Consider the following 454,932-nt stretch of genomic DNA (forward strand, 5'->3'; position numbering starts at 1 on the left):
CTGAACACCTGGAAGTAGGTGCCGGTTTTGGTCAGCACGCTGCCCGGTTGAAAGAACAGTTGGTCCAGGTAGCGGTGGAAGGTCACGCCGCAGTCCTGCACGGCCTCGGCCACCGCGGCGTCGCGTCGGCTTTCGTGGATGCCGTATTCCTCGTTGACGTGTACCGACTCCACCGACAGCTCGCGGCACAGCTGGCTGAGCACGCCGGGCGCCTGATCCCAAGTCGGCGCCGTGCGGATCAGCAGCGGTATGTTCAAGGTGGTCAGCGCCTGGCTCAACGTCTGCAGGTTGCGCAGCCAGAAGTCCACTTTGCACGGTGCATCGTCGTGGGCCAGCCACTGCTCGGGCGTGATCAGGTACACGGCGGCCACCGGTCCACGCTGGCTCGCGGCGGCCAGGGCAGTGTTGTCGTGAAGGCGCAGGTCGGTGCGCAGCCAGATCAGGTGCATTTACAGAAGTCCACGCTGGAGCAGTAACTGGTGGGCCGACAATGGGTCCTCGGCGACGAACAATGCGGGGATGTCACGGGTTAATACCGCCAACTCGGCCTGGTGGATGCATACCGTCGGTCCGACGATCAATTTTGCGCAATCGATGCCCCCCAGCAGTTTGTTCAGCGCGGGGAGGTTCAGGGCCTTGCTCGAATACAGCAGCACCGCGCGTGGTTGCAGGTGCTCCACCGCCAGGGCCAGTTCGCCGGTGGGCAGCGGCCAATCGAACACCTCCACCGGGCAGTCGGCGCTGCTGGCCAGCCAGGCGCTGAGCCACAGGTGCGGCTCCAGCGGCAGGTCCGACTGGTTGACCAGCAACAGTGGTGCACCGTGCAACTGACGATTGTTGTGGTAGATGCGTGCGCCGAACTTGCTGCGCAGCCAGGACAGGAAAAACACCCGTTCCATCTGTGCGCCAAACTGGCCCTGCCAACGCAGTTCCAGTTCTTTGATCAGCGGCAGCATCAGTTGCTCGCACAGAGTGCGCGGCGGGTACAGCGCCATGGCCTGGTTAAAGGCATCGTCGACCCGGCGCTCAGCCAGTTCACTGATGGCTTGCACAAGGTTCTGACGCATAACATGCCATTCACTTTCGACGGCGTCGTCGGGGCTCGCCTGGGCGGAGTCGATCAGGTTTTTCACCTGGCTGACCGGTACGCCGCGATTGAGCCAAGTGAGGATGGTGTGGATACGTTGCACGTGGTCGGCGCTGAACAATCGATGTCCCTTGGGCGTGCGCTGGGGCACGATCAAGCCATAACGGCGCTCCCAGGCACGCAGGGTCACGGCATTGACGCCGGTCTGTCGCGCCACCTCGCGGATCGGCAACCAGCCGTCTTCGAGAGCCTGGGTGATGTCTTCGCCGGGTTCGTCCAGCAGGGCAGGTTTCATGGTTTAAATCGCATTGCGCAGGCTGAGGTTTTCCGGGTGCGGTTGCAGGTAGGCCTGCTGCGCGATGTAGCGATCCGGATGTTGACGAAAGTGGTGCTTGAGCAGCGTCAGCGGCACCACCAGCGGCACAATGCCGTGGCGGTACTGGCCGATGACGGTCTGCATTTCCTGTTTGTCGTCGGCGCTGATGACCTGCTTGAGGTAGCCGCTGATGTGCTGTAACACGTTGCTGTGGGTGCCACGGGTGGCGCACTTGGTCAGGCCGGTCATCAGGTCACTGAAATAACCGTTGGACAGCGCTTCAAGGTCGGTGGTTTTTTCCATGCTGCCCAACAGGTGGCCCAGGCGCTTGTAATGCACCGGGCTGTGGGCCATCAACAGGTATTTGTAACGCGAGTGAAAGGCCAGCAGGCGATGGCGGGTCAGGCCCTCGGCCAATAAACGCTGCCAGCTGGCGTAGACGAACACGCGGGTCAGGAAATTTTCGCGCAGCACCGGATCGTTCAGTCGGCCATCTTCTTCGACCGGCAGATTCGGGTGCCGGGCGCAGAAGGCCCGGGCATAGATGCCGCGCCCACCGCCGTCCACTGGCGCTCCGTTTTCGCGGTACACCTTGACCCGCTCCAGGCCGCAGGACGGCGACTTTTGCATGAAGATGTAGCCGCACAGGTCGGTGTGTTCACGCGCCATCTGCCGCCCGTACTCATCCAGCGGCCGGGTCACGTTGAGGTCGCGATGCACGGTGCCGACGGCTTGCGGGTCGGCCGCGTCGCCCACCAGGCGGATGGTCTCGCGGGGGATGCCCAGGCCGATCGCAACTTCAGGGCATAACGGCACATAGTCGAAATAGTCGGCCAGGGTCTGGGTGCACAGGAGTGACTGCTTGTGGCCGCCGTTGAAACGCACGTTTTCGCCCAGCAGGCAGGCGCTGATGCCTATCTTCGGTTTCGCGGGGTTGGACATAAGCAAACCTCTGCAAGATTCCTGTACAAACTAAATACGCTGTACAACTAAATCTCATCATAGGTTTGAAGCTGTACAAGTCAAATTATTTGTACAGCTTTTTGCGGGCGGGCTATTTCCAGCCGATTTTCCAGGCGTCGGCGTCCTGCAGGGTTTGCCACGGCAAGCGCTCGCCACGGCGGGTCATGACCGCTTGCAGTTCGATTTCCAGCACGGTGCCTTCGTCATCGCGAAACAGCTCGGTGACCAGGAAGTGTTTTTCCTTGTGCCGAGGCTGGGCCGCTGTCCACTTCGACAGCAGCAATTTGGCGGGGTTGATGCGGTTCATTGCAGATGCTCGATCAGGCGTCGCGCCGCTTCCTGGCCGCTGAGCCAGGCACCTTCGACTCGGCCGGACAGGCACCAGTCACCGCAGACATACAGGCCCAGGTCGGCATCGGCGAGTACGCCGAATTCATGGGCGCTTGACGGTCGTGCGTAGAGCCAGCGGTGCGCGAGGCTGAAAGACGGCGCCGGCATGGCGCTGTGCAGTAGTTCGGCGAAGGCGCCGTGCAGGTGTTCGATCACCGCCTCTCGGGGCAGGTCCAGATGCGCTTTGCTCCAGGCGCTGGTGGCGTGCAGCACCCAGGTGTCGAGGTTGCTGTCGCGCCCAGGTTTGCTGCGGTTGCGCGCCAGCCAGTCGAGGGGGCTGTCTTGCACGAAGCAACCTTCCATGGGGGTGTCCAGCGGCGTGTCGAACGCCAGCGCGATGGCCCAGGTGGGATCCATCTTCACCCCGGCGGCGGCGCTCGCCAATTTAGGTGCGGCGGCCAACAGGGGTGTCGCCTGAGGCGCCGGCGTGGCAATCACCACATGACTGAAGGGGCCGTGGTTGCTGCCGTAGGCATCAAGCAGGTTCCAGTGCCGGGTGCCTTGGAATACCTCGGTGATGCGGCAACCGAACTCCACCGGCAGGTCGTCGAGCAGCGCACGGGTGATCGCACTCATGCGCGGCGTGCCGACCCAGCGGATCTGTTCATCGGGGGAGGGGGTGAGTTGGCCGGACTTGAAGTTGTACAGCTGTGGCTTCCACTGCTCGGCCCAGCCATGGCTTTGCCAGCGTTGCACTTCGTTGACGAAGCGCCGGTCGCGGGCGGTGAAGTATTGAGCGCCCATGTCCAGCGCGCCGGCATCGCTGCGTTTGCTGGACATGCGGCCACCGCTGCCGCGGCTTTTATCGAACAGTTGCACGGCGTGCCCGGCGTCTCGTAACGCTCGAGCGGCGGACAGACCGGCGATGCCGGTACCGATGATCGCGATGGGGACAGTCATGGGAGGCCTCGTTTTACCGTTGGGTACAGACTACGCCGACACCAATAGCTGTACAATCTTGTTTTTTGGTATAAGTTTTGGCGTGCCTGAACGTGTGGCGTGACCTAAGGTTAAAGCTGAGGGTTAAACCAGCGTCGCGCCCGATTAAAAATTGATCCCTGTTTATAAAATAGACCAGTGATCGGCGGCGAACGTTACATGAGGAAGATCCCATGCACATTTTGCTGACCGGCGGTACCGGCTTGATCGGTCGCCAACTCTGCCAACACTGGCTTGCTCAAGGCCATCGTCTGACTGTCTGGAGTCGCCGCCCCGAACGCGTTGCAGCCCTGTGCGGCGCGCAGGTGCTGGGGGTTGCGCGTCTGGAAGAGGTGATCGGCGCCGTGGATGCGGTGGTCAATCTGGCGGGTGCGCCGATTGCAGACCGGCCCTGGACCCACAAGCGCAAGGCGCTGTTGTGGAGCAGTCGTATCAGCCTGACGGAAACCTTGCTGGCCTGGCTTGAGGGTCTGGAGCAAAAACCGGCGGTGCTGGTTTCCGGCTCTGCGGTGGGCTGGTATGGCGACGGTGGCGAGCGTGAATTGACCGAGGCCAGTGGCCCGGTGCAGGACGATTTCCCCAGCCAGTTGTGTATCGCCTGGGAAGAAACCGCCCAGCGCGCCGAGGCCCTGGGCATCCGCGTGGTACTGGTGCGCACCGGCCTGGTGCTGGCGGCCGAGGGCGGCTTTTTGTCGCGGCTGTTGCTGCCGTTCAAACTGGCGCTGGGCGGGCCGATCGGCAATGGTCGGCAGTGGATGCCATGGGTGCACATCAAGGATCAAATCGCCCTGATTGATTTTCTTCTGCACAAGCCTGACGCCAGTGGTCCTTATAATGCGTGCGCGCCACACCCGGTGCGCAATCGCGAGTTTGCCAAAGCCCTGGGGCAGGCGTTGCACCGCCCCGCATTTATGCCTATGCCGGCCTTTGCGCTGAAGGTGGGCCTGGGTGAGTTGTCGGGGCTGTTGCTGGGCGGGCAGAAGGCGGTGCCCGAACGTTTGTTGGCCGCCGGTTTCACCTTCCAGTTCACTGAGTTGCCTGCGGCTTTGGACGACTTGTCCAGCCGCCTCTAGAGATAGGATGTTGCATGACGGATCACGCGTTGTTACTGGTCAACCTGGGTTCACCGGCGTCCACTTCGGTGGCCGATGTGCGCAGCTACCTCAATCAGTTTCTGATGGACCCTTATGTCATCGACCTGCCATGGCCGGTACGGCGCTTGCTGGTGTCGCTGATCCTGATCAAGCGCCCCGAACAGTCGGCCCATGCCTATGCGTCGATCTGGTGGGATGAAGGCTCGCCGCTGGTGGTGCTCAGCCGTCGCCTGCAACAGCAGATGACCGCGCAGTGGACCCAGGGACCGGTGGAGTTGGCCATGCGTTACGGCGAACCTTCTCTGGAAACGACCCTTACGCGCCTGGCCGCTCAGGGTATTCAGAACGTCACGCTGGCGCCGCTGTACCCGCAATTTGCCGACAGCACCGTGACCACCGTGATCGATGAAGCCCGCCGTGTGGTGCGCGACAAGAAACTCAATGTGAAATTTTCGATCCTGCAACCGTTCTACGATCAGCCGGAATACCTCGATGCCCTGGCGCAGAGTGCACGGGCTTATATCGAGCAGGACTACGACCACCTGTTGCTGAGTTTCCATGGGCTGCCCGAGCGCCATCTCACCAAGCTCGACCCCACCGGCCAGCATTGCTTCAAAGATGCCGACTGCTGCAAGAACGCCTCGCCGCAGGTGCTCACCCAATGCTATCGAGCGCAATGCTTCAGCGTCGCACGCGATGTTGCCGAGCGCTTGGGCTTGCCGGACGGTAAGTGGTCGGTGGCGTTCCAGTCGCGCCTGGGCCGTGCGAAGTGGATCGAACCCTACACCGAAGCGCGCCTTGACGCGCTTGCCCAGCAAGGCGTGAAAAAGCTGCTGGTAATGTGCCCCGCGTTCGTCGCCGATTGCATCGAGACTCTGGAAGAAATCGGCGATCGCGGCCGGGAGCAATTCCGCGAGGCGGGGGGCGAGGAGCTGGTGTTGGTGCCGTGCTTGAATGACGACCCGCAGTGGGCGGCGGCGCTCAATACCTTGTGCGAAAGAGCGCCGTTGTCCCTATAGGCTCAGGCTCAAACTCACGGTGAAGTTGCGCGGTTCACCGGGGTTGACCCAGTAGTTGCTGTAGGACCGCTCGTAGTACTTTTCATCAAACAGGTTGTTGAGGTTCAGGCCCACGGTCACGTTTTCGGTGGCCTTGTAGTGGGCCAGCACATCGATGGTGTGGTAGGCGGGCAGTTCAAAACTGCCGCCGGCTTCACCGGAGCGGTCGCCGACATAGGTGAACGCCGCGCCTACGTCTGACCCGCGCAACGCGCCGTCCTGAAACTCATACACCCCCAACAGACTGCCGCTGCGCTTGGCCACGCCGAGAATGCGGCTGCCCGTGGGGATCGTCTTGTCACCCTTGGTCACTTCGGCGTCGATGTAGGCCAACGCTCCGATCACCCGTACCGCGTCGGTGAGCTGCCCGGTCAGTTGCAGGTCCACACCCCTGCTGCGGGCCTTGCCCATGGCGCGGTTGGTGTTGGTGGCCGGGTCCAGCGCCAGCACGTTTTGCTTGTCGATATGGAACGCCGCGAGGGTGGCGCTCAGGCGGTCGTCGAACAGCTCGCTCTTGATCCCCACTTCATAACCCACGCCTTCTTCAGGTTTGAAAGTATTGCCGGTGGCGTCCAGACCGCTGTTGGGTTTGAACGAGGTGGAGGCGTTGGCGAATACGCCGACTTCGGGCGTGAGCTGGTACAGCAGGCCCGCGCGCTGGGTGAGGGCGTCGTGGGTCTGCCGGCTCGGTGAGGTGTTGCGGGTGAAGTCGTCGACGCTTTGCTCGAAATGCTCGAAACGCGCGCCGACCATGCCGCGCAGGCGGTCGGTGAAGATGATCTGGTCTTGCAGATTCAGTGCGTGGCTCTTGGTCTGTTCGAAAAAGTCAGTGCCGGAACGTGTGCCGGTGGGTTTGGGCTGGCCGTAGACCGGGTTGTAAATGTCGATGGCATAGGCGCTGCCGGCAATGGCGGTGACGCGCTCCTTCTTGCGGTAATCCTCGTATTCGGTGCCCACCAGCAGTTCATGTTGCCAACTGCCGACGTCAAAAAGACCGCGCAGCTCCAATTGGGTGATGCTGTCGTGCCAGCCCATGGAGCGTTCGCGGTAGCGGCGGCTGAGGGTATGGCCGTCGGCGCTGAGCGGCCGGTTCTCCGAGGCGGCGCCCCACAGGCTGCCTTGTTTGTAGTGGCTGGCCAGGCGCAGTTTCCAGGCGTCGTTGAGGTGGTGTTCGAGGGTCGCCTGGATGCGGTTGTTGTGGTTGTCGATGTCGCCGTCGTTGGGCTCGCCCAGGAAGGTTGAACGCGACAAACCTGGCGCGTCGACGATGCCGCGATCAAAGGTGGAGCTGTGGCGCACGAATTCAGTTTCCACCAACAGGCTGGTGTCCGGGTCCAACTGCCAACTGAAGGAAGGCGCTACGAATACGCGCTTGCTCTGGACGTGATCGCGAAAGCTGTTGTTGCCTTCCACCGCCAGGTTGACCCGCGACAGTACGCGGCCGTCGTTGTCCAGCGGGGTGTTGACGTCGAGGGCGGTGCGATAGCGGTCCCAACTGCCGGCGCTCGTCTGCAGGGTGGTGAAGGCGTCGGGTTGGGGCTTTTTAGTGACGATGTTCACCGTGCCGCCAGGGTCGCCACGCCCATACAGACTGGCCGCCGGGCCCTTGAGCACTTCGATGCGTTCGATGTTGGCGGCGTCCGGCGTGCTGGGGTAGCCACGGTTGGCGCTGAAACCGTCCTGGTAGAACTCCGAGGTGGTGAAACCGCGCACGCTGTATTCGTAGAGCGTCAGGCCGCCGAAGTTGTTTTGCTTGGATACGCCACCGGCAAATTCCAGGGCGCGCTCCACGTTGGTGCTGCCCAGGTCCTTGAGAACGGTCGCGGGAATGACGCTGATGGATTGTGGGATGTCGCGCAGGGCCGTGTCGGTTTTTGTCGCGCTGGCGGAGCGCGTGGCACGGTAGCCTTTGACGGGGCCGGTAGCGGATTCATAGGCGTCGGTGGTGACGCTGATGGCATCCAGCTCCAGGGTATTTTCTTCGGCAAAGGCGGGGTCGAGCAGCAACCCCAGGGCCAGGCCAGCCAGGGGGGCGATTCTTCGAGACGGCATGATAGAGCGTTCCAATAGCGATATTGAAACAATATAACATGTCTAATGAGAATGGCTTGCTTTTAAATATTCATCTTCAGGTGCCCGCGAACAGGCACCTGGGTGAGGCGCTTATTCTTCCTCTTTCACCGGCGCAGGCGGCGGACGCAGGCCGATCTCGGCCGACAACTTGATCTCTTTACCGTTGCGCATGACCATGATCGTCACTTTATCCGTCGGCTTGATCCGCGCCACCTGGTTCATCGATTTGCGACCATCGCCAGCCGGTTCGCCGTTGATGCTGAGGATCACGTCACCCAACTGCAGGCCGGCTTTCTGCGCCGGACCATCGCGGAAGATCCCCGCGACCACAATGCCGGGGCGCCCGGTCAGGCCGAATGACTCGGCCAGCTCCTTGGTCAACGGCTGCACTTCGATCCCCAGCCAGCCGCGAATCACCTGGCCGTGCTCGATGATCGACTTCATCACTTCCATCGCCAGCTTCACCGGGATCGCAAAACCGATGCCCTGGGAGCCGCCGGACTTGGAGAAAATCGCCGTGTTGATGCCCGTCAGGTTGCCATTGGCATCCACCAGCGCACCGCCGGAGTTGCCTGGGTTGATGGCGGCGTCGGTCTGGATGAAATCTTCGTAGCTGTTCAGCCCCAATTGGTTACGCCCGGTTGCGCTGATGATGCCCATGGTCACGGTCTGGCCCACCCCGAACGGGTTGCCGATGGCCAACGCGACGTCACCTACGCGCAGCCCGTCGGAACGGCCGAGGGTAATCGAGGGCAGGTTCTTGAGATCGATCTTCAGCACGGCGAGGTCGGTTTCCGGGTCGCTGCCGACCACGCGGGCGAGGGTCTCGCGACCGTCACGCAGGGCCACGACGATCTGGTCGGCGCCGGTGGTCACGTGGTTGTTGGTCAGGATGTAGCCTTCGGGGCTCATGATCACCCCGGAACCCAGGCTGGACTCCATGCGCCGTTGCTTGGGCCCGTTGTCGCCGAAATAACGACGGAACTGCGGGTCTTCAAACAGCGGATGCGCCGGTTTGTTGATGACTTTGGTGGTGTACAGGTTGACCACTGCAGGCGCGGCGATGACCACCGCGTCTGCGTACGTCACCGGGCCTTGCACCACCGCGCTGGTTTGCGGTGCCTGTTGCAGGTTCACATCAAGGCTTGGTAAGCCCACCCACTGGGGGAAACGCTGAATAATCAGCATCGCGATCAGCACGCCAGCCAACAATGGCCATCCAAAAAAACGCAGTGCCTTGAGCATCAAGTAAGTCCTGACAGGTTGCAGGGGGCGGGAGAGCGCCCATAATGTCGCGCATTATACGAGGCTGCGAGCGCCTCGGAACGGGATATTTAGGAGTCTTTTATGGCCGTCTCCCTTACCACCCTTGTCGAGGAAGCGGACCGCTACCTCGCCAGTGCAAAAATTGCCGATTACTGCCCCAATGGCCTGCAAGTCGAGGGGCGTCCCCAGGTGATGCGCATCGTCAGCGGCGTGACCGCCAGCCAGGCCCTGCTTGATGCTGCCGTCGAAGCCCAGGCCGATTTGATCCTGGTGCACCACGGCTACTTCTGGAAAGGCGAAAACCCCTGCATCACCGGCATGAAGCAGCGTCGCTTGAAGACATTGCTCAAGCACGACATCAGCTTGCTGGCCTACCACTTGCCCCTGGACCTGCATCCCGACGTCGGCAATAACGTGCAGTTGGCCCGCCAGTTGGACATCACCGTCGAAGGCCCGCTGGACCCGAGCAACCCTAAAATCGTCGGCCTGGTCGGCTCCCTCGCCGAACCGCTGTCGCCGCGTGACTTCGCGCGCCGCGTGCAGGATGTGATGGGGCGTGAGCCGCTGCTGATCGAAGGCAGCGAGATGATTCGCCGCGTCGGTTGGTGCACCGGTGGTGGCCAGGGCTACATCGATAACGCGATCGCCGCGGGCGTCGATCTGTTCATCAGTGGTGAAGCCTCCGAGCAAACCTTCCATAGCGCTCGTGAAAATGACATCAGCTTTATCGCTGCCGGCCATCACGCCACCGAGCGCTACGGCGTGCAGGCGCTGGGCGATTACCTGGCGCGACGCTTCGCGTTGGAGCATCTGTTCATTGATTGCCCCAACCCGATATAACCGCCACAGCGAAAGCAAAAGCGGGAGCGGGAAAGGCCAAACCTGGAGGCATATTCATATACCGTTTCGATCTAGCCAGCTCCCTGAATAGAAGCAGGTGCTGTGCTAGCATGCCTCGCTCGAACACGGCCCGCTGGCCGTCCATAAGATCGTTTTTCCGTGAGTAACCATGGTCGACAAACTGACGCATCTGAAACAGCTGGAGGCGGAAAGCATCCACATCATCCGCGAGGTCGCCGCCGAGTTCGACAACCCGGTGATGCTCTACTCGATCGGTAAAGACTCCGCCGTGATGCTGCATCTGGCACGCAAGGCCTTCTTCCCGGGCAAGCTGCCATTCCCGGTGATGCACGTCGACACCCGCTGGAAATTCCAGGAAATGTACAAGTTCCGCGACAAGATGGTCGAGGAACTGGGCCTGGACCTGATCACCCACGTCAACCCGGATGGGGTTGCGCAGGGCATCAACCCGTTCACCCACGGCAGCGCCAAGCACACCGACATCATGAAAACCGAAGGCCTCAAACAGGCCTTGGACAAACATGGTTTCGACGCCGCGTTCGGCGGTGCCCGTCGTGATGAAGAGAAGTCCCGCGCCAAAGAGCGCGTGTACTCGTTCCGCGACAGCAAGCACCGCTGGGACCCGAAAAACCAGCGTCCCGAGCTGTGGAACGTCTACAACGGCAACGTCAACAAGGGCGAGTCGATCCGTGTGTTCCCGCTGTCCAACTGGACCGAGCTGGATATCTGGCAGTACATCTATCTGGAAGGCATCCCCATCGTTCCGCTGTACTTCGCCGCCGAGCGCGACGTGATCGAGAAGAACGGCACGTTGATCATGATCGACGACGACCGCATCCTCGAGCACCTGTCCGATGAAGACAAAGCCCGGATCGTCAAAAAGAAAGTACGTTTCCGCACCCTTGGCTGCTACCCGTTGACGGGCGCCGTGGAGTCCGACGCCGAGACGCTGACGGACATCATTCAGGAAATGCTCCTGACGCGAACTTCCGAGCGCCAGGGCCGGGTCATCGACCACGATGGCGCAGGCTCGATGGAAGATAAAAAACGTCAAGGTTATTTCTAAGGGGCTGTCATGTCGCATCAATCTGATTTGATCAGCGAGGACATCCTCGCCTACCTGGGCCAGCACGAGCGCAAAGAGATGCTGCGCTTCCTGACCTGCGGCAACGTCGACGATGGCAAGAGCACCCTGATCGGGCGCCTGCTGCACGACTCCAAGATGATCTACGAAGATCACCTGGAAGCCATCACCCGCGATTCGAAGAAGTCCGGCACCACCGGTGACGACATCGACCTGGCCTTGCTGGTCGACGGCCTGCAGGCCGAGCGTGAGCAGGGCATCACCATCGATGTTGCCTACCGCTACTTCTCTACCGCCAAGCGCAAGTTCATCATCGCCGACACCCCCGGCCATGAGCAGTACACCCGCAACATGGCCACCGGTGCCTCCACCTGTGACCTGGCAATCATCCTGATCGACGCGCGCTACGGCGTGCAGACCCAGACCCGTCGCCACAGCTATATCGCCTCGTTGCTTGGCATCAAACACATCGTGATTGCCATCAACAAGATGGACATCAATGGCTTCGACCAAAGCGTTTTCGAGGCGATCAAGGCCGACTACCTGAAGTTCGCCGACGGTATCGCATTCAAGCCGAGCACCATGGCGTTCGTGCCGATGTCGGCGCTCAAGGGCGACAACGTGGTGAACAAGAGCGAACGTTCGCCTTGGTACACCGGGCTGTCGCTGATGGAGATCCTCGAGACCGTCGAAATCGCCAACGACCGCAACTACACCGACCTGCGTTTCCCGGTGCAGTACGTCAACCGCCCGAACCTGAACTTCCGTGGTTTCGCCGGCACCCTGGCCAGCGGCATCGTGCATAAGGGCGACGAAGTTGTGGTGCTGCCGTCGGGCAAGAGCAGCCGGGTCAAATCCATCGTCACCTTCGACGGTGAACTGGAGCACGCCGGTCCAGGTCAGGCCGTGACCTTGACCATGGAAGACGAGATCGACATCTCCCGCGGTGACCTGTTGGTGCATGCCGACAATGTGCCGCAAGTGACCGATGCGTTCGACGCCATGCTGGTGTGGATGGCCGAAGAACCGATGCTGCCGGGCAAGAAATACGACATCAAGCGCGCCACCAGCTACGTGCCGGGTTCCATCACCAGCATCGTGCACCGGGTCGACGTGAACACCCTGGCCGAAGGCCCGGCGAGTGCGTTGCAACTGAACGAGATCGGCCGCGTCAAGGTCAGCCTCGACGCCGCCATCGCGCTGGACGGTTACGACAGCAACCGCACCACCGGTGCGTTTATCGTCATCGACCGTTTGACCAATGGCACCGTGGCCGCCGGTATGATCATCGCACCGCCGGTGACCCACGGCGGCGCGGCGCAGCATGGCAAATTGGCCCATGTGGCGACCGAGGAGCGCGCGCTGCGCTTCGGCCAGCAACCCGCCACCGTGTTGTTCAGCGGCCTGTCGGGCGCCGGCAAGAGCACCCTGGCCTATGCGGTCGAGCGCAAGCTGTTTGACATGGGCCGTGCCGTGTTCGTACTCGATGGCCAGAACCTGCGTCACGACCTGAACAAGGGACTGCCCCAGGACCGTGCCGGACGTACCGAGAACTGGCGTCGTGCTGCTCACGTGGCGCGCCAGTTCAACGAAGCCGGCCTGCTGACGCTGGCGGCGTTCGTCGCCCCGGATGCCGAAGGCCGTGAACAGGCCAAGGCGCTGATTGGCAGCGACCGTCTGCTGACCGTGTACGTGCAAGCGTCGCCGCTGGTGTGTGCCGAACGTGACCCGCAAGGCTTGTATGCGGCCGGCGGGGATAACATTCCTGGCGAGTCCTTCCCGTACGACGTGCCGTTGACTGCCGATCTGGTGCTCGACACCCAGGCCCTGTCGCTGGACGAATGCGTCAAGCAAGTGCTGGAACTGTTGCGGGTCAGCGGCAAGATTTAAGCTACAAGCTACAAGATGAGAGCCCGCCACTGATTATTCGGTGGCGGGCTTTTTTGCGGGAGTTTGAAAGTAACTCGCTCAAATGTGGGCGGGGTGATCAGCGACTGCCGGGGTATTGCGTGTGCAGGCTGTCCAGCAACGCATCCTTGTCTTCCCACAGCCGGTTAATCCACCCCTGGAACGCCAGCCGATATTCCCCATCCTGCTCATAATTTTTGCCAATGAACTCGGCCGGGATCTGCACTTCTTCAAACTGCACCACCACGTCTTTCACCTTGCCGCACAGCAAATCCCAATAACCTGGGCGCCCGGCAGGGTAGTGGATGGTCACGTTGACCAGTGACTTCAGTTGCTCGCCCATGGCATCCAGCACAAACGCGATTCCACCGGCCTTGGGCTTAAGCAGGTAGCGAAAGGGCGATTTCTGCTGCGCATGCTTGCCAGGGGTGAACCGCGTGCCTTCGGCAAAGTTGAAAATGCCCACCGGGTTGTCGCGAAACTTCGCACAGGTCTTGCGCGTGGTTTCCAGGTCTTTGCCTTTCTTCTCGGGGTGTTTCTCCAGGTAGGCCTTGGTGTAGCGCTTCATGAACGGAAAGCCCAGCGCCCACCACGCCAGGCCAATCACCGGGACCCAGATCAGTTCCTGCTTGAGAAAAAACTTCAGCGGGCGGATGCGCCGATTGAGCACGTATTGCAGCACCATGATGTCGACCCAGCTCTGGTGGTTGCTGGTCACCAGGTACGAGTGCTGATAGTCCAGGCCCTCAAGACCCTTGAGGTGCCAGTGCGTGCGTTGCACCAGGTTCATCCAGCCCTTGTTGTTGGTGACCCAGGCTTCGTGGGTGTGGTTCATCAGCCATTCGCTGAAGCGCTTGGCAAACGGCAACGCTTTAAACAACGCGACAATAAACAGGAACGAGCACAGCAGGATCGTGTTCAGCGCCAACAGCAACGACGCGATCACGCCGCGCACGGCGGCAGGTAGAAAAGCCAGCATTTAGATATCCATAGGTCGGTTGGCGGCTTGGATCGCAGTCAGCGCGATGGTGTACACGATGTCGTCCACCTGGGCGCCACGCGGCAGGTCGTTGACCGGTTTACGCAGGCCCTGGAGCATCGGCCCGAGGCTGACGCAGTCGGCGCTGCGTTGCACGGCTTTGTGAGTGGTGTTGCCGGTGTTCAGGTCGGGGAACACGAACACGGTGGCCTTGCCCGCCACCTGGCTGTTGGGCGCCAACTGCCGCGCGACGTTTTCGTTGGCGGCGGCGTCGTATTGCAGCGGGCCGTCGATCAGCAGCGAGCTTTGCTGTTCATGGGCCAGCAGCGTGGCTTCGCGGACTTTTTCCACTTCCTCGCCGCTGGCCGAGTCGCCGCTGGAATAGCTGATCATCGCCACGCGCGGGATGATGCCGAACGCCGCTGCCGAGTCGGCGCTTTGCAGGGCGATTTCTGCCAGCTCCGCCGCGCTCGGGTGCGGGTTCATCACGCAGTCTCCGTATACCAGCACCTGCTCGGGGAACAGCATGAAGAACACCGACGACACCAGGGTGCAGCCCGGCGCGGTCTTGATCAGTTGCAGGGCAGGGCGGATGGTATTGGCGGTGGAGTGGATAACCCCGGACACCAGTCCATCGACCTCATCCAGCGCGAGCATCATGGTGGCGATCACCACGGTGTCTTCCAGTTGCTGCTCGGCCATCGGCGCGTTGAGGCTCTTGCTCTTGCGCAGCGCGACCATTGGCTCGACATAGCGCTGGCGGATCAGGTCCGGGTCGAGAATCTCCAGTCCTTCGGGCAATTCAATGCCCTGGGCGCGAGCGACCGCTTCCACATCTGCAGGCTTGGCCAGCAACACGCAGCGTGCGATGCCACGAGCCTGGCAAATGGCGGCGGCTTGTACGGTCAACGGCTCGCTGCCTTCGGGCAGCACGATGCGCTTGTTGGCGGCCTGGGCACGCTGGATCAATTGGTAGCGGAACACCGCCGGCGACAGACGCATTTCCCGTGGCGTGCCGCAACGCTGGTGCAGCCAGCGCGCATCGAGGTGGCTGGCGACGAAATCGGTGATGATCTCGGCACGCTCGCGGTCATCGATGGGGATTTCCTTGTTCAGGTTGTTGAGCAGATTGGCGGTCTCGTACGAGCCGGTGCTCACCGACAGCACCGGCAAGCCCGCTTGGAACGCGCCGCGGCACAGGTCCATGATGCGCGGGTCGGGCAGGGTGTCGCTGGTCAGCAGCAGGCCGGCCAGGGGCACGCCGTTGATCGCGGCGAGGCTGACGGCGAGGATGATGTCGTCGCGGTCGCCGGGGGTTACCACCAGCACGCCGGGCTTGAGCAGCTCCACGGTATTGCGCATGGTGCGGGCACAGATGATGATTTTGGTCATGCGCCGGGTTTCGTAGTCACCGGCATTGAGGATCTGCGCGCCCATCAGGTCGGCCACGTCGCGGGTGCGCGGTGCGTTGAGTTCCGGTTGATAAGGAATGCAGCCAAGCAGGCGGAAATCACCACTGCGCAGCAGGGGCGAATGCTCTTTAAGGCGTGCGGAGAACGCTTCCATGCTTTCTTCGGTGCGCACCTTGTTGAGGATCACGCCGAGTACTTTCGGGTCTTTTGGACCGCCGAACAGTTGGGCCTGCAATTCCACACGGCCGGAGAGTTCGGTGAGCACTTCGTTTTCCGGCGCCGAGACCAAAATCACTTCCGCATCCAGGCTCTTTGCCAGGTGCAGGTTGACCCGTGCCGCGTAGCTGGCGTTGCGGGTGGGCACCATGCCTTCGACGATCAGCACGTCCTTGCCGACGGCCGCCTGCTGGTACAGCGTGATGATTTCTTCGAGCAGTTCATCGAGCTGGCCGTCGCCGAGCATCCGCTCAACGTGGGCCAGGCCCAGGGGCTGTGGAGGTTTCAGGCCGTGGGTGCGTGCCACCAGTTCGGTGGAGCGTTCGGGGCCGGTATCGCCCGGGTGTGGCTGGGCAATCGGCTTGAAAAAACCGACTTTCAGTCCGGCCCGCTCAAGGGTACGCACCAGCCCAAGGCTGATGGAGGTCAGACCCACACCAAAATCGGTGGGCGCGATAAAAAAAGTCTGCATGCGAATTCTCTGGAGGTGCATGGCTTCGGTGGCACTCTATGGCTGAGTGCCTACCGGGAATCAGTCGCCAAGGTTATCGCTATTCACGCGCTTGCGTACACCAGCCGCAGTTAAAGGGCTGGCCTATTTTTTCCTGGCGTTGTGCGGGGTCGAGCACCCAGGCGCGAGACTGCCACGGCGGCTGGTGGCGCAAGTGCTGGGTATGGCCACAGGACAGCTCGGCCACCCAGTGCTTATCTGCATCCTGATGAAAACCGACGATCGTGACCGTTGATCGGCCCCGTCTGTCCGGGTTCCGTTCGCTTTCGGGCAAATCCTTGTTTAGACTTGTCCGTTCTTCATTCTTATGCAAAAGGTCTCGCCCCATGACGATCGCCGCTAACAAGGCTGTCTCCATCGACTATACCCTGACCAACGACGCTGGTGAGGTCATCGACAGCTCCGCCGGCGGCGCGCCGCTGGTCTACCTGCAAGGCGCAGGCAATATCATCCCAGGCCTGGAAAAGGCCCTGGAAGGCAAAGTGGTTGGTGATGAACTGACTGTTGCCGTAGAACCTGAAGATGCCTACGGCGAATACTCTGCTGAACTGGTCAGCACTTTGAGCCGCAGCATGTTCGAAGGCGTCGACGAGCTGGAAGTGGGTATGCAGTTCCACGCTTCCGCGCCGGACGGCCAAATGCAGATCGTCACCATCCGTGATCTGGACGGCGACGACGTGACTGTCGACGGCAACCACCCTCTGGCAGGTCAGCGCCTGAACTTCCAGGTTAAGATCGTTGCCATTCGCGACGCTTCCCAGGAAGAAGTGGCTCACGGCCACGTCCACGGTGAAGGTGGTCATCACCATTGATCGATGTTTTGATCAAGCGGTAGCAAAAACGCCCCGACCTGTTCGGGGCGTTTTTTTGCCTGTTTTCTGTGGCGGGCGGCCATCTTAGAAGAGGCTGGTACTTTCAGAGCCCAAACAAAAATGCCCCGGACCTTTCGGTACGGGGCATTTCTTAACTGTTTCGCAACCTGGGTCGCGTTGCAGTTGTTACCACTTAGGCTGCAGCAGCAACGCTCAGAGCCTTGATGTGGCCATTCAGGCGGCTCTTATGACGAGCGGCCTTGTTCTTGTGGATGATGCCTTTATCGGCCATACGGTCGATAACTGGCACAGCCAGAACGTAAGCTGCTTGAGCTTTTTCAGCGTCTTTGGTGTCGATGGCTTTTACTACATTCTTGATGTAGGTACGAACCATGGAACGCAGGCTGGCGTTGTGGCTGCGACGCTTCTCAGCCTGTTTTGCACGTTTTTTGGCGGAAGGTGTGTTGGCCACCGTCGAGCTCCTCGAAAGACTTTTTAGGAAATAGCAAACAAAATAGGCCGCGAATCATGCCGATGACTTGATGTGTTGTCAAGGGCGGCTGATGCGAACTGCTGAGTGGTCGATCTGAAGAGGCGGGTGATTTATTTCCGGCGCTTGACCTGTAAACTCGCGAGCTTTGGCTCTGTGCTGTTGCAGGCGCGCAGTATCGCATAAGTGGGCGCGTTGTTCGCCTGCTCTTTATCTATAGGCGCAAACTCTTTCAATGAATCTGCTCAAATCGTTGGCCGCCGTCAGCTCTATCACAATGATCTCGCGGGTTTTGGGGTTCGTGCGTGACACCCTGCTGGCGCGCATTTTTGGCGCCAGCATGGCCACGGATGCCTTCTTTATCGCGTTTAAATTGCCCAATCTGCTGCGGCGCATCTTTGCCGAGGGGGCATTTTCCCAGGCGTTCGTGCCGATTCTGGCCGAGTACAAGACCCAGCAGGGAGAGGAGGCGACCCGCACCTTCATTGCCTACGTGTCGGGCCTGCTGACCCTGGTATTGATGCTGGTGACCCTCATCGGCATGCTCGCCGCACCGTGGGTGATCTGGGCCACGGCCCCGGGCTTTGCCAATACACCGGAAAAGTTTGCGCTGACCACCGATCTGTTGCGGGTGACCTTTCCTTATATATTGCTGATTTCCCTGTCCTCCCTGGCCGGGGCGATTCTCAATACCTGGAACCGTTTTTCGGTGCCGGCGTTCGTGCCGACCCTGCTGAACGTCAGCATGATTATCTTTGCGCTGTTCCTCACGCCGTACTTCGATCCACCGGTGATGGCCCTGGGCTGGGCCGTGTTGGCCGGTGGCCTGGCGCAACTGCTTTACCAACTGCCACACCTGAAAAAGATCGGCATGCTGGTGCTGCCGCGCCTGAACCTCAAGGACACCGGCGTCTGGCGGGTCATGCGCAACATGCTGCCGGCGATCCTGGGTGTGTCGGTGAGCCAAATCTCCCTGATCATCAACACCGCGTTCGCCTCGCTGCTGGTGTCGGGCTCGGTGTCGTGGATGTACTACGCCGATCGACTGATGGAGTTGCCTTCGGGCGTGCTCGGTGTGGCCCTCGGCACCATTTTGCTGCCGACCCTGGCGCGCACCTACGCGAGCAAGGACCGCCAGGAATATTCGCGCATCCTCGATTGGGGCCTGCGCCTGTGCTTCGTTCTGGTGTTGCCGTGTGCCCTGGCCCTGGGGATCCTGGCCGAACCGCTGACGGTGTCGCTGTTCCAGTACGGGCAGTTCGACGCCCATGATGCATTGATGACGCAGCACGCGCTGGTCGCCTATTCCGTCGGACTGCTCGGGATCATCGTGATCAAAGTGCTGGCGCCAGGTTTTTACGCGCAGCAGAACATCCGCACGCCGGTCAAAATCGCGATTTTCACCCTGATCGTCACGCAACTGCTCAACCTGGTGTTCATCGGTCCGCTGGCCCACGCCGGTCTGGCCTTGGCGATCAGTGCCGGCGCCTGTATCAACGCGGGTCTGCTGTTTTATCAGTTGCGCAAGCAGCAGATGTACCAGCCGCAGCCGGGCTGGGGCCTGTTTGCCCTGAAACTGCTGGTGGCGGTGGGCATGATGTCGGCCGTGTTGCTCGGCCTGATGCACCTGATGCCCGCCTGGGACGAGGGCCACATGCTGGAGCGCTTCATGCGTCTGGGCGTACTGGTCGCCGCCGGCGTGGTGGTGTACTTCGGGATGTTGCTGCTTCAGGGGTTCCGCCTGCGGGACTTCAATCGCAAGTCGCTGGGTTAGAGAGTTTGCCGCGATAAAGCGGCAGTTTTATCGATTCGATCCATTTGCCCTGCGCTGTTGCCTGTCGTCCGGGGCCGGGTGTGGTTATAATCGACCACTTTATGAGCAAGAAGCGCGTTATGCAGCTGGTTCGAGGTCTCCACAACCTGCGCCCCGAGCATCGGGGCTGCGTCGCCACTATTGGCAACTTTGACGGTGTTCACCGTGGTCACCAGGCTATTCTGGCCCGGCTGCGCGAGCGTGCGGTCGAGTTGAGCGTACCTAGCTGCGTGGTGATTTTTGAGCCGCAGCCGCGGGAATATTTCACCCCGGAAACGGCGCCGGCCCGTCTGGCCCGCCTGCGGGACAAGCTGCAACTGCTGGCTGAAGAAGGTGTAGACCGCGTGCTCTGCCTGGCTTTCAACCAGCGCCTGCAAAGCCTCAGCGCCGCCGAGTTCGTCGACCGTATCCTGGTCGATGGCCTGGGCGTACAACATTTGGAGGTCGGTGACGACTTCCGTTTTGGCTGCGACCGGGTTGGGGATTTCGAATTCCTGCAACGCGCCGGCGTCACCCAGGGGTTTACCGTCGAAGCCGCGCAAACCGTTGAACTGGACGGTCTGCGCGTGAGCAGTACCCAGGTGCGTAACGCCCTGGCCGCTGCCGACTTTGCCTGTGCCGAGCGCTTGCTCGGCCGCCCGTTCCGCATTGCCGGGCGGGTATTGCACGGCCAGAAGCTGGCGCGCCAATTGGGCACGCCAACCGCCAACGTGCAACTCAAGCGCCGTCGTGTGCCGCTGACCGGGGTTTACCTGGTGAGCGTCGACATCGACGGCCAGTCGTGGCCGGGAGTCGCCAACATAGGCGTCAGGCCAACGGTTGCAGGTGATGGCAAGGCCCACCTGGAAGTTCACCTTTTGGATTTTGCCGGTGATTTATATGACCGGCGTTTGACGGTGGTTTTCCACCAGAAGCTGCGTGAAGAGCAGCGTTTCGCCTCCCTTGAGGCGTTGAAAACGGCGATCAATGCGGATGTCGCCGCCGCCCGTGCACTAGCCGCACCTAGCGCCCACCGCTAACCGAAGAGCCTTAAATGACCGACTATAAAGCCACGCTAAACCTTCCGGACACCGCCTTCCCAATGAAGGCCGGCCTGCCACAGCGCGAACCGCAGATCCTGCAGCGCTGGGACAGTATTGGCCTGTACGGAAAGTTGCGCGAAATTGGCAAGGATCGTCCGAAATTCGTCCTGCACGACGGCCCTCCTTATGCCAACGGCACGATTCACATCGGTCATGCGCTGAACAAGATCCTCAAGGACATGATCCTGCGTTCGAAAACCCTTTCGGGCTTCGACGCGCCCTATGTTCCGGGTTGGGACTGCCACGGCCTGCCGATCGAACACAAGGTCGAAGTCACCTACGGCAAGAACCTGGGCGCCGATAAAACCCGCGAACTGTGCCGTGCCTACGCCACCGAGCAGATCGAAGGGCAGAAGTCCGAGTTCATCCGCCTGGGTGTGCTGGGCGACTGGGACAACCCGTACAAGACCATGAATTTCAAGAACGAGGCCGGTGAAATCCGCGCTTTGGCCGAAATCGTCAAAGGCGGTTTCGTGTTCAAGGGCCTCAAGCCCGTGAACTGGTGCTTCGACTGCGGTTCGGCCCTGGCTGAAGCGGAAGTCGAGTACGAAGACAAGAAGTCGTCGACCATCGACGTGGCCTTCCCGATCGCCGACGACGCCAAGCTGGCCCAGGCGTTCGGCCTGGCAAGCCTGGCCAAGCCGGCCGCCATCGTGATCTGGACCACCACCCCGTGGACCATCCCCGCCAACCAGGCGCTGAACGTGCACCCTGAGTTCACCTACGCCCTGGTCGACGTGGGCGACCGCCTGCTGGTGCTGGCCGAAGAAATGGTCGAGGCGTGCCTGGCGCGTTACGAGCTGCAAGGCTCGGTGATCGCCACCACCACTGGCGCGGCACTGGAACTGATCAACTTCCGTCACCCGTTCTACGACCGTCTGTCGCCGGTTTACCTGGCCGACTACGTCGAGCTGGGTTCGGGGACCGGCGTGGTTCACTGCTCGCCCGCCTATGGCGTGGACGACTTCGTGATCTGCAAGAAGTACGGCCTGGTCAACGATGACATCATCAACCCGGTTCAAAGCAATGGCGTCTACGTGCCATCGCTGGAGTTCTTCGGCGGTCAGTTCATCTTCAAAGCCGACCAGCCGATCATCGACAAACTGCGTGAAGTCGGTGCGCTGATGCAGACCGACACCATCAAGCACAGCTACATGCACTGCTGGCGCCACAAGACCCCGCTGATCTATCGCGCCACCGCGCAGTGGTTTATCGGCATGGACAAAGAACCGGCCAGCGGCGAGACCCTGCGTGTCCGCTCGCTCAAGGCCATCGAAGACACCAAGTTCGTACCGGCCTGGGGCCAGGCGCGCCTGCACTCGATGATCGCCAACCGTCCCGACTGGTGCATCTCCCGCCAGCGTAACTGGGGCGTGCCGATCCCGTTCTTCCTGAACAAGGAAAGCGGCGAGCTGCACCCACGTACCGTCGAGTTGATGGAAGTCGTGGCCCAACGCGTCGAGCAGGAAGGCATCGAAGCCTGGTTCAAGCTGGACGCCGCCGAATTGCTGGGCGACGAAGCACCGCAGTACGACAAGATCAGCGACACCCTCGACGTCTGGTTTGACTCGGGCACCACCCACTGGCACGTACTGCGCGGCTCGCACCCGATGGGCCACGAGACCGGCCCGCGTGCCGACCTGTACCTGGAAGGTTCGGACCAGCACCGCGGCTGGTTCCACTCCTCGTTGCTGACCGGTTGCGCCATCGACGACCACGCACCGTACCGCGAACTCTTGACTCACGGTTTTACCGTCGACGAGACGGGCCGCAAGATGTCCAAATCGCTGAAAAACGTGATCGAGCCGAAGAAGATCAACGACACGCTGGGCGCTGACATCATGCGTCTGTGGGTCGCGTCTACCGACTACTCGGGCGAAATCGCCGTATCGGACCAGATCCTGGCCCGCAGCGCCGATGCCTATCGTCGTATCCGTAATACCGCACGCTTCCTGCTGTCGAATCTGACCGGCTTTAACCCGGCCACCGACATCCTGCCGGCCGAAGACATGCTCGCCCTGGACCGTTGGGCCGTGGACCGCACCCTGTTGCTGCAGCGCGAGTTGCAGGAGCACTACGGCGAATACCGTTTCTGGAACGTCTACTCGAAGATCCACAACTTCTGTGTGCAGGAGTTGGGTGGTTTCTACCTCGATATCATCAAGGATCGCCAGTACACCACCGCAGCCAACAGCAAGGCGCGCCGTTCCGCGCAGACCGCGCTTTATCACATCTCTGAGGCGCTGGTGCGCTGGATCGCACCGATCCTGGCGTTCACCGCCGACGAACTGTGGGAATACCTGCCGGGCGAGCGTAACGAATCGGTGATGCTCAATACCTGGTACGAAGGCCTGACCGAATTGCCGGCCGACTTCGAACTGGGTCGCGAGTACTGGGAAGGCGTGATGGCCGTCAAGGTCGCGGTGAACAAGGAACTGGAAGTCCAGCGTGCGGCCAAGGCCGTCGGTGGCAACCTGCAGGCCGAAGTCACCCTGTTTGCCGAAGAAGGCCTGACCGCTGACCTGGCCAAGCTGAGCAATGAACTGCGCTTCGTGCTGATCACCTCCACCGCGAGCCTGGCGCCATTCGCCCAGGCACCGGCGGATGCGGTGGTCACCGAAGTACCGGGCCTCAAGCTCAAAGTGGTCAAGTCAGCCTTCCCTAAGTGCGCCCGCTGCTGGCACTGCCGTGAAGACGTTGGCGTGAACCCCGAGCATCCGGAAATCTGCGGGCGTTGCGTCGACAACATCAGCGGTGACGGCGAGGTTCGCCACTATGCCTAATGCCGGTCGTTTCGGACGTCTGGGCTGGCTCGTGCTGAGTGTGCTGGTGCTGGTCATTGACCAGGTCAGCAAGGCTCACTTCGAGGGCTCCCTGCAAATGTTCCAGCAAATCGTGGTGATCCCGGATTACTTCAGCTGGACCCTGGCCTACAACACCGGCGCCGCGTTCAGCTTCCTCGCTGATGGCGGTGGCTGGCAGCGCTGGCTGTTCGCCGTTATCGCGCTGGTGGTCAGCGCGGTATTGGTGGTCTGGCTCAAGCGCCTGGGCCGTGATGACACCTGGCTGGCCATCGCCCTGGCGCTGGTGCTGGGCGGTGCGCTGGGTAACCTGTACGACCGCATTGCCCTGGGCCACGTGATCGACTTCATTCTGGTGCATTGGCAGAACCGCCATTACTTCCCGGCGTTCAATTTTGCTGACAGCGCAATCACCGTCGGTGCAATCATGCTGGCGCTGGATATGTTCAAAAGTAAGAAAACCGGAGAGACCGTCAATGACTGATCAGGTATTGGTTGAGCAACGCATCGGCCAGAACACGGAAGTCACCTTGCATTTCGCACTGCGCCTGGAGAATGGCGACACGGTCGACAGCACGTTCGACAAAGCCCCGGCGACCTTCAAGGTCGGCGATGGCAACCTGCTGCCGGGGTTCGAAGCCGCGCTCTTCGGTTTCAAGGCGGGCGACAAGCGCACCCTGCAGATCCTGCCGGAAAACGCGTTTGGCCAGCCCAACCCGCAAAACGTACAGATCATCCCGCGTTCGCAGTTCCAGGACATGGACCTGTCTGAAGGCCTGTTGGTGATCTTCAACGATGCGGCGAATACCGAGCTGCCGGGTGTCGTCAAAAACTTCGATGACACCCAGGTGACCATCGACTTCAATCACCCGTTGTCCGGTAAAACCTTGACGTTTGACGTTGAAATCATCGACGTTAAAGCGATCTGACGAACAGTACCGGCTTGTGTGGGAGCTGGCTTGCAGCTCCCACAAAGACACGAGGCACAGCATGCAAATCAAACTCGCCAACCCCCGTGGCTTCTGCGCCGGCGTGGACCGGGCGATCGAAATCGTCAACCGTGCCCTGGAAGTCTTCGGCCCGCCGATCTATGTGCGTCATGAAGTGGTGCACAACAAGTTTGTGGTCGAGGACCTGCGCGCGCGCGGTGCCATCTTTGTCGAAGAGCTGGACCAGGTGCCGGACGACGTTATCGTTATCTTCAGTGCCCACGGTGTTTCCCAGGCCGTGCGTACCGAAGCGGCGGGCCGTGGCCTGAAAGTCTTTGATGCGACGTGCCCGCTGGTCACCAAGGTGCATATCGAAGTGGCGCGCTACAGTCGCGACGGCCGAGAGTGCATCCTGATCGGCCATGCCGGTCACCCCGAAGTGGAAGGCACCATGGGCCAGTACGACGCCAGTAATGGCGGTGCGATCTACCTGGTGGAAGACGAAAAAGACGTCGCGAACCTCCAGGTGCACAACCCGGATCGTCTGGCCTTCGTGACCCAGACCACCTTGTCCATGGACGACACCAGCCGCGTAATCGATGCGCTACGCACACGCTTCCCGGCGATCGGTGGACCGCGTAAAGACGACATCTGCTACGCCACGCAAAACCGCCAGGATGCGGTCAAGCAACTGGCTGATGAGTGCGATGTGGTGTTGGTGGTCGGCAGCCCTAACAGCTCCAACTCCAACCGCCTGCGTGAGCTGGCGGAGCGCATGGCGACACCGGCGTACCTGATCGACGGCGCCGAAGACATGCAGCGCAGCTGGTTCGATGGCGTTCAGCGCATAGGCATCACGGCAGGTGCTTCGGCCCCGGAAGTGCTGGTGCGTGGCGTCATCCAGCAGTTGCATGCCTGGGGTGCCACCGGCGCCGATGAATTGGCCGGTCGTGAAGAGAACATCACGTTCTCCATGCCCAAGGAGCTGCGGGTTCGTTCGCTGCTCTGAGTGCCAGAGCGTCGGCGTCTGTGCGGCATAAGGCCTGCTCCGCGTTATCGCTGCGCAGGCTGATGCGCCCACTGGGTGCCAGCACTATCTGGTGGACACTCTGCGCCGTGTCCGTCGCGCACACATGCACCGTCCCCGCCCGGAAGCCGCCACCTGCAAATACCGGCTCGCCCAACCCACTGAAACGTACCTGGCTCTTGACCGGCCCATTGCCGACTATCGGTACGCGACTGCTGCGCTGATGCTCCAGCACCACTGGGTTGTCATCGTCCTGGTCACCGCGCCCGCTGATATCCACGATCACCCGCCAGCCCTGGCTCCAATCATCATTGAGCGCATGAATGATCACCGCTCTGTTGCGCGCGATGGCTTCAGTGCGGGCCAGTCGCAGTCCGCTCGCCAGTGATTGTGCTGCGCTCTGTCGTTGTTGCGACTCCAGCATCTGCTTGAAGCCGGGCACTGCCAGATGCGCCAGAATGCCACTCAACACCAGCCCCAGCAGCAGTTCCAGCAACGTGAAGCCTCGTTGGCGCATGGATTGTCCCTCCGTGGACGCAGGTCAAAATTCGTCGCAGTCAAAGGTATAGCGCCTGGATTGAGGCGCTGAATGATGGCCTTCATGTCCAAAGTATTTCCCTTTGTTCCGCGAACAGCGCGGGCGAAAAACCGACGCTAGTCTTGGGTCGCACAGCAGGCTTTGCCTGTTTTTTTGGCCCTCGACACGGATGACGACGGTAATGCTTGCCAGCCTCAACACTTGTTTTGCCTGCCCATTGCCCCGACACCAGATCGGAGCGACGCTGATAGAGGTGCTGGTGGCGTTGCTGGTTCTAAGCGTGGGGCTTTTAGGTTCAGCGGTGCTTCAGCTCAACGCGCTCAAGTACACCGACAGCTCGAGAATGACCAGCCAGGCCAGTTTCATTGCCTACGACATGCTTGACCGCGTCCGCGCCAATTCCGGCGCCGATTACCAGTGGGGGAGAACTCAGCGAGTTCCGGCCAGTACCGCCACGTCAAGCGTGCGTGACCTCGACCTGCACGATTTCGAGGCCAATCTCCTAGGCTTCGCCGGAGAGAGCGCCAAAGGCGCGGTGGCGATGCATGCCGACGAAATCACCGTCAGCATCAGTTGGGACGACGACAGGGGCACTAATACCCCCGGTGCGCGGCAAACGTTCACCCTGACCAGTCGTATTGCCGCCGAGCCTGGAGTGACGCAATGACGTACCGGGTTCGAGGTTTCAGTCTGCTGGAAGTGTTGCTCGCCCTGGCTTTAGGGCTGGTGCTGTTGCTTGGGGCGAGTCAGGTGTTGATCAGTTCCCGAGCGACTCACGCCAGTCAGCAGGCGGCCATGTTGCTGCAGGACGATGCACGCTTTGTGCTGAGCAAAATGATCCAGGATATTCGGCAGGTCGGAATGCTGGGGTGTTTGGCCCCGACCTTTATCGAGAACGCCCCGCCGGCGTTTTATCGGCCCGTGACCTGGAGTGCTGGCGCTGGATCGACTTCGCTGACGCTGGTCACTGCGGATATCGGCGGGCAGGGTGGCAAGCCTGATTGGACGGTACTGTCCGACTGCGTCCGCAGCGCCCACGCCTATGCGGGGAGTTCGCCGACACCGATGCCTGGGCAGATTCGTTTTGCGATACGCCAACTGACCTACATCTTCGAGACCGGTCAGTTGAAGGTGAGCACCCCCGCTGCGCCCGCCAAGTCGGTGCTGGTGGACAACGTTCTTGCATTCGATATCAGTTTCGGTGTGGCCGCTAAGTTGGAATCGGCCGAGGTGGTGCGCTACGACGCCAGCCCTGCAGACGAAGGCTTGATCCGCAGCGTGCGCATTCGCATGACGCTGCAAGACCCTGCGCGGCGTGTCAAAGACCAAACCTACAGCGTCGTCGCAGCGCTGCGAAATCGTCTGGGATAGGGCGTTCATGATGCTCGTTGAAGGCTTTTCTGCTCGGCAGGCGGGCATGGTTTTGCTGATCAGCCTGGTCTTTGTGCTGCTGTTGTCGTTGATTGGCGTGTCGTCGATGCAGGAGGCGGTGACCCAGCAAAAAGTTACGGGCAGCCTCTGGCATCGCAACAGGTCACACCAGAGTGCCGAGAGTGGCTTGAGGTTGGGAGAGCGGGACGTGCAGCGAACGGGGGCGGCAATGCCGAGGTGCCAGTCGATCACGCGCTGTGCGCCGCCTGATGAAGCCTTTTCAGTGATTGGTGCCGGGACGAATCCAACGTCGGCAGTCACTTGGATTGCCTTCGACTTCGGGGTTTACGGTGTTCAATCCCTGGGGGCTGGTACCGGCATGGCGAATTTTCCACCACAGGCGACGGTCGAGTTATATCGCGTGACAGCCGTCGGGCTCAGTGGGCGGTCGCGCGCAGTGTTGGAGACCGTGTATGCGAGGGTAGAAGAGGAGGGCGGCTCGCGATTTCGGCGAGTGGCATGGCGGCAACTTCAATAAGGAGTAGCGAAATGGGCAAGGACAGCCTGGGTTTCACCCTGATCGAGTTACTGATCGCCGTGGCGATTATCGCGTTTCTGGCCGGGATCGCTTACCCCAGGTACGCCGGCTACGTGAATAAGGTCTATCGTGCGCAAATTGTCGCGCTGCTGACTGAGCAGGCCCAGCACTTGGAGCGCTTTTATACGCGCAACGGTACTTATATTGACGCCAGTGGCGTCAGCGCGGGCAATGATCGCTATAGAATCACCGCTGCATTGAACCCTCAGGATTTCCATCTGATTGCCGCGCCGATTGCCGATGCAGGTATGGCCGGCGATGCCTGCGGTGACTTCAGCCTGACCAGTGCCGGGGCGCGTAGCAATCCGGGCGCGGCGTCTGATATGTCGCGCCAGATGTGCTGGGGGCAATGATGAGAGTGCTGGACGATTGGGCGCCGGGTGTGCCCGTTCCTATTTATCGGCTGGATCAAATGATGGTTAAGCAACAGCAAGTTGTGATCGTCGGTGGCGGAGTCATCGGTTTGTTGACGGCGTACAACCTGGCAACCCAAGGTCAGGCGGTGGTGCTGCTGGAGCGCGCGGGTGTGGGGCAGGAGTCATCCTGGGCCGGAGGTGGCATTGTTTCGCCGCTGTATCCATGGCGCTACAGCCCGGCGGTGACTGCGCTGGCCCATTGGTCCCAGGATTTTTATCCGCAATTGGCTGAACGGCTGTTTGCCGCCACGGGCGTCGATCCGGAGGTTCACACCACCGGCCTTTACTGGCTGGACCTGGACGACGAAGCCGAGGCGTTGGCCTGGGCCGCCCGTGAAAGCCGACCTCTGAGCAAGGTCGAGGTGTCTGTCGCCCATGATGCCGTGCCCGCGCTGGGCGGCGGGTACTCCCAGGCCGTCTATATGGCGGACGTGGCCAACGTGCGCAACCCGCGCCTGGTCAAATCCCTCAAGGCGGCGCTGTTGGCGCTACCTGGCGTGACCGTCCACGAACAGTGCCAAGTGAACGGTTTTATTCTGGATGATGGCAATGTCGTTGGTGTGAAGACGACGGAAGGGCCGGTCCGGGGTGATCATGTCGTATTGGCGGCGGGAGCGTGGAGCGGTGAGTTGCTTGGCACTCTGGGGCTTGTGCTGCCGGTGGAGCCGGTCAAGGGGCAGATGATCCTGTACAAGTGTGCTTCGAACTTCCTGTCGAGCATGGTGCTGGCCAAGGGGCGTTATGCAATCCCTCGGCGCGACGGGCATATCCTGATCGGCAGCACCCTGGAACATCAGGGGTTCGACAAGACGCCGACAGCAAGTGCGTTGGAGAGTCTGAAGGCTTCAGCGGTGGAGCTGATTCCGGCCCTGGCAGACGCTGAGGTGGTCGGGCACTGGGCCGGTTTGCGGCCAGGCTCGCCGGAAGGCATTCCCTATATCGGTCAGGTGCCGGGTTATCAAGGGTTGTGGCTCAACTGCGGGCACTACCGCAACGGCTTGGTGTTGGCACCGGCGTCCTGCCAGTTGTTTTCCGACTTGTTGCTGAACCGTGCACCGATCATCGACCCGGTGCCTTACGCGCCCGAAGGTCGGATCAACGCTGGATAGACTTTGGCCCTTGCTCCAAATGCGCCTGGCTGCAGTACCACTCCTGGCGCACGCTGAGCGCGCGGTCCTGCGGCAGGTGCACGCCGCAGTGAGCGCAGCGTACCATCAGCGCTGCGCCGGGCTCGCGGGTACGCTGCTGTTTGGCGACCGGGCTTTTGAATTTACGCCACAACCATACCGCGGCAGCAATAACGGCAATCCAGAACAGAAGACGAAGCATGGCAGGTAGTTTCTCGACAAGGAATGCGGCAGTTTAGCCAAGGACGCGACAGGCGCACAGCGCAATAACACGTACCCACAAAAAAGGGAGCCCCGAAGGGCTCCCTTTTGCGTTGCGTCAACGGATCAGTCGAACACGCCAAAGGTCATGTAGCTGAACCACGAGCGGTCCTGATTGTCGCCCAGCGCCTGTGGGGCTTCTTCTTCGATCACGTCGCCGTTCTCGTCGTGGGGCTTGAGGTCCGAAGGAATGGCATCCTTGGCGTCCTGGTACTGCTTCTGCACGTCCTGGTTGGCGCGGGTTTCGCCCGGCGGCAACGGTGGGCGGGATTCGATCAGGCCCAGGGTGTACTTGCTCAGCCACGAACGGTTGTCCGCTTCGTCAACCTGAGGCACGAACTGGCCGTCTTTCAGGCTGGGGTGATCCGGGTAGTTGAGCTTGAGGGTTTCCAGGCTGGTGCTGGCCAGTTCGTCCAGGTGCAGACGCTGGTAGGCCTCGGTCATGACGGCCAGGCCGTCACCCACCGAAGGGGTTTCCTGGAAGTTCTCCACCACATAGCGGCCACGGTTGGCGGCGGCTACGTAGGCCTGACGGGTCAGGTAGTAGTGCGCTACGTGGATTTCGTAAGAGGCCAGCAGGTTGCGCAGGTAAATCATGCGCTGCTTGGCGTCCGGGGCGTAGCGGCTGTTGGGGTAACGGCTGGTCAACTGCGCGAACTCGTTATAGGAGTCGCGGGCAGCGCCCGGGTCACGCTTGGTCATGTCCAGCGGCAGGAATCGCGCCAGCAGGCCAACATCCTGGTCGAACGAGGTCAGGCCCTTCATGTAGTAGGCGTAGTCGACGTTCGGATGCTGTGGGTGCAGACGGATGAAACGCTCGGCGGCGGACTTGGCAGCTTCCGGCTCGGCGTTCTTGTAGTTGGCGTAGATCAGCTCGAGTTGGGCCTGGTCGGCGTAGCGGCCGAACGGATAGCGCGACTCCAGTGCCTTCAGCTTCGCTGTGGCGCTGGTGTAGCTATTGTTGTCCAAGTCTTTCTGAGCCAGTTGGTACAACTCGACTTCGCTCAGGTTTTCGTCGACGACTTCCTTTGTTGACGAGCAAGCAGCAGTCATGGCGAGGATGGCGATCAGCAGCAGGTGTTTCACTTGCATGGCGGCTTGCGTCCCTATGACGGCCGCTGTCTTGGGCGGGGCCGTCCTGTTATGATGAGCGCCCCGTTGAAAGCCTCGGGGCAAAAGACGCCGTATTTAACCACAAGCGCGCAGCCGAAACCAAAGGCTGTGCCACGCCTAGTCTGAGCATGTCCGATAAAATTGAACTTCGCGCAGAGGTGCCGTCCGAATTGGGCGGCCAACGCCTCGATCAAGTCGCCGCACAATTATTCGCTGAGCACTCGCGCTCGCGCCTTTCCGCCTGGATCAAAGACGGCCGCCTGACTGTGGATGGAGCGGTTATCCGCCCGCGAGACATAGTTCATGGCGGTGCGATTCTTGAGCTGACTGCCGAGCAGGAAGCCCAGGGAGAATGGGTCGCCCAGGACATCGAGCTGGATATCGTCTATGAAGACGACGACATCCTGGTCATCAATAAACCCGCAGGCCTGGTGGTTCACCCGGCGGCCGGGCACGCTGATGGCACTTTGCTCAATGCTCTGCTGCACCATATTCCCGACATCATCAACGTGCCGCGTTGCGGCATCGTGCACCGTCTGGACAAGGACACCACCGGCTTGATGGTGGTGGCCAAGACCATTCAGGCGCAGACGCAACTGGTTACGCAATTGCAAAGCCGCAGCGTCAGCCGGATCTACGAGTGCATCGTGATCGGCGTCGTGGTGGCCGGTGGCAAGATCAACGCGCCGATCGGTCGCCACGGCCAGCAACGCCAGCGTATGGCGGTGATGGAGGGCGGCAAGCAGGCCGTCAGCCATTACCGAGTGTTGGAGCGTTTCCGCTCCCACACCCATGTACGGGTCAAGCTGGAAACCGGCCGTACCCACCAGATTCGTGTGCACATGGCCCACATCAACTTCCCGTTGGTCGGCGATCCTGCCTACGGTGGTCGCTTCCGCATTCCACCCGCGGCCAGCCAGACCATGGTCGAATCGCTCAAGACGTTCCCGCGCCAGGCGCTGCATGCACGCTTCCTGGAGCTGGATCATCCGACGAGCGGTCAGCGCATGAGCTGGGAATCGCCATTGCCGGATGATTTTGTCTGGTTGCTGTCGTTGCTAAAGCAGGATCGCGAGGCATTTGTCGGATGAGTGACTGGCTGATACCTGACTGGCCCGCGCCGGCTCGGGTAAAGGCCTGCGTCACCACCCGTGCAGGCGGCGTCAGTCTGGCGCCGTTCGACAGCCTTAATCTGGGTGATCATGTTGAGGACAGCCTCGAGGCCGTCCTTGAAAACCGCCGTCGCCTTACCGATGCGTTTGGTATTCGGCCAGCCTGGTTGCGCCAGGTTCATGGCGTTAACGTGGTCGAGGCCAATCCTGATTGCATCGCTGAAGCCGATGCCAGTTGGACGAGCACCCCAGGCATCGCCTGCACCGCGATGACTGCCGATTGCCTGCCTGCGTTGTTCTGCAACCGTGCCGGTACCCGCGTCGCGGCAGCCCATGCCGGTTGGCGTGGGCTGGCGGCAGGCGTGTTGGAGGCGGCGTTTGAAAGCCTGGACACCGCGCCTGCCGATGTACTGGTCTGGCTCGGCCCGGCGATTGGTCCGCAGGCCTTTGAAGTGGGGCCGGAAGTGCGCGGTGCCTTCATGCAGCAATTGCCGGCAGCTGCCGAAGCGTTTGTGCCCAGTCGCAACGACGGCAAGTTCATGGCCGACATCTATAAGCTGGCGCGTCTGCGCCTGGCAGCTCGGGGTGTCACGGCGGTCTACGGTGGCGGTTTGTGTACCGTGACCGATCCTCGCTTCTTTTCTTACCGGCGCAATCCGCGCACCGGTCGATTTGCCTCCCTTATCTGGCTCGAGCGCTAGACTCCCCTGATCCATATCAAGCATTGCCCGCTTGAATCCTCCAGAATCCACCCCATCTATAGGGGTATCTGGCAGGTTTCTTCATTCAGGATGTGTTTATAGCTCCGGCCTGCTCAAAAGGAAGGTGACTAATGCGTATTGATCGTTTAACCAGCAAATTACAGTTGGCCTTATCAGACTCCCAATCCTTGGCGGTGGGCCTCGACCACCCGGCCATTGAGCCTGCGCACTTGATGCAGGCACTTCTGGAACAGCAAGGTGGGTCTATCAAACCCTTGCTGATGCAGGTGGGCTTTGACGTCAACAGCCTGCGCAAGGAGTTGAGCAAAGAGCTCGACCAACTGCCGAAAATCCAAAACCCGACCGGCGACGTGAATATGTCCCAGGACCTGGCGCGCCTGCTGAATCAAGCAGACCGCCTGGCCCAGCAGAAGGGCGACCAGTTCATTTCAAGCGAACTGGTGCTGCTCGCCGCCATGGACGAAAACAGCAAGCTCGGCAAGTTGTTGCTGGGCCAGGGTGTAAGCAAAAAAGCCCTGGAGAACGCCATCAACAACCTGCGTGGCGGCGATGCGGTCAATGATCCCAATCATGAGGAGTCACGCCAGGCGCTGGACAAGTACACCGTCGACCTGACCAAACGCGCCGAAGACGGCAAGCTTGACCCGGTGATCGGTCGTGACGACGAGATTCGTCGCACTATCCAGGTCCTGCAGCGCCGCACCAAGAACAACCCGGTGCTGATCGGCGAGCCTGGCGTGGGTAAAACCGCGATTGCCGAAGGCCTGGCCCAGCGCATCATTAATGGTGAAGTGCCGGATGGCCTCAAAGGCAAGCGCCTGCTGTCCCTGGACATGGGGGCGTTGATCGCCGGCGCCAAGTTCCGTGGCGAGTTCGAAGAGCGTCTGAAATCCCTGCTTAATGAACTGTCGAAGCAGGAAGGGCAGATCATCCTGTTTATCGACGAATTGCACACCATGGTCGGTGCCGGTAAAGGCGAGGGCTCCATGGACGCCGGCAACATGCTCAAGCCGGCCCTGGCGCGGGGCGAGTTGCATTGCGTCGGTGCGACCACGCTTAACGAATACCGCCAGTACATTGAAAAGGACGCAGCCCTTGAGCGGCGTTTCCAGAAGGTGTTGGTGGAAGAGCCGAGCGAAGAGGACACCATTGCGATCCTGCGTGGCCTGAAAGAGCGCTATGAGGTCCACCATAAAGTGGCCATCACGGACGGCGCGATCATTGCGGCGGCCAAATTGAGCCATCGCTATATCACTGACCGTCAATTGCCGGACAAGGCTATCGATTTGATCGATGAAGCGGCCAGCCGCATTCGTATGGAAATCGATTCCAAGCCGGAAGTGCTCGATCGCCTGGACCGTCGCCTGATTCAACTGAAAGTCGAATCCCAGGCCCTCAAGAAAGAAGAGGACGAAGCGGCGAAGAAACGCCTGGAAAAACTCCAGGAAGAAATCCTGCGTCTGGAACGTGAGTATTCCGACCTCGAAGAAATCTGGACCTCGGAAAAAGCTGAAGTGCAAGGCTCCGCTCAGATCCAGCAAAAGATCGAGCAGTCGCGCCAGGAGTTGGAAGCTGCGCGCCGTAAAGGTGATCTGAACCGCATGGCCGAGTTGCAGTACGGGGTTATCCCGGACCTGGAACGCAGCCTGCAGATGGTCGACCAGCACGGCAAGCCTGAAAATCAGCTGTTGCGCAGCAAGGTGACCGAGGAAGAAATCGCCGAAGTCGTCTCCAAGTGGACCGGCATTCCAGTGTCGAAAATGCTCGAAGGTGAGCGCGACAAGCTGCTGAAAATGGAGCACCTGTTGCACCAGCGCGTGATCGGCCAGGAAGAGGCCGTTGTGGCGGTGTCCAACGCGGTACGCCGCTCGCGGGCGGGCTTGTCCGACCCGAACCGTCCCAGTGGCTCGTTTATGTTCCTCGGCCCGACTGGTGTGGGTAAGACCGAACTGTGCAAGGCCTTGGCCGAGTTCCTGTTTGACACCGAAGAGGCCATGGTGCGGATTGATATGTCCGAGTTCATGGAGAAACATTCGGTGGCTCGATTGATCGGCGCGCCACCCGGCTATGTCGGCTACGAGGAAGGCGGTTACCTGACCGAAGCCGTGCGGCGTAAGCCTTACTCGGTGATCCTGTTGGATGAGGTCGAGAAAGCTCATCCGGATGTGTTCAACATCCTGCTGCAGGTGCTGGAAGATGGTCGCCTGACCGACAGCCACGGGCGTACGGTGGACTTCCGCAATACAGTGATCGTGATGACCTCCAACCTGGGCTCGGCGCAGATCCAGGAACTGGTGGGGGATCGTGAGGCCCAGCGCGCTGCGGTCATGGATGCGCTGACCTCGCACTTCCGTCCGGAATTTATCAACCGGGTCGACGAAGTGGTGATCTTCGAGCCATTGGCGCGGGATCAGATCGCGGGTATTACCGAGATCCAGTTGGGCCGTCTGCGTGGTCGTCTGGCCGAGCGCGAGCTGTCGCTGGAGCTGAGCCGCGAGGCGTTGGACAAGCTGATCGCGGTCGGTTACGACCCGGTGTATGGCGCACGGCCTTTGAAGCGTGCGATCCAGCGCTGGATCGAGAACCCGCTGGCGCAACTGATCCTGTCGGGCAGCTTTATGCCGGGCACGAGCGTCGAAGCCACGGTGGAAAACGACGAAATCGTCTTCCACTGAGCTCACACAGCAAGCTAATAAGAGAAGGCCCCGCATCGCGGGGCCTTTTTTTTCGATAGGGCGTTGAACTGTAAGGCAAAGGCTTGTAAAGTGCGCCCCGCAGCAACGTCAGCCCGCGGGTTTCTTCTCCCTAAGAAGAAATCAGAAAGAAGCGCAAATCATTGTCTTAAAAGCAATTTAAAGGGTTGACAGGGGTTTTTAAGATTGTAGAATAGCGCGCCTCAGAGACGCTAACGTAGCGATACGGACAGGGTCGAAGAGAAAGGTTACACCGCAGTAAAAGTTGTACTTTGAAATATGTAGTTCCGTGATAGCTCAGTCGGTAGAGCAAATGACTGTTAATCATTGGGTCCCAGGTTCGAGTCCTGGTCACGGAGCCAATTTCAAACCGGGGTATAGCGCAGTCCGGTAGCGCGCCTGCTTTGGGAGCAGGATGTCGGGAGTTCGAATCCCCCTACCCCGACCATATTTGGGTCGTTAGCTCAGTTGGTAGAGCAGTTGGCTTTTAACCAATTGGTCGTAGGTTCGAATCCCACACGACCCACCATTTTTGAGACCAGTTAACGCTGGAATCGAATCTTAAGATCAGAGGCCAAAAGCGCTGATCGAAGAAGGCGACTGAAAGGTCGCCTTTTTTTTCCGGGGTATAGCGCAGTCCGGTAGCGCGCCTGCTTTGGGAGCAGGATGTCAGGAGTTCGAATCCCCTTACCCCGACCATATTAAAAATCCTCGTATCGAAAGATACGGGGATTTTTTTTATCCGCGATTTTTGTGGTACCGCAGCAAATGCGGGAGCGAGCAAGCCCACTTCCCGCATCAGGTTGTGGTGTTAATGCAATTTGAGGCGTGGCTCAGTGCCTCGTCCAATCCTGCTGCCCAGCATCAGCATGGCCGTGCGGAAGAAGCCGTACAGCGCCATTTGGTGCATGCGGTACAGCGACACATAGAACATCCGCGCCAACCAGCCCTCCAGCATTACGCTGCCCGTCAGGTTGCCCATCAAGTTACCCACCGCCGAGAAGCGCGACAGCGAGATCAGCGAGCCGTAGTCGGTGTACTTGTAGGTCGGCAGCTCCTTGCCTTCGATCCGCAACTTGAGCGACTTGGCCAGCAACGACGCCTGCTGGTGAGCGGCCTGGGCCCGTGGCGGCACGTTGCGGTCGGTTCCGGGTTGTGGGCAGGCGGCGCAATCGCCGAAGGCAAAGATATTCTCGTCGCGGGTGGTTTGCAGGGTCTGCAGCACCTGCAACTGATTGATGCGGTTGGTTTCCAGTCCATCGATATCCTTGAGGAAGCCCGGTGCGCGAATCCCGGCGGCCCATACCTTCAAGCTGGCGGGAATCACTTGGCCGCTGCTGGTGATCAAAGCATCGGCGGTGACTTCACTCACCGCAGCGTTGGTCAGCACGGTGACGCCAAGTTTCTCCAGGGTTTTATGCACAGGCCCGCCGATACGCTCCGGCAAGGCCGGCAGCACCCGTGGGCCGGCTTCGATCAGGGTGATGTGCATGTTTTCCGGCTTGATGCGGTCCAGACCATAAGCGGCCAGTTCATGGGCGGCGTTATGCAGTTCTGCGGCCAGTTCGACACCGGTTGCGCCGGCGCCGACGATGGCGACACTGATCTTTTCCACCACGTCTGTCTGCCCGGCATGGGCGCGCAGGTAGTGATTAAGTAACTGCTGGTGAAAGCGCTCGGCCTGTTTGCGGGTATCTAGAAACAGGCAGTGCTGCGCCGCGCCCTCGGTGCCGAAATCGTTGGTGGTGCTGCCGACCGCGATCACCAGGCTGTCATAGCCCAGCACGCGGGCAGGCACCAGTTCGCGGCCTTCTTCGTCGAGGGTGGCGGCCAGCTGAATTTTTTTCTGTTCACGGTCGAGCCCGCTCATGCGTCCCAGTTGGAACTCGAAGTGGTTCCATTTGGCTTGGGCGACGTAATTGAGTTCGTCTTCCGAAGAGTTCAGCGAGCCGGCGGCCACTTCGTGCAGCAGGGGCTTCCAGATATGGGTCAGGTTGGTGTCCACCAGCGTGATGCTGGCGGTGCCGCGCTTGCCCAGGGTCTTACCCAGGCGGGTAGCCAACTCCAGGCCGCCGGCACCGCCGCCGACGATAATAATACGATGGGTCATGGGGATATCTCGCAAGGCTAAAAGAAATCGGAGCAGTTACCCCCGCGAGCGCCAGGCGGCTCATAGCGTCAGGTAACTCAAAAGGCGACTCAGCAGGCCAAGCCCGATCACCACCGTCAGCACCACACCGAGGAGCAGCCACGGCCTGAAAGGCTTGCGCTCGACTCGGTTTTGGGAGAGTTGCAGGTACTCTTCGACATGCTGTTGGTCGTCGGGGTTCAGGCGGCTGGTCATATAAGGCCTCGTCAGGTAGACGTTGCAAAAGGGCGCCACGTTACAGTCCGCGGTATCAGAGGCTGATACCCACGTCGAACACTATGCTGCGGCCCAGGTTGTTGCGCAAGAAATCGGGTGCGTCCGGGTGGGCAAACAGCACCCGCGCAAACGTCGGCCCCACCAGTGACAGCGAGCGCCAGCCCTGACGCAGGTATTCGGTGGGCGGTGGAAAGTGACTGTTGAGGTCGAGCACTTCGCGCTTGAGGCTGGCGAAGGCGACGATATCCAGTTCGCCCAGGTCCATCCCGCGCTCTTTATAGTTGTGCGCTTTTTTACGCAAGGTGGGCGCCAGGCGCAGCAGGAACTCATGGGCGGGGATGCGCCGCGGCTTGGCTTCGCGCCGCACCAGTTGGCTAAGGGAGAAGGCATTGCGCCGGCGTAGCAACTCGTCGCGCCATTCGTCGTTCAGCCGCCGGCCTTCATCCAGCACGAAAAACACCTCGAAACTGGCATCGCGGAACAGCACATCCGGTGGCTCTTGCCCCGCCGGGTGAAACTCTTCGGCGCGATAAGACACATTCAAGCCCTGTAACAGGCGCTGGCAGACCCAACGCTCACGCTCCCATTTGCGGGCATTGGACAGGAACGCGTTGGCTTGTTCGGCCGCTACGGTGAGCAGGCGCAGGTAGTCTGAGTCATCCATAGCCAGCAGCTTAGCGCTCAAATGTGATGATAAAAACAGAGGCGGGGGCATTTCCTTCAGTTGCGTGGGATTTTCCACCTGGTTCGCGCTGCTTCATCGGCATTCACGCCGTCACTGAACGACGCTGGCTACCGGCCTTAGTCGTACAGGGCTTGAAAGGTCGATCACTGCAGTCATACTCACGCCAAGTGAGCGAGCCTTGATCTGAGGAGTGTGTGGTGAGGTATTTTGCATTAATAGCGCTCAGCGTGTTGCCCCTGTTGGCGCAGGCTGTCGAAGTAGGCGAGCGCGTGGCCCCCTGGACCTTGCTGGATCAGTACGATCAGGCCTACACCTTGAATGACCAGGCGCAGATCCTGTTGGTCGCCCGTAGCATGGATGCCGCCAAGCAAGTCGACGCAGCATTGCAGGGGCAGCCCAAGGGCTATCTTGAAGCACGACATGCGGTGTTCGTTGCGGACATTCAGCGCATGCCCCGATTGGTCGCCACGTTGTTCGCCGTGCCTGCCATGCGGGCTTACAACTACCGGGTGATGCTGGACCGTGACGCACGTATTGCGCCTCGCTACCCAGGGCCTGTGGATAAAGTGCTGTGGTTGCAACTGGCGAACGGCAAGTTGGTTGGCCAGCGCGAATACGGCTCTGCCGCTGACCTGCGCCAGGCGTTGGAGCGGGCGGCGCCGTGATCAGCGCCGCGGTGCTGGCGCCAATGACGCTTGGCATCGGCTGGCTGTTGTATGCGCCAGTGGTGATTTGGGCGATCCTGCGCTCGCCCTGGGTTGAGGTATTTGCCGACCGGCGGCGTCAGCATCTGCTGTTCGGTACGGTGTTCGCGTTGTTTATGTTGTGGTTGGTGCGGCGCGATTTCGATACCGGCGTTTCCTACCATTTTATTGGCATGACCGCCGTGACCCTGCTGCTGGATTGGCCGCTGGCGATCGTCGGCGGTTTTGCTGCCCAGTTGGGGCTGATGTTGCTCGGACGTCAGGACCTGGCCGCCCTTGGCATCAACGGTCTGCTGCTGGTCGTGCTGCCGGTGCTGGTCACCGAGGCCTGCGCACTGCTGGTAGAGCGGGCGCAACCACGCAATCCCTTTGTGTATATCTTCTGTTCCGGTTTTTTTGCCGCCGCGTTGTCGGCTTTGCTCTGCCTGTTGCTGGGGCTGGGCTTGCTGTGGTTCGACGGGCGTTTTGCCATGCCGCAATGGCTGGAAGACTTCGTCGGCTACCTCTGGCTGATCATCTTCCCCGAGGCGTTTATCAACGGCACGGTGATCAGCGCTCTGGTGGTGTTCTGCCCGGAATGGCTGGAGACATTTAACCGTACACGCTACCTCTCGGCGCCCTGGAAGGACGACGATTCGCAGCCTTGATCCAGATCAAATCCAGTGTGTCGTGGCGAGCCCATGCTGCGCAAAACTAATATGAGTAATGCGAGGAGCGCGGATCATGAGTGTGTATGAATGGGCACGGCAGGAGCTACGCAGAAGCCAGGATGCGGCACAGGAAATTGGTTTTGACCCTGGCTTGACCCTGCGCGCGATGCTCAGCGCCGTCGTGCAGCAGAGCAAGGGCGTGCGCAGCTTTGAAGACCTGGCCGACGAGCTGCAATACCTTGCAGAGAACCTCGACGACCAGCAGGAATATGCCTTTATGCGGCCTTAGTGGCGCGGCGGCAGGTCTTCGGAAAACAGCTCGTCTTCAGCATCCGGAGCCACGGGAATTTTATGTTCTTCAGCGGCCCAGGCACCCAGGTCGATGAGTTTGCAACGGTCCGAGCAGAACGGCCGGTTGAGGTTGTCGGGTTTCCATTCCACGGGTGCACCGCAGGTTGGGCAGTCGACGGTCAAGGGTTGGCTCATGATCGGCCTCCACGCAAAGTAAGGTAAAAGTGGTGCAGTCGCTCGACCTCGCTGTGCAGCCAGGCGAGGTCTTTGTCGTTGACCAGCACGTCATCGGCATGGTTCAGGCGGTCTTCACGGCTGCATTGGGCCTTGAGAATCGCTTGCACCTGCTGTTCGCTGATGCCGTCGCGCTGCAGGGTACGCTGTATCTGCAGCGATTGCGGCACATCGATCACCAGAATGCGCTGGGTCATGCTGTACTGGCCGGACTCGATCAGTAACGGCGACACCAGGATCGCGTATGGCGAGCGTGCACGCGCCAGATGGCTGCGAATCTCTTCGCCGATCAGTGGGTGCAACAGACCTTCCAGCCATAGGCGCTCTTCGGGGACTTCAAAGATCAGCTTGCGCAACGCGGCGCGGTCCAACTGGCCGTCAGGCTGCAGCACGCCTGCACCGAAGTGCTCGGCGATGCGCGCAAGTGCCGGTCGGCCCGGTTCGACCACCCAGCGCGCGGCGTGGTCGGCGTCGACGAGGTCGATGCCCAGGTCGATGAAGTGTTGAGCCGCGGCGCTTTTACCGCTGCCGATGCCGCCGGTGAGGCCAAGAACCCAAGGTGTTGCAACAGAAGTGGTCATCTGAAACCGACAGACTGCAAATAGAAGTCGGTTATTTGACCACCCCAGAGCAATGCAATCCAGCCGGCAATTGCCAGATACGGCCCAAAGGGCATGGGCGTCGACGCTTGGGCGTTGCGCAGGCGCATCAGGATCAGGCCGATGATCACCCCGACCAGCGAGGCCATCAACAGTGTCATGGGGACTATCTGCCAGCCACCCCAGGCCCCGAGCAGGGCCAGTAGCTTAAAGTCGCCGTGGCCCATGCCGTCCTTGCCGGTGATCAGCTTGAAGAGCCAGAAAACGCTCCACAGGCTCATGTATCCAAGCACCGCTCCCCACAGCGCATCGGGCAGTGTCGTCAGTAACCCAAAAGCATTGACGATCAGCCCCAGCCATAGCAGCGGTAGCACCAGCACATCCGGCAGCAACTGATGGTCGATATCGATCAAGCTCATTGCCAGCAATCCCCAGCTCACCACCAGCACCGCTGCGGCCTGCCAGCCGAAGCCGAAGTGCCAGGCCACCAGTGCCGAGATCAGGCCGCACCCCAGTTCGGTCAATGGGTAGCGCGCACCAATTGACCCCTGGCAGTGGGCGCAGCGGCCCCTGAGCAGCAGGTAACTGAACACGGGGATATTTTCCCAGGGGCGTATTGCATGCCCACAGTGGGGGCAGCAGGAGTTCGGGTGCATCAGGTTGTAGGTCGGTCCCAGGGGCTCGGCGGGCAAACCGAGCACTTCATGGGCCTGGGCGCGCCATTCGCGTTCGAGTATTTTTGGCAAACGCCAGACCAGCACATTGAGAAAGCTGCCGACGATCAGCCCCAGCACTGACGCGATCGCGACAAAGGCCCACGGGTACTCGCTTAACAGCAGGCTCAAAATGCGCTCCCCAGCTGGAACACCGGCAGGTACATGGCGATCACCAGTGCTCCGACAATGCCCCCCAGTATCACCATGATCAACGGCTCCATCAGGCTGGTGAGGTTGTCGACCAGGTTGTCCACATCGGTTTCATAGTGGTGGGCGACTTTTTCCAGCATGCGTTCCAGCGTGCCCGACTCTTCGCCGATCGCGGTCATCTGGATCGCCATGCCAGGGAACAGGCCGTTGGCGAGCATGGATTGATTCAACTGCATGCCGGTAGATACATCGCGACGCATACGCTCGATTGCCTGTTTGAACGGACCGTTTCCCGCCGCACCCGCCACGCAATCCAACGCCTGCACCAATGGGACACCGGCGGCAAAGGTCGTGGAAAGGGTGCGGGCGAAGCGGGCTACGGCGGATTTTGTCAGCAGTTTGCCTGCCAGCGGCGCTTTCAACAAACCGGCATCCAGCCAATAGCGAAAACCCGGCGAGGTTTGATACGCATGGCGCAGCCCCACCGTGCCTGTCCCCAGGCCCAGCGCCAATATCCACCAAGCCTGCTGCATAAACGCTGACAGAGCGATGACATGCAAGGTAAACCCTGGCAGTTCGCCGTTGACCCCGGCGAACAAAGTCTGGAATTGCGGCACCACATGGATCAGCAGCACGGCAGTCACAACGCTGGCGATCACCAGTACAGCAATGGGGTAGGTCATGGCCTTCTTGATCCGAGCCTTGAGCAGCTCGCTCTTCTCCCGGTGGATCGCCACGCGCTCGAGGAGGGAGTCGAGTGCCCCGGCCTGCTCGCCGGCAGCGACCAGGTTGCAGTACAAGTCATCGAAATAGCGTGGGTGTTTGCGCAGCGCGACGGCCAGGCTGGTACCGGCGGCGATCTGTTGCTTCAGGCTTTGCACCAGTTCGCGCGCAGGGCGATTGTCAAAGCCTTCACTGATGATGTCGAAGGCCTGCAAAAGGGCGATCCCCGCTTTGAGCAGCGTGGCCAGTTGGCGCGTAAACAGGGTGATATCGGCTGATTTGATCGCTGGGCCCAGGCTCGGCAGCACCGGAGATTTTTGGCGCACTCGTCCAGGGCTAATGCCTTGCTGACGCAACTGCGCCTTGACCACGGTCGGGTTGTGCCCGGCGGTTTGCCCGGACACCCGGCGTCCTTTGCGGTTGATGCCTTCCCAGGCGTATGTCGTCGAAGCATTGCTCATGTCACAGTTCCGCACACAGGTCGTCGAAGATTTATAGCGTAGTCAGGTGACGGACTCCGGCCCGATGATGTGAGCCGATAAAATGTCAGAATGTGCGTCTTGCGCGCGATCGACCCCCTGCGGGTGAGTACACTGGCGCCGCTGTACACCACGGGGCGCAGGATGCGCCTTGTCATGAGTTCTATTCTGGAGAGTGAATGTGATGCGTCAGAAAGGCTTTACCTTGATCGAATTGTTGATCGTCGTGGCAATCATCGGCATTTTGGCCACCATCGGCCTGCCCATGTACACCACGCACCAGGCCAAGGCCAAGTTCACCGCCGGCCTGGCTGAAATCAGCGCCTTGAAGGCGGGCTATGAAGACACGATCAACCAGGGCAGCGTGCCGACGCTGGCGTTGATCGGTGGTACCAGCCCCACCGCCAATTGCAAGATCGATGTGACCGGGGATGTGGCCACGGGCGCGGGCGCCATCCGGTGTGAAATCCTCGACGCACCGGCGCCGGTGCTGGGCAAGACCATCAGCCTGACACGCAGCGCCACCACTGGCTGGACGTGCACCACCAGCGCTGAAGCCAAGTACGTCGGCAAAGGTTGCGGCGCCGACGGTGCGTAACGGCTGAGCCATCCACAGGGACGCAGAGGGGCCGATGGGGTTATCCGTAGCGCAGCGAGGCGGTGTTTTCCTGGTAGTCGTGGCGTGCCTGCTCACGGTCGGGATTTGCGCGCCGTTCAGTGGGCACGACCTGCAACGCGTCATGCAGATCGCCATCGCGCTGTGCGCGGTGCTTTACGCGCTGTCGGTGGCCCCTGCCGAACCCCAGGTGGATCGTGTGACGGCCTGGGGGCTGGCACTGATTGTGGGGCTGGGCCTTGTGTCTTCGGTGCTGGCCCATCAACCGTTGTGGGCACTTACCGAAGTGGCGCTGTTTGTCAGTTGTGCGGCCATCTCCCTGGCATTTGCCTTGCTCCGTCGGCGGGGAGGCGAGCCCTTGGATCGAGGCTTGATGCTGATTGTGGCGCTGCTGTGCCTGATCAAATTGATTCAATACCTGTATGCCGGTGCGCTGGCGTTCACCAGTGGCGCACGCACGCTGGACCCTGATCTGCTGCTGTCGGGGTTTTCCAACAAGCGTTTCTACGGTCAGTTCCAGACCTTCACCCTGCCGTTGCTGGCGTTGCCCCTGCTGATGCCGACCGTCTCCCGCACTGTGCGAGCGGCTACCTTCGCGCTGTTGTGCGGGTGGTGGCTGATCGCAATCGGGGGCGGCACGCGCGGTACCTGGCTCGGCATGGGCGTGGCTGGCGTCGTATTGGCGGTGCTTGGTCCTTGGGGGCGGCGCTGGCTCGGTTGGCAGTTGGCGGCCATGCTGGGCGGGTTGTTGCTGTATGGGCTGATATTTACGCTGCTGGCGGATTACCTGGGGATTGAGCTCGCCAACGCTGCCAGTGAACGCCTCACCACCTCGCTGTCGGGGCGCGGCCCGATCTGGTGGCAGGCGTGGCATATGCTCGTGGAACGCCCATGGTTGGGTTTCGGGCCGATGCATTTTGCCGATCTTGCCAACAGGATTGCCGCCCATCCCCATCAGGCGATGCTGCAGTGGGCCAGCGAATGGGGTGTGCCATCGGCCCTGTGCGTGACGTTTTTGGCGTGGCGTGCCGGCTGGGCCACGGTTGCGGTGTTGCGCGAGCGGGCGCAGTCCGGCGCGCGCGCAGACCTGTTGCGCTTATGCCTGTTTGCAGGGTTGGTCGGTGCGCTGGTCCAGGCGATGGTCGATGGTGTGATCGTGATGCCCAACTCCCAAGTGTGGCTGGCGCTGGTGGTGGGATGGCTGATGGCGCTGCATGTGTGGCGCACGCCGGTGACCGCGACGCAACCGTTGGCGTGGCGCGCATGGACAGGGTTGAGTGTGTTGGCCGTTGGTCTGCTGGTGTACATCGCCCTGCGCGACGTGCCCCATATCAGTCAGGCCCAGCAGCAGTACCTGAGTGGCGAGAGCCGGCACCTGCAGCCACGCTTCTGGGCCCAGGGCGTGATTGCTCGCTGAGGCGTGCAAGTTGCCGGACGCCCAATGCGGTGCTAGCTTTAGCCCACCGCCCGTGTAGCTCAGTTGGTAGAGCAGCGCACTCGTAACGCGAAGGTCGCAGGTTCGATTCCTGTCTCGGGCACAAGGGCAACACTGCTACAAATGCAACGTTTTCAGATGATCCCAGAATGGTTCTGAAGGCCAGACGAACCGGCATAGGTGCCTGTTCTTTTGTATCTGCGCAACCTTGATGACCCAGATGCATCCCCATTCCTTGATCTAAGAGAACAGACATGACCACGACTGAAATGACCCAGCAGGCCCGGCACGAAGAAGCGCTCAAGAAGTACCTTGAGGACACGCCGCAGCTTAAAGAAGAGATCAAGGACCTGAGCGCCGATGACCAGCGCGACCAGATCCAGTGGGCATTCGAGGACGAGGCCGAGAGCCAGGGCCTTCAGCCCTGGGAGCTGACCCTCAAGTACACCTCGACACCTGAGGCGTTCGAAGCGGCACGGCTGGCCCTGCACAAAGAGGCTGCCGAAGTGCTGGGTGTCGAATGGGAAGAATACTGCGAGATGAATAACCTGGTCGTTTGATGCGAACGTACCTTTGTGGTGAGCGGGACAAGCCCGTTCACCACATAAGCCCGGAATATTCGGCTCAGATGCTCAGTCGCATCGACAAATCCACCGCCTTCACATCTTTGGTCATCGCGCCGATGGAGATGTAGTCCACCCCGGTTTCAGCGATGGGCAGCAGGGTGGTTTCATTGATCCCGCCGCTGGCTTCCAGCTTCGCCTTGCCGCCGTTCAGGCGCACCGCTTCACGCATGTCTTCCAGGCTCAACTCGTCGAGCATGATGATATCGGCGCCCGCCGCCAGTGCTTCACGCAGTTCACTCAGACTTTCCACTTCGATTTCCACCGGCTTGCCGGGTGCGATCTCGTGGGCGGCGGTGATGGCCTGGGCGATACCGCCACACGCGGCGATATGGTTTTCCTTGATCAGAAACGCGTCATACAGACCGATGCGATGGTTATGGCAGCCACCGCAAGTGACGGCGTACTTCTGCGCCAGGCGCAGGCCGGGCAGGGTTTTGCGGGTGTCCAGCAGCTTGACCTGAGTGCTGGCGACAAAGTCCGCCAGGAATTGGGCGCGCGTGGCCACCCCGGACAGCAGTTGCAGGAAATTCAGCGCAGAGCGTTCGCCACTGAGCAGCGAGCGTGCCGGGCCTTCGAGGAGGAACAGCGTTTGATTGGGGCTGACGCGCTCGCCGTCGGCCACCTGCCAGTGCACGGCGACGCGTGGGTCAAGTTGGCGGAACACCGCGTCCACCCAGGCCGTACCGGCGATAACTGCGTTGTCACGGGTAATGATGGTAGCCGTGGCCAGCCGTTCGGCGGGGATCAACTGTGCGGTGATGTCGCCGCTGCCGATGTCTTCGAGCAGTGCGCGGCGCACGTTGGCTTCGATTTCGGCGGTGAGGTCGGCAAGACGGAGGTTCGGCATAACAGGCTCCACAAACAAAGTGTCCCGATTATAGGGGCAGTGTGCGTGCGAACCCAGACTCACCACTCATTTACCGCGTGATGTCAGAGTTTGCTGGCGCAACCCCCCTCATTTGCAAGATAATCTCGCGCCTTGCAATTGGCGTCATAGCTTTGACGTGCTGGTGGTAACCGGTTGTTCGCAGCGCCCCAGCGGGCCTGTACCCGATTTTTCCCCAAATCAATACCGCCGTTTCAGGAGGCCAGGATGCACAATGACGGAAAGGTGGTGCCAATCAAAAAGGCGCACGTCACGCCATCGCCGCTCGCCCGTCTGCCGATGGTATTGCTGCAGGTTCGCGACAAGGCCGCACAACAGTTGCAGCAGGGCCTGCAAGAGCTGTTCGATAACGCCGATGACACGTTGTTCGAAATGGCCGACAAAGCTCGCAATAACGTAGATCAGCATATTTTCTTCGAGGCCATGCGAGACCTGCGCCTCAAGCGCAAGAATTTCGAGCGCGTGTTCATGGAAGGCCTGTTCGACGCCTTTGCCAGGCTGGACCAGGCCGGGCGCGCCGAGCTGCAACTGGCGCCGGTTTTGTCCTATGACGCGGTGCCAGGCACCTGCAGGGATGAACGGGAAAAAGCCGTGGCGCTCCAGGCCATGCTTGACCGGGTACGCCACCGCGACGGTTTGGCGTTGTCGCAACTCACCGCACGCTTGAGTGCCTTACTGGGCAATCGCCTGGATGACCGTGAGAACCCTCTGGGGCCGGCGCTGCTGTGCGAATGTTTCCTGCGGGCGGGTCGCAGTCTGGGCGTGGAGATCCGCGTCAAACTGATCATGCTCAAGCTGTTTGAAAAATACGTGCTCACTGACGCCGACCACCTGTACGGCGAAGCCAATCAGTTGCTGATAGCGACAGGCGTGCTGCCCGAACTCAAAGCACCACCCTCCCGTCGACCCGGCGGGCGTGCTGCCCGTGATCAGCCACGCGAAGAGGCCGCGTCTCCAGCCGAACAACCCGTCGATGAAAACGGTCAGCAAGCGTTTGGCGCCTTGCAGGCCTTGCTCAAACCGGTACGCGGCAGTGTGGCCCCCACCCTGGAAGCCAGTGCTGACCCCCAGCCCATCGCCACCCGTGACCTCTTGCGGCTGCTGTCCCATTTGCAGCAGTACGTGCCCGAGCCTGACGCCGAGGACGATTTCGACCTGTGCAGCCAGCTTGAACAGTTGCTCACCCGTGTCAGCGTCAAGAGCGGCAAGTCGCGGGTGTTGGAGGAGGCGGACGAAGACGTGATCAACCTGATCGCGCTGCTGTTTGAATTCATTCTTGATGACCGTGCTGTACCCGATGCCTTCAAGCCGTTGATTGCACGCTTGCAGATCCCGCTATTGAAAGTTGCATTGCAGGACAAGAGCTTTTTCAGTCGCGCCAGTCACCCGGCGCGGCGCCTGTTCAATGAAATTGCGGCGACGGCCCTGGGCTGGAGCCCCGTCAATGATTATCAGCACGACGGCCTGTACCAGCACATCGAGCGGGTGGTGCAGCGTTTGCTCGATGAGTTTGTCGAAGATCCACGGATTTTTTCCCAGTTGCTCGCCGAATTCTGTGGGTTTACCGCCGATGAGCGACGGCGCAGTGAGCTGCTGGAACAGCACACCCGCGATGCCGAAGCCGGGCGCGTACTGACCGAAGCAGCCCGCCAGCAAGTGGCCGAGGTGCTCAATCGTCGCCTGCTGGGCAAGGTATTACCGCGTGCGGTGGTGCAGTTCCTGCAGCAGGCCTGGAGCCAGGTGTTGCTCCTCACTTGCCTCAAGCACGGCGAGCAGTCGGTCCAATGGCAAGCGGGGCTGCGCACCATGGACGAGCTGATCTGGAGCGTCGGCCTGCCGCAAGACACCGAAGCCGGCCTGCATTTGCTGGAGCAGTTACCGGGCTTGCTCAAGTCCTTGCGCGACGGCTTGACAGGTGCCGCGTTCGACCCGTTCAGCACCCATGATTTTTTTGTGCGCTTGCAGGCCTTGCATGTCCAAACACCCGAAGGCGTCGATGGGTTGGTCGAAGTGCGCGAGCCCTTTGTGTTCAGCGCGCTACCGCCCGACTCCCTTGACGGCCTGTCGGACGATGATCCTGACCTGCTCAAGGCACGCCAACTGCGCATCGATGGGTGGGTCGTGTTCCAGCAAGACCACGCAGACACCCTGCGCTGCAAGCTGTTGGCTATCATCCCTGCGGCCAATACCTATATTTTCGTTGGCCGCACAGGCCTCAAGGTCGCGGAGAAAAGTGCTGGCCAACTGGCGCAGGCGTTCAAGCGTGGCGCGTTACATGCCCTGGACGATGGGCCGCTGTTCGAGCGTGCGTTGACGGCCGTTATTGGCAGGTTGCGTCAACTCAATCGCGGCAAGTGATCGCAACCACGGGGTCGAACGCGGCATACTGGACACACTTAGTCACGCTCAAGGATTCGGTATGCAGTTGGACCCCGCCAGTGGTTGGTGCCAGGGCATTCGCCATTGCCCATCACCCAACTTCAACGAGCGCCCCGCCGGCGAAATCTCGCTGTTGGTGGTGCACAACATCAGCCTGCCACCGGCGCAGTTCGCCACGGGCAAGGTGCAGGCGTTTTTCCAGAATCGCCTGGATGTCACGGAACACCCTTACTTTGAGGGGATCGCCGACTTACGGGTGTCTGCGCATTTTCTGATTGAGCGCGATGGCGCGGTAACGCAGTTTGTCTCCTGCCGCGACCGCGCCTGGCATGCCGGAGTCTCATGGTTCGAAGGGCGGGAAACGTGCAATGACTTTTCCCTGGGTATTGAGCTGGAAGGCACTGACGACCTGCCGTTCACCGACGCCCAATATGCGTCGCTGATCGAGCTGGCCCGCCAATTGCTCGAAGCCTACCCTGACATCACCGCGCAGCGTATTTGTGGTCACAGCGATATTGCCCCGGGACGCAAGACCGATCCCGGTCCCGCTTTTGATTGGACGCGCTTTCGCAGCGCCCTGCAGGATGGAGGACACGTACGATGAGTTTTCTGGTGTTGGTGCTGGCGGTGTGGATCGAGAAATTCTCTGCCCTGCGCCAGCGATTGCAGCGTGATGGCGGTTGGCTGCGCGAATTGGCCAAACTGGAATCGAGCCCGCGCATGGGCAAGCAGCCGTGGTTGGTTCTGACCGTCCTGGTGCTGTTGCCGGTGACACTGTTGGCGCTGTTGCTGCTGGTGTTGGAGCCGGTGGCTTATGGCCTGTTGGCGCTGCCGGTGCACCTGTTGGTGGTGATCTACAGCCTGGGGCGTGGCGACCTGCTGGCTGGGCTCGGTCCGTTTCGCGACGCTTGGCGTCGCGGTGATTTACAGGCCGCCGAACATGTGGCCGAGCGCGACCTGAAGCTCAGCGCCGACAACGGCGAGCAGCTTTTGGAACGTGTTCAGGGCCATTTGCTGTGGCAGGCCTACCAAAGTTTTTTCGCGGTGATTTTCTGGTACTTCCTGCTGGGGCCGGTCGCCGCCCTGGCTTATCGCCTGTTGGCGCTGGCCAGTGAACACAGCCAGAACTCCCTGGTGGCCGAGCGCGCCGGGCAACTGCGGCATGCGTTTGATTGGTTGCCGGTGCGCTTGCTGGCCGCCAGCTTTGCCTTGGTGGGCAACTTCGTCGCGGTCAGCCGCGTAATGCTCCACGAATTGCTGAGCTGGGACATCAGTGCCGCCCAATTGGTCGAAAAGGTTGGGCTGGTGGCGGCCGAGATCCCGCCGCCCGTTGTGGGCGCAGACGGTATCAACAGCCTGGATCGCCTATGGGAACTGCTGCTGCGTGCTGCAGTGTTGTGGTACGCCGGGTTCGCCATCTGGACGGTGTTGCCTTAACCCCTTCTGTGAGGGCTGCTTTGCAGCCCTTGGCACAGGCTCTCGTTAACCTTAAGTTACAAAACTCCCTTTCAAATTGAGCTATACAGACAGAGCGCCAAATAGTGGCTTTGTGCCGTCGCCCTGCGCCTCAATAAAAATAAAGAAAGGGAGTTGACCTGTGAAGAGCTTGCTCTATCCCGCCGTCGCGCTGATGAACCGCCTGAGTTTCGGCATGAAGTTCAGCTTGATCAGCGTACTGTTCCTGCTGCCGATGCTGGCGACCAACTATTACCTGGTGCGCGATTCCTGGCGCGAATTCCAGGGCACTCGGATTGAGCTGCAAAGCCTCGACCTGCTCGGTAGCAGCCTGGCCCTGCGCCGAGACCTGGAAACCCTCAACAATCAGGTGCAGATCAACGCGACCCTCGGTCAATCCGGCAAGGCCGGTGACCTGGAGGGCCAGATCGGCGCCCTGGAAAAAAGCGTGCTCGGTCGCCTGCAGGGGCTGAGCGCCATGGCCACTGACCCAGAGCAGATCGCCGTTTTCGACGGCAAGCGCGACGAATTGATCGCCGCCTTCAAAGCCCAGCAACAGGAAACCTCACTGCTCAGCAAAAGTGCGCTGATCGGCAAGCTGCTCAACAAGGCACAGATGCTCAGCCAGATCATTGCCAGCCAGTCCGGCTTGAGCCGCGACCCCCAAAGCGACCTGCGTCAGCTCAGCGAACTGATCACAGGCGTCACCCCGCAAGTGACCCAAACCCTGGGCGAAGGGCGGGCCATGGGTGCCTATTCTCTGGGCCAGGGCTTTCTCAACTCATCGTCCAGTACACGCTTTGACGAGTTGCTTCAGCAACTGGAAAAGCTCCAGGCCGAATACGGGCTGAAGTTGCAGGACGCGTTGGGCTCCAGCAAAACCGCCCACGACGCGCTCGACAGTCTGGCAAAGGCCAGCAACGCCAGCCTCAAACAAGGCAGCGAGTTGTTCGAAGAACAGGTGGTCATGGCCGAAACCCTCGATGCACCGTGGCAGGATTTCTACAACGCTGTCAGCCAATTGATGGGCCAGACCTATCAGCTGGATGAGGCCACCCTGACGTTTTTAGGACACCAACTGGAACAGCGCCTGGCGCAGAACCGCTTGCACATGGTGCTGTTGGTCTCGGCGTTGACGGCGGTGTTTTTACTGATTTTTTATCTGTATGCCGGCTTCTATGCCTCCACACGCACCACGCTGCGGCATCTGGCGGTGATGATGGACAAGGTGGCGGCGGGCGACATGACCGTCACGTTCGTCGCGCAAAGCCGTGATGAGTTGGGTGACTTGGGGCAGGTGTTCAACGGTACCGTGGGCAAAATCCATGATCTGATCGAGCGCGTCGGACACACGGTCAGCCAGGTCGAATGGCAGGCCGGCCAAGTGCAAACGGTGTCGGCCATGAGTAACCAGGCCGTTTCCGGTCAGCGTATGCAGATCGAACAGGTGGCGACGGCCATGAATCAGATGTCCTCTACCGCCCAGGAAGTCGCGCGCAATGCCGCTGCGGCGGTGAGCAGTGCCCATAGCGTCAACGATGAAACCGTCAACGGCCGTGGGCTGGTGCAGTCCCAGCAGAGCAGCATCGCGCGGCTGGCCTCGGAGATTGACCTGTCGGTGCAAGTGATCAACCAGTTGGCCACCGACAGCCAGTCCATCAGCAGCGTGTTGGAAGTGATCAAAAGTATTGCCGAACAAACCAACCTGCTGGCGCTCAATGCAGCGATCGAGGCGGCTCGGGCCGGCGAGCAGGGGCGTGGGTTCGCGGTGGTGGCCGACGAGGTGCGCACCCTGGCACGGCGCACACAGCAGTCCACCGAAGAAATCGAACAGATGATCAGCCGCTTGCACACTGGCGTGGGCGCGGCCGTACACGCCATGGGCACCAGCCATGAAATGGCGAGTGGCACCGTGGGGCAGTCGGAAAAAGTCCAACAGGCCCTGGAAAATATCCTCGGCGCCGTGGGCATGATCGTCGATCAGAACCAACAGATCGCCGCCGCCGTGGAGCAACAGACGGCCGTCGCCCACGACATCGACCAAAATATCGTCCAGATCAATCGCGCCGGCGAGCACGCCGCCCAAGGCGCTGATCAGACCGAGGCGGCGAGTCGGCAGCTGTCGATACAAGTGATCGAGTTGAAGCAATTGATCGGGGCGTTCCGTGTGTAAGGCGCAGCAGTAGGATGGATCTTCCGTTGGCGTAGTGCCGATCTGGTTTTTCCCGTGGGTCTTTTTTGCCCGCGCGAATGTGAGAATTTGTTTCTCTCAATCCAAGGGAGGCACGACGATGACCAAGGCCATTGGCATCAAAGGGCATTGCGCCCATTGCGATATCACGTTCGAACTCAAGCCTTGGCAGGTGAATGCCATCGCCATTGAAGAGCCCTTTGATTGTCCTTATTGCCAGCGGGTCCTGGCGCTCACGTGTCCGCGGCAGTTGCGCCATTTCAAGGCCCTGGACCACTGGGCGATGGTGCGCCCGAGCATGGTGGTGCTGACCTGCGTGGTGCTGATCGTGGCGCTGGTGGCGGAGTGGGTGGGGCTGATCAGTATGCTGGGGCAGCTCAATATTTCACTGGTCGTGGTGCTGGTGCATTTTCTGGTGTTGCGCTACGCCCGTCACCAGCAACGGCTGACCTTGAAGCTGCGCGCGGTCACGCCAGCCTTACCAATTGAACAGCTCGCACGCGTTGCGTGTGCTCGCCTCGGCCAGCAATGACGGGCGGGTGCCCATGTGTTCGGCCAGCGCCGTGCAGATCGCCGGCAGATGCAACGGGCTATTGCGTTGGCCTGGATACATGGCGGGTGCCATATCCGGTGAGTCGGTTTCCAGTACCACCGCGTCCAGCGGCAGTTGCGCCAGCACCTTGTGCATACGCAGCGCCTGGGGCCAGGTGGCGGCGCCGCCCAGGCCGAGTTTGAAGCCCAGCTTGATGTATTCGCGGGCTTCTTCGCGGCTGCCGGCGAAGGCGTGGATGATACCGCCCCGGGGCAGGCGGATGCGCTTGAGGGTGGCGATAACCGCCGCATGACTGCGGCGCACGTGCAGCAGTGCCGGCAGTTGGAAATCCAGCGCCAACTGCAACTGGGCCTCGAACAGGGTTTGCTGGCGCTCACGGTCCAGGTGTTCAAGGAAGTAATCCAGGCCGATCTCACCCACTGCGCACAGTTGCCGGTGGCCACGCAGGCGATTGAGCCAGTCGCCCAGTGCCGTCAGGCCGGCAGGACGGTGCTCTTCGAGGTACACCGGGTGCAGGCCAAAGGCGGCGAACAAACCCTCATCGGCCTGCACCAAGTCCCACACACGCTGCCAATTTTGCTGATACACCCCCAATACCACCATACGTCGCACACCCACTTCGCGACTGCGGGCGAGGACTTCGCGGCGGTCGGTATCGAAGTCCGGAAAGTCCAGGTGGGTGTGGGTGTCGATCAGCTCCACGCCTTACGCCTCGACAATGCGCTGCTTGAAGGTCCGGCCGATGGCGTGCACGCCCGGCTGGTAGTGCTCTTCTTCAATGGCCGCCAGGGCCAGGCGCAGGGCGGTATCGGCGATCAACTGATGTTGCTGCGCCATGGCGTTGACCGGCAGCGGCAGGAAGTCCAGCAGCTGGGTGTCACCAAAGGTGCCCAGGCGCAGTGGGCGCGACTTGAGTGGGAAGTCATGCAGCGCGTCGAACACGCCCTGCAACAGCACGTAGGACGTAGTCACCAGCGCGTCGGGCAAATGCCCCAATTGCTGAAGGAGGTGCTCCATCAGTTGCCGACCGCAGTCGCGACTGAAGGCCTCGCCGTGTTCGACGATCACTTCACCAGTGAACCCCTGCAAGGCTTCACGGAAACCAGCGGCACGTTCCCCGCTGATGCTCAGTTCGGGGCGTGCGCCAATCAGCACGATTTGCTTGGGCAGCGGTTGCAGCAGGCTGCTGGTCAATTGCTGGCAAGCCTGGCGGTCATCGCTGACCACCGAACAGAACTGCCCCGGCTCCATCACCCGGTCGATGGCGATCACCGGCAGACCCTTGGCTTGCAACTCGCAATAACTGTCGTCGCCGGCGGGCAGGCAGCTGGCCACGAACAATGCATCGCAGCGCCGCGCGCGAAACAGTTGCAGCAGTTGGCGCTCGCTGTCCGCCTTGTCGTCGGAGCTGGCGATCAGCAATTGATAGCCGCGCGCGCGCGCGCCCTGTTCCAATAGCTTGGCAATACGTGCGTAACTGGGGTTTTCCAGGTCCGGCAGGATAAAACCCAAGGTGCGCGTGTGCCGACTGCGCAGCCCTGCGGCCTGGGGGTTGGGAGTAAAACCATGGGCCTCGACCACGGCACGCACCCGTTCAACGGTGGCGTTGCTGATGCGCTGCTGTTCGGCCTTGCCATTGATCACATAGCTGGCAGTGGTGACGGATACACCGGCCAGGCGTGCTATATCACTGAGTTTCAAACCGGGATTTCCTTGTTTTTTGGAGCTTGCCCCGACATTTTTTGCAATCGTAACCGATTCCAGCTTACGACCCATGTCCCAGCTCAAGCGCCGAGTGGTTCTTCAACGATGCTCAATTAACGCGTAATCTGCCACAAAGTCTAGATTAAACGTTTCAGCCAGCGTATTTTTACGACGTTCGCCACTGAGTAGTGACTGCCATTGACTGCTCAGTCAGTTATTACTGAACGCCATTGCACGGTTTTATTCAAAACAATACCTAGTGCACACCTTGCACTAACTAGGAGAACGGCATGCTTGAGCTCACTGTAGAGCAGATATCCATTGGCCAGGTGGCTGTGGATAAATCTGCTGCCTTGCACCTGCTCGCTGACAAACTGGTGGCCGATGGCCTGGTCGCCGAAGGGTATCTCAGCGGTTTGCAAGCCCGTGAAGCCCAAGGCTCGACCTTTCTCGGCCAAGGTATTGCAATCCCCCACGGCACCCCTGAAACCCGCGACCAAGTGTTCTCGACGGGCGTGCGCCTGTTGCAGTTCCCCGAAGGGGTGGACTGGGGCGACGGTCAGATCGTCTACCTGGCAATCGGCATTGCGGCCCAATCCGACGAACATTTGCGCCTGCTGCAACTGCTCACCCGTGCCCTCGGTGAGACCGACCTGGGTCAGGCCCTGCGCCGTGCCGCGACCGCCGAGGCGCTGTTGAAACTGCTGCAAGGCGCGCCACAGGAGCTGGCACTCGACGCGCAGATGATCAGCCTGGGCGTGTCCGCCGACGACTTCGAGGAATTGGTGTGGCGCGGTGCACGCCTTCTGCGTCAGGCCGACTGTGTGAGCAACGGGTTTGCCGCGGTGTTGCAGCAGGTGGACGCATTGCCCTTGGGCGATGGCCTGTGGTGGTTGCACAGTGAACAGACGGTCAAGCGCCCCGGCCTTGCGTTCGTCACACCGGACAAACCCATGCGTTACCTCGGCCAGCCACTCAATGGCCTGTTCTGCCTGGCCAGCCTGGGCGAAGCGCATCAGGCGTTGTTGGAGCGCCTGTGCGCCCTGTTGATTGAAGGCCGTGGCCAGGAACTGGGCCGCGCCACCAGCAGCCGCGCGGTGCTCGAAGTGCTCGGCGGCGAACTGCCGCCAGACTGGCCGAGCGCGCGTATCACCCTGGCCAACGCCCACGGCCTGCATGCACGGCCGGCGAAGATTCTCGCGCAATTGGCGAAAAGTTTTGACGGCGATATTCGCGTGCGCATCATTGATGGCCCGGCCGGCGCCGTGTCGGTCAAAAGCCTGAGCAAGTTGCTCAGCCTGGGCGCGCGTCGCGGCCAGGTGCTGGAGTTTATCGCCGAGCCAACGATTGCCGGTGATGCACTGCCCGCGCTGCTGGCGTCGGTAGAAGAGGGGTTGGGCGAAGAAGTCGAGCCGCTGCCGACCGCAGCGGCCCAGCCCGAGGTGCTCGATACCGAGCCGGTACTCAGCGCGCCGCCGGCCGGCAGCCAGGTGCAGGCCATCGCCGCCGCGCCGGGCATTGCCATCGGCCCTGCGCATATCCAGGTCCAGCACGTCTTCGACTACCCCCTGCGCGGTGAGTCCTCGGCCACCGAGCGCCAGCGCCTGCAAGCTGCCCTGGCAGACGTGCGCCGGGATATCCAGGGCCTGATCGAGCGCAATCCGGCCAAGGCGATCCGCGAGATTTTCATCACCCACCAGGAAATGCTCGACGACCCGGAACTGACCGACGACGTCGACACCCGCCTCAAGCAAGGCGAAAGCGCCGAAGCGGCGTGGATGAGCGTGATCGAAGCCGCCGCCAAACAGCAGGAGTCGTTGCAGGATGCGTTGCTCGCGGAGCGCGCCGCCGACCTGCGTGATGTCGGTCGCCGTGTGCTGGCGCAACTGTGCGGCGTCGAAAGCGCGCAGGAGCCCAGCGAGCCTTACATCCTGGTGATGGACGAAGTCGGTCCGTCCGACGTTGCCCGCCTCGACCCGGCGCGTGTCGCCGGCATCCTCACCGCCCGTGGCGGCGCCACCGCACACAGCGCCATTGTTGCGCGTGCCCTGGGTATCCCTGCGCTGGTGGGTGCCGGTTCGGCAGTATTGCTGCTGGCCTCGGGCACACCCTTGCTGCTCGATGGCCAGCGCGGCCGCCTGCATGTGGACCCCGATGCCGCGACCCTGCAACGCGCCACCGTCGAGCGCGACACCCGCGAACAACGCCTGCAGGCCGCGTCCGCGCAACGCCACGAACCGGCCCTGACCCGTGACGGTCACGCCGTGGAAGTGTTCGCCAACATCGGCGAAAGCGCCGGTGTGGCCGGTGCGGTGGAGCAGGGCGCCGAAGGCATCGGCTTGCTGCGTACCGAACTGATTTTCATGGCCCACCCCCAGGCCCCGGACGAAGCCACCCAGGAAGCCGAATACCGCCGCGTCCTCGACGGCCTCGGCGGGCGTCCGCTGGTGGTGCGCACCCTCGACGTGGGCGGCGATAAACCCTTGCCGTACTGGCCGATTGCCGAGGAAGAAAACCCCTTCCTCGGCGTACGCGGCATTCGTCTGACCTTGCAGCGTCCGCAGATCATGGAAGCCCAACTGCGCGCGCTGCTGCGTTCGGCGGACAATCGCCCGCTGCGCATCATGTTCCCGATGGTCGGCAGCGTGGAGGAGTGGCGCGCGGCCCGGGACATGACCGAGCGCCTGCGCCTGGAAATTCCGGTGGCTGACCTGCAACTGGGGATCATGATCGAAGTGCCTTCGGCCGCGCTGCTGGCGCCGGTGCTGGCCAGGGAAGTCGACTTCTTCAGCGTCGGTACCAACGACCTGACCCAGTACACCCTGGCCATCGACCGTGGTCACCCGACCCTGTCGGCCCAGGCCGACGGCCTGCACCCGGCGGTATTGCAACTGATCGACATCACCGTGCGCGCGGCCCATGCCCATGGCAAATGGGTCGGTGTGTGCGGCGAGCTGGCGGCGGACCCGTTGGCGGTGCCGGTGCTGGTCGGCCTGGGTGTGGATGAGTTGAGCGTGTCGGCTCGCAGCATTCCTGAAGTGAAGGCGCGGGTGCGTGAATTCAGTCTGAGCCAGGCCCAGGGCCTGGCGCAAAAAGCACTGGCGGTGGGTTCCCCCGCCGAAGTGCGTGCCCTTGTGGAGGCCGTGTAAATGGCAAGGATTCTGACCCTGACGCTGAACCCGGCGTTTGACCTCACGGTACGTCTGGCGCACCTGCAACTGGGTGAAGTCAACCGTAGCGAAACCTTGCTGACCCATGCCGCCGGCAAAGGCGTGAACGTGGCGCAGGTCTTGGCGGACCTGGGCCATCAGGTGAGCGTGGGTGGTTTTCTGGGTGAGGCGAACCCCGAAGCGTTCGACGCGCTCATCGCCAGTCGCGGGTTTGGCGACGCGTTTATTCGTGTTCCCGGTGAAACCCGCAGCAATATCAAGATCGCCGAGCAGGACGGGCGCATCACCGACATCAATGCGCCGGGGCCGCTGGTGAGTGAGGCGGCGCAGGCACAGTTGCTCGAATCGCTCGCTGGCATCGCTGCCGAGTTCGATGCAGTGGTGGTGGCCGGCAGCCTGCCGCGCGGCGTCAGCCCGCAATGGTTCCAGGCGCTGCTGCAGACCCTGAAAAGCCTTGGCCTGAAGGTCGCTCTGGACACCAGCGGCGAAGCGCTGCGCGCCGGGTTGAAGGCGGGCCCATGGATGGTCAAACCCAACACTGAAGAACTGGCCGAAGCGCTGCATAACGCCACCGACGCCATCAGCCAACTGCATCAACAGGGCGTGGAACATGTGGTGGTCTCCGACGGGGCGGCCGGCGTGAGCTGGTACAGCCCAGGTGCAACCCTGCATGCCACGCCGCCAAAGGTGACGGTGGCCAGCACTGTCGGCGCCGGTGACTCGTTGCTGGCCGGCATGCTCCACGGTCTGCTCAGTGGCGAAGCACCCGAGCAGACCCTGCGTCGCGCGACCGCGATTGCGGCGATGGCGGTCACGCAGATCGGTTTTGGTATCAGCGATGACGCGCAGTTGGCGCGTCTCGAAAGCGGCGTCGCTGTGCGCACGCTGACCGAACAATAAGAGGGATTGTGATGAAGTTAGCCATTGTTACTGCCTGCCCCAACGGCATGGTCACCAGTGTGCTGTGCGCCCGCTTGTTGGACGCCGCCGCGCAACGCCAGGGCTGGAGCACCAGCGTCGAAGTGGTGGACGTGCAGCATCCCGAGCGTGCGTTGTCCCAAGCGACCCTCGAGGCCGCCGAGTGGGTATTGCTGGTGAGCAGCACCCCGGTGGACATGCAGCGCTTTGTCGGCAAACGCGTGTTCCAGAGCACCCCGGCCGTGGCGCTGGCGGATGTCGAAGCGATCTTGCGCCGGGGCGCCGAAGAGGCCCAGGTGTATGTGGCCAGCCAAGCCCCGCTGGCGACAAAAAATGCCCCGCGTATCGTCGCGATCACGGCCTGCCCGACCGGCGTCGCCCACACGTTCATGGCGGCCGAAGCCTTGCAACAAACCGCCAAGCGCCTGGGTTACGACTTGCAGGTCGAGACCCAAGGCTCGGTAGGCGCCCGCACACCATTGAGTCCCGAGGCCATTGCCAACGCGGATGTGGTGTTGCTGGCCGCCGATATCGAAGTGGCCACTGAGCGCTTCGCCGGCAAGAAGATTTACCGCTGCGGTACTGGCGTTGCGCTCAAGCAGTCCGAGGCGACCCTCAACAAAGCCCTGGCCGAAGGGGCGGTGGAAAGCGCCGCCAGCGGTGCCGTGGCCAAGCCAGAAAAAACCGGTGTGTACAAACACCTGCTCACCGGGGTGTCGTTCATGTTGCCGATGGTGGTGGCGGGCGGGCTGTTGATCGCCTTGTCGTTTGCGTTCGGTATTCATGCATTTGAACAGCAAGGCACGTTGGCGGCCGCGTTGAAATCTGTCGGCAACAGCGCCTTTACGTTGATGGTGCCGCTGCTGGCGGGTTATATCGCGTACTCGATTGCCGACCGCCCCGGCATCGCGCCGGGCATGATCGGCGGCCTGTTGGCCGGCACCTTGGGCGCGGGGTTTATCGGCGGTATCTTTGCCGGTTTCCTGGCTGGCTACGCCGTCAAGTTGATCACCCGCGCGGTGCGTTTGCCGCAAAGCATGGAGGCGCTTAAGCCGATCCTGATCATCCCGTTGCTGGCGAGCCTGTTCACCGGCCTGGCGATGATCTACCTGGTCGGCCCGCCTGTGGCGCGCATGCTCACCGGGCTGACCGACTTTCTCAGCACCATGGGCACCACCAACGCGGTGCTGCTGGGCATCCTGCTGGGCGGCATGATGTGTGTGGACCTGGGCGGGCCGATCAACAAGGCGGCCTATGCGTTTTCGGTGGGGTTGCTGGCAGCCTCCAGCGGCGCGCCGATGGCTGCGACCATGGCCGCCGGCATGGTGCCGCCGATCGGCATGGGCATCGCCACGTTCCTGGCGCGGCGTAAGTTTGCCCAGACCGAACGCGAAGCCGGCAAGGCCGCGATGATTCTCGGGCTGTGCTTTATTTCCGAAGGCGCGATCCCGTTCGCCGCCAAAGACCCGTTGCGCGTGATCCCGGCCTGCATCGCCGGTGGCGCGTTGACCGGCGCCTTGTCGATGTACTTCGGCTGCGTCCTGGCGGCGCCCCATGGCGGCCTGTTTGTGTTGGTGATTCCGAATGCGATCAACCATGCGCTGTTGTATTTGCTGGCGATTGTGGCCGGTAGTCTGGTGACCGGTTTGGTCTATGCGCTGATCAAGCGGCCGGAGGCTGTGGACCTGGCTGTCGCACCGGTGTCATAAGCGCATGCTTTAGTGCCCTTTTGATGCTTGAGAGGGCACCTGCATGAGCCACTTCGATCCTGGCCGTCGCCGTGTGATGCAAGTCGTCGGCGCCGGTCTGTTACTGCCGGGCCTGGCCCCGGCGGTGATCGCGTCGGTCAAGGACCGGCCGCAACTCACCGATGGCGTGCAATCGGGCGACCTGCTGGGTGACCGCGCCATGGTCTGGAGCCGCAGCGACCGCCCCGCGCGGATGGTGGTGGAGTGGGACACGCGTAGCGTGTTCAGCAACCCACGTCGATTCGTCTCGCCGTTGGCCGACGCCCGCAGCGACTTCACCGCCCGCGTCGAGCTCAGCGGCCTGCCCGCCGACCAGGCGATCTTTTACCGCGTGCATTTCGAAGACGCCCAGACCGGCATCGCCAGCGAACCCTGGTTCGGGCACTTGCGCAGTGTGCCGCAGCAACGCCGCGACATTCGTTTTGTGTGGAGCGGCGACACCGTCGGCCAAGGTTTTGGCATCAACCCGGACATCGGTGGCATGCGCATCTATGAAGCCATGCGCCTGCGCCTGCCGGACTTCTTTATCCATAGCGGCGACACCATCTACGCCGACGGCCCGGTACCGGCGCAGCTTGCCACCGAAGGCGGGCGCATCTGGCGCAATATCACCACCGAGGCCAAGAGCAAGGTCGCGGAAACCCTCGATGAGTATCGCGGCAATTACCGCTACAACCTGCTGGATGAAAACGTGCGTCGCTTCAATGCCCAAGTGCCGCAGATCTGGCAGTGGGACGACCATGAAGTGGTGAATAACTGGTCGCCGAGCAAGCAGCTCGATGAGCGTTACCAGACCCAAGACATCAATGCCTTGGTCGGCCGCGCACGCCAGGCCTGGCTCGAATATGCACCGATGCGCTTGCAGCGAGCCGACGGCGGCGGGCGGATTTATCGCAAGCTCAGTTACGGCCCGTTGCTGGACGTGTTCGTGCTCGACATGCGCAGCTATCGCGGCGGCAATGACGACAATCTGGGCGGCGCCAAACCCTTCCTGGGGCGTGAGCAACTGGACTGGCTCAAGCGCGAACTCGCGGGCTCGAAAGCGCAATGGAAGGTCATCGCTGCCGACATGCCCATCGGCCTGGGCGTGCCCGACGGCGAGGTGAGCCCCGGTGTGGCGCGTTGGGAGGCCATTGCCAACAACGACCCCGGCGCGCCGCAAGGTCGCGAGTTGGAAATGGCCGAGCTGCTGAGCTTTTTAAGGGCGCAACAGGTGCGCAACCACGTGTGGCTGACGGCGGATGTGCACTACTGCGCCGCGCATCACTACCACCCTGACCGTGCAGCCTTCCAGGATTTCGAACCGTTCTGGGAATTCGTCGCCGGGCCGCTGAATGCGGGAAGCTTCGGGCCCAATGCGCTGGACAAAACCTTTGGCCCTGAAGTGGTGTTCGAGAAGGCACCGCCGGCGCAGAACACCTCGCCGTTTGCCGGGTTTCAGTTTTTTGGTGAGGTGAACATTGATGGGCAGACGGCGGAGTTGAGCGTGATCTTGCGCGACCTGGATGGGGTCTCCGTGTTCGAGCAAAAACTACAGCCGGTCTGATTTGGCAGGGGGCTGTGGGAGCAGGTCCGCTCCCACAGCTGGATCGATGCTTGCTTTGACGGTTGCTCGGCGAGTCAGTACACATCCCGGCGATACCGACCTTGCTCAATCAAACGCTCCACCGCCTCAGTGCCCAGCACTTCATGCAGCACCTGATCCACACCGGCCGCCATCCCTTGCAGGCTCCCGCACACATAAATCGCCGCGCCATCGGCCAGCCATTTACGCAGGACGTCGGCCGATTCGCGCAGACGATCCTGTACGTAGATCTTCTCTTCCTGGTCCCGCGAGAACGCCAGGTCCAGCACGGCCAGATCACCGCTGGCCAGCCAGCCTTGCAGTTCGTCCTGGCACAGGTAGTCGTGGGCGATGTTGCGTTCGCCAAACAGCAGCCAGTTACGCTGCTGACCGTCGGCAATGCGTGCCTTGAGCAAGCTGCGCAGCCCGGCGAGGCCGGTGCCGTTACCCAGCAGAATCAACGGCACCGGTGCGTCCGGCAGATGAAAACCACTGTTGCGGCGCAGGCGCAGGCTGATGCCCGAGCCGATGGCCGCGTATTCGGTGAGCCAGCCCGAACCCAGGCCCAGGCTGCCGTCGGGGTGGCGCTCCTGGCGCACGATCAGTTCCAGCACGCCGTCGCTGGCGATTGAGGCGATGGAGTATTCGCGCATGCCCAGGGGTACCAGTGCATCCACCAGTGCCTGGGCATGCAGGCCGACCATGTGGCTGCGGTTGTCGGGTAGCTGGCGGCCGGCCAGGGCCCTGTTGAGCGGCTGGGCCAGGCCGTCGACCACCACGCCTTCACTGCCCATCAGGCCCATGCCGTCGAGGAAGTGCTCGATGGCCTGGGGAGCATTGCGTGGCAGCACTTCGACCAGATCGCCGGCCTGCCAGGTGTGCGGCGCGGGCGCGGTCAGGCCGAGCAGGTAGACGCCAGAGCCGCTGCTGCCGGGGTTGAGCAGGCTGCGCCGGCTGAGCGTCCAGTGCTCGTACTGCGCCGTGGGCCAGGCCGCGGTGGGCGCGTGGCCGGTCAGTTGGCCCAGCTGTTGCTGCCAGTGCTGCAGGGCGACGCTGTCGCCGCTGTCCACTTCCACCGGGGCGAACAACGGTGTGCCGCCTTGGTTGGTCAGCCAGAAATGCAAGCGCCGGGCAAAGCCGCAGAAGTGTGGGTACTGACGGTCACCCAGGGCCAGCACCGCGTAGTTCATGCCTTTGAGGGACAGCTCCTGCGCCAGCACGCTGCGCTCGAAACCTCGGGCGCTGTCGGGGGCCTCGCCGTCGCCGAACGTGCTCACCACAAACAGCGCGTGCTGCGACTGGCGCAGTTCGTCCTGCGTGACGTTGGCCAGCGACTGCACCTTCACCGCCAGCCCGGCCGCCTGCAATTGCCCGGCGGTTTGCCAGGCCAGTTGTTCGGCAAAACCGCTCTGGCTGGCAAAGCCGATCAGCCAGGCCGAGGCATCGTTATGGTTGGCCGCGAGGCCGTTGCGGGCGTCGCGCACCTGGCGTTTTTTGCGGCGACGGTCCAGGTACAACAGCCAGCCGGTGATAAAGAACAGCGGCATCAGCACGGCGCTGATGGTGAGGATAATCCGCCCGATCAGGCCGAAATAGCTGCCGGTGTGCAGTGCGTAGAGGCTGGTCAGCACCTGCGCCTTGAAGCTTTTGCTGGCGTACTGCTCGTGGGATTTGACCTCACCGGTGGCCGGGTCCAGGTTGATCTGGTTCAGCGCGCGGTCATGGGGCGAGTTTTTCAGCAGGTAATAGACGGTGGCGGGCTGCCCGGCAACCGCCGGCATGCGGATGTTGTAGGCGCTCAAGCCAGGGCCAGCGTTGCTGTAGATGCTGCTCCAGATCGCGTCATAGTTGGCCACCGGGGCCGGGCCTGCGGGCGGCGGGCCGCGCTTGCGCATGCGCTCGTTTTGCGGCGCATCGGACAGCAGTTTGGTCAGGCCCCGGCTGTACCAATCGTAGGACCAGGACAGGCCGGTCAGCGCTGCCAGCAGGTACGCCAGCAGGCACCAAGTGCCGAACACCGAGTGTAAATCCCAGTTGAAACTGCGGCCCTTTTTGCGCCAGTCCAGGGTCAGCCACACGCGCCAATTCGCCACTTGGCGCGGCCAGCGCAGATACAAGCCGGACAGGCAGAAGAACACCAGAATCAGCGTGCAGGCGCCGGTGATCTGCCGGCCGGTTTCGCCCATGGCGAGGAAGCGGTGCAGTTGCAGGACAAAGCCGAAGAAATCCTGACCCACGGCGTCGCCCATATAGCGGCCGGTGTACGGGTCGAAGTAGCGCATCTGGCCACGGCGCTCACCCGGCGGCGGGGTGAAGAACACGCGCGCGGCGTTACCGCTTTCGCTCTCCACCCACAGCATGGACACGGTCTTGCCTTCGGTGGCTTCGAGGGTGCGCACCAGTTCGGCGGGGGGCAGCACGCCGGCGTCGCGTTTTTCGACGCTCAGGACGCTGGGGTTGAGCGCGCGCAGTATTTCATCCTGAAACGAGACCGCAGCCCCGGTGATCCCCATCAAGGCCAGCACCAGCCCGGCAGTGATGCCGAAGAACCAGTGCAACTGGAACAGGGTTTTCTTGAACACGTCTGACCGCCTCGTCTATCCGGGTATGTAGGGCACGGCGCGCATTATGCCGTGGCTTGTCGAGAAACCTTCTTTTTTACACGCAAAAGCCCCACGCATCCGATGCGTGGGGCTTTTGGCTGCGGCTGTTGGTCAGTAGTGGAAGCTGGTAGTCAACAGCGCTGTGCGGCCTGCCGCCTGGTTGGCGAAGTGCGAAGCGTAGGCCTTGTCGTAGTAGACCTTGTCGGTCAGGTTCTGCACGTTCAATTGCAGGTCGATGTTTTTGCTCAGCTTGTAGCTGGCCATGGCGTCGTAGCGTGTGTAAGACGGTACATACACGGTGTTACCGGCATCGCCGTAAACGTCGTCGACATAGAACGCGCCGCCACCCACGGTCAGCTTGGGGGTGATCGCGTAGGTGGTCCACAGGCTGAAAGTGTTCTTCGGCGTGTTGGGCATTTGATTGCCCTCGTTGGAGCCGGCGCTGATTACCCCGTTGCGGCCGTTACGGCCAGCCTTGACCAGTTCACTGTCCAGGTAGCTGTAACCGGCGAAGACTTGCCACTGATCGGTGATTTTGCCGCTGGCCGACAACTCCAGGCCGTCGACCTGGGATTCACCGGCGTTCTGGTAGGTGAGGGCGTCGACCAGGATGCGCGTGTTTTTCTTCTCGGTGCGGAACACCGCGGCGGTCAGCGAGAGGCGATCGTGGAACAGGTCCCACTTGGTGCCCAGTTCGTAGTTAACCGTTTCTTCCGGTTGCAGGTCGCTGGACGCCGCGCCGGCTGACAGTGGGTTGCCGTCGGCGCCTTCGCCTACCAGACCACCGGCCGGGGTGGCCGAGGTGGCGTAGGAGGCGTAGAGGCTGCCGTTTTCCAGTGGTTTCCAGACGAGGCCGGCCTGCCAGTTGAAGAATTGGCTGTCTTCCTTGAGCTTGGTGCGCCCGGCGGTGGCGTTGGTGTTGGCGACGGTGTCGAAGGTGTCGTAGCGCAGGCCGACGTTCAGCAGCCATTTCGGGTCGAGTTCGATGGTGTCGAACACGTAGGCCGCGCGGCTGGTGGCCTTGGTGTTGGTGCCGTTGTAGTTGCGCGCGACGCTGCCGGTCCAGGCGTCATCCGGGTTCGGGTTGCTCAGCGAGGTGCACTGGCCGCCCAGGCTGCCCTTGGCCACGGTGCAGATCGGGTTGGTGTTCGGGCTGACGGTGTAGCTGCTCACGCGGGTTTCTTCACCGGTGAATTCCAGGCCCGTGGAGTAACTGTGCTTGAAACCCAGCGCCTGGAAACTGCCGAACAGATCCGTCTGGTTGGTGGTGGTCGTGGTGGTGGAGACGCGAGTGTTGGCGCGACGCCAGACGGTGCCAAAACGGTTGACGTTACGCTGACTGTCATCAGGCTGGGTCAGGACGTAGTCCTGCCCGGTGCTGCCATGACGCAGGGTGTTCTTCAGGGTCATGCTGTCGTTCAGGTCATGCTCGATCGAGAAGGTGCTGATGTCGGCGCGGGTCTTGCGGAAGTCACGGTCCTTGAGGCCGTAGAAGTTATTGCTGTCGCCGCCGTCGGTGGGTTTGTCATGCACATGGGCGGTGGCGGTCGATGAGCCGTAGCCATACGGGATCCCCGAGTCCGGCAGGTCGTTGCTTTCCAGGTGGTAGTAGCTGAGGTTGACGCGGGTCGGGGTGCCCAGGCCAAAGGTCAGCGACGGAGCCACACCCCAACGGTCGTAATTCACCGCATCGCGGCCGGCGACGTTTTGCTCGTGGCTCATCAGGTTGAGGCGGAACGCGGCGCTGTCGTCGAGGAACTGGCGGTTCACATCGAGCACGTAGCGGCGGGTCTGGTCGGAACCGTAGGTGAAGCCGCCGTTGGTGAAATCCCGCGCCTGTGGGGTCTTGCTCACCAGGTTGAGGCTGCCGCCGGCCGAACCGCGACCGCCAAACGAGGAGTTCGGGCCTTTGCTGACTTCGATCGACTCAATGTCGAAAATCTCACGGCTCTGGCCGCCGGTGTCGCGCACGCCGTCCAGGTAAGTGTCGCCTTGGGCGTCAAAGCCACGGATGAACGGGCGATCGCCCTGGGGGTTGCCGCCTTCGCCGGCGCCGAAGGTGATGCCCGGTACTGTGCGCAAGGCATCCTGCAGCGAGGTGGCGGCGGTGTCCTTGAGCACTTGCTGCGGCACGACGGTGACCGAGCGCGGTGTGTCCACCAGTGGCGCGGTGTATTTCTGTGATGAGGCTTTTTCGACCTGGTAGGCCGTGGTGTCCTGCTCTTCCCCAGTGATGCTGGTCGCACCCAGGGAGATGCTGTCACGCTGGCCTTTTTGTTCAGTGTCTTCGGCCGCTTGCGCCATATGGGCCGCAGAGCTGGCACCGAGGGCGACGCCGATGGCCGAGGCCAGTAAACGTGGTGAACCGGCAGTTGTTTTGAGCGTGGTGCGCGACATGACGTGTCCTTTCCCCAAGGATGTGAGGCCGCGGAATATAGGGTGAACAAGTATTCATATCAATTGCGATACATTGCTAATTGCACTGAATTTACATTCTTTACACTTTTTGCTTACGGATTTTACGATCTCGTTCGTCTCCGGCGTTTTACAGGGGGGATAAGAATCAATACCATTGGCGCCCCTTTGCTGACAGGTATTACCCCATGTTGCTGCACATTCCCGGCCTGTTCTCTCGCGAGGAAGTGCAGCGCATCCGCCAGGCGCTGGAAGGTGCCGATTGGGCCGACGGCAAAATCACCGCCGGGCACCAGTCCGCCAAAGCCAAGCACAACCTGCAATTGCCCGAAGGCCACCCGTTGGCCAAGGAAATCGGCGCGGCGATGCTTGAGCGTTTGTGGCAAAACCCGCTGTTCATGTCGGCGGCATTACCGCACAAAGTCTTTCCGCCGCTGCTCAACTGCTACACCGCGGGCGGCAGTTTTGATTTTCATATCGACAATGCCGTGCGCCAGCCCAAAGGCAGTCACGAGCGAGTGCGCACTGATCTGTCTTCCACGCTGTTCTTCAGCGATCCCGACGAATATGACGGCGGCGAACTGGAGATCCAGGACACCTTCGGCCTGCAGCGGGTCAAACTGCCCGCCGGCGACATGGTGTTGTACCCCGGTTCCAGCCTGCACAAAGTCAACGCCGTGACCCGTGGCGCGCGCTACGCCTCGTTCTTCTGGACCCAAAGCCTGGTGCGCGAAGACAGCCAGCGCACCTTGTTGTTCGAGATGGATGGTGCCATCCGCCAACTGACGGCGGACGTACCCGACCACCCGGCCCTGATCCAACTCACCGGCACCTACCACAACCTGCTGCGTCGCTGGGTCGAGGTCTGAATGAGCTTCTTGTTGCGTCGCCAGGAAGTGCTGAACGTCGAGCAACTGCAAGCCATGCTCGACGACTCGCCGGTACGCGCCGCCCAGGCGATCCTGCTGGCGGCCAAGGAAGGTGTGGTGGATGCCCAGGCGCTGCTTGGGCAAATCCTGCTCGATGGACGTGGCATCGCCCGCGACGAAGCCTTGGCGTTGCGCTGGTTTCACATCGCTGCCAACGGCGGTCAACTCATGGCGCGAAATATGGCCGGGCGTTGTCTGGAACATGGCTGGGGTTGCCCGCCGGATGCGGCGGCGGCTGCGCGGCACTATCGGCTGGCCGCGGAGGCGGGGCTGGATTGGGCGCAGTACAACTATGCGAACTTACTGGCGACCGGTCGCGGTGTCGCCGAAGATCAGCCGCAAGCCCTGAGCTTGTATCGCCGGGCGGCGGAGCAGGGCCATGCCAAGTCGATGAATCTGCTGGGGCGTTATCTGGAAGAGGGCCAATGGTGCCCGAGGGATCCGGAGGCGGCCGAGCACTGGTATCGCCGCTCCGCCGAGGGCGGGGATTTTCGTGGGCAGTTCAGTTATGCGGCGGTGTTGGCGGACAGCGGCCAGACCGAGGCGGCGCTGGCGTGGCTGCGTCAGGCGCTCGTTGGCGGCAATGTGAAGTTCTTGCGGGTGGCGCACCAGACGCTCGCCTCGGCCAACGATCCGCAGATTCGGGCGATGGCCGAGGCGTATCAAGCGCGCGCTGCCAGCCTTTGCTGAGGCATAAAAAAACCCATGACACGTCATGGGTTTTTTATGAGCCGCTTACTTACACGTAGAACGACTTCAACGGTGGGAAACCGTTGAATTCAACTGCGCTGTAGCTGGTGGTGTAGGCACCGGTGGACAACCAATACAAACGGTCACCGATCGCCAGGTTCAGCGGCAGGCCGTACTTGTAGTTTTCGTACATGATGTCGGCGCTGTCACAGGTAGGACCGGCGATAACCACTTCTTCCATCTCGCCTTTTTTCTCGGTCCAGATCGGGAACTTGATGGCTTCGTCCATGGTTTCGATCAGACCGGAGAACTTGCCCACGTCCGTGTACACCCAACGCTCGACGGCGGTGCGGGATTTACGCGCGACCAGCACCACTTCGCTGACCAGGATACCGGCGTTGGCGATCAACGAACGGCCCGGCTCCAGGATGATTTCCGGCAGGTCGTCGCCGAAGTCTTCCTTGAGGAAGCGAATGATTTCTTCGGCGTAGGTTTCCAGGCTGTTGGTGCGGGTGATGTAGTTGGCCGGGAAGCCGCCGCCCATGTTGATCAGCTTGAGGTGGATGCCGTCTTCTTCCTTCAGGCGTTCGAAGATCACTTTGACCTTGGCGATCGCCGCGTCCCACACGCTGATATCGCGCTGTTGCGAGCCGACGTGGAAGGAAATGCCGTAAGGCACCAGGCCCAGGTCACGGGCCAGGATCAGCAGGTCCATGGCCATGTCGGTCTGGCAGCCGAATTTGCGCGACAAAGGCCAGTCAGCCGTGGTCGAGCCTTCGGTGAGGATACGCACATACACTTTCGAACCCGGTGCGGCCTTGGCGATGTTGCGCAGGTCGGCTTCGGAGTCGGTGGAGAACAGGCGCACGCCTTTCTCGTAGAAGTAGCGGATGTCCTTGGATTTCTTGATGGTGTTGCCGTAGCTGATACGGTCGGCGCTGACGCCACGGTCCATGACCTTGTCCAGCTCATAGATCGAAGCGATGTCGAAGCTCGAACCTTTGTCTTTGAGCAGGTCGATGATCTCGACGGCCGGGTTGGCCTTGACGGCGTAATACACCTTGGCGAATTCGAAACCGGCGCGCAGGTCATCGTAGGCCTGGCTGATCATCGCGGTGTCGATTACCACGAACGGGGTTTCTTGCTTGTCGGCAAACGCCTTCATTTTGTCAAAAGTGGCGCGTGCGAAATAGTCTTCGACGTTGATCGACATGCTGGGAACTCCTAAGGGCAAACTGAAATTAGCAATGGGTGCAAATGAACGTCCTCCGTATCCCCACTTTGGTTCGCCTACTTCCCAAGGCATGTCGCCGAAAGCAAAAAGGCCATGGGACTTACCGCTTCCCTTGGCCTTGCTGTCTCGTCGTCAGTACTTGAGCCGGATGGATCGTTTCCAGCATGGACGTTCGGCGCGAACTTTAGGGCTTGATGGGCGTGGGATCAACTAAAAATGTCGCGTTTTTGCACGCGTTCGTCGCGCGGCCGCGTGCAGCTACTTATGTAACCGACCGGTGTGACGGATTGATGTTCCCCCGATGGGGCAAATCGACGGTATTTCCCTGACACACGGGAGGCCAAATGGGAGGGGCATGCCCCCTCCCACATTTTGAACGGCGTCGTGTCAGTTCAGATCAGGCGAGGGCGGTTTCGGCGGGCGAGACGATGCTGGTCTTGCCCCCACGGGACTTACCGGAGCTCAGGTACTCGGCGATCGACTCCTGGGTCACTTCGCCCAAGAACACCCGCTCGGCATCCATCACCGGCAGCCACGACCGGTTGAACTCGTACATGCGCGACAGCAGGATGCGCAAGTGCTCGTCATACGCCGCGGTGGCGTTGAACTCGCGCAGGTACTGGCTGCAAGTACCGGTCTGACGGTGCAGGTCACGGCGTCGTACATAGCCCAGCGCCTTGTTCTCGGCGCAGGTGACCACCACGTAGCGGCGGTCGGTTTCGTCCATCAGTTCCAGGGCATCGGCCACCGGGGTTTCCGGGCTTACCGACGGGGCGTTGTCCGCCGCGTCTTCGGCCTTCACCAGCAGCAGGCGCTTGAGGGTGCTGTCCTGGCCCACGAAGTTGCTGACGAACTCGTCCGCCGGGTGCGCCAGCAGCGTGTCGGGGTGATCGATCTGCAGCAGCTTGCCGGCGCGGAAAATCGCAATCTTGTCACCCAGCTTGATCGCTTCGTCGATGTCGTGGCTGACCATGATCACGGTCTTGTTCAGCGCGCGTTGCATCTCGAAGAACTCGTTCTGGATCATCTCGCGGTTGATCGGGTCGACCGCGCCGAACGGCTCGTCCATCAGCAACAACGGCGCATCGGCCGCCAGGGCGCGGATCACGCCGATACGCTGTTGCTGGCCACCGGACAATTCACGCGGGTAGCGGTGCAGGTACTGCTTGGGTTCGAGCTTGATCATGCTCATCAGCTCGCGGGCGCGGTCGTGGCATTTCTGTTTGTCCCAGCCCAGCAGTTTGGGCACCACCACGATGTTTTCCTCGATGGTCATGTTGGGGAACAGACCGATCTGCTGGATCACGTAGCCGATGTTGCGACGCAGGGTCACTTCGTCGAGGTCGGTGGTGTCTTCGCCGTTGATCAGGATCTTGCCCGAGGTGGGCTTGATCAGGCGGTTGATCATTTTCAGCGTGGTGCTTTTGCCGCAGCCCGAGGGACCGAGGAACACGCAAATTTCGCCTTCATTGACGGTCAGGCTTACGTCGTTAACGGCAGTCACGGTTTTGCCGTTGCTTTGAAAAGTCTTGGACAGGTTTTGAAGTTCGATCATTTGAGTAATCCTTTTGGAGTCAGCGAGCGTTGCAACCACTGCAGAAGCAAGTCGGCGAAGATGGCCAGGAGACTGACCAGCACGGCGCCGACGATCAGCATCGACATGTCGCTGCGGCTGATGGAAGCCAGAATAAGTACACCCAGGCCACCGGCGCCGATGGTGGCGGCGATGGTCATCACGCCGATGTTCATCACCACGGCGGTGCGCACACCGGCGAGGATCACCGGCACGGCGATGGGCAGCTCGACCATGCGCAGGCGCTGGCCGAAGGTCATGCCAATGCCCTTGGCCGCCTCGCGAATGCCCGGCTCTACGCCGGTAAGCGCCAGGTAGGTGTTACGCATGATCGGCAACAGGGAGTAGAGGAACACGGCGGTGATCGCCGGCATCGGTCCCAGGCCTTGGCCGAACTTGGAGTAGAACGGCAGCAGCAGGCCGAACAGCGCGATGGACGGCACGGTCAGCAGCACCGTGGCGCTGGCCTGCAACGGGCCGGCCAGGGTCGGGTAGCGCGTCATCAGGATGCCCAGGGGCACGCCGATGAAAATCGCCAGGATTACGGCGATGCCGACCAGGGTGATGTGCTGCCAGGTCAGGTGCAGGACTTGGGCCCAATCAAGATGGGAAAAGGCGTTCAGAAATTCCATGTCTTCTCCTCGTTAGTTGATCGGATGTTGGCGCAGGAAGTCTGCGGCGACAGCGGACGGGCTTTCATGGCCGACGTCGACCCGCGCGTTCAACTGGCGCATGGTTTCGTCGTCGAACAGATTGGCCAGCGGCTTGAGCTCGGCGGCCAGCTGCGGATGCTTGTCGAGGTATTCCTGGCGGATCACGGGGGCGGCGGTGTAGTCCGGGAAGTAGTGTTTGTCGTCTGCCAGCAGCTTCAATTTGAAGGCATTCAAGCGACCGTCGGTGGTGTAGACCAGGCCGGCGAACACTTGCCCGTTACGCAGCGCGGTGTACACCAGTCCGGCGTCCATCTGCCGAGTGTTTTCGCGGGTGAGGTTCATGTCGTATCGCTTGACCATGCCGGCCAGGCCGTCGGAGCGATTGGCGAACTCGGTGTCCAGGGCCACCAGACGGTGTTCCTTGGTGTCTTGCGCCATGGCTGTGGTGAGGTCGCTGATGCTGTTGATCTCAGGATGTTCCTTGGCCACTTTCTCGGGCAGCGCCAGGGCGTAAGTGTTGCTGAAACGCGACGGAGCGAGCCAGACCAGGCCTTTTTTCGCATCGAGTTCTTTCACTCGAGCGTAGGACTGTTCGCTGTCGAGCTTCTCGTCGATATGGTTGTAGGCCACCAGCGACACACCGGTGTATTCCCAGAGCATGTCCAGTTGCCCGCTTTCCTGGGCACTGCGCGCCAGGTTGCTGCCCAGGCCGCCGGTCACCTGGGTGTCGTAGCCCTTGGTGCGCAGGTACTGGGAGGTGATTTCGGCCAGCAGGGTCTGTTCGGTGAACACCCGGGCGCCGATGCGGATTACCGGTTTTTCGGCGGCTTGCGCGATACCTGCAAACAGCAGGACGCAGCTCAATATCAAGGTCAGTTTTTTCATGTGTATTCCTGTTTCAGGCCTTAAACGCGGCCAAGCCTTAGGACGGACGCAACCCGCGTTCCAGCCAGAGGCGGCTGGCCATGGTCACCAGACCGTCGAGCAGCAACGCCAGCAACGCGGTGCACGCGGCGCCGAGCAGCAGTTGCGGCTGATTGTTCAGGGCGATGCCGGGGAAAATCAGGCTGCCCAGGCTGTTGGCACCAATCAGGAACGCCAGCGGTGCGGTACCGACGTTGATCGCCAGGGCCACGCGCACGCCGCCGATGATGATCGGCACGGCGTTGGGCAATTCCACGCGAAACAGCACCTGACGCGGGGTCATGCCGATGCCGGTGGCGGCTTCCTTGAGGGAACCCTGCACGTTTTTCAGGCCTTCGTAGGTGTTACGCACGATGGGCAGGAGGGAGGCGAGGAACAGCGCGAAGATGGCCGGGCCACTGCCGATGCCAAGAACGCCGAGAGCGATGGCCAGTACGGCCAGGGGCGGGACGGTGTTGCCGATGTTGAAGATCTGCATGAAGCGTTCTGCGCGCCCGACCATATTCGGTCGGCTGAGCAGGATACCGGCGGGAATCCCTACAACAAGGGCGGCCAGCATGGAGACTAGAACGAGGATCAGGTGTGCTTGCAGGTAAAACAACAAATCGTCGCGGTACAGTTCGATCGTGTTGATGCCGATCCAGTGGACCAGCAGGGCCAGGAGCGCGACGACAACCACGCCTCCTATCAGCCCTTTGCCATAGCGAATAGCCACAGGCGGACTCCTTTTTTCTTTTGTCGGCGAACACATTCTCCGGCGGCAGTGCCATTCCTGGCTGTCGGCGATTGGGTTCGCGAAAAGCAGCTCGTCGATACCGGCAATGCGGTATGTATCGAGCCATGAGCGCAGCCTCGTCAGGCTAACTTGCTGATTTATCAGCCCCTGTTCCGAGTGCGGTAGCAGGGGAGTGGACGTCTCTACCTTTTAAAAGGTTCCACACTTGGGAGCATTTAGCCACCCCCAATCGGGTGAACGGTGGTCCGGCGCCTGGGGTTTGCGCTATACTCGCCGCCCTTTTTTGACTCACCTGCCAGGCGATTTCCCATGACCCACCAGGCCGCCGAAGTCGCGAAACGCCGCACTTTCGCCATTATTTCCCACCCCGATGCCGGTAAGACCACCATCACCGAGAAGCTGTTGCTGATGGGCAAGGCAATCGCAGTGGCCGGCACGGTGAAGTCGCGCAAATCCGACCGCCATGCGACATCCGACTGGATGGAGATGGAAAAACAACGGGGTATCTCCATTACCACGTCGGTCATGCAATTCCCGTATCGCGACCACATGGTCAACCTGCTCGACACCCCAGGCCACGAAGACTTCTCCGAAGACACCTACCGCACCCTGACTGCGGTGGACTCGGCCTTGATGGTCCTCGACGGCGGTAAGGGCGTTGAGCCACGGACCATCGCGCTGATGGACGTGTGCCGCCTGCGTGACACGCCGATCGTCAGCTTCATCAACAAACTCGACCGCGACATTCGCGACCCTATCGAGCTGTTGGATGAGATCGAAGCCGTCCTGAAGATCAAGGCCGCGCCGATCACCTGGCCGATTGGTTGCTACCGCGACTTCAAGGGCGTGTACCACCTGGCCGACGACTACATCATTGTCTACACCGCCGGCCACGGGCATGAACGCACCGATGTGAAAATCATCGAGAAGCTCGACTCGGATGAAGCCCGCGCCCATCTGGGTGACGAGTACGACCGTTTTGTCGACCAGTTGGAACTGGTGCAGGGTGCCTGCCATGAGTTCAACCAGCAGGAATTCCTCGACGGCCAACTGACCCCGGTGTTCTTCGGTACCGCGTTGGGCAACTTCGGTGTCGACCACGTCCTCGATGCCGTGGTCGACTGGGCTCCGCGCCCGCTGGCGCGTGTGGCCAACGAACGTACGGTGGAGCCGGTCGAAGAGAAGTTCACCGGTTTCGTGTTCAAGATCCAGGCGAACATGGACCCCAAGCACCGCGACCGTATCGCGTTTATGCGTATCTGCTCCGGCCGCTACGAAAAGGGCATGAAGATGCGCCATGTGCGCACCGGCAAGGACGTGCGCATCGGCGATGCCCTGACGTTCTTCTCCTCCGAGCGTGAACAGCTCGAAGAAGCCTACGCCGGCGACATCATCGGCCTGCACAACCACGGCACCATCCAGATCGGCGACACCTTCACCGAAGGCGAGGCCCTGGGCTTTACCGGTATCCCGCACTTCGCCCCGGAGCTGTTCCGCCGCGTACGCCTGCGTGACCCGCTCAAATCCAAACAATTGCGCCAGGGCTTGCAACAGTTGGCGGAAGAGGGCGCCACCCAGGTGTTCTTCCCCGAGCGCAGCAACGACATCATCCTCGGCGCCGTCGGTGTGCTGCAGTTCGATGTGGTCGCCAGCCGCCTGAAAGAGGAATACAAGGTTGAATGCTCCTACGAGCCGATCACCGTGTACTCCGCGCGCTGGATCGATTGCAGCGATAAGAAGAAGTTGGAAGAGTTCTCCAACAAGGCCGTGGAAAACCTGGCGGTCGATGGTGGCGGTCACCTGACCTACCTGGCCCCGACACGGGTCAACCTGGCGCTGATGGAAGAGCGCTGGCCGGATGTGAAATTCCGTGCGACGCGCGAACACCACTGATTTCTGAGCGCGACTGAACAAAAAAGTGGGAGGGGTGATCCCCTCCCACTTTTTTTGATCTGCAGCAGCCATGGGATGGGTGCGAATCCGGTATCCAAGTCGCCAAAAAGAAAACCCCTCCCGCCAGGCTGATGCGCAACCTGACGGGAAGGGCTGTAGAACGCATTGATCGTTCCCACGCTTTGCGTGGGAATGCCTCTTGTGACGCTCTGCGTCACGCTTTGGACGCAGAGCGTCCCGTGCTGCATTCCCACGCAGAGCGTGGGAACGAGATCAGGCGACGAATTGCTCCGCGTAGTGGCAAGCCACCTGGCGGTTGTCCAAGGTGCGCAGTTGCGGCTCCTCGGTGCTGCAGCGTGCCGTCGCATACGGGCAGCGCTTGTGGAAAGCGCAACCGGGCGGCGGGTTCAGGGGGTTAGGCAACTCGCCGACGATTTTGATCTTCGGTTTGTTCGGATCCGGATGAATGGTCGGTGTCGCCGACAGCAGCGCCTGGGTATAGGGATGCAGCGGGCGGGCGTAGATGTCTTCCTTGGGGCCGACCTCAACCGGGCGGCCGAGGTACATCACCATCACGTCATCGGCGACGTGTTGCACCACCGCGAGGTTGTGGGAGATGAACACGTAGGCGGTGTTGAATTCCTGCTGCAAATCCATGAACAGGTTGAGCACCTGGGCCTGGATCGACACGTCGAGTGCCGAGGTGGGTTCGTCCGCCACCAGCACTTTAGGTTGCAGCATCATGGCGCGAGCCAGGGCGATGCGCTGGCGCTGGCCGCCGGAGAACATATGCGGGTAGCGCTGATAATGCTCGGGGCGCAGGCCCACTTGCTTCATCATTGCCTGCACTTTTTCGCGACGTTCGGCGGCGGACAGGTTGGTGTTGATCAGCAGCGGCTCGCCGAGTTGGTCACCGACCTTTTGCCGTGGGTTCAACGAGGCGTACGGGCTCTGGAACACCATCTGCACGTCTTTACGCAGTTGCTTGCGCTGGGCCTTGTCGGCGCCGGCCACTTCCTGGCCGGCGATTTTCAGCGAGCCGGAGGACGGCTCTTCGATCAGCGTCAGCGCACGGGCCAGGGTGGATTTGCCGCACCCGGATTCGCCGACGACCGCCAGGGTCTTGCCGGCTTCCAGTTCGAAGGACACGCCATTAAGCGCGCGCACCAAGGCGTGGCCCTTGAACAGGCCACGGGACACTTCGTAGTGACGGGTGAGGTCGCGGGCGGTAAGAACGACGGCCATTACGCCACCTCCTGGTTCAAGGGGTAGAAGCAGCGCGCGAGGCTGTTGGTTTTGGGATCAAGGCCGGGGCGCTGGGCACGGCAGGATTCCTGCACGTACGGGCAACGCGGCGACAGCAGGCAACCCTGCGGGCGGTCATAACGACCCGGCACGATGCCGGGCAGTGTGGCCAGACGCGTGGCGCCGAGGCTGTGTTCCGGGATCGCCTTGAGCAGCGCTTCGCTGTAAGGGTGTGCCGGAATATCGAACAGTTGCGGCACCTGGCCGACTTCCACGGCCTGGCCGGCGTACATCACGCACACGCGCTGGGCGGTTTCGGCCACCACCGCGAGGTCGTGGGTGATCAGCACCAGGCCCATGTTCTGCTCTTTTTGCAGAGCCAACAGCAGGTCCATGATCTGCGCCTGAATCGTGACGTCCAACGCGGTGGTCGGTTCATCGGCGATCAGCAGTTTCGGCTCGCCGGCAATGGCCATGGCGATTGCAACGCGTTGGCTCATGCCGCCGGACAGTTGGTGCGGGTAGGCGTCCATACGGCTGGCAGCGCCTGGGATTTCCACCTTTTCCAACAGTTCGATGGCACGCTTGCGCGCTTGCTTGCCGGACATTTTCAGGTGCAGGCGCAGCACTTCTTCAATCTGGAACCCCACGGTGTAGCTGGGGTTCAGCGCGGTCATCGGGTCCTGGAACACCATCGCCAGGTCTTTGCCGACGATCTGGCGGCGTTGGCGGTTGCTCAGCTTGAGCATGTCCTTGCCGTCGAAGTTCAGCGCGTCGGCGGTAACGATGCCGGGGTGCTCGATCAGGCCCATCAGCGCCATCATGGTCACGGATTTACCCGAGCCCGACTCGCCAACGATCGCCAGCACTTCGCCTTTGTCGACAGAAATGTCGAGGCCATCGACCACCGGCACGGCGGTCTTGTCGCCGAAGCGAACATTGAGATTCTTGATTTCTAACAGTGACATGGGAATCTCCTCAGGCGGCGTTCTTGAGTTTCGGGTCCAGCGCATCGCGCAAACCGTCGCCCATCAAGTTGATTGCCAGCACGCTGAGCAAAATGGTCAAACCAGGCAGGCTCACCACCCACCAGGCGCGTTCGATGTAGTCCCGGGCCGATGCCAGCATGGTGCCCCACTCCGGGGTTGGCGGTTGTACGCCAAGGCCAAGGAAGCCCAGGGCCGCAGCATCAAGGATCGCCGAAGAGAAGCTCAGGGTGGCCTGGACAATCAGCGGCGCCATGCAGTTGGGCAGCACGGTGATGAACATCAGGCGTGGCAGGCCGGCACCGGCCAGGCGCGCGGCGGTCACGTAGTCGCGGTTCAGTTCGCCCATCACCGCAGCACGGGTCAGACGCACGTAGGACGGCAGCGAGACGATCGCAATGGCGATCACGGTGTTGATCAGGCCAGGGCCGAGGATCGCGACGATGGCAACGGCCAGCAGCAGCGATGGCAGGGCCAGCATGATGTCCATCAGGCGCATGATGGTCGGGCCGAGCAGGCGCGGGAAGAACCCGGCGAACAGACCCAGCAGGATGCCCGGGATCAGCGACATCACCACCGACGACAAACCGATCAGCAACGACAGGCGTGAGCCCTGGATCAGGCGCGACAGCAGGTCACGGCCCAGCTCGTCGGTGCCGAGCAGGAACTGGATCTGCCCGCCTTCGAGCCACGACGGCGGGGTCAGCAGGAAGTCGCGGTACTGCTCGCTGGGGTTATGGGGGGCAACCCACGGCGCGAAGATCGCGCAGAACACGATCAGCAACATGAACGCCAGGCCGGCAACCGCGCCTTTGTTCTTGGAGAAGGCTTGCCAGAATTCTTTGTACGGGGACGGGTACAGCAGGCTTTGATCGACTGCTGACGCTTGTGTAGGTGTGGTCATAGTCATGATCTCAACGCTGGTGACGGATGCGGGGGTTGGCGAAGCCGTAGAGGATATCCACCACGAAGTTCACCAGGATCACCAGGCAGGCGATCAGCAGAATGCCGTTCTGCACCACCGGGTAGTCACGCGCGCCAATGGCTTCGATCAGCCATTTGCCGATGCCGGGCCACGAGAAGATGGTTTCGGTGAGGACCGCACCGGCCAACAGGGTGCCGACTTGCAGGCCGACCACGGTGAGCACCGGGATCAGTGCGTTACGCAGGCCGTGTACGAACACCACGCGTGCCGGCGACAGGCCTTTGGCCTTGGCGGTGCGGATGTAGTCTTCGCGCAGCACTTCGAGCATGGATGAACGGGTCATCCGCGCAATCACCGCCAGCGGGATAGTGCCGAGCACGATGGCCGGCAGGATCAGGTGGTGCAGTGCGTCCCAGAATGCGTCCGGCTCGTCAGCCAGCAGGGTGTCGATCAGCATGAAGCCGGTGCGCGGCTCGATGTCGTAGAGCAGGTCGATGCGCCCGGAAACCGGGGTCCAGCCCAGGCTGACCGAGAAGAACATGATCAGGATCAGGCCCCACCAGAAGATCGGCATCGAGTACCCCGCCAGGGAGATACCCATCACCCCATGGTCGAACAGAGATCCTCGCTTCAGGGCCGCGATCACCCCGGCCAACAGGCCCAGGATGCCGGCGAACAGCAGCGCGGCCATGGACAGTTCCAGGGTCGCGGGGAAGAGGGCGGTGAATTCGGTCCACACGCTGGTGCGCGTGCGCAGCGATTCGCCAAGGTCGCCTTGGGCGAGCTTGCCGACGTAATCCAGGTATTGCGCATACAGCGGCTTGTTAAGGCCGAGGCGTTCCATTGCTTGTGCGTGCATCTCGGGGTCGACGCGCCGCTCGCCCATCATCACTTCGACGGGGTCGCCAGGGATCATGCGTATCAACGCAAACGTGAGCAACGTGATGCCGAAAAACGTGGGGATCAATAACCCCAGTCGGCGGGCAATAAAACTAAACATCTTGGTGTGTACCTCAATCAGCCGGTTAGGCAGGTTCGGCGCCGCCTCTGTGGGCGGCGCCGAGCGTTTCTCTTATTTACTTCACCTGGGTGGTGGCGAAGTTATTAGTGGTCAGAGGGCTTTGGGTATAACCCTCGACGTTTTTACGCATGGCGGTGAACATTTTCGGGTAAGCCATGGGAATCCATGGTTGGTCCTTGGCGAAAACATCCAGTGCTTGTTGATAGAGTGCGGCGCGTTCCTGGGGTTCAGCGTCGGCACGCGCCTTGTCGATCAAGTCCTGAAACTCTTTGTTACACCAGCGTGCGTAGTTTTCGCCGTTTTTGGCAGCATCGCAACTCAGGTTTGGCGTGAGGAAATTATCCGGGTCGCCGTTGTCACCGGCCCAGCCGGCAGACACCATGTCGTGCTCGCCAGCTTTGGCGCGCTTGAGCATTTCGCCCCATTCCATGACCTTGATGTTGACCTTCAGGCCGATCTGCGCCAGGTCCGCTTGCATGCGCTGGGCGCCGAGCATCGGGTTAGGGTTGGTCGGGCCGCCGCCGTTACGGGTGAACAGGGTGAACTCGGTGCCTTCCGGTACGCCGGCTTCCTTGAGCAGGGCACGGGCCTTGTCCAGGTCGCGCTCAGGGTTTTTCAGCTTATCGTTGAAGCCCAGCAGGGTCGGCGGATACGGGCCGGTGGCGTCGACCGCGTTGCCTTTGCCGTACAGGGACTCGTTATAGCCTTTTTTGTCGAACGCGATGTTGATCGCGTGGCGCACCCGCGCGTCGCTCATGTACTTGTGGGTGGTGTTCAGGGCGGTATAGGCGGTGGTCATCGCCGCCAGTTCCGCGACTTTCAGGTTCGGGTCGGCCTTCATGCTCGGCACGTCATCGGGCTTGGGGTACAGCGCGATCTGGCACTCATTGGCCTTGAGCTTCTGCAGGCGCACGTTGTTATCGGTGGTAATCGCCAGGATCAGCGGATCGGCTGGCGGCTTGCCACGGAAGTAGTCCGGGTTGGCCTTGAAGCGCACCTGGGCGTCTTTGGCGTAGCGGGTGAAGATAAACGGCCCGGTGCCGATCGGCTTGGCGTTCAAGTCATCGGTCTTGCCGGACTTGAGCAACTGATCGGCGTATTCGGCGGAGTGGATCGAGGAAAACGCCATGGCCAGGTCGGCCAGGAACGGTGCTTCAGGACGGGTCAGGGTAAAGACGACGGTGTGATCGTCGGTCTTGGTTACGCTCTTGAGCAGTTCCTTGAAGCCCATGCTTTCGAAGTACGGGTAGCCCACGTTGGACTTGTTGTGCCACGGGTGTTTCGGGTCCAACTGGCGCTGGAAGCTCCAAAGCACGTCGTCGGCATTCAGGTTGCGCGTGGGTTTGAAATAGTCGGTGGTGTGGAACTTGATGTCGTCACGCAGGTGAAAGGTGTAAGTCAGGCCATCGGCGCTGATCTCGGGCAGGTCTTTGGCCAGCGCGGGAACGACTTCGGTGGTGCCGGGCTTGAAGTCCACCAGACGGTTGAACATGGTTTCGGCGGCGGCGTCAGCGGTCACGGCCGTGGTGTACAGGACCGGGTCAAAACCTTCCGGGCTGGCTTCGGTGCAGACCACCAGTGGTTTGGCCGAAACGCCGATCGCCACGCTCAACAGCGCGGCAGCCATGGCGGCTTGTAGCGGGAGCATTTTCATTCGGAACCCTCTGCAATCGATGGGACCAGTAAAAACGTAGACGGCGGGCTCGTCCTGAGCCCGCCGTTTACCTGGCGCTAATTAAAGAATGTTGAACGGGATGGTGGTGACCAGACGGAACTCTTTGATGTTGCCGTCAGCTTGTTGCGCGCTGGCGCGGTGAGTCACGTAGGTGCCACGGATGGTAGTGGCCTTGAGTGGGCCGCTCTGAATCGCGTAGGACGTACCAACGCCGTATTCCTGGTGTTTCTCGCCGTCCATCAGGCGCAGGTCGCTGCGGCTTTCACCCGCGGTACCGTAGGCGGTACCGTTGTAGTGAGTACCGTCGATGCCCCAGCCGCGAGCCGAGTAAACGTTGAACTTCAGGCCTGGCACACCGTATTCGGCCATGTTGATGCCGTAGGCGATCTGGAAGGACTTCTCGTTCGGGCTGTTGAAGTCAGAGGTCAGGGAGTTGGCCAGGTAGATGCCGTTGGTTTCGTGCAGGTAGTCGAAGTACTCGTCACCGTTCACTTCCTGGTACGAGAAGGTCAGGCTATGAGCCTGGTGGGTCAGACCCAGGGACAACGAGTACGTATCGTTGTCGATGTTGCCCATCTTCTTGCTGCCGGTGTCGGTGGTCTTGTAGTAGTTCAGGCCAGTGGTCAGTGCCAGGGTCTGTGCATCACCCAATTCGTGGGTGGCACCGAAGTAGTACTGGTTCCAGAAGTCTTCGACGTTAGCCGCGAACACGCTGGTCTTCAGGCTCTTGAACGGCTGGTAGTTGAAGCCCAGGGTTTTGACCTTGTCGGTTTCCTGGCCATTGCCGTACTCGGAACGGAATTTCGACAGGCTTTGTTCGGTACGCGGCGAAACGCGATCGAAGATACCGCCCTGGAACGACAGGTTGCTCAGCTCTTCGCTGTTGAAGCTCACACCCTCGAAGCTCGAAGGCAGGGCACGGTTGCCGATGGTGTCGACGATGCCGCTGCTGAAGTTCTGGCGACCGGCGGTCAAGGTGGTGTTCGAGACACGGAACTTCACGTTGGCCAGGCCCAGCTTGCTCCACTGGTTAACGGCATCGCCGTCGGAGTCGGCCAGGGTACGGTTGGAGCCGTTCTTGATGTCACGCCGGCTGGCATCCAGCACGATGGCGTTGTAGGCGGCAACTTCGGTCGCAACGCCAACGGTGCCTTGGGTAAAGCCTGAGGAATAGTTCAGGATGGTGCCTTGCACCCAGTTCTCGCGGCGCGAGTCCTGAAGGGTTTGATTATGTTTTGTATAGCTGAATTTTTGACCACGGAACCGTTGTTCGCTGGAGTACCAGTTACGCGTGGTACCGCCCAGGCTTTGACCGTCGATAAAGCCCTTGGCCTCGCTTTGCGCGCTGGTGCCGGCCAGTGTGGTCGGAACGAAGTCCTGGCTGGCGGGTTCAGCATAGGCGGTTGCCGTGATGCTGCTGATGGCCAGGGCCAGAAGCGCTTTGCTGCTCAGTTTCATGTGTGAAGCTCCTTTGGTTCTCTTTTTAATGCCGGTCTTTTTTGGTGATCCGGCTATTGGGTGTGTAACTCTTTTCAAGCTATGCAAACGTTTGCCGTAGGAAAAATCCTAATAAATGGCTGCACGTTTGCCGGAGAGCCAGCATCGCTCTCCTGCAATCCGGTTATTTTCTTATGGGTTGATACTGACGCCCGAGAACACGTTGCGGCCGAAGGGGCTGACTTTGAACCCTTCGACTTTGGTGCTTAACGGCTGGTTGACCGTCGAGTGGGCGACAGGCGTGATCGGCACTTGCTGCTTGAGCAATTGCTGCGCCTGTTTATACAGAACAGTCCGTTGTTCGCGGTCGGTGACGACCTTGGCTTGCTTGATCAGCTTGTCGTACGCCGGGTCACACCACATGGAGTAGTTGTTCCCGCCGATGGCGTCGCAGCTGTAGAGGGTGCCCAGCCAGTTGTCCGGGTCACCGTTGTCGCCGGTCCAGCCGATGAGGCTGACGTCATGCTCACCGTTCTTGGTGCGCTTGATGTATTCGCCCCACTCGTAGCTGACGATCTTCACTTTCAGGCCGATCTTGGCCCAATCGTTCTGCAGCATTTCGGCCATCAGCTTGGCGTTGGGGTTGTACGGACGTTGCACCGGCATCGCCCACAGGGTGATCTCGGTGCCTTCCTTGACGCCGGCAGCCTTGAGCAACTCCTTGGCTTTTTCCGGGTTATAGGCTGCGTCCTTGATGGTGTCGTCGTAGGACCACTGGGTCGGCGGCATGGCGTTGACCGCCAGTTGCCCCGCACCCTGATACACGGCGTTGAGGATGCTTTGCTTGTTCACCGCCATGTCCAGCGCCTGACGCACTTCGAGCTGGTCGAACGGTTTGTGGCGCACGTTATAGGCGATGTAGCCGAGGTTGAAGCCTGGCTTGGTCAGCAATTGCAGGTTGGGGTCGGCCTTGAGCGCGTCGACATCCGCCGGACGCGGGTGCAGGGTCACCTGGCATTCGCCGGCCTTGAGCTTTTGCACCCGCACCGACGCGTCGGTGTTGATGGCGAAAATCAGCTGATCGAGCTGCACCCGGCTCGGGTCCCAGTACTGCTTGTTGCCCACGTAACGGATCTGCGAGTCTTTTTGGTAACGCTGGAACACAAACGGACCAGTACCGATCGGCTTCTGGTTGATGTCGCTGGGCTTGCCGCTTTTAAGCAACTGCTCGGCGTATTCGGCCGACAGGATCGCCGCGAAGCTCATGGCGATGTTCTGCACGAACGCGGCGTCCACCGTGTTCAGGGTCATCACCACGGTGTAGGGGCCGGTTTTTTCGACCTTGGCGATGTTCTTGTTCAGGCTCATCCCGTTGAAGTATGGAAACTCGGTGGGATAGGCCTTACGGAACGGATGGTCGGGGTCCAGCATGCGGTTGAAGGTGAACAGCACGTCGTCGGCGTTGAAGTCACGGGTCGGTTTGAATTCCTTGTTGCTGTGGAATTTCACCCCTTCACGCAGGTGGAAGGTGTAGGTCAGGCCGTCTTCGGAAACATCCCACTTGGTTGCCAGGCCCGGCACCACATTGGTCGCGCCTTTTTCAAACTCGACCAGGCGGTTGTACAGCGGCTCAGCCGCGTCGTTGTCGGTGGCGGTGGTGTATTGCGCGGTATCAAAACCTGCCGGGCTGCCTTCGGAGCAGAACACCAGGCTCTTCTTCTCGGCGGCTTGGCCCATCGTGGCCACGGCCAGCAGGCTGGTGCCAAAAATAGCGGATAGAACGGTGGTATGGCGCATGACGATCCCGATCCTTGTTTGTAGTTGTCATCAGTGAGCAATCCCCCCCGGCTTTCGACCATGGAGACATCACTGATCCCACGTACAGCAAGTGCCTTTCCTAAATTGGTACCTCTGCTGTCCTACGACGTTATGGGCCATGGACGTCAGAGTAAATGCGCCAAATTAGATTGATCCTGTAGGCAAAGGAGCCATGCGTCGCAGTTCGTTGCTGTAGGAAGCAGCGACTTCGAGCGTGGTCCGTTTCCCAAGGTCAGGCGGATGTAATAACGGCGACGTTGGGAAACGTCGCCGCCATTGATCCTTACTTGCCGCTTACGCTCACGCCGTAGAAGGAGTTCAGGCCAAACGGGCTGATCTTGAAGTCCTGCACGGTGTTGCGCATGGGTTGATACACCGTCGAGTGCGCGATAGGTGTCATCGGGACTGCATCTTTGAGGATATGTTGCGCCTGCTTGTACAGCTCGGTGCGTTTGGCGACATCCGAAGTGGCCTTGGCTTCTTTCACGATGCCGTCGAATTTCTTGTCACACCACTTGGAGAAGTTGTTGCCGTTCAGCGAATCGCAACCGAACAGCACGTTCAGCCAGTTGTCCGGGTCACCATTGTCGCCGCTCCAGCCAATGATCATGGCCTGGTTCTCGCCGCCTTTGGAGCGCTTGATGTACTCGCCCCACTCGTAGCTGGTGATCTTGACCTTCAGACCGATCTTGGACCAGTCGTTCTGCAGCATCTCAGCCATCAGCTTGGCGTTCGGGTTATACGGACGTTGGACCGGCATGGCCCACAGAACGATCTCGGTGCCTTCCTTCACGCCGGCTTCCTTGAGCAGCGCCTTGGCTTTTTCAGGATCGTACTTGGCGTCCTTGATGGTGGTGTCGTAGGACCATTGGGTCGGCGGCATGGCATTGACGGCCAGTTGGCCCGCGCCCTGGTACACGGAATCGATGATCTGCTGCTTGTTCACCGCCATGTCCAACGCTTGGCGAACGCGCAGGTCAGCCAGTGGGTTGGGCTTGTCGTCGCCTTTGACTTTGTCCATCACGTTGTAAGCCACATAACCCAGGTTGAAACCGGCTTGGTGCGGCAGCTTCAGGTCCTTGTCTTCGCCCAGCGCTTTCAGGTCGGCCGGACGTGGGAACAGGGTGATCTGGCATTCGTTTTTCTTCAGCTTCTGGATACGCACCGACGGGTCGGTGGTGATAGCGAAGATCAGGTTATCGATCTTGACGTCTTCAGGTTTCCAGTAGTCCTTGTTGCCGGTGTAACGAATGTTGGAATCTTTCTGGTAGCTCTTGAACACGAACGGACCAGTGCCGATCGGCTTCTGGTTGATGTCTTGCGGCGTACCGTTTTTCAGAAGCTGGGCGGCATATTCGGCCGATTGGATCGACGCGAAGCTCATGGCCAGGTTCTGGATGAAAGCGGCGTCCACGGTGCCAAGGGTGAACTTGACGGTGTGGGCATCGACCTTCTCGATGTTCTTGATGTTGGTGTCCATCCCCATGTCCGTGAAGTACGGGAACTCGGTGGGGTAGGCCTTACGGAAAGGATCGTCTTTATTGATCATCCGATTGAAGGTGAACAGTACGTCGTCAGCCGAGAATTCACGAGTTGGCTTGAAGTACGGTGTGGTGTGGAACTTGACGCCTTCGCGCAGGTGGAAGGTGTAGGTCAGGCCATCCGGGGACACGTCCCAGCTGGTGGCCAGGCCAGGAACAACGGCGGTGCCGCCACGTTCGAACTGGCTCAGACGGTTGAACATGGTTTCGGCCGAGGCATCGAAGTCTGTTCCGGTGGTGTACTGGCCTGGATCAAAACCGGCCGGGCTCCCTTCGGAGCAGAACACCAGGTTAGTTGCCGCCAGGGCTACGGGGGCTGCGGCCATAAGGCCAGCGCTCACTAATAACGGAAGGACTGCGTGTTTAAGCATGTTGGCCTCATGATTTGTTGTCATTTTTGGTGGTGAGGGCGACCTCGTGAGTCGGCCTGCGGATACTTATGCAGGCGCCATACCCATTGCAAGACGCTGAACCGTTGCAAGGCTCAAAGAGTGGTACGAACGTACACGAATGTCGCAATTATGAAAGTTTCGACATAATTGCGCATATTTTGAGGGTTTTTTCGGTGCAATGAGTGCACCAAAAAAGCCCAACCGAAGCGTCTGGCGCACTCGGTTGGGGCGTTCCTGTTACTTATCCAGACTCACGCCATAGAACGGCGTCAGACCAAACGGGCTGATCTTGAAATCCCGCACTTCCTTGCGCATGGGCTGGAAAACCGTCGAGTTCGCAATAGGCGTTATAGGCACTTGTTCCTTAAGGATTTTTTGCGCCTGTTGATACCACTTGATGCGCTGTTCGCGGTCGCTGCTGACCTTGGCCTGCAGCACCAACTTGTCGTAGGCCGGGTTACACCATTTGGCGTAGTTACTGCCCTTGACCGCAGCACAACTGTAGAGCACGCCGAGCCAGTTATCCGGGTCACCGTTATCGCCGGTCCAGCCGTAAATCATGGCGTCGTGCTCGCCATTTTTGGCGCGCTTGATGTATTCGCCCCACTCATAGCTGACGATATTGGCCTTGATGCCGACCTTTTCCCAGTCCTGCTGGATCATCTGGGCCGACATGCGCGCATTGGGGTTCGACGCGCGTTGCACGGTCATCGCCCACAGGTTGATGGTCGTGCCCGGTGCAACCCCTGCTTCTTTTAGTAGCGCCCGCGCCTTTGTCGGATCGTAAGGGGCATCTTTGATATTCGGGTCATAAGACCACTGCGCCGGCGGCAGGGCGTTCTGCGCCAATTGCCCGGCGCTCTGGTACACGGCCTTGATGATCGCGGGCTTGTCGATGGCCATGTCCAGGGCCTGGCGCACCTTGAGCTGGTCCAGCGGCGGGTGGGTCACGTTGTAGGCCAGGAAGCCCAGGTTGAACCCCGCTTGCTGCAATACGCGCAGGTTGGGATCTTGTTTCATCACTTCGATATCGGCGGGGCGCGGGTAGCCGCTGACCTGGCATTCGCCGGCCTTGAGTTTTTGCAGGCGCGACGCGGCATCCGGGGTGATGGCGAAGATCAGGTTGTCGAGCTTCACGTCCTCGGGGTTCCAATATTGTTTATTGGCCGCGTAACGAATCTGCGAGTCCTTCTGGTAGCGCTTGAACACAAACGGCCCGGTGCCCACCGGCTTTTGGTTGATATCTTCTGCCTTGCCCTCCTTGAGCAACAGCGCGGCGTATTCGGCGGACTGGATCGAGGCGAAGCTCATGGCCAGGTTCTGCACGAACGAGGCATCGACGTTGTTCAGGTTGAAGCGCACGGTGTGATCGTCGAGTTTTTCGACGCTTTTGATCGTGGTGTTCAAGCCCATGTCGGTGAAGTAGGGCGACTCGGACGGGTACGCCTTGCGGAACGGGCTTTCAGCGTCCAACAGGCGGTTGAAGGTGAACAGCACGTCATCGGCATTAAAATCGCGGGTCGGCGTGAAGAAGTCGGTGGTGTGAAAGACAACGCCATCGCGCAAATGGAAGGTATACGTCAGGCCATCCTGCGACACTTCCCAACGGGTCGCCAGGCCGGGCTCGACTTCGGTACTGCCGCGCTTGAACTGTGTGAGGCGGTTGAAGACGGTTTCGGCGGAGGCATCAAAGTCGGTGCCGCTGGTGTACTGGCTGGGGTCGAAGCCGGCGGGGCTGGCCTCGGAGCAATAGACCAGGGTGCTGGCCGCCTGGGCCATCGGCATAACGGCCAGCAGACCGGCGGCGAGGAGGAGTGGTTTTAAGACGATTCTTTCCATGGAGACCCCTGAAGTGGCAGGTATATCGACGCTGCCCAAACGAAAACGGCGGTCACCGAGGTTACCGCCGTTACGTCTTATCAGAAAGGCGCCGGTGTTATTTCACATCCACGACATTCGACGCGGTCATGGTGAAGGGGGCCTTGTTACTGATGATGTAAGGGTTGGCCTCGTCGTTCAGGGCGTTGCCTTCACCAATCTGGAAGGTGCGTTGCGCGTTGACTTCCATGTTGGGTATTTCAGTGGCGTCCTTGTCCAGATTGAGCAGTGTCATTTTGGCGTCAAATTCAACCTGCGCAGTGTGAGTGTCGGGATCATAGGTAATGACGTAATGGGTGTCCTTGCCCTTGAAGCCCACATGTTCCTGCAATTGGTTCATTTTCAACTCGACCGACGTCGGCGCGACACTGCCCTGATGAGCCACTTCGGAGATGCGCGAGCGCAAGAGCGGGTCGGGAATGGCGTCTTCGAACTGCTTGAGGCGCTTGCTCAGCGTCTCTCCCTCTGCGTCTCCTGAGGCATTCAGCTCCAGCGTTGTGTACCCGTCAGGTTGTTTTACGCGGACGGTATAGCGATCACGGTTTAAGTCCTTTAGGAAATTCTGCGAGTAGGGCGTTGTACTGTGCTCATTCGTCTGTGCCTTTTCACTGGGATAAACCTCGAAGTTGTCTTCCTGAACGGTCCAGGACACATTGAGTTTGCGCTTAAGGACGTTCCCCTCTTCGAAGTTGTTGACCGATTGCTGGTAAGCCGTATTGCTGTTGTAGTTAAACACTTCATCAAAACTGGCGGCGCCGCTTGCTGTGGGATCACCCAGCGCATCGAAGCCATCTGAAAACTTTGGCGGTATCTTGGTGGCCTCCGTGGGAGGGGCCGACGGAGCACGATTCCAAGGCCAGCCACCCTGAACCTTGCCGCTGGACCATTGCCCTTCGCCGTTGGCATACACGGTCAGCACGGGCTTTCTGGTGTGGGGATCAATGATCTGGACATGGTTATCGCTAAGTTTGAAATCACTTCTGATTTCATACACTTTTTTCACACCCGTATCGTCGACATATCGGATAAACCAGCGTTTTTCGCCCTTGGCCTGATAAATGCCTTTGCTGTTGGGCGTCGCGTGCTCAATGAGCTTCTCACCGTTGCGCACCGCATGTTTGCTGATATCCCCTGCCTGGCTGGGGCGCAACCGGTTGCCACCAGGTTGTTGCGGCTGGACTTCATTCTGAAGGTCGTCGCTCGACGTTAACTTAGAGTTACCCGCATTCCCTTTGTTTTTCCATCCGCCCGCCTCATCGGGCTTGGCGATGATGCCGCTATTGGCCGGGGTTTCTTCTGGCGTAAGGGAACCGTTCTCCGGGATATATGGAAATTCGGGTGATCGCACCAACTCAAAGTCGTTGGTCTCGACGTTGAGTCGCCAGCTGTAATTCTTGGTAATAGGAGAAGGGTCGGAAAATTCACCGAGACCGCCTTCTGCCCCGAGCGTCGCCAATTCATGCGCCAATTGCAGGCCCGATATAACTGCTGCGGCATTGCCTCCAATACGATCCTGAGCGGTTTTGCCATAGAGTCCGTCATGCACGCCGAAGACAATATTACCGACGTTGCCCACGACAGGAAGGTAACCGAAGGTATCGCCCCAGAGCGCTTTCGCCTTCTTCCAGCTTTGTTGTGAAGAGCCAAATACTTGGGTTTGGTCGTTCCATGCCGAATTGTTGACGTTCAGCCCTTGGTATTGCGCGGCAATACCGTCATTAAGATTGCCGTACTTGAGACGATAACCGCTCGCCCGCGACCGCGTGTAGTTGAATGTCTGGCGAACCGGTATGGCCTGGTCCTTGAGGAAGTTTTGATAGCCCGGATAACTGGCCCGATTGCCGTCAATCAAACTATCGAGCACTTCGCCGGTCTTGGGCCAATGTGCATCCGAGCCGCCTTGTCTGTTACTCGCGTTGAAGCGTTTTTGCAGGGTGTCGCGATTGGCTTTCGCCCACTCGGCGAACTCATCGTCCCCTCTTATTTCATGGACGGTGCCGTTCTTTAAATCGATCATCAGACCCTTATTAGGTCTGTTGTGATAATCACCTTCATAGGGGGTGTAAGGAATAAATGCGTACCCTTCCAGGGGGTAGCCATAAACGTTCGGGATGATGACTTGCCCATTGTGCTCAAGCGTACGCTTGATCGCTGTTTGGGCGTCGGGACTTAATAGTTTGAAGCTGTCGCTGTCCTTGGACAGGTTCTGCAAGATGCCCTTCAGTACATAGGCATCCGCTTTCCCCGAGCGCTTCGCCAGTGCTCCGGAAGCGTGCCGCATCGGTCCGGCTATTTCTTTTTCCCAATGATCTTGGAGCTTTTTGCCGACGGACTCCAGATTATTGATTTTGCCCCGGTCCTTTGACTCAATTTCCATTTCCTGGAAGTTGATCGGCCCCCCACGTTCGACTTTATCGTGTTCGAGAGCGCCCGCCGCAATCTCCCACGCGCAGTAGGTGCGCTTCTGGCTGTCGGTCAATACCTCGGGTTTGCCCTTGCCTGTATATGAACTGAACGTGACCGTGAACTTCTCGTGCGGATCGTATCCCGCGGACAATAAGCCGCCACTGAAGTACCCAGCGGGTTCCATGAACTGGCGCACGCGCTGGAATTTAATGTTTCGTTCGCCTTCGCTTCCATTTTCTATTTGCCCGATCTGCGTCTTTACGCGATTGGCATAGGCGTCGATGCGCTGTGCTCGCTCCGTAAGCGTGTAGTTCGGGTCTGGCAGAGAAGCGGTCGCTGACCCATAAATGGTAGTCGTCAGGGCGTCACGTTCAGGATCTGCGAAAGTGCCTGCAGCCGGCTTTTGTCCAAGCGCTATATTTTTTGACTCTGCGTCGCTCTCCTCTCCTGGCCATTTGTTTTGTGGGGAAGATGAAGCACTGATCGAACGAGCGTGACGAGTGTGAACGGAAGGTGGGGGGGTTAACGAGGGCGAATGAAGGGGAGCATTGATATTCATGATCGACTCGATGTTGACGTGGAGTTCAAAAAAATATTCGTCTTTCCAAACGCATAGGCCGCTTTACAGCAAATCAATTACGCGGGGGCGTAATGAAGCGAGGCGTGCGATTGACGCCTTTATGGGGTGCGAAAGTAGGTGGTTCTATAAGGTTTGGCAGTTCCCGTTCAATGTGCGCGTCTCGGTGCGAGATGCCGGTATTAAACGAGGGCTTACCGCGTTTTGGAAAAAGCCTACGTGAGGATGCTCGCCCCCTTATTGCGGCTCCGGATTTACCTGCTTAGTTATGGCTATGAGCAGGTTGACGGCGTGACGTGTCAGCATGTTGCCTTCCGATTGCTCCTGCCTCGACTCGGCCGGTCTGTGTCGCAAAAAAACGGCGCATGCCTTTGCAGGCCGCGCCGTTTCGTGTGCGTCGAGAGGCTTATTGCAGCACTTCAATCACCCCGTCGGCACTCATGCTGACTTGGCTGGTACCGGCCTCGACTTCCGGCGCCGGCGCTGAATCCATCATGGCGGCTTTCATCATCATCCCGCCACGGGCGTACGGTTGCGGATAACCATTGGTGTTGAAGTTCAAGTTGACGATCTTGTAGCCCTTGCCGCCCAGCGCATCGGTGGCCAGTTGCGCACGGGCTTTGAATGCAGCGACGGCGTCCTTGAGCAGGGCATCTTCGCTGGCCTTGCGCGTGGTGTCGGCGATGGCAAAGTCCATGTTTTCCATTTTCAGGGTGTTGAGCAGTTCGCCGGTGAGTTTGGAAAGCGCCGGGAAGTCCGCGCTTTCGAGGCGCAGTTCGGCACGTTCGCGCCAGCCGGTGATCTTCTGGTTCTTGTCATCGTAGATCGGGTAGCTGTTACGGCTGCCCTGGCGCAGGGTGACATCCTTGACTTCACGGGCCTGGCCCAGGGCCTTGTTCATGGTGGTGGTGATTTCGGCGGCAAGCTTGGCCGGGTCGCTGTTTTGGGACTCGGTGTAAAGGGTGACGATCATCTTGTCGCGGGCCACTTCCTGGCTGACTTCGGCGCGCAGGGAGATCTGGTTGTAATGCAGTTCGTCGGCGGCAAGTGCCGGAAGGCTGGCCATGGCGCTGACGCCGAGGGTGATGATGGCTGCGCTGCGAGTGAAACGAGACATGGAAGCTCCTTGGGGTTGTGCGTATCGGTATGACTGTAGACGGTGGTGTCAGGTTCTTCGGGTTTACACATCACCTACAAAGTGTGCTGGCGCCGACGAACGGTCATTTACCCGGCCTGCGGCAAAGAGCCACACGCGCCGTGCCGGCCGGCCTGCTTCGTTTATACTCCTGCCGATCTGCTAGCAGCGCCCACCGGGAGAGCTCATGCTCGCCGCCGTAAAACTGACTTCCGCCACCCGCCAGAACCTCTGGCGCCTGACGTTCATTCGCACCCTGGTACTGGCCGCACAGGCGGGTTCAGTCGGGCTTGCCTATTGGTTCGACCTGCTGCCGCTGCCCTGGCTGCAACTGGGTGTGACCCTGGGTTTTTCCATCGTGTTGTGCGCATTTACTGCGATCCGCTTGCGCACCACGTGGCCGGTGACCGAACTGGAGTACGCCCTGCAATTGGCGTGCGACCTGTTTATCCACAGTGTGTTGTTGTATTTCTCGGGTGGTTCCACCAACCCGTTCGTTTCTTATTATCTGGTGCCCCTGACCATTGCTGCGGTGACATTGCCGTGGCGCTACTCGGTGGTGCTGTCGGGCATCGCCCTGACCCTCTACACCCTGTTGCTGGCGCAGTTCTATCCATTGCAAACCTTCCCCATCGCCCGGGAAAACCTGCAGATCTATGGAATGTGGCTGAGCTTCGCGCTGTCTGCTGCGGTGATCACCTTCTTCGCCGCGCGCATGGCTGAAGAACTGCGTCGCCAGGAAGAATTGCGCGCCATTCGCCGCGAAGAGGGCCTGCGTGACCAGCAATTGCTGGCCGTCGCGACCCAGGCCGCTGGTGCCGCCCATGAGTTGGGCACACCGCTGGCCACCATGAGTGTTTTGCTCAACGAAATGACGCAGGACCACCACGACCCTGCACTGCAAGAGGATCTCGGCGTACTGCGCGAGCAGGTCAAGCAGTGCAAGCAGACCTTGCAGCAACTGGTGCGCGCCGCCGAAGCCAATCGCCGCCTGGCGGTCGAGATGCAGGACGTCACCCAGTGGCTCGACGAGGCCTTGAACCGTTGGCACCTGATGCGCCCCGAAGCCAGCTACCGTTTTCATCTGCTGGGGCAGGGCAGCGTACCGCGCATGGCGCCGCCACCGGACCTGACCCAGGCGTTGCTCAACCTGCTGAACAATGCCGCCGACGCCTGCCCCGAGGGCTTGGGCGTACAGCTGGATTGGGATCTGGAACACGTGACCATCAGCATTCGTGACCACGGCGCGGGCGTGCCGCTGGCCATTGCCGAGCAGATCGGTAAACCCTTCTTTACCACCAAGGGCAAAGGCTTCGGCCTCGGCCTGTTTTTGAGCAAGGCCAGCGTGACCCGCGCGGGCGGCTCAGTGAAGCTCTATAGTCACGAGGAAGGCGGCACGCTCACCGAGCTGCGCCTGCCCCGTGTCGCACGAGGAGATATCGATGAGTGACGAGATCCAAGTCGAAGGCGAAGAACTGCCGCACCTGTTGCTGGTAGATGACGACGCCACCTTTACCCGCGTGATGGCCCGCGCCATGAGCCGTCGCGGTTTTCGCGTGAGCACCGCAGGTTCGGCCGAGGAAGGCCTGACCATCGCCCAGGCCGACCTGCCGGACTACGCCGCGCTCGACCTGAAAATGGATGGCGACTCCGGCCTGGTGCTGCTGCCCAAGCTGTTGGAGCTGGACCCGGAAATGCGCGTGGTCATCCTCACTGGATACTCCAGCATCGCCACCGCCGTCGAGGCCATCAAGCGTGGCGCCTGCAACTACCTGTGCAAGCCGGCGGACGCCGACGACGTGCTGGCTGCGTTGCTCTCCGAGCATGCCGACCTCGACACCCTGGTGCCGGAAAATCCAATGTCGGTCGATCGCCTGCAGTGGGAGCACATCCAGCGCGTACTGACCGAACACGAAGGCAATATCTCCGCCACCGCCCGCGCCCTGGGCATGCACCGCCGCACCCTGCAACGCAAGCTGCAGAAGCGTCCGGTACGTCGCTGAACCTAAGCTGAACAACCCGCTTCAGGCCGTACGGAGCCGTGAACCGATCCTCTATGATCGGTTCATACGCCTGTCACCTCTTCCTTACCGAGCCTGAACGATGAATCAGAACGCTGAGTACTCCGCGGTCAACGACGCGGTGCGTGGGCAATTCTTCCGTCGAACCTGGGCGATGATCACGCCCTATTGGCGCAGTGAAGAGAAGGGCAAGGCCTGGTTGCTGCTGATCGCCGTGATCGGTCTGTCGCTGTTCAGCGTGGCGATTTCGGTATGGATGAACCATTGGTACAAGGATTTCTACAACGCGCTGGAGAACAAGGACACTGCGGCTTTCTGGCAGTTGATCGGCTATTTCTGCGGCATTGCGGCAGTCGCCATTCTCGGCGCGGTGTACCGCCTGTACCTGACCCAGATGCTGACCATTCGCTGGCGCGCCTGGCTCACCGAAAAGCACTTTGCGCGCTGGCTTGGCCACAAGAACTATTACCATCTGGAACAGGGTGGCTACACCGATAACCCGGACCAGCGGATCTCCGAAGACCTCAACAGTTTTACCTCGAGCACGTTGAGCTTGGGCCTTGGGCTGCTGCGCAATGTCGTCAGCCTGGTGTCCTTCTCCATCATTCTGTGGGGCGTGTCGGGCGGCATTGAGGTGTTCGGCATTACCATCCCCGGTTACATGTTTTGGTGTGCATTGCTCTACGCCGCAGTCGGCAGTTGGCTGACGCACCTGATCGGTCGTCGTTTGATTGGCCTGAGCAACCAGCAACAGCGTTTTGAAGCCGACCTGCGTTTCTCCATGATACGGGTGCGCGAGAATGCCGAAAGCATCGCCCTGTACAACGGCGAGCCGAATGAGCAGCAGCGTTTGACTACGCGCTTCGGCAAGGTCTGGAATAACTACTGGGACATCATGAAGGTGTCCAAGCGCCTGACGTTTTTTACCGCCGGCTACGAACAGATTGCGACCGTCTTCGCGTTCATCATCGCTGCACCTCGTTACTTTTCCGGCAAGATCGAGTTAGGCGAACTGATGCAAATCAACTCGGCATTCGGCAATGTTCAGGGCAACTTCAGTTGGTTTATCAGCGCCTACTCGGACCTTGCCGGCTGGCGCGCGACCAGTGATCGTCTATTGAGCTTTCAGCAGGCCATGACCGAAAACGAGCAACGCCCGGCGTCCATCGATGTGAATGCACAGGGTGAGCGCCTGGTGGTGCAGGGCCTGGGCTTGAACCTGGCCGATGGTCGCCACTTGCTGACGGACGCCAACATGAGCGTGGAGCCGGGTGAACGCCTGATGCTCAGTGGGCGGTCCGGCAGCGGTAAAAGCACGCTGCTTCGGGCAATGGGGCATTTGTGGCCGGCGGGGCACGGACGTATCCGCTTGCCGGCGTCACGCTACTTGTTCCTGCCACAGAAGCCGTATTTGCCGATTGGCACGCTCAAGGCCGTGTTGAGTTATCCACAGGACGACAGCGTCTACTCGGCAGAACGTTATGCTCAGGTCCTGGAAACCTGCCGCTTGCCGCATCTGGTCACACGCCTGGACGAAGCCAATCACTGGCAACGTATGCTCTCACCGGGCGAGCAACAGCGCCTGGCGTTTGCCCGTGCGTTGTTGTTCGCACCGCAATGGCTGTACATGGACGAAGCCACATCGGCCATGGACGAAGAGGATGAGGCGACGCTGTATCAAGCGTTGATCGATGAACTGCCGGGGCTGAGCATTGTCAGTGTCGGGCACCGCAGCAGCCTCAAGCGCTTCCATGGGCGGCATGTGCGCATCGACGGTGGTTGGCTGCAGGAGCAACAATTGGCTTAAGGCTGCGTGCAGATCATTGGATCTTTGTTGCCAGCAGCCCAAAAAAAGCCCGGCTGATCATCGATCACCCGGGCTTTTTGTGTCGCTTGAAAAAACTTACTTCTTCAAGCCGTAATGCTCATCCAGCATGCCAGGGGCGTTCGGCGTTTTTGGCGCGTAGTCCCGTGGTGGTTCCTGGTTTTCCCGGGGTGGGGTCAGGCGTTCGCGGGGTGTTTGCGGCGCATCGGAATGCAGCGCTGCCAGCAGGCGCTGGCGGGTGATGTCGTCGAGGGCCAGGCGGTTAGCGCCATCGGCGAGGTGATCCTGTACTTCCTGGTAGCTCTGGGTGAGCTTCTTGACCAGGTTCGCGGTGCTGTTGAAGTGGGTAACAACCTCGTTCTGATAACTGTCAAAACGTTCCTGAATGTCATCCAACTGACGCTGCGTGCGGTTAGGCGCGGCATTCGGCAGCAGGCGAGCAACCAGGAATCCAATGGCGACACCGGCAACCAGGGCAAGAGTCGGCAACAACCAAACTAAGAGCGAGTGTTCCACGAGTCCTTCCTCTATAAACGGCTTTGCTTTACGTTAACGGCTCAAACCTGCGCTGTATACCGCGATTAAGCTCGCAATGATGCCATGCACAGACTTTTAGCTAGACGAGTCGACCCTTTGAGAGGTCACGGAGTTCATCCTTGCTCATGCGTGAAACCCCCGTTTTGATCGATGGCCCGGTGGGTCAATTGGAAGCCTTGTACCTGGATCAGCCCGAGCCACGTGGCCTGGCGCTGATCTGCCACCCTAATCCGGTGCAGGGCGGGACCATGCTCAATAAAGTCGTTTCGACCCTGCAGCGCACCGCCCGCGATGCGGGTTTGATTACTTTGCGTTTCAACTACCGTGGTGTCGGTGCGAGCGCCGGTAGCCATGACATGGGCACCGGTGAAGTCGACGACGCCGAAGCGGCGGCCACCTGGCTGCGGGAAAAACACCCCGGCCTGCCCATCACCTTGCTGGGTTTTTCCTTCGGTGGCTATGTCGCCGCCAGCCTCGGTGGCCGACTGGAAGCCAAGGGCGAAAAGCTTGCGCACCTGTTCATGGTCGCCGCGGCCGTGATGCGCCTGCGCGAGACGGATGTGCTGCCCCAGGGCTGCCCATTGACGCTGATCCAGCCGGAAACCGACGAAGTGGTCGAGCCGCAACTCGTCTATGACTGGTCCGCCGCCTTGAATCGCCCCCATGAGCTGCTGAAAGTGGCAGAATGCGGGCACTTTTTTCATGGCAAGCTCACCGATCTCAAGGATCTGGTGCTGCCACGCCTCTCGAATTGATAGCAGTCTGATAAGCGATTACCCATGACGACTCGTACCCGTATCCTCACCGGCATCACCACCACCGGCACGCCGCACCTGGGCAACTACGCCGGTGCGATTCGCCCGGCGATCCTCGCCAGCCAGGACGCCAATGCCGATTCCTTCTACTTCCTGGCCGACTACCACGCCCTGATCAAGTGCGACGACCCGCAGCGCATCCAGCGCTCGCGCATGGAAATCGCCGCGACCTGGCTGGCCGGTGGCCTGGATGTGAACCGGGTGACCTTCTATCGCCAGTCCGACATCCCGGAGATCCCCGAGCTGACCTGGCTGCTGACGTGCGTGGCGGCCAAGGGCCTGCTCAACCGCGCCCACGCCTACAAGGCGTCGGTGGACAAGAACGTGGAAAACGGCGAAGACCCGGATGCGGGCATCACCATGGGCTTGTACAGCTACCCGGTGTTGATGGCAGCGGACATCCTGATGTTCAACGCGCATAAGGTGCCGGTGGGCCGCGACCAGATCCAACACGTGGAAATGGCCCGCGACATCGGCCAGCGTTTCAACCACCTGTTCGGCAACGGTAAAGAGTTCTTCACCATGCCTGAGGCGTTGATCGAAGAAAGCGTCGCCACCTTGCCGGGCCTGGACGGCCGCAAGATGTCCAAGAGCTACGACAACACCATCCCGTTGTTCACCAGCGCCAAGGACATGAAAGACGCTATCTCGCGGATCGTCACCGACTCGCGTGCGCCTGGCGAAGCCAAAGACCCGGATAACTCGCACCTGTTCACCTTGTACCAGGCGTTTGCCAGCAAGGCCCAGGAGGCGGAATTCCGTGCCGAACTGTTGCAAGGCCTGGGTTGGGGGGAGGCGAAGAACCGTCTGTTCCAACTGCTCGATGGTCAGTTGGGTGAAGCCCGTGAGCGGTACCACCAACTGATGGCACGCCCCTCGGACATGGAAGACCTGCTGTTGGTCGGTGCCAAAAAAGCCCGCGCCGTGGCCGCGCCATTCCTGGCCGAGTTGCGCGAAGCGGTGGGTCTGCGTTCGTTCGTCAACCAGGCTGCGGCGCCGGTCGCCACTAAGAAGAAAGCCGCGAAAGCCGCGCGCTTTGTGAGCTTTCGCGAAGACGACGGCAGCTTCCGCTTCCGCCTGTTGGCCGCCGATGGAGAACAACTGCTGCTGTCGCGCAACTTTGCCGATGGCAAAGCGGCAGGCGCGGTCACCAAGCAACTGCAAAACGGTGACGCGCTGGACGTTCGCGCTGACGCCCTGAGCTTCAGCGTGTGGCTGGACGGTGCGGCAGTGGCCGACAGCGCCGCGTTCGCCGACGAGGCGTCGCGCGATGCAGCCATTGCCGCTTTGCGCGTTGCGCTGACCCCACTCGAGGATTAACCCGACCAAGGGTTGATTGCCATTAACCAGGGCCGTCGTTACAGTGACGGCCCGTTTTTGTTGCCTTGCTAACGAAATTATGACGCCCCTAGAACGATATCAAGCTGATCTGAAACGCCCTGAGTTCTTCCACGACGCGGCCCAGGAAACGGCGGTGCGTCATTTGCAGCGTCTGTACGACGACCTGGTCGCGGCCTCGCAAAGCAAGCCAGGGATGCTCGGCAAGCTGTTTGGCAAGAAAGACCGCACGCCGGTTAAAGGCCTGTATTTCTGGGGCGGTGTGGGCCGTGGCAAGACCTACCTGGTCGACACTTTCTTCGAAGCGCTGCCGTTCAAGGAAAAGGTCCGCACCCACTTCCACCGCTTTATGAAGCGCGTGCACGAAGAGATGAAAACCCTGCCGGGCGAGAAAAACCCGCTGACCATCATCGCCAAGCGTTTCTCCGACGAAGCACGGGTGATCTGCTTCGATGAGTTTTTCGTCTCCGACATCACCGACGCCATGATCCTTGGCACCCTGATGGAAGAACTGTTCAAGAACGGCGTGACCCTGGTTGCCACCTCGAACATCGTGCCCGACGGCTTGTACAAGGATGGCCTGCAACGTGCGCGCTTCCTGCCGGCCATCGCGCTGATCAAGCAGAACACCGAGATCGTCAACGTCGACAGCGGCGTCGACTACCGCTTGCGTCACCTTGAACAGGCGGAGTTGTTCCACTTCCCGCTGAACGAAGCGGCCCACGAAAGCCTGAAAAAGAGCTTTCGCGCGCTGACGCCGGAATGCACCCAGGCGGTGGAAAACGACAAGCTGATGATCGAGAACCGCGAGATCATCGCGTTGCGCACCTGCGATGACGTGGCCTGGTTCGAGTTCCGCCAACTGTGTGACGGCCCGCGCAGCCAGAACGATTACATCGAACTGGGCAAGATCTTCCACGCGGTGATTTTGAGCGGCGTGGAACAGATGAACGTCACCACCGACGACATCGCGCGGCGCTTTATCAACATGGTCGACGAGTTCTACGATCGTAACGTCAAGCTGATCATCTCGGCTGAGGTCGAGCTCAAGGACCTCTACACTGGCGGTCGCTTGAACTTTGAATTCCAGCGCACTCTCAGCCGTTTGCTGGAGATGCAGTCCCACGAATTCCTGTCGCGTGGGCATAAGCCTTAAGGCCGACACAATAAAAATGTGGGAGGGGGCAATCCTCTCCCACATTTATCGTGAGTAAAGTCTTATTTTAAGCCGCCTGCTGGAACTGCTGCCGATACTGGTTCGGCGACAAGTCCGTGTGCTGCCTGAACAATCGCGCAAAGAAACTCGCATCGTCGTAACCCACCTCATAACTGATGGTTTTGATGCTCTTGCGGCTGCCCGAGAGCAGGCCCTTGGCCGTTTCGATACGCAGGCGTTGCAGGTAATGCAGCGGTTTGTCGCCGGTGGCGGTCTGGAAGCGGCGCATGAAGTTGCGGATGCTCATGCCATGTTCCCGGGCGACGTCCTCGAAGCGGAACTTGTCGGCAAAGTGCTCTTCGAGCCACTGCTGGATCTGCAGGATGATCACGTCCTGATGCAGTTTCTGCCCGCCGAACCCGATACGCCCCGGCGAGTAACTGCGCTGCACTTCATAAAGAATGTCGCGGGCGACGGCCTGGGCGATATTGGCGCCGCAGAAGCGCTCGATCAGGTAAATGTAGAGGTCGCACGCCGAAGTGGTGCCGCCGGCGCAATACAGGTTGTCGGCGTCGGTCAGGTGCTTGTCCTGGTTAAGCTGGACCTTGGGAAAGCGTTCGCTGAAGGCATTGAAGAAACGCCAATAGGTGGTCGCCTCCTTGCCATCGAGCAGTCCGGCTTCGGCCAGCCAGAACACCCCGGTGGCTTCACCGCAGAGCACGGCGCCGCGCGCGTGTTGTTCGCGCAGCCACGGCAGCACTTGAGGATAGCGGGTGCATAGAGCATCGAAGTCATCCCAGAAAGCCGGCAGCACGATGATGTCGGCGTCTTCCAGGCCGCCGTCCACCGGCATGATCACATCGCTGAAGCTGCGCACCGATTGTCCATCGGGGCTCACCAGGCGCGTTGCAAACGCCGGCGTAAGGCCAAGGCCCTGTTGTTTGCCGTAGCGCAGGCTGGCGAGGTGGAAGAAATCCTTGGCTTGCATGAGGGTGGACGCGAATACCCGATCAATGGCCAAAATGCTGACGCGCCGCAGGGGCGTGGAGATTTGGTTAGACATAATTTCATTTATTCTTATAGGGGAAAGTGGTCACCAGACGGCTGGATCGTCTTATTTTTTGTCGCATGTGTCCAGTGTCCCGTAAGGCTTTCGCGGCATAGGCTCTGTGGGTTCGTCTTTGTCCGACAATCCATGCAGGTGACCCATGATTCCCAGAACTTTGTTCAGTCCGGAGCACGAACTCTTTCGCGAGAGCGTGCGCACCTTCCTCGAAAAAGACGCCGCGCCGTTCCATGGGCAATGGGAAAAACAGGGTTACATCGACCGTGATCTGTGGCGCAAAGCGGGGGAGGCGGGGATGCTCTGCTCCCATCTGCCGGAGGAATACGGTGGGCTGGGCGCGGATTTTCTCTACAGCACGGTGGTGATCGAAGAGATCGGCCGGCTGGGTCTCACCGGCATCGGGTTCTCCCTGCATTCGGATATCGTCGCGCCGTATATTCTGCATTACGGCAGTGAGGCGCTGAAGCACAAATACCTGCCCCAATTGATTAGTGGCGAGATGGTCACGGCCATTGCGATGACCGAGCCAGGCGCGGGTTCCGATCTGCAAGGGGTCAAGACCACTGCCGTGCTGGACGGCGATGAATATGTGATCAACGGCTCCAAGACCTTCATTACCAACGGTTATCTTGCCGAGTTGGTAATCGTGGTGGCCAAGACCGATCCCAAGGCCGGCGCCAAGGGCACCAGCCTGTTTCTGGTGGAGGCCGATACGCCGGGCTTCGCCAAGGGCAAGCGTCTGGAGAAGGTCGGTATGAAGGCCCAGGACACCTCGGAGTTGTTCTTCCAGGATGTGCGTGTGCCCAAGGAAAACCTGTTGGGCCAGGCGGGCATGGGCTTTGCCTACCTGATGCAGGAACTGCCCCAGGAGCGTTTGACCGTGGCGATCGGCGCACTGGCCTCAGCCGAAGCGGCGTTGCAGTGGACGCTCGAGTACACCCGTGAACGCAAGGCCTTCGGCAAGGCGATCGCCGATTTCCAGAACACCCGTTTCAAACTGGCGGAAATGGCCACCGAGATTCAGATCGGTCGGGTATTCGTCGACAAGTGCCTGGCATTGCACCTGGAGGGCAAGCTGGACGTGCCTACGGCTGCGATGGCCAAGTACTGGGCCACCGACCTGCAGTGCAAGGTGCTCGACGAGTGCGTGCAGTTGCACGGCGGTTACGGCTTTATGTGGGAATACCCGATTGCGCGGGCCTGGGCGGATGCGCGGGTGCAGCGCATTTATGCGGGCACCAACGAGATCATGAAGGAGATTATTGCGCGGGCGCTCTAGGGGGGGCTGTGCTGCTGAGGCCTCTTCGCGAGCCCGCTCCCGCGTTTTGATTGTGAATACAGTCAAATGTGGGAGCGAGCGTGTTCGCGAAGACTGTCTATGGATTGATCAAGGTGCTGGGTTTGGATGATCCTTCTGAATCGCCTCAATCCCTTCCAGCACCTCTTTCGACAGTTTCAGATCAGCACTGGCGATGTTGCTGTCCAACTGTTCAAGCGATGTGGCCCCGATAATGTTGCTGGTCACGAACGGCTGCTGCGTCACGAACGCCAGGGCCATCTGCGCCGGGTCCAGGCCATGTTCGCGCGCCAGGGCCACGTAACGGCTGCACGCCGCTTCCGATTGTGGGTTGAAATAGCGGCTGAAGCGGCTGTACTCCGTCAGGCGCGCCTTGGCCGGGCGTGCGCCACCTTCGTATTTGCCACTGAGCATGCCGAACGCCAGGGGCGAGTAGGCCAGCAGGCCGCATTGTTCCCGAATCGCGACTTCCGCCAGGCCCACTTCGAAACTGCGGTTGAGCAGGTTGTAAGGGTTCTGGATCGACACCGCGCGGCTCCAGCCACGGGCTTCGGCCAGGGCCAGGAATTTCATGGTGCCCCACGGGGTTTCATTGGACAGGCCGATGTGGCGGATCTTGCCAGCCTTGACCTGTTCATCCAGCGCTTCAAGGGTTTCTTCAAGCGGTGTGAGGTCGTCTTCGTCCTTGTGCTTGTAGCTCAACTGGCCAAAAAAGTTGGTGCTGCGTTCCGGCCAGTGCAGTTGATACAGGTCGATCCAGTCGGTCTGCAGGCGCTTGAGGCTGGCGTCGAGGGCTTCAATGATGTGCTTGCGGTTGTGGCGCAGGTGGCCGTCGCGGATGTAATCGATGGTATTGCCGGGGCCTGCAATCTTGCTGGCGAGGATCCAGTCGGCACGGTCGCCACGGCTTTTGAAGTAATTGCCGATATAACGCTCGGTGGTCGCGTAGGTGTCGGCCTTGGGCGGCACCGGGTACATTTCCGCCGTATCGAGGAAGTTGATCCCCGCGGCCTTGGCCCGTTCGATCTGCGCGAAGGCCTCTGCCTCGCTGTTCTGCTCGCCCCAGGTCATGGTGCCCAAGGCTATCGCGCTCACGTTCAGATCTGTACGGCCCAGCTGTCGATAATCCATCGGGTACTCCTTCAGGGAAAACAATCATAAAAGCAGGTTGAATTTTTTTTCGCAATCTGCATAATTGCCCACCTCTTTCTGCAGTGGAAGTGATGCGCCGCCTGCCGAAGAATCTTGCCGTTGAACGGACGCGCCGACCCGAGCCCCCGATAGCGTCTGTATCCGGCTGCCTTTGACTTGTCAAAGTACGCACTATTCAGTAAGATCCGCCGTCTAATTTACAGGGCGGCCCCTGAGGCTATTAAAGAATGACAACTTTTACTGCAAAACCGGAAACAGTTCAGCGCGACTGGTTTGTCGTCGACGCCGCTGGTCAGACCCTGGGTCGTCTGGCCACTGAAGTCGCCAGCCGTCTGCGTGGCAAGCACAAGCCTGAATACACCCCTCACGTTGACACCGGTGACTACATCGTGATCATCAACGCTGAGCAGGTACGTGTTACCGGCAACAAAGCGCAAGACAAAATGTACTACCGTCACTCCGGTTTCCCAGGCGGTATCAAGTCTTCCAACTTTGAAGGCCTGATCTCCAAGAAGCCTGAAGCCCCGATCGAAATCGCGGTCAAAGGCATGCTGCCTAAGGGCCCACTGGGTCGCGATATGTTTCGCAAGCTGAAAGTCTATGCGGGCGCTGTACACCCTCATGCTGCTCAGCAGCCCCAAGAACTGAAGTTTTAACGGAATAGTTCATTATGTCGGCGACTCAAAATTACGGCACTGGCCGTCGCAAAACCGCAACCGCACGCGTTTTCCTGCGTCCGGGCACTGGTAACATCTCGATCAACAACCGCACCCTGGATAACTTCTTCGGCCGCGAAACTGCCCGCATGGTAGTTCGTCAGCCGCTGGAATTGACCGAGACTGTTGAAAAGTTCGACATCTACGTCACCGTTATCGGTGGCGGTGTAAGTGGTCAAGCTGGCGCAATCCGCCACGGTATCACTCGCGCTCTGATGCAGTACGACGAAACCCTGCGTGGCGCTCTGCGCAAAGCTGGCTTCGTGACTCGCGATGCCCGTGAAGTTGAACGTAAGAAAGTCGGTCTGCGTAAAGCGCGTAAGCGTCCGCAGTACTCGAAGCGTTAATTCGCTTTACGTTCCACAAAAACGCCCAGCCTCCTCACGGAGCTGGGCGTTTTTTATTGCCTGCGATTTATGCACATTTTTCGCCGTGACAACTTGCCACATCCGTAGACCCCCTATACTACAAGGCCTGGAGGCTGAGCCCTGGGCAATTCCCTTGTCATACGTGGGGCTTTTCATTACCATTCGGCAAAATTTTTATAAGTAAAGATTCAACACTTAGTAGACGCCTGATTTAACAGGCCAAAAAAGCTGATGGGAGAGGACTGAATGAGCAATGACGGCGTGAATGCAGGCCGGCGTCGCTTCTTGGTAGCAGCCACATCCGTGGTGGGTGCTGCAGGAGCGGTGGGGGCTGCGGTCCCGTTCGTGGGGTCATGGTTTCCCAGTGCCAAGGCGAAAGCCGCAGGTGCACCGGTGAAGGTGAATGTCAGCAAAATCGAGCCAGGCCAGCAGATGATTGCTGAGTGGCGCGGCCAGCCGGTGTTCATTGTTCGTCGTACAGAGGAAATCCTGGGAAATCTGAAAAAGATCGAAGGCCAGTTGTCTGACCCCAAATCTGAGAAATCCGACCAACCCGCCTACGCCAAAAACGAAGCACGTTCGATCAAGCCAGAGATTCTGTTGCTGGTCGGTCTGTGTACCCACTTGGGTTGCTCGCCTACCTTCCGCCCGGAAGTAGCTCCCGTCGATCTGGGCAAGGACTGGGTCGGTGGTTATTTCTGCCCGTGCCACGGTTCCCACTACGACCTGGCCGGACGCGTCTACAAGTCCCAACCCGCGCCGTTGAACCTGCCCGTACCGCCGCATACCTACGAAACTGACGACCTTATTGTCATTGGCCTCGATAAGGAGAACGCGTGATGAGCAAGTTCATGGATTGGGTCGATGCGCGCTTCCCCGCAACTAAAATGTGGGAAGACCATCTCAGCAAGTACTACGCCCCGAAGAACTTCAACTTCTTCTATTTCTTTGGCTCCCTGGCACTGCTGGTGCTTGTCAACCAGATCGTCACCGGCGTCTGGCTGACGATGAGCTATACACCCTCGGCGGAAGAGGCGTTCGCCTCGGTCGAATACATCATGCGTGACGTCGAGTACGGCTCGATCCTGCGTCTGCTGCACTCCACCGGTGCTTCGGCGTTCTTCATCGTGGTCTATATGCACATGTTCCGCGGCCTGCTGTACGGTTCGTACCAGAAACCGCGAGAGCTGGTATGGGTCTTCGGCATGCTGATCTATCTGGCGCTGATGGCCGAAGCGTTCATGGGTTACCTGCTGCCATGGGGCCAGATGTCGTACTGGGGCGCCCAGGTGATCATCTCGCTGTTTGGTGCGATTCCGGTCATCGGTAATGACCTGACCCAGTGGATCCGTGGTGACTACCTGATCTCCGGCATCACCTTGAACCGCTTCTTCGCCTTGCACGTGGTGGCTCTGCCGATCGTGATTCTGGGCCTGGTGGTGTTGCACATCCTCGCGCTGCACGAGGTGGGTTCCAACAACCCGGATGGCGTTGACATCAAGAAGCACAAGGACGAAAACGGCATCCCGCTGGATGGCATTCCGTTCCACCCGTACTACACCGTCAAAGACATCGTCGGCGTGGTCGTGTTCCTGTTCGTGTTCTGCTCGATCGTGTTCTTTTTCCCGGAGATGGGCGGTTATTTCCTCGAGAAGCCTAACTTCGAGCAAGCCAACGCGTTCAAGACACCTGAGCACATTGCCCCGGTCTGGTACTTCACACCGTTCTACGCCATCTTGCGGGCGATCCCCGACAAGCTTATGGGCGTCATCGCCATGGGCGCGGCCATTGCCGTGCTGTTCGTACTGCCTTGGCTCGACCGCAGCCCGGTCAAGTCGATGCGCTACAAAGGCTGGCTGAGCAAGATCTGGCTGTGGGTGTTCTGCATTTCGTTCGTGATCCTGGGCGTACTCGGCGTACTGGCGCCAACGCCTGAGCGTACGTTGCTGTCGCAGGTCTGCACCTTCCTGTATTTCGCCTACTTCATTCTGATGCCGTTCTACACCCGGCTAGAGAAGACCAAACCGGTTCCGGAAAGGGTGACTGGCTGATGAAAAAATTATTCGTTGCATTGATGCTTGCGGCGCTGCCGCTACTGTCATTCGCTGCCGAGCACGGCGGCCCGGAATTGGAAAAAGTCGATATCGACGTGTCTGATAAAGCAGCCCTGCAGGACGGCGCACGCACGTTCGCCAACTACTGCATGGGTTGCCACAGCGCCAAGTTCCAACGCTATGAGCGTGTGGCCGACGACCTGGGTATCCCCCACGAGTTGATGCTGGAGAAGCTTGTGTTCACGGGCGCCAAGATTGGCGACCACATGAACATCGGCATGAAGCCAGCAGACGCCAAGGCTTGGTTCGGTGCTGCGCCGCCTGACCTGACGCTGGTAGCGCGCGTGCGTGGCACTGACTGGCTCTACGGCTACCTCAAGTCCTTCTACGAAGACCCGGCTCGCCCGTGGGGTGTGAACAACAAAGTGTTCCCGAACGTCGGTATGCCTAACGTTCTGGTCGGCCTGCAGGGTCGCCAAGTGGTAGGATGCAAGCAGGTTCAGGTCGTTGAGAACGGCAAGAAACAATATGATCCGTTGACCGGTACGCCTCTGACTCACGAAGCGTGCGACCAACTGACCATCGTGCCTAAGAGCGGTGCGCTGAACGAAGAGCAGTTCGACGAGAAGGTCAAGAACCTCGTGACCTTCCTGGCCTACTCGGCCAACCCGGTCAAATTGCAGCACCAGCGCATCGGTACGTATGTCTTGCTGTACCTGGCTTTCTTCTTTGTATTCGCCTATCTGCTTAAACGCGAATACTGGAAGGATGTGCATTGATCCAACCGTAAGCAATTGCTGTTAATCTTGCGCGCCCAGCGGCATCTCTGACCCGTAGCGACCCGGTCATCAGGTCCTACAGAGATGCTCTCTGGGCGCGCTCGTTTTTGAGCTTTCGATAATTTCAACAAGCGAGGAGGACCGCCATGGGCGTGACCAATCGGTTGGCCTGTTACTCCGACCCCGCCGACCACTATTCCCACCGAGTACGCATCGTGCTCGCAGAGAAGGGTGTCAGCGCCGAGATCATCACTGTGGAGGCGGGCCGTCATCCGCCAAAACTGATCGAAGTGAACCCTTACGGCAGCTTGCCCACCCTGGTCGATCGTGACCTGGCGTTGTGGGAGTCGACCGTGGTGATGGAATACCTGGATGAGCGTTACCCTCATCCGCCTTTGCTGCCGGTGTATCCGGTGGCGCGTGCCAACAGCCGCCTGCTGATCCATCGGATTCAGCGTGACTGGTGTGGGCTGGTGGATGTGATTCTGGATTCGCGCAGCAAAGAAGCCGCCCGTGTGGTGGCGCGCAAGGAATTGCGCGAGAGCCTCACCGGCGTTTCGCCGCTGTTCGCCGACAAGCCTTTTTTCCTCAGCGAGGAACAAAGTTTGGTGGATTGCTGCCTATTACCCATACTCTGGCGCTTGCCGATTATGGGCATTGAACTGCCGCGGCCAGCCAAGCCGCTGCTTGATTACATGGAGCGCCAGTTTGCGCGTGAGGCTTTCCAGGCGAGTCTGTCTGGTGTCGAACGCGATATGCGCTAAGGCTTAAGGAGCCGCTGATGAACTCCAGTCGACCCTACTTGGTCCGCGCGCTCTATGAGTGGATTGTGGACAACGATTGCACCCCGCACATGCTGGTCAACTCTGAATTTCCCAAGGTTGACGTGCCGCAGGGGTTTGCCAGTGACGGGCAGATCGTGTTGAACGTATCTCCGAGTGCTGTGCGCCACCTGCACATGGACAATGAAGCTGTGAGCTTCGAAGGGCGTTTCGGCGGTGTGCCGCATACGCTGTTCGTGCCCATTGGTGCCATCCTCGGGATTTACGCCCGGGAAAATGGTCAGGGCATGGTGTTCGATCTGGAGTCGCCTTTCGAGGAGGACGAAGCGGTCGAAAGCGAGGACGGTAACGATGTGCCGCCACCGGATGCCGAACCGCCGCGTCCAAGCGGACGGCCAAGCCTGAAAGTGGTGAAGTAAGCGGTTCAGCCCTTGGGCGAACCGGAAAAAATGCCCCGACCTGCGTCGGGGCATTTTTTTGCGCGCAGGATATGGATGAAAGTCGCGACTGAACGGTGATCGTACAACCGCCATGGGCTATGATGCTGCCTTAGTCCGCCGAGATAGATGACCCCTCATGGAAAACGCCAACACCGCCCCTCGTCTTCCCCGCAAGCGCCGCAGCCTTGCCCAGGAATTGGTCACGGTGTTGTCCGAACAGATCCGCGACGGCGAGCTCAAGCGGGGCGACAAGTTGCCCACTGAGTCGGCGATCATGGAGGCCCATGGCGTCAGCCGCACGGTGGTGCGCGAAGCCATCTCGCGTTTGCAGGCGGCCGGGCAGGTGGAAACCCGTCACGGTATCGGCACGTTCGTGCTCGACACGCCAAGCCCCAGCGGCTTTCGCATCGACCCGGCGACGGTCGTTACCTTGCGCGATGTGCTGGCCATTCTGGAGCTGCGTATCAGCCTGGAAGTGGAGTCCGCCGGCCTCGCTGCACTGCGTCGCAGCGATGCACAACTGGCGGCGATGCGCGCCGCGCTCGATGCGTTGAACGAAAGCGCGGCCCACGCCGGCGATGCGGTGGCCTCGGATTTTGCCTTCCACCTGGAAATTGCCCTGTCCACCGGCAACCGCTACTTCACCGACATCATGACGCACCTGGGCACCAGTATCATTCCGCGGACGCGTCTGAATTCGGCGCGTCTGGCCCACGATGATCAACAGCACTACATGAGCCGTCTGAGCCGCGAACACGAAGAAATTTATGAGGCGATTGCTCGCCAGGATTCGGACGCGGCACGGGCGGCGATGCGTTTGCACCTGACCAACAGCCGTGAGCGGCTGCGCCACGCCCATGAAGAGGCGCAAGCGCAGCGCGGTTGAATTGCCCGGGTTCGCCGTTCCCACGCGTCGTCTGGGAACGATCAGTCAGACAGGTTGATTGGGTGTGTAGTCCTTAAGCAGCAAATACGCACTCCACCCCCACCAGTCAGCGGTCCAGTGCTTGTCGTTAAGGTCATTTACGTCTTTGCGTCGGAGTACCTTGTCCCCCTCCAGCCTGAACAGTGGCGAAAAGTTGTTCGCCGGGTTCTGGGCCGCGTTCAAATCCGGCACGTATAAAGGTGCCTTGAAGTGGGCCGGGGAGGGCGCCGCACCGCTGATAAACGTGTCGAAGATTTCGTCCGCCGAAGCCTGAACGGCGCGTTTGACCTGCGTCCGATTCGCCGCGTCACTGGCATCGAAGTAGCGTTTATCTCCATAGGCATGCCACTCATCCCCCATGGCATTGCGCACCTTGAGCCCGAATGCGCTGTCTTCGTCGTGCATGAAGCGACTGATCAGCGAACCCAATTCGTCGGGTGTCACCACGGCAGCCAGTTGCTTGCGCGGTACCCGCAGGTGCCCGGCGGAAAACAGATCGGTCAAAAAGTGATCAGCGAAGCTGTTCATGGCATACGCCAGTTCCAGCGCCTGGTCTGTGCCGGTTTGATGGGCCACGACGGCCTGCTGCAGCGCCGCCGTATGCCCTGCCAGGTAGGCCGACAACGCCCATTCGCCGAAGTGGTCGGCGTTGTCTGCTGCGAGTTTCAGGTAGCGCCCCAGCGGAAACAGTGCCGACACCGCACTGCCACCGCCGGTGATGCGGTTCCACTCTTCGGACAACGTATCGCCAAGCGCGTCATAGGCCTCATGGGGTTGTTTGCCAGCCTTGATGGTCCCGTTGACCGCGTTGATCTCCTTCTGCATTACCGCGAGGATCTTGCCGGCCTCTTCCCGCGACGCCGGCAGTACGGCGAGCGTATTGAAGGCCGCGGTGAAACGTTGCACGCGCTCGGCCGCAGAGGCGCCATCGCTGATGGGCCGGCCGGGAATGCCATAAAAGTCACCGCCCAGAGCAATCACCTGACCGTAGGTCAGCGCAAGCCCGTTGGGCAGGTGCAGTTGGACGTCACGTGCGGGAATCGGCGCGGCATCTTTAACGAAGCGCAGCAGCGTGTCGTCGCCGATCGCGGTGTGTTCGCTGCCTTCGAAGCGCAGGATCGTTGGGGTTTTTTCGGGTGCTGCGAGCTCAAGACCTGACATGTTAGCTCCTTGCTATGTCGTAGGAATCTTCCTTTTTTGCTGTACATATATACAGCTATGGCGAGCATAGAGGATAAATTTCCTACGTCAAGAATCCTTGTTTCAACACCCACGGCAGGTCACGGACGATGAATTGCAGTTGACGAATTCTTTTATAGTTGTACGATGACGTACGACATCATTAAAACCAACAACAACCTTTCGCCAGAAAGTCTTTACCCAGGGTGTTCGAATAATGAATCCACAAGAACTGAAGTCCATCCTCTCCCACGGTCTGTTGTCTTTCCCCGTGACCGATTTCAACGCCCAGGGTGACTTTCACCAGGCGGGCTACATCAAGCGTCTTGAGTGGCTCGCCCCCTACGGCGCCACTGCCTTGTTCGCCGCGGGCGGCACCGGTGAGTTTTTCTCCCTGGCCGCCAGCGAATATTCCCAAGTGATCAAGACCGCTGTTGATACCTGCGCCACCAGCGTGCCGATTCTCGCCGGTGTCGGCGGTTCGACCCGTCAGGCGATCGAATACGCTCAGGAAGCCGAACGCCTGGGTGCCAAAGGCTTGCTGTTGTTGCCGCACTACCTCACCGAAGCCAGCCAGGACGGGGTCGCCGCCCACGTTGAGGCCGTGTGCAAATCGGTAAAGATCGGTGTGGTGGTCTACAACCGCAACGTGTGTCGCCTGACCGCACCGCTGCTGGAACGCCTGGCCGAGCGTTGCCCAAACCTGATCGGCTACAAGGATGGCCTGGGTGACATCGAGTTGATGGTGTCGATCCGCCGCCGTTTGGGCGACCGTTTCAGCTACCTCGGCGGCCTGCCGACTGCAGAGGTTTACGCCGCTGCCTACAAGGCCCTGGGCGTACCGGTGTACTCCTCGGCGGTGTTCAACTTCATCCCGAAAACCGCGATGGACTTCTACCACGCCATTGCCAAGGACGATCACGCCACCGTCGCCAAGATCATCGACGATTTCTTCCTGCCCTATCTGGACATCCGTAACCGCAAGGCCGGCTATGCCGTGAGCATCGTCAAGGCAGGCGCAAAAATCGTCGGCTATGACGCAGGTCCGGTGCGCACGCCGCTGACCGATCTGCTGCCGGAAGAATACGAAGCCCTGGCTGCGCTGATCGACAAGCAAGGCCCGCAATAACCCATCAATAAGGCCGCTGAGTAATCAGCGGCCTTTTGCGTCAGGAGAAGATTCGTGTCCCAAGCCCAGCGTTTTGAAAACTACATCAACGGCCAATGGGTGGCCGGTGCCGACTATTGCGTCAACCTCAACCCGTCGGAGTTGTCTGATGTCATTGGCGAATACGCCAAGGCTGACGTCGCTCAAGTCAACGCCGCCATCGACGCGGCCCGCGCCGCATTCCCGGCCTGGTCTACCTCCGGGATCCAGGCGCGCCATGACGCGTTGGATAAAGTCGGCAGCGAAATCCTCGCGCGCCGCGAAGAACTCGGCACGCTGTTGGCCCGTGAAGAGGGTAAGACCCTGCCTGAAGCCATCGGCGAAGTGACCCGCGCCGGTAACATCTTCAAGTTCTTTGCCGGTGAGTGCCTGCGCCTGTCCGGTGATTACGTGCCGTCGGTGCGTCCGGGCGTGAATGTCGAGGTGACCCGCGAAGCCCTCGGTGTGGTTGGCTTGATCACCCCGTGGAACTTCCCGATCGCGATCCCCGCGTGGAAGATCGCCCCGGCCCTGGCCTATGGCAACTGCGTGGTGATCAAGCCCGCTGAGTTGGTACCGGGCTGCGCCTGGGCCCTGGCTGAGATCATCTCCCGCGCCGGTTTCCCTGCGGGCGTGTTCAACCTGGTGATGGGCAGCGGCCGTGTGGTCGGCGACGTGCTGGTCAACAGCCCGAAAGTCGACGGCATCAGCTTCACCGGTTCGGTCGGTGTGGGTCGGCAGATCGCCGTCAGTTGCGTGTCGCGTCAAGCCAAAGTGCAGCTGGAAATGGGCGGCAAGAACCCGCAGATCATTCTCGACGACGCTGACCTCAAGCAGGCGGTCGAGTTATCGGTGCAGAGCGCGTTCTATTCCACCGGTCAGCGCTGCACGGCGTCCAGCCGTCTGATTGTCACCGCCGGCATCCACGACCAGTTCGTCGCAGCCATGGCTGAGCGCATGAAGTCGATCAAGGTGGGCCACGCGCTGAAAAGTGGTACCGACATTGGCCCGGTGGTTTCCCAAGCCCAACTGGACCAGGACATGAAGTACATCGACATCGGCCAAAGCGAAGGCGCGCGGCTGGTCAGCGGTGGCGGTTTGGTCACGTGTGACACCGAAGGCTACTTCCTGGCGCCGACGCTGTTTGCCGACAGCGAAGCCGCCATGCGCATCAGCCGTGAAGAGATCTTCGGCCCGGTGGCCAACGTGGTGCGCGTGGCGGACTACGAAGCGGCGCTGGCCATGGCCAATGACACCGAATTCGGTCTGTCGGCGGGCATCGCCACCACGTCCCTGAAGTACGCCAACCACTTCAAGCGCCACTCACAGGCCGGGATGGTAATGGTCAACCTGCCGACCGCCGGTGTGGACTATCACGTTCCATTCGGTGGCCGTAAGGGCTCATCCTACGGTTCGCGTGAGCAAGGTCGCTATGCGCAAGAGTTCTACACCGTGGTGAAAACCAGCTACATCGGTTCGTAACACGCAGCACCCCGTGCAACCGCCCCCAACAGGCGGCGGTTGCGCACTCAACACCGCACATCATTACCCGCAAAAAAAATAATTAGTGGGAGTACAGCTACATGCAAGCGACCAAGCCGACCCACGTCCGCTATTTGATCCTGCTCATGCTTTTTTTGGTGACCACGATCAACTACGCCGACCGGGCCACTATCGCCATCGCGGGCTCCAGCCTGCAAAAAGACCTCGGCATTGACGCGGTCACCCTCGGTTACATCTTCTCCGCATTCGGTTGGGCCTACGTGGCCGGGCAAATTCCCGGTGGCTGGCTACTCGATCGCTTCGGCTCGAAAAAAGTCTACGCCCTGAGCATCTTCACCTGGTCACTGTTCACCGTGCTGCAAGGTTATGTCGGTGAGTTCGGTGTTTCCACCGCAGTCGTTGCGCTGTTTATGCTGCGCTTCATGGTAGGCCTGGCCGAAGCGCCATCCTTCCCCGGTAACGCGCGTATTGTCGCCGCCTGGTTCCCCACCGCTGAACGCGGTACGGCCTCGGCGATCTTCAATTCGGCGCAGTACTTCGCCACGGTGCTGTTCGCGCCGCTGATGGGTTGGATCGTCTATCGCTTCGGCTGGCAGCACGTGTTTATCGTGATGGGTGTGATCGGCATCGTGTTCTCGCTGGTTTGGCTGAAAGTTATCCACAGTCCGCGCCAGCATCCGATGATCAACGAGGCCGAGTTCAACCATATCGCGGCCAATGGCGCGATGGTCGATATGGACCAGGACAAGGGCAAGGGTAAGAAAACTGACGGTCCGAAGTGGGATTACATTCGCCAGTTGCTGACCAATCGCATGATGCTCGGCGTGTACCTGGGCCAGTACTGCATCAACGGCATCACCTACTTTTTCCTGACCTGGTTCCCGGTGTACCTGGTGCAGGACCGTGGCATGACCATCCTCAAGGCTGGGTTCATTGCCTCGTTGCCGGCGATCTGCGGCTTTATCGGCGGTGTGCTCGGCGGGGTAATTTCCGACTACCTGCTGCGCAAAGGCCATTCCCTGACGTTCGCCCGCAAGGCGCCGATCATCGCCGGCCTGTTGGTGTCGAGCAGCATCATCGCGTGCAACTACGTCGATGTTGAATGGATGGTGGTGGGCTTCATGGCCTTGGCCTTCTTCGGCAAGGGCGTTGGCGCGCTGGGTTGGGCGGTGGTGTCCGACACTTCGCCGAAACAAATCGCCGGCCTCAGTGGCGGCCTGTTCAACACCTTCGGTAACCTCGCTTCCATCACCACACCGATTGTGATCGGCTACATCATCAGCACCACCGGCTCGTTCAAATGGGCGCTGGTGTTCGTCGGCGCCAACGCGCTGGTGGCGGTGTTCAGCTACCTGGTCATCGTCGGCCCGATCAAACGCGTAGTACTCAAAGAGCCGCCAAGCAAGGGGCCAGAGTTGACCAACCTAACCCAAGCGCATTCCTGAGAGGCACCGTGATGCAGTTGATTGAACATGCCGACTCGCCGCGCTCCATTCGTTTGCACGAGCGCGACAACGTGGTGATCGTGGTCAATGACCAGGGCGTGCCAGCCGGGACTGAGTTCCCCGACGGCCTGGTGACCGTGGATTTCATCCCCCAGAGCCATAAAGTGACCCTGGAAGATATCCCCGAAGGCGGTCAGATTATTCGCTACGGCCAGACCATCGGTTACGCATTGAAGCCGATTCCGCGCGGCAGTTGGGTCCAGGAAGATCAACTGCGCATGCCCACTGCGCCGCCGCTGGACAGCTTGCCGCTGTCTACCGAGGTGCCTCAGGCTCAGGCACCGTTGGAAGGTTTTACGTTCGAGGGCTATCGCAACGCTGATGGCACCGTGGGCACGCGCAATATCCTCGGGATCACCACCACAGTGCAGTGCGTCACCGGGGTGCTGGACCACGCCGTCAAGCGCATCAAGGACGAGTTGCTGCCCAAGTACCCCCACGTCGATGACGTGGTGGCGCTGACCCACAGCTACGGCTGCGGGGTGGCGATCACGGCCACTGACGCTTACATTCCGATCCGCACCGTGCGCAACCTGGCACGTAATCCGAACCTGGGCGGTGAAGCCCTGGTGATCAGCCTGGGCTGCGAAAAATTGCAGGCCGGGCAGGTGATGCATGACAACGACAGCTCCGTTGACTTGAGCGAGCCGTGGTTGTATCGGCTGCAGGATTCCAGCCACGGCTTCACCGAAATGATCGAGCAGATCATGGCGCTGGCCGAAACCCGCCTGAAGAAACTCGACCAGCGCCGCCGGGAAACCGTACCGGCGTCCGAGCTGATCCTGGGCATGCAATGCGGCGGCAGTGATGCGTTTTCCGGCATCACCGCCAACCCTGCGCTGGGCTACGCCTCCGACCTGTTGCTGCGAGCCGGCGCCACGGTGATGTTTTCCGAAGTGACTGAAGTACGCGATGCCATCTACCTGCTGACATCGCGCGCCGAAAGTAAGGAAGTTGCCCAAGAGCTTGTCAGGGAAATGGACTGGTATGACCGTTACCTGGCCAAAGGCGAGGCGGATCGCAGCGCCAACACCACGCCGGGCAACAAAAAGGGCGGGTTGTCGAATATTGTCGAAAAGTCCTTGGGCTCCATCGTCAAATCCGGCAGCAGCGCGATCAACGGCGTACTGGGCCCCGGCGAGCGCTTCAAGGGCAAGGGCCTGATTTTCTGTGCGACGCCGGCCAGCGACTTTGTGTGCGGTACGTTGCAACTGGCGGCAGGGATGAACCTGCATGTGTTCACCACCGGCCGCGGCACGCCTTACGGGCTGGCGATGGCGCCGGTGGTGAAGGTGTCGACCCGTACGGAATTGGCACAACGCTGGCCGGACCTCATCGACATCGACGCCGGGCGTATCGCCACCGGCCGCGCGAGCATCGAAGAGCTGGGCTGGGAGTTGTTTCACTTCTACCTGGACGTGGCCAGCGGCAAAAAACAAACGTGGGCGGAGCATCACAAACTGCATAACGACATCACGTTGTTCAACCCGGCGCCGATTACCTGATTGTGAGCAGGCTTGCCTTGCGCAGCCCAGCGCGAGGCAATGCAGGGATGGGGACCAGACTAAACGGGGCGTAGTGGCTTATCATTAGCCTCCTAACGACGCTCACCAAGGTTCTCCCCGGCATGCTGGCTATCTTCCTCACCACCCTCACCATCACCGCGCCGGTGTTTGCCATGCTGTTTCTGGGTGTGCTGCTCAAGCGCATCAACTGGATCAACGACAACTTTATCCATACGGCTTCGTCCCTGGTGTTCAACGTCACCATGCCGGCGCTGCTTTTCCTGGGCATCCTGCATGCCGACCTGCACTCGGCGCTCAAGCCGGGGTTGCTGATCTACTTTTCCATCGCCACGCTGGTCAGTTTTGCCCTGGCCTGGGGCTGGGCGATCTTTCGTTGCAAGCGTGAAGACCGCGGCATTTATACCCAAGGCGCATTTCGCGGCAATAACGGAGTGATCGGCCTGGCGCTCGCGGCCAGCATGTACGGCGACTACGGCATTTCATTGGGTGCAATCCTCGCCGCACTGGTGATCCTCTTTTACAACACGCTGTCGACCATCGTGCTGGCGGTGTACAGCCCGGTGATCAAGTCCGATCCGTGGAGCATTTTCAAAAGCGTGGCGGCCAACCCATTGATCATCAGCGTTATCGTGGCGGCGCCGTTCGCGTATTTTCAGATTGGCCTGCCCGGCTGGCTGGAAAAATCCATGCAGTACCTGGCCGACACCACCTTGCCGTTGGCGTTGATCTGCATCGGCGGCACCCTGTCCCTGGCGGCGCTGCGCAAAAGCGGCAACATGGCGTTGAGCGCGAGCTTGATGAAGATGGTCTGGTTGCCGGTGGTCGCCACTTTGGGTGCCTGGCTGCTGGGCTTTCGCGGGCCTGAACTGGGGATTCTGTTCCTGTATTTCGGCGCGCCGACGGCCGCCGCTAGCTTCGTGATGGCCAGGGCGGCCGAGGGCAATCACGAGCTGGCGGCGGCGATTATTGTGATCACCACCCTGATGGCGGCGGTGACCACGAATATCGGTATTTTTGTGCTGCAGGCGGGTGGCTGGATCTAGCCTTCTTTCTGGTAGGTATCGATCACTTCCTGAGCGGCACGAAACGCATCGATCGCCGCCGGCACGCCCGCATACACTGCGCAATGCAGCAGCGCTTCGCGAATCTCCTCCACGGTGCAGCCATTGTTCAGCGCGCCGCGCACGTGGCCCTTAAGCTCTTGTGGGCACTTGAGCGCGGTGAGGGCGGCGAGGGTGATCAGGCTGCGGGTCTTGAGCGGCAAACCTTCGCGGTTCCACACGCTGCCCCAGGCATGTTCGTTGACGAAATCCTGCAACGGCTGGGTGAACTCGGTGGCATTGCCCAGGGCGCGGTCGACGAACGCATCGCCCATGACCTGGCGACGCATTTCAACCCCGGGCTTTTTCTGATCGGTCATTGCGATTCCCTCTTATGTTGGCGGCGCCAGGCGCGCAGCGACGTGAACACCAGGAACACCACCAGCGCCGGCAGGACGTAATACAGCATCAATTGTTCAAGCTTGTTGGCCAAGGGCATGCCGGTGGTGAATGACATCACGTGCAGCCCATACGCCAGGTACAGCCCCAGCAGCACCAGACCTTCAGCGCGGGTGACGCGGTAGCCGGTATAAAACACCGGCAGGCACAACACCACCACCCCGAGCATCACCGGCAGGTCGAAGTCCAGGGCGTTGGGCGATACCGATAACGGCGACGGCGCCAACAGGGCGGTCAGCCCCAGTACGCCGAGCAGGTTGAACAGGTTGCTGCCGATCACGTTGCCCACGGCAATGTCCCGCTGGCCACGCAGGGCGGCGATCAGCGAGGTGGCCAGGCAGGGCAGGGACGTGCCGACGCCGATCAGCGTCAGGCCGATGATGCGTTCCGACAAGCCCAGGTCGCTCGCCACCTCCACTGCCGCGCCCAGCAGCAAGTGCCCGGCCAGCACCAGAATCAAAAAACCGCCGAGCATCAGCAGCACACTGCTCAGCCACGGCGCCTGGGCGACGGTGTGCAGGGTGCGCGGGCGGCGCGAGTGACGGGTCTGGTAGTGCAGCACGCCGAGATAGGCCAGCAAGGCGATCAGTAGGAAAAGTCCATCGGCAGGTGTCAGCTCTTCATTGGCCGCCAGGGTGAACACCAACAGACTCGCGAGGATCATCACCGGGATATCCAGGCGCACCAGTTGCCGCGAAACGCGCAGGGGAATGATCAACGCCGACAGGCCCAGGGTCACCAGGATATTGAAGATGCTGCTGCCGATCACGCTGCCCACGGCGATGTCGGTATTGCCGGCCAGGGTCGCCTGCAAACTGACGGTCATCTGCGGCGCGCTGCTGCCGAAGGCCACGATGGTCAGACCGATGATCAATGGCCGCACCTTGAGACTGGCCGCCAGGCGAACGGCGGCGCGTACCAGGATCTCGGCACCGGCGATCAATAACAACAGGCCGCTGGCCAGTTCGAGCAGGCTCCAGGGCGAGAGGGCGGTTAATCCGAAGATAGCCAAGGCTCCTTTGAGAGGGGATGGGGGTCAGTGACTTAAGGCTTGCACGCGAACCCGCGCGGTGCCGCTGCGCAGCATGCCCAGTCGCTCGGCTGCTTCGCGCGAAAGATCAATCAAGCGCCCACGAGTATGCGGGCCGCGATCATTGATGCGGACCACCACGGATTTGTCGTTGTCGAGATTCGTCACCTTGACCTGGGTGCCGAACGGCAGTTGCCGGTGGGCGGCGGTCAGGGCGTTTTGGTTGAAGGGTTCACCGCTGGCGGTTTTTTTGCCGTGGTGACGGGCGCCGTAGTAGGAGGCGGTGCCGGTTTCGTCGTAGCCATTGGGATCGATGAGGCCGCTGGCGCAACCGGTCAGCAGGGAAGACAGGGCCAGGAGGCCGAGTAGACGCTTCATTCAGAGATCCCCGAAATTAATCCAGGACCGGCGTGTGTGGGAGCGCGCTCCCACACAAACCGGTCACTGCAGACAGGCCGTTGTTATCAGCCTTCGAGCTTGCTTTTCAGCAGTTCGTTTACCTGTTGCGGGTTGGCCTTGCCTTTGGAGGCTTTCATGGCCTGGCCGACGAAGAAGCCGAACATCTTGCCGCGCTTGGCCTCGTCCGCCGCACGGTACTGTTCGACCTGCTCGGCGTTGGCCGCCAGCATCTCATCGAGGACGGCCGAGATGGCGCCGCTGTCGGTGACTTGCTTGAGGCCACGCTTTTCGATGATCGCGTCAGCGGAGCCTTCGCCCGCCGCCATCGCCTCGAACACGGTCTTGGCGATTTTGCCGGAGATGGTGTTGTCCTTGATGCGCAGCAGCATGCCGCCCAGTTGCTCGGCGGTCACCGGTGCCTCGTCGATTTCCAGGCCCTGTTTGTTCAACAGGCTGCCCAGCTCAACCATCACCCAGTTGGCCGCCAGCTTGGCGTCGCCGGCAATGCTCACGACTTTTTCGAAGTAGTTGGCTTGTTCACGGCTGGAGGCCAATACGCTGGCATCGTAGATCGACAGGCCGAACTGCGCCTGGAAACGCTCGCGTTTCTGCTGCGGCAATTCCGGCAGGGTGGCGCGGATGTCGTTGAGGAACGAGTCCTCGAGCACCACCGGCAACAGGTCCGGGTCGGGGAAGTAACGGTAGTCGTTGGCTTCCTCCTTGCTGCGCATCGCGCGGGTTTCGTCTTTGTTCGGGTCGTACAGGCGCGTTTGCTGGATCACCTTGCCACCGTCTTCGATCAGTTCGATCTGGCGACGTACCTCGGTGTTGATCGCCTTCTCGATGAAACGGAACGAGTTGACGTTCTTGATCTCGCAGCGGGTGCCGTACTCGGCCTGGCCTTTTGGGCGTACCGACACGTTGCAGTCGCAACGCAGCGAGCCTTCGGCCATGTTGCCGTCGCAGATGCCCAGGTAGCGCACCAGTGCGTGGATGGTCTTGACGTAGGCCACGGCTTCCTTGGCGCTGCGCATGTCCGGCTCGGACACGATCTCCAGCAGCGGCGTGCCGGCGCGGTTCAGGTCGATACCGGTGGCTCCTGGGAACTCTTCGTGCAGGCTCTTGCCGGCGTCTTCTTCCAGGTGAGCACGGGTAACGCCGACGCGCTTGATGGTGCCGTCTTCCAGCGGGATGTCCAGGTGGCCCTTGCCGACGATCGGCAGTTCCATCTGGCTGATCTGGTAGCCCTTGGGCAGGTCCGGATAGAAGTAGTTCTTGCGCGCGAACACGTTGTGCTGGCCGATCTCGGCGTCAATCGCCAGGCCAAACATCACCGCCATGCGCACCGCTTCCTGGTTCAGCACCGGCAGCACACCGGGCATGCCCAGGTCTACCAGGCTGGCCTGGGTGTTGGGCTCTGCGCCGAACGTAGTGGCGCTACCGGAGAAAATCTTCGATTGGGTGGCGAGCTGGGTGTGAATCTCCAGCCCGATCACAACTTCCCATTGCATAGTGTTCTCCTCAGAAGCCGATAGGGGTGCGAGTGTGCCAGTCGGTGTTCAACTGGTACTGGTGCGCCACATTGAGCAGGCGGCCTTCCTGGAAATACGGGGCAAGCAGTTGCACGCCGACCGGCAGGCCATCGACGAAACCGGCGGGCATGGACAAGCCCGGCAGGCCCGCGAGGTTGGCGGTGATGGTGTACAGGTCTTCCAGGTACTCGGCGATCGGGTCGCCGGTCTTGGCGCCGATTTTCCAGGCCGGGTTCGGCGTGGTTGGGCCGAGGATCACGTCGACGTCTTCAAAGGCTGCCATGAAGTCGTTCTTGATCAGGCGACGGATTTTCTGCGCCTTGAGGTAGTACGCATCGTAGTAGCCGGCCGAGAGCGCATAGGCGCCGACCATGATGCGGCGCTGCACTTCGGCGCCGAAGCCTTCGCCACGGGAGCGTTTGTACAGGTCGGTGAGGTCTTCCGGGTTCTCGCAGCGATAACCGAAACGCACGCCGTCAAAACGCGACAGGTTGGAGGAGGCTTCCGCTGGCGCGATCACGTAGTAGGCAGGAATCGCGTGCTGGTTGTTCGGCAGGCTGATTTCCTTGATCACGGCGCCGAGTTTTTCCAGCGTCTTGACGCTGTTGTGCACCAGTTCGGCGATACGCGGGTCGAGGCCTGCGCTGAAGTACTCCTTCGGCACGCCGATGCGCAGGCCCTTGATCGAGGCGTTAAGACTGGCGCTGTAGTCCGGCACCGGTTCATCGATGCTGGTGGAGTCCTGTGTGTCGAAACCTGCCATGCCTTGTAACAAAATCGCGCAGTCTTCAGCGGTGCGGGCCAGAGGGCCGCCCTGATCGAGGCTGGAGGCGTAGGCGATCATGCCCCAGCGGGAAACGCGACCGTAGGTCGGCTTCAGGCCGGTGAGGTTGGTGAAGGCGGCGGGCTGGCGGATGGAGCCACCGGTGTCGGTGGCCGTGGCGGCGGGCAGGAAGCGCGCGGCAACCGCCGCGGCCGAACCGCCGGACGAACCGCCGGGCACGTGTGCCAGGTTCCATGGGTTTTTCACGGCGCCGTAATAGCTCGACTCGTTGGCCGAGCCCATGGCGAATTCGTCCATGTTGGTCTTGCCCAGGGTCACGGCCCCGGCAGCAGCCAGCTTGGACACCACGGTGGCGTCATAGGGCGCCTTGAAGTTGTCGAGCATCTTCGAGCCGCAGCTGGTGCGAACGCCCTGGGTGCAGAACAGGTCTTTGTGGGCGATCGGTGCGCCCAGCAGGGCGCCGTTTTCACCGTTGGCGCGACGTGCGTCGGCGGCCTTGGCCTGGCTCAAGGCCAGCTCTTCGGTGAGGCTGATGAAGCTGTTGACCTTGGGGTCGTGCTCGGCGATACGCGCCAGCAGGGTCTTGGTCAGCTCTTCGGAAGAAAACTTTTTGTCGGCGAGACCGCGGGCGATCTCGGCCAGAGTCATGTGATGCATGAAAGGCTCTTTCCCTTTAGTCGATGACTTTCGGAACCAGGTACAGGCCGTTTTCGACCGCTGGCGCGATGGACTGGTAGGCCTCGCGATTATTACGTTCGGTCACGACGTCTGCGCGCAGGCGCTGGCTGGCTTCCAACGGGTGAGCCAGAGGCTCGATGCCGTCGGTATTGACCGCCTGCATTTGGTCAACCAGCCCGAGAATGCTGTTCAGGGCTGCGGTGGTCTGTGGAAGATCGGCTTCATTCAGGCCAAGCGAGGCCAGATGAGCGATTTTTTCCACGTCGGAGCGTTCAAGCGCCATGGGAATCTCCAGTGGAAAACAGAACGGAGGCTGTCCGTGTGTTAGATTGTCGGAACACTACCGCATTTCTACGGTCTTACGGCCGCGATTGTGGGGTTAGGTGCACAGAAAGTCGGCCAATTTAGCACATTGGCGCCTTGCCCAAAATCCCTGTCGTTGTTAGAGTTTGCCGCACTTTTTTACCCACGCGTTGCCTAGGGTCCCTTTCCCATGTTCAAGAAACTGCGTGGCATGTTTTCCAGCGATCTTTCCATTGACCTGGGCACTGCCAACACCCTTATTTACGTGCGCGAGCGCGGTATCGTTCTGAATGAACCATCGGTTGTGGCCATTCGGACCCATGGTAATCAGAAAAGTGTCGTTGCCGTCGGCACCGAGGCCAAGCGCATGCTCGGCCGTACACCAGGCAATATTGCCGCCATTCGTCCGATGAAAGACGGCGTGATTGCCGACTTCAGCGTCTGCGAGAAGATGCTGCAGTACTTCATCAACAAGGTTCACGAAAACAGTTTCCTGCAGCCCAGCCCTCGTGTGCTGATCTGCGTTCCCTGCAAGTCCACCCAGGTGGAGCGTCGCGCTATCCGTGAATCGGCCCTTGGTGCCGGTGCCCGTGAAGTGTTCCTGATCGAAGAGCCAATGGCTGCTGCGATCGGTGCCGGCCTGCCGGTTGAAGAAGCGCGCGGTTCGATGGTGGTGGATATCGGTGGTGGTACCACTGAAATCGCCCTGATTTCCCTGAACGGTGTGGTGTATGCCGAATCCGTGCGCGTGGGTGGCGACCGCTTCGACGAAGCGATCATCACTTATGTGCGTCGTAACTACGGCAGCCTGATCGGTGAATCCACCGCCGAGCGCATCAAGCAGGAAATTGGTACTGCTTACCCGGGCGGCGAAGTTCGCGAAGTCGATGTTCGCGGTCGCAACCTGGCCGAAGGCGTTCCACGTGCGTTCACCCTGAACTCCAATGAAGTGCTGGAAGCTCTGCAAGAGTCCCTGGCCACCATCGTTCAGGCTGTGAAGAGCGCCCTGGAGCAGTCGCCGCCGGAACTGGCTTCCGATATCGCCGAGCGTGGATTGGTGCTGACCGGTGGTGGCGCCTTGCTGCGCGACCTCGACAAGCTGCTGGCCCAGGAAACCGGCCTGCCGGTGATCGTGGCCGAAGACCCGCTGACCTGCGTTGCCCGTGGCGGTGGTCGTGCACTGGAAATGATGGATAAACACACCATGGACCTGCTCTCCAGCGAATAAGATCGTTGGCGGCGCCATGTTTCGCCAACAGGCAGCACTTTGCAGTGCTGCCTGTTGGCGTTTATCTTCTTCAATCTGCATCCAGGCCGGTTAGATGCCGTATGAATAAAGAGAACATTTGCCTGGGAGGAGCGGCTTATTAAACCGCTTTTCGCCAAAGGCCCCTCATTGGGCGTGCGCTTATTGGTGCTGGTCGTGCTTTCGGTCGCGCTGATGGTGGTCGATGCCCGCTTTGCACTGCTCAAGCCCGTGCGTAGCCAGATGTCGCTGGTATTGATGCAGACTTACTGGATCACCGACCTGCCGCAACGTCTGTTCCAGGGCGTGGCCAGCCAGTTCGGCAGCCGCACTGAGCTTGTCGCCGAAAACGAAAAACTCAAGACCGAAAACCTGCTGCTGCAGGGGCGCATGCAAAAGCTGGCGGCCCTCACCGAGCAGAACGTTCGGCTGCGCGAGTTGCTCAATTCTTCTGCGCTGGTCAATGAAAAGGTCGAAGTGGCCGAATTGATCGGCATGGATCCCAACCCGTTCACCCATCGCATCATCATCAACAAAGGTGAGCGTGACGGTGTGGTCCTTGGCCAGCCCGTGCTGGACGCCAGAGGCCTGATGGGGCAGGTGGTCGAGTTGATGCCCTACACCTCGCGGGTACTGCTGCTGACGGACACGACCCACAGCATTCCAGTACAGGTCAACCGTAACGGCCTGCGCGCGATTGCCAGCGGTACCGGCAACCCCGAGCGCCTGGAACTGCGTCACGTCGCCGACACTGCAGACATCAAGGAGGGCGATCTGCTGGTCAGCTCCGGCCTGGGGCAGCGCTTCCCGGCAGGTTACCCGGTGGCGACGGTCAAGGAAGTGATCCACGATTCCGGCCAGCCCTTCGCCATTGTGCGCGCCGTGCCTACTGCGGCCCTGAACCGCAGCCGCTACCTGCTGCTGGTGTTCAGCGACAGCCGCACCCCGGAAGAACGCGCCAACGACGCCGCTAAGGCTCAGGAAGCAGAAGACAGAAAGAACGGCACAGCGCCTATCATTCCGGCGACCGTGCCCAAGCCAATGCCAACGACCCCGGCGGTCCCGGCGACCACGCCTGCACCGGCGGCGGCTGTCGCCACGCCGGTCAAGCCGGCTGCCCACAACACTCATCCGGTAAAGCCAGCGGCCACTAAGCCGCCGACCACCACGCCTGCTGCCACGGCGCCTGTCGTCAAACCTGCGGCGGCAGCGCCGGCGGCAACACGGCAGAGGGAGGAATAATGGCCGGTACTCATCCGCGCAACGGTTGGATCATCTGGCTGACGTTCGCTATCGGCTTGCTGCTCAGCGTTTCGCCGCTGCCGCAATTCATGGAAATCCTGCGCCCATTGTGGCTGGCCCTGTTGCTGGCGTTCTGGTCGCTGAACCTGCCGCATAAAGTCGGCATGGTCACGGCGATGTTCCTGGGCTTGGCGGAAGATGTGCTGTATGGCACCTTGCTAGGCCAGAACGCGTTGATCCTGACCCTGATCACCTTCCTGGTGCTGTCGTTGCAGCAACGCTTGCGCATGTTCCCGATGTGGCAGCAATGCCTGGTGATTTTGGTCATCTTCGGCCTGGCGCAATTGGTACAGCTGTGGCTCAGTGCCTTGACCGGCAACCGCCAGCCAACCCTGGCGCTGGTGTTGCCGGCGCTGGTCAGTGCGCTGCTGTGGCCGTGGATCAGTTTCGGCCTGCGCGGGCTGCGTCGTCGCTACAAAATCAATTGAATGGATTGCGAGGCTCTGCCTGGTTATCGAACCCAACAGGGAGAGGCTGCAATGACTTCGCTTTATCTGGCCTCGGGCTCTCCGAGGCGGCGTGAACTGCTGACCCAGATCGGTGTGTCTTTCACCGTGGTCAGCGCCACTATCGATGAAACACCCCTTGCGAATGAATCGGCTGTTGCCTACGTCGAGCGTCTTGCATACGGCAAGGCGACGGCGGGTTTCGCCGCGCTTGACCAGGCTTGCGGCGTCTGTGTGCTGGGTGCCGACACTGCCGTGATTATCGACGGCCAGATTCTCGGTAAACCAGTGGACCAGGACGACGCCCTGGCTATGTTGATGGCACTGGCGGGGCGCGAACATGAGGTGCTCACTGCGATTGCCGTCACCGATGGGCTGCGCTGCGAAACGAGATGTGTAAGCAGTCGTGTACTTTTTCGCGGGATTTCTGTCGAGGAGGCTACAGCCTACTGGCACAGTGGCGAACCCCAGGACAAGGCGGGCGGCTATGCTATTCAAGGGCTTGGATCGGTGTTTGTGGCCGGGCTCAATGGCAGCTATTCCGCCGTGGTAGGCCTGCCGGTGTGCGAAACCGCGCAACTGCTCTCCCAATTCGGCATACCCTGTTGGCAAAACCTTACCGCGCGCTGAACGCGTGACGCCAGCGCCCAGCCTTAAGCGATCGGTCACTATTGTGAAAACGCCTGAACGAGACCCAGCCATGAGTGAAGAGATTCTGATCAATATCACGCCGATGGAATCGCGCGTGGCGGTGGTAGAGAACGGTGTTCTGCAAGAAGTGCACGTCGAGCGTACCCAGAAACGCGGGATCGTCGGCAACATCTATAAAGGCAAAGTGGTGCGTGTATTGCCAGGCATGCAGGCGGCGTTCGTCGACATCGGCCTGGATCGCGCCGCGTTTATCCATGCTTCGGAAATTTCCCTGCGTGAAGGCCCGGCGGTAGAGAGCATCAGTGCGTTGGTGCATGAGGGGCAGAGCCTGGTGGTGCAGGTCACCAAGGACCCCATTGGTTCCAAAGGCGCACGCCTGACCACGCAACTGTCGATTCCGTCGCGTTACCTGGTGTACATGCCGCGGACTGCCCACGTCGGCATCTCCCTGAAAATTGAAGACGAGGCCGAGCGCGAGCGCCTGAAGAAGGTGGTCAGCGACTGTGTGGCCGCCGAGGGTATCAAGGAAGCGGGCGGTTTTATCCTGCGCACCGCCGCTGAAGGCGCCGGTGCCGATGAGATTCTGATGGACATCCGCTACCTGCGCCGTCTGTGGGACCAGATCGGCGCGCAGATCCAGACGATCGGCGCGCCGAGTGTCATCTATGAAGACTTGGGTCTGGCCCTGCGTACGCTGCGCGATCTGGTCAGCCCCAAGATTGAGAAAATCCGCATCGATTCGCGGGAAACCTTCCAGCGCACCACGCAATTTGTTGCCGAGCTGATGCCGGAAATTGCCGACCGCCTGGAGCACTACCCCGGCGAGCGCCCGATCTTTGACCTGTATGGCGTCGAAGACGAAATCCAGAAGGCCCTGGACCGCAAGGTACCGCTCAAGTCCGGTGGCTATCTGGTGGTGGACCCGGCCGAGGCGATGACCACCATTGACGTCAACACCGGCGCGTTCGTAGGGCACCGCAACCTTGAAGAAACCATCTTCAAGACCAACCTTGAAGCGGCCACTGCGATTGCCCGCCAGCTGCGCCTGCGCAACCTGGGCGGCATCATCATTATCGACTTCATCGACATGGAAGATGAGGAACACCAGCGCCAGGTCCTGCGCACCCTCGAGAAGCAGCTGGAACGCGATCACGCCAAGACCAATATCATCGGCATCACCGAGTTGGGGCTGGTGCAGATGACCCGAAAACGTACCCGCGAAAGCCTGGAGCAAGTACTGTGCGAGCCCTGCAGCAGTTGCCAGGGCCGCGGTAAGTTGAAGACACCGGAAACGGTTTGCTACGAGATTTTCCGGGAAATCTTACGAGAGGCGCGGGCTTACCAGGCCGAAGGTTATAGAGTGCTTGCCAACCAAAAAGTGGTCGATCGCCTGCTTGATGAAGAGTCCGGTAACGTTGCCGAGTTGGAGGGGTTTATCGGGCGCACCATTCGCTTCCAGGTAGAAACCATGTACTCCCAGGAACAATACGACGTGGTGCTGCTCTGATCCCCAATCGCGTGTCATTTTTGATATCGACAGCCCTTGAGCTGCCGTCCGCTTACTGCCTTGAGGGTCGCCTGACATGGAGCGTCTGATACGCTTTTTTGCCGCTTTGACCCGTTGGGGCCTGGGCCTGTGCGCCTTGCTGCTGGTATTGGCGGCGGTCTACGTAAGCCTGGGACGCGAATTGACGCCGCTGGTGGCCGAATACCGTGCGCAAGTCGAAACCAAGGCCCAGACGGCGCTGGGCATGCCTATGCACATCGGCAGCCTGGAGGGACGCTGGAGCGGCTTCGCACCGGTGCTGCTGGCCCATGACGTGATGGTGGGTGAGGGCAGCAATGCCTTGCGCCTGGACCAGGTGGAAGTGGTGCCGGATATCTGGGCCAGCCTGATGGCGCGTGAAGTGCGCCTGGCTCACCTGCAAGTCAGTGGCCTGCAACTGAGCGCCAAGGAAGACAAAGACGGCCATTGGGCACTGCAAGGGCTGCCGATTCAGGACGATCAGCCATTGGACCCCGAGCAACTGCTCACGCGCATGCAAATGGTCAAGCGCGTGTCGCTGCTCGACAGCCAGGTCACCTTGCAGCCGCTTGATCAGGCTCCGCTGACCCTCACCTATGTGGGCCTGAGCCTGCATACCGGCATGACCCGCCAGCGTCTCGACGTACGCCTGACCCTGCCCGACGGCCAGCCCCTCGCTGTGAGCCTGCGCAGCCGCATTCGTGCCAGCCAGTGGAAAGACGCTGAAGTCCAGGCTTACCTCAGCGTGCCGCAAAGTGACTGGGCCAAGTGGATTCCTGCCAGACTGACCCAGCAATGGAAGCTCACGCAGTTCAAGGCGGGTGGTGAGTTCTGGATGAATTGGGGTCGCGGCGCCGTGCAAAGCGCCGTGGTGCGTTTGAATTCGCCGCAGGTCCAGGGCAGTTACGCCGAGCGTAAGCCGGTGCACATTGAAAACCTGGCCCTCACCGCATATCTGCAACGCAGCGAAAGTGGGCTGAAGGTACTGTTCGATTCGCTGGCGATGACCCTGGGTGACACCCGTTGGGAATCACGCCTGCAATTGCAGCAAAGCCTGGCAACCGACAAAGACCAGGAGGTCTGGAAGCTGCAGGCCGATCGTCTCGACTTGACGCCCATCACGCCACTGCTCAACGCCCTGGCGCCGCTGCCGGAAGGTTTTGCCAAAACCGTCGAACACCTCAAAGCCACTGGTCTGCTGCGAAATGTGCTGGTGGATTTCCGCCCGCAGGACACCACCGATAACAAAGTCAGCTTTGCCGCCAATCTGGAGCGCGTAGGCTTTGATGCCTACTTCGGCGCCCCGGCAGCACGTAATGTCTCCGGCAGTATCAGCGGCGACCTTGGCCATGGCGAACTGCGCATGGACAGCAAGGATTTCTCCTTGCACCTGGACCCGATTTTCGCCAAGCCCTGGCAATACCTTCAGGCCAATGCGCGCCTGACGTGGAAGCTGGACAAGCAGGGCTTCACCTTGATCGCGCCGTATATCAAGGTGCTGGGGGAAGAGGGCAAGATTGCCGCCGACTTCCTCATTCGCCTGAGTTTCGACGACGCCAGGGAAGACTACATGGACCTGCGGGTCGGCATGATCGAAGGTGATGGACGCTTTACCCCCAAATACCTGCCCGCCGTGCTGAGTCCGGCGTTGGATGAGTGGTTGCGCACCGCGATTCTCAAAGGCGCGGTGGATCAAGGTTTCTTCCAGTACCAGGGCTCGCTGAATCACGATGCGGTGCCGGCTTCGCGCAATATCAGTCTGTTCTTCAAGGTGCATGATGCCGAACTGGCCTTTCAGCCGGGCTGGCCCCATGTGAGCAAGGTCAATGGCGAAGTGTTTGTCGAGGAGAGCGGTGTACGCATCCTGGCCAGCAAGGGCCAATTGCTCGACACCAAGGTCCAGGACATCTACGTCAATATTCCCCACGCCCCGGCGGGCAAGGACAGCCATCTGCTGCTCACCGGGGGCTTTGCTGGTGGGCTGGGCGATGGCCTGAAGATCCTTCAGGACGCGCCGATCGGTACGGCCTCGACCTTTGCCGGCTGGAAAGGCGAGGGCGACCTGCAAGGCAAGCTGGACCTGGATGTTCCGTTGGCCAAGGGCATCGAGCCCAAGATCGTGGTGGACTTCCAGACGGACAAGGCACGCCTGCAATTGGCGGAGCCGACGCTGGAACTGACGCAGCTCAAGGGCGACTTCCGCTTCGACAGCACCAAGGGGTTGAGTGGCGAGAAAATCACGGCCCAGGCGTTCGACCGGCCGATCACCGCGCAGATCTTCGCCGACGGCAAGCCAGGCAATATCAGTACCCGGGTCGCCGCCAAAGGGCAGGTCACGGTCAAACGGTTGACCGACTGGTTGAACATCACCCAGCCGTTGCCGGTGTCGGGCGATATTCCGTACCAGTTGCAACTGAACCTGGCCGGTGCGGATAGTCAACTGATGGTCAGCTCCAACCTCAAAGGTGTGGCGCTGGATTTGCCGGCGCCGTTCGGCATGCCGGCCAGCCAGGGCCGTGACAGCGTATTCCGCATGACCTTGCAGGGTGCTGAGCGTCGTTATTGGTTCGGTTACGGTGAGCTGGCGAACTTCACCTTTGCCGCGCCACCGGACAAATTCAGCGAAGGTCGTGGTGAGCTGTTCCTTGGCGAGGGCGACGCCGTGCTGCCGGCTGCCAAGGGCCTGCGTATCCGAGGCGTGTTGTCGGAACTGGATATCGACCCGTGGCGCAAGCTGGTCAACCAGTATGCCGGCAATGATCCGGGCGGCAGCGCCAAGCAGCTGTTGAGCAGCGCCGACTTCAAGATAGGCAGACTCACTGGCTTGGGTACCCAGTTCGATCAGGTGAGTTTGCAGCTGGACCGCAAACCCGCCGCGTGGAGCATGCAGCTCGACAGTCAGCAGGCCAAGGGGCGTGTGAATGTGCCGGATGCCAAGGGCACGCCGATCGGCATCAACCTGCAATACGTAAAATTGCCGGCCGTGGACCCGACCGTACAGGCGGATGAAAACGCGCCGGACCCGCTGGCCAGCATCGATCCCAAGGATATTCCAGCGCTGGATATCGCGATTGATCAGTTGTTCCAGGGACCTGACCTGGTGGGCGCCTGGTCACTGAGAATTCGACCGACCACCAAGGGCTTGGCGTTCAGTGACCTGGACTTGGGCCTCAAAGGCATGCAGCTCAAAGGCGCCGGTGGCTGGGAAGGCTCGCCGGGCGACAGCAGCAGTTGGTACAAGGGGCGGCTGGACGGCAAGAACATCGGCGATGTGCTCAAGGGCTGGGGCTATGCGCCCACCGTGACCAGCGAAGACTTCCACCTGGATGTGGATGGACGTTGGCCGGGTTCACCGGCGTGGGTCGGGCCAAAGCGCTTCTCCGGCAGCCTGGATGCAGCCTTTCGCAAAGGTCAGTTCGTTGAGGTCGAAGGTGGCGCCCAGGCGTTACGGGTATTCGGCCTGCTCAACTTCAACTCCATCGGACGCAGGTTGCGCCTGGATTTTTCGGACCTGCTTGGCAAAGGCTTGAGCTATGACCGGGTCAAAGGTCTGCTTGCTGCCAGCAATGGCGTTTTCGTGACCCGCGAGCCGATCACCCTGACCGGGCCGTCGAGCAATCTGGAACTCAATGGCACCCTGGACCTTGTGGCTGATCGTGTTGATGCCAAGCTGTTGGTGACGTTGCCGGTGACCAATAACCTGCCTATCGCCGCGCTGATCGTGGGGGCTCCGGCCATTGGTGGAGCGCTGTTCCTGATCGACAAGCTGATCGGCGACCGCGTATCGCGTTTTGCCAGCGTGCAATACAAGGTGGAAGGGCCGTGGAAGGACCCGAAGATCACCTTCGACAAGCCATTTGAAAAACCAAACTGACAGCGTGTGGAGTAGCATGGCCGCATGCCCATTTCGGAGTGTCGGCCCATGTCCTTTGCGGTAATCCAGATGGTCAGCCAGAGCGATGTGCTGGCCAACCTTGCCGAGGCTCGGCGCCTGCTGGAGCAAGCGGCGGCGGGCGGCGCGAAGCTCGCGGTGTTGCCGGAAAATTTCGCCGCTATGGGCCGCCGCGACGTGGCGGACATCGGCCGTGCCGAGGCGCTGGGCGAAGGCCCGATCCTGCCATGGTTGAAACAGACCGCCCGCGACCTCACCTTATGGATAGTCGCCGGCACATTGCCGCTGCCGCCGGAGGGTCAACCGCACGCCAAGTCCAATGCCTGCTCGCTGCTGGTCGATGATCGCGGCGAAATCGTTGCCCGTTACGACAAGCTGCATTTGTTCGACGTGGATGTGGCGGATGCGCGGGGTCGCTATCGTGAATCCGATGACTATGCTTTCGGGAGCAATGTGGTCGTGGCGGATACACCGGTCGGCCGCTTGGGTCTGACGGTCTGTTACGACCTGCGCTTCCCCGAGTTATACAGCGAGCTGCGTGCGGCGGGGGCTGAATTGATTACCGCGCCCTCGGCCTTTACCGCAGTCACCGGCGCCGCGCACTGGGATGTGCTGATACGCGCGCGGGCCATCGAAACCCAGTGCTATGTGCTGGCGGCCGCCCAGGGCGGTGTGCATCCGGGTCCACGGGAAACCCATGGTCACGCGGCGATTGTCGATCCATGGGGGCGAGTACTGGCACAACAGGATCAAGGCGCCGCGGTGTTATTGGCCGAACGCGATAGCAGTGAACAGGCGTCGATACGGGCGCGCATGCCGGTGGTCAACCATCGGCGCTTTTTCTCGCAGGGCGCACAGCGACCTGCTTCGGAACGATGAATTTAAGGCCAAACCTATGAGCGAGTTGTTGTCCTCAGTCAGTGAACACCTCCTGGCACCCGGTGGCGTGACCATCGAAAGCTTGCAAACCGTGCTGGGCGATCTCGCCGGGCCGGGTATCGACGCCGCCGACCTGTATTTCCAGGGGCAGATTTCCGAGTCCTGGGCCCTTGAAGATGGCATCGTCAAGGAAGGCAGCTTCAACCTCGACCAGGGTGTCGGCGTGCGTGCGCAATCCGGCGAAAAAACCGGGTTTGCCTACAGCAATGCGATCACTCTGGAGGCGTTGGGTCTGGCCGCTCGGGCGGCGCGCTCGATCTCCCGTGCCGGCCAGAACGGTACGGTGCAGGCGTTCAGCACGCAGGATGTGGCCCAGTTGTACGCGCCGGATAACCCCCTGGAAGTGATCAGCCGTGCGGAAAAGGTCGAGCTGCTCAAGCGTGTCGATGCGGCGACCCGCGCCCTCGACCCGCGTATCCAGCAGGTCACTGTGAGCATGGCCGGCGTGTGGGAGCGCATCCTGGTGGCCTCCACCGACGGTGGTCTGGCGGCGGATGTGCGGCCATTGGTGCGCTTCAACGTCAGCGTGATCGTTGAGCAGAACGGCCGCCGCGAGCGGGGTGGCCATGGCGGCGGCGGGCGTACCGATTACCGTTATTTCCTTACTGAGGACCGCGCCATGGGCTATGCCCGCGAGGCGTTGCGTCAGGCGCTGGTGAACCTGGAGGCCATTCCCGCGCCCGCCGGCACCTTGCCGGTGGTACTGGGGTCGGGCTGGTCCGGGGTGTTGCTGCATGAGGCCGTCGGGCATGGTCTGGAAGGCGACTTCAACCGCAAAGGCAGTTCTGCCTATAGCGGGCGCATGGGCGAAATGGTCGCGTCCAAGCTGTGCACCATCGTCGACGACGGCACCCTGGCCGGTCGCCGTGGCTCGCTGAGCGTCGATGACGAAGGCACACCCACCGAATGCACCACGCTGATTGAAAACGGTGTGCTCAAAGGCTATATGCAGGACAAGCTCAATGCCCGCCTGATGGGTGTGGCGCGCACCGGTAACGGTCGTCGCGAGTCCTATGCGCACCTGCCGATGCCGCGCATGACCAACACCTACATGCTCGGTGGCGAAAGTGACCCGGCAGAAATCATCGCCTCGGTGAAACGCGGCATCTACTGCGCCAACCTCGGTGGCGGGCAGGTGGATATCACCAGCGGTAAGTTCGTGTTCTCCACCAGTGAGGCGTACCTGATCGAAGACGGCAAGATTACCGCGCCGGTCAAAGGGGCAACGTTGATTGGGAACGGGCCGGAAGCCATGAGCAAGGTGTCGATGGTCGGCAACGACCTGTCGCTGGACAGCGGCGTGGGCACATGCGGGAAAGATGGGCAGTCGGTGCCGGTCGGTGTCGGCCAGCCAACGCTGAAAATCGATGCGATCACCGTGGGTGGCACGGGGTCGTAAGGGGTGGAGCTTCGGGTGGCAATGTTTGCCACCCGGGGAAGGGCATCAACGCAGGCCGCGTTGAGTCTCGTCCAGCTCACGGATGTACTTGAAGATTTTACGGCTGGTGGCTGGCGCCTTGTTATGCGCCTGCTCGTGCTGGGCCTGACGGATCAAGGAGCGCAATTGCTGGCGGTCCGCGGCCGGGTAGTCCAGCACGAATTTCTCCAGCACCGCGTCATCGCCAGAGATCAGGCGGTCACGCCAACGCTCCAGGTTATGGAAGCGTTCGTTGTACTGGCGAGTGGAGGCATCGGTTTGATCGAGCAAGGCCAGAATGGCGTCAGTGTCCTGATCGCGCATCAGCTTGCCGATGAACATGATGTGCCGTTTACGCGCGATGTTTGCCGTGTGCTTGGGTGCATCGGCAAGCGCCCGGCGCATTTCGTCGGTCAATGGCAGTTTTGCAATCAAGTCTTTTTTGAGCGTTGTAAGACGCTCGCCCAAGTCGACCAGAGCATGCAGCTCGCGTTTGACCTGGGTTTTGCTTTTCTCCCCATCGAGGGAGTCGTCGTAAGAATCAACCATGGTGGCAGTCCGCAAAGAAACGCCGCCATGATAACCAGTCGGGGGCCGCTTGTCCGGCCCGGTCGCTCGATGGCCTTAACCGAAAGCAGAATTTGAGTGGAGAAAACCATGAGTGCAGCCCAAAGCGTCGGTCCTCAAGCGTTACCGGCACTGCAGGAACAAGTCGAGCAGATCCTTGCCGAGGCCAAGCGCCAGGGGGCCAGTGCCTGTGAAGTCGCGGTGTCGCTGGAACAAGGGCTGTCGACGTCGGTGCGTCAGCGGGAAGTCGAAACCGTTGAGTTCAACCGCGACCAGGGGTTTGGCATCACCTTGTACTCGGGCCAGCGCAAAGGCTCGGCCAGTACCTCCGCCAGTGGCCCGGAAGCGATTCGTGAAACCGTTGCCGCTGCCCTGGCCATTGCCAAGCACACCTCCGAGGATGAAAGCTCAGGTCTGGCTGACAAGGCGCTGATGGCCAAGGACTTGAAGGACTTCGATTTATTCCACGCCTGGGATATTACTCCCGAGCAGGCCATCGAACTGGCGCTGACCTGCGAGGCCGCGGCGTTCGATGCCGATGCCCGCATCAAGAACGCTGATGGCACCACATTGAGCACTCATCAGGGGTGCCGTGTTTACGGTAACAGCCATGGCTTTATTGGCGGATATGCGTCCACCCGCCACAGCTTGAGCTGCGTGATGATCGCCGAGTCCGATGGCCAGATGCAGCGTGATTACTGGTATGACGTAAGCCGCCAGGGCGAATTGCTGGCCGATCCGGTGAGCATCGGCCAGCGTGCTGCGCAGCGTGCCGCGAGCCGTCTGGGCGCGCGCCCGGTTCCGACCTGTGAAGTGCCGGTGCTGTTTTCGGCGGAGCTGGCCGGCGGTTTGTTCGGCAGTTTCCTGGGGGCGATTTCCGGTGGCAACCTGTATCGCAAGTCATCGTTCCTCGAAGGTGCTATCGGCCAGAAGCTGTTTCCTGAGTGGTTGACCATTGATGAGCGCCCACACTTGATGCGTGCGATGGGCAGTTCGGCCTTTGACGGTGATGGCCTGGCCACGTATGCCAAGCCGTTCGTCGAGAACGGCGAGTTGGTGTCTTACGTGCTGGGCACCTACGCCGGCCGCAAACTGGGCCTGCCAAGCACGGCTAACGCAGGCGGCGTGCATAACCTGTTCGTTACCCATGGCGATGAAGACCAGGCGGCACTGTTGCGGCGTATGGGGCGTGGCCTGCTGGTGACCGAATTGATGGGCCATGGCCTGAATATGGTCACTGGTGATTATTCCCGTGGCGCGGCGGGCTTCTGGGTGGAAAACGGCGAAATTCAATTCGCCGTCCAGGAAGTGACCATCGCGGGCAATATGCGCGACATGTTCAAGCAGATCGTGGCGGTGGGTAATGATTTGGAGTTGCGCAGCAACATTCGCACAGGTTCGGTGCTGATCGAGCGAATGACCGTCGCTGGCAGCTGACAGGGCCTGTCGCTTAGAGAAAGGCGCGCTATCCCTTGGATAGTGCGCCTTTTTTATGTCTGCGTGGTAGGCAAGGGAGATACGTTGACGTTGCGTTGATTCTCAATATCATTTAATAATAAGTATCATTACCGAATGAGTGTGGATCATGAGTTCTGTCCTGCATGAGGATCCGTATCTGGAAAGCTGGCGCTGGATGAGTCGTCAGATTCGCTGCGGACTGGATCCCAATGAGCCTCGTCTGATCGAACATTATCTCAACGAGGGACGATACCTGGCGTGTTGCACCGCGACCCATCCGTGGACGATCGCAGAAACGTCATTCCGCTTGTTGATCGACACCGCCAGCGACATCGCGTTGCCCTGGCATTGGCGTTCCATGTGCATGGACCAAGCCTGGCGCCCGCTGCGTGACCTGGAGCGACTCTCCCACTGTGCCTGCCGCCTCAAGCGCTGGCAGACCTTTGCCTGGCAATTGGCGACGTGCGAGTTGCTGCCTTCCCTTTCTGTTTCTGACCTGGTGCAAGGATCCTCCGATGAGTAACACCCGTATCGAACGCGACAGCATGGGCGAACTGCAAGTACCTGCCGAGGCCCTGTATGGCGCCCAAACCCAGCGTGCGGTGAACAACTTTCCGATCAGCCATCAACGCATGCCGGCGCAGTTCATTCGCGCATTGATCCTGGCCAAGACCGCCGCCGCCAAGGTCAACGTCGACCTCAAGCAGATCAGCGAGGCGCAGGGCAAGGCCATCGTCGACGCCGCCCAAGGCCTGCTGGAAGGCGATTTCATGCCGCACTTCCCGGTGGATATCTTCCAGACCGGCTCCGGCACCAGTTCCAACATGAATGCCAACGAAGTGATTGCCACACTGGCCAGCCGTTTGCTGGGCGAGGCGGTCAACCCAAACGACCATGTGAACTGCGGGCAGAGCAGCAACGACATCATCCCGACCACCATCCACGTCAGCGCGGCGTTGGTGTTGCATGAGCAAACACTGCCGGCTCTGTTGCACCTGGTACGGGTGATCGAACAGAAGGCTGAAGACGTTCATCCGTTCATCAAGACCGGCCGCACGCACCTGATGGACGCCATGCCAGTACGCATGAGCCAAGTGCTCAATGGCTGGGCGCAACAGCTCAAGGCCAACATTGGGCATTTGCAAGACTTGCTGCCAAGCCTGCAGGCCTTGGCCCAGGGCGGCACGGCCGTGGGCACCGGGATCAATGCTCACCCCGAATTCGCAGCCCGTTTCAGCCAGCAATTGAGCAGCCTCACCGGCGTGAAATTCACACCGGGCAAAAACCTGTTTGCGCTGATCGGTTCCCAGGACACCGCCGTCGCCGTCTCCGGCCAGTTGAAAGCGACCGCCGTGTCGTTGATGAAAATCGCCAACGACCTGCGTTGGATGAACTCCGGGCCGCTCGCCGGCCTCGGCGAAATCGAGCTGGAAGGGTTGCAGCCCGGCTCGTCGATCATGCCAGGCAAGGTCAATCCAGTGATCCCGGAAGCCACGGCCATGGTCGCCGCCCAAGTCATCGGCAATGACACGGTGATCACGGTCGCCGGGCAGTCGGGTAACTTCGAGCTCAACGTGATGCTGCCGATCATCGCCCAAAACCTGCTCAGTAGCCTTGAATTGCTGGCCAATTCCAGCCGCTTGTTGGCAGACAAGGCCATCGCCAGCTTCAAGGTCAACGAGGACAAGCTTAAGGAAGCGCTGTCGCGCAACCCGATTCTCGTCACCGCACTCAACCCGATCATTGGGTACCAAAAGGCCGCTGAAATCGCCAAGAAGGCCTATCAGCAGGGCCGCCCAGTCATTGATGTGGCCCTTGAATACACCGATCTGCCCCGCAGCCAACTGGAAGCCCTGCTGGATCCGGAAAAGCTCACGGCCGGCGGCGTGTAATCCGACTCTGCTTTGGAGGTGCATCATGGAGCACTGGAAACGCACGATCGAACGGGCCAATCGCTGCTTTATGCAAGGCGAGTTGGTCGATGCCCGCGAGGCCTATTTGCAGGCACTGGCGCTGGCTCAGGTGTTGTTCGAACGCTGGGCGGATGCCGACGAAGCCGTGGCGGCGTGTGTCATTTCCCATCACAACCTGGCGGACCTGCACCTGCGCCTGAACCAGCCCGAGGAAAGCGCCGAATACCTCTGTGCCATTCATCAGCGTCTGCTGCAGACCATGCAGGACGCTCGCCTGAGCCCGCAATTGCGTGAAGCAGCGCTGCGCCAAAGCAGCAAGACCTACGTCGAACTGTTGAATTTCATCAGCGATCACGGCGAGTACCCGCGTACTCATCGCTTGCTGGGCGGTACTGCGGCGCAACCGATCACTCCACACTACGGAGCACATTGATATGACTTACACCTTGCCTGCCTTGCCCTACGCCTACGATGCCCTGGAGCCGCATATCGATGCGCAAACCATGGAGATTCATTACACCAAGCATCACCAGACCTACATCAATAACCTCAACGCCGCTATCGAAGGCACTGAGTTCGCCGGTTGGCCGATAGAGAAACTGGTGTCCAGCGTTCAGCAACTGCCGGAAAAACTCCGTGCGGCGGTGATCAACCAAGGGGGTGGTCATGCCAACCACTCGCTTTTCTGGGCCGTGATGTCGCCTGAAGGAGGAGGCAAGCCCGACGGCGCGATCGGCAAGGCTATTGAAGAGCAGTTGGGTGGTTTTGACAGTTTCAAGGAAGCCTTCACCAAGGCCGCATTGACTCGTTTCGGCAGTGGCTGGGCCTGGCTGAGCGTTACGCCACAGAAGACGCTGGTGGTGGAAAGCAGCGGTAACCAGGACAGCCCGCTGATGAACGGCAACACGCCGATCCTTGGCCTTGACGTCTGGGAACACGCCTACTACCTGCGCTATCAGAACCGACGCCCCGAATACATCAATGCCTTCTACAGTGTCATTAACTGGCCGGAAGTTGCTGCACGCTATCAGGCCGCCTTGGCCTGACATTCACCTTCATAACAAGATCTAAGGTCGACTATGGGCACTGACACATTGGCGATCAGCAGCGTGCGATTGTTTCGTTATGCGTTTGGCTCGCTGCTGTTATTGGCAGGTATTGCATTGCTGGTGGCCCACGGGCTGGCCTGGCTTGATCTCGAACCGCGCATCCTGCGCGCCTTGCAGGGCGGCGCAATTTGCGCGCTCGGCACGGCGTTGGGCGCGGTTCCGGTATTGGTGATTCGGCGAATGCCGGTCGCCCTGAGCGACACGCTGCTGGGGTTTGGTGCCGGAGTGATGCTGGCGGCGACGGCCTTTTCGCTGGTTGTGCCGGGTATTGCTGCGGCTGAGAGCCTGGGGCTCTCGTCCTGGGGCGCTGGCGGGCTGATCAGCTTTGGCATCATGCTGGGCGCTTTCGGGTTGTACCTGGTTGATCGCAAGGTCTCCGGCGCCAGCCCGGAAATGCTTGTGGGCACACCGGATAAACCGGTGATCCCACCGCGCATCTGGTTGTTTGTGTTCGCCATCATTGCCCACAACATTCCGGAGGGCATGGCGGTGGGCGTCTCCGCCGGTGGCGCAATGCCGGATGCCGACAGCCTGGCCATGGGGATTGCCCTGCAGGATGTGCCCGAAGGTCTGGTGATTGCGTTGGTGTTGGCTGGGGCGGGGATGTCGCGGGTCAAGGCGTTCCTGATCGGTGCGGCATCCGGTTTGGTAGAGCCTGTATTCGCTGTGCTTTGTGCCTGGTTGGTGACCCTGGCCGAGGTGCTGTTGCCGTTGGGTCTGGCATTGGCCGCGGGCGCAATGTTGCTGGTGGTGACCCATGAGGTGATCCCGGAATCGCGGCGCAATGGTCACGAAAAGCTCGCCAGTCTGGGCCTGTGCATCGGGTTTTGTTTGATGATGGTGATGGATACCGCATTGGGGTGAAGCCGTTGCGGCTTCACGCCTGTCTCAAAGGGTGAGCTTACTCACCCTCATCAAAGTAGTTATTGATCAGCGCCACTAGGGCGTCCATCGCTTCCTGCTCTTGCTCGCCTTCGGTCTTCAAATGAATCGTGGTGCCTTTGCCGGCCGCCAGCATCATCATCGCCATGATGCTTTTGCCATCGACCATGCTCTCTGGTGTGCGCCCAGCGCGGATTTGGCAAGGGAACTGCCCGGCGACGCCGACGAATTTGGCCGAGGCCCGGGCGTGTAAACCCAGCTTGTTGATGATTTGAATTTCACGAGCGGGCATCGCGGGGGTGTTCCTTTCAGCTGAGGTCGCGGTGGCGAACCTGGACGTTCTTGAGGGTTTGTTGCAGCACCTGGCCCAGGCGCTCGGTCAGGTATACCGATCGGTGGTGACCACCGGTGCAGCCGATGGCAATGGTGACATAGGCGCGGTTACTCGCGGCAAAGCGCGGCAACCATTTGAGCAGGTAGCTGGAGATGTCCTGGAACATCTCCTCCACATCCGGCTGTGCGGCCAGATAATCGGCCACGGGCTGATCCAGCCCGGACTGGTCACGTAGCTCGGGCTTCCAATAAGGATTGGGCAGGCAGCGCACGTCGAACACCAGGTCGGCGTCCACCGGCATGCCGCGCTTGAAGCCAAAAGATTCGACGAGAAACGCCGTGCCCGGCTCCGGCTGGTTCAGCAGCCGCAGCTTGATGGCGTCGCGTAACTGATACAGGTTGAGGCTGGTGGTGTTGATCTTGAGGTCGGCCAGATCAATGATCGGCCCCAGTAGCTTGGTTTCGTCTTCGATGGCTTCGGCGAGGGAACGATGCGGGCTGCTGAGGGGGTGGCGACGACGGGTCTCTGAGAAGCGCTTGAGCAACGTCTCCTCGTCGGCATCCAGGTACAGCACGTCGCAATGAATGTGTTTGGCGCGCACTTCCTCAAGCAGTTCCGGGAAGCGCGAAAGATGGCTGGGCAGGTTACGGGCGTCAATCGAAACAGCAACCAGCGGTTGTGCGAGTTCGGTGTGGATCAAAGCGCGTTCTGCCAGCTCAGGCAGCAGGCCGGCCGGCAGGTTGTCGATGCAATAGAAACCGCTGTCCTCAAGAACATTGAGGGCGGTGCTTTTACCCGAGCCGGAGCGGCCGCTGACGATGATCAAACGCATGATTACTGCCCGCTTTGTTCATCCAGGACAACTTGATACAGCGCCCCATTGCTGTTGGCGCTGCGCAGTTTGTCGCGTACTTCCTTGCGGTCGAGCATGCTGGCGATCTGCCGAAGCAGTTCCAGGTGTGCATCGGTGGCAGCTTCCGGGACCAGCAGAACGAACAGCAGGTCGACCGGGGCGCCATCGATGGCGTCGAAATCGATAGGGGCGTCCAAGTGCAGCAGGGCGCTTACGGGGGACTCGCAGCCTTTGAGGCGGCAGTGAGGAATCGCGATGCCGTTGCCAAAACCGGTGGAACCGAGTTTTTCACGGGCAATCAGGGCCTCGAAGACATCTTGCATCTCCAGATCCGGCACTTCGCGTGCGATCAGGTTGGCAATTTGTTCGAGGGCTTTCTTCTTGCTGCCGCCCGGCGCGTTCACGAGGGAACGGCCGGGGGTCAGGATGGTTTCAAGTCGGATCATGGGGGGGGAGTTAACGACCTGTGCCCTGAAGCAGGCTCAGATTCTTTTCCTTATGCTTTTTGAGTTGGCGGTCAAGCTTGTCTGTGAGCAAGTCGATTGATGCATACATGTCTTCATGCTCGGCATTGGCTACCACTTCGCCGCCGGGTATCTGAAGTGTCGCTTCGATTTTCTGCTGAAGCTTGTCGACCTTCATGATGACCTGCACGTTGGTGATCTTGTCGAAATGGCCCTCAAGCTTCCTAAGCTTCTGCTCTACGTAGTCGCGTAGTGGAGGGGTGACTTCTACATGGTGTCCACTGATGTTGACTTGCATACAGCTTCTCCTTCGTTGCCAGTGCATAAAGCGGTGGGCAGGAATACCCACCACTGGAACGCTGTGGCCCGCCCGTCACATCAAACGCTTACGCTCGCTGGAAGGCGCGATCCCAAGGGATTCGCGGTACTTGGCGACGGTTCGACGGGCGACCTGAATGCCTTGTGCCTCCAGTAAACCAGCGATCTTGCTGTCACTCAACGGCTTTTTCTGATTTTCCGCGGCAACCAGTTTTTTGATGATCGCGCGGATCGCTGTGGACGAGCATTCGCCGCCTTCGGAGGTGCTTACATGGCTGGAGAAAAAGTATTTCAACTCATAGATACCCCGTGGGGTATGCATGAATTTTTGCGTCGTTACCCGTGAAATCGTTGATTCGTGCATGCCCACCGCTTCTGCGATGTCATGCAGCACCAGGGGTTTCATTGCCTCGTCGCCATATTCCAGGAAGCCGCGCTGGTGCTCGACGATCTGGGTGGCGACTTTCATCAGGGTTTCGTTGCGGCTTTGCAGGCTCTTGATAAACCAGCGCGCTTCCTGCAACTGGTTGCGCATGAAGGTGTTGTCGGCACTGGTGTCGGCGCGACGCACGAAACCGGCATATTGCGGGTTGACCCGCAGACGTGGCACCGACTCCTGGTTCAGCTCTACCAGCCAGCGTTCGTTGTCTTTGCGCACAATCACATCGGGTACAACGTATTCGGCTTCGCTGGATTCGATCTGCGAGCCCGGGCGTGGGTTGAGGCTTTGCACCAGCTCGATAACCTGGCGCAGTTCGTCTTCCTTGAGCTTCATACGGCGCATCAACTGGCTGTAGTCGCGGCTGCCCAGCAGGTCGATGTAGTCAGTGACCAGTCGTTGGGCTTCGGCCAGCCAAGGCGTCTTGGCGGGCAACTGGCGCAGTTGCAGCAGCAGGCATTCGCTCAAGGTGCGGGCGCCGATACCGGCAGGCTCGAACTGCTGGATGCGGTGCAGCACGGCTTCGATTTCGTCCAGCTCGATGTCCAGCTCCGGATCGAAGGCCTCTAGTATTTCTTCGAGTGTCTCGTCCAGATAGCCCTGGTTGTTAATGCAATCGATCAGGGTGACAGCGATCAGACGATCGGTGTCGGACATCGGTGCCAGATTCAATTGCCACAACAGATGGCTCTGCAGGCTCTCGCCGACGGAGGTGCGGGTGGTGAAGTCCCACTCGTCATCGTCGTTGCTGGGCAGGCTGCTGGCGCTGGTCTGGTAGACGTCTTCCCAGGCAGTGTCCACCGGGAGTTCGTTGGGAATGCGCTCGTTCCATTCGCCTTCCTCGAGGTTGTCCACCGTCGGGGCCGTTTCCTGGTAAGAGGGTTCCTGAACGTCGGAATTGGGTTTTTGCTCGATGTTGTCGGCCAGCGGGTCTGCATTATCGAAGTCGTCGCCTTCTTCCTGGCGTTCGAGCATCGGATTGGACTCCAGGGCCTCCTGGATTTCCTGTTGCAGGTCCAGCGTCGACAATTGGAGCAGGCGGATGGCCTGTTGCAGCTGCGGTGTCATCGTCAGCTGCTGGCCCATTCTCAGGACTAGCGATGGTTTCATGGCAGGGGCTTAACACCTTATTCGCCGGCGCAATGCGCCATCCACGACAGGGCGCGTGAGCGCCAAACATAAGCAAATTATATGCCTGATATCGAGGGCTTTGCCTAGAGCGCGGTAACAATAAAAATCCGGAGGTTTTCTATTAATGTCCGCGCTTAAGGCAAGCTACCTGCCACCACCTTCAATAGCAGGTGGACTTACAGGCGGAACTCGTGACCCAGGTACACTTCCTTGACCAGTTCGTTGGCCAGGATGGTTGCGGAGTCGCCTTCGGCGATCAGCTGGCCATCGTTGACGATGTAAGCGGTTTCGCAGATATCGAGGGTCTCGCGCACGTTGTGGTCGGTGATCAGCACACCGATACCCTTGGCCTTGAGGTGATGGATGATCTGCTTGATGTCGCCAACCGAAATGGGGTCAACGCCGGCAAACGGCTCGTCCAGCAGGATGAACTTGGGTGCGGTCGCCAGGGCGCGGGCGATCTCCACGCGGCGACGCTCGCCGCCCGACAGGCTCATGCCCAGGTTGTCGCGGATGTGGTTGATGTGGAACTCCTGCAGCAGGCTTTCCAGTTCCTTGCGACGGCCATCGCGGTCGAGTTCCTTGCGGGTCTCGAGGATGGCCATGATGTTGTCGGCAACCGACAGTTTGCGGAAGATCGACGCTTCTTGTGGGAGATAGCCGATACCGGCACGGGCGCGGCCGTGCATCGGTTGATGGCTGACGTCCAAGTCGTCGATCAGCACGCGACCCTGGTCCGCCTGAACCAGGCCGACAATCATATAGAAGCAGGTGGTCTTGCCGGCGCCGTTGGGGCCGAGCAAGCCGACGATCTGGCCGCTGTCGATCGACAGGCTCACGTCGCGCACGACCTGTCGGCTTTTATAGGCCTTGGCCAGATGCTGGGCTTTCAGGGTTGCCATTACTCGGCCTTCTTCTTCGGCTGGATAACCATGTCGATACGGGGGCGTGGTGCAGTCACCTTGCTGCCATTGGCGCGACCGGCGTTGGCGATCTGTTTCACAGTGTCATAGGTGATCTTCTCGCCTTCCGTGGAGTTTCCATCGGGGCTCAGTACCTTGGCCTGGTCGATCAGCACGATGCGATTCTGTTGCGCGTGATACTGGATGGTCTTGCCGTAGCCCTTCATCGGGCCGGTATCGGTCGCCGCCTGCTTCTGTTCGAAGTAAGCCAGGTTGCCGACCGAGGTCACCACATCAATATCGCCCGCCGCAGTGCGCGTCAGCGTCACCGTGTTGCCGGTGATCTTCATCGAACCCTGGGTGATGATCACTCCGCCGGTGTAGGTGGCGACGCCTTGTTTGTCATCGAGCTGCGCGTCGTCAGCCGAGATGTGGATCGGTTGCTGGCTATCGTTCGGCAGAGCCCAGGCGCTCACGCTTCCCAGTGCTGCGCCCAAACCGAGCAAAATAGGGAGAGTTTTAACGAGCCTCATACTGTCCTCTTACGTTCGATAGCAGGTGTATCCTGCTTTCTTTCAAATACGCTTTCATTCCCTTGCCAGTCGATACTCCGCCAGCGCCGTCGATTCTAACGTCTTGCTCGGTCTGCGCATATTGCTTCTGTGGGAATACGGTCATGCGGCTGGAAGTAATCACCGTGTCGCGGTTCTTGGCGTCAGTGCGCGCAACGCGCACCGAGTCGATCAGCTCGACTTCGGTGCCGTCCGGGTTCACCTCGCCACGCTTGCTGGTGACATGCCACGGAAATTCGGTGCCGCGGTACAGGTTGAGGTCCGGGTTGGTCAGCAGCGTGACCTCGCTGGCTTTCACATGCTCGACTTTGTCCGAGGTCATTTCGTACTGCACTTTGCCGTCGGGCAGGAACTGCACGCTATAGGCGTTGGTGGCGTAATAGTCGATAGCGCCTTCGTCGACCTGCGCGGCAGGCTGGTCGAGGAAGCGCTCCGGGCTGATATTCCAGTAGCCCACCGCCAGAAACAGCGCGGCGATGACCCCGAATAACAGAAAGTTGCGAATCTTTTTGCTCAGCATAAAACGCTCTATAGGTAGGCGGCGTGGGCCGCTTCAAGGCTGCCCTGGGCACGCAGGATCAACTCGCAGAACTCGCGTGCAGCACCTTCGCCGCCACGGGCGGTGGTGATGCCATGGGCGTGTTCGCGAACAAACGCCGCCGCATTGGCGACTGCCATGCCCAGGCCCACTCGGCGAATGACCGGCAAGTCCGGCAGATCATCGCCCAGATAGGCGACCTGCTCGTAGCTTAGATTGAGTTGGCCAAGTAGCTCGTCCAGAACCACCAGTTTATCCTCGCGGCCTTGATACAGGTGAGGAATACCGAGGTTTTGTGCGCGGCGTTCCACAACGGGAGTTTTTCGGCCGCTGATAATCGCCGTTTGCACGCCCGCCGCCATCAGCATTTTGATGCCCTGGCCATCGAGAGTGTTGAACGTCTTGAATTCGCTGCCATCTTCGAGAAAGTACAGGCGACCGTCGGTCAGCACGCCGTCTACGTCGAAAATCGCCAGTTTGATGTGTTTGCCGCGTTGCAGCAGGTCGCTGGTCATTTACATCACTCCCGCACGCAACAAGTCGTGCATGTTCAGGGCGCCAACCGGGCGGTCTTGGTTGTCGACCACCACCAGCGCGCCGATTTTGTGGTCTTCCATGATCTTCAATGCTTCGGCTGCGAGCATTTCAGGGCGTGCAGTCTTGCCGTGAGGGGTCATTACCGCATCGATGGTCGCTGTGCGGATGTCGATGGTGCGGTCCAGGGTGCGACGCAAGTCACCGTCGGTGAACACCCCGGCCAAACGGCCGTCGGATTCCAGGATCACCGTCATGCCCAGACCTTTGCGGGTCATTTCCATCAGCGCGTCCTTCAGCGGGGTGCCGCGCTGGACGTGGGGCAATTCATCGCCCGAATGCATGACATTTTCCACTTTCAGCAACAGGCGGCGACCCAGGGCACCACCGGGGTGGGAAAACGCAAAATCTTCGGCAGTGAAGCCGCGGGCCTCCAGTAGCGCCACAGCCAGGGCGTCGCCCATGACCAGGGCCGCGGTGGTGGAGGATGTGGGAGCCAGGTTCAGCGGGCAGGCCTCGTGGGCCACGTGCACGTTCAGATTGACTTCGGCGGCCTTGGCCAGCGTCGACTCCGGGTTGCCGGTGATGCTGATCATCTGGATTCCCAGGCGCTTGATCAGCGGCAGCAGGGTCACGATTTCGTTGGTGGTGCCGGAGTTGGACAGCGCAAGAATGATGTCCTCCTTGGTGATCATGCCCATATCGCCATGGCTGGCCTCGGCCGGATGCACGAAAAACGCGGTGGTCCCGGTACTGGCCAGGGTGGCGGCGATCTTGTTGCCGACGTGACCTGACTTGCCCATGCCGACCACGACAACGCGGCCCTTGCTGGCCAGAATCATCTCGCAGGCGCGTACGAAATCTGCGTCGATATGGGCCAGCAAGCCTTCTACGGCTTCCAGTTCGAGGCGGATGGTGCGTTGTGCGGATTGAATAAGGTCGCTGGATTGGCTCATGTCTGAAATCGTATAGCCTGACGAAAAGGCGGCGATTATAGCGGTAATGATCAATTCCCTCACGCAAGTTCGTCAGGCTTTACTCAGTCGGTGACTGAGATTCATGCCCTGCAACGTTTTTTCCCTGTCCTGGATCTGAACAACCGCTGTTCCGGCCTTGGGCGGCTTGTGCCAGCAGTGATATAGTTCGCCGCCAGTTCGGTCCGCCCAGCCCATGTGGCTATCTGTTGCGTAACCGTTGCAAACGTTTGTCGCATACATGGTGTCTGAGTGAGAGGCTGCATCCCAAGGAGTTTAGATGAGTGCCGATAACGCCTACGCGGTCGAGCTGAAGGGACTGACCTTCAAGCGCGGGACGCGCAGCATCTTCAATAACGTCGATATTCGCATTCCCCGTGGCAAGGTCACGGGCATCATGGGGCCGTCCGGTTGCGGCAAGACCACCCTGTTGCGCCTGATGGGCATGCAATTGCGCCCCAGTGCCGGCGAAGTGTGGGTCAACGGCCAGAACCTGCCGACGCTGTCGCGCAGCGATCTGTTCGATGCGCGCAAGCATATGGGCGTTCTGTTCCAGAGTGGTGCGCTGTTCACCGATCTCGATGTGTTCGAGAACGTGGCGTTTCCGCTGCGGGTGCATACCCAGCTGTCTGATGAAATGATTCGCGACATTGTGTTGCTGAAACTGCAGGCCGTAGGTCTTCGTGGTGCCATTGACCTGATGCCCGATGAACTGTCTGGCGGCATGAAGCGTCGCGTGGCCCTGGCGCGCGCCATCGCTCTCGACCCGCAGATCCTTATGTATGACGAGCCCTTCGTTGGCCAGGACCCGATCGCCATGGGCGTATTGGTGCGCCTGATCCGCCTGCTCAACGATGCGTTGGGCATTACCAGCATCGTGGTGTCCCACGACCTTGCAGAAACCGCGAGCATTGCCGATTACCTGTATGTAGTGGGCGATGGCCAGGTTCTGGGGCAGGGCACGCCTGAAGAACTGATGAACGCCGATAACCCGCGTATCCGCCAATTCATGACCGGCGATCCCGACGGCCCCGTGCCTTTTCACTTTCCGGCAGCGGATTACCGCTCAGATCTTCTGGGGAAGCGCTGATGCGCAAGACATCTCTAATCGAGAAGGTTCGCCTTTTCGGTCGCTCCGGCATCGACATCGTCGAAGTGCTCGGTCGTTCGACCATTTTCCTGTTTCACGCATTGCTCGGCCGCGGAGGCATCGGCGGCGGTTTTGGCCTGCTGCTCAAGCAACTGCATTCGGTGGGCGTGATGTCCCTGGTGATCATCGTGGTCTCCGGGATGTTCATCGGTATGGTGTTGGCGTTGCAGGGCTTCAATATCCTGTCCAGCTATGGTTCGGAGCAGGCGGTAGGGCAGATGGTCGCCCTGACGCTGCTGCGTGAGCTGGGCCCGGTAGTGACCGCGTTGCTGTTCGCCGGGCGTGCGGGGTCCGCACTGACCGCCGAAATCGGCAACATGAAGTCCACCGAACAGTTGTCCAGCCTGGAAATGATCGGCGTGGACCCGCTCAAATACATTGTTGCCCCGCGCCTGTGGGCCGGTTTCATTTCCCTGCCATTGCTGGCGATGATCTTCAGCGTGGTGGGTATCTGGGGCGGTTCATGGGTGGCGGTGGACTGGCTGGGCGTCTACGACGGCTCCTACTGGGCCAACATGCAAAACAGCGTGACCTTCAGCGGTGACGTGCTCAACGGCATCATAAAGAGCATCGTTTTTGCCTTTGTAGTGACCTGGATCGCCGTATTCCAAGGCTACGACTGTGAGCCCACCTCAGAAGGGATCAGTCGCGCCACCACCAAGACCGTTGTGTACGCCTCGCTGGCGGTACTGGGCCTTGACTTCATTTTGACCGCCTTGATGTTTGGAGATTTCTGATGCAAAACCGCACTGTGGAAATCGGTGTCGGCCTTTTCTTGCTGGCTGGCATCCTGGCTTTACTGTTGCTGGCCCTGCGAGTCAGCGGCCTTTCGGCCAGCCCCACCGCCGATACTTATAAACTTTACGCGTACTTCGACAATATCGCCGGTTTGACTGTCAGAGCCAAGGTGACCATGGCCGGTGTGACCATCGGCAAGGTTACGGCAATCGATCTGGATCGCGACAGCTTCACCGGTCGAGTGACGATGCAGTTGGACAAGAAGGTAGATAATCTGCCGACTGACTCGACGGCATCTATCCTCACTGCGGGTCTGCTGGGCGAGAAATACATCGGTATCAGCGTGGGCGGGGAAACAGCCCTGCTCAAGGATGGCTCGACCATCCACGACACGCAGTCGTCGCTGGTGCTCGAGGACCTGATCGGAAAATTTTTGCTCAATACGGTCAATAAAGACGCCAAATGAGGAATCTGTTCATGATCTCTACCTTGCGACGTGGCCTGCTGGTACTGCTTGCTGCACTGCCATTGATGGCCAACGCGGCAGGTTCTGCGCACGAACTGGTGCAGGACACGACCACCAAGATGCTGGCTGACCTGACTGCCAACAAGGAAAAGTACAAGCAAGATCCAAGTCAGTTCTATGACGCGCTCAACACCATTGTTGGCCCGGTCGTGGATGCCGAAGGCATTTCGCGCAGCATCATGACGGTCAAATACTCGCGCAAGGCCACGCCTGCGCAAATGCAGACGTTCCAGGAGAACTTCAAAAAAGGCCTGTTCCAGTTCTATGGCAACGCCTTGCTCGAGTACAACAACCAGGGCATTACCGTTGCTCCCGCCGGTGATGAGTCCGGTGATCGCACCAGCGTCAACATGAGTGTCAAGGGCAACAACGGCGCCATTTACCCTGTGCAGTACACGCTGGAGAAAATCAACGGCGAGTGGAAACTGCGTAATGTGATCATCAATGGCATCAACATCGGCAAGCTCTTCCGTGATCAGTTCGCCGACGCCATGCAGCGTAATGGCAACGATCTGGATAAAACCATCAATGGTTGGGCTGGCGAAGTTGCCAAGGCCAAGGAAGAAACCGATAAAGCTGCCGGGAAGCCTGCGCAATGACCGAATCGGCTGTTCGTCTTGGCGACGCCGGTGAGTTGTTCCTCAGTGGCGTGCTCGACTACCGCACCGGGCCTGACCTGCGCAAGCAGGGCCAGGCCCTGATCAAGGCCAGCAACGGGCCGACGTTAGTGCTGGATTGCTCGGCGGTGACCAAGTCCAGCAGCGTCGGTTTGTCGTTATTGTTGTGCTTCATGCGTGATGCCGAGGCGGCTAAAAAGACGGTCAGCATCCGCGCGCTGCCCGAAGACATGCGCGAAATTGCCGAGGTTTCCGGTTTGACCGAACTGTTGGCGCATCCTTAATACACATTAACAATGAGGCCCCCCGTCAGAGTCCTGCTATGCGGGGTTCGCAGGCGCGGGGCTTTTTTGTATGATGTGCGACCCGTGCGCACTGGGCGCCGATAGAGGTTGAGCATGCAGGCCCTAGAAGTTAAGAGCTTCCTTGAAGGAAAGCTGCCGGAAACGACTGTAGAAGTTGAAGGCGAAGGCTGCAATTTCCAGCTGAACGTGATTAGCGATGAACTGGCGGCGTTGAGCCCGGTCAAGCGTCAACAGCAGATCTATGCCCATTTGAACCCATGGATCACCGATGGCAGCATCCATGCGGTCACTATGAAATTTTTCAGCCGCGCGGCCTGGGCCGAGCGCACCTGAGCCCCCAAGGCGTCGAGATTCTTATGGATAAATTGATTATTACCGGCGGTGCCCGCCTTGATGGCGAGATCCGCATTTCCGGTGCGAAAAACTCTGCCTTGCCGATCCTGGCAGCGACCCTGCTGTGCGATGGCCCGGTGACTGTGGCCAACCTGCCGCACCTGCACGACATCACCACCATGATCGAGCTGTTCGGCCGCATGGGCATTGAGCCGGTCATCGACGAGAAACTGGCCGTCGAAATCGACCCACGCACCATCAAAACCCTGATCGCGCCGTACGAACTGGTGAAAACCATGCGTGCGTCGATCCTGGTGCTGGGCCCGATGGTTGCTCGTTTCGGCGAAGCCGAAGTGGCATTGCCTGGTGGTTGCGCCATCGGCTCGCGTCCGGTGGACCTGCACATCCGTGGCCTCGAAGCCATGGGCGCGGTCATTGACGTCGAAGGCGGCTACATCAAGGCCAAGGCGCCGGAAGGCGGCCTGCGTGGCGCGAACTTCTTCTTTGATACCGTCAGCGTGACCGGTACCGAGAACATCATGATGGCCGCAGCCCTGGCCAAAGGCCGCAGCGTGCTGCAGAACGCCGCGCGCGAGCCGGAAGTGGTCGATCTGGCCAACTTCCTCAACGCCATGGGCGCTAAAGTCTCCGGTGCTGGCACCGACACCATCACCATTGACGGTGTAGAGCGTCTGCACTCTGCAACCTACAAGGTCATGCCAGACCGTATCGAGACCGGGACCTATCTGGTTGCCGCCGCCGTTACCGGTGGCCGCGTCAAGGTCAAGGACACCGATCCGACCATCCTGGAAGCGGTCCTGGAAAAACTGCGCGAAGCCGGTGCTGAAATCACCACTGGCGAAGACTGGATCGAGCTGAACATGCACGGCAAGCGTCCAAAAGCCGTCAACGTGCGTACCGCTCCGTACCCGGCCTTCCCAACCGACATGCAAGCGCAGTTCATCTCCCTGAACGCCATTGCTGAAGGCACCGGCGCCGTGATCGAGACCATCTTCGAAAACCGTTTCATGCACGTGTATGAACTGCACCGCATGGGCGCGAAGATCCAGGTTGAAGGCAACACCGCCATCGTCACCGGCACCGAGAAGCTCAAGGGCGCGCCAGTGATGGCCACCGACCTGCGCGCTTCGGCCAGCCTGGTTATTTCGGCGTTGATCGCCGAAGGCGACACCCTGATCGATCGCATTTACCACATCGACCGTGGTTACGAGTGCATCGAAGAAAAACTGCAGATGCTCGGCGCAAAAATCCGCCGCGTACCGGGCTAATCCCCGGGTTGCCAACACCTTGTGGTGAGCGGGCAAGCTCGCTCGCCACAAGGTGTTTGCTGTTAGCTGAGCGGTATGCTGAATTTGTTTCAAATCGAGGCTGTGATGGCCTCGATCTGTGTCTGGCGCCATCTGCGACCGGACAGCAATCGCCTGATGAAGGACTGACGTTCCCCATGTTGACCATCGCACTGTCCAAGGGCCGCATCCTTGACGACACTTTGCCGCTTCTGGCTGAAGCGGGCATCGTGCCGACCGAGAATCCGGACAAGAGCCGCAAGCTGATCATCCCTACGACCCAGGACGACGTTCGCCTGTTGATCGTGCGGGCTACCGACGTGCCGACCTACGTTGAACATGGCGCCGCCGACCTGGGTGTCGCCGGTAAAGACGTACTGATGGAATACGGCGGCCAGGGCCTCTACGAACCGCTGGATCTGCGTATTGCTCTGTGCAAGCTGATGACGGCCGGCCGTGTCGGTGATGTTGAGCCCAAAGGGCGCCTGCGCGTGGCCACCAAGTTTGTCAACGTCGCCAAGCGCTACTATGCCGAGCAAGGTCGTCAGGTCGATATCATCAAGCTCTACGGCTCGATGGAGCTGGCGCCGCTGATCGGCCTGGCCGACAAGATCATCGACGTGGTCGACACCGGCAACACCTTGCGTGCCAATGGTCTCGAACCTCAAGACTTTATTGCCGACATCAGCTCCCGCCTGATCGTCAACAAGGCATCGATGAAGATGCAGCACGCCCGTATCCAGGCGTTGATCGACACCCTGCGCACCGCAGTGGAGTCTCGACACCGCGGTTGACCCACCTGCGTAGCCGAAAGGCTGCGCCCGTCTATCCGCCTCATAGCCAGAATTCTCGGGTGCCCAAGCGGAAACGACTGCAGGGAAGGTGCGCTGACGTTCAATAACGAATCGCGCCTTCGGGCGCCTGAGTTTTTTGCCAATTCTATTGAGGCCCTCGCTATGACCACGTCCACTGCAATTGCCCGACTCGACGCTGCCGACCCGGATTTCGCCCATCATCTGGATCATCTGCTGAGCTGGGAAAGCGTGTCTGACGACTCGGTCAACGGGCGAGTCCTCGACATCATCAAGTCCGTGCGTGAGCGCGGTGACGCGGCGCTGGTGGACTTCACCCGCCAGTTCGATGGCCTGGACGTGGCATCCATGTCGGACCTGATCCTGCCTCGCGAGCGCCTGGAGTTGGCCCTGACGCGCATCACTGCGCCCCAGCGTGAAGCCCTGGAAGTGGCGGCGACGCGCGTGCGCAGCTATCACGAAAAGCAGAAACAGGATTCCTGGAGCTACACCGAAGCCGACGGCACCGTGCTGGGCCAGAAGGTCACGCCGCTGGACCGCGCCGGTCTGTATGTGCCCGGTGGCAAGGCGTCGTACCCATCGTCGGTGCTGATGAACGCGATTCCGGCAAAAGTGGCCGGTGTGACCGAAGTGGTCATGGTGGTACCGACCCCGCGTGGTGAAATCAACGAATTGGTGCTGGCGGCGGCCTGCATTGCGGGCGTTGATCGGGTGTTCACCATCGGCGGCGCCCAGGCCGTGGCGGCCCTTGCCTATGGCACCGAAAGCGTGCCGAAGGTCGACAAAGTCGTCGGTCCTGGCAATATCTACGTGGCCACCGCCAAGCGCCACGTCTTTGGCCAGGTCGGCATCGACATGATCGCCGGCCCCTCGGAAATCCTCGTGGTGTGTGACGGCCAGACCGACCCCGACTGGATCGCCATGGACCTGTTCTCCCAGGCTGAGCACGACGAAGATGCCCAGGCGATCCTGGTCAGTCCGGATGCCGAGTTCCTCGACAAAGTCGCCGCCAGCATCGACAAATTGCTGCCGACCATGGACCGCGCCGAGATTATCGAGAAGTCGATCAATGGCCGTGGCGCGTTGATTCTGGTCCGCGACATGGAACAGGCCATCGAAGTCGCCAACCGTATCGCGCCGGAGCACCTGGAGTTGTCCGTGGCGGACCCACAAGCCTGGCTGCCGTCGATTCGCCATGCCGGCGCCATCTTCATGGGCCGTCATACCAGCGAAGCCCTGGGAGACTACTGTGCGGGCCCCAACCATGTGCTGCCGACCTCCGGCACGGCGCGTTTCTCGTCGCCGCTGGGGGTGTATGACTTCCAGAAGCGTTCGTCGATCATCTTCTGCTCGCCCCAGGGCGCTTCCGAGCTGGGCAAGACCGCTTCGGTACTGGCCCGTGGTGAATCCCTGAGTGCCCACGCCCGCAGCGCGGAATATCGCATTCTTGACGACAAGCAAGGTAACTGAGATATGAGCAAATTCTGGAGCGCCTTCGTCAAGGACCTCGTGCCTTACGTGCCTGGCGAGCAGCCGAAGCTGACCAAACTGGTCAAGCTCAACACCAATGAAAACCCCTATGGCCCGTCGCCCAAGGCGCTGGCCGCGATGCAGGCCGAGTTGAACGATAACTTGCGCCTGTACCCGGACCCCAACAGCGACCTGCTCAAGCAAGCGGTGGCCAAGTATTACGCGATCGATGCCGGCAAGGTGTTCCTCGGCAACGGTTCCGATGAAGTGTTGGCGCATATCTTCCACGGTCTGTTCCAGCACGATTTGCCGCTTTTGTTCCCGGACATCAGCTACAGCTTCTATCCGGTGTACTGCGGCCTCTACGGCATCCAGTCCGAGCCGGTGCCGCTGGATGAGCAGTTCCAGATCCGTGTCGCGGACTACGCCAGGCCTAACGGCGGGATCATTTTCCCCAACCCCAACGCACCGACCGGCTGCGTGCTGGCACTGGACGCGGTGGAGCAGATCCTCAAGGCCAGCCCGGACTCGGTGGTGGTGGTCGATGAAGCCTATATCGACTTCGGCGGCGAAACCGCCATCAGCCTGGTGGACCGCTACCCGAACCTGCTGGTGACCCAGACCCTGTCCAAGTCGCGCTCACTGGCCGGTTTGCGTGTGGGCCTGGCCGTGGGCCACCCGGACCTGATCGAGGCGCTGGAGCGGGTCAAGAACAGCTTCAACTCCTATCCGCTGGATCGCCTGGCGATTGTCGGCGCGGCGGCGGCGTTCGAGGACCGTGAGTATTTCGAGAAAACCTGCCAGCAGGTGATCGACAGCCGGAACACGCTTGTCGCGCAACTGGAAGCCAAGGGGTTTGAGGTGCTGCCGTCGGCGGCCAACTTCATCTTTGCTCGTCACCCACGGCACGACGCTGCTGGTCTGGCGGCCAAATTGCGTGAGCAGGGTGTGATCGTGCGCCACTTCAAGCAGGAGCGGATTGCCCAGTTCCTGCGGATCAGCATCGGTACGCCGGAGCAGAATCAGGCGTTGATCGAGGGGCTCGGCGAGCTCTAAGCCAGACTGAGGATCAAAAATGTGGGAGGGGGCCAAGCCCTTCCCACATTGGGTTCTACCGTGTGTCAGAGCAGTGGCTCATCCGGCTTCTTGTTCTTCCAGCCATCATTGCCCGGTAGCAGCAGGTTCAAGCCAATCGCTACCACTGCGCACAGGGCGATGCCCTTGAGGCCGAAGTCATCCGGGCCAGTACCGGTACCGACCAGCACGCCGCCAATCCCGAATACCAGGGTCACCGATACAATCACCAGATTGCGCGCCTCACCCAGGTCGATCTTGTGACGGATCAGTGTGTTCATGCCCACGGCCGCAATCGAGCCGAACAACAGGCACAGAATCCCGCCCATTACCGGCACCGGAATGCTCTGCAGCAGCGCGCCGAACTTGCCGATAAATGCCAGGCTGATGGCAAACACTGCCGCCCAGGTCATGATTTTCGGGTTGTAGTTCTTGGTCAGCATCACCGCGCCCGTCACTTCGGCGTAGGTGGTGTTCGGCGGGCCGCCAAACAGGCCGGCAGCCGTGGTCGCAATCCCGTCACCCAATAGCGTGCGATGCAGGCCGGGCTTCTTCAGGTAGTCGCGGCCGGTCACGCTGCCCACCGCAATCACACCGCCGATATGCTCGATCGCCGGGGCCAGGGCCACCGGAACGATAAACAGGATCGCCTGCCAGTTGAACTCTGGCGCGGTGAAGTGGGGCAGGGCGAACCAGGGGGCGGCGGCGATCTTCGCCGTGTCGACCACGCCAAAGTAAAACGCCATGGCAAAACCCACCAGCACGCCGGAGATGATCGGCACCAGGCGGAAAATGCCTTTGCCGAACACCGCCACGATCAACGTGGTAAGCAGTGCCGGCATCGAGATCATCATCGCCGTCTGGTAATGGATCAGCTCGGCGCCATCCCCCGATTTGCCCATCGCCATGTTCGCGGCAATCGGCGCCATGGCCAGGCCGATGGAAATGATCACCGGCCCGATGACCACGGGCGGCAGCAACCGGTCGATAAACCCGGTGCCTTTGACCTTCACCGCCAGGCCCAGAAACGTATAAACGAAACCGGCCGCCATCACCCCGCCCATGGTCGCCGCCAGGCCGAACTGACCCTTGGCGAGGATGATCGGGGTGATAAACGCAAAGCTCGACGCCAGGAACACTGGCACCTGGCGTCCTGTCACCACCTGGAACAACAGCGTGCCCAGGCCTGCGGTAAACAGTGCGACGTTTGGATCAAGGCCGGTGATCAGCGGCATCAACACCAGCGCGCCAAATGCTACGAAGAGCATTTGTGCGCCAGACAGGATCTGGCGCCAAAGCGGGTCGTTGAATTCATCCTGCATGTTCACGCGTCCTTCTGCTTGGTGCCGAAGATTTTGTCACCGGCATCGCCCAGGCCAGGGATGATGTAGCCGTGTTCGTTCAGGCGCTCATCGATGGACGCGGTGTAGATCTGCACGTCCGGGTGCGCTTTCTCGACGGCGGCGATGCCTTCGGGCGCGGCCACCAGCACCATGGCACGGATGTCCTTGCAACCGGCTTTCTTCAGCAGGTCGATGGTGGCGACCATGGAACTGCCGGTGGCGAGCATCGGGTCGATGATCATGGCCAGGCGCTCGTCGATTTCCGGGACGAGTTTTTCCAGGTAGGTGTGGGCCTGCAAGGTCTCTTCGTTACGGGCCACGCCAACGGCGCTGACCTTGGCGCCGGGGATCAGGCTGAGTACGCCCTCAAGCATGCCGATACCGGCGCGCAGGATCGGTACCACCGTGATCTTTTTACCGGCGATTTTCTCGACCTGGACGGGACCGGCCCAACCGGGGATCTCATAGTTCTCCAGGGGCAAATCCTTGGTGGCTTCGTAAGTGAGCAACGCTCCGACTTCCTGAGCAAGCTCACGGAAATTCTTCGTGCTAATGTCGGCGCGGCGCATAAGGCCGAGCTTGTGTCGGATCAGCGGGTGGCGGATCTCGCGAGTGGGCATGGGAAAGGCTCCGGCGGCGGGCAAAAAAACCGGCCTAGATTAATCTATCCGAGGGTGTTGTCCTATAGACATCTAGCACGTTAGTCCATTAAGGCTTGCTCGGAGCGCACGAGAAGCGTACCTTCGCCCGCTTTTCTTGCCACAGCACCCCCTTGGAGAGCGCCATGTCCGCTGATCTCGAGCATATCCGTCAAATCATGCGCGAGGCTGACTGCCTGTACACCGAAGCGCAAGTCGAAGAAGCGATCGCCAAGGTCGGCGCCCACATCAGCCGTGAAATGGCCGACACCAACCCGGTGGTGTTCTGTGTGATGAACGGCGGCCTGATCTTCGCCGGCAAATTGCTGACCCACCTGCAATTCCCGCTGGAAGCGTCCTACCTGCACGCTACGCGCTATCGCAACGAAACCACCGGCGGCGATCTGTTCTGGAAAGCCAAGCCGGAAGTCTCGTTCATTGACCGCGACGTGCTGATCATCGACGACATCCTCGACGAAGGTCACACCTTGGGCGCGATCATCGACTTCTGCAAACACGCCGGTGCACGCAAGGTGCACACCGCCGTATTGATCGACAAAGACCACGACCGCAAGGCCCGCCCGGACCTTAAAGCCGATTACGTCGGCCTGCCGTGCATCGACCGGTATATCTTCGGTTATGGCATGGACTACAAAGGCTACTGGCGCAACGCCAATGGGATCTACGCCGTCAAAGGGATGTAAGCCATGACCCGCTTTCTTGATCAGACACTGTTTGCCGAGTTGGCCGAGAAAGCGGGTGCCAGCCCTCGTGGCCGGCATCACCATAACTTCCACCAGATGGACGAGCCGTGCCATCGCCTGGCAGTCGGCCTGCAACCTGGCACCTATGTGCCGCCTCATCGGCACCTGAGCGCGGATAAGGCAGAAACCTTGTTGGTGCTCCAGGGGCGCCTGGGGTTGTTGGTGTTCAGTGACGCCGGTGAAGTGATCGCCAGGCGCGTGATGCAGGCTGGTGGCGAGTGCTCGGGCGTCGATCTGCCGCCGGGCGTCTTCCATGGCCTGGTAGTGCTTGCGCCCGATACGGTGATGTTCGAATGCAAGGCCGGGCCCTATCGTCCGGTCGGCGAGGGTGAGCTGGCCACTTGGGCGCCCCGCGAAGGCGATGCCGGCGTTGCCGACTATCAACGCTGGATGCTTGCCCAGTTCGATTGAGCTACAGTGCTGGGCCATCTCCTGCGGAGCGGCCCATGAGCCTGTTGATACGCACCTGCGCCGCCCTGGCGCTGATCCTCAGTTTGCCCCTGGCGGCCGCCCCGGCGCCGATGCACGGCCAATTCCTGCCGCCCGACGACCTGACCCTGCGCACCGAAACCCCCGACCAGCAGCAATTGCTGCAAGTCACCGAGTACACGGTGGTGGTGGGGAACCAGCGCCAATCCAACCAGCAACCGATCCCGGTGACCTCGCCGTTGATGATCCGTCTCAAGGGCAAATCCCTGAACAAGGGCGCGACCATCAACCAGGTGGTGCTCAATTTTGATGCCGAAAGCAAAAGCCTGAAAAAACCGGCGTTCGATGACAAGAGCAGGACGCTCACCTTGTCTTATCCCACTGCCCAGTACCGCGTGATCGTCGACCTGCTGCGCAATGACACGGTGTATGTGCAGTTCCTCAGTTACGCCAACGGGCATATATGGGCGGATTTGCATACTGGAGCAGTGCGCGCCAAGTAATCGGGTGACGTCGTCGCGACTTCCGCAGCCCGCGCCCCGCAGGTAGACTTCAAACCCCGTGTAAATGTCTGCAGGCTGGAGTCGGTAATGCGTAAAGATAAGAAACAGGTGATTGGCGACGAGATCGGCGACGATCAGATCAAGTTGTTCCTGGACTTCGAACCGGTCGACGCAATTTCACCGTCCCTGCACAAACTGATCAAGGCCTACCGCGGCCTGCGTATCGACGACTTCGGGCGCTTCCTGGGGTTTTTCAAGGAAGCCGGTCTGGATTTGGATGGCAAAGACGAGCATGGCCAGACCTTCGTGGATCTGATCAAGGACCAGCGTAACGCCGACGAGTACATCGAACTGATCGAAAAAGCTCGCGGCTGATTATCCGGTCCACAAAAAACGCCCCGAGGGGCGTTTTTTATTGGGTGCGCCGGGCCTCAAGCGTAGCTTTCGGCCTCGTTGCTTTGCGCAACCAGTTCCAGGCTGATGTTGTTCTGAGCGTTAATCGTGCGATACAGCTCTGCATCGGTTTCCAGTACTTTTTCGCGGGCCGGGAAGATCTCGTGCAATTTGGCCGCCCACTCGCCGGCCGCTTTGGCCGGAAAGCAGCGCTCGATCAGTTCCAGCATGATCGACACCGTTACCGAAGCGCCTGGGGACGCGCCGAGCAGGGCGGCCAGGGTGCCGTCTTTGGCCGCCACCAGCTCGGTACCAAATTGCAGCACGCCGCCCTTCTTCGGGTCTTTCTTGATGATCTGCACCCGTTGGCCGGCCACTTCCAGACGCCAGTCCTCGGCTTTTGCCTCTGGGTAGAAGCGACGCAGTGATTCCAGGCGCTGTTCCATGGATTGGCGCACTTCGCTGACCAGGTACTTGGTCAGGTCCATGTTGTCGCGGGCCACGGCCAGCATCGGGCCGATGTTGCCGGCGCGAATCGACATCGGCAGGTCGAGGAACGAGCCGTACTTGAGGAACTTGGTGGTGAAACCGGCGTAGGGGCCAAACAGCAGGGATTTCTTGCCATCGACTACGCGGGTGTCCAGGTGGGGCACCGACATCGGTGGCGAGCCCACGGCGGCCTGGCTGTAGACCTTGGCCTGGTGATGCTTGACCACTTCCGGGTTGTCGCACCGCAGCCACTGGCCGCTGACCGGGAAGCCGCCAAAGCCTTTGCTCTCTTCGATGCCCGAGGCTTGCAGCAGCGGCAGGGCCGCACCGCCGGCGCCGAGGAAAACGAACTTGGCATCCACTTCACGGCTATTGCCGCTGTTGACGTCCTTGATGCTCACGGTCCAGCCGGCACCGTTGCGCTTGAGGCCGGTCACGCGTTTGCAGTACTTGACCTGGGCATCCGGCGAACTGGTCAGGTGGCCGAGCAGTTGGTTGGTCAGGGCGCCGAAGTTGACGTCAGTGCCGTTCATTACCCGGGTCGCGGCGATTTTTTCGTCGAGCGGGCGGCCCGGCATCATCAACGGCATCCACTCGGCCATCTCTGCGCGGTCTTCGGTGTAGTGCATGTCCGAAAACGCATGGTGCTGGCTGAGGATTTCAAAGCGCTTCTTAAGGAACGACACACCTTTTTCGCCCTGCACGAAGCTCAGGTGCGGCACCGGGCTGATAAAGGATTTGGACGAGCCGAAGGTGCCCTTTTTGGTCAGGTACGCCCAGAACTGCTTCGACACCTCGAATTGGGTGTTGATGTGCACGGCTTTCTTGATGTCGATGGAGCCATCAGCGGCCTGCGGCGTGTAGTTAAGCTCACACAGCCCGGCGTGGCCGGTACCGGCGTTGTTCCACGGGTTGGAACTTTCCGCGGCACCCGAGTCCATCAGCTCAACGACTTCCAGCTTGAGGCCAGGGTCGAGCTCTTTGAGCAGTACGGCCAGGGTGGCACTCATGATGCCGGCCCCTACCAGAACTACGTCGACTGCTTCGTTATGCGCCATTTAACGCGTCTCCAAAATCTGCAGCACCAAATTGACGGCATGGCTGCCAGGAGTGACGGGGCGGTTCACGTGTTGCCCCAGATAACCCATGGCCAGGATCGCCATGTCCGTTTCGCAATTCTTTGCAACTTCAGCGCACGCTTCCTGCCAGCCTGATCTGCCTATGAACGCATTCATGGGCGGCTGTGGCAATTCGACTTATGGTCAAAGCGTGCGATTCGTGCAATCAATCCGTAGCGGACAGGCTCAAGCTCCGGTTGTTGAGGAGTACTCGGTCCTGTGTGGTTGGGCTGTTCCAGACGCTGATGGTGCTTGTACAAACGCCAAACTATTCATTTGCTCGCCACACTCTTGTGAAGTTGTGAAAACCCGTTTTTTCACGCTCTTTTGAAGACGTGAACCTCAAAAAAGGGCTGCCCCAGCCTGGCACCTGGCCCGTAATACCTTTGCCGACAAGCGGCAAAACGGGCAAACAACACAAGTGGCCGAGCGTAATGGCAGCTCTGGCAGATTCGGTAAAGGCGGGTGGTTTGCAAAGGAAACAGCAAGCGCGCCAGCTTCACTCGATCTGTGTGGGCGGCTCTCTGTGGGCGATTCTTGGGGTTAATACCGAGGCATTAACGATGTTGCGAGGCCCGATCAGGAGACGTCCTTATAATCGGGGGGAGATTGTAGCGAAGAACGTCAGGGAAATGGGCGTGTTTTATGACTTTTATTAGGTATTCGGTCAGGCGGCCAACGGCTGGTGGCGGGTTGACCGCGCTGTGCGTGGGCTTACGCGGGCGCGGGCCGGCAGCGGGTGGTGCATCCAGCTCAGGCGAATCTCGTCGATTTCCACCCAGCCTTCACCCGCCGGTGGCTGGCTGCATTCCTTGAACGCCTGGCAACGACCTTGCGCATCAAGCCGGGCGAACTGACGAAGGGCGGGTTTGCGCGTGAACACTGACCAGAGAAATTGCATGGCGACACACCTCCTGAGATTGGGATCAAGCATGCCTCGGCCGGATGACGGGCCGATGTAACGTCGGTTACATATCAGTGACAGCGAACCGCGATCAACGCGCCGGGTCATAGGCTGTAACTGACGCTAGTTCCCTGCGGGGACGCCCCGTTATACTGCCGGCCTGTCGGTATCTGATTTCTGGAGAGAAGCGCATGTTGCAACGCCTGTTGTTCGGTTTGATCACTGTGACCAGTTTGACCCTGGTTGGCTGCGCCAACAGCCCGCAACAACTCAGCCCGCAACCCAAGCTCACCACACAGCTGGCGCCGGTAGGTCACGGTCAGCCGGTGTCGGTACGTGTCGTAGACGGCCGTCCTTCGCCGACCCTCGGCTCGCGCGGCGGCCTGTACCCGGAAACCGCGCTCATCTCGGTGACCGGCCAGGACGTACTGCCCAAGCTGCAAGCCCAGGCAGAAGCGGCTGTGCGTCTGCTGGGCTTCACGCCGAGCGCCAACGCCCCCGGCGCGCCGCAGTTGACCATCACCCTGGCCGAGCTCAAATATCAGTCACCTAAAGAAGGGCTGTACGTGACGGAAGCGGCCATTGGCGCCACGTTCAAGTCCGACGTCACCGCCGGCACCCGTCGCTACAGTGGCCGTTACGGCGCTTCGCTCAACCAGCGCTTCGGTATGTCGCCAAACCAGGAAACCAACACCAAACTGGTCAGCGACGTCCTGAGTGACGCCTTGACCCGTCTGTTCAAAGACCCAAGCATTGGCTCGTTGCTCAGCTCGCAGTAATTCCTGCGCATAAAAAACCGGACTCCGTTGGGTCCGGTTTTTTTATGCCTGATATTTCATGCCGCGGTGTCGATACAGAAGTCCAGCAGGCTCACCCCCGTCAACAGGTCGGCTTCCGGCAGGTCGGCATGTTGATGCCCGCCAAGGGCGCAATACACCAGCCAGTGGCGGTCCTGCACGTTGAACGCCAGGCTGTCGATCAGCGCCTCCTGCTCTTCGCTTTGGGCAATCAGATACAGCCGATCCTGGTTATGTGCGTGCAACATGACAAGCTCCCGAACGTTCGAAGGGCAACAGAGTGGCCTGTTAAGGTGACGTTCAGGTGACGCCGTAAATTACTGGATACATTAATCGTCCAGGGGGGATGGAGCATTTTTGGCGCCGGAGGCCACTATCGTTCAGGTTTGTATCTGAACCGATACCCAGACACTGTTTCACTGAGGTTTGCGATGGCGCTGCCCGCACTGTTGATTAATGCTGTTGCTTTAGCGGTGGCCTTCCCGGGTGCCGCGCTGCTGTTCGTTACCCGCCTGCGTGAACAGCGCGCCATGGCTGACCTGAGCGCGCAAAGCGAAAATCGCGCGATCGACCAGCCTATGCTGTTTCTGGATGTGCGCACCGAGCGGGCGCATCGTCTGGCGTACCGCATCGGCTTCGCCTGCCTTGGGCTCGGGCTGGCTATTTCCTGGCTCAGCACCCACCTGTAAATAACACCGAAGTAACGATGTGGGAGTCCGTTCTCCCACATTTTTTGAGCGGTGTTTACAGCGGGATTCCGGCCTTCACTCGATATTGGTTGCGTACCGGGGTTGCATATTGCACCACCAGGAACGGACGGTGCTCGGCCGGACAGTCGTTCAGGCGCCGCTCCCATTCCGCTTTTGCCTTGGCCAGCTCATCGGCCGGGAACAGTTCGGCAGCCTTGGGCACCTGCAATTGCGGGTCGGCGTCACTCCACTGGGCGTAGGCCAGGTAGTGCACCGGGAATAGCCGATAACCGCCGAGAATCTGCCGGTCCATTTCTACGGCCAGTACTTTAGTGTCTTCGAAACGCTCGGTAATCGGCGGCGCGAAGTTGATGTGCACGCGGCCTTTATAACCGGTGATGCCCAGGGCGATGCTCACGTCATCTTCACCCTGCGCCTTGACGTAGGTGCCGGTGGTTGCGCGGATGTAAAGCTCGCGCGCCTTGGCCGAGTCGCACGGGTCGTACTCATAGCTGATGGACACCGGCGTCAGGTTCAGTGACTGGATCACCTCGGCAAACGGCTCATCCTTGCGGCTGACGTGGAACATCTTGAGGATCGCCGACTCGGTGCGATCATCACCATCCTTGGCGCGCCCTTCAGCCTGGGCGATCCAGATCGACTGGCAGTCATTGCGGATCGAATGGTTGATGTAGGCCGACAGCAGGTTGAATGCCGCCATCTTCTCCTTTCGCCCGGTGATCGAGCGGTGCACGATAAAGCTCTTGTTCAGGCGCATCAGGTCGCTGACAAACGGCTTTTGCAGCAGGTTGTCGCCAATGGCGATGCGCGGCGTCGGCAGGCCGGCGTGGTATACGGCATAGTTGACGAAGGCCGGGTCCATCACGATATCGCGGTGGTTGGCCAGAAACAGGTACGCGGTGCCGGACTTGAGCTGCTCGACGCCGGTGTAGGTCACGCCGTCGGTCGCCCGGTCGATGGTGTGGTCCACGTAGTACTCGACTTTGTCCTGCAGCGTCGCCACGGTGGTGACACCGGCGAATTCACGGCGCAGCTTGCGGGCGATCATTGGCTTGAGCAGCCAGCCCAGGGCGCCGGCAAAGCGCGGGAAGCGGAAGTGGGTCAGGATGTCCAGAAAGGCCTTGTCACTGAACAGTCGGTCCAGCACTGCCGGGACTTCGCTGTCGTTGTAAGGTCGGATGGTATCGAATTCGCCCATCATGCTCTCTTGTTGGAAACGGCTAGGGTAAGTAAAGGAAATACCAGGGTGCGGTCCGGGTAATTGGCCCGGCCGGAGAATAGCCCTGTAAATAGACCGGCGATTATACGCACAAGTCACCTGGGAGACTGCGATGCTGGAAACTGCGCTGTTCGATTGTCCTTATTGTGGTGAGGCGGTAGAAACCTCGGTGGATTTATCCGGTGGTGATCAGACGTACATAGAAGACTGTCAGGTGTGCTGCCGACCGATTATTTTCAATCTGCAGGTGCATGGTGAAGAGTGGATGCTCGAAACCCGCAGTGAGAACGACTGACAGGTACGCCCGTGCAGCGAATCTACGAACCGGAAAACCTGATGGAAGGCGAGCTGTTGCAACAGATGCTCGCCAGCGAGGGCATCGAGGCGCACCTGGTGGGGCGCCATTTGCTTGGGGGGACGGGGGAGCTGCCGATCTTCGGCCTGTTGGGGCTGGAGGTGGATAACGACCTTGCAGTTGAAGCGCGCGAGCTGATCACCGCCTATATCGGCGCACAACCCTTGCCCGGCGATGAACCCGACAGCTTTCCCGGCGTGCTGGTCTGTTAGGCTGTCGGTCGGTTTATCCAAGAGTCGTGTTGCCCCATGTGTGGACGTTATGCCCTGTTTCGCTGGAATCCCTCCTTTGCTGCCTTGCCGGGCTTTCCGGCCGATCAGCAGGCCCAGTGGAACATCTCCCCGAACGATTCGGTGCTGATCCAGCGCGCCGCCGACGGTCAGCGCACACTGGCCCGCGCCCGCTGGGGCCTCACGCCGCCCTGGCTTACCGACCTGTCCCGCACCCCGGCCCACGCCCGCGCCGAAACCCTGGCCGAACAACCTATGTTCCGCGAGGCGTTCCGCCAGCGTCGCTGCCTGCTGCCCGCCAATGGTTTCTACGAGTGGCGTGGTACCCAGCGCAAGCGCCCGTACTGGCTGACGCCGGGGGAAGGCTCCACGTTGTTTTTCGCGGCGATCTGGGAGGCGTACCCGGTGCAGGAGCAGGTTTGGCTGAGCACGGCGGTGGTGACTCAGGCCGCACAGAGCCAGCGTCGACCGCTGATTCTGGACGTGGCGGGGCAGGCGGCCTGGCTCGACCCCGAGACGCCGTTACATGTACTGCAAGGCCTGCTGGCCAGTGAGCCCATCGCCTTGCGCGAGCGAGTCCTGGCCAATATGGTCAATGATCCCAAGCTCAACGGGCCGGAATGTCTGACCCCGGCTTAAGCCTGGCGACTGTGGGATGTATCTGAAAATTAACCGCTACACGTCTGGTGTATCTGGCGTCGATACAAATGAGCGCCTACGATACGCGCCATGTTTAAGGGCGTCTTTTCAGGGAGAGTGTGTTGATGAAGAAATCATTGGCCATAAGCGTGTTGGCGGCAGCGGTGCTGCTGGCGGGGTGTCAGTCGGTTAATACCACCAGCGGTGGCGCCGTTGGGGTTGAGCGCAAGCAATACATGTTCAGCATGCTGTCGAGTCAGGAAGTCGACCAGATGTATGCTCAGTCCTATCAGCAGACCCTGGGTGAAGCCAGCAGCAAAGGCATGGTGGATAAGACCAGCGCCAACGCCAAGCGCGTGCAGGCCATTGCCAAGCGGCTGATCGCCCAGGCGCCGACCTTCCGTGCCGATGCGGCGCAGTGGCAATGGGAAGTGAACCTCATCAAGAGCGACGAGATGAACGCCAACTGCGGGCCTGGCGGGAAGATCTTTGTGTACAGCGCATTGATCGACAACCTCAAGCTCACCGATGACGAACTGGCCGCCGTGATGGGCCATGAAATTGCCCACGCCCTGCGTGAGCACGGTCGCGAAGCCATGTCCAAGGCCTACGGGATCGAGATGGCCAAGCAGGGCGCCGGTGCGTTGTTCGGTCTGGGTCAGGACAGCCTGGCACTGGCCGACACCGTGGCCAACTACGGCATGACCTTGCCCAACAGCCGCAGCAATGAAAACGAAGCGGACCTGATCGGCCTTGAGCTGTCGGCCCGCGCCGGCTACAACCCGAATGCGGCCATTACGCTGTGGAACAAAATGGCCAAGGCATCGGAAGGCGCGCCGCCGGAGTTCATGAGTACTCACCCGGCGTCCGACAGCCGAATCGCCTCGTTGCAGGCGGCGATTCCCAAGGTGATGCCGTTGTACCAGCAGGCCAAAAAATCCTGACCATTCCGGTCTTGTGAAGATCCAAATGTGGAAGCGGGCAAGCCCGCTCCCACATTTTTGGATCTAGATCCAGCCACTGCTCTGCATGGCCTTGTAAACCGCCACGATCGCCAGCACGAAAAACGCCGTCGCCGCCAATCGACGAATCAACGTCAATGGCAGTTTCTCCGCCGCGAAATTCCCCGCCAGAACCACCGGTACGTTGGCAATCAACATGCCCAGGGTGGTGCCGATAATCACCAGCCACAGCTCCGGATACTGCGCCGCCAACATCACAGTGGCGATCTGCGTCTTGTCACCGATTTCGGCGAGGAAGAACGCAATCAGCGTGGTCAGGAACGGCCCGAACTTGCGCGTGGTGCTGGCTTCGTCGTCATCGAGTTTGTCCGGCACCAGTGTCCACAGGGCCGTGGCGCAGAAGCTGGCCGCGAGGATCCAGTGCAACACCGCATCCGAGAAGAAGCTGCCAAACCAGGCGCCCACGGCACCGGCGGCCGCATGGTTGGCCAGGGTCGCGGCAACGATGCCGGCGATGATCGGCCAGGGCTTGCGAAAGCGAGCAGCGAGAATGAGGGCGAGCAGTTGCGTCTTGTCGCCGATTTCGGCCAAGGCAACGATTGCGGTGGGAACGAGCAATGAATCCAGCATCAGGTAGGTTTCCAGGGGCGGGTCGACACGGCTATGACACGTACAGCCTTCCCGCCCCGGGTAAGGTGTGCGTGTCATAGGTCTTGTCAAACCCCGGTCCGTCTGTGCGGACTCCTGGGTCGCATACGCCATGGTCTGCTGACCAAGTATGTTGACGTATGCCGGACGAGCGTTCGGCTCGTGGGAGACTACTCCCCTAGGACGGAGCGGATTCTGCCTAGGCAAAATCCATTCGGCAAGCCTTCTTTTTCAAACGCCTGTCAGCCGCGCTTGGCGCGGTAGATGCGAAAACCATTACCTTCGGCCTTGATCGCGCACACGCCCAAGTGCTCTTCGATCAGCGGCTGGTACTTCAGGAAGCTGTTAGCGACCAGGCGCAGTTCGCCGCCTTTTGCCAGATGTTTGGCGGCTTTTCGCAGCAAGTTCTCCGTGGCGAAATAATCCGTGTGCACCCCGACATGGAACGGCGGATTGCTCAGAATTGCATTCAGCCCCATCGGTGCCGCGTCGATGCCATCACCGGTCAGCACCTCGGCTTCCAGACCATTGGCCGCCAGGGTCAGTCGGCTGCTGGCAGCGGCAAACGCATCCACATCCAGCAGGGTCACGGTGTTATGCGGGTAGCGACGTTTGACCGCCGCGCCCAGTACGCCGGCACCGCAACCGAAATCCAGCAGATGGCCGCTGGGCAGTTTGTCCAAATGCTCCAGCAACAATTCGGTGCCGCGATCCAGGCGGCCATGGCTGAACACGCCCGGCAGGCTCACCACTTTGAGCGGCCCTTCGGCCAGCGCAACGTCGAAGACCTGTGCCAGGCTCTCCAGCGTCACCGCTTGCGGGGCGTTGCCCACGGTGACTTGCCACAGCTGGCAATGCCGCGCGTTGTCGAGCTTGCGTGGCTTGGCAAACGGCGCCATCTGCTTGGCGGCGCTCTCGATGCCGGCACGTTTTTCACCGACCAGGTACAGGTCCTTGCCGTGCAGACGCGCGGCCACGGCCTTGAGCAGGTAGTCGGTGAGGTCCTTGGATTTGGGCAGGAAGATCACCGCCACATCGAACTCGCGCTCAGGAACACTCACGCCAAATTGGCTGCGCTCAGGAAAGCGTGCGTCGAGCGCAGCCTGGTCGCCGGCGTGCCAGCACCAGCCGTGGGCGTTGGGCAGGCGGCCCAGCAGGTCGTCGGCGGGCAAGCCCACCAGCAACAGGTTGCCTTGAAAAAGGTCGGCCTGACGAAGCAGTACTTCACTGCGCGGATCCATGGTCTGCTCCTTGAAAAGGGGCGCAGTTTATCAACTGACGACGCGCAGCGGTGCACCGCTGAAAAAGCCCAGCGCGTTTTCCGCCAGTTGGCCGACGATGCGCTGCCGGGCTTCACGGCTGCCCCAGGCATTGTGCGGGGTGACGATCAACCGCGGGATATCGCCGGCCAACAGCGGGTTGCCATTCACCGGCGGCTCCACGCTCAGCACATCGGTCGCTGCGCCGCCCAAATGTCCGCTGCGCAAGGCGTCGGCCAGGGCCTGCTCGTTGATAAGTCCACCGCGCGCCGTGTTGACCACAAACGCGCCCGGCTTGAGCAACGCCAGTTCGCGGGCGCCGATAAAGTCGCGGGTATGTTCATTGAGCGGGCAGTGCAGAGTGATCGCATCGACCTGCCCCAGCAGTTCATCCAGTGGCACGCGGTCCGGGCGCGCAGGGCGGCCTGGAATCGCGCCGAGCAGTACGCGCATGCCAAAGGCTTCGGCCAGGCGCGCCACGGCACTGCCCAGCTCGCCGTGGCCCAGCAGGCCAAGGGTTTTTCCTTCCAATTCGACGATAGGATGGTCCAGCAGGCAGAACTGCCTGGCTTCCTGCCACTTGCCGGCGGCCACATCCCGTTGATAGTCCTTCAGGCGCGTCGCCAGGTTAAGCAGCAGCATAATCGTATGCTGCGCCACCGACGGCGTGCCGTAACCCTGGCAATTGCTCACGGTGATGCCGTGGGCGCGGGCCGCTTGCAGGTCGACGTTATTGGTGCCGGTGGCCGACACCAGGATCAGCTTGAGCGCCGGGCAAGCCGCGAGGGTTTCGGTGTTCAAGGCGATTTTGTTGCTGATGACCACCTCGACGCCTTGCAGGCGCTCAATCACATTCGTCGGCGTGGTATCCGAGAACAACTGCAGGTCACTGAAGCAGTTGCGTAAGCGGCTCAGATCCAGGTCCCCAAGGTCCAGGGACGGGTGATCAAGGAAGACGGCGCGGCGATTGTTCGTCATCAACTGTACCTTTTGCGACAGGGTTCGAAGGCGTAATCTCCCGAGCCTATCAGATGAAATAATCCGTTACTTAATGGAGTGAGTATGTACGTCGCCGAGTTTTTGACCGTGGCCTTGATCCACCTGTTGGCGGTCGCCAGCCCCGGCCCGGATTTCGCAGTGGTGGTCCGCGAAAGCGTGACCCACGGCCGCCGTGCCGGCACCTGGACCGCCTTGGGCGTGGGTTCGGCGATTTTCCTGCACGTGGGCTACTCGTTGCTCGGCATCGGCTTGATCGTGTCCCAGTCCATCGTGCTGTTCAACGCGCTCAAATGGGCGGCGGCGGCGTACCTCCTGTACATCGGCTTCAAGGCCCTGCGTGCGCAACCGGCCAAGCCTGCCGCCGAAGGCGAGTTGCACCGAGAAGCGGGCGAGCGCACCCCGCGCGGCGCGTTCACAGCGGGTTTTGTGACCAATGGCCTGAACCCAAAGGCCACGCTGTTCTTCCTGTCGCTGTTTACCGTGGTAATCAACCCGCACACACCGCTGGCGGTGCAGGCCGGTTATGGCGTGTACCTGGCGGTGGCGACGGCATTGTGGTTTTGCCTGGTGGCCATGTTGTTCAGCCAGCAGCGTGTACGCGCCGGGTTTGCGCGGATGGGGCACTGGTTTGATCGGATGATGGGGGCGGTGTTGATTGCGATTGGGGTGAAGCTGGCGTTTACCAGCATGAAGTGAGTCGCGTTCTCTGCGATAGGTTCAAGATTGAATAGGGTGTTGCCCTTGGCGCAATCAACGGCCTCGGCACCCGCACGCGGCAGGGTGGACATCCTCACTTCCATACCGGGAACTCAACTTCTCGTAAGGGGTGAAAACTGCTCGGCAAGGGTTTTGTGAGCCCCTCACTTGTTGTTCTTTCCCGATATGTTCGCCCGTTAGCACCCACCACTTGATAGTCATACACCGGCAGTGGATTACCCCATTCGTCCACAATGAGGTACTGACCGAAACCAGGTTTATCAGGGGAGGTAATCCACTCCGGTAATAGTTGTGGGCGACGGTCCGGGCATCTGTAGTATTGCCAAACCGATAAACATTCGCGGGCGCGTCCTGTGCGCAGGCTTTGTAGCTTCCAGAAGTCTGGCTTAGTTTGGCCATCGGCTACGACACTTCCATCGGGATAACTAAACTTAATGAAATTCCCAGCTTTCTTCACCTTCACCCCTTCTGAACTAACCAGTACTGAGGCGTGAAAAACAGGCTCGAAATATACCTCTCTTGCCTGTAATGCTTGATAGTTAATATAGATACCGCCCTCGCTCGCTAAATTTATAGTCTTACTGTGCTTCCCTATAAATTTTTCATGTATCCAAGGGTAGTAGTCCTTTTTAATCGTCAAATCTCCGTCAACTTTTATATCAATACCGCCCCTTGGCGGGTTGTTGTAGTCAAATATCACGACCACACCTCCCCCGGCGCCATAAGTCACGTTCTCGCCAAAACGCGTCGGATCAGCATACTCCACACCAAAAGTCACATTCGCCAGATGCCAGCGGCATGCGCCCCCGCCATCCTTTGGCAGTTCCACTTGGTAGAGATCGCTTTCTCCTTGCCGCTCCAGTTCCTTGTAAACCGAATGGTGCCCATCCCGTTCGATGCGTTGGCCGCTGGCGCCACGGCTGACGCTCTTACAGATGGCCGAGCGATACATCACCCACATGGTTTCGGTTTTGAGTTCCTTGGGCAGTTTCACGGTGACGGTTATTTTTTCGCTGTTGGCGGGCGGCGCCAGGCTGTAATCCTGACCGCAGCCGCTGAGGCTGAAGAACATCACGCACACAACAGTGAATTGTCTGAGAAGCCTGGTTCCAACCTTGCGCGTCCTAATCGGCTTAACCATAGGTTTTCTCGTAATAGGCATTTGGGTTGGCAATGGCGTTGAAGCGCTGCAGCGCCTCGGCGCCGCCCTCCAATTGCTGGGTGATATGCAGGGCTTGGCCCAGCAGGCCTTGCAAGTGGAGAAACACGCGACTGCGGGTCAGTTCGTCCTCGTGAATGCTCTCGTAGTAATCCTCTATCTGTTGTTCGAACTGGCGCCTTTCTATTTGTCGTTGCAGTAACGGATCGCGCTCGGCGTCAATCGATTCCAGTAATTGGTTGTGGATATAGGGTTGGTACTGCGACATGTAGTGATCACCAAGACGCGGCATTCGCCACGTCTTGGGGAGGCTGTAGCGCGGGAAGAGTCGGGACCTGATTTCAGCTGTCAGTGAGGTATTAAGGCGCTGCGTTGCCTGCTCGGCCTGCTGGTCACTGCCCTCGCACAGGCTCGGGACCAAATACAACTTAGCTTTTACCGGCAGTTCGTAGGCGATCGTGCTGCTATAAAGCGAGCCATCTGGTTTGCGGTAAGCGGGGTAGGGCGTGAAATTGTGGTGCAGGTGTTGTTCGGCCCGGAAAAACAGGGCGATTTCACCGTGATGGCTGTAGGGGGCTGCATGTTTGAACACGGCGCTGGAAACCGCTTGACGTAACGACCAACTAAACCCGGCCAGCAGGCCAACAGGGCCGTAGATGTCATACAGGTAATTGTCCAGCGCGGCCTCGGGGGGCACGCGAGGGATAGCGTCCATGTCATTGACATGGCGAAAGTGCCATAAGTCGCCCAAAAATTGCACGGCGTGGAGGGTGAACGTGCGTGGCATGCCGTAGGTGTAGAGCAGAGGGTTATAGTCTTTCAGCGAGGCTGCGTGGATGAGACCGAGAGCGCCGCCGAGGCTATGACCGCAGATGAACAGCTTTTTACTCTCAATATCTTCAAAAATCGTCTCGCTCATATCTTTGGTATAAACCCGTCTCGCCACCTCAAAAGCATCACGAAAGCCAAGATGCACACTGCCCACGGCAGTAAGGCCGGGGCAAGGAACCTTAGGCTCGCAAACCGCAGTAATCTCCGGCTTTACAGGGCGAAAGGTCGCGTCGGTAATTAAATCCGCGAGCCCTTCCATTTCAGTACCACGCCACGCCACCAACACCTGCGAGGCACTGATGGCGTAAAACAGCTGGGTGTAACCTTCCGGGGGGGCTGCCTTGGCAGTGTCCAGGGGTTCAGCCGTCACATAGCGATCCCTAAAGGGCACATCCGTCACCACACAGGGCCATACCTGGCCCTTGTCCCAAACCCGAGGTGTGCGCGATAGATCCAGGCATTGCTGCTCGAAAAACTGCTTGACGGAACCCAGCTCGCGTTCATCCAGCTTGCTATACGCCAGAATGCTCATCAGCCCCAGGTTGTAGGCATTGACCAGGCTGTAGTCGGGCTGGTGATGCAGCACCAGGGACCAGGCGCGAAAGGGGCAGACTTCAAGCACATGACGACGGTCCAGGTCATCATGTCCGACGGTGAAGCCGCTATAGCCCGGATCCGGAAAATGAAAGGCTGGAGGCCGCTTGGGATCTGGCACAGTTGGGGTAAGGGTCGGCAACTTGTCACTTAATTGCCCGATACGCAGATAGTGGTAGCCATTCCCGGCAGCGAGCGCCTGCTTCTCGATGGGCGAGAAACCCGAGTGTTGCGGACCATACATCGGTGTGTGGTCGCCGAAATATGGCCGGGGCGGCTCGGCACGCTCAGCACGCAAGCGACGTGTTTGCAGTTGCTCGGCCAATGGATCTGCCTCCATCCACAATGTGATAGGCAGTGGATGCAAACCGTCGATACGTATGACGCCTTGCGCATCGCTACGGCCGACGAATTCGGGCATCAACCCCTCGCGAGTTGCCTCGTTCACCGCCCGATAAGGCAGGTTCGTCAGGGGCTCGCCCTGCTCGTCCAGCAACTGGAATTCAATCCAGTACTTTTTCTGTTTGGCGTAGACGATGACAACCTTTCTCGAATTCAGGGTGTCCGTGCGGTGTATGGGATCGCTGTGCATGGCAGTCCTTAGCAGTGGATATGGTGAAAACCCAAAGCGTAAAGAGTTGCTATCCGTGGCGAATGTCAGAAGGTTCGCCTTTCCGTGAAGGTTGGTTCCTGATGTTATTTGCTCAATTGGCGAAACGGTGGATGGCGCAAAGCCAGCATTTACCGCCCTCTGCAAATCATTCCTTTGGCTGATTTGGCTGAAACACAAGCGCTCTACAGTGCAGGACGTTCAGCCAAGACCGTGCAGTCATAAAAGGGATTCATATGTTGCAGACCCGTGTTATTCCTCCCGCCGAAGGTGCGTACCAGTACCCGTTGTTGATCAAGCGCCTGTTGATGTCCGGCGCTCGCTACGAAAAGACCCGGGAAATCGTCTACCGCGACAAATTGCGCTACACCTACCCGACGCTGATCGAACGGGTCGCGCGCCTGGCCAATGTGCTGAGCGAAGCCGGGGTCAAGGCCGGTGACACCGTGGCGGTGATGGACTGGGACAGCCATCGCTACCTGGAATGCATGTTTGCGATTCCGATGATTGGCGCGGTTATCCATACCATCAACGTGCGCCTGTCGCCGGAACAGATCCTCTACACCATGAACCATGCCGAGGACCGCTTTGTGCTGGTCAACAGCGAGTTCGTGGGGCTTTATCAAGCGATTGCGGGGCAGCTCACCACCGTCGACAAGACCCTGTTGCTTACCGACGGCGAAGCCAAGGCCGCCGACCTGCCAAACCTGGTGGGCGAGTACGAAAACCTGCTGGCCGCTGCCAGCCCCCGGTACGACTTCCAGGACTTCGACGAACATTCCGTCGCCACCACCTTCTACACCACCGGCACCACCGGCAACCCCAAAGGGGTGTACTTCACCCATCGTCAATTGGTGCTGCACACCATCGGTGTGGCGACCATTATGGGCAGCGTCGACAGCGTGCGCCTGCTGGGCACCAACGACGTGTACATGCCGATCACGCCGATGTTTCACGTACATGCCTGGGGCCTGCCGTATGTGGCGACCATGCTCGGCCTGAAACAGGTTTACCCAGGTCGCTACGACCCGGAATACCTGGTGGAGCTGTGGCGCAAAGAGAAGGTCACGTTCTCCCACTGCGTGCCGACCATCCTGCAAATGGTGCTCAATGCCAAGGCGGCCCAGGGCGTGGATTTCGGTGGCTGGAAAATCGTCATCGGCGGCAGCGCGCTCAACCGCTCGCTGTATGAAGCGTCCAAGGCCCGTGGCATTCAGTTGACCGCTGCGTACGGCATGTCCGAGACCGGGCCGTTGGTGTCCTGTGCCCACCTCAACGAAGAGCTGCTGGCGGGCAGCGAAGATGAGCGCATCACCTACCGCATCAAGGCCGGCGTGCCGGGGCCGTTGGTGGAAGCGGCGATCATCGACAGCGAGGGCAACTTCCTGCCCGCCGACGGTGAGTCCCAGGGTGAGCTGGTGCTGCGTGCGCCGTGGTTGACCGAGGGTTATTACAACGAGCCGCAAAAGGGCGCCGAGCTGTGGGCCGGCGGCTGGATGCACACTGGTGACGTGGCCACCCTGGATGCCTTCGGCGTGATCGATATTCGCGACCGCATCAAGGACGTGATCAAGACCGGTGGCGAATGGATCTCCTCCCTGGCCCTCGAAGATCTGGTCAGCCGTCACCCGGCGGTACGCGAAGTAGCGGTGGTGGGCATTGCCGACCCGCAGTGGGGTGAGCGCCCGTTTGCGCTGTTGGTGGTGCATGATGGCCATGTGATAGGGGCCCGCGAGCTCAAGGAGCACCTCAAGCCTTTTGTCGAATTGGGCCATTTGAGCAAGTGGGCGATCCCGAGTCAGATCGCCGTTGTTACGGAAATTCCCAAGACCAGCGTCGGCAAGCTCGACAAGAAACGTATCCGTATCGACATCATTGAATGGCAGGCCAACAACAGCACCTTCCTGTCCACCCTTTGACGCCCTTCGCCGTGCCCGCTCGGGCGCGGCAATGCTCTATCTTGCGCCTTCACTTGTGATTTACGGATTTTCAGCCATCCTCTCCGCGTCGGCCTTCGCCGACATGGCGAAAGGACTGTGGCAGACGGGTCGGTGATGCAAATCACACTTTAGAGGGATCAAGCAGTACCCCCTGCTGGCTATAGTCTCACCACGAGTTTTTCAAGGATGCGTCGCTTCGGGCCATGGAGGTTCAGTTGCCGGACGGCATTGGAATCGTTGTATTCCGGCCGTTACAAGCATCACAGAAAGAACTCACTGCCATAACAATAATGCACATGGAGTAGCGTCGATGACCTCAGTAAACCAGTTCTGGCGCCGGGCAAAACTGCCCCTGGCCGTCAGTCTCGCCTCTACGCTCGCCGGGCCCGCATTCGGCGTCAGTTTCAATGTCGGTGAAATCGAAGGGAGTTTTGACTCGTCGCTTTCTGTGGGGGCGAGCTGGAGTACGGCCAAGCCTAATCAGGATCTGATCGGTGCCAATAACGGTGGCAACGGCCTTTCCCAAACTTCCGATGACGGCCATCTGAACTTCAAGCGCGGGGAAACCTTCTCGAAGATCTTCAAGGGTATCCACGACCTGGAACTGAAGTACGGCGACACCGGTGTGTTTGTGCGTGGCAAGTACTGGTATGACTTCGAACTCAAGGATGAAAGCCGCGAGTTCAAGGACATCAGCGACAGCAACCGCAAAGAGGGCGCCAAGTCCTCCGGCGGGCAAATTCTCGATGCGTTTATCTACCACAACTACTCCATTGCCGATCAGCCAGGCAACGTGCGGTTCGGTAAACAAGTGGTGAGCTGGGGTGAAAGTACTTTCATCGGTGGCGGTATCAACTCCATCAACCCGATCGACGTGTCCGCGTTCCGTCGTCCGGGGGCTGAAATCAAGGAAGGTTTGATTCCGGTCAACATGTTCTATGTGTCGCAAACGCTGACCGATAACTTGTCGGCGGAAGCGTTCTATCAGTTGGAATGGGACCAGACGGTTACCGATAACTGCGGCACGTTCTTTTCGCAGCCGGATATCGTCTCCGATGGCTGTAAAGACAACCTGAGGGTGCTGAATAAACGCTCGGCAGTCCCGGCGGCATTCTTGCCTGCACTGACATCCCGGGGCGTTGACATCAACAATGAGGGTGTACTGGTAAAACGCGGTCCTGATCGTGATGCACGTGACAGTGGTCAGTGGGGCGCCGCGATGCATTACAACTTCGAGCCGCTCGACACCGAGTTCGGCGCGTACTTCATGAATTATCACAGCCGAGCGCCGATTTTCAGTGCTCAAGGCGCTTCTCGGGCGGCGTTTGCCAGTGCTGCGCAGGTGGGACAATTAGCGCCGCTGGTAGTCGCGGGTAACTCCAACTACTTCATTGAGTACCCGGAAGATATTCGTCTGTATGGCTTGAGCTTTTCCACCACCTTGCCTACAGGGACCGCATGGAGCGGTGAGTTGAGCTATCGTCCGAACGCGCCTGTGCAGTTGAACTCCACCGACATTCTGTTTGCTGGCGTGAAGCCGCTTGGTGGCCCGGTGCTGGGCAATGCCTCGTTGCTCAATGGGGCGCCAGGCCAGGACTTGCACGGTTATCGTCGTAAAGAAATCAGCCAATTCCAGACCACGTTTACGCATTTCTTCGATCAGGTCATGGGCGCTAGCCGCTTGACGCTGGTGGGTGAGGTGGGCGTTACCCACGTAGGTGGTTTGGAAAGCAAGTCGGACGTGCGCTACGGCCGTGACCCTGTCTTTGGTCCAGGTACGCTTCCGAACAATGCCTGTAACGCGTTGAACACCTCCACCGCACAAGGGGCCGGACTGGCCAACGCCAACGGCCTGAGCACCAACTGCAACAATGATGGCTTCACCACCGCCACTTCCTGGGGCTATCGCGGCCGGGCTATCTGGGAGTACCCGGACGTCTTCGCGGGTGTGAACCTCAAGCCAAACGTGGCCTGGTCTCACGACGTCAAGGGTTATGCTCCTGGCCCTGGTGCCAACTTCGAAGAGGGCCGTAAAGCCGTCAGCCTGGGTCTGGATGCTGAATACCAGAACACCTACACCGCCAGCCTGGCTTACACCAACTTCTTCGGTGGTGACTTCACTACAGTGAATGACCGAGACTTCGTCGCCCTGAGCTTCGGCGCCAACTTCTAAGCACACTTTATTTTCAGGAAGAACAAGAACATGAAAATAACCAAAAGTCTCTTGCACGTGGGTGTGCTTGGGCTGTCGATCCTGGCGAGTAACGTCATGGCGGCAGTGTCGGCGGATGAAGCCGCCAAGCTGGGTACGTCCCTGACCCCAATGGGCGCGGAAATGGCCGGTAACGCGGCCGGCACCATTCCGAAATGGTCGCCGCTGCCGACCAACGCCGGCGCGGTGGATGCCAAAGGTTTCCTCGCCAACCCTTACGCCAGTGAACAGCCGCAATTCACCATCACCGCGCAGAACGTCGAGCAGTACAAAGACAAGCTGGCACCGGGGCAGTACGCGATGTTCAAGCGCTACCCCGAAACCTTCAAGATGCCGGTCTACCCGACCCATCGCGGCGCCACGGTGCCGGCCGATGTATTCGCCTCCATCAAGAAGAACGCCACCACCACCAACCTGGTGTCCGGCGGCAACGGCCTGGAGAACTTTGAAACCGCGGTGCCGTTCCCCATCCCGAAAAGCGGCGTGGAAGTGATCTGGAACCACATCACCCGTTATCGCGGGGGCAGCGTGACCCGTCTGGTGACCCAGGCTACGCCGCAAACCAACGGTTCCTACAGCCTGGTGTACTTCCGTGACCAGTTTGTGTTCCGCGACAAGATGAAGGACTTCGACCCGAAAAACCCAGGCAACGTGCTGTTCTACTTCAAGCAGCAAGTGACCGCGCCAGCACGTCTGGCCGGTGGTGTGCTGTTGGTGCACGAAACTCTGGACCAGGTGAAGGAGCCGCGTTCGGCGTGGGTCTACAACGCCGGCCAGCGCCGTGTGCGCCGGGCGCCGCAAGTGTCCTACGACGGGCCGGGGACCGCCGCCGACGGCCTGCGTACGTCCGACAACCTCGACATGTACAACGGTGCACCGGATCGCTACGACTGGAAGCTGGAAGGCAAGAAAGAAATCTACATCGCCGCCAACAGCTACAAGATCGATGATCCAAAGCTCAAGTACGCCGACATCATCAAGGCCGGTCACATCAACCAGGACCTGACGCGCTACGAGCTGCGCCGCGTCTGGCACGTGGTCGCCACCTTGAAGGAAGGCCAGCGTCACATTTATGCCAAGCGTGACTTCTTCATCGACGAAGACACCTGGCAAGCCGCGGTGATCGATCACTACGACGGTCGTGGCCAACTGTGGCGCGTTGCCGAAGCCCATGCCGAGAACTACTACGACAAGCAAGTGCCGTGGTACGCCCTGGAAACCCTCTACGACCTGCAGTCCGGCCGCTACCTGGCCCTGGGCATGAAGAACGAAGAGAAACAGGCCTATGACTTTGGCTTCACCGCCTCCACCAGCGACTTCACGCCGGCTGCTCTGCGTCAGGATGGTGTCCGCTAAGCTGCACTGATCGAGGCCGCATCCTCGGTAAAGACGCCCCGACTGGTTCGGGGCTTTTTTATGTATGAGATTTTTTGTCTCAGTTCTTTTTCAGGCAAATGTTGCAAAGATCTACAAACCCGCCGTTTTTACCGCTAGTCTGCGGACATCTGCAGTGCCGACAACAGCCTTCTACAAGAGCCCGGCGATGACTGATCTGTCCCGAATCCAAGGGCCTGCCAGTGCGCTAATCCCGCCACTGGAAGCTCGCTTCTACAGGCCTCCATTGCCTGACGGCTACGTGCTGCGACCGCGGCTGTGCGAACGGCTGGGCGCGGGGCTGGAAGGACGACTGTTGCTGGTCAGTGCACCGGCGGGGTTCGGCAAAAGTTCGCTGGCGGTGGAGTTCTGCCAGAGCCTGCCGGCCCACTGGCAAAGCCTGTGGCTGGGCCTGAGCCCGCGAGACAGCGACCCCGGCCGTTTTCTTGAGCGGCTGCTCGAAGGTTTGCAGCAGTACTTCCCGCAACTCGGCGGCCAGTCCCTGGGCCTGCTGAAAATGCGCCAGCGTCATCAACCCTTCGCCTTTGAAGAATGGCTCGACGGTTTGCTCGATGAGTTGACGGTTCATCTGTCCATCCGCGCGCCGCTGTTGCTGGTGCTGGATGACTACCACCTGGCCCAGGGCCCGGTGCTTGACCGTTGCCTGCAATTTTTTCTCAACCATTTGCCCGACGGTCTGTTGGTGCTGGTGACCAGTCGCCAGCGCCCGGATTGGCATCTGGCGCGTTTGCGCCTGTCGCGGCATTTGCTCGAGTTGCACGAACACGACCTGCGCCTGACCCACGCCGAGTCCCTGGCGGTGCTGGACCGCCACAGCAGTTCCCTGAAGGGCGAAGCCCTCGACAACCTGATCCGCCGCAGCGAAGGCTGGGTGGCGGGCCTGCGCTTCTGGTTGCTGGCGGCGTCCGAAGCCGGTAACGAAGGCGCTCTGCCGCAGAACCTGCACGGTGGGGAAGGGCTGATTCGCGACTACCTGCTCGAAGAAGTGATCGACTGCCTGCCCCCCGAAGTGCAGGCCTTCCTGTTCGACACCGCGCCTCAGGAGCGTTTTTGCAGCGAACTGTGCGACGCCGTGCGTGATGCTCACGACAGCGCCGAAATCCTGCGTTACCTGCAAGCCCATCAAGTGTTTCTGGTGCCCCTTGACGAGCAGGGCCATTGGTATCGCTATCACCACCTGTTTTCCGACCTGCTGCGCAGCCGGCGTGCCAGCAGCAACGTGTTACCGGCGGCCAGCCTGCACCTGCGCGCATGCCGTTGGTTCAATGCCCAGGGCCTGATCGATGAGGCGGTGGAGCAGGCGTTGCGTGCCGGTCACCACGATGTGGCGGCCAACCTGGTGCAGAACCTGTCCGAAGAACAACTGTTGGCCGAGCAAAACGTCGGCATGCTGCTGCGCTGGAAAATGGACCTGCCCGACAGCCTGCTGATCAGCACGCCGCGCCTGATCGTGCTGTACAGCTGGGCGTTGGGGTTGGCGTGTCAGTTGGATGCGGCAGAAGAATTGGCCGGCTACCTCAGCCGCTTCCTGCCGGCGCCGTCGGCCACGGCACAAAAATCGATGCTGGCGCAGTGGCTGGCGCTTAGCGGGATTATTGCTCGGGGCCGCGGTGATCGTGAGTTGACCCAGCGCTATTGCGGCGAAGCACTGGAGAGCTTGCCGCAGCGGCGTTATGGTCAGCGGCTGGTATGCCTGTCGACCCTGTCCAATCTGGCCATCGCCGATGGCGATCTGTGGCGCGCCCGTGGCTTGAACCGCGAATCCCTGGAATTGGCGCAGCGCGTCGGCAACCCGCTGTTCGAAGCCTTGGCCCATTACGACCGCGCGCGGGTGCTACAGGCGCGTGGCGAGATCCTGCGTGCCCTCGACGAGGTGCGCCAGGGCCTGCAACGTTTGCAGGGCCTGGCGCCGCAGCGTCTGTATGCGGTGCGTGCGCGGCTGTTGCTTTACGAGGGGTATTTGCTGTTGGTGCGCAACCAGTCCGATGTCGGCATCGTAAATCTGCGCGCCGGGTTGGCCGAAGCGCGGGCCTGCCGAGATATCAGCGTGTTGATCGGCCACTGCGTGATCGCCAGCTTCGAAGGGCGACGCGGTGAATTCTCCAAAGCTTTCGCCGAGCTGGCGGAGGCCGAGCGTTTGATGCATATCTGGGATGTGCCGCCGATCTACTACCTGGCGATGATCACCTTGATCAAATGCGAGTTGTGGCTGGCCCAGGGCCGCACGGACCTGGCCGATGCCTGGCTGACGCGCTTGGGCCAGACCTACAACGGCGACCATGCCGCCGCCGCGCCAGAGTTTCACCCGCACTTGCCGCTTCATATCGGCTTGCAGCAGGCCGCGCTTGATGCCGTGCGCCATCAACCCGATGCGGCACTGCAAAGGCTAAAAGTGCTGGCGCAGCAGGCCCAAACCACTGGGCGTCAGATGATCGCCCTGATGGCGCTGACCCAGCAGGCGCAATTGCTGCTCGACGGCGGCCAGGAGGTCAAGGCACGTCCGATCTTTGCCCAGGCCCTGGAGGCCGGCGCCGGAGGGGCGTTGCAACCCTTCCAGCGTTTGCTGGAAAGCTACCCGGACTGGACGCGCGAGCAATTGGGCAAAGAGCCCCATGGCCTGCCGAATCAGAGCCTGTTGGCGTTACTGCCGGCGGTCGCGGTGGTTGAGACGTCGTCTAACCAGGAGACACTGAGCGTGCGCGAACTGGCGGTCCTGCAACTGATCGCCCAAGGCTGCTCGAACCAGGAAATCAGCAACCGGTTGTTTATCTCCCTGCACACGGTCAAGACTCACGCCAGCCATATCAACAGCAAACTCGGAGTGGAGCGGCGCACCCAGGCGGTGGCGCGGGCGCAGGAGTTGAGGCTGATTGGCTAGCGCTTGAGGTGTGGTTGCGAGCGCGCCCGTTCTGTTTTAATGGCGCCTTTACACCCGCGTCATTCCATCTGCACCCGAGGACCGCCCATGCAACCCGCAGCACCCACCCTCATCCGCGAGACCTTCCCGGTCGGCCCCCTGCAATGCAACTGCACCATCATCGGCGACCCCATCACCAAGAAAGCCATCGTGGTTGACCCGGGCGGCAATCACGAGCTGATCCTGGCGCGCCTCGACGCCCTGGGCTTGAAGGTGGTGAGCATCATCCATACCCACGCTCACCTTGATCACTTCCTTGCGTCAGGCCAGTTGAAAGAAAAAACCGGTGCGACCTTGCACCTGCACAAGGACGATCAGTTTCTTTGGGACAACCTTGAAATGCAGTGCCAGATGTTTCGCGTGCCGTATACCCCGGTACCATCGCCGGACCGCTGGCTTGAAGATGACGAAGCGCTGGCCTGCGGCTGTGGCGTCGCATTGCACACACCCGGCCATACGCCTGGCTCGATGAGCTTCTGGTTTGCCGATGCCAAGCTGCTGATCGCCGGCGACACCCTGTTTCGACGTGGCGTGGGACGCACGGATTTGTGGGGCGGGGACCAGGCCACTATCGTGCGATCTATCAAGCAGCGCCTGTATACCCTGGATGAGGGCGCGACCGTGGTGACAGGACACGGTCCGGATACGTGCCTGGGCGATGAAATGCGCGAGAACCCTTTCGTACGCGCGTGAGGGGGATAGTTGGTAACGCGCTGTCGCAAAACTCAGGCAGCGTTCAGCCTGCGTCTGCTACGGTTTCTGTAGCAACGCAAGCCCCGCATGTTTTGTTACAGCTTGGGGCGCCCCTGCGGAATTTTTGCAGGTTGTCGCGTTCCAAACTCGGCACAGGTCCATTGCCAATGTCCTTTGCACCTCAGAATGCAAAAGTAGGAGCTCCCTTAATGTTCACTCCGCGTCGTCTGCTTGTTGTCGCCACCGCCGTAGCCCTGTTGTCCGGCTGCGCTTCACCTAATCCTTATGACGGCAGCAGCCAGGGGCAGGCGAATAATGAATCCAGCGGTATGAGCAAGACCGCCAAGTACGGCGGCCTCGGCGCCCTGGCCGGTGCATTGGCCGGTGCGGCCATCGACCATAACAACCGTGGCAAGGGGGCGCTGATCGGCGCTGTTGTTGCCGGTGCCGGTGCTGCCGGCTACGGTTACTACGCGGACCAGCAAGAGAAAAAGCTGCGCGAAAGCATGGCCAACACCGGGGTTGAAGTGCAGCGCCAGGGCGATCAGATCAAGCTGATCATGCCGGGTAACATCACCTTCGCCACCAACTCGGACGCGATCTCCAGCAGCTTCTATCAGCCGTTGAACAACCTGGCCAACTCGCTCAAGCAATTCAACCAGAACACCATCCAGATCGTTGGCTACACCGACAGCACCGGCAGCCGGCAGTTGAACATGGACCTGTCTCAGCGTCGTGCGCAGAGCGTGGCCAACTACCTGACCTCCCAGGGCGTCAACGGTGCCAACCTGAGTGCGCGCGGCGCCGGCCCGGATAATCCCATCGCCAGCAACGCCGACGTCAACGGCCGCGCCCAGAACCGTCGCGTCGAGGTCAACCTCGGCCCCATCCCTGGTCAGCAATATGGCCAACCGGCGGGTCAGCAGCAGGCGCCTCAGCAAAACAACCAGTTCCAGGGCAACCCGTACCAGCAGTACCAATAAATCCCGCCCACTAAAAAGGGCGCCGTGCAAGTCATGCACGGCGCCCTTTTTTGTGGCTGTCGCTTACATCAGTCGATGTATTCGAACACCTTCACGATCTTTTGTACGCCGGACACGCCCTGCACCAAGTTGGCGGCGCGGGTGGCTTCTGCCTGGGTCAGCAAGCCCATCAGGTAGACGATACCGTTGTCGGTGACGACTTTGATGCGCGAGCCGGGAATGGCGTTGTCAGTCAGCATCTGCGCCTTGATCTTGGTGGTGAGCAGGGCGTCATTGCTGATGGCCAGCAGGGTGATCGGCTCCATCACCTGCAGTTCGTTGTGCACCTTCTTGACTCGCTGCACCGAGGCGGCGGCTTGTTCAGCCTGGGCCTTGAGGTCGGCGCGCGGCGTTTGACCGGCCAGCAGCACCACACCGTTGAAGCTGGTCACGACGATGCGTGAGGCGCCATTGCCCAAGTCCGTGGCGGCCTTGGCGATGTTGACCTCAACCTTGGTTTCGATCAGCGAGTCGTCGATCTTGCTGCCGAAGGTGCGGGTGCCCTTGTCATCCTGAATAGGGGTGTCACGTGTCGCGGTGATCGCCGTGCTGCAGCCGCTGATGCCGAGGCACAACGTAATGGCCAAGAGGCCGAGGCGGTTAACGGTCATTCTTCACTCCCAAACAGTTGGCTGTCGATCAGATCGCACAGGCAGTGGATCGCCAGCAGGTGGACTTCCTGAATACGTGCAGTGACGTTGGCCGGAACGCGAATCTCCACATCTTCGGGCAACAGCAGCGAAGCCATGCCGCCACCATCGCGTCCGGTCAATGCTACGACAATCATTTCTCGATCATGTGCGGCCTGGATCGCTTGAATAATATTCGCCGAGTTGCCGCTGGTTGAAATCGCCAGCAGCACATCGCCCGGTTGGCCCAGGGCGCGGATCTGCTTGGAGAAGATTTCGTTATAGCTGTAGTCGTTGGCGATCGAGGTGATCGTCGACGAGTCGGTGGTCAAGGCGATCGCCGGCAGGCTCGGACGCTCACGTTCGAAGCGGTTGAGCAGCTCGGACGAAAAATGCTGGGCATCGCCGGCCGAACCGCCGTTGCCGCACGAAAGCATTTTGCCTTCATTGAGCAAGGCATTGACCATCACCTGACTGGCTTGCTCGATGTGCGGTGCAAGTACGTCCATCGCCTGTTGCTTGGTGTCGATGCTGGCCTGGAAAAGCTGGCGAATTCGGGATTGCATGTCCATCTGTGTGACCTTAAGTAGCGCGGCTGTTCGGCACAGGAATGTGCAGCCCGCAAAGCAAAGAGCAAAAGTGTGGGGTGAAGATGCCTGGCGAATCAGCTGTCGAAGGCATTTTGCAGCCAGTTCAGATCGGCTTTGCCTGACGGTGTGCTTTCTATGGCGACCACGTCGAAACGGCAGGGGAAGTCGGCCCAGCGATGCTCTTTTTGCAGGAAAAACTGCGCGGCGAGTATCAACTTTTGACGCTTGCGCTCATCAATACTGGCGAGCGCGCCACCCCATTGTGCGTGTTTTCTGTAGCGGACTTCGACGAATACTACTGTATCGCCGTCAAGCATGACCAGATCAAGCTCGCCGCGTTTACACAACCAGTTCTGCGCCAGAAGGCGCAGACCCTGTTGTTGCAGGTGGTTCAGTGCTTGCAGTTCGGCATCCTTGCCGCTCTGCGCGCTGGACCGCTCGGGCATCAGCGCGGCGTGTCCGGCAGGCGTTGGATCTCGCCACCGACGAATTTCGCCCATGGCATCTGACGATCAACGCGCTGGTTACCACTGACGCCCAAGTTGCCCGAAAGGCCGTCTATCCGCGTATCCGGCAATGCCTTGAGTTGACCCAGGCGCGGTGCCAGGCGGTAGGCGTCGACACCCATCGCATACAGGCGACCGAGGCTGCCATTGGCCTGAGGCCATTGGGCCGCAACCTGGTTACGCAGCGGGTCGGTGGTGTTGAGCAGCCAAGGGGTTTCACAGAACATCACGTTGGTCATGTCCAGGTACTGGTTCTTGTCGCCGCTGGCACTGAACACGTGGGAGGTCGCGTACACCGGTACGTCACCGGCGTATTGGAAGTTCAGGGTCGGCTTGATCTGTTGAGCCAGTTGCGGAGTAACGGCCAGGAAGATGAATTCGATGTCCTGACGACGCGACGGTTGCGCGGCTACGTCAGTGCCCACGGTGTTTTGCAGGCTCTTGGCGCGACCTTCGCTTTTACGCAGTTGGAACAGGTCGGCAATCTGCTGGGCCAGGGCGACCGGCTGATCGACATACTCGACGCCGACCACGGTACCGCCATTGGCTTCCCAATCCTGGCGGAAGGCCTTGTAGACACGCTCGCCCCATTCGCCACGCGGCACCATCGCGGCTGCGCGGTGCAGGCCATCGGCACGGGCACGGCGCGAGACTTCGCGGGCTTCGTCTTCTGCTGCCAGGCCGAACTGGAACAGTTGCGCGGGGCTTTGATCAGTCTCGCTGTAGTTCAGCGCCAGGGTGGTGATAGGCAACTGAGGGCGCGCACTGAGTTGTTTGACCAGCGGCTTCTCCAGCGGGCCGACCACCAACTGCACGCCGGCGGCCTGGGCCTTGGCGTAGAAGTCGTCGATGGAGGTCAAGCGCGAGCTGTCGTAGAACTCGATGACCGGCGGCTTCTGTCCAGCTTGTTCAGCCTGGTAGTGAGCCGCCATGAAACCTTCGCGCAACGCTTTGCCGACAGCGGCCAGCGGGCCTTCTTGTGGCAGCAGCAGGGCGATTTTGGTCAGGGGCTGGCTGGCCAGTTCCTTGAGTTTGATCAGCGGTGTCGGCAGTTGCAGCGCAGCCGGATGGGCCGGGTTCTGCGCGCGCCAGGTGTCGATCGCCGCCTGTTGCTGTTCCAGGGTGCCGGCGCCTTTGACTGCCTGAGCCAGGGTGATCCAGCCGTCCAGGACCGGGCTGCCGGTGGCCTGTAGCTGTTCAGCAGGCAGCGCGGCAATCAAAGCCCAGATGGCGTCGTGGTTGCTTTTGGCCGCATCGCCGGTGAGCAAGGGCGCCATGGCGACACGCTCGCGGGCAGCGGCCAGGGTCTGGCCATCGGCTTCATAAGCGCGGGCATGTACGCTGCCGGTGCGCAGTTGCTGTTCCGGCGGCAACTCCTTGAGGCTTTGCAGGCTCGGGTGGTTCAACGCCGTCAACGCTGCCTTGGGCTGGTTGCGTGCCATGGCGAGTTCGGCGGCCAGGGTGCTGGCAAACACTTGCGCCGCGGGCTTGAGGGCGTCCAGGGGCACCTGCGCAAGAATTTGCGACGAGCGGCCAGGGTTATTCTGTTTGTAGGCCATGTCAGCCGCACTCAGGCGCAGTAATGCGGCCTTTTCCGGCGTTTTGGCGGTAGTGGCCTGTTCGAGCAGTTGCTCGATACTGGCGTCCGGGGTCCGTGGAAGGTCGCCAAGGCTGGACGAGGGCGAGCTGGCGCAAGCGGCCAGTAAGGCAGCGAGGCAGAGGGCGGAGAGCAGCCGCAGGCAAGCGATCATGTAAGTGTTCCTGATACCGATCAAATTAGCGTGGAATTGTACCCAAGCACTGGCCCAGGCGCGATGTTACTGGCGTAAAACCGTCGATTTAGGTCGTGCAATTGTTGCTTTTATTTCTCAGCGGTCGATAAGGCATCGGCCGTGATGGCATATTTTCAAGGCGCCTACGCGCTACAATGTGGCTTTTGCCAACCATCGAGGTGTGCGTTTTGACTGCTCCAGGTCCTTTGAATTCCACTGCAGGCTCGCTTTTTGTCGTGGCGACGCCCATTGGCAACCTGGACGACATCAGTGCCCGCGCGCTGAAGGTGTTGCGTGACGTCAAGTTGATCGCTGCCGAAGATACCCGGCACTCCCAGCGATTGATGCAGCATTTTGGTATCAGTACGCCACTCGCCGCCTGTCACGAGCACAATGAACGCGAAGAAGGCAGTCGTTTTATCCTGCGCCTGCTGGCTGGTGACGATGTGGCGTTGATTTCCGATGCGGGCACGCCGCTGATCTCCGATCCCGGCTATCACTTGGTTCGCCAGGCGCGGGCTGCAGGCATCAATGTAGTGCCTGTTCCGGGGGCGTGCGCGTTGATTGCTGCGCTGTCTGCGGCAGGGCTGCCGTCTGATCGGTTTATTTTCGAAGGTTTTCTGCCGGCGAAGGCGGTTGGGCGTCGCGCGCGTCTTCAAGCCGTGAAGGAAGAACCGCGCACATTGATTTTTTACGAGGCGCCACACCGCATCCTGGAATGTCTGCAGGACATGGAGCTGGTGTTCGGTGGCGAGCGTCTGGCGTTGTTGGCGCGTGAGTTGACCAAAACCTTTGAGACCCTCAAGGGGCTGCCGCTGCAAGAACTGCGCGCGTTTGTCGAGGGCGACAGTAATCAGCAGCGCGGTGAGTGCGTGGTGCTGGTAGCAGGCTGGACGGCGCCGGAAGCTGAAGACGCGGTCGGCAGCGAAGCCATGCGTGTCCTGGACCTGCTGCTCAAAGAGATGCCCCTCAAGCGTGCGGCGGCCCTCGCGGCGGAAATTACCGGCGTGCGCAAGAATGTGTTGTATCAGGTGGCGCTGGATAAACAGAACGCCGAATAGTTCCGGGGTTATAGCGGTATTGCGTCTAAGCGTGATGGCAATGCTGCACTTTTAATACTTGTCCTGAGGCCGCCGTGCCGTTAACCTGCGCGGCGGAGAGTCGATTGGACAGTCGCTGCCCTCTATGAAAATTAGGGGGGGGAGGAAAGTCCGGGCTCCATAGGGCGAAGTGCCAGGTAATGCCTGGGAGGCGTGAGCCTACGGAAAGTGCCACAGAAAATAACCGCCTAAGCACTTCGGTGCCGGTAAGGGTGAAAAGGTGCGGTAAGAGCGCACCGCACGTCTGGCAACAGTTCGTGGCTAGGTAAACCCCACTTGGAGCAAGACCAAATAGGGTCCCAAGGCGTGGCCCGCGCTGGGACCGGGTAGGTTGCTAAAGATGTCCAGTGATGGCCATCGTAGACGAATGACTGTTCAAGACAGAACCCGGCTTACAGATCGACTCTCCACCTTTTTCCTTCTGCTCGAGCCTCGGGCAGAAACCTGGTAGTAACGCAAGAATCCCTCCCTGCCAAATCATTGGCAGATGCATCTTCGTAATACCAAAAAAATCTTACTCTTAATAAATCACTTTAACTTTGAGTCGTAGCGCTTTGAGCTGCTTGCGCTTGCTGGGTCAAAAACATCGCGGAACTCTGGTTTCTCCTCCCTTTACGCTCCTAAATCTCCGTTCTGTAAGGCTTTTCCTTGAATCCGTGCCTTGACGGTGTGGTGGGCGCATTCCTATAGTGTGCGCAAGTGGCGGAAAGTGGCACAAAGTGGGTTTTTTGAACGTAAAACGCTAAAAATTGGAGAAACGCATCTGTGTTTCGCGGAGCTAACGCTATCAGTCTCGATGCAAAAGGCCGTCTCGCCATGCCGAGCCGGTATCGTGACGAGCTCATTTCGCGAAGTTCCGGACAGTTAATCATCACGATTGACGCCGTTGACCCTTGTTTATGTGTTTACCCCCTCGATGAGTGGGAGTTGATTGAAACCAAGTTGCGTGCCCTGCCTTCATTGCGTGAAGAAAACCGCCGTCTGCAGCGTTTGCTGATTGGTAATGCCGTCGACCTCGAGCTCGATGGCAGCGGTCGTTTCCTGGTGCCGCCGCGTTTGCGCGAATACGCCAAGCTCGATAAGCGCGCGATGCTGGTCGGTCAACTGAACAAGTTCCAATTGTGGGACGAAGATGCCTGGGATGCTGTTTCTGCAGCAGACCTGGCTGCTATTCAACAACCGGGCGCTATGCCTGATGAACTGCGTGATTTGATCCTGTGACTATTGATAGCGGCTTTAACCACATCACCGTACTGCTTGACGAAGCCGTTGAGGCTCTCGCCGTACGCGCGGATGGCTGCTATTTGGATGGCACGTTCGGCAGGGGCGGGCATAGCCGCTTGATCCTCAGCCGGCTCGGGCCCGACGGCAAGCTCCTCGGGTTCGACAAGGACCCCCAAGCGATTGCCACCGGGCAAGCGCTAGCGGCCGAAGACGGCCGCTTTGTCGTTGTGCAGCGCAGCTTTGCCGAGCTGGGCGCCGAAGTGGCCGAGCGCGGCATGGCGGGCAAGGTGGCCGGGGTTTTGCTCGACTTGGGCGTGTCCTCGCCACAGCTCGATGACCCTGAGCGTGGCTTCAGTTTCATGAACGACGGCCCGCTCGATATGCGCATGGACCCCACTCGTGGTGTCAGTGCTGCACAGTTCATCGCCACCGCGCCGGTGGAAGAAATCGCTCGCGTTTTCAAGGAATACGGCGAAGAACGCTTCGCCGGCCGTATGGCCCGCGCGGTGGTCGAGCGTCGCGAGATCCAGCCGTTCGAGCGCACCGCCGACCTGGCCGAGGTGCTCAAGGTCGCCAACCCTGCATGGGAAAAGGGTAAGAACCCGGCAACCCGTGCGTTCCAGGGGCTGCGTATCCACGTCAACAACGAATTGGGCGACCTGGAGGCTGGCCTTGAGGCGGCCCTTGAGGCGCTGGAAGTGGGCGGTCGCCTGGTGGTGATCAGCTTCCACTCCCTGGAAGACCGCATCGTCAAACTGTTCATGCGCCGCCTGGTCAAGGGCGAATCCGATAACCTGCCGCGCAACCTGCCGGTACGTTTCGAAGCGTTTGTGCCGAAAATCAAAATCCATGGCAAAGCGCAGTTCGCTTCCGAAACTGAACTGAAGGCCAACCCACGCTCCCGTAGCGCCGTCATGCGCGTCGCGGAGAAGTTGCGGTGAGCAAGCTTTTCGCCAAACCCCTGCCGGGCGGCAGCTTCTTTATGATGCTGCTGTACGTCGGCGTATTGGTCTCCGCAATCGCGGTGTCCTACAGCGCCCACTACAACCGCCAGTTACTCAACACCCTGTACGGGGAGCTGAGCGTGCGCGACAAGGCGCAGGCGGAGTGGGGTCGTTTGATCCTTGAGCAAAGCACCTGGACGGCCCATAGCCGTATCGAAGTGCTGGCCACAGAACAGCTGAAAATGCACATCCCGGGCGCGGCCGAAGTTCGCATGGTGGCGCCATGATGAAACTTGAGGGTGCACTCTACCCATGGCGTTTCCGTCTGATGCTCGGCTTGCTGGCATTGATGGTGGGTGCGATCGCCTGGCGGATCGTCGACCTGCAAGTGGTCAACCGCGACTTCCTGATCGGCCAGGGCGACGCCCGCAGCCTGCGTCATATCCCCATTCCTGCGCACCGCGGCCTGATCACCGACCGTAACGGTGAGCCACTGGCCGTCAGTACGCCGGTCACCACCCTGTGGGCCAACGCCAAGGAACTGCAAGCGGCCAAGGATCGCTGGCCGGCCCTTGCCGCCGCCCTTGGGCAAGACCCGAAGGCCTTGGCCGAGCGCCTGCAAGCCCAGGCCAATAAAGAATTCATCTACCTGGTTCGCGGCCTGACCCCGGAACAGGGCCAGCAAGTGCTCGATCTTAAAGTCCCCGGTGTCTATGGCATTGAGGAATTCCGTCGTTTCTACCCGGCCGGTGAAACCACCGCCCACATGGTCGGCTTTACCGACATTGACGACCACGGTCGCGAAGGTGTGGAACTGGCCTACGACGAATGGCTGGCCGGGGTGCCCGGCAAGCGACAAGTCATCAAGGATCGGCGTGGCAGACTGATCAAGGATGTCCAAGTCACCAAAAACGCCAAGGCCGGTAAGCCCTTGGCGTTGTCGATTGACCTGCGCCTGCAATACCTGGCCAACCGCGAGCTGCGCAACGCGATCATCGAGAATGGCGCCAAGGCCGGAAGCCTGGTGATCATGGACGTGAAGACCGGCGAGATCCTGGCCATGGTCAACCAGCCGACCTACAACCCGAACAACCGCCGTAACCTGCAGCCGGCGATGATGCGTAACCGCGCAATGATCGACGTGTTCGAGCCGGGTTCGACCATGAAAGCCATCTCCATGAGTGCTGCCCTGGAAACCGGGCGCTGGAAACCCAGCGACAAGGTCGAGGTGTATCCGGGCACCTTGCAGTTGGGTAAATACACCATTCGTGACGTATCGCGCACCGAAGGTCCGGTGCTGGATCTGACAGGTATCCTGATCAACTCCAGTAACGTTGGCATGAGTAAGGTTGCCTTCGATATCGGCGGCGAAACCATCTACCACCTGGCGCAAAAAATCGGCCTTGGCCAACCCACCGGCCTCGACTTCCCGGGCGAGCGCGTCGGCAACCTGCCGAACTACCGCGACTGGAAAAAAGCCGAAACCGCCACGCTTTCCTACGGCTACGGCCTGTCCGTGACCGCGATCCAGTTGGCCCATGCGTTCTCGGTGCTGGCCAACAATGGCCGCATGGTTCCCTTGAGCCTCATCCACGTCGACGAAGCGCCGAAAGCCACCCAGGTGATTCCGGAAAACGTCGCCAAGACCATGCAAGGCATGCTGCAACAAGTGATCGAAGCACCACGGGGTGTGTTCCGTGCCCAGGTGCCGGCGTACCACGTTGCAGGCAAGTCCGGTACCGCCCGTAAGACATCGGTGGGTACCAAGGGCTATGCCGAAAACTCCTACCGTTCGCTGTTCGCCGGCTTCGGACCGATGAGCGATCCACGCTATGCCATCGTCGTTGTCATCGATGAGCCGAGCAAAGCCGGTTACTTCGGTGGCCTGGTCTCGGCGCCGGTGTTCAGCAAAGTGATGTCCGGCACCCTGCGCTTGATGAACGTCACGCCGGACAACCTGCCGCCGACCGAACAAGCGAACGCCGGACCACCGGTTGCTGCAGTCAAAGCCAACGGAGGGCGCGGCTGATGTCTCTTAGTTTGAACAAGATTTTTGCTCACGCCGGCCGCGATCTGCTGATTCGCGAGTTGACCCTGGACAGCCGTAATGTGCGCCCCGGCGACCTATTCCTGGCCGTGCCGGGCGGCAAAGTCGATGGCCGTGCGCATATTGCCGATGCGTTGCAGCGCGGTGCGGCCGCGGTAGCCTATGAGGCCGAAGGCGCCACGGTGCTGCCGATTACCGACGTGCCATTGATTCCGGTCAAGGGCCTGACTAAGCAATTGTCGGACATCGCCGGGCGTTTTTATGGCGAACCGAGCCGCCACCTCAACCTGGTGGGCGTGACCGGTACCAACGGCAAAACCAGCGTGACCCAACTGGTCGCCCAGGCTCTTGACCTGTTGGGCCAGCATTGCGGCATCGTCGGCACCCTGGGCACCGGCTTTTATGGCGCGTTGCAAAGCGGCCTGCACACCACGCCGAACCCGATTGCCGTGCAGGCGACTCTGGCCGACCTGAAAAAGGCCGGTGCCAAGGCCGTTGCCATGGAAGTGTCCTCCCACGGCCTGGACCAGGGCCGTGTCACGGCGCTGGCGTTTGACGTGGCCGTGATGACCAACCTGTCGCGCGATCATCTGGATTACCACGGCACCATGGAAGCCTACGCCGCCGCCAAGGCCAAGCTGTTTGCCTGGAATGACCTGAAGTGCCGGGTGGTGAACCTGGATGACGAATTCGGCTGCCAACTGGCTGCCCAAGACAGCGAAGCCCGGCTGATCAGTTATAGCCTGCTGGATTCCAGCGCGTACCTGTATTGCCGCCAAGCCCAATTCAATGACGAAGGCGTACGTGCCACGTTGGTCACGCCCCAGGGCGAACACCACCTGCGCAGTACCCTGCTCGGTCGTTTCAACCTGAGCAACGTTCTCGCCGCCATCGGCGCGCTGCTCGGTCTGGATTACGCCCTCGACGAAATCCTCAAGGTCCTGCCGAAGCTGGAAGGGCCCGCCGGTCGCATGCAGCGCCTGGGGGGCGGCACGCAGCCGTTGGTAGTGGTCGATTACGCCCACACCCCGGACGCCCTGGAAAAAGTCCTCGAAGCCCTGCGTCCTCATGCCAAGGGCAAGCTGCTGTGCCTGTTCGGTTGCGGCGGTGATCGTGACCGCGGCAAGCGCCCGTTGATGGCCGAGATCGTCGAGCGCCTGGCCGATGGCGTGCTCGTCACCGATGACAACCCGCGCAGTGAAGACCCGCGCCAGATTTTCGACGACATCCGCGCCGGCTTTAAAGACGTGTCCAAGGCCACGTTTGTTGCCGGTCGCGGTGCCGCCATCGCCCAATTGATCGCCGGCGCCAGCGCTGACGATGTGGTGGTGCTGGCCGGCAAAGGGCATGAGGACTACCAGGAAATCAACGGCGAGCGCCATGCCTTCTCCGACCTGATCGAGGCCGATCGGGCCCTGACCGCCTGGGAGGTTGCCCATGCTTAAGGCGATGACGTTCAGCGAACTGGCCCCGTCCCTGTCGGCCCGCATCCTGTCGAGCGATTGCAGCTTTGGCGGCGTGAGTATCGACAGCCGTGCGATCAAACCCGGGCAGCTGTTTGTTGCCCTGACGGGGCCGCGTTTCGACGGTCACGATTACCTCAACGAGGTTGCCGCCAAAGGTGCCGTCGGCGCGTTGGTCGAGCGTGAAGTGGCGGACTGTGCGTTGCCGCAACTGCTGGTCACCGATACCCGTCTGGCCCTCGGTCAACTGGGCGCGTTGAACCGTGCCGCGTTCGACAAGCCCGTTGCCGCCGTCACCGGTTCCAGCGGCAAGACCACGGTCAAGGAGCTGCTCGCCGGGGTACTGCGTACACGCGGCCCGGTGCTCGCGACCCGTGGCAACCTGAACAATGATTTCGGCGCTCCGCTGACCCTGCTCGAACTGGCCCCGGAACACACGGCGGCGGTGATCGAGCTTGGGGCTTCGCGCATCGGCGAAATCGCCTACACCGTGGCGTTGACCAAGCCCCACGTTGCGATCATCAACAACGCGGGTACCGCCCATGTCGGCGAGTTCGGTGGCCCGGACAAGATCGTCGAAGCCAAGGGTGAAATCCTTGAAGGCCTCGCAGCGTCGGGCACGGCGGTATTGAATCTGGATGACAAGGCCTTCGAAACCTGGCGTGTACGCGCCGCCGGGCGCAAGGTCCTGACGTTTGCCGTGCTGAACGCTGCGGCCGATTTCCATGCGTCCGACATCAGCGTCGATGCCCGTGGTTGCCCGTCCTTCACCTTGCACACCCCGCAGGGCAGTGAGCAGGTGCAACTGAACCTGTTGGGTCACCATAACGTGGCGAACGCCTTGGCCGCTGCCGCTGCCGCTTACGCCCTTGGCGTGTCGCTGTTCGGCATCGCGACAGGGCTGGGTGCGGTCCAGCCTGTCAAAGGGCGCACCGTGGCGCAATTGGCCACCAACGGCATGCGCGTGATCGACGACACCTATAACGCCAACCCGTCCTCCATCAACGCCGCGGTCGACCTGCTCAAAGGGTTTGACGGGCGCAAGGTGCTGGTCCTGGGCGATATCGGCGAGTTAGGCGACTGGGCTGAACAAGGCCACCGCGAAGTCGGCGCGTATGCCGCCGGTAAAGTCGACGCCCTCTACGCGGTTGGCACGAACATGGCGCATGCCGTCAACGCCTTCGGCCCCGGTGCGCAGCATTTCGCCACCCAGGCCGAGCTGATTCAGGCGCTGACGGTCGCCGAACACGACACACACACAACCATTTTGATCAAGGGATCGCGCAGCGCGGTGATGGAAAACGTCGTCGCAGCCTTGTGTGGCTCAAGTACGGAGAAACATTAATGCTGCTGCTGCTGGCTGAGTATCTGCAACAGTTCCACAAAGGCTTCGCGGTCTTTCAGTACCTGACCCTGCGCGGGATCCTGGGTGTGCTGACCGCGCTGTCTTTGTCGCTGTTTTTAGGGCCGTGGATGATCCGCACCCTGCAGAACCTGCAAATTGGTCAATCGGTGCGCAATGACGGCCCGCAGTCGCACCTGTCCAAGTCCGGTACGCCGACCATGGGCGGCGCGCTGATCCTGTCGTCCATCGGCATCAGCACCTTGCTGTGGGCCGACCTGCATAACCGCTACGTGTGGGTGGTGTTGCTGGTGACCTTGCTGTTCGGCGCCATCGGTTGGGTGGATGACTACCGCAAAGTGATCGAGAAGAACTCCAAGGGCCTGCCGAGCCGCTGGAAGTACTTCTGGCAGTCGGTGTTCGGCCTTGCCGCCGCGATCTTCCTGTACACCACCGCGCCAAGCGCCGTGGAAACCACGTTGATCATCCCGATGCTCAAGGACGCCAGCATCCCCCTGGGGATTGGCTTCGTGGTGTTGACCTACTTCGTGATCGTCGGCTCCAGCAACGCGGTGAACCTGACCGACGGCCTCGACGGCCTGGCGATCATGCCGACGGTGATGGTGGGCGGTGCGCTCGGTATCTTCTGCTACCTGTCGGGTAACGTGAAATTCGCCGAATACCTGCTGATCCCTTACGTGCCGGGCGCGGGCGAGCTGATTGTGTTCTGCGGTGCGCTGATTGGTGCGGGCCTGGGCTTTTTGTGGTTCAACACCTACCCGGCGCAAGTCTTTATGGGTGACGTCGGCGCTCTGGCGCTGGGCGCGGCCCTGGGCACCATCGCGGTGATCGTTCGTCAGGAAATCGTGTTGTTCATCATGGGCGGCGTGTTCGTGATGGAAACCCTGTCGGTGGTCATCCAGGTGGCATCCTTCAAGTTGACCGGGCGCCGCGTGTTCCGCATGGCGCCGATTCACCACCACTTTGAACTCAAGGGCTGGCCTGAGCCACGCGTGATTGTCCGTTTCTGGATTATCACCGTGATTCTGGTACTGGTCGGCCTTGCCACCCTGAAACTGAGGTAGAAACGAGTGTCCCTGATCGCTTCAGACCACTTCCGCATCGTTGTCGGCCTCGGCAAGAGCGGCATGTCCCTGGTTCGCTTCCTGGCGAACCGGGGCACGTCGTTTGCCGTGGCCGATACGCGGGAAAATCCACCGGAGCTGGTCACGCTGCGCCGTGACTACCCGCACGTGGAAGTGCGTTGTGGCGAGCTGGATGTCGAGTTTCTGTGCCGTGCCGACGAGCTCTACGTGAGCCCCGGCCTGGCCCTGGCCACACCGGCCCTGCAAGCGGCGGCGGCGCGCGGCGTGAAGCTGTCCGGCGATATCGACCTGTTCGCCCGTAACGCGAAGGCGCCGATCGTGGCCATCAGCGGTTCCAACGCAAAAAGCACCGTGACCACCTTGGTCGGCGAGATGGCGGTTGCGGCCGGCAAGCGTGTGGCCGTGGGCGGCAATCTCGGCACGCCGGCGCTGGATCTGCTCAGCGATGACGTCGAGCTGTACGTGATGGAGCTGTCGAGCTTCCAGCTCGAGACCACCCACGACCTGGGCGCTGAAGTAGCCACCGTGCTGAACGTCAGCGAAGACCACATGGACCGCTACAGCGGCTTGCCCGCCTACCATTTGGCCAAGCATCGGATCTTCCGCGGCGCCAAGCAGGTGGTGGTCAACCGTCAGGACGCCCTTAGCCGTCCGTTGATGGGTGAAGGCCTGCCCTGCTGGACCTTCGGCCTGGGCAAACCGGACTTCAAGGGCTTCGGCATTCGCGAAGAGAACGGCGAGAAATACCTGGCCTTCGAATTCCAGAATCTGATGCCTGTGCGCGAGTTGAAAATCCGTGGCGCCCATAACCAGTCCAACGCCTTGGCTGCATTGGCGCTGGGGCATGCCGTGGGCCTGCCGTTCGACGCCATGTTGTCGACCCTGCGCACCTTCGGCGGCCTGGAACATCGCTGCCAATGGGTGCGCGACCTGAACGGCGTCAGCTATTACAACGACTCCAAGGCCACTAACGTCGGTGCCGCATTGGCCGCCATCGAAGGCCTTGGCGCCGACATTGATGGCAAGCTGGTGCTGATCGCCGGTGGCGACGGCAAAGGTGCCGATTTCAAGGACCTCAAGGCCCCGGTGGCCGCGCATTGCCGCGCCGTGGTGTTGATGGGCCGTGATGCCGACAAAATCGCCGACGCCTTGGGTGATGCCGTGCTGCAAGTGCGCGCCACGTCGCTGGACGACGCCATTGCCCAGTGCAAAGCCCTGGCCCAGCCGGGGGATGCGGTGCTGCTGTCGCCGGCGTGTGCCAGCTTCGACATGTTCAAGAACTACGAAGAGCGCGGCCAGCTGTTCGCCCGCGCCGTGGAGGGCTTGGCATGAGCGTTGATCTGAGAAACATCATCAAGCCGTACCCGTCGCCGATCATCACCGGTCGCGGTATCGACCTCGATTTCCCGATGCTCGCCGGTTGCCTCGCGTTGCTGGGCCTGGGCCTGGTGATGATCACCTCGGCGTCTTCCGAAGTGGCTGCCGTGCAGTCGGGCAACACCCTGTACATGATGATTCGCCACCTGGTGTACCTGATCATCGGGCTGGGCACGTGCATCGTTACCATGATGATCCCCATCGCCACCTGGCAACGCCTGGGTTGGTTGATGCTGATCGGTGCGTTCGGCCTGCTGATCATGGTGATTCTGCCGGGTATCGGCCGCGAGGTGAACGGCTCGATGCGCTGGATCGGCTTCGGTGCGTTCAACGTGCAGCCGTCTGAAATCGCCAAGGTGTTCGTGGTGATCTACCTGGCCGGTTATCTGGTGCGTCGTCAGAAAGAAGTGCGCGAAAGCTGGATGGGCTTCTTCAAGCCCTTCATCGTGCTGCTGCCCATGGCCGGTCTGTTGCTGATGGAGCCCGATTTTGGTGCCACCGTCGTGATGATGGGTGCCGCTGCCGCGATGTTGTTCCTGGGGGGCGTAGGCCTGTTCCGCTTCAGTTTGATGGTGGTGTTGGCCGTGGCGGCCGTGACCGTTCTGGTGCAGGCGCAACCCTACCGGATGGCGCGCTTGATCACCTTTACCGACCCCTGGTCCGACCAGTTCGGCTCCGGCTACCAGTTGACCCAGGCGCTGATCGCCTTTGGTCGCGGCGAGTGGCTGGGTGTGGGCCTGGGCAACAGTGTGCAGAAGCAGTTCTACCTGCCCGAGGCGCACACCGACTTCGTGTTCTCGGTATTGGCCGAAGAACTGGGCGTGGTGGGTTCGCTGTGCACCGTGGCGTTGTTCGTGTTCGTGTGTGTACGCGGCATGTACATCGGCCTGTGGGCCGAAAAGGCCAAACAGTATTTCGCCGCTTACGTGGCGTATGGCTTGTCGTTCCTGTGGATCGGCCAGTTCCTGATCAACATCGGGGTGAACGTCGGCCTGCTGCCGACCAAGGGGCTGACCTTGCCGTTCCTCAGTTACGGCGGCAGTTCGTTGGTGATTTGCTGTGCTTGTCTTGGCTTGTTGCTGCGCATCGAGTGGGAGAGTCGAACCCACCTGGGCAGCGAAGAGATGGAGTTCAGCGAAAGCGACTTCGCCGAGGAGCCGACCCATGGGCGCTAACGTGCTGATCATGGCGGGCGGCACCGGGGGCCATGTGTTCCCGGCCCTGGCTTGCGCGCGGGAGTTCCAGAACCGTGGGTATACCGTGCACTGGCTGGGTACACCGCGTGGCATCGAAAACGAACTGGTGCCTAACGCCGGCTTGGCGCTGCACCTGATCAACGTCACCGGTCTGCGCGGCAAGGGCAAGTTGTCCCTGCTCAAGGCACCGTTCGTGTTGCTCAAAGCGGTGTGGCAGGCGCGCAAAGTCATCCGTGAGTTGCAGCCGGTGTGCGTGCTGGGCTTTGGCGGTTATGTGACCGGTCCTGGCGGCGTGGCGGCCAGGCTCGCTGGCGTGCCGGTGATCGTGCACGAGCAGAACGCCGTTGCCGGTACCGCCAACCGCCTGCTGGTGCCACTGGCCGCGCGGGTGTGTGAAGCGTTCCCGAATACCTTTGCCGCATCGGCGAAGCGCCGTACCACCGGCAATCCGGTGCGCACTGAGCTGTTTATGGACATCACGCGCCAGGCCCTGACCGGGCGCAAGGCGCATCTGCTGATCCTGGGCGGAAGCCTGGGCGCAGAACCGTTGAATAAATTGCTGCCCGACGCCGTGGCGCAACTCCCTGTGGAGTTGCGTCCGGAGATCTTCCATCAGGCCGGCAAGCACCACGATGAAATCACCGCCACGCGTTATCGCGAAGCCGGTGTGGAGGCCAACGTACAGCCTTTCTTCAAAGACATGGCCCATGCCTATGGCTGGGCCGACCTGGTGGTCTGTCGCGCTGGTGCGCTGACCGTCAGTGAACTGGCCGCCGCCGGTCTGCCGTCCTTGCTGGTGCCTTTGCCCCATGCGATCGACGATCACCAGACCCGCAACGCCGAATATTTGGCCGGGGAGGGCGCTGCCTTCCTGCTGCCGCAAAGAACGACTGGCGCCGCCGATTTGGCCGCACGCCTGACCGAGGTTTTGATGCAACCGGAACGACTCAACAGCATGGCGAGCACCGCAAGCCGCCTGGCCAAACCTGACGCAACCCGCACCGTGGTCGATATCTGCCTGGAGGTGGCCCATGGTTGAGAATCAGAAAGCCATGCCGCACCCCGAGATGCGCCGTATCCGTCGTATCCACTTCGTCGGTATCGGCGGCGTGGGCATGTGCGGTATTGCCGAAGTTCTGCTCAACCTGGGCTACCAGGTGTCCGGCTCCGACTTGAAAGAATCGCCGGTTACCGAGCGCCTGAAGTCCTTCGGTGCACAGATATTTATCGGCCACCGTTCCGAAAACGCCGCCGACGCTGACGTGCTGGTGGTATCCAGTGCCGTGAACACCTCCAACCCGGAAGTTGCCACTGCCCTTGAGCGCCGTATTCCCGTGGTGCCACGCGCTGAAATGCTGGCCGAGCTGATGCGCTATCGCCACGGTATCGCCGTTGCCGGTACCCACGGCAAGACCACCACCACCAGCCTGATCGCCTCGGTGTTCGCCGCCGGTGGCCTGGACCCGACGTTCGTGATCGGTGGCCGCCTGAATGCAGCCGGCACCAACGCCCAGCTCGGCACCAGCCGTTACCTGATCGCCGAAGCCGATGAGAGCGACGCCAGCTTCCTGCACCTGCAACCGCTGGTGGCCGTCGTGACCAACATCGACGAAGACCACATGGCCACCTACGACGGCGACTTCAACAAGTTGAAGAAAACCTTCGTCGAGTTCCTGCACAACCTGCCGTTCTACGGTTTGGCCGTGGTGTGCCTGGACGACCCGGTGGTGCGCGAGATCCTGCCGCAGGTCAAGCGCCCAACCGTGACCTACGGTTTCAGCGAAGACGCCGACGTACGCGCTATCAATGTGCGCCAGGAAGGCATGCAAACCTTCTTCACCGTGCTGCGTCCTGACCGTGAGCCGCTGGATGTGTCGGTGAACATGCCGGGCAACCACAACGTATTGAATTCCCTGGCGACCATCTGCATTGCCTCCGACGAAGGCGTCAGCGATGAGGCCATTGTCGAAGGCCTCTCGCGCTTTGCCGGTGTGGGCCGTCGCTTCCAGGTCTACGGCCATTTGCCGGTAGACGGCGGTGACGTGATGTTGGTGGACGACTACGGTCACCACCCGACCGAAGTGGCTGCAGTGATCAAGGCCGTACGCGGTGGCTGGCCGGAGCGTCGTTTGGTGATGGTCTACCAGCCGCACCGCTACAGCCGCACCCGCGATTTGTACGACGACTTCGTCAATGTACTGGCCGATGCCAACGTGCTGCTGCTGATGGAGGTTTACCCGGCCGGTGAAGAACCGATCCCGGGAGCCGACAGCCGCAAGCTGTGCAACAGCATCCGTCAGCGTGGCCAATTGGACCCGATCTACATCGAACGGGGCGTGGACCTGGCGCCCATCGTCAAGCCACTGCTGCGTGCCGGCGACATTCTGTTGTGCCAGGGCGCCGGCGATATCGGCGGCCTTGCCCCCAAATTGCTGGCGAGCCCGTTGTTCGCAGCCGCACAGGGGAAGTCGAAATGACCACTGACTACGGCTCCCTGTTTTCGACCATCGCGCCAGCCGACTTCGGTCGCGTGGCCGTGCTGTTTGGCGGCAAGAGCGCAGAGCGTGAAGTATCGCTCAAGTCCGGCAACGCGGTGCTTGAGGCGCTGCAAAGCGCCGGTGTGAATGCGTTCGGTATCGAAGTGGGCGATGACTTCCTCGCGCGCTTGCAGGCTGAAAAGATCGACCGTGCGTTCATCATTCTTCACGGCCGCGGCGGTGAAGACGGCAGCATGCAAGGCCTGCTGGAGTGTGCCGGGATCCCTTACACCGGCAGCGGCATCCTCGCCTCGGCACTGGCGATGGACAAGTTGCGCACCAAGCAGGTGTGGCACAGCCTGGGCATTCCAACCCCGCGCCACAGCGTGCTGTGCAGCGAAGACGATTGTATTTCCGCAGCCGAGGAACTGGGCCTGCCTTTGATCGTCAAACCTGCCCATGAAGGCTCCAGTATCGGCATGGCCAAAGTGAACTCGGCCGCCGAATTGATCGACGCATGGAAAGCGGCAAGTACCTACGATTCGCAAGTGTTGGTGGAACAGTGGATCCAGGGTCCCGAGTACACCATCGCCACCCTGCGTGGCCAGGTATTGCCGCCCATCGCATTGGGCACGCCCCACACGTTTTACGACTACGACGCCAAGTATGTGGCCTCCGATACCCAGTACCGGATCCCATGTGGCCTTGACGCAACCAAGGAACAGGAATTGATGGACCTCACGGCGAAAGCCTGTGAGGCGCTGGGTATCGCCGGTTGGGCGCGGGCGGACGTGATGCAGGACGACGCAGGGAATTTCTGGTTCCTGGAAGTCAACACGGCACCGGGCATGACCGACCACAGCCTGGTCCCTATGGCAGCCCGCGCGGCCGGCCTGGATTTCCAGCAATTGGTGCTGGCGATTCTGGCGGCCAGTATCGAGTCCCGAGGCTAAGACATGAAAGGCGCATCGCTTCGTCATCAGCCCCCACAAGCACCGAGCCGCAAGCCGGTGCCACGGGGTGCCAGCCGAATGGTGGCTAAAGAGCCGATGTCGGCGCGCCTGCCGAAAGCCAACTTTGGTTTCCTCAAGGCGCTGTTCTGGCCGGTGTTATTGGTGGTGCTGGGCTTCGGCACGTATGAAGGCGCGCAGCGTCTGCTGCCGTACGCCGATCGGCCGATTACCAAAATCAGCGTGCAGGGCGATTTGAGCTACATCAGCCAGCAAGCGGTACAACAGCGCATCGGCCCGTTCCTGGCGGCGAGCTTTTTTACCATCGACCTGGCGGGGATGCGTCGCGAGCTGGAACAGATGCCGTGGATCGCCCACGCCGAAGTCCGCCGTGTGTGGCCGGATCAGGTGACGATCCGCCTGGAAGAACAACTGCCCGTGGCCCGTTGGGGCGAGGAAGCGCTGTTGAACAACCAGGGCCAGGCGTTCACGCCGCGTGAGTTGGCCAACTACGAGCACCTGCCGCAGTTGTTCGGGCCGCAGCGGGCGCAGCAGCAAGTGATGCAGCAGTACCAGGCCTTGAGCCAGATGCTGCGGCCACTGGGCTTCTCCATTGCACGCCTGGAACTGCGTGAACGGGGCAGCTGGTTTTTGACGACCGGGGCAGGCAGTTCCGGCCCGGGCATCCAGTTGTTGCTGGGACGCGACCGCTTGGTGGAAAAGATGCGCCGTTTTATCGCCATCTATGACAAGACCTTGAAAGAACAGATTACGAACATTGCGAGCGTCGACCTGCGTTACGCCAACGGCCTTGCCGTCGGCTGGCGTGAACCGGCTGCGCCCACGGCAGCGCAACCCGCTGTCGCGAAGAATTAAGAAGAGGCAGGACCCATGGCAAACGTGCAAAGCGGCAAAATGATCGTCGGTCTCGATATCGGCACCTCCAAGGTGGTGGCGCTGGTGGGCGAGGTCGGGGAAGACGGCACGATCGAGATCGTCGGTATTGGCACGCATCCGTCCCGGGGCCTGAAGAAGGGCGTGGTGGTGAATATCGAGTCCACCGTGCAATCGATCCAGCGCGCTATCGAAGAAGCGCAGCTGATGGCCGGTTGCCGGATTCACTCGGCATTTGTCGGCGTTGCGGGCAACCACATCCGCAGCCTGAACTCCCACGGCATCGTGGCGATCCGCGACCGTGAAGTCAGTTCGGCCGACCTTGAGCGCGTGCTCGACGCTGCCCAGGCCGTGGCGATCCCGGCTGACCAGCGCGTGCTGCACACCCTGCCGCAGGACTACGTGATCGATAATCAGGAAGGCGTTCGCGAGCCCCTGGGCATGTCGGGCGTGCGTCTGGAAGCCAAGGTCCACGTGGTGACCTGTGCCGTCAACGCCGCACAGAACATTGAAAAATGCGTGCGCCGCTGCGGCCTGGAAATCGACGACATCATTCTTGAGCAGCTTGCTTCGGCCTACTCGGTGCTGACCGACGACGAAAAAGAACTGGGCGTGTGCCTGGTGGACATCGGCGGCGGCACCACCGACATCGCGATCTTCACCGAGGGTGCGATTCGTCACACTGCCGTGATCCCGATTGCCGGCGACCAGGTGACCAACGACATCGCCATGGCGTTGCGCACACCGACTCAGTACGCCGAAGAAATCAAGATCCGCTACGCCTGTGCCCTGGCCAAACTGGCCGGCGCCGGTGAGACCATCAAAGTGCCGAGTGTGGGTGATCGTCCACCGCGCGAACTGTCGCGCCAGGCCCTGGCTGAAGTGGTCGAGCCACGCTACGACGAGTTGTTCACCCTGATCCAGGCTGAACTGCGCCGCAGCGGCTACGAAGATTTGATCCCGGCCGGCATCGTGCTGACCGGCGGTACCTCGAAGATGGAAGGCGCGGTCGAACTGGCCGAGGAAATCTTCCACATGCCCGTCCGCCTGGGCGTGCCCCATGGCGTCAAAGGCCTGGGTGACGTGGTACGCAACCCGATTTATTCCACCGGTGTGGGCTTGCTGTTGTACGGGCTGCAAAAGCAGACCGACGGCATTTCCCTGTCGGGCCCGAGTAACCGTGACAGCTACCGCAGCGACGACGAAGCCAAAGCGCCGTTGTTCGAGCGGTTGCAGGCATGGGTAAAAGGCAACTTCTAACGAAGTTAGCGGCAAGCGACAAGCCGCAAGCTTCAAGAGTACGGCGCTCCAGGCTTGCGGCTTATCGCTTGAAGCTTGGAGCTGATGTAAGCAGTAGGCGAAAAAACTAGAGAAAACGAAAGGAGAGGGAACATGTTCGAACTCGTAGACAACATCCCCGCCAGCCCGGTCATTAAAGTGATCGGCGTCGGCGGTGGCGGCGGCAACGCTGTCAACCATATGGTCAAGAGCAACATTGAAGGCGTTGAATTCATCTGCGCCAACACTGATGCCCAGGCGCTGAAAAGCATCGGCGCGCGGACCATCCTGCAATTGGGCACAGCCGTGACCAAGGGCCTCGGCGCGGGCGCCAATCCGGAAGTCGGCCGTCAGGCCGCTCTGGAAGACCGCGAGCGTATTGCCGAAGTGCTGCAAGGCACCAACATGGTGTTCATCACCACCGGCATGGGCGGCGGTACCGGTACCGGTGCTGCACCGATCATTGCCGAAGTGGCCAAGGAAATGGGGATCCTGACGGTTGCCGTCGTGACGCGTCCGTTCCCGTTCGAAGGCCGCAAGCGCATGCAGATCGCCGACGAAGGCATCCGTCTGCTGTCTGAAAGCGTCGACTCGTTGATCACCATCCCCAACGAGAAGCTGCTGACCATCCTGGGCAAGGACGCAAGCCTGCTGTCCGCGTTCGCCAAGGCTGACGATGTACTGGCCGGTGCCGTTCGTGGTATCTCCGACATCATCAAGCGCCCAGGCATGATCAACGTCGACTTTGCCGACGTACGTACCGTGATGAGCGAAATGGGCATGGCGATGATGGGCACCGGCTGCGCCAGCGGTCCGAACCGTGCACGCGAAGCCACCGAAGCGGCCATCCGCAACCCGCTGCTCGAAGATGTGAACCTGCAAGGTGCACGCGGCATTCTGGTGAATATCACCGCCGGTCCTGACCTGTCCCTGGGTGAGTACTCCGACGTGGGTAGCATCATCGAAGCCTTCGCTTCCGAGCACGCCATGGTCAAAGTCGGTACCGTTATCGACCCGGACATGCGCGACGAACTGCACGTGACCGTGGTTGCGACCGGTCTGGGCGCGAAAATCGAGAAGCCTGTGAAGGTCATCGACAACACGCTGCATAACAGCCAAGCCAGCCACGCCAGCCAGGCGGCTGCCGCTCCAGCGCCTTCGCGCCAGGAACTGCCGTCGGTGAACTACCGTGATCTGGACCGTCCGACCGTGATGCGCAACCAGGCTCAGGCCGGTGCTGCGGCGTCTCGTAGCCCGAATCCGCAAGACGATCTGGACTACCTGGACATCCCGGCATTCCTGCGTCGTCAGGCCGATTAATGGAATGTATCAGGGCTATGAAGGTGATTGGTGTTCAGCAAAGGTCTGGTCTGCTATTATCGCCAGCCTTTGTTGATACCAGTTCGCAATTTGCGCTGAAGCGGTCCAAGCCATGATTAAACAACGCACCCTGAAGAATATTATTCGTGCCACAGGTGTAGGTCTGCACTCCGGGGAGAAGGTATACCTGACCCTCAAGCCTGCACCTGTCGACACCGGCATCGTGTTTGTGCGTGCCGACCTGGACCCTGCGGTGCAGATTCCTGCTCGCGCGGAAAACGTTGGCGAAACCACTATGTCGACCACATTGGTCAACGGTGACGTCAAGGTGGACACGGTAGAGCACTTGCTCTCGGCCATGGCCGGTTTGGGCATCGATAACGCCTACGTCGAGCTCTCCGCGTCCGAAGTCCCTATCATGGATGGCAGCGCTGGACCCTTCGTATTCTTGATTCAATCTGCCGGCCTGGAAGAACAGGACGCAGCCAAGAAGTTCATTCGCATTCTGCGGGAAGTGACAGTTGAAGACGGCGACAAGCGCGCCACCTTCGTCCCGTTCGAAGGCTTTAAAGTGAGCTTTGAGATCGATTTCGATCACCCGGTATTCCGTGACCGCACCCAAAGTGCAAGCGTGGATTTTTCCAGCACTTCGTTCGTAAAAGAAGTCAGCCGCGCCCGTACCTTTGGTTTCATGAGTGACATCGAGTACCTGCGCAAGCACAACCTCGCACTCGGCGGCAGCGTTGAAAACGCCATTGTGGTCGACGCGGATGGTGTACTGAACGAAGACGGCCTTCGCTACGAAGACGAATTCGTGAAGCACAAGATCCTCGATGCAATCGGTGACCTCTACCTGCTGGGCAATAGCCTGATAGGCGAGTTCAAAGGCTTCAAGTCGGGCCACGCCCTTAACAACCAGCTGCTGCGAAAGTTGATTGAGCAGACAGACGCTTGGGAAGTCGTGACCTTCGAAGATGCCAGCACCGCACCGATCTCTTACATGCGTCCCGTTGCGGCGGTGTAAGTAACAACTCTCTTTCTTTAGTTTTAAAGGCTGCCTTCGGGTGGCCTTTTTTTATGTCTGCGGTTCAGATGACTTGCTGCGGCGAGCTTGCCTCATGACCGGGTTGGCGCACCCACAATCCGATTACGGCCGGTGTGCTTGGCCTCATACAGCGCCCGGTCGGCGCTCAGCAGCAGAGCCTCCAGCGACGTATGTCCGTGCTTGTCCCACGTGCTCATGCCAATACTTACGGTGATTGGCCGTTCATCGCCAGCCACCCGTGGCAGCTGCTCTACACTGTTGCGGATATGCTCGGCAATGACCCAGGCGCCCTTGGCGCCGGTATGCGGCAGTACCACGGCAAATTCTTCCCCGCCATAGCGGGCCGCCAGATCGGCGGGTCGTCGGATGTTGCTGCCGATCACTTGAGCAACCGTACGCAAGGCTTCATCGCCGCCTTGATGACCATGGCGATCGTTGAATGCCTTGAAGTGGTCCACGTCGATCATCAGCACGGTCAACGGCTCCGTCGAGCGTTGCGCACGGTCCCATTCCAGGCGCAGGCGCTCGTCAAGGATACGGCGGTTGGCCAGCCCGGTCAGCGCGTCGGTGGCTGCCAGTTCTGACAGCACCCGTTCGGCGCGGTAGCGGCGCCGCAGTTCGCGGCGCAGCATCCAGGTGAGCCACAGCAAACCGATGCAGAGGATACCGGTGGCGCCGCTGGTCAGCAGCGCGGCGCGTCGCCAGGGCGCCAGAACGTCGTCACTTGAGAGGGCCACCACCACGATCAGCGGCAGCTCGCCGACGTTGGTGAAGGTATACAAACGCTCCTTGCCAGAGAGGGCAGAGACGGCCTGGAAGCTGCCATCGCCTTCACGCAGTATGCGTTTGAAATTGGGTCGATCGCTCAGGTCCTTGTTGATCATGTCCCGCTCGAGCAGTGGCTGCTGTGCCAGCAGGATGCCCTTCGTGTTCATGAGGTTGACGCTGCTGCCATTGCCGATCGTCAACGTGCTGAACAGTTGGTCGAAATACGCCAGACGCATGGTCGCCACCGCCACGCCGGCAAATTCACCGTTGGGCCCGGACACACGCCGACTGAACGCCATGCGCCATACCTGGTCGCAGTCGCAACGGATTTTGAACGGACGACTGATAAATAAACCGGCCAAAGCGTTCGTGGCGTGGACCTGGAAATAATCGCGGTCGGCAAAGTTGCGCGGCGTGGGTTGCAGGGTCGAAGAGTCTGCGATCACCGTGCCTTTGGCGTCGAGCAACAGAACCTCACCCTTGAAAGGCGCGGCACCCGCTAAATCAAACTGCACCAGGTGTTGGATGTCCGCGCTAACCTGAGACAAGTCTTCACGTTTTTGCGCCGTGATCAGCCCTTTCAGGGCCAGGTCGTACAGCTCGACGTTACGCAGCACATCGGCATTGATCAGTTGGGCAATATTGGTGGTTGAGCGCGTAGCCGCTTGCAGCGTGCTTGTGTGTTCGCGGCTCAACAACGCCGCGACGATGGTCACAATCAGTGCGACGGTGAAGCTGCTGCCGAGAATCAACAGCAGTTCAGGGTGCGCTGGTACGGTACGGGCACGGCGTTGACTCATGGGGCAGACTTCAGCGGTGTGAATACTGGCAGTTTAGTTGTACCCGATGAAAATTAAACACTGCGCTGTAAAGAAAGATCGCGGGTCAGAACACGTCCAGCGGATAGTCGACAATCACCCGATACTCATCCATGTCGCGGTCCACCGCCGAATAACCGTCGCGCATCATCGATGCGTCAACTTAACGCAGGCGAGCGGTGCGATGCAGCGTGTAACAAGATAAGGGCTATTGCCGAAAACGCAGCAGTGGGCCCTCAGACCGGCAGAGTGATACCAAACGTATTGCCGCCGTGTTCGCTGCGCACGAATACATCCCCGCCGTGCATCAACGCAATTGCCTTGACGATGGCCAGGCCCAAGCCATGATTGGCCCCGCTGTTGCTGCGCGAAGCGTCCACGCGATAGAAGCGTTCGAACAGCCGTGGCAGGTGCTCAAGGGCAATCGCTTCGCCGGGGTTGGTCACGCCGATGGTCACTTGCTGCTCGTTCACTTCAATGTTTACGTTGATTGCCTGCCCTGGCGCGGTGTGCTGCACCGCATTGCTCAGCAGATTGATCAGGGCGCGGCGCAAATGGGCTTTTTCGATCTGCACCCTGGCATCACCCTGGACCTGCACGTGCACCTGGGCGTCTTCGAGAATGAAATCCAGATAGTCGAGGGTGGTTGCCACTTCATCGGCCAGCGAGCTTTCGATCAGCTTGGTGGCCTTGCTGCCCTGGTCGGCGCTGGCGAGGAACAGCATGTCGTTGATGATCGAGCGCAGCCGCTCCAGCTCTTCCAGATTGGATTCGAGCACCTCGAGATAATGCTCGGCCGAGCGTCCACGGGTGAGCGCCACCTGGGTCTGGCCGATGAGGTTGGTCAGCGGCGAGCGCAGTTCATGGGCCACGTCGGCATTGAACGATTCCAGGCGAGAGTAGGCCTGCTCGACGCGGTCGAGGGTGGCGTTGAACGAGTTGACGAATTGCCTGAGTTCCGGCGGCAACGGTGACAGCTGCAGGCGCCCGGAGAGCTTTGGCGGGGCGAGTTTCTGCGCTTCCTGCGAGAGTTTTTCCAGCGGCTTGAGGCCAATGCGCGAGACCCAGAAGCCCAGCAGCGCCGCCAGCACCACGCCGACAAAGGCCAGGCCGATCAGGGCCATCAGCAGATGGTGTTGCGTGGCGCGGAAATTCTCGGTGTCGATGGCAATCATAAAACGCAGCGGCGGGCGTTGCTCCTTCGCCGCAAACTGGCTCACCAGCACCTTGAACGGATAATCGTGGCCGGGCAGGTGCAAGTCGCGTTTTCCGGTGGCGCCCTGGGCAAACGCTCGGATCTGCGCGTCAGGCTCACCGTATTCGTAGCTTGGGTCACTGCTGACCACCCAGAAGCGGATACGCTTGTCTTCCTCGCCCAACAGTTTGAGCTTGGCTTTGATCTTCACCCAATGCTCCGGCGTACCGAAGCGATTTACCGAGGACTCCAGCACGCTGTAGCGCGCATCCAGTTCCGCCCCCGGCAACAGGCCCAGGCCCCGGTCCACCTGCTGGTACAGGGCGCCGCCGATCAACACAAAGATCAACAGCGCCACCAGGGTGAACATGCCGCTCAGGCGCAGCGCAATGGAGTTAGCCGACACTGCGGTTCTCCAGCACATAGCCCATGCCACGGATGGTGTGCAGCAGTTTGTGTTCGAAGGGCCCGTCGAGCTTGGCGCGCAGGCGTTTGATCGCCACTTCGACGACGTTGGCGTCGCTGTCGAAATTAATGTCCCAGACCATCTCTGCAATCGCCGTCTTGGAAAGGATTTCACCCTGGCGCCGCGCCAACACGCTGAGCAGCGAGAACTCCTTGGCGGTCAGGTCCAGGCGTACGTTGTTGCGGCTGGCCTTGCGGCTGATCAAATCGATCCACAGGTCGGCCACGGTGACCTGGACTGGCTCATGGCCGCCGCTGCGGCGGGTCAGGGCCTGCAGGCGCGCTACCAGCTCCAGGAACGAAAACGGTTTGCCGAGGTAATCGTCGGCGCCTTCGCGAAGGCCGCGAATGCGGTCTTCCACGCGCTCGCGAGCGGTGAGCATGATCACGGGGGTCTGCTTGCGTGCACGTATCGCACGCAGCACGCCGAAGCCGTCTAGGCCGGGGAGCATCACATCGAGCACGATCACCGCGTAGTCGTTCTCCAGCGCCAGGTGCAGGCCCTCGATGCCCTCGCGGGCCACGTCGACGGTGTAGCCTTGTTCTGTCAGGCCGCGGTGCAGGTAGTCCGCGGTTTTTTCTTCATCTTCAACAATCAGTACGCGCATGAGCCTTTTGCTCCAGGGCGGTGCCTTGGCCTCAGTGTGTGGTCGCCAGCGTGGCGGCGGGTTTGGGCCGGTGAAAAAATTTCTCGAGGTACAAGTATATGACCGGTGTGGTGAACAGCGTCAGCGCCTGGCTCACCAGCAGCCCACCGACCACTGCAATGCCCAGCGGCTGGCGCATTTCTGCGCCGGGGCCGGCACCGAGCATCAGCGGCACCGCGCCGAGCAGCGCGGCGAGGGTGGTCATGATGATCGGCCGGAACCGCGTCACGCAGGCTTCATAAATTGCTTCTTCGGGCGGTAAGCCGCGTACGCGCTGAGCTTCCAGGGCGAAGTCGATCATCAGAATGCCGTTTTTCTTGACGATGCCGATCAGCAGCACCAAGCCGATCAGCGCCATGATCGAGAAGTCCTGGCCCATCAGGGTCAGCATGATCAGTGCGCCCAAGCCCGCCGACGGCAAGGTGGAAATAATCGTCAGCGGGTGCACGAAGCTTTCGTACAGCACACCCAGAATGATGTAGACCGCCACCAGCGCCGCGAGGATCAACCACGGCTGGCTGGCCAAGGAGCTTTGGAACGCCTGGGCCGCGCCCTGGAAGTTGCCGATGATGGTAGTAGGCATGCCGATTTCGTTCTTGGCCTGATTGAGCATGATCACCGCATCGCCCAACGCCACGCCAGGCGCCAGGTTGAACGACAGGTTGGCGGCGGGGAACATCCCATCGTGGCTGATGGACAATGGCCCCACGCTCGGCGGATCGACCTTGGCCAAGGCCGACAGCGGCACCATCTCATTGGTCAACGGCGAACGCAGGTAGAAGTAGTTCAGGCTTTCGGCCTTGCCGCGCTGCCGGGTGTCGAGTTCCAGCACCACCTGGTACTGGTTGATCTCGGTCTGAAATTCGTTGATCTGGCGTTGGCCGAAGGCGTCGTACAGCGCCTGGTCGACATCGGTGGCGGTCAGGCCGAAACGTGCCGCCGCCTGGCGGTCGATGCTGATGTGGGTGATGCTGCCGCCCAGTTGCAGGTCGTTGGACAGGTCGCGAAACGCCGGGTTGGTGCGCAGTTTTTCGGTGAGGCGCTGGGTCCAGGTGTTCAGCGTCGGGCCGTCGTTGCTCTTGAGCACGTATTGATACTGTGCACGGCTGGGGCCGGAGCTGAGGTTGATGTCCTGGCCGGCGCGCAGGTACAGCACGATACCGGGCACCTTCGCCAGTTTCGGGCGGATACGGTCGATAAACTGGCTGGCCGACACATCGCGATCGCCACGATCTTTGAGGGCGATCCAAAAACGCCCGTTGGCGATGGTCTGGTTGCTGCCGGTCACGCCCACCGAGTGGGAAAACGCCTGCACCGCCGGGTCGTCCTTAATGATCTCGGCCAGCGCCTTGTGCTTGGCGACCATGTCCGGGAACGACACGTCGGCCGCCGCTTCGCTGGTGCCAAGCACAAAACCGGTGTCCTGCACCGGGAAGAACCCCTTGGGAATAAACACATAGCCGACCACGGCCAGGGCCAGGGTCACGATAAAAATCGCCGCCATGCTGCGTTGATGGGCCAGCGCACGGCGCAGGTTGCGTGCATAACCGGCCAGCAGGCGGTCGCTGAAACCGGGCTTGTCGTGGGCCGGGTGCGTGGGCGCGCGCATAAACAGCGCGGCCAGGGTCGGTGCCAGTGTCAGCGACACCACCACCGAAATCAGGATGGTCGAGGTCGCCGTCAGCGCAAATTCCTTGAACAGACGCCCGACCACGCCGCCCATGAACAGCAGCGGAATAAACGCCGCCACCAGCGAGAAGCTGATGGACACCACGGTAAATCCAATCTCGCTGGCCCCCTTGATCGCGGCTTCGTGTTTGTCGAGCCCCGCTTCCAGGTGTCGATGGATGTTCTCCACCACCACGATGGCATCGTCCACCACGAAGCCGACGGCGATCACGATCGCCACCAGGGTCAGGTTGTTCAGGCTGAAGCCCATCACGTACATCAGCGCAAAACTGGCGATCAGCGACACCCCCAGCACGCTGGACACGATCAGCGTCGCCGACAGCTGGCGCAAGAACAGCGCCATGACCGCCACCACCAGCAAAATCGCGATCAGCAGCGTCACTTCCACCTCATGCAGGGAGGCGCGAATGGTCTTGGTGCGGTCGCTCAGCACACTGACCTGCACCGAGGCCGGCAGCATGCCTTGCAGCCTCGGCAGTTCGGCTTGAATGCGGTCGACGGTCTCGACGATATTTGCGCCGGGCTGGCGCGAAATCACCAGGTTGACCCCCGGTGTGTCGCCGGACCAGGCCTGCACGTAGGCGTTTTCCGAGCCGTTGACGACTTTGGCGATATCACGCAGTTGAACCGGTGCACCGTCCTTGTAGGACACAATCAGTTGGGCATAGTCCTCGGGGTGAAACAGCTGATCGTTGGTCGACAGGGTCGACACGCTGTTTTCACCATAGATCGCACCCTTGGCCAGGTTGAGGCTCGATTGCTGGATGGCCAGGCGCACATCGGCGAGGGTCAGGCCGATGGCCGCGAGCTTGTCGGGTGAGGCCTGCACCCGGATGGCCGGGCGTTGCTGGCCGGTGATGTTGATCTGGCCAACGCCGTCGATCTGGCTGATCTGCCGCGCGAGCAGGGTTTCCACATAGTCGCTCAGCTCGGTGCCGGGCATGCTGTCGGAACTGACGCTGAGGATCAGCACCGGGCTGTCCGCCGGGTTGACCTTCTTCCAGGTCGGCAGGCTGGGCATGTCGCCGGGCAGCTTGCCGGACGCTGTGTTGATCGCCGCCTGCACTTCTTGCGCGGCGGTGTCGATGCTCTTGTCGAGGGTGAATTGCAGCGTCAGGAGGCTGGAGCCCAGGGCACTGCTGGAGGTCATCTGGGTCATGCCGGGGATGGCGCTGAACTGCACCTCAAGCGGCGTGGCCACCGATGAGGCCATGGTGTCGGGGCTCGCGCCGGGCAGGGCGGCGCTGACTTGGATCGTGGGAAATTCCGCTTCCGGCAGTGGCGCGATGGCCAGGCGCGGGAAGGCAATGATTCCGAGCAGTACCAGCGCGAACGTCAGCAACAACGTCGCGACCGGGTGGTCGATGCACCAGGCTGACGGCGAACGGCTCATGGCTGCACCTTGGCATCGACGGTCTGGATCACTTGGGGCGGCTCTTTGAGCACCTCCACCTGCGCGCCGGCCTTGAGTCGTGACTGGCCGTCACTGACCAGCACATCCCCGGCCTGCACGCCTTTGATAATGCTCGCGTCGCTGTCCTGGTAGGTGACTTGTACCGGCACGACCTCAACTTTGTCACCGTTGACCCGGTACACGAAGTGCGAATCCAGCCCACGTTGCACCACCGTTGGCGGTACCACCAGAGCGTTTTTGTCGAGGGCGGTCTGGATCTTGATGGTCACCAGTTGCCCGGGCCACAGGCGTTGCGAGGCGTTAGTGAACTCGGCCTTGGCGCGCAGGGTGCCGGTGGTGGAGCTGATCTGGTTGTCGATCAGGCTCAAGTGGCCTGCGCCGAGCAGGTCGCCGGTCTGGCCGTCGGTGTCGGCGCCCAGGTAGGCATCGACGCTGGCGCGGGCGGGCGCGGCGATCAGGCGTTGCAGCGTAGGTAGCATTTGCTGCGGCAGGGCGAACTCGACGGCGATCGGGTCGATCTGGGTCACGGAGAACAGGCCCTGAGCATCGCTGGCACGCAGGAAGTTGCCCTCATCCACGTTGCGAATACCGACGCGACCGCTGACGGGCGAACGAATCTGAGTGTAGGAAAGCTGTACCTGAGCCGAATCGATTGCGGCCTGGTTGCCCTGGACGGTGGCCTTGAGCTGATTGACCAAGGCTTGCTGTTGATCGTAGGTCTGCTTGGAAACGCCGTCGTCGACGCTCAGTTCCTTGTAGCGCTTGAGGTTGACCAGTGCCACCTGCAGTTGCGCCTGGCTCTCGCCCAGTTGTGCCTTGGCCTGGTCGAGGCTGGCGCGGATCGAGCGATCATCGATGCTGGCCAGCAGGTCGCCGGCCTTAACCAACTGGCCTTCCTTGACCCGCAGTTGGGTGAGAATGCCGTCGACTTGCGGGCGAATCACCACGCTGTGCAGCGACAGTACCGTGCCGATGCCACTGACGAACCGCGGGATGTCCTGCTGCGCCACGCTCACCACTCGCACCGGAATCGCGGTGGGTGCCGCCAGTTTGGCTTTGGCTGGGCGGGTCAGCGCCCACGCCGCAACAGCCACTACTACGAGGACACCCACGATCAGGGCGATTTTTCGTTGAATCTGCATGGGTGAGACGCCGGGACAAGGGAAGGGGAGAGTGAACGATCTTTATAGCGCTGCAACCCGGTCACCACGGTGACCGCAAACTGACAGCGCTGTCAGCAAGCGCCGACGATTCCTACGGGCGGTGGTTAAAGATCCGAAGCTCGCAGGTATACTGCGCGCCAGTGCGGCCCGCAAGTCGGGCCCGCCTCATTTTTTGCACGCTTCGGAGCTTCCATGACTTCCCCGACACAACCCCCTGTTGACGCGGCCGACCTCGTCGATCCGGCCAGCGCCGACAGCGTTGAAAAAGCCGAGATCCCTGCGTTCAAGTTTCCGTTCAAGCCGGGTGAACTGGCCGGCGCCAAAAATGCAGCTCAGCCTTGGTACAAGAACGGCGCGAAAAACGGCCACACCAAGTCGCCGGGCATGGCTCCACCGGGTACCCGCCGCTCCATGGGTAAACGCTGAGGTTAAACAGCCTTGCGCTGCGTCGGCTATTGCCTACAACGCCCGCTGAGATTTCTGATTGTAGGTCTACGTCCGTTTCTTGAAAGCTTGCACAGCCTTTGCAGCACCCCCCCCCCCACGGTTTACCGCGCAGGGTGTGGTGAGGCTGCACTTTCCGGAAAAGGACGTTTCCCGTGGCCCAGATACACATCTGTGCAGTGCTTGCGCTGTTGCTCTCCATGGATGCCGTGGCAGCCGGTGATCCACACCGGCACGAAATCCGTTTTGGCGTTGCTGCGCAATTCCCCCCCTTCCAGAGTCGCAACCCACAAGGGCAGTTGGTAGGCCTGAACATCGAATTGGGTAATGCCCTGTGCGATCAGTTGAATGTGCGCTGTATCTGGGTGGACCAGGTGATCGCCGAAGACTTCCGCGCCCTGGAAGCCAGGCAATTCGACGCGATCATGGGCATGGCACCTACGTCGAAACGGCGTCAATGGGTGAGCTTCTCCGATAACCTTTATCCCTTCACCACGCGGCTGGTGGCCCGCAGGACCTCCGGCCTGTTGCCAGACGTAACGTCGCTCAAAGGTAAACGGGTTGGCGTGTTGCTGGGCAGCAACCGCGAAGCCTTCGCCCGCGTACACTGGGCAGCAAAGGGGGTGATCATCAAAAGTTTCTGGCTCAATGATGACCTGGTTCGCAGCCTGGTGGCGGGCGAGATCGACGCCACGTTGCAAGGCACCGTGGAAATTCGTGAAGCCCTGTTCGACACCCCGTACGGCGAGGATTTCGACTTCCTGGGGCCCGCCATTTCGGCGTCGCTGCTGGGCGATGGTGTGGCGATCGCGGTGCGCAAGACCGATACAGCCTTGCGCAATGTACTCAACCGAGCCCTTGAGCAACTTATCCACAATGGCGAGTACCAGCGGATTATCCTGCCCTACCGCCTGGACCCGTTGCCGATAGCTCCTTGATGACCAATCAACCGCGCGGCGTGGCCGGGTCTACCAGGTGATGTGCGCAGCCCCTTACGCCGCGCGCAGTGGGATAAACGCATAATTGGCCGGCACCTCGGTGGCAATCTGCGCCCCCGCATCCAGCACCTGCTCGGCGATATCCAGCCCCGACACATGGAACACCCACTCATGGGCTGCGCTCGGCTCCTCGATGGCCTGCTCAACCGCCTGGGCGAATGCGGCCATGTCCGGCAGGTAGGCGGTAAATCCATCGCCCTTGAGTGCTGTGGTGCGAATGCCCAGCAAGGCGCACGCCGCTTCTTTGATCTGCACATCGTCGCGGTCGGCCTGGCGCGAGTGGCGGATCAGTTCGGCCAGTTGCGGGTCCACCAACTCACCACCGATGATCAGCGCCGGGCCCTGTTCCCAGGATTCGGGCGGGCAGTCCTTCGCGCCGGGGTTGAGCGGGATGTGCGGGTTGATTTCCATCGGGTAGATGCGGCAGACCAACGGGCGACGCTCATAGATGCGGCAGCGGTTGTCTTCGTCAAGATTCCGGCAGCGCCCGGCGTTATAGGCGGCAAAGGTGATTGCCACAAATGCCTCGGTGCTGCCGCTGGGCACCACCACCGAACGCCGCTCGGCGTGCTCGCGTTGCTGCAAGGGCAAGCCCAGACCGTTGCCGAGAAACCCCTCCACCAGCACGATCACGTTACCGCCGTCCGCCGCCCACATACGGGCTTCGTCGAGGGTCAGGGGCACATGGTGGTCGGTGCAGCATTTGCCGCACCCGACGCAGGAAAAATGAGTATTCATGGCGGATCTGTTACCAGGCTAGGTCAGAGGGCACGCGGGAACGGTGACGGGTTTTTGCCTCTTCACACCGTTGCGGCTGTCATGAAAGCAAGTTATGCGCCAGTGCCTGTCAGCCGTCGCCGAGCACATCGCGCAGCACAAACACCATTCCCGCGCTTTCGTACAGCTGACGGGCGCGCAGGTTGCTCTCCAGTACCTTGAGGTCCACGCAGGGTTCGCCGCGCTGCTTGAACACCTGGAAACTGTGCAGCAATAACGCCCGGCCCAGCCCCTGGCCCTGGGCGCACGGGTGCACCGCGAGGTTCTTGATAAATGCGCTGGTCCAGCAGTGGGCCACGCCCAGAATGCCGTCGCCGTTGCTGGCCACCAGGCACAGCGTGGGGTCGAACTCGGCGTCGGTGACGAACTGGTGCCGCCAGGTTTCCAGGTTGGGCACGCGGCCGCCGCCCTGTTCCTGGGTCATGCGCAACACCGCGTGGATCGCTGGAGCCAGCTCGTCGCGGTAATGATCCAGGCACGTACCGGCCGGCCATTGCGGCGCAGGCAGGCTGCCGCGCAGGTCGCGGCGTAGCAGTTGGAAATACTCAGGCACCGCTTACAGGCCTTTTTCGGCGACCGATTTGGCGGCTACGACCAGGCACCGGGTGAGCTCCGGCGAGGAAAACTTGGTGAGTACCGCGTCGGCACCGGCCAGGCGCGCCTTTTCGCTGTTCATCGCGCTGTCCAGAGAGGTGTGCAGCAGCACGTAGAGGTTATTGAAGTCCGGGGTTTCGCGCAGGGTGCGGGTGAGGGCGTACCCGTCCATTTCGGACATTTCGATATCCGACACCACCACGTTGATCTGCGCGGCCGTTCCTTGCAGCTCCAGCAGCACGTCGATGGCCTCCTTGGCGCTGCGTGCGGTGTGGCAGGTCAGGCCGAGGTTGCGCAGTGTGTGCACCGACTGCTGCAGCGCCACCTGGCTGTCATCCACCACCAGAATCCGTGCGTTACCCAGGACTTCGGCCTCTTCCATGGTCAGGTCGGTCGGCGCTGCCTCAATCGGCGCCGGGGCGATGCCGTGGATAACTTTTTCGATGTCCAACACTTGCACCAGCCCGCCATCGACCTGGGTTACCCCGGTGATAAACGCGCGGTTGCCGCCGGAGCCGTAGGGGGGCGGGCGGATGTCGGTGGTCAGGCAATGCACGATTTTACTCACGGCCTGCACATGCAGGCCCTGCTTGGAACGGCTCACGTCGGTGACGATCAGGCAGCCGCCGTTGGGGTCTTCCAGGGGCATTTCCCCCAGGGCACGGCTCAGGTCGATCACCGACAACGAGGCACCGCGCAGGGTGGCGATGCCTTTGACGTGGGGGTGTGACTCAGGCAGCCGGGTCAGCGGCGGGCAGGGAATGATTTCGCTGACTTTCAGCAGGTTGATGGCCATCAGCTTGCCGCTACGCAAGGTAAAGAGCAGAAGCGAGAGTGAGTCTGCGCGGGCTTTGGTGGTGGACATAAAAACCTTCTGTGGATCCAGGGATGACGATCTTCTATGGAAGGTTATCGACGTGAGCGGCCCATGCTTTAGCCACATGGACCATTCAATTCAACCCTTCCACACCTGCGGGTTCACCAGGTCCTGCGGACGCTGGCCCAGCAGAGCGCTGCGCAGGTTGTCCAGGGCGCGGTTGGCCATGGCTTCACGGGTTTCGTGGGTGGCCGAGCCGATGTGCGGCAGGGTCACGGCATTGCTCAACTGGAACAGCGGCGACTCGGCCAGCGGCTCCTGCTCGTACACGTCCAGCCCGGCACCGCGAATGGTCTGGTTCTGCAGGGCCTGGATCAGCGCCGGCTCGTCCACCACCGGGCCACGGGAGATGTTGATCAGGATTGCGCTGGGTTTCATCAGCGCCAACTCGCGGGTGCTGATCAAATGACGGGTCTTGTCGCTCAATGGCACGACCAGACAGACGAAATCCGCCTCGGCCAGCAACTGGTCCAGGCTGCGAAACTGCGCGCCCAGCTCGTTTTCCAGTGCCACCTTGCGGCTGTTGCCGCTGTACAGGATCGGCATGTTGAAGCCCAGCCGGCCACGACGGGCCACGGCTGCGCCGATGTTGCCCATGCCGACAATGCCCAGGGTCTTGCCATGCACATCGCACCCAAACAACGGCGCGCCGACACTGGCTTTCCACTGGCCGGCCTTGGTCCAAGCGTCCAGCTCGGCAACGCGGCGGGCGCTGCTCATGAGCAGGGCGAAGGCCAGGTCGGCGGTGCTTTCGGTGAGCACATCAGGGGTGTTGGTCAGCATGATCCCGCGCTCGGTGAAGTACGGCACGTCATAGTTGTCGTAGCCCACCGACACGCTGGATACCACCTGCAGGTTGCTCGCGCCTTCGAGCTGCGCCCGGCCCAGCTTGCGACCCACGCCAATCAGGCCGTGGGCGTGGGGCAGGGCTTCGTTGAATTGGGCGTTGATGTCGCCAAGCTTGGGGTTGGGCGCGATCACCTCGAAGTCCTGTTGCAGGCGTTCGATCATGGGCGGGGTGATGCGGCTGAAGGCCAGGACAGTCTTTTTCATTGCAGGCGGGCTCATCGACTACGGAAGAATGCCAAGCACGCTAACATTCCTGATGGAGATTGTCAGGATCGCGCCGAACCACATTGATGTCTGTCGTTTGGTAGACATCAGTTCGACAGACGCACACCGCCCAGGCTGCCGCTCAACTCATACGCCGCCAACTCTGCCTGATGCGCCGCCAGAATCTCCGGCAATGAACCACGCAGGTATTCCACCCAGGTCTTGATCTTCGCATCCAGGTATTGGCGCGACGGGTAGATGGCGTACAGGTTGAGTTCCTGGGAACGATAGTTGGGCATCACGCGTACCAATGTGCCGTTGCGCAGGCCTTCGATGGCCGCGTACACCGGCAGCAGGCCGATACCCATGCCGCTGGTGATCGCGGTTTTCATCGCGTCCGCCGAATTCACCAGAAACGGTGAGGTGTTGATCGCCACGCTTTCCTGGCCTTCGGGGCCGTTGAAGGTCCACTTGTCCAACTGGATCACCGGGCTGACCAGGCGCAGGCAGGCGTGGTTGAGCAAATCATGGGGGCGATGGGCGCAGCCCTTGGCCTTGACGTAATCCGGCGAGGCACAGGCGATGCTGTAGGTAATGCCCAGGCGCTGGGACACAAACCCCGAGTCCGGCAATTCGCTGGCGAGCACGATGGACACGTCGTAGCCCTCGTCGAGCAGGTCCGGCACGCGATTGGCCAGGGTCAGGTCGAAGGTCACGTCCGGGTGGGTGCGGCGGTAGCGGGCGATGGCGTCGATGACAAAATGCTGGCCGATGCCGGTCATGGTGTGCACTTTCAATTGCCCGGCGGGGCGCGCATGCGCGTCGCTGGCTTCGGCCTCGGCTTCTTCGACGTAGGCAAGGATCTGTTCACAGCGCAGCAGGTAGCGTTTACCTGCTTCGGTGAGGGCAATACGCCGGGTGGTGCGGTTGAGCAAGCGGGTTTGCAGATGGGCTTCCAGATTGGAAACCGCGCGCGAGACGTTGGCCGTGGTGGTGTCCAGTTGCGCGGCGGCGGCGGTGAAGCTGCCGGCTTCGGCCACACAACTGAAGGCGCGCATGTTTTGCAAAGTGTCCATGGAGTGTTCTCAGGGGAGATGGCAAATTGTGACAGAAAGTTACGCCGACCAGTGATCCCTACCAATGGATTATCGCCCGAACGGTAACAAAGATTCACAGGAATGCCAGCTTATCGTCCTCCCTGACGCCGCCTAGAATTGCGCCACCTCCCGTGCATCACCCACCTCAGGAATTCGTTCGCCGTGCCGCGTCGCATCAGCAGAGAGCTGAAGACTCTCAGTGTTTGGGCTTTATCGTTAGCCATCAGCGGCTGTATCGGAACCGGAGGAATCGCCCCCCAAGGCCTGGCCCTCAATGCCAATAGCCTGGCCACCGACGAAGCCATCCAAAGCGCCGCCAGCGACGCCCATTGGCCCACCGCGCACTGGTGGCAAGCCTACGGCGACCCGCAACTTGACCGCTGGGTCGCGCTTGCCACCCGCGACAGCCCAGGCCTTGCCGTGGCCGCCGCGCGGGTGCGTGAGGCACGGGCCATCGCCGGGGTTGCCGAGTCGGCCGAGTCGTTGCAGATCAACAGTGATACCACGCTCAAGCGCCACAACTGGCCCAAGGATCAGTTCTACGGCCCTGGCGAGCTGAGCGGCGCCAACACCTGGGACAACAATTCGACCCTGGGCCTGAGCTATGCCCTCGACCTGTGGGGCCGCGAAAGCAACACCACCGAGCGTGCCGTCGACCTGGCCCATATGCGTGTCGCCGAAGCACGCCAGGCCCAGCTTGAATTGCAAAACAATGTGGTGCGCGCCTACATCCAGCTGTCGTTGCAGTACGCCAACCGCGATATCGTCGCGGCGACCCTGGCCCAGCAACAGCAGATTCTCGACCTGGCCAACAAACGCCTGAATGCCGGTATCGGTACCCATTTCGACGTGAGCCAGGCCGAAACGCCGCTGCCGGAAACCCATCGCCAACTGGACGCCCTCGACGAAGAAATCGCCCTGAGCCGCAACCAACTGGCTGCGTTGGCGGGCAAGGGACCGGGAGAGGGCGCGCAGTTGCGACGCCCGAGCCTGTCTCTGGCAACGCCACTGAAACTGCCGTCGACCCTGCCCGCGCAATTGCTCGGCCAGCGCCCGGACGTGGTTGCCAGCCGCTGGCAAGTGGCGGCCCAGGCACGCGGGATTGATGTGGCGCATGCCGGTTTCTACCCCAACGTCGATCTGGTCGGCAGCCTCGGCTACATGGCCACCGGCGGCGGCATGCTGGCGTTTCTGGCGGGGCGGAAATTCAATTACAGCGTCGGCCCGGCGATTACCTTGCCGATTTTCGACGGTGGGCGTCTGCGTGCCGAGTTGGGTGAAGCCAGCGCCGGTTATGACATCGCCGTGGCGCGCTACAACCAGACTCTGGTCAATGCGCTCAAGAGCCTCAGCGACCAGTTGATCCGCCGCGAGTCCATGGACAAGCAGCAAGGCTTCGCCGCGCAATCGGTGGCCTCGGCGCAAAAGACCTACGACATCGCGATGATCGCCTACCAGCGCGGCCTCACCGATTACCTCAATGTGCTCAACGCCCAGACCCTGCTGTTTCGCCAGCAACAGGTCGAGCAACAGGTTCAGGCCGCGCGCCTCAGCGCCCACGCCGAACTGGTCACCGCATTGGGCGGCGGCCTCGGCGCCGGCCAAGACGTTCCCCCGGACACCAAGACACTCCCTGGCAAAACCCCGGCGACTCTCGCCGTGTTCGATCACTGAGCAGGTTACGATGACTCCCTTGCCTGCACCGCTGCGTTGGCTGCATTCCCTTGAATGGCGCCGTGGCTTTTTCGACTGGGCGCGCAGTGACGGCGTGACCTGGGTGTACATCTTCAAGGTGCTGATCGCAGCGTTCCTCACCCTGTGGCTGGCCATGCGCCTGGAACTGCCGCAACCGCGCACCGCCATGATCACCGTGTTTATCGTGATGCAGCCACAGAGCGGACAGGTGTTCGCCAAGAGCTTTTATCGCTTCCTCGGCACCCTGGCGGGCTCGGCGGTGATGGTGTTGCTGATCGCCTTGTTTGCACAGAACACCGAGCTGTTCCTCGGCGCGCTGGCGATCTGGGTGGGCATTTGCACCGCCGGCGCGACGCGTAACCGTAACTTCCGCGCCTATGGCTTTGTGTTGGCGGGGTATACCGCGGCGATGGTGGGCTTGCCCGCGCTGGCGCATCCGGATGGCGCCTTTATGGCGGCGGTGTGGCGGGTGCTGGAAATCTCCCTGGGGATTATCTGCTCCACCCTGGTCAGCGCGGCGATTTTGCCGCAGACCTCCAGCGCCGCGATGCGCAACGCCTTGTACCAGCGCTTTGGTGTGTTCGCGCTGTTCGTCACGGACGGCTTGCGCGGGCGCAGCCAGCGTGAAGATTTTGAGGCCAGCAACGTGCGCTTTATTGCTGAAGCCGTCGGCCTGGAGGGGCTGCGCAGCCTCACGGTGTTTGAAGACCCGCACATGCGGCGGCGTAACGGGCGGCTCAGTCGCCTCAACAGCGAATTCATGAGCATCACCACGCGCTTCAACGCCTTGCACCAGTTGCTTGAACGCCTGCGCACCGATGCCGCCGATCATGTGGTTGCCGCAATCAAACCTGGCCTGCAAGACCTCGCCGAACTGCTCGACGGCTTCTCCGGCCGCGCCCTGACCAGCCCCGATGCGGCGTGCTTGGTCAACCAACTCAGCGCCTATAAGGACCGCTTGCCCGCCACGGTGCGCAGCCTGCGCACGGCGTTCCAGCAGGGCAACCCGAGCGACACCGAGCAGTTGGATTTTCATACGGCCTACGAACTGCTCTACCGCTTCGTCGACGACCTGCACAACTACGCGCAAACCCACGCCTCCCTGGCCGATCACACCCATGCGCGGGAAGACTGGGACGAGGCGTACACACCTAAAACCAACTGGCTGGCCTGCGCTGCGTCGGGCATTCGTGCCTCATTCATCCTGATCGTGCTCGGCAGTTACTGGGTGGCCACGGCCTGGCCCAGCGGCGCCACCATGACCCTGATTGCCGCCGCCACCGTCGGGCTGTCGGCCGCCACGCCCAACCCCAAGCGCATGGCGTTCCAGATGGCCTGCGGCACCTTGATCGGCGCGCTGGTAGGCTTTGTCGAGATGTTTTTCGTGTTCCCCTGGATCGACGGCTTCCCACTGCTGTGCGTGATGCTCGCGCCGGTGATCATCCTCGGGGCGTTCCTGGCTTCACGCCCGCAGTACGCCGGGGTCGGCGTGGGCCTGTTGATCTTCTTCAGCACCGGCTCGGTGCCGGACAACCTCACGGTCTACAACCCGTACACCTTTATCAACGACTACATCGCGATGATCATCGGCATGCTGGTGTGCGCGGCGGCCGGGGCGATCATCCTGCCGCCCAACAGCCGTTGGTTGTGGCGCCGGCTGGAGCAAGACCTGCGCGAGCAAGTGGTGTACGCGATCAGCGGCAAGCTCAAGGGCCTGACGTCGAGTTTCGAAAGCCGCACCCGTGACTTGCTGCACCAGGCCTATGGCCTCGCCGTGGGCCAGCCGCAAGTGCAACGCGACCTGCTGCGCTGGATGTTCGTGGTGCTGGAAGTCGGCCACGCGATCATCGAGTTGCGCAAGGAACAGGCGATCCTGCCGGTGCACCCGGCGTACGCCGACTCCCAGCCATGGCGCCAGGCAATCCGCGTGATGGGCCGCTCGTTGGTGCGGCTGTTCCTGCAACCCAGTGCCAGCAACCTGGAGCGGGGTTTGATCGCGGTCGATCATGCGATCAGTCGCGTGCAGGCCACCGACGAACCCTTCGCCCCGCACTTCGACACCTCGGCCCTGCGCCGGGTGAAAAGCTACCTGCACTTTATCCGCACCTCGCTGCTCGACCCGCAATCGCCGCTGGCGGCTCTCAAAGGATCCCCCCATGCCCCGTGAAATCGCGTTCCACGGCCTCTACATGCCCACGATGACGCTGATGTTTTTGATTGCCGCGGGACTGGCCTGGGCGCTGGACCGCTGCCTGGCCGGGTTCGACCTGTACCGTTTTTTCTGGCACCCGGCGTTGCTGCGCCTGAGCCTGTTCGTTTGCCTGTTCGGCGCCCTGGCGCTGACCGTCTACCGTTGAGACTGCCCCGATGAAAAAGTTTTTCAGCCTGCTCGCGACCTTGCTGGTATTGGCATTGGCGATCTGGATTGGCCGCACATTGTGGGTGCACTACATGGAGACGCCTTGGACCCGCGACGGCCGCGTGCGCGCCGACATCATCAACGTCGCCGCCGATGTCACCGGTGAAGTGGTCGAGGTGCCGGTGCGTGACAACCAGTTGGTAAAAAAAGGCGACCTGCTGATGCAGATCGACCCCGAGCACTACCGCATCGCCGTCAAGCAGGCGCAAGCGTTGGTGGCCTCACGCAAAGCCACATGGGAGATGCGCAAGGTCAATGCCCACCGCCGCGCCGACCTTGATGCGCTGGTGATCTCCAGGGAAAACCGCGACGACGCCAGCAACATCGCCGACGCGGCCCTGGCCGACTACCAGCACGCGCTGGCGCAGCTGGAAGCGGCTGAGCTGAATCTGAAACGCACGCAAGTGGTGGCGGCGGTGGACGGTTATGTCACCAACCTGAATGTGCATCGCGGCGACTATGCGCGTATCGGCGAAGCCAAGATGGCGGTAGTGGATATGAACTCGTTCTGGGTCTATGGCTACTTTGAAGAGACCAAGTTGCCCCATGTGAAGGTCGGCGATAAAGCCGATATGCAATTGATGAGCGGCGAGACCCTCAAAGGCCATGTGGAAAGCATCTCGCGCGGTATCTACGACGGTGATAACCCCGAGAGCCGCGAACTGATTGCCGATGTGAACCCGACCTTCAACTGGGTGAGATTGGCCCAGCGGGTGCCGGTGCGGATTCGTATCGATGAAGTGCCGGACGGGGTGTTGTTGGCGGCGGGGATTACTTGCACGGTGATCGTTGAGCAGACACGAAACTAAATTATGGGAGCTGGCAAGCGCCCACATTTTTTTGTTGATAGGCAGATCGGACTTTGTCTCAGATGAGGACTTAGGCTCTGATTTTTCGTCGACGCCTGACCCGCAACATACCGACGTAGCGGCGGTGGTTTCTTGTGTGGAGAAGGAACAACCAGAACAGCGCTTGAAATAAAGGAAACACTGCAAACATCGTCACTTGTTGGTTACCCAAATAGTCGGCCGCAAGCATAGCGTTCAACGCTGCGACGCCTACCAGGAGGGTAGGGCCGACACGAAACCCCGCCGCCACCAGCGTCATCCCAATGCAGATAACCAGTAGTAATAACAGAGCCGCCAAAACCGCATATTCGCTTGGCAGGTAATATATTCGGGTGTAATACGACAGGCTATGGGACAAGTTGCCGGAAGTACTGACGAGGCTCATTGATACCCCCATGCCCACCGTGAACGCAAAACGTCGGGTGTAATAACGTAAGGTTCGGGGATCCTGGCCGCTGATAATGTCATTGTTCATGGTTGCCGAACTCCTCATAAAGGCCAATAACGACAGAGTTGATGTTTCCGGACAGGCCGCTGCCAGTGACCGTCAGAGCGGAGCCCACTTGATCAGCTAATTGAATGAACAGGTCCTGACGTAATTGGGCATTGCTGAAGCGCTTGGGGAGTGTTCCTGCCAACTGCTTTAACCGGATCATTTCGCGAGGATGACGAGGGTTCTGCAAACGTAGAACTTCGTTTGTCAGCTTTGCACGCTCCTGGCGGCTCATGTGCCTCAATATGTCGGTCAGGTTGCGGCCTGACGTATTTTTGATAGCCATGACAGTTTTTATCGTGACAAACGTCGTACTGCCCGCGCCTACCAGTGAAATGCCATCCAAGGCTACGGTCATTGCCTGATACCAACCAAGGCTGTCGTAATAATCGTTTTCAGCGGGGTCGCTCAGTTCCTTGTAGGTTCGCCATACGCCGTTGCCACATTGCAAAGCACTGGCGGCTGCCGCTGTGTACGCAATGTAAGTAACTGCAAGGCTGGAACCTGCACTGAGCGGCGCTGACGCGATGCCTGCCTTGGCGACGATAATGCCAATCACAGCTCCACCACATGCCAGCGTCATGCCCGCTGCCTCGCGCCATAGCTGCGACTCACGTGGCAAGTTCGCTATCCACTGCGCGTATTCGTCGGCGGTCATCATTGGTCCCGCCACCTCCCGCAGAATCACCCGCTTGGGCCTGATACTGCACAGCGGCACAAACTCACGCAGCACCGTCACCTGGTAATCACTGCCGATATGCACCACACCGGCCCCGACGATGGCCGGGTCGGCGTCAATAGTTCGATATAGTTTGGGCAGGTCCAGCAGACCGGTCAGTCGCTGGCGGGTTGTAGTGTGCGCGTCCGGCACACCGCTACGCAGGAAATCGCTTGGCATCCTTTCACCTGTGAATCGACAGAGGTGAAAGAGCTTGAGGGTAGTCTGCTTATAATGATGTCAGGCTGTTCGCTGTTTTCTGTAGGACCTGGCCGGATGCAAACTAAAGTGTGAGAGTCAGGCCTTGATAAAAGTCTCATGCAAATGTCGCCACAACAGCGCGCCACTGGCCTGCTTTTCAAACACCACCGTGGCCCGCCGATCCGTCTGTGTACCGCTGTCATCTATCTGACGTTCGCGGTAAGTCACCGTGGCTCCACGCGCATGCCGGTCAATCCCGGCCATTTCACTCAAGGTGATCTTCAATCCCGGCCGCATGCCACCCAGGCGCGTGAACAGCGCTTTGACCCCGGCCGCATTCACTCGCGTGCCGGTGGCGGGGGCGACCATGCTGAACTCGGGCGAAAAGCGCGCCAGCAAATGTTGCAGAGTGCCTTCAGGCGCAACGCCGGCAAACCATTGCTCGATCTCGATGTGGGTCTGGATTACTTCTTCGAAAAAGTCGGTGTAGTCGATCATTTACAAACTCCCATTCAAACCAAAACGTTTCTTCAACACCTTCTCCAGCAACCCCTTGGGCAACAACGCCGCCATCCACGGCAACGCCCGACTGCCATTGCCCGATCGCAACAGCCTTGGCGGCTGAGCCTGTTGCACGGCCTTGAGCACATCCGCTGCAAACTCGGTGGCCGGTGTCGGCTTGTCCTGGGAGGCTTGACTACGTGCGCGGATACCTTCGCGCAACGGCCACCACGGCGATTGCTCGTTGATCAACAATTCGGCCTGGGCTCCGGCGTTTTTCGCGAAGCTTGTATTAATGGCGCCGGGCTGGACTTCCATGACTCGAATCCCAAACGGCGCCAATTCCATGCGCAATGCGTCGCTCAACGCATGCACCGCCGCTTTGGAGGCGCAGTAGGCGCCGGCGAAGGGCGTGACCAAAACGCCGGACACGCTGCCTATATTCACCACCAGGCCTTTGCTGCGACGCAGTGCGGGAAAGAACGCCTGGGTCACGCCGACGATGGAAAACACGTTGGTCTCGAATTGGCGCTGCATCGCCTCGGTGCCGCCGTCGAGCAACGGGCCCATGGCGCCGTAGCCGGCGTTGTTGATCAGCACATCCAGCTCGCCCCATTGTTCGGCCAGGCGTTGCAGGGCGGTGTCGTCGTTGACGTCCAGCTGCACGGCGTTGAAGCCCGCGGCACTCAGGTCGGCAACGGCGTCCGGGCGGCGGGCGCTGGCCCATACCTCATAGCCCGCCCCCTTGAAGGCATCGGCCAAAGCGCGGCCGATGCCGCTGGAGCAACCGGTGATGAGTACGTTGGGCATGGATCAATCCTTTGTCAGTCCGCGAAACTGCCTTGCAGGTGCTCGGCACGAAATTCCAGGGTTTGCGGGCGGTAGCCGGGGCGCAGCGGTGGGGTGGGCAGACAGTCGTCCCAGGTGGCGCCGGCCTGCAACTCGCCGGGGCCGCGATAGCGGGGTGCGGCGTAGACGTTGTCGGCCAGGTTGACCGTGTCGCCCGGTGCATACGCGGCAACGCGCCAGCGCAGTTCGGTCAGCGGTACATCATTGCCGTTGTTCAGGGTCAGCTTCAGCGGGCGGTCGGCGGGGCATTCCTGCGGGGCGTAGGTGATTCGCAGCTCGAGGCGCGCCAGTTGCGAGGCTTCGCGGTTGTCCAGCCACACCACCCACACGGCCACTAAGCCCAGGCCCACGGCGGCAGCCAGCGACACCGGCAGTGCCTTGGCGGGGTAGCGCAGGAGGAGGATCAGCCAGGTGATGATCAGGAGAACGCCAAAGAACATGTGGGCTGCCTCAGGAATGGATCAGTCATCCTACTGTGGGGAAGACAGGTTGACTATCCGGCGTGCTTTCGGATGTCTTCGCGAGCAAGCCCGCTCCCCACCGTTTGACCGTATTCCATGGCTATACCCGGGCCAAATGTGGAAGGGGGCTTGCTCGCGAAGACTTACTTATTGAGCACAAGCACCTGCCTGCAAGCCTTCAATGGATGCCTCAACCAACGCCAACCCGGTTTCGGCCAATTGCAGGCTAGCCCAGTTCAGGTAGCTCAGGTGTTCGGTGCACAGGTCTTGAGCCGCCAGGGTGAGCACTCGGGCTGTGCCCAGTACATAACTGGCATGCTCCAGCGCATGTTCGATGGGGATGTCGGGTTGTACGGCAAACAGATTTTCTTCACTGCGGTCGCAGCGGCCGAACGTGGTGGGGCGGGTGGTTTGTTTGGACATGGTGAAACTCCTATGGAAATCGGAGCTGCCACGCATCGCCGTCAAACGAATGGGTGGCAACTGTACGCAGGTTGACGGACCGGTCATAGGAACCCGGCGCGCTCGAAAGCGCCCCACGCACAGTCGCCATAACGCTGTGTTGGTCCTATGAGTGTCCGAGGCCGTCAAACCTCATCACGAATAAGTCGTGACAGGCGCGAGGATAGGCAGGATGGGGGCAGGGGTCAATGATGACGGTTGCACCACGATCGTTCCCACGCTCCGCGTGGGAATGCATCCCGTGACGCTCCGCGTCACCAGTGCACAGGACGTGAATCGGGACGCAAAGCGCCCCGGGCGGCATTCCCACGCAGAGCGTGGGAACGATCAGCCCCTACCCAACCCACTGCGCATAGGGGACGCAGTGGGCTGCCCGATAGTTTTCACCGACACGTCACGTTCAACCGGCGTGGAGCGACCGTAGATATGTCGATCGTTCCCACGCTCCGCGTGGGAATGCATCCCGTGACGCTCCGCGTCACCAGTGCACAGGACGTGAATCGGGACGCGGAGCGTCCCAGGCGGCATTCCCACGCAGAGCGTGGGAACGATCAGCCCCTACCCAACCCACTGCGGATAGGGGACGCAGTGGGCTGGGTGAGGGCTTCTTGTACGACTGTTTTACTGCGCGATAGTTTTCACCGACACGCCACGTTCAACCGGGGTGGAGCGACCGTAGATATGTCGATCGTTCCCACGCTCCGCGTGGGAATGCATCCCGTGACGCTCCGCGTCACCAGTGCACAGGACGTGAATCGGGACGCAAAGCGTCCCGGGCGGCATTCCCACGCAGAGCGCGGGAACGATCAGCCCCCACCCAACCCACTGCGGATAGGGGACGCAGTGGGCTGGGTGAGGGCTTCTTGTACGACTGTTTACTGCGCGATAGTTTTCACCGACACGCCACGTTCAACCGGCGTGGAGCGACCGTAGATATCTTCAAAACGCTCGATATCGTCTTCGCCCAGGTAGCTGCCCGATTGCACTTCGATGATCTCCAGCGGGATCTTGCCTGGGTTGCGCAGGCGGTGCACCGAGGCGATCGGGATGTAGGTGGACTGGTTCTCGGTGAGCAGGAACACGTTCTCGTCACAGGTGACTTCGGCGGTGCCGCTGACCACGATCCAGTGTTCGGCGCGGTGGTGGTGCATTTGCAGGGACAGGCACGCGCCCGGCTTGACCGAGATGTGCTTGACCTGGAAGCGCCCGCCCATGTCCACCGAATCGTAGGAACCCCACGGACGATAGACTTCACAGTGGTTCTGGGTCTCGCTGCGGCCCTGTTCGTTGAGGGTGTTGACCATCTGCTTGACGCCCTGAACCTTGTCCTTGTGGGCAATCATCATCGCGTCTTTGGTTTCCACCACCACGATGTTGTCCAGGCCGATCACCGAGACCAGTTTGCCGTTGCCATGCACCATGCAGTTGCGGCTGTCCTGGATCACCACGTCGCCTTTGCTCACGTTGCCGTTGGCGTCTTTATCGTTGACGGCCCACAGCGACGCCCAGCAACCCACGTCGCTCCAACCGGCGCTCAGCGGTACGACGCAGGCACGTTGGGTTTTTTCCATCACGGCGTAGTCGATGGAGTTGTCCGGGCAGCAGGCGAACGTGGCGTCGTCGAAGGACACGGTGTCAGCCGTCTGCTCGCTGCGTTCCAGGGTCAGCACGCAGGTGTCGTAGATGTCCGGATCGTGCTTTTTCAGCTCTTCGAGGAAGCGGCTGGCACGGAACAGGAACATGCCGCTGTTCCAGAAATAGCCGCCGCTTTTGACGAACTCGACGGCGCGTTTTTCATCGGGTTTTTCCACGAACTGCTGCACGCGGCTCACGCCTTCAGGCAGCAGCGAATCGTTGGTGGACTTGATGTAGCCATAACCGGTTTCCGGACGGGTTGCCGGTACACCGAACAACACCATCTCGCCACGTTCGGCAGCCACGGTGGCCAGGGCCAACGCGCGTTGCAGGGCTTTTTGGTCGTCGATCACGTGGTCGGCAGGCAGCACCAGCATCAGCTCGTCGCGGCCTTCGTTGACCAGCATCATCGCGGTCAGGGCCACGGCCGGTGCGGTGTTGCGGCCGAACGGCTCCATCAGGATGCGTTGGCATTCGAGCTTACGCGCGCTCAACTGCTCGTTGACGATGAAGCGGTGATCCTTGTTGCAGACCACGATCGGGCTGTCCATGCCTTCAAATACCAAACGCTCCAGAGTTTGCTGGAACAGCGTGTGCTCACCGGTCAGGGCCAGGAATTGCTTGGGGAACTGTTTGCGCGAAAGCGGCCAAAGACGTGAGCCGCTACCACCGGAAAGGATGACTGGAATCATGAGTGTTTCTCCTTAAAAGATAGTTGGAAGCTGCAAGCCACACGCTGCAAGTAACAGCGCTTGGGGTGCAGCTTGAAGCTTGTCGCTCATTACTCGCGCGATCAGCGGGTCGACACTGGGCGTTTTACCCAGACTGGCGACAGGCTCGAACCGGAGCCTGTGACATACAGCACCGCCGCTTCGCCACGTTCCAACGCAACCGGCTTCACATCGCCGACTTTCTTGTCACCGTCATACAACGCCAGGCTCACTTTCACCGGGTTGATCTCACGTTCGCCACGGCCCTTGGCGGCCACCGACTTGACCACGTCGGTCTTGCCGTCGGCGGTCTTGAGGGTCAGGGCTTTGTCGCTGAGGTTCTGCACGCGTACCAGGGATTTCTGTTTGTTCTTGAACGGCGGTTCTTCGATCAGTTGCGGCTGACCGCTGCCGCTGTTGACCAGGGTGTAGTAGTGGTCGGCCGCGAGTTTGACCGGTACGGTCTGGCTGCCGACCTTGGCGCTATAGTCGCCGCCCGGCATAAAGCTGAAGTCGCTGCTGGCCAGGGGCGCAACCTCGCTGAGGTTGGTGTTGCCGACGGTGGCGCTGACTTCCTGGTTGCTGGCGTTATAGAGGCGCACGAAGCTCGAACCTTTTGGCGCGACAGGGCCGTACAGGGCGGCATCACCACCGGCGAAGGCTGACATCGATACGACGCTCAGGCCGGCAGCGATGGCCAGAGTCTTGGCGAGACGACGAGGAGTTGTAGTGAAAGTCATGTGAGTTACCTCTCTTTCAGTTTTGCGCCCGGTCGGGCGTCTCGGATTTCTGATTTTTAAAAGCAGGGGTGTTGATAGCCATGTTTTGTTGGCGCGAACCGGCTTGTTTAAGCTGCGCAACCCACGCGGGGTCGGCGTCACCGATTTCGTTGTTTACGGGCAGATAACGTTCAGGAAATTCCCAGATCAGCACTTGTGGCGGGTTGTTCTTGAAGTCGTCGCTTTTGAGGTAGCTGAGCATTGGCAGGATCGGGCCATGGCCGTCTTCGGCGTAGCTGATCACGTCGCTGCCCAGGGCTTGCTTGAGGGCGCCGACGAAGTTCCAGTTAGGGTTGGCGCTGTAGCTGGTACCGACCAGAGCCACCGGGGTTTCGCTGTCGCTGAACAGCGCATCGTCGCCTTTGGTTTCGGCCAGGTGCGTGACGCGCTTTTGCAGCGGCTCTTTGGGCGGCATCAGGTTTTCGAACAACGGGTCCAGGGGCAGGAACAGACGCAGGTCGCCTTTGTGCGGCTCGGTTTTTTCCGCCTCGGTGACAAAGCGCTGTGGCTCGCCGCTCAGGGGCGTCTGTTCGGCAATCGCTTTGGCCAATTGCTTGGCGGCGATTTCCGCACCGTCCGGGGTCCAGTGGGTGTCGGTGCGCAGGAACACTTGCTTGCCGGCGAGCTTGGCCTGTTGCAGCGGGCCGAGCAGGTCGGGGGCAGGGATGCGGTCTGCCGCCACACGGGCGTGGAAGTCCTGGTACAGGTTGGCGTGGATGCTCGCCGGTTTCACCTCACCCAGGTGCTCCGGGTACAGGCGCACTTTGGCCGGCACGATGGCCATCACCAACTGAATGCCTTGTGCCTTGAGCTTCTGACGCACACCTTCGACCAGCGCGTAGTTGCCTTGCAGGTTCTGGTCTTCGTTGACGGCGGGGTTGAATTCCTCGTCGCTGTACAACCAGTGATCACGGCCCAGCACGACGCCAGGGCGACCTTCATTGAACAGCTTGTAGTCCAGCGCCGCCCACAGGTTGGTGCCCAGGCGCTTGATCGGGAACTCATCGTCGTAGTGCGTTTCCACGGCCTTGGCCCAGCGACCGTTGAGCACGGTCGCATCGGCGTTGGTGCTGAAGCCAAAGAAACTGCGCAGCGACCAGGCGCCCAGGGCCAGCAGCAGCACCATGAACAGGCTGATATAGAGGACGCGTAATGAACGGGTCATGGTCGGCTCCCTCAGAATTGGAAGTAAAGGAACGGCGAGAAACTCTGCGCCGACAGTTTGAGAATCGACGCCACGAACAGCAGCAGCACGGCGGCGCGCATGGCGTAGCGTGGCCAGTCAGCGGTCCAGTAGGCCGGTTGCACGGCGGCGTCCTGACCAACGGTGAAGCCTGGTTGGTGGATGCTGCCGGGGTTGTCGCCCGGTACCGCTTTGATCAGGCTCGGGTCGGCCGGCTGGGTCTTCTCGGCAGGGCGGTTGGTGTAGAAGTCGCGCAGGCCGAAGAACGCCAGCGTTGCGTAGGCCACCACCAGGGTTGCCACTTGCAGGCCGGTGAGATTGGCGCGGTTGAGTTCCGACAGCGACCACTCGCCAAAGCTGAACATCGCACCGTACATACGCCCGGCCACGTGCAGGTTTTCGGCGCGGAAGATCACCCAGCCCATCACCACCAGCAGGAAGGTGAAGGCCCAGCGCAACACGTTGAAGCTGCGTGGCGCGGTGTTCAGGCCAATGGCTTTTTCAATCGCCAGCCACATACCGTGCCAGGCGCCCCACACGATGTAGGTGATGTTCGCACCGTGCCACAGGCCGCCCAGCAGCATGGTCAGGAACAGGTTGCGGTAGGTGGTCAGCGTGCCTTTACGGTTGCCGCCCAGGGTGATGTACAGGTAGTCACGCAGCCAGGTGGACAGGCTGATGTGCCAGCGGCGCCAGAACTCGGTGATCGACTGGCTGATGTACGGCTGCTTGAAGTTTTCCATGAAACGGAAACCCATCATCAAGCCCAGGCCGATGGCCATGTCGCTGTAGCCGGAGAAGTCGAAGTACAACTGCGCGGTGTAGGCCAGCGCTCCCAGCCAGGCATCGCCGGTGGTGGGGTTTTGCAGGGCAAAGCAATGGTCGGCCACCACCGCGAGGGTGTCGGCAATGAAAACCTTTTTGATGAAACCCTGCATGAACCGCGTGCAGCCCTCGGAGAACTTGTCCAGGGTGTGGGTGCGGTTGTTGAACTGGTCGGCCAGGTCGCGAAAACGCAACACCGGACCGGCAATCAAGTGCGGGAAAATCGCCACGAACGCTGCAAAGTCGATCAGGTTGCGCGTGGCCGGGGTGTCGCCACGGTACACGTCGATGATGTAGCTGATGGACTCGAAGATGTAGAACGAGATGCCAATCGGCAACAGCACGTGGGTGAGGATGAACGGCTCAAGGCCTGCCGACTTCATCATCACGTTGATGCTGTCGACGCCAAAGTTGGCGTACTTGAAATAGCCGAGGATGCACAGGTCGACTGCCACGCCCAGCAGCAGCCAGCGTTGGGCAGGCTTGGTGCGCACGCCGGCTGCGCCAACCTTGAGACCGATCCAGTAGTTCCACAGCGTGACGGCTGCGAACAGCGCCAGGAAGTCCACTCGCCACCAGGCGTAGAACACATAGCTGGCAATCAGCAGCAGCAGATTGCGATAGCGTTGCCCGCTTAAGTAGTACAAGCCGAGAAAGATCGGCAAGAACAAAAACAGGAACACGTTGGACGAGAAAACCATCCCGATCTCTCCATGTTTAAACCAACAGTCAAGGGCCAACGGCCCCCCCAAACCCCCCACGAATGCGAGGGAGGTTGTGATGTGATCGTTCCCACGCTCTGCGTGGGAATGCCTCACTGGACGCTCTGCGTCCGCTTTTGGGACGCGGAGCGTCCCTGGCTGCGTTCCCACGCAGAGCGTGGGAACGATCAGCGACTAACTGCCTTTGTTGCCTTTTTCGTGCGCCGGGTCGTAGACCTTGGTCAGGTCACCCCCCAGGCGGAAGGTCTTGAACGGCTGCATCCCGTGCTTGCGCTCGATCACATCCGGGGCGCAGGTGTAGAGGGTGCAGAACGGCTCAAGCCAGGCATATTTCATGTCCTCCTTGAGGTCCTTCATGTCCTGCTCCTTGCCGTTCTTCTGTTCGAAGATTTCCGGGTCTTTCACCCCGGCCAGCACCTTGTCGCCCAGGCGCTTGAGCGCGCTGTTGTTTTCCTGGCGCAGGTCCACACCGTTGACCAGGGCAAAACTGGCGATCATCGACAGCGGCGGCAGGGCGTAGTTGTGGTACGACAAGGCGCGTTGCTGACGCTTCAATTCGTTGGGCAAAAAGCCCTGGTCGTCGACCTGGTTCACGCCGACTTTGTATTCCTTGACCGCCCAATCAAACAGGTCGCGACGGTTGGTGGCGATGGACGTCGCCATCACCGACCAGGCTGCCCAGTAGGAGTGGTTGTTGGTTTTTTCCAGGGGCAGGTTGTCCCAGTCGCTCACCACTTGGTCGGCCAGTTTGTTGAACCAGGCTTCGATCAGTTGCGATTCCTGCTGGTGGTTGGCCAGCGGGTGCGAGTCGGAGAACTTCAGGCGTACATAGGCCGAGGCCATGCTGCCCAGCGCCCATTTGCGCATGGACTTGCCGGTGTGGTTGAAGTCCTTGGACATCAATGCATCGGCCTTGGCCCACGACACCAGCCAGTTCAGTGTGCATTCAAGCTGCTCGGGGCGGCCGTCGCGCATGAACTGCATCACACGCTTGCTGGTGTCTTTTTCCAGCTTGGTGATGTCGGCGGTGCTGTCGCGGAAGGCTTTTTCCGACTGCACATTCAGCGTCGAACGGGCCTTGTCGGAGCCTTCGTACTTGCTGCGAAATTGCAGAGGCCCGGTGTAAGGCGTCGGCATGGTGTCGCAGTTTTCCTTGAAGTCGCCGGTCTTGAACGCTTCGATCGGTGCGAAGTAGCCCTGGGGCGGACGCAGCGGAGCGGCGGCGTTGACGGAGCCTGCGAAGATCGCAAGGCCCAGTAACGATGGAATCCATAACTTCTGCATAAGTAACCTCATTGCCCGAGTGAGGCAGTCTTCTGACCGCCGCTTGGGAATACGTTGCGTGTGCAAATTTTCGCTTCGACCTTCTGCGCGGCCTGGCCCGCTTCCGGACCCTGTACTTCCACGGCCAGCAGGTTCTGCGAGGCCCAGTCTTCATCGGTGCGCAGTTCAAAGGCGAAACGCCCGTCTGTATCGGATGTTTCGGGTTTCTCGATCTTGATGTCCTCGTGGCGCCCGTTCATGTACCAGAGGGTGGCTTGCAAGGTTTTCACCGACGGATCGGCGAAGCGGATATCGACCTGGTGATTGGCATTACGCAGGTCTTTGTTCGAGCTGTTGACCATCAATTCGTTCTTGCCGGGTTTGAGCGTGGTGCTGGCGCTCATCTGCGCGGTTTTGCCTTCGCAGCCGTTGTCCAGCAGCGACATCATCTGGCGGTAGATGGTCTCCTGGTCCAGGCGGTACAGCGGCGAGAACTCCCAGATCAGGATCTTTGGCGGACTCTTCTGGAATTCATCGCTGCCCAGGTACTGCAGCATCGAGCCTTCCAAACCACCGCCGGGGAAGGCGACGTTGAGGATGTCGGCACCGATTTCTTCTTCCAGGAAGCCGGCGAAGTTGTAGTTCTTGCCGCTGTGGCTGGTGCCCACCAAGGTGATCTGCGGGTTGCCCGAATCGCCGAACAGGTCGCCGTCGCCGGCTTCGCCCTTGGGTTCGGTGGTGAACTGGTCCATGTACTGGATCGCGTAACTGGTACCGCACAGTTGCCCGGCCATGTTGTGCAGGGTGCCGGTCTTGCCCATGCGCCCGGAGCGCTTGGTCTCGAATTCGCGCTTGGGAATGTCGGCGTATTCGGGCATCTGCTTGACCTTGGCCGCGACGATTTTCGCGGTGCGCTGGGCGCCATAAGGGGTCCAGTGCTGGTCGCCGCGGAAGTAGAAATCGTGGGCGGGCAGTTCATCCGGCAGTTGTTCGTTGGTCAGTGGCGACAGGTCCGGCACCACATAGCCCATCTTGGCGAAACGGCCGAGCATGGTTTTGTAGTTGCCCAGGGCCTTGTCGAAATCGAACGAGGCTTTTTCCGCCGGGTTGAGCTTGTTGCGGTTCACCAGGCCACGGGTCGGCTGGTACACCACCACCAGTTCCACGCCCTTGCTCTTGAACGCATCGTGCAACTGTTGCATGCGCTTGTAGCCGGCCGGGGAGGTGTCGAATTCGGTGCGCAGGTCTTCCTGGGTACGGAACAGCCAGTCGCCCTGGGCTTGCACCAGGGTGGTGAAGTTCTGCTGGTAGCGCGTGGTGTAGTTCTTCGCGTCGTGGGCGGCGGGGCACAGGCTGCAGCACGGCTCGGCGGTGAAAGTCGGTGCCTTGAATTTACCGGCGACTTCATCAGCGCGTACGCCCTGGCTGGCCGCGAGCAGGCCGAGGGTCAGACCCGAGAGGCTCAGCAGTTTGATCATGTGTGGGTGCATAAGGGTCATCCTCAGTCCTGCATTTCGGTCTGGCGTTCGACAGGGTCGATCAGCACGGCTTTCTGCTGGCGTACCAGCAGGTCGAGAATTTCTTCCTGACGCTCGCCGAGCACGCCGGAGAAGCTGATGCCGCTGGATTTGGTCGGCGCAAGCATCGACACGCGATACAGCTCGATGCTCAGCGGCGAATCGATGGACAGCGGCCCGCTGCCGTTACCCGCCAGCTCGCCGCCGACCACGATCAGCGAGACCTTGGCGTCGAACGGGTCGAGGGCGATGTCGCGGTCGGTGTCGGTCAAATCCTTGATATGGCCGTACACGCCGGTCAGGCCGTTGGCCATGGCGGTGTTCTCGTACAGCTTGATGTTCACGCTGTTACGCACCCGAATGCCGTGGCGACGGTTGCTGATCACTTTGTTGCCCCACAACAGGTTGTCACCGCTCTCATAGAGCGTGATGCCGTCGGTGTGGTTGCGGTAGATCTCGTTGTCGGCGATCAGGTTGTTCACGCTGTTACGGTCGATCACCAGGCCCGAGAGCTTGTTGTCGTAGCTGCGGTTGTTGAAGATGAAGCTGTCGTTCACTTCGCGGGAAATGATGATGCCGTGCTTCTTCTTGGTGCCGTAGACGGTGTTGTCCGCAATGATCAGACCATGGGACCGGTCATGGGGGTCGATGCCGTAGACGATGTTGTCTTTGTAGGTGTTGCCCTTGATCACAAAGCCGGTGGTCTCGTAGCAGTAGAAGCCGTACCACATGTCCGAGAACTCGGAGTCAATGATCCAACCGGTCGGTTCCGGGCGCTTGAGCACCTTGGCCATGTTCGGCGTGTACTGGGAAATACTCACCCCGTACGACTTACTGTTGGCGTAGCCGAAGCTGGCCATCTTGCTGTTGGCGATGTAAGTCTCGGTGCCGCCCCAGGCCAGCAGGAATGGACGGAATTCCTTGGGCGACTTGAACAGCGCCGGGCCGTTGGCTTTCTCGTCCCAGCCGGTGATCCGGGTGTCACGCACAAACAGCTGGCCGTCGTTGATCAGGAACGAACCGGCTTGCTGGGACAGGCGCAGCTCCTGGGTCTTTTTGTCGATTTCCAGGATGCCCTTGCGCCCGACCACGATCGGCAACTTGGCCAGGAACACGCCCGGCGAGGTTTCGCTCAGGTACTGCTTGGGCACCTTGCCCAGCAGGTCCTTGAGGTTCATGTAGCCGTCGTCGATGAAGATGGCCTGGGGAATGCCGTGCTGGCGCACCACCCATTCGGCCATCTTGTTATCGCCGCCGATAAAGTCCTTGAGGGCGTCTTCCTGCATCATGCGGCGGATGCTGATTTTGCCCGGCTTTGCGCGCACGATCTTTTTCTCGATGGCCGCGGCGGTGTAGCCCGACAAGTCAGGCAGGGCCGGCTTGGCCATTTCCAGCGGCGCGGTCGGCGGGCTGGAAATGGTGTAGGTCTTGGCCTGTTGCAGTTCTTTGGCGATAGTCGGCGCCTTGACCTGCTGCGCGGTATCGGCGAAGGCTGTGGCGCTGGCCATCAGCATCGCGGTCACCAGCAAGCGTTGAGGAATCATTGCGCAGGCTCCCATCAGAATTTCCAGATCACGTCGACAAACGCGCGATGCATGTACGAGTCGACCTGGCTGCCGTAGGCATCACCTGGTTTGAACACACCTGCACGAAAGCGCACCAGGGCCGACGGTTCGTCGACCGACTGGCTCAGCGCCGCCGGCAACAGGCCTTTCTTGAAGTACTTGGTGACCACCAGGTCCATCTCCTGACCCAGGTCTTTCTTGCCGTCTTCGAGCGGCAGGGAGGTGCTGGACACGATCGCGCCGGTCACGTCGTCGGTGTTGTTCTGCACCGCATCGATGCCGTTGCTGCCCACCGGCTTGTTACCGTCGACACGCCAGAACTTGTGGTACACCAGGCTGGCGTCGTAGTCCTCGCGCAGCTGCCAGGAACCGAACAGGCTCATGGACTGCATGTTGTTCATCTCGCCGCGGAACGCTTCACCGAAGCGGTGCACGCGAGACTGGGTGCCGGTCCAGTTCGAACGGTTGCTTTGCAGGCCGTTCTGCTCGTACTCGGCGCTGGCGCGGGAATAGGCCGCGCCCACTTGCCACTGCGGGTCCAGACGCAGGCGGATGCCCAGGTCGGTGGCCCAGCCACTCACGTCATCGCTGCGCTTGGCGTTGGTGGGGCGGGAGCCGTCGGCGTTCAACGCGTTGACGGTGTCGCGGTCGCCGCGCATGCCGGTGATGCTTGCCCAGTAGTTGACGGTGTTGGTGTTGCGCCAGTTGTAGGCGTCGCTGTTGGCTTCAAGGCCGAGCCAGGTCAGGTCGCCGTTTTCGCGCTTGTCCAGGGAGTCGGTGGCCACGCCCGGTTCCGGGTAGTCGAGCTTGCCGTTGTCATGGGTGTGGTGACCGCGCAGGCCGATCCACTGGCCCGGCGTCCACTGGTAGGCGGCGTCGGCGTAGAGGTGCTGGCGGTCCTTGTCTTTGGGCGACAGTTCCTTGAGGTCGGTGCGGTATTCGCTGAAACGTTCGGCGACGCCCACATTGGCCTTGAGCAGCGTGGTGTCGAACGTCCAGTTCAGCGCTTCGATATTGGTGTCGCGCCACTGGCCGTCGTCATTGCGCAGACGTTGGCGACCGAGCTTGAGGATCTCGCCGGGGTACGGCGTAAAGCCGCTGTAGCCGACCCAGAACTCGCGCATCGCCAGGTAGTTTTTCTTGGTCTTGCGGTCGCTGTTGCTGGTCTGCTGGTTCTCGTCATCGGCCGACTGCTGAAGGGTGTCGGTCTCGATGATGTCGCTGGAGGCGACCGCCTGGCCCATGGCATAGGCGCTCCAATTGCCGCTTTCGCCGTAGATCCAAGGGCGCAGGTCGATACCGACGCCGTTGACGTCACCGCCTTTTTGCGTGCCCAGGTCACGGTCGTCCTCGGACTGACCGGTGATTTTGACTTCCAGGCCGAAGTTCTTGGCTTCGGTCAGCGCGGCCAGGGTCGGACACGACCACAGCAGGGCGAAGGTCAGGCCAATGCCGGCCTTGACGAATGGATTGAGCTTCATAGGGATTCCTCGCCGTCTTCTTCTTCATCCAGGGCGTGCAGTTGCAACGTGCTCTGGGCCAGGGTGCCGCGCGCGGCCAGTTCCTGTTGCACCAGGCGTTGGCCCTGAGCGCGTTGTTCCGGCGTCAGCGGCGCTTCGAGCTGGGCGGCCAGGTCGTTGGCTTCCGGGGTGTCCTGGGCCTTGGCCAACTGGCTGAAGACATAGGCGTTCAACGGGTCGGGCTTGGTGCCCTTGCCTTGGGAAAACAGTTGGGCGATGGCGAAATCGGCGCTGTTCTGGCCGTTACGTGCAGCGGTCAGCAAATGGTCCAGGGCCTTTTGCGGGTAGACCTTGCCCAGGTAGCCACGCCGGTAGATCTGGCCGAGGTAGTAATCGGCGGCCACTTCACGGCCCACGGCTTTTTCGAAGTGCGCTTCGGCAGCCTTGGCGTCTGCCGGCACCCACTTGCCTTCGTAGTAGAGCTTGCCCAGGAGCAATTCGGCGCGTGGCTGATCGGCGGCGCGGCCGTTGTCCAGGTACTTCATCATCTGGTCGACATCGCCCAGTTCGGGGAAGTCGTAAAGCAGTTGCGCCAGGCTGACCCAGGATGCCGGGTAGCCAGGGGCGATTTTTTCCAGCAGAGCCTGGGCGGTTTTTTCATCCGGGGTGCCGAGGGTGGCGTCGCCAAGCACGCGGGCAACGCTGTCGACGCGTTGCGCGGTGACGGTGCCACGGCTGTAACCGGCTTCCATCTGCTTGAGCAGTTCGGCCTGTTTTTCCGGCGCTGCTTGCTTCTGGTAGACCGTGGCCAGCTCGACGTAGCAGATATCGGTGGTGCTCAGCGCGGCTTTGCAGATGCGCTCCACGTCAGCCAGGTGCTGGTCATAGGTGTCCTGGGTGCGATACAGCAGCACCTGGGCCAGGCCGGCTTCCGGGTAACCGGCGGCCTGCCACTGGCTGATCTGCTGCTGGGCGTTCACGTTGGGGAAGCTGTGCGGGTATTGCAGGTACAGCATCGCCAGCGGGATCAAGGTGTTGCCTTCGCCGTTGGCAAAGGCTTTTTTCAGCAGGCCTTCGGCTTCATGGTGTTCGGCTTCGGTGGAACCGGGCTTGGCCACCAGCAGTCGACCCAGGCGCGCCTGGGCGCGCGGCGAGGTGTCCGCCGCCGCACGGTAGGTGGCTTCAGCCTGTTTGATTTGCGCCGGATCACGGGTGCCTACCTGGATATCGGCCAGGCCCACCTGGGCCTCGCTGTAACCCAGCTCTGCCAGTTGCTGGTAATTCTGCTGCGCGGTGATGGTGTCACCACGCTTGAGCGCTTCATTGGCCAGGCGTTGGTCGGGCAGGCCTGCGCAACCGGCGAGGGCGATGGCCAGCGCCAGGGGCACCGGCAGGGTTCGAAGGGCGCTCATGATTAAAGACCTGCAGCCATGGCTTTATCGATCAGCCAGTTCAGCGATGGGCCACGGTCGCTGGTCACTTCTACCGGGCGACCGGCGTAGGTGCTGTCCAGCGGTGCATCAGGCTTGATCTGTACACGGATGTCGGAGGACAGGTCGGCGCTGTTCAGGCTGGTGCTGCTGACGATGGTGCCGGTGCGCACTTGCTCTTCGTCGGCGACCTGGAAGGTCACCGGAGTGCCTGGGCGCACGTCGCCAAACTGGCGATAGGTGAAGCGTGCTTCGACGTTGGCCTGGCTGCCGCGTGGCACCAACTGGAAGATCACGTCGCCCTTGCTGGCGTACTGGCCGTCGGCGACCAGTTGCTGAGCCACGACGCAGTCGCAAGGCGAGGTCAGGGTGCCGGTCATTTGCTTGCCGAACAGTTCTTCAACCTTGGCCGGTTGCAGTTGGTCTTCGTCCAGGTGGCCCTTGAGCACATCGAGCATGCTGGTGCTGAAGGTGGCCAGTGGCGCGCCTTTGGCGGCAACCGCGTCACCTTTGAGCAGGCTTTGCACGGTGCCATCGCGCGGCATGGTTACGTTCATGCCGGGCACACTCACCAGGCCGGCCTGGGCGTGGCTGACGAAGTACATGCCATACACCGACTTGAAGACAAACCCGAACGCCGCCAGGCCGACGATGAAGATACCGGCGCTGAACACCACGGCGCGCAGGCGACCGAACGGGGTCATGCCGCTGCCGCCGTCCTTGACCTTGCGCGCCTTGGTGAAGTTGTCGCGCTGCAGGGTGGCCAGCACGTCACCCATGGTCACGATGTCGCCGGACAGGTGCGAGGTAATCAGGTGGCGCAGGGTGGAAATGTCCTGGGCGTCGAGGTTCTGGAACTGGCAACCGGTGCGGCCGGTCTGGCGGTCGTAGGAGCGGATCTGCAACTCCACGTCCATCGCCAGCCCCAGGTTATCGATCACAAATTGCAGGCGGCCCTTGTGCACTTCACCCACGGTCAGTGGCTGGGTGGCGGTGAACGCCAGACCACCGGCGGACAGGTCGATCACCCGTGCTTCGGTCTGCGTGCGGTCGGTGTTGAAGAAGCGCAGCTTGGCCGGGATTTTGACCCGGGCATGCTGGCGCTGGGCTTCGGATTCGTGGACAACGTTGGCGTTTACTTGGCTGTTCATAGTGTCGATTTCCTAGTTAATTCAGGCTTGGCAGGGTCAGACCATCATCAGCAACACGGCAACGAAGATGCTGCCGGCGGAGAAGGTCATGGTCCGAGACGACCAGGTGTTGAACCAACGTTGAAAGCTGGCCAAATCGCGGGTCAGTTTGGTGTCCTGGCGGGTCCAGGACTGTTGATCAAGGCGGAAGAACACGTAGATCTTCACCAGCGCGCCCATGATCTGGTTGTAATAAAGAATCGCCGGGTATGCCGGACCGATCTTGTGACCGGAGCACGACAGCAGCAGGGTCAGGATCAGGCGGGTGATGCCGATCCACAGCAGGTACGCGAGGATGAACGCGCCGCCGTACTTGAACGTGGCGATGATTGCCACGGTCAGGCCGAGCAGGGAGGTCCACATCGACACACGCTGGTCGAACAGCACGATGCTGGTGAACACGCCGAGGCGACGCACACCCAGGCCCAGGGCGCGTGAGTTCTGGCGCAGGTTGTTGCCGTACCAGCGGAACATCAGCTTGCGGCTGGCCTTGATAAAGCTCTTTTCCGGCGGGTGTTCCACGGTGTTGATCGCGGCGTCCGGCACGTAGAAGGTGTCGTAACCCAGGCGCATCAGGCTGAACCAGCTGGACTTGTCGTCGCCGGTCAGGAACTTGAAGCGGCCCAGGCGCCAGTGTTGCAGCGAGTCGCTTTCCACGTCGGCGATAAAGCCTGGGTCGGTGACGACGCTGGCGCGGAACACCGACATACGGCCGGTCATGGTCAGCACGCGCTTGGACAGGGCCATGGAGCACATGTTGATGTGGCGCTGGGCGAAACGCAGCTTGTGCCATTCGCTCATGATGTAGCCGCCGCGTACTTCGCAGAACTCGTTGGTGGTCAGGCCACCGACGTTGCCGAACAGTTGGAACCACGGCACGGTCTTGCGCACCACGCCCTCGGCGAGCACGGTGTCGCCGTCGATCACGGCGACTACTGCGCGGTCATCCGGCAGGTGGCGGGAGATGGCACGGAAGCCGAAGGCCAGGCCGTCGCGCTTGCCGGTCCCGGCGATGCGCACGAAGTCCAGCTTCACGCGTTCAGGCGGGTTCATCTTTTCCCAGAGGCTCTTGACCAGCAGCTCATCGGACATTTCCACCAGCGAGCAGACCACGGTGGTCGGGAAGCCGCAGTCGATGGCTTCGCGGATCACCGAGCTGTAGACCTGCGCGGTGGTCAGCGCGTCGATGCGGAAGCTGGTGACCATCAGGAACACGTGGGACGGGTCGGCGGCCTTGCCCAGCTTGCGTACTTTGCGGCGCAGGTGCGGGTAGACCACATACAAAAACAGCATGCCGCGAAAGAAATGCGTAGCACCCATCGAGTAGCGCCAGATACCCACGGCGCCAATCAGGAAAATAAAATTCTTCGACTCGGAGTCGAACGTACTCGCCGGCAACAGCAGGGCGAGACCCATCAGCAGGCTCAGGAAGAACAGCCAGCCGGCCGATTGCAGTAGTACGTGTTTTAACTTGGACATAAGCGTCATCCGAAGGTGGTGAAAGCGGCTGGTTGCAAGCCGCAAGCTGCAAGTGGAGGTGCCTTTACTTGCAGCTTGAAGCTCGAAACTTGCCGCTGCTCTTCCGTTACCAACAAATGCCTTCGGTACGGCCGGTCGCGCAGGTGGCCTTGGACATGAAGCCCACCAGGTCGATCACTTGCTTGCCGTCCGGAGCGTTCTGCGCCAGGGCGCGGAATTTCTCGTCACGGTTACCGAGGATGATCACGTCGGAGTTGTTGATCACGTCATCGAAGTCCGAGTTGAGCAGGGACGACACATGCGGGATCTTGCCTTCGATGTAGTCCTTGTTTGCGCCGTGGACACGGGCGTATTCGACGTTGCTGTCGTAGATGCTCAGGTCGAAGCCCTTGCCGATCAGCATTTCCGCCAGTTCGACCAGCGGGCTTTCGCGCAGGTCATCGGTGCCGGCCTTGAAGCTCAGGCCCAGCAGGGCGACTTTGCGTTTGTCGTGGCTGGACACGATGTCGAAGGCGTTCTGCACCTGGGACTCGTTGCTGCGCATCAGCGAGTTGAGCAGCGGCGCTTCCACGTCCAGGGAGCTGGCGCGGTAGGTCAGGGCACGCACGTCTTTAGGCAGGCACGAGCCGCCGAACGCGAAGCCTGGGCGCATGTAGTACTGCGACAGGTTAAGGGTCTTGTCCTGGCAGACCACGTCCATCACTTCACGACCATCGACGCCGACCGCCTTGGCGATGTTGCCGATCTCATTGGCGAAGGTCACTTTGGTGGCGTGCCACACGTTGCAGGTGTACTTGATCATTTCGGCAACGGCGATGTCCTTACGGATGATCGGTGCGTCGAGTTCTTCGTACAGCGATTGCAGGACGTCGCCGGACGCTTTGTCGAACTCGCCGATCACGGTCATCGGCGGCAGATCGTAGTCAGCGATCGCGGTGGATTCACGCAGGAATTCCGGATTGACCGCAACGCCGAAGTCGACGCCGGCTTTCTTGCCGGAGCAGTCTTCGAGGATTGGGATCACCACGTTGGCGACGGTGCCCGGCAATACGGTGCTGCGCACAACGATGGTGTGACGAGTGCTCTTGTCACGCAGGACAAAACCGATCTCGCGGCATACCGCTTCGATGTAGTTGAGTTCCAGATCGCCGTTTTTCTTGCTCGGCGTGCCCACGCAAATCATCGAGAGGTCGGTATCGCGGATGGCTTCGGCGAAGTTGGTAGTGCCGCGCAGACGACCAGTCTCGATACCCTGGCTCAACAGTTCGCCCAGACCCGGTTCAACGATCGGCGATTTGCCGGCGTTGATCAGGTCGATCTTTTCCTTGGAAATATCTACGCCGACCACGTCGTGGCCACGTGCAGACAGGCAACCGGCACATACTGCGCCAACGTAACCCAAACCAAATATGCTGATGCGCATCGCATTTACCTCATTGTCATTAAAGACGGTGTTAATTCTGCCAATAGATGGCCGGAGTTCATGTTTGCAAGCGTCACTGATGCCGCAGAAGTTGGGCGAATAGACGCCGACTTACCGCGTACAGGCATGTTAAATAGCGAGTGACTAACTATTGCACTCAAGTTGTGCGCAACGTGGCCTTGTTATTGGGGCTTGCCCTCAAATGCAGCCAGCCTTCCGGGGGGAAGGGTCTGACGCCGGCGCCGTGGAGCGTTGATAGGGGCGGTTAGCCCTTTGTTATCAACCTCTTAAGCATTGGCACCGACACATTTGGGTAAGCGCTGCCTTGGCCTTATAGGGCATAGCAACTAATCCTTATCGCCGCCCTCAACTCATATCAGTTGATGATGTGACCCGTGAGTCAAAGTTGATGGGGCAACTTCGCTACTTCCTTGGGTCGCTATGTAAGTCATCTCTTACAGGAACAGAGAATTTCGTTACCGGTGGTATGAGCAGCGCTTTGGAGTGAAGTTCCTGGCCGCTCATCCTGTTCCCCGAAATTTTTTGAAATATCGTCAAAGATGGCACTAGTACTATATTGATAGCACTTGCTATTTGGGCCAGTAGTTGCAGGTAGTTGGCGCGCGGGGATAGTTTTGTGCCACTACTCATGAAAAAAAGCAGTGCCACTACGAAAAAAAATGACGAATGTCGAGTGAAACAATTGTTAGGTGTGCGACAAGATATATTTTGACGCCAAATAAATGACATTTCGGGGCGTGAAAAGCCGCCAGAAATGTGCGAGGAGGCTTGCCCTTAATGGCCGTGCATCAGCCGTTATAGCCGTGACTGAAATACCGCTATCGGGCAAGCCCGCGCCCACATTTGGATGTCAATGGTCTGAAAAAAGGCCGGTACGGCCTTATTCCGGTGCGTGGTCGCGCAAAAACACCAGGTTGTCCGGCTTCGATTGCTCCGCATTGAAGCGGTAGCCCTGCACATCGAACTGTTTGAGCTTGGCTGGATCGTTTATGCGTTCTTCGATCACGAAGCGGCTCATCATGCCGCGGGCCTTTTTGGCGTAGAAACTGATGATCTTGTACTGGCCGTTCTTCAGGTCTTTGAACTCGGTGTTGATGATCCGCGCCTTCAGCGCCGTGCGCTTGACCGCCGAGAAGTACTCGTTGGAGGCCAGATTGAGCAGCACGTCATCGCCTTGCTCGGCCAGTGCTTGGTTGAGCCACTCGCTGATGCGGGTGCCCCAGAAGGCGTACAAGTCCTTGCCACGGGCGTTGGCCAGCTTGGTGCCCATTTCCAGACGGTACGCCATCATCAGGTCCAGGGGGCGCAGCAGGCCGTACAGGCCCGACAGCATGCGCAGGTGGTCCTGGGCGTAGCTGAAGTCGGCATCGCTGAAGGTTTGCGCATTCAGCCCGGTGTACACGTCACCCTTGAAGGCGAGCAGCGCCTGCTTGGCATTTTCCGGAGTAAAGGCCGGGGTCCAACTGCCGAAGCGCGCGGCATTGAGGCCGCCGATCTTGTCGGACACGTGCATCAGCTCGCTGATTTGCGCCGGGCTCAGCTCGCGCAATTGCTCGATCAACTCTTGGGAGTGGTCGAGGTATTGCGGCTGGGTGAAGCGCTGGGTCGCGGGCGGGGTCTCGAAATCGAGGGTCTTGGCGGGGGAAATCACCGTCAGCATGAAGTTGGCTCCTGGAATCGTGGCGTGTAGCGTGTGCGCGATTCTAGGGGGTAGGGCGTTTTGACTCCACCTATGATGGTGATAGGCGCGATCCGTTATAGTGCCCAACGACTCTGGAAAGGGAGACCCTGCGTGCGAATAGCGCTGTTGTTGTCCGCGTGTCTGTTAAGCCTGGGCGCGCACGCGGCGCCGGTGGATGTCGCCAGCCTCGACCGCGCCACCTGGCCTGAAAAGCTCAGCACCCCGGCGCTGTTCGATGTGGCCTCACGGGCGGAAATCCTCATGTTCGGCCACAGCCTGCTGGCCAGCGAAGCCTTGGATGACGCGGCGCTCAAGCAGCGCCTGGGCTTGAAGATCATCAACCGGGCCGCCATCGACGACCTGCGCCGCCAGCTCTGGCAGCGCCTGCTGGAAAATTACAGCTTCGCCCAGCAGAGCTGCGAGGTCGATGCCTCGTTCTGTTACCTGGTGGAAAACATGGACGACCTGCGTGAGGAGGTCGGTAAGTTCCAGGTCAGCGAAGACTCTTTCTATATAGGCTGGGCCGCCCCCAGCCATGCCTTCCATGAGCGTTACCTGGACGAGCTGCTGCGCAAGGCCGCGCTGTTCCCGCAGATCAGCAGCGAAGTCGCGCGCTTTGGCGATCACGAGCGCAATGGCGATGAGTTCAACGACCGTCTGTTCCTGCTGACCTTCGACGGCGGCCCGTCACCGGTCAGCGGTAATACCGACTGGCTCGCCGACTACCTGCGCAAGCAGAAGATGAACGCCACGTTCTTTGCCCTCGGCAGCAGCCTGCAGACCCGCGTGGAGCGCAGTTCCGCCGCCGACGTGGAGGCGTTGTACCAAGGCCAGTGCGTCGGCACCCAGGGCTGGCAGTACCGCTCCCACAGCCATTGGGTGGATTGGCAGAGTTCGATCACCCGCAGTGCGGCGCTGGTGCAAAACCTGATGCCGGAAAACTACGTGCCGCTTTTCCGCCCGCCTTATGGCCAGCGACGCGCTGACAGCCAGGGGTTTTTCCAGTCCCAGGGTTTGCAGGTGGCGTTGTGGGACATCGATTCCCAGGATGAACCGGGCAAGCTAAAGGCCGATGAGTCGGCGCAGCGCGTGCTGACGTTGATGCTGCTGTGGCGCAAAGGGGTGATTGTGTTTCACGACACCCAGGACAAGGCGCGGGTGGCATTGCCGCTGTTGCTGCAGGCAACGGCGCAAAGTGGGCTCGGTTGGCAGGACTGCCGGGACGCATTTCGTTAAAAAGATGAAGTGCCCGGCCCTGTTGGGTCTAGGGCATTTCTGGGGCGATTTTTTGCAACATTTCGATGCAGGCGGACTTCCGACTTTAACGAGGTGCATGGCACGCGGCTAGTGCTATTCGTCATCCTGAAAAATAAACTTCAAAAAAGCGTCAAAGTGCTTTTTCCTGTCATGGGTTTTGCGGTATTACGAAGTCAGATCGCCGAAACCTGCAACACAGGTGGCGTCTTCCCAGACTCCTCAGGTGGGCAATGCACTTGACGTCCCTCAGGTGTATTCGGTGGTCGAATCGAGGCGCAGCACTGTCGTGGTATTGCGTCGACTGGCTCCCACAAAAGGTGACCGAGTATGGATGACCATGGACGCACCCCTTCTTCCGACCAGCCAATCCTTTATGTGCTCGATACCAACGTATTGATCCACGATCCAAACGCTCTGCTCAATTTCGAAGAGCACCACGTCGCCATCCCGATGATCGTGCTGGAGGAACTCGACAAACTCAAAAGCGGGCATCACAGCGTTGCCGCCGAATGCCGCCAGGCCATCCGGTTGATCGACAAGACATTGGGTGAAGCGTCACCCGAGGATGTTGAAGTCGGCGTGCCGATCCAGCGCGGTAAGAGCGGACCCAAGGGCTTGCTGTCGATTTTGATGAGCAAGCGCAGCGAGCCCAACAGCCTGCTGCCGGAAAACCTCAACGACAACAAAATCATCAACCAATTGATCGACCTGCATGCGCGCGACAAGGACCTGCGTGTGGTGCTGGTGACCAAAGACATCAATATGCGCCTCAAGGCCCGAGCCTGTGGGATCGCGGCCGAGGACTACAGCACCGACCAACTGGTCGATGACGTGTCGATGCTGTCCCGTGGTTATCACATGATGACCGGCTCGTTCTGGGACCGCGTGAGCAAGGTCGAAACCCGTCAGGATCACGGCCGCACCTGGCACCAGGTACAACTGATCGACAACCTGCCGGCCGTGCATATCAATGAATTCATCGTCGACGAGCAGGGCTTCGTGGGCTGGATCAAAGAGATCCAGGTCGACAAGCTGCTGATCCTCGACCTGCATCAGGAACCCCTGTTGCACCAGGAAGCCTGGGGCCTGAAACCGCGCGACATTTATCAGAGCCTGGCGCTGTATGCGCTGCTCGATCCGGATATCCACCTGGTCAACCTCACCGGTGCCGCAGGCTCGGGGAAAACCATCCTCGCCCTGGCCGCCGCGATCGAACAGACCATGGTGACCAAGCGCTATCGCCGCATCATCGCCACCCGCAGTGTGCAGGGCCTGGACCAGGAAATCGGTTTTCTGCCCGGCACCGAAGCGGAAAAAATGGAACCGTGGCTGGGGGCGATCACCGACAACCTCGAAGCCTTGCACATGGATGACGAAAACACCCATGGCAGCGTCGACTACATCCTCAGCAAAGTGCCGTTGCAGTTCAAATCCCTCAACTACATCCGAGGTCGCAGCTTCCAGCAGAGCCTGATTTTGATCGATGAATGTCAGAACCTGACGCCGCACCAGATGAAAACCATCATCACCCGTGCCGGCGCCGGTTCCAAAGTGGTGTGCCTGGGCAACCTGGCGCAGATCGACACCCCCTACCTGTCCGCGACCAGCTCCGGGCTGACGTACCTGACGGAACGTTTCAAAGACTTCCCGAACGGCGTGCACATCGCGCTGCAAGGGGTACCGCGCTCGATTCTGGCCGAATACGCAGAGTCGCATCTCTGAGTCGCAAGCTTTAAGCTACAAGTTGCACGTGGGTCCAGTGAGCTTTTCACTTGCCGCTTGCAGCTTGTAGCTTTTTTGCTGCCTCAAGGAGGCTCTGTGCTGACTCATCTCGATTCCCAAGGTCGCGCCCATATGGTCGACGTCACCGACAAGTCCGTGACGTTCCGTGAGGCGGTGGCTGAAGCGCGGGTGCGCATGTTGCCCGAAACCCTGCAAATGATTGTCGACGGCGCCCATCCCAAGGGTGACGTATTTGCCGTGGCCCGCATCGCCGGGATCCAGGCCGCGAAGAAAACCAGTGACCTTATCCCTCTGTGTCACCCGTTGATGTTGACGGGCGTCAAGGTCGAACTCAGTGCCGAGGGTGCAGACTCTGTGCGCATCGTGGCGCGCTGCAAGCTGTCCGGGCAGACCGGTGTGGAGATGGAGGCATTGACCGCGGCCAGCGTCGCGGCACTGACTATCTATGACATGTGCAAGGCGGTGGATCGCGGCATGACCATCGAAACCATTCGCCTGCTGGAGAAGCTCGGCGGCAAGAGCGGGCATTTCAAGGCGGATGAACAATGAGCATCAACGTACTGTTTTTTGCGCGCTACAGCGAAGCGGTGGGCTTTGATTCGCTGGAGATGGAAGGCGACTTCGCGAATGTCGACGCGGTGCGTCTGGCATTGGCTGCCGATCCCGCTTTCAAGGTGCTCAATGAGGACAGCCTGATGTGCGCCCGCAACCAGGAGCTGTGCAACCTCGACGAGCCACTGCAGGCTGGCGACGAGGTCGCATTCTTTCCGCCCGTGACCGGAGGCTGAGCATGGCTATCCGTGTGCAGGTGGCGGCGTTCGATCCGGGGGCCGAAGTCAACGCGATGCATGCGGCAAACGTGGGCGTGGGCGCGGTGGTGAGTTTTGTCGGGTATGTGCGCGACTTCAATGACGGTCGTGATGTGTCAGGGATGTTCCTGGAGCATTACCCCGGCATGACCGAAAAAGCCCTGGCCAGGATTACCGTGGAAGCCGAGCAGCGCTGGCCGTTGCTCAAGCTTGAGGTGCTGCATCGTATCGGTGCGCTGGAGCCGGGTGAGCCGATTGTGTTCGTCGCGGCCGCCAGTGCCCATCGCCAGGCTGCATTCGATGCGTGTGCGTTTGTGATGGACTATTTGAAGACGCGGGCACCGTTCTGGAAGAAAGAGAACACGCCTGAAGGTTCGCGTTGGGTGGAAGGGCGCAGCAGTGATCACGCCGCGGCGGATCGCTGGAAATAGCCGGCAGGGAAATCAAATGAGGGAGGGGCACGCCCCTCCCTCATGGTGACAGCAGTGCAAACCTTAAGGTCGCTTGCGCTCCACAGCCCGCAACAGATGCGTCGGCGGCGTCTCGCAGCTGATCTTGCGGCCCAGCAGTGCCTCGATCGACGGCAGCTGATACGAGTCATCCTCCCCCGCAAAGCTGATCGACACACCCGCAGCGCCGGCACGGCCGGTCCGGCCGATACGGTGCACGTAATCGTCCGGCACTTCCGGCAGGGTGAAGTTGATCACGTGGCTGATGCCATCGATGTGAATTCCGCGCCCGGCGACGTCGGTGGCCACCAGCACGCGGATCTTGCCTTCGCGGAAACCTTCCAGCGTCTTGATGCGCTTGTGCTGCGGCACATCGCCGGACAGTTGCGCGGCGTTGACGCCATCGCGCACCAGGCGCTCTTCGATGCGGCGCACTTCGTCCTTGCGGTTGGCGAACACCATCACGCGCTCCCAACCGTTGTCGTTGACCAGGTTGTAGAGCAGCTTGTACTTGTCGGCACCGGCCACCGCATAGATGTGCTGTTCGACGTTTTCGCTGGCGACGTTCAGCGCCTCGATCTCGACGATGGACGGGTCGGTGGTCCACTGCTTGGCGAGGTTCATCACGTCTTCGGTGAAGGTCGCGGAGAACAGCAGGGTCTGACGCTCGGCCTTTGGCGGGGTCTGGCGAATGATCTGGCGCACTTGTGGGATAAAGCCCATGTCGAGCATGCGGTCGGCTTCGTCCAGCACCATCACTTCGACCATGTCCAGGTGCACGTCGCCGCGCTGGTTGAAGTCCAGCAGGCGGCCGGGGGTGGCTACCAGAATGTCGCAATGGCGGGCTTCGAGGTGCTTGAGTTGCTTGTCGAAGTCCATGCCGCCGACGAACGTCATCACGTTAAGGCCGGTGTACTTAGTCAGGTCGGCGGCGTCCTTGGCGATCTGCACCACCAGCTCGCGGGTGGGGGCGATGATCAGCGCGCGCGGTTCACCCATGTAGCGCTCTTTCGGCGGCGGTGTCTGCAACAGTTGGGTGATGATCGAGATCAGGAACGCAGCCGTCTTGCCGGTGCCGGTCTGGGCGCGACCGATGGCGTCTTTACCGGCGAGGGTGAAGCCCAATACTTGCGCCTGGATCGGCGTGCAGTATGGGAACCCCAGGTCCTGGATGGCATGCATCAGTTCCGGGGCCAGTTTGAAATCATGGAAGCGGGTTTTGCCTTCCTGGGGCTCGACGACGAAGTCTTCGAGTTTCCACGGGATCACCGGCGGCTTTGGCGCGCGTTCCCGGCGAGGCTTGGGAGCGGCTTGAGCGTCAGGTTTTGCCTGTTCGGGCGGTGTCACCGTCGGCGTCTTCGGCTGGGCGGCGGCAGATGCAGTGCGGCCTGGCTGTTGGCCGTCGTTGCGGCTGCCGGAGGAGGGGACAGGAGCACTGGGAACAGGCGCGAGCGGCTCAGCCTCGCTTTTGCCGAACATCTTCTTGAGTGCTTTGAGCACGGTGATCTCATTAATTGGTTAAGGAATATACGCCGGCCAGTGTAATGCAAGAATCGGGCGCGGCGTAGTGCGTCTGTCATACGGCTACATAAACGCGGGGTTTCAGCGCAGGCGCTCGGCCAACCAGGTACCAATATCGCGTATCTCTTCGGGTAACACTTCGTGGCCCATTGGGTATTCCTGCCATGTCACGGTGACACCACGGCTCTTGAGGTGCTCATACGCGGTACGGCCCATGGCGTTCTGCACCACCTCATCGTATTGACCGTGCAGGCACAAGGCGGGAATGCGTTGCTGGCTGGCGGACAATTGCAGTTCATCGCCGAAGGTCGGTGCATAGGTGGAGAGGGCGATCACGCCACCCAGAGGACCTTCCAGTTCCTTGAACGCGGTGTGGAACACCACGGCGCCACCTTGGGAAAAACCGGCGAGAAAAATCCGCGAGGCCTCTATTCCGGTCCTCTTCTGGTCTTCGATCAGGTTGGTGACCATTTTTGACGAAGTTTCCAGCTCTTGCAGGCTGATCGACCGAGCCGGGCTCATGGCCTTGATGTCGTACCAACTGGGCATCTCGTAGCCGCCGTTGATCGTCACCGGACGGGTGGGCGCCTGGGGCAAAACGAAACGCGTGGTCAGCAGGGTTTCCTGTAAGGCTTCGGCCACCGGCAGGAAGTCGTAGCGGTCGGCACCCAGGCCATGCAGCCAGATAACGCAGGCGTCTGCGGGCTTGGAGGGCTGGAGAATCAAGGGTTCGGTCATGTCTGCTCCATAAATGTGCGTGCGCTCCGATTGGGTGCGTCGGAACGGTGCGCCATCGGTTGATTTGTTAATTAGATGTCGCAACGTTGAATCTTTTGCTCTTGACCATGGGCTGAAACGACTCAGCCGCCACTCTGGTACGGCGCTTGCTATGCACAAGGCGATGTCAGGTCTCTCTCTTGGCGGTAACACTATCAGTGACAGCCGCCTATGGGATAGCAACTGGACTTATAGCGACGGCCCATACCGTTTGACCCTAAAAAAAGCCAACACGGGTCAAGATCGCCTCAAAAGGGTGCGGTGGGGTTCGAGCTCCGACACAACAAGAGCAAAACTGGAGGTTTGAATGAAGGTATTGAAATCCACCCTGGCCATCGTTTCCGCGGCCGCTGTACTGGGTGTCAGTGGTTTCGCCCAAGCCGGCGCCACCCTGGACGCCGTGCAGAAGAAAGGCTTTGTGCAATGTGGCGTGAGTGACGGCCTGCCGGGTTTCTCGGTACCGGATGCCAGCGGCAAGATCCTGGGGATCGACGCTGACGTTTGCCGCGCTGTGGCCGCTGCTGTATTCGGCGACGCGACCAAGGTCAAGTTCAGCCAGTTGAACGCCAAGGAGCGTTTCACCGCGCTTCAGTCGGGCGAAGTCGACATTCTGTCCCGTAACACCACCATGACCAGCTCCCGTGATGCGGGCATGGGCCTGAAATTCCCGGGTTTCATTACCTACTACGACGGCATCGGTTTCCTGGTTAACAACAAGCTGGGCGTAAAAAGTGCCAAGGAACTGGACGGTGCAACCATCTGCATCCAGGCCGGTACCACCACTGAGCTGAACGTTTCCGACTACTTCCGTGGCAACGGTCTGAAATACACCCCGATCACCTTCGACACCTCCGATGAAAGCGCCAAGTCGCTGGAATCCGGTCGTTGCGACGTGCTGACCTCCGACAAATCCCAACTGTTCGCCCAGCGCAGCAAGTTGGCTTCGCCGAAGGACTACGTGGTACTGCCGGAAACCATTTCCAAGGAGCCGCTGGGCCCGGTCGTGCGTAATGGCGACGACGAGTGGCTGGCGATCGTGCGCTGGGTTGGCTACGCCATGCTCAACGCTGAAGAAGCCGGTATCACCTCTAAAAACGTTGAAGCTGAAGCCAAGTCCACCAAGAACCCGGACGTTGCACGTCTGCTCGGTGCCGACGGCGAATACGGCAAAGACCTGAAAGTGAAGAAAGACTGGGTCGTGCAGATCGTCAAGCAAGTGGGTAACTACGGCGAAGTGTTCGAGCGCAACCTCGGCAAGAGCACTCCGCTGGAAATCGACCGCGGCCTGAACGCGCTGTGGAACAACGGCGGCATTCAATACGCACCGCCTGTGCGCTGATCGCTGATGGTTCTGTCACCCGGTGGGCCAACCGCCGGGTGATGTTCTGTTCCATTCTTTCCGGGGCACTTCATGCAAAATCAAATCGGCGCACCAAAGCAGAAGCTCAGCTTCAGCGATCCCAAAGTGCGTGCGTGGCTCTTCCAGATCGTCACGATTGTGGCGGTGGTCTCGCTGGGCTGGTACCTCTTCCACAATACCCAGACCAACCTTCAGCACCGGGGCATTACCTCGGGTTTCGACTTTCTTGAGCGCAGTGCCGGCTTTGGCATCGCGCAGCATTTGATCGACTACACCGAATCGGACAGCTATGCCCGCGTCTTTCTGATCGGCTTGCTCAACACCTTGCTGGTGACCTTCATCGGCGTGATCCTGGCCACCTTGCTCGGCTTTATCGTCGGCGTGGCGCGCCTGTCGCCCAACTGGATGATCAACAAGCTGGCGACGGTGTACGTGGAAGTCTTCCGCAACATCCCGCCGCTGCTGCAAATCCTGTTCTGGTACTTCGCGGTGTTCCTGACCATGCCGGGGCCGCGCAACAGTCATAACTTCGGCGATACCTTCTTTGTCAGCAGCCGTGGCCTGAACATGCCCGCGGCGCTTGCCGCCGATGGGTTCTGGCCGTTTGTGGTCAGCGTGGTGGTAGCGATTGTGGCAACCGTGCTGATGGCGCGTTGGGCCAACAAGCGCTTTGAAGCCACCGGTGTTCCGTTCCATAAGTTCTGGGCGGGCCTGGCGTTGTTCATCGTGATCCCGGCCTTGTGCGCGTTGATCTTCGGCGCGCCACTGCACTGGGAAATGCCAAAACTGCAAGGCTTCAACTTTGTCGGCGGCTGGGTGTTGATCCCTGAACTGCTGGCGTTGACCCTGGCACTGACCGTATACACGGCGGCGTTCATCGCCGAGATCGTGCGTTCGGGCATCAAGTCCGTCAGCCACGGCCAGACCGAAGCCGCGCGCTCCCTGGGCCTGCGCAATGGGCCGACGCTGCGCAAGGTCATCATTCCGCAAGCCTTGCGGGTGATCATTCCGCCGCTGACCAGCCAATACCTGAACCTGGCGAAAAACTCGTCGTTGGCCGCCGGTATCGGTTACCCGGAAATGGTTTCGCTGTTTGCCGGTACGGTGCTCAACCAGACCGGCCAGGCCATCGAAGTCATTGCCATCACCATGAGCGTGTACCTGGCGATCAGCATCAGCATTTCCCTGCTGATGAACTGGTACAACAAGCGCATTGCGCTGATCGAGCGGTGAGGAAACGCACATGAGTTCTCATATTTTCAAACCGGATATGCCGCCGCCGAGCAAAGTGTTCGGCCCGGTGGCATGGATGCGCGCCAACCTGTTTTCCAGTTGGCTCAATACCCTGCTGACCCTGGTGTCGATCTACCTGGTGTACCTGGTGGTGCCGCCGATCCTGCATTGGGCCATCCTCGATGCGAACTGGGTGGGCACCACCCGCGCCGACTGCACCAAGGAAGGCGCCTGCTGGGTGTTTATTCAGCAGCGCTTCGGGCAGTTCATGTACGGCTACTTCCCCGTCGACCTGCGCTGGCGTGTAGACCTCACCGTGTGGCTGGCCATTGTGGGCGCGGCGCCGTTGTTCATCTCGCGTTTCCAGCACAAGGCGATCTACGGCCTGAGCTTTTTGGTGCTGTACCCGATCGTTGCCTACTTCCTGCTGCATGGCGGCATCTTCGGGCTGACCAACGTGGCTACCAGTCAATGGGGCGGCTTGATGCTGACCCTGGTGATCGCCACCGTCGGCATCGCCGGTGCATTGCCGCTGGGCATCGTGCTGGCGTTGGGACGGCGTTCGAACATGCCTGCGATTCGAGTGGTCTGCGTGACCTTCATCGAATTCTGGCGCGGCGTGCCGTTGATCACCGTGCTGTTCATGTCCTCGGTGATGCTGCCGCTGTTCCTGCCCGAAGGCATGAACTTCGACAAGCTGCTGCGGGCGCTGATCGGCGTGATCCTGTTCCAGTCGGCCTACGTGGCCGAAGTGGTACGCGGCGGCTTGCAGGCGATTCCTAAAGGTCAGTACGAAGCGGCCGCGGCGATGGGCCTGGGTTACTGGCGCAGCATGGGCCTGGTGATTCTGCCGCAGGCCCTGAAGCTGGTGATTCCGGGCATCGTCAACACGTTTATCGCGCTGTTCAAGGACACGAGCCTGGTGATCATCATCGGCCTGTTCGACCTGCTCAACAGCGTCAAGCAAGCTGCCGCCGACCCGAAATGGCTGGGCATGGCCACTGAAGGCTATGTGTTCGCCGCCCTGGTGTTCTGGATTTTCTGTTTTGGTATGTCGCGCTATTCCATGCATCTGGAACGCAAGCTCGACACAGGCCACAAGCGTTAGGAGTTCTTTTAATGAGCGAAGCAATCAAACAGCCTGTGAGCCCTGAAGGCATTATCCAGATGCAGGGCGTCAACAAGTGGTACGGCCAGTTCCACGTGTTGAAAGACATCAACCTCAACGTCAAGCAGGGCGAGCGTATCGTGCTGTGCGGGCCGTCGGGCTCGGGCAAGTCCACCACTATCCGCTGCCTCAACCGCCTGGAAGAGCACCAGCAGGGCCGCATCGTGGTCGATGGCGTGGAGCTCACCAACGACCTCAAGCAGATCGAAGCGATCCGTCGTGAAGTCGGCATGGTGTTCCAGCACTTCAACCTGTTCCCACACCTGACCATCCTGCAGAACTGCACGTTGGCGCCGATGTGGGTACGCAAGATGCCCAAGCGCAAGGCCGAAGAAATCGCCATGCATTACCTGGAGCGCGTGCGCATCCCGGAGCAGGCGCACAAGTTCCCTGGGCAACTGTCCGGCGGCCAGCAACAGCGTGTGGCGATTGCCCGTGCGCTGTGCATGAAACCAAAAATCATGCTGTTCGACGAACCGACCTCGGCGCTGGACCCGGAAATGGTGAAAGAGGTGCTGGACACCATGATCGGCCTGGCTGAAGACGGCATGACCATGCTGTGCGTGACCCACGAAATGGGCTTTGCCCGCACCGTGGCCAACCGCGTGATCTTCATGGACAAAGGCGAGATCGTTGAGCAGGCGGCGCCGAATGACTTCTTCGACAATCCGCAGAATGATCGGACCAAGCTGTTCTTGAGCCAGATTTTGCATTGATCGATGGTTGAAACAATAAACCCGGCCTGGCCGGGTTTATTTTTGTCTGTTCAATAGGTCTTGGGCGCCTCATGCCCTGTGTTCACGGTATGACTTGAGCCTGCGCAGGTCAGTGCCTTCGGCCAATGCCTTGTCTTTGTGGGCAACTCTGAATAGCCTGTAGGAAAATTCATCCTATGATTGGACGAAAGTGCAAAACCCATGACAGACATTGCCCCTCTGATCAAACGCTCCCTGGTTGACCAGGCTGTGGAGCAACTGCGTCTGCGTATCGCCGCAGGCGTGTGGGCGGTCGGTGAACGCCTGCCTACCGAACCCGAGTTGTGCGCCGAACTCGGCATCAGCCGCAATACCGTGCGTGAAGCCATGCGTGTGTTGGCCTTTTCCGGGTTGATTGAGGTCCGCCAGGGCGATGGCAGCTATTTGCGTTCGATGACTGATCCGCTGGGGGCGATGCGTGCGCTGTCCCATTGCACCTTGGAGCAGGCGCAGGAGACGCGGCAGATTCTTGAAGTGGAGGCCATCGGTCTGGCGGCGCTGCGGCGGACCGAGCAAGACCTGGAGCACCTGCGTGAGGCGCTGCAGGGTAGCGCCGCGCTGTATCACGGTGATCTGGAGGCCTATATCAGCGCAGACCTGGTGTTCCATAAACGCCTGGTCGACGCCGCGCATAACCCGGCGTTGAGTGAGCTGTACCACTATTTTTCCGCCATCGTCGCCGCGCAGTTGCGCCAGACCCTGAGCATTTCGCCACGTCGCCAGGCGGTGTTCGACCTGCATATCGCCCTGCTCGACGCCGTGGAACAGCAGGACCCGGAACGTGCCAAATCCCTTTGCCGGCAGTTGATCAATGAACCTTGAACCGCAACGCACCACTGAACTGCTGATCGACGCTGAAGCCGATGACGACGTGGTGCAGCAGACGCCGCCAACGGTAAACCGCCCGTGGTTGCTGTTACTGGGCCTGGTGCTGGTGGCGCTGAACCTGCGCCCGGCATTGTCGAGCCTGTCGCCCTTGCTCAGCGAGGTCTCCAGCAGCCTGGGATTGTCGGCCGCCAAGGCCGGCCTGCTGACCACGTTGCCGGTGCTGTGCCTGGGTTTGTTCGCGCCCACCGCACCGATCCTGGCGCGGCGCTTTGGGGCTGAACGGGTGGTGTTGGGCATCCTGCTGACGCTGGCCGCGGGGATCATCCTGCGCAGTGTGTCGGGGGAAGTGGGGTTGTTCCTCGGCAGCCTGATCGCCGGCGCGAGTATCGGCATTATCGGGGTATTGCTGCCGGGCATCGTCAAGCGGGATTTCGCCGGGCAGGCGGGCGCCATGACGGGGGTCTACACCATGGCGTTGTGCCTGGGCGCGGCGCTGGCGGCGGGGGCCGCGGTGCCTCTGAGTGACTACTTCGGCGATAGCTGGGCGATGGGACTGGGCTTCTGGATGCTGCCGGCGCTGGTGGCGGCGCTGTTCTGGTTGCCGCAGGTCGGGCAAAAACATGGTGCGCACCGAGTCGCTTATCGGGTGAAAGGGCTGTTGCGCGATCCGCTGGCCTGGCAGGTCACCCTCTATATGGGCCTGCAATCGTCCCTGGCCTACATCGTGTTCGGCTGGCTGCCGTCGATCCTGATCGGCCGTGGCCTGAGTGCCACTGAAGCCGGGCTGGCGCTGTCCGGTTCCATCATTGTGCAACTGCTCAGTTCCCTGGCCGCACCGTGGCTGGCCACGCGGGGTAGAGACCAGCGTTTGGCCATCGTGATCGTGATGTTGCTGACGCTGGGCGGCCTGTTCGGTTGCCTGTATGCGCCCCTCGACGGCTTGTGGGGCTGGGCGATTGTGCTCGGCCTGGGGCAGGGCGGTACTTTCAGCCTGGCGCTGACCCTGATCGTACTGCGCTCGCGCGACGCCCATGTGGCCGCGAACCTGTCGAGCATGGCCCAGGGCATCGGATACACCCTGGCCTCCATGGGGCCGCTGGCCGTGGGCCTGGTGCACGATTGGACCGGTGGGTGGGGCGCGACGGGCTGGATTTTCGCAGTGATCGGCGTGGCGGCCATGGTCGCCGGGGTTGGCGCGGGCCGTGCGCGGTACGTAGGCGTGAGCAGCGAAAAAGTCTAGCGCCGCCCCCGTGCCCCTAGCCCCGGTCATTTGCGTGGCGAATGTCAGTGGCGTTAGCGGCGCGGGCGGCTTATCGTGCGCCTACCTTTTTGACGCCAGCGGAGCCTGCCCATGAGCGATGCCCATAACGCCCTGATCACCCAGTTCTACACGGCCTTCCAGCGCCTGGACGCCGACGCGATGGCCGCCTGCTACACCGAGGATGTGGTGTTCAGCGACCCGGCCTTCGGTGAGTTGCGCGGGCGCGATGTCGGCGATATGTGGCGCATGCTGACCACGCGTGCCAAGGACTTCTCCCTGACGTTCGACAACGTGCGCAGCGATGATCGCAGCGGCGGTGCGCATTGGGTGGCCACCTACCTGTTCAGCGCCACCGGCAACACCGTGGTCAACGATATCCAGGCGCGGTTTGTGTTTCGCGACGGCAAGATCTGCGAACACCACGACAGCTTCGACCTGTGGCGCTGGTCGCGCCAGGCCTTGGGCACCAAAGGCCTGCTGCTGGGCTGGACACCGCTGGTGAAAAACGCTGTGCGCGCCCAGGCAAACAAAGGCTTGAAGGCATTTCAGGCCAGTCGTTGATAAGCTTGGCGCTCCTGCGGACTGTTGAATCTACCCGTGACTGATCCTGTTGAACCCAAGCCCTGGTACGTCTACCTGGTGCGTGCCGCCAATGGCTCGTTGTATTGCGGCATCAGCAATGACCCGGTGCGCCGGTTTGCCTCGCACCAGAGCGGCAAGGGCGCGCGGTTTTTCCTGTCCAGCCCGGCGGTGGCGCTGGTGTACACCGAAGTCTGCGCCAGCAAAGGCGAGGCGCTGCGCCAGGAGCGGTTGATCAAAAAATTGAAGAAGAGCGCCAAGGAGTGTCTGGCGGCCAGTGGTTCATTGATCTGACTGATGGGCGGCTATCACACCCACTGAGCCCGTTGCAGGCTAAGCTGCGGGTTCATTTGTCCAGTGGACCCCCAGCATGTCTGAGCTAATCCTGCACCACTACCCCACGTCCCCCTTCGCGGAAAAAGCGCGGCTGCTGCTGGGCTTCAAAGGCCTGTCCTGGCACTCGGTGCATATCTCGCCGGTGATGCCCAAGCCGGACCTGACTGCCCTCACCGGCGGCTACCGCAAGACCCCGGTGCTGCAAGTGGGTGCCGATATCTATTGCGACACCGCCCTGATCGCCCGCCGTCTGGAGCAGGAAAAATTCGCGCCGGCGCTGTTCCCGCTGGGCCAGGAAATGATCACCCAAACCTTCGCCACCTGGGCCGACAGCGTGGTGTTCGCCCACGCCGTGAGCCTGGTGTTCCAGCCTGAATCGGTGGCGGTGCGCTTCGGCAAATTGCCGCCGGAAGCGGTCAAGGCGTTTCTGGCCGACCGCGCCGCACTGTTCAGCGGGGGCACCGCCAGCAGGCTACCGGCCGAGTTGGCCAAGCACCAATGGCCGGCAATCATGGCGCGACTGGAGCAGCAATTGCAGCGTGAACCGGGAGACTTCCTGTTTGGTGAGCCGTCGATTGCCGATTTTTCCATGGCTCACCCGCTGTGGTTCCTCAAGGCGACGCCGGTGACGGCACCGTTAGTGGACGCCTATCCAGCCGTGTGCGCGTGGTTGGGGCGTGTGTTGGGGTTCGGCCACGGCACGTCCAGCCAAATGAGCGCGGAACAGGCATTGGAGATCGCGCGCAACGCTACGCCAGCTGCGCTGCCGGATGAGGTGTTCGAGGACTTGAATGGCTTCCAGCCCGGCCAGCAGGTGGCCATTGCCGCCACCGATTACGGCACCGATGCGGTCGCGGGGGAGTTGCTCTTTGCCGGGCGCGAAGAGCTGATCCTGCGCCGCACCGACGCGCGAGCGGGCACCGTGCATGTGCATTTTCCGCGCTTCGGTTTCCGCATCCAGGCGCACTGATTAAAAATAATTTGCACATAAACGTGAGGTAAACCGGCGGCCCATCCGTGTAGTGCTTGAAACTGCGATTTATTCGCATTAACAGCGTTTTCTACACGGGTTCTCACAGCATGAAGTCGATGGCGGGCGGTTTGGTTAAACAGTGGCTGGGAGCCTCGGTATTGGTGGTGTCGGGGCTAGCGTTGCTGCCGTTGTGCGTGGCACAGGCGCAAGAGCAGCAAAGTGCCCAGTTCAATTTTGCCCTGGCCGCCAAGCCGCTGCCCCAGGCCCTGAGCGACTTCAGCCGGGTGACCGGCATCAGCGTGATCTACACCGACGAAGCGCCCTACGGCCTCAACGCCCCGGCAGTCAGCGGGCAGATGAGCGCCACGGCGGCCTTGCAACGCCTGCTGGGCGACTCCGGCTTCACGTTCCGCCAAATCGATGCCCGCACATTGGCCCTGGAGCCGCTACCCACCGATGGCGCGCTCAACCTCGGCGCCACCACCATCAGCGGCATCGGCCAAACCCAGGACAGCACCAGCTACCAGCCGCCGCCCACCAGTTCGGTGATGCGCTCCCGTGCGCTGCTGATCGAAACCCCGCAAACCGTCAACGTGGTGCCGGCCCAGGTACTGCGCGACCAGACCCCGCGCAACCTGGATGACGCCCTGGGCAACATCAGTGGCATTACCCAGGCCAACACCTTGGCCAGCACCCAGGACGCCGTGATGTTGCGTGGCTTTGGCGATAACCGTAACGGCTCGATCATGCGCGACGGCATGCCGGTGGTGCAGGGCCGCGCATTGAACGCCACGGCTGAGCGCGTCGAAGTGCTCAAAGGCCCGTCCTCGCTGCTGTATGGCATCCAGGATCCGGGCGGTGTGGTGAATATCGTCAGTAAAAAGCCCGAATTGACCCAATCCACGTCCCTGACCGTGCGCGGCTCGACCTTTGGCGACGGCAAGAACGGCAGTGGCGGTGGTCTTGACACCACCGGGCCGATCGGTGATTCGGGCCTGGCCTATCGCCTGATCGTCGACCATGAAGACGAAGACTACTGGCGCAACTTCGGCACCCATCGCGAAACCTTGGTAGCGCCGTCCCTGGCCTGGTACGGCGACAGCACCCGGTTGCTGTTCGCTTATGAACACCGCGAGTTTCTCGCGCCGTTCGACCGTGGTACCGCTATCGACAAGTCCAACCACCCGTTGGACATCCCGTCCACCCGGCGCCTGGATGAGCCGTTCAACGACATGGAAGGCCGTTCCGACCTGTACCGTTTCGAAGCCGACCACGATTTGAATGACGACTGGAAAGCCCACTTCGGCTACAGCTGGAACCGCGAAACCTATGACGCCAGCCAAGTGCGCGTCAGTGCGGTGAACACCAACGGCACCCTGACCCGCAGGATGGACGGCACCAAGGGGGCGATCAGCACCGACCGGTTCGCAACCGCCAGCCTGGAAGGCAAGGTCAACGTACTGGGCCTGCAACATGACCTGGTCTTCGGTTTGGACGACGAGTACCGCAAGATCTACCGCGCCGACCTGATTCGCCAGGCCTCGCGCACCACCTTCAACTACAACAACCCGGTGTACGGCAACGAAGTGGCGGGCACCACCGTCAGCGCCGCCGACAGCGCCCAGACCGACCTGTTGCGCAGCGACTCGCTGTTCTTCCAGGATGCGATTCACCTGACCGACCAGTGGATCTTTGTCGCTGGCGCGCGTTACCAGATGTATGACCAGTACGCCGGCAAGGGCGTGCCGTTCAAGGCCAACACCGATGGCAATGGCCAGGCCTGGGTGCCGCGCGCGGGTCTGGTGTATCGCTACACCGATGAACTGTCGTTCTACGGCAGCTACACCGAGTCGTTCAAACCCAACTCCACCATCGCCGCCCTGGCCGATGGCAGCACCCTGACCGGCGACCTGACGCCGGAGGAATCCAAGTCGTGGGAACTGGGCGCCAAGCTCGACATTCCGGGACGCATCACCGCCAGCGCGGCGCTGTTCACTATCGACAAGCGCAATGTGCTTGTATCGGTCGGTTCCGGCGCCAATACGGTCTACAGCATCGCCGGCCAAGTGCGTTCGCGAGGCCTGGAACTGGACGCCAGCGGGCAGTTGACCGACCAGTGGAGCGTGATTGGCAGCTACGCCTTCACCGACGCGCAAGACGTCAAGGACGAGGACCCGACCCTGCAAGGCAACCGCCTGCAAAACGTGGCCAAGCACACCGGCTCGCTGTCGGCGGTGTATGACTTCGGCAACGTGTTTGGCGGCGACCAACTGCGGGTGGGCGCCGGTGCCCGTTATGTCGGCGAGCGCGCCGGTGATGCGGCCAATGACTTCAATCTGCCGGGCTACACGGTGGCGGATGCGTTCGCCACCTACGACACCAAGATCGAAGGGCAGAAGGTCAAATTCCAGCTCAACGTGAAGAACCTGTTTGACCGCACCTACTACACCTCTGCGGCAAGTCGGTTCTTTGTGTCCGTTGGCGATGCGCGGCAGGTGTCGCTGTCCAGCACGCTGCAATTCTGATCATCGGCTTGTGGTGGTGGGTTGATCGCCCTGGCGAACGGGCTGTCCACCCACAACCGCTGCGCTCGCCACAGGGGGAGGGAGCTGTTAGCGTTGCCGGCAATGACAGTTCTGCGGAAAACGTGACGGATGCACTTTGGACGATGGCTACACCTGTTGTGCGTAAGCGTTTTGCTGGGCGGGTGTGCGAGTGTCTCGCCGACCTCCACCCCGATCACCCTCGACCGTCTCATGGCCGACCCGGCCCTTAACGGCGCCACCGTCTCGCTGATGGTGCGCGACGCCCGCAGCGGCAACACCCTCTATCAGCACAACCCGCGTACGCGGTTGGTGCCGGCCTCCAACCTCAAGTTACTGACCACCGCCGCGGCGATGGATGTGCTGGGGCCGCAGTACCGATTTTCCACTCAACTGCTGAGCAACGGCACCCAGCAAGGCGAGCGTTTGAGCGGCAATCTTTACCTGCGCGGCCTGGGCGACCCGACCACGCAGTTTGCCGATTACCAGGCACTGGCCGCACAGCTGGCGAGCCAGGGCGTGCGTCTGGTGCAAGGTGATCTGGTGTTTGACGACACCTGGTTCGACGCCGAACGTCTGGGCGTGGACTGGGCCCAGGACGACGAAAGCACCTATTACGGCGCGCAGATTTCTGCACTGACGGTGTCGCCCAATGCCGATTTTGATGCCGGTACGCTGATCGTCACGGCCAACGCGCCGCAGACGCCCGGCCAGCCGGTGAGCGTCGTCGTGAGCCCTGCTACCGATTATGTCCAACTGAGCAACCACGCGGTCAGCGGCCCTGGCAATACCTATGGCCTCACCCGCCAGCATGGCACCAATCTGCTGCAACTGACCGGCGCGTTGGCGCCGGGCAAGCACAGCCGGCAGTGGGTGAGCGTGTGGGAGCCGACGCAACTGGTGGCGAATCTGTTTGAGCAGGCGCTGGCGCAGCAGGGCATCAAGGTCGCGGGCCGACGGGTGATCGGCGGTGCGACGCCGGCCACGACCACGGTGTTGGCAGAGCACCAGTCGGCGCCGTTGCAGGCATTGATCACGCCGCTGCTGAAACTCTCGAACAACAACATGTCCGAAGCCCTGCTCAAGGCCATGGGGCGCAAGACCGCGAATGCGGGCACGGCGCAGGCGGGTGTCGCGGCCGTGGCGGACTTCACCAAACGTCAGGGGATGGACCCGGCCACACTGATCCAGGTGGACGGTTCGGGGTTGTCGCGGCGCAATCTGCTGTCGGCGCAGAACCTGACCGACCTGCTGCTGGCCACGGCCAAGCAGCCGTGGTTCGACGCCTGGTACAACGCCCTGCCGATCGCCGGCAACCCGGACCGCATGAGCGGTGGCAGCCTGCGCTATCGCCTGCGCGGTACACCGGCGCAAAACAACCTGCATGCCAAGACCGGCTCGATGGCCGGGGTGTCATCGTTGAGCGGTTATATCACCGACGCCGAGGGGCGGCGCCTGGTGTTTTCGATGGTCAGCAACAACTATCTGGGCGATGCCGCGCCGATCCGCGCCCTGGAAAATCGCCTGGCCGTGGCCCTGACGCAATGGCACGACTGATTCAGGGCTGATAGCCCATACGCCAACTCACCGACCGGGTCGCCGCCAGCAAACGCTGCGCCGCCGGGCCATTTTCATTGGCATGGAACAGCGAGGTGGGGCCGACCACCGTCATCACCGCTGCGACCTGCCCGACGGCGTTGAACACGGGTGCCGATAACGCGTCCACACCCGGCATCAACAGGCCGTGGACAAAGTGCAGGCCACGGCTGCGGATCTGTTCGCAGGTGCTGGCGTAGGTCGCGTCGTCCGCCAGAGCGTGGGCGATGCCGGCCTGGATCTCGCGCTCACGCAGCTCCACGGTTTCCCGCGAGGGCAGGAACGCGCTGAACACCAGCCCGGTGGACGAGCTGAGCAACGGCAATACGGAGCCCAATTGCGTCACCACCGTGACCGCGCGCACCGCCGGTTCTATGTGCACCACGGTTGCGCCCTGATTGCCCCAGACCGCCAGAAAACAGGTTTCATTCAACTCATCGCGCAGCTCGGCCAGGGGCAGGGCGCCGACTTTGAGCACGTCCATGCTGCCCAGCGCCGCCAGGCCTACGCGCAACGCCTCGCGGCCCAGGCCGTAATGGTTGGTGGCGGGGTTCTGTTCGGCAAACCCCGAGGCAATCAACGCCTGCAGGTAACGATGCACCTTGCTCGCCGGCATCTGCACGTGGTCGGCCAGGCGCGACAACGAAGTGGCCGGCGACAGTTCGGCCAGGGCCTTGAGGATATCGGTGCCCACTTCGGCCGAGCGGACTTTCTGTTTACCGGTGTCGCGGGGCTTTTCCATGGAGGGGCGAGGATCCGAGAGATGAATGGGCGTCTTTATAGCTTGACGGTCGATAGTGATCAAATTACGTTATGCGTAACTCAATTACGATAAAAACAACTTCCGTACAGAGGATGATCCATGCACCTCGAATACTTGTCGGGCTTTGGTAATGAATTGGCCAGCGAAGCCCTGCCCGGCGCGCTGCCGGTTGGCCAGAACTCTCCGCAAAAAGCGCCCTACGGGCTGTATACCGAGCTGTTCTCCGGCACCGCTTTCACCATGGCGCGCAGCGAAGCCCGGCGCACCTGGCTGTACCGCATTCAGCCGTCGGCCAACCATCCGGCGTTTATCAAGCTTGAGCGGCAACTGGCCGGTGGGCCGTTGGGGGCCGTGACGCCCAATCGGCTGCGCTGGAACCCGCTGGATATTCCGAGCGAGCCGACCGACTTTATCGAAGGTCTGGTCGCCATGGCTGCCAACTCAACGGCGGAAAAACCGTCAGGCATCAGCCTCTATCACTACGGCGCCAACCGTTCCATGGAGCGCGTGTTCTTCAACGCCGACGGCGAATTGTTGATCGTGCCTGAGCAAGGCCGCCTGCGCATCGCCACCGAACTTGGCGTGCTGGACGTCGAACCGCTGGAAATCGTCGTGCTGCCCCGTGGCCTCAAGTTCCGTGTCGAGCTGCTCGATGCCGAGGCCCGCGGCTACGTCGCCGAGAACCATGGCGCCCCATTGCGCCTGCCGGACCTGGGCCCGATCGGCAGCAATGGCCTGGCCAACCCGCGCGACTTCCTCACGCCGGTCGCCCATTACGAACACCTGCAACAACCGACCACGCTGGTACAGAAGTTCCTCGGTGAGCTGTGGGCCTGCGAGCTCGATCACTCGCCGCTCAACGTGGTGGCCTGGCACGGCAATAACGTGCCGTACAAATATGACCTGCGCCGCTTCAACACCCTGGGCACCGTGAGCTTCGACCATCCGGACCCGTCGATCTTCACCGTCTTGACCTCGCCCACCAGCACCCACGGCCTGGCCAACCTCGACTTCGTGATCTTCCCGCCGCGCTGGATGGTGGCCGAGAACACCTTCCGGCCGCCTTGGTTCCATCGCAACCTGATGAACGAATACATGGGCCTGATCCAGGGTGCCTACGACGCCAAGGCCGAAGGTTTCCTGCCCGGCGGCGCCTCGCTGCACAGTTGCATGAGCGCCCATGGCCCGGACGGCGAGACCTGCACCAAGGCCATTAACGCGGACCTGGCGCCGCACAAGATCGACAACACCATGGCGTTCATGTTCGAGACCAGCCAAGTGCTGCGCCCCACGCGGTTCGCCCTGGACTGTGCGCAACTGCAACCCACTTACGACGCGTGTTGGGCCTCGCTGCCCGCCACCTTCAACCCGAACCGGAGATAACCCATGACTCAGCCCACTTCCGCCCGCAGCTGGGTCGCCAGCGCCAATGGTCACGCGGATTTCCCGCTGCAGAACCTGCCGCTGGGCGTGTTCAGCATCAACGGTTCGGCACCGTGCAGTGGCGTGGCCATTGGTGATTACATCCTCGACTTGCACGCTGCGTTGGATACGTTTGACGGTGAGGCCCGGCGCGCGGTTGAAGCCACTGCTGGCGGCCAGTTGAACGCATTTTTCGAACTGGGCCGCGGGCCTCGGGTTGCCTTGCGTGAACGCCTGCTGGCACTGCTTGCCGAAGGGAGCCCGTTGCAAGCGCGCGAGGCGCAGGTGCTGCACCGTGCCGCCGATTGCCAACTGCATGTGCCGGCGCGCATCAATGACTACACCGACTTCTACGTCGGTATCGAACACGCACAAAACGTCGGCAAACTGTTCCGCCCCGACAACCCCTTGCTGCCCAACTACAAGTACGTGCCCATCGGCTACCACGGCCGAGCGTCGACCATTCGTGCCTCCGGTGCCGAGGTGCGTCGACCCAAAGGTCAGACCCTGCCGGCCGGCCAGACCGAACCGACCTTCGGCCCCTGCGCCCGCCTGGATTACGAACTGGAATTGGGCATCTGGATCGGCCAGGGCAATGCCATGGGCGATTCGATCGCCATCGGCGACGCAGCCGAGCATATCGCCGGTTTCTGCCTGCTCAACGATTGGTCGGCGCGGGATATTCAGGCGTGGGAATACCAGCCGCTGGGGCCGTTTTTGTCGAAAAGCTTCATCACCACCATCTCGCCGTGGGTGATCACGGCCGAGGCCCTGGCGCCATTCCGCAAGGCCCAACCGGCACGCCCCGAGGGCGACCCGCAACCGCTGCCGTACCTGCTCGATAAGCGTGACCAGGCGGCTGGCGCACTGGATATCGAACTGGAGGTGCTGCTGACCACCGCCGCGATGCGCGAACAACAGCTGCCGGCCCATCGCCTGGCCCTGAGCAACAGCCTGCATATGTACTGGACCGTGGCGCAGTTGGTGGCCCATCACAGCGTCAATGGTTGCCAGTTGCAGGCCGGTGATCTGTTCGGTTCCGGCACCTTGTCCGGGCCCGAGGTCGGGCAGTTCGGCAGCCTGCTGGAGATGACCGAAGGCGGTAAAAAGGTGATCGAGCTGCCTTCCGGTGAAGTGCGCAGGTTCCTTGAAGACGGCGACGAAATCATCCTGCGCGCCCGCTGCAAGCGCGAAGGTTTTGCCTCCATCGGCTTCGGCGAATGCCGCGGCACTGTCACTGCGGCACGTTAAGAGGGCGGGGTGATGGAACTCTATACCTACTACCGTTCCACAGCGTCGTACCGAGTGCGCATCGCCCTGGCCCTCAAGGGCCTGGCGTTCACGGCGGTGCCTGTGAACCTGCTGGTACCGGCGGGCGGCGCCAATCGTCAGCCGGCTTACCTGGCGATCAACCCGCAAGGCCGCGTGCCGGCCTTGCGCACCGATGACGGCGAGCTGTTGATTCAGTCACCGGCGATCATCGAGTACCTGGAAGAACGTTATCCACAGGTGCCGCTGCTCTCCAGCGACAGGGTTACCCGTGCCCATGAACGCGCGGTGGCCTCGATCATCGCCTGCGATATTCATCCGCTGCACAACTCCAGCACCCAAAACCTGCTGCGCCAATGGGGGCACGACGAGGCAAAGGTGCTGGAATGGATCGGGCATTGGATCAGCCAGGGCCTGGGCGCGGTGGAGCAGTTGATTGGCGACGGCGGTTTTTGCTTTGGCGAACAGCCGGGGCTGGCGGACGCGTTTCTGATCCCGCAGGTGTATGCGGCGCAGCGCTTCAAGGTGCCGTTGACGGCGTACCCGCGTATTGAGCGGGTTGTGGCGCTGGCGGCGCAGCATCCGGCGTTTGTGCAGGCCCATCCTGCCAACCAGCCGGACACACCGGCGGCGTAGCAGCAGGCTCCGGCGCCCAATAGCACTGTGCTCAGTGCACCACTGAGTTCGGCGGCAGGTGGCCCAGCCGCTCGGCCAGGCGCAGGCGCTGGATCGGGTCTTCGCTGAGCAGCAGCGCGTGCTCCAGATCGAAGCGTTCGGCGTTGGGGCAATCCAGGCGTTGGTACAGGCTGGCCCGCGCCAGGTAGTCGGCGGCATTGGCATGGCCCAGTTCCAGTACGCGCTCGGCGTCGATCAGGGCGGCCAAGGGGTTGTCATTGGAGAGGTGCAACTGGCGCAGGTTGCGCGACAGCCGTTGCAGGATCGAGCGTGGCTCGGCCGTCAGCAGGTGGTCGGCCTGCAACTTGAGGTTGGGGCCGTATTGGCGTTGCAGCAGTTCACGGCAGTCGCTGGGGTACAGACGCCGGCCGCCGCAAGGGTCCAGCAGGTGATCGGCGCCGGGCACCCGCAGCAGGAAATGCCCGGGGAAATTCACGCCGACCAGGGGGATGTCCAAGCGTCGCGCCAGCTCCATGGCAATCAGCCCCAGGGCCAGGGGTTGTCCGCGTTTGCGTTGCAACACCTTGTCCAGCAAGGCGGCGGCGGGGCGCAGTGGGGTGAAATCATCCTGGGCAAAGCCCTGGTCGTTCATGCACCGCAGCAGCGGTTGGCCCAGCTCATCAGCCGGCAGCATCGGCATGCTCACGCTGACCCGTTGTTGCAGCGCGCTCAGGTTTTGCAGGATTTCCAGCGGCTGCACGGTCGCGTCGTGCTCGGCGGCGATCCAGAGCGCCGCTTCGAACAGCGCCGGGGGCGAACGTTGCAAACAGGCGAAAAAGGCTTGGCGGGGCTTCATTGCATTCTCCGACGTATGCCCCGTTTTAGCCTTGCTGTGAATGTTCGTCCAGTGCCTTGAGCGATATCCCACGCGCTTATGTCGCAAGCCCCGCAAAATCGGGCGGCTTATTCCAGCGTACTTCGGCAGTTTTCTGCCGCCAGCCTATACTTGGCGACACAAGAAAGTGATCCGGGAGCTTGACGATGTTTGCTCTCATGCACAGCACCCGCCTTGAATCGCTGCACCTGAGCGTCGACCCGGTCACGGGGCTCAAGGCGATCATCGCCATCCATAACAGCCGCCTGGGGCCCGCCTTGGGCGGCTGTCGCTATATCGCCTATCCCGACGACGAAAGCGCCGTGGCGGATGCTGCGCGGCTGGCCCAGGGCATGAGCTACAAGGCAGCCCTGGCCGGGCTGCCGGTGGGTGGCGGCACGGCGGTGATCCTGCGGCCCGCCCACGTGGAAAACCGCGCGGCGTTGTTTGAAGCGTTTGGACGGTGTGTCGAGCAACTCGACGGCCGCTACATCACCGCCATCGACAGCGGCACCTCGGTGGCGGACATGGATTGCATCGCCCAGCACACCCGCTTCGTCACCAGCACCACGGCTGCCGGCGACCCTTCGCCCCATGCCGCCATGGGCGTGTTCGCCGGTATTCGCACCACCGCCATGGCCCGCCTGGGCAGCGACAACCTCGAAGGCCTGCGCGTGGCGATCCAGGGCCTGGGCAACGTGGGCTACGCCCTGGCCGAACAACTGCACGCCGCCGGGGCTGAACTGCTGGTCAGCGACATCGACCATGGCAAGGTGCAACTGGCCATGGAACAGCTTGGCGCACACCCCATCGCCAACGACGCCCTGCTCAGCACCCCCTGTGACATCCTTGCACCCTGCGGCCTGGGTGCCGTGTTCAACCGTACCAGCGTCGGTCAACTGCGCTGCGCTGCCGTGGCCGGCTCCGCCAGCGCGCAGTTGACCAACCTGCAAGTGGCCGATCAATTGGAAGCACGCGGTATCCTCTATGCCCCGGATTACGTGATCAACTCCGGCGGTCTGATCTATGTCGCCCTCAAACACAGCGGCGCCGAACTGGCGACCATCACCGCGCACCTGTCCAACATCGGCATGCGCCTGACCGAAATCTACGCCCATGCCCAAGCCGAAAAACGTTCCCCCGCGCGGGTGGCGGACGAACTGGCCGAGCGATTGCTTTACCGATGAGCAGACATTAAAAAGGCCCTGAATCGGTGATTCAGGGCCTGTTCAATTCGGGCTTTATTCCGCCGCCGGGTTCAGCAACTCGGACAACGCGTCCGGCTGGCTCTTGAACGCCTTGGCAAATACATCGCGGTTCTTCGCCATGTAGATCCCGGCTTCTTCCACCTGCTGCTCGCTCAGGGACGGCACGGCTTTTTGTAACACTTCTGCGAGCAACTCAGCGAGTTCAAGCATCTTGTCATGACGGTCAGCTTCGGCTTTATCCATGAACAAACGCTCCAGATCTCGGCTGCTGCGGTATACCACTTCGACGGCCATTCACCACCTCACATGCCTTCACGATAGTTGTCTTTTGCGACTACTGTATTTATATACAGCTAAAAGGGTAAGCCAAACCGTGGGGTTTGGGTAGCAGTTTTTTAATGTAGCCGGTAAATACAGGTTTGCAGTGCCTCATGTCACCCCGCCATCATCTTATACGCGCCTCTGGCCTTTTTTCTGCATGCAGAACAACCGTCACGTCCAACCCGCATTATCCGGTCGAACCGACCTAAGGAAGTACCTTCGTGAAAATCAACTGGGCCGAAAAGCTGCGCCAGCAAGTCCATGGGCTGGCCGAGTCGCTGGGCAATCTGTTTGTGGAGTCGTTCCACTACCTGGCGCTGTTTGCCATTGGTGCGGTCACCGCCTGGGCGGCGGTGATGGAATTTCTGGGGATGCTGGAGAACGGACACATCAAGATCGATGACATCTTGCTGCTGTTCATCTACCTGGAACTGGGCGCCATGGTCGGGATTTACTTCAAGACCAACCACATGCCGGTACGCTTTCTGATCTACGTGGCGATCACCGCGTTGACGCGCTTGTTGATCTCCAACGTGTCGCACCACAACCCGCCCGACCTCGGCATCATCTACCTGTGCGGTGGGATTCTGCTGCTGGCGTTTGCGATTCTGGTGGTGCGTTACGCCTCGTCGGCGTTCCCCTCGGTGAAGGTCGAAGGCCCGCGTCGCAAGGGCGAGGCGAGCCTGGAAACCGAGAAGGGCGAGCTTTAAAGCCCGACGCTCAAGGGCAGGGTGCGGCTGGGCGGCCGTTGCAACAATTTGTGATTGTCGTCGCCATCGGTCATCACGGCCAGGATCTCCATGGCGCTGTGCCCCTGCTCGATGGCAATGCCGAATTGGATGCTCTGCACCAGGCGCTTGAGCCGTTGCGGGTCGTTGCGTTGTTCGGCGCTGATCATGCGCTTGGCCACCACGCCATCGGCATTGGACAGGGTGAGCATGATGCTTCCGTCCAGCCGTTGAATACTCAGATTGACCCGATATTTCGGGGTGAAGGTGTCCGTGATGATCTGAAAAGGGTTGTCCATGGTGCGTTACCGCCTGATAAGAACATGCAGTCATTGACGACCGGTATCGGGATTAGTTCGCATCTCCTGACCGCCGGCCACTTCGTCTTTGAGGGTTTACAAATTCCGTTTGCCTCATGGGCTGTACAGCAAGTGCCGTGCCGTACCACGATCTGACCGACGACGTGACATCAATGTGGAAGATGGCCAGCGCTCGATAACGGTGTGTCAGCCAATAAATGCTCGACTGAAAGCCCGCTAAGGGGCGCAAACTCCTGCGGCCATTGTTCTGGGGTGTTCTTGAGATCGGTGATCCGTTTCAGGGCAATACGCGCAAAACGATCGCAGACAGCGCAGCCGATCAGCACTCCACCCAGTTCACCGCCAAGCCGCCCCGTGAGGTCTCTTTGTATTTGTCATGCATGTCGGCGCCGGTGTCGCGCATGGTGCGGATCACCCGGTCCAGGGAAATGAAGTGCTTGCCGTCGCCGCGCAGGGCCATCTGCGTGGCGTTGATCGCCTTGACCGCGGCGATGGCGTTGCGCTCGATGCACGGCACTTGCACCAGGCCGCCGACCGGGTCGCAGGTCAGGCCGAGGTTGTGCTCCAGGCCAATTTCTGCGGCATTTTCCAGGTGCTCCGGGGTGGCGCCGAGGATGTCTGCGAGCCCGGCGGCCGCCATCGCACAGGCCGAGCCGACTTCACCCTGACAACCCACTTCAGCGCCGGAGATCGAGGCGTTTTTCTTGCACAGGATGCCGACGGCAGCGGCGGCGAGGAAGAAATTGACCACGTCGTCATCGCACGCATCGGCGTTGAATTTCATGTAGTAGTGCAGCACCGCTGGAATGATTCCCGCCGCGCCGTTGGTGGGCGCTGTCACCATGCGCCCGCCGGCGGCGTTTTCTTCGTTGACGGCGAGGGCGAACAGGTTGACCCATTCCATGGCCGACAAGGTCGAGGTGATCACATTCGGTTTGCCGATTTCCAACAGGCTGCGGTGCAGTTTCGCCGCGCGCCGTGGCACGCCCAGCCCGCCCGGCAAGATGCCTTCATCACGCAGGCCTTGCTCCACGCACTCGCGCATCACTGACCAGATATGCAACAGGCCGCTGCGGATTTCTTCGTCGCTGCGCCAGGCACGTTCGTTGGCCATCATCAGTTGCGAAACCCGCAGGCCGTGTTTATTGCACAGGGTCAGCAGTTCGACGGCGCTGGAAAAGTCATACGGCAACTGCACATCGCTGTCCGGCGCGACGCCGGACGCGGCTTCGGCCGCGTCGATGATGAAACCGCCGCCCACCGAGTAGTACGTCTGCTCGCTGAGCAAGCCGCTATCGCCATAGGCGTGCAGGGACATGGCGTTGGGGTGGTAGGGCAGGCTTGCGTCCAGCAGCAGGAGGTCGGTGTGCCAGTTGAAGGCAATGTCCTGTTGGCCGCCCAGCAACAGCCGGCCTGATTCGCGCAGGTGCTGGACGCGTGTGTCGATAGAGGTGGGGTCGATGCGGTCTGGCCATTCGCCCATCAGGCCCATGACGCAGGCGCGGTCGGTGGCGTGACCGACGCCTGTGGCGGACAGCGAGCCGTATAAACGCACTTCTACCCGTCGAGTGTCGCCCAGCAATTGCTGGTCGCTCAGGGCGCTGGCAAAGGTCGCCGCCGCCCGCATCGGGCCGACGGTATGGGAGCTGGAGGGGCCGATGCCCACCTTGAATAGATCAAAAACACTGATAGCCATGCTAAAGCCTCACAAGCAATGGAGTAGGAATCGCTGCCATTTTTTGTAGAGCGAGCGCAATTGGGCGATATTGGACCGGTGGATCGACGCTGACCAACGACTTATCCTAAGTCACTCTTTAGCAGGACTAAACTCTATGCCCCGACCTCTTCATGGCCAGACGTATGTCTGGCTGCACGTGTTTTCCTGCGCCGCACGGCATCTGTCGTTCACCCGTTGCGCCGAAGAACTGCACATCACGCCGGGGGCGGTGAGCCAGCAAATACGTCAATTGGAGGAGCGATTGGGCTTGCGCCTGTTCCATCGACGGGCGCGGGGTGTGGAGCTGAGTGCCGAGGGGCAACGGTTGGCGGCAACGGTGGGCGAGGCCTACGGCAGCATCGATGCGCAGTTGCAGCGGCTCGACGCGGGAATGATCAGCGGCACCTTGCGCCTGCGCTCGATTCCGTCCTTTCTGGGCAAGTGGCTGACCCCTAGATTGCCGCGCTTGCAGCAACGCTTTCCGGACATCCAGTTGCGCATGGTCGCCGAGGACAGCAGCGTTGCGCTGCATGAGGGCGACTTCGACCTGGCGATCGATCTCAACGACGGCAGCTACCCCGGCCTGTTATCCACGGCCCTGTTGGATGAGCAGATCTTCCCCGTGTGCGCGCCGAGCCTGCTGCGCGGTCGCCCTCCATTGCATGGCCCGGCCGACCTTTCGCATTTCCCGCTGCTGCACGACATCACCGCCTGGCGTGGGAGTTATGAGTATGCCGAGTGGGAGTTTTACCTGAATGCCATCGGCTACCATGACGCCGACGTGCGCCGCGGGCACACCTTCAACCGCAATCACCTGACCATCGAAGCGGCGATCGCCGGCATGGGCGTGGCGATTGCACGCCGTACCTTGCTCAACGATGAACTGGAGCGCGGCACCTTGATCGTGCCGTTTGGCCTCGCTGTGCCCAACCATAAACGTTATGTGCTGCTGTATGCGCCGGGCGCGCTTAACCATCCGGGCGTGCGGGCGGTGCATGACTGGCTGGTGGAGGAAGCGCGGATTTTTCGCGGTTTGCACCCCTTGGCAGAGGGGCAATTGTAAGGTTTGCGGGGCGTAAGAAGATGTAACCAACTCCCCACCCTAACAGCGTTTTTGCTTGTCGTCAGGCTTAATTTGTAATGTAGGATTTATCTTTGCAAAGGGGTTGAATTGTTCCTCTGGCTGCTCAATTGTGTAATCAAGAGGTCATGGTTTCACCGTCCCGGTGCCGCAGTTGTGACCTCTAGCGAGCTAGCTGAAATAAGGGAAGAACTATGCAAATCCAAGTCAATAGCGATAACCATATTGAAAGCAGCATCCGACTGGAGGAGTGGGTACGTACTACCATTGAGAGCACGCTCGAACGTTATGAAGAGGACCTGACCCGCGTTGAGGTTTACCTGCGGGATGAGAACGGCGACAAGCCCGGTCCCCACGATTTAAGTTGCCGCCTGGAAGCACGGCCAAAGGGCCATCAAGCGATCTCGGTCCTGCACAAGGCCGATACCCTGGAGCAGGCGATTGACGGCGCAGCCACCAAGCTGGACCACGCGCTGGAACATCTGTTTGGCAAACTGCAAGGCAAGCCTCGCGCTGCCGGGAAAAATCAGCCCATCAACAAAGTGAATGAAGACGCGCTGGAAGAGGAATTCCTGGAAAACGAAAACGCTGTGATCAACGGCTGACCGCTTTTTCACTCCCTACAAACGGGCCTGCAGATGCAGGCCCGTTTTCGTTCAGGGGCGTGGGAAAAAGTACCCGCGCGCCAGCGCCAGCCCGCCCGCTCCCAGCGCTGTGCGATAGACGCGTTGGTGGCCGGCACCCCGTCTTGCCTGGCGGGGAACTGATCAGAACGCGATGGACGTCTGCACATACAGCGTGCGCGGCTCACCCACGTATTTGCCCTTGTTGTTGTCGTCGAACGAGCGCGTGAAGTACTGCTTGTTGAGGATGTTCTTCACGCCCACCGCCACATTCAAGTCCGACAGCTGCGGGCCGAAGTCGTAGGCGGCGCGGCTGCTGAACAGCATGTAGCCGGGGATGCGCCCGTTGGCACCGTCGGCGCTCTCAGCCCTGGTGTTGGCGTTATCGGCGAACTGGCTGCTCTGGTAGCTGCTGTCCAGATTGAGCTTCCAGCGGCCTTCGGTGTAACCCACGCCGAGGGTGCCTTTGTGCTTGGACGAGAAGGGCACGCGGTTGCCTTTGTTCGGGCCGTCTTCGCGGATGGTCGCGTCAACGTAGGCGTAGCTGGCGTACACATCAAAGCCCGCCAATGCCGGGCTCAAGCCGTCGAGCGCATAGTTGACGCTGGTCTCGATGCCTTGATGGCGGGTCTCGCCACGGGCGATCACCGAGTCATTGGTCTGGTTGCTCTCGTACTGGTTGTCGAAATTGATCAGGAACGCGCCGATTTCTGCACGCAGGGTGCCGTCGTCGTATCGCGTGCCCAGTTCCCAGGTGCGGGCTTTCTCCGGTTTCACTTCGCCACTGGTCACGCGGTTAGGCATCTGGCTGTACTGCACGCTGCCGAACGAACCTTCGGTGTTGGCGTAGAGGTTCCAGTCGTCCGTCAGGTGGTACAGCACGTTCAAGGCGGGCAGGGCGGTGTTGTAATCGCCTTTGTATTTGACGTTGCTCAGGTTGTTGGTCTGCTGGGACTCGATCATCTCGTAGCGAATGCCCGGCGTGATGGTCCACTTGCCGATATCAATACGGTCGTCGACGAAGAACGCATTGGCTTCGGTGCCGCCACGGGTGTCGCGGTCGTTGCGGCTGTCAGTCGTGGGGATTTGCTGGTTGTTTGCCGAAATTGGCGTGCGGTAGCGCAGTTCGTGCCCGGCCTCGTTGATGTAGCGGTAGCCCACACCGACTTCATGGCTGGTCGACCCCACGTCAAAGCCTTGGGCAAAGCGGGTTTCCAGGCCGCGCACCCAATACTCGCGGGGCGACAGCGAGAGGAATGTGCCCTGGTCCAGGTAGCCGCTGCGCAGGGTTTTGGTGAAGAAACTGTTGACGGTGAATTCGCGGCGGTCCTGTTCATAGCGATAGCCGACGTTGAACATCGTGCGGCGGCCCCAGAACTTGTCGTAGGGCCGGGTGGACTGGTAAGGGTCGGCTTTGTAGTCCGCCACATTCAAGCCGCCGGGCATATCAGCCTGGCCTTCGTAGTACTGCGCCATGGCGTTGAAGCTGTTGGCGTCGTCGAGCTGGTATTTGCCCTTGAGGATCAAATCATCGATGCGCGTGTCGCTGCGCTCGCGCCAGTCGCCGCCACGGGTGCCGGAGTACAGAATCGCACCACCCAGGCCATTGTCGGCCGTACCGCCGGCCAACAGGTTACCGGTGGTCTTGAAGCCGTCATGGCTGGAGGATGGGCTGGTTTCAGTCTGCAGGCCGCCTTTGACGGTGGGGGCATCCGGAATCGCACGGGTCACAAAGTTGACCACGCCACCGACGTTCTGCGGGCCATAACGCACGGCGCCGCCGCCGCGAACCACGTCTACGGCATCCATGTTGCCCATGCTGATCGGCGCGAAGGACAACTGCGGCTGGCCGTACGGCGCGAAGGGCACCGGGATGCCGTCCATCAGTACCGTGGAGCGCGAGGCCAGGCGCGGGTTGAGGCCGCGAATGCCGAAGTTCAGTGCCATGTCGTGGCTGCCGGTGCCGTTGTTGTCCGGGGCGTTGACGCCGGGGATGCGGTTGAGCACGTCCCGGGCCTGGGTGGCGCCCTGGCGTTCGAATGCTTCGCGACGGATCACATCGCGGGCGCCGGGGTGTTCGAACACATTGGTTTGCGCGGCATCGCCGAGCCAGTCGCCGACCACGCTGGACGTGGCCAGCTCGACCGCGGCAGGCGCGTTTGCCGGCTGCAGGCTGTAAGCGTTGTCGCCTTCGGCGCGGGCTTGCAGGCCGGTGCCTTCCAGCAGTTTTTGCAGGCCTTCGGCGGCGCTGTAATTGCCGGACAACCCACGGCTTTGCAGGCCGGCCGTGACGTCGGAGCCGAAGGAAATCAACACGCCAGCTTCGCGGCCGAACTGGTTCAGGGCGGCCTCGAGGGTGGTGGGCGCAATGTGATAGGGCTTGGCATCGGCCGCCATCACAGGCGGCAGTACCGCGAAACTGAGGCTGGCGCCCAGTAACAGTTGGCGCAAGGTGCGGGCGATGAGGGTCGGCTGCTGGGGCATGAAGAGCGGTCCTGAGAAGGAAGGGTCAAGGTGGCTTTCCTTCTCTGTCACGCGAGGTTTGGAAAACGGCTCACACTGTTCAAAATTAATTTCAGGCGCGTGCCTGCACGGTGACCCAGTAACGGGTAAAACGCCGTACTTTCACCGGCAGACTGACTTCCAGCAGGTCAAGAATGCGCTCGCTGTCGTCCAGCGGGTAACTGCCGGAGATCAGCAGGTTGGCCACGTGCGGGTCGCAATTGAGCTGCCCGCGACGATAGCGGCCGAGTTCGCCGAGGAAGTCTTCCAGGCGCATGTGCGCGGCCACGAGCATGCCGTCGGCCCAGGCGCCGCTGTTGGCATCGGTGGGGCGCGGGGTGTCCCAGCCTTTGCGGGTGAAATTAACCTGGCGCGCGGCCTCGACCGTCAGCGGCAGGCCGCTGTAGGTGTTGGGCATGACGTCGACGTGGCCGTCGAGTACCGCCAGTTGCGTGTGATCGCGAAACTGACGCACATTCAGGCGCGCCGCCTGGCTGCTCAGCAAGCCTTGCCCGGTGAGCACGTGCAGCGGTGCGGTGCCAGCGATGCCGCTGAGCATGATCTCGCCTTCAAGCAGGCGGATCAGCCGCTGCCGGCCGTCGAAGTGCACATCCACCGCGCTGCCGGTATTGAGCTGCAATTGACTGCCATCGGCCAATTGCACCTTGCGCCGCTGGCCCACCGGGCTGCGGTAGTCGGCGGTCAACGGCGGCAGGATATGTTGCTGGCGCAGGCTCCAGGCCGCGGCGGAACCGGCGCCAAGGATCAGCAGCAACTTCAGCGCCTGGCGTCGGCTGGTGGTGGTCGGCGCGTTCAACGCCGCGTGAGCCAGGGGCGAGGGCATGCCGCGCAGGCGGCTGTTGACGCGCTGGATGTGGTCCCAGGCGCGCTGGTGTTCGCTGTGGGCATTCAGCCAATGTTGCCAGGCGGCCTGCTGGCGCGGGTTGAGCGCGCCTTGCTGCATTTCCATCAGCCAGTGCACGGCTTGTTCGGCAACCTGGGTCGAGATGTTCATAGGGCAAAGTAGCAGCGCATGGCGGCTTTATGCAGGTGGCGTTTGACGGTGGCGATGGAAATGCCCAGCTCGGCGCCGATTTGCGCGTAGGTCAGCCCGTCGAGTTGGGCCAGCAGGAAGGCGCGTTTGACCGGGATGGGCAAACCGTCGAGCAGTTGGTCCAGCTCCACCAGGGTTTGCAGAATGATCGCGCGCTCTTCTTCGGACGGCGCCACGTGTTCAGGCATCTGCGTCAGGGCATCGAGGTAGGCGCGCTCCAGATCCTGGCGGCGGTAGAAGTTGTACAGCACTCGCTTGGCGACGGTGGTGAGAAAGGCGCGCGGTTCGACCAAGGTGGGCGCTTCGCGGGCGGTGAGTATGCGGATGAACGTGTCTTGCGCCAGGTCTGCGGCGCTTTCCGGGCAGCCGAGTTTGCGTCGCAACCAGCCGGTGAGCCAGTGGTGATGGTCGTTGTACAAAACTTCGACGGTGTTGGACACGCTCAACGCAAACACTCCGCAAGTATCGGCATGCTTCAGAGAACAAGAATTGTTCGCATTGTAGGGGGCGTGGTCCGGTTCGGCAATGCGCCGGGGCAGGTGATTCATCCGTTCTTTTTTGCTTATGAGAATATTTATCATTAATATCGCGGGCTGATTAACCTGGCGCCTCCCGCATGAAGAGCAAACCCTCACTGCCGCTTGCCTATCGTTTCGCCGTGACCTCGCGCGTGTTGGCCGCGGTGATTGGCGGTTACCTGATGGCGTCCCTGGCCAGTGTCTGCCTGGCGCTGTGGCTGCCGGCCGCGCGCGTTGACGCGGTAATCATCGGGATGATGAGTTCGTTTGTGTTCTACCTGCTGGCGGTGTTGTGGTGCTTTGCCTGCCGTACGGCGTGGCGCGCCTGGGTGGGCGTGCTGTTGCCCAGCGCAGCGTTCGCCACCCTGGCGGGTGTCGGTTTTTGGATGACGCGCACATGAAAGAGGGATTCCGCCAGTCCATGGCCTGGTTGCACACCTGGGCCGGATTGATCTTCGGCTGGCTGCTGTTCGCGATTTTTCTTACGGGCACCCTGGCCTATTTCAAAGATGAGACCAGCCATTGGATGCAGCCCGAAGTGGTCGCCCACCCGTTGGACGATGCGCGCAGCCTCAGCGTCGCGCAACACTACCTGCAGAAAGTCGCGCCGAGCGCTGCGCGCTGGTTTATCACCCTGCCGGACAGACGTAACCCTGGCCTGTCGGTGATGTGGCAAAACAAGGTCGACCCCGGCAAGCGCGGTGATTTCACGCGTAAAACCCTCGATCCCGTCAGCGGGAAAGCCGTAGAAGCCCGCGAAAGCATGGGTGGGGAATTCTTCTATCGCTTCCACTTCCAGCTGCAAATGCCCTATCCCTGGGGCCGCTGGCTATCGACTATCGCGGCGATGGTTATGTTCGTCGCGCTGATCACCGGCATCATCACCCACAAGAAAATCTTCAAGGACTTCTTCACCTTCCGTCCCCGCAAAGGCCAGCGTTCCTGGCTCGATGGGCATAACGCGGTGGGCGTCCTGGTGCTGCCGTTTCACCTGATGATCACCTTCAGCAGCCTGGTGATCTTTATGACAATGGTGATGCCGGCGCCGATCCTCGCCGCCTACGACGGTAATAGCCGCGCCTTTTTCAGTGAGCTTTTCCCCGCCAGCAACAATGCGCCGGCGCAGGGTTCACCGGGCAAGTTGCTGCCGCTGCTGCCGATGTACGAGCAAGCGCGTGCGCAGTGGGCGGGTGGGCATGTGGGGCGTATCGCCGTGAATAATCCGAGTGATGTGAACGCCTCCGTCAATGTGTCCCGCGCCGGTTCCGACAACGTGGTGCATGACTTCGGCAGCGTGGTGCAATTCAACGGCGCCACCGGTGAGTTGTTGCGGGTCAGCGGTGAAGCATCGCTGCCGACGCTCGTCGCAGGTAGCTTCTTCGGCCTGCACATGGGCCATTTCGCCGGGCCGGTATTGCGCTGGCTGTACTTTATCTGCGGCCTGGCGGGCACGGCGATGATCGGCACCGGGCTGGTGATCTGGCTGGGCAAACGTCAACTCAAGCACGCAAAAACGGCAGTGATGCCGTTTGAGCTGCGGCTGGTGGAAGTGCTCAACATCGCCAGCATGTCTGGACTGCTGATCGCCATCGCAGCGTTCTTCTGGGCTAACCGCCTGCTGCCGGTGAGCTTCGCCGCGCGTTCCGACTGGGAAGTGCAGAGCTTCTTTATCGTCTGGGGCCTGAGCCTGGTGCACGCGATGCTGCGCCGGGGTCGCCGGGCGTGGGTCGAGCAATTGAGTGTTGGCGCACTGCTGTTCATGGCGGTGCCCGTGCTCAATGCCCTGACCACCGATCAACACATGGGCGTTTCACTGGCCCGGGGGGACTGGGCCATGGCCGGTTTCGACCTGACATGCCTGACCAGCGGCGTGTTCCTCGCCTGGGCCGCCTGGAAGATGCAGCAGCGCCTGGCGCCTCGGTCCAAGGCGCACCGGGCGGACGTACTCAACCTCAAGCAGGAGGCGCACTGAATGCTGCTCACGCTGCTGATGTGCTACGCCGGGTTTACCGCGTTGTGCCTGGGCACCGATCGCCACCATGGTGAACTGCTGCGCAGCAAGCCATCGCCGCGTCGACGTCTGGGGTTGCGAGCGGCGGGGTGGTTGTTGCTGACCGTTGCGATCTGGCCGGCGGTGAGCGCGGCCGGCTGGGGCCTGGGCCTGGTGCACTGGTGCGCGGTATTGATGCTCAGCGCGCTGCTGCTGGTGCTGTTGTTGCCGTATCGGCCACGGCTGGCCTTGATCCTGGCGGGTGTCGGCCTGCTGGCAAGTCCCGTTGCGGCGTTCGCCACCCTCTGAGCCCCTGCCATGATGACCATGACCCCACCCGAATCCGAGGACAGCCCACAGGCTGAAGCGGCGGGTGGGCGTGCGCATTTTTTGCAGGTGTTTTTGTCCCAGCGCTCGCAAATGGAAGCCTTGGTGAGTCGACGTGTGGGCTGTCGCGCCACGGCCGCCGACTTGGTACAGGACCTGTTCCTGCGTTTCTGGCGTCGGCCGCTGGTGCAAGTCGAAGAGCTCAGTACCTACCTGCTGCGCTGCGCCGGCAATATCGCCATCGACCACCTGCGCAGTGAAGGCGCCCGGGCGCGCAGCAGCGAAGGCTGGTTGCCCGAGCAGCAGGACAACCAAGGCTCCGAACCCCAGGCCGCGCTGGAAGCGGGCAACGATTTGCGCCATGTGGAAGCCGCCTTGCGCAGCCTGCCGGAACGCACCCGCCAGATTTTCCTGCTCAACCGCATCCACGGCCGCAAGTACGCGCAAATCGCCAAGGCCATGGGCCTGTCCCAAAGTGCCGTGGAAAAACATATGATGCGTGCCCTCGAAGCCTGCAAGGCCAGCCTTCGTGAGCCATCGCCCCCACGCACGCCAGGGAAAGCACCGTGAACGTCACTCCCACGCCCGACCAGGAACACGCCGCGCTGGCCTGGCTGAGCCTGTTGCATGACCAGCCCAGCAGCGGCGACCAGGCCACCTTCAGCCGTTGGCTGCGTGCCGACCCCGCCCATGTCGAGGCCTATGCCCAGGCCCAGGTGCTGTGGGAGTTGAGCGAAGTACCGGCGCGCGCCCTGGCCGACGAAGACGCACTGGCGTTGCAGGGCTATCTCAATGCGATGAACACCGCTAAGCGCTCCCGTGCGCTGCGCTGGTCCGGCGCCTTGGCCATGGCCGCCTGCCTGTTGGTGATGGTGTCGATGGGAGTCGGCTGGCAGCCGTCGCGCTGGGTCGATGATTTTGGCGCCGATTACGTCACGGCACCGGGGGAAGTGAAGACCGTCACCCTGGCGGATAAAACCCAGGTCACCTTGGACGCCGACAGCGCCATAGCGGTGGATTTCAGCCATGGCGAGCGGCATATCCAATTACGCCGCGGCGCTGGTTTTTTCAGTGTGACCCACACCGGTGAATCGTTTGTGGTGACGGCGGACAGCGGCGAAGCACGGGTCCTCGGCACGCAGTTCGAGGTGCGTTTGCAACCGGCAGGGGCGCAGGTGACCGTGTTGTCCGGCCGGGTGGGCGTGACCCCTTCGAGCCAGGGCGCGCAGCAAGTGCTCACGGCCGGCCAGCAAGTGGCCTACGCCGATGGCGTGGCTGAACCGCTGCATGCGGTGGACAGCGAATCGCGCCTGGCCTGGCGCGAGGGATGGCTTAACTACTACAAGGCGCCGTTGGCCGATGTGATCAAGGATCTGCGCCGTTACTACCCAGGCCGCATCCTGTTGCTCAACGAAGACATGGGCGCCAGGCGCGTCAGCGGCAGTTTCCCGAGCAAAGACCCGCAGGCGGTGTTGAACGCGTTGCAGGCGGTGCTTGGGTTTGAGCAGCACACGGTGCTGGGGCGGATGATCGTGGTGCGCTGACTACTTCAGCGCCGCCATGATCGCCTTAGGGTCGTAATCGCGAATCAGCGTGCCATTGACGTCCACGAACGGAATCCCGCCGCCGCCCAGCGCCTCATAGGCTTTGCGCGCCTGGGCGTCTTTCTCGATATCGAACGCCTGGTACGGAATGCCTTTCTGGTCCAGGAAGCGGCGGATCTGCTGGCAGTAGCCGCACCACCCGGTGGCATAGAGCACCACCCGCGCCGACGTGCGGACCTGTTCCAATACCACCTGCGAGGGGTTGAACAGCCGCTCGATCTTGCCCCAGTTCTGAATCACCACCACAACCAGCAACACCAGCAGGACTTTTTTCAGGACCCCGCCAAGCATCAGTTGCGGCGCTTGAGCTGGTCGGTCAGTTGGGTCGGCAGGCCCTTGATGATCAAAGTGCCAGCCGCTTCGTCGTATTCAATCTTGTCGCCCAGCAGGTGCGCTTCAAAACTGATCGACAGGCCCTCGGCGCGGCCGGTGAAGCGGCGGAACTGGTTGAGGGTGCGTTTATCGGCCGGGATCTCTGGCGACAGGCCGTAGTCTTTGTTGCGAATGTGGTCGTAGAACGCTTTTGGTCGATCTTCATCGATCAAGCCCGACAGTTCTTCCAGGCCCATGGGCTCACCGAGCTTGGCCTGGCTGCTGGCGTAGTCCACCAGAGTCTTGGTTTTTTCGCGGGCCGACTCGTCCGGCAGGTCTTCGCTTTCTACGAAGTCACTGAAGGCCTTGAGCAGGGTGCGGGTCTCGCCCGGCCCGTCGACACCTTCCTGGCAGCCGATAAAGTCACGGAAGTACTCCGAGACTTTCTTGCCGTTCTTGCCTTTGATAAACGAGATGTACTGCTTGGACTGTTTGTTGTTCTGCCACTCGGACACGTTGATCCGTGCCGCCAGGTGCAGTTGGCCCAGGTCCAGGTGACGGGAGGGCGTCACGTCCAGCTCGTCGGTCACCGCCACGCCTTCGCTGTGGTGCAGCAGGGCGATCGCCAGGTAGTCGGTCATGCCTTGCTGGTAGTGGGCAAACAGTACGTGGCCGCCGGTGGAGAGGTTGGACTCTTCCATCAGCTTCTGCAGGTGCTCGACCGCGGTGCGGCTGAAGGTGGTGAAATCCTGGCCGCCGTCGAAATACTCCTTCAACCAGCCGCTGAACGGGTGCGCGCCGGACTCGGCATGGAAGAAACCCCAGGCCTTGCCTTGTTTGGCGTTGTAGCTCTCGTTGAGGTCGGCAAGCATGTTCTCGATGGCCGCCGATTCGGACAGCTCCGAATCGCGTGCATGCAGAACTGCGGGCGTGCCGTCGGGTTTTTTGTCGATCAGGTGGACGATGCAATGACGGATCGGCATAGGCTTCTCGGCTGGTTGAAGGGGAGCGGTCGGCCTCCCCAAAAAGTCGCCCAGTGTACCGCACCCATTGGCCAAGACACGCGTCGAAGGCGGTTTTGAACACTGTCCGACGGGGCATATGCCCTTTTTTCACGGTTTAGAGCGATAAAGCTGACCAATTGGGTAGGTAGAGGCGGATATTTCCCCGTCTCTGTGCTAGTTTTGCCCCGTCTTACGCCACGTATCGGCGTTAAGCGTGCATTCAGCATCTGTCAGGTCGAACCAATCCCCGTTTCAAGCATCTATAACCCCGATCTCCGAGGTTATGGCCTGGGGTGCCAGACCTAGACGGTCGGGCTCGACGGCTGACACTGCACTCTGCAATCCATATGAATTTGATAGGGAAGGAACACCACAATGGCTATTACTAAAGACCAACTGATCGCTGACCTGGCTGAAGCAGTAGACGCACCGAAAACTACCGTGCGCGCTCTGCTGGACCAACTGAGCCAAGTTGTTGCTGATCAGCTGGAAAACGGCGGCGAAATCACTCTGCCAGGTGTTGGCAAACTGAAAGTGACCGAGCGTCCAGCCCGTACTGGCCGTAACCCTTCGACTGGCGCTGCCATCGAAATCGCTGCTAAGAAAGTTATCAAGCTGGTTGTGGCCAAAGGCCTGACCGACGCTGTTAACAAGTAAGACGCAGCAAAAAAAACCGTGCTCCGGAGCGATCCGGGCACGGTTTTTTGTTGCCTGCGTTTTTACTGTGGCGAGGGCAAGCGCCCTCGCCACAGGGTTAGTCGCGCACCCAGCGCTGGCGCCAGATCTGCTGTTCGTTTTTGGTCTGGAAGGTCCAGGCCACGAAACGGCTTTGCTTCTGACCCTGGGACATTTCCACCACTTGGCTTTCCAGCACGCCGGCTTTTTTCAGGGCGATCTCGATGGCGGGCAAGTTCGACGCTTTGGACACCAGGGTGCTGAACCACAACACCTTGTGGGCAAAGTGCGCACTCTCGGCGATAAGCTGCGTCACAAAGCGCGCTTCGCCGCCTTCACACCACAGTTCGGCCGATTGGCCGCCGAAGTTCAATACCGGCAGTTTACGCTTGGGATCGGCCTTGCCCAGGGCGCGCCACTTGCGCTCGCTGCCTTTGGTGGCTTCGTCCATGGAGGCGTGGAACGGCGGGTTGCACATGGTCAGGTCAAAACGCTCACCCGGCTCCAGCAGGCCCAACAGGATGTGCTTGGGGTTGTCCTGCTGACGCAGTTGGATGACCTTGCTCAGGTCATTGGACTGCACGATGGCCTTGGCCGCCGCCACCGCGATTGGGTCGACTTCGGAGCCGAGGAAGTTCCAGCGGTACTCCATGTAGCCAATCAGCGGGTAGACGCAGTTGGCGCCCATGCCGATGTCCAGCACTTTGACGATGGATCCCCGTGGGATCTTGCCTTCATTGACCCCGGCCAGCAGGTCGGCCAGGAAGTGCACATAGTCCGCGCGCCCAGGCACCGGAGGGCACAGGTAGTCAGCCGGGATGTCCCAGTGCTGGATACCGTAGAACGACTTGAGCAACGCCCGGTTGAACACGCGTACTGCATCGGGGCTGGCGAAGTCGATGCTCTCTTTGCCGTAGGGGTTGAGAATCACGAATTTCGCCAGCTCCGGCGTGGTCTTGATCAGCGCCGGGAAGTCGTAACGCCCCGTGTGGCGGTTGCGCGGGTGCAGGGTAGCCTCTTTGCGCGGCGCGACGGGTTTGGCCGTGGCGGCGGTTTTAGGCTTCTTGCGTGCAGGTTTGGGCGTAGTGGGGGCGGTCATGTTGATTCTGGTGTTGGCTCAAAGTGGTGGGCATTGTCACACATCTTGAGGGTAACCCGGTCAAATGTGGGTTGGGGGCCTACATGCCTTCCACATTGATCGGGTTCACAGGGCCAAAAAAAAGAGACTCTAAAGTCTCTTTTTTCACACGGTTCAAGCCTTACAGGCTGGAAATCCGCGCATGTTGCTCGGCCAACTTGCCCAGGGCCTGCTCAGCCTCGGCCAGTTTGGCGCGTTCTTTCTCGATCACTTCAGCCGGCGCCTTGTCGACGAACGCCGCGTTGGACAGCTTGCCGCCGACCCGCTGCACTTCGCCTTGCAGGCGCAGGATTTCCTTGTCGAGGCGGGCCAGTTCGGCGCCCTTGTCGATCAGGCCGGCCATCGGCACCAGCACTTCCATCTCGCCGACCAGTGCGGTGGCGGACAACGGTGCTTCGGCGCCTTCGGCCAATACGGTGATCGACTCCAGCTTCGCCAGCTTCTTGAGCAGTGCCTCGTTTTCAGCCAGGCGACGCTGGTCTTCGGCACTGGCGTTCTTCACGAACACCGCCAGCGGCTTGCCTGGCCCGATGTTCATCTCGGCGCGGATGTTACGTGTGCCAAGCATCAGGGTCTTGAGCCACTCGATATCGCTTTCGGCCGCCTCATCGATGCGCGCTTCGTTGGCCACCGGCCAAGGTTGCAGCATGATGGTCTTGCCTTCGATACCGGCCAGCGGCGCCAGGCGCTGCCAGATTTCTTCGGTGATGAAGGGCATGAACGGGTGCGCCAGGCGCAGCGCCACTTCCAATACGCGCACCAGGGTGCGGCGGGTGCCGCGCTGGCGTTCGATTGGCGCGTTTTCGTCCCACAGCACCGGCTTGGACAGTTCCAGGTACCAGTCGCAATACTGGTTCCAGATGAACTCGTACAAGGCCTGCGCCGCCAGGTCGAAACGGAACTGGTCGAGCTGGCGGGTCACTTCGGCTTCGGTGCGTTGCAGTTGCGAGATGATCCAGCGGTCGGCCAGGCTCAACTCATAGGCTTCGCCGTTCTGGCCGCAGTCTTCGCCTTTATCGAGCACATAGCGCGCAGCGTTCCAGATCTTGTTGCAGAAGTTGCGATAGCCTTCAACGCGGCCCATGTCGAACTTGATGTCGCGACCGGTGGACGCCAGCGAGCAGAAGGTGAAACGCAGGGCATCGGTGCCGTAGCTGGCGATGCCGTCGGCGAACTCGTCGCGGGTCTGCTTCTCGATCTTTTTCGCCAGTTTCGGCTGCATCAGGCCCGAGGTGCGTTTCTGCACCAGGGTTTCCAGGTCGATGCCGTCGATGATGTCCAGCGGGTCGAGCACGTTGCCCTTGGACTTGGACATCTTCTGACCCTGGCCATCACGCACCAGGCCGTGCACGTACACGGTCTTGAACGGTACCTGCGGCGTGCCGTCCTCGTTCTTCACCAGGTGCATGGTCAGCATGATCATCCGGGCAACCCAGAAGAAAATGATATCGAAGCCGGTGACCAGCACATCGGTGGAGTGGAATTTCTTCAGGAATTCGGTCTGCTGCGGCCAGCCCAGGGTGGAGAAGGTCCACAGGCCCGAGCTGAACCAGGTGTCCAGTACGTCGTTGTCCTGTTGCAGCACCACGTCCGCGCCAAGGTTGTGCTTGGCACGCACTTCGTCTTCGTCGCGGCCAACGTAGACCTTGCCCGACTCGTCGTACCAGGCCGGAATGCGGTGGCCCCACCACAGTTGACGGCTGATGCACCAATCCTGAATGTCGCGCATCCATGAGAAGTACATGTTTTCGTACTGCTTAGGCACGAACTGGATGCGACCGTCTTCCACGGCAGCAATCGCAGGTTCTGCCAACGGCTTGGTGGAGACGTACCACTGGTCGGTCAGCCACGGCTCGATCACGGTGCCGGAACGATCGCCCTTGGGCACTTTCAGCGCGTGGTCGTCGACGCTGACCAGCAAACCAATGGCGTCGAATGCGGCCACGATCTGCTTGCGCGCTTCAAAACGGTCGAGGCCGGCGTATTCGGCCGGGATCTGCCCGTCGATGCTCTCGTTCAGCGTGCCGTCCAGGTTGAACACCTGGCAGGCCGGCAGGACGGCGGCGTTCTTGTCGAACATGTTCAGCAGCGGCAGGTTGTGGCGCTTGCCGACTTCGTAGTCGTTGAAATCGTGGGCCGGGGTGATCTTCACGCAACCGGTACCGAATTCGGGATCGCAATAGTCGTCCGCGATGATCGGGATGCGGCGACCCACCAGTGGCAGCTCGACGAACTTGCCGATCAGTGCCTGATAGCGCTCGTCGTTCGGGTTAACCGCGACAGCGGCATCGCCGAGCATGGTTTCCGGACGGGTGGTAGCGACGATCAGGTAGTCGTTGCCTTCGGCGGTCTTGGCGCCGTCGGCCAGCGGGTATTTGAGATTCCACAGGAAGCCTTTCTCGTCGTGGTTTTCCACTTCGAGGTCGGAAATCGCCGTGTGCAACTTGGTGTCCCAGTTGACCAGGCGTTTGCCACGGTAGATCAGGCCGTCTTCATGCAGGCGCACGAACGCTTCTTTCACGGCTTCGGACAGGCCGTCGTCCATGGTGAAGCGCTCGCGGCTCCAGTCGACGGACGAGCCCAGGCGACGGATCTGACGGCTGATATTGCCGCCGGACTGGTCTTTCCATTCCCAGATTTTTTCCAGGAATTTCTCGCGACCCAGGTCGTGGCGGCTCTGGCCGGTGGCTTCGAGTTGACGCTCCACCAGCATCTGCGTGGCGATACCGGCGTGGTCGGTACCCGGCTGCCACAGGGTGTCGCGACCCTGCATACGGCGGAAACGGATCAACGCATCCATGATCGCATTGTTGAAGCCATGGCCCATGTGCAGGCTGCCAGTGACGTTCGGTGGCGGGATCATGATGGTGTAGGACTCGCCCGCACCTTGCGGAGCGAAATAGTTCTCGGACTCCCAGGTGTTGTACCAGGAAGTTTCAATTGCGTGCGGCTGGTAGGTCTTATCCATGCGCGGCGGGACCCTAGTTGGCATTTATTCAGGAAAGCCGACAAGTATAAGGGGTGAGGCAGCTGCAAGCTATAAGCTGCAAGCGGGTCGCAGTGTTCGCGCTTGCAGCTTATGGCTAGTTATTTGTGGCTGCGGCGATCAGCCGTTCCATGCGCGCATCCATCCGGCGCTTGATCTCGGTTTCGATATGCGGGGCAAAGTCATCGATCACGTCTTGCATGATCAGTTGCGCGGCGGCGCGCAGTTCGTTGTCCAGGTGCAGCAGCAGGGCGTCCTGGGTTTTTTCGGCGGCAACGGCCACAGGCGCCGCGTCCAGGACAGGCGGCTCGACAACTGCCGGGGCAGGCTTGCCGCCGACCATGTCGAACAGCAGCGGAATCTGTACTTCGCCATCGGCCGATTCGGTCAACAGCGGCGGCTGCAAACCGTCATCACCCAGCAACTGGCGGATCGACTCGAGGTCGTCCAGCAGGTGGTCGTCTTTTTTTACAGGCTTGGAAGTGTCCATCGTGTGCTCAAAGTCGTTGTAGCCGGTGATCCTGCAAAGGATAGCCCTGTTCGCGGTAGAAACGGAAACTCTCCCGCGCGGCCTGACGAATAGCCGGATCTTCCACCACCACTTCCGCCACGCGGGCAAAGGCTTTGGCAAAAGGCGGTACTTTCAGGTCCAGGTTGACCAGCAGGTCGTGATGATCGCCGCAGCTGTCGCCCAATCCCAGCACGACGTGGCCTTCAGGTTCTGACTCGGCAGGACCGTGGGGCACGAAGCTTTCGCCCTTGAAGCGCCACAGGCGGGCGTCAAGCTCGTCGCGTTGGGCGGCATCGCTGCAATGCAGGTAGATGCGGTGACCCATGCGCCAGGCTTTTTCGGTCAGTTTGCAGGCAAAGTCCAGGCGCGCGAGCGGGTCGGCGCTGGGCAATATATAGAAGTCGACTTGGGTCATTGCGGTTCCTGAGACCGGAGCGGCATGCTCGCCGCCCCGGCATCTTCAGTTTCAGGCTTTGGCGCGGTCCAGCAGGTACTGGGTCAGCAGGGGAACCGGGCGGCCGGTTGCGCCCTTGTCCTTGCCGCCGCTGGTCCAGGCGGTGCCGGCGATGTCCAGGTGCGCCCAGTTGAGGTTCTTGGCAAAGCGCGACAGGAAGCAGGCCGCCGTGATGGTGCCGGCTTTTGGCCCGCCGATGTTGGCGATGTCGGCGAATGGGCTGTCGAGCTGTTCCTGGTACTCATCGAACAGCGGCAGTTGCCAGGCGCGGTCGTCGGCGGCCTTGCCGGCGCTGAGCAGTTGCTCGATCAGTTCATCGCTGTTGCCCAGCAGCCCGGAGGTGTGGGAGCCCAGTGCAACGATGCACGCGCCGGTCAGGGTGGCGATGTCGATCACCGCCTGCGGCTTGAAACGCTCGGCGTAGGTCAGGGCGTCGCAGAGCACCAGGCGGCCTTCGGCGTCGGTGTTGAGAATCTCGACGGTCTGGCCGCTCAGGGTGGTGACGATGTCGCCGGGGCGAGCCGCGCCGCCGCTCGGCATGTTTTCGGCACACGCCAGGATGCACACCAGGTTGATCGGCAGCTTGAGTTCCAGCACGGCGCGCAGGGTGCCGAACACGCTGGCGGCGCCGCCCATGTCGTATTTCATCTCGTCCATGCCCGCGCCCGGCTTGAGGCTGATGCCGCCGGTGTCGAAGGTGATGCCTTTACCGACCAGGGCGTAAGGCTTCTCGGACTTCTTGCCGCCGTTGTATTGCATCACGATCAGGCGTGGCGGCTGGTCGCTGCCCTGGCCCACGGCGTAGAACGAGCCCATGCCCAGTTCTTTGATCTTTTTCTCGTCCAGCACTTCGACTTTCAGGCCCTTGAACTCTTTGCCCAAGGCCTTGGCCTGTTCGCCCAGGTAAGTCGGGTGGCAGATGTTCGGCGGCAGGTTGCCCAAGTCGCGGGTGAACGACATGCCGTTGGCAATCGCGGTGGCGTGGTTCACGGCGCGCTGGACTTCAGCCTGGGCAGCCTTGATGGTCAGCAGGGTGATTTTCTTCAGCGCGCGGGGTTCGGCTTTCTGGCTCTTGAACTGGTCGAAGATGTAAACGCCGTCTACCAGGGTCTCGGCCAGCAGGCGGGTCTTGCCGTAGCTGTCGCGGCCTTTGACCACGATTTCATCGAGTGCCAGGGTGGCATCGCCGCCGCCCAGGCCCTTGAGGGTGCCGAGGATGCCGCTGATGATCTTGCGGAACGGGCGGTCGCCCAGTTCGTCGTCCTTGCCCACGCCCACCAGCAATACGCGGTCGGCCTTGAGATTCGGCAGGCTTTGCAGCAGCAGACTCTGGCCGACCTTGCCGGCCAGGTCGCCGCGCTTGAGCACTGCGCTGATGGCGCCGCCGCTCAGTTCATCGAGTTGTTTGGCGGCAACGCCAAGCTTGCGGCCTTCGCCGATGGCGACCACGAGGGTGGCGGTTTTCAACGTTTCAGGGCTAACGCTTTTTACAACCAATTCCATTTTCGGGTCCCTTATAAAGGTCTGAGAGCCTGGCGTTTGTACCCAGGCTTTAAAGCGTGGCAGGCGTGTAAACCGCCAGCGACAAAGGCCGCAGTTTGAACCGCGCAGGCGAAGCCTGACAACCCTTGGCGCACGCTTTGTGCGCGTGGGTGAGGTTGCGCAGTGACAGGCGCGGCCAATCACAGGATAATGCGCCATCTTTTTAGCCGGCCCTTGTAAACGGGCTGACTCGGTATGCTTGCTTGTTTGGCCGCCTTAGCCTGACAACCCTGGAGTGTCTGGTTTGATCGTCTTCCGTTATCTGTCCCGCGAAGTCCTGTTGACCCTGAGTGCCGTGAGTGCGGTGCTGTTGGTCATCATCATGAGTGGTCGTTTCGTCAAATACCTGGCCCAGGCCGCTTCCGGCGCGCTGGACCCAGGCTCGCTGTTCCTGATCATGGGCTTTCGCCTGCCGGGGTTCCTGCAGCTGATTCTGCCGTTGGGCCTGTTCCTCGGGATCCTGCTGGCGTATGGCCGCCTGTACCTTGAAAGCGAAATGACCGTGCTCTCGGCCACCGGCATGAGCCAGCAGCGCTTGCTGGGCATGACCATGATCCCGGCCGCCGGCGTTGCCCTCATCGTCGCATGGCTGAGCCTGAGCCTGGCGCCTCAGGGCGCCATGCAGTTTCAGCTGGTGCTGAACAAACAGGACGCGATGACGGAGTTCGACACCCTCGAGCCGGGCCGCTTCCAGGCGCTCAATGACGGCACCCGGGTGACCTACACCGAAACCCTCACCGAAGACCGCGCCAACCTGGGCGGGGTGTTCATCTCCGAAAAACGCCTGGGCCAGGATAAGAAAGACCGTGGTATTTCCGTGCTGGTGGCCGACTCCGGTCGCCAGGAAGTGCGCCCGGATGGCAGTCGCTACCTGATCCTGGAAAACGGCTATCGCTATGACGGCAGCCCCGGCCAGGCCGATTACCGCGCGATCAAGTACGACACCTATGGCGTGATGCTTGCCCGCCCGGACGTCAGCAGCGAAGTCACCGACCGTGATGCTATCCCTACGCAAGACCTGTTCGGCAGTGAGGAGCTGCGTTCCATCGCCGAATTGCAATGGCGTATTTCCCTGCCGTTGCTGGTGTTTATCGTGACCTTGATGGCCGTGCCGCTGTCGCGCGTCAATCCGCGCCAGGGCCGCTTCCTCAAGCTGTTGCCGGCAATCCTGCTATATATGGCCTACCTCACCATCCTGATTTCCGCCCGTGGCTCGCTGGAGAAAGGCAAGCTGTCGCCGACTCTGGGCCTGTGGTGGGTGCACGGGATCTTCCTGATGATCGGTCTGGGCCTGCTCTACTGGGAACCTATCCGTTTGAAAATGATGAGCCGTCGTGGCCAGAAGGAGTTGGCTCGTGGCTAAGCTCGATCGCTACATTGGTAGCAGCGTCCTGATCGCCATCCTGGCGGTACTGGGCATTATCCTCGGCCTGGCCTCGCTGTTCGCTTTCATCGACGAAGTGGGCAACGTCAGCGATACCTACACCGTGTGGGACGTGATGAGCTATGTGGCGCTCACCGCGCCACGTCGTCTGTACGACATGATGCCGATGGCGGCGCTGATCGGCTGCCTGATCGGCCTGGGCAGCCTGGCCAGCAACAGCGAACTGACCATCATGCGCGCCGCCGGTGTGTCCATCGGGCGTATCGTCTGGGCGGTGATGAAACCGATGCTGCTGCTGATGCTGTGCAGCGTGCTGATTGGTGAATACGTTGCGCCGCCGGCCGAAACCACCGCCCAGGCCAATCGCGCCCTGGCACAGGGTTCGGGGGATGCACAAAGCTCCAAGCACGGCCTGTGGCACCGTCAGGGTGACGAATTTATCCACATCAACGCCGTGCAGCCCGGCGGCCTGTTGATCGGTGTGACCCGCTACACGTTCGACAAAGAGCGTCACATGTTGTCGTCCAGCTTCGCCAAACGTGCGCAATACAGCGATGAAAAGTGGCAACTGACCGATATCACCACCACGTACTTCCGCAATGTCGGCCAAGGCACCAAGGCCAGCACCGAAGTGATCAATGTGCCAAGCGAAGAGTGGGATATCGCCCTCAAGCCCGAATTGCTGAATACCGTGGTGATGATCCCCGAAAGCCTGCCGATCTCCGGGCTGTGGGGTTACATCCACTACCTTAAGGACCAGGGCTTGAACAACGGCCGTTACTGGCTGGCGTTCTGGGTCAAGGTGCTGCAGCCGGTAGTGACCGCTGCGCTGGTGCTGATGGCTATCTCGTTTATCTTCGGCCCGCTGCGCTCCGTGACCCTGGGTCAGCGTGTGTTTACCGGTGTGCTGGTGGGCTTCACTTTCCGCATCGCCCAGGACTTGCTCGGCCCGTCGAGTCTGGTGTTCGGGTTCTCGCCGCTGTTTGCGGTGCTAGTGCCCACCGCCATCTGCGCCCTGGCCGGGTTCTGGCTGTTGCGCCGCGCCGGTTGATACCGCGCTTATGAACAAAAAATGCCCCGGTCGAGCGATCGGGGCATTTTTGTTCCTGTCAGCAAAGATGACGTCTGGCCTGAGCATCAGGTACAATTCCCGGCTATTTTTCAGCGGGCAATCTGCCTGCAGCCTTTTTGAGTGTTGATCCGTGAGTGATTTGAGTCATATCCGCAATTTCTCCATCATCGCCCACATTGACCATGGTAAGTCGACGCTGGCCGATCGATTCATCCAGATGTGCGGCGGCCTTGCCGAGCGTGAAATGGAAGCCCAGGTACTGGATTCCATGGACCTCGAACGCGAGCGCGGGATCACCATCAAGGCCCACAGCGTTACTCTGTACTACACCGCCAAAGACGGTATCCGGTACCAGCTGAACTTCATCGACACCCCAGGCCACGTCGACTTCACCTATGAAGTCAGCCGGTCTCTGGCGGCCTGCGAAGGCGCGCTGTTGGTGGTGGACGCAGGCCAGGGCGTAGAAGCCCAGTCCGTGGCCAACTGCTACACGGCTATCGAGCAGGGCCTGGAAGTGATGCCGGTGCTGAACAAGATCGACCTGCCACAGGCCGATCCGGAACGCGTCAAAGAAGAAATCGAAAAAATCATCGGCATTGACGCCACCGACGCCGTCGAGTGCAGCGCCAAGACCGGCCTGGGTGTCGACGAAGTCCTCGAGCGCCTGGTCAAAACCATTCCTGCCCCAACCGGCAACATCGAAGATCCGCTGCAAGCGTTGATCATCGACTCCTGGTTCGACAACTATCTGGGGGTTGTCTCCCTGGTACGCGTGCGCCACGGCCGTGTGAAAAAGGGCGACAAGATTCTGGTCAAGTCCACCGGCAAGATCCACCTGGTGGACAGCGTCGGTGTCTTCAACCCCAAGCACACCGCGACCACTGATCTGAAAGCCGGCGAAGTAGGCTTCATCATCGCCGGTATCAAGGACATCCACGGTGCCCCGGTCGGCGACACCCTGACCTTGAGCTCCACCCCGGACGTCGACGTGCTGCCGGGGTTCAAACGCATCCAGCCGCAGGTCTACGCAGGCCTGTTCCCGGTCAGCTCCGACGACTTCGAAGACTTCCGCGAAGCCCTGCAAAAGCTCACGCTCAATGACTCGTCGTTGCAGTACACGCCGGAAAGCTCCGACGCCCTGGGCTTCGGCTTCCGCTGCGGCTTCCTCGGCATGCTGCACATGGAGATCATCCAGGAGCGCCTCGAGCGCGAATACGACCTGGACCTGATCACCACCGCGCCAACGGTTATTTTCGAGTTGGCGTTGAAAACCGGTGAAACGATTTACGTCGACAACCCGTCCAAGCTTCCAGACCTGTCTTCGATTGAAGACATGCGCGAGCCGATCGTGCGCGCCAATATTCTTGTGCCGCAAGAACACCTGGGCAACGTCATTACCCTGTGTATCGAAAAGCGTGGCGTGCAGCACGACATGCTGTTCCTCGGTACCCAGGTGCAAGTGACTTACGATTTGCCGATGAACGAAGTGGTCCTGGACTTCTTCGACCGTCTCAAATCCACCAGTCGCGGCTATGCTTCGCTGGATTACCATTTCGACCGTTACCAATCGGCTAATCTGGTGAAACTGGATGTGTTGATCAACGGCGACAAAGTGGACGCCCTTGCACTGATCGTGCACAAGGACAACGCGCACTATAAAGGTCGCCAGTTGACCGAAAAGATGAAAGAACTGATTCCGCGCCAGATGTTCGACGTCGCGATCCAGGCCGCCATCGGCGGGCAGATCATTGCGCGGACCTCCGTCAAGGCTCTCAGAAAGAACGTACTAGCCAAATGCTACGGCGGTGACGTAAGCCGTAAGCGCAAGCTGCTTGAGAAGCAAAAGGCCGGTAAAAAACGCATGAAGCAAGTGGGTAACGTGGAAATTCCACAAGAAGCCTTCCTTGCGGTGCTCAGGTTGGATAGTTAGGTCCTATGTCGCTAAATTTCCCGCTGTTGCTGGTCATTGCCGTTGCCGTTTGCGGTCTTCTGGCCTTGCTCGATCTGGTGTTCTTCGCCCCGCGTCGGCGGGCGGCTATCGCGTCCTATCAGGGCAGCGTCAGCCAGCCCGATGGCGTGGTGATCGAGAAGCTGAACAAAGAGCCTTTGCTGGTTGAATACGGCAAGTCGTTCTTCCCGGTGTTGTTCATCGTGCTGGTGCTGCGTTCGTTTCTGGTAGAACCTTTCCAGATCCCTTCGGGGTCGATGAAACCTACCCTGGACGTCGGCGATTTCATCCTGGTGAATAAGTTTTCCTACGGGATTCGCCTGCCGGTGATCGACAAGAAGGTCATTGAAATCGGCGACCCGCAGCGCGGTGATGTGATGGTGTTCCGCTACCCGAGCGACCCGAACGTCAACTACATCAAGCGTGTGGTGGGCCTGCCGGGCGATGTGATTCGCTACACCAGCGACAAGCGCCTGTTCATCAACGGTGAGTTGGTTGCCGAGAAACTGCTCGGTTCCGAACCGAACAGCCTGGGCAGCGCCGAGCTGTACCAGGAAAAACTCGGGGCGGTAGAGCACGAAATCCGTAAGGAAATGAGTCGCTACCGGGCCATGCCTGATGGCCAGTGGAAGGTGCCGGCCGGGCACTATTTCATGATGGGCGACAACCGTGACAATTCAAACGACAGCCGCTACTGGGATGATCCCAGCATTCCCAAGGAGCTGCTGGGTATGGTTCCCGACCAGAATATCGTCGGCAAGGCCTTCGCGGTCTGGATGAGCTGGCCGGAACCCAAACTCAGCCACCTGCCGAACTTCTCGCGGGTCGGGCTGATCAAGTAATACAAGCGGCGCTGTGAACACAGCGCCGAATGCTTTTCTGGGGTGGCGACAAATGTTTGTCCTGCCCCATGCAGCACCACTCAGGATTTGAATTTGAATACTGCGTCAATCGTCGATGGCCGCCGGTGCCACGAACTCGATATGCATCAACCAGGTATGGCTAAACAGTGACCGTTTCTCTCAGTCGTCTCGAGCGCCAGCTCGGTTACACCTTCAAGGATCAGGAATTGATGATCCTTGCCCTCACACACCGCAGCTTTGCAGGGCGCAATAACGAACGCCTGGAATTTCTCGGTGACGCCATCCTCAATTTCGTCGCCGGTGAGGCGCTGTTCGAGCGCTTCCCGCAAGCCCGTGAAGGCCAGCTGTCGCGGTTGCGCGCACGCCTGGTAAAAGGCGAGACCCTGGCCGTGCTGGCCCGTGGTTTCGGCTTGGGCGAATACCTGCGCCTGGGTTCCGGTGAATTGAAAAGCGGTGGTTTTCGTCGCGAATCGATCCTGGCCGATGCCCTTGAAGCGCTGATCGGCGCCATCTACCTGGATGCCGGCATGGAAGCCGCCAAGGAACGCGTCACCGCGTGGCTGACCTCCGAGATCGAAAGCCTCACGCTGGTCGACACCAACAAAGATCCCAAAACCCGCCTGCAGGAATTCCTGCAGTCCCGCGGGTGCGACCTGCCACGCTACGAAGTGGTGGATATCCAGGGTGAGCCCCATTGCCGCGTATTTTTCGTGGAATGTGAAATCACCTTACTGAATGAAAAAAGCCGAGGTCAGGGTGTGAGCCGTCGTATTGCCGAACAGGTAGCGGCCGCTGCAGCACTGATTGCCCTGGGCGTGGAGAATGGCCATGACTGATACAACCGCAACACGCTGTGGCTATGTTGCCATCGTTGGCCGCCCGAACGTGGGCAAGTCCACGCTGCTGAATCACATCCTCGGCCAGAAGCTGGCGATCACCTCGCGCAAGCCGCAGACCACCCGCCACAACATGCTGGGCATCAAGACCGAAGGCAGCGTGCAAGCGGTCTATGTCGACACCCCAGGCATGCACAAAGGCGGCGAGAAAGCCCTTAACCGTTATATGAATAAAACCGCTTCGGCGGCGTTGAAAGACGTCGACGTGGTGATCTTCGTGGTCGACCGCACCAAGTGGACCGACGAAGACCAGATGGTTCTCGAGCGTGTGCAGTACGTGACCGGCCCCTTGATCGTCGCGTTGAACAAGACAGACCGTATCGAAGACAAAGCCGAGCTGATGCCGCACCTGAGCTGGTTGCAGGAACAACTGCCGAACGCTCAGATCATGCCGATCTCGGCCCAGCATGGTCACAACCTGGATGCCCTGGAGCGCGTCATCGCCGGGCACTTGCCGGAGAACGAGCACTTCTTCCCGGAAGACCAGATCACCGACCGCAGCAGCCGCTTCCTCGCCGCCGAACTGGTACGCGAGAAAATCATGCGCCAGATGGGCGCCGAGCTGCCGTACCAGATAACCGTCGAAATCGAAGAGTTCAAGCAGCAGGGCAAGACCCTGCATATCCATGCGCTGATCCTCGTCGAGCGCGACGGCCAGAAGAAAATCATCATTGGCGACAAGGGCGAGCGCATCAAGCGTATCGGCACCGAAGCGCGCAAGGACATGGAATTGCTGTTCGATTCCAAAATCATGCTCAACCTGTGGGTGAAAGTTAAAGGCGGCTGGTCCGACGATGAGCGTGCACTGCGCTCCCTGGGCTATGGCGACCTGTAAGGACGTGAACGCACCGCAGGGCTGAACGTGTGGGAGGGGGCTTGTGCCTGATGGCGGTGGGTCAGTTAACAACTCAGTGACTGACCGGCTGCCATCGGGGGCAAGCCCCCTCCGACATTAGGTTTGTGTAGCTTTCAAAATTGCATTCCAGCAGTGAGCACCCATGTCCCAATCCCCGCCCCCCAGCCAACTCGCCTACGTCCTGCACAGCCGCGCCTACCGTGAGACCAGCGCACTGGTGGATTTCCTCACGCCTCAAGGACGTCTGCGTGCAGTCTTGCGCAGCGCACGCGGCAAGGCGGGGACGTTGGCGCGGCCCTTTGTGGCCCTGGATGTGGAGTTTCGCGGCAAGGGCGAGCTGAAGAACGTCGGACGCCTGGAAAGCGTCGGCACGTCCGCCTGGCTCAATGGCGATGCGTTGTTCAGCGGCCTCTACCTCAATGAACTGCTGATCCGCCTGCTGCCCGCCGAGGACCCGCACCCAGCTGTCTTCGATCACTACGCCGCCACCTTGCTGGCCCTGGCCGAAGGCCGTCCGCTGGAGCCGCTGTTGCGTGCCTTCGAATGGCGACTGCTCGATGACCTGGGGTACGGCTTCGAACTGAACAACGACCTGCACGGCGAGCCCATCGCCGCCGACGGCATGTACCGTCTGCAAGTGGATGCCGGTCTGGAGCGGGTCTACCTGCTGCAACCGGGCTTGTTCCAAGGCACCGAATTGCTCGCCATGAGTGACGCCGATTGGACCGCCCCCGGCGCGTTGTCCGCCGCCAAGCGCCTGATGCGCCAGGCCCTGGCGGTGCATTTGGGCGGACGGCCGCTGGTCAGTCGCGAGTTGTTTCGAAAGCCCTGACAACCCCGTGTATGCTGTGCGGCGTTTCTTTCCCTTTTCAGGAGCGCTTCCGTGACCACCAGCAATCGCATTCTTCTTGGCGTCAACATCGACCACGTCGCCACCCTGCGCCAGGCCCGGGGCACCCGTTACCCCGACCCGGTCAAGGCCGCGCTGGACGCCGAAGAAGCGGGTGCCGATGGCATCACCGTGCACCTGCGCGAAGACCGCCGCCACATCCAGGAACGCGATGTGCTGCTGCTCAAGGACGTGCTGCAAACCCGCATGAACTTCGAAATGGGCGTCACCGAAGAAATGATGGCCTTCGCCGAGCGAATCCGCCCGGCGCACATTTGCCTGGTGCCGGAAACCCGCCAGGAACTCACCACCGAAGGCGGCCTGGATGTGGCGGGTCAGGAAGCGCGGATCAAGGCGGCCGTGGAGCGCCTGTCGAAAATCGGCAGTGAGGTGTCGTTGTTCATTGACGCCGACGAACGTCAGATCGAAGCGTCGCGTCGCGTCGGCGCGCCAGCCATCGAACTGCACACCGGCCGTTACGCGGATGCCACCACGCCCACTGAAGTGGCCAATGAGCTGCAGCGCATCATCGACGGTGTGAACTGCGGGCTTGGCGAAGGCCTGATCGTCAACGCCGGCCATGGCCTGCATTACCACAACGTGGAAGCGGTGGCCGCGATCAAGGGCATCAACGAACTGAACATCGGCCATGCGCTGGTGGCCCATGCACTGTTCGTCGGCTTCAAAGGCGCGGTTGCCGAGATGAAAGCCCTGATTCTGGCGGCCGCCAAGGGCTGATCGGGCCACTGCGGCAATGCGAAGCCTTACTGTTTAGCCGATGCAGGTGTATCGTATCTGCCCTTTGCAGGCCACTGGCCTGCGGCTGATACGTGAGGTTGTTGTGTCCCGATCCTTTTCCCGTCGACAAATCCTGGGTGGCCTTGCGGGCCTGGCCGTAGTCGGTGCCGGCGCTGGCGGCGCCTACCGCTACTGGCTGGGAAAAGTCGCCGACGCCGAGGCGGGGCACGACTACGAGCTGATTGCCGCACCGTTGGACGTGGAACTGGTGCCGGGCCACAAGACCCCCGCCTGGGCCTTCGGCCCGTCGGCACCGGGCACCGAGCTGCGTGTGCGCCAGGGCGAATGGCTGCGGGTGCGTTTCATCAACCACCTGCCGGTCGCCACCACCATCCACTGGCACGGTATCCGCCTGCCGCTGGAGATGGACGGCGTGCCCTATGTCTCGCAATTGCCGGTGCTGCCGGGCGAATACTTCGACTACAAATTCCGCGTACCCGACGCCGGGAGCTACTGGTATCACCCCCATGTGAACAGCAGTGAAGAACTCGGCCGCGGCCTGGTCGGCCCGCTGATCATCGAAGAGCGCGAACCCACCGGCTTCAAGTACGAACGCACCCTCAGCCTGAAAAGCTGGCACGTGGACGAGGAAGGCGCCTTCGTGGCCTTCAGCATTCCCCGTGAGGCGGCGCGCGGCGGCACGGCAGGGCGGCTGTCGACGATCAATGGCGTGTCCCAGGCAGTCATCGACCTGCCGGCCGGGCAGATCACCCGCGTGCGGTTGCTCAACCTCGACAACACCCTGACCTATCGCCTCAACATCCCGGATGTCGAAGCGCAGATCTACGCGCTGGACGGTAACCCCATCGAGCCGCGCCCCCTGGGCAAGGAATACTGGCTGGGCCCCGGCATGCGCATCTGCCTGGCGATCAAGGCGCCGCCGGCGGGTGAAGAGTTGTCGATCCGCAACGGGCCGGTGCGCCTGGGCACCTTCCGCTCGGTGGCTAACACCGACGCGCCCACCGAGTGGCCGCCGGCGTTGCCCGCCAACCCGATTGCCGAGCCGGACCTGGCCAATGCCGAAAAGCTCAACTTCAATTTCGAGTGGGTCGGTACCGTATCGGTCGATGACGGCAAGCCGCCGAGCCTGTGGCAGATCAACGGCAAGGCCTGGGACATTACCGACAAAACCTGCGCCGACCGCCCGATTGCCAAGCTCGAAAAGGGCAAGAGCTACATTTTCGAACTGAAGAACATGACCCAGTACCAGCACCCGATCCACCTGCACGGCATGAGCTTCAAGGTGATCGCCTCGAACCGCCACAAGGTGATCCCGTACTTTACCGACACCTACCTGTTGGGCAAGAACGAGCGCGCCCGCGTGGCGTTGGTGGCGGATAACCCTGGGGTGTGGATGTTCCATTGCCACGTGATCGACCATATGGAAACCGGCCTGATGGCCGCCATCGAGGTGGCGTGATGCGCCAGATTCGCCCCGCTGCGATTATTGACCGCAGCCGCGACCAGGACTTCATGCGCGAAGCCCTGGCCCTCGCCGCCGAAGGCGCAGCGCTGGGCGAAGTGCCGGTGGGCGCCGTGCTGGTACAGGACGGTGAAATCATCGGCCGCGGCTTCAACTGCCCGATCAGCACCCACGACCCGAGCGCCCACGCCGAAATGGTCGCCATCCGCGCCGCCGCGCAGGCCATCAGCAACTATCGGCTGGTGGGCAGTACACTGTATGTCACCTTGGAACCGTGCAGCATGTGCGCGGGGTTGATCGTGCATTCGCGTGTTGCGCGAGTGGTGTACGGGGCATTGGAGCCCAAAGCGGGAATCGTGCAGAGCCAGGGGCAGTTTTTTACCCAGGGTTTTCTCAACCATCGGGTGCTGTATGAGGGCGGGGTGTTGGCCGAGGAGTGCGGGGCTGTCCTGAGTGAGTTTTTCAAAGCCCGCCGGGCCAGGCCCGCATCCTGAAAAACACGCAGGACCGGTGTGGGAGGGACCAAGCCCGCTCCCACATTTTTGATCTCCATTGACGCTGGAGAGAGGATTACTTCCTGGCGATGATCACCGCGCGCATCGGCGCCGGCAGCCCTTCGATGGTCTTGCTGTGGTCCTCAGGGTCGAGGAAATCACTCAGCGACTGATACTTCATCCACGCCGTCCCGCGCTGTTCCTCAACCGTGGTCACACTCACATCCACACAGCGCACATCGCTGAAACCGGCACGGCGCAGCCACAGCATCAACGCCGGCACCGAGGGCAGGAACCACACATTACGCATCTGCGCGTAGCGGTCTTCCGGCACCAGCACCTGCTGCTGATCGCCTTCGACCACTAAGGTTTCCAGAACCAGCTCACCGCCCTTGACCAGGGTGTCTTTGAGCGCCAGCAAATGCTCGATCGGCGAGCGGCGGTGATAAAACACGCCCATGGAAAACACCGTGTCAAAGCCTTCGAGGTTTGCCGGCAAGTCCTCGAATGGGAACGGCAGGTGCCATGCCTTGGGGTCGCACAGGTAGCGTTGCACCGCCTGGAACTGGCAGAAGAACAACCAGTTGGGGTCCACGCCAATCACGCTGTCGGCACCGGCGCCGAGCATGCGCCACATGTAATAACCATTGCCGCAGCCGACATCGAGGATACGCTTGCCCTTCAAGTCCAGATGCGGCGCCACGCGGGACCACTTCCAGTCCGAGCGCCATTCGGTGTCCACGTGCACGCCGAACAAATGGAACGGGCCTTTGCGCCAAGGACTCAGGCCCATCAGCGCGCGGTGCATCTGGGCGCGAGTTGCGTCGTCGCAATCGGTGTCCAGGGTCAGGCCATTGAGCAAGTCGACGGTGCTGGGCTGAATCTTCGGCAGCGCATCCAACGCACTCTGCCAACGTTCCAGGTCGCCATGACCTTTCTCCATTTTGCTGTCGAGCTGCGCTTGCAGGCCCTGGGCCCACACGGCCAGGGGAGTGCCGACCAGATGGCGGGCGAGGGGGGATAAATCAATCATGGCAAGGCAATCAACGAGGCAAAGTTAAGACACTGGAACCACGGCACGACCGTCGAGAACCCCGCCGCCAGCAGGCGTTCGCGGTGTTCTTCGAGGCTGTCGGGCTTCATGACGTTTTCGATGGCGCTGCGCTTCTGGGCGATTTCCAGTTCGCTGTAGCCGTTGGCGCGTTTGAACGCGATATGCAGGTCGGTGAGCAGCGCGTGCTCTTGCGCATCGTTGAAGCGCAGCTTTTCCGAGAGGATCAGCGCACCGCCTGGCAACAGCGACTGGCGGATACGCCCGAGCAGCGCCAGGCGTTCCTGCGGAGCAATGAATTGCAGGGTGAAATTCAGCGCCACTACCGAAGCCGGCTGGAACTGCAACGCGAGGATATCGCCCTCGATCACCTCAACCGGCAGCAACTCCTGAAACATCGAGTCCTGACCATTGAGGTATTCGCGGCAGCGTTCGACCATCGCCGCCGAGTTATCCACCGCGATCACCCGGCAACCGTCGGTGCGTACATGGCGGCGCAACGCCTGGGTCACCGCGCCGAGGGACGAGCCGAGGTCGTAGAGCACGCTGCCCGGCTGGGCAAACTGCGCGGCCAGGACACCCAGGTTTTCGACGATGGTCGGATAACCGGGCACCGACCGCTTGATCATGTCCGGGAACACCCGCACCACGTCCTCGTTAAAGGCGAAGTCCGGCACCTGGGGCAGGGGCTGGGCGAATAGCCGATCGGGTTCTTTGCTCACGGTTGTTCCGGCGACGAAGGGGGAAAGGCCGGCATTTTAGCCAAGTTGGCCCTCGTGTGCGCGGGTTGTCTGATGGAAAGCCGACGCGGTAATGCCCCACTGGCCCAGCCAGTACGTGGCAATTAACAGATAGGGCGCCGCCTCGAACGCCGCCACAAAGCGATTGATGCCAATCAGCGTGTCGGAAAGCACGAACGACACCGCGCCCGCCGCCGCCAGCAGTGCCGAGCGTTTCGGCACCGCGCTGTCCAGGCGGGCGAGGGCGCGCCAGAGCATGGCGCTGATCACCAGGGCGTAAACCATCACGGGAATCAGCAAGTCGCCCAGGCCATGGGCTATCAGGATGCTCAACAGGATCGCGCCCGCACCCAGCGCCAGTGCCAGCGGCAACAAGGCCAGGCGCCGACAATCACTGAAGTACGCCTTGAGGTACGCCAGGTGCGCAAACAGAAACGCGCCAAGGCCGAAGATAAACAGATCGCCGGGCCAAGCCAGCAATACATCGCCCACCAGGGAAAAAATCAGCCCCAGGCTGATCCAGCGTCGATAGTCAGTGGGCGGTGCGTCATGCAACCAGCCGAGCAGCGCCAGCACCGGCAAGGGTTTGACCAGCAGGCAAAGCAGTGCCGCATGCGTGGCCAGGCCGTAGACAAAGGTAGCAGCGCCCATCAACGCCAGAATCAGCCATGGCATATCAGTTCACCGTAATGGCGCAGTCGAACGTCTCGACGGGTTCGGCTTCCGGCTCCCAGGGTTGCTGGGAGGTCAGGCGCAAACGGCCCTGGCCGGCGGTGAACGCCTGGAAGCGCCACGTCGATTGGCCACCGCCACCGATCACGCCGGATTCTGTGCTGCTGTAAACCTCAGGGCTCAGCGCGCGCAGCACGCCGCCGGCGGAGTCCTGGATGGCCCAGCGATAACCGGTGGTAGGGTTGCTGGGCAGAGTCAGGATCAGGTTTTGCCCGGTTTTAAGCTGGAGCGGGCAAGCCCCCTGGTTGTCCACGGTGATGTTTTGCTTCGGGGCGCTGGCGCACGCGGCCAGCAGGGAGAGGCTCAAGGGGAGAAGCAGGCGGGCAGCGGTCATGGGGGCTCCGTTGTTTGACGACGAAGGCCGAGCATAACCGAAGATAAGACAACGTGTGACAGGCGGGAATGCCAGGCCAAGTGTGAGCATGCTTGTTGTGGTGTGGGTTTGCTGGAGGGAGCGCGCTTTTTGTGGTGAGCGGGCGTGCCCCGCGCCGGGCTGCGCAGCAGCCCCAAAACCAGTCACCGCGCTTTGCCTGGCAGAGCGCGGTGTTTTTCTGAGGAGAGCGCTTCGCCCCCCAGCGCGGCGCAAGCCCTCTCACCACAACAGAGGCACTGGAGATCCGTTAGAAAAGCACCTTCGCCACGTCCGCAAAGCGCTTGGCAAAGTGCACCGTCATGCCTTCTTTCAGGTACTCCGGCAGTTCCTCGAAACTGCCACGATTGGGCTCCGGCAATATCAGTTCGTGGATCTTCTGGCGCCGCGCCGCAATCACCTTTTCGCGCACCCCGCCAATCGGCAGGACATGCCCGGTCAGCGTCAGTTCGCCGGTCATGGCCACGCCTTTTTTCGGCGGCTGGTTACGCGCCAACGACAGCAGTGCACTGGCCATGGTCACGCCGGCGCTCGGGCCGTCTTTCGGTGTGGCGCCTTCGGGCACGTGCAAGTGTACGAAGGCTTCGTCGAAGAACTTCGGATCGCCGCCAAACGACTTAAGGTTGGAGCTGATGTAGCTGTAGGCAATTTCGGCGGACTCTTTCATCACTTCACCCAACTGCCCGGTGAGTTTGAAACCGCGGTTGAGCGTGTGGATGCGTGTGGCTTCAATCGGCAAGGTCGCGCCGCCCATGCTGGTCCAGGCCAGGCCCGTGATCACGCCGGTACCCGACAGCACTTGCTCGTTGCGGAACACCGGCATACCCAGAGAACTCTCCAGGTCCTTGTTGCCGATTTTGATCACCGAGTTCGGCTCATCCAGCAGCTTGACCACCGCCTTGCGCACCAGTTTGCCCAGCTGTTTCTCCAACTGACGTACCCCGGCTTCGCGGGCATAGCCGTCGATCAACGCGCGCAGGGCACCGTCGCTGATGGTCAGGCTGGTTTTCGCCACTCCGGCTTTTTCGAGCTGCTTGGGCCACAGGTGGCGTTTGGCGATGGCGACTTTCTCTTCGGTGATATAGCCCGACAGGCGAATCACTTCCATACGGTCCAGCAACGGGCCGGGGATCGAGTCCAGGGTGTTGGCGGTGCACACGAACAGCACTTTGGACAGGTCCATGCGCAGGTCGAGGTAGTGGTCGAGGAATTCGACGTTCTGCTCCGGGTCGAGGGTTTCCAGGAGCGCCGAGGCGGGGTCGCCCTGGAAGCTCTGGCCCATCTTGTCGATCTCGTCGAGCATGATCACCGGATTCATCACTTCGACATCTTTAAGCGCCTGCACCAGCTTGCCGGGCAGGGCGCCGATGTAGGTGCGGCGATGGCCCTTGATCTCGGCTTCATCGCGCATGCCGCCGACGCTGAAACGGTAGAACGGCCGACCCAGGGATTCGGCGATGGATTTACCCACGCTGGTCTTGCCCACGCCCGGCGGGCCGACGAGCAGCACGATGGAACCGGCGACTTCGCCTTTGTAGGCGCCCACCGCGAGGAACTCAAGGATGCGGCTCTTGATGTCATCCAGACCGGCGTGGTGTTTATCCAGCACCTTGCGCGCGTGTTTCAGGTCGAGTTTGTCCTGGCCATACACGCCCCATGGCACCGAGGTGGCCCAGTCCAGGTAATTGCGAGTGACCGCGTACTCTGGCGAGCCGGTTTCCAGAATCGACAGTTTGTTCAGTTCTTCATCGATACGTTTTTGCGCTTGGGCCGGCAGCACTTTGCCTTGCAGGCGCTGTTCGAATTGTTCGACGTCGGCGCTGCGGTCGTCCTTGGTCAGCCCCAGTTCCTGTTGGATGACCTTGAGTTGTTCCTTGAGGAAGAACTCGCGCTGGTGTTCACCGATCTTGCGGTTCACCTCGGCCGAGAGTTCTTTTTGCAGGCGCGCGACTTCGACTTCTTTGCGCAGCATCGGCAGCACTTTTTCCATGCGCTTGAGCATGGGCACGCAATCCAGCACTTCCTGCAACTCGTTGCCGGTGGCCGAGGTCAGCGCGGCGGCGAAGTCGGTGAGCGGCGACGGGTCGTTGGGGCTGAAGCGGTTGAGGTAGTTCTTCAGCTCTTCGCTGTACAGCGGGTTAAGCGGCAGCAGTTCCTTGATCGCATTGATCAGCGCCATGCCGTAGGCCTTGACCTCGTCGGTCGGCTCGGTGGGCTGGTGCGGGTATTCGACTTCCACCAGGTACGGTGGGCGGTGATGCTTGAGCCAGGTTTTGATGCGCACGCGGGTCAGACCCTGGGCCACGAATTGCAGCTTGCCGTTCTCGCGGCTGGCGTGGTGCACCTTCACCAGGGTGCCGTACAGCGGCAGGCTGGAGGTGTCGAAGTGGCGCGGATCTTCCGGCGGCGTGTCCATGAAAAACAGCGCCAGGGAGTGGTGGTCGGACTTGCTCACCAATTCCAGGGTCTCGGCCCACGGTTCTTCATTGACGATCACCGGCAACACTTGCGCCGGGAAGAACGGCCGGTTGTGGATAGGAATGATATAGACCTTGTCCGGCAGGTTTTGCCCAGGCAGGGCCAGGCCGGTATTGGGCGACGGGTTTTGCGCGTTTTCGGGGTCGGCGTAGTCGTTGAGATCGATATCAGGGGATTCTTGCTGGTCGCTCATGGGGCACCTGCATAAGGAAGTATGCAGCTTAGATGGGGCAGGGCAGTGGTGGTTTCAATGGCGGCAGGCAGTTAGCAACAAATTGCATGAATTCAGCTGATTTTATGCAGATAGCTCGGCAACGGCTGCTCCGGCAACACCGACAGCACTTTCAATCGCTGCAACATCCGCTGCCTGGCGCGTTGCAAATGCTCACGCAGGTTCAACGCCGCCGCGTCGAACGCGCCATGCAGCAGCAACTCGAGAATCAGGCGATGTTCGGCAAGCATCGCCGGATCCGCGCCGATCCCCAGCAAACGGTAAAAAATCCGACTGATGATCATCGGGCTTTGGCCCTGGCGAATCAGTGCGGCGATTTTGCGGTTCTGCAAGCCGGCCAGGCAGTGCTGGTGCAAGTCTTCTTCAATCTGTTCGATCACTGCCAGGCTGCACTCGGGGCTGTCCTGGGCCTCCAGCACCCGCTGCAACATGGCCTGGAGCATGTCGCGATCAAGCGTCGGCGCACTCTGGCGCAGGGCTTCGGGTTCCAGGCAGGCGCGCAGTTCGTAGTCTTCGGTGACTTCCCGCGCGGTCAGCGGCCCGGCCAGCCATTGGGAGTAGGGCTCTTTTTCCACCAGGCCGCGGTCGCGCAGGCGCATCAGCGCTTCACGCACCACCGCGCGGCTGACGCCGTAGTGCTCGGCGGCGGCTTGTTCATCCAGGCGGTAATGGCCGAACGCGATGCAGGTGGACAGCGCCGCGCCGATTTCCTCGACGATGCGTTCACCCAGTGGCCGTGTGTCCACCAACTCAGCTTCGCCGTTGAGGCCCAGGTGGGCATGGCTCAGGGGCAGACGCAGCGGTTCCATGACCAGGCCGTCGGGATTGATCAGATAACCCCGGCCATTGAAGCGGCAGATCAGGCCTTCGGCGTGCAGCAAGTCCAGCGCCTTGCGCACCGGCACACGGCTGGTGCCGAACAGTTCGGCCAGCGGTGCTTCGAGCAAGACCAGCCCGTGGCGGGCGGTGCCGTTGGCGATCGCATTACGCAACACTTGGTGAATCATCGCGTAACGAGACGCCGAGGCGGACACTGCTTTCATTACGTTCCCTGAGGCAAGTAGGACGGTGGCCGGGGATTCTCTCATAGATGCGCCTGTCACTCTGCGCCACGGCGGTGGCACTTTTTTGGGGCCGTTGAAGGAAAACTGTTACTTTTCTGCACCAAAATGTACTTATTAATAAAAGATACATTATTTCATTGAGGGTGTGAGGCGTTGCCGTCTCAGGATTATTTTCCGTCCGACAAAACCATCTATCCCGTAGCTCTCGGCAGAAAACCCCTGTCGGGTGCAATCACCTGCGCACAGACTGGCACGAAAGCTGCCTTTGTAAAACGTACATTTTATTAATATGTACGTTTTAAGAGGTTCTTTCCGATGTCAGACGCCACGTCAATGGCCGAGGATTTCGCCAGCGGTCGCAGCGACCCGGTGCAAGCCCTTGATCAGGCCCTCGATAAAGCGAGCCGCTCAGCCAGTGTGTTCATTTCGCTGACCGCCGAGCGCGCACGCCGTGAAGCCGAAGCCGCCGCCGCACGCTGGCGCGCCGGTCAGCCGCTGAGTGCATTCGACGGTGTGCCCCTGGCCTGGAAAGACCTGTTCGATATGGCCGGCAGCATCACCACAGCCGGCGCCGCCTACCGCCGCCATGCCCCCGCAGCCTCGCTTGATGCATCCTGCGTGGGCCTGTTGTGCCGTGCCGGGATGGTCAGCGTCGGCAAAACCAACCTCAGCGAACTGGCTTATTCCGGCCTGGGCCTGAACCCGCATTTCGGCACGCCGCACAATCCCTATGGCACCGACCAGCCGCGCATCCCCGGCGGTTCATCGTCCGGGTCGGCGGTGGCGGTGGCGGCCGGTATCGTGCCGATCGCCATGGGCACCGACACTGCCGGTTCCATCCGAATTCCGGCGGCGCTCAACGGCCTGGTGGGCTACCGCAGCAGCAGTCGCCGCTACAGTCGCGACGGCGTATTCCCCTTGGCCCACACCCTCGACAGCCTCGGCCCGCTGACTCGCAGCGTGCGTGACGCGCTGGCCATCGACGACCTGCTCCATGGTCGCCGCCAACGCCATGTGGCCCGCAGCGTGAAGGGCCAACGCCTGGTGCTGGAACACGGTGTTCTGGCCGAGGTAGACCCCGCTGTGCGCAACAACCTGCTGCGCGCCGTGGAACAACTGAAAGCCGCCGGCGCGCGGGTGGAAACCCGTGAAAGCCCCACGTTCCAAGCCACCCTGGCGCTGATCAAGAAGCACGGTTGGCTCGGCGCCTTCGAAGCCTTTGCCCTGCACCAGCCCTTGCTCGACAGCGCCGACGCCGAACAACTGGACCCGCGTGTACGCCGTCGTCTTGAAGCCGCGCGTTCACTGCCGGCCAGCCAGCTCATCCACGTGCTCGATGTCCGCCAGCGCCTGCAACAGCAACTGATCGATGAGCTCGACGGCGCCATCCTGATCACCCCAACCGTGGCCCATGTCGCCCCGGCACTGGCACCGCTGGAAGCCGATGACGAACTGTTCGTCAGCACCAACCTCGCCACCCTGCGCCTGACCATGCCCGGCAGTTTGCTGGATATGCCCGGCGTCAGCCTGCCCAGTGGCCGTGATGCCCAGGGCTTGCCCACCGGGCTGCTGCTCAGCGCCCCGACGGGGGAGGACGCACGCCTGTTGCGCGCGGCCTTGTCCGTCGAATCCGTACTTAATAATTAAGGAGACACACCATGGCTAAAGACATCCTCTGTGCATTTGGCGTCGACGTTGACGCCGTCGCCGGCTGGCTCGGTTCCTACGGCGGTGAAGACTCGCCGGATGACATCTCCCGCGGCCTGTTCGCCGGTGAAATCGGTGCGCCGCGCCTGCTCAAACTGTTCGAACGCTATGGGCTGCGCACCACCTGGTTCATTCCCGGCCACTCGATGGAAACCTTCCCCGAGCAGATGAAGGCCGTGGCCGACGCCGGACACGAAATTGGTGTGCACGGATACAGCCACGAAAACCCCATCGCCATGACCGCCGAGCAGGAAGAAATCGTCCTCGATAAATCCATCGAGCTGATCACCCAGGTCACCGGCAAACGCCCCACCGGCTATGTCGCGCCCTGGTGGGAATTCAGCAAGGTCACCAACGAACTGCTGCTGAAAAAAGGCATCAAGTACGACCACAGCCTGATGCACAACGACTTCCACCCCTACTACGTGCGCAAGGGCGACAGCTGGACCAAGATCGATTACAGCCAGCACCCCGACACCTGGATGAAACCCTTGGTGCGCGGCGAGGAAACCGATCTGGTGGAGATCCCGGCCAACTGGTACCTGGACGACCTGCCGCCGATGATGTTCATCAAAAAAGCCCCCAACAGCCATGGCTTCGTCAACCCGCGTCACCTTGAAGAAATGTGGCGCGACCAGTTCGACTGGGTCTACCGCGAACACGAACACGCGGTGTTCACCATGACCATCCACCCCGACGTGTCCGGCCGTCCGCAAGTGCTGTTGATGCTTGAGCGGTTGATCGAACACATCCAGAGCCATGCCGGCGTGCGCTTCGTCACCTTCGACGAAATCGCCGACGACTTTATCCGCCGCCAACCCCGTTCCTGACCCTCTGTCCCCACCCTTGAGGCGCGATCTATGTCCATCTACAACAAGCTTGACCTGACTGGCTGGAAACCCCGGCAACTGACGTCCCAGGAAGTGCGTTTCGCCACTTGGATCGCGTTCTTCGCCTGGGTGTTTGCGGTGTACGACTTCATCCTGTTCGGCACCTTGCTGCCGGAGATCGGCCGGCACTTTGGCTGGGGCGAAGTGGAGCAAGCTGAGATCGCGACCTGGGTGGCGGTCGGAACCGCCGTGGTCGCCCTGGCCATTGGGCCGATCGTCGATAAGCTGGGGCGGCGCAAAGGGATTATTTTCACCGTGGCCGGCTCCGCACTGTGCTCGGCGCTGACCGCCATTGGCGGCGCGTGGGGCAAGTCACCGCTGATTCTGATCCGCTCGCTGGGTGGCCTGGGCTATGCCGAAGAAACCGTCAACGCCACCTACCTGACCGAGTTGTATGGCGCCTCGGAAGATCCGCGGCTGACCAAGCGTCGCGGTTTTATCTACAGCCTGGTGCAGGGTGGCTGGCCGGTGGGGGCGTTGATCGCGGCGGGGTTGACCGCGCTGTTGCTGCCGATCATTGGCTGGCAGGGCTGCTTCATCTTCGCGGCGATCCCGGCGATCGTGATCGCGATCATGGCGCGCAAGCTCAAGGAGAGCCCGCAGTTTCAGATCCACGAGCGCATCACCCAACTGCGCAAAACCGGCGCGGTGAGTGAAGCGCAAAACGTCGCCGCGACCTACGGCGTGGACTACGACGAACACAGCAAGGCCGGCCTCAAAGCCGCCTTTCGTGGCCCGGCCCGTCGCGCCACCCTGGTGATCGGCGCGGCGCTGTTGCTCAACTGGGCGGCGATCCAGGTGTTCAGCGTGCTGGGCACCTCGGTGATCGTCAGCGTGCACCATATTTCGTTCGAGAACTCGCTGATCATCCTCGTGCTGTCGAACCTGGTGGGTTACTGCGGCTATCTCAGTCACGGCTGGATGGGTGACAAGATCGGCCGTCGCAACGTAATCGGCCTGGGCTGGATGCTCGGCGGCCTGTCGTTCGCCGGGATGCTGTTTGGCCCGAGCAACATGGCGATGGTGGTCGGGCTGTACAGCCTGGGCCTGTTCTTCCTGATCGGGCCGTACTCGGCGGCGCTGTTCTTTATCAGTGAAAGTTTCCCTACCAGCATCCGTGCCACCGGTGGCGCGATCATCCACGCCATGGGCCCGATCGGTGCCGTGGTCGCAGGCTTTGGTGCCACCCAGGTGTTGTCGGCCGGCAGCGACTGGCAGACCGCCGCGCTGTGGTTCGGCGCCGTGCCGTGCTTTTTGTCCGGGATGCTGATGTTTGCCGCCCGCCATGTGCGCCCGGAAACCATTCAGTAAGGAGTGATTGATGAGCCGTAAAGTTGCCGTGATTACCGGTGCCGCCAGCGGCATCGGCCAAGCCCTGGCCGTGACCTATGCGCGTGTGGGAGTGGCGGTGGTGGGCGGGTACTACCCGGCCGATCCCCATGACCCGCAGGCCACCGTTGCTCTGGTCGAGCAGGCCGGCGGCGAGTGCCTGATGTTGCCGCTGGACGTGGGCGACAGCGCCTCGGTGGACGCCTTGGCCAAAAGCGCCGTGGAGCATTTTGGGCGTCTGGATTACGCCGTGGCCAACGCCGGTCTGCTGCGCCGCGCGCCCTTGCTGGAAATGACCGATGCGCTGTGGGACGAGATGCTCAACGTCGACCTCACCGGGGTGATGCGCACCTTCCGTGCGGCGACGCGGCATATGACCGAGGGCGGCGCGTTGGTGGCGATTTCGTCGATTGCCGGTGGCGTGTATGGCTGGCAGGAACACTCGCACTACGCCGCCGCCAAGGCCGGTGTGCCGGGGCTGTGTCGCTCGCTGGCGGTGGAGTTGGCCGCACGGGGCATTCGTTGTAATGCGGTGATCCCGGGGTTGATCGAGACGCCGCAATCGCTGGATGCCAAGAACTCACTGGGCCCCGAAGGCTTGGCCAAGGCCGCGCGGGCGATTCCGTTGGGCCGGGTCGGGCGGGCGGACGAAGTGGCGTCGCTGGTGCAGTTTTTGACAAGTGAGGCGTCGAGCTACTTGACCGGGCAGAGCATCGTCATCGACGGCGGCCTCACCGTGCGCTGGCCTGACTGACGGCTGTACTCAAGGTAAATGCGCGAGGGGCAAGCCTCCTCCCGCATTGGAACTGTGTTTGCTTCAGGAGATTTTTCTATGGCTCAACTGGAAAACCGTCGCGCCGTGATCACTGGCGCCGGCAGCGGCATCGGTGCCGCCATCGCCCGTGCCTACGCCGCCGAAGGCGCACGCCTGGTGCTGGCCGACCGCAACGCCGCCAGCCTTGCGGAAACGGCGATCACCTGCCGCAACCTGGGGGCCGAGGTCTTCGAATGCCTGGCTGACGTGGGCACGGTCGACGGGGCCCAGGCCGGTGTCGACCGGTGTGTCGAACACTTTGGCGGCATCGACATCCTGGTCAACAACGCCGGCATGCTGACCCAGGCGCGTTGCGTCGACCTGAGTATCGAGATGTGGAACGACATGCTGCGCGTCGACCTCACCAGTGTGTTCGTCGCCAGCCAGCGCGCCTTGCCCCACATGGTTGCGCAGCGCTGGGGGCGGATCATCAACGTCGCCTCGCAACTGGGCATCAAGGGCGGTGCCGAGCTGACCCACTACGCGGCGGCCAAGGCCGGGGTGATCGGCTTTACCAAGTCGCTGGCTCTGGAAGTGGCCGGGGACAATGTGCTGGTCAACGCCATCGCTCCCGGCCCGATCGAGACGCCTTTGGTGGGTGGCATCAGCGAGTCGTGGAAACGCGCCAAGGCCGCCGAACTGCCCCTGGGCCGCTTCGGCCTGGCCGATGAAGTGGCGCCCACCGCGGTGCTGCTGGCCAGCGAACCGGGGGGCAACCTGTTTGTGGGCCAGACCCTGGGCCCGAACTCTGGCGATGTCATGCCATGAGCGAGGTGTAACCATGTGCGGACTCTGTGGACTGCTCGGCGAAGACCTGCACTGGAGCGATCCCCTGGGCGATGAATTGCCCCGGCGCCGCGAACGCCTGCGCCGCATCGCGGCGATCAATCAGGTGTTGGCGGTGTTCCGGCTCAAGGTCGAAGACTTTCAGGGCGCCTCGTACCTGCTGAGCGGCGCCACCGGCAAACAGGCACTGGCCAGCGGCCTGGATCAACTCTGGCAGGCGGCCGAAACCCTGCTCGGTCGCCCGTTGGACCCCCTCGACCCACGCCTGCTGGATCACTTGGAGTCCGCCCCATGAGCATTGCCCTCAACGTCATCACCGGCTTCCTCGGCAGCGGTAAAACCACTTTGCTCAAACGCCTGCTGCAAGGTGAAAGCCTGGGCGACACGGCGTTGCTGATCAACGAATTCGGAGATGTCGGCATCGACCATCTGCTGGTGGAGGAGGTCGCGCCGGACACCGTGCTGCTGCCCAGCGGCTGTGTCTGCTGTTCTATCCGTGGCGAACTCAAAGACGCACTGCTGGGCCTGTTGCAACGCCGTGAGCGCGGTGAAATCCCCGCGTTCAAACGCGTCATCCTCGAAACCACCGGCCTGGCCGACCCGGCGCCGATTCTCGCCACGCTCAACAATGATGTGCAATTGCGCGGGCGCTTGCATATCGGCCTGGTGGTCACCCTGGTCGACGCCAGTCACGCTGCGCTGCAGGAGCGCCTGCACCCGGAATGGCTGGCCCAGGTCGCGGCGGCCGACCGTTTGCTGGTGAGCAAGACCGACCTGGCCGGCGATTGCGCCCCGTTGCGCGCGCACCTGCAGGCGCTCAACGCCGGAACCCCCGTCCTCGCCACCCAGGATATCCACAGCGGCGATCAACTGCTGCTTGGCGAAGGCCTGCGCAGTGCCGAACCGGCGGTGGAAGTCAGGCGCTGGCAACTGCATCAAACCACCAGCGCCAGCCATGGCGCGGCGCAAGTGTGCAGCCTGACGTTCGACCAACCGTTGGACTGGGTCGGCTTCGGGGTCTGGCTGTCGATGCTGTTAAGATGCCACGGCGAACGAATCCTTCGCGTCAAAGGACTGCTCAACGTGAACGCCAGTAACGCCCCCATCGTCATTCATGGCGTGCAGCATTGCCTGCATGCGCCGGTGCACTTGCCTGCATGGCCGGGCACCGACCGCCAATCGCGCCTGGTGTTTATCCTGCGCGGCCTCGACCCGGCACTGCTGCGCCGCTCCTTCGAGGCGTTCTCGCGGCGGTTCGCGGCATGATCACACTGCGTGTCCTCGGCACCTCGGTCACCTTGCTCGAAACCTTGCGCGTACGCGCCGAGCAGGAACTGGGTATTCGCCTGGTGTATCAAGTGCACGACGTCGAGCAGGCCCAGCGCATCGCGGTGATGCAGCCCGACAGCTACGACCTCTACGACCAGTGGTTTCACAACGTCGATTTCGTGTGGCCGGCGCGGGCGATCCAGCCCATCGACACCCGGCGTATTGCGTTGTGGCATGAGATCAACGACCTGCCCAAGCGTGGTCGCCTGTCGCCGCACGACCGTCTGGGCAGCGGCAGCGTGCCCAGCGAGCGCCTGTTCGTGCAGCACGACGGCAGCCTGGGCAGTACCGTCACCGAGCGCATCAGCATGTTGCCCCTGACCCATAACGCCGACAGTTTCGCCTACCGCCCCGAACGCCTGCCCGCGGGCTTTTGCCACGGCAACGAGAGCTGGGGCTGGCTGCTGGACCCGGCATGGCGCGCGCGTACGGCGCTGCAAAGCGACGCCGCGATCGGCGCGCTGGATGCCGCGCTGGCTGTGCAGGGCGCGGGGCTGGCGCAGTTCCGGGACATCGGCAATATGAGCATCGAAGAGATCGACGTGCTCGCCGACATCCTGGTGCGCAAACAGAAGGAGGGCCATTTCGCAGCCTTCTGGTCCGACGATGAAGAGGCTGCGCAATTGATGCTCAGCCCCAGCATCGATATCCAGAGCCTGTGGTCGCCCACCTTGATGCGCCTGCACCGCGCCGGGGTGAAATACCGCCTGGCGGTGCCGCGTGAAGGTTATCGCGCCTGGTTTGGCGGCCTGTCACTGTCGCGCCACGCCAAAGGCCCGGTGCTGGATGCGGCCTATGCGTACCTGAACTGGTGGCTGTCCGGCTGGCCCGGAGCAGTGATGGCGCGCCAGGGTTACTACATCGGCAACCCCGCGCGCAGCCGCGATCACCTGAGCAGCGCCGAGTGGGACTACTGGTACGCCGGGCTGCCTGCGCGGGAGCAGTTATGTGGCAGCGATGGGTTGCCGCTGATCGACAAGGGTGAGATGCGCGATGGTGGGTCCTATGAGCAGCGCATGGGCCATATTGCCGTGTGGAACTCGGTGATGGATGAGCACAACTACCTCGTACGGCGCTGGGGCGACTTTATGCGCGCCCGCGGCTGAGGTCGCAGTCAAAGGCTTGTCGCCAACAAAGTGACGCTGAAAACCCTGTATTTATCGGGTTTACTTATCCCTGCTCCCAGCTAATCTGCTAACACCAAATATCCAGTCCTTATGATATTTTTTTGACGCCGAGTCAGCTGCCGCAGGGAATGCACATGGCAAAGGGACGCAGTGGCAGAAGAAGGTTAACGCTGCCAGAGGGCACTGCCATGACGTGGCGCCACACGTTCCAAACCCGAATCGCCGGGGTGCTGGCGCTGTTGCTGCTGGTCGTTGTTGCCGCCACTTATTTCGCCGTCAAGGCCGCCACCACCCGCGCGGTGGAGAATCAGGCGCGGGTCCAGTTGAAAACCGGCAGTCAGGTGTTCGAACGCCTGCTCGATCTGCGCGGGCGCCGTCTGCAATACGGCCTGTACTGGCTGACGGTGGACGGTCCGTTCAAACAGGCCGTGGTGGAGGGCGACCCGGCAAAGATCCTGACCGCGTTGCGCCGACACGGCAGCGGCATTCGTTCCAGCGAAATGTTTGTGCTCGGGCTCGAGGGCAACGTCATGGTCAGCACCTTGCCGATCCTCGCGCGTGGTCAACCCTTCCCCTACGACCACGCACTACGCCAGGCTCGGCGCAGTGGCTTGCAAATGCTGATTGTGGCCATGAACGGGCGGCCGTACCTGTTGGTACAGGATCAAGTGCTCGACCCGCAGCCCATCGCGCGGGTGGTGATGGGGTTCCCCATGGACACCCTGTTCGCCAATGAACTGCGCTCGATGAGCAATCTGGAGGTGTCGTTCCTCAGCGTGCAGGACGGCAAGCCCGGCCCGTTGTTCAGTACCCAGCCCGACGCGTATCAGGCTGCCACCGTCAGCCTGTTGCGCGATAAGGCGATCAATCCCGAGGCGTGGATCGATCTGTTTTATGGCGAGCGCGTGCTCAGCCAGGTAGTGCCGTTGGCCAACACCGGCGCGGGTGATGAGGTGCGCGTGTTGCTGCAAAGCCCGCTGGACCTTGCCCTGGAATCCTTTGCGCCGCTGGACCGGCAGTTCCTCGGAATCGCCCTGGCGGTGCTGGTGGTGTCGTTGGCCGGTGCGCTGTTTCTGGCGCGGCGGGTGTCGCGTCCGCTCAATGCGCTGGTGGAGGCGGCCGGGCGCATCGGTGCCGGCGATTACCGTACGCCGGTTCGCGTCCGCGGCCACGATGAGTTCGGCCTGCTGGCCCGGGCGTTCAATGCCATGCAAAGCGGGATCGCCGTGCGTGAGCGGCAGTTGGCGCATAACGCGCTGCATGACCCGCTCACCGGCTTGCCCAATCGTGCCCTGGCCATGGAGCGCCTGGGCAGTGCGATCAGCGCGCGGCGGCCGGTGGTGCTGCTGTACCTGGGCATCGAGAACTACCGGGTCATCAACGAAGGCTTTGGCCCTGAAGGCGTGGAAGAAATGATGCGCGAAGCCAGCCGCTGTCTGTCCATGAGCCTGTTGGCCAGCGACACGGCGGCGCGCATCAGCGGCAGTGAGTTCCTGATGTTGCTGGAAAACACCGAGGTCGACCGCGCCGTGGCGCGCGCCGACCGCCTGTATGCGTTGCTCACCGAACCCCTGCGCATTGGCCATGACGAAGTGCGCCATGAGGTGAGTATCGGCATTGCTGCCTACCCCGCCCACGGTCAGCAGGTGGAAGAGTTGATCAGCCGCGCCGCCATCGCCCGTCACGATGCGGCTGCCTTGCCCGGTTATTTGCAGATCTACGAACAGGACCGCGACCTCGCTCACCAGCGCCAGATCACCCTGATCCGCGACCTGCGCCGTGCCGTGGTCGAAGGTGAGTTGTACCTGTGTTACCAGCCCAAGCTCGACCTCAAGCGCGGCCACGTGTGCCAGGCCGAAGCGTTGCTGCGTTGGCAGCATCCGATGCTGGGGCTGGTGTCGCCTGGCGAATTCATCCCCCTGGCCGAACGCACCGGCAGCATGGCGGGCCTGACCCAGTGGGTCATCGAAGAGGCCATCCGCCAGATGGGTGAGTGGGCGCAGCGTGGCCTGCTGATCCAGCTGTCGGTGAATATCTCGGTGGACGACTTGGCCGATGATGACCTGGCCATACGCGTCACCACCTTACTGGCGCACTACGCTGTGCCGGCCCGGCAGCTGATTTTCGAGATCACCGAAAGCGCGATCATGCACAACCCGCAGCAGGCCCTCAGCGTGCTGGAGCAACTGCGCGATTGCGGCATCAGCCTGTCGGTGGATGACTTCGGCACTGGCTACTCGTCGCTGGCGCAACTGCAGCGCCTGCCGGTGCAGGAGTTGAAGATCGACCAGTCCTTCGTGCGCAACCTCGACAGCACCAGCGGTGACGCCGTGATCGTGCGTTCGACCATCGAAATGAGCCACAACCTGGGGCTCAAGGTGGTAGCCGAAGGCGTGGAGTTCGAGCCCAGTCTTGCGCTGCTCAAACAGTGGAACTGTGACACCGCCCAGGGTTACCTCATCAGCCGACCGCTCAATGCCATGGCGTTCGAGAGGTGGATGCGTCGCGAGCGCGCGCCGGTCTAGAAACCCGCCGCTGCGCTACAGAATTTTCCCGCAGGGTCGATAACCTTTACGCAGCTTGACCGATTGCATAGGTTTTTACCGACCGACGGTTGAGCGCCTGTCCTTATTGGATGATGGCATTTTGCCTTGATTGCGGCATGATGGACGCACATCGCAGTGCCAAGGCTGGCCGCTCTTTTTCCACCTGCTGCGGATCTCCCATGGCCCAAATGCTTCATCTGTTCTCTCTCGCAGCGCTGGCGCTGATGGTGGCGGGCCCCGCTTCGGCCGCGACCCTTGAGGTGCTGATGCGCCAGGCCGATGGCAGTCCCGTGGCGGATGGCGTCGTGACCCTTCAGGGCCCGGCCGGTGCGTTCAATGGCGGGCTCAAGGCCGATATGGACCAGCGCGGTCAACGCTTCGCGCCCCACGTCCTGGCGGTGCACACCGGCACCCAGGTGCGCTTTCCCAACAGCGATAACATCCGCCATCAGGTCTATTCCTTCTCCGCCGCCAAGCGTTTCGAGCTGCGCCTGTACGAAGGCACGCCCACCGAGCCGTTGTTGTTCGACAAGCCTGGCATCGTGGTGCTTGGCTGCAACATCCATGACTGGATGCTCGGCTATATCTTCGTGACCGACGACCCGCGCTTTGGCGTCAGCGACACTCAAGGCCGCGTGCGCCTGGAGCAGCTGCCGCCCGGCGACTACCACGCCACGTTATGGCACCCGCAACTCAAAGACATGCAGCCCCTGGACGGCGGCACCTTGCACGTACCTGCCGCCGGTCTCAGCCACAACGTGGTACTGAGTCTGGAACCCACCTCCGCCGATATCCCGCCGACGCCGAGTGCGTTTGGTGATGCGTTCAATCGAGCCGCCCATGAAACTGCGCAGTAGCTTCCAGGCGCGGGTCGCCTGTGTCCTGATCTTGCTGTCGCTGGTGGTAATCGGTGCGCTGTATTTCAGCGTCAAGGCCGCCACCCGCTCTGCGGTGCGCGGCCAGGCGCTGGCTCAGCTGGAGGTCGGTTCGCGGGTGTTTGAACGCTTGCTGGACGCACGCGGCCGTCGTCTGGCCGATGGCGTGCAACTGTTGGCCGCCGACTTCGGGTTTCGTGATGCGGTGGCCAGCGGCGATTCGGCAACGATGCGCTCGGTGCTGCTCAACCACGGCAAGCGCATCAACGCCAGCGACATGATCCTGCTGGGCATGGACGGCAATGTCCTGGCCAGTACCTTGAGCGAGGTGCCCGAGGGATCGATCTTCCAATACGATCAGTCATTGCGCGAAGCGCGGCACAAGCGCCAGGCCATGTTGATCGTGCCGCTGCAGGGCAAACCCCACCTGCTGGTGGAAACCCCCGTGCTGGCGCCATTGCCGATTGCGCGGGTGGTGATGGGCTTCAGCATGGACGGCGTATTTGCCGACGAGCTGCGTTCGTTGAGCAACCTGGAAGTGTCGTTCCTGGCGATTGATCATGATCGACCGGGCGAGTTGGTCAGCACCCAGCCCCAGGTCCTGCGCGACAGCATTCTGGCCCTGATGCAGGGCAACACCGCCCGCCGTGGGGTGTCCACCACCGATCACCTGGAACAGCGTTTTCTCAGCCAGTCCCTGGTGTTGGCCAGCGATGACAACGGCAAGGTCCTGGCCTTGCTGCAAAGCCCGCTGGATGCGGCGATGCAGGCGTTTGTGCCGTTGGACGAAAAGATCCTCGGCATCGCGCTGGTCGCCTTGCTGGCTTCGTTGATCGGTGCCTTGTTGCTGGCGCGCACTGTGTCGCGCCCGGTGCAGACGTTGGCGCAGGCGGCCGAACGCATTGGCCAGGGCGATTACCACACGCCGGTGGCCCTGGCGCGCAGCGATGAACTGGGGCTGCTGGCGAAGGCGTTCAACACCATGCAAAGCGGCATCGCCGAACGCGAGCAGCAGTTGGCGCATAACGCCTTGCATGATCGCCTCACTGGCCTGCCGAACCGTGCGCTGGCCATGGAGCGCCTGGGCAGCGCCATCGCCCAGCAACGGCCGGTGGCGTTGATTTACCTGGGCATCGATAACCTGCGCGTCGCCAGCGAAACCGCGGGGCCCGATGCGGTGGACCAGTTGCTGCTGGCCGTCAGCCGCCGCCTGGAGGCCGTGTTGCGCCCCGGCGATACCTTGGCGCACCTGATCGCCGATGAATTCCTGCTGTTGCTCGAAGGCGCGGGCAGCGACGAAGCGGTAGGCATGGCCGACAAACTGCAACAGTTGCTGCTGCGCCCCCAGCGCATCAACGGCCACGACCTGGCGCTGGATTGCCGCCTGGGCATCGCCGCCTACCCAGCCGACGGCGAAAGCCCGCACACCGTGCTTGAACGCGCGGCCATCGCCATGAACGACGCTGCGAAAATGCCCGGCCGCCTGCAGGTTTATGAGCAGGGCCGCGACCTGGTGCACCGCCGCCAGATCACCCTGATTCGCGACCTTCGCCACGCGCCCAGCCAAGGCCAATTGCTGCTGCATTACCAACCCAAACTGGACATTCGCCAAGGCCACGTACGCCAGGCCGAAGCCTTGCTGCGCTGGCAGCACCCGCAGTTCGGCATGGTTTCACCGGCCGAGTTCATCCCTCTGGCCGAGCGCTCGGGCAGCATTCAATTGCTGACCCAATGGGTGATCGAGGAGGGCATCCGCCAACTGTGCGAATGGAACCGTCGCGGCCTGTATTTACAGCTGTCACTGAATATCTCGGCGGACGACCTGCTCGGTGATGAACTGGCCCATCGGGTCTCGGCGCTGCTGCGGCGCTATGGCTTGCCGGCTGAGCAGTTGCTGTTCGAGATCACCGAAAGCGCGGTGATGCGCGAGCCGGAAAAAGCCCTCAAAGTTCTGCATCTGTTGCGCGATTGCGGCATCAGCCTGTCGGTGGATGACTTCGGTACCGGCTATTCGTCCCTGGCTCACCTCAAGCGCCTGCCGGTGCAAGAGTTGAAGATCGATCAATCCTTTGTGCGCAACCTCGATGAGACCAGCGAAGACGCAGTGATCGTGCGCTCCACCATCGAGATGAGCCACAACCTGGGGTTGAAGGTCGTCGCCGAGGGCGTCGAGTATGCCCATAGCCTGCGGTTGTTGGAACGCTGGCAGTGCGACACGGCCCAGGGTTACCTGATCAGCCGGCCCTTGAGTGCCGACGCTTTCGAAGCCTGGGTGGCGTTGCCCCTCAGTGCGCACACTTCCTTGGTTCATTGAGTAGCTGACGTGCGACTTTCTCTTCTGATCGGCTGCGTCGCGGCCCTGACCCTGCACACGGCGTGGGCCGACAACGGTCGTCTGATCGTCACCGGCGGCGCCAGCAGCCTCGAGGGCACGGCGGGCGGCGGCATCACGCCGTGGGCGGTATTGGCCGGCTACGGCGAACGGCACGAATGGGGCGCGACGGCGTTCGCCACCACGGTCAACCTGCCGGACTATCGGCTGGACGTCGCCGGTCTGGCGTTGGCCTACGACAACCGTGTCGAAGTGTCTTTCGCCCGCCAACGTTTCGACCTCGGCAGCCTGGTGCACGCGCTCAACCTGCCCGAAGACAACCTGGGCCAGGATGTGCTGGGGCTGAAGGTGCGTGTATTCGGCGATGTGATTTACGAGCGCCTGCCGCAGGTGTCGCTGGGTGTGGAGTACAAACACCAGACCAACTTCGATATTCCGAGCCTGGTGGGGGCCAGGCGCGACAGTGACGTCGAAGGCTACCTCGCCGCCAGCCGTTTGTTCATGGGCGCTGCGTTTGGCTACAACGTGCTGGTGAACGCCAGCGTGCGCTACAGCCGCGCCAACGAAACCGGGTTGCTCGGTTTTGGCGGCGACCGCCGGGACAGCCGCAGCCTGCTCAAGGAAGGCTCGGTGGCCTTGCTGTTCAACCCGCGCTGGGCGCTGGGGGTCGAATACCGCGAAAAGCCTGACAACCTGTCGTTTGCCGGTGAAAGCGATTGGGCGGATGTGTTTGTAGGCTACTTTCCCAACAAGCACCTGTCGTTTGTATTGGCTTACGCACGCCTGGGTGAAATCGCCACGCTGGACAACCAGAACGGCACTTACCTGTCTGTGCAGGGGAGTTTCTGATGCGCATCCTCCCCTTCGCGCTGGCGGTGCTCCTCAGCGCCTGCGCCGGTCAACCGCCGCAGGACGACAGCCTGTACCGCGACCTCGGCGCCCTGCCTGGCATCACTCGTATTGTCGAAGGCATGCTGCTCAACATCGCCCGCGATGAACGCATCGTCGAGCGCTTCCGGCGCATCGATATCCAGCGCCTGCGCAACAAATTGATCGAACAGTTCTGCGTCGAAGCAGGTGGGCCCTGTAACTACACCGGTGACAGCATGGCCGAGAGTCACAAGGGCCAGAACGTGAGCCGCAGCGACTTCAATGCACTGGTGGAAGATCTGATCAACGCGATGGACCGCGAAGGGGTTCCGGTGCCGGTGCAGAATCGGTTGATTGCCAGGTTGGCGGTGATGCGCGCAGACGTAATCGAACACTGATCCCATGAACACTGCCTTCAACCGTGGGAGGGGCGGTGCGACGATTCGACTTGCCCCACCCACGGTTTGATCTTCGTCGTCCATTAAAAAAGGCGGCTACCTGTTGAGGGTAGCCGCCTTGGTTTTACTGCCTGTCTTGCTTAATCCGGCAGTTTGAACGCCATCACATAGTCACCCTGCTTGGTACCCAGGGAACCATGACCACCCGCCACGACCAGCACGTATTGCTTGCCATCTTTGCCGGTGTAGGTCATCGGTGTGGTCTGCGCGCCGGCTGGAAGGCGGCCTTCCCACAGTTGCTTGCCGTTTTTCACGTCGTAGGCACGCAGGTACTGGTCGAGAGTGCCGCTGAGGAAGGCCACGCCACCGGCAGTGGTGAAGGTGCCGCCCAGGCTCGGTACGCCCATGCTCAGGGGGATCGGCACCGGCGAGCTGTCACGCACGGTGCCGTTCTTGTGCATCCAGATGGTTTTGTGGGTGGTCAGGTCGACTGCGGCCACATAACCCCACGCCGGTGCCTGGCACGGCAGGCCCATTGGCGACAGCATGGCTTCGAGGATCACGCCGTACGGCGCGCCTTTGTTCGGTTGCACGCCTTCGGTTTCGCTGACGCGTGGGCCTTGTTTGGCGATGTCGGCGGCGGGGATCAGCTTCGATTTGAACGCCATGTAGCTGGGGTTCACAAACGCGATCTGGCGCACTGGGTCGACGGAAATACCGCCCCAGTCGAACACGCCGAAGTTACCGGGGTAAACGATCGAACCTTGCAGCGATGGCGGGGTGAACGCACCGTCGTAACGCATGGATTTGAAATCGATCCGGCACAGCATCTGGTCGAACGGGGTTACGCCCCACATGTCGCGCTCTTTGAGCGGCGGCGGCATGAAGTTCAGGTCGGACTTCGGTTGGGTCGGGGAGGTACGGTCGCCGGCCACTGCGCCTTGCGGCACCGCCACTTCGTGGATCGGCACCACCGGCTGGCCGGTAGCACGGTCCAGTACATAGATGCTGCCTTGCTTGGTCGACGCCATCACCGCCTGCTTCACGCCGGCGTCAGTCTTGATGTCGATCAGCGACGGCTGGCCACCCACGTCCATGTCCCACAGGTCATGGTGGGTGAACTGGAAGGTCCACTTCACATGGCCGGTGTCGATGTCCAGAGCGGTCAGGCCGGCGGCGTATTTCTCGGAGTCGTCGGTACGGTCGCCGCCGTATTGGTCGGGCATCTGGTTGCCCATCGGCAGGTAGAGCATGCCGAGTTTTTCGTCCACGGCGAACATGGACCACATGTTCGGCGAGTTACGGGTGTAGGTCTTGCCCTCGGCCAACGGCGTGGTGTCGTCCGGGTTGCCGCTGTCCCAGTTCCACACCAGCTTGCCGGTATGCACGTCGAACGCACGGATCACGCCGCTTGGCTCATCCACCGAGACGTTATCGGTCACGTGGCCGCCAATCACCACCAGGTTCTTGGTCACGGCCGGTGGCGAGGTGGAGTAGTAACCGCCCGGGGCGAAGCTGCCGATGTTGGCACGCAGGTCGACCTGACCTTTGTCGCCGAAGTCTTCGCACATCTTGCCGGTGTCGGCATTCAGGGCGATCAGGCGGGTGTCGGCGGTCGGCACGAAGATGCGCTTGGGGCAGGCAGTCGGCGCGACGGCCGGGCTGGCGCTGCCGGTTGGGCTTTGTTCGGAGGCGTAGGCGGCGTCATCGTGATACGACACGCCACGGCAGGTCATGTGCGCCCAACCCTTGAAGTTCTCGGCACCCTGGGTGCTGAGCTTCGGGTCGAAACGCCAGATTTCCTCGCCGGTGTCCGGGTCCAGGGCGATCACCTGGCTGTGCGGAGTGCATACGTAGAGCATGCCGTTGACTTTGAGCGGGGTGTTTTCCGCGGTCGTCTCACCCGGATCGTTCGGACCTGGGATGTCGCCGGTACGATAAGTCCACGCCGGTACCAGCTTGTGGGCGTTTTCCGGGGTGATCTGCGCCAGGGGCGAGTAGCGATCGCCGAAGGATGAACGCCCGTAGGAGTTCCAGTCGCCATCGGCCTGGGACGGCGCGGCATTGGCCATGCCCGGTACCGCGTCGCGGTCCAGTTGGCCTTTGATCTCACCGGGGTTGGTGAACTGGCTGGCGAGTGCGGCAGCGCCGGCCAGCACCACGGCCACGCTCAGCGCGCCGGTGCCCAGCGGGGCGGTCTGGCCTCGCAGCAACGGACGGCGAACCCACGGCAGCAACATGACGATGCCCAAAGCGAACAGCAGCGCCAGGCGCGGCACCAACTGCCACCAGTCCAGGCCGACTTCCCACAGCGCCCACACGGTGCTCGCGAACAGCACCAAGGCGTACAGGCCCAGCGCCGCGCGGCGCGTGGCCAGCAGCAGGATGCCGGTGAGGGCGACGCCGATACCGGCCAGCAGGTAGTACAGCGACCCGCCGAGCAGGGCCAGCTTGATACCCCCGGCCAACAAGGCCAGGCCCATGATCAGCAGCAAGACGCCTAGCAGCCTGGGCAGCAGGCGGCTCGGGCTCGAAGCACCATCAGTGCTCATAGTGTGTTTCTCCGTGACGTTGGAATAATGATGTAACCCCGCGCTTCACTCACTGTAGATGACGATTCGGCGCGGGCTTGGTTCAGCGGTAATTCGGTTTTTCTGTGGATAGCCCAGGGTTATCCACAGGCGGGCGATTTATACCCGTGCGCGGTTCGGTGTAAGACAGCGCTGTCTTGGCAGGTGGGAATTTTCAGCAAGATGGGGTCGACCGCGGAGATGAAACGTTTCAGGTTGTTGCGAAGGATAAAGGGAGTGGCGGCGCAGAGAAAGCGCAAATCGCGATATGCATCATTTCCGATCCGGTAACAGTGACAGAGTGTCGCTGCAAAAACAGGCGCTGAACCCCGGCTCTTTTGTTGAGCCTGCTCACCATGACGTCCGCGCGCCCCAAAAAAGCCAGCCCGCCAACGTCCGCTTGTCACGCCGCTGGCGACGTGGGCAGCGGGGCGGTAAGGTGTGCGCCTTTCTGCGCACTTTTTTCATAGGCCCGGCATGACCGCGACAAGCAACGACCCCCTCCACGGCGTGACCCTGCAACACGTCCTCACCACCCTGGTGGAACATTACGAATGGCAAGGCCTGGCCGAGCGCATTGATGTGCGCTGCTTCAAGAGCGACCCGAGCATCAAGTCGAGCCTCACGTTTCTGCGCAAAACGCCGTGGGCGCGGGAGAAAGTCGAAGCGTTGTACGTCAAGCTGATGCGCACCAAACGCCCGCTGGATTGAGCCCATGAAGCGGTATGTAGCGGCAGCGGCACTGGCCGGTTGGATAGGGTTGGCGATTCAGCAGTACTTGATCTTCTATTCGCGCTGGTCCACCGGTGCGAGCCTGCTGGGCGGGCTGATCAACTTTTTCAGTTTTTTCACCGTGCTCACCAACACCCTGGCGGTGGTGGTGTTGAGCTATGCCGTGGTGAATCGCGATGGCAGGGCGAAGCGGTTTTTCCTCGCGCCCGCCGTCAGCAGCGCAATCACCGTGAGCATCCTGGTAGTGAGCCTGGCTTACAGCCTGTTGTTGCGGCATTTGTGGCAACCGGAAGGCTTCCAGTTCATTGCCGACGAACTGCTCCACGACGTGATGCCGCTGCTGTTTTTGATCTACTGGTGGCGGTGTGTGCCCAAGGGCACCTTGCGCCTCAGGCACATCGGCGCGTGGGTGATCTACCCGCTGGTGTACTTCGCCTATGCGCTGCTGCGCGGGGATTTGCTCGGGCAATATCAGTACCCGTTCATCGACGTCGGCACGCTGGGTTATCCACAGGTGTTTGTGAACGCCGGGGGCATATTGGCGGGGTTCGTGCTGATCGCGTTGGTACTGGTGGGGCTGGACAAAATCATCAAGCCCCACCCTTGATTCACTCTTCCTCACTGCCCTCGGCGCGCCAGTAACCCACGGCCTTGAGGAACGCTTCGTTGACCTTGTGAGTGTCCAGCAGCACGCGGCGCACCTGGCGCGACAGTTTGGCTTCGGTGGCGACGAAACTGTACAGCGTGCCGCCGGGCAGGGTCAGCGCTTGTACCGTGGCGAGCAGGTCGTCTTTGCCGCGCACCACCCAGATCACCTCGACCTCGGCAGCGCTGTGCAGCGCTTGCTGTTCGGCCGCATCGGCAATTTCAATCACCGCCAGCACCTTGCGCCCGGCCGGCAGTTCCTCCAGGCGACGCCCGATGGCCGGCAGCGCGGTTTCATCACCAATCAGCAAATAGCTGTCGAAGATATCCGGCACGATCAGCGAGCCCCGTGGCCCACCTATATACAGGTGTTGCCTTGGTTTGGCCTGTTCCGCCCAGGTGGACGCCGGGCCATCGCCGTGCAATACGAAGTCGATGTCCAGCTCGCCGATGCTCAGGTCGAAACGTCGTGGCGTGTAGTCGCGCATGGCCGGTTGCGGGCCATCGCCTTTGATGCTGAAGGTCGGGCTTTCCAGCGCGGTCTGTTCGGCGGCGTTCTGTGGGAACAGCAGCTTGATGTGGTCGTCACTGCCCAGGCTGACAAAACCGGCCAGTTCCGGGCCGCCCAGGGTGATGCGGCGCATGCGCGGGGTGATGTCGACCACGCGCAGCACCTCGAGGCGGCGGCGTTTGATCTCGTGGGTCACACGGTGGATGGCTTGTGTATTCATGAAATTTTCCCGTCGGCAATAGCTTGAGCGGTGCCGTTGAGCAGCGCCGCGACACGTTCGATTTCTTCCGGGCTCCAGCGCCCATGGTGTGAATGCAAGGCATGGCGCAGGTTGTGCACCGCCTCGTGGATTTGCGGCGGGCGGTCATGCCCGCGCAGCGAGCGTTTGCTCAGTTGGATGCGCATGCGCACACCGTCCAGCGCCACCGTTTGCTCACCTAAGAAGAGACGTCCGGCGTCGGTGATTGTGTAGCGTTTTTTCCCGCCCTCGGCGTCGCCGCTGATCAATTCGCTTTCTTCCAGGAAGGTCAACGTCGGGTAGATCACACCGGGGCTTGGGGTGTAGGCACCGTCGAACAGACCTTCGATGCGGCGGATCAGGTCGTAGCCGTGGCACGGTTGTTCGGCGATCAGTGCCGGCAGCAGCAATTTCAAGTCGCCCGGCGCGAACACGCGTGGCCCGCGCCCACCGCGTTCGCGGCCGGGGCGTTTCTCGAAGCCGTCAGGATCATTGCCGTGGTGGTGGGAAGGGTCGCGCATGCTCGCTGCTCCGTGAAAGATTTAGACATAACTTAAGATATATCTTAAGGCGTGTGTAGTGGCTGGCGACCGACGGTCAGGTCCGGCTTCGACAGGTGCGTCGCACAATCCCACGGCAAAAAAACCGTGGACGTCCCTATAAAGACAGGACTATAAGTAGTAATTAGAGTTAAAGCTCCAATCGATTGTTATTAGCTGTAGCGTTGAGTCGGTGTGTTGTCCTTGTGGTATTGTTCTGACAGTTTCTTCCCTTCGCTACACTAACTTGTCTGTGTGTAGTCTCGTTCTTACGGATACTTTGTTAGTTTTGGCAGAATGCCATCTTTTTCTCTCAAGCCCAGTTTCCTTAGGCCACAGGCCTGTGGGAAGCTGCCTGCATACCTGGATTTTTAGTTGGTGGATCATTGCCTGGCGTTGCAGTAGTTCAACTTACTGGCGGCGTATTTCGTTGTAAGTCACCTAAAGCCGCAGGCTTTTAACTCAACTTAACAGCGAGCCAACTCATGCTGAAAAATTACAGGTATTGATCATGTTCAAGAAGTTTGCGATTGCTGCTCCATTGGCTGTTATTGCACTGAGTTCGCAGGGGGCGTTCGCCGCCGGCGAAGCCAGCCATACCGTCAATCTCAAGGCGACCATTCCGACCACCGTGTTTCATGTGCAGCCACGCGATCCTAACTGGGGCCGTGACGAGACCATGAACTACAACCTGGTGAACGGTGAGCTGTCGCCGCTGAGTGCTATCTACGATATGCGCAACACCAACGGTTCGATCCACGCCTACATCGAAGGCGGCCCTGCAGTGTTGTTCAACGGTGACGCGTCTCAGAACATCCCCCTGACCGCGACCCTGAATGGCGTCACCCTCACCGGTACCCCTCAGGAAGTAGTCAATGAAGCTGACTCCACACCGGGTGTCGGTGCCGAGCTGCGCATTGCAGCCGCCAAGCCGACGGCCAACCAGCGTGGCGCTTACACCAGCGTCATGCCGTTGGTGTTCGACGCGGTACTGCCTGTAGGGCCTTGATGTTGATGGATGCCTGCTGAGCCTTTGCGCTCACGGGTAGCTGTTTGCAGGTCGGCGGGGGCCCCCACCTCGTCGGCCTGGTTTTCAACCCTGCATCTTGGCATTCAGAGTATCCGTTCATGTTCCCGATGACCCCCATCGCGGCTGCGCTTGCGCTATTGATTTGTACGAGTGCCTTGGCCGCTCCAGCGCCGGCTCCGTCGACGCCCGGCAGCTTGCTTTCGCAGTCCCAAGGTTTGCCCGCCGGGTTTTCCGACCATTTCTTCGATGTGCCGCTGGCCGTACGTGTGGACCTTGACCAGCAGTTGCTGGGTGAGGCGCTGATCGTGTTGTCTCGAGATGATCGGGTCACCCTGCTCGAATTCACCGATACCGGCGACAGCAAAGTGCCTGCGGCGACGCGCGACACCTGGCAGGCGATCCTGGAAGACGGCGTGGCCCTTGGCCCCTGCACCCAGTCGTGTCCTCAGCAGATGGTGTCGGCGTTCTACAACCTGGAAGGCTCGCAACTCTCGGTGATTACCCAGAACGTGGAGCACACCGGCGAAGCCCCGCGATTTTATGAACAACCCGAGGGCGGCAGCCTGGGGTTGATCGTCAATAACCAGTTGAACCTCAACGGCGGCGACAACCAGGACTTGGGCGGGCGCTATGGCCTGCAAGCCAGTTCCAGCGTGGGCAACTGGAGTCAGGTGTTCAACCTGCAGTTGGCGCGTCAAAGTGGCGACGATGAACCGATGCGTCACGCCATCCATGAGCTGTATACCCAGCGTGAACTGGAAGGGCGATTCTTCCGCCTGGGCCACTTCACCCCCAATTCCGACGGCCTGACCCGCCAGTTGCGCAGCTTCGGTGCCAGCCCCGATACCGCACTGGGCGTGATGTACGGCAGCTCCGACAACCTGGCCATAAACAACCCCAAGCCCAGCGTGTACCCGATCTACGTGACCGCCAACCGTCAGGCCGCCGTCGAGATCTACCGCAATGGCCTGCTGATCAACACCCAGGCCGTGCCGGCCGGCCTGCAGACCCTCGATACCCGCCCGTTACCCGGCGGTATTTATGAGGTGGAAGTGCGCTTGATCGAAGACGGCCTGACCGTCAGCACCACCCAGGAACTGGTGTACAAGCCCAATAACTGGCGCAACATTGAAGACCGCTGGCGCTACAACGTATTTGCCGGGCGCGAGACCAAACTGTTCAGTAACTGGGAAGAACAAGCCTCCGGTTCGATGACGGCGGGTGCGTCGCTCAACTACCTGGTGCACCCGCGTGTGATCCTTGGCCTGTCGGCCCGTGAAGTGCGCGAGCAGCTGCAATACGGTGGCTCGATCGACTGGAACGCGGCCAACAACATGAGCCTGTATGCCAACGTGTTCCAGACCCAGGATCACGGCACCGGCATGGATCTGCAGGGGCTCTATACCTTTGGCGCCACCAACCTGGTGTTCAGCCACAACCGCAGTTGGCTTGATACCCGCGACACCTACGAAACCCTGCCGGACGGCACCCGTCTGCGCCGCAACACGTTCGTCGGCGAAAGCAGTAACACCGCGCTGTCGGTCAACCACCGGGTCGATGCGAAAAACTCCTGGAACCTGCGCCTGTCCCACAGCGAAGGCAATGTGGAAGGGGCCGGCGTCGACCTGGGCTGGAGCCGCCGCGACACGCTGCTGGGCAGCGATGCCAACTGGCGCTTCTCACTGTTCGATCGCCCCGGCACCAGCGGCACCAACGATCAGCGCAACCGTGGGGTGGACGTCACCCTCAGCCTGGCGCTGGGCACCGATGGCCGGCAGATCTCCGGCAGCATCGGCAGCCGCACGGCCCGTGAAGGCGGGCGCGACAACAACGCCTCGGTCACCTATCGCCAGGACCTGCAGGATCACGCGCTGCAAAGCGTCTCGGCCACCGCTATCACCGACACCTATGGCGTGGGCCTGTCGGGCATGGCCAGCTTCAGTACCGACGCAGTCAGCGGCGACGGCTTTGTGCAGCGCAGCTCCTACAACAACGACCTCACCGGTGGCCTGAACCTCAACAGCACCCTGGTGGTGGGCGCCGGCAAGATGTTGCTGAGCAGCCAATACCAGGGCGACGGTGCCGGCATGATCATCGATGTGGAAACCGACCTCGACGAAATCGCCCTGCGTGCCGACGACTTGAGTGGCGGCAGCAGCGTGCTGCGTCCGGGGCGCAACTACGTGCCGGTGTCCGCTTACAAGAGCAGCACCGTGGCGTTCGACTTCGACGGCAACCACCCACCAGCGGCCAACATCCAGCCGGCGCGGTCCAGCTACCACCTGAACAAGGGCGGCGTGGACTACCGCAAGATCAGCGTGATGAAAACCGTCACCGTGCTCGGGCGCCTGCTCGACAACGAGGGCGCGCCGCTCAAGGGCCACCACGTGATCAACCACGCCAGCCGTGGCGTCAGCGAAGTCGACGGGTTCTTCTCCATGGAAATGAGCGCCAGCTCGCCGACCCTGGAGGTGCGTTACCAGAACCAATTGCTCTGCCAGTTCCGTCTGGACCCTTCCAAGGTCGTTGAGGAAAGGGATGTGTTGATGATTGGTGATCTGCGCTGCACGCCGGACACCCTGGCTGAAGCCACCACCCAAAGCCAAAGCGCCGGTTAGCGGTGATGTGGATAGAACGGAAACTAACCCTATGAGTGTTCTCGCACCAATCAAACAGGCGGGCCGCCGCAGTTGCTGGCTGTTGATCGCCGCGTTTTTCAGCCCGCCGGCGCATGCATTCGTGGAGGAAATTACCGCGTCCTTTCGTCCGGACCCGTCTAACCCGATGAGCAACAAGTTTACAAACACGACACCGCAAAGCGGCCTATGCCCTTGGCATGTGCCTGCCAAATGCGAAGCGGTCAATACGTTCAGTATCCGTAATACCCAGTTCCGGGCTGACTCGAACGGGCCGTTGGTGGCGTATCCCGACGATCCGCGCAAGGGGGCCTATTTCAAAATGCCTTCAGCGTGGCGCGACTTGCAAGTGATCCACCGGGGCACCGGCAAAGTGGAAACGGTACAAATGCGCATCGCGGGTATTGGTGCGTTCTTTACGGTGCCCAGGCCTCCGGGTGTATCGGCCTGGGGCACGGCGAGTTCGAGCTGGAATCAGTATTGGTACGGGGCTCCAGCGCCTTGCATGCCGATCAATTACTTTGCCGCGTCCACTTATTACGCGCTGTTTTTCTGGATCATTCCCGAAAATGCGGGGGCTTGCAGCGTGACGCCGGGTACCGAAATTCCCTGGATGAATTATTCCCATCTGGAGTATGGCTACGAACTCAAAACACCCAATCCTCTGACCATGGAGGCCGGGATCTATGAAGGAAGCATGACTTACAGCATGGGGCCAGGCGCTGATTTCGATTTCGGAGACGTGATGATTCCCGACGACAACAGTGCCACCTTCAACTTCACACTGACGGTCGAGCACATCCTCAAGGTTGAGCTGCCGCCGGGTGGCGACCGTATCGAGCTGCTGCCCCAGGAAGGCTGGCAAGCCTGGCTCAACCAGGGGCGACGCCCGACGCGGTTGTTCCGCGACCAGACGTTCAGCATCGCCGCCAGCAACCGCTTCAAGATGATGCTCGAGTGCGGGTTGGTCATCGGCAACACCTGCGGCCTGCAAAACAGTGACGGTGATCAGGTGCCATTGCAGATATCCACCACGCTGCCGTTCGGCTTGACCGACAGGTACGACCAGGCGCTGAAAAAACGGCCACTGCGCCTGGACGGTTCGGGCACCGACTTTATCCAGGCCATCCATTACGTGAACCAGCGTCCCGGCACCTTGCACTTTGAAGTGGCCAGGGACGACGTGGCCGACATGCTTGAAAAACCCGGTAGCACCTACCGTGGCACGGCCACCGTGGTGTGGGATTCGGAAGTCTAGTGCTGCCGTGGGCACGGTTGCCCAGGGCGCGCGTTCAATCAATGAGGCGTAATCAACAATGAAACATGCAGTGTTATGCATTGGGCTGTTCCTGTACTCCCTCACGGCCCAGGCCGGACCGGCGATCAACGTGGGCGTGGTGTACGACTACCTGGAGGGGGACCGCAGTTCCTACCTCAAACGCGTCTTCAACGGTGGCACCAGCACGGCGTTCATCAAGGTCAATGTGCTGGAGATTCTCTACAACGAAGACGGCACCTCCCGTGAAGTGCCCGTGGCCTCGTTGACCGACAACAAAGGCGCCACCACCAGCCGTGACGGCCTCATGGCCAGCCCGGCACGGATGATCGTGCCGGCGAACGGGCGCCAGGGCACGCGCTTGCTGTACATGGGTCAGCGCGACAAAGAGCGTTATTTCCGCGTGCGGTTTATCCCCGTGGTGCCGGAGAAGGAAGATGACTTCGCCGTCACCGACCAGGAGCGCGCTGATTACAAGCAAGGCCTGGCGGCCGGGGTCAACGTGTTGGCCGGCTACGGCACAGTGTTTTTCGTGCGGCCCAAAGACACCCGTTTCGACACGCAGATCATCGAGAGCGCCGAGCAGTACCGGTTGCGCAACGCCGGCAACAGCGTGGTGGTGCTCGACGAGTTCCGCAACTGCGCCAAGGCCAAGTCCACCGACTGCGAGCCCACTACCAAGCATCACATCCTGCCGGGGCGTGAGCTGAAATTCGAGATAAAAGCCGACCGTCAATACAGCTTCCAGATGATTGAAGGCCGCGACAAAAAACTGATGACGGTCAACAGCAACGGGTGATGACGATGTTCAAGCAACTGACACGACTCGCCGGGTTGGCGGCGCTGACACTCACCGCCACCCACGCCTTGAGTTTTCAGGAACGCCACAGCTTCGACGTATCGGTGACGATTCCAGTGCATGAAGCCTATGTGCTGCCGTCCGAAACCGACTGGATGGGCCAGGAGCAACAACTGGCCTGGAACCTGGCAACGGCGCAACTGGGCAGCCTGCGCAAAAACTTCGACGTGAAGAACCTCAACGGTGGCGTCGCCGCGCGACTGGGGGCTGAACCGTACCTGTTCAGCGGCCGCGACCGCATTGACTTGCAGGTGCTGTTCAACCGCGTGCCGCTGACCCTGGACGCCACCGAAGTGGTCAACGCCGACGAAGCCCGAGCAGGCCGGCGCGCGTTGCTCGACATCGCCGCCATCGAACCTGTCGGCGGCTATCAGGGCGGGGATTACTACGGCACCGTGCATATCGTGTTTGATTTTCTGGCGCCATGAGGCACGCCCGGTTTCATGTCAAAAGCCACGGGTTTATGTATGAACAGGCAACGTACGGACGCCGTCCGGTGTGCGTTGCCACCACCTGGCCGTCGCCGCACTCGACTGCGCGCAGCCCTGCGCGAGCGATGGATTAAATTGAGCGATTTATGAAAAGAAGTAGATTGATGGTGGCGTGCCTTGGACTCAGCGCGATGCTCTGGGACGGCCCTGCTGTGGCATTTGTCCAAGAGGTCACTGCCAACTTCCGCCCCGACCCCTCCAACCCGAACGTGAACCGCTTTACCAACACCACGCCAGTCAGTGGGTATTGTGCAAATGCGCCGGCCGTGTGCGAATACTTGAATATCTTCAGTATTCGCATGCCGGTGGTGTTCGAATCCAGTGCCCCGCTGGCGGCTGTTCCCACCGACCCGCGCCAGACTTCCATGTGGACCGTACCTGTTCAATGGCGTCCATTGACGGTGGTCAATGCATTTGGCGAACAGGAAACCGTGGAAATACGCATCAGTGGTATCGGCTCACGATACACCCTGGACCGGCGGGTTGATGAGGTGGTGCCTGGGCCTGTGGATCTGTACGAGGCGCACGACAGGTTATGGCGCCAAGGATTCTGGACTGCGCCGTCGCCTTGTCGGGCCGCCAACTCTTCGGGGCTCGGGTGGACCTATGTCTCGTTTTTCTGGATGACGCCACAGGAGGGCAATTGCGTAAAAACCGCCCAATTTGAAATTCCCTCGCTGCGCTATGACTACACGGATATCGCCTACGAGTTACGCACGCCCAACCCGTTGGGCATGTCGTCCGGCGTGTACACCGGCACCCTGACCTACGGCATTGGGCCTTATCAGGATTTCGATATGGGCGACGTGATGTTGCCCAATGACTCGGCGCTGACCCTGAATTTCACGCTGGACGTGCAACACGTGCTCAAGGTCGACATTCCACCGGGGGGCAATCGCGTTGAATTGCTGCCGCAAGGGGGCTGGCAGGCCTGGCTCAATCGGGGGCGCCAACCCGCCAGGCTGTTTCGCGACCAGACATTCCGCATCCACGCCAGCTCACGCTTCAAAATGTCGCTTGAGTGCGGCCTGGTGATCGGCAACACCTGTGGCCTGCGCAACGCGGACGGTAACGAAGCGCCGGTGCAACTGGCCGTCAGTTTGCCAGGGGGCATTACTGATCAGTACGGGCAACCGGCGAACAGGCGCGCACTGCGGTTGGATGGCGCGGGCACTGAGCTGTTCCAGCCGGCGCACTACATCAGCGATCGACCGGGCACTCTGCATTTTGAGGTTGAGCGTGATGACGTCAGCGACATGCTCGAGTACCCAGGCTCCACCTACGTGGGGGTGGTGACCGTGGTGTGGGATTCGGAAGTCTAGGCAGTTGTCGCACGCCGGGTCGGCGTTTCATTCGCAATAAATCATCCGCGCGCCGCTGGAGCAGGTTATTTGAGTTGGAGTTATCTATGAGCATCATCGTAGCGATCAAACAGGCCGCATGGCGGCGCGCCCTGGCTCTGGCGCTCGGCTGTTTCAGCACGCCGGCCCTGGCCGTTGTCGAGGACATTACCGCTGTATTTCGTCCCGACCCCGCCAACCCCATGAGCAATAAGTTCATCAACACTACGCCGCAGAGTGGCTTATGCCCCTGGCACGTACCGGCCAAGTGTGAGGCGGTCAATACCTTCAGTATTCGTAATACCGAGTTCAGGGCCAACGCGAGCGGCCCGATCCTGGCCAACCCCGAAGACCCGCGCAAGAGCGCGTACTTCAAGGTGCCTTCGGCGTTCCGCGATCTGCAAGTGACCCACCGAGGCACCGGCCGGGTGGAAACCGTGCAGATGCGCATTGCCGGCATTGGTGCTCGCTGGAATGTCAGCTATCCGCCGGGCGTGTCGGCCTGGGCGATGCCTGGTGTCGGTTGGTCAACCTACTGGCAAGGGGCGCCGGCGCCGTGCATGCCGATCAATTACCTCGCGGCAGGTACCGCCTTCGCGTTGTTTTTCTGGATCGTGCCGGAAAACGCCGGGGCTTGCAGCGTGGCGAACGGCACTGAAATTGCGCGGATGAACTACTCCACGCTCGAGTACGGTTATGAACTCAGGACGCCTAATCCGCTGGGTATGGACACCGGCATTTATGAGGGTTCCATCACCTACACCATGGGCCCCGGCGCTGACATGGATTTCGGCGACATGATGATCCCCCAAGATAACGTCCTGACCTTCAACTTCACCTTGTCGGTGGAACACGTGCTCAAAGTCGACCTGCCGCCCGGTGGCAATCGTATCGAGCTGCTGCCTGAAGGCGGCTGGCAGGCCTGGCTCAATCGTGGCCGGCAGCCGGCGCGCTTGTCCCGCGACCAGACCTTCACCATCGCTGCCAGTTCGCGTTTCAAGATGAACCTGGAATGTGGCCTGGTAATCGGTAACACCTGCGGCTTGCGCAATGACGCGGGGGATGAAGTGCCGATGCAGATTGCCGTCAGCCTACCGTTCGGTCTGCGCGATCAGTACGATCAGGCCGTCGACAAACTCCCTTTGCGGCTGGACGGCGTGGGCACTGAAATGTTCCAGCCGGTGCACTACGTTGACAACCGGCCGGGTACGTTGCATTTCGAAGTGGCCAAGGACGATGTGGAGGGCATGCTCAATGCACCGGGCAGTACCTATTCAGGCACGGCGACGGTGGTGTGGGATTCGGAAGTCTAGGTGGCCCATCGAAGGCAGGAGCCTGCGCCCGCTCTGAAAATGGCCACCCCTCTGGAAAGCACCACTCCCCTGTGGTGAACAGGGTTGTTGTGGTGGTCGGGGTCGTTGTAGTGAGCAGGCTTGCCCTGCGCTGGGCTGCGAAGCGGCCCCCCTTCAGGCGGTGAGGTTTTCCTCTTGGTGCGCGGCGGTTGGTTTTGGGGCTGCTGCGCAACCCAGCGTGGGGCAAGCCCGCTCACCACATAAGCTTACTCACCATAGAAGTCTTACCCACCACACAAAGCCTGCCCACTCAGCGTTACTGTTCAGCCTTCGATGCTGTTCAGGGCGTTTTGCGTGAAGGTGCGTTTGAGCTCCCGGTAGGGAAGCTCCGCCAGTCGGTAGAAGTTGTTCAAGGTTGCCTGCGACAGCGGTGTTTCGATCAGTACATCCTTTGCCTCGATACCCAATTTGGCGCCGTCCGGCCGGTTCAATTCGGCGAGCAGTGTGATCAGTTCCGTTTCCAGCTGTGCCTTGCGTTCAAGCGAGGTGGTGGTGCTCCACTCCAGTTGTTTGGGTTGCAGGTCGTCGTGCAGCAGGCTGAAGGCTGTTTGAAACTGTTCCCGCGCGCGCGTCACGGCGGGGTCCTGTTCCACGAGGTCATTCCAGAACCCTTGATCGAGCAGGCCGTCGAGCAAGGTATTGCCTGACGCCTTGCTGCTGATCAGTTCAAACGCGGTGTCGAGCTGGGCATCGGTGACGCCGGATAGATGCCGGTACACCATGTGCTCGGACACCCAGGGCAGGTCGAGGCGTTGTTTGAGTCCGGTCTGAAACGCCAGGTAGACCTCCACCTCGTCCACTTGACCAGGGTTGCTGCCGAACGTCTGGCCCAGGCCGCCTTCGCTCACCGGATCGGTTCGGTGCGCTATTTCGCTGCGGGCGATTTTACCGACTTCATCCAGCCGCCATTTCTGCAGGGCCAGTTTCACCAACTCGCGGGTGCGTGCGGCCAGGCCTTGGGGCGACGTATCGGTGAGGATTTTTTTCTTCAGCACCTCAACCCCCATGCTGTTGAAAATCGTCGCGCTGGCATCCGCGCAGTTGGTTGGAGCGCTGGCTTCGTGGAACAGCCGGTCGCGCAACTCGGCATCGCCGTGCAATGCAATCATCAACTCCCAGGCACGGCCGATCAGGTCTTTGCGGCCTTGTTCGAAGCGGGTTCTTTCGGCCGCGTCGTGAAACTCTTCCGGCGGCCTGAGCATCTTCAAAATTCTGAAAAAACCCTCCGAATCAGGCGCCGCTTCCAGTTCGTTCCAGATCGTCTCGGCCTCGCTGCGTTCGTTGAGCGGGCGGCCGCGCACCCAGAACGCGCGGTCCTGCGGGTCGCTGGCGGGCAGTGTGCGCTCGGGGTCGATGCCGTTGGCCAGGCGGTAACGGCTGAACCGCTGCTGTGCCTCGGGTTCCAGGGTGGTGCGGTCCAGCCAACTGTTGGCAATGATGCGCGTGGCCGGCGCGTCGTCGGGGTACTCCGGAACCGTGTTGATTGCGGTATCGAGCAGGTCCATTTCCATCAGGCTGTCGCGTGGTGTGTTCAACCCGGAGGGCCATTGGTCGACGCTGGTGCGGCGCAGGTTCAGCCTGCGCAGGCGTGGCAGCCGATTGAGATTGAGTTGTGCGCGCAGCTCGGTATTGCCTTGCAGATTGAGGCTTTCCAGCATCGAACAGGCGTACAGGTCCTTGATATCCACGGCGTCCCAACGAATCCCCGGGTTTGCGCTCAAGTCCAGGTTTGTCAGATGGCGCAGGCTTCGCAGCTGGGTGGGCACGCCATCCAGTTCGTTCTCCGACAGGTTCAGCTCGCGCACGTTGGGGAAATTTTTCAGAAACTCCAGGTCACGGTGCAGCGGTCGGGTGGTGCTCAGGTCCAGTTCCGTGATGTGGTCGAAGAATCCAGGGGGCAACTCCAGGCTGCGGATATACAAGGTCAGCACGCTGAAACTCAGGTCCAGCGACGAACTCTCCGGATTGGCCGCCGATTCGCTGATGCGCCCAGGGCAGGTCGATTCCCAGTTGCTGCGCAGTTGGTCGCTGATATAGCGCCGATAGTAGGGTTCGTTCTCGCGGTCGAAGAGGGGCTTTTTCCGCCAGGCGTCCAGATGCTGCTCAAGCACTTTTTTCTCGCTTTCCAACTGGCTCAACTGGCGTTGCCCCGGTTCAGTCTGCAGTTCCAGCAGCACACTCTGTGCCTGCGCATCGGTGAGCAACGGGCAGAGCCGGCGCATCCGGGTTTCCAGGGCCTGCGGCGTCGTAGCGCTGCCGCCCAGCAGGCTGCGCAGGGCGCCGAACATCGGTTTTTGCAGCAAGGTCTGGGTTTCTTGCTTATCGACCTGGCGCAGGGCAGCGGGCTCCAGCACCTCGCGGCGCGCCTCCGAGGAGAGCAACCGGTCCTTTAGCCAACCCTTGAACAGCCGCCCCTGGCCGGGTACGTAGTCGGTCTTGCCTTCCGGCAGTGCGCGCAGCAGGGCTTCGAAAAAGTCATATTCGGCGCCGCCAGGCGGGTCAATTGTGTAGCGGCCGTTGTCCAGGCGCAGCAGGGTTTTTTCGGCGGCGTCCAACGGTCCGGCCTGGCTGCGAAGGTCGCCATCGGGCAATTGGTCGCGCACGGTGATCCGCAGCTCACCCAAGGCATCGCTGTGCAGGCGCAAGGTATTGAGGGCCATGCGTTCGGTCTCGGCGCTCAGCAGGTCGTCGTTGTAAAAACCTTCGAAGGCGTGGCTGGCGATGGCTTCGTTTTGCAGTTCCCAGGCCAGGTTTTTCACGCGCAGGGGGATGTGCTGCTCCTCGGTCATCGCTAAGACTTCCCTGGGCGAGGTGCGCAGCATCAGGCGTTGCACCAGTTCGGCGGGCAACTGCGGGAACTCCTGCTGCAGCAACCTGCCGGGCGCACTGTCGAGCACCTGACGGCCGCTGTAGAGGTGGTTGAAGGTGGCGATCCTGTTGCGCTCCAGGTCATCGGCCATCTGGTCGCGCAACGCCTGGATACGCGCCTCGGCGGTGTCAGGCAAGGGCTCGGGGAGCAAGGCTTCGAGCTGCGCAGGTGACAGAAAGTCGTGGAGTCTTTGCGCCAACTGGCCGGCGCCGACGTCCTGGTGGCTGATGTCCAGCGTCTGGGCATCGCCGCGTGCACTGCCAAAGGTCAAATGATCGCCAGTCAGTTCGGCGTTATTGAACACCCGGATGGCTTTATCGGCTGGCCAGCCGCGGCGTTCGGTGGTGATTTGCGCCGCCCAGGTAAACCAGTCCGCGGTGGGGGCGCCGCTGCGTACCTGTTGCGGCAGCATGCGCGCTTCGTCTGCCAGGCGCAGACGGCTGAGGCTGTCTTCCAACAGTGGCGGCGTGGGCTCAAGGTTCAGGTACATCTTGCGCAGCGCACCGGGTTGGGTATCGCTGATGTCGCAGGCGTTGGCCACTTCATCGGCGCTCAGCCCGTCGGTTGCGTGGCCCAGGCGATTGCGCAACTGCGCGTCGTCCCAGGTCCAGGGATCTTCGCCTTCGTGCACCCAGGCCCCGCTGCCGTTGGCTTCGATAGTGGGCGCGTAGGCAGCGGGCCGGGTGGGGTGCTTGACCCGGTGCGCGTTGCGCTCGGTGTCCTCTTCGACCACAAACTGCTGAGCGTTCAGGCGCACCACCTTTTGCCCCTGATGATCGTACAGGCCCGTCTTGTCGGGCTTGGTATGCGCCGGCAGTTGCAGGTCGTTGCGCGCGTAAGGGCTCAGGTCCGGGTTCCATAGGCGGGTCTTGTCCCCGACCTGCACCGGCTTGAGGCGGTTGACGAATGGCGAGGGTTTGAACAGCAGCTCCTTGGCCAAAATACCGCCGCCGGCCATGGCCGACAGTTGCAGCACATCGGTGACCACGGCGATCACGTGTTGAGTGGCTTCCAGGGCCTGGCCTTCGCTGAAGTCGACGATGCTTTCGAACACTTCGTCGGCCAGTTGATAGGCGGTGTAGGCCAGCATCAGCTCACCCAGCAACGGCACGAACGGCGTGACCACCAGCAGGGCTGCGTTGAGCAGGTCTGCACCGATTTTCAGCACATTTTCCCACCAGGCCCAGCGCTGGTTGTCGTCAGCCTCGGCGGTGGAGACGGCCAGGCTGCGCCCATCGTTGAGGATTTTATTCAAGGCCGACTGGTACAGCTGCTCCCACAGCTCGCCGACGATGGGCAGCCCTTTGAATTGCAGCTTGGGCGTGTTGACCGCTTCTTCGCACCAGGCGGGCGCCGGGTCCTGGGTGTCGCGTTCATGCCATTGCACGCGGTACAGGCGCTCGGTCAGCTCGGCAAAAAACACGCCGCGCCGGGCGTGGGGAACGAACTGGCTGAAAAACTGCTGGTAGGTAGTGGGCGGCACTTCTTTACTGGAGGGCAGGGGCCGGTTGAGTTGCAGCTTGCGCGTAAGGTCCTGGATGAACGCGGTACTGGAATCGTATTCCTTCACCGGGGTTTCTGGGTCGTGGGGAATATAGGCGATCAGCTTCGACACGCTGGACACCTGATCCAGATTCCGCGCGATCAGCACAATGCCGCTCAGCGGTGTGTCGAGCAGGTCCAATTGATAAAAGTGCGCGCGTTTTTCCGTGCCATCGAGCACACCGGTTATGACGGCGTAGGCCCCCGCGCCCAGTTCCTCCTTGGCCAGTGCCATGAACGCGGCAGCTTTGAAGGCGGCCTTCTGGCTGGCGATAACCTGAGGTTTGAGCAACGCTTGGGCGACCGGTTCGGTCGGTGCCAGGTAGTCCTCGAGGTGGCGCTGATAAAGGCTGCCCAGGTCCAGTTCGCGGCACAAGGTTTTGAACTGCTCAAGGCTCATGTGCCGGTCGTGCCGTAGAATCTGGAAGTGACCGCGGTAGTCGGGTTTGGAAATGTAGCAGGAGTACTGCTCGAAGTGTTCCCCGCTGGCGAAGTTATGCAGCGCGGCATCGAGCAGCGACACCGAGCGTGACGTGACGCCCTTGGACAATTCGAGCGCGTACCACGGCAACTGTTTGGGCGTGTAGATGTGCAGGAACGTGGCTTTGACATCCAGGTCCAGGTTGTACTGGTCTTTGATCGCGCGTTTGAGCAACGGCTCGGCAAACGCGTACACGTCCTGCACCGGCCCAAGCTTGGCATCCAGCGCATTTTGCAGGCGCCAGGCCTCGGCATTGAGCTGTTTCAGGGTTTGGTGTTGATAGGCGCTGGCCGAGGCGTACCAGGCCGGCCGTCGCGCGAGCAGGTCATTGAGTGAATGCAGGCGGTGCAGGCTGGCTTGTGTCAGCCAGCCTGGCGCCTGCGCTTTGATCCAGGCGTAGTGCGGGCCTTTTGCTGCGAGGGCCATGGTGGAATCAAGCCAGTCAAGGCGTGTGGCGGAAACCGTTTTTAATCGTGGACGTTCAGACATGGGTGTTGGCTTTGTGGCTGGATTTAATGCACTAGCCTATGCCTGAACCGGCAGAACAAAAGTTCAAAATTCGCCGCTCATCAAGAAGTAATTATTCAATGAAATCAGTTATTTGAATGTGATCGATACATAGCTGACGCATACGCTATGGGGCTGCGTCCTCCCACGCCGGCAACGGACCGAAGCGCGCTTTTTCCACCGCCTCTTGCGTCAACTTGAGGGGCAGGGCGTTGTACCTGTCCTGAATGTTTTCATAGAGCCGTTTGAGCATGGCGTCCGGCAGCACGTGCTCTGCCAGGATCTCCTCAGGGGCGACACCGAGGGCGTCGGCCAGGCGCGTGATTTGTTGTTGCAGATGCGCCTTGCGCTTGGGCGTGATCTCGGCGCTGCGCCATTGCTCATGGGCGTCGCGCAGGTCTTCCACGTGGCTTGCCGCCTGCTCGCGCTGCTCGCGTCTTGCGTCGAACGCGGGCCCATGGGCCTGCTCCAGGTACTCGATCCAGAACGGCTGTTCCAGCAGGCCGTTGACCAGACCGGCGCCGGCTTCCCGTTCGGCCACGGTGGTGTACGCGCTTTTCAACTGTTGTGCGCTGACGCCTGCCACGGTGCGATAGGTCATGTGCTCGGACAGCCATGGCAGGTCGAGGCGGCGTTTGAGCCCGGTTTGATAAGCCAGATAGACCTCCACGTCGTCCACCTGGTCGGCACCGCTGCCGTAGTCCTGGCCTAAACCCCCCTCGCTGACCGGCGTGGTGCGGTGGCGGATAGCTTCGCGGGCAATCTCCTTGACCCGCTCCAGGCGCCAGGTTTGCCGGGCCAGGCCCAGCAAGCGGTTTTCGCGCTGGGCCAGGCCTTCGAGGCTGTGATCGCGCAGGACAGTCTCCAGCAGGGTTTCCACGCCGATGCGGTTGAAGGTGTTGGCGCCGGCATCCGCACAGTTGATGGGCGCGCCCGCCAGGCTGAAGACGCGCTCACGGAACCCTGTATCACGGTCGGCGGCGATCAACACGTCCCACACTCGTTTGCGCAGATCGTCGCGGCCGCGCACGAACAACGCGTGGTCTTCCAGCGTTTGGAAGCCTTCGGGTTGCAGCAATCTGATCATGTTGAAAAAGCCCTCCGAACCCGGTTCGTTTTCCAGGTCGTTCCAGATCAGTTGCGCGGTGGCCCGGGTCTCCTCGCTCAGGCCTTCCAGCCAGTAGCGGCTGTCCGTCGAACCGCGCACCGGCACCGTGCGGTAGGGGTCCAGACCTGCCGCCCGGCGATAGCTGACAAACCGTTGTTCGTCATCGGCGGGCAGGTGATGACGGTTCAGCCAACTGCGGGCAATGATGCGGGCGGCCTGGGAGTCCTCGGCCACGGCGGGCACGCTGTTGACCAGGGTCTGGGTCAAATCCAGTTCCGGCAGGTGCGCGCGCGGGCTGTCAAGCCCGGCCGGCCACGCGCTGATCCCGGTCCGGCGCAGTTGCAGGCGACGCAATCGGGGCCAGGGGCTGAGGTCCGGGGCGCTGAGCAATTGGGGGTGGCGAGACAGGTTCAACGAACGCAACTGCGAGCACTGAGCCAGTCGCTGATAGTCCTCGGCGCTCCAGGTAATCGGGTTGTGTTCCAGGTCCAGCAGCGCCAGGCGCGGCATCTGCGTCAACGATGCGGGCACGTGCTCCAGGCTGTTGGCGGACAGGTCCAGCGCGTACAGGTTGGGGAAGTTGTCGAGGAATGCCAGGGTCTGCGCATTGAAGTGGGTGCCACGCAGGTCCAGGCGCGAGACGTGTCCGAAATCGCCGCGCAACGGGCCCAGGCTGGGCAGGTAACGCCCCAGGTCGAGGCCGCCCAGGCTGAGCAATTCGCCTTGCACACGCACCCCGTGGGAAAGCAGCGCGGCGCGCGAGCGGCTCTCCCAGCACTCGATCAGCAGGCCGATGATGTGGCCGCGCAGCACGCGCTCGTCGCCGGCGGCCTGGCTGTGGGCGGCGGCGAGGGTGGGGTGGTCGCGCCAGGTTTCCAGGCCTTGCAGCAGGTTGCGTTTTTCGGTTTCGAGGTCGCTGAGAATCTGCTCGCCTTCGGTTGAATCGAGGTTGCGCACGTAGGCCTCGACGTATTCCCGGCTCATGTGCGGGTAGAGGTCACGTACACGGTCTTCGGTTGAGAGTGCCAAGCCTTGCATCAAGCGACAGAAGCTGCCGAACATCGGGCGTTGCAAAAGGGCCTGGGTGGTCGGTTCGTCTGCCTGGCGCAGGCTCGCCGGTTCCAGCACCTGACGGCGCTGCGCCGGCGCCTGCAGGTGCGCCTTGATCCACTGTCTGAACGCCCGGCCCTGGCCGGGTTGGAAGGCCAGTTTGCCGGGCGCGATAGCCTGCAGCAGCGCCTCGAAAAAATCCTGCGGCGCCAGGTTGGCGTTGTGGCGCTGATAACGGCCGTCGCCGTCACGCAGCAGCAGGACCCGTTCGCTGGCGTCCTGCGCGCCGACCTCGCAGCGCAGCGTGCCGTGGGGTGCATAGTCACGCACGCTGATGCGCAGGTCGCCCAGGGCGTCGCTGTGCAGGCGCAGGGTGTTGAGCACCATCCGTTCGCTGTCCGCGGTGGGCATGGCGTCGGCGTAAAGGCCTTCGTAGGCGTGGCTGGCACGGGTTTCCTGTTGCAGCGCGCGAGCCAGGTTGCTCAGGCGCAACGGCACGGATGCCTGCGCGTCCAGCCGCGCACGTTCCTCGGGCAATGCGCGGCGGACCAGGCGCTCCACCAGCGGCCTGGGCAACTGTGGGAAGTGTTCGCGCAGCCTCTGACCGTGGGCGCTTGGGGGCTGCTGTGTGGTGCTGTAGAGCTGCGCGAACAGCTCCGGCAGTTGTGGCTCGAGGGACTCGGCGATCTGCTCGCGCAGCGCCGCGATTCGCTCGCCGCGCAGCGATGGCAGCGGCGCCGGGAGCATGGCCTGGAGTTCGGCGTCGTCGAGAAAATCCACAAGGCCCGGCGCCAGTGCGCCCTCGGCCAGGCCCTGGCGGCTGAGCTTGAGACGGTCGGCCGCGCCGGCCGCATTGCTGCCGTAGACGCGGTGGTCGCCGCTCAACGTGCTGTTGTCGAACACCTGGATGGCCTTGCCCACCGGCCAACCGGGCAGTTCGCTTGCCAGTTGTGCCGACCAGTCATAGGACGCCCCCATGGGTTCGCCACGGCGCAGGCGCCCCGGCAACGCCTGCACTTCGCGCATCAGTTGCAGGCGCTGGAGGCTGTCGGCCAACAGCGGCGGGAGGGGCTCCAGGCGGGTGAACAGCTTGCGCAGCGCGCCGTCGTCGGTGCCGCTGATCTCACAGGCCTGCCGCACCTGTTCGACGCTGAGGCCGTCAGTGTTGTGCCCCAGGCGGCTGCGCAGGGTGGCGCCGTCCCAGGTCCTGGGGTTCTCGCCTTCATGTACCCAGACGCCCTCGCCGTTGTGTTCGAGCCTTGGTGAATAGGCGTCGGCGCGCGTCGGGTGGGTGATGCGATGGGTGTCGCTCGCTTGGTTGTGGTCGATGCGGTAAAGCCGATTTGCCATGGGCAGTACCTGCCCGTCCGGGTGGGCATGAAGGCCCAGGGCATTGGGTTGGGAATCGACCGGCAGCGCATTCTGCGCCAGGGAGTAGGGCGTAATGTCCGGGTTCCACAGGCGCGGTTCGCCATTGACCCGCACCGCCCGCAACCCATCGACAAAGGCTGAGCGCGGGTAGAGCAGTTGCTGCGCAAGCTCGCCGCCGACGGCCTGCGCGCCGAGTTGGACCATATCGGTCAACACCGCGACCACGTGTCGCGTCGCTTCGGCGACCTGGCCCTGGCTCAGGTCGACGATGCCCTCAAACAGATCGTCGGTCACTTGGTAGGCGGTATAGGCCAGCATCAGCTCGCCCACCAACGGCAAAAACGGCGCGGCAATCATCAGCGCGGCATTGAAAATATCCGCCAGCATGCGCGTGACGTTATCCCACCAGGCCTGGCGTGCCTGGCTGTCGGCATCGGCCGTGGGCACGGCGATGTGCCGCGCGTCATTGAGGATTTTATCCAGCGCGCGTTGATAGCCGTGCTCCCAGGTGTCGCCGCTGATCTTGCGTGCCTCGAACTGCAGGCGCGGCTGTTCCACCGGGGTGTCGCGCCAACCGGGGCGCGGGTCAAGCGGTTGCCGCGCATGCCACTGCACCTTGCACAGCCGCTGCTCCAGGCCGGCGAAAAAATAGCCGCGCTGGGCGTGGTTGACAAACTGGCTGAAGAACTGCCGGTAGGTGGGTCTGGGCATGCGTGCGCTGGAGGGCAATTCGGCGTTGGCGCGCAACTTGCGCGTCAGGTCGCGCATGAAGTCGAGGCTCGACGCGTACTCTTTCAGCGGGCTTTCCGGGTCGTGGGGGAGGTAGGCGATCAGCCGCGACACGCTGGCGGTCTGCTCCAGATCGGCGGCGATCAGCAGCACGCCGGTCAGCACCGCATCCAGGATGCTCAACTGATAGAACTGCATCAGGCCGGCTTCCCCGCGCAGGGCACGCAGCAGCATGTGATGGGCCGCCTGGCTGAGGTCTGGGGTGCCGCTGGCGTCGGTTTTCATCACGGCCAGTTGGGCGGCAGCCTTGAGCGCGGCCTTTTGACTGGCGATCACCTGTTGCTTCAAGGCATATCGTGCGTTGAGGTCGTCGGCCAGCAGGTGTTGAGTCAGGTGCTGCTGGTAACGCTTGCCCAGGTCCAGTTCGCGACACAGCTGCTTGAATTGCTCGATGGACATGCGCCGGTGCAGCTCAAGCACCTCGAAGTGGCCGCGCGCGTCCGGTTGGCTGATGTAGCACGAGGGTGTCACAAACCGCTCACCGGCGGCAAAGTTGTGCAGCGCCGCATCCAGCAGCGACAGCGTGCGCGTGGTCACGCCATTGGAAAAATCCTTGCTGTACCACGGCAATTGCCGAGGCAGATACAGGCGCAGGAAAGTGGTCTGCACGTTCAGGTCCAGGCTGTATGTGTCCTTGATCGCGCGTTTCAACAAGGGCAGGGCGAAGGCGTAGACGTCCTTGAGCGTGCTCAGTTGTCGGTCCAGCGTGTTCTGGCGGCGCCAGCTCTCGGCGTTGTCGGCCTTGAGCGCCTGGTGTCGGACCTGGCTGGCGTCGAGGTACCAGGCGGGAAGCACCGGTGTGACGGCGTTCAGGGCCTGTACCCGGTGCGGCGTCGCGCTGGAGAGCCACGCGGGGATGTGCTGTTGGATCAGGGCATGGTGCGGGCCAGGGTGTGGCGTGTCGCCGTCGGCGGTGCGCAGGGGAGTGCAGAGGCGGGCGGGTATTTGGAGGTCGGGCATGGGCGGGGCCAGGGCTGATGAACAAGCGCTTTAGCCTAGCCGGCAGTACCGCAAAAAAAAGTTCAAAAACTTAAGGTTTTCAAGGAGTAAGTAGTGATCCTGGACGAAATTACAGATGCGTGCGCTACCTGGCTGACACCCGTCGCATCAGGGCGCGTTGGTGGCCTGGCACAGGCTGTGTCCGTCCTGTTGCAGGTAGGGCGTGAGCAGCGGCGCCATGCCTTTGAGCACCTGCACCGGCAACGCCGAGGTGAAGGTGAAGTGCTGCGCGGAGCTGCCCGGCACAAAGGCCGTGAGGGTGCCGAAGTGATGCTCGCCGATGTAGAACACGAAGGTCGCCGTGCGGTTGATCGACTTGGACGCAATCACCCGCCCGCCGGCGCCGATGGCTTCGATGCGGTTGTCGCCGGTGCCGGTCTTGCCGCCCATGGCTAACGGCGTGCCGTCGGCCAGTTTGAAGCTGCCGGCCACCCGTTTTGCCGTGCCCGCGTCCACCACTTGCGACAGCGCGTTGCGCAGTGCCGCCGCGACTTCGGCAGGCATCACCCGGCGCGCGCGGTTCGGGTCGGGGATCAGCCGGGTGTCGTAGGGGGTGTCGGCGGCGAAGTGCAGGCTGTCGATGCGCAACACCGGCAAGCGCACGCCGTCGTTGAGGATGATGCCCATCAGCTCGGCCAATGCCGCCGGACGGTCGCCGGAGCTGCCGATGGCGGTCGCCAGCGAGGGCACGAGGTGATCGAAGGGGTAGCCCACGGCTTTCCAGCGCTGATGAATATCCAGAAAGGCCTCGACCTCCAATAAGGTGCGGATGCGGCTGTCCCGGGCGCTCTGATGCCGGCTTTTGAACAACCAGCCATAGACCTCCTGGCGTTCGAAGCGGCTGGCCTCGATGATCTGGCTGAGGCTGGCGTCCGGGTGTTGCAGCAGATAGCCCAGCAGCCATAGGTCCAGGGGGTGGACCTTGGCGATGTAGCCCTGGTCGGGCAAGTCGAAGCGGCCGGGGCCGTAGCTGTCATAGAGCGTTGCCAGGCGCTTGTCGCTGAGCTTTTCCTGGCTTTTGGCGCTTGTCAGGTGTGAGCGCACGAAGTGGTTGAAGGTGGCCGGGTCGGCATCGGGGAACAGGTAACGGTGCGCGGCGGCCAGGCGAATCGGCGTCGGGCGCAGGCTGTCGAGAAAGGTTTCGAGGCGCGCCTGGGTGTCTTTCTTCTGGTATTTCTTCCAGAACTTGCGCAGGAAGGTGCTGCCTTCGCGGTCGGCGAACGCAGCCAGGTATTCCTGGCGACGCGGGTCATTGTCGTCCTTGAGCAATTGCGCACTGTTGTCGGGGCCGGCGTAGGTGCTGTAGCGCACCAGGTCGCGCATCAGGCGAATGAACGGCAGGTTGATCGACTCGCGCAAGGCATCGCGCAGGGTCGGGTTGCGGCCGTTGTCCTGGCTGCGAAAGTTATTGAAGCGATGTACGCCGCCGCCGGTGAAAAACGCCTCGCCGGGGCTGGCCGAATAGGTGCGGTCGAGGGCGGCGTCGAGCATGGGGGCCAGTCCTTTGTCACGCGCCTGCAGCAGGTAGTCGACAGCCCAGCGACTGAGGCGGTCCTGCTCGGCGATGTCGACGCTGCGCAGCGCGGCGGGTGTCATGTGGGCGTAGCGCTGATGCAACTCAGCGATGATTTGCAGGTAGGTGGTGAGCACCCTCAGCTTGGCGGTGGACCCCAGTTCCAGCTTGCTGCCTTCGTTGATGTCGAAGGGTTGGTCGGTGTTGTCGGTCTGTACCCGCACCCGCGCACCGTCGGCGGTCCGCTCGAACAAGGTGAAGCTGTAGCGCACCTGCGCGGTGGTGCCGGGCGTGAGTAAGCGTTCGCCCACCAGCCCGACCTGCGCGGCAAACGCGGGGTCGGCCAGTTGCTTGAGGTACGCGGTGAGCCGGGCCTGCAAGTCGCCCTGCAAGGTGCTGGTGGCGGCCAGGTCGAGCCGGTCCAGGTCGTAGAGTGGGCGGTTGAGCAGGCTGCCCAATTGGCTGCGGGCCACGCTGATGCCTTTGTTGCTCTCGACCCGTTGCACGGTGGGCTGCAACTGCCAGTCGCGGTAGCTGAGGCGGGCGACGAGCGCGGCCTCGAGGGTGGTGGCATCGACGATGCCGTTCCGCGCGAGCAGGCGCAGGTGGCTGTCAGTCAGTTGCGCCAGCGCCTCGCGGCCCCTGGCCAGGTAGAACGAAGGACGGCGCTGGGCAATCATCAACGACAGCACCTGGCGCAGCGCCAGGCCGCGCGCTGCGGCGTTGACCGGGGCGGTGTCGGCCAGGGCCCGGTTGACCTGCTCGAAGTCTGCGCCGTACCACACGCGTAACCCCTCGGCCATGCCGTGCACCTCACCATGTCCCGGCACGGCCGACAGCGGCACGCTGTTGAGGTAGTCGCGCACCACGGTCTGGCGCGCCAGCAGGGTGTCGGGGCCATTGCGGTAGGCACGCACGCTGGCGGAGAACATCTGCCGCAACTTTTCACCGCCCGACAGGGTGCGGCCGTCCGGCGAGTGGCGGTATTTTTCCAACTGCGTGGCCAGGGTGCTGCCGCCAGCAGTTTGGCCGGGCAGGTGCAGTTGGCGGGCGACTTGCGACCACGCGGCCTTGGCAAAGCGCGGCCAGTCGACGGCGGGGTTGGCCTGGGGGTGGTCGGGGTCGAGCAGGTCGCGGTTTTCGATAAACAGCAGACTGTCGACCATCAGCGGCGGTATGTCGCTGAAGCGCGCATACAACTGCGGCGGGTAGTTGAACTGATACAACGGCGCCGCGCGACAGTCGGTGATGGTCAGCCCGGCCTGGCTCTTTTCGGCGTAGGGGATGAACAGGCCGTGGCGGCTGTAATCCATCAGTGCGGGCGAAAAACGCGACTGGGCGGCGATCAGGTAATTGCGCTTGATCAGGCGTGGCAGGAACTCGCCAAGGGCGCTGTAGCCCAGGCGCTGGTCGAACGGCCCGGCGCCGGGATAGACGATGCTGTCGCTGGCACCGGGCTCAACGCGGTAGGTGAGCCGAGACGCCAGTTGGCTGAGCTCACGGGCCTGCCAGCGGGCGCTGTGGAGTTCGCGCAGCGTGGCGTAACCCAGCCCGAGCAGGGCCATCAGCACAATCAATCCGCCGACCCGTCGCCAGGGGCGTGCGGGGGTGGTTTTCGCGGGCAAAGGCGCCTGTGACGGGCTGTCGCTGGCTTCAGCCTGGGTGGGATCTTTTTGCCACAGTGCGCCCATAGTCGATTGATCCATCCTACAGATTGATCGGACTTGTCTGAAGCGTAGACGCAGATTGCTGCGGCCACGAGGTTTGTCGCCGGGCAGCCACCGGATTGTGTGTGTTATGTATACTTCGCGCCGTTTTGCGCCGGGAGGGCCGGTCTAGACAGCTGGCGCACTCGCCGTCGAATGTCTGTTTGTCGGGGCTTATCGCCAAATTTTGCTGTTTATTGAGTGAAAAGCCCTGTCGGTAGCTTTTTATACTGCACGCCCGCTGACCTGGCCGCTGACGAGTGCCAGGCGAGTCTGCCCACGAGGCAGGCCGGTCCAGCCGGCGTATGAGCCCATCTGCTGATATGCCCAAGGCTCGGTGGTTATATCAATAACAAAATGAGGTTGTATTCCTATGCCAGTTGGCACTCCACTGCCCCATGACCAGGCCGCCCAGGGCGGCCCGCTCAAACGCGAATTGGGCGAACGCCACATTCGTCTCATGGCCCTTGGCGCCTGTATCGGTGTGGGCCTGTTCCTCGGCTCGGCCAAGGCCATCGAAATGGCCGGTCCGGCGATCATGCTCTCGTACATTCTCGGCGGTCTGGCGATCCTGGTGATCATGCGCGCCCTCGGCGAGATGGCGGTGCACAACCCGGTCGCCGGTTCGTTCGGGCGTTATGCCCAGGATTACCTCGGCCCGTTGGCGGGCTTTCTGACCGGCTGGAACTACTGGTTCCTGTGGCTGGTGACGTGCGTCGCGGAGATCACCGCCGTGGCCGTGTACATGGGCGTGTGGTTTCCCGACGTACCGCGCTGGATCTGGGCCCTGGCGGCGCTGATCAGCATGGGCAGCATCAACCTCATCGCGGTCAAGGCCTTTGGTGAGTTCGAGTTCTGGTTTGCCTTGATCAAGATCGTCACCATCATCGCCATGGTGCTGGGCGGCATCGGCATCATTGCCTTTGGCTTCGGCAACGACGGCGTGGCGCTGGGCATCTCCAACCTGTGGGCCCACGGCGGCTTCATGCCCAACGGCGTGACCGGTGTGTTGATGTCCCTGCAAATGGTGATGTTCGCCTACCTGGGCGTGGAGATGATCGGCCTTACCGCCGGTGAAGCGAAGAACCCCCAAAAGACCATCCCCAATGCAATCGGCTCGGTGTTCTGGCGGATTCTGCTGTTCTACGTCGGCGCGCTGTTCGTGATCCTGTCGATCTACCCGTGGAATGAAATCGGCACCCAGGGCAGCCCGTTCGTGATGACCTTCGAGCGGCTGGGCATCAAGACGGCGGCCGGGATCATCAACTTTGTGGTGATCACTGCGGCACTGTCGTCGTGCAACGGTGGCATCTTCAGTACCGGGCGCATGCTCTACAGCCTGGCGCAGAACGGCCAGGCCCCGGCGACGTTCGCCACCACTTCCAGCAATGGCGTACCGCGCCGTGCGCTGCTGCTGTCGATCGCTGCGTTGCTGCTGGGTGTGCTGCTCAACTACCTGGTGCCGGAAAAGGTATTCGTGTGGGTCACGTCCATCGCCACCTTCGGCGCGATCTGGACCTGGGTGATGATCCTGCTGGCGCAACTCAAGTTCCGTAAAGGCCTGAGCCCCGCCGAGCGCAGCGCCCTTAAATATCGCATGTGGCTGTACCCGGTCAGCTCGTACCTGGCGCTGGCATTCCTGGTGTTGGTGGTGGGCCTGATGGCGTACTTCCCCGACACACGTATTGCGCTGTATGTGGGCCCGGCCTTCCTGGTGCTGCTGACGGTGCTGTTCTACGTGTTCAAGTTGCAGCCAACCGGTGCTGCGGTGCGTGCTGAAGCCTGACTGCCCCGCGTTTGACAAAAAGCCCCGTGATCGGGGCTTTTTGCGGTTCAGGGGTTGGCCGCAGGGGCCGGCCGCCCCAGTTGTTTGTTGTACTCCAGCCAGGCCGCCAACAGCGCCATCAAGCCGGCGCCCACCAGCGCCGTGAACACCTGCATGGCGAAGGCATCGCCGGTCATGGCATTGACCATGTCCGCCAACGGTGCCAGCAACACGCCCAGGCAGAACACTTCCAGGGAGTAGCGCCCCATGCGGCAGGTTTGCTGGGCCAGCCAGTTGTGTGTCCACTCGCGACCGGGCAGCAGCTTGGCGGTGACGTAGGCCAGGGCCAGGAAGTGCAGCAAGCGTACCGGCGACAGGTCGGTCTTGCTGATGGGGTACAGCCATTCGCTCAGTCGCGCGGGCATCAGCGCATCGTGAATCTCCGGCCAGCGCCAGGACACCGTGATAATGCCCGCCGCCAGGGAGTAGGCGGCCGCGGCAATGAACAACGGCTGGCGTGACAACGGGCGGTCCTGCGTTGCCTGCGGGCGCTGACTGTGCAACGCCGCCGCGCCACCGAGTACAAATAGAAACTGCCAGGTGATCGGGTTGAAGTACCACACGCCGTCGGCAATCGCCCGCAGGTTCCAGCCCAGCTTCGGCGCCAGCAGGTAGACCGTCATCGACACCGCCACCACCGCCCACGTCTTGCGCACCAGCAACGGCAGCACCAGCGGCAGCCCGGCCAGCAGCACGATATACAACGGCAGCGGGTCCATCAGGTTTGGCTTGAAGCGCAGCAGCAACTCGTCCGTCAGGGCCTGTTGGGGGTGGGTGATGAAGTGGGTCAGGCCCATTTCCTGGACCAGGTCGCGGGTTTCGACATGGTTATTGGCGTAGAACACGATGCCCATCAGCATCGCCAGCAGGAAGATGTGCACCACGTACAGCACCCAGGCGCGCCGCAGGATTTTCACGCAGGTAATCCAATACCCCTCGCGTTGCAGGATCTTGCCGTAGGCCAGGATCGCCGCATAGCCGGCGAGAAATACGAACACTTCGGCCGCATCGCTGAAGCCGAAATTGCGCAGGGTGATCTGGCCGAGTGGGTTGTGGGGGACGTGATCCCAAAAGATGAAGATCAACGCCAGGCCCCGAAAAAAATCGATGCGTGGGTCGCGTCCGTTCAGCATGGCAGCGGGCTCTTGAACAATAGTTTTAGTCATGACCGGCGTACGCGCGCGGTGGCGTACGCCGCGCGTCGGGCGGGGGCAGGTTGGCGGTATTTGTAAGCAATTGCAAAGAGCGGTTATTACTGAATATCTCTGTCTGGCCGTGCCCTCGTCTACGTTCTTTAAGCGGCGACAATCTCAGCGGGTTCAAAACTGTCGGCGCGCGCCATTTGCCACATGCGTGAATAGAACTGGCCGTTCACATCCCCCGTGAGTAATTCACCGGGTTTGAGGAAGAGGTGCAACTGCGAGAACAGCTTGATCTCGGTGGCTGACATGCGCCGCACCAGGTGCTTGGCCGACAGCTGCGAGGGATGATCCAAACCTGCCGCCGCGAGCATTTCCGCCAGGGCCTTGAGCGTGTTGCGGTGAAAGTTGAACACACGTTGGGCTTTGTCCGGCACCACCAGCGCACGTTGACGCAATGGGTCCTGGGTGGCGACGCCGGTCGGGCATTTATTGGTGTGGCAGCTTTGCGACTGGATGCAGCCGATGGCGAACATGAAGCCACGCGCCGAGTTGGCCCAGTCGGCACCGATGGCCAGCACGCTGGCGATGTCGAACGCACTGACGATCTTGCCGCTGGCGCCCAGTTTGATCTTGTCGCGCAGGTTCAGCCCCACCAGCGTGTTGTGCACGAACAGCAGGCCTTCACGCAGCGGTACGCCGATGTGGTCGGTGAACTCCACCGGTGCGGCGCCGGTGCCGCCTTCCTTGCCGTCGACCACGATGAAGTCCGGCAGGATGCCAGTCTCGAGCATGGCCTTGGCGATGCCCATGAATTCCCACGGGTGACCCAGGCAGAACTTGAAGCCCACCGGCTTGCCGCCGGACAGCTCGCGCAATTGAGCGATGAACTGCATCAGCTCGATGGGGGTGGAAAACGCGCTGTGGCGCGACGGTGATACGCAGTCCTCGCCCATGGGGATACCGCGGGTGTCGGCGATTTCCTGGGTCACTTTGTGCTTGGGCAAAATCCCGCCGTGGCCCGGCTTTGCGCCCTGGCTCATCTTGATTTCGATCATGCGCACTTGCGGGTTTTGCGCCTGCACGGCAAAGCGTTCCGGGTCGAAGCGGCCGTCGCGGGTGCGGCAGCCGAAGTAACCGCTGCCCAGTTCCCAAGTGAGGTCGCCGCCGTTTTCGCGGTGATACGGGCTGATGCTGCCTTCGCCGGTGTCGTGGGCAAAGTTGCCCAGCTTGGCGCCGGCGTTGAGCGCGCGAATCGCGTTGGCGCTCAGCGAACCGAAACTCATCGCCGAGATGTTGAACACCGACGCCGAATACGGCTGGGTGCATTGCGGGCCGCCGACCATCACGCGAAACGCGCTGGGATCGCTCAACGGCGCGGGGCGCATGGAGTGGCCGATGAACTCGAAGCCCGACTGGTACACATCAATGAGGGTGCCGAAGGGTTTGTCGGCGGTTTCGTTCTTGGCGCGCGAGTACACCAGTGAGCGCTGGGCCCGCGAGAAGGGCAGGGCGTCGCTGTCGGACTCGAGCAGGTACTGGCGGATCTCCGGGCGGATGGCTTCCACCAGGTAGCGGATATTGCCCAGGATCGGGTAGTTGCGGCGTACCGCATGGGGGCTTTGCAGCAGGTCGAACAGGCCGATCAGGCTGAGCACGCCGGTGACCAGGGTGATGGGCCACAGCCATTCGTGTTCGATAAAGGGGAGGCTGGCGAGGGTGAACATGACGCATACAGCGAAGAAGGCGTAGCGGCTTAGCAAGGACAGGCTCATACGGTTTCCTTGGGTTCGGACTCTTCAGGTCGATGCGCGCATTCTGCGCCTGTCAGCCGATTGAAAACAGCTTGAGCGCCTGCACCGGGGGCTTTCACAGGGGCGCATAGACCTGACTGCGCTTGGCTTATTGCAATCGTTTCTCGTTTGAGTGCATGATTTACGTTACTGTATAACATGTGTAAAACACCCAATGCCCCGGAGGCCCTATGAAAGCTGGTATCCACGCCGACTACCGCACCGTGCTGTTCCATGACACCGCCGCCGATGTGTTTTTCCTGATCGGCTCCACCGCCGACAGCGATCGCACCCATAAACACAGCGATGGCAACACCTACCCTTACATCCCGCTGGACGTGTCCAGCGCGTCGCACCCGATCTACACCGGCCAGCAGCGCAAGACTCAGGCCGAAGGGCGGATTGCCGGGTTCAACAAGCGTTTTGCGGCGTTTGGTTCCAGCCCGAAAAAAGCCGAAGCATGAGCATGACTGCGGCGGCGTGTCCTACGCCGCCGTCTGCCGAATCGGCAACACCACGCGAAATTTCGTGCCCTTGCCCAGCTCACTGCTCACGGAAATATCGCCACGGTGTTTCTTGATAATGCCGTAGGAGAGCGACAGCCCCAGCCCTGTTCCTTCGCCCACCGGTTTGGTGGTGAAGAACGGATCGAAGATGTTCTTCACGGTCTCCGGGCTTATTCCGCAGCCGTCGTCCGCGATTTCCAGCCAAATGTTTTCGCCCTCCACGCCATTGCTGATGGTGATGGTGCCGCGCTCCGGGCCCATGGCCTGGGCGGCGTTGATCACCAGGTTCATCACCACCTGATTGAGCTGCGATGCCAGGCACTCGATGTCCGGCAACGGTGCATAGTTTTTCACCACATCGGCCTTGTACTTGAGTTCGCTGGCGACGATGTTCAGCGTCGAATCGATGCCTTGTTGCAGGTTGGCAAACTGCCAGGTCTGGCCGTTGTCCACGCGCGAGAAGTTTTTCAGGTCCTTGACGATCTGCGCCACGCGGCCGATGCCGTCCTTGGATTCGCGGATCAGCACCGGAATGTCGTCCTTGAGAAAGTCCACCTCCAGCTCGTTGCGCAGGGCCTTGAGCTGATCACGTTGCTCGCCCGGTGCGAGGCTTTCCTCGGCCTGCCGGTAAGCATCCAGCATTTTTTGCAACTGGCTGAAGTAGCCGTCGAGGCTGCTGAGGTTGGACGAGATAAACCCCACCGGGTTATTGATCTCATGGGCCACGCCCGCCGCCAGTTGCCCCAGAGAGGCAAGTTTTTCCGACTGCACCAGTTGGCTTTCCAGGTGCTTGCGCTCGTTGATTTCCACTTGCAGCGCCTGGGTGCGTTGCTCCACCAATTGCTCCAGGTGAATGGTTTGCAGGGAAGCGCGGCGTGCCATGTCCCATTTGTTGGCCAGGGTGTTGGCCATCTGTTGAACTTCGATGTTGTCGAACGGTTTTTTCAGGATCAGCAAACGGTCATAGCCGTGCAGGCGATGCAGCAGGTCATCCCAGGAATAATCCGAGTACGCGGTGCACACCACCACTTGCAGGCCCGGGTCGACCTTCCATAGCGCTTCGATGGTCCTGGCACCGTCCCAGCCCTGGGGCATGCGCATGTCGACGAAGGCCAACGCGTAAGGGCGTTGCTCGGTCATGGCGGTGGTGAGCAACTGCAGGCCCTCTTCGCCGCCATAGGCCGAGTGCAGCTCAAAGGCTTGAGCGGTGGGGGCGCTGGTATCGCCAAACAGTGCCGCCTCCATATCATCCAGCGCCTGGTTCGATTCAACCACGGGGGTGAGGATTTTGCGGAAGTCGTCATGGATCGACGGGGTGTCGTCGATCAGCAGGATACGCCGGTTGGGAGGTTGGTTCATGCGGGGCTTCCGGCAAGGGTGAGAGGCATCGTCAAGGTGAATATCGCGCCTTGGCCTGGCCCATCGCTGTGGGCGCTGAGCTGGCCATTCATTTCCACGGCGGCCAATGCGCAGCTGTGCAGGCCAAAGCCGTGCCCTTCTTTGCGGGTGGTAAAACCGTGGGTAAAAATGCGGGTCATATTCTCGGCCGGGATGCCTTCGCCCTCGTCCTTCACGCTGATCTGCAAGGTGTTGTCTTCCAGCGTTTGCACGCGCAAGGTCATCTGCCGTGGCCGGTCGCTGAGGTTGGACATGGCGTATTTGGCGTTGCTGATCAAGTTGACCATGATCAGCAGCAAGCGGTGTTTGTCCGCGAGCACTTCCGGCACCTGCCCGTACTCCTTGACCACCGTGACGTTGTGGCGGCTCAGTGCGCCGGCGTTCATGCGCAGCGCGTCTTCCATCAGTGCGCTGATGTGCACCGGCTCCTTGAGCGCGGACGCGCCGGCATAGGATTGCTGGGTGGAAACGATGTCTTTGATGTGGTCGACGCTTTTGCTCAATTGCGCCAGTTCGTCGGCCATGCCTTGCTGTTCGACGGCAATCGCTTCGACCAATTGGTTGAGGTAGCCAGGCAGCAACTTGCCTTTTTCATCCTCGGTGAGAAAGGTCCCCAGGTCACTCTGATGCTCGTTGATCAGTTGCATGGCCTTGCCCAGGCCCAGCGCTTTGCTACCGCGCAGTTTGCGGGTGACCAGCTCGGCGGAAATGTTCACGCTGTTGAGCACGTTGCCGACGTTATGCAGCACGTTGGTGGCGATCTCCGCCATGCCGGCCTGGCGCGCGCTGTCCAGCAGCTCGCTTTGCGCATCCTTGAGCTGCCGGGTGCGCCGCTCCACCCGCTGCTCCAGGGTTTCGTTGGCGGCCTGCAATTCGCGGTTGACCCGGTTGATCTCGGCAAAACTGCGCAGCAGGCTCACTGCCAGGTACAGCAACAGCACCACCAGCAAGGTCGAGAAAATCAGCAGGTAGCGGTGGTATCGATGCTCGATCATGTCGGCCGCTTGCTGGTCCTGGTCCAGGTGGCTGGTCAGGTCGTCCAGGCGCTCGGACACGGGCACTGCCGCGATCCGTTCGAGCAGGCTGTTGACCACAGGTTGTTCGCGCAGAATCAGCGAGATGTGATTGCTGAGGATCTCCACCGGGGCCTGGAACTCGATGGGCAGGCGCTCCTTGTTGATCGCCAGTTTGCCCAGGCCCACGAGGATATCGGCGGCGCGCTCGTCACTGGTGACCTGGGCGAATTCCAGGCTGCTGAGCAGCAGGTCATAGGTGTCGATGGCGACAGCATGCAATTGCAGGCGGCCTTCGTCATTGAGGCGGTTGAACTCGGCCTGGATGTCATCTTCTGCCGTCGGTAGAAAGGCCAGCGAGTTGCGCAGCACCGCGTTGTGGGATTTGAACTGGTCCACCAACCGGGCCTTTTCCTGGATCGCGGTTTGATATGCCTCCTGGTTGGCTTGCCAGGCATTCAGGTCCTGGGGGCTGTGGTAGGTCTTGCGGTCGTCCAGTTCGGCCCAGAGCCGGGTCATTTCCGCCAGCGGTGTAACCAGCGGGTCGTAGTTGTGGGTGATGGCGATACGTGCCTTGAGCACTTCGCTGTCCCATTGCGCATTGAGCTGCTGCAACTGACGGATCAGGTCCCGTGACTGGGTGTAGCTGGCCGTCTGGTCGCTGGAGGACTTGAGGTACAGAAACACCAGTGTCGAGGCCAGCAACATGGCGATCAGGCCCAGCGACACTTGGCTGGTGCGACGGCGGTTGAGGGTCATGACGGTATGCTCATAGTGGCTTGCCCGCCCATTCGCCGGTCAGGGTCTGGAGAAACAGGATGATCAGGTCTTTGTCTTCCTGGGAGGGGTTGCGTCCCAACTGGTACTTGAACATCACATCGACGGCTTCAGCCAGGGTCTTTGCCGAGGCATCGTGGAAATACGGCGCAGTGACGGCCACATTGCGCAGGCTCGGCACCTTGAACACATGGCGGTCGTCCTCATCCTTGGTCAGCAGGTAGCGCCCGAGGTCCGATTCGACTTCATTGCCGCGCGCCTTGAAGTAGTCGCCCATGACGCCGAACTTCTGGAACATATTGCCGCCGATGTTGATGCCCTGGTGACAGGCGATGCAGCCGTAATCCTTGAAGCGCTGGTAGCCGTATTTTTCCTGGATCGTGAGGATGTCGGTATTGCCCGAGAGGTATTGGTCGAAGCGCGAGTTTGGTGTGAGCAGCGTGCGCTCATAGGTCGCCAGGGCGTTTTGCACATTGGCGGCGGTGACACCGTCGGGGTAGGCCTCGCTGAAGGCGCGCTGGTAGAGGGGCAGGTCGGTGAGGTTTTGCACCACGGTGTGCCAGTCGCTGCCCATCTCCACCGGGCTGATCACCACTTGTTCGATCTGCTTTTCCAGAGTTTCCACGCGGCCGTCCCAGAACTGCTTGAAGTTCAGGCTGGCGTTGAACACCGACGGCGTATTGATCTGCACCGGCTTGCCGTCGACGCCGAGCGAGAAGGGTTTGTCGTCGGCGCCGCCCGTTGCCAGGCGATGGCAACTGGCGCAGGACAAGGTGTTATTGGCCGACAGGCGCGGCTCATTGAACAACTTGCGGCCCAGCTCGACCTTGGCCGCATCCAACGCCGGAACCGCCGGTAAGGGTTTGAGCGCCTCGTCCAGCGGTGCGGCGATCACCGGTTGACCGAGCCCCACGGCGAGGACCAGGCCGAAAGCGTAAATTGAGACGTCACTCAAGCGAGCACTCCTTGCTGGCGGGTGGGCTATAGACGGGTTATCGGCATGGCGCAGCCCACCTGCAGCAGTTGGGCGAAATCTTTTGCCGGTACGGCCTTGCTGAACAGAAAGCCCTGGCCCTCTTCGCAGTTCTGGGCTCTGAGGAAATCCAGCTGCTCGGCGGTTTCCACCCCTTCGGCGATAATCGTGAGCTCCAGGCTCTTGCCCATGCCAATGATTGCGCTGATCAACTGGGCGTCCTGACTGTTGGCGTTCAGCCCGCGCACAAAGGACTGGTCGATTTTCAGCACATCGATCGGAAAGCGCCGCAGGTAGCTGAGGCTTGAGTAGCCTGTGCCGAAATCATCCAGGGCCAGGCGTATGCCCATGGCCTTGACCCTTTGCAGCGTTTCGACGGTCTCGTCGACGTTCTGCATCAGCACGCTTTCGGTGATTTCCAGCTCCAGCTGGGCGGGTGGCAGACCGGTTTGCTTAAGGATCGCTGTCAGCTTGTCGACAAAGTCCCGTTGACGAAAGTCGATGGCCGAGATGTTGACCGACACACACAGTGTCGGCAGGCCCATGACACGCCAGATCTGTGCCTGCTCACAGGCATGGCGCAGCACCCACTGGGTCAACGGCACGATCAGCCCGCTGTCTTCAGCCACGGGAATGAAATCGGCCGGGCTCACCCAACCCACGCGCGGCCGGAACCAGCGTATCAGCGCCTCGGCACCGACTATTTTTCCGGATTTGAGCTCCAGTTTTGGCTGGTAATGCAGCACGAACTCATTACGCTCCAGGGCATGGCGGATAGCACTTTCCAGGTTTTGCTGGTGTTGGGCGCGCAAGTTCATGTCGTGGGTATAAAAACTGAAGCCGTCCGGGCCGCGCTCTTTACTGGTGTGCATGGCGGTTTCCGCGTGCTTGATCAACTCCACCGCGGTACCGCTGTCGTTGGGGCAAATGCTGATGCCCAGGCTGGCGGTGATGCTCAGGTCATGCCCCGCGACATGCCGGGTGGCGCTGATGGCCTTGAGCAGTTTGTGGGCGATGTGTTGGGTTTGCTGGGGGTGTTGCACATCGTTGAGCAGCACCACGAACTCGTCGGAGCCATAGCGAAACACCGAGTCGGATTCACGTACCGCCGCCGTCAGGCTCTGGCTGACCTGTTGCAGCACGTCGTCCCCCGCCGGGTAGCCCAATGCGTTGTTGACGCGTTTAAAGCGGTCGAGGCCGATAAACATCACTGCCAGCTGGGTGTCATGGCGCCGGCCCAGGGCAATTGCCTGGGTCAGCCGATCGCCCAGCAGCGTGCTGTTGGGCAACTGGGTGAGGGCGTCGTATTGCAGCAGGTGCGAGACCTTGAGCAGCTCCTGCACACGTTCTTCGATGGTGCGCTCAAGGTTAATGACCTTGAGCGCGGCGTCCTGGGCCAGCTGCCACTTCCAGGTCAGGGCGCTGGCCATCTGGCGGATTTCCAACGGGTCGAAGGGCTTTTTCAGGATCAGCAACTGGTCGTTGTATTTCAACCTGGCTTCGATGGCTTCGAAGGAGTAGTCCGAATAGGCGGTGCATAGCGCGATTTGCAGGTTGGGGTCTACGTTCCACAGCGCTTCGATGGTTTGCAGGCCATCCCAGCCGGGCGGCATGCGCATGTCGATAAACACCAGTGCATAGGGCGCGTTGGCGGCCAGTGCCTGGTTCACCAGGGCGAGGGCTTCCTGGCCCTGGTAGGCGGAGTCAAGTACGAACGCTTGGCGCGGCGGGGCAGCGGTGGCGCCGAACAGGGTGGCTTCGAGGCTGTCCAGTGACGGTGCGCCCGCAGTATCGGCGCCCAGGATCTTGCGGAAGTCCTCATGGATAGAAGCCGTGTCATCGACGATCAGGATCCGACGGTTGGCCCGCGTTGAATCCGGGTTCATGGCGCGCCTCCCAACAGCAAAAGGTCCGACGGCATCACGACTCCTTCCCTGGTTCGACCTCAGGGCGAGGGCGCTGAGCGGTTATGACAGCATAGCTGAGCTCCCTTGAAATCGTCGGCCAGTTGGCGTCAAATCAACCCCGCGCCAAAAGCGAGGGAAGACGGCTTGGCACAAGGGAGCGATTCAGCTCAACTCAGTTCAATGTGAAGGCGCAGCAAGCATGGATGAACCACTCGCGACGAAACCCACTGTCCTGTTGGTCGACGATGAAGAGTCGATTCTCAACAGCCTGCGCCGTCTGTTGCGCGGCCAGCCCTTTGATGTGGTGCTGGCCGGCGGCGGTGCCCAGGCCCTGGAGATCATGGCCGCCCAGCCCATCGACCTGGTGATGAGCGACGCGCGCATGCCCGGCATGGATGGCGCGCAGTTGCTGGCCGAGGTCCATCGGCTGTATCCCGCCACCAGCCGCATTCTGCTCACCGGTTACGCCGACCTGCCGACGATCATCAAGGCGATCAACGAAGGGCAGATCCACCGTTATATTGCCAAGCCCTGGAACGACGACGAACTCAAGCTGATCCTGCAACAGGCCCTGGAACACCAGCGTCTGGAACGCCTGACCCACGAACAGAACGATCAGCTCAAGCTGTTGAACGCTACCCTGGAAAAGCGCGTGGCGGCGCGCACCAGTGAGCTGCAACAGACCGCCGACATGCTCGACCTGGCCTACGACGAGCTCAAGCGCAGCTACGTGACCGGTACCGAGGTGTTTTCGCTGCTGGCCAACCTGCGCCTGCCCAAAGCGAAACAGACCAACCGCCCGTTGATCGAGTTGGTGCGCGTGTATTGCGCTGCCCAGGGTATCGACGAAGCCAGTTCGCGCGACCTGGCCATGGCGGCCGCGTTGTACAACATCGGCAAGCTGAGCTGGAGCGACAGCATGTTGGTCGAGCCGGCCGACAAGCTGCACAGCACCGATCGCGAACGCTATCGTGGCTACCCGACCCAGAGCGAATCGCTGTTGATGACTCTGGAACCGATGAAGGATGCAGCGCGCATTATTCGCCATCACCAGGAGCGCTGGGATGGCAGCGGGTTCCCCGACCACCTCAAGGGCGACGCGATTCCGTTCGGTTCACGCCTGCTGAAGCTGGCAGTGGATTTCATCGAGTTGCAGAAAGGCTTGATTCTCGAACGGCATTTGAACAGTGATGAAGCGCTGTTATACATCCGTAAATACGCCGGGCGCCTGTACGACCCGGAACTGATCGATGACTTCGTCCAGGCCTGTGCGGCGTTTCTCAGTGATGTGACCCTGGGTGACCCTACCGTCAAAGTGTTGAGCACCCGTGAGCTGGCCGATGGCATGGTCCTGGCGCGCAACCTCAACGCCGATAACGGCATGTTGCTGCTTAACGCCGGCAAGGTGTTGAACCTGCCGCTGGTGGACAAGCTGATCGCGTTCGAAGCGATGGAAGGCGCCAAGTACAGCGTCTTTATCAAGGAACCGGACGAGGCGTGAGCCGGGCTCCCTTATTGTTCAATTGAAGGCTTTTACTCGATGCCCATGACTATCCGTATCGCCGCTGCACTGCTTATCAATGGCGCCGGCCAGACCCTGCTGGTGCGCAAGCGCGGCACTCAGGCGTTTATGCAACCGGGCGGCAAGATCGACGCCGGCGAACAACCTGCGCAGGCTCTGGCCCGCGAACTGTACGAAGAGCTGAACCTGCAGGTTGACCCTGAGCACGCCGTTTACCTGGGCCAGTTTTCGGCACCGGCGGCCAATGAGCCAGGGTTTACCGTGCACGCCGAGTTGTTCAAGGTTCAGGTCGACGTGCAGGTGAGCCCCGCCGCCGAGATCGAAGAGATACGCTGGATCGACCCGACGGGTGATGGCGGCCTGCATTTGGCGCCGCTGACGCGTGACCTGATCCTGCCGTTCTATCGCTCGTCCCTGGCGATCCCGGCCTGATGCTCATACGCGGGTTGGCGGCCAGTGACGCGCAGGCTTATAGGGCATTGATGCTGGAGGCGTATGGGGTGTACCCGCAAGCCTTCACCTCCAGCGTGGCCGAGCGCGCGTCATTGCCCTTGAGCTGGTGGGAAAAACGCCTGGACAACCCGCTGGACCGACTGCTCGGCGCATTTGCCGGTGATCAACTGACGGGCATTGTCGGCCTGGCCTTCGAGCCACGGGAAAAGGCCCGGCACAAGGTGACGTTGTTCGGCATGTACGTGAACGCGGCCTATCAGCAACAAGGCCTGGGCCGTCGGTTGGTGGAGGCGGCGCTCGCGGATGCGCGCCAGCACCCGCGCCTCAAGGTCATTCAACTGACCGTCACCGCCGGCAACGACGCTGCGTTCGCGTTGTACCAGCGCTGCGGTTTTATCCAATATGGCCTGGAGCCTTTGGCCGTGCGGGTCGGCATTGAGTATTTCGACAAGATCCACATGTGGCGCGAACTCAAGGGCGACTGAGAGTGCGCCATGCAAGCGGGGCGCGAAAAATCAGCGCACCGCACTCACGCCATCCAGGGTCGAGAACGACGTGTCTTTGGCCGTGAGCAAAAAGTCGCGCATATATGGCGCATCCAGCATGTCCGCGCGGATCCCCGCATACAGGGTCGCAAACAATCCTTTCTCACCCAGGCGCTTGGCTTTCACGTAGCCGCGCGAGCTGTATTCATGCAGCGCCCAATGGGGCATGCCACACACGCCACGACCGCTGGCCACCAGTTGCATCATCATCACTGTGAGTTCCGAGGTGCGCACCTGGGCCGGTTCCACGTCGGCGGGTTCCAGGAAACGGGTGAAAATGTCCAGGCGGTCACGCTCCACCGGGTAAGTGATCAGGGTTTCGGTCAGCAGGTCTTCGGGCACGATGTAGGACTTGTTCGCCAGCGCATGCTGATTGGCCACGGCCAGCATGGCTTCGTAGGTGAACAGCGGCACATAGGTGATGCCCGGCAGCTCCAGCGGGTCGGAGGTCACCACCAGGTCCAGGTCACCACGGGCCAGCGCCGGCAGGGGGGCGAAGGCGAAACCTGAGGCCAGGTCCAGCTCGACCTCGGGCCAGGCGTCACGGAACTGGTCGATGGTCGGCATCAGCCACTGAAAGCAACTGTGGCACTCGATGGCCATGTGCAAACGCCCTGCGGTGCCGCCGGCCAACCGTGCAATATCGCGCTCGGCGCCGCGCAGCAAGGGCAGGGTGGCGTCGGCCAGTTGCAGCAGGCGCAACCCGGCGCTGGTAAAGCGCAGCGGCTTGGTCTTGCGCACGAACAACGGCATGCCCAGGCGTTCTTCCAGCTCTTTGAACTGATGGGACAGTGCCGATTGCGTCAGGTGCAGACGCTCGGCGGCTTCCACCAGGCTGTCGGACTCACGCAGCGCGTGCAGGGTCTTGAGGTGACGGATTTCGAGCACGGGCTCTCCATGAAGACAATTTGTGAAGAATTCGAATGGCGTGAGTTTGTCTCATGTTGCAAAGCCTGTCGACAGCGACCACCCGGCACTCTTCATCAAACTGTCATGGAACTGTGGCAGCGCGCTTGAACAAACTTCATCAGACTCGCGCTCTACTGGGGTTCTGCGTTTCGGTGTTTTTCATGCGCGTGTTGCTTTTACTGGCCGCTTTCTTGTTCGGCCTGCCGTCTTTTGCGGCTTCTCGATGTGATGTCAATGTCCCGACCCAAACGGTCGACCTGGAAACGGTGAGCATCGCCTACCAGAGTATCGGCCGTGCCTCCGACCCCGCCTTGCTGCTGGTGATGGGCCTGGGCGGGCAGTTGATCCATTGGCCGGACGAAGTGGTCGTTGCGTTGTGCCAGCAAGGCTTTCGGGTGATTCGCTACGACAACCGTGACGTGGGCCTGTCCACCTGGCGTCAGGCCCCGGCCAACGCCAACCTCACGTTTGAAGTGCTGCGCTACAAACTCGGTTTGCCGGTGGCGGCACCCTATACCCTGACCGATATGGCGGACGACGCGCTCGGGCTGATGGACGCGTTGCAGATCCGGCAGTTCCACGTCCTGGGTGCGAGCATGGGCGGCATGATCGCCCAGCACCTGGCGGCCATGGCGCCGCAGCGGGTGGAGAGCCTGACCCTGATCATGACCAGCTCCGGTGCCGAAGGCCTGCCGGCGCCGAACGCGGCGCTGGTCCAGTTGCTGTCGCGGCGCGGCGCGCCCAACCGTGAAGTAGCGTTGGAACAACAGGCCGACTTGCTGGCCGCATTGGGCAGCCCGAATGTGAAGGACGACCGCCAGGCCTTGCTGCACCAGGCGGCGCTGTCCTACGACCGCGCCTTCAACCCCGAAGGCGTGAAACGTCAGATCATGGCGATCCTTGCCGAGCCGAGCCGCGTGCCCTTGCTGAACCAGTTGCGCGTGCCGACGCTGGTCGTGCACGGCACCGCCGACCCGTTGTTGCCGGTGATGCATGGCGTGCACTTGGCGGCGCATATCCAGGGCAGCCAATTGAAGCTGATTCCCGGCATGGCCCATCGTTTCCAGGAAGCCTTCAAGGCGCCGCTGCTGACCGCGGTGCTGCCGTACCTGCAAGCCCATCGCGAAGACACGGCCCATTGGGCGCAGATTGATCAGGTGGCGCCTGCGAAGCTGTTGTGAGGTGGTGTATCGTGCAGCCTTTGCGGCGTATTACTGCTAACGAGGTTGCCTGTCATGAGTACTCCCCTGAAAATCGATTTCGTCAGCGACGTGTCGTGCCCCTGGTGCATTATCGGCCTGCGTGGCCTGACCGAAGCCCTCGACCAACTGGGTGCCGAGGTGCAGGCCGAGATCCATTTCCAGCCGTTCGAACTGAACCCGAACATGCCCGCCATCGGTCAGAATATCGTCGAACACATCACTGAAAAGTACGGATCGAGCGCCGAAGAGTCCCAGGCCACCCGTGCGCGCATCCGCGACATGGGCGCGGCGCTGGGCTTTGCCTTTCGCACCGACGGTCAAAGCCGTATCTACAACACCTTCGACGCCCACCGCCTGCTGCATTGGGCCGGTTTGGAGGGCTTGCAGTACAACCTCAAGGAAGCGCTGTTCAAGGCTTACTTCAGCGATGGCCAGGACCCCTCCGACCACGCCACCCTGGCGATCATCGCCGAGGGCGTGGGCCTGGACATCAAGCGCGCCGCCGAAATTCTCGCCAGCGATGAATACGCCGCTCAAGTGCGTGAGCAAGAGCAGCTGTGGGTCTCCCGTGGCGTGAGTTCGGTGCCGACCATTGTGTTCAACGATCAGTACGCCGTGAGCGGCGGCCAGCCGGCCGAAGCGTTTGTCGGTGCGATTCGCCAGATCATCAACGAAGCGAAATCCTGACCCCGCTCACACACTTCCCCCCTCATCGTCCCCAAGCAACCCCTGGCCCGGCCCTTGCATTGACCCCCTGAAGCCCATCCGGTCTGCGGATGGGCGCTGCCATTAGGGGTGAAACATTACCTTGAATATCCTTGATCTCGACCACAGCCTCACGGCTCAGGCGCCGATTGCGCGGCGCTTGGCCAGTGGCCGTGCCACCCGCATCGACCTGTTGGACCTGGGCCCCAAATTGCGCCTGTGGTCCACCGAGAAAACCTGGAAGCGCTTCGCCGAGCGCCTGGCCAAACGGCCACGGCCCACGGACGCGCGGCCGGAAATCCTGTTTGTCGGCTCCGGCGATTATCACCATCTCACGCCTGCGTTCCTCGCCGACCTCAAAGAGCCCATCAGCCTGATCCACTTCGATAACCACCCGGACTGGGTGCGCTTTGCGCCCAAGCGCCACTGTGGCTCGTGGGTCAACCGCGCGCTGAAAATGCCGGCGATCAAACGCATCGTCACGCTCGGGCCATGCAGCGACGATCTGCATAACCCGCAACTGCGCGGCGGCAACCTGAGTGCCCTCAAGCGCGGGCATTTGCAGCTGTTTCCGTGGCAGCACCCGCCGTCGAAAGTGTGGGGAAGGGTCGGCGATGGCGCCGGTCACCAGCAGCAGGAAAACTACCTGCACTGGCGCAATCTGGCGGAGTTGGACTGGACGGCGTTTCTTGAGCAGATGATCACCAGCCTGCCTACCGAGGCGATCTGGATCACTGTCGACAAAGACGTCCTGGCCAGCGAAGACGCGGCCACCAATTGGGACCAGGGCGGCATGCGCCTGAGCCATCTGCTGCAAGCCCTGCGCGCGTTGGCGGCGCGCAAGCGCATCATCGGCATCGATGTGTGCGGCGAGTTCGCCGCGCCGGCGTTCAGCAACGCCTTCAAACGCTGGGAAGCCAAGTCCGACCAGCCGCCGCCGGAGCGCTGGAACCCTGAAGATTTGCAGCGCAATGCCGCCACCAATGAAGCCTTGATCGAGCTGTTTGAGGAGCTGTTCCCGTGAGCCTGACCGTGGTGTTGCTGGTGGCGTTTTCCATCGTGCTCGATGTGATCGGCCAGTTGTGTTTCAAGCTCGGCCTGGACCGCTTGCCTGAACTGGACGGTGGCTTTCGCCTGAGTGCTTTCTGGGGCCAGGTGTTCAATGCGCCGTTGTTGTGGGCGGGTATCGGGGCCTACGTTATCGAGTTTTTCGTCTGGCTCGAAGCCTTGTCCCGTGCGCCGTTGAGCCTGTTGTTTCCGGCTGCGGCGCTGGCCTATTGCGGGGTGGTGCTGGTGGGCAAAGTGGTGCTGGGGGAAACCGTCAGCCGGCGTCGCTGGCTGGGTACGTTGGTGATTACCCTTGGCGTGATGTTGGTGGCAATTGCAGGGAGTCAGGCATGAAGACGCAAACGATCAATGCGGGTTGGTTGCATGAGCGCCTGGGTACCGTGGTGCTGTGGGCCTTGCTGATTTGTACCGAGAGTGCCGGGCAGTTGTTCACCAAGGTGGCCGGTGACCAGTTGGGGCAGATGGATTTCGGCTGGTCATGGCTGGCCGATGTGGCGCATAACCCGGCGATCCTGGCGGCGATTGCCTGCTATATCGGGGCTTTCTTCGTGTGGATGCTGATCCTGCGGCGCAGCAGTCTGTCCCTGGCGTTTCCGCTCAGTTCGCTGGTGTTCGTGGTGGTGCTGCTGGGGTCGTGGCTGGGGCTGGGGGAACATATCAGCGCGCTGCACTGGGTGGGAGTCGCGGTGATTATTGGCGGGATTGCGCTGTTGGCCGAAGGTGAAGAGAACTGACCGACTGGATCGTTCCCACGCTTCGCGTGGGAATGCCTCTTGTGACGCTCTGCGTCACGCTTTGGGACGCGGAGCGTCCACTGGCTGCATTCCCACGCGGAGCGTGGGAACGATCAGGACCCGTGTGAGTTAGTCGAAGGTGTAGCTGATCGCCGTCTGCACCTGGCCCTGGTTCACGTCACCGGCCTGTTTGACGATGCTGCTGTTCGCCGCCGAGCCCACCAGATGCACCCAGCTGGCACTGGTCAGCAACGACCAGTGGGGTGCCAGGGGCAACTGGAAACTCTGGCTCAGCGTCACGTTCTGAAACCCGCCGCTGGCGTTGTAGGGCTTGAAACCGGTGGCGGCCGCCTCGTGGTCATCCACCCCGAAAAACGTCTGGGTCTGGCGTGCATCGGCAAAATGCGCCACCAGGCCGCTGCTGCCGATGACGCCGCCGCCCAGCGGGTAGCCCAGCTCGCCGCCGATTTTGCCCAGCGCACCGCTCTGCGCGTGACCACCGCCGACCGTCTGGCCCAGCTGTGCATAGACGCGCCAGAAGTCAGCCGGAGCGTACTGGATAAACCCCCCGACCTCGGCCATGTCCGACACATTGCGCAGCCCCTGCAATGAGCCGTTGGAGGTGCGGCCCTGCAGGTAATTGATGTACGGCCCGGCGCTCAAGCCGTGGGTGTTCAGCGCGCTCCAGGCCAAGCCGTCGTCGGTGCCCAGGCTCACGGCACCCCAGTCCAGATCGAGATAGGGCACCGGCCGGGTTTCATAGCGGCTGCCGGTCGGGTCGTGAGGTTGGTAGCTGACGCCTGCGCCGACGTCACCGCTGATGCCTTGGGCCTGCGCGGTGAGGCTCAGTAAGCCGGCCAGTGCAGCGCATGTGATCCGCAACATGGTCACAGTTCCTTGAGTGAATACACGCGCATGAACGCGCAAACCGGCGCGCCTGTGCAAGCACTCATCTTGTTTGTAGCAAGCTACAAAAATTGTAGCTGTTGCGACACAAAACCCCTGGGCGCATCGAGAAAAACCCCGGCCACGCTGGGCTTGCGCCAATTGGCACAGTCCCTGCTCTAGCCCTGTTGAACGCGCAGACAGCGCACTCCTTCAGGGTAACCGCAATGATTGACTGGCATATCGTGTGCGACTTCGACGGGACCATCACCCCCACCGACGTCATCGACAACGTCCTCCAACGCTTCGCCGCGCCGGAGTGGGAAACCATCGAACAGCAATGGTTGGATGGGCACATCGGTTCCCGCGAATGCCTGAGCCGCCAGCTGTCGCTGATCAAGGCTACGCCCGCCGAGCTGCTGGCGTACTTCGACAGTGTTGAGATCGACCCGGACTTCCCGGACTTCGTCGATCATGTGATCGGCCTGGGCGCCTCCCTCGAGGTCGTCAGCGACGGCATCGAGCAAGGCATCGCGCGGATTCTGTCGCGCAACTACGTGAGCCTGTTGCCGATCCTTGCCAACCGCCTGCGTCAGGTTGACCAGAACAGCTGGCGCATCGACTTCCCTTATTCAAGCGATGCCTGCCGCGCTGCGTCGGGCAACTGCAAGTGCAAATCCACCCCGCGCAACAAGCGCGTGTTGGTGATCGGTGACGGCAAGTCCGACATGTGCGTGGCCTCAACCGCCGACTTTGTATTCGCCAAGGGCAGCCTCGCCGAGTACTGCGTCGCCCACAGCATTCCCCATGCGCGTTTCGACAGCTTTGCCCAATTGCCGGCGTTGCTCGCGCAACTGCCGCACAGCATTGCTGCCAACGCCACCTCCTTTACGACTGCTGACCTCTCTATTGAAAATCAGGAACTCTTCCATCATGTCTGATATCCGCATCGCTACTGCCGAAGACCAGATCCTTCTGGATAAAGAAGCCAAATATTGCTCCTACGGCGACACCGTCCACTACATCGAGCCGCCGCGTATTTTCAGCCGTTGCGAAGGCTCCTATGTGTGGGACACCGAAGACCAGGCCTACCTCGACCTGCAAATGTGGTACTCGGCCGTCAACTTCGGCTACGCCAACCCGCGCCTGAACAACGCGCTGAAACAGCAGATCGACACCCTGCCGCAAATCGCCAGCCAGTACCTGCACAAGGGCAAGATCGAGCTGTCGGAAATGATCGCGGTGGACGCCAAGAACAAATTCGGCCTCGACGGCCGCGTGCACTTCAACGTCGGCGGCTCGCAATCCATCGAGGACTCACTGAAAGTGGTGCGCAACGCCACCAACGGCAAGAGCCTGATGTTCGCCTTCGAAGGCGGTTACCACGGGCGCACCCTCGGCGCGTCGTCGATCACGTCCAGCTACCGCTACCGTCGTCGTTACGGCCACTTCGGCGAGCGCGCGCAGTTCATCCCGTTCCCGTATCACTTCCGTGGCCCCAAAGGCATGACGAAAGAGGAATACGGCAGCCACTGCGTGCAGCAATTCGCCCGCCTGTTCGAGACCGAATACAACGGCGTGTGGGACCCGAAAGTCGGTCAGAGCGAATACGCCGCGTTTTACGTAGAGCCGATCCAGGGCACGGGCGGTTATGTCATCCCGCCGATGAACTTTTATCGCGAGCTCAAGCATGTGCTCGATCAGCACGGCATCCTGATGGTGTCCGACGAAATCCAGATGGGCTTCTACCGCACCGGCAAGCTGTGGTCGATCGAACACTTCGATGTGCAGCCGGATGTGATCGTGTTCGGCAAGGCGCTGACCAACGGCCTCAACCCACTGGGCGGGATCTGGGCCCGTGAAGAGTTGATCAACCCGAAGATCTTCCCGCCAGGCTCCACCCACTCCACCTTCGCGTCCAACCCGTTGGGCACGGCGGTCGGCCTGGAAATGTTCAAGATGACCAACGAAGTCGACTACGGCGCGATGGTCATGGCCAAGGGCAAATACTTCCTGGAAGGCCTGCAGGACCTGCAAAAACGCTTCCCGATCATTGGCGACGTCGACGGCCTGGGCCTGGCGCTGCGCTGCGAAATCTGTGGCCCGGATGGCTTCACGCCGGACAAGGCGACCCTGGACTATATGGTCGAGGAAGGCATGAAGGGCGACATGCTGGTGGACGGGCGCAAACTCGGGCTGATCCTCGACGTGGGCGGCTACTACAAGAACGTGATCACCCTGGCGCCGTCCCTGGAAATCAGCTACCCGGAGATCGAATTGGGGCTCAAGCTGCTCGAGCAACTGCTGGTGCGAGCGACCACACGGTGAACAGCGCTGAGATCGACCTCGGTGAAGGTGATGCCGGCTTCGTTCTCGGTGACGGTCCGGTCGGGATCCTGTTGATCCACGGCCTGACCGGCACCCCGACTGAACTGCGCCAGGTCGCCAAAGGCCTGGCGAAGGTGGGCAATTGCACGGTGTACGTGCCCACGCTGGCCGGGCATTGCGGCGACAACAGCGACCTGCAAGCCACTGGCTGGCGGGACTGGTACGAAGGCGTGCGCAAGACCTTCGTGCAGATCAAGCGGCGCCACGGGCAGGTGTTTGTCGGCGGGTTGTCCATGGGGGCGGTGATGTCGATGTACCTGGCGTCCGAGCATCCGGGGCAGGTCGCGGGGTTGTTGTTGTATTCGACCACCCTGAAGTACGACGGTTGGAGCATCAGCAAGATGGCGTTCATCACGCCGCTGCTGATCCGCATTCCGTTCGGCGTGCGCTTGTTCCGTTTCACCGAGAAGCCGCCCTACGGCATCAAGAATGAACGCCTGCGGGCCATCGTCGAGCGCCAGATGAAAGAGGGCGAGAGCAGCGAGGCCGGCTTGCTGACCATGGAAGGCGTCACCGTGCGCGAGTTGCACTGGATGAACGCGGTGGTCAAAAAACGCATGCCGCAAATAAAGGTTCCGGCCCTGGTGCTGCACTCCATCGAGGACGACATCACCAGTCGTTGGAACGCCGACTACGTGGAACGCCACCTCGGCGGGCCGGTGACCAAGATCCTGTTGGACAACTGCTACCACATGATCACCGTCGACTTGCAATACCGACGGGTGATTGAGCTGAGTGCCGAGTTCATCAGCCGGCAACTGTCATGCAGTGAGCAGGGCTGTAATGAGCAGGGCTGTGGTGCTGAGCAGGCTTGTCCCGCGCTGGGCAGCGAAGCCGCCCCAAAACCTGCCATCGCGGTGTAGCTGGAGAAACTCATTGCCTGGAATAGGGCTGCTGCGCAGCCCCGCTCACCACAAAACAGCCTTTTCCCCACAAGAACGCCAATTGGAAGCAACTGTGATCACCACCCAAGCCTTCCCGACCATAAGGGCCATCCAGCGCAGTGCCTGGAACGACTGTTTTCCGGGGGCATTGGAGGACTGGGACTACTACGTCGCCGTGGAAAACGCCGCCATGGATGATTTTCAGTGGCGCTACCTCGCGGTTTACGAAGATGGAACGTTGGTGGCGGTCGCGCCGGCGTTCATCACCCATTACCGCCTCGACACTACGGTGTCCGGCGCGGGCAAGCGGTTGACCGAGCGCCTGGAGCGGCTGTGGCCTGGCGTCCTGCAATTGGGGCTGTATGCCATCGGCTCGCCGGTGGCCGAGCGCTGTGATGCCGGTTTTGCCGGTCACGTTCCCACGTCGCGCCGCCCGCTGTTGCTCAAGCACGTGCTGGACGTCGCGCGCCACGATGCCGATGACTTCGGTATCGGCCTGGTGGCGGTCAAGGACGCGCCGAGCAACGATTCCCACTGGCTGGAGAGTTGTCGCGCGGCCGGTTTCCAGACCATGCCGAGCCTGCCCACCGGTGTGCTGCCGTTGCCCTATGGCTCGGTAGACGCCTACCTCGGCTCCCTGGGCAAATCCACCCGCAAGGACCTGCGCCGCAAACTGCGTGCGCCGGGCCCACGGGTGGAATGGCGGCGCAATATCGATGACGTGCTGCCCGAGGTCATGCGCCTGTACGAGGCCACGCTGAGTCGCGCCGAGTTGCAGTTCGAACGCTTGCCCGCGAGCTATTTCACCGGTGTGCTCGAACGCCTTGAAGCACGGGCGGTGTGTGCGCTTTACTGGGTGGACGAGCAATTGGTGGCTTTCAACTTGATGCTGGTGGACGAACACCGGCTGGTGGACAAGTTTTTCGGGCATGACGTGGCGTTCAGTCGCGACTACAACCTGTATTTCCGCAGTTGGCTGACCAACGTCGATTACTGTATTGAGCACAACATTGCGCTGTACGAGTGCGGCCAGGCCGGGTATGCCAGTAAGCTGCGCCTGGGCTGCGAGTTCCAGGGCAACAATGTGTTTTTTCGCCACCGCAACCGGCTGGTCAACGGCCTGCTCAAGCTCGTAAAACTGTTTATTCGACCGGACCGTTCCGACCCTGCCATGGCTGCTGCGATAAGCGAAACCTGATGATCACCAAGACCCGCCAGAAAGCCCGCCCCTTCGCCATTTCACGCTGGAGCGTCCAGCGCAAGCTGGTGCTGGCGTTCTGGTTGGTCAGCGTCATTCCCACCATGATCGCCGCGGAGCTGGCGGCCACCACGCTGTCGCAGATTTTCGACAGCAACGTACGCATCTGGCTGCAGGAGTCGACCAAGATCGTCAAGGACGAGATTGGCGACATCCTTCATGACAACGCGCGCATGGCCAAACTGTTCCTGCGCTACACCAGCCCGCCTTCCAGCAAACAAGCGGCCAAGCACGACCGGTTGACGGCGGATATCGCCGATGCCACGGATATCGACGTGGTCGCACTGATCCGCGTCAGCGACCACAAAACCGTGTTCAGCACCGCCTCCGACGACATCGTCAAACAGATCAGCCTGACCAGCAATGCGGTGTTGCAGACCGTGCAAGTGGCGGGGGTGAGCACCGGTATTGTGGTCTCCACTTTTGACACCACCCAGGACGGCGTCGACTACCAGTTGTTGGTGGCCACCTACCTGGACAGCAGCTTCCTCACCAGCGTGGCCGATGTGCATTCCCTCGACCTGCGCCTGTACCTGGCCAACCCGGACGGCTTCTCGGAAATCTTCTCGACTCAACGTTTCGAGGACCACCCGTCGCGCATTCCCAAGAATGTCGAGACTGCCATGCGCGCCACCCGCCAGCCCAGCGAGCAGTTCACCAATAACTACAGCGGCTTGTACTGGCCGATCTTCAGTGATGCCGGTGACCTGCAAGGCGTGATTTTCAGCGGCCTGTTGCGCCACACCAGCCTGGTGGGGCTGGTCAACCAGAGCAACCTGTTCGTGCTGATCTTTTTGCTCAGCTCGGCGCTGTCATTGGCGGCGGGGGTATTGGTGTCACGTCGCCTGACCCGGCCGTTGCGGGATTTGTCCCAGGGCGTGGGCGCGGTGATTTCCGGCAACTACACCCACCGCGTGGCGGTCAGCGGTGGCGACGAACTGGCGCAACTGAGCAGCACCTTCAACCACATGACCGAGCGCCTGGGGGAGTTGCATCACCTGGAGGCCCAGTTGCGCCGCCGTGACCGCCTGCACGCACTGGGAGAAGTGGCCATGGGCCTGGCCCACGAGATCCGCAACCCTCTGGGTATTATTAAAACCGCCACTCAGTTGCTGCACCGCCGCGCCGACTTGCCGGACAGCGACAAACGCCACCTGGAATACGTGATCAGCGAAGTCAGCCGCATCAACGAATTGATCACCGAGTTTCTCGACTTCGCCAAACCCAACCCGCCGCTGCGCGTTTTGCAGGCGGCGCGCCCGCTGGTGGAGGAGATCCTCGGTTTTTGTGCGCCGGAACTGGCGAGCCATAACATTGATGCGCAGCTCGATGACCAGTCCCCTGGCGCGACGATCTATGCCGATGCCAAACAACTCAAGCAGGCCTGCCTCAACCTGATTCTCAACGCCATCGACGCGATGCCCGACGGCGGACGCCTGACCCTGGCGATTCGCACGGTCGATGCCAACACCGTGATCAGCATCGCCGACACCGGCCAGGGCATCGCCGCCGAGATGGTCGAGCGCATCTTCACGCCCTTTGTCACCACCAAGGCCTCGGGTACGGGGTTGGGGCTGGCTAAAGTCTATTCGATCATGGAAAGTCACGACGGCAGCATCGAATGTGCCAGCGAGAAGGATGCAGGCGCCACCTTCAGCCTGTACATTCCGGCGATTGGCGAAGACGACGAGGACACGCATGACGCATAACATTCTGGTGGTCGACGACGAACCCAAGCTGTGTGACCTGCTGGCATCGGCCCTGGGCCAGAACGGCGTCCAGGTGTTCATTGCCGGCAACGGCCTGCACGCGCTCAAGGTGCTGGAGCAGGAAGACATCGATCTGGTGATCAGCGACTGGCGCATGCCGGGCATGGACGGGCCGGCGCTGCTGGCCGAGATCAAGGTGCGTTACCCGCATGTGCCGGTCATTGTGATGACCGCCTACAGCACCGTTAAAAATGCCGTGCAGTCGATGCGCAACGGCGCCTACGACTACATCGCCAAACCGTTCGACATTGACGAGCTGGACATCACCGTGGCCAAGGCCCTGCAGTTTCGCGACATCATGCGCGACAACGCACGCTTGCGCGCCGAGTTGGACGCCCATGCGCAGTTCGACAGCCTGGTGGGTGACAGTCCAGCGTTTCGCAAGGTGCTGCAAGCGGTGGACTCGGTGCGTGACAGCAGCGCCACCATCCTGCTGACCGGTGAAAGCGGCACCGGCAAGGAAATGGTCGCCCGCGCGATTCACAAGCACGGCAGCCGTGCAGACCAACCCTTCGTGGCGGTCAACTGCGCGGCGATCCCCGAAGGCCTGCTGGAAAGCGAGATGTTCGGCCATCGTAAAGGTGCGTTTACCGGCGCCGTGGCCGACCGGGTCGGACGCTTTATGCAAGCGGACAAGGGCACGTTGTTTCTCGACGAAGTGGGCGACATGCCCCTGGCCCTGCAAGCCAAAATCCTGCGCGCTTTGCAGGAGCGCGTGATCGAGCCGGTGGGCGACCCTCGCGAGCGCAAGGTGGACGTGCGGGTGATTGCGGCCACCAACAAAAACCTGTTGGACGCGGTGGCCAACAAGGAATTTCGCGAAGACCTGTATTACCGCCTCAACGTGTTTCCGATCCCGCTGCCGGCCTTGCGCGAGCGCGTGGAAGACATCGCGCCGCTGGCACGCCACTTCGCCCACACCCTCAGCGCCACCGCCGGCAAGCGCATCACCGGGTTCAGCCCCGAGGCTTTGCAGGCGATGGCGGCGTACCACTGGCCGGGCAATATCCGCGAGCTGCAAAACTGTGTGGAGCGCGCGACCATCGTCGCGGCGTCACCAGTGATCGAAGACATCGATTTGCCGGGTTACCTGTTTGCGTCCAAACCGAACGGAGAGGGCGGGGTGGCGGCGATCCTGAGCGAGGGGCCGGGGATTCCGCAGGACCTGGATGCGGCGCTGGCGGAGGTGGAGAAGGCTTATATTCTGGCAGCGCTGCAGGAGAGCAATGGGGTGCAGGCAGCGGCGGCGGCGAAGATCGGGATCTCGGAGCGCAGCTTTTGGTATCGCTTGAAGAAGCTGGGGATTCAGGTGGACAAGATCGTCCGCTGAGTCAGTCGGGACAAAAGCGGGGGAGCGTGGTGGGTCAGGTGTGGATGCGCACCCAGATGCTCACCAATAGCGTTGCGGCCATCAGCCAAGCGACCGCCGCAATCGCTAAAGACGCCTCCAGCCGCATCCGGTCCACCATCACATACAACGTCGCCAAATACACAAAGTACGGAATGATCGACCACATCCCGAACAGGATCGTGGTCTTCAAGTCTTCGACCGAGCGGCCCTTGCCGACGATGTAGTGGGCGATCAGTGCGAAGGTGGGGAACAGCGGCACCAAGCCTGCGATGTAGTAGTTTTTGGTCTTGGCCAACGCCGCCAGGATCAGCACCACCGCCGCGCCGAGGGCGGCCTTCAGCAATAAATCCATCAGTGGCCCAACCCGTATTTCTTGACCTTGTCGAACAGGGTGGTCTTGGCCATGCCCAGTTCCTGGCTGGCCTGGGTCAGGTTGCCGCCGCTGCGTTGCAGGGCGTCGCTGAGCAGGTTGCGTTCAAAGGCTTCCACCGCTTCGGTAAAGGCCAGGCCGTGGCTGCCGCTGCTGGCGCCGCTTTTCTTGAAGGCGGGCAGGCCCAGGGCGAAACGCTCGGCGACGTTGCGCAGTTCGCGCACGTTGCCGGGCCAGTCGTGGCTCATCAGGCTGGACAGGGTCTGGTTGTCCAGCTCCGGCACGGTTCGGTCAAAACGCAGGGATGACTGCTGCAGGAAGTGTTCGAACAGCTGCAGAATGTCTTCACGGCGCTCGCGCAGGGGCGGCAGTTCCAGGGTGACCACATTGAGGCGGTAATACAGGTCGCTGCGGAACTGGCTGGCGCGGCTCAGTTCGTCGAGGTCCGACTTGGTGGCGGCGATCACTCGGCAGTCCACGGCCACGCTTTGGTTCGAGCCCAGGCGTTCCAATGTGCGTTCCTGCAACACCCGCAGCAATTTGATCTGCAGGTTGATCGGCATGCTTTCCACTTCATCGAGGAACAGCGTGCCTTCGTGGGCGTGTTCGATCTTGCCGATGCGCCGCTTGCCCGCGCCGGTGAAGGCGTTGGCTTCGTGGCCGAAAATCTCGCTTTCGAACAGGTTCTCCGGCAGGCCACCGCAGTTGAGGGCGACGAACTGGTGCGCGTGGCGCCGACTGAAATCATGCAGGCAGCGGGCGACCAGTTCCTTGCCGGTGCCGGTTTCACCTTCGATCAGCACGTTGGCCGAGGTGTCGGCGACGTTGGCGATCAGTTCGCGCAGGTTCTGCATGGCCGGCGAGCGACCGATGATGCGGCCTTCCAGGGAGTCACGCTCGGCCAACTGGCGGCGCAGCGACCAGACTTCCCGCGCCAGCCCGCGTTGTTCGAGGGCGCGCCGGGCGACCTCCACCAGGCGTTCCGGGGAGAAGGGTTTTTCCATGAAATCGTAAGCGCCATTGCGCATCGCGCCGACGGCCATGGAGATATCGCCATGCCCGGTGATCAGCACCACCGGCAGGCTTTTATCCAGGGCCTTGAGGCGGGTGAGCAGCTCCAGGCCGTCGATGCCCGGCAGGCGAATATCGCTGATCACAATGCCGGCGAAGTTCTCGCCGATGCGCTTGAGCGCCTCTTCGGCACTGCCCACGCCCACGCTGTGGATGTCTTCCAGGGCCAGGGCTTGCTGGCAGCCGAGCAGCACATGGGGGTCGTCTTCGACGATCAGCACGGTGAGGTCATTGGCAGGGGCTGTCGCGTCTATATTCATGTCGACTCAGCTAAATGAGCGCCCGCCAACGGCAGGCTCAGGACAAAGGCGGTACCACCACTGGCCGGGTGTTCCACGGCCAGATTGCCGCCGGTGGCGGCCGCGAGGCTGGCGGACAGGGTGAGGCCAAGGCCCAGGCCTTGCTCACCGGGTTTGGTGGTGAAGAACGGTTCGAACAAATGCTTGCGCGCCTCGGGGTCGATGCCGTGGCCATTGTCGCGTACGCACAGGCGATATTTGCCTTCGTTGCTGCTGCCTTCCAGCCAGAGTTCGGGGGCCGGTTGCGCCTGCATGGCGTCGAGGGCGTTGCCGATCAGGTTGACCAGGATCTGCTCCAGGCGTGTCTGGTCGATCTGCAATTGGGCCGGTGTGAAGTTGCGATGCAGGGTCAGCGGCAGGCTGTCCAGGCGCGCGCCGAGCACCTGGAACGCGGCGTCCACGGCCTTGACGAGGCTGGCTTCGCCCTGATCATCGCCGCGCCGGGCGAAGGAGCGCAGGCTGGCGGTGATGCGGCCCATGCGGTCGATCAGTTCGTTGATGGTCTTGAGGTTGGCGCTGGCGGTGTCCAGCGCACCGCGCTCGAGGAAGCGCACGGTATTGCCGGACAAGGTGCGCAGCGCGGCCAGCGGTTGGTTCAGTTCATGGGCGATGCTGGTGGACATCTGACCAATGGCCGCAAGTTTACCGGCCTGTACCAGTTCGTCCTGGGCACGGCGCAGGGTTTCTTCGGCCTGGCGGCGTTCGCGGATCTGGCCCTTGAGCCGTTCGTTGCTGGCGCGCAGGTCGGCGGTGCGTTCGGTGATGCGTCGCTCCAGCTGGCTGTTGGCTTCCTGCAAGGCTTCCCGCGCGGCGAGGCGGGTGGCGATGACCTTGCGTCGCTCGTTCCAGGCAATCAGCAAGAAGGCCACCAAGCCAAAGGCTACCGCCACCAGGATGCCCTGGTTGATGGCGGCGCGGCGCAGGTCGTTGAGCGGGGTGAGCAGGGTAAAATTCCACGGTGTGTCGTTGAGCGGGCGGGTTTGCGCCAGGTAACTGACTTCGTGCTCGTCGTTGACCACTTCGCTGTTGGCCGGGAAGGTCAGTTTTTCGCTGCGTTCGTTCAGGCGCTCGCGGGCCAGGGGTTCCAGCTCGTTCAATGTGGCCCAGTAATATTGCAGGCTGTGGGCCAGACGTTCTTTGGTCTCATCGCTCAGCGGTCGCACCGCCTTGAGACGGCGCGCCGGGTCGCTGGAGAGGATGATGATGCCGTTCTCGTCGCTTACAAAGGCTTCGAGACGCGCACGTTGCCAGCGTTCTTCCAGGGCTTCGAGGCGCACTTTGACCACGGCCACGCCGATGATCTTGCCGTGCTCTTCCAGGCCGTGGGCCAGGTAGTAGCCAGGCTCGCCGTTGGTACTGCCGATGCCGTAGAAGCGCCCGGGACGGCCGCGCACGGCGTTCTGGAAATAGGCGCGAAAGGACAGGTCTTCACCTTGGTAACTGTCGGCATCGCGCCAGTTACTGGTGGCCAGTACGCGACCGGTGGTGTCCATCACGTAGATGGCCCGGCTGCGACTGCGTCGGTTCAGGCCTTCGAGGTAATCGTTGACGGTTTGCCGCACGCCCTGGTCCGGCTCGGCCAGCAACTGCGAGACGCTGGACTCCAGCTCCAGCAGGCTGGGCAGGTAGGTGTATTTGCTGATTTCACTTTCGACGGTGCGGGCATGCAGCTCCAGCTGGCGTTCGCCATTGTCGCTGAGGGTGCGGATGCCGTAGTACTCGCTGATCCAGAAGCCGATATAACCCAGGCCGATCATCAGGGCGATGATCAACGGCGGCAGGAACAGTTGGCGAATCAGACGAGGTTTCACGGCAAGTGATGGCGGTGCGGCGCGAAATTGGTTGGGGTCGCATTTCATCACAGATGCCTTGGGTCAACCAGAGCTGCCAGGTGGGAGGGGGCTTGCCCCTCCCACATTGGCCATGTTTCTACAGTGGGAGCTGTCTGGTACTTAGTGCTGCAGGATTTTCTCGAGGAAGTGCTGGGCACGTTCGGAGCGGGCGCTGATGTCGCCGAAGAACTCTTCTTTCGGGCAGTCTTCGATGATCTTGCCCGCATCCATGAAGATCACGCGGTCGGCCACTTTGCGGGCAAAGCCCATTTCGTGGGTCACGCACATCATGGTCATGCCTTCCTGGGCCAGTTGCACCATCACGTCCAGCACTTCGTTGACCATTTCCGGGTCCAGGGCCGAGGTCGGTTCGTCGAACAGCATGACGATCGGGTCCATGGCCAGGGCGCGGGCAATCGCCACCCGTTGCTGCTGACCGCCGGAGAGTTGGCCGGGGTGCTTGTGGGCATGTGCCGACAGGCCTACGCGCTCAAGCAGTTGCAGGCCTTTCTTGGTGGCCTCTTCCTTGCTGCGGCCCAACACCTTGATCTGCGCGATGGTCAGGTTTTCGGTGATGGTCAGGTGCGGGAACAGTTCGAAGTGCTGGAACACCATGCCCACGCGCGAGCGCAGTTTCGGCAGGTTGGTCTTCGGGTCGGCGATGGAGGTGCCGTCGACCACGATGTCACCTTTCTGGAACGGTTCCAGCGCGTTGACGCACTTGATCAGGGTGGACTTACCCGAGCCCGACGGCCCGCACACCACGATCACTTCGCCTTTTTTGACATCAGTGCTGCAATCGGTCAGCACCTGGAAGTCGCCATACCACTTGTTGATGTTCTTGATAGAGATCATACGGCAAACCTTTTTTGCAGACGCTTGACCAGCAGCGAGGCGGAAAAGCTGATGATGAAGTAGACGACACCGGCGAAGATCAGGAACTCATTGGAGCGGCCGATGATGTCGCCGTTGGAGCGGGCGGAGTTGAGGAAGTCCACCAGGCCCACGGTGTAGACCAGCGAGGTGTCCTGGAACAGGATGATGCTCTGTTGCAGCAGCAACGGGGTCATCTTGCGGAACGCCTGGGGCAGGATGATCAGGCGCATGGTCTGGCCATAGGTCATGCCCATCGCTTGCGCCGCGCCCATCTGGCCCTTGGGGATCGACTGTACGCCGGCCCGCACGATTTCACAGAAGTACGCAGCTTCGAACATCATGAACGCCACGACGCAAGAAGCGAACGCACCGATCGGGGTGTCTTCACCGGTGATCCAGCGCAGCACGAAGGGTACCGCCAGGTAGAACCAGGTGATCACCAACAGCAGGGGGATCGAACGGAAGTAGTTCACGTAGGCGCCGGCCAGACGCGACAGCAGTTTGTTGGACGACAGGCGCATCAGCGCCAGGACCGTGCCCAGCGCGATACCGCCGACCACGCCCATGACCATCAGCTTCAAGGTCATGACCATGCCGTTCCACAGGCCTGGGAGGGCGGGGATGATGCCGCTGAAATCGAGTTCCATTATTTACCCCCCACGGAGATCAGGCCCGGCACTGCGACTTTCTTCTCGACCATGCGCATCAGCAGCATCAGGCTCATGTTCAGGGTGAAGTAGATCAGCGTGGCCAGGGTGAAGGCCTCAAACAGGTTGGCCGAGAACTCGGCGGTCTGCTTGGTTTGCGCCAGCAGCTCCATCAAGCCGATCAAGGACGCCACGGAGGAGTTCTTGAACACGTTGAGGAATTCGGAGGTAAGCGGCGGAATGATGATGCGGTAAGCCTGAGGCAGCAGCACGTTCCAGTAGATCTGCGGCAGCTTGAAGCCCATGGCGCGCGCAGCAGCCTCTTGGCCCCGCGGCAGCGCCTGGATACCGGTGCGTACCTGCTCGCACACACGGGCGGCGGTGAACAGGCCCAGGCACACGACGACGCTCAGGTAGGCCGAGGTGGTGGGGTTCAGGTCTTGTTTGTACCAGTCCTGCAGGTTCTGCGGCAGCAGGTCGGGTATCAGGAAATACCAGATGAACAGCTGAACCAGCAGCGGCACGTTACGAAACAGTTCCACGTAGCAGGTCGCGATGCCCGCCACGATACGGTTTGGCACGGTGCGCATGACCCCCAGAATGGAGCCCAGCAGCAAGGCGATAATCCATGCCACGACAGCGATGGCGATGGTCCAGCCCAGGCCGGCGATGTACCAGTCGAGATAAGTCTCGCTGCCAACGCCGGTGGACTTGAAGAACACGCCCCAGTCCCAGTTGTAATTCATTAGGGTCTCCCCTCGAAATCGATCGATGTACAAGCACCCGCTTGGGGAAAATCCATTCCCGCCTGACGATGAGCGTCAGGCACACGCGATCGGCTCGAAAACCGCCAGGTCGAGTGTTCCAAGTTAAAGCCAGCAGGTAGTAACAGACGCCTGAGGAAGGGTTGGCTCCCCCAGGCGATAAGGTTAGTCAGGAATCAGATTTTTACGTCAGGCGCCGGCTTGTCGGTCGGGTTCTTGATCAGTTCCTTGACCTTGTCGCTCATCGGGAAGTTGAGGTTCAGGCCTTTTGGTGGGATCGCGGTTTCGAACCACTTGGCGTAGATCTTGTTGATCTCGCCGGATTTGTACAGGCCCACGATGGCGTCATCCACTGCCTTTTTGAAGGCTGGGTCGTCTTTACGAACCATGCATGCGTAGGCTTCGAACGACTGGGGAGTACCGGTGATGACCCAGTCCGCCGGCTTCTTGGCCTTGGCTTCTTCACCGGCCAGCAGGGCGTCGTCCATCATGAACGCAACGGCGCGGCCGCTTTCGAGCATCTGGAAGGATTCGCCGTGGTCTTTGGCGGAGATGACATTCATGCCCATCTGCTTGTCGGCGTTCATCGCTTTGATGATGCGCTCGGACGTGGTGCCGGCGGTGGTTACGACGTTCTTGCCTTTGAGGTCGGCGAAGTCGGCGTAGCTTGGCTTGCCATCTTTATCTTTCTTGACCAGCAGACGGGTGCCGATTTCGAAGATGTTGGTGGTGAACGCGACTTGCTGGGCGCGTTCGGCGTTGTTGGTGGTGGAACCGCACTCGATATCGACGGTGCCGTTCTGGACCAACGGAATACGGGTCTGCGAGGTGACCAGGTTGTACTTGGCCTGCAGATCAGGTTTGTTCAGGTCTTTTTTCAGGGCTTCAACGATGGCCAGCTGAATGTCGTGGGAGTAGCCCACCGGTTTGCCCGAACCATCCGCGATATAGGAAAACGGAATGGAACTGTCGCGGTGCCCGAGGGTGATGGTGCCGGAGTCGTTGATTTTCTTCAGTGTGCCGGTGAGTTCGGCGGCAAAAACTGGAGTGCTGATCAGAGCAGCAGCGATAGCTGCGCCCAGGATATGGGGAACGATGCGCATCAATACTTCCTCGACATTTGTTTTTTTTATGAAGCCGGCTAAACGGCTCTGTTGTACAGCGAATGCCCGTGACGGCTCCTGAGGCATCTCAGGCAATCGTCCAGAAGTGTAGAGCATGAGTCGTGCCAGACCGGAAGCAAAAGGTTAAACCTATGATTTATATCGATATTAAATTTGTATGACGAGAATTCGGCAGCTCGGTGGTCCGGCAAACCGACCAATCGAGGGTGTGGCGTTCGGAAAACCGAATAGCACCCTGTACAAAAAGCCCCTGGACCTCACGGCACAGGGGCTTTTGTAGGAAGAGGCTTTCAGGCAGCCTGGGTCTTGCTGCGATTCTGCTCAACCTTTGACAGGTAACGTTGCAGGTTGTCCTGTTCCTGCTCGGTGGTGGACAGGCCGAGCTTGGTACGCCGCCACAGCACGTCCTGAGGTTGGGTGGCCCACTCCTCGGCGCACAGGTAGTCGACTTCGCGGGTGTACAGGCCACCACCCAAGTGGTCGCCGAGGTCAGCCAGCGATTGCACGCCTTCGAGCAGACGCCAGGTTCGGCTGCCATAGGTGGTGGACCAGCGGCGCGCGATGTCGCTCGGTACCCAGTCGAATTTGGCGCGAATGGCCTCGACCAGGGCTTCTGGTGTGGTCATGTCTTCACCGCCCGGCAGGCTGGCGTTGCCGGTCCAACTGGGGCGCATTTGGGTGAAATACGGCGCCAGTTGGGCCATCGCCGATTCGGCGAGCTTGCGGTAGGTGGTGAGCTTGCCGCCGAACACCGACAGGATTGGCGCTTCGCCGGTGCCACCGGACAGCGACAGGGTGTAGTCGCGGGTGATGGCAGAGGGGTTGTCCGACTCGTCGTTGCACAGCGGGCGCACGCCGGAGTAGGTATGCACGATGTCGTCGCGGCTCAGTTGCTTTTTGAAGTGCGCGTTGACCACCTTGAGCATGTAGTCGGTTTCGCCTTCGGTGATCGCCACTTTCGCCGGGTCGCCGGTGTATTCGCGGTCCGTGGTGCCGATGATAGTCAGGTCGTCCAGGTACGGAATGGTGAACACGATGCGCTGATCTTCGTTCTGCAGGATGTGTGCGTGGGCGCCTTCGTACAGTTTCGGCACGATCAGATGGCTGCCCTGGATCAGGCGGATGCCGTAGGGAGAGTCCAGCTTGAGGTCGTCCTTGATGAACTTGGCGACCCATGGGCCTGCGGCGTTCACCAGTGCGCGAGCGCGGATCGAAAACAAGCTGCCGTCGGCGCGTTCCATGTTCATGTCCCACATGCCGTTGCTGCGGTGCGCGCTGACGCAGCGGGTCTGGGTGTGGATATGTGCACCTTTTTCGCGGGCGGCCATGGCGTTGAGCACCACGAGACGTGCGTCATCGACCCAGCAGTCGGAGTATTCGAAACCCTTGGTGATTTCGCTTTTCAGCGGGCTGTCTGCGCCGAACTTGAGGCTTTTGGAGCCGGCGAGTTTTTCGCGCTTGCCCAGATGATCGTAAAGGAACAGGCCGGCACGAATCATCCACGCTGGGCGCAGGTGCGGACGGTGCGGTAATACAAAACGCATCTGCTTGACGATATGCGGCGCCTTGGCCAGCAGCACTTCGCGTTCGGCCAGGGCCTCGCGCACCAGGCGGAATTCATAATGTTCCAAATAACGCAGGCCGCCGTGAATCAGCTTGCTGCTGGCGGAGGAGGTATGGCTGGCCAAGTCATCCTTTTCGCAAAGGAATACCGACAAACCGCGACCGGCTGCATCTGCTGCAATGCCGACGCCATTGATCCCGCCGCCGATTACGGCAACGTCATAGACTTCGGCAAGCGGTGGAGCAGGCAAGGTAGAAGGGTTCATCGGCTGGCCTCGCGATTTTTTCGTATTGGAATTCGAACATTAATGTTCATTTTCGAAAATGGTAGCTGATAAATGCGGGCACAGCCAGCTGACTTCGATTGAAAAAACTGATCGAAGGGCGGGAAAAGGAAAATTTATGAACATGGGCCTGGGGAGGGCTCAAGAAAAAGGCGCTGGATAAATCGCCATCGGGGGTAAACCCCCGATGGCTTCCGGGCGGGCGTTACACGACTTCCAGACGAACCTTGTGTTGATTCAACAACTGCACCAGCGCCGGCACCGGCTCCTGGTCAGTCACCAGACAGTCCACCAGGCTGATCGGCCCCAGGCGAATCATGGCATTGCGCCCGAATTTGCTGGAGTCGGCCGCGAGGATCACCTGGCGCGCATTGGCGATGATCGCCTGGGAGACCCGCACTTCCTGATAATCGAAGTCGAGCAGGCTGCCGTCCTCGTCGATACCACTGATGCCCACCAGGGCAAAGTCGACCTTGAACTGGTTGATGAAGTCGACGCTGGCCTGGCCGACCACGCCGCCGTCACGCCTGACGTTACCGCCGGTGAGCAGCACGTCGAAGTCGTCCTTGGCGCTGAGCATGGTGGCGACGTTGAGGTTGTTGGTGATGATTTTCAGGTGGTTGTGGTTGAGCAGCGCACGCGCGATGGATTCGGTGGTGGTGCCGATATTGATGAACAGCGAGGCGTGATCGGGAATTTGTGCGGCGATGGCTTCGCCGATGCGCTGTTTCTCGTCGCGCATCTGGTCGGCACGCATGGCGTATGCGGTGTTTTCGACACTGGAGTCATAGGCCGCGCCGCCGTGGTAGCGGCGCAGCAGATTGGCGTCCGCCAACTGGTTGATATCGCGGCGGATGGTTTGCGGGGTGACAACGAACAGCTGCGCCATTTCCTCGATACTGACGTAGCCGCGTTCGCGGACCAGTTCGAGGATTTGTTGCTGGCGGGGAGGCAGATTCATGGGGCGTCCTTTGGGCTGCCATACAAAAGTGGCCCATGATGACCCAGGAATCGGCTCCCTGCCAGTTACAACCCTAAGCAGGTCCTGCGCATGGCTTATTCGGCGCCTTCGTGGGGCTCCCAATCGCGGGTGCGGCTGACCGCTTTTTGCCAGCCAGCGTAGAGTTTTTCTTTGGCCGCTTCATCAAGTTGAGGTTCGAATTCGCGCTCGATCACCGCCTTGCCACGCAATTCATCCAGGCTGCCCCAGAAGCCGCAGGCCAGCCCGGCCAGGTAGGCAGCGCCGAGTGCCGTGGTTTCGCGCATTTGCGGGCGCTCCACCTGGGTGCCGAGGATGTCGGCCTGGAATTGCATCAGGAAGTTGTTGGCCACTGCACCGCCGTCCACCCGCAGGGCTTTGAGGCGTTCACCGGAGTCCTGCTGCATGGCGTCGAGCACGTCGCGGGTCTGGTAGGCAATCGACTCCAGGGCTGCGCGAATAATGTGATCCACGCGTACGCCGCGAGTCAGGCCGAACAGCGCGCCACGGGCGTAGGGGTCCCAGTAGGGCGCGCCCAGGCCGGTGAAGGCCGGGACCAGATACACGCCGTTGCTGTCTTTGACCTTGCCGGCAAAATATTCGGTGTCATGGGCGTCGTTGATGATTTTCAGCTCGTCACGCAGCCACTGCACCGTGGAGCCGCCGTTGAAAACGGCGCCTTCCAGGGCGTACGCCACTTCGCCGCGCGGGCCGCAGGCGATGGTGGTGAGCATGCCGTGCTTGGATTTCACCGCTTTGTCGCCGGTGTTCATCAGCAGGAAGCAGCCGGTGCCGTAGGTGTTCTTGGCCTGGCCGGCTTCAACGCACATTTGGCCGAACAGCGCGGCTTGCTGGTCACCTGCGATGCCGCCGATGGCGATGCCGCTTTTGGTGCGGCCGTAGATTTCCGAAGAAGACTTCACTTCCGGCAACATTTCCCGCGGGATATCGAGGATCTCCAGCATCCTGCTGTCCCACTCCAGGGTGTGGATGTTGAAGAGCATGGTGCGCGAGGCGTTGGTGTAGTCGGTGACGTGGGTCTTGCCGCCGGTAAATTTCCAGATCAGCCAGCTGTCGACGGTGCCGAACAACAGCTCGCCGTTGCGCGCGCGTTCACGGCTGCCTTCGACGTTGTCCAGGATCCACTTGAGTTTGGTGCCGGAGAAGTACGGGTCGGTGACCAGGCCGGTGGTGTCGCTGATGTACGCTTCGTGGCCGTCGCGCTTGAGCTGCTGGCAGATCTCCGTGCTGCGGCGGCACTGCCAGACGATAGCGTTGTAGATCGGGCGGCCGGTGACCTTGTCCCATACCACGGTGGTTTCGCGCTGATTGGTGATGCCGATGGCCGCGACCTGGTCGTGGTGCAGACCGGCCTGGGCCAGGGCTTCGACCATCACCGCGCTTTGGGTGGCGAAGATTTCCATCGGGTCGTGTTCAACCCAGCCAGCCTGTGGGTAGTGCTGGGCAAATTCACGTTGGGCGGTGCACACCACGTTGGCGTCACGATCAAAGATGATCGCCCGGGAACTGGTGGTGCCTTGGTCCAGAGCAATGATGTAGTTCTTATTCTGAAGGTCGGTCATGTCGATTGCCTTGCACGAAAATAAGGAAGTCAGAATCAGCCTGGGCCTCAAAGGGCAGGAGGGCCAGGCCGGCGCTATCAGGAAATACGGGTGTTGCCGTTGACAGCCGTGTCAGGTGTTTCATCTATAGCAGGTGCGGCGCTTGGCAGGTGACGGGCTATCAGCCCGCGGTAGGCCGCCGCGCCAAGGCATGCGCCCACAATCGGCGCGAAAATCGGCACCAGGAAGTAAGGAATATCGCGGCCGCCGGTAAAGGCCATTTCACCCCAGCCAGCGAAAAAGGTCATCAGCTTGGGCCCGAAATCCCGCGCCGGGTTCATCGCAAAGCCGGTCAATGGGCCCATGGCGCTGCCGATTACGGCAATCAGCAGGCCGATCAGCAGGGGCGCCAACGGGCCGCGTGGCAAGCCGTTGTTGTCATCGGTCAGGGCCATGATCACGCCCATCAGTATGGCGGTGATGACCATTTCCACCAGAAACGCCTGGGCCGTGCTCAACAGGGCGTGCGGGTACGTGGAGAACACCGACGCCAACTCCAGGCTGGCTTGGGTGCCGCGCACCAGATGGTGGGTTTGTTCGTAATCGAAAAACAGGTTGCTGTAGAGCGTGTACACCAGGGCGGCCGAGCAGAAAGCACCGGCCACCTGGGCGAGGATATAGAACGGCAGTTTGCGCTTGTCGAAGTCGGCGAACAGGCACAGCGCGATGCTGACGGCCGGGTTGAGGTGCGCCCCGGAAATGCCTGCGCTCAGGTAGATCGCCATGCTGACGCCGATCCCCCAGATGATGCTGATTTCCCATAAACCAAAGCTGGCACCCGCGACCTTGAGCGCAGCCACGCATCCGGTACCGAAAAAGATCAGAAGCGCAGTCCCGAGGAACTCGGCCATGCATTGGCTCGAAAGGGAGGGCTGTTGAAGAGCAGTTGTCATGGAAAACCTCGATTGTTGTTCTTGTCTGGCGCACGACCTCAACGGGTTGTTGCGCGATTTTCACCGTGACTTGGATCCCCATCCAAGGCACAGCTTACTGCTGGATTGCTGTGGACATATTCCTACAGCATTCGGAAACGAAAAAATATAGACAAGAATGACCGCTGTCAAAGGTCGAAAGTGAACTATTGGTCACTTTCAAACTATTGGTTTGATGAATGATCACGCTTTGCATGAGCTGGCGTAATTGGATAAATCGCCGCACTAGAGCGTTTTACGTGGGCTTGGCCTAGAATTGGCCCTCTGTTTGCCCCGCCTGGAGACTTCATGACCCCTGCACTGGATTTGTTGAAGAAAGTTCGCGCCGAACATCGCATCCACAGTTATGAACACGATCCCAAAGCGGCCTCGTATGGCCTGGAGGCCGCGGAAAAATTGAGCCTCGACCCGGCACGGGTGTTCAAGACCTTGCTGGCCAGCAGTGAAAAAGGTGAATTGTTGGTGGCGGTTGTGCCGGTCGTCGGAAGTCTGGATTTGAAAGCACTGGCCCATGCGGCCGGCGTTAAAAAAGTTGAGATGGCCGACCCTGCGGCTGCGCAGCGCTCCACCGGTTACTTGCTGGGTGGCATCAGCCCATTGGGGCAAAAGAAGCGTCTGCGCACATTTATCGATGTGACGGCGCAGCCGTTCGCGACGATTTTTGTCAGTGCGGGGAGAAGGGGGTTGGAAGTCGAGCTGGCGGCGAGCGTGCTGGCTGAACATACCCAGGCCAACTTCGCAGAAATTGGCCGGGCATGATGTCGGTTTATACCGGGCTGTAGCGCCGAACGCCGGATTCAGCTTTAGGGATTTGCGCTGCAACGCTGCCTGACGCCTGGAACAGCACCAGGTGTTCGGCGGCGACTCGGATGCCGACGTCGGCGCCCACCTGATGGTCGGCGTGGCTGGGGAAAATCGATTCCAGTTGTGCGCCGGTCGGCAGTTGCAGGCGGTACAAGGTTGATGCACCGAGGAAGGTCTTGCCGACGATCCGCGCTTTCAACGCGCTGTCCGGCGCATACACGATGTCATCCGGGCGCAGCAGCACATCAACCGCGCCGCCGGTGGGCCAGGTGTACGCACGATTGCCGCGCAGGTCACCCAGTTCGGTGCTGACGGACTCGGGCGAGCTCAACTGGCCACGAATGAAATAACCCTGGCCGATAAAGCTGGCAACATAGGGCGTCTGCGGTTCGTGATAGAGGTTGTACGGCGTGTCCCACTGTTCAAGCCTGCCTTCCTTGAAAACACCGACCTGATCGCTGACGGCGAACGCTTCTTCCTGATCATGGGTGACCAGGATCGCACTGGTGCCGCGTGCCTTGAGAATGTCGCGCACTTCATGGCTGAGCTTGCGCCGCAATTCACCGTCCAGGTTGGAAAATGGTTCGTCCAACAACAGCAGTTGCGGTTCCGGCGCCAGGGCACGGGCGAGGGCGACGCGTTGTTGCTGGCCGCCGGACAGCTCGTGGGGGAAGCGCTTTCCCAGGTTCTTCAGGTTGACCAGTTCCAGCAACTCGGCGACCACGCGTTCCTTTTGCGGGTGCTTGCGGATGCCGAACGCAATGTTGTCGGCCACGCTGAGGTGGGGAAACAGGGCGTAGTCCTGGAACACCATGCCGATACGACGTTTCTCCGGTGCCAGGGTAAAACCGGCACTGGAGATCACCTCGCCGGCCAGGCTGATCTCGCCTTCGTGTACCGGCTCAAAGCCAGCAATGGCACGCAGGGTGGTGGTCTTGCCGCAACCGGAAGAGCCGAGCAGGCAACCGATGTCGCCCGCATTGAGGTGCAGATTGAGGTTCTGCACCACCCGTTGGTCTTGATAACCGCACGCCAGATTGCGCAGGTTCAGCAGCAATGGATGGCTCATGCGTGGTGGTACGCCGGCTCGACGAGAAATTCGAGTAAGGCCTTTTGCGCGTGCAGGCGGTTCTCGGCCTGGTCCCACGCAACCGAACGCGGGTCGTCGAGCAGGTCGAGGCTGATTTCTTCGCCGCGGTGGGCAGGCAGGCAGTGCATGAACAGCACGTCCGGCGCGGCCGTGTCGAGCAGGGCGCGGGTGACCTGGAACGGTGCGAACAGGGCCAGGCGCTTGGCGGTTTCGTCTTCCTGGCCCATGGAGGTCCAGACGTCGGTGCTGACCAGATGCGCGCCGACCACCGCGTCCTTCGGATCGCGCAACAGCTGTACGCGACCGTCGGCCTTGGCCAGGAACTCGGCGTTTGGCTCGTAGCCTTCAGGGCAGGCGATACGCAGGTGGAAGTCGAACTGGATGGCCGCTTCTATATAGCTGTTGCACATGTTGTTGCCGTCGCCGATCCAGGCCACGGTCTTGCCCTGGATCGAACCACGGTGCTCGAGGAAGGTTTGCATGTCGGCCAGCAACTGGCAGGGGTGCAGGTCATCGGACAGGCCGTTGATTACCGGCACGCGCGAGTTGGCGGCGAATTCGGTCAGGGTGCTGTGGGCAAAGGTGCGGATCATCACCGCATCGAGCATGCGCGACATTACGATGGCGCAATCGCTGATCGGCTCGCCACGGCCCAATTGGGTGTCGCGCGGCGACAGGAAGATGGCCTGACCACCGAGCTGGATCATGCCGGCCTCGAATGACAGGCGGGTGCGGGTGGATGACTTCTCGAAAATCATCCCGAGCACGCGGTTTTTCAAAGGCTCGAACAGTACGCCGCGGTTACGCAGGTCTTTAAGCTCAATGCCTCGACGGATCACGCTGACCAGCTCTTCGGGCGTGCAATCCATCAGGGAGAGAAAGTGCCTTGCGCTCATCATTAACTACCTTTTTGCAACAGACCGCAGATACTCAAAGCCTTGTTTATTGTGACAACGGGCGAGACCTGCGGCGAAAGCCGCACGGGGCGACGAAATAGGGGGAGGCGCGATATTGACATTAAATGTCGCGTCTTACCAATAGGGCTACGTTTTTAGGGGTGTTCAAGAAGGGCGCTTACGCGCTTTTGAAGACGTTTTCCTGGCAGCAGCGAGCCATTTGTACACTGGCCTCGCAACCTTTTGCAATGCGCGCAGGCGCGGCCGGGCCAGGCTGTGTCGGTTTCAGCGACTTGGCCCGCAGCTTTGTAACATTTGCTCACGCTTGGCCATGGTCTGGCTTGATGCCAGTCGATTCACAGAACGAACGATGCTGGTGCGGTTACGCGGTGCGGCTCATAGTCCGGCCAAAGCCCTATAAAAGAGACTGGCCATGACAGCGACTCTCCACCACCGTGCATGCCATCTGTGTGAAGCCATCTGCGGCCTGACCCTGGAAACCACGCAGGCCGAAGACGGCAGCCTGGCGATAACCTCGATCAAGGGCGATGCGCTGGATACGTTCAGTCGTGGCCACATTTGCCCCAAGGCCGTTGCGCTTCAGGACATCCAGAACGACCCCGACCGCCTGCGCCAGCCGATGCTGCGGGTGGGCACCGAATGGCAGCCGATCCCCTGGGATGAGGCGTTTGCGCTGGTGGCCGAGCGGTTGGCGGACATCCAGGCCCGGCATGGGCAAAATGCGGTGGCGGTGTACCAGGGCAACCCCAGCGTGCACAACTATGGGCTGATGACCCACAGCAACTACTTCCTCGGCCAACTGAAGACGCGCAACCGGTTTTCGGCGACTTCGGTGGACCAGTTGCCCCATCACCTCACCAGCCACCTGATGTACGGTCATGGCCTGTTGCTGCCGATCCCCGATATCGATCACACCGACTTTATGCTGATCCTGGGCGGCAATCCGCTGGCCTCCAATGGCAGCATCATGACCGTGCCGGATGTGGAGAAGCGCCTCAAGGCCATCCAGGCTCGTGGCGGTAAGGTAGTGGTGGTCGACCCACGGCGCAGCGAGACGGCAGTGATTGCCGACCAGCATGTGTTCGTGCGTCCGGGCGGGGATGCGGCATTGTTGTTCGGCCTGCTCAACACGCTGTTTACCGAAAACCTGACCCGTGACAGTCATTTGCTGGTTGAGGGGCTGGAGGAGGTGCGCCGTGCAATCGCCGGGTTTACCCCGGAGGCCATGAGCCGCCAGTGTGCGGTGCCCGCCGAGCAGATTCGCCAACTGGCGCGGGACTTTGCCGGCGCGGACAAGGCGGTGTGCTACGGGCGCATGGGCGTGTCGACCCAGGCATTCGGCACGCTCTGCCATTGGCTTGTGCAGTTGATCAACCTGGTCACTGGCAATCTGGACCGGGTGGGTGGCGCGTTGTGCACGACCCCGGCGGTGGACCTAGTGGCGTCCACCGGAGGCGGGCATTTCAACCGCTGGCAGAGCCGTGTTTCCGGCCGCCCGGAGTATGGCGGCGAGTTACCGGTGTCGGCCTTGGCTGAAGAAATGCTCACCGAGGGCGAAGGACAAATCCGTGCGTTGGTCACGGTGGCGGGCAATCCCGTGTTGTCGACGCCCAACGGTCGCCAGTTGGAGCAGGCCCTCGATGGGCTGGAGTTCATGGTCAGCGTCGACCTCTACATCAACGAGACGACGCGCTATGCCGATCTGATTTTGCCCTCCACCTCGGCGCTGGAAAACGATCACTACGACACCACGTTCAATATGTTCGCAGTGCGCAATGTCACGCGCTTCAATCGGGCGATATTGCCCAAGCCAGAAGGTGCGTTGCACGACTGGGAGATTTTTGTCGGTCTGGCAAAGGCGTTCGCGGCACAGACGGGTGTGGCGCTCAAGCCAACCATGCCGCCGGCGCAGATGATCGATTTCGGGCTGCGAGCGGGTGTGTATGGCGAGGCGTCCAGCCATAAGCTGTCGGTGGCGATGCTGGCGGATCATCCCCACGGTGTGGATTTGGGGCCGTTGCAGCCTAACCTGGCCGCGCGTTTGAAAACGCCCGATGGCAACGTGCAGGCGGCACCGGCAGTCATTCTTGCCGACCTGGCGCGCTTTACGGCGCAGCCGGTACCGGAGGCGGACGAGTTGCTGCTGATCGGCCGTCGCCATGTGCGCAGCAATAATTCGTGGATGCATAACTATCACCGGCTGGTGAAGGGCAAGCCTCGGCATCAGTTGCTGATGCACCCCGACGACCTGCTCAGCCGCAAATTGAGCGATGGCCAACGGGTGCGTGTGAGCTCGCGTATCGGCGCCGTTGAGGTGGAAGTGATGGCCAGCCTGGACATGATGCCCGGTGTGGTCAGCTTGCCCCACGGCTGGGGACATGGCCGTCCCGGTGTGAAAATGGCTATTGCCAGCGGGCAGCCAGGGGCGAGTGCCAATGACCTGACCGACGAACGGCAGTTGGATGAATTGTCGGGCAACGCTGCATTGAATGGTGTGCCAGTACACGTGGCGGCTGCTTGAGGCGGCGGAGCACCGTGCGGGAATTTTGCGTTACAATACGCCACCGTGCCGACCCGTGAGTCGCAAAGTTCCTGCAGAGGTGTTCCATGGATATCATCGAAACGATCAAAGAGCAGATTGCCAACAACACCATTCTGCTTTACATGAAGGGCGCTCCGAACGCTCCTCAGTGCGGTTTCTCCGCGAAGGCTTCCCAGGCTGTCATGGCGTGCGGCGAAAAGTTCGCCTACGTGGATATCCTGCAAAACCCTGAAATCCGTGCCAACCTGCCAAAGTACGCCAACTGGCCGACTTTCCCACAGCTGTGGGTGGCGGGCGAGTTGGTCGGCGGTAGCGACATCATCACTGAAATGGCTGCTGATGGTTCGTTGCAGTCGTTGATCAAAGACGCAGCGGCAAACGCGGCGGCCAAAACCGACGCCTGATCGGCCTGCAATAAAAAGCCCCGCATCTCATTGAGAGAGCGGGGCTTTTTTGTACCTGCCTGTGCAGGTTTATTCGCCCATCTGCGATTGCAGATAGTTTTCCAGGGTGACCTTGTCGATCAGGCCCAGTTGGGTTTCGAGCCAGTCGATGTGCTCTTCCTGGTCTTCGAGGATGTCTTCGAGCAGTTCACGGCTGCCGAAATCACCCTGGGCTTCGCAGTGCGCGATGGCGGCCTTGAGGTCGCTGTGGCTCTTGCGCTCAAAGCCCAGGTCACTGCCGATCATTTCCTGGGTGTGCTCGCCGATGTTCAGCTTGCCCAGGTCCTGCACGTTCGGCAGACCTTCGAGGAACAGGATGCGCTTGATCAGCGCGTCGGCGTCCTTCATGGCCTTGATCGATTCTTTGTATTCACGCTTGCCGAGCTTTTCCAGGCCCCAATCGTCATACATGCGCGCATGCAGAAAGTACTGATTGATCGCGACCAGTTCATTGGCAAGGATTTTGTTGAGTTGCTGGATGACTGAGATGTCGCCTTTCATGACTGGGGTCCTGCCCTGTATTAGCTGTATATAGGGCGGAGTTTGAGCGGCGAATACCTTAGTGTCAAACCTAAGTTATTGAATAATAAATGAAAATTAATCGGAATAAGAATGTTTGTGTTCCGCGTCTTGGCGCTAACTGGTTGAATTACAGGCATAAAAAAACCGGACGAGAGGTCCGGTTCTTCAAAACATGCGATATCAAGCGTGTGTAAATTCTGCTGAATAGGGCAGCGCGCTCTGGGCTGTCTGTAGCTGCGTCAGGGTTTCCCGTACCACCTGCTTGGCGAGGCAAGCGCATTTACCGCACTGGCTGGCAACGCCGGTGGTTTCACGCACTTCCTTGTAGCTGCAGCAACCTTCATAGATTGCTTCGCGGATTTGTCCGTCGGTGACGCCAGTACACAGGCACACATACATAAGGGAGAACCGTCGCGGGTTTAAGGCTTAAGTGCGATGGATCTTAATGTTAACGAGAATGATTGTCAAAGTAGATTCGTAGGGTATTTGCCGACGGCGCCCTCGCGCTGACGAACGGTTTTTTCAGTGTATGATATTCGGTCTTCACGAAGCGTGACTGCGTCACAGGCCTGTCGCTTAAACGCGGCAGACTCAAGGCCGGTCCTTTTACTTCAATCGTCACCCCTGCATCAGGAGATACCCAATGAGCGTACTCGTCGGCAAACAAGCCCCGGATTTCGACGTACCTGCCGTGCTCGGCAATGGCGAAATCGTAGACAGCTTCAAACTGTCTGAAGCCATCAAAGGCAAATACGGCCTGGTGTTCTTTTACCCGCTGGACTTCACCTTCGTCTGCCCTTCGGAGCTGATCGCTCTGGACCACCGCATGGACGATTTCAAAGCCCGTAACGTTGAAGTGGTTGCCGTCTCCATCGACTCCCATTTCACCCACAACGCATGGCGCAACACGGCCATCAACGATGGCGGCATCGGCAAGGTCAAATACACCATGGCTGCCGACATGAAGCACGACATCGCCAAGGCCTACGACGTTGAGTCCGAAGGTGGCGTTGCCTTCCGTGGCGCGTTCCTGATCGACGACAAGGGCGTTGTGCGCTCGCAGATCATCAACGATCTGCCGCTGGGTCGTAACATGGAAGAGCTGATCCGTCTGGTCGACGCGCTGCAGTTCCACGAAGAGCACGGCGAAGTCTGCCCGGCCAACTGGAAGAAAGGCGACAAAGGCATGAACGCTTCGCCGGAAGGCGTTGCGGCTTACCTGACCGAGAACGCCGGCAAGCTGTAAGCCGGAATCTAGGTACAAAAAAACCGGCCTGAGAGGGCCGGTTTTTTTTGTGGTGAGCAAGCTCGTTCGCCACAACAAGTCTGCTCACCACAGCGTCCTGGTTAGTCGCCGAAGTCTTCCCAGCCGCCCATCTGCTTCCAGCGATTGACGATGCCGCAGAACAGCTCGGCGGTCTTCTCGGTGTCGTAACGGGCCGAATGGGCCTCACGACCGTCGAAGTCGATACCCGCTGCCTGGCAGGCTTTGGCCAGTACTGTCTGACCGTAGGCCAGGCCGGCGAGGGTGGCGGTGTCGAAGCTGGAGAACGGGTGAAACGGGTTACGCTTCATGTCCAGGCGCGCCACGGCGGCATTCAGGAAGCCCAGGTCGAAGCTGCTGTTGTGCCCGACCAGAATCGCGCGCTTGCAGCCATTGGCCTTCAACGCCTTTCGTACACCACGGAAGATATCGGTCAGCGCAGCCTCTTCACTCACTGCCATGCGCAGTGGGTGATCGAGCTTGATGCCGGTGAACTCCAGCGCGGCTGCTTCGATATTTGCGCCTTCGAACGGCTCGACGCGGAAGAAGTGGGTGTGTTCCGGGAACACGAAACCCTGTTCGTCCATGCCGATGGTGGTCGCGGCGATTTCCAGCAGGGCATCGGTGGCGCAGTTGAAACCACCGGTTTCTACGTCGATGACAACCGGCAGATAGCCGCGAAACCGCTCGGCCATCGGGTGGCGAGAGCCGCCACCACTGTGCTCGTGTTCGTCGTCGTAATGGTCTTCACTCACTTGCTTTCCTCCAGCAGGCGCCAGCGCAGTGTTTCACCGGCGCGCAGCGGGATAACGGTCAGCTCGCCGAAGGGCAGGCTGGCAGGGGCGGTCCAATCTTCACGGACCAGGGTAATGCGGTCGGTATTCGCCGGCAGGCCGTAGAAGCGCGGGCCATTGAGGCTGGCGAAGCCTTCGAGTTTGTCCAGAGCGTTGCGCTGTTCGAACGCTTCAGCGTACAGCTCGATGGCGGCATACGCGGTGTAGCAGCCGGCGCAGCCGCAGGCGGCTTCTTTGGCGTGCTGCGCGTGGGGCGCCGAGTCGGTACCGAGGAAGAACTTCGGGTTGCCGCTTGTAGCGGCATCCAGCAGCGCGACCTGGTGGGTATTGCGCTTCAGGATCGGCAGGCAGTAGAAGTGCGGCCGAATCCCGCCCACCAGCATGTGGTTGCGGTTGTAGAGCAGGTGATGGGCGGTGATCGTCGCACCGACATTGGCCGAAGCCTCGGTGACGAACTGCACGGCATCCGCTGTGGTGATGTGTTCGAACACCACCTTGAGGGTCGGGAACAGCTCGACCACACGGCGCATGTGCTCGTCGATGAAGATCTTCTCGCGATCGAACACGTCCACATCGCCACGGGTGACTTCGCCGTGGATCAGCAGCGGCATGCCCACTTCCGCCATGGCTTCGATGGCGGGCAGGATCTTGTCGATACTGGTCACGCCGGAATCGGAGTTGGTGGTCGCGCCGGCCGGGTACAGCTTGGCGGCGTGCACGAAACCGCTGGCCTTGGCCTGGCGAATTTCTTCGGGCTGGGTGCGGTCGGTGAGGTAGAGCACCATCAACGGTTCGAAGCGGCTGCCGGCCGGCCGGGCAGCGAGGATACGCTGGCGATAGGCGTCGGCTTGGGCAGCATCACGCACCGGTGGTACCAGGTTCGGCATGATGATGGCGCGGCCAAACGTGCGCGCTACATCGGCCACGGTATGAGGTAACGCAGCACCATCGCGAAGATGAATATGCCAGTCGTCGGGACGCAGCAGGGTCAGGCGGTCGGACATTGGGGATTCCAGGCGGGTCAATCTGGTGGGAATGCTACCGGAAAAGACTCTTGCAGGCACTCGCTATCAAGTTTTGCAGGATGCATCCGATAGCCTTTCGTATGCCTTTTCGATGTATGACGCTTTGAAGTGTTGTAGAAACCAGTGGAGCCTCCCGTGCGCCAGCATTATCTAGCCCTGCTCAGTGTGTTCGCCAGCCTGCCTGCGATGGCCCTCACGTTCCAGACACGTCTGGAGAACATTGAGTGGAAGGTAGAGGGCGACAAGTTCGAATGTCGCCTGACCCAACCGATCACCGACTTCGGTTCGGGGGAGTTCGTGCGCCGGGCCGGCGAGCAAGCGACATTTCGCCTGAAGGCCTATAACGGTTCGCTGGGCGCTGGGTCGGCCACGTTATTGGCCGCTGCCGCGCCCTGGCAGCCGGGTCGTGGCGATATCAACCTCGGTGCCGTGCGCGCCGGCAGTGGCGACGTGCTTTTCAACAGCTCCCAGGCCCAGGCCGGGCGCCTGTTCAATGGCTTGCTCGAAGGCCGCTCGCCGACGGTGCGGCATTACGGGCGTGAAGGTGGATACTCGGAAGTTCGCCTGCTGCCAGTGAAGTTCAACAAAGCCTACAGCGATTATCAGTTGTGTACCGCCAAGCTGCTGCCGATGAATTACGATCAGGTCAAGCAAACCGAAGTCGGCTTCCCGGGTGGGGGGATCGAGTTGGACGCCGCGGCCAAGCAGAAGCTGGCAGTGATCCTCGAATTCCTCAAGGCTGACCCTACGGTTAACCACATCGAGCTCAACGGTCACTCGGACAACAGCGGTAACCGCCTGAGCAACCGCGATGTCTCGCGTCGCCGCGCGTTAGCGGTCATGGATTATTTCAAGGCCAATGGTGTGCCGGAATCCCAGATCTCCCTGCGCTTCCATGGCGAAAGCTACCCGCTGGCGCCCAACACCAATGCCGCCAACCGAGCCCGCAACCGTCGCGTGAACGTTCAGCTTGAGCGGGTGGTAACCCCAGAGAAGCCAGCGCCCCAGGCCAGCGGCCCGAGCAATCCGGCGCACACTTCGTAAAGCCAGCCGTAACGGGCGGCCATCGGTCGCTCGCTCGACATAATCTGTCGCTTTATCTTCATTTGCTGTCGCGCCCCTGTAAATCCGCGGTTTTGGTCGGTAGAATCGACGCCTTTCCGTACAACCCCGTGGAGTGATGGCATGGCCGACGTAAACAAGGTCGTTCTCGCGTATTCCGGCGGCCTGGACACTTCGGTGATCCTCAAGTGGCTGCAGGATACTTATAACTGTGAAGTGGTGACCTTCACCGCTGACCTGGGTCAGGGCGAAGAGGTCGAACCTGCACGTGCCAAGGCGCAAGCCATGGGCGTGAAAGAGATCTACATTGACGACCTGCGCGAAGAGTTCGTCCGCGATTTCGTTTTCCCGATGTTTCGCGCCAATACCGTCTACGAAGGCGAATACCTGCTGGGTACCTCCATCGCCCGTCCGCTGATCGCCAAGCGCTTGATCGAAATCGCCAACGAGACCGGCGCGGACGCCATTTCCCATGGTGCCACCGGCAAGGGCAACGACCAGGTGCGTTTCGAACTGGGCGCCTACGCCCTAAAGCCAGGCGTGAAGGTGATTGCTCCTTGGCGTGAATGGGACCTGTTGTCCCGTGAGAAGCTGATGGATTACGCTGAAAAGCACGCGATCCCGATCGAGCGTCACGGCAAGAAGAAGTCCCCGTACTCAATGGACGCCAACCTGCTGCACATCTCCTATGAAGGCGGCGTGCTGGAAGACACCTGGACCGAGCACGAAGAAGACATGTGGAAATGGACCGTCTCCCCGGAGAATGCGCCAGACAAGCCACAGTACCTGGAACTGACCTACCGCAACGGCGACATCGTCGCGCTGGATGGCGTCGAAATGACCCCGGCCACCGTGTTGGCGACCCTGAACCGTATTGGCGGCGAACACGGCATCGGCCGTCTCGACATCGTCGAGAACCGTTACGTGGGCATGAAGTCCCGTGGCTGCTACGAAACTCCAGGCGGCACCATCATGCTGCGCGCTCACCGTGCCATCGAGTCCATTACCCTGGACCGTGAAGTGGCTCACCTCAAAGACGAGTTGATGCCCAAGTACGCCAGCCTGATCTACACCGGCTACTGGTGGAGCCCTGAGCGTCTGATGCTGCAACAGATGATCGACGCCTCCCAGGCTCACGTGAACGGCGTTGTGCGCCTCAAGCTGTACAAGGGCAATGTGATCGTCACCGGTCGCAAGTCCGATGACTCTTTGTTCGATGCCAACATCGCCACCTTCGAAGAAGATGGCGGCGCTTACAACCAGGCAGACGCGGCCGGCTTTATCAAGTTGAATGCACTGCGCATGCGCATCGCTGCCAACAAAGGTCGCTCATTGTTCTGAGTGTTGCCCCGTTGAGAAAAATGGCCCCTTTCGGGGCCATTTTTTTGTCTGAATATCTTGAATGCTTACGTGTTGTTTAGCGTCGTTTAATTAAATTTAAACTGCCTGGTACGTTCGTTTATTGATCGTGGTTATCCCGACCAAGTCCTAGTGGTGGAATGAATTTTTACACCTGTGTAGGAACTAGTCTTACAGATAATTCACTCACTATATTGAAGTGAGCAACTCTTCCTCCGAAAACTCTGTAGGAAATAAGGACGTAAATAAAAATGTTAAAGGGAACTGAAATGCACGCGTATTTTTTATTCAAGCCGGCCAGTTAATGCATCCCGCAAGAGGCTTTTCCTGAAAGCATCCTAGGATGCGCTTGCCAACAGCCCTTGGGTGTCCGGATATTTCTAACAAAATATGTAAGCCTCCGGAAAGATCTGAAGGGCTCCATAAAACTGGACACATCTGAACTGGCGTTTTTTTGTAGGGTAATTCTTTTATCCGTGTAGGTTGCGTCTCTGCTTGCTGTTGCTCGGGGGGGAGCGCTATGCCAACTAGGAAACGACTAGGCTATTGTGTTTGCTCTAAATAATTCGAACAGCGAAATTGGACTTTCTCATGAATAAAGTGCTGATCGTGGATGATCATCCCGTCATTCGTCTTGCTGTGCGTATGCTAATGGAGCGTCATGGTTATGAGGTCGTTGCCGAGACCGATAACGGTGTGGACGCGTTGCAACTTGCACGGGAGCATATGCCGGACATTGTGATATTGGATATTGGGATTCCAAAACTTGATGGCCTGGAAGTCATTTGCCGGTTGTCTTCAACCAAGCAGCCTGCGCCGTTCAAGGTGCTGGTGTTGACGTCCCAGGCGCCTGGCCATTTTTCCATGCGATGCATGCAGGCTGGGGCTGCGGGCTACGTATGCAAGCAGCAGGACCTGACCGAACTGCTGAGTGCGATCAAGGCTGTCCTGTCGGGCTACAGCTATTTCCCCAATCAAGCGCTCAATTCGGTGCGTTCGACCATGGGCAATGCCAGCGAGGCCGATATGGTCGAGCGCCTCTCGGGCCGCGAGATGATGGTGTTGCAGCAATTGGCGCGAGGTAAGACCAACAAGGAGATCGCCGACGGCATGTTTCTCAGCAACAAGACGGTCAGTACCTACAAGACCCGCTTGCTGCTAAAGCTCAATGCTCGCTCCTTGGTGGACCTGATCGAATTGGCTCAACGCAACGGCTTGGTCTAGAAGCGGATGCAACACCGCGTGTAGCAAAGGTAACTGGTAGCAAAAAGCCTCCGTCAGGGAGGCTTCCGGTCTGCAGCCGCTTGTTCAGAGGTCGAAGTCGTAATCGGCCAGTTGTTTCTGCAAGCGTCGCTCTTCCAGAAGATTGTCGATGGTGCGGCGTTTGCTCAGATTGGTCTTGGCCACCTCTGGGGGTGCTTCAGCCCCATCGTCGTCCGACTGAACGAGTTCATCGTCCAGTTCCAATTGTTCTTTGCCAGTGCTCATAAGGTTCACTCCAGGCTAAGACTGCCGTTGGCGCTCCTTATAACGATAATCCATGAACGGGTAAAAAAGATTTTTTCAATCGACGGATCGAGAAAACCAATGGGCGCTCAATCGTCGGACGTTTTTTCCTTGTATTCGCACAGGTCTTCGATGCGGCAGCTGCCGCAACGTGGCTTGCGGGCCTGGCAAACATAGCGCCCATGCAGGATCAGCCAGTGGTGGGAGTCGAGCAGGTAGGGCTTGGGAACGAACTTCATCAGTTGCTTTTCCACCTCCACCACGTTTTTGCCACGGGCAATGCCGGTGCGGTTACTGACCCGGAAAATATGCGTGTCCACCGCCATGGTCAGCTGCCGAAACGCAGTGTTCAGCACCACGTTGGCGGTTTTTCGACCCACACCGGGGAGTGCTTCCAGTGCCTCTCGTGTCTGTGGCACTTCGCTGCCGTGCTGCTCTATCAGCAGGCGGCAGGTCTCGATGACATTTTTGGCCTTGCTGTTGTACAGGCCGATCGTCTTGATGTATTCCGACAATCCGCCGACACCCAAGGCATAGATCGCCTCCGGTGTATTGGCCACGGGATAGAGCTTGGCCGTGGCCTTGTTGACGCCGACGTCTGTGGACTGGGCAGACAGAATCACCGCAATCAGCAACTCGAACGGCGATGAATAGGCCAGTTCGGTCTTGGGCTCGGGGTTGTCCTCGTGAAACCGGCGGAAAATTTCCAGGCGTTTGGCGGCGTTCATGGGGCGCAATGCTCCTTGCGGGCAGTCAACGTAGACTTGAATAGAGGGGGGCGGCTCAGGCCTGAAGGGCCCAGACACACCAGCAGCAGGCTCGTCAGACGTCGCTTCGGGTCAGGTGTCATGGGCAGCTACCTGGCGCTGCGCTTCATCCAAGCGCTGTTGCGCATCGGCCAACTGTTGGGGCGCTGCATGTTGATCTCTGGCCTGCTTCAACTCAGCCCGACGCATCGCCAGTTGGACCTTGGCGCGTTTCAGGTCGGCGTTGTTACGGGGCGGTAGGGGCGCTGCCGATGTGCTGCTCGCCTCAATGATGGCCAGTGCCTGTTCCGATGCTTCGAACTGTTGTTGCAGCGCGATCAGCTGCGACTGTTGCTCAAAGGTCGGCGGATGACCAAAGGCCTTCAGAGACTTGAGTAACTGGGCGCGGCTCATTGCGACGTTGATCTTGGCTTTTTTGACCGCCGTCTCCCTGGCCGCCTGTGCCTCGTCGAGTTGAACGGGCGCCTGTGCAGGCGAACGCTTGGCCCTGGCGATACGCTCAGCCAATGTGTGTTGTTCTTCTCGCTGCAAGCGCGCGTTACGTTGCTCAAAGCGCCGTCTTGCCCGGTTGCGCTTAACCTCGCGCTCGCGGCGCTGCTCGTCGCTCACCGCCAAGCCTCCCACAATTGGCAGCACTGTCACGGGCGGGCGCATCTCGATGCAATCCACAGGGCAGGGCGCGACACACAGGTCGCAGCCCGTGCATTCGTCGGTAATCACCGTGTGCATCCACTTTGCCGCGCCGAGGATGGCATCCACAGGGCACGCCTGGATGCACTTTGTGCAGCCGATACATTCAGCCTCACGGATATACGCCACCTGTGCGGGCGCCTCGCCTCGGGTCGTGTCCAGCTTCAGTACTGGCACACCCAGCAGCTGCGACAATCCGCTGATGGTCTCCTGTCCGCCCGGCGGGCACTTGTTGATCGCCTCGCCCTGGGCAATACCCTCGGCGTATGGCTTGCAGCCCGGATGCCCGCATTTACCGCATTGGGTTTGCGGCAATAGCGCGTCGATACGTTGAATCAGATTCATGGGGTGATCATTGGCACGCCGGTTAAACAAACAGGACCCGATTATCCGGCAAGCACGAGAGGGGTACTAGCGCAAAAGCCCTGTCGCCGAGGCGGCAGGGCTGCCTTTGCAGGGTTTACTTGATGCGCTGACCCGGCTTGGCGCCACTGTCCGGGCTCAACAGGTAGATCTCTTCTCCGCCAGGACCGGCCGCCATCACCATGCCTTCGGAAATACCAAACTTCATTTTCCGTGGCTTGAGGTTGGCGATCATCATGGTCAGGCGGCCGTCGAGTTTGGACGGGTCCGGGTAAGCGCTCTTGATTCCCGAGAACACGTTACGTTGCTCGTCGCCGATATCCAGCGTCAGGCGCAGCAGCTTGTCCGCACCCTCCACGGCTTCTGCCTTGACGATCAGTGCCACACGCAGGTCCACGGCCGCGAAGGCGTCGAACTCGATTTCCGGGGAGAGCGGGTCCTTCGCCAGTTCGCCATTGCCGGCAGGCGCTGACTCGCCGGTGTCCGTCTGGCTGGCGGCCAGGTCTTCTTTCGAAGCGTCGGTCATCGCCTGGACCTTGACCGGGTCGATACGGGTCATCAACGGTTTGAACTCGCTCAACTGATGGTTGCTGAGCAACGTGGTGTGGTCGTTCCAGGTCAGCGGCGCGACATTGAGGAACGCCTCGGCGTCGGCGGCCAGCAAAGGCAGCACTGGCTTGAGAAAGATCACCAACTGGCGGAACAGGTTGACGCCGGTGGCGCAGATCGCCTGAACCTCAGCCTGCTTGCCTTCCTGCTTGTTCAGTGACCACGGCGCCTTGTCGGCGATCCAGGCGTTGGCGCGATCGGCCAGGCCCATGATCTCGCGCATGGCGCGGGCGAAGTCGCGCGCTTCGTAGGCGTCGGCGATGCTTGGCGCGGCGGCCAGGAACGCGTCAGTCAGCTCCGGCGCGGCGTTTTCAGCGACCAGCACACCGGCGTTGCCCTTGTGGATGAACCCGGCACAACGGCTGGCAATGTTGACGACTTTACCCACGAGGTCCGAGTTGACCTTCTGTACGAAGTCTTCCAGGTTCAGGTCCAGGTCGTCGACGCCGCGGCCCAGCTTGGACGCGTAGTAGTAACGCAGGTATTCCGGCGACAGGTGGTCCAGGTAGGTGCGCGCCTTGATAAAGGTGCCACGGGACTTGGACATCTTCTGGCCGTTGACCGTCAGGTAGCCGTGCACGTTGATGCCGGTCGGCTTGCGGTAGCCCGAGCCTTCGAGCATGGCGGGCCAGAACAGCGCGTGAAAGTTGACGATGTCCTTGCCGATGAAGTGGTACAGCTCGGCGGTGGAGTCCTTGCCCCAGAACGCGTCGAAGTCCAGCTCCGGGGTACGGTCGCACAGGTTCTTGAAGCTGGCCATATAGCCGATTGGCGCGTCCAGCCACACGTAGAAGTACTTGCCTGGCTCGCCCGGGATCTCGAAGCCAAAGTACGGCGCATCGCGGGAAATGTCCCACTGTTGCAGGCCGGCGTCCAGCCATTCGGCGATCTTGTTGGCGACGGCGTCCTGCAGAGTGCCGCTGCGGGTCCAGGTTTGCAGCATCTGCTGGAAATCCGGGAGTTTGAAGAAGAAGTGCTGGGAATCCTTGAGCACCGGGGTGGCACCGGAAATCGCCGACTTCGGATCCTTCAGGTCTGTCGGCGCGTAAGTCGCACCGCATTTTTCGCAATTGTCGCCGTATTGGTCTTCGGTGCCGCATTTCGGACAGGTGCCCTTGATGAAGCGGTCGGCCAGGAACATTTTCTTTTCCGGGTCGAAATACTGCGTGATCGAGCGCTGGGCAATGTGCCCGGCGTCTCGCAGCTTGAGGTAGATCTGGCTCGACAGCTCACGGTTTTCTTCGGCGTGAGTGGAGTGGAAATTGTCGAAGTCCACCAGGAACTCGGCAAAGTCGGCGCTGTGTTCAGCCTGCACGTTGGCGATCAGTTGTTCCGGGGTGATGCCTTCCTTTTCTGCGCGCAGCATGATGGCCGATCCGTGGGCGTCGTCCGCGCAGACATAAATGCACTGGTTGCCGCGATGCTTCTGGAAGCGCACCCACATATCGGTCTGGATGTACTCAAGCATATGGCCAAGATGGATGGAACCATTGGCATAGGGCAGGGCGCTGGTGACGAGGATCTTGCGTGGCTCGGACATGGGGCTCGGCTACTTGATGAAACGGAGGTCGGCCACTATAAAGCGCCGGGAAATTTATTTCACCCCGTGGCGCCGCTTCAGCAACCTCCCAACCTGCAAAAGCATGCCGCTCGGCGGCTGGAACGGGTAGGATAGCCGCCTGTTTCAGTCAGTCTTTTTCGGGAGTAGCCCATGAGCGCCGTGAATCGCGCAGCGGTGGAAGCCGTTCTTCGCCAGTACACCGACCCCTATTTGAACCAGGATCCGGTCAGTGCCGGCTGCGTGCGTGCCATCGAGGTCCAGGGTGATCAGGTGTCGGTGCAGTTGGAACTGGGGTACGCCGCCGGTCTGTTCAAGAACGGCTGGGCGCAAATGCTGCAAATGGCCATTGAAGGCCTGGACGGCGTGCGCTCTGCCAAGGTCGACATCCACTGCGTGATCGCATCGCACAAGGCCCAGGCGCAGATCCCAGGGCTGGCCAACGTCAAGAATGTCGTGGCCGTAGCTTCCGGCAAGGGCGGCGTGGGTAAATCCACCACGGCGGCCAATCTGGCGCTGGCCCTGGCCCGTGAAGGTGCGCGTGTGGGTATTCTCGACGCCGATATCTATGGCCCCAGCCAAGGCGTGATGTTCGGCATCGCCGAAGGCACGCGACCGAAGGTCAAGGACCAGAAGTGGTTCGTGCCCATCGAGTCGCTGGGTGTAGAAGTGATGTCCATGGCGTTCCTGACGGATGACAATACGCCCATGGTCTGGCGCGGGCCAATGGTCTCCGGTGCCTTGCTGCAGTTGGTCACCCAGACGGCCTGGGGCGATCTGGATTACCTGGTGATCGACATGCCGCCAGGCACCGGCGATATCCAACTGACCCTGGCACAGAAAGTCCCGGTGGCTGGTTCCGTGATCGTGACCACCCCGCAGGATCTGGCGCTGCTCGACGCGAAAAAAGGCATCGAGATGTTCCGCAAGGTCAACATCCCAGTGCTCGGCGTCGTGGAAAACATGGCGGTGCACATCTGTTCCAACTGCGGCCATGCCGAACATCTGTTTGGTGAAGGCGGCGGTGAGAAACTGGCCACCCAGTACGGTGTTGAATTGTTGGCCTCACTGCCGCTGTCGATGCTGATTCGTGAACAGGCTGATGGCGGTAAGCCAACGGTCATGGCTGAGCCCGACAGCCAGATCGCCATGATCTATCAGGAACTGGCCCGCCATGTGGGCGCGCGAATTATGCTGCAGGAAGCCGCTGCGCCAGCGATGCCGACGATTACCGTCAGCGACGATTAAGCGAGTGGCGGTAAAAAAGCCTCGATGTGTCGGAGCTTTTTTGCGCCCGACAGCTAGGCAATGTACGTGAGTTCCCCTATTACGCACTTGCCCGTGTAAGCATTGGCTTACTTTTTCGTAAGTGTTTGGGGCTTTTATTCGGTCGGAGCGTCTCAAAATTTCGAGATATTTTTCTATCTCGTTGAAATATAACAACTATTTATGTCGTGTCTAGCGGCTAAGCCCGTTGGAGCGTCGGTAGCATCCCGTTGAACTTCCCTTGGAACTCTCTAACATCAGCCCTGTGTCCACGGATTGACACAGCCATCACGGAACGATGGCTCAGGGAACGTCGCAGGATGCGATTCATCAGGATGATGAAAAAGGAATACAGGGACTAGGGAAAAAATGTGGGCGGGTCATACCGCCCCTTTTTTCGCCTGTAGAAAAGTGAATGCGTCTTCCAGAACGCAAAAAAGGCCCTTGAAGGGCCTTTTTCCGTTGGGGTGCGGCGCTTTTAACGCTCTAGTTGCTCAACCTTGTTGGGTTTGCCATCCCATTCGGCGGCGTCCGGCAGCGGGTCTTTCTTTTCGGTGATGTTTGGCCAGATTTCAGCCAATTCAACGTTCAACTGAATGAACTGTTCCATACCTGCCGGGACTTCGTCCTCGGAGAAAATCGCGACGGCCGGGCATTCCGGTTCACACAGGGCGCAGTCGATGCACTCGTCCGGGTGGATAACCAGGAAGTTCGGGCCTTCGTAGAAGCAGTCCACCGGACACACTTCTACGCAATCGGTGTACTTGCACTTGATGCAGTTGTCGGTGACGACGAAGGTCATTTCTAATTCTCTCCTCAGGCGGCGGCAGCGAAACCCTTTGTGGCAGGGCTCGCGAGGTTCGGGAGCGATAGTCTGCAGGCCAGGCTAAGAGCCCGCAGCATCCCAAACCGCGCGAGAGTCTACCAGCTTGAACGCATCAGCGTTATATCCGAGTCTTCAGTGCATATAACATTTCAAGCGCTTTGCGTGGCGTCACGTCATCCAGATCAAGCTTTGCCAGCTCGTCCAGCACCGGATGGGGCAGGCTGGCGAACATATCGCTCTGATGTGGCGCAGCGGGTTTGCGGGTGGCCTTGGCCGGGCTGGCGACTACGTTTTCATGGGGCAACGCAGTGGTCTCAAGGCGGTTGAGGTGCTCGCGGGCGCGCAGGATTACGTCGTTCGGCACACCGGCCAGTTGTGCCACGGCCAGACCGTAACTCTGGCTGGCCGGGCCTGGCAGCACATGGTGCAGGAAGACGATGCGCTCGTTGTGCTCCGTGGCATTGAGGTGCACGTTGGCCACCAGAGGCTCGCTTTCCGGCAATACGGTCAGCTCGAAGTAGTGGGTGGCAAACAAGGTATAGGCGCGCAGATGGGCCAACCGCTCGGCCGCCGCCCAGGCCAGGGACAGACCGTCGAATGTGCTGGTGCCGCGACCCACTTCGTCCATCAGCACCAGGCTGCGCTCGGTAGCGTTGTGCAGGATGTTCGCGGTTTCGCTCATTTCCACCATAAAGGTCGAACGCCCACCGGCCAGGTCATCGCTGGAGCCGATCCGGGTGAAAATCCGATCGACCAGGGACAGCTCGCAACTGGCTGCCGGCACAAAGCTGCCGATGTGCGCCAGCAACACGATCAACGCGGTCTGGCGCATGTAGGTGGATTTACCGCCCATGTTCGGACCTGTGATCACCAACATGCGGGTATCGTCGTCGAGCGAAAGGTCGTTGGCGACGAACGGCGTGGTCAGTACCTGCTCCACCACCGGGTGACGACCTTGCACGATCCGCATGCACGGCTCGCTGACGAATCGTGGGCAGTTCAGGTCAAGGTTCAACGCACGCTCGGCGAGGTTACTCAGCACATCCAGTTCCGACAGCGCCGCGGCGGTATCCTGCAGCGGTGCCAGTTGGCCGATCAAATCCTCCAGCAGCGCTTCATACAGCATCTTTTCCCGGGCCAGGGCGCGGCTCTTGGCCGACAGTGCCTTGTCTTCAAATTCTTTGAGCTCCGGCGTGATAAAGCGCTCGGCCCCTTTGAGGGTTTGCCGACGCTGATAATCAATCGGCGCCTGCTCGGCCTGCTTGCTTGGCAGCTCAATAAAGTAGCCGTGGACGCGGTTGTAACCGACCTTCAGGTTGGCCAGGCCGGTTCGGGCTTTTTCCCGGGCTTCCAGATCGATCAGGAACTGTCCGGCGTTTTCGCTCAGGGCTTGCAGCTCGTCCAGCTCAGTGTCGTAACCGGTCTTTAGAACGCCGCCATCACGGATGATCGCCGGCGGGTTGTCGATGATCGCTCTGGCCAGCAGGGTCGCCAGTTCCGGATAGGTGCTGGCGGTTGCCGCCAACTGTTGCAGGTGCGGCGCATCCAGCTCGGCCATCGCGCTTTGCAGTTGCGGCAGGGCACCGAGGGCATCGCGCAGGCGCGCCAGGTCACGAGGACGTGCGTTGCGCAGGCCGATCCGCGCCAGAATGCGCTCGATATCGCCGATTTCTTTCAACTGCGGCTGCAGGTTCTCAAAGCGGTAACCGTCCAGCAGGCAAGTAATAGACGACTGACGCGCTTGCAGCACGCTTAAATCACGCAGCGGACGGTTCAGCCAACGGGTCAGCAAGCGGCTGCCCATGGCGGTCTGGCAGCGATCCACCACCGATTGCAGGGTGTTATCGCGCCCGCCGGCGAGATTGGTATCCAGCTCCAGGTTGCGACGGCTGGCGCCATCGAGCACCACGGTATCGTCCAGGCGCTCATGGCGCAGGCTGCGTAAATGCGGCAGGGCCGTGCGCTGGGTTTCCTTGGCGTAGCTGAGCAGGCAACCGGCGGCACCGATGGCCAGGGTCAGGGTTTCGCAACCGAAGCCCTTGAGGTCTTGCACCGAGAATTGCTGGCACAGGCTTTTCAGTGCCGAGTCACGCTCGAAATCCCACGGTGCGCGACGCTTTGTCCCACGGCGTTTTTCTGCCGGCAGGTCCTTGGGCCAATCGTCCGGGATCATCAGCTCCACCGGATTGATCCGCTCCAGCTCCGCCAGCAGGTTCTCCCAGCCCTTGATTTCGAGCACGGTGAAGTTGCCGCTGGTGATATCCAGCACCGCGAGGCCAAACAAACGCTCATCACCCAGCACCGCGGCGATCAGGTTATCGCGACGTTCATCCAGCAACGCCTCATCACTCACCGTGCCCGGCGTAATAATGCGCACCACCTGGCGTTCCACCGGGCCCTTGCTGGTGGCCGGATCGCCGATCTGCTCACAGATCACCACCGACTCACCCAGCTTGACCAACTTGGCCAGGTAGCCTTCCAGCGAATGGTAAGGAATCCCACACATCGGAATCGCCTGCCCCGCCGACTGCCCGCGCGCGGTCAGGGTGATATCCAGCAACTTGGCGGCCTTCTTCGCATCTTCATAGAAGATCTCGTAGAAGTCGCCCATGCGATAGAACATCAACTGATCAGGGTGCTGGTTTTTCAGGCGCCAGTACTGCTGCATCATGGGGGTGTGGGAGGACAGATCGGACGTGTTTTTACTCATTGGATAATTGGCAAATTCTTTAAAAGGTCTGTGACAAAAGGGGCGCTTGGCCCTGCTGATTGTGCGATGGCGGCAAGGTTAACACGCAAGGTCGGCGGTTCGCAGGTCTGCTAAAAGGCATGGCAAGTGCATAAATAATGCATGTTTAATGCAATTTAGCATTTGCCAGAGCTTAAAAGTCCCGTCACTATCCGCGCTATGCAAAAACGCAACGTTTCTATCGTCCTAAGAGAGCTGCTGGACCGCGACCGGATCTCCCCCACGGAGCTTCACCGGCGCACCGGCGTGCCTCAATCCACGCTGTCCCGGATCCTCAGCGGCAAGATCGTTGATCCATCGGACAAGCATATTTCGCGTATCGCCGAGTACTTCCGCGTCAGCACGGACCAACTGCGTGGGCGTGCGTCGCTCGGGGGGGCGCGCGAAGAAGGGCGTGACCCGATGCATTCGGAACTCAAGGACATAAGCCTGTGGGACGACGACACCCCCGTTAATGATGACGAGGTGTCGATCCCCTTTCTGCGCGAGGTTGAATTGGCTGCTGGATCAGGAAGATTCGTCATCGAGGAAAGCGAGAAGGCCAGCCTGCGTTTTGGAAAACGCAGCCTGCGGCATAACGGTGTGCAGTTCGACCAGGCCAAGTGTGTGACGGTCCGAGGCAACAGCATGTTGCCAGTGCTGCGCGATGGCGCGACGGTCGGGGTCAATGCTGGCAAGAGTGGGATTGGTGACATCGTCGATGGCGACCTGTATGCCATCAATCACAACGGCCAATTGCGGGTCAAACAGCTCTATCGCCTGCCTTCCGGGATACGCCTGCGCAGTTTCAATCGCGACGAACATCCGGACGAGGACTACAGCTTTCAGGAGATTCAGGATGAGCAGATCAGCATTCTTGGTCATGTGTTCTGGTGGGGTATGTACGCTCGCTAATCTTCTTCTGTAAGACGAAGCCCGCTAACGAAGCGGGCTTTTTTTTCGCCTGTAGAAAACACCAAACCCCACGCCGGCAAGGCTTTGAATGCATTAGTGCATTTTTAGGTAAAAATAAATGCATTAATGCATTGACTGTATATGCATTCATGCATATTCTTCATCTCAAGCCGGCCAACAAGGTCTGGTGGAGGCGGCAAGGATGCTGTCGAGGAAGACAAGGAAGGCACGCAACATCGGCAAGGACGCCATCGAAGCGGTGGCAAGGATGCCAGGCAACACCGGCAAGGACGCCGACGCTCTTTAGTTGTACCGCTTCAAAAACAGGCAGCGATGAACCGGCCTTGACGGTTCAGAGGGTTGGCAACTGACCCGGGTGTGCAGCGTAAAGCACCAGAAGCAGTTATTCGGCAGACAGGGATCGTGGTCGGAAAAACATTGAGGAAAGGACCGTACCGCGCCAGTAGCGCCGAAAGTCCGAGGACATCATTACTGAAAAGCCCGGGCGACCGGGCTTTTTGGAATGACTACCTATCGAAGCCTGTGTAAATGAAAAAATGGACTATCTAGTGCTCAGCCAGGAGGCGTGACATGACAAATGAACAGCAAGCGTTAGCGGAAATGCCTATCTGGCTGGTCGTCGTATTGGCAGTCATCGGCGGGGTGTCGGGAGAAATGTGGCGTGCAGACAAAGAAGGCGCGCGGGGGTGGTCGCTGATCCGCCGCCTGGCCTTGCGGTCCGGGGCCTGCATGGTCTGCGGCGTTTCAGCCTTGATGCTGTGTTATGCCGCGGGCATGTCGATTTGGACGGCCGGTGCCATTGGTTGCCTGACCGCCATGGCTGGCGCCGATGTGGCTATCGGGCTTTACGAGCGCTGGGCGGCCAAGCGCATCGGGCTCGCCGAAGGCTCCCGCCAGGATCCGCAGTAACTGTTGCAAGGATGCTACTCAAATGACGCTCGAAAAGCCATCTCAACTGCCTCAAGCCATTGCTGAGGCGCTGCACGCCGTCTTCCCGGACCTGAAGGTCGGCAGTCACCAGGACTTCCAGGGCGATGGGGTAAAAACTGGCGTGTTGGTCACGGTCGAAGGCAATGGCCCCGGGATTCGCTCCCGCGAAGGGCGCAAGGCGCATGCCTTGGCGATTTCGCTTACGGCCATGGTGGCGCAAGGGGCCTTGCCGTTTGAGGCCTGCGACCTGGCCAGCCAACTGATGGATCTGGTGCTGGATAACCGTTGGACTCTGCCTCAGGCCCAGTGCGATTTGCCGACGAATATTGTTGCCGCTCCGTCTTCGCAGGCTGCCGGAGAAAGGGACTACGACACCTGGACGGTTTCCTTCACTCAAACGCTCTACATCGGACCGGTGTTGCTCAACGACCCTACAGGCCAATCCCTGTTCGCCAGCACCTGGGACGTCTCGAACATCGATGACCCTGATCAATACAAGCCACTTGGGGAGTAGCCCATGTTCGATGCATTGCTGCGTATGCAATTGGGGCCGATCGTCGAGCGCCTGGCAGAAATGGAAGCCCAGCTCGAAGACCTGTACCGACGTGCTGAAAGCTTCTGCCGGATTGGCGTTTGCCAGCAGGTCGATGCCGCCAGCAACACCTGTAAGGTCAGCCACGGTGATTTGCTTACCCCGGCCATTCGCTTCTTCAACCCCAGCGCGGGTGCGCAGACCGAAACCCGCATTCCTTCGGTCGGCGAACAATGCCTGTTGCTCAACTATGGCGGTGGGGAAGGCGGCGCTCAATCCGTGGCGTTGTTCGGCCTCAACAGTAGCCTTTTTCCACCCGTTTCCAGCGTTGCCTCGCTGACCCGGCGACGCCATCAGGACGGCACGCAAAGCGACTACGACGACGCGAGCCACACCTTCAACTGGGTCAATGGCCCGACCACGTTCACCGGCTCTCGTGAACATGTCGAGGCCAAGGTCGGCGCCGCCAGCCTCACGATCAACGCTCAGGGCCTCACCCTGCAAATCGGCGGCACCGCCTTGGTACTGGATGCCAGCGGCGCGCACTTCAGCGGCCCGATGGTGGACCACCAAGGTCGCGTCATCAGCCCCTGACAAGGACCTCCCATGATCGGCATCGATCGAAACACCGGGGCAGCCGTCGACGACTGGCTGCAATTTGTACAGCGTGCCACCCGAGCGCTGACCACCCCCCTGGGCACTCGCCAGAAGCGCCCGTTGTATGGCTCGCTGATCCCCCAACTGCTCGGCCAAAACCTCGGCGATGACCTGTTGATTCTCGCCCAGAGCCACGCTGCCCAGGCGTTTTATAACGTGCAGAACGGCATCGCCGATTTTCAACCCCAGGTCATCGTTGCTACCCGCCAGGGAGCCGGTTTGCTGTTGCGGTTCGCCGGCACCTGGAAAAACCGCCAACAATCCTTCGAGGTCGTGACATGAGCATGTTGATCCCAGGCCAGAACCAACTGGCGGAGCCGGCCCTCATTACCGTCGATGAATTCCAACCGTTATTGGCCGAATTCAAGGCGTTCGTCGTCGATTACGTCGCCACCCGAGCGCCGCAAAGCGCAACCAAACTCAAGGCCAGCCTCGACAATGAAAGCGAACTGCTGACCCTGGCCCTGGAAGCCTTTTGCGTGCGCCTGCAAACCCATGAACGCCAATACAACGCCCGTATCAAGCAGATGCTGGCCTGGTGGGCCACCGGCAGCAATCTGGATGCACGCCTGGCCGATATGGGCCTGGAGCGCCAAGTCTTCGACCCCGGTGACCCGGCGGCTTTCCCACCGGTGCCGCCGACCCTGGAAAGCGACGACGACGCCCGTCTGCGCTACTACCTGGCGCCGCATGCCCCTGCGGCGGGCTCGCGCATGCAGTATCGCCGCGAGGTTTTCACCCTGGGGGAACGGCCGGCGGTGAAAGTGCAAAGCGCCACACCGGGCGTAGTGACCGTTACCTATACCTTCGATCCAGATGGTTACGCAGTGCAGGTCAAGGATGGCAATGGCCGGCGTACCGCGCCTGGTGAAGTCATGGTCACCGTGCTTTCTCGTGAGGGCGACGGTACGCCATCTGCGGATTTGCTTGACGGTGTTCGCCGACATTTCGCACGGCCGGATGTACGACCAGAGACCGATCTGGTGACCGTGCAAGGGGCGCAGATCCTGCGCTACAACATTCGCGTGGTCGCCAGGATCAATGCCGGCCCGGATTCGGGTTTGACTCAGGCCGCAGCCCAAGCGTTGCTGCGAAGCTACGCAGAGTCCTGTCATCGCCTGGAAGGGCGGGTGGATCCGAGCTGGATCGACTACGCCATCCACAGCGCCGGCGCGGCGCAGCTGCAAATCCTTGAACCGCTGGAGCCGATTGTCGGCACCGCGTTCCAGGCCCCGTATTGCACGGGTGTCGAGGTGGAGGTGCGTACGCTATGAGTAAACCTGAAACGAGTTTGTTGCCGGCCAACAGCTCACCGTTGGAGAAAGCGTTGGATATGGGGTTTGGCACGTTGCTGGATCGGGTTGTACCGCCGTTTCCGGCGCTGATGAACCCGCTGCAAACGCCGACCGAGTTTCTTCCTTACCTGGCTGCAGATCGGGGTGTCAGCGAATGGGACGCCGACGCCAGCGAGACAGAAAAACGCCTGACCGTGGCCTTGTCCTGGCAGATCCAGCGCCAGGCGGGTACGCCCAAGGCGCTGAGTCATGCGGTGGAGTCGCTGGGCTTCACTCCCAACATCAGCGCCTGGTATCAGCAGCGGCCATTGGGCATGCCCTACACCTTTGATGTGCAGGCAATCATCGGGCGCTACTGGTCCAGTGGCGATCACAATCGGCTGATCCGCCGTGTCAATGCAGCGAAGAGTGAGCGGGATCAGGCGACGATCACCATCGTTCACGAAACCGAAGCTCAGCTTGCGTTCACGCAAGTTCTCCATCCGCCATTAATCGACGCAGAGCTGTATCTAAACGGTGCCTTGCCGGAATTGGCGCTGGTTGCTCGGCTTAACAGTGCCGGGGTTGCCCAGCACTGCACCATTAACGACTACGACCTCAGGGCGCAGCCATGACAGATGACATTACGCGCCTGGTGCGCTTCACCTCCAAGGGTTTGGATGAAGTGCTGCAGGCTAAAAATCAAGGTTTGAAGGGCGAAATCACCCACATCGGCGCCGGTACCGGCCGTTACAACCCAGACGGCACGGAAGTGGCCTTGCGCGACGAGCGCCAACGGGTCGCCATTGTGGATTACGAAGACCTGGGCGACCGCCAACTCAGGATGGCCGCGCTGTTTGATGGCGACGGTGAGTATGAGATTGGCGAGTTCGGGTTTTACCTCGCCAGCGGGACGTTGCTGGCGGTGTATTCCGTGGCAGGAAAGTTGCTGACGTATAAAGCGGCGGCGGCGCGGGTACTGCAGAAGTTCACGTTGGATGTTTCGCCGTTGCCGGCGGAGAGCGTGACGATTGTGGTGGGGGTTGAAAATCTTAATGTTCTAATTGCTGAGGAGTTGGCGTCTGTGGCGGCAGCCAATATCGATAATATGGCTCGTCATCTTGATGTGCTGTTTAGGGTTGTAAAGCTTGAGCGCAAATAGATGGGGCTGTATTGTGATTTTTCTAAGTTTTTAATGGTCTTAAAATAGAGTGAAAGGAGAGTATTTTGAGTACGGAAACGCAAATTGCTAATTTGGTTCAGGCTTCAAATAACCTGACAAATACTGTAAATGGAAAAATTGGCGCTATCGACATACGAATGGATCAGGCACGTGCGGAGTTTGATCAGTTTCGTGCTCTCAAGGATGTTGTAGGCGAGGCAGGGGCGCCTGGAACATTGCTGATGAGCGTCTTTCAAGGGCTGATATGGGGAACGGGAGCGCCTTATAACGTCAGCGCAACAGGTGGGATGGTCGCGACTGATTTAGGTTCCTCACTGAATGTGTATGTTCATTTTAAATTGCCTTTTTCTATTAATACGGATGATCAGATGTTTTGGTTGAATGTTCGTGGATATAGTTACGGTAGTTCTTTGGTGCTGGATGAAACCTTCGCAGGTTATGTATATGCGCCGCAGCGTGCCGTCATTAACCAGTCATGCATTGGTAAATTCGATCCGGCTATTTATGCCGATGCCGCCGGTAACGCAGTTTGCAGGATCAAGATTCCCAATGTGTATGTGACTTCGCTACGAATTGATACCATGCAGATTGGCCACTATCGCTCGATTAAGCTCGGGGATATAAGTTCTAAGCTTTCTCTTTCACCAACGGTGGTTTTCTAAATGAACGAAATTTCCATGGATGTTGTTCCATCTCTCATTCCCAGTAAGGAAGGCTTGGAACTCTTGGAGTGGTCTTCCATTCGCGTTCGTCGTGATCGGCTATTACGCGAGACCGATCACACCCAAGTTCAGGACAGCCCATTGAGTGACGCCCAGCGTGCTCAGGCCGCTGCATATCGCAAATTGTTGCGAGACGTGCCGCAAGATGTAGGGGACCCCTTTGCAGTTATATGGCCGGAAAAGCCTGGCTTCCTTAAATAGTTAATGTCACCGCGAAAGCGGTTTTTTTTCGCCTCCCCAAAGCCCCTCCCGCAGGGGCTTTGGCGTTTTCTACCCGGAGAATTCCACTCATGCCTGACCGCCAAACCTACACCGTCCTCATCCCATTCCCCACCGGCAATGGCCATTGGTCTACCGCTGGCGAGGAACTCGAACTGTTGGACGTCGAAGCATCCGCCCTGCGCACCGCCGGCCGTCTGGAACTGACCAGCGTCCTCAACTCCACCCCAAAGAAGGCTGAATAACCATGGCTGAGGTTTTGAACTTCGAGCACAACGGCATCACCGTCAATGCCACCGAATCCCCCGAGGCCATGGGTGGCCTGGGCGATAACGTGATCGGCCTGGTCGGCACCGCACCGAACGCCCATGCATCGATCCCGAAAAACGCGCCGTTCCGCATCAATAGCTTCACCACCCAGGCGCTTCTGGACCCTACCGGTACCGAGTCGGGCACCTTGTTCCAGGCGGTGTACCAGATTCTCAAAGTGGTGAAGGTGCCGGTCTACGTGGTGATCGTCGAAGAGGGCGCGACGGCGGCCGACACGATCAACAATGTGATCGGCGGCAACGACCCCGTCACCGGCCGTAAACTGGGCCTGGCGGCCCTGAGCAGTGTCCCGGAAGACCTGACCATCATCGGTGCCCCAGGCTTCACCGGCACCAAGGCCGTGGCCGGCGAGTTCGCCTCGTTCGGCAAACGTATCAAAGCCCGTGTGGTGCTGGATGGCAAGGACGCTTCGGTGGCCGACCAAGTGACCTACAGTGGCGAACTGGGCGGTGCCGACCTCGGTTTCGACCGTTGCCTGCTGGTGCACAACATGCCGTCGGTGTATTCCAAGGCAGCGAAGAAAAACGTGTTCCTGTCGCCATCTTCGCTGGCCATCGCAGCCTTGGCCAAGGTCAAGCAGTGGGAAGGCCCGGGCAACCAGGTGACGTTCGCCGAGGACGTTTCCCGCGTGGTCGAGTACAACATCCTCGACACCTCCACCGAAGGCGACCTGCTCAACCGCTACGGCGTGAGCTACTACGCCCGCACCATCCTCGGCGGTTTCTCACTGCTGGGTAACCGTTCGATCACCGGCAAGTTCCTCAGCTATGTCGGTCTGGAAGATGCCATCAGCCGCAAGCTGGTCAAGGCCGGCCAGAAGGCCATGGCCAAGAACCTCACCAAGTCCTTCATGGACCAGGAGGTCAAGCGCATCAATGACTGGTTGCAAACCCTGGTCGCCGACGAAACCATCCCCGGCGGCAGCGTGTACCTGCACCCGGAATTGAACAGTGTCGAGAAGTACAAGAACGGCACCTGGTTCATTGTCATCGACTATGGCCGCTACGCGCCGAATGAACACATGGTTTATCAACTCAATGCCCGCGATGAAATCATCGAGCAGTTCCTGGAGGACGTTCTCTAATGTTTACCAACCGAGTCAGACAGGCCATTGCGGCCACCCTTCAAGGTCTGCCGTTGTCCGCGACCGTTGAGGAGTTCACTCCGCCGAAGATCGAGTTCGAGATGGAACCGATGTCCGGCGGCCGCTTCATCGCCGAGGAAATGGCCAAGAGTGGCAAGGTGCTCAACGCCACGTTGATCCTGCAAGGCGCAGGCCCGGAAATCATGCTGGCGCTGGGCGTGCGCCTGGGCGACGACATCCTGCTGAACGTGCGTGAAGCAGGTCAGGACCAGGACGGCAAGACCTACTTCACCTACCACACCGTCGGCGGCAGGCTCAAATCGCTGAGCGAAGGCAAGCTGAAGATGGGCGAGAAGGCCATCACCACGTTGGAGCTGTCGTGCCGCACCTACAACCGCCTGGAGAACGGCATTTCGGTGATCGACATTGACGTGCGCACCCAGAAGTTCGTGCTCAATGGCGTCGACATTCTGGGCGACGCCCGCCGCGCGGTGTTGATGCCGTAACCCCTCGGGGGCGGGCTCGCTCGCCCCCATACTTGATCAAGGAATTGCCCCATGGCCTGGATGCCACCGCTGCACCGCCTGCTGTCCCCGATTAGCGCTGACACCGGCGCGACGATCGAGCAGGTGCAACTCAAACCGCTGTACTACGCCGCGCAAAAAGACGCGCTGGCCCGGGCCGGTGATGACGAGGACGACCAGTTTTTCGAGCTGGCGAAACTCGCCACCGGCCTGTCGGAAAAAGAACTCGACCAACTCAAGCGCCCGGACTACGTCAGCATCGCCCAATACGTACACGAAATGTCTACGCGCCCGGCGTCGTTCTTCCTGCAAGCGCCCGAAGCTGCGACGCAAGACCAGCCCGTCGACCTGCTGTTGCCCCTTGACGCGGCCGGCCGCACCTGGACCGAACTGCCCCTGGAAATGCCTGCGCTGCGCGCCACCAAGGTGATGAAAAAACTCGCCACCAATAAAGAGCGCGCCGAGTTCATTACCGCCCACTGCACCGGCCTGATGATCCCCGACCTGGCCGGCCTGACGGTGCCCGACTGGACGGAACTGCAGGAGCGTATCGACGATTTTTTAAATCAACCGGCGGACTTCTTTCGGAGCGCGACATCGAAGTAATCCTCGATGTGGTGCCGCTGATTTACGCAGTCAATGAGGCGGAAATCCTCGACTGGAACGCCGGAAAAGCATTGCGCCGCTACGACATCGCGATCACTCGCCTTGGCGTTAAACAGGAGTAAGCGGGATGCAAGAGACTCAATTTGCGACCAGGCTCGCCCAGGAAGATAGGCGCTGGTTGATGGGCGATGCCGACCTCGGCAATGTGCTGGCGCCGTTCTACGCGGGCCTCGCCGCGCCTGTGGGCCTGGATGCCGCGCCACCGCCGGAGCCCCAGTCGCAACTCAGCTCAGCGCTGGTCACTGTCAGTGTCGACCTCAATGCGTTAACACTGGAGCAAGTGCGGCTGCGCGAGACGCTGGAGACGCTTAACAGTACGTTGTTCATTAACGGTCATTCGCTGGAAACCAAGACGGTTGATGCCACGTCGATTCCTGAGAAAAACCAGCAAAAAGAGCCTGCTTCATCGACAGGCTCCTGGACGGATAAGGGCCTGGAGTACGGCGCGACTGCCGCGAAATTTGTCGGGAAGGAACTGCTCACCAGTCTGTGGGATACGGCCAAAAGCAGAGTCTCTGGCAAAGCGGTAGATGCCATCGCCGAGCGGTTTCCCAACGCCGGTAAATGGCTTAAAAACGATAAAAGCAAGGGCGGCTGCTGCCCCGCCTTACCTGTTCCAGGCCCGGCCAGCCCCGGCATTTACCTGCCATCTGACTATCGCCGCACGGAAGAGAAAAAAACCTCTGGCAAAAAAACCGGAAAGCTTGGTACGTGGCTGCGAACCGCGTCGGACAGGTTGGGCAATGGCGCGGGGTACTCATCGCGGGTGGGCTTTCAGGCCGTAGCGACGACTCAAAGTGCCCTGAGCAGTGCTCAGCGTGTGAGCGGCAACGCAGGCAAACCACTCGGTTTGATCGACGCGTTGGAGCGGGGGCCGTTCGAGAGGCCGGGTGGTGCCGGTAGCCTGCCGCCCAAGCCCGTTCCGATCACAGTGTCCTTGCCACGCCCAACGCCTGCAGCGACTACGCCTCATGCCCCAACGTCCCGCCTGGCCGCTGCGATGACCCGGCTGGAGTCCACTGGCGCCGGCCGTCTTGGCCCGTTGAGGTACGCCGACGCGGCCTACGACGTTGTTCAAGGCCTGCGCACCGGCGATACCAAAGCCATTGCCTCCGGCCTCGGCGCTGCCGGCGGCACCTGGGCGGGCGCCTCGGCAGGCGCCGCCATCGGCACAATGATTTTCCCTGGCGTCGGCACCGCCGTAGGCGGTGTCATCGGTGGCTTGCTCGGCGGCGAGGCGGGCACCTGGCTGGGTGACAAGCTGTTCGGCTCAAATGATCGTCTGCCCGCGCCCAATGCCGTCAGCAAGGAACTCAACACCGCCCGCACCGAACACGTGCAGGTCACGATCGCGCCAAGCATCCAGATCACCGGCATTAACCCGGCCGATGCCCAGCAAGTCGTCAACCAGGTGATCCAGGCCCTGCAATTCCAATGCATGCCGATGGTCACCGACACCCTCGGCATCCGGCGCAACGCGGCACTGGCCGACCCACCAGGAGGTGATTGATGCGACAACAAATGGTATTGGGCGATTTTATTTTTGGCCTGTCCCGAGGCTTCGCGTATTCCACACTGGTGCGCAACAGCGATGGTGGCTGGGCCGACCTGACGATCATTGCCAGCAAGTCGCAGTCACGCCAGAACGGCCAGAAACTGGAAAAACTCACGTTCGGCGGCACGGCGATGCACGCCATGGGCATGCAGCGCCTGGACGAACTGCGCGCCTTGCAAAACGCCCGGGCGCCGTTGCCGCTGGTCGATGGCATCGGCCGCAACTGGGGCCTGTGGCGGATCAATTCGGTGGTGGAAAACCAAAGCAATGTGATTGATGACGGCACCTCCATGGTTATGGCCTGGACCCTTGAACTGGAGGAATTCGCCAATGCGTAGGGTACGAAGTATTGCCGGTGATTCGGTCAACCTGCTGCTCTACCGCGAACTTGGCCGTTGCGATGATGCGGCGGAAGAAGCCCTCTGGCGGCTGAACCCCGAGCTTGCCGAATATGGCCCGGTGCTGCCGGCCGGCGTGTGGGTGGTCATCCCTGAACTGGCGACACGGCCCGCAGCCGTGCGTCCCGTTTCGGCCTGGGATTGAGGAGGCGGCATGGCACAGGGATTTACGCCCATCGTGGAGTTCTACGGCGCCAACGCGGCGCTGCTCAACCAACGCCTGATGCACTGGAGCCACACCGACGCCGCCGGCATCCAGACGGACCGACTGGAACTGACACTTAATGTCGAGGGTCTGGAAGGCCTGCCCAGCCTGAGCGGCAAGATCGGCCTGCGGGTCGGGTATCAGGAGTCGGGGCTGGTGGAAAAAGGCGAGTTCGTCATTACCCAGCGCACCCCGGTGTTGTTTCCCATGCGCTTGATGATAGTGGCGACGGCTGCGCCCTTCAGCGTGGCGGACGCCAGTGGCTATCGCCAGCGTCGCTCCGCCAGTTATGGGCCGACGACGCTGGGGGCATTGTTCCGGCAGATGGTCAGCCGCCACGGTTATTCACCGCGTGTGGCGCCTGCGTTGGACGGTATTGCGATTCCTCATATCGACCAGTCCAACGAAAGCGACATGGCGTTCATCACTCGCCTGGCCAAGTGTTATCGCGCAGTGACCAAGCCGATCAATGAACTGTATGTACTGGCTGAGGCCGGGCGGGTCAACTCGCTCTCCGGCCGGTTGCTGCCGGAGGTGAAATTGTCTGTCACCGAGGATAACCGCCCCGGTGAATCCGCCTTCATCACCGCCAGGCTCGATGAAACATCCCGCTCGAAATACAAGGGCAGTCGCGTCACCTGGTGGGATGACGCCGGGGGTAGGCAGCATGTGGTGCAAGTCGGCACCGCGCCGTTCAAGACCCTGCGCCAGCGTTACCAGAACGAAGCGCAAGCGCGTGCCGTGGCTGAAGCGGAACTGCGCCGCGTCGAGCGTGAAGGCCAGACACTGATGATCGATTGCCCAGGCAACCCGCTGTTGGCCGCTGAAGGGCTTTTGCTGCTGGATGAGTCCTGGCCTTCCTATATGCAGGGGCGATGGTCGATCACCCAGGTGACCCATGTGGGCGACCCGGCAACGGGCTACCGCAGTTCGATCACGGCCGGTGGCTTGTCCATATAAAGACGTTTAAGAGTAAAGCCAATGGTGATTTCGCTCCCACAACTGCTTCAAGTGATGCCTGGAGCCCGCCTGAGAGCGGGCCTTTTTTTAACCGCTCTGAATGCGGCGTTTGTTCGGCACGACATAAACAGTCCCAAACGCACCGCCGCCTTCCTCGCCCAAATTGGTCATGAATCCGGCGAACTGCGCCACGTACGCGAACTGGGCAGCGATCAATACCTGAGCAAATACGATACCGGCACCCTGGCCGCCCGCCTGGGCAACTCCCCCGAGGCCGACGGCGACGGTCAGCAGTACCGGGGCCGGGGGCTGATCCAGATTACCGGGCGTCGCAATTACCTGGCGTGCAGCCAGGCACTGTTTGGCGACGATCGTTTGTTGCGGCAACCGGAACTGTTGGAGCAGCCCCAATGGGCGGCGGAGTCGGCGGCCTGGTTCTGGCAAAGCAATGGCCTGAACGAACTGGCGGACAAGGACCAGTTCACCGCCATCACCCGACGTATCAACGGCGGGCTCAATGGCCTGGAAAACCGCTTGCAGTTGTGGGGCCGGGCGAAGGCGGTGTTATGCGTTTCCTAGGGGCTTGGCGCCTGATTGGCGCTTGCTTGTTGGTGGTGCTGACTTGGCAGGTGCAGGCCTGGCGGTTGGGGGCGCAGATGGAGCGGCAATCAACGGCCCATGCCCAGGCGCTCAGTCAGCAAAGTCAGGCGGCCTTGCGTCAACTACAGGCCGAATACGACAAACGGCTGGCCCTGGAGCAACAACTCAGCGCCAGCGACCAACAACATGCTCGGGAGTTAAGCGATGCCCAACGTCACCAGGCTGCTCTGCGCGACCGCCTGGCCACTGCTGATGTGCGGTTGTCAGTCCTTCTCGACGCCACCGAGCCCGGTGGTGTCGGTTCTATGCCCGCCACCGCCCCCGCCGGCGGCGTGGTTCATGCAGCCACGCGAGCCCGACTTGACCCGGCGCATGCTCAGCGAATTATCGGCATCACCGATGCCGGCGACGAAGGATTGATTGCACTGCGTGCTTGCCAGGCCTATGTGCGCGCAGTTGCCCGCTAATCTCTTGTTCCAGTCTGTCGCTTGCATGAGCGATTTGCTCCTGTAGGGTAGGCGAACTCCCACCCACTTCTGGAGACGAACGTGAAGGAAATCACTCAACTGGCTGCTGATCTGGGTCGCCGTTTACAGGTGCTCAATGCTCACGTCACCACCGCCGAGTCCTGTACCGGTGGCGGTATCGCGGAAGCCATCACGCGGATTCCTGGAAGTTCGGCCTGGTTCGAGGCGGGGTATGTCACCTATTCCAATCGACAGAAGACCCGGCAGTTGAATGTGCCGCAGGAACTGTTCGCCAAAGTGGGGGCGGTCAGCCAGGAAGTGGTGGAAGCGATGGTGCGAGGAGCCCAGGAAAACAGCCTGGCGCGATTTGCCGTGGCGGTCAGCGGAGTGGCGGGGCCGGATGGCGGTTCGCCGGATAAACCGGTGGGCACTGTGTGGCTGGCTTTTGGTGTGGGCGATGAGATCACGGCCGAGCGCCAGCACTTCCCCGGTAACCGCGACGAGGTCCGCCGACAAACGGTAAAGGCCGCCTTAGAGGGCTTGTTGCGACGAGCTGCAGCAGAAATAGAAAATCAGGGGTAGGCGATCTCTGATCTTTATGGAACAATACTGTCTACTTATACAGGTGTTGGCCGTCAGGCCTTATTGATTACGTGAGGACTTTAATGGACGACAACAAGAAGAAAGCCTTGGCTGCGGCCCTGGGTCAGATCGAACGTCAATTCGGCAAGGGTGCCGTAATGCGTATGGGCGATCACGACCGTCAGGCGATCCCGGCTATTTCCACTGGCTCTCTGGGTCTGGATATCGCGCTCGGCATTGGCGGCCTGCCAAAAGGCCGTATCGTTGAAATCTACGGTCCTGAATCTTCCGGTAAAACCACCCTGACCCTGTCGGTGATTGCCCAGGCGCAAAAGATGGGCGCCACCTGCGCGTTCGTCGACGCCGAGCACGCGCTGGACCCTGAATACGCCGGCAAGCTGGGGGTCAACGTTGATGACCTGCTGGTGTCTCAGCCGGACACTGGTGAGCAGGCCCTGGAAATCACCGACATGCTGGTGCGCTCCAACGCCATTGACGTGATCGTTGTCGACTCCGTGGCTGCCCTGGTACCCAAGGCTGAAATCGAAGGCGAAATGGGTGACATGCACGTGGGCCTGCAAGCCCGTCTGATGTCCCAGGCGCTGCGTAAAATCACCGGCAACATCAAAAACGCCAACTGCCTGGTGATCTTCATCAACCAGATCCGTATGAAGATCGGCGTCATGTTCGGCAGCCCGGAAACCACCACAGGTGGTAACGCGCTGAAGTTCTACGCTTCGGTCCGTCTGGACATCCGCCGTACCGGCGCGGTGAAGGAAGGTGACGAGGTTGTTGGTAGCGAAACCCGTGTGAAGGTTGTGAAGAACAAAGTAGCTCCGCCATTCCGTCAGGCCGAGTTCCAGATTCTCTACGGTAAAGGTATCTACCTTAACGGCGAGATGATCGATCTGGGTGTACTGCACGGTTTCGTCGAAAAATCCGGTGCCTGGTATGCCTACAACGGCAGCAAGATCGGTCAGGGCAAGGCCAACTCGGCCAAGTTCCTGGCGGATAACCCGGACATCGCTGCCACGCTTGAGAAGCAGATTCGCGACAAGCTGCTGACTCCTGCGCCAGACGTGAAGGCTGCCGCCAGCCGCGAGCCGGTTGAAGAAGTGGAAGAAGCTGACACTGACATCTGAAGCAAACGATGACTGTTGTACTGGATACACTCGTCGCCGTTCGGCGCACTGCGATGGACCTGCTTGCTCGCCGCGAGCACGGTCGAGTCGAGTTGATGCGTAAACTGCGTCAGCGCGGCGCAGATCCGGAGATGATCGACACAGCCCTCGACCGCTTGACGGAAGAAGGGCTGCTGTCGGAATCCCGTTATCTTGAGAGCTTTGTCTCCTATCGCGCTCGGTCCGGTTACGGCCCGGCGCGAATTCGTGAAGAACTGAGCCAGCGTGGCTTGCAACGCGCCGATATCGATCTAGCCCTGCGTGAGTGCGGTATCAGTTGGCAGTCACAGTTGGAAGACACTTGGCGTCGAAAATTTTCCGGCCATCTGCCTATCGATGCGAAGGAACGAGCCAAACAGGGTCGCTTCCTGAGTTATCGCGGATTTTCGATGGAGATGATCAACCGCTTGTTCAGCGGTCGAGACTTGGACGATTGAGCGGTGTGACAAAAACCAGATAGGTACTTGCCGTGGTAAGCGTGTGGGCTCTGTAGCGAGCGGGCTTGCCCCGCGCTGAGCTACGCAGCAGCCCCAATCCCGTCAATGCCGATCCAATTGAAACACCACAAAAAAGACCCGCTATGAAGATAGCGGGTCTTTTTTTGCTCAAACAATCAAACCGTCTCCGGCACCACCCGCTGCTGCAACTTCCCCTGAGCCTGCGCCCAGTTCTCAGGCAAGTTGATGTAATCCACCAACTCCCGCAATCGGCCCTGGTCCCGTCCATTGAAGTTGAACACCAATCGGGTCAAATGGCTGAACCTCGGCTCATCGTGTTCCTCACCGGTGTAGGCAAGTTGTTGAAACTCTCCGCTCAAGCGCAGGCTGGCAAACTCAGTCTGCAGGTGCTTAAGGGCCCGATCACTGAGCGCATGATTCATGCGCACCACAAACTCACGCTTGAGCCAGCGTGTGGAATGGAAATTGGCGTAGAACTGGTTGATCTCCTCAACCGCTTCTTCAGCGCTGTACACCAGACGCACCAGCTTGAGGTCTGTCGGCAGGATATAGCGGTTGGCCTCCAGCTGACTGCGAATAAAATCCAGCGCGCCTTGCCAGAAGCCGCCGCCCGGCGCGTCCAGCAGCACCACCGGTACCAGTGGACTCTTGCCGGTCTGGATCAGGGTCAATACTTCCAGTGCTTCATCCAGCGTGCCGAAGCCGCCGGGACACAACACCAGCGCATCGGCCTCCTTGACGAAGAACAGTTTGCGGGTAAAGAAGAAGTGGAAGGACAGCAGGTTCTCGGTGCCATCAATGGTCGGGTTGGCATGCTGTTCAAACGGCAAGGTGATATTGAATCCCAGGCTGTGCTCAAGCCCCGCGCCTTCGTGCGCTGCAGCCATGATGCCGCCGCCACCGCCGGTGATTACCATCAGGTCGGAGCGTGCCAGTGCGGCGCCTACTTCGCGGGCCAGGGCATACAGGGGACTTTCCAGCGGTGTCCGTGCCGAGCCGAATACTGTGACCTTGCGTCGCCCCCTGAACTGTTCGAGCGCGCGGAAGGCATGGTCCAGCTCACGAATGGCTTGCAGGGTGATCTTGGCGTTCCAGCGGTCACGGTCGTCCTGGGCCATGCGCAGCACGGTGAGGATCATGTCACGGTACAGAGGGATATTCGCGCTACCGGGGGCGATCAACTGGAGTTGGGCTTCGACCTGCTGTGTGAGGTCGGTTCCGTGCTGCTCAAAATGCTGAAGCAGGCTTTCGTTCGGTTGGTAAGGCATTCAACGTCTCCTTTTTGCAGGGCCCGGGTCGCCGACTAAATTCGCCGGAGGCTACGACACTGCGTGTGTCGCTGCTTGCCGCAAGGGGCAACCTTCTTTTGCCCTGAAAATGTTACAGAACAGCATGAAAAATGCTGTGAGTGAGCGGTTGGGATGACGATGATCATGGGCCGAAAAACCCTTACCTGGCAACCGCTTATTGGTCGCTCAACAGGGAGTCTGGCTATAGAAGGGGAGTCAAAACGGCGGAGTGCGCGCCACCGGGCGGCAGCGCGCGATAATCAGGCAGCGGTTACTTTTTCTTCTTCGTCGCAGCCGGTGCGGGGCAATCGGCCTCTACAAACTTGACCGAGGCCACCGGACGGTTGGTCTTGTTCTCGGTGATGTCGTAGCGCATGACTGCGCCTTTAGCCATCAGCTCGCGGTAGCCCTTGTTCAGGCACACGCTCTGACCCAGTTGGAAATACACGGCCTTAGGGTTGGCGCGCATCTGTTCGGCGCGGTCGGGCAGCACGCTGAGGTGGTCGATCAGTTGCATGCCTTCAACGGTGTAGGCCACTTCCAGGGTTTTTTCGTCGATTTCCCGAGGCAGGTCCTTGTTGCTCTCTGCCGCGACGCTTTGCAGTTTCTTGTTCATTTGGGCCTCCAGCAGCGAGGCCGCCTGGGCGCCCATAGGCAAGACCAGCGCAAGTGCGACGGATGGGGCAACAAGACGCAGCATGGAACGCAGCATGAAACTCTCCTGATTCGGTTACTGGTGCATAGACCAGCCACTGCGCCGTGCGTTCAGTGGCGCGCAATTATAGGTGAGCCCTTGCCACTACAGCCAGGCGTATCGCTGGTAAACTGCGGCTACTTCAACCTTTCCTGAGTACCCCGTGTCGATTTCCATGTCCCTACGGCGCATCCAATGAGCCACGCCGTCTCCCGTCTGCGTACCCAGCGCCTGGCGCGCGCGATCAGGCCGTTCGTCAATCGCGGCTCCCGTGCCGAACGCTGCCCCGGCTGCCGTGTGATTCCCGAGTACTGCTTCTGCGCCTGGCGGCCCAAGGTCCAGGCTCGGTCCGCCATGTGCCTGCTGATGCATGATGTCGAGCCGATGAAACCCAGCAACACCGGCTGGCTGATCGCCGATGTCATCGAAGACACCACAGCGTTCGCGTGGTCGCGCACCGAGGTCGATCCCGAGTTGCTCACGTTGCTGGCTGATCCGCAATGGCAAGCCTATATCGTGTTCCCCGGCGAGTTCGTGTCCCCCGAGCGGGTGGTCAGCGAGGTCAACGTGGCGGAGGGCAGGCGTCCGCTGTTTATCTTGCTCGATGGCACCTGGAGTGAGGCGCGCAAGATGTTCCGCAAAAGCCCGTATCTGGAGCACCTGCCGGTGTTGAGCCTGGCGCCGGAGCAAATGTCGCGCTACAAGCTGCGTCGCTCCAAGCGCGATGACCATTTTTGCACCGCCGAAGTCGCCGCGCTGTGCCTGGAACTGGCCGCGGACGGTACCGCCAGCGAAGTGCTGGACGCTTACCTCGACGTCTTCAGCACCCATTACCTGGCCGCCAAGTTCCAGATGCCGTTGGATACGACTGACGCCGTCCATACTCGACTCGCGCCCTATCTACCCACCGTCTAACCAGACGACGTTGGCATGATGGCACTGCAAACCCGCAACCCGCTAAACTGCCCTCGGGCGTAGTGCTTGACCCCCCAGGCTACGCTGGGCATGCTGGGCGCCGATTGGGGCTCAACCGTGAATTTTCGACGTCGTTCCAGGTGCTTTCGACGTCGAGCTTGCCCTGTGGCAATGGCTGCCTGGCCGTTGCCGTGTGTACTGGCGAACCCTGAACCCATCAGGGCTGCCATAAAAAACAGGATCATTTAATCAATGGCCACATACGAAATCCTGATAGCCGATGACCACCCACTGTTTCGCAGTGCGTTGCATCAGGCGGTGACGTTGGGCCTTGGCCCCGATGTCCGCCTGGTCGAAGTGGCCAGCATCGCCGAGCTGGAAGCCCGCCTCACCGAAAAATCCGACTGGGACCTGGTGCTGCTCGACCTGAACATGCCCGGTGCCTACGGTTTTTCGGGATTGGTGTTGTTGCGCGGGCAATACCCACAGATTCCCGTGGTGATGGTCTCGGCCCAGGAAGAAGCTGACGTGGTGGTGCGCTCCAAGGAGTTTGGCGCCAGCGGTTTCATTCCCAAGTCCAGCGCCATGGAAGATATTCAGAGCGCTGTGCGCAAAGTGTTGGACGGCGACGTGTCCTGGCCGCCCCAGGCGTTTGAACACATCAACGTGTCTGACGAAGCCAAGGCCGCCCGTGATGGCCTGGCCAGCCTGACACCGCAGCAATTCCGGGTATTGACCATGGTCTGCGAGGGCCTGTTGAACAAGCAGATCGCCTACGAGCTGAGCGTGTCGGAAGCGACCATCAAGGCCCACGTGACGGCAATTTTCCGCAAGCTGAATGTGCGTACGCGCACGCAGGCGGCGTTGCTTTTGCAACAACTTGAGTCAATTTCGCAGCATTAAGATGCCACCCATTCACGCTTTTTTGACTTGGCGTGATCTAGCTTCCCCACTCCTTTGGTTCAGTTGCCTACATCTATGTCGCCTTTCAAGGGTCAAACCGGTATCAAACGTATCTTCAATGCAGGGGGTTACTCCCTGGATGGCCTGCGCGCAGCGTTCACGGGCGAGGCAGCCTTCCGTCAGTTGGTGCTACTTAATGTCATCCTGATCCCGCTGAGTTTTTTCCTTAACGTCAGCCGGGTCGAGCGCGCTCTACTGATCGCGGTTTGCCTGTTGGCGCTGATCGTCGAGTTGCTCAACTCTGCCGTGGAAGCGGCGATCGACCGCATTTCGCTGGACCGCCACCCACTGTCGAAAAACGCCAAGGACATGGGCAGCGCCGCGCAATTCGTGGCACTGACCATGATCACCCTGGTGTGGGTCGTAATCCTTATCTAAACCTCAGGCGATGCTCGGCAGCACGATCTCGTCGCTGCGCTGAACCCCTGCGGTGAAGGTGCGGCACAGCTCCAGAAACTCGCGCATCGCCGAGGTCTGGTACTTCTGTTTATGCCAAATGAAGTAAAACTGCCGCGCCAGGTCCAGGTCCGGGGTTTCCACCGGCACCAGGCTGCCTCGGCGGAAGGCATCGCGCAGGGCCAGCCGTGAGATGCAACCAATGCCCAACCCGGACTCCACGGCGCGCTTGATCGCCTCGGTGTGCTCAAGCTCCAGGCGGATATTCAGCGCGCTGCGGTGATGGCGCATGGCTTGATCGAAGGTCAGTCGCGTGCCCGAGCCTTGTTCGCGCAGGATCCAGGCCTCATGGGTCAATTCATCCATCGTGGCCACGCCGCGTTTGGCCAGGTGGTGCTGCGGCGCGCAAAACACCACCAGCTCATCTTCTACCCAGGTTTGCACTTCGATGTCCGGGTGGCTGCAGTCGCCTTCGATTAGACCCAGATCAATTTCGTAATGCGCAACCTGGTGCACGATATTGGCAGTGTTCTGCACATGCAGCTTCACCTGACTCTCCGGGTGCTGCTGCATGAAACTGCCGATGAGCAGGGTGGCCAGGTAATTGCCGATGGTCAGGGTGGCGCCGACCGCCAGGGAGCCAAAGCCGGACTTGCCGTTGAGCAGGTCCTCAATTTCCTTGGCCTGGTCCAGCAGCGCCACCGCCTGGGGCAACAATTGGTGCCCGAGGGCGTTAAGGCTCAGGCGTTTACCGGCGCGGTCGAATAATTGGCAGCTGGATTGACGCTCCAGCTCAGTGATTGAGGTGCTGGCGGCGGATTGAGATAAGGCCAGAAGGCCAGCAGCGCGCGAGACGCTTTCCTGCTGGGCGACGGCGACGAAGACTTGCAGTTGACGGAGAGTAAATCGCATATCGATATAACCGATAACCCTTATCTTAATAATCCAGTTAACAGATATTGTCGCCGCCATTAGAATGCTGTGCAATTGCGCACTTCACCTCTGGCGCAGACCCATTTCCAGGAGTCCCCCGTACATGAGCAACATGAACCACGAGCGTGTCCTCAGTGTTCATCACTGGAACGACACTCTGTTCAGCTTCAAGTGCACCCGCGATCCGGGCCTGCGCTTCGAGAACGGTCAGTTCGTGATGATCGGCCTGCAACAGCCTAACGGCCGCCCGCTCATGCGCGCTTACTCCATTGCCAGCCCGAACTGGGAAGAGCATCTGGAGTTTTTCAGCATCAAGGTGCCCGATGGCCCGCTGACTTCCCAGTTGCAGCACTTGAAGGAAGGCGACGAGATCATCATCAGCAAAAAACCGACAGGCACCCTTGTGCTTGACGATTTGAAGCCGGGCAAGCACTTGTACCTGCTCAGCACCGGTACTGGCCTGGCGCCATTTATGAGCGTGATCCAGGACCCGGAGACGTACGAGCGTTTCGAAAAAGTGATCCTGTGCCACGGCGTGCGTTACGTCAACGAAGTCGCGTACCGCGAGTTCATCACCGAGCACCTGCCGCAGAACGAATTCTTTGGCGAGGCCCTGCGTGAAAAGTTGATCTACTACCCTACCGTGACCCGCGAGCCGTTCGAAAATGAAGGCCGCCTGACCGATCTGATGCGCAGCGGCAAACTGTTCAGCGACATCGGCCTGCCACCGATCAACCCCGAAGACGACCGCGCCATGCTGTGCGGCAGCCCAAGCATGTTGGATGAGACCAGCGAAGTGTTGAACAGCTTCGGCCTGAAAGTCTCGCCACGTATGCGTGAGCCGGGTGATTACTTGATCGAGCGTGCGTTCGTCGAGAAGTAAGGCTGAAAAAAACCGCGCTGCCCGAAAGGTCAGCGCGGTTTTTTTGTGCCTGTGATTTACTGCGCCGGAACCACTTCCAGCACACAAATCAGGCCCGCCTCAGGATAGTGCCAGCGCACATCCACATCCCAGAACTGCGCGCCATATTCGCGTTCAGGCCCAGGCGTCTGATACGCCGGCCTTGGGTCCTGCGCCAAGCACTGATCAATCAGCTCCACCAATGGCTCACCCAGACGCTGGGCATGGCCTTGCGCCTGTTGCAGCGCTGCCTTCAGCCACTGCACTGGAATCGGCTGCGGGGCGTCGCTGGCGATGCGGTTAGTGGCGCAGTCGACGATGTCGGCATACGGCACGTACGGCTTGATATCCAACACCGGCGTACCGTCGAGCAGGTCGATCCCGGAGATCCACAACCGGCCGGGCTCCACCTTGTCCAGCTTCACCACCGACTGGCCGATGCCGTTGGGTCGGTGGGTCGCACGGGTGGCAAACACGCCCATGGACGTATTGCCGCCCAGGCGGGGCGGGCGCACTTTGAGGCGCGGCTTGTCTTCCAGGGCCTGGTGGAACAGGAACAGCAGCCACACATGGCTGACCTGCTCCAGGCCTTGCACGGCTTCACCCTGGTCGAACGGCGCCACCAACTCCAGCACGCCCCGGGCGGCGGGCGCCAGTTGCGGCTGGCGTGGGATAGCGAACTTCTCCTTGAAACAGGAGCGCACGAAACCGACGGGCGAGACCTGATAACTCATGGTTTACGCACGAACCCGCAGGGTCAGACCCTTGAGGAAGTTACGCAGCAACTGGTCGCCACAGGTGCGGTAGTTGGTGTGGCCGAACTTACGAAACAGCGCGCTCAGCTCGGGCTTGGATACCGGGAACTCGGCAGCCTTGAGGATGGCGTGCATGTCGTCTTCTTTCAATTCGAAGGCCACGCGCAGTTTCTTGAGGATGATGTTATTGGTCACCGGGGTTTCGATTGGCTGCGGTGGACGGCTTTCGTCCTTGCCGCGCTTGAAGATCACCAGGCCGTCGAGAAAGTGCGCCATGACCTCATCCGGGCAGAACACAAAGCCTTCTTCCTCGTCTTTCTTGAGGTAGGTCAGCAGGTCTTCCTTGGTCACGTCCATGCCGCCGAGCTTGATGAGCTCAACCATCTTGTTGTCGCTGATGTCGAGCATGTAGCGCACGCTGCGCAGTACGTCGTTGTGAATCATGGTGGGCAATCCTGGTATTCAACTGAGGACGCCGCCCATCAGGCGGTGTCGAGAAAAGGGGAACGGCTTAGAACTTCTCTTTGCCGGACAGGTAACGCCATTGACCGACCGGCACTTTGCCGATGGACACGCCGCCGATACGGATGCGACGAATGGCCACGACCTTCAGGCCAACGGCTTCGCAGAACAGTGCGATCACACCGGGCTGCGGGTTTTTCAGCGCAAAACGCAGACGGTTTTCGTTCTGCCAGCTGGCTTTCACCGCCGGCAGCTCCTTACCTTTGTAGGTCAGGCCGTGATTCAGGCGGTTAAGGCCATGGGCAACCATGTCGCCCTCGACCTCCACAACGTATTCCTGCTCGATCTTGGCGGCATCGGCGGTCAACTTGCGCAGAATCTTCCAATCTTGGGTAAACACCAGCAGGCCGCTGGCCTTGGCTTGCAGGTCAGCACTGGCGGTCAGGCGCAGGAAGTGACCCTTGAGCGGGCGCTTGCTGAAGCGGTGTTCTTCGGACAGGGTGTCGGCGCTGATCGAGGCCATCGCCGTTTCGGCGTCCATACCCGCAGGCGCGTGCAGCAGGATGGTCACCGGCTCCGGCGCAGTGGCCTTGGCCTCGGGGTCGAGTTCGACCTTCTGGGTGGTGATCTTGAACTGCGGCTCGTCGATCACTTCACCGTCCACCGAGACCCAACCGCCCTCGATAAACAGCTCAGCCTCCCGACGGGAGCAACCGACCAGTTCGATAAGGCGTTTGGAGAGGCGTATGGGGTCAGTCATGACAAGGGCCGTAACAAAAGGGGGCGGCTATTGTACCTGTGTGGGCGCGGTTAATCCCGGCCCCATTTCATTTAGCCCTGTCGCGCCTGTTGTGGCACCTGGCGCAAACGCAGATGCAACAACGGATAAGGCTGGCCCAGGCCGTCATGCTCCGTGCGTCCGATCACCTCGAAGCCCTGCTTCAAGTAAAAGCCCAGGGCCTGGGGGTTCTGCTCATTAACGTCCAGCTCCTCGGCGTTCATGTGCTCGATTGCGTAGTTCAACAGCTGCTTGCCAAGGCCCTGGCCCCGGTGTTGCGGGTCGATGAACAGCATCTCCACCTTGCCCGCCACCACCCCGGCAAACCCGGTGATGCGCTGGCGTGAGTCCTTGGTGCAAATCAGCATCACGGCGTCGAGGTAACGGGTCATCACCAGCTCTTTGAGCAACGCAATGTAACTGTCCGGCAAAAAGTCGTGGGTGGCCCGCACCGACGCCTCCCAGATCTGCGTCAACCGCGTGTAGTCGCTGGTTTTAGGTGTGTGGATAACCGAATGCTGACGCATGCCCGCAGCCCCTTCCTGTAAATGCCGCTGATGGGCAAAACAATAGACCTAAAAAAGCCCCGCATCTTGTCCAGAGGCAGGGCTTTTTGCATTTCTATAGTGGGTCAATCGCGTTTTTCGGCCCACAGGTCGTACTCGTCGGCGTCGGTCACGGTGCACCAGACCTTGTCACCCGGCTTCAAACCGCTGGCATCGTCGATAAATACGTTACCGTCGATTTCCGGTGCATCGAAGAAGCAACGGCCGACCGCGCCTTGCTCGTCGACTTCGTCGATCAGCACTTCGATTTCCTTGCCGATGCGCAGTTGCAGGCGCGCCGAGCTGATCGCCTGTTGATGCGCCATGAAACGCTCCCAACGGTCTTGCTTGACGTCATCCGGCACCACGGCCAGGTCCAGCAGGTTGGCGGGAGCGCCTTCCACCGGCGAGTACTGGAAGCAGCCGACGCGATCCAGCTGGGCCTCTGTCAGCCAGTCGAGCAGGTACTGGAAGTCTTCTTCGGTTTCGCCGGGGAAGCCGACGATGAAGGTCGAACGGATAATCAGCTCAGGGCAGATCTCGCGCCAGTTCTTGATACGCGCCAGGGTCTTGTCTTCGAACGCCGGGCGTTTCATGGCCTTGAGCACTTTCGGGCTGGCGTGCTGGAACGGGATGTCCAGGTACGGCAGGATCTTGCCGGCGGCCATCAACGGGATCAGCTCGTCCACGTGCGGGTACGGGTAGACATAGTGCAGGCGTACCCACACACCCAGGCTGCTCAAGGCTTCGCACAGTTCGGTCATGCGGGTTTTCACCGGTGCGCCGTTCCAGAAACCGGTGCGGTACTTCACGTCGACGCCGTAGGCGCTGGTGTCCTGGGAGATCACCAACAGCTCTTTCACGCCGGATTTGACCAGGCGTTGCGCCTCGTCCAGCACGTCGCCCACCGGACGGCTCACCAGCTTGCCGCGCATCGACGGGATGATGCAGAAGCTGCAGCTGTGGTTGCAGCCTTCGGAAATTTTCAGGTACGCGTAGTGGCGTGGCGTCAGCTTGATGCCTTGCGGCGGCACCAGGTCGATCAGCGGGTTGTGATCCTGACGCGGCGGCACCACGTCGTGCACGGCATTGACCACCTGCTCGTACTGCTGCGGGCCGGTCACGGCCAGCACGCTTGGATGCACGTTGCGGATATTGCCTTCTTCCACGCCCATGCAGCCGGTCACGATGACCTTGCCGTTTTCCTTGATCGCTTCGCCGATCACTTCCAGGGACTCTGCCTTGGCCGAGTCGATAAAGCCGCAGGTGTTGACCACCACCACATCGGCGTCCTGGTAAGTGGAGACAACGTCATAGCCTTCCATACGCAGTTGCGTAAGGATGCGCTCGGAGTCGACCAGAGCCTTCGGGCAACCCAGGGAAACAAAGCCAACCTTTGGGTTGGCTTTTGCGATGGTGGTGGACATGTCTAACCTCGGTATTGAATGGCGCTGCCGATCGCGCACGACGAGGCAACGGACGGGCGCTTGGTGCGCCTCTGATCAAAAAGTGCGCAATTCTAGCGACGGGCAACGCACTTGACCAGCTTTATGCAGGGAAATGCGACGAGTGCTGCGCTATGCTTCGCGCCGTTGCGCATGGGTAAAACCCCTGGGTCAATAAAACGTCTGTTACGAGAAGTAAAACAGCGCATGCTAGGGTCAGCTTAGTCGTGTTGTTTATAAGAGACCTCAGGTCAAAAGGGCAGGAGTGGTTGATGGGTCAGGCAAGTAGTCAGGCAGCAGGTGCCGAGCATGCAAACGCCAAGCCGATTGGCATGCTGGTGGCAGCGGTCGGGGTGGTTTATGGCGATATCGGGACCAGCCCGCTCTACACCCTTAAAGAGGTGTTCACCGGTGGTTATGGGGTGCAGGTCAATCATGACGGCGTGCTTGGGATTCTGGCGCTGATCTTCTGGTCGCTGATCTGGGTGGTGTCGATCAAGTACATGCTGTTCGTGCTGCGCGCGGACAACCAGGGCGAAGGCGGCATCATGGCGCTGACCGCGTTGGCACGACGGGCGGCGGGGGAGCGCAAGAAGTTGCGCAGCTTCCTGGTGGTGTGTGGCCTGTGCGGCGCGGCGCTGTTCTACGGCGACAGCATGATCACCCCGGCGATTTCCGTATTGTCGGCCATTGAAGGCCTGGAGTTGGCGTTCGATGGCCTGGACAAGTGGGTCGTGCCCATTGCCCTGGTGGTGCTGGTGGCGCTGTTTCTGATCCAGAAACACGGCACCGATCGCATCGGCAAGCTGTTCGGGCCGGTGATGGTCACCTGGTTCCTGGTACTGGGCGGCCTCGGGGTGTACGGCATTACCCTGCACCCTGAAGTGCTCAGCGCCCTGAACCCGATGTGGGCGGTGCGGTTCTTTGAGGCGCACCCTGGCATCGGTGTGGCGATTCTCGGCGCCGTGGTGCTGGCGTTGACCGGCGCCGAAGCCTTGTACGCCGACATGGGCCACTTCGGCCGCAAGCCCATTGCCCGCGCCTGGTTCATCCTGGTGCTGCCGGCCTTGGTGCTTAACTATTTCGGTCAGGGCGCGATGCTGCTCGGTGACCCGGAAGCCGCGCGCAACCCGTTCTACTTGTTGGCGCCAAGCTGGGCGCTGATCCCGTTGGTGGTGTTGTCGACCCTGGCCACGGTGATCGCGTCCCAGGCGGTGATTTCCGGCGCGTTCTCCTTGACGCGCCAGGCGATCCAGCTGGGTTACATCCCGCGCATGCACATCCAGCACACCTCCAGCGCCGAGCAGGGCCAAATCTATATCGGCGCGGTGAACTGGTCGCTGATGGTGGGTGTGATCCTGCTGGTCGTAGGCTTCGAGTCGTCCAACGCCCTGGCGTCGGCCTACGGCGTGGCGGTGACCGGCACCATGCTGATGACCACCATCCTGGTGTCGGCCGTGATGCTGCTGCTGTGGAAATGGCCACCGATACTGGCCGTGCCGGTGTTGCTCTGCTGCCTGCTGGTGGACGGGCTGTACTTCGCGGCCAACGTGCCGAAGATCATCCAGGGCGGCGCGTTCCCCGTACTGGCGGGCATCGTGTTGTTCGTGCTCATGACCACATGGAAGCGCGGCAAGCAATTGCTGGTGGACCGTCTCGACGAAGGCGGCCTGCCGTTGCCGATCTTTATCAGCAGTATCCGCGTGCAACCGCCCCATCGGGTGCAGGGCACGGCGGTGTTCCTCACCGCACGGCCGGATGCGGTGCCCCATGCGCTGTTGCACAACCTGCTGCATAACCAGGTGTTGCACGAGCAAGTGGTGCTGCTGACGGTGGTGTACGAAGACATCCCGCGTGTGCCCGCGTCGCGGCGCTTCGAGGTGGATTCCTACGGTGAGGGGTTCTTCCGCGTGATCCTGCACTTTGGCTTCACCGACGAACCGGACGTGCCCGAAGCGCTGAAGTTGTGTCATTTGGATGACCTGGATTTCAGCCCGATGCGCACCACCTACTTCCTCAGCCGCGAGACCGTGATCGCTTCGAAAATCGAAGGCATGGCGCGCTGGCGCGAAGCGTTGTTCGCCTTCATGTTGAAAAATGCCAATGGCAACCTGCGCTTCTTCAAACTCCCGGTGAACCGGGTGATCGAGCTGGGCACCCAGATCGAAATGTAACGCTGCGCTGCACGGGAGCCGGCAATCGGCTCCCGTATTCCTTCTGAACCCTGTGCAATCGATGGTTGTCGACTAGGCTCTAAGCACTGTTGAACAGTGCCCACAGAACCCAGAAGAGGTGCGCCATGAGTCAGCTGCTCGAACCCTATACCCTGCGCCAATTGACCCTGCTCAATCGCATTGCGGTCTCGCCGATGTGCCAATACTCAAGCGACGATGGCCTGGCCAATGACTGGCACCTGGTGCACCTCGGCAGCCGTGCCGTCGGTGGCGCCGGGCTGATTTTCACCGAAGCCACCGCCGTGGCTGCCGACGGCCGTATCACCGCCCAGGACCTGGGCCTGTGGAACGACCAACAGATCGAACCGCTGCAACGCATCACGCGGTTTATCGCGGCCCAGGGCGCGGTGGCGGGGATTCAACTGGCCCACGCCGGGCGCAAGGCCAGCACCCATCGGCCGTGGCTTGGCAAACACGGCAGCGTCAAGCCGGAGGACGGCGGCTGGGTGCCCGTGGGCCCATCGCCGATTGCCTTCGACCCACAGCACACCCAACCCAAACCACTGGACGAAGCGCAGATCCGCCAGGTGATCGCCGACTTCGTCGCCGCCGCCAAACGTGCGCTGACCGCCGGATTTAAAGTGGTGGAGATCCATGCGGCCCATGGTTATCTGTTGCATCAATTCCTGTCGCCCATCAGCAACCAGCGCCAGGATCGCTACGGCGGCTCGTTTGAAAACCGTATCCGCCTGGTGCTTGAGGTGACAGAAGCGGTGCGCGAAGTCTGGCCCCAGGAGCTGCCGCTGTTCGTGCGGGTGTCGGCCACCGACTGGGTGGAAGATGGCTGGAACCCCGACGAAACCGTGGAGCTGGCGCGCCGCCTGAAAGTCCTGGGCGTGGACCTGATCGACGTGTCCTCCGGTGGCACCGCCGCCAACGCCGAGATCCCCACCGGCCCCGGCTACCAGACGCGCTTTGCCGAACGTGTGCGCAAGGAGGCGGACATCGCCACCGGCACCGTGGGCATGATCACCGAGCCGGCCCAGGCCGAGCACATCCTGCGCACCTGCCAGGCCGATATCATCTTCCTGGCCCGTGAACTGCTGCGCGACCCGTACTGGCCGCTGCATGCCGACGATGACCTGGGCGGGCGCAAGGCTATCTGGCCGGCGCAGTACCAGCGGGCGACCCATCGCGATCAGCCGATTCATGAGTCTGACTTGCGCGATTGAGCTCTTCTCGCCAACCGTAAAACCCACCCTGATCCGGTGGGTTTTTTTGTACCTGGTCGTGGGATTTGGCTGTAGGTATTTGTTACCGAAGAAGTTTTTTAAGTGAATACTCTAAAAAAATCCCACACGTAACGAGATTGTTTCTACGCTTAGGTCAGGACTGGTTGCTGGCCCAGGGAGTCAGTCTTGTCCAGGGAGGCACAGGCTTCACGGGAGACAGTGGGGTCGTTGGGCGCTGTGAGTATTTGATCGAGATCAGGAGAAGCAGTCATGGCCAAGTCCTATGGTGTAGCGGGTGTGGTGGCGTCTTTTCTGGCCCGCAGGCTGTCCTTGCGTGGTCGCGGGTTAAGTGCGGATGAGGCCGAATTGCTCACGCAGTATCGCGCCCTGAACGAAAGCGATCAGGTGGCGATGCGATATTTGATGGGGGCGATGAAGAGTGTTTCGCGCTTCTGAAAGGCGCCGCAACCAATCGATAGGGGAGCGGGCAAGGCCGCTCCCCTATTCAGTGACGTATCAGGTGTACTTGCGCAGCTCCGGTGCCGGCGGGAAGTACTGATACAGCCAGGTCTCACTCAAAGTGCGGTCCTGGGTACGGATAAACAGGCGCAGCTCCACCGGCTCCACGCTGTCGCTGGTGGGGTACCAGTCGAACAGAATCCGATAGCCCTTGATGTTGTCCAGCACCAGCACGCTGAAGTCTTTGACCTCACCGTGGGAGCAGGTCACCACCGGCTCGATCCCGGTGCCGGCAGGCAGGCGATCCAGGCCGCCGCCCTTGAAGTCCACGGCGAAGCGACGTGCCCATACGTTCGGGTAATGCTCGCCCGGCGCCCAGCCTTCGGTAAAACCGCCCATGCCCGAACGGGTCGCGTCCACCTGCGCCAGCGGTGTGCTCACCGGCGGTAGAGCGCTCCAGTACAGCTTGTAGCCGTAGTTGAGCGAGTCGCCCGCGGCCACCGGTTTTTTCGGGGTCCAGAAGGCCACGATGTTGTCCAGGGTTTCGCCGGTGGTGGGGATTTCCAGCAGGTCGATCGAGCCTTCGCCCCAGGCGGTGGTTGGTTCAACCCACAGACTCGGACGCTTGCTGTACCAGTCCACGGTGTCCTGGTAACTGGCGAACTCGTGGTCGGTCTGCACCAGGCCGAAGCCTTTCGGGTCTTTGTCGGCAAATGCATTGAATTGCAGTTTGGCCGGGTTGTTCAGCGGACGGCAGATCCACTCGCCATTGCCACGCCACATCGCCAGACGGTCCGAGTCGTGGATTTGCGGGTGAATGGTGTCGCACATCCGCCGTTCATGGGTGCCACAGCTGAACATGCTGGTCATCGGCGCGATGCCCAGTTGTTCGATGCTGGTGCGCGCGTTGATATGCGCGTCGATGGCCATCACCACCTGGTTGGCCTGGCAATCGATGTCGAAGCGGTAGGCGCCGGTGGCACTCGGAGAGTCGAGCAGGGCGTAGACCACAAAGCGAGTGGCGTCCTTGTCCGGCGTTTCGAACCAGAACTGCGTGAAGTCCGGGAATTCCTCGCGTTTTTTCGCGTAGGTGTCGATGGCCAGGCCGCGGGCCGACAGGCCGTATTGACCGGTGGAGTCCACCGCGCGGAAATAGCTGGCGCCGAGAAACGACAGCACGTCATGGCGGTCCAGTTCCGGCGCTTTGAACAGTTTGAAACCGGAGAAACCCAAGTCGCCGGTCAACTGCTTGGTGTCGACAGTGGTTTTTTCATAGTTGAACAGCGAAGGGCGGAAGTGCACTTCGCGGGCTTCACGGGTTTTCGGATCGACGCTGTGCATGCGCACCGGCGTCTTGAAACCCATGCCCACGTGGAAGAACTGCACGTCCAGTTGGCCGTTCAACTCTTTCCACAGCGAATGTTTGCCGTCGTAGCCGATGGCGTTGAAGTTCTGCGGGGTCATGGTCGCCAGGGTCGGCGGCAGCACCTGTTTGGTGTCTTTGTACGCGGTGCCGGCGAGGCTCTTGGCCTGGGCCTTGAGCGCGTCGAAGTCGAATGCCACAGCCTTACCATCGGCGGCGCGGTTCCCCGCCCAGGCCTGGGCGGCGAGCAGGCCGCTGGCCGACAAACCGGTGTAAGCCGCAATGGCCATGGACGCTTTGAGCAAATTCCTGCGGTGCATAGAGACAACCTGTCGTGAGCAAATCCCGCGCCGTTCCTGGCACGTAGCGGATCAGAAATTACGGTTCGGACATGCCTTCGACCAAACGCAACGGACATTAAACAGACGCCGGATAGCTTAAGCGGTTCGACCGTGTAGGAAAAATGATTGATAGCGGGGTGATGGCGTTGTAAATGCGACAAGACATTTCCGGGCCTGCACGTGACCCACAGTACGTAAAGATTATGAAGATCACATGTGGAAGGAGGCTCGCCCGCTCGCACCTTTAAACCGCAGTTCAGCCTGGTTCAGCGACTGCTCTGTAAGCCTCGTTTTCAGAGGCAGGGGACCGGCACCCAGCATGGGTGCCGGGGAGGCGCGCAATCAGTGCTTGAACATCACATGGCGAACCGTGGTGTAGTCCTCCAGCCCGTACATGGACATGTCTTTGCCATAGCCCGACAACTTCTGACCGCCATGGGGCATTTCGCTGACGAGCATAAAATGGGTGTTCACCCAGGTGCAGCCGTACTGCAAACGTGCGGCCAGGCGATGGGCGCGGCCGACATCGGCGGTCCATACGGACGACGCCAGGCCGTAGTCCGAATCATTGGCCCAGCCCAGCACTTGGGTTTCGTCGGTGAACTTGGTCACCGACACCACGGGCCCGAACACCTCGCGGCGCACGATTTCGTCATCCTGCTGCGCGTCGGCCAATACGGTCGGCTCAAAGAAGAAGCCATTGCCTTCCACCGCCTTGCCGCCGGTAATCAGGCGGATATGCGGTTGCGCCACGGCACGTTCGACAAACCCCGCCACGCGGTCGCGGTGTTGCGCGGTAATCAGCGGGCCCAGTTCGGTGGACGGGTCATCCTGCAAGCCGTACTTGATGCTTGCCACGGCGGCGCCGAGTTTCTCGACGAACGCGTCGTAGATGTCGGCGTGCGCATAAATGCGGCAGGCGGCGGTGCAGTCCTGGCCGGCGTTATAGAAACCGAAGGTGCGAATGCCGTCCACGGCGGCGTCGATATCGGCGTCATTGAAGATGATCACCGGTGCCTTGCCGCCCAATTCCATGTGCATGCGCTTCACGCTGTCGGCGGTGCTGGAGATGATATTCGCCCCGGTGGCGATGGAGCCGGTCAGCGACACCATGCGCACCTTCGGATGGCTCACCAACGGGCTGCCCACCGTCGGCCCACGCCCGAATACCAAATTGAGCACGCCCGCCGGGAAAATCTCTGACGCCAGTTCCACCATGCGCAACGCGGTCAGCGGGGTTTGTTCCGACGGCTTGAGCACCACGGTATTACCGGCAGCCAGGGCCGGGGCGATTTTCCAGGCGACCATCATCAGCGGGTAGTTCCACGGCGCGATGGAGGCGATCACGCCCACCGGGTCGCGGCGGATCATCGACGTGTGGCCCGGCAGGTACTCGCCGCCGGCCGAGCCGCTCATGCAACGGCTGGCGCCGGCGAAGAAGCGGAACACGTCGGCAATCGCCGGGATCTCGTCATTCAACGCGGCGCTGTAAGGCTTGCCGCAGTTGTCCGACTCCAGCTTGGCCAGTTCTTCGCCGTGGGCTTCGATCGCATCCGCCAGCTTCAGCAGCAACAGCGAGCGATCCCTCGGTGCGGTCTGCGACCAGCCTTCGAAGGCCGCATCGGCGGCACGCACGGCGGCGTCGACCTGGGCTTCGCTGGCTTCGTTGATGTGCACCAGCACCCGGCCCAGCGCCGGGTTGAATACGGCCTGTGCCGGGCCTTCGCCGTCGACCAGTTGGCCGTTGATCAGCAGTTTGGTTTGCATAGCCATGTCCTCTTCAAACAATTATTTACCGCCACTACCGGCCACGCTTTCACCGCCGCGTGTCAGGTAATAGGCACCGAGAATCGGGAACATCGTAACCAGCATCACCAGCATTGCGACCACGTTGGTCACCGGCACATCCCGTGGGCGGCTGAGCTGGTTGAGCAGCCACAGCGGCAAGGTGCGCTCGTGGCCGGCGGTAAAGGTGGTGACGATGATTTCGTCGAACGACAGCGCAAACGCGAGCATGCCGCCGGCGAGCAGCGCCGAACCGAGGTTGGGCATGATGATGTAGCGAAAGGTCTGCCAGCCATCGGCGCCAAGGTCCATCGAGGCTTCGATCAGGCTGTGGGAGGTACGGCGCAAGCGCGCGATGACGTTGTTGTAGACGATCACCACGCAAAAGGTCGCGTGGCCGACGATGATCGTGAACATCCCAGGCTCGATGCCCAGGGTTTTGAACGTCGCCAGCAGGGCGATGCCGGTGATGATCCCTGGCAGTGCAATCGGCAGGATCAGCATCAGCGATACGCCTTGTTTGCCGAAAAACTCGCGGCGATACAACGCCGCCGACGCCAGTGTGCCGAGCACCATGGCGATCAACGTGGCGATGGCGGCGATCTGCAGCGACAGCTTGATCGACTCCAGCACGTCCGGCCGGGCGAAGGCCACGCTGAACCACTTCAGGGTGAAGCCCTGTGGCGGAAAGCTGAACGCCGCCTCTTCGGTGTTGAAGGCGTAGAGGAAGATAATCAGGATCGGGAAGTGCAAAAACACCAGGCCGCCCCAGGCTGCGATCTTTAGTCCCAGCGAAGATTTCTCAGAGTGCATCGAAGGCCCCCAGGCGTTTGACGATGGACAGATACACCGCGATCAGCACGATCGGCACCAGGGTGAACGCGGCGGCCATGGGCATATTGCCGATGGCGCCTTGTTGCGCGTAGACCATGCCGCCGACGAAGTAACCCGGTGGGCCCACCAGTTGCGGCACGATGAAATCGCCCAGGGTCAGCGAGAAGGTGAAGATGGAGCCGGCGGCAATCCCCGGCACCGACAGCGGCAGAATCACTTGCATGAACGTCTGGCGCGGCTTGGCGCCCAGGTCGGCGGAGGCCTGCAGCAACGAGGGCGGCAAACGCTCCAGCGAGGCCTGGATCGGCAGGATCATGAATGGCAGCCAGATGTAAACGAACACCATGAACCGCCCCAAATGCGAGGTGCTCAAGGTGCTGCCGCCCACGCCGGGAATGCCCAGCACGAACTGCAACACCGGTTCCAGGCCCAGGTGCTGCACGAACCATTGCGCCACGCCGCCCTTGGCCAGCAGCAAGGTCCAGGCATACGCCTTGACGATGTAGCTGGCCCACATCGGCATCATCACCGCGATATAGAAAAACGCCTTGGTCTTGCCCGTGGTGTAGCGCGCCATGTAGTAGGCAATCGGGAACGCCACGATGGCACTGGCGATCGACACCACAATCGCCATGCTCAAGGTGCGCAGGATGATGTCGAAGTTGGACGGCTGGAACAGCGCGGCGAAGTTGGCCAGGGTCAGGTCCGGCGTGACCGCCATGGTGAAGTCGTCGAAGGTATAGAAGCCTTGCCACAGCAGGGTCAGCAGCGAACCGAGGTAGATCGCGCCAAACCAGATCAACGGCGGTATCAGCAACATCGCCAGGTACAGGTTGGGCTTGCGGTACAGCAGGTTGGAAAACCTGCGCATCGGCGCGTGGGAATGGGCCAGGCTCATGTCACACCTCGCCTGCGTTGTCGGCCAGCGGTGTCATGGCTTGCCGCGCCCAGCGTGCGGTGATGGGCTGCCCGACCTGATGGCCACTGCTGATGTCCAGCCACTGGCTGTTGGCCTGGCTGATGTTCAGTGTCTGGCCGTTTTCCAGTTTCAGCTCGTAGCGGGTCGCGCTGCCCTGGTACTGGATGTCGTGCAGCAAACCGCTGACTTCCACGTCACCGGCCGCCAGCGGGCCCTCGGCGAAGCGCACGTGTTCCGGGCGGATCGAGAACGCCCGCGCGCTGCCGCTGAGGCGCTGGGCCAGTTCGCCGCGAATCACGTTGGAGGTGCCGACAAATTCCGCCACAAAGGTGGTGGCCGGTTTCATGTACAGGTTGCGCGGGGTGTCGACCTGCTCGATGCGACCTTTGTTGAACACCGCCACCCGGTCGGACATCGACAGCGCTTCGGTCTGGTCGTGGGTCACGAAGATAAAGGTGATGCCCAGTTGGCGCTGCAGCTTCTTCAGCTCGCTTTGCATCTGTTCGCGCAGTTTGAGGTCGAGGGCGCCCAGAGGCTCATCAAGCAGCAACACCCGAGGGCGATTGACCAGCGCGCGGGCCAGGGCCACGCGTTGGCGCTGGCCGCCGGACAATTGCACCGGCTTGCGCTCGCCGTAGCCGCCGAGGGCGACCATGGCCAGGGTTTCTTCGGCACGGCGCAGGCGCTCGGCCTTGCCGACGCCTTTGACCTTGAGGCCGTAGGCCACGTTGTCGCGCACGTTCATATGGGGGAACAGCGCGTAATCCTGGAATACGGTGTTTACATCACGTTGGTAAGGCGGCAAGCCGGCGGCTTCCTCGCCATGAATGCGGATCGAGCCTGCGCTCGGCTGTTCGAACCCGGCGATCAGGCGCAGGCAGGTGGTTTTGCCCGAGCCGGAAGGGCCGAGCATGGAAAAGAACTCGCCGTCCTGGATATCGATGGAAACCCGGTCAACGGCCTTCACTTCGCCGAACTGACGGGAAACGTGGGTGAACTGGACTGCAAGCGTCATGGTGCGGAGCTCCAAAAAGGCACGGGTCGTCGCAGCGGCCCGGCCTGGACTTCTGAAAAATCAAAACATCTGTATGCGGTCATTGTGGGAGGGGGCCGATAGCGCTGGCTCAGAAACAGATGTGTTGGCTGACACTTCGCTATCGGGGGCAAGCCCTCCCACAGTGGGTTTATGTGGCCCGTGACATCTCAGCGCCCGCCCATGATCGCGATGTAGTCCTGGGTCCAGCGGCTGTACGGCACGAACTTGCCGCCCTCGGCCTGTGGCGTTTTCCAGAAGGCAATTTTCTCGAACTGATCGAAACCGTTGGTCTTGCAGCCTTCAGCACCCAGCAGCTCGCTTTCCTTGCACGCCGCAGGCACCGCCGGCAGCGAGCCGAACCAGGCGGCGACATCACCCTGGACCTTGGGCTGCAGCGACCAGTCCATCCACTTGTAGGCACAGTTGGGGTGCTTGGCTTCGCTGTGCAGCATGGTGGTGTCGGCCCAGCCGGTGGCGCCTTCCTTGGGGATGGTCGAGGCGATCGGCTGTTTCTCATTGATCAGCCCGTTGACCTGATACGGCCAGGCGCTGGAGGCCACCACGCCTTCGTTCTTGAAGTCGCTCATTTGCACGGTGGTGTCGTGCCAGTAGCGGTGGATCAACGGTTGCTGGGCGCGCAACAGGTCGAGCACGGCTTTGTACTGGGTTTCGGTCAACTCGTAGGGGCTCTGGATGCCCAGCTCCGGTTGGGTGCTCTTGAGGTACAGCGCGGCATCGGCGATGTAGATCGGGCCGTCATAAGCCTGCACGCGGCCTTTGTTCGGCTTGCCGTCCGGCAGGTTCTGCGCGCTGAACAGCACGTTCCAACTGGTGGGCGCGGTCTTGAACACGTTGGTGTTGTACATCAACACGTTCGGGCCCCACTGGTATGGCGTGCCGTAGGTTTGCTGGCCCACCACGTACCACGGTGCGTCCTTAAGGCGCGGGTCGATGCCTTTCCAGTTGGGAATCAGCGCGGTGTTGATCGGTTGCACCCGTTTGCCCACGATCAAGCGCAGCGATGCGTCGCCCGATGCGGTAACCAGGTCATAGCCACCCTTGGCCATCAGACTGACCATTTCGTCAGAGGTGGCGGCGGTTTTCACGTTGACCTTGCAGCCGGTTTCCTTCTCGAAACCGGTGACCCAGTCGTAGGCCTTGTCGCTTTCGCCACGTTCGATATAACCGGGCCAGGCGACGATATCCAGTTGGCCTTCGCCAGCGCCTACCGCCTTGAGCGGTTCGGCGGCCTGAAGGCTGGCGCTGGCCAGCAGCGCGGTGGTCAAGGCACTGAGCAGTGCGGTCTTATGCGCGGACATGGGGGTTCCCTCTTCTTTAATTATGGTCGGGGCAGTGGGTGCAACCGGTGACGCATGAGCTTAGTTGTTGTTTTAAAGATGCTGGCCGTGGCGGGCCATGATGTGGCGCACCACGCTGTAGTCCTGTAGCGAATCGCTGGACAGATCTTTCCCATACCCCGAGCGTTTCAAACCGCCATGGGGCATTTCGCTGACCAGCATGAAATGGCTGTTGATCCAGGTGCAGCCGTACTGCAGGCGTGCTGCAACCTGCATGGCTTTGTCCAGGTTCTGGG

The 454,932-nt window shown here is 60.9% G+C and carries 420 protein-coding genes, 5 tRNA genes, 1 other RNA gene, 1 pseudogene and 1 riboswitch (2 of these 428 running past the window's edge); of the genes and pseudogenes, 243 read left to right on the forward strand and 184 right to left on the reverse strand.

Features of this window, described 5'->3' with window-relative positions; all coding sequences use genetic code 11:
* From phrB to KZX66_RS00315, 5 genes are all read right to left on the reverse strand, one after another.
* Window positions 1–449, reverse strand: partial view of a deoxyribodipyrimidine photo-lyase gene (gene phrB / locus KZX66_RS00295; protein WP_248075078.1) — the start only. It extends 994 nt beyond the left edge of the window; 449 of the gene's 1,443 nt are visible here — the first part of the coding sequence; it begins with the start codon at window positions 447–449; its stop codon lies off the left edge, out of view.
* Window positions 450–1,382, reverse strand: a complete 933-nt coding sequence (locus tag KZX66_RS00300; RefSeq protein WP_248075080.1) for a MerR family transcriptional regulator — start codon at window positions 1,380–1,382, stop codon at window positions 450–452.
* 3 nt (window positions 1,383–1,385) lie between these two features.
* Entirely contained in the window at window positions 1,386–2,345 is a 960-nt protein-coding gene (locus KZX66_RS00305; protein WP_248075082.1) for a DUF523 and DUF1722 domain-containing protein, read from the reverse strand.
* Between the two features lie 112 nt (window positions 2,346–2,457).
* Complete coding sequence (locus KZX66_RS00310; protein WP_248075084.1) at window positions 2,458–2,673, reverse strand: TIGR02450 family Trp-rich protein; 216 nt, start codon at window positions 2,671–2,673, stop codon at window positions 2,458–2,460.
* Entirely contained in the window at window positions 2,670–3,656 is a 987-nt protein-coding gene (locus KZX66_RS00315; protein WP_248075086.1) for an NAD(P)/FAD-dependent oxidoreductase, read from the reverse strand. Before KZX66_RS00315 ends, KZX66_RS00310 begins: the two co-directional genes overlap by 4 nt.
* 212 nt (window positions 3,657–3,868) lie before the next feature.
* Here KZX66_RS00315 and KZX66_RS00320 point away from each other — a divergent pair, with 212 nt between their 5' ends.
* Both KZX66_RS00320 and hemH read left to right on the forward strand, forming a co-directional pair.
* Window positions 3,869–4,768, forward strand: a complete 900-nt coding sequence (locus tag KZX66_RS00320) for a TIGR01777 family oxidoreductase (RefSeq protein WP_248075089.1) — start codon at window positions 3,869–3,871, stop codon at window positions 4,766–4,768.
* Window positions 4,769–4,782: 14 nt separating this feature from the next.
* On the forward strand, window positions 4,783–5,808 hold the full coding sequence (gene hemH, locus KZX66_RS00325) for a ferrochelatase (RefSeq protein ID WP_248075091.1): 1,026 nt from the start codon (window positions 4,783–4,785) through the stop codon (window positions 5,806–5,808).
* Here the strand turns inward: hemH and KZX66_RS00330 are convergent.
* Together KZX66_RS00330 and algW are read right to left on the reverse strand one after the other, a co-directional pair.
* Window positions 5,803–7,899, reverse strand: coding sequence for a TonB-dependent siderophore receptor (locus tag KZX66_RS00330; RefSeq protein ID WP_248075093.1), 2,097 nt, complete (start codon window positions 7,897–7,899; stop codon window positions 5,803–5,805). The two genes, hemH and KZX66_RS00330, sit on opposite strands and share 6 nt — an antisense overlap.
* Before the next feature lie 111 nt (window positions 7,900–8,010).
* Window positions 8,011–9,165 carry a Do family serine endopeptidase AlgW gene (gene algW, locus KZX66_RS00335; protein ID WP_248075094.1) on the reverse strand — a complete coding sequence of 385 codons (1,155 nt, stop codon included), beginning with the start codon at window positions 9,163–9,165 and terminating at the stop codon, window positions 8,011–8,013.
* 102 nt (window positions 9,166–9,267) lie between these two features.
* On the opposite strand from algW, the gene KZX66_RS00340 reads away from it, so the two are divergent.
* From KZX66_RS00340 to cysN, 3 genes are all read left to right on the forward strand, one after another.
* Window positions 9,268–10,026 (forward strand): Nif3-like dinuclear metal center hexameric protein, encoded by a 759-nt coding sequence (locus KZX66_RS00340; protein WP_248075096.1) that lies wholly within the window; start codon window positions 9,268–9,270, stop codon window positions 10,024–10,026.
* A 169-nt stretch (window positions 10,027–10,195) separates the two neighbouring features.
* A complete protein-coding gene (gene cysD / locus KZX66_RS00345) occupies window positions 10,196–11,113 on the forward strand; it encodes a sulfate adenylyltransferase subunit CysD (RefSeq protein ID WP_248075097.1) in 918 nt (305 codons plus the stop codon).
* A gap of 9 nt (window positions 11,114–11,122) precedes the next feature.
* Window positions 11,123–13,021, forward strand: a complete 1,899-nt coding sequence (gene cysN, locus KZX66_RS00350; RefSeq protein ID WP_248075100.1) for a sulfate adenylyltransferase subunit CysN — start codon at window positions 11,123–11,125, stop codon at window positions 13,019–13,021.
* A 97-nt stretch (window positions 13,022–13,118) separates the two neighbouring features.
* Here cysN and KZX66_RS00355 read toward each other — a convergent pair whose 3' ends face one another.
* The 3 genes from KZX66_RS00355 to KZX66_RS00365 all read right to left on the reverse strand — a co-directional run bounded on the left by KZX66_RS00355 (window position 13,119) and on the right by KZX66_RS00365 (window position 16,515).
* Window positions 13,119–14,018, reverse strand: a complete 900-nt coding sequence (locus KZX66_RS00355) for an acyltransferase (protein WP_248075102.1) — start codon at window positions 14,016–14,018, stop codon at window positions 13,119–13,121.
* Complete coding sequence (gene pta, locus KZX66_RS00360) at window positions 14,019–16,118, reverse strand: phosphate acetyltransferase (protein WP_248075104.1); 2,100 nt, start codon at window positions 16,116–16,118, stop codon at window positions 14,019–14,021. It abuts the gene before it with no gap.
* Between the two features lie 79 nt (window positions 16,119–16,197).
* Window positions 16,198–16,515: a DUF3565 domain-containing protein gene (locus tag KZX66_RS00365; RefSeq protein ID WP_348983782.1), complete on the reverse strand. Its 318-nt coding sequence runs from the start codon at window positions 16,513–16,515 to the stop codon at window positions 16,198–16,200.
* Here KZX66_RS00365 and KZX66_RS00370 point away from each other — a divergent pair.
* Window positions 16,484–16,969: a peptidylprolyl isomerase gene (locus KZX66_RS00370; protein ID WP_048724224.1), complete on the forward strand. Its 486-nt coding sequence runs from the start codon at window positions 16,484–16,486 to the stop codon at window positions 16,967–16,969. The genes KZX66_RS00365 and KZX66_RS00370 overlap by 32 nt on opposite strands.
* Window positions 16,970–17,162: 193 nt before the next feature.
* Here KZX66_RS00370 and rpsT read toward each other — a convergent pair whose 3' ends face one another.
* Window positions 17,163–17,441: a 30S ribosomal protein S20 gene (gene rpsT, locus KZX66_RS00375; RefSeq protein WP_016976313.1), complete on the reverse strand. Its 279-nt coding sequence runs from the start codon at window positions 17,439–17,441 to the stop codon at window positions 17,163–17,165.
* A 253-nt stretch (window positions 17,442–17,694) separates the two neighbouring features.
* On the opposite strand from rpsT, the gene murJ reads away from it, so the two are divergent.
* The 6 genes from murJ to ispH all read left to right on the forward strand — a co-directional run bounded on the left by murJ (window position 17,695) and on the right by ispH (window position 25,093).
* Entirely contained in the window at window positions 17,695–19,233 is a 1,539-nt protein-coding gene (gene murJ, locus KZX66_RS00380) for a murein biosynthesis integral membrane protein MurJ (RefSeq protein ID WP_248075113.1), read from the forward strand.
* A gap of 119 nt (window positions 19,234–19,352) precedes the next feature.
* Window positions 19,353–20,291, forward strand: a complete 939-nt coding sequence (gene ribF / locus KZX66_RS00385) for a bifunctional riboflavin kinase/FAD synthetase (RefSeq protein ID WP_248075115.1) — start codon at window positions 19,353–19,355, stop codon at window positions 20,289–20,291.
* 14 nt (window positions 20,292–20,305) lie between these two features.
* Window positions 20,306–23,137: an isoleucine--tRNA ligase gene (ileS, locus tag KZX66_RS00390; protein WP_248075117.1), complete on the forward strand. Its 2,832-nt coding sequence runs from the start codon at window positions 20,306–20,308 to the stop codon at window positions 23,135–23,137.
* On the forward strand, window positions 23,130–23,639 hold the full coding sequence (lspA, locus tag KZX66_RS00395) for a signal peptidase II (protein ID WP_248075119.1): 510 nt from the start codon (window positions 23,130–23,132) through the stop codon (window positions 23,637–23,639). The genes ileS and lspA overlap by 8 nt, the downstream gene beginning before the upstream one ends.
* Complete coding sequence (fkpB, locus tag KZX66_RS00400; RefSeq protein WP_248075121.1) at window positions 23,632–24,084, forward strand: FKBP-type peptidyl-prolyl cis-trans isomerase; 453 nt, start codon at window positions 23,632–23,634, stop codon at window positions 24,082–24,084. Before lspA ends, fkpB begins: the two co-directional genes overlap by 8 nt.
* A gap of 61 nt (window positions 24,085–24,145) precedes the next feature.
* Window positions 24,146–25,093, forward strand: a complete 948-nt coding sequence (gene ispH / locus KZX66_RS00405) for a 4-hydroxy-3-methylbut-2-enyl diphosphate reductase (protein WP_099583983.1) — start codon at window positions 24,146–24,148, stop codon at window positions 25,091–25,093.
* Here the strand turns inward: ispH and KZX66_RS00410 are convergent.
* Complete coding sequence (locus tag KZX66_RS00410) at window positions 25,047–25,628, reverse strand: GspH/FimT family protein (protein ID WP_248075124.1); 582 nt, start codon at window positions 25,626–25,628, stop codon at window positions 25,047–25,049. The two genes, ispH and KZX66_RS00410, sit on opposite strands and share 47 nt — an antisense overlap.
* 202 nt (window positions 25,629–25,830) lie before the next feature.
* Between KZX66_RS00410 and pilV the strand changes: the two genes are divergently transcribed.
* The 5 genes from pilV to thiO all read left to right on the forward strand — a co-directional run bounded on the left by pilV (window position 25,831) and on the right by thiO (window position 29,143).
* Window positions 25,831–26,316 carry a type IV pilus modification protein PilV gene (pilV, locus tag KZX66_RS00415; protein WP_248075126.1) on the forward strand — a complete coding sequence of 162 codons (486 nt, stop codon included), beginning with the start codon at window positions 25,831–25,833 and terminating at the stop codon, window positions 26,314–26,316.
* Window positions 26,313–27,020, forward strand: coding sequence for a prepilin-type N-terminal cleavage/methylation domain-containing protein (locus KZX66_RS00420; protein ID WP_248075128.1), 708 nt, complete (start codon window positions 26,313–26,315; stop codon window positions 27,018–27,020). The genes pilV and KZX66_RS00420 overlap by 4 nt, the downstream gene beginning before the upstream one ends.
* Before the next feature lie 7 nt (window positions 27,021–27,027).
* A complete protein-coding gene (locus KZX66_RS00425) occupies window positions 27,028–27,558 on the forward strand; it encodes a PilX N-terminal domain-containing pilus assembly protein (protein ID WP_248075130.1) in 531 nt (176 codons plus the stop codon).
* Window positions 27,559–27,569: 11 nt separating this feature from the next.
* Complete coding sequence (locus tag KZX66_RS00430; RefSeq protein WP_248075132.1) at window positions 27,570–27,971, forward strand: type IV pilin protein; 402 nt, start codon at window positions 27,570–27,572, stop codon at window positions 27,969–27,971.
* Between the two features lie 62 nt (window positions 27,972–28,033).
* Complete coding sequence (gene thiO, locus KZX66_RS00435; protein ID WP_248075134.1) at window positions 28,034–29,143, forward strand: glycine oxidase ThiO; 1,110 nt, start codon at window positions 28,034–28,036, stop codon at window positions 29,141–29,143.
* Here thiO and KZX66_RS00440 read toward each other — a convergent pair.
* Together KZX66_RS00440 and KZX66_RS00445 are read right to left on the reverse strand one after the other, a co-directional pair.
* A complete protein-coding gene (locus KZX66_RS00440) occupies window positions 29,130–29,363 on the reverse strand; it encodes a PP0621 family protein (RefSeq protein WP_248075136.1) in 234 nt (77 codons plus the stop codon). The genes thiO and KZX66_RS00440 overlap by 14 nt on opposite strands.
* Window positions 29,364–29,488: 125 nt before the next feature.
* The gene (locus tag KZX66_RS00445; RefSeq protein ID WP_248075138.1) at window positions 29,489–30,514 is read right to left on the reverse strand and encodes an outer membrane protein assembly factor BamD; all 1,026 of its coding nucleotides are present in this window, start codon (window positions 30,512–30,514) and stop codon (window positions 29,489–29,491) included.
* Between the two features lie 149 nt (window positions 30,515–30,663).
* On the opposite strand from KZX66_RS00445, the gene rluD reads away from it, so the two are divergent.
* The 7 genes from rluD (at window position 30,664) to KZX66_RS00480 (ending at window position 35,761) form a co-directional block, all read left to right on the forward strand.
* Complete coding sequence (rluD, locus tag KZX66_RS00450) at window positions 30,664–31,626, forward strand: 23S rRNA pseudouridine(1911/1915/1917) synthase RluD (RefSeq protein ID WP_003171668.1); 963 nt, start codon at window positions 30,664–30,666, stop codon at window positions 31,624–31,626.
* On the forward strand, window positions 31,623–32,348 hold the full coding sequence (gene pgeF, locus KZX66_RS00455; protein WP_248075140.1) for a peptidoglycan editing factor PgeF: 726 nt from the start codon (window positions 31,623–31,625) through the stop codon (window positions 32,346–32,348). Before rluD ends, pgeF begins: the two co-directional genes overlap by 4 nt.
* Before the next feature lie 131 nt (window positions 32,349–32,479).
* Window positions 32,480–35,044: an ATP-dependent chaperone ClpB gene (gene clpB, locus KZX66_RS00460; RefSeq protein ID WP_248075142.1), complete on the forward strand. Its 2,565-nt coding sequence runs from the start codon at window positions 32,480–32,482 to the stop codon at window positions 35,042–35,044.
* A 304-nt stretch (window positions 35,045–35,348) separates the two neighbouring features.
* Window positions 35,349–35,424 (forward strand) — tRNA-Asn (locus tag KZX66_RS00465).
* 9 nt (window positions 35,425–35,433) lie between these two features.
* A tRNA-Pro gene (locus KZX66_RS00470) sits at window positions 35,434–35,510 on the forward strand.
* A 5-nt stretch (window positions 35,511–35,515) separates the two neighbouring features.
* Window positions 35,516–35,591: transfer RNA gene (locus tag KZX66_RS00475), tRNA-Lys, on the forward strand.
* A 93-nt stretch (window positions 35,592–35,684) separates the two neighbouring features.
* Window positions 35,685–35,761, forward strand: a tRNA-Pro gene (locus KZX66_RS00480).
* 112 nt (window positions 35,762–35,873) lie between these two features.
* On the opposite strand, the gene KZX66_RS00485 is transcribed toward KZX66_RS00480, so the two are convergent.
* Genes KZX66_RS00485 through KZX66_RS00495 form a run of 3 tightly spaced genes read right to left on the reverse strand, consistent with a single transcriptional unit; the run spans window position 35,874 to window position 38,091 of the window.
* Entirely contained in the window at window positions 35,874–37,172 is a 1,299-nt protein-coding gene (locus KZX66_RS00485; RefSeq protein ID WP_248075144.1) for an NAD(P)/FAD-dependent oxidoreductase, read from the reverse strand.
* Window positions 37,173–37,232: 60 nt separating this feature from the next.
* The gene (locus tag KZX66_RS00490) at window positions 37,233–37,406 is read right to left on the reverse strand and encodes a DUF3094 family protein (protein ID WP_248075146.1); all 174 of its coding nucleotides are present in this window, start codon (window positions 37,404–37,406) and stop codon (window positions 37,233–37,235) included.
* 55 nt (window positions 37,407–37,461) lie between these two features.
* Window positions 37,462–38,091 (reverse strand): DUF1780 domain-containing protein, encoded by a 630-nt coding sequence (locus KZX66_RS00495; RefSeq protein ID WP_248075147.1) that lies wholly within the window; start codon window positions 38,089–38,091, stop codon window positions 37,462–37,464.
* A 218-nt stretch (window positions 38,092–38,309) separates the two neighbouring features.
* Here KZX66_RS00495 and KZX66_RS00500 point away from each other — a divergent pair, with 218 nt between their 5' ends.
* The 3 genes from KZX66_RS00500 to KZX66_RS00510 all read left to right on the forward strand — a co-directional run bounded on the left by KZX66_RS00500 (window position 38,310) and on the right by KZX66_RS00510 (window position 39,755).
* A complete protein-coding gene (locus KZX66_RS00500; RefSeq protein ID WP_248075149.1) occupies window positions 38,310–38,777 on the forward strand; it encodes an FAD/FMN-containing dehydrogenase in 468 nt (155 codons plus the stop codon).
* Window positions 38,774–39,463 carry an energy-coupling factor ABC transporter permease gene (locus tag KZX66_RS00505; protein ID WP_248075151.1) on the forward strand — a complete coding sequence of 230 codons (690 nt, stop codon included), beginning with the start codon at window positions 38,774–38,776 and terminating at the stop codon, window positions 39,461–39,463. The genes KZX66_RS00500 and KZX66_RS00505 overlap by 4 nt, the downstream gene beginning before the upstream one ends.
* A gap of 76 nt (window positions 39,464–39,539) precedes the next feature.
* On the forward strand, window positions 39,540–39,755 hold the full coding sequence (locus tag KZX66_RS00510) for a hypothetical protein (protein ID WP_003171680.1): 216 nt from the start codon (window positions 39,540–39,542) through the stop codon (window positions 39,753–39,755).
* Here KZX66_RS00510 and yacG read toward each other — a convergent pair.
* Genes yacG through KZX66_RS00530 form a run of 4 tightly spaced genes read right to left on the reverse strand, consistent with a single transcriptional unit; the run spans window position 39,752 to window position 42,640 of the window.
* Window positions 39,752–39,952 (reverse strand): DNA gyrase inhibitor YacG, encoded by a 201-nt coding sequence (gene yacG, locus KZX66_RS00515; RefSeq protein WP_065887991.1) that lies wholly within the window; start codon window positions 39,950–39,952, stop codon window positions 39,752–39,754. The genes KZX66_RS00510 and yacG overlap by 4 nt on opposite strands.
* On the reverse strand, window positions 39,949–40,572 hold the full coding sequence (gene coaE, locus KZX66_RS00520; RefSeq protein WP_248075153.1) for a dephospho-CoA kinase: 624 nt from the start codon (window positions 40,570–40,572) through the stop codon (window positions 39,949–39,951). Before coaE ends, yacG begins: the two co-directional genes overlap by 4 nt.
* Window positions 40,569–41,435, reverse strand: coding sequence for an A24 family peptidase (locus KZX66_RS00525; RefSeq protein ID WP_248075156.1), 867 nt, complete (start codon window positions 41,433–41,435; stop codon window positions 40,569–40,571). The genes coaE and KZX66_RS00525 overlap by 4 nt, the downstream gene beginning before the upstream one ends.
* Window positions 41,432–42,640, reverse strand: coding sequence for a type II secretion system F family protein (locus KZX66_RS00530; protein WP_248075158.1), 1,209 nt, complete (start codon window positions 42,638–42,640; stop codon window positions 41,432–41,434). Before KZX66_RS00530 ends, KZX66_RS00525 begins: the two co-directional genes overlap by 4 nt.
* A gap of 202 nt (window positions 42,641–42,842) precedes the next feature.
* On the opposite strand from KZX66_RS00530, the gene KZX66_RS00535 reads away from it, so the two are divergent.
* The 4 genes from KZX66_RS00535 to KZX66_RS00550 all read left to right on the forward strand — a co-directional run bounded on the left by KZX66_RS00535 (window position 42,843) and on the right by KZX66_RS00550 (window position 45,269).
* Window positions 42,843–43,256 (forward strand): pilin, encoded by a 414-nt coding sequence (locus KZX66_RS00535; protein ID WP_282445783.1) that lies wholly within the window; start codon window positions 42,843–42,845, stop codon window positions 43,254–43,256.
* Window positions 43,257–43,290: 34 nt separating this feature from the next.
* Window positions 43,291–44,691 (forward strand): O-antigen ligase family protein, encoded by a 1,401-nt coding sequence (locus KZX66_RS00540; RefSeq protein WP_248075162.1) that lies wholly within the window; start codon window positions 43,291–43,293, stop codon window positions 44,689–44,691.
* A 48-nt stretch (window positions 44,692–44,739) separates the two neighbouring features.
* Window positions 44,740–44,812, forward strand: a tRNA-Thr gene (locus tag KZX66_RS00545).
* Between the two features lie 151 nt (window positions 44,813–44,963).
* A complete protein-coding gene (locus KZX66_RS00550; protein ID WP_248075164.1) occupies window positions 44,964–45,269 on the forward strand; it encodes a DUF6388 family protein in 306 nt (101 codons plus the stop codon).
* A 64-nt stretch (window positions 45,270–45,333) separates the two neighbouring features.
* Here the strand turns inward: KZX66_RS00550 and nadC are convergent, their stop codons facing one another.
* Window positions 45,334–46,182 (reverse strand): carboxylating nicotinate-nucleotide diphosphorylase, encoded by an 849-nt coding sequence (nadC, locus tag KZX66_RS00555; protein WP_248075166.1) that lies wholly within the window; start codon window positions 46,180–46,182, stop codon window positions 45,334–45,336.
* A gap of 246 nt (window positions 46,183–46,428) precedes the next feature.
* Here nadC and KZX66_RS00560 point away from each other — a divergent pair, with 246 nt between their 5' ends.
* The 5 genes from KZX66_RS00560 (at window position 46,429) to KZX66_RS00580 (ending at window position 52,778) form a co-directional block, all read left to right on the forward strand.
* Window positions 46,429–48,579 carry a DUF1631 domain-containing protein gene (locus KZX66_RS00560; RefSeq protein WP_248075168.1) on the forward strand — a complete coding sequence of 717 codons (2,151 nt, stop codon included), beginning with the start codon at window positions 46,429–46,431 and terminating at the stop codon, window positions 48,577–48,579.
* 61 nt (window positions 48,580–48,640) lie between these two features.
* Window positions 48,641–49,204 (forward strand): 1,6-anhydro-N-acetylmuramyl-L-alanine amidase AmpD, encoded by a 564-nt coding sequence (ampD, locus tag KZX66_RS00565; RefSeq protein WP_248075170.1) that lies wholly within the window; start codon window positions 48,641–48,643, stop codon window positions 49,202–49,204.
* Window positions 49,201–50,037 (forward strand): regulatory signaling modulator protein AmpE, encoded by an 837-nt coding sequence (gene ampE, locus KZX66_RS00570; RefSeq protein ID WP_248075171.1) that lies wholly within the window; start codon window positions 49,201–49,203, stop codon window positions 50,035–50,037. The genes ampD and ampE overlap by 4 nt, the downstream gene beginning before the upstream one ends.
* Before the next feature lie 160 nt (window positions 50,038–50,197).
* Window positions 50,198–52,228, forward strand: coding sequence for a methyl-accepting chemotaxis protein (locus tag KZX66_RS00575; protein ID WP_248075173.1), 2,031 nt, complete (start codon window positions 50,198–50,200; stop codon window positions 52,226–52,228).
* Window positions 52,229–52,346: 118 nt separating this feature from the next.
* Entirely contained in the window at window positions 52,347–52,778 is a 432-nt protein-coding gene (locus KZX66_RS00580; RefSeq protein ID WP_248075175.1) for a hypothetical protein, read from the forward strand.
* Here the strand turns inward: KZX66_RS00580 and KZX66_RS00585 are convergent.
* Both KZX66_RS00585 and cra read right to left on the reverse strand, forming a co-directional pair.
* The gene (locus KZX66_RS00585; protein WP_248075177.1) at window positions 52,725–53,501 is read right to left on the reverse strand and encodes a TatD family hydrolase; all 777 of its coding nucleotides are present in this window, start codon (window positions 53,499–53,501) and stop codon (window positions 52,725–52,727) included. The genes KZX66_RS00580 and KZX66_RS00585 overlap by 54 nt on opposite strands.
* A 3-nt stretch (window positions 53,502–53,504) precedes the next feature.
* Window positions 53,505–54,500 (reverse strand): catabolite repressor/activator, encoded by a 996-nt coding sequence (cra, locus tag KZX66_RS00590; RefSeq protein ID WP_248075179.1) that lies wholly within the window; start codon window positions 54,498–54,500, stop codon window positions 53,505–53,507.
* Window positions 54,501–54,793: 293 nt separating this feature from the next.
* Between cra and ptsP the strand changes: the two genes are divergently transcribed.
* From ptsP to KZX66_RS00610, 4 genes are read left to right on the forward strand one after another with little or no spacing between them, the layout of a single operon-like run.
* A complete protein-coding gene (gene ptsP, locus KZX66_RS00595; protein WP_248075180.1) occupies window positions 54,794–57,652 on the forward strand; it encodes a phosphoenolpyruvate--protein phosphotransferase in 2,859 nt (952 codons plus the stop codon).
* Window positions 57,653–58,573: a 1-phosphofructokinase gene (pfkB, locus tag KZX66_RS00600; protein WP_248075182.1), complete on the forward strand. Its 921-nt coding sequence runs from the start codon at window positions 57,653–57,655 to the stop codon at window positions 58,571–58,573.
* 11 nt (window positions 58,574–58,584) lie between these two features.
* Window positions 58,585–60,300 (forward strand): PTS fructose-like transporter subunit IIB, encoded by a 1,716-nt coding sequence (locus tag KZX66_RS00605; protein WP_248075185.1) that lies wholly within the window; start codon window positions 58,585–58,587, stop codon window positions 60,298–60,300.
* 43 nt (window positions 60,301–60,343) lie between these two features.
* A complete protein-coding gene (locus tag KZX66_RS00610; RefSeq protein ID WP_248075187.1) occupies window positions 60,344–61,885 on the forward strand; it encodes an alkaline phosphatase D family protein in 1,542 nt (513 codons plus the stop codon).
* A gap of 74 nt (window positions 61,886–61,959) precedes the next feature.
* Here the strand turns inward: KZX66_RS00610 and KZX66_RS00615 are convergent, their stop codons facing one another.
* Window positions 61,960–64,485, reverse strand: coding sequence for a sulfite reductase flavoprotein subunit alpha (locus KZX66_RS00615; protein ID WP_248075188.1), 2,526 nt, complete (start codon window positions 64,483–64,485; stop codon window positions 61,960–61,962).
* A gap of 132 nt (window positions 64,486–64,617) precedes the next feature.
* Window positions 64,618–66,903 (reverse strand): TonB-dependent siderophore receptor, encoded by a 2,286-nt coding sequence (locus KZX66_RS00620; protein WP_248075190.1) that lies wholly within the window; start codon window positions 66,901–66,903, stop codon window positions 64,618–64,620.
* 206 nt (window positions 66,904–67,109) lie between these two features.
* On the opposite strand from KZX66_RS00620, the gene KZX66_RS00625 reads away from it, so the two are divergent.
* The gene (locus KZX66_RS00625) at window positions 67,110–67,790 is read left to right on the forward strand and encodes a Fe2+-dependent dioxygenase (protein WP_248075191.1); all 681 of its coding nucleotides are present in this window, start codon (window positions 67,110–67,112) and stop codon (window positions 67,788–67,790) included.
* Window positions 67,791–68,540, forward strand: coding sequence for a tetratricopeptide repeat protein (locus tag KZX66_RS00630; protein ID WP_248075193.1), 750 nt, complete (start codon window positions 67,791–67,793; stop codon window positions 68,538–68,540).
* Between the two features lie 49 nt (window positions 68,541–68,589).
* Here the strand turns inward: KZX66_RS00630 and KZX66_RS00635 are convergent, their stop codons facing one another.
* The 5 genes from KZX66_RS00635 to KZX66_RS00655 all read right to left on the reverse strand — a co-directional run bounded on the left by KZX66_RS00635 (window position 68,590) and on the right by KZX66_RS00655 (window position 73,639).
* Window positions 68,590–69,753: a type III PLP-dependent enzyme gene (locus KZX66_RS00635; RefSeq protein ID WP_014716890.1), complete on the reverse strand. Its 1,164-nt coding sequence runs from the start codon at window positions 69,751–69,753 to the stop codon at window positions 68,590–68,592.
* 418 nt (window positions 69,754–70,171) lie between these two features.
* Window positions 70,172–71,329, reverse strand: a complete 1,158-nt coding sequence (locus KZX66_RS00640) for an ABC transporter ATP-binding protein (RefSeq protein ID WP_248075194.1) — start codon at window positions 71,327–71,329, stop codon at window positions 70,172–70,174.
* Window positions 71,326–71,979 (reverse strand): ABC transporter permease, encoded by a 654-nt coding sequence (locus KZX66_RS00645; RefSeq protein ID WP_078731538.1) that lies wholly within the window; start codon window positions 71,977–71,979, stop codon window positions 71,326–71,328. The genes KZX66_RS00640 and KZX66_RS00645 overlap by 4 nt, the downstream gene beginning before the upstream one ends.
* 12 nt (window positions 71,980–71,991) lie before the next feature.
* Entirely contained in the window at window positions 71,992–72,885 is an 894-nt protein-coding gene (locus tag KZX66_RS00650) for a glycine betaine ABC transporter substrate-binding protein (RefSeq protein ID WP_248075195.1), read from the reverse strand.
* A gap of 37 nt (window positions 72,886–72,922) precedes the next feature.
* Window positions 72,923–73,639: an ABC transporter permease gene (locus tag KZX66_RS00655; RefSeq protein ID WP_027604862.1), complete on the reverse strand. Its 717-nt coding sequence runs from the start codon at window positions 73,637–73,639 to the stop codon at window positions 72,923–72,925.
* A gap of 330 nt (window positions 73,640–73,969) precedes the next feature.
* On the opposite strand from KZX66_RS00655, the gene KZX66_RS00660 reads away from it, so the two are divergent.
* Window positions 73,970–75,553, forward strand: coding sequence for a peptide chain release factor 3 (locus tag KZX66_RS00660; protein WP_248075196.1), 1,584 nt, complete (start codon window positions 73,970–73,972; stop codon window positions 75,551–75,553).
* 273 nt (window positions 75,554–75,826) lie between these two features.
* Here KZX66_RS00660 and KZX66_RS00665 read toward each other — a convergent pair whose 3' ends face one another.
* From KZX66_RS00665 to KZX66_RS00715, 11 genes are all read right to left on the reverse strand, one after another.
* Window positions 75,827–76,798, reverse strand: a complete 972-nt coding sequence (locus KZX66_RS00665) for a peptide ABC transporter ATP-binding protein (protein WP_248075197.1) — start codon at window positions 76,796–76,798, stop codon at window positions 75,827–75,829.
* On the reverse strand, window positions 76,798–77,766 hold the full coding sequence (locus KZX66_RS00670) for an ABC transporter ATP-binding protein (RefSeq protein WP_058423035.1): 969 nt from the start codon (window positions 77,764–77,766) through the stop codon (window positions 76,798–76,800). Before KZX66_RS00670 ends, KZX66_RS00665 begins: the two co-directional genes overlap by 1 nt.
* A 10-nt stretch (window positions 77,767–77,776) precedes the next feature.
* A complete protein-coding gene (locus KZX66_RS00675; RefSeq protein WP_004372295.1) occupies window positions 77,777–78,688 on the reverse strand; it encodes an ABC transporter permease subunit in 912 nt (303 codons plus the stop codon).
* A 10-nt stretch (window positions 78,689–78,698) separates the two neighbouring features.
* Window positions 78,699–79,709: an ABC transporter permease subunit gene (locus tag KZX66_RS00680; RefSeq protein WP_003171721.1), complete on the reverse strand. Its 1,011-nt coding sequence runs from the start codon at window positions 79,707–79,709 to the stop codon at window positions 78,699–78,701.
* A 76-nt stretch (window positions 79,710–79,785) separates the two neighbouring features.
* Window positions 79,786–81,384 carry an ABC transporter substrate-binding protein gene (locus KZX66_RS00685; RefSeq protein WP_248075199.1) on the reverse strand — a complete coding sequence of 533 codons (1,599 nt, stop codon included), beginning with the start codon at window positions 81,382–81,384 and terminating at the stop codon, window positions 79,786–79,788.
* 81 nt (window positions 81,385–81,465) lie between these two features.
* The gene (locus KZX66_RS00690) at window positions 81,466–82,863 is read right to left on the reverse strand and encodes an OprD family porin (protein WP_186688235.1); all 1,398 of its coding nucleotides are present in this window, start codon (window positions 82,861–82,863) and stop codon (window positions 81,466–81,468) included.
* A 171-nt stretch (window positions 82,864–83,034) separates the two neighbouring features.
* Window positions 83,035–84,639 (reverse strand): ABC transporter substrate-binding protein, encoded by a 1,605-nt coding sequence (locus KZX66_RS00695; protein WP_248075201.1) that lies wholly within the window; start codon window positions 84,637–84,639, stop codon window positions 83,035–83,037.
* A 304-nt stretch (window positions 84,640–84,943) separates the two neighbouring features.
* Window positions 84,944–86,572 carry an ABC transporter substrate-binding protein gene (locus tag KZX66_RS00700; RefSeq protein WP_248075203.1) on the reverse strand — a complete coding sequence of 543 codons (1,629 nt, stop codon included), beginning with the start codon at window positions 86,570–86,572 and terminating at the stop codon, window positions 84,944–84,946.
* A gap of 258 nt (window positions 86,573–86,830) precedes the next feature.
* On the reverse strand, window positions 86,831–88,432 hold the full coding sequence (locus KZX66_RS00705; RefSeq protein ID WP_248075205.1) for an ABC transporter substrate-binding protein: 1,602 nt from the start codon (window positions 88,430–88,432) through the stop codon (window positions 86,831–86,833).
* Between the two features lie 97 nt (window positions 88,433–88,529).
* Entirely contained in the window at window positions 88,530–91,436 is a 2,907-nt protein-coding gene (locus KZX66_RS00710; RefSeq protein WP_248075207.1) for a hypothetical protein, read from the reverse strand.
* A gap of 424 nt (window positions 91,437–91,860) precedes the next feature.
* Window positions 91,861–92,571, reverse strand: a complete 711-nt coding sequence (locus tag KZX66_RS00715; RefSeq protein WP_248075209.1) for an SIMPL domain-containing protein — start codon at window positions 92,569–92,571, stop codon at window positions 91,861–91,863.
* 205 nt (window positions 92,572–92,776) lie between these two features.
* Between KZX66_RS00715 and KZX66_RS00720 the strand changes: the two genes are divergently transcribed.
* From KZX66_RS00720 to KZX66_RS00730, 3 genes are all read left to right on the forward strand, one after another.
* The gene (locus KZX66_RS00720) at window positions 92,777–94,039 is read left to right on the forward strand and encodes an ATP-binding protein (protein ID WP_248075211.1); all 1,263 of its coding nucleotides are present in this window, start codon (window positions 92,777–92,779) and stop codon (window positions 94,037–94,039) included.
* Complete coding sequence (locus tag KZX66_RS00725; RefSeq protein ID WP_003171731.1) at window positions 94,032–94,592, forward strand: response regulator transcription factor; 561 nt, start codon at window positions 94,032–94,034, stop codon at window positions 94,590–94,592. The genes KZX66_RS00720 and KZX66_RS00725 overlap by 8 nt, the downstream gene beginning before the upstream one ends.
* A 100-nt stretch (window positions 94,593–94,692) precedes the next feature.
* Entirely contained in the window at window positions 94,693–96,417 is a 1,725-nt protein-coding gene (locus KZX66_RS00730) for an ABC transporter ATP-binding protein/permease (protein ID WP_248075213.1), read from the forward strand.
* A gap of 96 nt (window positions 96,418–96,513) precedes the next feature.
* Here the strand turns inward: KZX66_RS00730 and KZX66_RS00735 are convergent, their stop codons facing one another.
* Window positions 96,514–96,951, reverse strand: a complete 438-nt coding sequence (locus tag KZX66_RS00735; protein ID WP_032886236.1) for a DUF1043 family protein — start codon at window positions 96,949–96,951, stop codon at window positions 96,514–96,516.
* A 146-nt stretch (window positions 96,952–97,097) separates the two neighbouring features.
* Here KZX66_RS00735 and KZX66_RS00740 point away from each other — a divergent pair, with 146 nt between their 5' ends.
* From KZX66_RS00740 to zapE, 3 genes are all read left to right on the forward strand, one after another.
* Complete coding sequence (locus tag KZX66_RS00740) at window positions 97,098–97,727, forward strand: alpha/beta fold hydrolase (protein ID WP_248075215.1); 630 nt, start codon at window positions 97,098–97,100, stop codon at window positions 97,725–97,727.
* Between the two features lie 24 nt (window positions 97,728–97,751).
* The gene (locus KZX66_RS00745) at window positions 97,752–99,107 is read left to right on the forward strand and encodes a tryptophan--tRNA ligase (protein ID WP_248075217.1); all 1,356 of its coding nucleotides are present in this window, start codon (window positions 97,752–97,754) and stop codon (window positions 99,105–99,107) included.
* A 79-nt stretch (window positions 99,108–99,186) separates the two neighbouring features.
* Window positions 99,187–100,281 carry a cell division protein ZapE gene (gene zapE, locus KZX66_RS00750; RefSeq protein ID WP_248075219.1) on the forward strand — a complete coding sequence of 365 codons (1,095 nt, stop codon included), beginning with the start codon at window positions 99,187–99,189 and terminating at the stop codon, window positions 100,279–100,281.
* A 67-nt stretch (window positions 100,282–100,348) separates the two neighbouring features.
* Here the strand turns inward: zapE and KZX66_RS00755 are convergent, their stop codons facing one another.
* Window positions 100,349–101,269 (reverse strand): GlxA family transcriptional regulator, encoded by a 921-nt coding sequence (locus KZX66_RS00755; RefSeq protein WP_248075983.1) that lies wholly within the window; start codon window positions 101,267–101,269, stop codon window positions 100,349–100,351.
* Between the two features lie 220 nt (window positions 101,270–101,489).
* Here KZX66_RS00755 and KZX66_RS00760 point away from each other — a divergent pair, with 220 nt between their 5' ends.
* Window positions 101,490–102,626 carry an acyl-CoA dehydrogenase family protein gene (locus tag KZX66_RS00760; protein ID WP_248075221.1) on the forward strand — a complete coding sequence of 379 codons (1,137 nt, stop codon included), beginning with the start codon at window positions 101,490–101,492 and terminating at the stop codon, window positions 102,624–102,626.
* A 108-nt stretch (window positions 102,627–102,734) separates the two neighbouring features.
* On the opposite strand, the gene KZX66_RS00765 is transcribed toward KZX66_RS00760, so the two are convergent.
* Window positions 102,735–103,775 carry an NADP(H)-dependent aldo-keto reductase gene (locus tag KZX66_RS00765; RefSeq protein ID WP_248075223.1) on the reverse strand — a complete coding sequence of 347 codons (1,041 nt, stop codon included), beginning with the start codon at window positions 103,773–103,775 and terminating at the stop codon, window positions 102,735–102,737.
* Window positions 103,776–104,023: 248 nt separating this feature from the next.
* Here KZX66_RS00765 and rplM point away from each other — a divergent pair, with 248 nt between their 5' ends.
* From rplM to KZX66_RS00805, 8 genes are all read left to right on the forward strand, one after another.
* Window positions 104,024–104,452, forward strand: coding sequence for a 50S ribosomal protein L13 (rplM, locus tag KZX66_RS00770; protein ID WP_003171742.1), 429 nt, complete (start codon window positions 104,024–104,026; stop codon window positions 104,450–104,452).
* A gap of 14 nt (window positions 104,453–104,466) precedes the next feature.
* The gene (gene rpsI / locus KZX66_RS00775; protein ID WP_003171743.1) at window positions 104,467–104,859 is read left to right on the forward strand and encodes a 30S ribosomal protein S9; all 393 of its coding nucleotides are present in this window, start codon (window positions 104,467–104,469) and stop codon (window positions 104,857–104,859) included.
* 267 nt (window positions 104,860–105,126) lie between these two features.
* Entirely contained in the window at window positions 105,127–105,720 is a 594-nt protein-coding gene (gene petA / locus KZX66_RS00780) for a ubiquinol-cytochrome c reductase iron-sulfur subunit (RefSeq protein ID WP_034095877.1), read from the forward strand.
* The gene (locus KZX66_RS00785; protein ID WP_032877803.1) at window positions 105,720–106,931 is read left to right on the forward strand and encodes a cytochrome bc complex cytochrome b subunit; all 1,212 of its coding nucleotides are present in this window, start codon (window positions 105,720–105,722) and stop codon (window positions 106,929–106,931) included. The genes petA and KZX66_RS00785 overlap by 1 nt, the downstream gene beginning before the upstream one ends.
* On the forward strand, window positions 106,931–107,713 hold the full coding sequence (locus KZX66_RS00790; RefSeq protein ID WP_248075225.1) for a cytochrome c1: 783 nt from the start codon (window positions 106,931–106,933) through the stop codon (window positions 107,711–107,713). Before KZX66_RS00785 ends, KZX66_RS00790 begins: the two co-directional genes overlap by 1 nt.
* Window positions 107,714–107,859: 146 nt before the next feature.
* Window positions 107,860–108,477: a glutathione S-transferase N-terminal domain-containing protein gene (locus tag KZX66_RS00795; RefSeq protein ID WP_248075227.1), complete on the forward strand. Its 618-nt coding sequence runs from the start codon at window positions 107,860–107,862 to the stop codon at window positions 108,475–108,477.
* Window positions 108,478–108,494: 17 nt separating this feature from the next.
* Window positions 108,495–108,914 carry a ClpXP protease specificity-enhancing factor gene (locus KZX66_RS00800; protein WP_248075229.1) on the forward strand — a complete coding sequence of 140 codons (420 nt, stop codon included), beginning with the start codon at window positions 108,495–108,497 and terminating at the stop codon, window positions 108,912–108,914.
* Between the two features lie 157 nt (window positions 108,915–109,071).
* Window positions 109,072–109,821, forward strand: a complete 750-nt coding sequence (locus tag KZX66_RS00805; RefSeq protein WP_248075231.1) for a FadR/GntR family transcriptional regulator — start codon at window positions 109,072–109,074, stop codon at window positions 109,819–109,821.
* Window positions 109,822–109,866: 45 nt separating this feature from the next.
* Here the strand turns inward: KZX66_RS00805 and KZX66_RS00810 are convergent, their stop codons facing one another.
* A complete protein-coding gene (locus KZX66_RS00810) occupies window positions 109,867–111,021 on the reverse strand; it encodes a phospholipase (RefSeq protein ID WP_248075232.1) in 1,155 nt (384 codons plus the stop codon).
* 235 nt (window positions 111,022–111,256) lie between these two features.
* Here KZX66_RS00810 and kdgD point away from each other — a divergent pair, with 235 nt between their 5' ends.
* The 5 genes from kdgD (at window position 111,257) to KZX66_RS00835 (ending at window position 117,763) form a co-directional block, all read left to right on the forward strand.
* Complete coding sequence (gene kdgD / locus KZX66_RS00815) at window positions 111,257–112,168, forward strand: 5-dehydro-4-deoxyglucarate dehydratase (RefSeq protein ID WP_027604837.1); 912 nt, start codon at window positions 111,257–111,259, stop codon at window positions 112,166–112,168.
* Window positions 112,169–112,222: 54 nt separating this feature from the next.
* Window positions 112,223–113,668, forward strand: coding sequence for an aldehyde dehydrogenase family protein (locus tag KZX66_RS00820; RefSeq protein ID WP_248075234.1), 1,446 nt, complete (start codon window positions 112,223–112,225; stop codon window positions 113,666–113,668).
* A 101-nt stretch (window positions 113,669–113,769) separates the two neighbouring features.
* Window positions 113,770–115,134, forward strand: coding sequence for an MFS transporter (locus tag KZX66_RS00825; RefSeq protein WP_248075236.1), 1,365 nt, complete (start codon window positions 113,770–113,772; stop codon window positions 115,132–115,134).
* A gap of 11 nt (window positions 115,135–115,145) precedes the next feature.
* A complete protein-coding gene (gene garD / locus KZX66_RS00830; protein WP_248075986.1) occupies window positions 115,146–116,699 on the forward strand; it encodes a galactarate dehydratase in 1,554 nt (517 codons plus the stop codon).
* 122 nt (window positions 116,700–116,821) lie between these two features.
* Window positions 116,822–117,763 carry an AEC family transporter gene (locus KZX66_RS00835; RefSeq protein ID WP_248075238.1) on the forward strand — a complete coding sequence of 314 codons (942 nt, stop codon included), beginning with the start codon at window positions 116,822–116,824 and terminating at the stop codon, window positions 117,761–117,763.
* On the opposite strand, the gene KZX66_RS00840 is transcribed toward KZX66_RS00835, so the two are convergent.
* The 6 genes from KZX66_RS00840 to gatC form a co-directional block, all read right to left on the reverse strand.
* Window positions 117,760–118,140 (reverse strand): carboxymuconolactone decarboxylase family protein, encoded by a 381-nt coding sequence (locus KZX66_RS00840; protein WP_065877292.1) that lies wholly within the window; start codon window positions 118,138–118,140, stop codon window positions 117,760–117,762. The genes KZX66_RS00835 and KZX66_RS00840 overlap by 4 nt on opposite strands.
* Entirely contained in the window at window positions 118,137–119,183 is a 1,047-nt protein-coding gene (locus KZX66_RS00845; protein WP_248075988.1) for a calcium/sodium antiporter, read from the reverse strand. Before KZX66_RS00845 ends, KZX66_RS00840 begins: the two co-directional genes overlap by 4 nt.
* A 72-nt stretch (window positions 119,184–119,255) precedes the next feature.
* On the reverse strand, window positions 119,256–119,627 hold the full coding sequence (locus KZX66_RS00850) for a septal ring lytic transglycosylase RlpA family protein (RefSeq protein WP_248075240.1): 372 nt from the start codon (window positions 119,625–119,627) through the stop codon (window positions 119,256–119,258).
* Between the two features lie 86 nt (window positions 119,628–119,713).
* Window positions 119,714–121,159 carry an Asp-tRNA(Asn)/Glu-tRNA(Gln) amidotransferase subunit GatB gene (gatB, locus tag KZX66_RS00855; RefSeq protein ID WP_248075242.1) on the reverse strand — a complete coding sequence of 482 codons (1,446 nt, stop codon included), beginning with the start codon at window positions 121,157–121,159 and terminating at the stop codon, window positions 119,714–119,716.
* Between the two features lie 10 nt (window positions 121,160–121,169).
* Window positions 121,170–122,621, reverse strand: coding sequence for an Asp-tRNA(Asn)/Glu-tRNA(Gln) amidotransferase subunit GatA (gene gatA, locus KZX66_RS00860; RefSeq protein ID WP_248075244.1), 1,452 nt, complete (start codon window positions 122,619–122,621; stop codon window positions 121,170–121,172).
* A gap of 16 nt (window positions 122,622–122,637) precedes the next feature.
* Window positions 122,638–122,925, reverse strand: a complete 288-nt coding sequence (gene gatC / locus KZX66_RS00865; RefSeq protein WP_003171764.1) for an Asp-tRNA(Asn)/Glu-tRNA(Gln) amidotransferase subunit GatC — start codon at window positions 122,923–122,925, stop codon at window positions 122,638–122,640.
* A gap of 210 nt (window positions 122,926–123,135) precedes the next feature.
* Between gatC and mreB the strand changes: the two genes are divergently transcribed.
* The 8 genes from mreB (at window position 123,136) to tldD (ending at window position 134,345) form a co-directional block, all read left to right on the forward strand.
* A complete protein-coding gene (gene mreB, locus KZX66_RS00870; RefSeq protein WP_002555108.1) occupies window positions 123,136–124,173 on the forward strand; it encodes a rod shape-determining protein MreB in 1,038 nt (345 codons plus the stop codon).
* 138 nt (window positions 124,174–124,311) lie between these two features.
* Window positions 124,312–125,433, forward strand: a complete 1,122-nt coding sequence (mreC, locus tag KZX66_RS00875) for a rod shape-determining protein MreC (RefSeq protein ID WP_348983785.1) — start codon at window positions 124,312–124,314, stop codon at window positions 125,431–125,433.
* Window positions 125,433–125,921, forward strand: a complete 489-nt coding sequence (gene mreD, locus KZX66_RS00880; protein WP_248075248.1) for a rod shape-determining protein MreD — start codon at window positions 125,433–125,435, stop codon at window positions 125,919–125,921. The genes mreC and mreD overlap by 1 nt, the downstream gene beginning before the upstream one ends.
* A gap of 51 nt (window positions 125,922–125,972) precedes the next feature.
* Entirely contained in the window at window positions 125,973–126,569 is a 597-nt protein-coding gene (locus KZX66_RS00885; RefSeq protein WP_248075250.1) for a Maf family protein, read from the forward strand.
* A 70-nt stretch (window positions 126,570–126,639) separates the two neighbouring features.
* Window positions 126,640–128,097 carry a ribonuclease G gene (gene rng, locus KZX66_RS00890; RefSeq protein ID WP_248075252.1) on the forward strand — a complete coding sequence of 486 codons (1,458 nt, stop codon included), beginning with the start codon at window positions 126,640–126,642 and terminating at the stop codon, window positions 128,095–128,097.
* Between the two features lie 76 nt (window positions 128,098–128,173).
* The gene (locus KZX66_RS00895) at window positions 128,174–131,989 is read left to right on the forward strand and encodes a YhdP family protein (RefSeq protein WP_248075262.1); all 3,816 of its coding nucleotides are present in this window, start codon (window positions 128,174–128,176) and stop codon (window positions 131,987–131,989) included.
* A 48-nt stretch (window positions 131,990–132,037) separates the two neighbouring features.
* A complete protein-coding gene (locus KZX66_RS00900; protein WP_248075264.1) occupies window positions 132,038–132,886 on the forward strand; it encodes a carbon-nitrogen hydrolase family protein in 849 nt (282 codons plus the stop codon).
* A 16-nt stretch (window positions 132,887–132,902) separates the two neighbouring features.
* Entirely contained in the window at window positions 132,903–134,345 is a 1,443-nt protein-coding gene (gene tldD, locus KZX66_RS00905; RefSeq protein WP_010170608.1) for a metalloprotease TldD, read from the forward strand.
* Between the two features lie 45 nt (window positions 134,346–134,390).
* Here the strand turns inward: tldD and yjgA are convergent, their stop codons facing one another.
* Window positions 134,391–134,912, reverse strand: a complete 522-nt coding sequence (gene yjgA / locus KZX66_RS00910) for a ribosome biogenesis factor YjgA (RefSeq protein ID WP_248075266.1) — start codon at window positions 134,910–134,912, stop codon at window positions 134,391–134,393.
* A 108-nt stretch (window positions 134,913–135,020) separates the two neighbouring features.
* On the opposite strand from yjgA, the gene pmbA reads away from it, so the two are divergent.
* The 6 genes from pmbA to KZX66_RS00940 all read left to right on the forward strand — a co-directional run bounded on the left by pmbA (window position 135,021) and on the right by KZX66_RS00940 (window position 140,274).
* Window positions 135,021–136,367: a metalloprotease PmbA gene (gene pmbA, locus KZX66_RS00915; protein WP_248075268.1), complete on the forward strand. Its 1,347-nt coding sequence runs from the start codon at window positions 135,021–135,023 to the stop codon at window positions 136,365–136,367.
* A gap of 148 nt (window positions 136,368–136,515) precedes the next feature.
* Entirely contained in the window at window positions 136,516–136,911 is a 396-nt protein-coding gene (locus tag KZX66_RS00920) for a FagA protein (protein ID WP_248075270.1), read from the forward strand.
* On the forward strand, window positions 136,904–138,280 hold the full coding sequence (locus tag KZX66_RS00925; RefSeq protein ID WP_248075272.1) for a class II fumarate hydratase: 1,377 nt from the start codon (window positions 136,904–136,906) through the stop codon (window positions 138,278–138,280). Before KZX66_RS00920 ends, KZX66_RS00925 begins: the two co-directional genes overlap by 8 nt.
* 25 nt (window positions 138,281–138,305) lie before the next feature.
* Entirely contained in the window at window positions 138,306–138,734 is a 429-nt protein-coding gene (locus tag KZX66_RS00930; protein ID WP_248075274.1) for a hypothetical protein, read from the forward strand.
* A 1-nt stretch (window position 138,735) separates the two neighbouring features.
* The gene (locus KZX66_RS00935) at window positions 138,736–139,347 is read left to right on the forward strand and encodes a superoxide dismutase (protein ID WP_248075276.1); all 612 of its coding nucleotides are present in this window, start codon (window positions 138,736–138,738) and stop codon (window positions 139,345–139,347) included.
* 33 nt (window positions 139,348–139,380) lie between these two features.
* On the forward strand, window positions 139,381–140,274 hold the full coding sequence (locus KZX66_RS00940) for a ZIP family metal transporter (RefSeq protein WP_248075278.1): 894 nt from the start codon (window positions 139,381–139,383) through the stop codon (window positions 140,272–140,274).
* Between the two features lie 37 nt (window positions 140,275–140,311).
* On the opposite strand, the gene KZX66_RS00945 is transcribed toward KZX66_RS00940, so the two are convergent.
* The 10 genes from KZX66_RS00945 to KZX66_RS00990 form a co-directional block, all read right to left on the reverse strand.
* Entirely contained in the window at window positions 140,312–140,584 is a 273-nt protein-coding gene (locus KZX66_RS00945; RefSeq protein WP_248075280.1) for an HPr family phosphocarrier protein, read from the reverse strand.
* A 16-nt stretch (window positions 140,585–140,600) separates the two neighbouring features.
* On the reverse strand, window positions 140,601–141,458 hold the full coding sequence (gene rapZ / locus KZX66_RS00950) for an RNase adapter RapZ (RefSeq protein WP_248075282.1): 858 nt from the start codon (window positions 141,456–141,458) through the stop codon (window positions 140,601–140,603).
* Between the two features lie 2 nt (window positions 141,459–141,460).
* Window positions 141,461–141,925, reverse strand: a complete 465-nt coding sequence (ptsN, locus tag KZX66_RS00955; protein WP_248075285.1) for a PTS IIA-like nitrogen regulatory protein PtsN — start codon at window positions 141,923–141,925, stop codon at window positions 141,461–141,463.
* 10 nt (window positions 141,926–141,935) lie between these two features.
* Window positions 141,936–142,241 (reverse strand): ribosome-associated translation inhibitor RaiA, encoded by a 306-nt coding sequence (gene raiA / locus KZX66_RS00960; RefSeq protein WP_027604812.1) that lies wholly within the window; start codon window positions 142,239–142,241, stop codon window positions 141,936–141,938.
* Window positions 142,242–142,316: 75 nt separating this feature from the next.
* Window positions 142,317–143,810, reverse strand: coding sequence for an RNA polymerase factor sigma-54 (locus KZX66_RS00965; protein WP_248075287.1), 1,494 nt, complete (start codon window positions 143,808–143,810; stop codon window positions 142,317–142,319).
* A 197-nt stretch (window positions 143,811–144,007) separates the two neighbouring features.
* Complete coding sequence (lptB, locus tag KZX66_RS00970; protein ID WP_003171806.1) at window positions 144,008–144,733, reverse strand: LPS export ABC transporter ATP-binding protein; 726 nt, start codon at window positions 144,731–144,733, stop codon at window positions 144,008–144,010.
* Window positions 144,733–145,266, reverse strand: coding sequence for a lipopolysaccharide transport periplasmic protein LptA (gene lptA / locus KZX66_RS00975; RefSeq protein ID WP_248075289.1), 534 nt, complete (start codon window positions 145,264–145,266; stop codon window positions 144,733–144,735). Before lptA ends, lptB begins: the two co-directional genes overlap by 1 nt.
* Complete coding sequence (gene lptC, locus KZX66_RS00980; protein ID WP_248075291.1) at window positions 145,253–145,825, reverse strand: LPS export ABC transporter periplasmic protein LptC; 573 nt, start codon at window positions 145,823–145,825, stop codon at window positions 145,253–145,255. The genes lptA and lptC overlap by 14 nt, the downstream gene beginning before the upstream one ends.
* Window positions 145,826–145,833: 8 nt before the next feature.
* On the reverse strand, window positions 145,834–146,358 hold the full coding sequence (locus KZX66_RS00985) for an HAD family hydrolase (protein WP_017738753.1): 525 nt from the start codon (window positions 146,356–146,358) through the stop codon (window positions 145,834–145,836).
* A complete protein-coding gene (locus KZX66_RS00990) occupies window positions 146,359–147,333 on the reverse strand; it encodes a KpsF/GutQ family sugar-phosphate isomerase (RefSeq protein WP_248075294.1) in 975 nt (324 codons plus the stop codon).
* Window positions 147,334–147,631: 298 nt separating this feature from the next.
* On the opposite strand from KZX66_RS00990, the gene KZX66_RS00995 reads away from it, so the two are divergent.
* The 10 genes from KZX66_RS00995 (at window position 147,632) to hisC (ending at window position 155,665) form a co-directional block, all read left to right on the forward strand.
* A complete protein-coding gene (locus KZX66_RS00995; RefSeq protein ID WP_003171811.1) occupies window positions 147,632–148,441 on the forward strand; it encodes an ATP-binding cassette domain-containing protein in 810 nt (269 codons plus the stop codon).
* A complete protein-coding gene (mlaE, locus tag KZX66_RS01000; RefSeq protein ID WP_248075295.1) occupies window positions 148,441–149,238 on the forward strand; it encodes a lipid asymmetry maintenance ABC transporter permease subunit MlaE in 798 nt (265 codons plus the stop codon). Before KZX66_RS00995 ends, mlaE begins: the two co-directional genes overlap by 1 nt.
* The gene (gene mlaD, locus KZX66_RS01005) at window positions 149,238–149,705 is read left to right on the forward strand and encodes an outer membrane lipid asymmetry maintenance protein MlaD (protein WP_017845975.1); all 468 of its coding nucleotides are present in this window, start codon (window positions 149,238–149,240) and stop codon (window positions 149,703–149,705) included. The genes mlaE and mlaD overlap by 1 nt, the downstream gene beginning before the upstream one ends.
* Window positions 149,706–149,716: 11 nt before the next feature.
* The gene (locus KZX66_RS01010; RefSeq protein WP_248075298.1) at window positions 149,717–150,364 is read left to right on the forward strand and encodes an ABC transporter substrate-binding protein; all 648 of its coding nucleotides are present in this window, start codon (window positions 149,717–149,719) and stop codon (window positions 150,362–150,364) included.
* Window positions 150,361–150,666, forward strand: coding sequence for an STAS domain-containing protein (locus tag KZX66_RS01015; protein ID WP_248075300.1), 306 nt, complete (start codon window positions 150,361–150,363; stop codon window positions 150,664–150,666). Before KZX66_RS01010 ends, KZX66_RS01015 begins: the two co-directional genes overlap by 4 nt.
* Before the next feature lie 114 nt (window positions 150,667–150,780).
* Complete coding sequence (locus KZX66_RS01020) at window positions 150,781–151,020, forward strand: BolA family protein (RefSeq protein WP_003188597.1); 240 nt, start codon at window positions 150,781–150,783, stop codon at window positions 151,018–151,020.
* Window positions 151,021–151,043: 23 nt separating this feature from the next.
* Window positions 151,044–152,309 carry a UDP-N-acetylglucosamine 1-carboxyvinyltransferase gene (gene murA / locus KZX66_RS01025; protein WP_017526140.1) on the forward strand — a complete coding sequence of 422 codons (1,266 nt, stop codon included), beginning with the start codon at window positions 151,044–151,046 and terminating at the stop codon, window positions 152,307–152,309.
* Between the two features lie 176 nt (window positions 152,310–152,485).
* A complete protein-coding gene (gene hisG / locus KZX66_RS01030) occupies window positions 152,486–153,121 on the forward strand; it encodes an ATP phosphoribosyltransferase (RefSeq protein ID WP_003171824.1) in 636 nt (211 codons plus the stop codon).
* Between the two features lie 162 nt (window positions 153,122–153,283).
* Window positions 153,284–154,609 carry a histidinol dehydrogenase gene (gene hisD, locus KZX66_RS01035; RefSeq protein ID WP_248075302.1) on the forward strand — a complete coding sequence of 442 codons (1,326 nt, stop codon included), beginning with the start codon at window positions 153,284–153,286 and terminating at the stop codon, window positions 154,607–154,609.
* 3 nt (window positions 154,610–154,612) lie between these two features.
* Window positions 154,613–155,665 (forward strand): histidinol-phosphate transaminase, encoded by a 1,053-nt coding sequence (hisC, locus tag KZX66_RS01040; protein WP_248075304.1) that lies wholly within the window; start codon window positions 154,613–154,615, stop codon window positions 155,663–155,665.
* A gap of 65 nt (window positions 155,666–155,730) precedes the next feature.
* Here hisC and KZX66_RS01045 read toward each other — a convergent pair whose 3' ends face one another.
* The gene (locus KZX66_RS01045; RefSeq protein ID WP_017526144.1) at window positions 155,731–157,005 is read right to left on the reverse strand and encodes a uracil-xanthine permease family protein; all 1,275 of its coding nucleotides are present in this window, start codon (window positions 157,003–157,005) and stop codon (window positions 155,731–155,733) included.
* Between the two features lie 2 nt (window positions 157,006–157,007).
* The gene (gene upp, locus KZX66_RS01050) at window positions 157,008–157,646 is read right to left on the reverse strand and encodes a uracil phosphoribosyltransferase (RefSeq protein WP_135287439.1); all 639 of its coding nucleotides are present in this window, start codon (window positions 157,644–157,646) and stop codon (window positions 157,008–157,010) included.
* A gap of 164 nt (window positions 157,647–157,810) precedes the next feature.
* Between upp and KZX66_RS01055 the strand changes: the two genes are divergently transcribed.
* From KZX66_RS01055 to KZX66_RS01070, 4 genes are all read left to right on the forward strand, one after another.
* Window positions 157,811–158,368, forward strand: coding sequence for a hypoxanthine-guanine phosphoribosyltransferase (locus tag KZX66_RS01055; RefSeq protein ID WP_017526146.1), 558 nt, complete (start codon window positions 157,811–157,813; stop codon window positions 158,366–158,368).
* A 3-nt stretch (window positions 158,369–158,371) separates the two neighbouring features.
* The gene (locus KZX66_RS01060) at window positions 158,372–158,839 is read left to right on the forward strand and encodes a WbuC family cupin fold metalloprotein (protein WP_248075306.1); all 468 of its coding nucleotides are present in this window, start codon (window positions 158,372–158,374) and stop codon (window positions 158,837–158,839) included.
* Window positions 158,840–158,874: 35 nt separating this feature from the next.
* Window positions 158,875–159,360, forward strand: coding sequence for a hypothetical protein (locus KZX66_RS01065; RefSeq protein WP_248075308.1), 486 nt, complete (start codon window positions 158,875–158,877; stop codon window positions 159,358–159,360).
* Between the two features lie 87 nt (window positions 159,361–159,447).
* Window positions 159,448–159,735, forward strand: coding sequence for a PA4642 family protein (locus tag KZX66_RS01070; protein ID WP_248075310.1), 288 nt, complete (start codon window positions 159,448–159,450; stop codon window positions 159,733–159,735).
* A 56-nt stretch (window positions 159,736–159,791) separates the two neighbouring features.
* On the opposite strand, the gene mqo is transcribed toward KZX66_RS01070, so the two are convergent.
* On the reverse strand, window positions 159,792–161,300 hold the full coding sequence (gene mqo, locus KZX66_RS01075; protein WP_248075319.1) for a malate dehydrogenase (quinone): 1,509 nt from the start codon (window positions 161,298–161,300) through the stop codon (window positions 159,792–159,794).
* A 727-nt stretch (window positions 161,301–162,027) separates the two neighbouring features.
* Window positions 162,028–162,261: a hypothetical protein gene (locus KZX66_RS01080; protein WP_248075321.1), complete on the reverse strand. Its 234-nt coding sequence runs from the start codon at window positions 162,259–162,261 to the stop codon at window positions 162,028–162,030.
* A 194-nt stretch (window positions 162,262–162,455) separates the two neighbouring features.
* Here KZX66_RS01080 and KZX66_RS01085 point away from each other — a divergent pair, with 194 nt between their 5' ends.
* On the forward strand, window positions 162,456–163,043 hold the full coding sequence (locus KZX66_RS01085; protein ID WP_032886297.1) for a YajG family lipoprotein: 588 nt from the start codon (window positions 162,456–162,458) through the stop codon (window positions 163,041–163,043).
* A gap of 56 nt (window positions 163,044–163,099) precedes the next feature.
* Here KZX66_RS01085 and KZX66_RS01090 read toward each other — a convergent pair whose 3' ends face one another.
* On the reverse strand, window positions 163,100–163,309 hold the full coding sequence (locus tag KZX66_RS01090) for a hypothetical protein (RefSeq protein WP_248075323.1): 210 nt from the start codon (window positions 163,307–163,309) through the stop codon (window positions 163,100–163,102).
* 183 nt (window positions 163,310–163,492) lie between these two features.
* Between KZX66_RS01090 and KZX66_RS01095 the strand changes: the two genes are divergently transcribed.
* Entirely contained in the window at window positions 163,493–163,750 is a 258-nt protein-coding gene (locus KZX66_RS01095; protein WP_248075325.1) for a hypothetical protein, read from the forward strand.
* Window positions 163,751–163,805: 55 nt separating this feature from the next.
* On the opposite strand, the gene KZX66_RS01100 is transcribed toward KZX66_RS01095, so the two are convergent.
* Window positions 163,806–164,969, reverse strand: coding sequence for a 1-acyl-sn-glycerol-3-phosphate acyltransferase (locus KZX66_RS01100; RefSeq protein WP_248075327.1), 1,164 nt, complete (start codon window positions 164,967–164,969; stop codon window positions 163,806–163,808).
* 133 nt (window positions 164,970–165,102) lie between these two features.
* Here KZX66_RS01100 and KZX66_RS01105 point away from each other — a divergent pair, with 133 nt between their 5' ends.
* From KZX66_RS01105 to KZX66_RS01120, 4 genes are all read left to right on the forward strand, one after another.
* Window positions 165,103–165,285 (forward strand): CPXCG motif-containing cysteine-rich protein, encoded by a 183-nt coding sequence (locus KZX66_RS01105; protein WP_248075329.1) that lies wholly within the window; start codon window positions 165,103–165,105, stop codon window positions 165,283–165,285.
* Between the two features lie 11 nt (window positions 165,286–165,296).
* Window positions 165,297–165,557 (forward strand): DUF2007 domain-containing protein, encoded by a 261-nt coding sequence (locus KZX66_RS01110; protein WP_248075331.1) that lies wholly within the window; start codon window positions 165,297–165,299, stop codon window positions 165,555–165,557.
* Window positions 165,558–165,593: 36 nt separating this feature from the next.
* Window positions 165,594–166,214 (forward strand): SOS response-associated peptidase, encoded by a 621-nt coding sequence (locus KZX66_RS01115; RefSeq protein ID WP_248075333.1) that lies wholly within the window; start codon window positions 165,594–165,596, stop codon window positions 166,212–166,214.
* 125 nt (window positions 166,215–166,339) lie between these two features.
* On the forward strand, window positions 166,340–167,158 hold the full coding sequence (locus KZX66_RS01120) for a M48 family metallopeptidase (protein WP_248075334.1): 819 nt from the start codon (window positions 166,340–166,342) through the stop codon (window positions 167,156–167,158).
* A gap of 63 nt (window positions 167,159–167,221) precedes the next feature.
* Here the strand turns inward: KZX66_RS01120 and KZX66_RS01125 are convergent, their stop codons facing one another.
* From KZX66_RS01125 to KZX66_RS01135, 3 genes are all read right to left on the reverse strand, one after another.
* On the reverse strand, window positions 167,222–167,806 hold the full coding sequence (locus KZX66_RS01125; protein WP_005784895.1) for a TMEM165/GDT1 family protein: 585 nt from the start codon (window positions 167,804–167,806) through the stop codon (window positions 167,222–167,224).
* An 89-nt stretch (window positions 167,807–167,895) separates the two neighbouring features.
* Window positions 167,896–168,015: riboswitch (yybP-ykoY riboswitch) on the reverse strand.
* A gap of 51 nt (window positions 168,016–168,066) precedes the next feature.
* Entirely contained in the window at window positions 168,067–169,065 is a 999-nt protein-coding gene (locus KZX66_RS01130) for a class I SAM-dependent methyltransferase (protein ID WP_248075337.1), read from the reverse strand.
* A 30-nt stretch (window positions 169,066–169,095) separates the two neighbouring features.
* Complete coding sequence (locus tag KZX66_RS01135) at window positions 169,096–170,061, reverse strand: 2-hydroxyacid dehydrogenase (RefSeq protein WP_248075339.1); 966 nt, start codon at window positions 170,059–170,061, stop codon at window positions 169,096–169,098.
* A gap of 84 nt (window positions 170,062–170,145) precedes the next feature.
* Here KZX66_RS01135 and KZX66_RS01140 point away from each other — a divergent pair, with 84 nt between their 5' ends.
* Window positions 170,146–170,778: a LysE family transporter gene (locus KZX66_RS01140; protein WP_248075341.1), complete on the forward strand. Its 633-nt coding sequence runs from the start codon at window positions 170,146–170,148 to the stop codon at window positions 170,776–170,778.
* Between the two features lie 94 nt (window positions 170,779–170,872).
* Here KZX66_RS01140 and KZX66_RS01145 read toward each other — a convergent pair whose 3' ends face one another.
* Entirely contained in the window at window positions 170,873–171,871 is a 999-nt protein-coding gene (locus tag KZX66_RS01145) for a hypothetical protein (protein WP_248075344.1), read from the reverse strand.
* A gap of 61 nt (window positions 171,872–171,932) precedes the next feature.
* Window positions 171,933–173,975, reverse strand: coding sequence for a lipase family protein (locus KZX66_RS01150; RefSeq protein ID WP_248075346.1), 2,043 nt, complete (start codon window positions 173,973–173,975; stop codon window positions 171,933–171,935).
* Between the two features lie 254 nt (window positions 173,976–174,229).
* Here KZX66_RS01150 and KZX66_RS01155 point away from each other — a divergent pair, with 254 nt between their 5' ends.
* The 6 genes from KZX66_RS01155 to KZX66_RS01180 all read left to right on the forward strand — a co-directional run bounded on the left by KZX66_RS01155 (window position 174,230) and on the right by KZX66_RS01180 (window position 184,133).
* The gene (locus KZX66_RS01155; protein WP_248075348.1) at window positions 174,230–175,912 is read left to right on the forward strand and encodes a fatty acid--CoA ligase; all 1,683 of its coding nucleotides are present in this window, start codon (window positions 174,230–174,232) and stop codon (window positions 175,910–175,912) included.
* Window positions 175,913–176,243: 331 nt separating this feature from the next.
* The gene (locus tag KZX66_RS01160; protein ID WP_248075350.1) at window positions 176,244–178,106 is read left to right on the forward strand and encodes a DUF1302 domain-containing protein; all 1,863 of its coding nucleotides are present in this window, start codon (window positions 176,244–176,246) and stop codon (window positions 178,104–178,106) included.
* A gap of 30 nt (window positions 178,107–178,136) precedes the next feature.
* Entirely contained in the window at window positions 178,137–179,501 is a 1,365-nt protein-coding gene (locus tag KZX66_RS01165; protein ID WP_248075352.1) for a DUF1329 domain-containing protein, read from the forward strand.
* A gap of 187 nt (window positions 179,502–179,688) precedes the next feature.
* Complete coding sequence (locus KZX66_RS01170) at window positions 179,689–182,418, forward strand: LuxR C-terminal-related transcriptional regulator (RefSeq protein ID WP_248075354.1); 2,730 nt, start codon at window positions 179,689–179,691, stop codon at window positions 182,416–182,418.
* 87 nt (window positions 182,419–182,505) lie between these two features.
* Entirely contained in the window at window positions 182,506–183,150 is a 645-nt protein-coding gene (locus tag KZX66_RS01175; RefSeq protein WP_248075356.1) for an MBL fold metallo-hydrolase, read from the forward strand.
* A gap of 209 nt (window positions 183,151–183,359) precedes the next feature.
* Window positions 183,360–184,133, forward strand: coding sequence for an OmpA family protein (locus tag KZX66_RS01180; RefSeq protein WP_248075358.1), 774 nt, complete (start codon window positions 183,360–183,362; stop codon window positions 184,131–184,133).
* Window positions 184,134–184,201: 68 nt separating this feature from the next.
* On the opposite strand, the gene KZX66_RS01185 is transcribed toward KZX66_RS01180, so the two are convergent.
* The 4 genes from KZX66_RS01185 to KZX66_RS01200 all read right to left on the reverse strand — a co-directional run bounded on the left by KZX66_RS01185 (window position 184,202) and on the right by KZX66_RS01200 (window position 187,648).
* A complete protein-coding gene (locus KZX66_RS01185; RefSeq protein ID WP_248075360.1) occupies window positions 184,202–184,783 on the reverse strand; it encodes a BON domain-containing protein in 582 nt (193 codons plus the stop codon).
* Complete coding sequence (locus KZX66_RS01190; RefSeq protein ID WP_007904374.1) at window positions 184,780–185,373, reverse strand: phosphoheptose isomerase; 594 nt, start codon at window positions 185,371–185,373, stop codon at window positions 184,780–184,782. The genes KZX66_RS01185 and KZX66_RS01190 overlap by 4 nt, the downstream gene beginning before the upstream one ends.
* A gap of 92 nt (window positions 185,374–185,465) precedes the next feature.
* Entirely contained in the window at window positions 185,466–185,837 is a 372-nt protein-coding gene (locus tag KZX66_RS01195) for a YraN family protein (protein ID WP_248075991.1), read from the reverse strand.
* Window positions 185,837–187,648 (reverse strand): penicillin-binding protein activator, encoded by a 1,812-nt coding sequence (locus tag KZX66_RS01200; protein ID WP_248075362.1) that lies wholly within the window; start codon window positions 187,646–187,648, stop codon window positions 185,837–185,839. The genes KZX66_RS01195 and KZX66_RS01200 overlap by 1 nt, the downstream gene beginning before the upstream one ends.
* A gap of 176 nt (window positions 187,649–187,824) precedes the next feature.
* Here KZX66_RS01200 and rsmI point away from each other — a divergent pair, with 176 nt between their 5' ends.
* The 18 genes from rsmI (at window position 187,825) to lpxC (ending at window position 207,411) form a co-directional block, all read left to right on the forward strand.
* Entirely contained in the window at window positions 187,825–188,730 is a 906-nt protein-coding gene (gene rsmI / locus KZX66_RS01205) for a 16S rRNA (cytidine(1402)-2'-O)-methyltransferase (RefSeq protein ID WP_248075364.1), read from the forward strand.
* Window positions 188,731–188,826: 96 nt separating this feature from the next.
* Window positions 188,827–189,180: RNase P RNA component class A (rnpB, locus tag KZX66_RS01210), an RNA gene on the forward strand.
* A 354-nt stretch (window positions 189,181–189,534) separates the two neighbouring features.
* A complete protein-coding gene (gene mraZ, locus KZX66_RS01215) occupies window positions 189,535–189,990 on the forward strand; it encodes a division/cell wall cluster transcriptional repressor MraZ (protein ID WP_003171868.1) in 456 nt (151 codons plus the stop codon).
* 2 nt (window positions 189,991–189,992) lie between these two features.
* Window positions 189,993–190,934, forward strand: a complete 942-nt coding sequence (rsmH, locus tag KZX66_RS01220; protein ID WP_248075993.1) for a 16S rRNA (cytosine(1402)-N(4))-methyltransferase RsmH — start codon at window positions 189,993–189,995, stop codon at window positions 190,932–190,934.
* Entirely contained in the window at window positions 190,931–191,224 is a 294-nt protein-coding gene (gene ftsL / locus KZX66_RS01225) for a cell division protein FtsL (RefSeq protein ID WP_017738702.1), read from the forward strand. The genes rsmH and ftsL overlap by 4 nt, the downstream gene beginning before the upstream one ends.
* Window positions 191,224–192,966, forward strand: a complete 1,743-nt coding sequence (locus KZX66_RS01230) for a penicillin-binding protein 2 (RefSeq protein WP_248076005.1) — start codon at window positions 191,224–191,226, stop codon at window positions 192,964–192,966. The genes ftsL and KZX66_RS01230 overlap by 1 nt, the downstream gene beginning before the upstream one ends.
* On the forward strand, window positions 192,966–194,429 hold the full coding sequence (gene murE / locus KZX66_RS01235) for a UDP-N-acetylmuramoyl-L-alanyl-D-glutamate--2,6-diaminopimelate ligase (protein ID WP_248075366.1): 1,464 nt from the start codon (window positions 192,966–192,968) through the stop codon (window positions 194,427–194,429). Before KZX66_RS01230 ends, murE begins: the two co-directional genes overlap by 1 nt.
* Window positions 194,422–195,792, forward strand: a complete 1,371-nt coding sequence (gene murF, locus KZX66_RS01240) for a UDP-N-acetylmuramoyl-tripeptide--D-alanyl-D-alanine ligase (RefSeq protein WP_248075370.1) — start codon at window positions 194,422–194,424, stop codon at window positions 195,790–195,792. The genes murE and murF overlap by 8 nt, the downstream gene beginning before the upstream one ends.
* Entirely contained in the window at window positions 195,792–196,874 is a 1,083-nt protein-coding gene (gene mraY, locus KZX66_RS01245; RefSeq protein WP_003171875.1) for a phospho-N-acetylmuramoyl-pentapeptide-transferase, read from the forward strand. Before murF ends, mraY begins: the two co-directional genes overlap by 1 nt.
* Before the next feature lie 6 nt (window positions 196,875–196,880).
* Window positions 196,881–198,227 (forward strand): UDP-N-acetylmuramoyl-L-alanine--D-glutamate ligase, encoded by a 1,347-nt coding sequence (gene murD, locus KZX66_RS01250; protein ID WP_248075372.1) that lies wholly within the window; start codon window positions 196,881–196,883, stop codon window positions 198,225–198,227.
* A gap of 8 nt (window positions 198,228–198,235) precedes the next feature.
* Window positions 198,236–199,447 carry a putative lipid II flippase FtsW gene (ftsW, locus tag KZX66_RS01255; protein ID WP_248076008.1) on the forward strand — a complete coding sequence of 404 codons (1,212 nt, stop codon included), beginning with the start codon at window positions 198,236–198,238 and terminating at the stop codon, window positions 199,445–199,447.
* A complete protein-coding gene (gene murG / locus KZX66_RS01260) occupies window positions 199,437–200,507 on the forward strand; it encodes an undecaprenyldiphospho-muramoylpentapeptide beta-N-acetylglucosaminyltransferase (RefSeq protein WP_248075373.1) in 1,071 nt (356 codons plus the stop codon). The genes ftsW and murG overlap by 11 nt, the downstream gene beginning before the upstream one ends.
* Window positions 200,500–201,945, forward strand: a complete 1,446-nt coding sequence (murC, locus tag KZX66_RS01265; protein WP_248075375.1) for a UDP-N-acetylmuramate--L-alanine ligase — start codon at window positions 200,500–200,502, stop codon at window positions 201,943–201,945. Before murG ends, murC begins: the two co-directional genes overlap by 8 nt.
* Complete coding sequence (locus tag KZX66_RS01270; protein WP_248075377.1) at window positions 201,942–202,898, forward strand: D-alanine--D-alanine ligase; 957 nt, start codon at window positions 201,942–201,944, stop codon at window positions 202,896–202,898. Before murC ends, KZX66_RS01270 begins: the two co-directional genes overlap by 4 nt.
* A gap of 3 nt (window positions 202,899–202,901) precedes the next feature.
* Window positions 202,902–203,771, forward strand: a complete 870-nt coding sequence (locus KZX66_RS01275; protein WP_248075379.1) for a cell division protein FtsQ/DivIB — start codon at window positions 202,902–202,904, stop codon at window positions 203,769–203,771.
* Window positions 203,772–203,786: 15 nt separating this feature from the next.
* On the forward strand, window positions 203,787–205,049 hold the full coding sequence (gene ftsA / locus KZX66_RS01280; RefSeq protein WP_025855584.1) for a cell division protein FtsA: 1,263 nt from the start codon (window positions 203,787–203,789) through the stop codon (window positions 205,047–205,049).
* 132 nt (window positions 205,050–205,181) lie between these two features.
* Complete coding sequence (gene ftsZ, locus KZX66_RS01285) at window positions 205,182–206,387, forward strand: cell division protein FtsZ (RefSeq protein WP_017526184.1); 1,206 nt, start codon at window positions 205,182–205,184, stop codon at window positions 206,385–206,387.
* A 112-nt stretch (window positions 206,388–206,499) separates the two neighbouring features.
* Complete coding sequence (lpxC, locus tag KZX66_RS01290; RefSeq protein ID WP_065900836.1) at window positions 206,500–207,411, forward strand: UDP-3-O-acyl-N-acetylglucosamine deacetylase; 912 nt, start codon at window positions 206,500–206,502, stop codon at window positions 207,409–207,411.
* Window positions 207,412–207,503: 92 nt separating this feature from the next.
* Here the strand turns inward: lpxC and KZX66_RS01295 are convergent, their stop codons facing one another.
* The 6 genes and pseudogenes from KZX66_RS01295 to KZX66_RS01320 form a co-directional block, all read right to left on the reverse strand.
* Window positions 207,504–209,000, reverse strand: a complete 1,497-nt coding sequence (locus KZX66_RS01295) for a sensor domain-containing diguanylate cyclase (protein ID WP_248075382.1) — start codon at window positions 208,998–209,000, stop codon at window positions 207,504–207,506.
* Window positions 209,001–209,085: 85 nt separating this feature from the next.
* A pseudogene (locus tag KZX66_RS01300) lies at window positions 209,086–209,157 on the reverse strand (hypothetical protein); the annotation flags it as partial.
* A gap of 97 nt (window positions 209,158–209,254) precedes the next feature.
* Window positions 209,255–210,619 carry a heavy metal sensor histidine kinase gene (locus KZX66_RS01305; RefSeq protein ID WP_248075383.1) on the reverse strand — a complete coding sequence of 455 codons (1,365 nt, stop codon included), beginning with the start codon at window positions 210,617–210,619 and terminating at the stop codon, window positions 209,255–209,257.
* Window positions 210,609–211,286: a heavy metal response regulator transcription factor gene (locus KZX66_RS01310; protein ID WP_248075385.1), complete on the reverse strand. Its 678-nt coding sequence runs from the start codon at window positions 211,284–211,286 to the stop codon at window positions 210,609–210,611. Before KZX66_RS01310 ends, KZX66_RS01305 begins: the two co-directional genes overlap by 11 nt.
* 31 nt (window positions 211,287–211,317) lie before the next feature.
* Entirely contained in the window at window positions 211,318–214,407 is a 3,090-nt protein-coding gene (locus KZX66_RS01315; protein WP_248075388.1) for a multidrug efflux RND transporter permease subunit, read from the reverse strand.
* A complete protein-coding gene (locus KZX66_RS01320; RefSeq protein ID WP_248075391.1) occupies window positions 214,404–215,570 on the reverse strand; it encodes an efflux RND transporter periplasmic adaptor subunit in 1,167 nt (388 codons plus the stop codon). Before KZX66_RS01320 ends, KZX66_RS01315 begins: the two co-directional genes overlap by 4 nt.
* A 213-nt stretch (window positions 215,571–215,783) precedes the next feature.
* Here KZX66_RS01320 and KZX66_RS01325 point away from each other — a divergent pair, with 213 nt between their 5' ends.
* The gene (locus KZX66_RS01325; protein ID WP_248075393.1) at window positions 215,784–216,017 is read left to right on the forward strand and encodes a hypothetical protein; all 234 of its coding nucleotides are present in this window, start codon (window positions 215,784–215,786) and stop codon (window positions 216,015–216,017) included.
* A gap of 173 nt (window positions 216,018–216,190) precedes the next feature.
* Window positions 216,191–216,973, forward strand: a complete 783-nt coding sequence (locus KZX66_RS01330) for a transporter substrate-binding domain-containing protein (protein ID WP_248075394.1) — start codon at window positions 216,191–216,193, stop codon at window positions 216,971–216,973.
* A gap of 54 nt (window positions 216,974–217,027) precedes the next feature.
* On the opposite strand, the gene KZX66_RS01335 is transcribed toward KZX66_RS01330, so the two are convergent.
* The 5 genes from KZX66_RS01335 to KZX66_RS01355 all read right to left on the reverse strand — a co-directional run bounded on the left by KZX66_RS01335 (window position 217,028) and on the right by KZX66_RS01355 (window position 221,410).
* Complete coding sequence (locus KZX66_RS01335) at window positions 217,028–217,771, reverse strand: YkgJ family cysteine cluster protein (protein ID WP_248075400.1); 744 nt, start codon at window positions 217,769–217,771, stop codon at window positions 217,028–217,030.
* A 109-nt stretch (window positions 217,772–217,880) separates the two neighbouring features.
* Entirely contained in the window at window positions 217,881–218,363 is a 483-nt protein-coding gene (locus KZX66_RS01340; RefSeq protein ID WP_248075404.1) for a GNAT family N-acetyltransferase, read from the reverse strand.
* A 3-nt stretch (window positions 218,364–218,366) separates the two neighbouring features.
* On the reverse strand, window positions 218,367–219,269 hold the full coding sequence (locus KZX66_RS01345) for a chemotaxis protein (RefSeq protein WP_248075407.1): 903 nt from the start codon (window positions 219,267–219,269) through the stop codon (window positions 218,367–218,369).
* A 90-nt stretch (window positions 219,270–219,359) separates the two neighbouring features.
* Entirely contained in the window at window positions 219,360–220,334 is a 975-nt protein-coding gene (locus KZX66_RS01350) for a D-glycerate dehydrogenase (protein ID WP_248075410.1), read from the reverse strand.
* Window positions 220,335–220,441: 107 nt separating this feature from the next.
* On the reverse strand, window positions 220,442–221,410 hold the full coding sequence (locus tag KZX66_RS01355; protein ID WP_248075412.1) for a LysR family transcriptional regulator: 969 nt from the start codon (window positions 221,408–221,410) through the stop codon (window positions 220,442–220,444).
* Between the two features lie 183 nt (window positions 221,411–221,593).
* On the opposite strand from KZX66_RS01355, the gene KZX66_RS01360 reads away from it, so the two are divergent.
* Genes KZX66_RS01360 through KZX66_RS01375 form a run of 4 tightly spaced genes read left to right on the forward strand, consistent with a single transcriptional unit; the run spans window position 221,594 to window position 226,354 of the window.
* Window positions 221,594–223,105, forward strand: coding sequence for an efflux transporter outer membrane subunit (locus KZX66_RS01360; RefSeq protein WP_248075413.1), 1,512 nt, complete (start codon window positions 221,594–221,596; stop codon window positions 223,103–223,105).
* A 10-nt stretch (window positions 223,106–223,115) separates the two neighbouring features.
* The gene (locus KZX66_RS01365; protein WP_248075415.1) at window positions 223,116–225,293 is read left to right on the forward strand and encodes an FUSC family protein; all 2,178 of its coding nucleotides are present in this window, start codon (window positions 223,116–223,118) and stop codon (window positions 225,291–225,293) included.
* Window positions 225,283–225,483: a DUF1656 domain-containing protein gene (locus KZX66_RS01370; RefSeq protein ID WP_248075417.1), complete on the forward strand. Its 201-nt coding sequence runs from the start codon at window positions 225,283–225,285 to the stop codon at window positions 225,481–225,483. Before KZX66_RS01365 ends, KZX66_RS01370 begins: the two co-directional genes overlap by 11 nt.
* A gap of 10 nt (window positions 225,484–225,493) precedes the next feature.
* Window positions 225,494–226,354 (forward strand): HlyD family secretion protein, encoded by an 861-nt coding sequence (locus KZX66_RS01375; RefSeq protein ID WP_248075419.1) that lies wholly within the window; start codon window positions 225,494–225,496, stop codon window positions 226,352–226,354.
* A 70-nt stretch (window positions 226,355–226,424) separates the two neighbouring features.
* On the opposite strand, the gene KZX66_RS01380 is transcribed toward KZX66_RS01375, so the two are convergent.
* From KZX66_RS01380 to yaaA, 19 genes are all read right to left on the reverse strand, one after another.
* Entirely contained in the window at window positions 226,425–226,868 is a 444-nt protein-coding gene (locus KZX66_RS01380; protein WP_248075421.1) for a hypothetical protein, read from the reverse strand.
* Window positions 226,858–227,784: an NAD synthetase gene (locus KZX66_RS01385; RefSeq protein WP_248075424.1), complete on the reverse strand. Its 927-nt coding sequence runs from the start codon at window positions 227,782–227,784 to the stop codon at window positions 226,858–226,860. The genes KZX66_RS01380 and KZX66_RS01385 overlap by 11 nt, the downstream gene beginning before the upstream one ends.
* Before the next feature lie 117 nt (window positions 227,785–227,901).
* Window positions 227,902–228,303 (reverse strand): DUF4440 domain-containing protein, encoded by a 402-nt coding sequence (locus KZX66_RS01390; protein WP_248075425.1) that lies wholly within the window; start codon window positions 228,301–228,303, stop codon window positions 227,902–227,904.
* A complete protein-coding gene (locus KZX66_RS01395; protein WP_248075427.1) occupies window positions 228,304–229,116 on the reverse strand; it encodes an SDR family oxidoreductase in 813 nt (270 codons plus the stop codon).
* 14 nt (window positions 229,117–229,130) lie between these two features.
* Window positions 229,131–229,595 carry a multidrug transporter gene (locus KZX66_RS01400; RefSeq protein WP_248075429.1) on the reverse strand — a complete coding sequence of 155 codons (465 nt, stop codon included), beginning with the start codon at window positions 229,593–229,595 and terminating at the stop codon, window positions 229,131–229,133.
* Window positions 229,596–229,763: 168 nt separating this feature from the next.
* A complete protein-coding gene (locus KZX66_RS01405) occupies window positions 229,764–230,039 on the reverse strand; it encodes a DUF3077 domain-containing protein (RefSeq protein ID WP_248075431.1) in 276 nt (91 codons plus the stop codon).
* A 914-nt stretch (window positions 230,040–230,953) separates the two neighbouring features.
* Window positions 230,954–232,405 (reverse strand): mannose-1-phosphate guanylyltransferase/mannose-6-phosphate isomerase, encoded by a 1,452-nt coding sequence (locus KZX66_RS01410; protein WP_248075433.1) that lies wholly within the window; start codon window positions 232,403–232,405, stop codon window positions 230,954–230,956.
* 101 nt (window positions 232,406–232,506) lie between these two features.
* A complete protein-coding gene (locus tag KZX66_RS01415) occupies window positions 232,507–233,163 on the reverse strand; it encodes an alginate O-acetyltransferase AlgF (protein WP_248075435.1) in 657 nt (218 codons plus the stop codon).
* 16 nt (window positions 233,164–233,179) lie between these two features.
* A complete protein-coding gene (locus KZX66_RS01420; RefSeq protein WP_248075437.1) occupies window positions 233,180–234,367 on the reverse strand; it encodes an alginate O-acetyltransferase in 1,188 nt (395 codons plus the stop codon).
* Window positions 234,368–234,378: 11 nt separating this feature from the next.
* A complete protein-coding gene (locus KZX66_RS01425; protein ID WP_248075439.1) occupies window positions 234,379–235,911 on the reverse strand; it encodes an MBOAT family protein in 1,533 nt (510 codons plus the stop codon).
* Between the two features lie 195 nt (window positions 235,912–236,106).
* Window positions 236,107–237,216 (reverse strand): mannuronate-specific alginate lyase, encoded by a 1,110-nt coding sequence (locus KZX66_RS01430; RefSeq protein WP_248075441.1) that lies wholly within the window; start codon window positions 237,214–237,216, stop codon window positions 236,107–236,109.
* An 8-nt stretch (window positions 237,217–237,224) separates the two neighbouring features.
* Entirely contained in the window at window positions 237,225–238,685 is a 1,461-nt protein-coding gene (locus KZX66_RS01435; RefSeq protein ID WP_248075443.1) for an alginate O-acetyltransferase, read from the reverse strand.
* An 11-nt stretch (window positions 238,686–238,696) separates the two neighbouring features.
* Window positions 238,697–240,271, reverse strand: a complete 1,575-nt coding sequence (gene algG, locus KZX66_RS01440) for a mannuronan 5-epimerase AlgG (protein ID WP_248075444.1) — start codon at window positions 240,269–240,271, stop codon at window positions 238,697–238,699.
* On the reverse strand, window positions 240,271–241,758 hold the full coding sequence (locus tag KZX66_RS01445; RefSeq protein ID WP_248075445.1) for an alginate export family protein: 1,488 nt from the start codon (window positions 241,756–241,758) through the stop codon (window positions 240,271–240,273). Before KZX66_RS01445 ends, algG begins: the two co-directional genes overlap by 1 nt.
* Window positions 241,755–243,149, reverse strand: coding sequence for an alginate biosynthesis TPR repeat lipoprotein AlgK (gene algK / locus KZX66_RS01450; protein ID WP_248075448.1), 1,395 nt, complete (start codon window positions 243,147–243,149; stop codon window positions 241,755–241,757). Before algK ends, KZX66_RS01445 begins: the two co-directional genes overlap by 4 nt.
* A gap of 2 nt (window positions 243,150–243,151) precedes the next feature.
* On the reverse strand, window positions 243,152–244,318 hold the full coding sequence (locus tag KZX66_RS01455; protein ID WP_248075450.1) for an alginate biosynthesis protein Alg44: 1,167 nt from the start codon (window positions 244,316–244,318) through the stop codon (window positions 243,152–243,154).
* Window positions 244,319–244,354: 36 nt separating this feature from the next.
* A complete protein-coding gene (gene alg8, locus KZX66_RS01460; RefSeq protein WP_248075452.1) occupies window positions 244,355–245,836 on the reverse strand; it encodes a glycosyltransferase family 2 protein in 1,482 nt (493 codons plus the stop codon).
* A 106-nt stretch (window positions 245,837–245,942) separates the two neighbouring features.
* Window positions 245,943–247,259 (reverse strand): nucleotide sugar dehydrogenase, encoded by a 1,317-nt coding sequence (locus KZX66_RS01465; protein ID WP_248075454.1) that lies wholly within the window; start codon window positions 247,257–247,259, stop codon window positions 245,943–245,945.
* Between the two features lie 901 nt (window positions 247,260–248,160).
* The gene (gene yaaA / locus KZX66_RS01470; RefSeq protein WP_248075456.1) at window positions 248,161–248,940 is read right to left on the reverse strand and encodes a peroxide stress protein YaaA; all 780 of its coding nucleotides are present in this window, start codon (window positions 248,938–248,940) and stop codon (window positions 248,161–248,163) included.
* A 132-nt stretch (window positions 248,941–249,072) separates the two neighbouring features.
* On the opposite strand from yaaA, the gene KZX66_RS01475 reads away from it, so the two are divergent.
* The 5 genes from KZX66_RS01475 (at window position 249,073) to moaE (ending at window position 253,201) form a co-directional block, all read left to right on the forward strand.
* Entirely contained in the window at window positions 249,073–250,197 is a 1,125-nt protein-coding gene (locus KZX66_RS01475; protein WP_248075458.1) for a polysaccharide deacetylase family protein, read from the forward strand.
* A gap of 348 nt (window positions 250,198–250,545) precedes the next feature.
* On the forward strand, window positions 250,546–251,940 hold the full coding sequence (locus KZX66_RS01480; protein ID WP_032877681.1) for a PhoH family protein: 1,395 nt from the start codon (window positions 250,546–250,548) through the stop codon (window positions 251,938–251,940).
* Between the two features lie 96 nt (window positions 251,941–252,036).
* Window positions 252,037–252,510, forward strand: a complete 474-nt coding sequence (moaC, locus tag KZX66_RS01485) for a cyclic pyranopterin monophosphate synthase MoaC (RefSeq protein ID WP_248075460.1) — start codon at window positions 252,037–252,039, stop codon at window positions 252,508–252,510.
* Window positions 252,507–252,749 (forward strand): MoaD/ThiS family protein, encoded by a 243-nt coding sequence (locus tag KZX66_RS01490; protein ID WP_248075462.1) that lies wholly within the window; start codon window positions 252,507–252,509, stop codon window positions 252,747–252,749. Before moaC ends, KZX66_RS01490 begins: the two co-directional genes overlap by 4 nt.
* Window positions 252,750–252,751: 2 nt before the next feature.
* A complete protein-coding gene (gene moaE / locus KZX66_RS01495) occupies window positions 252,752–253,201 on the forward strand; it encodes a molybdopterin synthase catalytic subunit MoaE (protein ID WP_248075465.1) in 450 nt (149 codons plus the stop codon).
* Between the two features lie 63 nt (window positions 253,202–253,264).
* Here the strand turns inward: moaE and rhlB are convergent, their stop codons facing one another.
* Both rhlB and KZX66_RS01505 read right to left on the reverse strand, forming a co-directional pair.
* A complete protein-coding gene (gene rhlB / locus KZX66_RS01500; RefSeq protein ID WP_248076021.1) occupies window positions 253,265–254,725 on the reverse strand; it encodes an ATP-dependent RNA helicase RhlB in 1,461 nt (486 codons plus the stop codon).
* A 96-nt stretch (window positions 254,726–254,821) separates the two neighbouring features.
* On the reverse strand, window positions 254,822–255,478 hold the full coding sequence (locus tag KZX66_RS01505) for an alpha/beta hydrolase (protein ID WP_248075467.1): 657 nt from the start codon (window positions 255,476–255,478) through the stop codon (window positions 254,822–254,824).
* Window positions 255,479–255,824: 346 nt separating this feature from the next.
* Between KZX66_RS01505 and KZX66_RS01510 the strand changes: the two genes are divergently transcribed.
* The 11 genes from KZX66_RS01510 (at window position 255,825) to dacB (ending at window position 268,110) form a co-directional block, all read left to right on the forward strand.
* Complete coding sequence (locus tag KZX66_RS01510; protein ID WP_017526224.1) at window positions 255,825–256,856, forward strand: amino acid ABC transporter substrate-binding protein; 1,032 nt, start codon at window positions 255,825–255,827, stop codon at window positions 256,854–256,856.
* Window positions 256,857–256,928: 72 nt separating this feature from the next.
* Window positions 256,929–258,110 carry an amino acid ABC transporter permease gene (locus KZX66_RS01515; protein ID WP_248075469.1) on the forward strand — a complete coding sequence of 394 codons (1,182 nt, stop codon included), beginning with the start codon at window positions 256,929–256,931 and terminating at the stop codon, window positions 258,108–258,110.
* Between the two features lie 10 nt (window positions 258,111–258,120).
* Window positions 258,121–259,218, forward strand: a complete 1,098-nt coding sequence (locus KZX66_RS01520) for an amino acid ABC transporter permease (protein WP_248075471.1) — start codon at window positions 258,121–258,123, stop codon at window positions 259,216–259,218.
* A gap of 11 nt (window positions 259,219–259,229) precedes the next feature.
* Window positions 259,230–259,994, forward strand: a complete 765-nt coding sequence (locus KZX66_RS01525) for an amino acid ABC transporter ATP-binding protein (protein WP_003171943.1) — start codon at window positions 259,230–259,232, stop codon at window positions 259,992–259,994.
* Window positions 259,995–260,195: 201 nt separating this feature from the next.
* Entirely contained in the window at window positions 260,196–260,855 is a 660-nt protein-coding gene (locus KZX66_RS01530) for a FadR/GntR family transcriptional regulator (protein WP_248075473.1), read from the forward strand.
* On the forward strand, window positions 260,845–262,101 hold the full coding sequence (locus KZX66_RS01535) for a CynX/NimT family MFS transporter (protein WP_248075474.1): 1,257 nt from the start codon (window positions 260,845–260,847) through the stop codon (window positions 262,099–262,101). The genes KZX66_RS01530 and KZX66_RS01535 overlap by 11 nt, the downstream gene beginning before the upstream one ends.
* Before the next feature lie 111 nt (window positions 262,102–262,212).
* Window positions 262,213–262,683, forward strand: a complete 471-nt coding sequence (locus KZX66_RS01540; RefSeq protein ID WP_248075476.1) for a nuclear transport factor 2 family protein — start codon at window positions 262,213–262,215, stop codon at window positions 262,681–262,683.
* Window positions 262,684–262,719: 36 nt separating this feature from the next.
* Entirely contained in the window at window positions 262,720–262,995 is a 276-nt protein-coding gene (locus KZX66_RS01545; RefSeq protein WP_248075478.1) for a GIY-YIG nuclease family protein, read from the forward strand.
* Between the two features lie 76 nt (window positions 262,996–263,071).
* On the forward strand, window positions 263,072–264,007 hold the full coding sequence (locus KZX66_RS01550) for a glutathione S-transferase family protein (protein ID WP_248075480.1): 936 nt from the start codon (window positions 263,072–263,074) through the stop codon (window positions 264,005–264,007).
* 110 nt (window positions 264,008–264,117) lie between these two features.
* Window positions 264,118–266,535: a TonB-dependent receptor gene (locus tag KZX66_RS01555; RefSeq protein WP_248075482.1), complete on the forward strand. Its 2,418-nt coding sequence runs from the start codon at window positions 264,118–264,120 to the stop codon at window positions 266,533–266,535.
* Between the two features lie 129 nt (window positions 266,536–266,664).
* Entirely contained in the window at window positions 266,665–268,110 is a 1,446-nt protein-coding gene (gene dacB, locus KZX66_RS01560; protein ID WP_248075484.1) for a D-alanyl-D-alanine carboxypeptidase/D-alanyl-D-alanine-endopeptidase, read from the forward strand.
* Window position 268,111: 1 nt separating this feature from the next.
* Here dacB and KZX66_RS01565 read toward each other — a convergent pair whose 3' ends face one another.
* Window positions 268,112–268,891 carry an IclR family transcriptional regulator gene (locus tag KZX66_RS01565; RefSeq protein ID WP_248075487.1) on the reverse strand — a complete coding sequence of 260 codons (780 nt, stop codon included), beginning with the start codon at window positions 268,889–268,891 and terminating at the stop codon, window positions 268,112–268,114.
* Between the two features lie 120 nt (window positions 268,892–269,011).
* Here KZX66_RS01565 and hmgA point away from each other — a divergent pair, with 120 nt between their 5' ends.
* The 3 genes from hmgA to maiA are packed head-to-tail and all read left to right on the forward strand — an operon-like array spanning window position 269,012 to window position 272,239.
* Window positions 269,012–270,295, forward strand: coding sequence for a homogentisate 1,2-dioxygenase (hmgA, locus tag KZX66_RS01570; protein ID WP_248075489.1), 1,284 nt, complete (start codon window positions 269,012–269,014; stop codon window positions 270,293–270,295).
* A 3-nt stretch (window positions 270,296–270,298) separates the two neighbouring features.
* Window positions 270,299–271,585, forward strand: a complete 1,287-nt coding sequence (fahA, locus tag KZX66_RS01575) for a fumarylacetoacetase (RefSeq protein ID WP_248075491.1) — start codon at window positions 270,299–270,301, stop codon at window positions 271,583–271,585.
* A gap of 12 nt (window positions 271,586–271,597) precedes the next feature.
* On the forward strand, window positions 271,598–272,239 hold the full coding sequence (gene maiA, locus KZX66_RS01580; protein ID WP_248075493.1) for a maleylacetoacetate isomerase: 642 nt from the start codon (window positions 271,598–271,600) through the stop codon (window positions 272,237–272,239).
* 31 nt (window positions 272,240–272,270) lie between these two features.
* Here maiA and KZX66_RS01585 read toward each other — a convergent pair whose 3' ends face one another.
* On the reverse strand, window positions 272,271–273,074 hold the full coding sequence (locus KZX66_RS01585) for a transglutaminase family protein (RefSeq protein ID WP_248075495.1): 804 nt from the start codon (window positions 273,072–273,074) through the stop codon (window positions 272,271–272,273).
* A 185-nt stretch (window positions 273,075–273,259) separates the two neighbouring features.
* Here KZX66_RS01585 and KZX66_RS01590 point away from each other — a divergent pair, with 185 nt between their 5' ends.
* Window positions 273,260–274,279, forward strand: coding sequence for a Glu/Leu/Phe/Val dehydrogenase dimerization domain-containing protein (locus KZX66_RS01590; RefSeq protein ID WP_248075498.1), 1,020 nt, complete (start codon window positions 273,260–273,262; stop codon window positions 274,277–274,279).
* 54 nt (window positions 274,280–274,333) lie between these two features.
* On the opposite strand, the gene KZX66_RS01595 is transcribed toward KZX66_RS01590, so the two are convergent.
* Window positions 274,334–274,594: a YebG family protein gene (locus tag KZX66_RS01595; protein WP_003188807.1), complete on the reverse strand. Its 261-nt coding sequence runs from the start codon at window positions 274,592–274,594 to the stop codon at window positions 274,334–274,336.
* 248 nt (window positions 274,595–274,842) lie between these two features.
* On the opposite strand from KZX66_RS01595, the gene KZX66_RS01600 reads away from it, so the two are divergent.
* Entirely contained in the window at window positions 274,843–275,331 is a 489-nt protein-coding gene (locus KZX66_RS01600; protein WP_017526243.1) for a phosphate-starvation-inducible PsiE family protein, read from the forward strand.
* Here the strand turns inward: KZX66_RS01600 and KZX66_RS01605 are convergent.
* Window positions 275,328–275,648, reverse strand: coding sequence for a DUF3509 domain-containing protein (locus KZX66_RS01605; RefSeq protein WP_248075500.1), 321 nt, complete (start codon window positions 275,646–275,648; stop codon window positions 275,328–275,330). The genes KZX66_RS01600 and KZX66_RS01605 overlap by 4 nt on opposite strands.
* A 340-nt stretch (window positions 275,649–275,988) precedes the next feature.
* A complete protein-coding gene (locus tag KZX66_RS01610) occupies window positions 275,989–277,365 on the reverse strand; it encodes an L-serine ammonia-lyase (protein WP_248075501.1) in 1,377 nt (458 codons plus the stop codon).
* A 136-nt stretch (window positions 277,366–277,501) separates the two neighbouring features.
* On the opposite strand from KZX66_RS01610, the gene KZX66_RS01615 reads away from it, so the two are divergent.
* On the forward strand, window positions 277,502–278,449 hold the full coding sequence (locus tag KZX66_RS01615) for a LysR substrate-binding domain-containing protein (protein ID WP_248075503.1): 948 nt from the start codon (window positions 277,502–277,504) through the stop codon (window positions 278,447–278,449).
* Window positions 278,450–278,661: 212 nt separating this feature from the next.
* The gene (locus tag KZX66_RS01620) at window positions 278,662–279,072 is read left to right on the forward strand and encodes an HPF/RaiA family ribosome-associated protein (RefSeq protein WP_017526248.1); all 411 of its coding nucleotides are present in this window, start codon (window positions 278,662–278,664) and stop codon (window positions 279,070–279,072) included.
* Between the two features lie 162 nt (window positions 279,073–279,234).
* On the opposite strand, the gene fecA is transcribed toward KZX66_RS01620, so the two are convergent.
* The 3 genes from fecA to KZX66_RS01635 form a co-directional block, all read right to left on the reverse strand.
* Entirely contained in the window at window positions 279,235–281,574 is a 2,340-nt protein-coding gene (fecA, locus tag KZX66_RS01625) for a TonB-dependent Fe(3+) dicitrate receptor FecA (RefSeq protein WP_248075505.1), read from the reverse strand.
* A gap of 91 nt (window positions 281,575–281,665) precedes the next feature.
* Window positions 281,666–282,607, reverse strand: coding sequence for a FecR family protein (locus KZX66_RS01630; protein WP_248075506.1), 942 nt, complete (start codon window positions 282,605–282,607; stop codon window positions 281,666–281,668).
* The gene (locus KZX66_RS01635) at window positions 282,604–283,092 is read right to left on the reverse strand and encodes a sigma-70 family RNA polymerase sigma factor (RefSeq protein WP_248075507.1); all 489 of its coding nucleotides are present in this window, start codon (window positions 283,090–283,092) and stop codon (window positions 282,604–282,606) included. Before KZX66_RS01635 ends, KZX66_RS01630 begins: the two co-directional genes overlap by 4 nt.
* A gap of 170 nt (window positions 283,093–283,262) precedes the next feature.
* On the opposite strand from KZX66_RS01635, the gene KZX66_RS01640 reads away from it, so the two are divergent.
* The 5 genes from KZX66_RS01640 to KZX66_RS01660 are packed head-to-tail and all read left to right on the forward strand — an operon-like array spanning window position 283,263 to window position 287,025.
* Window positions 283,263–283,565, forward strand: coding sequence for a DUF3649 domain-containing protein (locus KZX66_RS01640; protein WP_248075508.1), 303 nt, complete (start codon window positions 283,263–283,265; stop codon window positions 283,563–283,565).
* On the forward strand, window positions 283,562–285,136 hold the full coding sequence (locus KZX66_RS01645; protein ID WP_248075509.1) for a PepSY-associated TM helix domain-containing protein: 1,575 nt from the start codon (window positions 283,562–283,564) through the stop codon (window positions 285,134–285,136). Before KZX66_RS01640 ends, KZX66_RS01645 begins: the two co-directional genes overlap by 4 nt.
* Complete coding sequence (locus KZX66_RS01650; RefSeq protein WP_248075510.1) at window positions 285,137–285,463, forward strand: DUF3325 domain-containing protein; 327 nt, start codon at window positions 285,137–285,139, stop codon at window positions 285,461–285,463.
* Window positions 285,464–285,475: 12 nt separating this feature from the next.
* Window positions 285,476–286,051: an RNA polymerase sigma factor gene (locus KZX66_RS01655; RefSeq protein ID WP_248076022.1), complete on the forward strand. Its 576-nt coding sequence runs from the start codon at window positions 285,476–285,478 to the stop codon at window positions 286,049–286,051.
* Complete coding sequence (locus KZX66_RS01660) at window positions 286,048–287,025, forward strand: FecR family protein (RefSeq protein ID WP_248075511.1); 978 nt, start codon at window positions 286,048–286,050, stop codon at window positions 287,023–287,025. Before KZX66_RS01655 ends, KZX66_RS01660 begins: the two co-directional genes overlap by 4 nt.
* Here KZX66_RS01660 and KZX66_RS01665 read toward each other — a convergent pair whose 3' ends face one another.
* Together KZX66_RS01665 and yejK are read right to left on the reverse strand one after the other, a co-directional pair.
* Entirely contained in the window at window positions 287,026–287,376 is a 351-nt protein-coding gene (locus KZX66_RS01665) for a glutaredoxin family protein (protein WP_248075512.1), read from the reverse strand.
* Window positions 287,376–288,380, reverse strand: a complete 1,005-nt coding sequence (gene yejK / locus KZX66_RS01670; RefSeq protein ID WP_003171997.1) for a nucleoid-associated protein YejK — start codon at window positions 288,378–288,380, stop codon at window positions 287,376–287,378. The genes KZX66_RS01665 and yejK overlap by 1 nt, the downstream gene beginning before the upstream one ends.
* Before the next feature lie 396 nt (window positions 288,381–288,776).
* On the opposite strand from yejK, the gene KZX66_RS01675 reads away from it, so the two are divergent.
* Window positions 288,777–289,058, forward strand: a complete 282-nt coding sequence (locus KZX66_RS01675; RefSeq protein ID WP_003188840.1) for an HU family DNA-binding protein — start codon at window positions 288,777–288,779, stop codon at window positions 289,056–289,058.
* A 97-nt stretch (window positions 289,059–289,155) separates the two neighbouring features.
* Here KZX66_RS01675 and rlmF read toward each other — a convergent pair whose 3' ends face one another.
* The 5 genes from rlmF to KZX66_RS01700 all read right to left on the reverse strand — a co-directional run bounded on the left by rlmF (window position 289,156) and on the right by KZX66_RS01700 (window position 295,668).
* Window positions 289,156–290,175 carry a 23S rRNA (adenine(1618)-N(6))-methyltransferase RlmF gene (gene rlmF / locus KZX66_RS01680; protein WP_248075514.1) on the reverse strand — a complete coding sequence of 340 codons (1,020 nt, stop codon included), beginning with the start codon at window positions 290,173–290,175 and terminating at the stop codon, window positions 289,156–289,158.
* A 160-nt stretch (window positions 290,176–290,335) separates the two neighbouring features.
* Entirely contained in the window at window positions 290,336–293,182 is a 2,847-nt protein-coding gene (locus KZX66_RS01685; RefSeq protein ID WP_248075521.1) for a valine--tRNA ligase, read from the reverse strand.
* Window positions 293,183–293,297: 115 nt separating this feature from the next.
* Window positions 293,298–293,690, reverse strand: a complete 393-nt coding sequence (locus KZX66_RS01690) for a DNA polymerase III subunit chi (protein ID WP_248075522.1) — start codon at window positions 293,688–293,690, stop codon at window positions 293,298–293,300.
* A gap of 7 nt (window positions 293,691–293,697) precedes the next feature.
* A complete protein-coding gene (locus KZX66_RS01695) occupies window positions 293,698–294,126 on the reverse strand; it encodes a DNA polymerase III subunit chi (protein WP_248075523.1) in 429 nt (142 codons plus the stop codon).
* Between the two features lie 51 nt (window positions 294,127–294,177).
* Complete coding sequence (locus KZX66_RS01700) at window positions 294,178–295,668, reverse strand: leucyl aminopeptidase (RefSeq protein WP_248075524.1); 1,491 nt, start codon at window positions 295,666–295,668, stop codon at window positions 294,178–294,180.
* 283 nt (window positions 295,669–295,951) lie between these two features.
* Between KZX66_RS01700 and lptF the strand changes: the two genes are divergently transcribed.
* The 10 genes from lptF to tadA all read left to right on the forward strand — a co-directional run bounded on the left by lptF (window position 295,952) and on the right by tadA (window position 306,330).
* Window positions 295,952–297,070, forward strand: coding sequence for an LPS export ABC transporter permease LptF (gene lptF, locus KZX66_RS01705; RefSeq protein ID WP_248075526.1), 1,119 nt, complete (start codon window positions 295,952–295,954; stop codon window positions 297,068–297,070).
* A complete protein-coding gene (gene lptG / locus KZX66_RS01710; RefSeq protein ID WP_248075528.1) occupies window positions 297,063–298,142 on the forward strand; it encodes an LPS export ABC transporter permease LptG in 1,080 nt (359 codons plus the stop codon). Before lptF ends, lptG begins: the two co-directional genes overlap by 8 nt.
* A 151-nt stretch (window positions 298,143–298,293) precedes the next feature.
* Window positions 298,294–300,093, forward strand: a complete 1,800-nt coding sequence (gene lepA, locus KZX66_RS01715; protein WP_248075530.1) for a translation elongation factor 4 — start codon at window positions 298,294–298,296, stop codon at window positions 300,091–300,093.
* Between the two features lie 5 nt (window positions 300,094–300,098).
* On the forward strand, window positions 300,099–300,953 hold the full coding sequence (gene lepB, locus KZX66_RS01720) for a signal peptidase I (protein WP_248075532.1): 855 nt from the start codon (window positions 300,099–300,101) through the stop codon (window positions 300,951–300,953).
* A 167-nt stretch (window positions 300,954–301,120) separates the two neighbouring features.
* Entirely contained in the window at window positions 301,121–301,810 is a 690-nt protein-coding gene (gene rnc / locus KZX66_RS01725) for a ribonuclease III (protein WP_248075534.1), read from the forward strand.
* Window positions 301,803–302,705 (forward strand): GTPase Era, encoded by a 903-nt coding sequence (era, locus tag KZX66_RS01730; protein ID WP_248075536.1) that lies wholly within the window; start codon window positions 301,803–301,805, stop codon window positions 302,703–302,705. Before rnc ends, era begins: the two co-directional genes overlap by 8 nt.
* Before the next feature lie 163 nt (window positions 302,706–302,868).
* Window positions 302,869–303,558 (forward strand): DNA repair protein RecO, encoded by a 690-nt coding sequence (gene recO / locus KZX66_RS01735; protein WP_248075538.1) that lies wholly within the window; start codon window positions 302,869–302,871, stop codon window positions 303,556–303,558.
* Between the two features lie 51 nt (window positions 303,559–303,609).
* Window positions 303,610–304,353, forward strand: coding sequence for a pyridoxine 5'-phosphate synthase (pdxJ, locus tag KZX66_RS01740; protein ID WP_248075540.1), 744 nt, complete (start codon window positions 303,610–303,612; stop codon window positions 304,351–304,353).
* Between the two features lie 103 nt (window positions 304,354–304,456).
* On the forward strand, window positions 304,457–305,833 hold the full coding sequence (locus KZX66_RS01745; RefSeq protein WP_248075542.1) for a multicopper oxidase family protein: 1,377 nt from the start codon (window positions 304,457–304,459) through the stop codon (window positions 305,831–305,833).
* Window positions 305,833–306,330 carry a tRNA adenosine(34) deaminase TadA gene (tadA, locus tag KZX66_RS01750; RefSeq protein WP_248075544.1) on the forward strand — a complete coding sequence of 166 codons (498 nt, stop codon included), beginning with the start codon at window positions 305,833–305,835 and terminating at the stop codon, window positions 306,328–306,330. The genes KZX66_RS01745 and tadA overlap by 1 nt, the downstream gene beginning before the upstream one ends.
* A 76-nt stretch (window positions 306,331–306,406) precedes the next feature.
* Here tadA and cmoB read toward each other — a convergent pair whose 3' ends face one another.
* The 6 genes from cmoB to KZX66_RS01780 form a co-directional block, all read right to left on the reverse strand.
* Window positions 306,407–307,363 (reverse strand): tRNA 5-methoxyuridine(34)/uridine 5-oxyacetic acid(34) synthase CmoB, encoded by a 957-nt coding sequence (gene cmoB, locus KZX66_RS01755; protein ID WP_248075546.1) that lies wholly within the window; start codon window positions 307,361–307,363, stop codon window positions 306,407–306,409.
* Window positions 307,360–308,103, reverse strand: a complete 744-nt coding sequence (gene cmoA / locus KZX66_RS01760) for a carboxy-S-adenosyl-L-methionine synthase CmoA (RefSeq protein WP_248075548.1) — start codon at window positions 308,101–308,103, stop codon at window positions 307,360–307,362. The genes cmoB and cmoA overlap by 4 nt, the downstream gene beginning before the upstream one ends.
* A gap of 36 nt (window positions 308,104–308,139) precedes the next feature.
* Window positions 308,140–308,796, reverse strand: a complete 657-nt coding sequence (locus tag KZX66_RS01765) for a lysoplasmalogenase (protein WP_248075550.1) — start codon at window positions 308,794–308,796, stop codon at window positions 308,140–308,142.
* A gap of 1 nt (window position 308,797) precedes the next feature.
* A complete protein-coding gene (locus KZX66_RS01770) occupies window positions 308,798–309,187 on the reverse strand; it encodes a protease inhibitor I42 family protein (RefSeq protein WP_248075552.1) in 390 nt (129 codons plus the stop codon).
* 286 nt (window positions 309,188–309,473) lie between these two features.
* A complete protein-coding gene (lon, locus tag KZX66_RS01775; protein ID WP_248075554.1) occupies window positions 309,474–311,894 on the reverse strand; it encodes an endopeptidase La in 2,421 nt (806 codons plus the stop codon).
* Window positions 311,895–311,986: 92 nt separating this feature from the next.
* Window positions 311,987–312,976 carry a GntR family transcriptional regulator gene (locus KZX66_RS01780; protein ID WP_248075556.1) on the reverse strand — a complete coding sequence of 330 codons (990 nt, stop codon included), beginning with the start codon at window positions 312,974–312,976 and terminating at the stop codon, window positions 311,987–311,989.
* Between the two features lie 336 nt (window positions 312,977–313,312).
* Here KZX66_RS01780 and KZX66_RS01785 point away from each other — a divergent pair, with 336 nt between their 5' ends.
* The 13 genes from KZX66_RS01785 (at window position 313,313) to KZX66_RS01845 (ending at window position 328,000) form a co-directional block, all read left to right on the forward strand.
* The gene (locus tag KZX66_RS01785; RefSeq protein WP_248075558.1) at window positions 313,313–314,644 is read left to right on the forward strand and encodes an amidase; all 1,332 of its coding nucleotides are present in this window, start codon (window positions 313,313–313,315) and stop codon (window positions 314,642–314,644) included.
* Between the two features lie 11 nt (window positions 314,645–314,655).
* Window positions 314,656–315,534, forward strand: a complete 879-nt coding sequence (locus tag KZX66_RS01790) for a polysaccharide deacetylase (protein WP_053254585.1) — start codon at window positions 314,656–314,658, stop codon at window positions 315,532–315,534.
* A gap of 30 nt (window positions 315,535–315,564) precedes the next feature.
* Entirely contained in the window at window positions 315,565–316,905 is a 1,341-nt protein-coding gene (locus KZX66_RS01795) for an MFS transporter (protein ID WP_248075559.1), read from the forward strand.
* Between the two features lie 10 nt (window positions 316,906–316,915).
* Window positions 316,916–317,677: an SDR family NAD(P)-dependent oxidoreductase gene (locus tag KZX66_RS01800; RefSeq protein ID WP_248075560.1), complete on the forward strand. Its 762-nt coding sequence runs from the start codon at window positions 316,916–316,918 to the stop codon at window positions 317,675–317,677.
* Window positions 317,678–317,755: 78 nt separating this feature from the next.
* Entirely contained in the window at window positions 317,756–318,505 is a 750-nt protein-coding gene (locus KZX66_RS01805; RefSeq protein WP_248075561.1) for an SDR family NAD(P)-dependent oxidoreductase, read from the forward strand.
* 13 nt (window positions 318,506–318,518) lie between these two features.
* Window positions 318,519–318,818, forward strand: a complete 300-nt coding sequence (locus KZX66_RS01810; protein ID WP_248075562.1) for a hypothetical protein — start codon at window positions 318,519–318,521, stop codon at window positions 318,816–318,818.
* A complete protein-coding gene (locus tag KZX66_RS01815) occupies window positions 318,815–319,789 on the forward strand; it encodes a GTP-binding protein (protein ID WP_248075563.1) in 975 nt (324 codons plus the stop codon). The genes KZX66_RS01810 and KZX66_RS01815 overlap by 4 nt, the downstream gene beginning before the upstream one ends.
* A complete protein-coding gene (locus KZX66_RS01820; RefSeq protein WP_248075564.1) occupies window positions 319,786–320,958 on the forward strand; it encodes an extracellular solute-binding protein in 1,173 nt (390 codons plus the stop codon). Before KZX66_RS01815 ends, KZX66_RS01820 begins: the two co-directional genes overlap by 4 nt.
* 209 nt (window positions 320,959–321,167) lie before the next feature.
* Window positions 321,168–323,504, forward strand: a complete 2,337-nt coding sequence (locus KZX66_RS01825) for an EAL domain-containing protein (RefSeq protein ID WP_248075566.1) — start codon at window positions 321,168–321,170, stop codon at window positions 323,502–323,504.
* A 245-nt stretch (window positions 323,505–323,749) separates the two neighbouring features.
* Window positions 323,750–324,382, forward strand: a complete 633-nt coding sequence (locus KZX66_RS01830; protein WP_248076025.1) for a methylamine utilization protein — start codon at window positions 323,750–323,752, stop codon at window positions 324,380–324,382.
* A complete protein-coding gene (locus KZX66_RS01835; protein ID WP_248075567.1) occupies window positions 324,366–326,714 on the forward strand; it encodes an EAL domain-containing protein in 2,349 nt (782 codons plus the stop codon). Before KZX66_RS01830 ends, KZX66_RS01835 begins: the two co-directional genes overlap by 17 nt.
* 9 nt (window positions 326,715–326,723) lie before the next feature.
* Window positions 326,724–327,581, forward strand: coding sequence for a DUF3034 family protein (locus KZX66_RS01840; RefSeq protein ID WP_248075569.1), 858 nt, complete (start codon window positions 326,724–326,726; stop codon window positions 327,579–327,581).
* Entirely contained in the window at window positions 327,581–328,000 is a 420-nt protein-coding gene (locus tag KZX66_RS01845) for a group 1 truncated hemoglobin (RefSeq protein ID WP_248075571.1), read from the forward strand. The genes KZX66_RS01840 and KZX66_RS01845 overlap by 1 nt, the downstream gene beginning before the upstream one ends.
* Before the next feature lie 140 nt (window positions 328,001–328,140).
* Here KZX66_RS01845 and KZX66_RS01850 read toward each other — a convergent pair whose 3' ends face one another.
* Entirely contained in the window at window positions 328,141–330,552 is a 2,412-nt protein-coding gene (locus tag KZX66_RS01850) for a glucose/quinate/shikimate family membrane-bound PQQ-dependent dehydrogenase (RefSeq protein ID WP_248075574.1), read from the reverse strand.
* 495 nt (window positions 330,553–331,047) lie between these two features.
* Here KZX66_RS01850 and KZX66_RS01855 point away from each other — a divergent pair, with 495 nt between their 5' ends.
* The gene (locus KZX66_RS01855; protein ID WP_248075576.1) at window positions 331,048–331,281 is read left to right on the forward strand and encodes a VF530 family protein; all 234 of its coding nucleotides are present in this window, start codon (window positions 331,048–331,050) and stop codon (window positions 331,279–331,281) included.
* A 4-nt stretch (window positions 331,282–331,285) separates the two neighbouring features.
* Complete coding sequence (locus tag KZX66_RS01860) at window positions 331,286–331,909, forward strand: Pr6Pr family membrane protein (protein WP_248075577.1); 624 nt, start codon at window positions 331,286–331,288, stop codon at window positions 331,907–331,909.
* Window position 331,910: 1 nt separating this feature from the next.
* Here the strand turns inward: KZX66_RS01860 and KZX66_RS01865 are convergent, their stop codons facing one another.
* Together KZX66_RS01865 and KZX66_RS01870 are read right to left on the reverse strand one after the other, a co-directional pair.
* Window positions 331,911–332,678, reverse strand: a complete 768-nt coding sequence (locus KZX66_RS01865) for a siderophore-interacting protein (RefSeq protein WP_248075580.1) — start codon at window positions 332,676–332,678, stop codon at window positions 331,911–331,913.
* Window positions 332,675–333,217 carry a PadR family transcriptional regulator gene (locus KZX66_RS01870; RefSeq protein ID WP_248075582.1) on the reverse strand — a complete coding sequence of 181 codons (543 nt, stop codon included), beginning with the start codon at window positions 333,215–333,217 and terminating at the stop codon, window positions 332,675–332,677. Before KZX66_RS01870 ends, KZX66_RS01865 begins: the two co-directional genes overlap by 4 nt.
* A gap of 529 nt (window positions 333,218–333,746) precedes the next feature.
* On the opposite strand from KZX66_RS01870, the gene KZX66_RS01875 reads away from it, so the two are divergent.
* From KZX66_RS01875 to KZX66_RS01905, 7 genes are all read left to right on the forward strand, one after another.
* Window positions 333,747–334,244 carry a CS1 type fimbrial major subunit gene (locus KZX66_RS01875; RefSeq protein ID WP_248075584.1) on the forward strand — a complete coding sequence of 166 codons (498 nt, stop codon included), beginning with the start codon at window positions 333,747–333,749 and terminating at the stop codon, window positions 334,242–334,244.
* 119 nt (window positions 334,245–334,363) lie between these two features.
* On the forward strand, window positions 334,364–336,883 hold the full coding sequence (locus tag KZX66_RS01880) for a CS1-pili formation C-terminal domain-containing protein (protein ID WP_248075586.1): 2,520 nt from the start codon (window positions 334,364–334,366) through the stop codon (window positions 336,881–336,883).
* A gap of 31 nt (window positions 336,884–336,914) precedes the next feature.
* Window positions 336,915–338,159: a hypothetical protein gene (locus tag KZX66_RS01885; protein WP_248075588.1), complete on the forward strand. Its 1,245-nt coding sequence runs from the start codon at window positions 336,915–336,917 to the stop codon at window positions 338,157–338,159.
* 58 nt (window positions 338,160–338,217) lie between these two features.
* Entirely contained in the window at window positions 338,218–338,976 is a 759-nt protein-coding gene (locus KZX66_RS01890; RefSeq protein ID WP_248075589.1) for a molecular chaperone, read from the forward strand.
* Between the two features lie 5 nt (window positions 338,977–338,981).
* Entirely contained in the window at window positions 338,982–339,464 is a 483-nt protein-coding gene (locus KZX66_RS01895; protein WP_248075591.1) for a CS1 type fimbrial major subunit, read from the forward strand.
* 149 nt (window positions 339,465–339,613) lie between these two features.
* Entirely contained in the window at window positions 339,614–340,849 is a 1,236-nt protein-coding gene (locus KZX66_RS01900; RefSeq protein WP_248075592.1) for a hypothetical protein, read from the forward strand.
* A gap of 86 nt (window positions 340,850–340,935) precedes the next feature.
* Entirely contained in the window at window positions 340,936–342,180 is a 1,245-nt protein-coding gene (locus KZX66_RS01905) for a hypothetical protein (RefSeq protein ID WP_248075594.1), read from the forward strand.
* 302 nt (window positions 342,181–342,482) lie between these two features.
* Here the strand turns inward: KZX66_RS01905 and KZX66_RS01910 are convergent, their stop codons facing one another.
* The 3 genes from KZX66_RS01910 to KZX66_RS01920 form a co-directional block, all read right to left on the reverse strand.
* A complete protein-coding gene (locus tag KZX66_RS01910; RefSeq protein ID WP_248075595.1) occupies window positions 342,483–347,537 on the reverse strand; it encodes an NEL-type E3 ubiquitin ligase domain-containing protein in 5,055 nt (1,684 codons plus the stop codon).
* Window positions 347,538–347,745: 208 nt separating this feature from the next.
* Window positions 347,746–352,896: an NEL-type E3 ubiquitin ligase domain-containing protein gene (locus KZX66_RS01915; RefSeq protein ID WP_248075598.1), complete on the reverse strand. Its 5,151-nt coding sequence runs from the start codon at window positions 352,894–352,896 to the stop codon at window positions 347,746–347,748.
* A 147-nt stretch (window positions 352,897–353,043) separates the two neighbouring features.
* Window positions 353,044–356,139 carry a transglycosylase domain-containing protein gene (locus KZX66_RS01920; protein WP_248075599.1) on the reverse strand — a complete coding sequence of 1,032 codons (3,096 nt, stop codon included), beginning with the start codon at window positions 356,137–356,139 and terminating at the stop codon, window positions 353,044–353,046.
* A gap of 388 nt (window positions 356,140–356,527) precedes the next feature.
* Here KZX66_RS01920 and KZX66_RS01925 point away from each other — a divergent pair, with 388 nt between their 5' ends.
* Window positions 356,528–357,940: an amino acid permease gene (locus tag KZX66_RS01925; RefSeq protein ID WP_248075600.1), complete on the forward strand. Its 1,413-nt coding sequence runs from the start codon at window positions 356,528–356,530 to the stop codon at window positions 357,938–357,940.
* A 47-nt stretch (window positions 357,941–357,987) separates the two neighbouring features.
* On the opposite strand, the gene KZX66_RS01930 is transcribed toward KZX66_RS01925, so the two are convergent.
* Together KZX66_RS01930 and KZX66_RS01935 are read right to left on the reverse strand one after the other, a co-directional pair.
* A complete protein-coding gene (locus KZX66_RS01930; RefSeq protein WP_248075601.1) occupies window positions 357,988–359,112 on the reverse strand; it encodes an OpgC domain-containing protein in 1,125 nt (374 codons plus the stop codon).
* Between the two features lie 161 nt (window positions 359,113–359,273).
* On the reverse strand, window positions 359,274–360,893 hold the full coding sequence (locus KZX66_RS01935; RefSeq protein WP_248075602.1) for an FMN-binding glutamate synthase family protein: 1,620 nt from the start codon (window positions 360,891–360,893) through the stop codon (window positions 359,274–359,276).
* A gap of 209 nt (window positions 360,894–361,102) precedes the next feature.
* Between KZX66_RS01935 and KZX66_RS01940 the strand changes: the two genes are divergently transcribed.
* On the forward strand, window positions 361,103–361,375 hold the full coding sequence (locus KZX66_RS01940) for a type B 50S ribosomal protein L31 (protein WP_248075603.1): 273 nt from the start codon (window positions 361,103–361,105) through the stop codon (window positions 361,373–361,375).
* Window positions 361,376–361,396: 21 nt separating this feature from the next.
* Here KZX66_RS01940 and KZX66_RS01945 read toward each other — a convergent pair whose 3' ends face one another.
* The 4 genes from KZX66_RS01945 to KZX66_RS01960 are packed head-to-tail and all read right to left on the reverse strand — an operon-like array spanning window position 361,397 to window position 367,464.
* Window positions 361,397–362,776 carry an ATP-binding protein gene (locus tag KZX66_RS01945; RefSeq protein WP_248075605.1) on the reverse strand — a complete coding sequence of 460 codons (1,380 nt, stop codon included), beginning with the start codon at window positions 362,774–362,776 and terminating at the stop codon, window positions 361,397–361,399.
* Window positions 362,773–364,587 carry a DAHL domain-containing protein gene (locus KZX66_RS01950; RefSeq protein WP_248075607.1) on the reverse strand — a complete coding sequence of 605 codons (1,815 nt, stop codon included), beginning with the start codon at window positions 364,585–364,587 and terminating at the stop codon, window positions 362,773–362,775. The genes KZX66_RS01945 and KZX66_RS01950 overlap by 4 nt, the downstream gene beginning before the upstream one ends.
* A 10-nt stretch (window positions 364,588–364,597) precedes the next feature.
* Entirely contained in the window at window positions 364,598–365,560 is a 963-nt protein-coding gene (locus tag KZX66_RS01955) for a cytochrome c peroxidase (protein WP_248075609.1), read from the reverse strand.
* 26 nt (window positions 365,561–365,586) lie between these two features.
* Complete coding sequence (locus tag KZX66_RS01960) at window positions 365,587–367,464, reverse strand: GGDEF and EAL domain-containing protein (protein WP_248075611.1); 1,878 nt, start codon at window positions 367,462–367,464, stop codon at window positions 365,587–365,589.
* 220 nt (window positions 367,465–367,684) lie between these two features.
* Here KZX66_RS01960 and KZX66_RS01965 point away from each other — a divergent pair, with 220 nt between their 5' ends.
* Genes KZX66_RS01965 through KZX66_RS01975 form a run of 3 tightly spaced genes read left to right on the forward strand, consistent with a single transcriptional unit; the run spans window position 367,685 to window position 369,945 of the window.
* On the forward strand, window positions 367,685–368,986 hold the full coding sequence (locus KZX66_RS01965; RefSeq protein WP_248075615.1) for an HD domain-containing phosphohydrolase: 1,302 nt from the start codon (window positions 367,685–367,687) through the stop codon (window positions 368,984–368,986).
* A 39-nt stretch (window positions 368,987–369,025) separates the two neighbouring features.
* A complete protein-coding gene (locus KZX66_RS01970; RefSeq protein WP_248075619.1) occupies window positions 369,026–369,439 on the forward strand; it encodes an NUDIX domain-containing protein in 414 nt (137 codons plus the stop codon).
* Window positions 369,439–369,945, forward strand: coding sequence for a GNAT family N-acetyltransferase (locus KZX66_RS01975; protein ID WP_248075620.1), 507 nt, complete (start codon window positions 369,439–369,441; stop codon window positions 369,943–369,945). The genes KZX66_RS01970 and KZX66_RS01975 overlap by 1 nt, the downstream gene beginning before the upstream one ends.
* 30 nt (window positions 369,946–369,975) lie before the next feature.
* Here KZX66_RS01975 and metR read toward each other — a convergent pair whose 3' ends face one another.
* Window positions 369,976–370,893 (reverse strand): LysR family transcriptional regulator, encoded by a 918-nt coding sequence (gene metR / locus KZX66_RS01980; protein ID WP_248075621.1) that lies wholly within the window; start codon window positions 370,891–370,893, stop codon window positions 369,976–369,978.
* A gap of 182 nt (window positions 370,894–371,075) precedes the next feature.
* On the opposite strand from metR, the gene KZX66_RS01985 reads away from it, so the two are divergent.
* From KZX66_RS01985 to KZX66_RS02005, 5 genes are all read left to right on the forward strand, one after another.
* Window positions 371,076–372,095 (forward strand): alpha/beta hydrolase, encoded by a 1,020-nt coding sequence (locus tag KZX66_RS01985; protein ID WP_248075622.1) that lies wholly within the window; start codon window positions 371,076–371,078, stop codon window positions 372,093–372,095.
* A 54-nt stretch (window positions 372,096–372,149) separates the two neighbouring features.
* Window positions 372,150–372,803 (forward strand): DsbA family oxidoreductase, encoded by a 654-nt coding sequence (locus tag KZX66_RS01990; RefSeq protein WP_248075623.1) that lies wholly within the window; start codon window positions 372,150–372,152, stop codon window positions 372,801–372,803.
* A gap of 121 nt (window positions 372,804–372,924) precedes the next feature.
* On the forward strand, window positions 372,925–373,845 hold the full coding sequence (locus KZX66_RS01995) for an arginase family protein (RefSeq protein ID WP_248075624.1): 921 nt from the start codon (window positions 372,925–372,927) through the stop codon (window positions 373,843–373,845).
* Window positions 373,842–374,222, forward strand: a complete 381-nt coding sequence (locus KZX66_RS02000; protein WP_248075626.1) for a transporter — start codon at window positions 373,842–373,844, stop codon at window positions 374,220–374,222. Before KZX66_RS01995 ends, KZX66_RS02000 begins: the two co-directional genes overlap by 4 nt.
* Window positions 374,219–374,623 (forward strand): EamA family transporter, encoded by a 405-nt coding sequence (locus KZX66_RS02005; protein WP_248075629.1) that lies wholly within the window; start codon window positions 374,219–374,221, stop codon window positions 374,621–374,623. The genes KZX66_RS02000 and KZX66_RS02005 overlap by 4 nt, the downstream gene beginning before the upstream one ends.
* Window positions 374,624–374,752: 129 nt before the next feature.
* On the opposite strand, the gene KZX66_RS02010 is transcribed toward KZX66_RS02005, so the two are convergent.
* Entirely contained in the window at window positions 374,753–375,508 is a 756-nt protein-coding gene (locus tag KZX66_RS02010; protein ID WP_248075633.1) for a MipA/OmpV family protein, read from the reverse strand.
* Between the two features lie 227 nt (window positions 375,509–375,735).
* On the opposite strand from KZX66_RS02010, the gene KZX66_RS02015 reads away from it, so the two are divergent.
* The 6 genes from KZX66_RS02015 (at window position 375,736) to KZX66_RS02040 (ending at window position 383,137) form a co-directional block, all read left to right on the forward strand.
* Window positions 375,736–376,449 (forward strand): MtnX-like HAD-IB family phosphatase, encoded by a 714-nt coding sequence (locus tag KZX66_RS02015; RefSeq protein WP_248075640.1) that lies wholly within the window; start codon window positions 375,736–375,738, stop codon window positions 376,447–376,449.
* Complete coding sequence (locus KZX66_RS02020) at window positions 376,442–377,836, forward strand: aminotransferase class III-fold pyridoxal phosphate-dependent enzyme (protein ID WP_248075642.1); 1,395 nt, start codon at window positions 376,442–376,444, stop codon at window positions 377,834–377,836. Before KZX66_RS02015 ends, KZX66_RS02020 begins: the two co-directional genes overlap by 8 nt.
* Window positions 377,833–378,759 carry an alpha/beta fold hydrolase gene (locus KZX66_RS02025; RefSeq protein ID WP_248075644.1) on the forward strand — a complete coding sequence of 309 codons (927 nt, stop codon included), beginning with the start codon at window positions 377,833–377,835 and terminating at the stop codon, window positions 378,757–378,759. The genes KZX66_RS02020 and KZX66_RS02025 overlap by 4 nt, the downstream gene beginning before the upstream one ends.
* Window positions 378,760–378,853: 94 nt before the next feature.
* Window positions 378,854–379,978: a GNAT family N-acetyltransferase gene (locus KZX66_RS02030; protein ID WP_248075646.1), complete on the forward strand. Its 1,125-nt coding sequence runs from the start codon at window positions 378,854–378,856 to the stop codon at window positions 379,976–379,978.
* Window positions 379,978–381,747, forward strand: a complete 1,770-nt coding sequence (locus KZX66_RS02035; RefSeq protein WP_248075648.1) for a HAMP domain-containing sensor histidine kinase — start codon at window positions 379,978–379,980, stop codon at window positions 381,745–381,747. The genes KZX66_RS02030 and KZX66_RS02035 overlap by 1 nt, the downstream gene beginning before the upstream one ends.
* On the forward strand, window positions 381,737–383,137 hold the full coding sequence (locus tag KZX66_RS02040; RefSeq protein ID WP_248075650.1) for a sigma-54 dependent transcriptional regulator: 1,401 nt from the start codon (window positions 381,737–381,739) through the stop codon (window positions 383,135–383,137). The genes KZX66_RS02035 and KZX66_RS02040 overlap by 11 nt, the downstream gene beginning before the upstream one ends.
* A 34-nt stretch (window positions 383,138–383,171) precedes the next feature.
* Here KZX66_RS02040 and KZX66_RS02045 read toward each other — a convergent pair whose 3' ends face one another.
* The 11 genes from KZX66_RS02045 to KZX66_RS02095 form a co-directional block, all read right to left on the reverse strand.
* Window positions 383,172–383,501 (reverse strand): GlpM family protein, encoded by a 330-nt coding sequence (locus KZX66_RS02045; RefSeq protein WP_248076027.1) that lies wholly within the window; start codon window positions 383,499–383,501, stop codon window positions 383,172–383,174.
* An 8-nt stretch (window positions 383,502–383,509) separates the two neighbouring features.
* The gene (locus KZX66_RS02050) at window positions 383,510–384,859 is read right to left on the reverse strand and encodes a sigma-54 dependent transcriptional regulator (protein WP_282445770.1); all 1,350 of its coding nucleotides are present in this window, start codon (window positions 384,857–384,859) and stop codon (window positions 383,510–383,512) included.
* Window positions 384,856–386,757: a sensor histidine kinase gene (locus KZX66_RS02055; RefSeq protein WP_248075652.1), complete on the reverse strand. Its 1,902-nt coding sequence runs from the start codon at window positions 386,755–386,757 to the stop codon at window positions 384,856–384,858. The genes KZX66_RS02050 and KZX66_RS02055 overlap by 4 nt, the downstream gene beginning before the upstream one ends.
* Window positions 386,758–386,850: 93 nt before the next feature.
* Window positions 386,851–387,585, reverse strand: a complete 735-nt coding sequence (locus KZX66_RS02060) for an amino acid ABC transporter ATP-binding protein (RefSeq protein WP_017526340.1) — start codon at window positions 387,583–387,585, stop codon at window positions 386,851–386,853.
* Complete coding sequence (locus tag KZX66_RS02065) at window positions 387,582–388,253, reverse strand: ABC transporter permease subunit (protein ID WP_248075654.1); 672 nt, start codon at window positions 388,251–388,253, stop codon at window positions 387,582–387,584. The genes KZX66_RS02060 and KZX66_RS02065 overlap by 4 nt, the downstream gene beginning before the upstream one ends.
* Window positions 388,253–388,999 (reverse strand): amino acid ABC transporter permease, encoded by a 747-nt coding sequence (locus KZX66_RS02070; protein WP_122773606.1) that lies wholly within the window; start codon window positions 388,997–388,999, stop codon window positions 388,253–388,255. Before KZX66_RS02070 ends, KZX66_RS02065 begins: the two co-directional genes overlap by 1 nt.
* Before the next feature lie 194 nt (window positions 389,000–389,193).
* On the reverse strand, window positions 389,194–390,120 hold the full coding sequence (locus KZX66_RS02075; protein ID WP_248075656.1) for a glutamate/aspartate ABC transporter substrate-binding protein: 927 nt from the start codon (window positions 390,118–390,120) through the stop codon (window positions 389,194–389,196).
* 311 nt (window positions 390,121–390,431) lie between these two features.
* Entirely contained in the window at window positions 390,432–391,970 is a 1,539-nt protein-coding gene (gene glpD, locus KZX66_RS02080) for a glycerol-3-phosphate dehydrogenase (RefSeq protein ID WP_248075665.1), read from the reverse strand.
* 223 nt (window positions 391,971–392,193) lie between these two features.
* Window positions 392,194–392,949, reverse strand: a complete 756-nt coding sequence (locus tag KZX66_RS02085) for a DeoR/GlpR family transcriptional regulator (RefSeq protein ID WP_027604598.1) — start codon at window positions 392,947–392,949, stop codon at window positions 392,194–392,196.
* 95 nt (window positions 392,950–393,044) lie between these two features.
* Window positions 393,045–394,550: a glycerol kinase GlpK gene (gene glpK / locus KZX66_RS02090; protein ID WP_248075667.1), complete on the reverse strand. Its 1,506-nt coding sequence runs from the start codon at window positions 394,548–394,550 to the stop codon at window positions 393,045–393,047.
* Window positions 394,551–394,627: 77 nt separating this feature from the next.
* Entirely contained in the window at window positions 394,628–395,482 is an 855-nt protein-coding gene (locus KZX66_RS02095; protein ID WP_248075669.1) for an MIP/aquaporin family protein, read from the reverse strand.
* A gap of 327 nt (window positions 395,483–395,809) precedes the next feature.
* Here KZX66_RS02095 and ybaK point away from each other — a divergent pair, with 327 nt between their 5' ends.
* A complete protein-coding gene (ybaK, locus tag KZX66_RS02100; RefSeq protein ID WP_248075671.1) occupies window positions 395,810–396,280 on the forward strand; it encodes a Cys-tRNA(Pro) deacylase in 471 nt (156 codons plus the stop codon).
* Between the two features lie 7 nt (window positions 396,281–396,287).
* Here ybaK and KZX66_RS02105 read toward each other — a convergent pair whose 3' ends face one another.
* Complete coding sequence (locus KZX66_RS02105; protein ID WP_248075673.1) at window positions 396,288–397,394, reverse strand: ABC transporter ATP-binding protein; 1,107 nt, start codon at window positions 397,392–397,394, stop codon at window positions 396,288–396,290.
* Window positions 397,391–398,311 carry an ornithine carbamoyltransferase gene (gene argF, locus KZX66_RS02110; RefSeq protein WP_248075674.1) on the reverse strand — a complete coding sequence of 307 codons (921 nt, stop codon included), beginning with the start codon at window positions 398,309–398,311 and terminating at the stop codon, window positions 397,391–397,393. Before argF ends, KZX66_RS02105 begins: the two co-directional genes overlap by 4 nt.
* A gap of 433 nt (window positions 398,312–398,744) precedes the next feature.
* Here argF and KZX66_RS02115 point away from each other — a divergent pair, with 433 nt between their 5' ends.
* Window positions 398,745–400,853, forward strand: coding sequence for a molybdopterin oxidoreductase family protein (locus KZX66_RS02115; protein ID WP_248075675.1), 2,109 nt, complete (start codon window positions 398,745–398,747; stop codon window positions 400,851–400,853).
* An 86-nt stretch (window positions 400,854–400,939) separates the two neighbouring features.
* Window positions 400,940–401,278: a Grx4 family monothiol glutaredoxin gene (gene grxD / locus KZX66_RS02120; protein WP_248075676.1), complete on the forward strand. Its 339-nt coding sequence runs from the start codon at window positions 400,940–400,942 to the stop codon at window positions 401,276–401,278.
* Between the two features lie 69 nt (window positions 401,279–401,347).
* On the opposite strand, the gene bfr is transcribed toward grxD, so the two are convergent.
* Window positions 401,348–401,818 carry a bacterioferritin gene (gene bfr, locus KZX66_RS02125; protein ID WP_017526353.1) on the reverse strand — a complete coding sequence of 157 codons (471 nt, stop codon included), beginning with the start codon at window positions 401,816–401,818 and terminating at the stop codon, window positions 401,348–401,350.
* A gap of 201 nt (window positions 401,819–402,019) precedes the next feature.
* Window positions 402,020–402,238, reverse strand: a complete 219-nt coding sequence (locus tag KZX66_RS02130) for a bacterioferritin-associated ferredoxin (RefSeq protein WP_078047118.1) — start codon at window positions 402,236–402,238, stop codon at window positions 402,020–402,022.
* Between the two features lie 244 nt (window positions 402,239–402,482).
* Here KZX66_RS02130 and KZX66_RS02135 point away from each other — a divergent pair, with 244 nt between their 5' ends.
* Window positions 402,483–403,085 carry a peroxiredoxin gene (locus KZX66_RS02135; protein WP_003172097.1) on the forward strand — a complete coding sequence of 201 codons (603 nt, stop codon included), beginning with the start codon at window positions 402,483–402,485 and terminating at the stop codon, window positions 403,083–403,085.
* A 101-nt stretch (window positions 403,086–403,186) separates the two neighbouring features.
* Here KZX66_RS02135 and rnt read toward each other — a convergent pair whose 3' ends face one another.
* Both rnt and pyrC read right to left on the reverse strand, forming a co-directional pair.
* Entirely contained in the window at window positions 403,187–403,858 is a 672-nt protein-coding gene (gene rnt, locus KZX66_RS02140) for a ribonuclease T (RefSeq protein ID WP_135287645.1), read from the reverse strand.
* On the reverse strand, window positions 403,855–404,901 hold the full coding sequence (gene pyrC, locus KZX66_RS02145) for a dihydroorotase (protein WP_248075677.1): 1,047 nt from the start codon (window positions 404,899–404,901) through the stop codon (window positions 403,855–403,857). Before pyrC ends, rnt begins: the two co-directional genes overlap by 4 nt.
* Window positions 404,902–405,057: 156 nt before the next feature.
* Here pyrC and KZX66_RS02150 point away from each other — a divergent pair, with 156 nt between their 5' ends.
* The 3 genes from KZX66_RS02150 (at window position 405,058) to KZX66_RS02160 (ending at window position 408,567) form a co-directional block, all read left to right on the forward strand.
* On the forward strand, window positions 405,058–405,966 hold the full coding sequence (locus tag KZX66_RS02150; RefSeq protein ID WP_248075678.1) for an OmpA family protein: 909 nt from the start codon (window positions 405,058–405,060) through the stop codon (window positions 405,964–405,966).
* 141 nt (window positions 405,967–406,107) lie between these two features.
* Window positions 406,108–407,325, forward strand: coding sequence for an argininosuccinate synthase (locus KZX66_RS02155; RefSeq protein ID WP_012722490.1), 1,218 nt, complete (start codon window positions 406,108–406,110; stop codon window positions 407,323–407,325).
* 609 nt (window positions 407,326–407,934) lie between these two features.
* A complete protein-coding gene (locus tag KZX66_RS02160) occupies window positions 407,935–408,567 on the forward strand; it encodes a response regulator transcription factor (RefSeq protein ID WP_034096139.1) in 633 nt (210 codons plus the stop codon).
* Between the two features lie 84 nt (window positions 408,568–408,651).
* Here the strand turns inward: KZX66_RS02160 and KZX66_RS02165 are convergent, their stop codons facing one another.
* The 4 genes from KZX66_RS02165 to metG all read right to left on the reverse strand — a co-directional run bounded on the left by KZX66_RS02165 (window position 408,652) and on the right by metG (window position 412,818).
* Entirely contained in the window at window positions 408,652–408,831 is a 180-nt protein-coding gene (locus tag KZX66_RS02165; protein ID WP_248075679.1) for a hypothetical protein, read from the reverse strand.
* A 107-nt stretch (window positions 408,832–408,938) separates the two neighbouring features.
* The gene (nth, locus tag KZX66_RS02170; RefSeq protein ID WP_248075681.1) at window positions 408,939–409,577 is read right to left on the reverse strand and encodes an endonuclease III; all 639 of its coding nucleotides are present in this window, start codon (window positions 409,575–409,577) and stop codon (window positions 408,939–408,941) included.
* A 111-nt stretch (window positions 409,578–409,688) separates the two neighbouring features.
* A complete protein-coding gene (rsxB, locus tag KZX66_RS02175) occupies window positions 409,689–410,681 on the reverse strand; it encodes an electron transport complex subunit RsxB (protein WP_282445771.1) in 993 nt (330 codons plus the stop codon).
* A gap of 85 nt (window positions 410,682–410,766) precedes the next feature.
* On the reverse strand, window positions 410,767–412,818 hold the full coding sequence (metG, locus tag KZX66_RS02180) for a methionine--tRNA ligase (RefSeq protein WP_248075691.1): 2,052 nt from the start codon (window positions 412,816–412,818) through the stop codon (window positions 410,767–410,769).
* Window positions 412,819–412,989: 171 nt separating this feature from the next.
* On the opposite strand from metG, the gene apbC reads away from it, so the two are divergent.
* On the forward strand, window positions 412,990–414,084 hold the full coding sequence (gene apbC, locus KZX66_RS02185; RefSeq protein WP_248075693.1) for an iron-sulfur cluster carrier protein ApbC: 1,095 nt from the start codon (window positions 412,990–412,992) through the stop codon (window positions 414,082–414,084).
* A gap of 496 nt (window positions 414,085–414,580) precedes the next feature.
* Here apbC and fdxA read toward each other — a convergent pair whose 3' ends face one another.
* Window positions 414,581–414,904 carry a ferredoxin FdxA gene (fdxA, locus tag KZX66_RS02190; protein WP_248075695.1) on the reverse strand — a complete coding sequence of 108 codons (324 nt, stop codon included), beginning with the start codon at window positions 414,902–414,904 and terminating at the stop codon, window positions 414,581–414,583.
* 142 nt (window positions 414,905–415,046) lie between these two features.
* A complete protein-coding gene (gene mutS, locus KZX66_RS02195; protein WP_248075697.1) occupies window positions 415,047–417,638 on the reverse strand; it encodes a DNA mismatch repair protein MutS in 2,592 nt (863 codons plus the stop codon).
* A gap of 198 nt (window positions 417,639–417,836) precedes the next feature.
* Here mutS and KZX66_RS02200 point away from each other — a divergent pair, with 198 nt between their 5' ends.
* The 23 genes from KZX66_RS02200 (at window position 417,837) to recX (ending at window position 433,098) form a co-directional block, all read left to right on the forward strand.
* Window positions 417,837–418,571 carry an XRE family transcriptional regulator gene (locus KZX66_RS02200; RefSeq protein ID WP_248075699.1) on the forward strand — a complete coding sequence of 245 codons (735 nt, stop codon included), beginning with the start codon at window positions 417,837–417,839 and terminating at the stop codon, window positions 418,569–418,571.
* Window positions 418,572–419,162: 591 nt separating this feature from the next.
* Window positions 419,163–419,501: a phage holin family protein gene (locus KZX66_RS02205; RefSeq protein ID WP_248075701.1), complete on the forward strand. Its 339-nt coding sequence runs from the start codon at window positions 419,163–419,165 to the stop codon at window positions 419,499–419,501.
* A 22-nt stretch (window positions 419,502–419,523) separates the two neighbouring features.
* Window positions 419,524–420,036 (forward strand): hypothetical protein, encoded by a 513-nt coding sequence (locus KZX66_RS02210; RefSeq protein WP_248075703.1) that lies wholly within the window; start codon window positions 419,524–419,526, stop codon window positions 420,034–420,036.
* A gap of 3 nt (window positions 420,037–420,039) precedes the next feature.
* Entirely contained in the window at window positions 420,040–420,648 is a 609-nt protein-coding gene (locus KZX66_RS02215) for a phage baseplate assembly protein V (protein WP_248075710.1), read from the forward strand.
* A 12-nt stretch (window positions 420,649–420,660) separates the two neighbouring features.
* Window positions 420,661–420,993 carry a phage baseplate protein gene (locus KZX66_RS02220; RefSeq protein ID WP_248075712.1) on the forward strand — a complete coding sequence of 111 codons (333 nt, stop codon included), beginning with the start codon at window positions 420,661–420,663 and terminating at the stop codon, window positions 420,991–420,993.
* Window positions 420,990–421,985, forward strand: a complete 996-nt coding sequence (locus KZX66_RS02225; protein ID WP_248075714.1) for a baseplate J/gp47 family protein — start codon at window positions 420,990–420,992, stop codon at window positions 421,983–421,985. Before KZX66_RS02220 ends, KZX66_RS02225 begins: the two co-directional genes overlap by 4 nt.
* Complete coding sequence (locus KZX66_RS02230) at window positions 421,982–422,620, forward strand: phage tail protein I (RefSeq protein WP_248075715.1); 639 nt, start codon at window positions 421,982–421,984, stop codon at window positions 422,618–422,620. The genes KZX66_RS02225 and KZX66_RS02230 overlap by 4 nt, the downstream gene beginning before the upstream one ends.
* Complete coding sequence (locus tag KZX66_RS02235) at window positions 422,617–423,147, forward strand: phage tail protein (protein ID WP_248075716.1); 531 nt, start codon at window positions 422,617–422,619, stop codon at window positions 423,145–423,147. The genes KZX66_RS02230 and KZX66_RS02235 overlap by 4 nt, the downstream gene beginning before the upstream one ends.
* A gap of 65 nt (window positions 423,148–423,212) precedes the next feature.
* Complete coding sequence (locus tag KZX66_RS02240; RefSeq protein ID WP_248075717.1) at window positions 423,213–423,830, forward strand: hypothetical protein; 618 nt, start codon at window positions 423,213–423,215, stop codon at window positions 423,828–423,830.
* A complete protein-coding gene (locus KZX66_RS02245; protein WP_248075718.1) occupies window positions 423,831–424,091 on the forward strand; it encodes a tail fiber assembly protein in 261 nt (86 codons plus the stop codon). It abuts the gene before it with no gap.
* Window positions 424,092–424,180: 89 nt separating this feature from the next.
* Window positions 424,181–424,354, forward strand: coding sequence for a hypothetical protein (locus KZX66_RS02250; RefSeq protein WP_248075719.1), 174 nt, complete (start codon window positions 424,181–424,183; stop codon window positions 424,352–424,354).
* Window positions 424,355–424,356: 2 nt separating this feature from the next.
* A complete protein-coding gene (locus KZX66_RS02255) occupies window positions 424,357–425,523 on the forward strand; it encodes a phage tail protein (RefSeq protein ID WP_248075720.1) in 1,167 nt (388 codons plus the stop codon).
* Window positions 425,523–426,029, forward strand: a complete 507-nt coding sequence (locus KZX66_RS02260) for a phage major tail tube protein (protein WP_248075724.1) — start codon at window positions 425,523–425,525, stop codon at window positions 426,027–426,029. The genes KZX66_RS02255 and KZX66_RS02260 overlap by 1 nt, the downstream gene beginning before the upstream one ends.
* 51 nt (window positions 426,030–426,080) lie before the next feature.
* The gene (locus tag KZX66_RS02265; RefSeq protein ID WP_248075726.1) at window positions 426,081–426,653 is read left to right on the forward strand and encodes a phage tail assembly protein; all 573 of its coding nucleotides are present in this window, start codon (window positions 426,081–426,083) and stop codon (window positions 426,651–426,653) included.
* A gap of 127 nt (window positions 426,654–426,780) precedes the next feature.
* The gene (locus KZX66_RS02270; RefSeq protein WP_248075728.1) at window positions 426,781–428,223 is read left to right on the forward strand and encodes a tail tape measure protein; all 1,443 of its coding nucleotides are present in this window, start codon (window positions 426,781–426,783) and stop codon (window positions 428,221–428,223) included.
* Window positions 428,223–428,606: a phage tail protein gene (locus KZX66_RS02275; RefSeq protein ID WP_248075730.1), complete on the forward strand. Its 384-nt coding sequence runs from the start codon at window positions 428,223–428,225 to the stop codon at window positions 428,604–428,606. Before KZX66_RS02270 ends, KZX66_RS02275 begins: the two co-directional genes overlap by 1 nt.
* Window positions 428,599–428,811, forward strand: a complete 213-nt coding sequence (locus KZX66_RS02280; RefSeq protein WP_248075732.1) for a tail protein X — start codon at window positions 428,599–428,601, stop codon at window positions 428,809–428,811. Before KZX66_RS02275 ends, KZX66_RS02280 begins: the two co-directional genes overlap by 8 nt.
* 9 nt (window positions 428,812–428,820) lie before the next feature.
* Window positions 428,821–429,831, forward strand: a complete 1,011-nt coding sequence (locus KZX66_RS02285; RefSeq protein WP_248075734.1) for a contractile injection system protein, VgrG/Pvc8 family — start codon at window positions 428,821–428,823, stop codon at window positions 429,829–429,831.
* A 21-nt stretch (window positions 429,832–429,852) separates the two neighbouring features.
* Window positions 429,853–430,410 carry a glycoside hydrolase family 19 protein gene (locus tag KZX66_RS02290; protein WP_248075736.1) on the forward strand — a complete coding sequence of 186 codons (558 nt, stop codon included), beginning with the start codon at window positions 429,853–429,855 and terminating at the stop codon, window positions 430,408–430,410.
* A complete protein-coding gene (locus KZX66_RS02295) occupies window positions 430,398–430,898 on the forward strand; it encodes a lysis system i-spanin subunit Rz (protein ID WP_248075738.1) in 501 nt (166 codons plus the stop codon). The genes KZX66_RS02290 and KZX66_RS02295 overlap by 13 nt, the downstream gene beginning before the upstream one ends.
* 81 nt (window positions 430,899–430,979) lie before the next feature.
* A complete protein-coding gene (locus tag KZX66_RS02300; protein WP_248075740.1) occupies window positions 430,980–431,480 on the forward strand; it encodes a CinA family protein in 501 nt (166 codons plus the stop codon).
* 83 nt (window positions 431,481–431,563) lie between these two features.
* Complete coding sequence (recA, locus tag KZX66_RS02305) at window positions 431,564–432,622, forward strand: recombinase RecA (RefSeq protein WP_248075742.1); 1,059 nt, start codon at window positions 431,564–431,566, stop codon at window positions 432,620–432,622.
* An 8-nt stretch (window positions 432,623–432,630) separates the two neighbouring features.
* On the forward strand, window positions 432,631–433,098 hold the full coding sequence (gene recX / locus KZX66_RS02310) for a recombination regulator RecX (protein ID WP_248075744.1): 468 nt from the start codon (window positions 432,631–432,633) through the stop codon (window positions 433,096–433,098).
* A 176-nt stretch (window positions 433,099–433,274) separates the two neighbouring features.
* Here the strand turns inward: recX and KZX66_RS02315 are convergent, their stop codons facing one another.
* Together KZX66_RS02315 and KZX66_RS02320 are read right to left on the reverse strand one after the other, a co-directional pair.
* A complete protein-coding gene (locus KZX66_RS02315) occupies window positions 433,275–434,387 on the reverse strand; it encodes a TIGR00730 family Rossman fold protein (RefSeq protein ID WP_248075746.1) in 1,113 nt (370 codons plus the stop codon).
* A gap of 292 nt (window positions 434,388–434,679) precedes the next feature.
* Complete coding sequence (locus tag KZX66_RS02320; protein WP_248075747.1) at window positions 434,680–435,120, reverse strand: PA3611 family quorum-sensing-regulated virulence factor; 441 nt, start codon at window positions 435,118–435,120, stop codon at window positions 434,680–434,682.
* Between the two features lie 177 nt (window positions 435,121–435,297).
* On the opposite strand from KZX66_RS02320, the gene KZX66_RS02325 reads away from it, so the two are divergent.
* The 3 genes from KZX66_RS02325 to KZX66_RS02335 all read left to right on the forward strand — a co-directional run bounded on the left by KZX66_RS02325 (window position 435,298) and on the right by KZX66_RS02335 (window position 437,358).
* Complete coding sequence (locus KZX66_RS02325; protein WP_248075749.1) at window positions 435,298–436,017, forward strand: tRNA-uridine aminocarboxypropyltransferase; 720 nt, start codon at window positions 435,298–435,300, stop codon at window positions 436,015–436,017.
* 252 nt (window positions 436,018–436,269) lie between these two features.
* Window positions 436,270–436,920, forward strand: a complete 651-nt coding sequence (erdR, locus tag KZX66_RS02330) for a response regulator transcription factor ErdR (protein WP_248075751.1) — start codon at window positions 436,270–436,272, stop codon at window positions 436,918–436,920.
* Window positions 436,921–436,995: 75 nt separating this feature from the next.
* Window positions 436,996–437,358, forward strand: coding sequence for a diacylglycerol kinase (locus KZX66_RS02335; protein ID WP_248075753.1), 363 nt, complete (start codon window positions 436,996–436,998; stop codon window positions 437,356–437,358).
* Between the two features lie 3 nt (window positions 437,359–437,361).
* Here KZX66_RS02335 and KZX66_RS02340 read toward each other — a convergent pair whose 3' ends face one another.
* Window positions 437,362–438,288 (reverse strand): LysR family transcriptional regulator, encoded by a 927-nt coding sequence (locus KZX66_RS02340; protein WP_248075755.1) that lies wholly within the window; start codon window positions 438,286–438,288, stop codon window positions 437,362–437,364.
* 124 nt (window positions 438,289–438,412) lie between these two features.
* On the opposite strand from KZX66_RS02340, the gene fpr reads away from it, so the two are divergent.
* Entirely contained in the window at window positions 438,413–439,192 is a 780-nt protein-coding gene (fpr, locus tag KZX66_RS02345; RefSeq protein WP_003172178.1) for a ferredoxin-NADP reductase, read from the forward strand.
* Window positions 439,193–439,248: 56 nt separating this feature from the next.
* Here fpr and tsaA read toward each other — a convergent pair whose 3' ends face one another.
* The 5 genes from tsaA to rimO form a co-directional block, all read right to left on the reverse strand.
* Window positions 439,249–439,944 carry a tRNA (N6-threonylcarbamoyladenosine(37)-N6)-methyltransferase TrmO gene (gene tsaA / locus KZX66_RS02350; RefSeq protein WP_248075757.1) on the reverse strand — a complete coding sequence of 232 codons (696 nt, stop codon included), beginning with the start codon at window positions 439,942–439,944 and terminating at the stop codon, window positions 439,249–439,251.
* Window positions 439,945–439,947: 3 nt separating this feature from the next.
* The gene (locus KZX66_RS02355) at window positions 439,948–440,409 is read right to left on the reverse strand and encodes a DUF1456 family protein (RefSeq protein ID WP_065926507.1); all 462 of its coding nucleotides are present in this window, start codon (window positions 440,407–440,409) and stop codon (window positions 439,948–439,950) included.
* Between the two features lie 67 nt (window positions 440,410–440,476).
* The gene (locus KZX66_RS02360) at window positions 440,477–441,187 is read right to left on the reverse strand and encodes an rRNA pseudouridine synthase (RefSeq protein WP_248075759.1); all 711 of its coding nucleotides are present in this window, start codon (window positions 441,185–441,187) and stop codon (window positions 440,477–440,479) included.
* 71 nt (window positions 441,188–441,258) lie between these two features.
* Window positions 441,259–441,732, reverse strand: coding sequence for a GNAT family N-acetyltransferase (locus tag KZX66_RS02365; protein WP_248075761.1), 474 nt, complete (start codon window positions 441,730–441,732; stop codon window positions 441,259–441,261).
* A gap of 104 nt (window positions 441,733–441,836) precedes the next feature.
* A complete protein-coding gene (gene rimO, locus KZX66_RS02370; protein WP_169899532.1) occupies window positions 441,837–443,165 on the reverse strand; it encodes a 30S ribosomal protein S12 methylthiotransferase RimO in 1,329 nt (442 codons plus the stop codon).
* 302 nt (window positions 443,166–443,467) lie between these two features.
* Between rimO and KZX66_RS02375 the strand changes: the two genes are divergently transcribed.
* Both KZX66_RS02375 and KZX66_RS02380 read left to right on the forward strand, forming a co-directional pair.
* Window positions 443,468–445,369 carry a potassium transporter Kup gene (locus KZX66_RS02375; protein WP_248075763.1) on the forward strand — a complete coding sequence of 634 codons (1,902 nt, stop codon included), beginning with the start codon at window positions 443,468–443,470 and terminating at the stop codon, window positions 445,367–445,369.
* 125 nt (window positions 445,370–445,494) lie between these two features.
* Entirely contained in the window at window positions 445,495–446,601 is a 1,107-nt protein-coding gene (locus tag KZX66_RS02380) for an NADH:flavin oxidoreductase/NADH oxidase (RefSeq protein WP_248075765.1), read from the forward strand.
* 149 nt (window positions 446,602–446,750) lie between these two features.
* Here KZX66_RS02380 and KZX66_RS26345 read toward each other — a convergent pair whose 3' ends face one another.
* Window positions 446,751–446,873, reverse strand: coding sequence for a hypothetical protein (locus tag KZX66_RS26345; protein WP_282445772.1), 123 nt, complete (start codon window positions 446,871–446,873; stop codon window positions 446,751–446,753).
* On the opposite strand from KZX66_RS26345, the gene KZX66_RS02385 reads away from it, so the two are divergent.
* Window positions 446,872–447,057, forward strand: a complete 186-nt coding sequence (locus KZX66_RS02385) for a hypothetical protein (RefSeq protein ID WP_248075767.1) — start codon at window positions 446,872–446,874, stop codon at window positions 447,055–447,057. The genes KZX66_RS26345 and KZX66_RS02385 overlap by 2 nt on opposite strands.
* A gap of 60 nt (window positions 447,058–447,117) precedes the next feature.
* On the opposite strand, the gene KZX66_RS02390 is transcribed toward KZX66_RS02385, so the two are convergent.
* From KZX66_RS02390 to KZX66_RS02420, 7 genes are all read right to left on the reverse strand, one after another.
* Window positions 447,118–448,743 (reverse strand): glucan biosynthesis protein D, encoded by a 1,626-nt coding sequence (locus KZX66_RS02390; RefSeq protein WP_248075776.1) that lies wholly within the window; start codon window positions 448,741–448,743, stop codon window positions 447,118–447,120.
* Between the two features lie 363 nt (window positions 448,744–449,106).
* Window positions 449,107–450,531: a gamma-aminobutyraldehyde dehydrogenase gene (locus KZX66_RS02395; protein WP_248075778.1), complete on the reverse strand. Its 1,425-nt coding sequence runs from the start codon at window positions 450,529–450,531 to the stop codon at window positions 449,107–449,109.
* Between the two features lie 21 nt (window positions 450,532–450,552).
* Window positions 450,553–451,362: an ABC transporter permease gene (locus KZX66_RS02400; RefSeq protein ID WP_032891735.1), complete on the reverse strand. Its 810-nt coding sequence runs from the start codon at window positions 451,360–451,362 to the stop codon at window positions 450,553–450,555.
* A complete protein-coding gene (locus tag KZX66_RS02405; RefSeq protein WP_248075780.1) occupies window positions 451,352–452,281 on the reverse strand; it encodes an ABC transporter permease in 930 nt (309 codons plus the stop codon). The genes KZX66_RS02400 and KZX66_RS02405 overlap by 11 nt, the downstream gene beginning before the upstream one ends.
* A 1-nt stretch (window position 452,282) precedes the next feature.
* On the reverse strand, window positions 452,283–453,317 hold the full coding sequence (locus KZX66_RS02410) for an ABC transporter ATP-binding protein (protein WP_248075782.1): 1,035 nt from the start codon (window positions 453,315–453,317) through the stop codon (window positions 452,283–452,285).
* Between the two features lie 188 nt (window positions 453,318–453,505).
* On the reverse strand, window positions 453,506–454,657 hold the full coding sequence (gene ydcS, locus KZX66_RS02415; RefSeq protein WP_248075784.1) for a putative ABC transporter substrate-binding protein YdcS: 1,152 nt from the start codon (window positions 454,655–454,657) through the stop codon (window positions 453,506–453,508).
* Between the two features lie 72 nt (window positions 454,658–454,729).
* A protein-coding gene (locus tag KZX66_RS02420) for a gamma-aminobutyraldehyde dehydrogenase (protein WP_248075789.1) crosses the window boundary here: on the reverse strand, window positions 454,730–454,932 show its 3' portion. It continues 1,285 nt past the right edge of the window; the window shows 203 of its 1,488 coding nt (coding positions 1,286–1,488); the start codon falls outside the window, past its right edge — the gene reads right to left on this strand; its stop codon occupies window positions 454,730–454,732.

This window comes from Pseudomonas sp. EYE_354, from assembly GCF_023148575.1.
Classification (GTDB): Bacteria; Pseudomonadota; Gammaproteobacteria; order Pseudomonadales; family Pseudomonadaceae; genus Aquipseudomonas.

Excerpts from the sequence above, each read along its gene's own strand:
- KZX66_RS00430 (WP_248075132.1), top strand. The coding sequence starts at position 27,570 with ATGGGCAAGGACAGCCTGGGTTTCACCCTGATCGAGTTACTGATCGCC.
- lptA (WP_248075289.1), bottom strand. The coding sequence starts at position 145,266 with ATGAGGCTCGTTAAAACTCTCCCTATTTTGCTCGGTTTGGGCGCAGCA.
- KZX66_RS00740 (WP_248075215.1), top strand. The coding sequence starts at position 97,098 with ATGCGTGAAACCCCCGTTTTGATCGATGGCCCGGTGGGTCAATTGGAA.
- KZX66_RS01850 (WP_248075574.1), bottom strand. The coding sequence starts at position 330,552 with ATGAGCACTGATGGTGCTTCGAGCCCGAGCCGCCTGCTGCCCAGGCTG.
- KZX66_RS01090 (WP_248075323.1), bottom strand. The coding sequence starts at position 163,309 with ATGTTGCACGCACATAACCAGGATCGGCTGTATCTGATTGCCCAAAGC.
- hemH (WP_248075091.1), top strand. The coding sequence starts at position 4,783 with ATGACGGATCACGCGTTGTTACTGGTCAACCTGGGTTCACCGGCGTCC.
- KZX66_RS00920 (WP_248075270.1), top strand. The coding sequence starts at position 136,516 with ATGAGTTCTGTCCTGCATGAGGATCCGTATCTGGAAAGCTGGCGCTGG.
- KZX66_RS01985 (WP_248075622.1), top strand. The coding sequence starts at position 371,076 with ATGCGCGTGTTGCTTTTACTGGCCGCTTTCTTGTTCGGCCTGCCGTCT.
- KZX66_RS01860 (WP_248075577.1), top strand. The coding sequence starts at position 331,286 with ATGAAGCGGTATGTAGCGGCAGCGGCACTGGCCGGTTGGATAGGGTTG.
- KZX66_RS00355 (WP_248075102.1), bottom strand. The coding sequence starts at position 14,018 with ATGCTGGCTTTTCTACCTGCCGCCGTGCGCGGCGTGATCGCGTCGTTG.
- KZX66_RS00300 (WP_248075080.1), bottom strand. The coding sequence starts at position 1,382 with ATGAAACCTGCCCTGCTGGACGAACCCGGCGAAGACATCACCCAGGCT.
- KZX66_RS02020 (WP_248075642.1), top strand. The coding sequence starts at position 376,442 with ATGTCTGATATCCGCATCGCTACTGCCGAAGACCAGATCCTTCTGGAT.
- KZX66_RS01940 (WP_248075603.1), top strand. The coding sequence starts at position 361,103 with ATGAAAGCTGGTATCCACGCCGACTACCGCACCGTGCTGTTCCATGAC.
- KZX66_RS01200 (WP_248075362.1), bottom strand. The coding sequence starts at position 187,648 with ATGATCGCTTGCCTGCGGCTGCTCTCCGCCCTCTGCCTCGCTGCCTTA.
- KZX66_RS01365 (WP_248075415.1), top strand. The coding sequence starts at position 223,116 with ATGACTCCCTTGCCTGCACCGCTGCGTTGGCTGCATTCCCTTGAATGG.
- murF (WP_248075370.1), top strand. The coding sequence starts at position 194,422 with ATGCTTAAGGCGATGACGTTCAGCGAACTGGCCCCGTCCCTGTCGGCC.
- algW (WP_248075094.1), bottom strand. The coding sequence starts at position 9,165 with ATGCTCAAGGCACTGCGTTTTTTTGGATGGCCATTGTTGGCTGGCGTG.
- KZX66_RS00885 (WP_248075250.1), top strand. The coding sequence starts at position 125,973 with ATGACTTCGCTTTATCTGGCCTCGGGCTCTCCGAGGCGGCGTGAACTG.
- KZX66_RS00660 (WP_248075196.1), top strand. The coding sequence starts at position 73,970 with ATGACCCACCAGGCCGCCGAAGTCGCGAAACGCCGCACTTTCGCCATT.
- KZX66_RS01045 (WP_017526144.1), bottom strand. The coding sequence starts at position 157,005 with ATGCAGGATGAATTCAACGACCCGCTTTGGCGCCAGATCCTGTCTGGC.
- KZX66_RS01950 (WP_248075607.1), bottom strand. The coding sequence starts at position 364,587 with ATGACCCTCAACCGCCGTCGCACCAGCCAAGTGTCGCTGGGCCTGATC.
- KZX66_RS01805 (WP_248075561.1), top strand. The coding sequence starts at position 317,756 with ATGGCTCAACTGGAAAACCGTCGCGCCGTGATCACTGGCGCCGGCAGC.
- KZX66_RS02050 (WP_282445770.1), bottom strand. The coding sequence starts at position 384,859 with ATGAATATAGACGCGACAGCCCCTGCCAATGACCTCACCGTGCTGATC.
- KZX66_RS02200 (WP_248075699.1), top strand. The coding sequence starts at position 417,837 with ATGCAAAAACGCAACGTTTCTATCGTCCTAAGAGAGCTGCTGGACCGC.
- ampE (WP_248075171.1), top strand. The coding sequence starts at position 49,201 with ATGAGTTTTCTGGTGTTGGTGCTGGCGGTGTGGATCGAGAAATTCTCT.
- KZX66_RS01935 (WP_248075602.1), bottom strand. The coding sequence starts at position 360,893 with ATGAGCCTGTCCTTGCTAAGCCGCTACGCCTTCTTCGCTGTATGCGTC.
- KZX66_RS02085 (WP_027604598.1), bottom strand. The coding sequence starts at position 392,949 with ATGAATCTGCCTCCCCGCCAGCAACAAATCCTCGAACTGGTCCGCGAA.
- yaaA (WP_248075456.1), bottom strand. The coding sequence starts at position 248,940 with ATGCTGACGGTGATTTCCCCCGCCAAGACCCTCGATTTCGAGACCCCG.
- KZX66_RS01140 (WP_248075341.1), top strand. The coding sequence starts at position 170,146 with ATGTACGTCGCCGAGTTTTTGACCGTGGCCTTGATCCACCTGTTGGCG.
- rlmF (WP_248075514.1), bottom strand. The coding sequence starts at position 290,175 with ATGACCGCCCCCACTACGCCCAAACCTGCACGCAAGAAGCCTAAAACC.
- moaE (WP_248075465.1), top strand. The coding sequence starts at position 252,752 with ATGGCTATCCGTGTGCAGGTGGCGGCGTTCGATCCGGGGGCCGAAGTC.
- KZX66_RS01510 (WP_017526224.1), top strand. The coding sequence starts at position 255,825 with ATGAAGGTATTGAAATCCACCCTGGCCATCGTTTCCGCGGCCGCTGTA.
- glpD (WP_248075665.1), bottom strand. The coding sequence starts at position 391,970 with ATGAACCCTTCTACCTTGCCTGCTCCACCGCTTGCCGAAGTCTATGAC.
- KZX66_RS01095 (WP_248075325.1), top strand. The coding sequence starts at position 163,493 with ATGGCGCTGCCCGCACTGTTGATTAATGCTGTTGCTTTAGCGGTGGCC.
- ampD (WP_248075170.1), top strand. The coding sequence starts at position 48,641 with ATGCAGTTGGACCCCGCCAGTGGTTGGTGCCAGGGCATTCGCCATTGC.
- KZX66_RS01135 (WP_248075339.1), bottom strand. The coding sequence starts at position 170,061 with ATGACGAACAATCGCCGCGCCGTCTTCCTTGATCACCCGTCCCTGGAC.
- KZX66_RS00765 (WP_248075223.1), bottom strand. The coding sequence starts at position 103,775 with ATGGATTATCGACAGCTGGGCCGTACAGATCTGAACGTGAGCGCGATA.
- rng (WP_248075252.1), top strand. The coding sequence starts at position 126,640 with ATGAGTGAAGAGATTCTGATCAATATCACGCCGATGGAATCGCGCGTG.
- KZX66_RS02035 (WP_248075648.1), top strand. The coding sequence starts at position 379,978 with ATGATCACCAAGACCCGCCAGAAAGCCCGCCCCTTCGCCATTTCACGC.
- petA (WP_034095877.1), top strand. The coding sequence starts at position 105,127 with ATGAGCAATGACGGCGTGAATGCAGGCCGGCGTCGCTTCTTGGTAGCA.
- KZX66_RS02215 (WP_248075710.1), top strand. The coding sequence starts at position 420,040 with ATGTTCGATGCATTGCTGCGTATGCAATTGGGGCCGATCGTCGAGCGC.
- clpB (WP_248075142.1), top strand. The coding sequence starts at position 32,480 with ATGCGTATTGATCGTTTAACCAGCAAATTACAGTTGGCCTTATCAGAC.
- KZX66_RS02400 (WP_032891735.1), bottom strand. The coding sequence starts at position 451,362 with ATGCACTCTGAGAAATCTTCGCTGGGACTAAAGATCGCAGCCTGGGGC.
- KZX66_RS01425 (WP_248075439.1), bottom strand. The coding sequence starts at position 235,911 with ATGGTTTTCTCGTCCAACGTGTTCCTGTTTTTGTTCTTGCCGATCTTT.
- KZX66_RS01010 (WP_248075298.1), top strand. The coding sequence starts at position 149,717 with ATGATCTCTACCTTGCGACGTGGCCTGCTGGTACTGCTTGCTGCACTG.
- mlaE (WP_248075295.1), top strand. The coding sequence starts at position 148,441 with ATGCGCAAGACATCTCTAATCGAGAAGGTTCGCCTTTTCGGTCGCTCC.
- KZX66_RS02375 (WP_248075763.1), top strand. The coding sequence starts at position 443,468 with ATGGGTCAGGCAAGTAGTCAGGCAGCAGGTGCCGAGCATGCAAACGCC.
- KZX66_RS01165 (WP_248075352.1), top strand. The coding sequence starts at position 178,137 with ATGAAAATAACCAAAAGTCTCTTGCACGTGGGTGTGCTTGGGCTGTCG.
- KZX66_RS02005 (WP_248075629.1), top strand. The coding sequence starts at position 374,219 with ATGAAGACGCAAACGATCAATGCGGGTTGGTTGCATGAGCGCCTGGGT.
- KZX66_RS00700 (WP_248075203.1), bottom strand. The coding sequence starts at position 86,572 with ATGCTTAAACACGCAGTCCTTCCGTTATTAGTGAGCGCTGGCCTTATG.
- murJ (WP_248075113.1), top strand. The coding sequence starts at position 17,695 with ATGAATCTGCTCAAATCGTTGGCCGCCGTCAGCTCTATCACAATGATC.
- KZX66_RS01990 (WP_248075623.1), top strand. The coding sequence starts at position 372,150 with ATGAGTACTCCCCTGAAAATCGATTTCGTCAGCGACGTGTCGTGCCCC.
- rluD (WP_003171668.1), top strand. The coding sequence starts at position 30,664 with ATGTCCGATAAAATTGAACTTCGCGCAGAGGTGCCGTCCGAATTGGGC.
- KZX66_RS02270 (WP_248075728.1), top strand. The coding sequence starts at position 426,781 with ATGCAAGAGACTCAATTTGCGACCAGGCTCGCCCAGGAAGATAGGCGC.
- KZX66_RS01610 (WP_248075501.1), bottom strand. The coding sequence starts at position 277,365 with ATGGCTATCAGTGTTTTTGATCTATTCAAGGTGGGCATCGGCCCCTCC.
- algK (WP_248075448.1), bottom strand. The coding sequence starts at position 243,149 with ATGAGCGCCCTTCGAACCCTGCCGGTGCCCCTGGCGCTGGCCATCGCC.
- KZX66_RS00620 (WP_248075190.1), bottom strand. The coding sequence starts at position 66,903 with ATGTCGCGCACCACGCTCAAAACAACTGCCGGTTCACCACGTTTACTG.
- KZX66_RS02280 (WP_248075732.1), top strand. The coding sequence starts at position 428,599 with ATGCGTAGGGTACGAAGTATTGCCGGTGATTCGGTCAACCTGCTGCTC.
- KZX66_RS01975 (WP_248075620.1), top strand. The coding sequence starts at position 369,439 with ATGCTCATACGCGGGTTGGCGGCCAGTGACGCGCAGGCTTATAGGGCA.
- lpxC (WP_065900836.1), top strand. The coding sequence starts at position 206,500 with ATGATTAAACAACGCACCCTGAAGAATATTATTCGTGCCACAGGTGTA.
- KZX66_RS01405 (WP_248075431.1), bottom strand. The coding sequence starts at position 230,039 with ATGTCCAAACAAACCACCCGCCCCACCACGTTCGGCCGCTGCGACCGC.
- KZX66_RS01675 (WP_003188840.1), top strand. The coding sequence starts at position 288,777 with ATGGCTATTACTAAAGACCAACTGATCGCTGACCTGGCTGAAGCAGTA.
- fdxA (WP_248075695.1), bottom strand. The coding sequence starts at position 414,904 with ATGACCTTCGTCGTCACCGACAACTGCATCAAGTGCAAGTACACCGAT.
- KZX66_RS02070 (WP_122773606.1), bottom strand. The coding sequence starts at position 388,999 with ATGAATTACAACTGGGACTGGGGCGTGTTCTTCAAGTCCACCGGCGTT.
- KZX66_RS00490 (WP_248075146.1), bottom strand. The coding sequence starts at position 37,406 with ATGACCAGCCGCCTGAACCCCGACGACCAACAGCATGTCGAAGAGTAC.
- KZX66_RS00670 (WP_058423035.1), bottom strand. The coding sequence starts at position 77,766 with ATGTCACTGTTAGAAATCAAGAATCTCAATGTTCGCTTCGGCGACAAG.
- KZX66_RS01100 (WP_248075327.1), bottom strand. The coding sequence starts at position 164,969 with ATGGGCGAATTCGATACCATCCGACCTTACAACGACAGCGAAGTCCCG.
- KZX66_RS01190 (WP_007904374.1), bottom strand. The coding sequence starts at position 185,373 with ATGGACATGCAATCCCGAATTCGCCAGCTTTTCCAGGCCAGCATCGAC.
- KZX66_RS00790 (WP_248075225.1), top strand. The coding sequence starts at position 106,931 with ATGAAAAAATTATTCGTTGCATTGATGCTTGCGGCGCTGCCGCTACTG.
- KZX66_RS02065 (WP_248075654.1), bottom strand. The coding sequence starts at position 388,253 with ATGGAACTCGATTTCAGCGGCATCATCCCCGCCCTCCCAGGCCTGTGG.
- KZX66_RS02245 (WP_248075718.1), top strand. The coding sequence starts at position 423,831 with ATGAACGAAATTTCCATGGATGTTGTTCCATCTCTCATTCCCAGTAAG.
- KZX66_RS01640 (WP_248075508.1), top strand. The coding sequence starts at position 283,263 with ATGAAGAGCAAACCCTCACTGCCGCTTGCCTATCGTTTCGCCGTGACC.
- murG (WP_248075373.1), top strand. The coding sequence starts at position 199,437 with ATGGGCGCTAACGTGCTGATCATGGCGGGCGGCACCGGGGGCCATGTG.
- KZX66_RS00510 (WP_003171680.1), top strand. The coding sequence starts at position 39,540 with ATGAGTGTGTATGAATGGGCACGGCAGGAGCTACGCAGAAGCCAGGAT.
- KZX66_RS02355 (WP_065926507.1), bottom strand. The coding sequence starts at position 440,409 with ATGATTCACAACGACGTACTGCGCAGCGTGCGCTACATGCTCGACATC.
- KZX66_RS01820 (WP_248075564.1), top strand. The coding sequence starts at position 319,786 with ATGATCACACTGCGTGTCCTCGGCACCTCGGTCACCTTGCTCGAAACC.
- KZX66_RS01020 (WP_003188597.1), top strand. The coding sequence starts at position 150,781 with ATGCAGGCCCTAGAAGTTAAGAGCTTCCTTGAAGGAAAGCTGCCGGAA.
- KZX66_RS00745 (WP_248075217.1), top strand. The coding sequence starts at position 97,752 with ATGACGACTCGTACCCGTATCCTCACCGGCATCACCACCACCGGCACG.
- KZX66_RS01665 (WP_248075512.1), bottom strand. The coding sequence starts at position 287,376 with ATGCTTGGCGGGGTCCTGAAAAAAGTCCTGCTGGTGTTGCTGGTTGTG.
- KZX66_RS01120 (WP_248075334.1), top strand. The coding sequence starts at position 166,340 with ATGAAGAAATCATTGGCCATAAGCGTGTTGGCGGCAGCGGTGCTGCTG.
- pfkB (WP_248075182.1), top strand. The coding sequence starts at position 57,653 with ATGGCAAGGATTCTGACCCTGACGCTGAACCCGGCGTTTGACCTCACG.
- KZX66_RS00825 (WP_248075236.1), top strand. The coding sequence starts at position 113,770 with ATGCAAGCGACCAAGCCGACCCACGTCCGCTATTTGATCCTGCTCATG.
- KZX66_RS00925 (WP_248075272.1), top strand. The coding sequence starts at position 136,904 with ATGAGTAACACCCGTATCGAACGCGACAGCATGGGCGAACTGCAAGTA.
- KZX66_RS01915 (WP_248075598.1), bottom strand. The coding sequence starts at position 352,896 with ATGCCCGACCTCCAAATACCCGCCCGCCTCTGCACTCCCCTGCGCACC.
- KZX66_RS00695 (WP_248075201.1), bottom strand. The coding sequence starts at position 84,639 with ATGCGCCATACCACCGTTCTATCCGCTATTTTTGGCACCAGCCTGCTG.
- KZX66_RS00560 (WP_248075168.1), top strand. The coding sequence starts at position 46,429 with ATGCACAATGACGGAAAGGTGGTGCCAATCAAAAAGGCGCACGTCACG.
- KZX66_RS00720 (WP_248075211.1), top strand. The coding sequence starts at position 92,777 with ATGCTCGCCGCCGTAAAACTGACTTCCGCCACCCGCCAGAACCTCTGG.
- KZX66_RS02130 (WP_078047118.1), bottom strand. The coding sequence starts at position 402,238 with ATGTATGTGTGCCTGTGTACTGGCGTCACCGACGGACAAATCCGCGAA.
- ileS (WP_248075117.1), top strand. The coding sequence starts at position 20,306 with ATGACCGACTATAAAGCCACGCTAAACCTTCCGGACACCGCCTTCCCA.
- KZX66_RS00320 (WP_248075089.1), top strand. The coding sequence starts at position 3,869 with ATGCACATTTTGCTGACCGGCGGTACCGGCTTGATCGGTCGCCAACTC.
- ftsZ (WP_017526184.1), top strand. The coding sequence starts at position 205,182 with ATGTTCGAACTCGTAGACAACATCCCCGCCAGCCCGGTCATTAAAGTG.
- KZX66_RS01480 (WP_032877681.1), top strand. The coding sequence starts at position 250,546 with ATGGATGACCATGGACGCACCCCTTCTTCCGACCAGCCAATCCTTTAT.
- KZX66_RS02260 (WP_248075724.1), top strand. The coding sequence starts at position 425,523 with ATGTTTACCAACCGAGTCAGACAGGCCATTGCGGCCACCCTTCAAGGT.
- maiA (WP_248075493.1), top strand. The coding sequence starts at position 271,598 with ATGGAACTCTATACCTACTACCGTTCCACAGCGTCGTACCGAGTGCGC.
- KZX66_RS02290 (WP_248075736.1), top strand. The coding sequence starts at position 429,853 with ATGGTGATTTCGCTCCCACAACTGCTTCAAGTGATGCCTGGAGCCCGC.
- KZX66_RS00610 (WP_248075187.1), top strand. The coding sequence starts at position 60,344 with ATGAGCCACTTCGATCCTGGCCGTCGCCGTGTGATGCAAGTCGTCGGC.
- KZX66_RS01835 (WP_248075567.1), top strand. The coding sequence starts at position 324,366 with ATGAAACTGCGCAGTAGCTTCCAGGCGCGGGTCGCCTGTGTCCTGATC.
- rapZ (WP_248075282.1), bottom strand. The coding sequence starts at position 141,458 with ATGCGTTTGATCATCGTCAGCGGCCGCTCCGGCTCGGGTAAAAGCACC.
- KZX66_RS00315 (WP_248075086.1), bottom strand. The coding sequence starts at position 3,656 with ATGACTGTCCCCATCGCGATCATCGGTACCGGCATCGCCGGTCTGTCC.
- KZX66_RS00420 (WP_248075128.1), top strand. The coding sequence starts at position 26,313 with ATGACGTACCGGGTTCGAGGTTTCAGTCTGCTGGAAGTGTTGCTCGCC.
- KZX66_RS01180 (WP_248075358.1), top strand. The coding sequence starts at position 183,360 with ATGTTCACTCCGCGTCGTCTGCTTGTTGTCGCCACCGCCGTAGCCCTG.
- coaE (WP_248075153.1), bottom strand. The coding sequence starts at position 40,572 with ATGACCACTTCTGTTGCAACACCTTGGGTTCTTGGCCTCACCGGCGGC.
- tldD (WP_010170608.1), top strand. The coding sequence starts at position 132,903 with ATGAGCGAGTTGTTGTCCTCAGTCAGTGAACACCTCCTGGCACCCGGT.
- KZX66_RS01325 (WP_248075393.1), top strand. The coding sequence starts at position 215,784 with ATGACTTCCCCGACACAACCCCCTGTTGACGCGGCCGACCTCGTCGAT.
- KZX66_RS01355 (WP_248075412.1), bottom strand. The coding sequence starts at position 221,410 with ATGGACACTTTGCAAAACATGCGCGCCTTCAGTTGTGTGGCCGAAGCC.
- KZX66_RS01855 (WP_248075576.1), top strand. The coding sequence starts at position 331,048 with ATGACCGCGACAAGCAACGACCCCCTCCACGGCGTGACCCTGCAACAC.
- KZX66_RS01815 (WP_248075563.1), top strand. The coding sequence starts at position 318,815 with ATGAGCATTGCCCTCAACGTCATCACCGGCTTCCTCGGCAGCGGTAAA.
- KZX66_RS02055 (WP_248075652.1), bottom strand. The coding sequence starts at position 386,757 with ATGAAATGCGACCCCAACCAATTTCGCGCCGCACCGCCATCACTTGCC.
- KZX66_RS01385 (WP_248075424.1), bottom strand. The coding sequence starts at position 227,784 with ATGCCAAGCGATTTCCTGCGTAGCGGTGTGCCGGACGCGCACACTACA.
- KZX66_RS01195 (WP_248075991.1), bottom strand. The coding sequence starts at position 185,837 with ATGCCCGAGCGGTCCAGCGCGCAGAGCGGCAAGGATGCCGAACTGCAA.
- KZX66_RS01520 (WP_248075471.1), top strand. The coding sequence starts at position 258,121 with ATGAGTTCTCATATTTTCAAACCGGATATGCCGCCGCCGAGCAAAGTG.
- KZX66_RS01415 (WP_248075435.1), bottom strand. The coding sequence starts at position 233,163 with ATGACTTTCACTACAACTCCTCGTCGTCTCGCCAAGACTCTGGCCATC.
- KZX66_RS01645 (WP_248075509.1), top strand. The coding sequence starts at position 283,562 with ATGAAAGAGGGATTCCGCCAGTCCATGGCCTGGTTGCACACCTGGGCC.
- KZX66_RS01145 (WP_248075344.1), bottom strand. The coding sequence starts at position 171,871 with ATGTTCTTCAGCCTCAGCGGCTGCGGTCAGGATTACAGCCTGGCGCCG.
- KZX66_RS00630 (WP_248075193.1), top strand. The coding sequence starts at position 67,791 with ATGAGCTTCTTGTTGCGTCGCCAGGAAGTGCTGAACGTCGAGCAACTG.
- KZX66_RS02390 (WP_248075776.1), bottom strand. The coding sequence starts at position 448,743 with ATGCACCGCAGGAATTTGCTCAAAGCGTCCATGGCCATTGCGGCTTAC.
- KZX66_RS00580 (WP_248075175.1), top strand. The coding sequence starts at position 52,347 with ATGACCAAGGCCATTGGCATCAAAGGGCATTGCGCCCATTGCGATATC.
- KZX66_RS00930 (WP_248075274.1), top strand. The coding sequence starts at position 138,306 with ATGGAGCACTGGAAACGCACGATCGAACGGGCCAATCGCTGCTTTATG.
- KZX66_RS02105 (WP_248075673.1), bottom strand. The coding sequence starts at position 397,394 with ATGAGCCATCCATTGCTGCTGAACCTGCGCAATCTGGCGTGCGGTTAT.
- KZX66_RS01530 (WP_248075473.1), top strand. The coding sequence starts at position 260,196 with ATGACAGACATTGCCCCTCTGATCAAACGCTCCCTGGTTGACCAGGCT.
- algG (WP_248075444.1), bottom strand. The coding sequence starts at position 240,271 with ATGGGAGCCTGCGCAATGATTCCTCAACGCTTGCTGGTGACCGCGATG.
- KZX66_RS01150 (WP_248075346.1), bottom strand. The coding sequence starts at position 173,975 with ATGCACAGCGATCCCATACACCGCACGGACACCCTGAATTCGAGAAAG.
- KZX66_RS01925 (WP_248075600.1), top strand. The coding sequence starts at position 356,528 with ATGCCAGTTGGCACTCCACTGCCCCATGACCAGGCCGCCCAGGGCGGC.
- KZX66_RS01970 (WP_248075619.1), top strand. The coding sequence starts at position 369,026 with ATGCCCATGACTATCCGTATCGCCGCTGCACTGCTTATCAATGGCGCC.
- KZX66_RS01595 (WP_003188807.1), bottom strand. The coding sequence starts at position 274,594 with ATGGCCGTCGAAGTGGTATACCGCAGCAGCCGAGATCTGGAGCGTTTG.
- KZX66_RS00530 (WP_248075158.1), bottom strand. The coding sequence starts at position 42,640 with ATGAGCAATGCTTCGACGACATACGCCTGGGAAGGCATCAACCGCAAA.
- KZX66_RS01395 (WP_248075427.1), bottom strand. The coding sequence starts at position 229,116 with ATGCCCAACGTACTCATCACCGGTTGCTCCAGCGGCATCGGCCGCGCT.
- KZX66_RS01420 (WP_248075437.1), bottom strand. The coding sequence starts at position 234,367 with ATGACCCGTTCATTACGCGTCCTCTATATCAGCCTGTTCATGGTGCTG.
- KZX66_RS00365 (WP_348983782.1), bottom strand. The coding sequence starts at position 16,515 with ATGGAGACAGCCTTGTTAGCGGCGATCGTCATGGGGCGAGACCTTTTG.
- KZX66_RS01065 (WP_248075308.1), top strand. The coding sequence starts at position 158,875 with ATGAGCCTGTTGATACGCACCTGCGCCGCCCTGGCGCTGATCCTCAGT.
- fecA (WP_248075505.1), bottom strand. The coding sequence starts at position 281,574 with ATGCCCCAGCAGCCGACCCTCATCGCCCGCACCTTGCGCCAACTGTTA.
- KZX66_RS02275 (WP_248075730.1), top strand. The coding sequence starts at position 428,223 with ATGCGACAACAAATGGTATTGGGCGATTTTATTTTTGGCCTGTCCCGA.
- metG (WP_248075691.1), bottom strand. The coding sequence starts at position 412,818 with ATGTCCGAGCCACGCAAGATCCTCGTCACCAGCGCCCTGCCCTATGCC.
- KZX66_RS00715 (WP_248075209.1), bottom strand. The coding sequence starts at position 92,571 with ATGTCTCGTTTCACTCGCAGCGCAGCCATCATCACCCTCGGCGTCAGC.
- ftsA (WP_025855584.1), top strand. The coding sequence starts at position 203,787 with ATGGCAAACGTGCAAAGCGGCAAAATGATCGTCGGTCTCGATATCGGC.
- KZX66_RS01080 (WP_248075321.1), bottom strand. The coding sequence starts at position 162,261 with ATGCAATTTCTCTGGTCAGTGTTCACGCGCAAACCCGCCCTTCGTCAG.
- KZX66_RS01175 (WP_248075356.1), top strand. The coding sequence starts at position 182,506 with ATGCAACCCGCAGCACCCACCCTCATCCGCGAGACCTTCCCGGTCGGC.
- KZX66_RS00550 (WP_248075164.1), top strand. The coding sequence starts at position 44,964 with ATGACCACGACTGAAATGACCCAGCAGGCCCGGCACGAAGAAGCGCTC.
- KZX66_RS01015 (WP_248075300.1), top strand. The coding sequence starts at position 150,361 with ATGACCGAATCGGCTGTTCGTCTTGGCGACGCCGGTGAGTTGTTCCTC.
- KZX66_RS00650 (WP_248075195.1), bottom strand. The coding sequence starts at position 72,885 with ATGAAAAAACTGACCTTGATATTGAGCTGCGTCCTGCTGTTTGCAGGT.
- KZX66_RS02255 (WP_248075720.1), top strand. The coding sequence starts at position 424,357 with ATGGCTGAGGTTTTGAACTTCGAGCACAACGGCATCACCGTCAATGCC.
- tsaA (WP_248075757.1), bottom strand. The coding sequence starts at position 439,944 with ATGAGTTATCAGGTCTCGCCCGTCGGTTTCGTGCGCTCCTGTTTCAAG.
- KZX66_RS01380 (WP_248075421.1), bottom strand. The coding sequence starts at position 226,868 with ATGAACAATGACATTATCAGCGGCCAGGATCCCCGAACCTTACGTTAT.
- hisD (WP_248075302.1), top strand. The coding sequence starts at position 153,284 with ATGACCACGTCCACTGCAATTGCCCGACTCGACGCTGCCGACCCGGAT.
- KZX66_RS00850 (WP_248075240.1), bottom strand. The coding sequence starts at position 119,627 with ATGAAGCGTCTACTCGGCCTCCTGGCCCTGTCTTCCCTGCTGACCGGT.
- nth (WP_248075681.1), bottom strand. The coding sequence starts at position 409,577 with ATGAACGCCGCCAAACGCCTGGAAATTTTCCGCCGGTTTCACGAGGAC.
- KZX66_RS01455 (WP_248075450.1), bottom strand. The coding sequence starts at position 244,318 with ATGAACAGCCAAGTAAACGCCAACGTTGTCCACGAATCCGAAGCCCAG.
- apbC (WP_248075693.1), top strand. The coding sequence starts at position 412,990 with ATGAGCGCCGTGAATCGCGCAGCGGTGGAAGCCGTTCTTCGCCAGTAC.
- KZX66_RS00410 (WP_248075124.1), bottom strand. The coding sequence starts at position 25,628 with ATGCGCCAACGAGGCTTCACGTTGCTGGAACTGCTGCTGGGGCTGGTG.
- murE (WP_248075366.1), top strand. The coding sequence starts at position 192,966 with ATGTCTCTTAGTTTGAACAAGATTTTTGCTCACGCCGGCCGCGATCTG.
- KZX66_RS01900 (WP_248075592.1), top strand. The coding sequence starts at position 339,614 with ATGAAAAGAAGTAGATTGATGGTGGCGTGCCTTGGACTCAGCGCGATG.
- lon (WP_248075554.1), bottom strand. The coding sequence starts at position 311,894 with ATGAGCGACCAGCAAGAATCCCCTGATATCGATCTCAACGACTACGCC.
- KZX66_RS01615 (WP_248075503.1), top strand. The coding sequence starts at position 277,502 with ATGCCCCGACCTCTTCATGGCCAGACGTATGTCTGGCTGCACGTGTTT.
- nadC (WP_248075166.1), bottom strand. The coding sequence starts at position 46,182 with ATGCCGAACCTCCGTCTTGCCGACCTCACCGCCGAAATCGAAGCCAAC.
- KZX66_RS00330 (WP_248075093.1), bottom strand. The coding sequence starts at position 7,899 with ATGCCGTCTCGAAGAATCGCCCCCCTGGCTGGCCTGGCCCTGGGGTTG.
- ribF (WP_248075115.1), top strand. The coding sequence starts at position 19,353 with ATGCAGCTGGTTCGAGGTCTCCACAACCTGCGCCCCGAGCATCGGGGC.
- KZX66_RS00705 (WP_248075205.1), bottom strand. The coding sequence starts at position 88,432 with ATGGAAAGAATCGTCTTAAAACCACTCCTCCTCGCCGCCGGTCTGCTG.
- cmoB (WP_248075546.1), bottom strand. The coding sequence starts at position 307,363 with ATGATTGATTTATCCCCCCTCGCCCGCCATCTGGTCGGCACTCCCCTG.
- KZX66_RS01695 (WP_248075523.1), bottom strand. The coding sequence starts at position 294,126 with ATGACCCAAGTCGACTTCTATATATTGCCCAGCGCCGACCCGCTCGCG.
- KZX66_RS00665 (WP_248075197.1), bottom strand. The coding sequence starts at position 76,798 with ATGGCCGTCGTTCTTACCGCCCGCGACCTCACCCGTCACTACGAAGTG.
- KZX66_RS01890 (WP_248075589.1), top strand. The coding sequence starts at position 338,218 with ATGAAACATGCAGTGTTATGCATTGGGCTGTTCCTGTACTCCCTCACG.
- pyrC (WP_248075677.1), bottom strand. The coding sequence starts at position 404,901 with ATGTCCGACCGCCTGACCCTGCTGCGTCCCGACGACTGGCATATTCAT.
- lptC (WP_248075291.1), bottom strand. The coding sequence starts at position 145,825 with ATGCTGAGCAAAAAGATTCGCAACTTTCTGTTATTCGGGGTCATCGCC.
- KZX66_RS01845 (WP_248075571.1), top strand. The coding sequence starts at position 327,581 with ATGCGCATCCTCCCCTTCGCGCTGGCGGTGCTCCTCAGCGCCTGCGCC.
- mreB (WP_002555108.1), top strand. The coding sequence starts at position 123,136 with ATGTTCAAGAAACTGCGTGGCATGTTTTCCAGCGATCTTTCCATTGAC.
- KZX66_RS00945 (WP_248075280.1), bottom strand. The coding sequence starts at position 140,584 with ATGCCCGCTCGTGAAATTCAAATCATCAACAAGCTGGGTTTACACGCC.
- KZX66_RS02250 (WP_248075719.1), top strand. The coding sequence starts at position 424,181 with ATGCCTGACCGCCAAACCTACACCGTCCTCATCCCATTCCCCACCGGC.
- recX (WP_248075744.1), top strand. The coding sequence starts at position 432,631 with ATGACTGTTGTACTGGATACACTCGTCGCCGTTCGGCGCACTGCGATG.
- KZX66_RS00805 (WP_248075231.1), top strand. The coding sequence starts at position 109,072 with ATGGAAAACGCCAACACCGCCCCTCGTCTTCCCCGCAAGCGCCGCAGC.
- KZX66_RS01555 (WP_248075482.1), top strand. The coding sequence starts at position 264,118 with ATGAAGTCGATGGCGGGCGGTTTGGTTAAACAGTGGCTGGGAGCCTCG.
- upp (WP_135287439.1), bottom strand. The coding sequence starts at position 157,646 with ATGCCCACTCGCGAGATCCGCCACCCGCTGATCCGACACAAGCTCGGC.
- KZX66_RS01525 (WP_003171943.1), top strand. The coding sequence starts at position 259,230 with ATGAGCGAAGCAATCAAACAGCCTGTGAGCCCTGAAGGCATTATCCAG.
- KZX66_RS02385 (WP_248075767.1), top strand. The coding sequence starts at position 446,872 with ATGGCCAAGTCCTATGGTGTAGCGGGTGTGGTGGCGTCTTTTCTGGCC.
- KZX66_RS01810 (WP_248075562.1), top strand. The coding sequence starts at position 318,519 with ATGTGCGGACTCTGTGGACTGCTCGGCGAAGACCTGCACTGGAGCGAT.
- KZX66_RS01630 (WP_248075506.1), bottom strand. The coding sequence starts at position 282,607 with ATGAACATCTCGACCCAGGTTGCCGAACAAGCCGTGCACTGGCTGATG.
- KZX66_RS02115 (WP_248075675.1), top strand. The coding sequence starts at position 398,745 with ATGACAGCGACTCTCCACCACCGTGCATGCCATCTGTGTGAAGCCATC.
- yejK (WP_003171997.1), bottom strand. The coding sequence starts at position 288,380 with ATGCCGATCCGTCATTGCATCGTCCACCTGATCGACAAAAAACCCGAC.
- KZX66_RS02340 (WP_248075755.1), bottom strand. The coding sequence starts at position 438,288 with ATGCGATTTACTCTCCGTCAACTGCAAGTCTTCGTCGCCGTCGCCCAG.
- KZX66_RS01125 (WP_005784895.1), bottom strand. The coding sequence starts at position 167,806 with ATGCTGGATTCATTGCTCGTTCCCACCGCAATCGTTGCCTTGGCCGAA.
- KZX66_RS02325 (WP_248075749.1), top strand. The coding sequence starts at position 435,298 with ATGAGCCACGCCGTCTCCCGTCTGCGTACCCAGCGCCTGGCGCGCGCG.
- bfr (WP_017526353.1), bottom strand. The coding sequence starts at position 401,818 with ATGAAAGGCGACATCTCAGTCATCCAGCAACTCAACAAAATCCTTGCC.
- KZX66_RS00940 (WP_248075278.1), top strand. The coding sequence starts at position 139,381 with ATGGGCACTGACACATTGGCGATCAGCAGCGTGCGATTGTTTCGTTAT.
- ptsP (WP_248075180.1), top strand. The coding sequence starts at position 54,794 with ATGCTTGAGCTCACTGTAGAGCAGATATCCATTGGCCAGGTGGCTGTG.
- KZX66_RS01390 (WP_248075425.1), bottom strand. The coding sequence starts at position 228,303 with ATGATCGACTACACCGACTTTTTCGAAGAAGTAATCCAGACCCACATC.
- KZX66_RS01685 (WP_248075521.1), bottom strand. The coding sequence starts at position 293,182 with ATGGATAAGACCTACCAGCCGCACGCAATTGAAACTTCCTGGTACAAC.
- KZX66_RS02155 (WP_012722490.1), top strand. The coding sequence starts at position 406,108 with ATGGCCGACGTAAACAAGGTCGTTCTCGCGTATTCCGGCGGCCTGGAC.
- KZX66_RS00485 (WP_248075144.1), bottom strand. The coding sequence starts at position 37,172 with ATGACCCATCGTATTATTATCGTCGGCGGCGGTGCCGGCGGCCTGGAG.
- KZX66_RS01070 (WP_248075310.1), top strand. The coding sequence starts at position 159,448 with ATGCGTAAAGATAAGAAACAGGTGATTGGCGACGAGATCGGCGACGAT.
- KZX66_RS00795 (WP_248075227.1), top strand. The coding sequence starts at position 107,860 with ATGGGCGTGACCAATCGGTTGGCCTGTTACTCCGACCCCGCCGACCAC.
- KZX66_RS01825 (WP_248075566.1), top strand. The coding sequence starts at position 321,168 with ATGACGTGGCGCCACACGTTCCAAACCCGAATCGCCGGGGTGCTGGCG.
- KZX66_RS00445 (WP_248075138.1), bottom strand. The coding sequence starts at position 30,514 with ATGCAAGTGAAACACCTGCTGCTGATCGCCATCCTCGCCATGACTGCT.
- mreD (WP_248075248.1), top strand. The coding sequence starts at position 125,433 with ATGGCCGGTACTCATCCGCGCAACGGTTGGATCATCTGGCTGACGTTC.
- KZX66_RS26345 (WP_282445772.1), bottom strand. The coding sequence starts at position 446,873 with ATGACTGCTTCTCCTGATCTCGATCAAATACTCACAGCGCCCAACGAC.
- mqo (WP_248075319.1), bottom strand. The coding sequence starts at position 161,300 with ATGGCGCATAACGAAGCAGTCGACGTAGTTCTGGTAGGGGCCGGCATC.
- KZX66_RS01320 (WP_248075391.1), bottom strand. The coding sequence starts at position 215,570 with ATGCAGATTCAACGAAAAATCGCCCTGATCGTGGGTGTCCTCGTAGTA.
- KZX66_RS00675 (WP_004372295.1), bottom strand. The coding sequence starts at position 78,688 with ATGACCACACCTACACAAGCGTCAGCAGTCGATCAAAGCCTGCTGTAC.
- KZX66_RS01650 (WP_248075510.1), top strand. The coding sequence starts at position 285,137 with ATGCTGCTCACGCTGCTGATGTGCTACGCCGGGTTTACCGCGTTGTGC.
- ptsN (WP_248075285.1), bottom strand. The coding sequence starts at position 141,925 with ATGATCCGACTTGAAACCATCCTGACCCCCGGCCGTTCCCTCGTGAAC.
- KZX66_RS00840 (WP_065877292.1), bottom strand. The coding sequence starts at position 118,140 with ATGACCGATCAGAAAAAGCCCGGGGTTGAAATGCGTCGCCAGGTCATG.
- era (WP_248075536.1), top strand. The coding sequence starts at position 301,803 with ATGACTGATACAACCGCAACACGCTGTGGCTATGTTGCCATCGTTGGC.
- KZX66_RS01690 (WP_248075522.1), bottom strand. The coding sequence starts at position 293,690 with ATGGACACTTCCAAGCCTGTAAAAAAAGACGACCACCTGCTGGACGAC.
- mlaD (WP_017845975.1), top strand. The coding sequence starts at position 149,238 with ATGCAAAACCGCACTGTGGAAATCGGTGTCGGCCTTTTCTTGCTGGCT.
- KZX66_RS01335 (WP_248075400.1), bottom strand. The coding sequence starts at position 217,771 with ATGAATACTCATTTTTCCTGCGTCGGGTGCGGCAAATGCTGCACCGAC.
- KZX66_RS00900 (WP_248075264.1), top strand. The coding sequence starts at position 132,038 with ATGTCCTTTGCGGTAATCCAGATGGTCAGCCAGAGCGATGTGCTGGCC.
- mraY (WP_003171875.1), top strand. The coding sequence starts at position 195,792 with ATGCTGCTGCTGCTGGCTGAGTATCTGCAACAGTTCCACAAAGGCTTC.
- KZX66_RS02135 (WP_003172097.1), top strand. The coding sequence starts at position 402,483 with ATGAGCGTACTCGTCGGCAAACAAGCCCCGGATTTCGACGTACCTGCC.
- KZX66_RS00685 (WP_248075199.1), bottom strand. The coding sequence starts at position 81,384 with ATGAAAATGCTCCCGCTACAAGCCGCCATGGCTGCCGCGCTGTTGAGC.
- KZX66_RS02040 (WP_248075650.1), top strand. The coding sequence starts at position 381,737 with ATGACGCATAACATTCTGGTGGTCGACGACGAACCCAAGCTGTGTGAC.
- cysD (WP_248075097.1), top strand. The coding sequence starts at position 10,196 with ATGGTCGACAAACTGACGCATCTGAAACAGCTGGAGGCGGAAAGCATC.
- KZX66_RS00835 (WP_248075238.1), top strand. The coding sequence starts at position 116,822 with ATGCTGGCTATCTTCCTCACCACCCTCACCATCACCGCGCCGGTGTTT.
- KZX66_RS01445 (WP_248075445.1), bottom strand. The coding sequence starts at position 241,758 with ATGAAGCTCAATCCATTCGTCAAGGCCGGCATTGGCCTGACCTTCGCC.
- argF (WP_248075674.1), bottom strand. The coding sequence starts at position 398,311 with ATGAGCGCAAGGCACTTTCTCTCCCTGATGGATTGCACGCCCGAAGAG.
- KZX66_RS01055 (WP_017526146.1), top strand. The coding sequence starts at position 157,811 with ATGTCCGCTGATCTCGAGCATATCCGTCAAATCATGCGCGAGGCTGAC.
- KZX66_RS01930 (WP_248075601.1), bottom strand. The coding sequence starts at position 359,112 with ATGCTGAACGGACGCGACCCACGCATCGATTTTTTTCGGGGCCTGGCG.
- KZX66_RS01800 (WP_248075560.1), top strand. The coding sequence starts at position 316,916 with ATGAGCCGTAAAGTTGCCGTGATTACCGGTGCCGCCAGCGGCATCGGC.
- KZX66_RS00535 (WP_282445783.1), top strand. The coding sequence starts at position 42,843 with ATGCGTCAGAAAGGCTTTACCTTGATCGAATTGTTGATCGTCGTGGCA.
- KZX66_RS00605 (WP_248075185.1), top strand. The coding sequence starts at position 58,585 with ATGAAGTTAGCCATTGTTACTGCCTGCCCCAACGGCATGGTCACCAGT.
- grxD (WP_248075676.1), top strand. The coding sequence starts at position 400,940 with ATGGATATCATCGAAACGATCAAAGAGCAGATTGCCAACAACACCATT.
- KZX66_RS01540 (WP_248075476.1), top strand. The coding sequence starts at position 262,213 with ATGAGCGATGCCCATAACGCCCTGATCACCCAGTTCTACACGGCCTTC.
- KZX66_RS01550 (WP_248075480.1), top strand. The coding sequence starts at position 263,072 with ATGTCTGAGCTAATCCTGCACCACTACCCCACGTCCCCCTTCGCGGAA.
- tadA (WP_248075544.1), top strand. The coding sequence starts at position 305,833 with ATGCGCCAGATTCGCCCCGCTGCGATTATTGACCGCAGCCGCGACCAG.
- KZX66_RS01830 (WP_248076025.1), top strand. The coding sequence starts at position 323,750 with ATGGTGGCGGGCCCCGCTTCGGCCGCGACCCTTGAGGTGCTGATGCGC.
- KZX66_RS02210 (WP_248075703.1), top strand. The coding sequence starts at position 419,524 with ATGACGCTCGAAAAGCCATCTCAACTGCCTCAAGCCATTGCTGAGGCG.
- KZX66_RS00710 (WP_248075207.1), bottom strand. The coding sequence starts at position 91,436 with ATGAATATCAATGCTCCCCTTCATTCGCCCTCGTTAACCCCCCCACCT.
- KZX66_RS01060 (WP_248075306.1), top strand. The coding sequence starts at position 158,372 with ATGACCCGCTTTCTTGATCAGACACTGTTTGCCGAGTTGGCCGAGAAA.
- KZX66_RS00305 (WP_248075082.1), bottom strand. The coding sequence starts at position 2,345 with ATGTCCAACCCCGCGAAACCGAAGATAGGCATCAGCGCCTGCCTGCTG.
- KZX66_RS01160 (WP_248075350.1), top strand. The coding sequence starts at position 176,244 with ATGACCTCAGTAAACCAGTTCTGGCGCCGGGCAAAACTGCCCCTGGCC.
- KZX66_RS01960 (WP_248075611.1), bottom strand. The coding sequence starts at position 367,464 with ATGAACCCGGATTCAACGCGGGCCAACCGTCGGATCCTGATCGTCGAT.
- KZX66_RS00985 (WP_017738753.1), bottom strand. The coding sequence starts at position 146,358 with ATGACCAGCGACCTGCTGCAACGCGGCAAACACATCAAACTGGCGATT.
- KZX66_RS00995 (WP_003171811.1), top strand. The coding sequence starts at position 147,632 with ATGAGTGCCGATAACGCCTACGCGGTCGAGCTGAAGGGACTGACCTTC.
- KZX66_RS02220 (WP_248075712.1), top strand. The coding sequence starts at position 420,661 with ATGATCGGCATCGATCGAAACACCGGGGCAGCCGTCGACGACTGGCTG.
- rpsI (WP_003171743.1), top strand. The coding sequence starts at position 104,467 with ATGTCGGCGACTCAAAATTACGGCACTGGCCGTCGCAAAACCGCAACC.
- murC (WP_248075375.1), top strand. The coding sequence starts at position 200,500 with ATGGTTGAGAATCAGAAAGCCATGCCGCACCCCGAGATGCGCCGTATC.
- garD (WP_248075986.1), top strand. The coding sequence starts at position 115,146 with ATGCAGTTGATTGAACATGCCGACTCGCCGCGCTCCATTCGTTTGCAC.
- rplM (WP_003171742.1), top strand. The coding sequence starts at position 104,024 with ATGACAACTTTTACTGCAAAACCGGAAACAGTTCAGCGCGACTGGTTT.
- KZX66_RS02360 (WP_248075759.1), bottom strand. The coding sequence starts at position 441,187 with ATGACTGACCCCATACGCCTCTCCAAACGCCTTATCGAACTGGTCGGT.
- KZX66_RS01865 (WP_248075580.1), bottom strand. The coding sequence starts at position 332,678 with ATGAATACACAAGCCATCCACCGTGTGACCCACGAGATCAAACGCCGC.
- gatA (WP_248075244.1), bottom strand. The coding sequence starts at position 122,621 with ATGCATCACATGACTCTGGCCGAGATCGCCCGCGGTCTCGCCGACAAA.
- KZX66_RS01465 (WP_248075454.1), bottom strand. The coding sequence starts at position 247,259 with ATGCGCATCAGCATATTTGGTTTGGGTTACGTTGGCGCAGTATGTGCC.
- KZX66_RS01700 (WP_248075524.1), bottom strand. The coding sequence starts at position 295,668 with ATGGAATTGGTTGTAAAAAGCGTTAGCCCTGAAACGTTGAAAACCGCC.
- recO (WP_248075538.1), top strand. The coding sequence starts at position 302,869 with ATGTCCCAATCCCCGCCCCCCAGCCAACTCGCCTACGTCCTGCACAGC.
- KZX66_RS02095 (WP_248075669.1), bottom strand. The coding sequence starts at position 395,482 with ATGACAACTGCTCTTCAACAGCCCTCCCTTTCGAGCCAATGCATGGCC.
- KZX66_RS00785 (WP_032877803.1), top strand. The coding sequence starts at position 105,720 with ATGAGCAAGTTCATGGATTGGGTCGATGCGCGCTTCCCCGCAACTAAA.
- KZX66_RS01590 (WP_248075498.1), top strand. The coding sequence starts at position 273,260 with ATGTTTGCTCTCATGCACAGCACCCGCCTTGAATCGCTGCACCTGAGC.
- KZX66_RS02235 (WP_248075716.1), top strand. The coding sequence starts at position 422,617 with ATGACAGATGACATTACGCGCCTGGTGCGCTTCACCTCCAAGGGTTTG.
- KZX66_RS01370 (WP_248075417.1), top strand. The coding sequence starts at position 225,283 with ATGCCCCGTGAAATCGCGTTCCACGGCCTCTACATGCCCACGATGACG.
- KZX66_RS02410 (WP_248075782.1), bottom strand. The coding sequence starts at position 453,317 with ATGACGCTTGCAGTCCAGTTCACCCACGTTTCCCGTCAGTTCGGCGAA.
- KZX66_RS00635 (WP_014716890.1), bottom strand. The coding sequence starts at position 69,753 with ATGTCGATCAACGTCGAAGACTATTTCGCACGCGCCACTTTTGACAAA.
- ybaK (WP_248075671.1), top strand. The coding sequence starts at position 395,810 with ATGACCCCTGCACTGGATTTGTTGAAGAAAGTTCGCGCCGAACATCGC.
- KZX66_RS00370 (WP_048724224.1), top strand. The coding sequence starts at position 16,484 with ATGACGATCGCCGCTAACAAGGCTGTCTCCATCGACTATACCCTGACC.
- hisC (WP_248075304.1), top strand. The coding sequence starts at position 154,613 with ATGAGCAAATTCTGGAGCGCCTTCGTCAAGGACCTCGTGCCTTACGTG.
- KZX66_RS01155 (WP_248075348.1), top strand. The coding sequence starts at position 174,230 with ATGTTGCAGACCCGTGTTATTCCTCCCGCCGAAGGTGCGTACCAGTAC.
- KZX66_RS00800 (WP_248075229.1), top strand. The coding sequence starts at position 108,495 with ATGAACTCCAGTCGACCCTACTTGGTCCGCGCGCTCTATGAGTGGATT.
- KZX66_RS00965 (WP_248075287.1), bottom strand. The coding sequence starts at position 143,810 with ATGAAACCATCGCTAGTCCTGAGAATGGGCCAGCAGCTGACGATGACA.
- recA (WP_248075742.1), top strand. The coding sequence starts at position 431,564 with ATGGACGACAACAAGAAGAAAGCCTTGGCTGCGGCCCTGGGTCAGATC.
- gatB (WP_248075242.1), bottom strand. The coding sequence starts at position 121,159 with ATGCAATGGGAAGTTGTGATCGGGCTGGAGATTCACACCCAGCTCGCC.
- KZX66_RS01605 (WP_248075500.1), bottom strand. The coding sequence starts at position 275,648 with ATGGACAACCCTTTTCAGATCATCACGGACACCTTCACCCCGAAATAT.
- KZX66_RS01315 (WP_248075388.1), bottom strand. The coding sequence starts at position 214,407 with ATGAGCCGTTCGCCGTCAGCCTGGTGCATCGACCACCCGGTCGCGACG.
- dacB (WP_248075484.1), top strand. The coding sequence starts at position 266,665 with ATGCACTTTGGACGATGGCTACACCTGTTGTGCGTAAGCGTTTTGCTG.
- KZX66_RS00680 (WP_003171721.1), bottom strand. The coding sequence starts at position 79,709 with ATGTTTAGTTTTATTGCCCGCCGACTGGGGTTATTGATCCCCACGTTT.
- KZX66_RS02165 (WP_248075679.1), bottom strand. The coding sequence starts at position 408,831 with ATGAGCACTGGCAAAGAACAATTGGAACTGGACGATGAACTCGTTCAG.
- KZX66_RS01310 (WP_248075385.1), bottom strand. The coding sequence starts at position 211,286 with ATGCGCGTACTGATTGTTGAAGATGAAGAAAAAACCGCGGACTACCTG.
- KZX66_RS01275 (WP_248075379.1), top strand. The coding sequence starts at position 202,902 with ATGAAAGGCGCATCGCTTCGTCATCAGCCCCCACAAGCACCGAGCCGC.
- KZX66_RS01620 (WP_017526248.1), top strand. The coding sequence starts at position 278,662 with ATGCAAATCCAAGTCAATAGCGATAACCATATTGAAAGCAGCATCCGA.
- KZX66_RS01790 (WP_053254585.1), top strand. The coding sequence starts at position 314,656 with ATGGCTAAAGACATCCTCTGTGCATTTGGCGTCGACGTTGACGCCGTC.
- KZX66_RS00690 (WP_186688235.1), bottom strand. The coding sequence starts at position 82,863 with ATGAAACTGAGCAGCAAAGCGCTTCTGGCCCTGGCCATCAGCAGCATC.
- KZX66_RS02365 (WP_248075761.1), bottom strand. The coding sequence starts at position 441,732 with ATGCGTCAGCATTCGGTTATCCACACACCTAAAACCAGCGACTACACG.
- pilV (WP_248075126.1), top strand. The coding sequence starts at position 25,831 with ATGCTTGCCAGCCTCAACACTTGTTTTGCCTGCCCATTGCCCCGACAC.
- KZX66_RS02060 (WP_017526340.1), bottom strand. The coding sequence starts at position 387,585 with ATGATCTCTATCAAGAACATCAACAAGTGGTATGGCGACTTCCAGGTG.
- KZX66_RS00990 (WP_248075294.1), bottom strand. The coding sequence starts at position 147,333 with ATGAGCCAATCCAGCGACCTTATTCAATCCGCACAACGCACCATCCGC.
- KZX66_RS01895 (WP_248075591.1), top strand. The coding sequence starts at position 338,982 with ATGTTCAAGCAACTGACACGACTCGCCGGGTTGGCGGCGCTGACACTC.
- glpK (WP_248075667.1), bottom strand. The coding sequence starts at position 394,550 with ATGACCGACCTTCAGAATAAGAACTACATCATTGCTCTGGACCAAGGC.
- KZX66_RS02295 (WP_248075738.1), top strand. The coding sequence starts at position 430,398 with ATGCGTTTCCTAGGGGCTTGGCGCCTGATTGGCGCTTGCTTGTTGGTG.
- hisG (WP_003171824.1), top strand. The coding sequence starts at position 152,486 with ATGTTGACCATCGCACTGTCCAAGGGCCGCATCCTTGACGACACTTTG.
- KZX66_RS02395 (WP_248075778.1), bottom strand. The coding sequence starts at position 450,531 with ATGCAAACCAAACTGCTGATCAACGGCCAACTGGTCGACGGCGAAGGC.
- KZX66_RS01920 (WP_248075599.1), bottom strand. The coding sequence starts at position 356,139 with ATGGGCGCACTGTGGCAAAAAGATCCCACCCAGGCTGAAGCCAGCGAC.
- KZX66_RS01430 (WP_248075441.1), bottom strand. The coding sequence starts at position 237,216 with ATGCAGAAGTTATGGATTCCATCGTTACTGGGCCTTGCGATCTTCGCA.
- KZX66_RS01515 (WP_248075469.1), top strand. The coding sequence starts at position 256,929 with ATGCAAAATCAAATCGGCGCACCAAAGCAGAAGCTCAGCTTCAGCGAT.
- KZX66_RS01585 (WP_248075495.1), bottom strand. The coding sequence starts at position 273,074 with ATGAAGCCCCGCCAAGCCTTTTTCGCCTGTTTGCAACGTTCGCCCCCG.
- KZX66_RS00935 (WP_248075276.1), top strand. The coding sequence starts at position 138,736 with ATGACTTACACCTTGCCTGCCTTGCCCTACGCCTACGATGCCCTGGAG.
- KZX66_RS02320 (WP_248075747.1), bottom strand. The coding sequence starts at position 435,120 with ATGCTGCGTTCCATGCTGCGTCTTGTTGCCCCATCCGTCGCACTTGCG.
- KZX66_RS02335 (WP_248075753.1), top strand. The coding sequence starts at position 436,996 with ATGTCGCCTTTCAAGGGTCAAACCGGTATCAAACGTATCTTCAATGCA.
- KZX66_RS02010 (WP_248075633.1), bottom strand. The coding sequence starts at position 375,508 with ATGTTGCGGATCACATGCGCTGCACTGGCCGGCTTACTGAGCCTCACC.
- KZX66_RS01965 (WP_248075615.1), top strand. The coding sequence starts at position 367,685 with ATGGATGAACCACTCGCGACGAAACCCACTGTCCTGTTGGTCGACGAT.
- KZX66_RS02285 (WP_248075734.1), top strand. The coding sequence starts at position 428,821 with ATGGCACAGGGATTTACGCCCATCGTGGAGTTCTACGGCGCCAACGCG.
- KZX66_RS01130 (WP_248075337.1), bottom strand. The coding sequence starts at position 169,065 with ATGGATCCGCGCAGTGAAGTACTGCTTCGTCAGGCCGACCTTTTTCAA.
- yjgA (WP_248075266.1), bottom strand. The coding sequence starts at position 134,912 with ATGGTTGATTCTTACGACGACTCCCTCGATGGGGAGAAAAGCAAAACC.
- KZX66_RS01770 (WP_248075552.1), bottom strand. The coding sequence starts at position 309,187 with ATGACCGCTGCCCGCCTGCTTCTCCCCTTGAGCCTCTCCCTGCTGGCC.
- KZX66_RS02315 (WP_248075746.1), bottom strand. The coding sequence starts at position 434,387 with ATGCCTTACCAACCGAACGAAAGCCTGCTTCAGCATTTTGAGCAGCAC.
- KZX66_RS01085 (WP_032886297.1), top strand. The coding sequence starts at position 162,456 with ATGTTGCAACGCCTGTTGTTCGGTTTGATCACTGTGACCAGTTTGACC.
- thiO (WP_248075134.1), top strand. The coding sequence starts at position 28,034 with ATGGTTAAGCAACAGCAAGTTGTGATCGTCGGTGGCGGAGTCATCGGT.
- KZX66_RS00625 (WP_248075191.1), top strand. The coding sequence starts at position 67,110 with ATGTTGCTGCACATTCCCGGCCTGTTCTCTCGCGAGGAAGTGCAGCGC.
- lepB (WP_248075532.1), top strand. The coding sequence starts at position 300,099 with ATGTCGCTAAATTTCCCGCTGTTGCTGGTCATTGCCGTTGCCGTTTGC.
- KZX66_RS01435 (WP_248075443.1), bottom strand. The coding sequence starts at position 238,685 with ATGCACCCACACATGATCAAACTGCTGAGCCTCTCGGGTCTGACCCTC.
- KZX66_RS02405 (WP_248075780.1), bottom strand. The coding sequence starts at position 452,281 with ATGAGCCTGGCCCATTCCCACGCGCCGATGCGCAGGTTTTCCAACCTG.
- zapE (WP_248075219.1), top strand. The coding sequence starts at position 99,187 with ATGACGCCCCTAGAACGATATCAAGCTGATCTGAAACGCCCTGAGTTC.
- KZX66_RS01910 (WP_248075595.1), bottom strand. The coding sequence starts at position 347,537 with ATGGCCCTCGCAGCAAAAGGCCCGCACTACGCCTGGATCAAAGCGCAG.
- KZX66_RS01785 (WP_248075558.1), top strand. The coding sequence starts at position 313,313 with ATGTCAGACGCCACGTCAATGGCCGAGGATTTCGCCAGCGGTCGCAGC.
- KZX66_RS01535 (WP_248075474.1), top strand. The coding sequence starts at position 260,845 with ATGAACCTTGAACCGCAACGCACCACTGAACTGCTGATCGACGCTGAA.
- fpr (WP_003172178.1), top strand. The coding sequence starts at position 438,413 with ATGAGCAACATGAACCACGAGCGTGTCCTCAGTGTTCATCACTGGAAC.
- KZX66_RS01505 (WP_248075467.1), bottom strand. The coding sequence starts at position 255,478 with ATGACCGAACCCTTGATTCTCCAGCCCTCCAAGCCCGCAGACGCCTGC.
- KZX66_RS02230 (WP_248075715.1), top strand. The coding sequence starts at position 421,982 with ATGAGTAAACCTGAAACGAGTTTGTTGCCGGCCAACAGCTCACCGTTG.
- KZX66_RS02205 (WP_248075701.1), top strand. The coding sequence starts at position 419,163 with ATGACAAATGAACAGCAAGCGTTAGCGGAAATGCCTATCTGGCTGGTC.
- kdgD (WP_027604837.1), top strand. The coding sequence starts at position 111,257 with ATGAATCCACAAGAACTGAAGTCCATCCTCTCCCACGGTCTGTTGTCT.
- KZX66_RS01410 (WP_248075433.1), bottom strand. The coding sequence starts at position 232,405 with ATGATTCCAGTCATCCTTTCCGGTGGTAGCGGCTCACGTCTTTGGCCG.
- KZX66_RS01795 (WP_248075559.1), top strand. The coding sequence starts at position 315,565 with ATGTCCATCTACAACAAGCTTGACCTGACTGGCTGGAAACCCCGGCAA.
- KZX66_RS00640 (WP_248075194.1), bottom strand. The coding sequence starts at position 71,329 with ATGATCGAACTTCAAAACCTGTCCAAGACTTTTCAAAGCAACGGCAAA.
- KZX66_RS00895 (WP_248075262.1), top strand. The coding sequence starts at position 128,174 with ATGGAGCGTCTGATACGCTTTTTTGCCGCTTTGACCCGTTGGGGCCTG.
- gatC (WP_003171764.1), bottom strand. The coding sequence starts at position 122,925 with ATGGCGCTTGAACGCTCCGACGTGGAAAAAATCGCTCATCTGGCCTCG.
- KZX66_RS01295 (WP_248075382.1), bottom strand. The coding sequence starts at position 209,000 with ATGAGTCAACGCCGTGCCCGTACCGTACCAGCGCACCCTGAACTGCTG.
- KZX66_RS01885 (WP_248075588.1), top strand. The coding sequence starts at position 336,915 with ATGAGTGTTCTCGCACCAATCAAACAGGCGGGCCGCCGCAGTTGCTGG.
- KZX66_RS01115 (WP_248075333.1), top strand. The coding sequence starts at position 165,594 with ATGTGTGGACGTTATGCCCTGTTTCGCTGGAATCCCTCCTTTGCTGCC.
- KZX66_RS01880 (WP_248075586.1), top strand. The coding sequence starts at position 334,364 with ATGTTCCCGATGACCCCCATCGCGGCTGCGCTTGCGCTATTGATTTGT.
- pta (WP_248075104.1), bottom strand. The coding sequence starts at position 16,118 with ATGCAGACTTTTTTTATCGCGCCCACCGATTTTGGTGTGGGTCTGACC.
- pmbA (WP_248075268.1), top strand. The coding sequence starts at position 135,021 with ATGAGTGCAGCCCAAAGCGTCGGTCCTCAAGCGTTACCGGCACTGCAG.
- KZX66_RS00425 (WP_248075130.1), top strand. The coding sequence starts at position 27,028 with ATGATGCTCGTTGAAGGCTTTTCTGCTCGGCAGGCGGGCATGGTTTTG.
- KZX66_RS01655 (WP_248076022.1), top strand. The coding sequence starts at position 285,476 with ATGACCATGACCCCACCCGAATCCGAGGACAGCCCACAGGCTGAAGCG.
- KZX66_RS01230 (WP_248076005.1), top strand. The coding sequence starts at position 191,224 with ATGAAACTTGAGGGTGCACTCTACCCATGGCGTTTCCGTCTGATGCTC.
- KZX66_RS00440 (WP_248075136.1), bottom strand. The coding sequence starts at position 29,363 with ATGCTTCGTCTTCTGTTCTGGATTGCCGTTATTGCTGCCGCGGTATGG.
- KZX66_RS01345 (WP_248075407.1), bottom strand. The coding sequence starts at position 219,269 with ATGTCCACCACCAAAGCCCGCGCAGACTCACTCTCGCTTCTGCTCTTT.
- alg8 (WP_248075452.1), bottom strand. The coding sequence starts at position 245,836 with ATGTCCAAGTTAAAACACGTACTACTGCAATCGGCCGGCTGGCTGTTC.
- KZX66_RS01105 (WP_248075329.1), top strand. The coding sequence starts at position 165,103 with ATGCTGGAAACTGCGCTGTTCGATTGTCCTTATTGTGGTGAGGCGGTA.
- pgeF (WP_248075140.1), top strand. The coding sequence starts at position 31,623 with ATGAGTGACTGGCTGATACCTGACTGGCCCGCGCCGGCTCGGGTAAAG.
- cysN (WP_248075100.1), top strand. The coding sequence starts at position 11,123 with ATGTCGCATCAATCTGATTTGATCAGCGAGGACATCCTCGCCTACCTG.
- KZX66_RS01945 (WP_248075605.1), bottom strand. The coding sequence starts at position 362,776 with ATGAACCAACCTCCCAACCGGCGTATCCTGCTGATCGACGACACCCCG.
- KZX66_RS01765 (WP_248075550.1), bottom strand. The coding sequence starts at position 308,796 with ATGCCATGGCTGATTCTGGCGTTGATGGGCGCTGCTACCTTTGTCTAC.
- KZX66_RS01400 (WP_248075429.1), bottom strand. The coding sequence starts at position 229,595 with ATGTTCTTTGGCGTTCTCCTGATCATCACCTGGCTGATCCTCCTCCTG.
- rsmI (WP_248075364.1), top strand. The coding sequence starts at position 187,825 with ATGTGGCTTTTGCCAACCATCGAGGTGTGCGTTTTGACTGCTCCAGGT.
- raiA (WP_027604812.1), bottom strand. The coding sequence starts at position 142,241 with ATGCAAGTCAACATCAGTGGACACCATGTAGAAGTCACCCCTCCACTA.
- KZX66_RS01490 (WP_248075462.1), top strand. The coding sequence starts at position 252,507 with ATGAGCATCAACGTACTGTTTTTTGCGCGCTACAGCGAAGCGGTGGGC.
- KZX66_RS00495 (WP_248075147.1), bottom strand. The coding sequence starts at position 38,091 with ATGGATGACTCAGACTACCTGCGCCTGCTCACCGTAGCGGCCGAACAA.
- KZX66_RS00810 (WP_248075232.1), bottom strand. The coding sequence starts at position 111,021 with ATGTCAGGTCTTGAGCTCGCAGCACCCGAAAAAACCCCAACGATCCTG.
- KZX66_RS02225 (WP_248075714.1), top strand. The coding sequence starts at position 420,990 with ATGAGCATGTTGATCCCAGGCCAGAACCAACTGGCGGAGCCGGCCCTC.
- KZX66_RS01565 (WP_248075487.1), bottom strand. The coding sequence starts at position 268,891 with ATGGAAAAGCCCCGCGACACCGGTAAACAGAAAGTCCGCTCGGCCGAA.
- KZX66_RS00340 (WP_248075096.1), top strand. The coding sequence starts at position 9,268 with ATGGCCGTCTCCCTTACCACCCTTGTCGAGGAAGCGGACCGCTACCTC.
- fkpB (WP_248075121.1), top strand. The coding sequence starts at position 23,632 with ATGACTGATCAGGTATTGGTTGAGCAACGCATCGGCCAGAACACGGAA.
- KZX66_RS00760 (WP_248075221.1), top strand. The coding sequence starts at position 101,490 with ATGATTCCCAGAACTTTGTTCAGTCCGGAGCACGAACTCTTTCGCGAG.
- KZX66_RS00730 (WP_248075213.1), top strand. The coding sequence starts at position 94,693 with ATGAATCAGAACGCTGAGTACTCCGCGGTCAACGACGCGGTGCGTGGG.
- KZX66_RS01780 (WP_248075556.1), bottom strand. The coding sequence starts at position 312,976 with ATGAAAGCAGTGTCCGCCTCGGCGTCTCGTTACGCGATGATTCACCAA.
- erdR (WP_248075751.1), top strand. The coding sequence starts at position 436,270 with ATGGCCACATACGAAATCCTGATAGCCGATGACCACCCACTGTTTCGC.
- ispH (WP_099583983.1), top strand. The coding sequence starts at position 24,146 with ATGCAAATCAAACTCGCCAACCCCCGTGGCTTCTGCGCCGGCGTGGAC.
- KZX66_RS01170 (WP_248075354.1), top strand. The coding sequence starts at position 179,689 with ATGACTGATCTGTCCCGAATCCAAGGGCCTGCCAGTGCGCTAATCCCG.
- KZX66_RS01185 (WP_248075360.1), bottom strand. The coding sequence starts at position 184,783 with ATGACCGTTAACCGCCTCGGCCTCTTGGCCATTACGTTGTGCCTCGGC.
- murA (WP_017526140.1), top strand. The coding sequence starts at position 151,044 with ATGGATAAATTGATTATTACCGGCGGTGCCCGCCTTGATGGCGAGATC.
- KZX66_RS02265 (WP_248075726.1), top strand. The coding sequence starts at position 426,081 with ATGGCCTGGATGCCACCGCTGCACCGCCTGCTGTCCCCGATTAGCGCT.
- KZX66_RS00310 (WP_248075084.1), bottom strand. The coding sequence starts at position 2,673 with ATGAACCGCATCAACCCCGCCAAATTGCTGCTGTCGAAGTGGACAGCG.
- KZX66_RS01905 (WP_248075594.1), top strand. The coding sequence starts at position 340,936 with ATGAGCATCATCGTAGCGATCAAACAGGCCGCATGGCGGCGCGCCCTG.
- KZX66_RS01270 (WP_248075377.1), top strand. The coding sequence starts at position 201,942 with ATGACCACTGACTACGGCTCCCTGTTTTCGACCATCGCGCCAGCCGAC.
- KZX66_RS02015 (WP_248075640.1), top strand. The coding sequence starts at position 375,736 with ATGATTGACTGGCATATCGTGTGCGACTTCGACGGGACCATCACCCCC.
- KZX66_RS02160 (WP_034096139.1), top strand. The coding sequence starts at position 407,935 with ATGAATAAAGTGCTGATCGTGGATGATCATCCCGTCATTCGTCTTGCT.
- KZX66_RS02075 (WP_248075656.1), bottom strand. The coding sequence starts at position 390,120 with ATGCGCATCGTTCCCCATATCCTGGGCGCAGCTATCGCTGCTGCTCTG.
- KZX66_RS00725 (WP_003171731.1), top strand. The coding sequence starts at position 94,032 with ATGAGTGACGAGATCCAAGTCGAAGGCGAAGAACTGCCGCACCTGTTG.
- hmgA (WP_248075489.1), top strand. The coding sequence starts at position 269,012 with ATGCACCTCGAATACTTGTCGGGCTTTGGTAATGAATTGGCCAGCGAA.
- lptB (WP_003171806.1), bottom strand. The coding sequence starts at position 144,733 with ATGGCAACCCTGAAAGCCCAGCATCTGGCCAAGGCCTATAAAAGCCGA.
- fahA (WP_248075491.1), top strand. The coding sequence starts at position 270,299 with ATGACTCAGCCCACTTCCGCCCGCAGCTGGGTCGCCAGCGCCAATGGT.
- KZX66_RS01350 (WP_248075410.1), bottom strand. The coding sequence starts at position 220,334 with ATGAAAAAGACTGTCCTGGCCTTCAGCCGCATCACCCCGCCCATGATC.
- KZX66_RS02380 (WP_248075765.1), top strand. The coding sequence starts at position 445,495 with ATGAGTCAGCTGCTCGAACCCTATACCCTGCGCCAATTGACCCTGCTC.
- KZX66_RS01875 (WP_248075584.1), top strand. The coding sequence starts at position 333,747 with ATGTTCAAGAAGTTTGCGATTGCTGCTCCATTGGCTGTTATTGCACTG.
- KZX66_RS00540 (WP_248075162.1), top strand. The coding sequence starts at position 43,291 with ATGGGGTTATCCGTAGCGCAGCGAGGCGGTGTTTTCCTGGTAGTCGTG.
- KZX66_RS01870 (WP_248075582.1), bottom strand. The coding sequence starts at position 333,217 with ATGCGCGACCCTTCCCACCACCACGGCAATGATCCTGACGGCTTCGAG.
- lspA (WP_248075119.1), top strand. The coding sequence starts at position 23,130 with ATGCCTAATGCCGGTCGTTTCGGACGTCTGGGCTGGCTCGTGCTGAGT.
- ydcS (WP_248075784.1), bottom strand. The coding sequence starts at position 454,657 with ATGTCCGCGCATAAGACCGCACTGCTCAGTGCCTTGACCACCGCGCTG.
- KZX66_RS01375 (WP_248075419.1), top strand. The coding sequence starts at position 225,494 with ATGAAAAAGTTTTTCAGCCTGCTCGCGACCTTGCTGGTATTGGCATTG.
- yacG (WP_065887991.1), bottom strand. The coding sequence starts at position 39,952 with ATGAGCCAACCCTTGACCGTCGACTGCCCAACCTGCGGTGCACCCGTG.
- mutS (WP_248075697.1), bottom strand. The coding sequence starts at position 417,638 with ATGAGTAAAAACACGTCCGATCTGTCCTCCCACACCCCCATGATGCAG.
- KZX66_RS00755 (WP_248075983.1), bottom strand. The coding sequence starts at position 101,269 with ATGCAAGCCAAGGATTTCTTCCACCTCGCCAGCCTGCGCTACGGCAAA.
- KZX66_RS00645 (WP_078731538.1), bottom strand. The coding sequence starts at position 71,979 with ATGGAATTTCTGAACGCCTTTTCCCATCTTGATTGGGCCCAAGTCCTG.